The following is a 461,373-nucleotide window of genomic DNA, read 5'->3' on the forward strand; positions in this document are numbered from 1 at the left end:
ACTCTGCAACAGGGCATCGCAGAACTGCCGATCGCCGAGTTCGGCATTCTGTCGTGCCACCTGCGACCGCTCTAAATTGACATAGAGGGCACTATAACGCCCTTCCGCATTGAGCCGCTCGACCATCGCCAGCAGGGTGGTGGTCTTCCCCGTCTGGCGGGGGGCGTGGAGCAGAAAGTAGCGCTGGCTGTCGATAAGATAGCTCAGCTCCGCCCAGTTGAGCCGCATAAGTGGCGGCAGGGTGTAGTTCAGCTCCGCCTTTTGCGGCCCAGCGGTGTTAAAAAATTTATCCATTCATCTCATCCTCTCTGTTTTTCACCGGCTGCTGCCCGGAATCCAGCCCATGGGTGCCACCCGTTCCGTCAATCGGGGCGATGAACAAGGCCGATTGGTTTCAGTATCGACAGTCGGCGCAGCGGCATTAACACCCCCATAAATGGGGCTGGTTCTCCCGGGCGGGGCAGTACCAGAGCTTCTCCTCCCAGCTCACTTTCGGGTCGCGGTTGAAGATAAGCAGATGCGACTCCTCGGCACCACAGCCGTCGGCATAGTCGAGGGTCTGGGTGATACCTTTGGCAATGAGCTCTTCTAAATCGCCCCGTTGCAGTTTTAGCTCGACCACTATCCGCTGCACCGGCCCAAAGAAGCCCTGCGCCTCATCCAGCGACCACTCGATAGTGAGGTCGGTGCGCTTACGGCCTAAGGCATATTCGCGCTGAATCCGCCCGCCGCCGTTAATAATCCGCTGCAAAAAGGCCTGCATCAGCAGTTGCGGCCCCGCCTCTTTGTAGTCAAAGCGCTCTATCCAGCCCTCGGCGTTCTCGCGGAAGAAGTGTTGGAAGGCTTTGAGGAGTTTGACCATATTCAGTCGCCGGTCGGGGTGGAGGTACCACACCTGCTCCTGATTGGCGATGGTGGTCTGGGTGATCCAGGTCAGCTCACGCGGAATCACTTCGCGATAGATGCGATTGCTAATGCGCAGCGAGGGGCGCGACACCACTAAACCCAAATCTTCGCAATATTGGCGGTCATCCAGTGGAACCGGCTGCTCTAACTCATCCACCCCTGCCAGTAAGGGGGCAATCACTCGCCGCACCCGCTCCTCTTGCAGCTTGTGCGCTAACTGGTCGAGGTGGGTGGCGCGGGATTGAATCAGCCGCTCACGGGCGGCCTGATAGTGGCGTAGGGTGATGGGTTGGCGGCGGTCGCGGAGTCCCACCTCTTCCCAAGTCAGTTCGTGGCCAAGGGCATTGACAAGCCACGGCTGTCCGGCGGTGTCGAGCCACAACTCGGCAAAAATGCCCTCTTCAAAGGGCTGGCCGGTCGCCTCGGTGTGCTGCTGATAGAGCTGGCGGCATTCGACTTCGTTGAAGTTGCCCATCGTTAGGGATTTGGCTTTGATATTAAAGACGCTGCCGCCGGTGATGATGTCGCCACTGCTCTGGTGGATGCGGTAATCTTTTAAGTCGCGCACGCCGCAGAGCAGCACCGAGTGGGGAAAGGCGTGCGGGCGCTGGGTATAACCGGTGCGCAGTTGCCGCAGCAGGGAGACTAGCGTATCGCCAATGAGGGCATCGACCTCATCTAGTAGCAGGACTATCGGCTTGGGGTGAACCGAAGCCCACCAGCTTAACAGGGCACTAAATCGCTGCATCGCTTCCGCTTCAGCAATGATTTGATGCCCTGCGCTGGCATCAATCAGATGGGGTGCCGTGGCGCGAATACTCTGCAACAGGGCATCGCAGAACTGCCGATCGCCGAGTTCGGCATTCTGTCGTGCCACCTGCGACCGCTCTAAATTGACATAGAGGGCACTATAACGCCCTTCCGCATTGAGCCGCTCGACCATCGCCAGCAGGGTGGTGGTCTTCCCCGTCTGGCGGGGGGCGTGGAGCAGAAAGTAGCGTTTTTGGTCAATCAGATGGTGAATCTCTGCCCAATGAACGCGCTGCATCGGGTCGAGCGTATAGTGATCGGCGGCAATCTGCGGCCCTGCGGTGTTAAAAAACTTCTCCACTCCTCTCATCCTCTCTGTTTTTCGCCTAAAACCGGCGGTTTGGCGCCGAACTGTAGCAGATAGCGATCCTGATTCTCCTCTCTAACCAGACCGATATCGGTTAGCGCGTAGTGGTTAAACACCATAAGGTAACTCCTGAACAGGTAAGTGAACGATTAGGTTAAGTATCGACAGCCGGCGCAGCGGCATTAACACCCCCATAAATGGGGCTGGTTCTCCCGGGCGGGGCAGTACCAGAGCTTCTCCTCCCAGCTCACTTTCGGGTCGCGGTTGAAGATAAGCAGATGCGACTCCTCGGCACCACAGCCGTCGGCATAGTCGAGGGTCTGGGTGATACCTTTGGCAATGAGCTCTTCTAAATCGCCCCGTTGCAGTTTTAGCTCGACCACTATCCGCTGCACCGGCCCAAAGAAGCCCTGCGCCTCATCCAGCGACCACTCGATAGTGAGGTCGGTGCGCTTACGGCCTAAGGCATATTCGCGCTGAATCCGCCCGCCGCCGTTAATAATCCGCTGCAAAAAGGCCTGCATTAGCAGTTGCGGCCCCGCCTCTTTGTAGTCAAAGCGCTCTATCCAGCTTTCGGCGTTCTCGCGGAAGAAGTGTTGGAAGGCTTTGAGGAGTTTGACCATGTCGAGCCGCCGCTCGGCGGTGAGGTACCACTGCTGCTGTTGGTGGGTGATGTTCTGCTGCATCACAATCGACAGCTCGCGTGGAATCACCTCTTGGTAGATACGGTTGCTGATATGGACCATCGGGTTGCGCCGAATTAGCCCTAAATCTTCGCAATATTGCAGGTCATCGGCGGCTTGCTGGATGCTATCCCCTTCGCCCGCTACAATCGGTGCTATCACCCCATGCACGCGCGGTTCACGCAGTTTGTCTGACAACTGATCGAGGTGGGTGGCGCGGGATTGAATCAGCCGCTCACGGGCGGCCTGATAGTGTTGCAAGGTAATGGTTTGGCTGCGGTCGCGCAACGCCACCTCTTCCCAGGTCAACTCATGGCCGAGCGCATTGACAAGCCACGGCTGTCCGGCGGTATCGAGCCACAACTCGGCAAAAATGCCCTCTTCAAAGGGCTGGCCGGTCGCTTCGGTGTGCTGCTGATAGAGTTGGCGGCACTCCGCTGCGCTGAAATTGCCCATCGTGAGCGACTTAGCCTTAATGTTAAAGGCGCTGCCACCGGTGATAATGTCGCCGCTGCTCTGGTGGATGCGGTAATCTTTTAAGTCGCGCACGCCGCAGAGCAGCACCGAGTGGGGAAAGGCGTGCGGGCGTTGGGTATAACCGGTGCGCAGTTGGCGCAGCAGGGAGACTAGCGTATCGCCAATGAGGGCATCGACCTCATCCAGTAGTAGGACTATCGGCTTGGGGTGAACCGAAGCCCACCAGCTTAACAGGGCACTAAATCGCTGCATCGCTTCCGCTTCAGCAATGATTTGATGCCCTGCGCTGGCATCAATCAGATGGGGTGCCGTGGCGCGAATACTCTGCAACAGGGCATCGCAGAACTGCCGATCGCCGAGTTCGGCATTCTGTCGTGCCACCTGCGACCGCTCTAAATTGACATAGAGGGCACTATAACGCCCTTCCGCATTGAGCCGCTCGACCATCGCCAGCAGGGTGGTGGTCTTCCCCGTCTGGCGGGGGGCGTGGAGCAGAAAGTAGCGTTTTTGGTCAATCAGATGGTGAATCTCTGCCCAATGAACGCGCTGCATCGGGTCGAGCGTATAGTGATCGGCGGCAATCTGCGGCCCTGCGGTGTTAAAAAACTTCTCCATTCCTCTCATCCTCTCGGTTTTGCGCCTAAAACCGGCGGTTCGGAATCTGTAACTGATGTGACGCAAACTCAAGTCCACAGGCCCTCTATTCCCCTCTACCGCAAACGGGCGAGGGGCGATAGAAGCGGCGCTGGCAGAGCCGTTTGTCGATATGCGGAATCATCCAGAGCAGCAGTTAAGGGCACGCTTCGACCGCAGTGATGGTCATCCCCCTCGACAAAAAACAATACTCCAGAGCAGGCGGCGGCGCAACCCTTCTGTTTCACCTTGGCGGGCGTGGCCAATCTAGCTCTGCACCGAGGCCCGTATCTCTGGTGGGTTGATCGCGCTCGTGGGTTAATGGGCGCGGAGTGGGGGAAGGCTAGGGGGCGTTGGGGGTAGCCGGTGCGCAGTTGGCGCAGCAGGGAGACTAGCGTATCGCCAATGAGGGCATCGACCTCATCGAGCAGCAGCACAATCGGCTTCGGGTGGTGCAGACTCCACTGCTCCAGTAGATTCAGAATCAGACCATGGCTCTCCTCGTGATGGGTTTGCGCCTCCAGCCAGTGCAGCAGTGAATCGTCGCGCAGTGTGAGGCGTACCGTTCGGGCAATGGCATGGGCGATGGTGTAATGGCCAATCGCCACTTGATTTCGTGCCGTCTGCGCCGCTTCGATGTTGACATAGAGCGTGGTATAACGCCCCTCGGCGTTCAACTGTTCGACGATGGCCAGCAGGGTGGTGGTTTTCCCCGTCTGGCGGGGGGCGTGGAGAAGAAAGTAGCGTTTTTGGTCAATCAGATGGTGAATCTCTGCCCAATGAACGCGCTGCATCGGGTCGAGCGTATAGTGATCGGTGGCAATCTGCGGCCCTGCGGTGTTAAAAAACTTCTCCATTCCTCTCATCCTCTCTGTTTTTCGCCTAAAACCGGCGGTTCGGAACCCATCATGCGTTCACTTAGAAGCACCCGTTATATGATGAGGTCGGGTGGTCGAGCCACTGCCATTCATCCGATTCAATGCTTGTGGAATTTTTATTGAGTTAAAATTATAAACAGACTCAATACCAAGAAACCCTAAATCAACAGTTAAAATGTTCTTTTTATCTACCATATTCCAATGGTCTTTGTTTCGTTTGCTCGGTTGCATCTATGAGTATATTTTCGATATTACTTTTTTCAAAAAACTCTTTAAACTCAATGGGATCCTTAAATTTTCTAATCGGCATACATTCTAACTCATTTAATGCGTGCTCCAAAACAGAGAGACCAAATGCTTGAACTTTGTGCGCATAAGATGGTGATATTCCAGCCACAAAACCTAAGTTATCATAAGTTAACCCACTCTTTAAACTGAACAGCGTAAAAAATAAAAGCTCCTCTGTGTTTTTGATACAGAATTCATCACCAATTTTAATCGTATTTTTAAGTGATTTCGATTCGATAATGCTCAAGTGGCTTTTTTCGAAAGTTTCCAAAATCAAGTAAAACTGCTTTTTCTTTATGCCAGTAGCAGCAGCCCAACCTCTATCAGTATTTAACTCTGATGTGCTAAATTTCATCAATAACACCTTTCAAAAAATTGTTTAAAAAATTAATTATAAACCATATAATTTGGCTAGGAAACAACTTTAATAACCGCTTCGCTGGTCGCCTCATCGGCCAGCACCAGACGCGGTTTATGCGGTAGGGCCCGGGCAATCGCCCCACGCTGCTGCTGACCTCCGGATAGCTGATGCGGCAGCCGCGCTAACAGAGGTAACAGCCCGAGTCGGTCAATCAGGTCATCGCGAAAAGCTGTATCAAGCCGACCACAGTTACCACTGCCACTTTCGCCTAGTAAGGCGGCAGAACAGCCGGTGTCAAGTCTGAGATCAACACCGTCAAGTACACGAAGGTGACCGTCAGGTTGGTGGAATGTTTTGCAGAGTTTTATCAGTTGCAGCAGGGTTTAAGGTATAACTCATGCAGAACCCGTTGCGCGCCCTCTTCTGCTCATTTCATCGTCACTGAAGTCTTGTTGTTAAAAAGCCAAACAACAATGCTGATCTATTTTAGCATCTTTTCCTCCTTGTTATTTATCTAAGATATTGAATTAAATTAAGATTTCTTATTCAAATTATCCACCATTACCCAAATACGCTAGTGGTGCCATACCGGAGACTATTTAGTCAGGCACTTAATTGGTTGCCTTTTTCCTACAGTCGCTCCATATTACCTCACCTACACAGTGAAAATGTAATATACGCACCGGCAATTCTGCAATACACGGAAACTATCCCTGTTGCCAGATATAGCATACAATTCAGGATAGTTTGGTTGTCAAAGACAACATACCTAGTAACAAAGATGAAACAAAATCTATTGAGGATATTTATGAACAAAGTACTTATTGTCTTAACATCACACGACCAACTCGGTGATACCGGCGAAAAAACAGGCTTTTGGCTGGAGGAGTTTGCCGCCCCATACTACCAACTTATAGATGCGGGTGTGCAGGTAACACTGTGCTCACCCGAAGGTGGTCAACCTCCTCTTGATCCGAAAAGCCATGAACCCACTTTTCAAACTAAAGAGACACACCGGTTTGACAATGATCCGATCGCTCAAGCAGAGCTAGCCAATACCGCGAAGTTATCTGAAATGAAGGTAGAAGATTTCGATGCTGTTTTTTATCCGGGCGGTCATGGTCCGTTATGGGATCTGCACAATGACCCAAACTCCATTAAACTGATAGAAGGCTTCATTTCTGCTAAAAAGCCTGTTGCCGCAGTGTGCCATGCTCCGGCAGTTCTGCTAAACGCTAAGGATGAAAATGGTGATCCCTTGGTTAAAGGCAAGAGAGTCACTGGGTTTAGTAACTCAGAAGAAGAAGCGGTACAGTTAACAAATGTCGTACCCTATCTGGTTGAAGATAAGCTAAACGAACTAGGTGGGTTCTACCAAAAAGTCGAAGATTGGGGCTCGCTGGCTGTTGTTGATGGTTTGGTTATCACAGGACAAAATCCTGCCTCTTCAGCTGCTGTGGCAGAAGCCCTGCTTAAATCTCTTAACTAACACAAAATTGATTTAGCCATGGAGTATATTGTTCCGAGAGGATACAACTATAAGGAGACCAAATGATGCAAATCAGACAACTTTTTGATAGTGATACCAGCACATTCACCTACCTGCTGTGGGATGAACAGACACGAGAGTCTGCTATTATTGATTCAGTTCGGGAGCAATTTGAGCGTGATAGCACCCTGATTGATGAATTAGGACTGACCCTTAAATATGCATTGGAAACCCATATTCACGCTGATCATATCACTGCTTCAGGGTTGTTACGGCAGCGATTTGGTGCTGTGATCGCGCTACATAAAAACAGTCAGGCTAGCTGCGCAGATGAGCTTCTGATCGATAACCAAATTCTGTATTTAGGCAATCAGACTATTGAAGTCATTGCTACTCCAGGCCACACCAATACTGATGTCAGCTACAAAATTAATGGCGCAGTATTCACCGGAGATGCATTAATGATTCGTGCCTGTGGCCGCACCGACTTCCAATCTGGTGATAGTCGTCAACTCTATCACTCCATCACCCAAAAGATCTTTAAACTCCCTGCCGAAACAGCAGTCTATCCCGGTCACGACTACAATGGCCGAACCGCGTCAACTATTGAAGAAGAGAGGGCTTATAACCCCTATTTTACTGGTGTAAACGAAGCGGCTTTTATTCAAAAAATGGCTAATCTGAATCTCCCTCAACCTAAGCGTATCGATATTGCTGTACCGGGTAACGAGGTTTGTGGACTAGAATTAGAACGATCTGCTTAAGATCAATCCGTTTGCTTACTTGATGACGCTACAGCGTTATGCCCATCAGATCAATCGTCATCTAGAGTTGTGATTCCCTTGGAACTATCAGCAGACGCTGGAACTGAAGAAGTTGCGAGGGAGTTGGCAACTAGCAGAACAGCAGGCGGTCACTTCACAAGGCCAGGGCTCCGGTGTAAGATGGGCTGATGGTCTGTCGGCTAGCGTAGGCTAGTGATGACTTACTGATTTATGCTGTTCTATTGTACAGCCAAGACTGCGATGTTTATGGCAGCAAGCAATGCGGGCGAATGGGTTAGATGTGATAGAGCAACAGAAACGACTGATGAAAATGAGTAATAATAGTTCCTGCCTAAACTGATTAGGATTTAAATTTGAACGAGGCGGTGCCCACTCCTCCCGCACAATCATGTTGGATGAGCTTCGCCTGCTGTTTGCCTGTATCGATAACCCCCCTGAGTGTCAAGATACCCTGAGACCACCCCTGACGAGAGATGAATGTAGAATCAGGGGGCAACAGAGGAGCAATTAACAGATACACACTATAGCTCACCGGGAAGAGACAGAGTTTGGTGATTTTGGTCAATTTTTTAAGTTGCAAGGCTACTATGTACAGGTAACACCGATTAAAATAGCTCCATGTATCGAGTCTGTCCAAATTGTGGTCACCAAACCGAGCAGCCGTTAACAGATCGCTGCCCTACTTGTGGGGTTGTCTTTAAAAAATGGTTAAAAAACCGCTTTCGAACCGAACCGGTTACTGAGAATCGCGCGGCAAGTAAAATCCGATGGCCCCTCCCTTCGCTCTTACAGCCGCCAAAACCGGTAAACCAGGCAACACTTACTGGCTATCTGCTGCTATACATCGCACTCATCGTTTGGTGTGTTCAGTTCATTCAAATGGAGTATTACCACCTCGATTTCGGCTACCGTTACGATATACCGGTACCCGACATCGGCTAGTCGTTTATGCACAATGTGAATCTAATTTTTCATGAAGCCGGCCATGTGCTGTTCCGCCCCTTCGGCCACTTTATGACGGTACTCGGCGGCTCACTGTTTCAGGTACTAATGCCCCTGATAGTGATGCTGGTCTTTTTAATTAAGGAAGACAATCCCTTCGCCGCCTCAGTCGGGCTCTGGTGGGCCGGACAGAGTCTGATGGATATTGCCCCTTACATTAACGATGCCCGCAATGGCCAGCTAATGCTGCTCGGCGGTGTCACCGGTCAAGAGACGATCGGCTACCACGACTGGGAGACGCTGCTGACAATGATGCATGCGATGGAATGGGATCACACCTTAGCCGACTGGGTCGATAGCACCGGTGTGATATGGATGGTTCTGGCCTGGTGCTGGGGCGGACTCGTGCTATGGCGCTATTTTCACAAAAGCTCGCCTCAGTGTTTTGGCGCACGCATCAAATGAACTAGCATATATGCCAATTATAAAATTTAATTATCCAACTGAATTTAAAGAGTTTTTTGAGAAAAAAATACCGAAGAACAAGACCGAAATGTTCACATTTATCAGCACTAATCTATGGAGGAACTAGGAGTGAACGAGTATCATAAGATTCAGACGGTATATCTACGCGATCCTGCAACGAAACATAAAACATTACTTGAAGGTCAATTCGCCAAACCAGAATTTGAATACTTGAAAAATAATATATGGGTATTCACCGAAAAAGTTGATGGTACGAATATCCGTGTTCAATGGGACGGAGATCATGTCTCGTTCGCCGGAAAAACTGACCATGCTGAGACGCCGAAGTTTTTGCTTGATAAACTTGATGAACTCTTTACGGCTGAGGCGTTTGCTATGCATAAACTCCCACCACTGTGTTTGTATGGCGAAGGGTATGGAGCCAAAATTCAGAAAGGGGGTGGCAACTATATTCCCGATGGGGTCAGCTTCATCTTATTCGATATCAATATTGATGGCATTTGGCTTGAGCGTCAGAATGTTGAAGACATCGCTCAAAAACTGGTCATTGATAGTGTGCCTATGATTGGGGAGGGAACCTTACTTGAAGGCATTGAGAGGGTCAAAAATGGCTATGATTCCAGATTACGGCTTACGCCTCCGGAAGGGCTTGTCATGCGTCCAAAGGTTGAGCTGGTTAATCGGCGCGGTGAACGAGTAATCACCAAAATAAAAATAAATGATTTCGAGCAAGAAGTACGAACAGACGCTTGCCGTTGACCGATAAGTATATGAGGAGATGGGTCGGAGACGGTAACGGTGATATCGAGCTGCTGTAACGGCAGATCACAATTGAGACTGGGGTTATTCATCATGGAACTCCTGTTGAGCTCCTAGTGAGTTAGCCTTAGCGTAAAGAGTTTTTCTTTGGGGTTGCGACAGAGTCGGTTAAACTAGCCTCTGACATGACACTGCCTCCTTTTGGCGATGGGTGTTGTGTCACTTGTGTATTGGGAAGCCTTACCGGTTTTGGCTCTTAGCTGACGAAACGATAAACAAGGCCTGAACATCAATGCCTCAAACAAATAGCATACCTTTAGAACCATTGATGCCTGCATCACTCTCTCGTGAGCAACAAAGTGGTTTATTACGAATCAAAGAGCAGTTTAATTCTTTAATGTCGAGTCTTATGCACATTCAAGATTTTGATTTAAGCGTTATTTACCCAGAAACAGATGATCTTTTTGAGCTGTATGAGCAGTTAACCGATCTAAAAAAGTGTCTTGATAGCTTTCGTCCATTAACCACTAATCAGGTGAAAAATATTACTGAAGTTTTTGATACTGAATACACTTACGAATCGAATGCTATAGAAGGGAATACACTGACCCTTATGGAAACCGAAATGGTCATTCATCGAGGAATGACTATTAGCGGAAAGCCATTAAAAGATCATCAGGAAGCGATTAACCATAGAGATGCTATTCAGCTTATTAGAGAGTTAGCTCGTCATGAGACAGAGTTTAACCAAAATGTGCTATTACAAATCCACGCTATTATTTTGTCAGGCATAGATAGGGAAAATGCAGGGATGTATCGAAGAGAGCGAGTACGCATTGCAGGGAGTCGCCATATTTGCCCGAATTATTTAAAAATACCGCAACTTATGGAAGAGTATTTTCACTATTATGAAGCGAATAGAATTAACACTCATCCAGTTGAGTTAGCGAGCAATCTTCATGAAAAATTAGTAACGATTCATCCGTTTATTGACGGTAATGGAAGAACTGCCAGATTAGTCATGAATCTCATTCTACTTAAAAATGGTTATCCTATTACCGTGATTCACTCAGATAGAGATCAAAGATTGGCGTACTATAATGCTTTAGAAACCGCTCAAATATCAGAGACGGGTGACAACAGTCACTTTCAACGACTCATTGCGAAGTATGTAAAAAAGTGGCTTTTTCAATATCTAAATCTACTCTCTGATAATGGGAATACGGAAACAGAGAATAGGGGGTACTATTTTTTTCAAAAAATAGAGCCTTATTTGTAGGTATTAAATCAAATTAACTATACTTTACGCGGCTGATTTATGAACCTATAATTTAGCGTATTCCCTAAACAGGTCTTGTTCATCTCCTCGTCAGCTCCTCTCCACCTCTCCCCGCTGGGGGAGGCGAAGAGGAAAGGCGAGGGAGTCATGCCTCATGAGGGTGACGAGACGATGAACAAGGCCCAAATGGGAGAATTACCCTTACCCAGAAGAGGAAGAGGGCATGCTAATTCTAACTTCATGAAATCATTAGTTGTCCCGGCTTAAGTTGGTAGCCCATGATCTCAATGTTTTTCAACGGTACTTCAATAAATCGGTAAGGGCTGGCACCTATCCAGTATTCTCCCTATAGTATATCTCGCGCCGGTGCAGTAGTCTGACAAAAGCCACTTCAATACTATTCATACAGGTAATGCCCGCCAATCAGCAGGACTCTCCGGTGCCTCATTTCGAGCTGGCTCACGAATCAGTACATCAGCCGAAATACAGCAATTCAGGGGCAGCTCCATAACCGACTAACTTCATAAACTTACATTGGCAAAAAAATTATTTTTTCCAGCAAAAATAGCCCATATATCTCCAATTTTGAGAGGTAACCGCATGTCAACTGCACGAAAATCAGCTTCGAACCAATCCGTCCGGTCTAAAAAAAGAATCGGAATAAACGTAAATTACAGCGCAAAGATGTCGTCTATCAACTCCACCTGACCATCACACACTTCTTTCCTGCTCTCTTTGAGCAGATGAGAGAGCTGGATGAGTGCCGGACATCTACTAATTATGATTTGGCGGCTCTTATTACGGCCTGCATTGCCATGTTTCTCTTTAAAGCCGGTTCTCGTAATGAAATGAATAATCTGCGCGAAGAGAAACGCTTTCGCAAAAACTACCAGCGGTTGTTCAAAATGCCGCTACCTCATATGGATACCGTCGATAATGTCATGCGACAACTCACGGAGGATCAACTGCAAAAACTGACTCAATCCATGGTTAGGGCGCTGTTGAAAAAGAAGATATTCCACAATCAACGGCTGTTTGGTGAATGGTTTGTCATTGCGGTGGATGCGAGCGGGATTCATAGTTTTACAGAGTGTCCCCATGAACAGGCGCTGCACAAAGACTACAGCAGCGGTAAAAGTAGCTGGCATAACATGGTTTTAGAGGCCAAACTGATTACCGCTAACGGCTTCGCCATCTCCATTGCCACAGAGTGGCTGGAAAACCCCGAAGAGGGCAACTATGACAAACAGGATTGTGAGCGTAAGGCATTCAAACGCCTAGCAAAAAAGTTGAAATCGGCGTTTCCGCGTCTACCCATCTGTCTGGTTGCCGATGGACTCTATCCTTATCAGGGATTCTTCGAAATTTGCTCAGAGTATGGTTGGGGCTGGATAGTCACCTTCAAGGATGGCAATCTGCCATCTGTTTGGGAAGAGGTTAAATCCTTGTGCCAGTTAACATCCGGCAATCAACGAAAAATCATTCTACGGCAACAGGATAATGTCATTGAGCAAAACTATACATGGATTAACGATATTGACTATCATGGCGTGAAACTACACTGGCTGGAATGCATAGAGACAACCACCGACAAAGAGGGGCAGATAATTGAAAATCGGTTCGTTCACATTAGCTCCTATCCCATCAACTGGAATACGGCACCGGAATTGAGCCGTACCGGACGCTTACGCTGGAAAATAGAGAACGAAGGCTTTAATACCCAAAAAAATCATGGATATGCATTAGAGCACAAATTTTCACGGGTGAGTTATCTGGCGACCAAGAATTACTACCAGTGCTTGCAAATAGCTCACATCATCAATCAGTTACTGGTATTTAGCAAGACATTTCAAAGTGTTATGCAGGGGAAGATGACCTTAAAGCGCATCTGGGGAAAGATGATTGCCGTTATGACTGAACGAAAACTGTCGGTAACGAAATTAGCCCAACTCACCGGGCGCCCCTGCCAGATTCGACTCATCAATTAAAAGACGATGGAGATCCCCGCTCCGAAATTCGGGATAACCCTCATTACACACTGGAGACAAGCTCACTCAACACCGCTGTACAATTTGAAATAGTTGACTTTTCAACAAGGAAATGTTGAGAAGAGGGGGGGTATTGTCGCCAAGAAAGCAAGGCTATGTAGTGATGCTGGTTTGGCGGTGACTCTGAATTGCTGCCGAAATACCTAACCCTTGAGTCAGTCTTCTAATCATGCTAATGCTTAACGGACGCTTTCGGTTCAGCACATCAGAGACCTTAGAAGCCGAACCGATATAGGGAATGAGCTCTCTTTGACTCATCTCCATCTGATCCATACGAAAACGAATAGCATCAATTGGATCGGGGGGATCAACCGGGTATTGTTGCTGCTCATAGTGCTCTATTAACAGAGCCAACAGCTCCAACTCATCTGCTTGAGGGCTATTTTCTACCGGGTCAAGTTGCATCAGTGTCATTAGGCGGTTAAGCGCCTGTTCATGTTCAGCCCCTGACTTAATCACTCTCATCTGTTGCATAACCAACCCTCTTAAAACTGCTTTTGACTATACTCAGCATGGGGTACCTACCCACTCAATCACCACCATACCATGACGATATTGCACCTGTACGACCAGTCGGTAGTGGTTACCCTTAATATTAAAAATCACCCTGTTGTCAGCCAAAAAATCAGCACTACGATAGCGCTCTTTTATATCTTGCGGCGTTTGCCAGTGGCTTCGTTGCGCCTCATCAAACCACGCTTGTAGTGCTCTTTTCGAGTTGGCATGTCTCTGCCAAAACTTAACCAGCTTGTCTCGTCCGAATAGTCTCATTATAGCCCCAAATCATAACCCAAAGTTCCCAATTTGGGAATGGTCACAAATAAAATTCAGGCGCTTTTTTTGCGTTTTAATCCGTCAAGACAGACTTGCCCAACGGTTAGGCATTAGCCTGAGCTGTTAATTGCTCTCTCAAAAAATCCTTTAATAACCCATCTCGCTGTGCCGCACAGCGTGCCGCGAGCCCAATAGCGGCATACCGATTTGCGGGTTAAGCCAAAAAAAATAGCGCCGACCAGCTAAAACACCCTTGTTAACAGGCCTCTTTTGCAACACAAACAGCTCTCAAACCGTAACTACTCAGGGGGGGTAAGATAGTAAAAAAAATCGTAACTATTCAGGGGTGAATTTCCATAAACTCTGGCCACTTTCCATTGTAGAGCAGTCGCAAAGCCTCAGCTGGGGATACCCCATTCTTCTGGCAGGTAGAGAGGTAGCTGCGAATTCTGGCAAACATCATAGCTCCCTCCTTTGAGCGGAAACATCCGTAACCTTACGCCACCATAGCGTGACGGCCTCGGAGCCGGCCTGATAGACTTAGAGAGCGGCAAAATCCGGTCAATTTGTCGTAGTGGTTGAGCAGATAGCGGATCGCTTTGCCCAGCGGACTGTTTTCCTCGACATCGCCACTCTCAATCTGCGCCTCGCCCCACTGTTTGAGCTGCGCCATCAGCGGCAGTGAGTGCTGCTGATGGTAAGCCAGCCGCTCTGCCGGGGTGTACTTCTCCTCCTTGCAGTGAGCATCGTGGTGCCACACCGGGTCGTAGAGCGCTAACACCCATGGGCCGTTATCCGGATGCAGCTCTGCCACATCCACAAACCCCCGCCTACAGTGGCTGTTGCAGAATGTATCGTGTCGCTGTGTTTCATCCAGCACCGTAGGCAGATTGCGACTGAGCGCATCGCACATGATAGTGGGTTTGGGTAACCCAGGATGGCGCAGACGCAGAATCTCATCGATCAACTCTCCGGCATGGCCGATATCGGTCTGGTAGAGCACGATTTGTTGGCCACTCTCCAGTGTCGCGATTAAGCCGGAAGTGAAAGTACCGCTGCGGGGTTTAAGTTGACCGCTCCGTCTGTCAGGCTTCAGAATCGTGCCCTGATTCAAAATCCGGTTGGGTGTGTCATCCAGATGGCACTATTTTACCAAATTTGAGAGGAGTTGGCGTAGTTGTTGTGCCTTAACAGCAATTCAGAGTCACCGCCAAACCAGCATCACTACATAGCCTTGCTTTCTTGGCGACAATACCCCCCCTCTTCTCAACATTTCCTTGTTGAAAAGTCAACTATTTCAAATTGTACAGCGGTGTTGAGTGAGCTTGTCTCCAGTGTGTAATGAGGGTTATCCCGAATTTCGGAGCGGGGATCTCCATCGTCTTTTAATTGATGAGTCGAATCTGGCAGGGGCGCCCGGTGAGTTGGGCTAATTTCGTTACCGACAGTTTTCGTTCAGTCATAACGGCAATCATCTTTCCCCAGATGCGCTTTAAGGTCATCTTCCCCTGCATAACACTTTGAAATGTCTTGCTAAATACCAGTAACTGATTGATGATGTGAGCTATTTGCAAGCACTGGTAGTAATTCTTGGTCGCCAGATAACTCACCCGTGAAAATTTGTGCTCTAATGCATATCCATGATTTTTTTGGGTATTAAAGCCTTCGTTCTCTATTTTCCAGCGTAAGCGTCCGGTACGGCTCAATTCCGGTGCCGTATTCCAGTTGATGGGATAGGAGCTAATGTGAACGAACCGATTTTCAATTATCTGCCCCTCTTTGTCGGTGGTTGTCTCTATGCATTCCAGCCAGTGTAGTTTCACGCCATGATAGTCAATATCGTTAATCCATGTATAGTTTTGCTCAATGACATTATCCTGTTGCCGTAGAATGATTTTTCGTTGATTGCCGGATGTTAACTGGCACAAGGATTTAACCTCTTCCCAAACAGATGGCAGATTGCCATCCTTGAAGGTGACTATCCAGCCCCAACCATACTCTGAGCAAATTTCGAAGAATCCCTGATAAGGATAGAGTCCATCGGCAACCAGACAGATGGGTAGACGCGGAAACGCCGATTTCAACTTTTTTGCTAGGCGTTTGAATGCCTTACGCTCACAATCCTGTTTGTCATAGTTGCCCTCTTCGGGGTTTTCCAGCCACTCTGTGGCAATGGAGATGGCGAAGCCGTTAGCGGTAATCAGTTTGGCCTCTAAAACCATGTTATGCCAGCTACTTTTACCGCTGCTGTAGTCTTTGTGCAGCGCCTGTTCATGGGGACACTCTGTAAAACTATGAATCCCGCTCGCATCCACCGCAATGACAAACCATTCACCAAACAGCCGTTGATTGTGGAATATCTTCTTTTTCAACAGCGCCCTAACCATGGATTGAGTCAGTTTTTGCAGTTGATCCTCCGTGAGTTGTCGCATGACATTATCGACGGTATCCATATGAGGTAGCGGCATTTTGAACAACCGCTGGTAGTTTTTGCGAAAGCGTTTCTCTTCGCGCAGATTATTCATTTCATTACGAGAACCGGCTTTAAAGAGAAACATGGCAATGCAGGCCGTAATAAGAGCCGCCAAATCATAATTAGTAGATGTCCGGCACTCATCCAGCTCTCTCATCTGCTCAAAGAGAGCAGGAAAGAAGTGTGTGATGGTCAGGTGGAGTTGATAGACGACATCTTTGCGCTGTAATTTACGTTTATTCCGATTCTTTTTTTAGACCGGACGGATTGGTTCGAAGCTGATTTTCGTGCAGTTGACATGCGGTTACCTCTCAAAATTGGAGATATATGGGCTATTTTTGCTGGAAAAAATAATTTTTTTGCCAATGTAAGTTTATGAAGTTAGTCGGTTATGGAGCTGCCCCTGAATTGCTGTGCCTTAATCGCACTTATCGGCTCTGCTGGGCGAGGCAACCCCGATATTTGCCTTTGGAGAGGCGCTTGGTCATCAGCCAGTAGCCATTGTTCTCATAGACTAGCAGGCGAATCATCGTTTTGGAGCGGTTAATAAAGGCAAACACGGTGCCCGAGCGCGGCTGTTGGCCGAGTTGGTGTTGGCACATCGCGACAAAGCCGTCGATGCCACCGACAGTCAGCCATCTCTCATCCATAACCTTCGTTCTTAAAAGTAACCCCCATAAATGACATTGGCGGATTACCAATATGTGGTCACTGGCCCCCGTGCCACGCGCATTGGTGGTTCGGCAGGGGGAGTGGGGCTACTGCTCGGTAGCGGCAAAGCGGAAGTTAGATGTAGGGCTTGAACAGTCAGTGTAGCCCTCCCCCACCAGGTGGGAGAGGGTGATGTAGGCCTTGTTGAGTTAACCAAACATATCGGTAGTGATATTTTTAAACCAGCCGTGAGCAAATTGAGCCTCGCGCGCTCTAAGGCGAGGATCAGCTTGAGGAGGCGAGAGTCCACCGGCCCCCTTAATGGCTTCAATTCGACCCTCGTGTAGCTGATAAACGGCTGCAACTGAAATACCATAATCGGGGGTAATTAAGCTGTAACAGGTGTTGACATAGGAGGGTTCCGGCAACTCAACGCCTTGTAACTGCGCAACAATGGCTGCCGCACAGACCTTTCCTTGTGAATTAGCCGCATAACCCGATTTAGGCATAGCACCCGCAATCGCCGCATCGCCAATCACATAGATATTCGGGTGACGAGTCGATTCAAAACTGCGTTGATCCACAGGGCACCAACCACTTTGATCGGTCAGATCGGCCTTAACCGCTAAAGGAGCCGCTTTTTGTGCCGGAATAATATTAATCACATCCCCTCGGTAGTTATCAAATTCACCCACAAGTTGGTGATCATCAAGACTTAGCGCCTCTATTTTCCCCCCCGCAGCGCCGCCGACCCACTCAATCATGTCGCCATAGAAACGGCTCCAACCTGCGGTAAATAGCCCCTGTTTAGAGAAGGCATCTTTATGATCTAAAATTAAAATTTTAGATTTTGGTTTATGGTGTTTAAGGTAGTGGGCAATCTGCGCCGCCCTTTCGTAAGGCCCGGGCGGGCAACGAAAAGGGTTAGGGGGAGCACTAATTAGCACCGTACCGCCATCACGCATCGCTAATAGCTGCTTTCGCAATAGCTCCGTTTGTGCTCCAGCTTTCCACGCATGGGGGTAGGTGGTTGCGGCGATCTCGGCACTATATCCCTCTATCATCTCCCAACGGTAATCGACACCAGGTGAGACAATAAGCCTATCGTAACGGTAGTGCCGTCCCTCTAAGCCATGAACTAGCTGCTTAACAGGATCGATACCAATCACCTCATCCTGCATAATATGAATACCGTGAGAGGAGAGACCGCGATAGTTAAAGGTGAGCGAATCGAGTGTACGCTCGCCACTTAATACTTCGTTACTCAGTGGGCAGGAGCGATAAGAGGCCTCCTTCTCAATAAGCAAGACATCGAGCGATGGATCGAGCTTTTTAAGATATTTTGCGGCAATGGTACCGCCATATCCCCCCCCAATAACCACAATTTTGGCACTAGAGGGGGAAGCGGCATAGCTTTTAGCCGTTGCTAACAGCGGCAGCGTTGCGCCGATCTTAATAAAATCTCTGCGATTAAGTTGACTCATCGTAGGCTGCTCCTATTTTTGACTGGCGTAGAAATGGCTGATAGCGCGAAGCTGATCAGAACTGAGCTGCTCGACACGCTGTAGCATTTTAGCCGGATGGCTACCATGGTAGCCGCCGCCTTGCTGCATATCGGTCAATTGATCAAAGAGATAGTCGTGCCATTGACCGGCCAATCTAGGGGTATCTCGCTGCTGCGAACGCCCCTCATCTTGATGGCAAGAGGCGCAGAGCTGCTGATGTAACTCACTCCCCGTCTCACTGAGACTCCCCTCCTCGATTTGAGCCGCCTGCTGCCAAGGTTTAGCGGCAAAATAGGCTGCCATCGCTTTTAACTCATTGTCGCTATACCCCCTAGCAATACGACCCATAATCGTTGAGGGACGAACATCGTTTTGATAGTTAACCATCGCCTGATAGAGATAGCGGCTATTTAACCCCGCTAATGAGGGCATGTGGCCGCCGGCACTATACCCATCGGTACCGTGACAGCCAGCACAGGTATTAGCTAACATAGCCGCTGAGCGTGGTGTCGCCGCAGAACTGTAGGGGGCGACCACGATCCCGCCAAATAGAACTAAAGTGGTCAGTAGTCGGAATTTAGAGCTCATAACTTATCCTCACGCCCATTTAGCCAAATCATCAATTTATCAATCTCCTCACTATGGTGCGGTTTTCGCTCTCTTGCCTCATCTAGTGCGGCGCGAGCTAAGGGGTATTGGCCTAGATGGAGATAAGCGATAGCCATACCAATAAAAGCGCGACCGGGCTCTTCGCCTTGACGGATCGCACTCTGATAGCTCTGCACTGCCTGTTGATAGTGTTGGTTTAAAAGCTGCTGATTCGCCTGCTCTGTTAGCGGCACAGAGGCCGCACTCGCTAACAGCTGCCCTGTATAGAGCATAAGCCCAGCGAAGGCGATTCTTAGAGTGGAACAGTATCTATTTCGCATCGATATTTTTCTCCTATGAGGTAACCCTCTCTGCTATCAATAGGCTCGTCATTGAGCTCAATAGCAGAGAGGTAGCGGTGAATAAGCGCCTATTTAAGCGCGCCCTTACCGTAACGCGCTTCAAACCCTTTGCGTACAGTATCGAGCTGCTCTTTGCTCATGCCGTTAAAGTACCAGTCGTGCCCTTCATGGGAACCAAAGTACTTAGCTAGCAGCTCATCGGCGCGTTGTGTGTTGCCATCTTTATGCATCACCACCTCTTTTAACTCTGGAATGAACTTCATATAGGTGTGTTTCGCAACATCGTAGATACCGTGCCACCAAGCGTAGTCGGGGCCGCTCATGGAGGCGCCATGGCGAGCGCGACGACCTTCGTGGTGCCAAATCTCCCACCAAGTCCACTCAATCGCATCGTCGAATGGACCAGAGGTAATATATCCCTCCTGTTTAAGAACCCCCATAATCGCCGCAATCGGTTTAGCAAACTTCTCATTGTAGAGATCAACCAGATCATCGAACTGCTTGTAGTGCCCCTCAATAACACTGCCACTATGGCAGGCACTACAGACGCTCTTCATCTTGTTGCGTCTATCTTGCCATGTCAGAACCTCAATCACTCGCGATCCTTTAGCCATGTCACCGACTTGAGGTATCTCTGCCCCCTCTTTAACATCAAACTCATCGCCATTTTCAAGCCGAACTAGGTTGAGTTTATGCGAAATCGGCGGGCGTAGTGTCCACGAGATGCGCTCTCCGACATTGTGAGTCTTTCCCTCTTCACCACCGGCGCTCATGTGACAAGTTGCACAAGTCGGTGCGGCAACATAGTCGATACCTGCAACCCACTTATCCGATTTAAGATTCATCTCATCGATACTAGCGCGGTAGATAATGCCATGCTTCGATTCGTTATAGACCTCGATTTGGGGGTGGTCGGGACCCACATGACACTTTCCGCAAGTATCAGGAGTTCTCGCCTGTGCTTTAGAGAAGCCGTGACGGCCATGACAGGCGGTGCAGGAGCCTTTGGAGCCATCAGGGTTGATACGGCCAATACCGGTATTTGGCCAGCTTCCCGGAAGCGGCTTACCATCCTCCCCTATTTCGACTACCCCGCCATGACACTGCCGACAGCCGGCATTAACCGCAGCCGGACCGCCCACAACCTCACCGAGCAGGTTATCGAGCGAGGCTAAAATCTCTCCCGCTTTGGAGTGGTGCGATCCATCCATCTCCTCAAATTCGGTCGTGTGGCAGCTAGAGCAATCTTTAGGGGTGACAATAATTGAGATAAGCTCCCCCTCATGCATAAAGCCATCACTATCCTCGGCCTTAGCTTGGTGACAGTCGAGGCAGTTCACCCCACTCTGGCCATGCTGACTATCGTTCCACTGCTTGGTCAATCCGGGGGTTTCACTCAAGTGGCACTCGACACAGGCGATCCCTTTAGGATTGCCCCAGTCGCTGCCTATCGCTCCCGCCGGACGAGCCGCATAGCTTTGACTCACCATCAAGAGCGAAAAAAGCGTAAAAAATAGCCATTTTAGGCAAAAAATAGACAGTCTCATCGATTAGTTCTCCTATCGGTGGTTATCAAAGGTAAAACAGTGAGTGGCTTTAAAAATATTTCCCACACTCATAGAGGGAGATTTTATAGCGTGCGCCAAGAGTGTTCTTGATATAGATCAATTTTATTAACCGATTTTTAGGCGAAAATGGGGACAATTAGGGGGATCAACGGCGGATGGAGCGACTAAAATTATGACAATTCCTAATCGGATACTCTTCAGACATCACGAATTATTTAAATTTTTGGATGAAAAACAGCTACAAAAAATCGAAACCTGTGCCAAAAAAAGAGTTTTTAGACGGGGTGAGTACCTCTTCTTTCAGGAGGATGAGGCGAAACACTTCTACTTAGTCTGCCAAGGTTGCGTATCGCTCAATTTTCGGGCCGATAATGGTGAGGAGCGGGTGATTGAGCTAGTCTCAGCTGGGGGAACTTTTGCCGAAGCATTAATGTTTTTGCAGGCATCTTACTATCCAGTCTCGGCTAAAGCGGAGAAGGATACTGAAATTATTCAATTTAACTCAGACACTTACAGAAAAACAATTACGAAATCAAGCGAGTGTTGTTTAAAGATGTTAGGCCATCTGAGTCGTCGCATACATCAACTCTTAATTGAAGCAAATGAATACACGATGTTAACCTCGCGCCAAAGATTTATCAGCTATCTTATCGAACTCCAGCAACAGCAGCAAAACTTAACCATTCACCTCCCCGCTTCACGCCAAACCATCGCCTCACACCTATATATGAAACCCGAGACACTATCGCGTACCATGCTGCAGCTTAATCGAGATGGGCTGATTGAATGCAACCAACAATATTTAAAAATCATTGACTTACATAAACTTCAGCAGGCAAAAATAGTGGTATAGCTCCTGTTAAGATGCTTGACACAACCGCCCCCTCAGGCCAAAATCGCCACAGCATAGACACCTTCTAAACCACGACCCATCGTAGATAGCTACTGTAAAATTGACCATGATTCAAGTCCAACCAGACGACTTTAACCCAGGTGAGCTGATCGCCCAGCTACACCAGAGCCGCCCCAACATCGGCGCCGTGACCTCATTTCTCGGCTTAGTACGCGACATGGCCGAACAACCATTGACCGGTTTTACCCTCGAACACTACCCCGGTATGACCGAAAAGAGGCTACAGGCCATCGAAAATGAGGCGCGATTACGCTGGAATATAGAGGAGGTGCTAGTCGTTCACCGTTATGGCGAGCTAAAACCGGCTGACAGAATTGTGCTGGTCGCCGTCGCCTCAGCCCACCGATGTGAGGCCTTTGCCGCCTGTGAATTTATTATAGACTACCTCAAAACTCAGGCACCGTTTTGGAAAAAAGAGTCCACCGCTGCTAAGTCACACTGGGTAGAGGCCAAGCAGAGCGATGAGAGGGCCGCGACAAGATGGCAGACTAAGCGCAATGAGTTCAACCTACCGCTGCTGGCCATTAGTGGCGAGAGCGGCGTCGGTAAAACCACCCTACTAGAGCGACTGATTCCCACATTACAGCACAGCGGGGTTCGGGTTGGCGTCATAAAACATAGCCACCACCATTTTGAGATTGATCAACCGGGTAAAGATAGCTACCGGCTGCGCCAAGCCGGAGCTAAACAGGTAATTTTGGCCGCAGATCATAAACTCGCGATGATGTTAGAGCCGCACGAAGCGCTAACCCTATCCCAATTGCCGCACCATTTTCATCAGCAAGAGCTCGATCTTATTCTAGTCGAAGGTTTTAAGCAGGAGACGATACCCAAAATCTGGCTGCTACGAGAGCCCTATCTGCCCGATCCGCTCCAACCTGATCCAAACTGCATCGCTATCGCCACTGATCGCCCCGATCTTGATACTCAAGGCTTACCCCGACTCGACCTTAATCAGATCGATCAAGTCGCCCACTTTATTCAGCAACAGATAGGCACCGTATGACCCCCCCCTTTTTTTTGAGTCACTTTAACGCCGCCGGTGAAGCGCACATGGTTGATGTCTCTAACAAAGCCGCCACCGATAGACGCGCCGTCGCAGCCGGTACCATCTTTATGCAGCCACCAACCCTACAACTCATTATCGAGCAGGGACATAAAAAGGGTGATGTGCTCGGCACCGCCCGCCTAGCGGGCATTATGGGGGCGAAAAAGTGTGCTGATCTGATTCCGCTCTGCCATCCACTCCCTTTAACCCACCTCGCAATTGAGCTCACCCCGAATCGAGAACGCCATGCAGTAGAGTGCACCGCTACCGCGGCTACCAACGGTCAAACCGGTGTCGAGATGGAGGCGCTTACCGCCGTACAGATTACCCTGCTGACCATCTACGATATGTGTAAGGCGGTCGATAAAGGGATGGTAATGGGGGAGATCCGACTTATGGAAAAGTTGGGCGGTAAGTCTGGACAGTGGCAGCGGCCATAGAACGATTCATCATGCTTACGATCTCTATTCCTCGCTGTGAGGAGGCTGACAAATAACGAAACGATGGACAAGGCCGTAGATATTGACCAGCAATTCAGAGTCACCGCCAAACCAGCATCACTACATAGCCTTGCTTTCTTGGCGACAATACCCCCCCTCTTCTCAACATTTCCTTGTTGAAAAGTCAACTATTTCAAATTGTACAGCGGTGTTGAGTGAGCTTGTCTCCAGTGTGTAATGAGGGTTATCCCGAATTTCGGAGCGGGGATCTCCATCGTCTTTTAATTGATGAGTCGAATCTGGCAGGGGCGCCCGGTGAGTTGGGCTAATTTCGTTACCGACAGTTTTCGTTCAGTCATAACGGCAATCATCTTTCCCCAGATGCGCTTTAAGGTCATCTTCCCCTGCATAACACTTTGAAATGTCTTGCTAAATACCAGTAACTGATTGATGATGTGAGCTATTTGCAAGCACTGGTAGTAATTCTTGGTCGCCAGATAACTCACCCGTGAAAATTTGTGCTCTAATGCATATCCATGATTTTTTTGGGTATTAAAGCCTTCGTTCTCTATTTTCCAGCGTAAGCGTCCGGTACGGCTCAATTCCGGTGCCGTATTCCAGTTGATGGGATAGGAGCTAATGTGAACGAACCGATTTTCAATTATCTGCCCCTCTTTGTCGGTGGTTGTCTCTATGCATTCCAGCCAGTGTAGTTTCACGCCATGATAGTCAATATCGTTAATCCATGTATAGTTTTGCTCAATGACATTATCCTGTTGCCGTAGAATGATTTTTCGTTGATTGCCGGATGTTAACTGGCACAAGGATTTAACCTCTTCCCAAACAGATGGCAGATTGCCATCCTTGAAGGTGACTATCCAGCCCCAACCATACTCTGAGCAAATTTCGAAGAATCCCTGATAAGGATAGAGTCCATCGGCAACCAGACAGATGGGTAGACGCGGAAACGCCGATTTCAACTTTTTTGCTAGGCGTTTGAATGCCTTACGCTCACAATCCTGTTTGTCATAGTTGCCCTCTTCGGGGTTTTCCAGCCACTCTGTGGCAATGGAGATGGCGAAGCCGTTAGCGGTAATCAGTTTGGCCTCTAAAACCATGTTATGCCAGCTACTTTTACCGCTGCTGTAGTCTTTGTGCAGCGCCTGTTCATGGGGACACTCTGTAAAACTATGAATCCCGCTCGCATCCACCGCAATGACAAACCATTCACCAAACAGCCGTTGATTGTGGAATATCTTCTTTTTCAACAGCGCCCTAACCATGGATTGAGTCAGTTTTTGCAGTTGATCCTCCGTGAGTTGTCGCATGACATTATCGACGGTATCCATAATGAGGTAGCGGCATTTTGAACAACCGCTGGTAGTTTTTGCGAAAGCGTTTCTCTTCGCGCAGATTATTCATTTCATTACGAGAACCGGCTTTAAAGAGAAACATGGCAATGCAGGCCGTAATAAGAGCCGCCAAATCATAATTAGTAGATGTCCGGCACTCATCCAGCTCTCTCATCTGCTCAAAGAGAGCAGGAAAGAAGTGTGTGATGGTCAGGTGGAGTTGATAGACGACATCTTTGCGCTGTAATTTACGTTTATTCCGATTCTTTTTTTAGACCGGACGGATTGGTTCGAAGCTGATTTTCGTGCAGTTGACATGCGGTTACCTCTCAAAATTGGAGATATATGGGCTATTTTTGCTGGAAAAAATAATTTTTTTGCCAATGTAAGTTTATGAAGTTAGTCGGTTATGGAGCTGCCCCTGAATTGCTGATATTGACACCCAATTGGATGACAATGAACTGAAACAATACGCAGCAAGTTACCCGCAGGAGTAACATCGCGACCATAGAGCCGATATCGACTGTGCGATAGTTTTTCGGTTTAAAGCCATTATCAAGACCCCGTTCGATAAAAAAGGGGCCAACTCGCCGTAACATTAACAGTAGTAGCGACAGAATCAGATAGAGAGCGCTATAGAGACCCCATATTTCGCCATCGGCAACCACCCCCGCAATACCTAACCAGAAGAGGAGCTCCGAGACCCCGATCAGCAGCAGTTTTAACACAATAGATAACTGCGACCACTGCCTCACCTTAACCACAGGCCAAGCGACCGCCGCCACCAACCCGAACAGAAACAGTAGCTGAATCGCCATTAGCCAAATCCAAGGAGTGATATCGCTAAGCAGCATAACCAGCCGCGCCAAGAACCATAGAGCTACAAAAAGCGCCAAAAGAGGGCCACGAATGGTCTGCACTCCCGTCCAGTTCTTAACCGCCGTTAGCAGAAAACCGGCCACCACTGCCATGGTATAACCATAGATCATCTCGTGGGCGTGCCACTGCCAACTCGGCATAGCTAACAGGTTCAGTGGTAGATGGTGTGAGTAGTTTAATAACCAAATCACCATCGCCACCGCACCAAATAACCCCGCCCCTAAAAAAAAGGGGCGAAAGCCGAGGTTAAACAGGGCAAAGTGCTGTTGATCCACTGGTTCTAAATTTAACCCTACCACAGCCATGAAGCTACCTCTCGTTAGTTAGAAAATCGCCAGTACACTCCATGCTAGCTCGCGCCCACTCAGCGGGGGTATTGGTATTGAGCAGCGTCTCAGGGGCGGTAGCCTGAAGATACCGCAGGGGAAATTGGGCTAAAAAATTGCGCACCGACAGCGATCTCCGCTGAATTAACGCCCGATGTAACGGCTCAACCATCTCGATCGGCTGGTAGAGAAACAGCGGCAGCGGATGGCCATCGTAGCAGCATGAGCTGGCATGGGCCATACCACTATCGACTAGACAGGAGAGGGTCTCGGGCACTAGCCAAGGGAGATCAACCGGCACCACCAGCAGCGGCAGAGTAGCGCGATAGTGACGCAAGAGCGAGTAGATCCCCCCTAGCGGGCCGCTATCGACAAAGCTATCGGCAATGTATCCCGACTCCCCGCTATTACGGGAGATCAACACCTCACCGGCTCCTGCCTCCTGCAATAGACGCTGCGTCCGCTGTAGTAGCGTCTCACCATTGCGAGTTAATAGCGCCTTATCTTGACCCATGCGGGAAGATCGGCCTCCAGCTAAAATTGCACCATGAAAGCTAGGATTAGCCATTGCGTACCTGAAAACGAGAGACCAGTTGCGACAGATCGTTAAACTGCTCTTTCATCGTTTGGCTCACCGAAGAGAGCTGCTCGACCATTGCCGCGTTCTGTTGCACCGCACTATCCATCTGCACCACTGCTGTATTGACCTGCTCAATTCCCTGCGACTGTTCCTTACTAGCTGCGGAGATATCCTGTATCAGATCACTCATCTGCCTCACCTCGGTCACAATCTGCTTTAATGAGCCACCCGATTTATCCACCAGCTCAACGCCCCGCTCTACCTTCGCCAGACTATCGGTTATTAGCTGTTTAATCTCTTTTGCGGCTGTTGCGCTACGCTGCGCTAGATTGCGAACCTCTGCCGCTACCACAGCAAAACCGCGCCCCTGCTCACCCGCTCTAGCGGCTTCGACGGCAGCATTGAGGGCGAGTAGATTGGTTTGAAAAGCGATTTCGTCGATAGTCGTAATAATGGCGGCAATCTGCTTACTAGAGTTCTGGATCTGCTGCATTGCATCAACGGTATCCTGCACAACGCAGCCCCCCTCCTCGGCTAATGAGCGAGCCGACTGCGCCACCTCAGTCGCTCGGTTTGCATTAGCGGCATTTTGACGCACGACAGAAGTCAACTCTTCCATACTTGAGGCGGTCTGCTGTAGCGATGCTGCCTGCTGTTCAGTACGGGAGGAGAGATCGTCGTTACCGCTACTAATCTCATTCACTAACTGCCCCATTGCTGACGATGACTGTTTCACAGCACTGATAATCGACTCAATTTTATCGGCAAAACGGTTAAAGGCACCACCGAGTAACGCTATCTCGTCTCGCCCATACAGGGTAAAGCGGCGGGTTAAGTCGCCCTCGCCCTTAGCGATATCATCTAAAAACTGATAACTCTCAGTCAGTGCGTTACGAATCGAGCGGCCAATTAGCCACCCTAAAAGGCTCACTACCGTCACTATCAGGACAATGAGTACGAGCGTGAACACCATACGATTCAACGACTCATGCTCAATCGTTACCGCTAGCTGTATTAGCTGCTCTGCTTGCCAATCCTCCAGCTTTTTATATAAATTTATCATGTCCGTTATAGTGGCAAACCAGAGCGAGGGGGCGATACCGTAGCCTCTCTGCTGCTGAGTAAGAGCTCGATTAGCCTCCCCTTCCCACCCCTCTTTCGTCGGAGCGCTCAAAATAAGCTGCTCCATCTGAGCGACTTTGGCCAGGATAGGCTGCTGCGTTAACGCCAGATAGCGCTGCTTTAATTCAGAGGGGGCGAGCTGATTAAAACGGGCGAGTAGGGTCTGCTGTTGCTGCATCAATTCGACTAACTGTATTAGCTCCTCAACACGAACGCTATCTCGCTCAAATAGCCCACTTAGTAACGCCCGCTCTAATCCAAGGCGATCTTTAGTCTGCAAAAAGAGGGCATAGGCACTAGCACTACGACTATAGTGACCATGGTTAGTCTGATTCCCCTTTTCGCTAATGATTTGCAAAAATTGGCGAATAGTCTGCGTATAGCGCTCCACGATCTCTCCTCTCTGCCCCTCTGATGCTGCATCATCGACACGGCTACGAAGTCGCGACAACGATTCTAACTGCTGCAACAGGGGGGAGGTATCGATCGCAAAATAGCGCCATAGGGAGTCATGCTGTTGCTGCCGCAACATCTGCTCTAGTTTAGCGATATCGGTATCACTCTGTTGCCGCTGGGCGATTAGCTGCTGCTGTTGTTGTGCGGTGTTAGAGGAGAGAAGAGCGGCCGAAAGCCCCCGCTCTAGCTGTAGTTGATGCACCATATCGCCGATGGCAACAGAGAACTCGGCCATCTGCTGTAGATAGTCCACATCGCGATAGTTATCCCAAGAGTTCGATAGGGTTGTTCCACCATAATAGAGTATCGCCAAGAGAGGAGCCGCCATTAGCAACAACAACTTTTGCCCTATTCTTAACTGCACTAAAAAACGCTCAAACATCTTCATCGGGTAGCCTCTTGTCACTATATATGACTATGTTGCATGTTAATCTAACGGTGCTCTGCAGACTCTAAAGTCACCAGCTTAAGCTGACGATCCACCTGCATAAAGGTACGAATGGCGGCATATTGCTGCCCACTCCAGCCAATCCAAAACAGCAACCACACTCCGCCCAAAATTAGGGCGGCGCTATCGGCATAGCCATTCAGTAACAGGATAGCGGGTACCATCCCATACCAGAGATAGAGTAGCCACTGTGCCGAACGCTCGGAAACAAACTGTCGCATATTAGGAATTTTAACCCGAGTCGTCTGTTGCCAGAGCGCTAACTGACGGTTATGCAGGTGCAGCCAACAGAGAAAAGGGATGATTTTATAGAGCATTCCCACCATTAACGGCAGCAAGACAGCACCCACCCATAGTAGCGCTATCGTCAGGGAGTAGTAGTTAAATAACTGCGCTATCCAAGGGTGCAACAGCCCCATTAGAGAGATAAGTAGCAACACCACCACCCCAGAGCGCCACCAACTCACAGTCACATCAGCCACCTTACGCATTCGGTGCTGCTGTAGCCATAGAGTCACTACGCTAAACAGTGCTAACCACGCCAGCGCAACATAACGCAGATCATCGATAAAGAGCCCTCCCCACAGTAGCACAATCCACAGCGGCACCATAACGACTCTAAATCGGCGCGGGTAGGGGGGCGTGGTCTGAAACATCGGTACTAGCTGTAGCGCCACCGCGACCACTACACCGATAAACCACCCCCCTACCGCAACGATAATATGGCTCTGCCGTAGTATCTCATAGTAACCGAGCTGAGTTAGCCAGCCACTACGGGCCAATATTAGCCAAATCCCGAAACCGACCAGTGTGACCACAAAGGGTAGCAGTAGCGCTAAGCCGTGCAGCGTCTCGCGCAGATAGCGGCGAGCTTGCCAGAGCGCAGCCGCCACGACCAAGATAAACAACAGATGAGCTAACAGAAGCAGCAGTGCCGCGCTAAGCAGCAGCCGCGACTCTCCTAGGTAGAGTCCGGTGCTCAGTAGCAGCGTTCCTACTACCAGCCCCCCATGAACTAGCCGCGCCACCCACAGCGACTGCCATAGTGCTACTCCACCCAGAACCGGCACTAACTGCTGGATAGCGCCGATAAAGATCATCTGTAACACCCCCAACGCCACTAGATGGACTAGCGCTAGCGCTTCGGGGGAGAGGGGAGCGGCAAGAATGGTCTCATAGTGCCAGAGCCACCACCCTCCGGCAAGCAGGGCAAACAGTGGCGCAGTCATAAAGTAGCGCAGCGGCACCCCTAGGGGGGGAGTCTGCTCCAGCGTCAACCCACCTAGATTCATGCGCTACGCCAGATAGTCAACTTCACCGGATGCGAGACTCCGGTTTCACAACGCCAGCTAAAACCGTGCTGTTCGAGCGTAGGATAGAGCAAAACCGGCTCCATACGGTGATAGACCACCAAGCTCTCCCCTACGGTAAGCTGCTCTAGTGCCGCCCTAATCTGCATCATCGGTTCACACGGCTCTAGCTCACTAACATCTAGCTCCATTACGCCACCTCAAGCGATATCCCAAAACGATCAGCCATCGGGTAGAGAATCGACTCCTCTTTGCCGTTGTGTTGCTGTAGCAGAACCAGCACCGTTTCGATCTCCCCTAGCGCCGCCTCCCTCGCCTGTGCGGCGATAAGGGTGGTCACCTCTGTCAATAGCTCTCGTAACTGCTGATGCTCGTGGCGCATCACCGCCGTCGGCCCCATCGGTGAGCCGATCTGCGCCTCTAGCTTCGGAAAAAGTTGCAGCTCCTCTAGCTGAAAATGGCGTTCGGTCTCGGCCATAAAACGACTCCATGCCGCCGAAGCCTCTGACCACTGCTGTTTGGTTATCGCTACCTCTGTTGCCGAAAGTTCGCTGTCGCAGCGTTGATGCTGCGTTGATAGTTGCTGAAAAATCGTCATAACACTCTCCTAACTACAGTTACAAAGGAGAGTAACCGATCGATAGCGGTGCATCCTTGATCTATATCAAGGCGCATTCTCTCTCCACCCCTTACCCTTCGCTCCCTTTTTTTATCGACAGGAGCTTAGCTATGCAGGAGTTTTTTACCAAAAGCATGGCCAGAAATATCTACTATGGAGGTTCTCTTTTCTTCATACTGCTCTTTCTGGCGCTGACATTCGATACCCATCGCGCTTGGCCAGAGCGCGATAATCGAGAGAATTTGACCGAACAGGTCGCTTTCGGTAAACGGCTCTGGGAGGAGAATAACTGTATCGGTTGCCATACCCTGCTAGGTGAAGGCGCCTATTTCGCCCCTGAACTCGGCAATGTCTATGAGCGCTTTGGTCGTAGTGATATCGCCATTAAGGCCTTTATCAGCAGTCGTCCTGTCGAAGGGGTACCGGGGCGGCGCAGTATGCCACAGTTTAACTTCAGCGATGAGGAGCTCGATGCTCTAATTGAGTTTCTTAAATATGTCGGCGGTATTAATACCGAAAACTGGCCCCCTAACATTCAAGGCTAAACGGAGTGACTATCATGCAATACCCTTCACAAGAGGTGGCTAAACCCTACTTTATCGCAGCGATTGGGCTGTTTTTATTGCAAATTATCTTTGGCCTGATGATGGGCTATCAATATGTCGCCGGAGACTATCTTTTCCCCGAAATCCCCTTTAATGTCGCCCGCATGGTGCATACTAACTTGCTCATTGTCTGGCTACTATTCGGTTTTATGGGAGCCTCCTACTATTTAGTACCTGAGGAGGCCGGTCGCGATCTCTACTCACCACGGCTGGCGATAGTGACCTTCTGGGTCTTCCTCACCGCTGGGGTGCTTACCATTATCGGCTACCTTTCGGTGCCATACGCCACTTTAGCGGAGATAACCGGTAATGAACTGCTGCCTACCATGGGACGAGAGTTTCTTGAACAGCCGACGATTACCAAAATCGGTCTGGTGATTGTCATCCTCGCCTTTTTCTATAACATCGCTATGACCGTTCTCTCCGGTCGGAAAACGGTCGTCACTGTGGTACTACTCACCGGTCTGATGGGGTTGGCGCTGCTATTTCTGTTCGCCTTCTATAACCCCGATAACCTAGTTAAAGATAAATACTACTGGTGGTGGGTGGTGCATCTCTGGGTTGAGGGGGTATGGGAGCTGATTTTGGCCTCTATTCTCGCCTTTGTGTTAATTAAAATCACCGGCATCGACCGTGAGGTGGTGGAGAAGTGGCTCTATGTGATTATTGCTATGACGCTCATTACCGGCATTATCGGTACCGGTCACCACTACTACTGGATCGGCGCTCCCGCCTACTGGCAGTGGTGGGGTTCGATCTTCTCAGCCCTAGAGCCCATTCCGTTCTTTATTTTGACTCTGTTCGCCTTTAATGTGATTAATCGCCGCAAGCGAGAGCACCCGAATAGGGCGGCAACGCTCTGGGCGATGGGGACGGCGGTAATGGCCTTTTTAGGCGCTGGTGTCTGGGGTTTTATGCATACGCTTGCCCCTGTCAACTACTATACCCACGGCACCCAAATAACTGCCGCCCACGGTCATCTCGCCTTCTTTGGCGCCTATGCGATGATCGTCATGACAATTATCTCCTATGCGGTGCCGCTAATGGGTGGTCAGGAGGCGAAATCTAACCGACGGCAGGTGATGGAGATGTGGTCGTTCTGGCTGATGACCGTTTCAATGGTCTTTATCACGCTCTTTCTCACTGGTGCCGGTATTTTACAGGTCTATCTGCAACGCTATACCGAGACTCCGCTCAACTTTATGACGGTACAAGATAAGGTCGCCATCTTCTACTGGATGCGCTTTCTCAGCGGTTTTGTCTTTATTACCGGTGCAACCCTGTTTGTACTCAGCTTTCTGCCTGATCACAAGCAGCAGACGGCTACCGTTTAGAGCTGACACTTCTATTTCGGGGCGATGAGTACGCTACGCAGAGCAACCCAAACCGGCTTCTTCGCCCTCTTTATCGCCGCCCCACCGCTCGATCTGCTACGGATCGATCTGCTGGCGGGGCATCTGATTCTATTCGGGGAGCCGTGGCACCTTGGCATCTCTGCTGATAGCTCGCCTGCTGCACTAGCACTCACTATCGCGCTCTACTTTCTGTTACCGCTGCTAGGCTTTGTGGTGACCGGCATCGTGATCGCTTGGCGTTATGGCCGACTCTATTGTGGCTGGCTCTGCCCCCACTACAGCGTGGTCGAACTGATTAACGCCCTGTTGCGCCGAGCTATCGGCAGACTATCTATCTGGGATAGAGCCCCCCTTCCCGAACAGCAGTGTGATGGTAGCGCTATCACACCCCAGCCGAGATTTAAACTCATCACGGTGCTTGTGGCCTTGTCGATGGCGGCACTGTGGGCGGTGGTGCTGCTCACCTACCTGCTCCCGCCCTCACTCATCTATGCTAACCTGCTGACACTCGATTTTAGCGCCAATCAGTGGCGCTTTTTGGCAGTCGCCACGATCCTCTTTACCATCGACTTTCTCTTGGCCCGCCACCTCTTCTGCCGTTTTGGTTGCGCGGTTGGGGTGGCACAGAGCCTAATCTGGATGGGTAATCGGCGTGCGCTGGTGGTCGGTTTTGATAGCCGCCGCGCTAAACTGTGCCAAACATGCGATAACTCCTGCGAGCACGCCTGCCCAATGCGACTTAAGCCGCGCACCATTAAGCGGGCGATGTTTACCTGTACGCAGTGTCGCCGCTGTATTGAGAGCTGTGAGAAGGTGCAGCAGCAGAGTGGAGAGGCTAGCCTGCTACAGTGGGTCACTGCTGCCGATGCTGAACAGGTTGCCCGCCTTGCGCCACGGCTACAGCCGCCCCCCCCACACCGACAGGAGTCCAATAAATGACCCAAGCCTATCTACCCCAAGGGGAGGAGCTTATCCTGTTTGAGTACGCCTATCGCCGTCAACTGCCCCTGCTTATTAAGGGGCCTACCGGCTGCGGTAAAACTCGACTCGTTGAATATATGGCGGCAACATTACAGCGACCGCTCTACACCGTCGCCTGCCATGATGATCTCACCACCGCCGATCTGGTAGGCCGCCATCTGATTGGTGACCACGGTACCTACTGGAGCGATGGCCCACTCACCCGTGCGGTACGCGAAGGGGCAATCTGCTATCTCGATGAGATAGTCGAGGCGCGAAAAGATACCACTGTCGTGCTCCATCCGCTCTCCGATCACCGCCGCCTGCTACCTCTGGAGCGAACCGGTGAGCTGTTACAGGCCCCTAAAGAGTTTATGCTGGTGATCTCCTACAATCCTGGCTACCAAAATCTGCTCAAAGGGCTAAAACCTTCGACTCGACAGCGCTTTGTGGCACTCAAGGTGAGCTACCCTGAACCGAAGCATGAACAGCAGATTGTCATTAATGAGACGGCCATCTCGGTAGAGTGGGCGAAAAAATTGGTCGATATCGCCACCGCGCTACGAACGCTCACCGAACACGATCTGGAGGAGTCGGCCTCGACCCGCCTGCTAGTCTATACCGCCAGCCTGATTCAAGCCGGACTCGATCCCGTGACTGCCTGTCAGGCAGCGCTGATTGAACCGTTAAGTGATGATGAAGAGACCGTTGAGGCGTTAATGGAAGTGGTAACGACCCATATTGGCAAGCTCTAATATGTTCACCCTGACGCAGATTCAAACGCCTCTACTGCCACTACGATCGCTCCATCCGGGTTATTTTGCCATGGTCATGGCCTCAGGTATTATCGCGGTCGGCTTCGAGGGGATAGCACAGCCACAGCTCGCACAACTCTTTACTCTATTTGGGATAGGGGTATTATCGGGGCTACTCTATCACCCGCATCACAAGAGCAGCAGAACATGATCTTACCTACAGAGAGACAACAACAACTCATCCGCCAGCTACCGCTATTCCAGTCGCTGACATCAGTGCAGTTTGCTCAACTCATGGCACAAACCCACTGCCACAGCTTAAAAGGGGGAGAGCTGCTGTTTCAGCAAGGAGATCCCTTTAAGGCTCTGTTTGTGACCTTGGAGGGGGATATTAAACTATTTCAGCTCATGGCAAATGGCGATGAGAAGATTGTCGATATCGTCAGCAGCGGCCACACTTTTGCAGAAGCGATCCTCTTTTTTCGCGCCCGCCGCTATCCACTCAATGCTATCGCTCTAAAAAGTACGGTGGTCGCAGCCATACCCGCCCTCCTCTATGAGCAGATTTTACGCTCATCAGTCGATCTCTGTTTTGAGTTAATGGGCAAAATGAGCCAACGCATCCACTGGTTAATGGGAGAGATTGAGCAGTTGACCCTCCATGATGCCACCTCGCGCCTAATCAACTGGCTACTCGATCACGCTACGAATGCGCCTAATACGACAGTTGAATTAACACTGCCCAAACAGGTGATCGCCTCACGACTATCGATTCAACCCGAAACCCTCTCCCGCATCTTAAAACGGCTCGCACAGCAGGGCTACTTGCAGCTGCATGAGAATCGTATCGATCTGCTCAATATCGAAGCGCTTAGGGCGCACACTCAAGGATAGACCCATCGCCATGGAGGAGTTAGTCGGCAAACAGTGGCACCACTGGATCACAAGGTTGGCCGATCCTCATCGCCATGCTGCCGTCGAGCTATCGACACAACACTACTCGTTGACACTGCTGCTACGAGCACTCTCCGGCCAGAGCGAGGTGGTGATTCGCCCGGCGCTTAAACGGGTGAATCGACAGCAGCGGAGCTGGCTACAGCGCCTTGCCGGTAACCGAACCTTCACCACTCCCGCTTGGCGTGATGCCGATACCCTCTATCTACCCACAACCCTCGCTCTGTTTGACGATAGCCGGCTCAATCGGGAGCACTATCTCTGGCTGACCGCCCTTGGTAGCCTTAATAGCAGTCGAGAGGCGCTACTGCAACGCTATCCGGCACTACAACCGCGCTGGCAACGACTTATTCAAGCCTGGCAGCGCCTCTATGGCGAGCAGCCACCCCTGCCGCTGCAACTAGCGATAGCAGAGCGTTCGCCGCCTCCCTCCCCGACTCCTGAAGATCCCGCCGCTCTAGCCGACAATAGCCCTCCAGAAGATGAGGGCAATCATTCGCAACAGAGTCCGCAGCGCCATCGCGCCGAGCGAGCCGAACTCCCCCAACAACGAGGCAGTATGCTCGCCTTTCGGCTAGAGAGCCTCTTTAGTTGGACCGAATTTCTGCCACTTAATCGCGCCCATGACGAGAGCCCCAACCCCGACGCCGCCCGCACCGCTGAAGATATGGAACAGCTCCACCTGCAACGAAGTCGCAGTCGGCTATCGCACCGTATTCGGCTCGATTTTGATCTCCCGGCAACCGAGTATGATGATCTCCCTTTAGGGGATGGAATCCCCCTCCCCGAGTGGGACTATCGCCACCAACAGCTTCGGGCTAACTACTGCAAGTTACAAATAGTCACCGCCAGAGAAGAGAGCTCGGCTCCGCTCCCCTCCCGTCTGCATCCATTAGCACGGCAGCTACGAAAACAGATGGCCGTGGTAGAGACTCTGCCGCAGTGGCGCAACCGCCAAGAGGAGGGGAGTGAGATCGATATTGAGGAGTATATCGACTATCAGAGCCAACCACAGCGCCTCACCTTGCCGGCTATCTATCGCCAACCTCACCCCCGTCAGCGCCAAATCGCCACGCTACTGCTCGCCGATCTCTCGCTCTCGACCGATAGCTGCGCCAATAATAACACCCGAGTCATTGATATTATCCAAGATGCGCTGCTGCTATTTGGAGAGACACTACACCACTTAGGCGACTCGTTTGCCCTCTACGGCTTCTCATCTATCCATCGCCAACAGGTGCGCTATAACCATCTTAAAGCGTTTAATGAACGCTACGATGATCGGGTTCGTGGGCGCATTTTGGCGACTAAACCGGGCTACTACACCCGCATGGGTGCGGCGATTCGCTACGCCACCAAACAACTTCAAAGCCAAATAGCTGAGGAGCGGTTGCTACTGCTATTAACCGATGGTAAACCGAACGATCTTGACCATTATGAGGGGCGCTATGGCCTAGAAGATACTCGTCACGCCATCGTAGAGGCCAAACGACAAGGTGTCCGCCCCTTCTGTATCACTATCGACCAACGCGCCGAAGCCTATCTGCCCCACCTCTTTGGTCAACAGGGGTGGGTGTGGGTACGACAGGTAGAAGATCTCCCCAAAAAATTGTCTCAGTGGTACGGCAATCTTACCCGACGCCATTAATCAATAGCCCCAACAATAAGGCATCCTAATTATCTATTATGCAAAACAAAGTAGTCTAAAATAAATCGTAAAAAATCTGTCTTAGAAGGCATCTCATCTAACGCATCCATAGCCCGAAAATAGTGCCTATATAGCTCGATCTTGGCGTTCTCTACCCCCAAAACGGTAACAAAGGTGGCGTTTCTGTTTCGTTTGTCCATCTCTATCGGCTTACCCATCTTGTCCGGATCACCTTGCTCATCCAAAATATCATCACGAATTTGGAACGCTATCCCTGCATGTCTAGCAAACACTTTAAGTTTATCGACCCTCTCGTCCGTTGCCTCTTTCAGTACTGCGGGCATCATTAACGACGCCTCGATCGCTAAACCAGTTTTATAAAAAGATAAATTCTCTAGCTGCTCCAGTGTCAACCTCTCCTCTTTAGAGCTTAAATCCATATACTGTCCTTTGCACATAGCCTCAACAATCTCGGCACTATATTTTATAAGTCTATTGATTATTGTCGCATCGAACCCAGAGAGTGAAGCCTGCTCTTCAACTGCCTTTAATATGATAAAAACACCAGTCAACTCAGCCAAAGATTCACTTCCATATTTAACATGCAACGCAGCCCTTCCCCTTCTCTTTTCCGCATTGTCTTGAGTCGGTTTATCATCAAAAATAAGCGAAGAGGTATGCATATATTCTATAGATTTAAACAGAGGGATTAACAGCTCCTGTTTGATACCAAACATATCAACACCGGCGATATAGGCTAACATAGGCCGAAGCCGCTTACCCCCTGACCCTAAGCTATAATTTGCTGCTTCCACCAAAGTCTCATCTAGGCCGCTATGCCTTTGCTGTTGTTCAATTTTTAAATTTTTATTTATAAAATTTCCGATTCTCTTCAGCTCTTCCGAATAGATAGCGGCATCGGTTTTTTTATTATAAAAATAGTCGGTTATTTGCACGCTTATCAGCTTATCAAACCAATAGATATTGGGTGATGTTAAGGTGATTTTTTTTATCAATGAGTTAAAGCTATTTGAACGGGTTTTAAACACATCCATAAACGCATGATAACCACGCAAACCTTTTTGAGAGCAGAGGCTTTTATGGGCATTAATTGTCCGTTCTAAAATTAATTTTTTGGCTATTGGCTCCTCTTTATACACAACATAGATCAAGGTAAAGACAACACTCCAATATATCTCATAGGGATTCACCAAATCGGCTCTTTTTTTGTAGTGCTTCAGGTAGTAGGTGTATGGGGTAACCACTCCCTGCAATAGATCACTGTCGATATCCTTAATGTCATCATTAAATTGGTTATATATTCCGTAATAGAACATATTATCATCAAAATCACTATCGCCGCCGCCACCTAATACGGAGCGAGCCATTAGTCTTGACGAGGCGGACTTTAAGATAAGGGGGATAAAAATATCTTCATTTGAGTAAGTTGTATTAGTTATAATTTTAGCTCTATCCAACTCTTGTGAGTTAAAGAAAAGATAGGCTTTTTGGTAAAAATCTTTAATATTTGAATCGAATTGATGGTTTTTTATCGTCTGAAACGCCTCTTTCAGCTCCTGATAGACAAAATAGATAAAATCACCATTTTCCCCACCTAACGGCTGCAATACAGGGACTCCCTGTTCAACTAAAGTGGTACGAATCATATCTGAAAACATCAATTTCTCCTCAGCGGTTAGCACCGAGGAGTGATCTAAAATATCGTCAATAAATGGATAGGTTAAGCCGTAAGCGTACCCTAAGCGTACAGCCTTCGCATATCGCCTCCCCCTCTCCTCTTTCGTCAATGTTTTTGGCGCAGTATCGATCGCTATCATCACCACACCCGCCACAATTTTAACCAACTTTCTCAGCGCCTGTTCAGATGAGAGCTGTGGTGGGATATTATTTTGAATCAGCTGAAGTTTTTCGATCAACCATACCAACGCAGATTCTGCATTATATTCGCACGACTTTTTAAACAATAGCGACAAAAAACTCTTTTTTGGTGCCGAGTTTTGCAATATAGAGCGAACTATTTTATCTTCTAGTTTACCAACTATCTGCTCTATGTCAGATTGCACCTCCTGTTTAGAGAGATCTTTTCCTAAATCTCTTAAAAAGATATAACCAATGGATCTATCTAAATAGTTATGGAGCTGCTTCTTCCCGTCAAGATAATTCAAAAAAGCTTTTGCATCCGACATAGGGGGAGCGTTGCTATATACTTTATCCACCCAATATCCAACAATATTAGCGACCCCAGAAGGGGGTGATTTTAATCTCTTATAATCAGCCTCAAGCTGTAATAAAAAACTCGCTGAATTCAAGTTACTTATTAGCTGTTGGTAATATTTTTTTGCCCTATTTTGATATAAATGATAGCTATTTTCTGCCTCTTCAAATTTATTCACTTAAAAACCTTTAACAAAAATGTCTAATGCAGAAGAGTCAGAGATAACACACTAGATTAGATTGTTAACGATTTTGATCCAATAGCCGCAAAAAATCTTCCACCGCCGCCGCCAATAGTGCTCTACCGTGTTCAATAGAGGCTAACGCTGAATTCGCCCCGATCCGGCCATCGGGATATTGGCGTCGAAAGTCGTGGCTGTCTCTAAAGTGGCCGACTGTCGCCTGAATGGGAGCGAGGGGTATCGATTTAACTGTCTCGGGGTAGGCTAGATAGGTTAACGAGATCTCGGAAGGGGTCGCATGCATCCCCTCTTCAAGCCCAAACTCCCGTTTTGAGATCGCCCTAACGCCGCTCCCTTCATACCAGTTCCACAGTCGCAGATAGAGTGTTGAGGGAGAGTCGGTAAGACTCGCTGCGGCATAAATGTCAGCAAAAGCGCTATTGATAGTGGCCACATTGCCGCCGTGGCCGTTAATGAAATAGATCCGAGTCAAGCCGTGGTGGCGACATGAGTCGATAATATCTTTTAGCAGCGCCATTAAAGTGGTCGGTTTAAGCGAGAGCGTACCGGGAAAAGCTAAATGGTGCTGCGACATTCCAAAAGCGATAGTTGGCCCCACCACTATCCCAGTGCGTGCGGATATCTGATCAGCAATCACCTCCGGGCAGATGGCATCGGTACCGATCAGCCCCATCGGTCCATGCTGTTCGGTAGCGCCGATTGGCACTATCAGCTCTTGCCGCTGTTGCAGATAGGCTTCCACCTCTGGCCAAGTTAGTTGTGCCAATCTCATCTTAACTGTGATAACCCCTCGACCCAATCATCCATAAATAGCTCAATTGATTCGATAAAATCTGGATCATGCTCCGTGCGGTTAATGGTTGTGTGAATAGTTAGCTGTGCCGGTGCTGTTGTCACCGTCCAAGCTAGCGCATTCGGGCAAGTCGGTAAGGTAAAGCGAACTCCGCCGTTAATCTCCTCTCGCCGAACTTTAAACTGGCCCCAAAGAGAGTAGATCTCCCCCTCTTCACCGCTATTTTGTAGCACTTGGCCGATGGAGGCGCAAAGCGTCGGCAAGGCGGCTATCGTCAGAGCTGCCTGAAGCCCTGAGGGGGGAAGAGGGGTATCGAGGCGCCGAAAAAATTCCACTACTGACTCCGATGACATACCGATCCGGAAGTTTTGATCAAACCGGCAGCCGCTGACAATGGGCTGCTCGATCCACCCATCGGGTGGCGGATGGAGCAGCCCACTCCCGACGCAGGCCCATCTTCTCTTTACGGCGCTTAGCCTTATTGGTTTTATCGTGTACGCCCCCTTTACGCAGCAGTGGTGCGTCATAAAGTGGATTACGCCTCTTTGGTGGAGGGGATTTCATGGCCATCTCCTTAAGTGGTGTTAATGAATTGGCCCTTAGTTTAGTCTATGATGGTAATATACTGCAATAACTATCTACCATCGTTACCCAAATATGACGGCCTTATCACTATGTTAGACAACTCTCTCTCGCAAACTAAGCAGAGTGTAATCGCGATAACTCAACCGGCGCAAGCCGCCGATGGTCAGTTCGTGCGTCTCAAAAAGCCCCCTCTCTATCTACAGGGAAGGGCACTCATGGCAGAGCAGTGCCATCAACGGCTCGCCATAATGGTGCTACGGTAACAAGCGATGTGGCTATATCTACACTCTACTTTTGTAAAATCCTTTAACCTTAGTTTGACACTATTCAAACTGATGATTCCAATTATTATTATTATGAAAATATTGGAACAGATGGGAGTGGTCAATCTCCTCTCTGAGCTATTAGCACCGATAATGGAGTTAGTTGGCCTACCTGGAACAATGGGATTAGTATGGGCGACAGCTCTTATGACCAATCTGTATGGCGGTATCGTTGTCTATGCGACTCTAGCGCCTGAGACACCTATGACAGTGGCACAAGTCACTCTTATCAGCGCGATGATGCTCATTGCTCACGCCCTGCCGTTAGAGGCCAGAATTGCGCAAAAGGCAGGGGTCAGTTTTACACTTACCGTCCTCTTAAGAGTGAGCATGGCGATTTTTTTTGCAGCTATCTTTAACCAAATTTATCTATTTGGAGAGTGGTTACAGCAACCGAGTGAGCTACTCTGGTCACCCGATGAGATTGACCCCTCACTTAGCGAGTGGGCTATGAATCAGGTGATAGGTCTTGGATTGATTATCTGTATTGTATTTAGCTTAGTCTTTTTTCTTGATCTGCTAAAAAAACTAGGCATCATACAGTGGTTTAATCGACAATTACGGCCGCTACTCCATCTGCTAGGTATTGGTCGCGAGGCAGAAACGATTACCCTCATAGGTCTAACTTTGGGAATCTCTTATGGCGGTGCCTTACTGATACAAGAGGCAGAGGCGGGTGAGATTAAACCGCATGATATTCTATTCTCAATTTCTTTATTGGGATTATCACACAGTTTAATTGAGGATACGCTACTTATGATGCTAATCGGTGCCCATCTGTCAGCTATTTTGGTCGGGCGCATTCTCTTTAGTGTATCGATTATTTTTATCATGGTTAAAATCGTTAATATTATTCCAGATAGAATAGTCCACCGTTATCTAGTTAGATCGGTCTCTTAACTCATTGGGCCTTGTTCATCGTTTCGCCATTTTTTGCCCCCACCCCAACCCTCCCCCGCTAGGGGAGGGAGCTAATAGCCCCCCCAGCAGGGGGAGGTTGGAGGGGGGAATGATAGAAACCGCAAGCCTGGACGAAACGGTGAACAAAGCCGTTACGACTAATGATTAATCTGCTATCATGACGAATCATCATTAGTTTAACTTTTTACTCAAGAGGATAGAGACGATGGCCTTTGGTGAACAGGTAGCCGGTTACGATCAGCCAGTTTTAAACGAACGCGAGGTCCGTGCCGGTGCCGGAATCCTCTTTTTTATCTCGATGGTGGTCTTCTGGGGAGCGTGGTATGCCGATCTGATGCTGCCGGCGCAGATGATGATTATTGCATTTTTTATCGATTTTGTGCTTCGGGTGGTAACTCCGCGCTACGCACCGACTCTAATCCTCGGTCGTTTAGTGGTGGCGCATCAGACACCTGAGTACACCGCAGCAGCACCGAAGCGCTTTGCATGGTGGATCGGCCTCGGGTTAGCGGCCTTTATGCTGGTGACAATGATCTTCATGCAGCAGATGAGCTTTCTAAATTTTGCGGTTTGTGGCATCTGTATCGCACTGCTGTTTATGGAGTCATCATTTGGTATCTGCCTCGGCTGCCTATTCTACAATCGAGTGCTAAAACGCGAGATAACCCTCTGCGCCGGTGGTGTGTGTGAGGTGCGACAGCGGCAACCAATCCAACAGGTGACAATCCCCCAGTGGCTCATGCTAATCGCCTTTGGTATTGCGTTAACGGCAATCACCCAAGTGATGAGCGATCCCCACCGACACCCTATGCAACACAACGGTGCTAACCATGAGTTTATGCAGCAGCTGCGTGGACAAGGAGGTGACCAAGAGAAGAGTGATGCGGTGAGTGATGAGCTCTCTAATCCGTCGCTAGCCGCGCCGGTGGAGCAAGAACAGCCGCTGCCCCACCCCCACCACTCCCACCATTAGAATCTCAAGGGCCCCCTTCTCTGGTAATAGTCGGAAAAACTCTCTCTGTCGGGTTCTATAGAGTTAAGAGGTTTTAATTTTTCCGTCTCTGTTTAAAATTATAGCCCATTTTTCGTCATTGAAAATAATTTCAATAAAGCGACCATCAACCAAGCTGGAGCCCTCCCCGCCCGCACCATTGCCAAATTGACACTCTGACCGGTCGCATCAAACAGCTCTGCCACCCCCCTCCCGTAGCGGTCAGTATCATGGCGTTTCAGGGTAACTTCAGTGCCAATAATCCCCCGCAAGTGATCCCGACTCTGTTTGCCCCACGGTTTCTGCCCCATTTCGGGGGTGTCAATGCAGTAGAAGCGGGTTTTGATCGTCTCGCCGTTGCAGTTCAGGGGGGTGGTGTCGCCATCATAGACCGATTTCACGCGGCACGATTGAGGCGCTGTGGCCGGTAACAGTAGCGAGCAGGTGTTGAGCCACGGGGCGATGAGACCAGTTAGGGCAACAAGCCAGAAAAGGGTCAGACGGGAGCGGTTTGCCATTGAGATAGCTCTAAACCACTTACTGTGTCATGCAAGCGGGCGTTGTCGGATATGGGTTCGGTCAACAGTGGTAAATTTCCCTTCCAATACCGCCGGCTCTTGCGGGGTTTGCGGCGCAAAACGCAAATAGACAACACCGGCAGGCTGTGGCAGGCGGTAACGAAATACCAATTCACCATAATCCCGATCAAAGGTGACAATAACTCTTTGCTCCCGGTGCGCCAAAGCCATCACTTCTTCATCACGACTGCCCGGCGAGTGCTCTTTAATCGCCAAGACATCGTGTCCCGCTGCCTTAAGTTCGCGGATGGTCGTCAGGGGGATGTTTTCGTTTAACAACCAGCGCATCAGGCAGCCGTTTGGGTGATGTAGATGGTCTCTTCGCGTAAAATTTCAGCGCTAAAGGCAAACACGGCTAACAGCGTCTGATGGTTCAGTTGGGGGTAGTTATCAAGAATTTGTTCTTCTGTCCAACCGGCTGCAAACAGGCTCAGTAAGAAATCGACCGATAGCCGGGTTCCTTTGACAATGGGCTTGCCCGCTAAATCGCCTCAACCGCGCCTCTGACGGCGGTTAACTCCTCGCCCATCACCACCACGCTGCCGCTCATGCTATCGACGGCGCGGCTCATCTGGCTGACGGTGGTGGTCATGGTCTCAATCGAGCGGGTAATTGCGGCCATATTGTGCTGCATTGCGGGTCGGTACAGCCTCTAAGCCATATACCGCACCCAAAAGTGCACCACAAATAGCCGCATTAGTATCGGTGTCGCCACCCTGCATAACCGTGTCGATAATCCCCTCTTCCAAAGAGGGCGCACTGAGCAGCTGCCATAATGCATTGTGCCACGCTATCATGACCCATCCCATATGACTTTGATAATCCTGAACCGGTATCCGGGCCGCCTTTTCGGTGACCTCTGTCACCTCTGCGGGCAAATCCCACTGCCGTGCCCAACGAGTAATCTGCTCATAGAGATCAGCACCAGTTGAACCCGATTCAATAGCTGTAGCAATAGCCGCCACATAGAGCTGATTTATGGCAACACAGTTAGCATGGGGGTGAGTTAGCGCTGCATCGGCAGCCGCCCAGGCACAACGCTGGGTTAAGGGGGTACCTACTGCAACAATGCCAAGAGGAGAAGCTCGCATAAGCGCTCCGTTCGCCTGACTATCGTGGTTAGGATCACCTGTCAGGGCACGAACAGTTGTGAAGCCGATGTCAAAAGGCTGACTTTGGTACCATCTTTGGTAGTGAGTCATCGCCCCTGCAGCAGCGTAGTTTGACTCCTCTAGCAGGGAGTTTACTAAAGCTAACGCCATCTCTGAATCATCAGTCGGTTGACCGGCAAGGGTATTCCATGTCCCCCCATCGACTAACTCCCGAATCCCCTGCGGATAAGCGTTAGCGATCGTTGCAGCGGTTTGAAATTCAACCAAACTGCCGAGCGAGTCTCCGGCTAATTGGCCTAACCAGGCCCCCTGAGCCCGTTTAAAAATATGTTCGGATAGTGGAGTTGATCTCATGCTGTTTGTCCTTAGTTTTACAGGCCCATCAATTTTCAATACCGTATCGTCTATCAAGTACTGGAAGAAGATAAAGTTATCAAAATAATACGTCTTTGGACGCACTATAAATAAGCATAAGTCAAATTAACCCGGACGCTTCGCTGTCGCTCAGCGCCGGTTATTTGCAGTGTTAACAACTCAATAATTCCACTCGCATCACTATAAGAGGATAGCAGTAATAGACAATTTCATCGTTAAGTCAATCTCTTAAATGTTCGTAATGCTGTTTTTTGCTCCTCTATCCATTTTTGCACAAAATCATAGCTCTCCCGGGTTGGCTCTGCATTAAACCGGCACTTCATCTGTCCGATGACTATCTTCCTGCGGGTTAAATCTAGCTCCAGCGTAGCGCGCTGCGGCGACAGAACCTGATAGATATAGCTCTGCCCCTGCTGTACCCGAACGCTATAGCTACCAACACAGTGGTGCATCACTCGCCCCTCCTCCAGTAGCTCAAAATAGTTCGTAACAGGCCGAATCTTCTCTGTGCCGGCAATAGGGGGGGGTGGAAAGTTAATCTGCTTGTGCAAAGTCGCCATCTTTTGGTTGTAGTGGCGCACAATCTCGTCATGCAGGGCAATTAACTGTTCACTATGTTTTAGCCGGTAGAGTTGCCGCTCCCATATCTCTATCTCCAGCTCTTGTGCCATTCGTACCGCATCGCGCCAGAGAGTCCCAATCCGTCCCAGCTCCCGTTTTAGCAATATAGTTCGGTCAGCCACTGCGGTCTCGCGGCAACTCCCTCGTAAATGCTGTCTCCAACGCGGATTAAGCGCTTCACAGTGAAACAGATAGCTCTCAGTGGTCGCGTCAATATCGGTTTGGTGCCGCATAGACTCGCTTTCAGGGTGGTTTAACAGCCGCATAATTTGGTTAATCTCTGTTTGATCGCCCGCTTGAATGGTCATCTTTTTTAGCAGTTTGACCGCCGATTTCGGGCGCTGTTGCACCCATGGGGCGCATTTTCCGGCTAACAGCTGCAGCAGCAGTTGGTGCTGTTTTTGGCCTAAATCCCGCTTAATGACATCGGCAAGATCACCCGCTGCCATAGCTACCTGCACCCCCCATAACCAAAACAGCACCGGATTGTCAACGCATAGCTGTGCCGCAAACGGATGCAGCGCGGTCAGGCGAATCAGTCGATATTGGTGATTGCGAACAGGAGAGATCACCTTACGGATCGGTTCAGGAATAGTCTGTTGCAGCTTGCCCAACGGTGTCTCAGGCGAGACGGCAGGCCAGAGAATCTTTTTGTTGGGTAAATCGGATAGTCGCATCTCACTGCCGTCAACCCTTTGGCCTATGACGCTAAATCCCTCTTGCCAGCTGCTAAAGTGCAGTGTCAGCGAATCAAATTCAAACGAAAATTCCCCTTGATCAAGGCGCTGCTCTGTTCTCACGGGCGTCATATACGGCTACAGCCGTGGAGCCTGATATTGGGTCATAAACTGGTCGACAATGGGCTGTAGTTTCTCATCCAAATAACCGCGAGCCCGGCTGGCAATAGCATGTAACATCGCACCTCTCCTATTAGTCCAAGCCTGATTCTGTTGCAGAGCGTAGAAATTCAGTCATCCAGCGGTTCGTCTCCTCCTCGTGTGGTGATAACTACAGACCCTTACCCCCATGTCCGACTGTCATTGTGACACGCAGCGAATCTGCCGCCATCGACTCATCAACCAGTGCACCGATTACCCAAGTGGCCTCATCTCTAAACCAATCAGTCATAATATCGCCGACCTCATTAAACAGCTGCACTCCAACCTCCTTGGGTGTGATAAGAGTGATAGCAACACCCTCGGCCTCAGTCAGATCATACTCCATTGCCTGAATCATCTGTTCAATCTGTTGCGTGGTTTTCGTGGCCAGATTATCGCCACCGGCCATGCCGAAGCAGGTCACACCGACTGCAATATACTCCATGATGATTCGGATATCGGCAAAATCGATGCAGATAAAGCCGGGCTTGGTAATGAGTTCAACCATCCCTTTAATGCTCCAGTAGAGGATCTCCTGTGGTCGGGTCATAATCGCTAGATTGTCCGAGCTGAGTTTCCGATATACAGGAATGACCGATTGCACAGATTCAGGGAGTTTGGCGTACACTGTGGCAAATTGTGCCGGATTATCGACCAGCAGATAGAGGCAGCTGATCGCAGCGTATTTGAGTGCCTTTTCGGTTCGCTGCTCAATATTGGCTATCTCTTCAACCGTTGAGACGATAATCAGCGCGTCCGGTGGCTCCACTTCGGCTTCACTCGCCCCCAACCGGGGTGCCAACACGGTGTTACCGATAGTGATCGCTTCACTAAATTCGGTCTCAGCCACGAGGCGTTCAAAACCGAAAATACCCCGCTCAATCACGGCATCGACCATCGTCTCACTCTGCTCTCCGGCGGCAATAATATTTAACCACGCCTTTTTCGGTGTCACTTCTGCTAAGGGAAACATACGCTTTGGCCTCTATTCACTCGCTGTCTGAAAATTGGTTCAACTCATCCACCCTCTGCTCCAGTTGGGCAATATCCTCTCTGACTAACTCCCGCGCACGGGTTAGCATCACACACTCCCCTACAGTTGATGATAGCGATAGCCGGCTTCAATGTGACCCCGATAAGCCGGTGTGGGTTCAGCCCCTTCAATCAATTGTTCCGGTTGAGCGATATAGACCTGTGCAAACTCAATGGCCGGATTTTCGCTGTAAAACGGCAGAGCAATGCGCCGGTAGTGGTTGGGAACCCCTTCATACCCATCCAGAGTGGCCATCTGCTCCCGGCTTAACCGGTAGGCCACCGCCGGACACCGTTTATTCGCGTCATGGCCGATATTGGCGTAACAATTGCCGGACGAATGGCTGGCTGCTTTATTAAAACGCAGTGTAAATCCGGGCAGCACTCCCGCCTGCCACTCAGTAACCGTGCCAACCCGATCCATTAGTCGATTAGGATCGAGATTGGAGCCATAGGCGACCACCCATTGCTCATCGCTCTGCTGTTCCAACAGATAGCGGCGGTAATCGCCACACCCGATTGCGGTTTTCCCCGCAACCGAACAGTTGTAGCGATACAGCTCAACCGTGTGAATGGATCCGTCAGCCAACAGCGTCGCTTCAGTTTGCTGACGCAGATAGTGCGAGCTGGCAGGGTGTGTCGGGTTAACCCCCTCAATCTGATCCAGTTGTTGCAGAGTCGCCTCATTGACTCGATAGATTTCACCGACAATGGATTGCTGACCGGCTAACAGACCGGGAAAGTAGCCTAAATCGAATAACTCGCCGTTAACTGTCGCCAGACCGAGGTAGTCGCCCGTCTTGAGAGCCGAGTGTAAATTCAAACCGCGTAGTAGCGTGCCATAGACAAATATCACCATTCTCTTCTCCTCATTCATCGTAGTTATAGCGCTGCCGTAAAGCCAATCGACTGTAGTTTCGGTCCCGGTTTAACGGCGCACTCCTTTTTCAGCCCCTGATAAAGAACTTCGTTAGTCGAGCAGATGAAAATGCTGTCAAACTGCTCCTCATCCAGTAGCAGCACCGCCTCGTCCTGCTCTGCCTGTTGAAACATCTGCGCGATGGCCTGTTCGCTCTCGCCGACATAGTAACCCCTGCTCCAGTGTGGAGTCCGAGCTGTTTAGCACTGGGGGTGACCTTATCGGAAGTGTTGTTCATTTTCATAAATAAGGACATTATCGCTCTCCTGTTGGCTCTGGCAATGGTGGGAGTATAGCCGGTTATGCGCCAGAAAAAAGAGTTCAGCCAACGCTATAAGACACTATTTGTCGCATTGTGTTACAGTAAGCGCAACAATCCGGCTTGCGGCTGATAAACTTTTTAAACGACCATCTCTTCCGGTAATCCACGGCGTGTAGGGGCGGGTTTCAAACCCGCCCCTACGAAACCCGGGTCTTGTTCATCGTCTCGTCACCCTCATGAGGCATGATTCCCTCGCCTTCCCTCTCCGCCACTCCTAGTGGGAAGGGGGTGGAGGGGAGCTGACGAAGAGATGAACAAGGCCAACCCCCTCTTGTTATCCCCTACAATTAAACCATGAGCAACGCATCTCCCCTCCCCTTGTCACCCCAGCGCCGATGCCAATGGCATCGCCTGTTCGGGCTGAGGGTACAAGAGCCATTTCACGATAGCCCCTACCGAGTTGAGGTAGAGATCGATGTCGCCAAGGTGCCACAATTTCTCGATGTGGTAGTGGAGCAGTGTGAGGCGAGAGATTGGGCGGGAGCCAATACGCTACCCGATGGGTTGCAGCCGTTGCGTCCCCACAACCTGATTACCTTTAAATCGCACCATGAATCGCTCAGCGACTGGTCGGTCAAAGAGTTAGTCGGCTACTATGTCAGCTACCGCAAACAGCTCAGCGAAAGTGGCAAACGCCCACCCTAGTCCGATTTCGGACTCTATGCGGTCAGCCACCACTACCCGCAGAATCTGTCGGCTTATCTCAGTGCAGGCAATAAGCCGGGGCTCTACCGCCTTAGCTGGGGCAGTGATACAATCACACTCATTGTTCTGACTCAAATCGCTACCGAACCGCATAACGATTTGTGGCATCTCTTTAGCCACCAAGCCGAGCGGGTTCGGCAGGCGAGCCAGCGTTATCGCCAACATCGTAGCGAAATCGCCTATGGCGTGATACAGCAGTTATTGGAAATCTACAGCGAGGAGGAGCCTGAGATGGCCTATACCCTAGAACAGTTTACTAGCGAACAATTTAAGCGAAGAGGATTTGCAGACACTGCTCTAGCGGTTGCAACAGAGAAAGCAGGAGAATATCCAAAAGCACTAAGGGGGAGAATGGGAGCGAACATCCCAAACGAACCGTCATTTTTGTCGGTGATTTTATCGACCAAGGTCCGAGTCAGCAGGAAGTTATCCATATCGTCAAGCCGATGGTCGAAGCAGGCCACGCGCTGGCCATTATGGGTAACCATGGGTTTAACGCCCTCGCCTAGCACACTTTTGATGAGCAGCATGACGATTTCCTCCGTCCCCATTAGCGGTAAAGTACAGGGCGTCTGGTTCCGCGAATCTACCCGTCACCAGGCACTCCAGTTAGCTATTGATGGCTCGGTCCGTAATCTTCCTGACGGTACAGTAGAGGTTATCGCCTATGGCAGCGAAACCACTCTGCAACAATTAGGGCGGTGGTTATTTCAATGTCCTCCCTTAGCCCGGGTAGCTCATGTCCTTGCCACCTCCTAGCAGAATCAGCCTGAAACCACTATTAACAGTTTGTGCCATATTTGGCTTAATAGCTATGACCACAGGCTGTAGCGAAGATGATATCATCGACTGTATCGACTTTGACGGACCTGAATTTAATCCAACCGAGCTATCTTCGGCAGAGCTCTATCAGCCCTATCTACAGCGGATTGATGTGGCGATCGCAAACGAGCCCTACGACAACCTCTTCAACTACTCACTTAAATTTAGCGGTGAGTTACCAGCAGGCATCACTCTAAAATGGGGCGATAATCAGCAATCAGTGACTTTAGAGGGCATTCCAACCCGCACCGGCCTGTTTGAATTTGAATTGGCGGTAAAAGTGAGCGATCCAAGCTATGACAATGGTATAGTCTATCAGCAAACAGAGGGAGAAGTTCAGGATAACCTCTGCTACGATAGCGAGAAAATTAACTATCAGTTTCAAGTGATTTAAAAAATTGTTATAATTCAAAATGATGACAAGGCGGTTAATGATCGCCATTAATGACCTGTAGGATAATTTTAATCACTGGATATTCATTGAAAAAGTGAATGAAACTATTCGACATGATCCAAAAAAATGGCGCAATAACCTTGAAGAACTAGGAATGGAATATTACGAGGACGATGAAGAGCCAATGAAACATGACCTAACGCTACAAAATGAGACCAAAGAGTATCTGACAGCCTACTTTAACGGGCACATTGCCTATAATTCCGATATGCTCGAAGCGATGCGGCACGATATCTACAGGAATATTGCTAAATTTGATTTCTACGAACAATATCTTATCGCTGGTAATCCTCGGATTCTCCACTTAATCCTAGAAGGCTTAGCAGCGCGGCCTGATAGCCCTCTTTTATTGGAATTACTGCTTTTTTTTCATCAATTCCACCCTATTTTACCACAGCTGATTGGGTGCTATACACAAGCTTTTTTACAGAATAATGATGACGAAGATCTCTTTGAGATGGCTCTGGATTTTATCGAGGCTACAGCCGAAAATGGTTATGATGCTATGGCACAACTCAGAGTACTTTTTGCCAATAATACTAATAAACTACAATTACTTGATGAAGTCGAATTGCAAATTCAACAATCACGGGAAACAGCCTGGTTTTAACGAATACATAATCAGGAAATAGGTTAACCCGCCTTTAGCAGGCCACCGATTTTTATCACACCAAGTCCCTCCCTTGATGTTATCGAACCTGATTACCTATATACAAGCGCCTCTCAACGCGTGACTTACAGATTTTTGTCCAAGGAGGTAACCTAAAGCCATCGCACTCTCTTAGCATTTCACAGTGAGTTTGACCCATAATGACTTTTTGCAAGCAAAGTTGCTGTAACTCATCACAATCATGGCTTTCTATCCGCCGCTCTAACTGAGGAATAAATATATTTTTTAGCAGCATTAATACAACTGCTAACAGGAGCGGTAATACTAAATGTTGCACAACCCACGCAAATAGACGACTAATCAAATTAAACATTTAAGCTTGAATAATAAATGTATTAGATTAATAAGTCATAGCCATTTCCTCTAAATATAACCGCCGCCTACCTAACTGCCGTTCCATAGAGGATTAGCTCTGCCGCACCATGAGTCACCTGAGTGGTACTAAAGCGGATCCCAATCACCGCCTTAGCGCCCATCTGTTCCGCTTTGTCTATCAGTTTACGCTCCGCCGCCTCCATCGCCTCATCGACTAAGGTGGTATAGCCGGTTAACTCCCCTCCCACAGTCCAATTTTTGATATTAGCCAACATATCACCGACTAGCGAGCGGCTATAGCAGAACGATACCGCAACTAATCCGAGCACCTCTTGACAATCGATTGGCATCGACTCAATCGATAACACTCTTACTGTCGATTGCATACTTTATACCCTCCGGTTACTTTAGCTTTTTAGGATCAGTTGAAGCAGTCTCATCACTACTGACACTATAATCTACCGTATCAATAGCACGAGTCTGAAACCCTGCCGATGGCGATACCGCCGGCACAGGTTTGCTAGCGGCTTTAGCCCCTCTTCCACGACGCGCCCAGAGAAAACTTCGGTAGGTCAAAGCCGTGATAATAATGAATACCACTAACAAAATAAGTTTCGGTACCCATTGATGAATCAATCGAACCAACCATTTCGGTGCCCACTCATACTCTGTGGCAAACTGGACTAAATCGGCATCTCTTAGCTCATCGTAACTATACCCCTGTTGAACTAACGCAATGGCTGCGGTGGCTAGTTTACGCGCAGCCTCACCCGCGATCGGATCGGGATAGTAGTAGCGATAGAGCGCTACCCCCTCTCGACCTAGTTGTTGATAGAGAGAGAGAAGCTGTGGATCCCGATGCAGCTGTTGAACTAGCTGCTCTTGTGTTCCCCCCTGCTGCCGCTCTTCAGCCACATAGCGTTGCAACGCACTAACCGTGCCCTCTTCCCGCAGCAATTGATGAAGCTTGGCATAATTTAAGCTTTCCAACAGCTGTAAGGTAAACTCCGGCTCTGTCCGATAGAGCGACATCAATTTATCGACTAGTGGGGTATCAATCCCATTGACCAGCTCGGTTACACTCCACTGCTGTACAACCGCTTTAATCACTTCGCACCCCCCTTCATTGCAACGCTGCTGTAGCTGTGGTAACAGTGCCGGTTGCGATAGCAGTGGCATTAGTTTAGCCTGATTGATACCCGACTGGTGCAGTAGCCGCACTGCCTCTTCATGCTGCGATAGTGTTTCAAAACGGGTCACACTCCATCCACGATCTTGCAGATCTAGCTCAAGCCTTATCGCCAGACTAAAACCCTTTTTCGCGGTTAATGAGGCGTGTTGCAGTTGATGTTGTCGAAACTGTTGCAGCGTATTGGGTAACGATCGCTTCGCCTCAATCAGCCAAGCAGTCGGCTCAATCCCCATCACAAAAGAGCTCTCAAGTAACAGGGCTCCATGCTGCTCATACAGCGGCCAAAACTGATCCCGATATTGGCTAACCACTTTACCAATAAACTGCGATGGCGCACCGGTAGGAAGCTGCGTCATAAGGTGCTGCATCTGCTGTGGTGCTAAGTAGCGCATCGCCTCAATCCCAAACTGCTGCCCCATAGCCACAATATCTTTAGCGATATGCTCCATTAAATCCCCGGCTTCGAGTCGCGCGTTAATGTAGCTATTAATACAGGGGTTAACCAAAACCAACTCCGGTAGCGTTAATAGCTGATTAATCTCATCACTTACTTGATGCTGTACCCGATTCAAACCGTTAAACACTATACTGTATGCACTATTTTGATCGTTGTGATCATTGGTAAAGTCGATGAAGGTTGCCGGAGCTAGGTTGGCGCGATAGACCTGCATAAACCCTTCACGCAACTCCTGCTCCATGCCCTCTTTAGCGTGTGCAGCACTCCAGGCATCTCCGGCAATGAGCACCCACCCTAAAATAGGAATCATCTTTGAGGCCACGCCCCCGACAACTTTACCGGCCACAGAGCGGACAATAACACGCTGCATGGTGCGGTTCATGGCCAAAATAATGGCACCAACCATCGCGTTTCCGATGTCAGGTATATCCCCTTGAGATAGCTCAGAACTATTTCTGATATCGTTAAGCTGTTGCTGTTTGCTCACATTTAAGGTTGCCAGATAAATCGTTTCCGGTTGTAGTGAGGGAAAATAGTCGTTGGTCAGGGCAGCAATCTCATTAGCTAAGCGCTCGGTCTCCTCATCGCGTAAACGCTGGACTTCTGGTCCGAACTGGCGCACCTGCTGCTCAATAAACTGAGTCTGTAGTGGCTTAATTTTATCAATAGCTTTCTCAGAAAAGTTATCAATAATGACTGTTAGCTTTTCATTAATCTCTTCATCCTCTAAATCACAGTTCTTAAACCAGCACTTTACCGTGTTTTTTACGGTTCCCCAAAATGTATCCATCTTTGCTGAGATAACATCCATGCTACTCTGTTCAATTGTGATTTGGTTTAATTCAGACTCCAACTCAGAATAGAAGTCATTAAACTGCTGCTGCACCTCTGGCTGAAACCAGTAGCGTTCAAACTTGGCCACGATTCGTGTCTCATAGCCACTCATATCTAACTGAAACAGTTTGTCTCTTAACTCATTGCGTTTAAGACGGGAAGCACTAAGCAAATCAGCTAACTGCGAGCCGCTAAGCGGTTCAACATCTTTCACCATACAATTTTTCGAATTAGACGGTGGTGTATCAGATGGCTCTAATGTATCGGCGTAACTGCTGTTTATTAATAAAAACAACCCCAAAAATAACAGCAACTGATATTTCATGACACACACTCCAAAGTTGAATAAAATTAACAATTTTACTTTCATTCTTTTAGTGAACACTGTAACGACCCACAAAATCAAAGGGCACTACAGCCGAAATGACCCGCTCTGACAAAGAGGTTCTTTTTCAATTCACTTGCTAGCAGTCTGGGACGGAAAGGAGAAAAACAGAGGGTATCTCCCTGCGGTAAAATGTGACAATTTGCCGTCATCGCACGCAACCGAAAGGAGTACCCATGTCGCGTATTGTGCCCAATATCACTACTCTTGAGCAACACCATCAGCAACTTCAGGCCGATCTGGAGCGTTATCGTCCGGATGACTGCCCGCACTGTGGCAAAACACAACTGCTGAAAAACCGGTTTCAGTGGTGACTGGAGTCTCTCGGAGTCGGACTGTTAACTGGAGAGCCGGGGGGTGGGCAAAACCGCTTGGCTACGCCATCTCACCGAAGGACTGAATCCTCACAGTTATCAGCTCTTCGGGAGGGATCCCCCGCCGGGCCGCCCGTTTATTGAAAAGAGTGCAACCCGCCTCGCGCGCCCGCCTCTCAAGCCAGTAACCTGTCATGGTAAACTGTCTCATCATTGGCAGCCGCTATTTTGGCCGGGAGAACGGGAAAGCGCTTCTGCTGCTCCCGCTGAATATAGAAAGGGATAAAGTCGTCCCATAACCCGCTGGCATGAACCGAACGCAATGCGAGCACGGCATTGGCACCATCCATAGTCCAACGCATTCCGGACTGCTCCATGCGATCTTTGACGACACTGCGGCAAGCCCCTTCAATTACGCCTGAGGCAATCGGGTAACCCTTCTCTAAATATTCGTTGTATTTCATACGGTTTTCGTTCGCCGTAAAGTAGTTAAAAATTTTCTCCAACTTATCCCTATCCGCTTTTATCAGCCCATTGCGCGAGGCGATATACTTCAATGACCGGAGCACGACCGGTAATTCACCCGACAAAATGCGTAGCAACTGCTTTTGATACAGCGCTGAAGCCTGTGGGCTTTTTTTAGGATGGATAAGGTGAACAGCCTCCCATAAGTAGCCATTAACATGCATAATATCGAGGATTTCCACGATATTGAACGCTTTATGCGGCAAATAGTCCTCACCCGCTTCCCACAGTGACGGTTGCCCATCGCACAGCAGAATCGTCGGTTTTTCTCCGTCAGGATTGCGGGTGACAAGCTCCCCTTTAAGCCATTGGTATCCCTCCTTCGTTTGGCCATGCGTGGTACCGGCCTCATTGCGCTGCAAAATGGCCCGGACACGTTTAAAGCAGGGTTTGGGACGAGAGGGAAAATCGTCCTTAGGCAATCGCTCCCCCATCAGGATACTGCACATCTGCTTGGGGGTACGGATATAAGGGTCAACGCTATAAACGGCCGTTACTAAAGCCATTTTTTTCTCCCCTTTACGCTTATCAGACTCCTTGCCTTTGGTCGATTTGGGGAGGCCTGGCTGCTCCTCTCTCCTCATCGCAACGCCTTTATGATCGGCCTGTAAGACGAATAACTCGGCTTCTTTCTCCGCTAAAGGCGGTGAGAGCGTGTTCATGAACTCAGGAGCCGCCTCACTCATCTGTAAACAGCTGCGCTCCAGGCTATTCACTGACTGAGATAGATGGAATATTTTTTTGATAATCTCTGCCACTTTATTATATGGCTCCCCCTGAACGAACGACTGATCCCAGTTCTGTAATAGATAGGAGAAGACGCTTTCAGGCAGCTGCAGTTGGTGGTCGAGCGGGATAAATTCGATTTTCTGACCCGCCCGGGTTCCGTAAACCACCCGCGAAATGGTGAACCGGCCAAAAATTGAGCAGTACTGGCGTGTGTGTTCAGTCGGCAGCCGGTTCAGCTCAGTTCCATCTGCCATCTCAAGAGTACTGCCTTGATCTCCATTACCCATCCTCGCAATGTGACATGCCATTGCCTGACGACCCATTTCCAGTAAGGCATCCAAAATATTCTGCTCCGTCTCGTGCAGCGGTTCCCCGTTCTCTTGCGCTGAATTTAGACAGGTTTTCAGTGCGGCGGGAAGATTATCAATATCTGAAGGATTGATTTCAATAGGATTTTCTGTCATCTTGGTCATCTGGGCTCTACCTTTTACGCTTTATTTACTCAGTACCTTAAGCTTGATTGGTATGAGCCCTTTTTTCAAGGGGTATCCGCTTTGGGGGCGCGGAAGGCGGGTTGCACTCTATTGAAAACCTCGTTAAATCTGGCAGCGGAAAAAGGGATGAATCATCTACCCGATGAGTTAATCCAGGCCGCTATTGAGGAGTTGCGTTAGGGGCAATCTAGCGTTATCCACAATTCGCTCCCCTGGAGACCCTTATATATCGTAAGGGGAGCGGGTTGTGGGTAACGCGGCCAACCACAAATAGAGCGGGACGAGTCTGTGATGGATTTGTCCCGTTTTGTTTTGGGGTGAGGTGTGCTCTGTTTTAGCGTGGGACTTTGCTTCTGTCTCATCTAAAAAAGGGCGGGACAAATCTCCTTGGAGAGTGTGGGACGGTACAGGCGTTCATGATAGCGGACAGTTTCGAAATTGACGTCGGTGGCTTTGGCTAACTGACCAATGGTATATGTCATGACTACCGAGCAACGCGAACCATCATGCCGCCAGGCTCAAATGTGCATCAATGACATCCCAGGGAGCCTGCAAGGTGCCGGATTCCGTCCGCTCCAACAAACCCGCTTCCTCCAGGGCGCGAGTATCGGCATGGACATTCTTGTAGTCACGCGCCAATGTGGTCGCAAGCGCCCGCACACTCATCGACCCCTGTTGGCGGAGCGTTCTCAGCACCTCCAGACGCCGTGGGGTAATCACTGCCAGAAGCATCGAGAGGTCTTCGAAATTCAGGTGGACCTCTATATCGATTTTCTCGCCACTTTCCGCCCGCTGCCAGGCATCCACGAAGCGATCAAACCCTTTTTCAGGGCTCTCTATACCAATATGGATATGCTGTTTAGTCATGTTGTTCACCTCGAGTTCGTTCGATGTCGGCTTTAAAGTCGGCGATGAGTTGTTGTACGGAGATCTAGGTATAATCCTCTTCGCGCTCTTGTCCTCCAGTTCCTCCGTAATGCCTGTGATCCCCTTTGCCGCGCTCATTGTCGTAGCGAACCAGACAGCGACCGGACTGGCCGTAATAGAGCCGGTATTTCAATCCGTGTGGTCGCTCCGCGTCGGGAGCCGGTAATCGCCAAATCACCATTTCGCGGATGGCACCGTCCCCGTAGACATACTTGTCCTTAAAGAGTAATTCTGCTTTCATATGGCAAATAATACCATATGGCGTATGCATGCGATAGTGATGTATAGTATCGATTTCTCTGGAATGCATTCGATGTTATAAAAATCAAAAATAACCATGACTGCCTTACACGAAACTGCCTATCCGAGGTTAAAATCACAGCCGACGCCAGAGGATCTGGTGACTGTCTACACGCCAAACGACGAAGAGCTTGAGCTGGTTCGATCCCAGACTCGCCAGCCCACCGCTCGCCTGGGGTTCATGGTGTTGCTAAAAACCTTTCAGCGCCTGGGCTATTTTGTTCCCATTGCTGAAGTGCCGGAGGCAATCCTGAATCATTTGATGGCGTGCCTAGAACTTAAAAGCCAAGCCGTTCCCCTTGATAATTACGATACTTCCGGCACCCGTCAGCGGCATCTCAAGTTGATCCGTGACTTCCTGGGCATTACCCCGGTTAGCGATATCACCCTTGAGTTTCTCAAGTCTATATTGCGCGAGGCGGCCACCACTAAAGACGAGATCCCCGATATTATCAACATGGGCCTGGAGTCGATGGCAAAGGCCCGGTACGAACTGCCAGCATTCGGCACGTTCGTGCGCGAAGCAAAAGCGGCGCGAGCACAGGTCAATCGTGAGCTATTCGAGAATGTCTATCATGACTTGTCTGAAGGCGCTAAAACCCGGATTCGAGAAGTTCTGACACCCACCACGAAGTAACCTAGGACCCACGCAAACCTCCCGTTCCATTGAGGGCATTAACCGACGACAGATTGCATGGTTGAACCTACGGCATCCGACGGAGGAGAAGATTGATGAGGCGATTACCAAAGTAATTAACGCCTACAACCGTTTTTCGCTACCGAAGATCTGGGGTACAGGCAAGACGGCGTCAGCCGATGGAACCAAATGGGATCTCATTGAGTTTAATTAAGATTTGAGATAGCCGGTAGGCCAGTGTGTCGTGATTTTTGAACGCCATTATCTACTCCTGCCAGTCAAAATGCGTTATCCGCTATATTGACACAGTGGAATGACAGGAGGTGTCGTTGACAGCGATAACTCAGCATTGCGCAACGCCAATAGGTAAAGCAGCACTCTGGCACGACTAGCTCCGACATAGAGCCATTCGGCATGGCGAGCCGCCTGGCGGGTTATTCCGGCCAAAATGACCACATCGGCCTCCAGTTCGCCATGAGGCGTTAAGCGTCGCCACTCAATGGTGTGGTAATAACGCCACGGTTTAGGTAGCTGCTGTAACGCCTGCCACACCCTCTGCTCTGCCCAGTCCCCTATAGTGATAGGATCTGCGTCATATTGCATAAACGGCCCCTTGTTATTGAGATGTAACCGGCTAAAAGTAGTGTATCATCGGCACTAACACTGATAGTATGGAACAGTCCGTTCCATACCATAGCTCCCTCTTAGCAGCAACAGAGGCGGATACCGTAGCAGATATTCGTGATTAAATTGTTGCTTCTTTCAACCGTGACCATGGCTGAAAAAGTAACATGGGCCATTAAAATAGTCAATAAATAACTTATGTCGTAAGCTATTTGGTGTCCATAAAACCAATATTAACCACGCACAACTAGGTAACCTAAAAAGGCATCATTCTCCTCAGGTTTAATGGGGAGAGACTATTGTCTGGTAATCCGCTGTTTTTGGATATTGGAGAGTGGCGTAGCTAGCTGTGTTCTTTCTTGTTTTAACGAAATTCAGCAGCAGTCTCTGCCAAAGCGTCTAGTTCTCGATGCCGTGTGTTCGCGATTTTGAATCTGACAGGTCGGAGTCTATTCGGGACTGCGGTTTTAGGTTATAATTAACCCATCGTCCACTCTATAAAGGTAAATATCGTGTTTGTATCTCAATTGACCATGCATGAAAAACAGTCACTCATGCAGTTATTACTGCATATGGCGATTGTTGACGGTAAGCTGCAATCTTCAGAGCTCGATTATCTCGCCGGCTTCGCCGAAGATAACGGTATTCAGTTTACCCCCGATATCGAGCCTGATGCCGAGAGCGTATATAAAGGACTTACCCGCTACAGTGCCAAGATAATCGTGTTGCAGGAGATTATTAAGTTATCTGTGGTGGACAATGTTTACAGTGACGAGGAACGCCATTCCGCACTCCAAATCGCTCAACGGATGGGGCTAACTAAAGAGGTTTTTGAGGAGGTTGAATCTTGGATTATCGAAGGTCGCCAATGGTTGCTGCGTGGAATTGAACTGTTATGTGAACCATCCACACCCGAATAACAGAAAAATAAAAGGGGTCAGATGTGAATGACTGGTCAATTAAAGAGCTGATAGGTTACGCGGCTGATTTATGAACCTATAATGTAGCGTATTCCCTAAATAGATTCTGAAGAACCATGATCCAAATTGAATTCACTGAAGAGCAGATAAACGAACTGGAGTATGAGCGTTACCATTACCCCGATCCACATATTCAAAGACGAATGGAGGCGCTTTTTCTAAAAAGTCAGGGCAAGAGCCATAAAGAAATATAATAATCGGCATTAACCTGAGCAAAAACCGCAGGCAAATGTTACGTAAGTTGCCCGCTATCAAAGTGTTGTAGTACCTCCACCTTTGTACTTCCGGTCAAGGGCGGTTTTTGCCAGGTTATGCCTAAAAGGAAATATCGTGAAAGTAACCGAAAACATCTGGCATGAATACCAATCAAGATTGGCGGCTTTCATTAGAAGTAAAGTTGCTGAAGATGCGGTGGACGATCTTCTACAGGATGTTTTTATAAAAATCCATTTACGCATTGATTCCCTCAAAGACGACACAAAACTAGAAAGTTGGCTATATCAGATAACACGAAATGCAATAACTGATTATTACCGTACCAGGCGAATATCGGAAGAGCTTCCTGAATGGCTGGAACAGCCTCAACCAGAAGAAGAGGAAATCATCATAAAAGAGTTGTCAGCTTGTCTTGAGCCTATGGTAAAAGAGTTACCAGATAAATATCGCAATGCTATTCAACTATCCGAAATAGACAATAGAACTCAAAAAGAGGTGGCAGAACTGGAAGGAATTTCATTGTCAGGTGCAAAATCAAGAGTTCAAAGAGGCCGGGCATTGCTTAAAACCATGCTAAATGACTGTTGCCAATTTGAAATCAATCACAAGAATCAGGTTATTTCGTATGATAAAAAAGAAAGGGACTGTAAATCTTGCTAGAAAATCTGCGTCCTTTTCTCGGCGCCTCCGTCTATAGGGGTGACATCACTTTTTTTAACCTCTATACAGGAGAACGAACATGACTCAACTAGCAAATGACAACATCCGCAAGGCAGTGCGTGAACAGTATGGCAAAGTTGCGGAATCTGGGAATTCAGGTTGCGGGTGTTCAGCAACCTCATGCTGTGATGAATCAGGCTCAGATGCAAAAGGAATTTCAATGGAGCTTGGTTATTCGAATTCAGATGTAAATCAGGTACCTGAAGGTGCCAATATGGGCTTAGGTTGTGGCAATCCCAAGGCAATTGCCTCATTGCAACCAGGTGAGACCGTCCTTGATTTAGGTAGCGGTGGTGGATTTGACGCTTTTCTTGCCGTTCAAGAAGTTGGAGAGTCTGGTATGGTAATAGGCGTTGATATGACCCCAGAAATGGTGAGTAAGGCGAGAGCCAATACCGAAAAGGCTAGGTACGCTAATGTAGATTTTCGTTTGGGGGAAATTGAAAACCTGCCGGTGGCTGATGATGTTATTGATGTTATCATCTCTAATTGCGTCATTAATCTCTCGCCTGAAAAGACCAAGGTGTTCCAAGAGCAAAAAACAGTTCTTGATTTTTTATTTATTTGTCATTAGAATTTTCCACCGTAGATAGGTTATCTACAAGCGCGAAAGTTTTGCGTGCCATGGTTAGAGTCGAAGTCGAATCGCAAGGTTGTTCTCTGTTCAGGATGAACGTCGAGGCAATTTTTATGGCGCAAGCTGGGTTTCGATGGCTGAAACTGCCCATGTTGCCGGTGTTGACCGGCCATCCGGTTGGGACTGCTCAACCAGGACTCCAGTTGCTCGCCCGCAAGGGTGTTATCAACGGAGAGCGAATTACCAAAAACCGCCATGAGCAACTTTGCTTAGGTTTTTAGGAACAGTCATACCGTGTGTTGAAGCCAGGTGGTCGGTTGGCAATATCAGATGTTGTCGCCACCGCCGAGCTACCAGAAAAACTGAAGAGCGACATGACCTTATTCACGGGGTGCATGTCAGGAGCATCGACAATCACAGAGATTGAAATAATGCTCAAAGATGCTGGATTTGAAGCGATAGTCATAAAGCCAAAAGATGAAAGCAGGGAATTTATCCGACATTGGTTGCCTGATAGCAAGATGGAGGATTATATTGTTGCCGCAACTATTGAAGCCATCAAGCCAAAGGCATAATAATCGCGTCAACTCGGGCCATTAAAAGCTGGCTTGAGGCCGACAAGCCCACCTTGCGACTAGAGCATGTGCTGCGGGTCATTGATGCACTAGAAGGGGAAGTTCGGTTGTAAGGTTACGCCGGAGCAGCAGGTGGTCGATTTGGAGATTATCGATCCCTACCAAATTCCGCTGCTAAAGGGGATGAAGTGCAGCGCGGTTCGTTAGAGAAGTCGCATCGTGACGGGGTGAAAGAGGGCATGGCTCAGGCATTGCAGCAGTTAATCCGCCGAAAAGACTCAAACAGCCCCTTTTCCGAGTCACTTAAGGCAGTTCAGTTGCCGGACCAATATGGAGCGTACGGCGCACCTGTTCGTTACGAAAGCCAAGAAAACTGGCGCGGCGCACGCCGGGTACCACCACCACATCATAGAGCTCTGTCACCACGCCCGAGATATGGAGCCAGTGCTCAATATGGCCGGTATCCAGATTGACTACATAGAGACCACACCTCGCCTCCACATCTTTCTGTTTCAGCCTCTCATCCAGCGGCAGGCCACTAAAGGTGCGGTTATGGCGCGGCTTAGAGAGGCCGACCACCGCCCAGTTATCGATAAACGACAGCCCGCGCAGATAGCCGGGCAGAAACACCTTCGGCTCAAATTCACCGCTATCCAGATTCACGGTGCCTAGCTCGCCAGTGCCTGAGTTCGCCACCCAGAGCTGATCACGATACCAGCGCGGCGAGTGGGGCATCGACAGGCCACGGCAGATGACCTCATTACGAGCAACATCGATCACCACTCCGCCATCGCTGCGGTGTTCACGCCAGCCATCGACCACATCACTCTCACTCACAGCGGTAACATAGGCCACCTTACCCTCGCGCATGGCCAGACCGTTAAGATGGCAGCGATCTTCCGGAGCCAAATCGCTCAAAAACGGCGGCTGCCACATCGGCGCAAAGCTGTGGTGCGCATCGGTAGTGGCAATACAGCCAAACAGGGTATTAATAAATAGCGGCTCTCCTCGGCTATCGAGATTTAGATCGTGAATATCGATATCACCGGTCACATAGCCCGCCTGTGGAATATACTGCCGGTCAAACCCCTCAACTTGCTGCCCCGGTGGTAGCGAATTAACAAAGCGGTAGAGGGTATAGAGGGTGCTGAGCCAAATCTGATCGCCATCGACATAGAGCCCCATAGGCCGGTCAAAGGTTCGCTCAAACACCGCCATCTCGCCGGCGGGATTGGTACCAATAAAGAAGAGCTTACCACTCTGGTAAGTGGTAAAAGCGAGTGAACTGCCACGCTCTGCCAGCCAGCTAGGAAACTGGCGTGAGGAGAAGAGTTCAAACCGAGGGGTCCCCTCCCCTGCTGCCACTGTTTGGCTGTTTTCATCCACATTAATATACCCTTGGGTTAATCTTTATAAAAATCTATTCGTTAATCTGTTTTAAAGGCAGATGATGCGAGGAACATAACTGAGGATTGATGGTACGCTGTCGCAATCTACCGCTCCCCGAACGACTGGCTCAAAGTTTTACGAATCGGCTTTAGCAGCACATCAATCAGGCTGCGCTCACCGGTACGAATATCGACCTGAGCTGTCATACCGGGGGTGAGCATCAGCACACGGCCAATGGTCGTGGTTACCTGACTACTGGCTGTCTGTAGATGGACCCGATAGTAGATCTCCTCACCGTTAGCCCCCTTCTCCTTCAAAGTATCGGCACTAACATAGACCACCTCCGCCACCACACCGCCGTAGATGGTATAGTCAAACGGATCGAGCCGCAGCGTCGCACTCAGCCCCGGTGCAATACGGGCAATATCGGCCGGGCTGACTTTAGCTTCAATCAGTAGCTTATCATCGACCGGCACAATCTCCATCAACGCATCACCGCTACGAAGCACCCCGCCTACGGTAGTAATCGCAATATTTTTGACAATACCACTTAATGGCGTAATCAGCGTACTATCTTCCAACTGCTGCCGCCGCTGGGTCAGAATCTGCTCGTTTTGTGCCATCTCATCTTCAATTTTGGCCAGCTCACTACTCACCTCTTCAAAGAAACGGTTACGGCGGTTAATCGGCTTCGCTTCGGCCTCATTCAGCGCCCGTTCGGCCCGAATCACCTCGCTGCGGTTACTGTCGCCACGCTGCTCTAACTGGCGGATGAGCTTTAGCTCCTCTTTTGCTAAAGCGACCGCCTCACTCATATTGGCCAGTTCGGTCTTTAAACCGTCACGACGCTGCACAAACAGTGCCGTCTCCAGCTCGGTCAGTTCGCTATAGTGTTCGGTTAAGCCCGCCGGAAAGCTGAGCCGCCGCTGACCGGTCACCTCCGCTTTCAGCCGTGCTGCTTTCGCCTGTAGTGCCGCTAACCGCGCCTCGATCTCTTTAACTGCGGCACCAATGCGGGTCTCATCGAGCCGGGCAACCACCTGCCCCGCTTCCACCCGATCTCCCTCCCGTACTGGCAGCTCACGCAACACCCCGCCATCGACCGCTTGAATCACCTGAGTGCGACTACTGGCAATCACCTCCCCCTGTCCGCGTGCCACCTCGTCGATCATAAAGCGATTGGCCCAGTAAACGGCAGCGATAAGTGCCGTCAATAAAAGCAGTATCAGTCGTGAGTGGTGGTGATCAGCATAGCGCTCCAGCCGCTCGGCCCGTTTACGGTTGCGTACCTCTTCATCATCAAATAGCTCAGACCACATGGTTCACCCCTCCTGCGAATACCGCCCCCCTTTGCGGTGCGACACGCTGTGTCTGTAGCTGCTGTAGAATCTGTTGTGGCGTGCCATCTTGCACCACCTTGCCCTGCTGAATCACGATAGCCCGATTGGCCACGGTCGCGGCAATCACCGGACGGTGGGTGGCAAACAGCACTATATCCTCCTCACGCAGATAGTGGCTCAAAACCGCTAAAGCGTTGCGTTCGCTATCACTATCGAGTGAAGCGGTCGGCTCATCCATCAGCCAGATTCGGGGACGCGCCATAATCAGCCGCGCCAGTGCCACCAACTGACGCTGACCACCGGAGAGGCCATCGCCCCCCTCGCTAATCTCCAGCTCCATACTCTGCGGATTATCGGCAGCAATGCGATCCACCCCCAGCGCATGGCACACCTCCAGAAAGCGGTTATCATCAACCGCGCCCGATAGTGCCAGATTGCTACGCAGTGTCCCCTTAAACAGATGCACTGTCTGTGGCAGATAGCCGACAAAGTTATTCACCAGTTGCGGCTCCATCTGCCACATATCGCCTTCACCTAATGTCACCCGCCCCTCGGTTGGACGGTAGAGACCGGCCAGCAGCTTCAGCAGGGTCGATTTACCCCCCCCTACCGATCCGATCAGCATCACCCGATCGCCCGCTTTAAACTGTAGCTGTTCGATATCGACCTGTTTCACCGGCGAGTTAGGGTAGCTAAAACGCACCCGATCCAGCGCTATTTGGGTGGGTGGCTGATCCGGCGTCAGTAGTCTCTGCCCCGGCTGCCGCTCCGACTCTATTTTCAGTAGTTGATTGACCATCTGTAGTGCCTGAGTCACGGAGTGCCAGTGGCTTAGCTGCTGAATCCCCTGCGCCACTGGGGCGATGACCCGTCCGCCTAAAATGGAGCAGGCGATCAAACCGCCCATGGTCAGGCTGCCCGCCTCAATCAGGGTCACCCCGACCACCACCGCACTAACATAGGCCGAAGTCGCCAAAGTACTGGTGGTCACCGTCGCAAAGTTACTAATCGACTTTTGGCGCAAATGATAGTGCGCCACGGTTTCGGTCAGCTGATGCCACTGCTCATTAAAGCGCCAACCGGCGTTATTGGCGCGAATCGTTTCGGCACCGCGCAGAGTATCGACCAGCATCCCCTGTCGTTCATGAATGCGCTGTAGCTGCTGCTGAAACAGCCGCCGCAGCCGGATTTGGGTGATAAACCCGATAAGGATCGCCAGCGGCAGCAGAAGCAGATAGACCCAAGCGATATTGCCGCCAATGGTGGCGATAAGGGCGATAAACAGTAGCGCAAACGGCATATCGATAAGTACGAAAATAACCCCAGAGGAGAAGAATTGGCGCACGCTGTCGAGCCCCCCGACCTGCGAGGCGACCACACCGGTCGATTTCGGTTGCAGATCGATGCGCAGCCGCAGCAGATGGTCAAACACCTGCGCACTCACACTGCGATCGGCGCGACTAGCGACACTATCGAGTACCCGCGCCCGGTAGGTCTTTAATAACCAGTCGAGCCCGACCACCCCCGCCATGCCCGCCACCAGTGTCCACAGGGTGGCATAGGCGAGGGTCGGCACCACTCGATCGTAAACCTGCATCGCAAACAGCGAGGTGGAGACCGCCAGCAGGTTAATCACCAATGTCGCAATCATAATATCGCGCAGCCAGCCGGTTTTGGCAAACAGTGCCCGCCACACCATACGGGCGGCGATATTACGGCTAGAGAAGAGCGCCGTCTCCGCCTCCGGCTGCTGCACCCGCAGCCACAGCACCACCGCCTCATCCAACGCTGCATCAGCGGGGGTTATCGTCTCCCCCTCAGCGGTTATAAAACGCGGGGTCTCCTCTCCCGCTGCAACCAATAACCACTGGCCATCGAGCCAGAGCAGTACCGGCAGCTTACGCTGATCAAAGCGGCGCCAAAGTAGCTGTGCCGGCTGTACACCACGCAGTTTAAGCTGTTTAATCAGGCCATTTAGCCGTTGCAGAAGTGGGGTTTCAGCCGGAAGCGTCTGCTCAATCTGCGCCACTGCACGACGCCAAGCCCCTCGGCTCACGCTAATTTTAAGCAGGGCAAAGAGCTGCTGTAGTAACTCAGCTGGCGGCGGTGGCAGAGGCGCGTTCGGGGTGGTTTCACTCAAAATCACTACCCGCCATAACCGAATCAAACTCACCCGCTAACACCATGAGTGTGACGGTGGCATTGAGCCACTCACTCCCGGCTTGGGCCAGCTTTAGCTGCTGTTCATTCACTTCGCGCTGCATATTAAGCAGCTCCAACCACGACTTTTTACCAAAACGATACTGACGCTGATAGGAGTCGAGCGTCTGCTGTAGCGCCTGTACCGACTGTTGATAACCTGTCACCAACTGCTGTTGCTGGGCTTGAGTGGCTAACAGATGTTGCACTTTGCGTTGCAGCTCATTACGGCTCACCTCCCAGTCGTACAGACGCGCCTGCCGCCGCGCCTCAGCCGCTGCAATTTTGCCCCGGGCGCTCAGTCCGAGTCCGTCCAGGCTCCCCTCCACCCTTAGCAGCGCTTGCGTGTCGTAGTCGCTGCTCTCGGTTAGATGCTGTACCGCCTGTAGCGACAGCGTCGGATAGCGGGCGACCCGCTCGCGCTCAATGCTCTGCGTTGCGAGCTGCTGCTGCTGCTCTTTATAGGCTAACAGCGCGCTACGCGCTAGGATTGCGTTTAACAACTGCGCCTCATCGTGGCGTTCTAACCCTGCTACACTCACCGGTAGGGTGCTATCAACAGCTATCTGAGTCAGGGAGATGAGCTCATTTTCGGCTAACCGCAGCTCCCCCTGCAGCTGACTCAGATGACTTTGGGCATCAATAATGCGTGATTGGGCTAATACCACATCGGCCTCACTCGCCATCTGCCCCTGTTGACGACTAACAATCTGCTCATAGAGCTGCTGATGGGCGACAATATTGGCTTCGCTCAGAGTAATGCGTTGCCTGATTCCGGTAATATCGAGATAGGCGGTCGCAGTCTGCTCCAGTAGCTGCTGCCAGATTCGCACCTTATCGGCCTGTTGCACGCGTTGATCTTGTTGAGCATAACGAATACTACTGTCGATCTTATCAAACGCCCACAGCGGTTGGGTCAGCTGCAGTGCACCGAGCGAATCGCCACTATCATCAACCCCCGCCTGCACCATCGCGGTCGGGTAGCGTGCGGCTTTTGCCGAGGCGACCTCCGCCTCAGCAGCAGCGATCTCTGCCGTCTTACCCCGTAGTGCCGGATGGTGGGTTAGTGTCATGAGCATGGCCTGTTTCAGCCCCTCTAGTGACGCGACAGTCATCTCGGCAGGGAGGTGAGCTGTCTGAGCTGTGTTCTCTTCTGCTACTACAACGGTCGCACTATCATCCTGTAGCGCTGCGTTAATCTGTAGCGAAATAAGCAGCAGGCTTAACAACAACTGATATCTTTTTTTCAGCATCAATAACTGCTCCTAAAAACCTAGTCAAAATGGCTCATAGCAGTTTCCAGGCAATTCGTTCTCTCGATTCATCTATGGTTATAACTGCTTGTTGCATAATATCACCTCCTCTAATCTGGCTGGGGTATCTGTTATTGCTACTGCTCACTACAGGTCATGGAGAATACCATCATCTCAGCATAACAACAAAAGGGAATGTCCGGAAGGTATCTCGCTAACCCGTGATCCGACCTATAATGACAAACCCGTCTAGCGGCAGATCGAGACCAGCTACATCAGCTACACACTACAGCGGATAACGAAAAGTGGCAGCGCCCCGGTATGGTGCGCTGGCTGCATCGACAGGCAGGATTTGAGCCTCTTCAGGTTAACGAGGGAGCGCAGATCTTTGTTCGCAGGTTTGGACTCTCTTTCACCAGCCCGCTAGTGCTATAACGCCGAAGCTGTTAACTGATCCAAATCGGGTAACGGTGCTTCGTTCTCATCGTCCGGTTTGTGCTCACGACGCAACGCTTCGGCTCTGTCATGATTACCATTTAGCCCCAATGCCTGAATCAAGTCCTGCCGCCAGTTGCGATTCCATGGGCACTTTTCCAGCCCCTTTTCCATCATCACAACGCCTTCAGTCAAATGGCCTTTGCGGACATAGATTAACCCGACCATAAAGTTGGCTGCCGCATGCTCTGGCAGGTGGTGCAGTACCTTTTTAAACTCATATTCGGCTTCATCGAGTTGATCGTCTTTATACAGCGCAATGCCGTCGGTAAAGATGCCGGGCGTTGGTAGCGTCACCATATCGGTGATCGGTTCCCAGTCGATTTTGGCATTGGTGCCTTTAATCAATGGCGCTAGATGATCCTGATAGCGCATCCATTTGGCTTTGGAGGTTTGGTAGATCGGCTGGCGTACCTGCCACACCGATGCTGTTTTCACCGGCCGATCTAACTGGTTAAAGTGAAGCACTTGCGGCTGCCACTCAACGCCGATGTAGTCTAGCATCTGTCGCGCTGCCGCTTCGGTATCTTCCACCACCGCTTCGTAGTGAATGTCTAAAATCTCATCACCAAAAATCTGTCGCCAGTGGTGCATGAGTAAATTGTGATCCGCCAGCTGCTGCCCAATCCACTCCATATCGTAGGCAAAGCCCATCCCACCATGTTTGGCCTGATAGTCGGTAAAGTAGTTAGAGAGGGCAATATCGCGCGGATCACGCCGCACTGAGATAATTTTAGCCTCCGGCAAGAGAAACTTAATTAGGCCGACATTCTCAAAGTTGTGCGGCAGCTTATCGACAATATGTTTCGCTTCGGGTTTGTCATTGGCGGCCAGCTGTTTTAGCTCTGTCATTATCCCTTCGGCAATGCCGTTAACCACATAGGGGGTCAGATCATCGATACAGTCGGGATACTCCCGCCCCGAACCGATATGGCGCTCCCAGCGATTGAGACCCTGAATCCGCTGCGGAATGATACCCAGCTCGCCGGCACCAAATATCTGGCTGTGGCTGGCGAGGATCTGCTCTACCAGTGTGGTGCCGGATCGCGGCATACCCAGCACAAACACCGGCAGGCTCTTATCCTCACCGCGGTAACCACACTCTTTGCGATGTTCAAACAGTGCTTTGGGAAAGGCGTGTCGAATACGCGCACAGCGTTGGCGATGCGCTTTGGGATCGTACTTAAGAAACTTACGGCTGGCAGCATTGGCTTGATTGACTAATGCCATCGCCTGATCATACTCTTCGCGTTTTTCACGGGCACTGGCGAGCTGAAACAGAATCCCGCTGCGCACGGAGCCTTCTAGGGTGGGACGGTGCGCCAGTTTTTCCATGCGGTCGAGTACCGCCGGATCATCCGGTAGCTGGCGGGCATTCATCAGTGAGGCGACCCCTTTGGCGGGGTCAATCTCTTTTATCCGCTCAAACAGGGCAATGGCTTCATCAATCCGCCCCCGTTGCAGCTGCTGTTGCCCCAGCCCCTGCAACGCCGGCAGAAACCAGCTATTCTCCTCCAGTATTTGGTTAAACAGGGTTTCGGCGGTATCGTAGTGCTGCGCATCACTCTCGACCTGTGCCAGCGCGTTTTTCGCTTGCAGGGTCAGTTGACGAATGAGTGCTGCCGGCGTCTCCTCACCCTCACTCAGCTGCTGTACCAGCTCCGTTGCTTTTTCCGCCGACTGTCGCGCCAGTTGATCAAACTGGTGCAGCGCCGCCTGTGACAAGCGGATATGCAGTGATATTTGATCGGTGAGCGGTTGTTGATTTTTACGCACCAGTTGTAAACTGCGACGCAACAGTTGCACCGCCTGACCACTGCGACCCTGTATTTGTGCCAACTCTGCCAGTTGACCGAGCAGTTCAGGGTTATCGGGGAGCCCTTTTAGTGCTTCGCGCAGGGCGTTTTCGGCGTCGGCGTGGCGATCGCCGTTAGCTAGTACCGTAGCAAAGCCAACCACAACGTTAACCCACTGCGCCTCGGCCATTATTGACTGCTGTTCGGTTAACCACGCCTCCGCTGCGGCTAACTGATTAGTGGCGACCCATAGCTCTAGCTGCAAGCCGTTAAGTTGATCGCGCAACAGTTGCGCCACCGGCTGTGACAGAGTACCGGTTTGACTCTGTAGCTGCTGGCGGCTGTTCGCCAGTGCCAGCTCTGCCGCCGGATAGTGTTGTAGCTGCATTTCGATGCGTGTCAAGGCAGTCCAGATCGGGATTCGGTGCGGCTGTAGCTCCACCGAACGGTAGTAGTGCTGCAGTGCCTGCTCTAAATCACCCTGCTGCCAGTGGCAAAATGCCAGTCGTGCCAGTGCCAGCGCATGATCTGGGTTAGTAGCAATAACCCGTTGTAACAGGGCGGTCGCCTTTTGAATCCGACCGGTCAGCAGCCAGGCACCGGCCAGATCGACCTCTTCCTCTAAGTCAGGCTGATAGTCGCTAGCCGCCAGTTGGCTCAATGCCTTCTCCGCCAGTTGTCGCTGCCCTAGCTGAGCATGGGCAAAGGCGATGAGTGGCAGTAACGCGTGTTGCTGATGCTGTGCAAACGCGACTTTGGCCTCAGTCAGCAAGAGTTCAAACTGTTGTTGATCCGCCAGTTGGCGGTAGTGGTTGAGATTAGATAAAACTTGCATCGGCGACTCTGTAGTGATTTTTCATTGCACCAAAAAAATTGGCGTTGTGCAATTAGCAGGTGACCGGAGTATGGTTGCCAACCTCTGATAACCGCTACTGCATAACGGCTCTACTCCTCTCCTGCCCCCTTTTTCATCTTTTTACCGGCGGCGGCACGCTCTTTACGCACCTGTTTTGGATCGGCAATTAACGGGCGGTAGATTTCGATTCGATCTCTGTCTCTTAAAATCTGATCCAGCGTGGTCGCTTTACTGAAGATACCGATCTTATTCTGCTGTAGGTCAATGTCAGGATGGCGCTGTAGCACTCCCGACTGGTGAATCGCCGCCTCAACGGTAGTGCCCTGCTCGACCTCCAGCGTCAGTAGTGACTGCTGCTGTGCTAACGCATAGACCACCTCAACTTGTAACATCTGTGTCATAGTTAATTTTTATCCTCTGCGGTATAGATTTGGGCAGCGCGTTTCACAAAAGCATCCACCAGCGTATGACAGATAGGGTTAAACACCGGCCCGAGCGCCATTGAGATAAGACGATTCGCAAACTCAAACTCAATATCGAGTAGAATTTGACACCCCTGCTGCGGTAGCGCGATAAAGCACCAGTGGCCATCGAGGTGCTTAAATGGCCCCTTCACCAGTCGCATTCTGATTTCACTCTCCTCAACTAGCTGCTGACTAACGAGCTGTCGCTGCAACCCCCAACCGGCATAGAGCAGCAGCAGCATCGCACCAAACGGTAGCATAATGTTGGAGCGATTAACAGCTCATGCAGCTGACTCACTCAAGGAAGGTCTCCCCCTGCCAACTGACCCAGCCACTGCTAGCGGGATTAAACGACAAAATCGTCAGCAGGTTGCATAAGCGGATACGCTGCTCTCATACGCTATTACTTTAGTATGGCAAGTTTTTCATCATCATAAGGGGGCTAAGCGATACCCCCCCAACCCAAATGAGGTCTGGCCCCCGATGTGGAGCCACTGCCCTAAATGGAGTAACTCATACCAAGGCCCTAGCTCCCCCCGTAGTTCGATCTCTCCCATCATGCCACCTAGGTTCATCCGCCGCTGTTGGCGGTTAGAGTAGCGACACCAGTCGTAATGTTGTAAGTGGGTGACAGTCTCGATCTTTGCCATCTCCTCCCGCACGGGAAAGGAGGGTTCGAGCGTGGGGGAGGTGCCATAGAGCTGACACAAAAGCCAGTAGCGCCGTAAAAGGGTGGTTAAGAGCCTCTCGGCACTCAACTCTTGCCCCTGAACTCGGCCATCGATCTTAATCCGTAGCGGCGTCAATAGCGACAGCCTTCCCCCTTCACTACGATAACGCTCGTTATCGGGTCTCATGGCACTTAACGGCGGCTCCGGTTTATCGAGAGTGATCATCCCCTCGCTAGGGGCAAATAGGGTCACTCCCTCCTCCTCAAGCGCCTCGGCTAGGTAGCTGACCCGAACCAGCTCACCTACAACTCGTTGTGGGGTGATTCCGCGCTGAAATGCCCGCTGCCACGCGAAGATAAGTAGCGATAGCTGTTTTATCGCTGCCTGGCCAATGAGTACCATGTTGAAGCAGAGCGACTCCCCCGGCTGCAGATAACGCATTCCAGGGAGTGGCGCTTCGATGACATAGGGGGGCGGAATGTTACCAAAACGCCCGCTCCAGCTCTTTTGTGTGGCTAGATTAGCGATAGGTTGAAAAATGTGCGGGTAGGGGCAGCCCTGTTGTAACAGACACCCGTCGCACTCTGCTTCACGAGTCATGCAGCTAATCTGCCTCAGCGCATGGCCGAAGCTCCCTCTGAGCATTGAGCCGCCATACCAATTAAGTTGCAAGGGGGCGTTAAATTGGATCTCAAAACGGTATCGGGCTACTGGTAGGGTCTCAGGATGGCTCATACTTTTTGCTGTCTCTGTTTAGCTATTGCGGTTAACGGGAAGCCATCCTACCATTGAGAGCCTCTATTAGCTATTGTCACAAGGTTGTGATGCTCTGCTCTGTCACCTAAGAGGTATAGAGAGTGGCCCTTGATTATGGAAGTGGAAGTGGAAGTGGAAGGCGAAAAAGCAAGCGTAACCGACTAAAAGAGAGAGGTATCAGGTCATTTTTTATGCGTTAGTATTGATCGATTGTTAGCCTCTTCCGACTTGGCCGCTTCAACTTCTATCTCTACCTCTAAGCACTCTTTTTCTCTATCTCGCATTTTATGCTCTTGCCACCACTTTTGAAGTTGTGGTGATGTGTAAATTAGCATCTGATGCCGCTCTAAAACTTGCATCGCTTCACATAAAAGTGAAGATATTTCGCTATTGTGGCATTGATTGTCAATGGGTTGTTGTTGGGTAGGATCATCGTTGACTCTTTGAATATTAGACAAATAGTGCTCCCGTTGCTGCTGCATTCGTTTTATCAACCTCTCCTCATTCTCATCACTCCAACGGCATGGCATATCTATTTCCCTCTCTATATAGCTGTATGTCGTTAATAATATTTAAATCAAAGTTGTATTTCGATGTAACGCGGGGGGGGGGGGGGAGATTGTTGCTATCTCATTTTCTAGTGAAGAGAGTTAGGGTTGGACAAACTCACAAAGAAGAGATACGAGGGTAATTAGCTATTACGATAGACATAAATAAGGCCTTGTTCATCGTCTCGTTACCCTTGCGATTTCTATTATGCCCCTCCAACCAAGCGTGATTCAAACCGTGCTTTTTAGACCACCATTTCCACTTCCGGTAATCCACGGCGTGTAGGGGCGGGTTTCAAGCCCGCCCCTACGAAACCCAGATATTGTTCATCGTCTCGTCACCCTCATGAGGCATGACTCCCTCGCCTTCTCTCTCCACCTCCCCTAGCGGGGCAGCGGGAGGAGGGTTGGAGGGGGGCTGACAAAGGGATGAATAAGGCCATAAATGGCCTTGTTCATCGTTTCGTCAGGGACAGCCACAAACCGGCAGCTTGCCCAATTTTACAAGAGACATGACACATACACTCATGAGGCGTAAAATCTGTTGACGAAAACCATTTATCGCCACAAAAGAGGAAGTGTCATGTCAGAAGCAAGTGTAACTGAATCGGTCGCAAATCCCAAGCAGAAACCGCGCCGTAGCCGTATAGACATTGCCCAACTGTTAGAGCAATACGAGCAAATGACTCAGGAGCTGAGTGAAGCCGACATTGCACAGCACTTGGACATTCCTCGCACCACACTGCGTCACTGGCGTCAGCGCAAAGAGTCGCTGCCTTGCTCACCGGTGGTGGCTGACTTTTTTGAGCACCCGGATGGAATTGCGTTTCTGCATCGATTGATTATTACACTTCACTTTGTGCTGAGTTATCAACCGCATGGTCTGCGGGGCGTGATGCAAATGATTCAGCTCAGTGGACTAGATATTTTTGTGGCTAACTCACTGGGGGCTCAGCAAGCCGTTGCCCAGCCAATTGAACAGAAAATCCTTAGCTATGGAGCCGAGCAACGCGAACAGGCCGTTGCCCACCGCAGCCAAACGCCGGTAAAGCCTATCAGTTTGATCGAAGATGAGACCTTTCATCCTGACATTTGCTTAGTGGCGATGGAAGCGGTGAGCGGCTATATCCTTGTGGAGCAATATGCAGCAGATCGTAGCGCCGATACCTGGAATAAGGCGGTAGATGAGTCGATTAACGAGCTGACTATGAAGGTTATTCAATCGACCAGTGATGAAGCCAAAGGCCTCATCAGCCATGCCAAACATTACGAGGCCAATCACAGTCCCGATCTTTTTCACCTACTCCACGAAATAGCCAAAACACTTTTTCGGCGTTTTTCACAAAAATATAGCGAATGCCAGACAGAACTCGATAGTGCTCAGACAAGAGTCAACTCTTGGGAAGACCGGATAGAGAGGCAACAGACTGAGCAGAGAGGCCCCGGCAGACCCGCTAACCATCAACCCAAACTGGAGCAGGCTCAAGCCGTTCTTGATAAAAAACAACGCGCTTTCGAGCAAATCGCCCGCGACTATCAGCAAGCCAAAGATGAGCTCAACGGCATCAGTTCAGACTACCATTTAGTCGACTTGCAAAAAGGCACAGGGTTACCGCCAGAAGAGCGCATCGACTTAATTCGACAGCGCATGGAACGGCTAAAATCGTTAGTCTATCGCTATGGTTTAGGCGATAAAGTGATCGCCTCTATTGAGAAGGCTGAGCGCCTACTCCCGGCAATGCAACAGACGCTTTGCTTTGTGACTGAGACGATGAATACCCGACTGAAGGAACTCGATCTCAACGAGGAGATAACAGATGCTATTCATGATCAGCTTATTCCGGCGCTCTACCTTCAACGGGTAGCTCAGAGAATGACCACCGCAGAAAAAGCCCAACCGATCGCCGCTACCAGTCAGGCGTTGCTCGAACCCTTACGCCAATCCGAACACCCCATTATGTCACTACCTGAGCAAGAAAGGGCACAAATTGACGCCGTAGCCAATGAGTGCGCTGACCTGTTCCAGCGCTCCAGCTCTGCCGTGGAAGGGCGCAATGGCCACTTGGCGCTTTGGCATCACCCTTTGCACCGACTCAGCGATGAGAGGCTCTCTGCACTAACTATCGTACACAACTATCATAACGCAGCAGGAAATGACACTCCGGCACAACGCTTGTTTCAGCGGCCGCATGACAGTCTATTTGCTTACCTGCTCAATCAGGTTGATCTACCTCGGCGCCCCGCACAAAAAAGAGTAAAGCCGGACTCTAAGCCTGTGCTAGCGATGGCGGCCTGACGAAACGATGAACAAGGCCAGCACAATGGCTCATGGCGTTTTGTCGGTCATTCGTTCTCCGTTGATAGAGAGATTAACAGATGAGCACCTATAAAAGCACGGTTTGAATCCCCCCTCTTTAGCCCAGCGGTTGCCGATTCAGATAAACGGTATATAATTGGCCAATAGCCGCTATTACCCCAAAGAGGATACCCACGCATGACTACCGTTGCCGAAGATAGAGAGCTGATTAAAGAGGTGGTTATGGAGACGATTCAACACTCCCCCCAGCCCCTCTTTCAGGCCCCCTCGCTCACCGCAGCCAACTATGATCACAAATACGAAATAGAGATTCGGGAACGGATTGTGCGCGTCGAGGAGAAGCTATCGCGACAACAGGAGCTGATGCAACTCGGTTTTGAACAGATGGAGAAACGCTTTGAGCAGATGGAGAAACGCTTTGAGCAGATGGAGAAGCGCTTTGAGCAGATGCAAAAGACAATGGATGAGCGCTTTAAGCAGATAGACCAGCGCTTTGAGCAGATGCAAAAGACAATGGATGAGCGCTTTGAGGCGATGCAGTTACAGATGGATAAACGCTTCGAAGCAATGCAAAAGGCGATGAATGAGCGCTTTGAGCAGATGGACAAGCGCTTTGAGCGAGCCGACCAGCGCTTTACCGAACTCTCCAAGCGGATTGACCGGTTTATGTTTTGGTCGATGGGATTAACGGCAGCGGCGATGTTTATCGTCTATCGCCTCACCGCCTGAAACGGTTAGACCCTATAACCCATTCAGCCTCCTTAGACGATTCCACAACGGTTATTAAACCCCTATTGAGCCTCCCCCCCTCTTTAGTCCAGCGGTTGCCGATTCAGATAAACGGTATATAATTAGCCAATAGCCGCTATTACCCCAAAGAGGATACCCACGCATGACTACCGTTGCCGAAGATAGAGAGCTGATTAAAGAGGTGATTATGGAGATGATGCAACACTCCCCCCAGCCCCTCTTTCAGGCCCCCTCGCTCACCGCAGCCAACTATGATCACAAATACGAAATAGAGATTCGGGAACGGATTGTGCGCGTCGAGGAGAAGCTATCGCGACAACAGGAGCTGATGCAACTCGGTTTTGAACAGATGGAGAAGCGCTTTGAGCAGATGGAGAAACGCTTTGAGCAGATAGACAAGCGCTTTGAGCAGATAGACAAGCGCTTTGAGCAGATGGAGAAACGCTTTGAGCAGATGGAGAAACGCTTTGAGCAGATGGAGAAACGCTTTGAGCAGATAGACAAGCGCTTTGAGCAGATGGACAAGCGCTTTGAGCAGATGGACAAGCGCTTTGAGCAGATGCAAAAGACAATGGATGAGCGCTTTGAGGCGATGCAGTTACAGATGGATAAACGCTTCGAAGCAATGCAAAAGGCGATGGATGAGCGCTTTGCACAAGTTGACAAGCGATTTGAACAGATGGACAAGCGCTTTGAGCGAGCCGACCAGCGCTTTACCGAACTCTCCAAGCGGATTGACCGGTTTATGTTTTGGTCGATGGGATTAACGGCGGCGGCGATGTTTATCGTCTATCGCCTCACCGCCTGAAACGGTTAGGCCTTATCAGCGCACGGGACGGAACGGGCAGGAACAATTAACAGTAGCGAGACAGCGATGTTCACAATTTAGAGAGCTATGCGGCGGGAAGGCTCTAAAAAATAAAAAAACAAAATCACTGTCCGCTACGAACCAGCCGCACACCGTAAGAGTTGGAACGGTTGTAGTAGGGGGAGCCGCCATAGCCGAAAAAGACATTCCAGGCACCGTCACTATTGCCGGCAAAGGCCGAAGCCGACCAGACATTCGAGCTTGGCGTATCAGGAAAAGCTTGCAGATTAATGGTTGGGCGTTGATAGTCGCCATCACATCCGTCTTGATTTTCCATTCCGGCAAAGGGGTAGCGACTGCCATCGCCCATTCCGTCATCGGTTTCTCCGCTTGAGCAGTAAACTAGCGAGTTTAGCTCCTCAATGGTTGGCAAGCGCCAGTCGGTGTGGCCGGCAAATTTGACCGCCGAGGCCCACGGTTCAGACCTTCCTCCAAAAAACCCTTTTCCCATATTGTTAGCATCCTTCCACCCAAATTCCCCAGCTTCACCCCTACAGCCACTGCCACTCCAATGCTGACCGACAAGACAGCGCTGCCACATTAGTTTAGTAACCACATCGGTCACAGTGCCATCGCCATTATCACGGTAGCGGTTATCTATCAGAGCGCTCTTTGTTGCCTCCGGCACCACCTCAGCCGCTGTTTTTGCCGCTGCTGCTGTCAATGATGCTACCGTTGCCTCTGCCCTTGCCTTAGCCTTAGCTTCTGCCTCTGCTCTTGCCGCTGCTCTCGCCCTAGCTTCTTCTGCCTCTGCTCTCGCCTTAGCCGCTGCTCTTGCCTCAATCTCTGCTTTTGTCTCCTGTTTTACCAGCACAGCCCTCAGGGTCTCTCGCTCGCCGCGACCTAGGGTCACCTGCTGTTGCCAGTCGCTATAGCCGGGCTTGGTCACTTTGATGGTATAGCTCCCTGGGGTGAGTGGATGGGCGTGGCGGCCGGTTGGGCCGACTGCTCTACTCTCTATCCAGACAGTATCACCGCTGACATTACTGCGCACGGTTAAGTAGGCCTGCGCAACCTTGGGTGGTGCGACAGGAGCCGGCGGCGCAACGGCGGCCTGTGGCGTCTGCACCCGTTGAGTCGTTGCCGCCTGCTTAAAGCGTTGGCGAATCTCATCGCTCATCCGAAACCGACTCACCACCGTAACCCCAAAAGTATCGGCGACATTGTCAGTCGGGGTCAGGTAGAGCCAAAAGCGTTCCAACTCGCGGGTAACCGGAGTATCTTTATGGCGCTCGTAGTTAGTCAAAATGCCATTTTCAATCATGGTCAGCTCCATAATTCGCTCATCGCGGGTATAGCTGCTCTCCAGTTGCGCCAGTACGCCGAGCGCCTGAGTGGCGATGTCGTGGTAGGGTTGAGTCCCCTCTAAACGAACGGTGGTGTCGCGATAGAAGAGTTGCTGCTCTTTAATCTGCATAATATTGTCTTTAAGGGCGGCAATCTGTTCATCAATCGCCGTGGTAGCGGTACCAATACACGCCTCAGGTGAGGTGGCGCAGCGCTGGTCGTTTTGTTGCAAAATCCGCTGTAGGGTGGCGCGTTTAGCGGCAATCTCCTGCTCTAAGGTGGCAATGCGCTGGTCAACCTGCTGTAGTTTGCGCTGAGTCTCGCTCAGCACCTGTTGGTCGCTGGTACGCTGGTTGTTGTTTTGTAACTCAATGGTACGCAGCGCCTGCTCGCGCACCGCTTTCACCGCTTCGATGCGGGGGGCGTCGGCACCCTGTTGTTGTAGCTGCTGCTCCCAATCATCGGCGGCAATATTAACCACTTTGGCACCGCTACCGCTAGCACTGGTGGCGCTGTCGGGTTTGCCCTGTAGCGGGGTCACGGCAACCTTAACTAGGTAGTAGAGCTTACGGGCGGCAGTTACCGTTTCGGCCAAGAAGGTGTGGTCGATAGTCATCGTGCCACTGAGACGGCTGGTGATGCGGTCTTTTAGGGTCGTCTGGTGGTTGGTGGTGGTGATGTCGGTCACTGAGCGGATGAAGATACCGTTTAGATCAGCGCTAGCCTGAGGGGTAATCGCCTGTTGCGCCTGTTGAATGAGGTCGTTTTTGCGCGGAATGAAGCCTTGATAGGGGAGTATCGCCATGTAGAGCCCACGGTAGCTGGTAGATTGGAGCTGTTTATCAAGCTCCGCTTCGATATCGGTTCGGCTCTGGCGATTGGCCGCTATCTGTTGGCCTATCTTCTCTATATCGCTGTTTTGTAGCAGATTCTGCTTCTGCTGCACTAGGGCGTTTATCTGTGCGGTCAGTTCGCTAATATGGGCATCAACACTCGCCTGACAGCGGCTAAGGCTCTGTTTTATCACCGTTAGCTGCTCGCGAGTCACCCCCTCGGTGCTCTCAATACGCTGCGCCATCTTGTTAGTATCCCGTTCGGCGGCACTAAAGTTCAAACGGTGGTTTAAGGAGCAGGTCTCTAGGGTAGTGGTGGCGCTTTGGGTGATAGTTACAGGTAATAACAATAGCAGCAGTGACAGTGGCAATAACCGTAGTAGCAGCCGGGGCAGGGGTAGGGGTAGCATCTCTCTATCTCTCCTCTCTTATCCTCTACAATGAGGTCAAAGTGATTGGTCACTGAGCGGTGGTAACTGCGCGAAAAGGCGTTGCGTCATCTGCTCAACTTGCTGCTGTTGTAGCACAACCCAAACACATATCTGCTTTTGGCTTCGGTCTCGCCACTTGGCCGCTACGCGGCTACCACGAAGCAGGGCGCTGGTCTCAATTTGAATATGATCTTTAACGGCCCGTTTGATAGTGGAGTTGTTCGGGCTACCGGTGGCGGTGAGCATCTGTTCAAAGCTCGTCTCAACTTGTACCGCCAACGATTGAGCCAGCTCACGACGGGCATAGGTTAACGCCATCTGTTCGGCCATGGCCGCCGTGGGGGCCTGCTGCTCATTAACGCAGGAGGAGGCACCGTTGTAATGGGTGTCATAGTTTGGTTCGCTCACCCAGCGCGGCTCGGCGATGACGACCACTGGAGTTGTCAGGAGTGTCGCCACCAAGGCGATATGGGTTACTACGGCTGTTTTCATAAAAATGACCCTCTTGTTTAGTACGCTTTCGGCATTATAACCCATTCAGCCTCCTTAGACGATTCCACAACGGTTATTAAACCCCTATTGAGCCTCCCCCCCTCTTTAGTCCAGCGGTTGCCGATTCAGATAAACGGTATATAATTAGCCAATAGCCGCTATTACCCCAAAGAGGATACCCACGCATGACTACCGTTGCCGAAGATAGAGAGCTGATTAAAGAGGTGATTATGGAGATGATGCAACACTCCCCCCAGCCCCTCTTTCAGATCCCCTCGCTCACCGCAGCCAACTATGATCACAAATACGAAATAGAGATTCGGGAACGGATTGTGCGCGTCGAGGAGAAGCTATCACGACAACAGGAGCTGATGCAACTCGGTTTTGAACAGATGGAGAAGCGCTTTGAGCAGATGGAGAAACGCTTTGAGCAGATAGACAAGCGCTTTGAACAGATGGAGAAGCGCTTTGAGCAGATAGACAAGCGCTTTGAGCAGATGGACAAGCGCTTTGAGCAGATGGACAAGCGCTTTGAGCAGATGCAAAAGACAATGGATGAGCGCTTTGAGGCGATGCAGTTACAGATGGATAAACGCTTCGAAGCCATGCAAAAGGCGATGGATGAACGCTTTGCACAAGTTGACAAGCGCTTTGAGCAGATGCAAAAGACAATGGATGAGCGCTTTGAGCAGATGGACAAGCGCTTTGAACGAGCCGACCAGCGCTTTACCGAACTCTCCAAGCGGATTGACCGGTTTATGTTTTGGTCGATGGGATTAACGGCAGCGGCGATGTTTATCGTCTATCGCCTCACCGCCTGAACCAGCGGTTGCCGATTCAGATAAACGGTATATAATTTAGCCAATAGCCGCTATTACCCCAAAGAGGATACCCACGCATGACTACCGTTGCCGAAGATAGAGAGCTGATTAAAGAGGTGATTATGGAGATGATGCAACACTCCCCCCAGCCCCTCTTTCAGATCCCCTCGCTCACCGCAGCCAACTATGATCACAAATACGAAATGGAGATTCGGGAACGGATTGTGCGCGTCGAGGAGAAGCTGTCGCGACAACAGGAGCTGATGCAACTCGGTTTTGAACAGATGGAGAAGCGCTTTGAGCAGATAGACAAGCGCTTTGAGCAGATGCAAAAGACAATGGATGAGCGCTTTGAGGCGATGCAGTTACAGATGGATAAACGCTTCGAGGCAATGCAAAAGGCGATGGATGAGCGCTTTGAGCAGATGGACAAGCGCTTTGAGCAGATGGACAAGCGCTTTGAGCAGATGGACAAGCGCTTTGAGCAGATGCAAAAGACAATGGACAAGCGCTTTGAGCAGATGCAAAAGACAATGGATGAGCGCTTTGAGCAGATGGACAAGCGCTTTGAGCAGATGCAAAAGACAATGGATGAGCGCTTTGAGCAGATGGAGAAGCGCTTTGAGCAGATGCAAAAGACAATGGATGAGCGATTTGAACAGATGGACAAGCGCTTTGAGCGAGCCGACCAGCGCTTTACCGAACTCTCCAAGCGGATTGACCGGTTTATGTTTTGGTCGATGGGATTAACGGTAGCAGCGATGTTTATCGTCTATCGCCTCACCGCCTGAAACGGTTAGACCCTATAACCCATTCAGCCTCCTTAGACGATTCCACAACGGTTATTGAACCCCTATTGAGCCTCCCCCCTCTTTAGTCCAGCGGTTGCCGATTCAGATAAACGATATATAATTAGCCAATAGCCGCTATTACCCCAAAGAGGATACCCACGCATGACTACCGTTGCCGAAGATAGAGAGCTGATTAAAGAGGTGATTATGGAGATGATGCAACACTCCCCCCAGCCCCTCTTTCAGATCCCCTCGCTCACCGCAGCCAACTATGATCACAAATACGAAATAGAGATTCGGGAACGGATTGTGCGCGTCGAGGAGAAGCTATCGCGACAACAGGAGCTGATGCAACTCGGTTTTGAACAGATGGAGAAACGCTTTGAGCAGATAGACAAGCGCTTTGAGCAGATAGACAAGCGCTTTGAGCAGATGGAGAAACGCTTTGAGCAGATAGACAAGCGCTTTGAGCAGATGCAAAAGACAATGGATGAGCGCTTTGAGCAGATGGACAAGCGCTTTGAGCAGATGCAAAAGACAATGGATAAGCGCTTTGAGCAGATGCAAAAGACAATGGATGAGCGCTTTGAGCAGATGGACAAGCGCTTTGAGCAGATGCAAAAGACAATGGATGAGCGCTTTGAGCAGATGCAAAAGACAATGGATGAGCGCTTTGAGCAGATGGACAAGCGCTTTGAGCAGATGCAAAAGACAATGGATGAGCGCTTTGAGGCGATGCAGTTACAGATGGATAAACGCTTCGAAGCAATGCAAAAGGCGATGGATGAGCGCTTTGCACAAGTTGACAAGCGATTTGAACAGATGGACAAGCGCTTTGAGCGAGCCGACCAGCGCTTTACCGAACTCTCCAAGCGGATTGACCGGTTTATGTTTTGGTCGATGGGATTAACGGCAGCGGCGATGTTTATCGTCTATCGCCTCACCGCCTGAAACGGTTAGACCTTACCTACGAAACCTGGGCATTGTTCATCGTCTCCTCACCCTCATGAGGCATGACTCCCTCGCCTTCCCTCTCCGCCTCCCCCAGCGGGGGAGTTGGAGGGGAACCATATCGCGTAACAAGAAAAAATAAAAAATTCCGTATAAACGGGTCTTTGGTTATGGCTAGCGATAGGGAGTGTTAAGCGTGTTTCATGTGCGGAAATAGCAGCACATCGCGAATCGATGGCGAATCGGTTAATAGCATCACTAACCGATCAATCCCGATCCCCTCCCCGGCCGTCGGCGGTAGGCCATACTCTAGTGCGGTGATATAGTCGGCATCGAAGTGCATCGCCTCCTCATCACCCGCCTCCTTCTCCTCTACCTGCTGTTTAAAGCGACTGGCCTGATCTTCAGGATCATTTAACTCAGAGAAACCGTTGGCAATTTCACGCCCACCGACAAAAAACTCAAAGCGATCGGTCACAAAAGGATCGCTATCGCTGCGCCGCGCTAACGGGGAGACCTCGGTCGGATAGGCGGTAATAAAGGTCGGCTGCTGCAGACGGTGCTCCACACTCTTCTCAAAAATCTCAATCTGCACCTTGCCCAAACCGTAGTAGGGCTGCAACACAATCCCCAACTGTTGCGCCACTTGACGCGCTGTCGTCTCATTTTGTAGCTGCGTTAAACTCAAAGCGGGATTAAAGTGCAGAATCGACTCTAGCACTGTCATGCGACTAAAGGGCTGACCAAAGTCGTAGCGCTCCCCCTGATACTCGATCGTGGTGGTGCCAAGTAGCGCTTGGGTCAACTCTCGTAGCATCGTCTCGGTTAAATCCATCAAATCGTGGTAATCGGCATAGGCCTGATAGAACTCAATCATAGTAAATTCGGGATTATGGCGCGACGATAGCCCCTCATTGCGAAAATTACGATTAATCTCATAGACCCGCTCAAAACCGCCGACCACCAGCCGTTTTAGATAGAGCTCTGGGGCGATACGCAGATAGAGATCGATATCAAGGGCGTTATGGTGGGTAATAAACGGCCTAGCTGTCGCCCCGCCGGGAATCATCTGCATCATCGGCGTTTCGACCTCCAAAAAGTCGCGCCGGTTCATAAAATCGCGGATAAACTGCACAATTTTCGAGCGCAGAGTAAAGGTGCGCCGACTCTCTTCGCTCGCAATCAGATCAAGGTAGCGCTGGCGATAGCGAGTCTCCTGATCACTTAGACCATGAAACTTCTCCGGTAGCGGTCGCAGCGATTTGGTCAGTAACTCAACTTTCGCTACCCGTAGCGATAGCTCCCCCTTACCGGTACGAAACAGCTCCCCAACCGCACCGACAATATCGCCAATATCCCAGTGCTTAAAGGCATCGTTATAGAACGCCTCCCCCACCGCCTCGCGCTGAATGTAGAGCTGTAGCGAACCGCTCATATCTTGCACGGTCAGAAAACTCGCCTTGCCCATAATCCGTTTGGCCATCATGCGCCCGGCCACCCGACACTCGACGGCAGCCTCCGTCAGCTGCTGCTTATCATACGACTCATAGCGCTGTTGTAACTCTTTTGCGTAGCTATCGCGCCGAAACTGGTTCGGAAAAGCGACCGGCTGCTGCTGTCGCAGTCGCTGCAACTTCTCTCGCCGCTCGGCAATTAGTCGATTCTCATCCTGACTCTCGTTAGGGGGGGTCGCGTCACTCATCGGTGCCTTCGCTCCTTATGTCTAAACATCTAAAGAGCGCCATTGTCGCTATCCCCCCCCAATTTGACAAGGGTTAGTGCAACTAAAATGGACTAAAAACGGCTCTAACTCTTGAGTTTAGCGCCTATTGCGTCCACCATAGCGCCTTTCGGGGCCACGGAGTCTCAACTCAGGCCCAACCTAACCGCCCCTTAACTTTTTTTAGGAGAATCGACTATGTTAAAACCGCTTGTAGCCCTAACAACCCTCACCGCCCTACTAGCGACCCCCCCCCTTGCGCTAGCCGACGGCGATCAGCACCCTGCCATTAAATATCGTCAAGCCTCTATGGCGCTCATTGTCGCTAATGTTAAACCGATGGGCGATATGTTAAAAAATAAGATTCCTTGGAATGAGGCGCAGTTTCGTCAATATGCTAGCGATCTCGCCGCTGTCGCCTCCATCAATCAGCTACGCGGTTACCCCGATGAGATGGTGATGGGTAAGACGGCTGCTAAAGAGGCGATTTGGGACAATTTCGACGACTTTAGCCAGAAGATGGAGCAGTTCCAGCAGGGAGCAGCCGAGCTAGCGCAGGTGAGCGGCAGCGGTGATCGTAAGCTCATCGGTGAGGCGTTTGCCACTGTCGGTAAGAGCTGCAAATCGTGCCACGACGACTACAAAGAGAAGTAGAGGAGAGAGCGATGCAACCTGAACAGGTCGCCGACATTGTGCGTCAGAGTTTTAACGACTGCGAAGTTAGCGTCAGTGGTGACAGTGGCCACCTTAATGTGACCGTCATCGGCGAACAGTTTGCCGGTATGAGCGCTGTCAATAAGCAGCGTTCGGTCTATAAGGTGCTGGCCGACTATATTACCAGTGGCGAACTGCATGCGGTCAATATCCACTGCCACACCCCGTCCGAGAGGCAGAAGGCGCTCTCATTCCCAATCAGTGACAGCTAACCGGCCTTGGATCGACTACATATACAGGGCGGTGGCCCATTAGAGGGAGAGATTCGCATCTCCGGTGCCAAAAACGCCGCCCTGCCGATCTTAATCGCCTCACTACTCGCCTCCGAACCGGTCGCAATTGCCAATGTTCCCCACCTAAACGATATTACCACCACCTTAGCACTGCTCGGTAATCTCGGCACTGAGGTGGTGGTCAATGAGCAGATGGCGGTAGAGCTCTACAGTAGTGATAAGTTAAGTAGTTGCGTCCCCTACGAGCTAGTTCGTACGATGCGTGCCTCAATTCTAGTTCTTGGGCCGCTGCTATCCCGCTTTCACCACGCTGAGGTATCACTGCCTGGCGGTTGTGCTATCGGTACCCGTCCGGTCAACATCCATCTCGATGGTCTTAAGGCGATGGGGGCCGACATTGAGGTTCGTAATGGCAATATCTACGCCACCACTCGCGGTCGTCGCCTACAGGGGACCGACTTTACCATGGAACTAGTCACCGTCACCGGTACCGAAAATCTGCTCGCCGCAGCGACGCTAGCCGAGGGAGTCACAACCCTTCGTAACGCCGCCCGCGAACCGGAGGTGGTCGATCTGGCCAACTTTCTCAACCGTCTAGGGGCCGATATTCGCGGAGCCGGCACCGATACGATGACTATTTATGGTCAAACCGCGCTCCACGGTGGCCACTATCGGGTGCTGCCCGATAGAATCGAAACCGGTACCTACCTAGTCGCCGCCGCGATTAGTCGCGGCAAGGTTAAGCTGAAACAGACCGATCCGACCCTGCTGCCGGTGGTGCTAGATAAACTGCGTGAGGCGGGAGCGACCATTGAGTGCGGTAGTGACTGGATTAGCCTCGATATGGCGGGTAAACGGCCGATCGCAGTCAGTGTCGATACAGCCCCCTACCCCGCCTTTCCGACCGATATGCAGGCGCAATTTACCGCGTTAAACACCATTGCCGAAGGGAGTGGAATTATTAACGAAACGGTCTTCGAAAACCGCTTTATGCATGTCCAGGAGCTGGTTCGTATGGGAGCGAAAATTCGGCTCAAAGGCCATACGGCCACCATTACCGGCGTCAATAGACTCACCGCCGCACCGGTCATGGCGACCGATCTACGCGCCTCGGCCTCGCTGGTGCTAGCTGCGCTAGTGGCAGAGGGCGAAACTATCGTTGATCGCATCTACCATATCGATCGCGGCTATGAGTGTATCGAAGAGAAACTGACCCAACTCGGTGCCACTATTCGTCGCCTCCCCGGCCATAGTGGCACCCTCTCCGTTTAGCTTTTAACGATTGTGATCCAATATACGATGAGTCAACCCCCCTCCCCCCCGATCCGTATCGCCCTCTCTAAAGGGCGCATTTTTAAAGAGACCCTACCGCTGCTCGCGCTAGCCGGTATTGAACCTATCGATGATCCCGAAACCAGCCGCAAACTGATTCTCGATACCAGCCGCGACGATGTCAAACTGGTGATGATTCGCGCCACCGATGTGCCCACCTATGTCGAGTATGGGGCGGCCGATCTAGGCGTCGCCGGCAAAGATGTACTGTTAGAGCAGGGGGGGGAGCGGCTGTTTGAGCTGCTCGATTTAGGTATCGCCCGCTGTCGCCTCATGACCGCCGGTCGGGTCGATCACCCCCTAAGCCACAATCGGCTCAAAGTCGCGACGAAATTTGTCAAATCGACCGAAAAGTTCTTCGCCTCGAAGGGGCAGCAGGTCGAAATTATTAAACTCTACGGCTCGATGGAGCTAGCGCCGTTAGTCGGGCTAGCCGATCTAATTGTCGATCTGGTCGATACCGGCAACACCCTCAAAGCCAACGGCCTGCAACCTCTGGAGCATATTGCCGATATCTCCTCTCGCCTTATCGTCAACAAAGCGTCGATGAAGACCCGCTTTGAGCAGCTAAACACCATTATTAGCCAGATTCGACAAGGTCTCGACGACCACACCTCTGCCACTCGATCCACTGGAGAACCGTAACCATGCAGCAACTTAACTATAACGACACTCAATTTTGGCACCAACTAGAGCAGAAACTGACTTGGGAGGGGGTCTCTGATGAGAGCGTCAATCAGACAGTACGGGAGATTTTGCACCGAGTCAAAACCGAAGGCGACAGCGCCGTCATCGACTATACCAACCGCTTTGATCGCATGGCTATCGGCCACGCGAGCGAACTAGAGCTACCACTATCGCGGCTACAGACGGCGTTACAGGGCCTACCGACCGAGCAGCGACAGGCGTTAGAGCTCTCGGCAGAGCGAATAAGAGAGTACCATCAGCGCCAGCGACAGCACTCTTGGCGCTATACCGAAGCCGATGGCACTGTGCTAGGACAGCAGATCACCCCGCTAGAGCGAGCCGGGCTCTATGTCCCCGGCGGTAAGGCGGCCTACCCCTCCTCAGTCCTTATGAACGCCATACCGGCCAAGGTCGCCGCTGTCGGTGAGCTGATTATGGTGGTGCCTACGCCCGCAGGCGAGGTCAATCCTCTGCTCTTAGCCGCGGCGGCTATCGCTCAAGTGGATCGAGTCTTTACTATCGGCGGTGCCCAAGCGATTGCCGCGCTCGCCTACGGTACCGAAACCGTGCCTAAGGTGGATAAAATCGTCGGCCCCGGCAATATCTTCGTCGCCACCGCCAAGGGGATGGTGTTTGGGACGGTCGGGATCGATATGATCGCCGGCCCCTCTGAAATTCTTATCCTCTGTGACGGCCAGACCGATCCCGACTGGATCGCGATGGATCTCTTCTCCCAAGCAGAGCACGATGAGGATGCCCAGTCGATTCTCATCTGCCCCGATAGCGCCTTTATCGACCAAGTGCGAGTTAGCATCGATCGCCTACTGCCAACCATGGAGCGTAGAGAGATTATCGACACTTCGCTACAGCAGCGCGGTCTCTTAATTGAGGTGCCCGATATGGAGGCGGCAGTGAAGGTCGCCAACTTTATCGCTCCGGAACATTTAGAGCTATCGGTTGCCGATCCCGAAGCACTACTGCCACAGATCCACCACGCCGGTGCCATTTTTATGGGGCGCTATAGCGCTGAAGCATTAGGTGACTACTGCGCCGGCCCTAACCATGTGCTGCCTACCTCGCGCACCGCTCGCTTCTCCTCCCCCTTAGGGGTTTACGATTTTCAAAAGCGCTCCTCCCTGATCTTCTGCTCCGCTGCCGGAGCCGCTACCCTTGGCCATAGCGCCTCCATTATGGCGCGGGGAGAGGGGTTGACAGCGCACGCCCGTTCGGCAGAGTATCGGCTTAGCCGAACCTAGCTAAGGCGCTATGATTGGGCTGTTACAGCGGGTTTGCCACGCTTCGGTCGCTATTCAGGGCGAAACGGTGGCGCAAATCGACCAAGGCCTACTGGTGTTTATCGGTATTGAGCGACAAGATAGCCGCGCGAAGGCCGATCGACTCTTGCAGCGGCTGTTAACCTACCGAGTCTTTGCCGATAGCGAGGGCAAGATGAATCTAAATCTGCAACAGATCGAGGGGGGGCTGCTGCTGGTGCCCCAATTTACTCTGCCGGCCGATACCCGTAAGGGTAATCGTCCCGGATTTAGCCCTGCCGCCCCCCCTGAGGTGGGCGAAGAGCTGTTTAGCTATCTATTGACTCTGGCCCAAGCGGCACACACCCCAACGGCGAGCGGTCGCTTTGGTGCCGATATGCAGATTAGCTTGACCAATGATGGCCCAGTCACCTTCTGGCTACAGGGATAGCGTATGTTTCGTCTGCTTCGTCTCATTCGTACCTCGATTGGCAAAAAGCTGCTAATGTCGCTCTCGGGGCTAGTGCTGATTCTGTTTATCATCGGCCATGCGGTCGGTAATTTAACCATCTTTGTCAGCGCCAATGCGCTCAATACCTACGCCCACTGGCTACAGGAGAATCCGCTGCTGTGGTTAATACGGTTCGGCATGATCGCCATTTTGATGATTCACATTGCGCTAGCGGTGGTGGTTAGTCGTGAAAATCGCCGCTCCCGTTCGTGCGACTATGGTCACGATACCCTCTGGCTGCGCCGTGTTAAGCACCCTTTTATGATGTGGAGTGGCGCTATTTTGCTACTGTTTTTGCTGTTCCATATCGGCCATCTTACGCTCGGTATCGGCGGCGAGCGCTATATGGCGCGACTCGATCACCAAGGGTATGTCGATGTCTATGCTCGGGTAGTCCTCTCATTTACCAACCCGTGGTTAACGACTCTCTATCTCATCGCTATGGCAGCGTTAGGGCTCCACCTCTACCACGCTATTCGTAGCGTTTTTCAGACCCTCGGTTTCTATCACGATAACTACTTTGGCTTCTTTCATACCCTAGCACTGCTATTAACCCTGTTCACTGTCATCGGATTTATCCTTATTCTGCTCACTGCCCTACTAGGGGGGTTTGAGCTTGCAACGGAGATTGACCATGCAGGTACCTGATAGCCGCACCCCCTCCGGCCCGCTGGCTGACAAATGGGATAACTGCCGTAACCAGCTACAGCTTATTAGCCCCAATAATAAACCCCGCTATCGGGTGATTGTGGTCGGTAGCGGCCTAGCCGGCGCGTCAGCCGCCGCCACGATGGCGGAGCTCGGCTATCGGGTCGAACTCTTTACCTTTCACGACTCCCCGCGCCGCGCCCACTCTATCGCAGCTCAGGGGGGGATTAACGCCGCTAAAAACTACCGTAACGATGGCGACAGCATTCAGCGTCTCTTTTACGATACGATTAAGGGGGGCGATTTTCGCTCGCGTGAGGCCAATGTCTATCGACTCGCTCAGGTGAGCGGCAATATTATCGATCAGTGCGTTGCTCAAGGGGTGCCATTCGCCCGCGATTATGGCGGCTATCTCGATAACCGCTCCTTTGGCGGCACTCTCGTCTCGCGCACCTTCTATGCCCGTGGTCAGACCGGACAGCAGCTACTACTCGGTGCGTATGGGGCGATGAATCGTCAGATTCATAGCGGTCGGATTAAGCTCTATACCCGCAGCGAGATGCTCGATCTGGTCGTGGTTAACGGTCGCGCCCGCGGTATTATCGTCCGTCATCTGGTGAACGGTCAAATTAGCCGCCATATCGCCGATGCGGTGGTGCTGGCCACCGGTGGCTATAGTAATATCTACTACCTCTCTACCAATGCAGCGGGCTGTAATGTCACCGCCACCTGGCGCGCCTATCAGCGCGGGGCGCTGTTTGCTAACCCCTGTTTTACCCAAATTCACCCCACCTGTACCCCACTGAGCCACCCCGGTCAGGCGAAACTGACCCTTATGTCGGAGTCGCTACGAAACCATGGCCGACTCTGGGTACCGCAACAGGCGGGGGATAGCCGCCCCGCTAACGACATTCCACTCTCAGAACGGGACTACTTTTTAGAGCGCAAATACCCCGCCTACGGCAATCTGTCACCTCGTGATATCGCCTCCCGTGCCGTCAAAGAGGTCTGCGATGAGGGGCGCGGCGTCGGGGCGATGGGGCGCAGCGTCTATCTCGACTTTGCCGATGCCATTGCCACCATGGGGCGGGAGGCGATTGAGCAGCACTACGCCAATCTGTTTGAGATGTATCAAAATATCACCCATGATGATCCGTGGCAGGTGCCGATGCAGATCTACCCGGCGCCCCACTACACTATGGGTGGGCTGTGGGTTGATTACCATCTGATGAGTTCCATTCCGGGGCTGTTTGTCATTGGGGAGGCGAACTTCTCCGATCACGGGGCTAACCGCCTTGGCGCTAGCGCACTGATGCAGGGGTTAGCCGATGGCTATTTTATTTTGCCGCAGACCATAGGGGACTTTTTAGCGCAGCATCGCCCCGATCGACTCGACACAACAGCCGCTCCGTTTATCGCCGCAGAAACCGACGCTAAAGCGCGAATGGATGCCCTGTTAGCCATTAACGGACGCCGCTCGGTCACCGAGTTTCATCGTCAACTCGGAGAGATATTGTGGCAAGGTTGCGGTATGTCGCGCTCCGCTGCCTCATTACAACAGGCTTTAACTCAAATTGAGGCGCTTGAGCATCAGTTTTGGCACGATCTGGCGCTCTGCGGTCACAGCGAGCAGCTGAATCAGAGTCTGGAACGCGCCGGTCGGGTCGCCGATTTTATGCAGTTTGCTAAATTAATGTGTCTTGACGCACTGCAACGGGAGGAGTCGTGTGGTGCCCACTTTCGGGAGGAGTTTCAGAGCAGCGGCGAAGCGGCGCGTAATGATACCGCTTTTAGCCATGTCGCCTGCTGGTACAGGGGTGAAGGTGGCGATGCAGCGCAGCGGCTGACTGAGCCGCTACAGTTTGACAATATCGCCTTGGCAGTTAGGAACTATAAATAGTTAAACAGACTAAGCTGATTGACTCGGGTATAGGTCTGCTGTAGTGCCTGCATTGAGGTCATCTCTTGGGTTAAGGAGGTAATCGCCTCGGTAATATCGACATCATGCACATCGGCCTTCTTCTGCTCTAAATAGAGCGAGTAGTCGAGATTGACCTCGCGCTGGGAGCTAATCATATTCATCCGTGCCCCGGCTTCCGCCTGAGCATTAGTCACCCGCTCCATCACGGTATCAATTTGGCTTAAAATCGAACCGCCACTAGCAAGATTATCGGCTTTCAGCTCTTCGGCAAAATTCATAATCAGTGCGGCGATATTTTCACCGCCGTTGGTTCCCGGTGCTGTGCCGGTGCCAAACAGCGCATCGCCGTTACTTAACTGACCGGCATGGCCTAACGGCATCGTCACTCCATCGGCAATTCTGACCGCGCGTTGATTGTTATCACCGCTATAAGCACCCTGCCAAGTCGGTGGCGTGGTCGCTGGGGCAATTTCGGTCAAACTAAACGGTGTCACACTGCTGTTATAGCCGGAGAAGATATACTCCCCATCACTCCCTTTCGCATTCATCAGCCCAACTAGCTGTTCTGCCGCCAGTTCAAACTGTTTGGCCACTGCCGCCCGATCCTGAGTATTGAGGGTACCATTGACCGCCCGTACCGCCTCTTCGCGTACCGACTGCAAGACATCGCCAATGCTCTGTAGGTTGGTCTCCTCAAACTCTAATCGCGTCTCAGCGTAGTCCATATTGGAACTAAACTGCTCATAGCGGGCAATTTCGCGCGTTAGCTCGTTAATTCTTGCCGCTCCGGCCGGATCGTCCGATAGCTTCTGAATACGCTGCCCCGAGCTAATTTGAGTCTGTAGGTTGGCAATTTTCTCATACTTATTTTGCATCGCCTCAATAGAGAGGCGCTGCATGGTGGTTGTGGCCAGTTTCATACTATGAACTCCCGCTTAGTAACTATCATTAGACCCGTATTGAGCCGATTAAAATCCGAAACATCTCATCTGAGGCTGACATCACCTTAGCGGCCGCCTGATAGGCCTGTTGATAGCGCATGAGATTGGCCGCCTCCTCATCCAGATTAACTCCAGAGACATCATCCCGTGCCCGGCGTGACTGCTGATAGATCACCTCACTCGCCTCATAGGAGACTTTAGCCGAGTTAGCTTTCGAGCCAATATAGGAGACTAACCCCTCGTAGATCATATCGGCCGATTGGGTACTGCCATTAAAGCCTCTAAATTGCCCAACCTCAGCGAGTTGAGCCGCGATGACATTATTGCCCTCTTGGCCTGCGGTATCAGAGGCGGCAATATCGCGTGGCTCTTTAATCAGCAGCGCCATATCGCGGGCATTATTGGCAAAGGGGGTGACCAAAAAGCGATCACCGTTAGCGGCCACTCCTGAGGTGGTCAGGGTGACGCCATTAAAGGTAAAACTGGTCGCCGCACCACCCGCTCCAGCAAAGGTCTGTTCACTGCTATCGCGCTGATTAGTTACCTTCCACGCATCGGCAGGCCCATCATACTCGACTAGATATTGCGCTCCGCGCCAACTATCGATCACAGTATCACTGTTAGTCGCTGGCAGAGGTGCAAAAGTATAGTCGTAGGCAACCGTGGCACCACTGCTATTGCTGCTACTATTGTAGGAGATAGCGGGGGCGGCGCTATTAAAAAATGGCTCATTGGTATCTCCATCCATATCAAAGCCATTTTGATGCAACTCATTAAACTTAATTGAGATTCCGGCTGCCATTAAACCAATATCGTCTTTGGTGCGCTGTAACACTCCCTCTTTAAAATCGAGAGTCGCTCCAATTTTACCGCCATTAATTCGGTCAGTCACATCGGTAAAGCTGCCGGTATTGGTCACAATTCCAATTTTACGGGTATAACCACCAAACTCCGTCGTTTGCAGACTAAAGGTATTATGGTTCGCTCCGACGACTAGATTTTGACCATCGCCAATGTAGATATTATTGGTGCCGTTGGGCATGTCGATGGTTTTTACCGAGACATACTCCGAGAGCAGATTAATTAACTGATCGCGTTGGTCTAGCAGATCATTGGGTGTATCTTCGGCGGAAGTGGCAACATCCTGAATGTTGCTGTTAATGCCGGCAATTTGGGCAGCGAGTTCATTAACTGCCATCACCGAATCGGAGAGCTGATTATTTACCTGCTCGTCAATGGCGTTCAGGCGGTTACCTACCTCACGAAAGCGGGAGGCAAGGGTCTCCCCCCGCCCTAGCATCTCCTCCCGAGCGGCAATAGAGGTCGGATCGTTAGCCACATTCTCAACCGCATTAAAAAAGTCTTGGTTAAAGCGGCCGATACCGGTCTCGCTGTTAACTAGGATTTGGTCTATCTCATCCATCAGATCCAAAGAGAGGTTATGCTCCTCTTTACGAGAGATGCTCTCCTGAAGATCGCGGCTCAGGTACTCATTGTAGTGGCGACGAATACCCTTGACTTCGACACCGGTACCCATCCCCCCCTCACTTCTGCGGGCAGTGAATTCGGTCTGTTGGCGAGTATAGCCCTCAGTATGGACATTGGCGATGTTATTTGAGGTGGTCACCAGTGCATTTTGAAAGGCTACCAGCGCCGCACGCCCATTGGTAATAAGATCCATAAGGGTTACTCCCGTGATAAAAAATGACTCAAATCCAACTGCCTATTATATCGGCAATTCCCCTCTAAACTTAAACTAGCCCCGAACTACCAAAAAATAAACCGCCCAACACAAATAAAAAATATATTTAAAATCATGATGATAACTATTGTTGGTAATATTTTTCACCCAGTGGGGGTTGACTTATATTAGAAAACAGTTATATTAACAGCCACTGATTGTTAAGGACGACAATTGTTCAAGACTCCTCCATCCTCCTTTGGTGGATTTTAGGCGCAGCATCCTCCCCTTTCGCTGCGCCTTTTTTAATTGTGCCACTATAACCCAAAAAAGCGACAGATACGCTGCTTCAGGCTAGCGCTATCCCCGCCTACCGCCTCGCTTTTGTTTGAACGGGCCGAAAGCGTGCTCTGCTGGCGCTGGTGCAACAGCCGACTGATGCGATCAACGAGCTGCCGATTCTGCTCTAGCAACGGCTGCATTACCGCTTTATCTATCACGTAGCCACAACAGTGACTTAACGCGACCACATCGGCACTACGAGGCTCACCGGTAAAGAGCGCCATCTCCCCTATCACATCGCCTGCTCCGAGGCGTTGCAGCTCAATCGGCTCGCCTTGGTTCTGAGGCAGTCTCACCACAGCGGCCCCTTCACAGATAATAATCATTGAGCGCTCCTCATCACCACAGCCGATTAGCTGTTCCCCCCGAGGGTAGTGGCGCGTTTCGCTCCCCTGCAGTAGCTGTTCGAGCTCTTGCGGGGTAAATAGATCGTAAAATAGCTCCACTTCGCCGATTAGCTCGGCCGCAAGCAGAGTCGCCGCCACCTCCTCTTCAAGTAGCCGACTCTGTAGCAGCGGATTTGTCGCCAACTGAATGCCCGCCCAGTGCAGATGGCGCCAAATACGGCCCCAAAACGCCCGACTCAGACGCAGTTTAGCCCCAAAATCGCGACTGGTAAACCCGACAATATAGTGGGCGTTATACTCCTTTATCCCATTAAATTTAGCCCACGGCGCAGGAGTAGCCTCCACCTCATCGATAGTCAGCAGCGCATCTTGCAAAATCTTCTCTACCCGATGTGGTAGCTCATCTGCATCGATAACCACGGTTAATACCGTTTCGTAGGCCTCATCTGGTAATGAGAAGTTCTGCACCACCGACTCCGACGCTACCGCATTAGGGATGGAGATAATCGTGCTATCACGACAGAGCAGCCGAGTCGAGCGCCAGGTAATATCGATCACCTTCCCCTCTTTCCCTCCTTGTAGCTGAATCCAATCCCCAATCCGAAACGGCCGCTCCAGATTGATCGCGATGCCGGAGAAGATATTGGAGATATTGATCTGTATCGCCAGACCCACAATCATCGCAATCACCCCTGAAGTAGCCAACAGCGCGGTAATTTTATAACCAAAGACAAACGAGAGGATCCCAAATCCCGCTAACAGCAGAATCAAGCCGCCACTAAACGCCCGCACCAAATTAGGAATTTTACGCCGAGTATGGTACTCCAGTGGCTGCCAGATGAAGGTCGCCATCGCACTAATGAGCAGCAGCGCCGGAATAAACCACCACAAGAGGTCAAATAGGGTGATAAACATTGCGCTCTCAAAGCGTCCCGAGCTCTGCTGTAGCCACTGTAGCAGCTCGACCTCCAGCGCTAGTAGTAGCAGCACAATCGCACCGCCTTGCAGCAGCCACACATAGCGCCCCCCCCCCTCCCGTCTAACGCCTCTCCAGCGCAGCAAAAGTGGTAGCAGTAGCAGCAGCATAGCGCTACCCACCACCACCCAAAATGAGCGTTCGGGAGAGAGCATCCGTCGTAGCGAGAGGCTCTTAGTCGAGATATCGAGCACAAAGTTAAATTGTGAAAAGGGGATTTCACCCACGCCGCGATCAAGATAGTGGAGCTGCCCCATATTGTTCTGCAATAAGATATCGGGAAATAGCCGCACCCCATGTAGCTGCCAGTCATCGTGATCGGCAAAGAGGGTACTCTGCTGTAGCCGCTGTAGATAGTGATCGCTATTTTCCATATTCATACCGACAATATCGGTAACATAGACTAACTGGCTACGATCCAGTCGCCGATGCCTAAAGGCCACCCCGACAATGCGCCCATCGAGCACCATACTGCTAATCGCCCGATTCCAGTCGGTCACAAAGCGCCCGCTCAGATGAAAGCGCTGATAGACCACCCCGTTATCGAGCTGATAGCGATCCGGCTCAGGTAGCGTTATCGCCTCGGCGGCATTCACAAACTCGATATCGGTCGGATCGATCTGCTGCTGATGGCGAAACCAGAGATAAAAATCGAGCTCCACCATCCCCTCTCGTTCGGCAACCGGTTCAATACGATTGACGGTAATACCACTATGGACGACATAAATTTTCTGTAGATAGTGTTCACCTATCTGTAACAACTCCCCCGCTGCCACCGCCTCGGCCATCGCCTTAGGGGGTGAAACTATCTTAAGCTGTTCTAACTGTAATAGCGCCGATACCGGTCGATTACGCACAAAAGTGGCCATATAGGCTGGCTTAAAGGCGTTTCCATGTTGATCAAAATAGGTCACTCCGGTAACACCGCTAACGCCACGCTCCACCGAGTTAAAGCGAACCATCGCCTGCCGTACCCGCTCTCTAACACCCTCAATCGGGCCATCACTACCGTTTAAACCCGCCTGCTGCAGGGCGCTAACCAGTACTTTAGCCGCGTCATAAGAGAAGGCCGCATGCCACCCCGGCTCAGAGTCAAACCGCTGCCGGTAGGCGCTACGAAACTTTTGCGCCTGCTGATTAGCCGTCTCAAACAGCATTGGCGACACCACATAGCTGTTGCGTAGATAGTATCCCGGCTGGCGCTGCTCCTTCGGTAGCTGATCAAACGCGGTGGTAAAGGCGTTGTTGTAGAACGAGGTGGGGAGCAGGACGGTATTGTCGATCCCCGCATCACGCAGCTGCCGTAGTAGTAGCGCCCCCTCATGGTTATGACCGGCAATAAAAATAACCCCCAACTCAGACGCACGCGCAGCTAGCCCTAACGCTAGCTGCTGCAGACTCTGTTCCAGAGTCTCATCCTCCACCCGATAACCGTGCTGACAGCTTATCTCCATCTGTAGCTGCTCTGCCATAGTGATAAAACTCGCGGCTAAATCGCTGCCATAGGCAAGATCTTCATGAATCACACAAACCCGCTCAAAATTGAAGACCCCTTTAGCGTAGTAGCTCGCGATATGGGCCTCAAAGTCGTTATTAATAAGGGCACTAAAGTAGTAGGGGTTATCGCGGGTTATCGCCGGATTACTGGAGCTAGGGGTAATGGCTACGATACCGGCCTGCTGATAGATCGGCGCTGCCGCGAGCGATGCCGAGCTGTAGTTATGGCCGATGACCGCCACACTCTCACCATCGCTAACTAGCTCTGCGGCTCGTTGTCGGGCTAACTCGGCTTGGTTCTGATCGTCATAGACATTGAGCACCAGCCGAGCGCCATTGACGCCACCGTGCTGATTCATCTCATCGATTAACATCTCAATCCCGTTCAGGTGCATCTGGCCGGTAGTACTGTTTTTGCCGCTTAGCGGCAACACCACACCAATAGCGAGCTGCTGCTGCTGCTCCCCCTCCCCTAACCGCTCCATATCACTCTGATAGCGGTGCCAGATGAGCCCCACCAGAACCACGATCAACACTAAATAACCCATTTTGGCCAGTAGCCGCATGAAACACCCTCCAATCAATCCATTAAAAAAAGAGCCTATAGGTTTTTGCCACCGGCTATGGTAACCTACCGCACTCATTGGGATCACTATCTAGTTTTTTTAATCACTCTACACTCTATGCGTTTACCTCTACGCCAGACCCAAACCGGTCTGCGGTTGCTGTTTTGGTTACTGCTCTGCTTCGTCTGGCTTAGCCACGGAGCCGCTGATTTGTGGGCCGCAGAGGTGAATCAAGATCAGATCGCACAGATTCAGCAGCAGCTAAATCAGCGCGGCTACGATGCAGGTCAAGTCGATGGCCTGCCGGGGCCAAAGACTCGTAGCGCCATTCGCAACTATCAGCAAGATCAGCAGCTACCGGTCGATGGAGAGTTATCAGAGCAGCTACTACAACAGCTAACCGCCCCGCAGGAGCCGTCCACACCCGAACCCGAACCCACACCTGAACCGGCAACGACGCCCCCCTTATCTCATGCCACAGCGGAGACCATTACAACGACAGCGCCCCCCACCGCTGCCCCCCCACCCGTCAGCTCGCCACCACCGCTCTCCCCCACGATAGCCGACCACCTTGACAGCGATGATCGCATGGCGCTCATTCGTAGCCGTGGCAAACTGATCGTCGGGGTCAAGACCGACTACCCCCCGTGGGGCGGCATTAATGAAAATGCTGACATTTACGGCCTAGAGCCCGATTTAGCGCGCGATCTGGCTCAGCGTCTCGGCCTTGAGCTGGAGTTGGTCAGCGTCACGGCGAGTAACCGCATGGGCAAGGTGGAAGAGGGGGCGGTGGATCTCATCATTGCCACGATGAGTGATACTCTCAAGCGGCGGGAGATCGCCGGCCTACTAGAGCCAAACTACTACGCCAGTGGGGTCAATCTCATGATCCACAAAGGGGTTATCGTTAACTCTTGGGGGGAGCTACGGGGACGCAAAATCTGTCTCAATGAGTCAACCCACTTTAACCGCGTTCTGATTCAGCGCTATCTCATTGAGCCGGTGATCTTTAAAGGCAACCGCGATGCCCAACTGGCGCTGGAGGGGGGACGCTGTATCGGCTGGGCCTATGACGATACGGTGATTACCCGGCTGCTAAAACAGGAGCGCTGGAGCGACTTCTATATGCCACTAGAGTCGATTCTGGTCGGCCCTTGGTCGGTGGCAGTCAAGAGCAGTGAAGTTGATCGCGCCCTAGGACTCTTTGTCGCCGATACCATCGCCGAGTGGCATCGCAGTGGCTTTCTGCTGGCCAAGGAGGCGGAGTGGGGACTCCCTCCGAGCCCCTATCTACAGCAGCAAAATCAGCTCTTTAACCAATTAGATGCCGATGGCGAACTACTCTGCCGCCGTGGCGAGGATAATCGCTTTCCACTACCGTGCCAAAACCAGAAGCTGCTGAAAGAGGCCGGTGTCGAAACGACGCCCAATTTTGACGGCATTCGCGGCTGGTTAGTCGATTTAGGCATCGACTTTGTCCCCCTAACTGACCCCTATGCGGGCGACATTTTATGGCAGGGCATCGTGCTGACCCTTCTGCTCAGTCTAATCGCTATTGTCGGCTCACTGCTGTTCGGATTGGTAGCGGCCTATAGCCAGCTACGCGGCCTCTGGCCCCTAGGCTGGCTCTTCGCTACCATCGTACAGCTATTTCAGAAGACTCCCCCTATTTTACAGCTCTACATTATCTTCTTCGGGCTAGGTACGGTGGCAGCGAATGAGTGGAATATCACCTTTAACGCCATCGCGGTAGCTGGAGTGGTCTTTTCGCTCTACGCCGGTGCTAGTAACGCGGTGGCGCTACTGCATGCGATGGAAAATATCGGTGCCCGCTACCCCTATGATCCCCCCTATGCCCACCTAGCAGAGGTGATTGAGAGCGCCTTTAGCGCCCTAGTCGCTAACTCAGTTAATATCGTTAAAGCGATTGGTATCGCCTCAGTGATTGCGGTACCGGAGCTCATTTCGGCCACCAATGCGATTTTATCTGAACATGGTAACAGTACTGAAATGATGAACTTTTTAATGCTGTTCTATTTTCTACTGGTCGCCGTTGCGATCGTGTTACTCAATAGCTTGCGTCGGGTAGTCAATCGATGGGCCTCCTAGAGATTCTGAACGAACTACGCATCTGGACTCCCTACCTTGCCGGCGGGTTTATGATGAACCTGCTGCTATCGCTCCTCTCCATGGGGTTAGGCACTGCGGTCGGATGGGGGTTAGGCTGGATGAGAACCCTCCCCTATCGCAGTCTCAATCAGAGCGGGGCGCTCTTAACTAGCCTGTTTCGCAATATCCCTAGCTTCGTCTTTATGTTCTATATCGCCTTTATCTTACCAGTTGAGATCAACTGGGGCGATGAGGTGGTCAAGGTGCCCGCTTGGATTAAAGCCTCCATCGCTCTGATGGTACCCGTTACCGGCTTCGTCTCCGATCAGGTGGTTAAACTCTACCAGGATCGTCGCGCCGGCGGCCACCATCCGTTGATGAGCTTTGGTCTGGCTTGGACTCAATACTTCATCATTATCATTATGGCCTCCTCCACCGCTTCGGTTATCGGGGTCGATGAGATTGTCGCCCGCGCCAATACCGTCATCGCCGCGATTCGGGCACCGGAGATTATGCTCTGGCTCTATCTGTATGTGGCTCTCTGGTTCCTGCTGCTAGGCAGGGTGGTCAGCCATATTGCCAATCGGCTGATGTTCAGCTCACAGATGAGTGACCGCGTCGTTCGGCGCGGCTATAGCGCTCTGGAGGTGCCAGGTCATGCCGATCGCTCCCCTGCTGAAACTGAAGCTCTCATTCGGCTAGGCAAACAGATTCAGATTACCGAGCTAAAAGGGAGCCTCTTCTCCGGTAACTGCCGGTCATTACAACAGCAGCTACTCCCCCTCCTGCTACAGCACAATGGTGGCTATACTATTCTCGACTGTCACGCTTTAAGTGATCTCGATCAAGCTGCAATCCGGCTGCTGCGACGGCTGCACCACCTAGCTCTTGATAACCGCTGCCGACTGGTACTGACCGGCCTACAGGAGAGCCCGACCCTCTCCGAAAAGCTACAAAAGAGCGGCATACTCTACTTAGTAGGCGCAGAGCATCAGTTTGAGACGGTGCATGATGCCATATTTGCCTGCGAAGATCGGCTGCTAGATCGCGAGCTAGGGCCACACCGCTACCATACAACCGTCCCATGGAGTGCGTTTAACATTCTAAAGCTGTTTAGCCGTGTCGAGCTCGATCTGTTTGAGACCTATCTTGAACAGCAGCGGTATCCGGCCAAAACGGTTATCAGCCACCAAGGCGATCAGGATGGACGACTGCTGCTAGTTCGTTCGGGTCGCGTACTAGCGCTCTCCCGTGGTCGTCACGGCCGTTCCAAACTGCTCTACGCCTTCTGTCCCGGCAGTATGATTGGCGAGATGGCGCTACTTGACAATGAACCCCGCTCAGCCACCATTGTCGCCGAGATGGACTTAGCCGTTGCAGAGCTGACTCCGAAAGCCTTTAAGCGGCTACAGCAGGAGCAGCCCCAGTTGGCTAATCGACTCCTCTCCGGTATCGGTATTGTCATGAGCCAGAAGATCCGTACTTTAAATCGCACTGTGATGGCGCTAGAAGATTAACCCCCCTCATCTCAACGGCACTGACAGGAGTCACCCATGCAGAATCCACTACGCTACTACTTCTTTGACCCTTATGTGATCAAAATCGGTCTGGAGGGGGGAGTATGGGAACCAACCCCTCACGGCCTAGCCTTGGCCGAAGGGATGGTGGCAGCCCGAGAGGCGATCTGCCACCAAACCGTGTTAGAACTCGGCGCAGGTTGCGGCATTCATGCCATTTTAGCGGCCAAAATTGGCGCAGCAGCGGTCGATATTACCGAAATCAACCAGAGCTATCTCGACAATGCCGCTGCAAATGGCGCTCTAAACGGCATCAGCTACCGTCAGGCACTGGTGCGCGACTGGAGCCACTTTAGTGTCGCTGAAGGCTACGATCTACTCCTCTGTAATCCGCCCTTTTGCAAATCGGGAAAGCCGATACGACGCCACTTTATTCATCAATTGCTACAAGACACCCCTAAGTTGGTTAGATCCGGTGGTAAGCTGCTGTTTGTTCAAAGTAGCATGGCCGACTTTCGCCTTACCGAACAGCAGCTACAGGATCTAGGTATGAGCTACCGTGTGGTGCTGCAAAAACGGGGCGTGTTTCGCGACTACTATTTTACTGAGCCTAATTTTATGGAGGAGTCTGCCACCGTCGCTAATGGGTATGAGCTCATCGACGGCTGCTATATTGAGACGCTACGGGTCTATCTAGCGACGCTGCCCTAACCGGCGCAGCCAACGCTTAGGCGCGGGAGAGGGCTAAAAAATCACAGTTCAATCCCATTTTGAGCCATAATGCCCGCTTTATAGGCGTGTTTGATCTCTCGCATCTCGGTCACCGTATCGCCAATATCGAGAATCTCAGCCGGTGCCCCACGACCAGTTATCACTACGTGCTGCCTCGGCGGGCGCTGTTTAAGTACCGCAATCACCCCCTCTATCGGCAGGTAGTGGTACTGCAACACGATATTGAGCTCATCAAGCACTACGAGATCAAACGACTCATCAGTTAAAAATTTGACCGCCTGCGCCCAAGCCCGCTCTGCAGAGGCGATATCCTGCTGCCGGTTTTGGGTATCCCAGGTAAAGCCATCCCCCATCACATGAAATTCGACCTGCTCGGGAAAACGGCGATAGAACTGCTCCTCGCCGGTCACTATCGCCCCCTTGATAAACTGCACCACCCCAACGCGCATATTGTGCCCTAAGGAGCGGGCAATCATCCCAAATGCGGAGCTACTCTTTCCCTTGCCGTTACCGGTGTGAACCAGCACAATGCCGCGCTGCTGATTCGCTTTAGCAATCCCCTCATCGATATAGCTCTTTTTGCGTTGCATTCGCTGTTGATGACGCTGGTTCTTCTGCTTCTCAAGAGGATCGGCTGACATAAGGGCTCCTTGGTATGGTATGTAAGGGGGATGGGTGTTTATGGGGGTCAGGCAATGTCAATTCAAAGTCGGCTCTCACTCCGTCATTTGGCTAGATTTGGCCTTCCGACTGCACCCTAGTAGGCTTAAGGTGGTCATCACCATTAAGATCAGCGTATGCCAATCGGCCTGTGCCGATCCGCTGTCGTAGTGGCGACTGGCGCTAAAGGTCAAATAGCCCACCAAGATCAGAAAAAAGAGTCCACCTAACCACGGTACTAACCCTTGCTGACGAAAAAACCAGATCCCTTGCCAGATCGCCATGGCAGCATAGAGCCAGTGCAGTAGCTGGGTTAGCAGTGCATGCTCAAGCTCCAGTGTAAGCAGGCTAAAGCTCTGTGGCTGCACTATCGACATAACTCCCCAACTAATCCAGATCATTCCCATCATATAGCACACCCCAAATCCCTCTCGGCGAGGGGTCGGTTGTCGCTGTTCTGGCGGTGCAGGTAGTCTCATAATCATACTCTCAGATCAAATCGAAGGGGGGTATAGTGTAAAGCAGAACCGACTCTAAATCACAATCTATCCTAGCTCACTCCATGCTCTGCGAGCACACTGGTGAGGGAGCGCTAGCGGCACTATTTGAGCAACAGCAGTTGAAACCAGGCCTTGACACTACCACATTCGGCTGCATAAACTGCCTTGTTAGCACTCCAGAGCAATGAGTGCTAACGCTGGCGACAAAAAGATTAACCTTAAAGCTTTTATGGTGACTATGACTGAACTACAGATAAGTGATCGGGCACGCTTTCTATTAAAGCGCATCGTCAGTCGCTATATTCACGATGGGCAACCGATAGGCTCCCGTACCCTCTCCCGCGAGGAGAATATCGATCTAAGCTCGGCCTCAATTCGTAATGTGATGTCCGATTTGGAGCAGATGGGGCTTATCTGCTCCCCTCACACCTCCTCCGGACGCATCCCCACCGCAAAAGGGTACCGCTTCTTTGTCGAACAGCTACTAGAGGTGCGGCCACTGACACCCAAAACATTAAAACAGCTACAACAGGAGTTAAGCGCCGATCTGCTCAACCGCCCCGATACCGCACTACAGATAGCCTCAGCCCAACTAGCCGAGCTCACCGGTCTAGCGGGTATTGTGATGCTCCCCCGCTGGGAGCAGCAGGTAGTAAGACAAATCGAGTTTCTACCCCTATCGGGAGATAAGGTACTGGTCATTTTAGTTACCAACGACAGTCTGGTACAGAACCGAATTATTCACACCTCCCGCCACTTCAGCGAATCGGAGCTCACCGAAGCGGCCAACTACTTTAATAGCCACTTCGGCGGCAAACACCTCTCTGAAGTTAGACGGACGGTAGTCGAAGCGATGGCGCAGCACCGCGACGATATGGATCGAATAATGCGTAATATTATCGAAGTGGCGCAATCGACCCTCGCTGAGGAGGAGGAGCAGGAGGGCTACCTCATCTCCGGCCAAACCAAACTGATGGGCTACAGCGAAATGGGCAATCTAGATCGACTGCGACAGCTATTTGAAGCATTTAACCAAAAGCGTGATCTGCTCCATCTACTAGAGCAGTCGATGCAAGCGCAGGGAATCGAGATATTTATTGGCGAAGAGTCGGGCTACAAAGCACTAGATGAGTGTAGTGTCGTTACCGCCCCCTATCGAATTGATGGCGCTAAAGTGGGCGTTCTAGGAGTCATCGGCCCGACCCGCATGAAGTATGACAAGGTAATTCCCATTGTCGATATTACCGCCAACCTGCTAGGCTCAGTACTAGCACAACAACACTAAACACCCCCAACCCAATTAACCTAACCGATTGATACAGCTAGATTAAGGAGATCGAACTACCCATGAGTAAAATCGAACAGACCCCACCGGAACAAAACCTAACTGCCGCAGCACAGGTATCTGTGCCTGATCAGAGTCCCGATACCCCCCCCGATCCCCCCCCACTCCCCCACTCGATGAAGAGGCGAGGTTCGAGGCGCTGCAACAGCAGTTAAATCAGATGAAGGAGGAGTTCAACCAGTTACAACAGCAGAACGAGACTCTCAAAGAGCAGCTACTACGAGCTCACGCCGAACTTGAAAATGGTCACCGTCGATCACAACAAGCTATCGCAAAGGCGCATAAATTTGCGTTAGAGAAGTTTGCAACCGAGCTACTGCCAGTGGTCGATAGCCTAGAGATGGGCCTCAACGCCATGAGCGATGCCGAACAGAATGAAGTGGTCGCCAAACTGCATGAGGGGACTGAAATGACCCTCAAACTCTTTCTAGCTACCTTAGAAAAGTTTGACATTAAAGCCGTCGGTGAACCAGGAGAGAGCTTTAACCCCGACTACCACCAAGCCGTCTCCATGCAGCCATCGGCAGAGTATCCGGCCAATAGTATCGCCGTGGTCATGCAAAAGGGGTATCTGCTCAATGAGCGACTGATACGCCCGGCCATGGTGATGGTCAGCCAAGGTAGCGCCAGCTAAATAGCAGTTGAAACCTCAAGCAATGTCCCTATTTAGCGTGTAGTCATTACCCTCCCTGAGAGGGAGAAACCAAAAGATCTGGAGAATAGAGAGATGGGAAAAATTATCGGAATTGATTTGGGCACCACCAACTCCTGTGTGGCAGTCATGGAGGGGAAGAGTCCCCGTGTTATTGAAAATAGCGAAGGGACACGAACCACCCCCTCGATTATCGCTTACAGCAAAGATGATGATGAGGTACTAGTCGGCCAATCGGCCAAGCGCCAAGCGGTCACCAACCCCGAAAACACCCTGTTTGCGATTAAACGCCTCATTGGCCGCCGCTTTGAAGAGCCAGAAGTACAAAAAGATATCAAACTGGTTCCCTACAAAATCGTCAAAGCGGACAACGGTGACGCATGGGTCGAGGTGAAGGGCAAAAAGATGGCCGCCCCCGAAATTTCGGCCAAAGTGCTACAGAAGATGAAGAAGACCGCCGAAGATTATCTCGGCGAAACGGTCACCGAAGCGGTCATTACCGTACCGGCCTACTTCAACGACTCCCAGCGCCAAGCGACCAAAGATGCCGGCCGTATTGCCGGACTAGAGGTAAAACGAATTATTAACGAACCCACCGCTGCCGCGCTCGCCTTTGGGATGGATAAAAAGGGGGGGGATCGCAAAATCGCGGTCTATGATCTCGGTGGCGGGACTTTCGATATCTCCATTATCGAAATTACCGATATCGATGGCGAGCACCAATTTGAAGTCCTCGCCACCAACGGCGATACCTTCCTCGGCGGAGAGGATTTCGATATGCGCCTTATCGACTATATCGCCGATGAGTTCAAACGAGATCAAGGGGTCAACCTCCATAACGATCCCTTAGCCCTACAGCGGCTGAAAGAGGCGGCAGAGAAGGCCAAAATTGAGCTATCCTCTAGCACCCAGACCGAGGTCAATCTCCCCTATATCACCGCCGATGCCTCTGGCCCGAAACATCTGAATGTTAAAATTAATCGAGCTAAATTTGAGTCGCTAGTTGAGGATCTCATTAGCCGCTCAATCGAACCGTGTCGAGTAGCACTCAAAGATGCCGGCCTAAGTGCGAGCGACATTAACGATGTGATCCTAGTCGGTGGCCAGACTCGGATGCCTAAAGTTCAAGCCGAAGTGGAGCAGTTTTTCGGCAAAGAGCCTCGCCGTGATGTTAACCCCGATGAGGCGGTCGCCGTTGGAGCCGCGATTCAGGGCGGTGTCCTCGGCGGCGCAGTGAAAGATGTGCTACTGCTCGATGTCACCCCACTCTCGCTCGGTATTGAGACCATGGGCGGCGTGATGACCAAGCTGATTGAGAAGAATACTACCATTCCGACCAAAGCGAGCCAAATCTTCTCCACCGCCGATGATAACCAGCCGGCAGTGACCGTACATGTCTTACAGGGAGAACGGGAGATGGCCTCGGCCAATAAGTCACTCGGACGCTTCGATCTGACCGACATCCCCCCCGCACCGCGCGGTACGCCCCAAATTGAGGTCACTTTTGATATTGATGCTAACGGCATTCTCAATGTCTCGGCCAAAGATAAGGGTACCGGCAGAGAGCAGACTATCGTGATTAAGGCCTCCTCCGGCCTCTCCGATGAAGAGATTGACAAAATGGTCAAAGATGCCGAGCTCCATGCGGATGAAGATCGCAAATTCCAAGAGCTCGTCGGCATCCGCAATACCGCCGACTCGATGATTCACGCCACCCGCAGGTCGATGGAAGAGCTAGGTGAGAATGGTCTCAATGCGGCTGAAAAGTCGGCCATTGAATCAGCCATCAAGGAGCTCGAAGAGGCGCTCAAGAGCAACGACAAAGAGGCGATTGAGGCAAAAACCAAGGCATTAACCGATGCATCTGCTAAAATGGCTGAAAAACTCTACGCCCAAAAGGGAGCAGAGGGGGCTAGCGGCAGTACCGATAGTGCTAATTCCGGTACCCAAAAAGAGAAGGACGATGATGTTGTCGATGCCGAATTTGAAGAGATTGATGACAAAAAGTAGCTCCGCTAGGTACTAAACGGCTACACGACAGGCGCTACGGCGCCTGTCTTGCGCTGTAACTTAAAAATTAACGGATAGACAGATGTCGAAACGCGACTATTACGAAATATTGGGCGTTCAGAAAAACGCGACCGAGGCCGAACTGAAAAAGGCCTTTAAAAAATTGGCGATGAAGTACCATCCCGACCGCAACCCCGACAATAAAGAGGCTGAAGAGAAGTTTAAAGAGGCCAAAGAGGCGTATGATATCCTCTCTGATGCCCAAAAACGGGCCGCCTACGATCAGTTTGGTCATGCCGGTGTCGATCCCTCTATGGGAGGGGGGCGTAGCAGCAGCGGTTTTAGCGGTGGTAGCGGCAACTTTAACGATATTTTTGGCGATGTCTTTGGCGACATCTTTGGCGCGAGTGGCCGTGGGGGCGGCTCACGAGTCCATCGCGGCGCCGATCTGCGCTACAACCTAGAGCTGAGCTTGGAGGATGCGGTCAACGGTACCACCGTTAAGATTCGAGTACCGACACTACTTCAGTGCGAGGTCTGTCACGGTAGTGGCGCTAAAAAGGGAACCTCCCCCACCACCTGCCCCACCTGTCACGGCCAAGGTCAGGTACGGATGCAGCAGGGCTTCTTCTCACTCCAACAAGCCTGCCCTCGCTGCCACGGTAGCGGCAAAATTATTAGCGACCCTTGTGGCAACTGCCACGGTCAGGGTCGGGTTGAACAGCAAAAGACGCTCTCGGTCAAAGTCCCGGCTGGAGTCGATAAAGGTGATCGTATCCGCCTCTCCGGTGAAGGTGAAGCGGGAGATAACGGCGGTCCTGCCGGTGATCTCTATGTACAAATCTATGTCAAAAAACACCCAATTTTTGAGCGCGAGGGCAACGATCTCTATTGTGAGGTACCGATAAGCTTCGGGACCGCCTCCCTAGGTGGCGAAATGGATGTGCCGACCCTAAGCGGCAAGGTCAAGCTTAAAGTTCCGCCAGAGAGTCAGACTGGCAAGCTGTTTCGCCTCCGCGGTAAAGGGGTAAAATCGGTTCGAGGCAGCCAAGTGGGCGATCTGCTCTGCCGTATTGTCATAGAGACGCCGGTCAACCTGACCGAAGAGCAGCAGGAGCTACTGCGTCGCTTCGATGACTCACTTAAAGGGCGCAACAATGAGCATAGCCCTAAGGCCACCTCTTGGTTTGATAGCGTCAAAAACTTCTTTGAAGAGATGAAATTTTAGCCCTACCATGCCCGATAGCTCCCCTCAACGCAGAGCGGTAGCCCTCATCTCCGGAGGGCTCGATTCGATGCTAGCCGCCAAGGTGATTATGGCGCAAGGTATCCATGTCGAAGGGATAAACTTCTATACCGGTTTCTGTGTCGAGGGGCACACCCACGCCATTCGTAAACAGGCAACAGATCGCCCCAAACGCAATAACGCCCTCTGGAGCGCTGAACAGCTCGGAATAAAGCTCCACATTATCGATATTATCGAGCCCTACAAAGAGGTGCTCTTAAACCCCAAACATGGCTACGGTGCCCACCTAAATCCCTGCCTTGACTGCAAGGTGTTTATGGTCTCTAAGGCCTTGGAGTGGGCCAAAAAGCACCGCTTTGACTTCATAATTACCGGCGAGGTAATCGGCCAGCGACCGATGTCGCAACTCAAAGAGAAGCTCCCCATTATTGCCAGAGAGTCGGGTGCCGAGGATCGGCTCGTTCGGCCACTCTGTGCCCAAAATCTCCCCCCTACCCTACCGGAGCGAGAGGGGTGGCTAGATCGGGAGCGGCTCTACAACTTCTCGGGTCGTAGTCGTAAACCGCAGATCGCCCTAGCCAAAGCGTTTAACCTTAACGATTGGGCCGCCCCCGCCGGTGGCTGCTGCTTTCTTACCGATGCAACCTACTCGCGCAAACTGGCCGATCTATGGCAAGCTCGCGACAGTCGCCACTATGAGATGGACGATATCATGCTGCTCAAAGTGGGGCGTCATCTTCGCCCCGCTCCTCACTATAAACTGATTATCGGTCGCGAAGAGGGGGAGAATAACTTTCTTTGCGGCTATAAACGGCAGTTTATCTGGCTAAACGCCGTCTCCCATAAAGGCCCTCTCGCGCTCATTGATGGCGCACCGCAGCTAGATGATCTGACACTCGCCGCCCGCATCCTCGCCCGCTATGGTCAGGGACGCCATGCTGAACGGGTGACCGTCGACTATACGCTCCCTTCTGGCGAGTCGGGCTCACTACAGGTTTCACCATTAAAGAGTGATCAAATCCCTACCGACTGGATGCTATAGCGACTACCCGCTGCAAGAGGGTGGTTTTTAGCAGTGTCGAGTCATAAATTCTACAATTTTTTGACATCGTGCTATAATTTTTGGCGAAGAACAGCAATATTTCAAGGGGGATAGGCTCTATGTGGCACGGAACATCAATTACTAAGCGTTTTATATCAGCAACCTTACTGGTGGTCATCATCACAACGACACTGGTCTTAGGGTATATCTTCACCGATATGCGAGCCACCCTCAAAACGGCACAGCAGCGCGAAGTCACGGCGATTTTTGAGACGCTGGAGGCGATGCTAGCACAAGAGGGGCGTCTGGCCGAGTCGATGGCTGCTCTAGTTGCCACGATTCCCGATGTCCAACAGGCCTTTGCTAACGATAACCGCGAACGGCTAAAACAGCTCTTTGCGGCAGGATTTGAGCAGCTCAAAGCGGAGCATGGGGTACGCCAATTTCAGTTCCACACCCCTCCTGCCCTCTCCTATCTGCGGATTCACAAGCTGGAGAAGTTTGGGGATGATCTCTCCTCGTTCCGCCACACAGTCACCCAAACCAACCGCACCCAGACTCCGACCCGAGGGCTCGAAATTGGCGTTGCCGGCTTAGGTATGCGCGGTATCGTCCCGGTCTTTTACCAGCAGCAACATATCGGCTCGGTTGAGTTCGGCATGTCGTTCGGCCAACCCTTTTTCGATGCCGCCAAAAAGCAGTATGGCGTCGATATCGCCCTCTATCTCAACCGTAGCAGCGGCATGGAGCTATTTGCCACGACTGCCGATAATCTCCAAATTTTTAGCAAACAGATCTTGCAAGAGAGCATGGATGGTGACAACCACTTCAGTGTCACTAAACTCGATAACCAGCACCGAGCCATTTTGCTCCACTCGATTAGTGACTACTCCGGCAAGCCGATTGGGGTGATGCAGGTGGCGATGGATAACAGCTACTATGTTAACGAAATGTCAACCCTGCTGCTCAAGGTCACTCTGATGGGGGTGGCGATGACACTCCTTATCGCCATTGCGGTATTTTTGATTGCCAAAAGTATTATCAGCCCACTCAAGCGTGCCACACTAGCGCTAGAGTCTATCGCCCATGGTGATGGCGACCTAGATGTGCGACTCCTAGCCGAGGGGAGCTCGGAGATCATCCAGCTCGCCAACGCCTTTAACCAGTTTATCGACAAGATACGAAACCTGATCGTTCGGGTCAACACCACCGCGATTGAGCTATCACAGCGAGTCGATCAATTCTCCCACATGGCAGAACACACCAACAGCGGCGTGCGCCAGCAGCAGCTCGAACTGAGTCAGGTCGCCTCAGCGATCACCGAAATGGCCGCTACCGTGCATGAAGTCGCGCAAAACACCTCTCAAACTGCCCTCGCAGCGGAGGATGCGGATCGTAAATCGGGCGATACCCGCGCCATCGTCGCCTCCGCTATGGAGAGTATTAACCGCCTAGCGAGTGATGTCGGCAGCGCAGCCGAAAAGATTGGCCATGTCGAGGAGGATAGTCAGCGCATCGGGACAGTTCTCGATGTCATTCGCAATATTGCCGAACAGACCAACCTGTTAGCCCTCAACGCCGCCATCGAAGCAGCTCGCGCCGGCGAACAGGGACGGGGGTTTGCCGTCGTGGCCGATGAGGTACGCTCACTTGCGCAAAGAACTCAACAATCAACCCAAGAGATTCAGGAGATGATTGAGAGCCTGCAATCTGGGGTAGTCGAGACGGTCACCAAAATGAAGACCAGCGAAAAGATGGCTCATGAGAGTGTCGAGCAGACCGGCAGAGCCGGAGAGGCGTTAAACGATATTGCTACAGCCGTTGATACCATTACTACCATGAGCGCCCAGATCGCTACCGCCTCTGAAGAGCAGAGCGCAGTCACCGACGAAATTAACCGTAATATTGTCACTATCAACGATATCGCCACCCAGACCGCCGAAGATGCCGCCAATAGCTCCGAAACTAGCCAGCAGCTAGCTGCTCAGGCCGAACAGCTATTGACACTCCTCTCCAGCTTTAAGAGTGAACAGCTAGCCACCACCGAGCTCCACCGAGCTAAAGCCTCCCACCTCTCTTGGAAATCGAGAATGCGCGGCTTTCTTGATGGCAAGACCGCACTCACCTCAAAAGAGGCCTTCTCAGCCCAAGAGTGCCGCTTCGGCCGCTGGTACTACAATGAAGGGCTAGCGCGATTTGGCCATATTGAGACGATGCGCCAAATCGAAGCGCCCCACAAAGCACTACACGACAAAATTAAGGAGATTATCCGCCACAAGGAGCAGGGAAACAGCAGCGCTGCCGAGGCGGGCTATCAAGAGGTTATCTCCCTCTCTGACCAAGTGGTCAACCTTATCGACAAAGTCGAGCGCCAAGCGCTTTCGTAATTATTCTGCATCAGTGCTTGAATTCTACCCCAATAGCCGTACAATGCCCTCTTCAGGGGACGACATGGCTTCGACGCCGATTACAAAACCTGAGGTGCATGTCGAGGTGCAGTGACCTCGTTAATCACTCTGCAAAATCTATAGTTGCCAACGACGACAACTACGCACTCGCTGCTTAAACCCCAGTAGGGTGCCATCTGACTAGAGCCGTGTCTGTGCGTCTAGGTTTCAGGTGTCATATCTCACAGAATCGCGTGCGGGTCAGTCTGGTACCTAAGCGCTAAAACCTTACAGACTCGCTGCTAGTTTGCCCTGTGTGCCGGGTTGCTGTCAGTTAAAATAAAAGGTGCAATAAGCATGTAGAGCCGATGGCGGAGGATTGACGGACGCGGGTTCGATTCCCGCCGTCTCCACCACTTAGACAAAGATAGCCCCGTCCACTAACCGCGTTTGTCTGCCTGATCGCACGGCCCCTACTTAGCGACCGACGGGTCACAGGATGTATCGGAGTGCGACTTGGCAAAACCAGCAAAAGGAGAGGCGCTTGCGGTTATTCAATTGTAGCCACTGCGGTCATCGATTGTACTTTGAAAATGTCGTTTGTGAACGCTGCGATGCGACTCTCGGCTTTTCGCCCGACCGGCTTCATCTGATGTCGCTAGATACGCTAGGTGAAGGGCAATGGCGACCTCACGGGGAGGCCTTGGAATATCGTATGTGTGCCAATTATGCGCAACACGCGGTGTGTAACTGGATGGTGCCGGCTACAGACGGGCAGAAGTTCTGTACCGCCTGCCGACTCAACAAGACAATTCCCGATTTGAGTGTCGAGGGTAATCTTGACTTGTGGCGCACACTTGAAACAGAGAAACGCAGATTGGTCTATTCGCTGTTGCGACTAGGACTACCTGTTGTGTCTGATGAAGTCGAACCACATGGACTGTCCTTTAATTTTCTTGCAGATAGCGATTCTGCTTTCAGTGAGCGCGGAAGGGTGTTCACCGGCCACGACCAGGGCTTGATTACCATCAACATCAAAGAAGCCGATCCTGCCGAGCGCGAACACATGCGCGAAGAGATGGCCGAACCCTACCGGACTCTGCTCGGTCATTTTCGCCACGAGTCAGGGCATTATTACTGGGATCGCCTGATTCGCGACACACAGCATCTTAACGAATGTCGCCAGCTTTTTGGTGACGATACTCTCGACTATGGCGGCGCCCTTGAGCAGCACTACCAACAGGGAGCGCCATCGAACTGGCAGGAGAACTATATCAGCAGCTACGCCACCATGCACCCGTGGGAGGACTGGGCTGAAACTTGGGCTCACTACCTGCACATGGTCGATACCCTAGAGACCGCTTGGCAGTTCGGCATCGGCATCCTTCCTAAAACCGGTGATGATGCCACGGCAGTCGTGCGCCATGATTTCGATCCCTACCGTGCCGAGATGATCGATATCCTTATTGACCACTGGCTGCCCCTAACCTTTGCCCTTAATAGCCTTAATCGCAGCATGGGGCATGAGCATGCCTATCCGTTCGTTATCTCACCTGGCATTACCAAAAAACTCGGCTTCGTCCATCGCGTTGTATGTAGTTTTTCGAGAAACTGGACAGGCCCATAACCGATTGAGAGGGGGGAAAACGGTAAAATAGCGGAGGGGCAGTCCTTATTGTTTTTGTTTTAAGTAATTGATAATTAATATTTAATTTTTGAAAATATTGGCTTAATCTATTTTTACCCATTAATCTACCCATGATAATTTTAGATTTAGATAAAATTACCGTTTTGACAGCAGATCGTTACCAAGCAGCAGCTAGCCGGTCGCTGTCAGTGTGGCGACTACCGCTATTGCTCAAATTGTGTGACGATAAAACAGGCATGATCGCTGCAGCTTTATGTGTATATCCGGGACTCCGCACGACATCATCCACTTCCAGAATATAACTTGGAATAGCGCTCACCCAACATGTTTACCAGAGCGATATGATACTCATTCAGATTCAGCACAAGCTCCTGCGTTTCCGCAATAACAAGCAATGTAATACCCGAAAAATATTGGAAAACCCAGCGTGCAGAAGGATTGTTGATGAGTTTACCTTTTTGGTTGGGGAAGGTTTCGTCGCAGGCCGCCAGTCGTTCCCGAATACGATGTTCCAAAGCGGCGTACACCATCAGACTCAGAGTCATGACCATCATCAGCGCCATGATGCGCTTAGGTGACTCAAGGAACAGTGTCGATGCCATAAACATTGGGTCTTTAAGAAAGCGGAAGCCGCGTTCGACTTTTTGCTGGTCTTTGTAGGCCGCAATGAGTTCTTCATGCGGTAAGGCTTGATCGTCGAGCTGATTACTGGCGAGGATAAAACAACTTTTGCGTTGCAAGCGACGGGTGCGTTCTTGAAGATCTACAGCCATCGCACCCTCAATGCGATAATCGAAATAGTCGGGTTGCCGCCCTTGTGCGGGTCGGCCTTTACCCTTAAAGCGCGGGATAGCGTTGATCTCCACCTCACTGAGAGTATTCAGCTTCAGCGTCGTTTCAAATTGAGTCAACGCTTGGCGGGCATCAGCGTCGCAGGCAAAATTTTGCTTGCATAGCTTGGTAAATGCCCTCAACTCAGCCAGACTTTGTTTGCCACACTGTTTATTGATAGTTTTCTGAGCACGCTGGTAGGCTTCTGGTGAAAACACAACGACCCAACGCTGCCTAACCTCGCCATAGTTGACCCCCAGCGCGCGGAAGGCGGGTTGTTCCGGAGTGTGTATCCATTCAGGAGCCGTCATATCGATGATCTCGCGTGCCAAATTCAGCGTTTCCGGTACCCGACTAATCCACAGCAGGTGATTCATCGAACTGAGTGTATCGGCTGTATACAACGCACTGTCGGCAACCAGGTATTCGATACTGAAATCGCTATCCATCTGTTCGGTGAAATCGGTCACCATCTCACGAAAGCTCTCTTTATCGCTATTATTACCATTCAGCGTCTGCATCAGTAATGGGATTCCGGCTTGACGCTCACAAATCAGTTGCAGTACCACCTGGTTCAGGTCGGGCGGTGATCACGACTGTAGCCTTTGGTGAGCTGAATGACACCCTCTTCCGGCTCTTCATCACTGTTGTACCGACCATCAACATGAAAACTGGTCGAGTCCAGATGTCCAAAACGGCACGACAATCCCAACCTGTGCACCGCTTGTGATGCGAGCTGTGGGTAGAGCACTGAAGGATCGTAGTTCCATATCGCATCCAAAGCGCGCCCCAATACATCGTCATTCAGATGCGCTGATTCAATATTTGGGCCAATGAGGCGTTCCACGGGTTTATTGCTGAAGAACTGCTCTGTCAGATACAGCGCGCGATTGGCAAAGCCCAAACCATTTAAAACCATGGCTTTAACTGCCTGGCCAATCGAGACGACACGTTTTTTCCCGTCTTGAAGTATCAATGCATCGATGAGACTGCCGATCCCCAGCTCATCGTACATGCCTGCAACCAAACCCAGATGATCCAGGTTTTCGCTACGGTAATATTGAGGGGATTCCATTGAACCCGTGCTGATGTGTGATGCCATGTGAGTCTCACCTAACGCTGAAAATAACTAGATCTGGGGAAATAGTTCCTGATGCTCAAGGTGTGCGGAGTGTCGGGTTTTTGAATAGGTTTGGTGATATAATTGCTCCCGACTGAATCAGTATATTTGCTGGCAGCTCTCTCGGGGGGTGTCGGTTTTTTCATTTCAGCCCCTCCTCAATACGATCAAACCAGTCCAGGATATCGACTACTCGAAAAGCCTTTGTCTGAGTGGATAGCTTAACCAGTGGCGGCAGCTCGCCCCGTTTAATTTTGCGCCAAACGGTAGAGCGGCTGAGAGTGGATAGTTTGCAGAATTGGCCAATCCTAACGAATTGCTGGCCATGCAGTTTCTCTTTGAGGGTGGGATAGTTCCCCGTACGCAATAGCTGCTTTAGCTATTTCGATTAGAGTTTGGCGCATCTGCCTGAAAGCAGACGGCAAAACCGGTTCCTGTGTCATAACGCCTCCCAAAGCGCTAATCCCCTGCAAAAAAGGCACCACAGCAGCAGAGCAGGGAATACTCTGTTTTCGGGAGCTAACCTAGCTGTGGTGGTTTAATCGTTAATTGATGCCTAAATGCTTTTTGATGTGTTTAACCAGCATTTCATCAATGTCAGGGTGTCTTGGTACGGGTTGGCGCTGGCCTGTTGCCGGGTTAATATAAATGTCATGGCGCGAACCATGCCGCAACAGATAACAGCCTTGCCGCTCCAATAGCTGTATAAACTTTTTCCGCTTCATATTGCGATCTGTTTGGTTTGGTACTCTTCTGGCACATCATCCAGCGCCATGAGCAGATAAGCCTCTTTCAGATTCTCTTCCAGCTCTTCGAGTGACTCCCCCTGCGTCATTATCTCCGGGTGTTCCAATAACTTGCCAAGATAGAATTTATCCGATTTCCAGTAGATCATATTCATATTTGCCATGCGATTACCCCTGTTGCTCTGCGGTTATGTGGTTTTGCTCAAACGGAACTATTACGCCCTCATGGTGTGGCGTTTCAATGTAACGGTGCCAGTCGGCCATCCAATCTCTGAAGGTAGAGCGGAAACCATGCGCCGTTATCTGGCCACCATAGCCCATGCGCTTTAATAGAGTGAGCATCGCCATATTACTGATCGGTTTGCCGACTCGCTGTCCGGGGAACAGGTACTCGCTTTGCCGCTCCTGCTCTTGGCGCTCATACTCCCGCTGCTGTCTGGCCTGTTGCCGTGCCTCAATCGGGTCGATTCCCTCTTTTATTTGCTGGCGGTAGAGTTTTACTTGCTCCCTCGCTTGTGCCATTTCGACATCGTGAATTGAACCAAGCCCCATTTCGCGGCTACGGCCATTGAAGCGAAAACGGAAAACCCAGCTCTTTGAGCCGGTGGCGGATACCTGCAGATAGAGTCCACGACCATCGGCATAATAGCCGCGCTTGGTGGTTTTTTTGACAAATAGCGCAGTAAGCCCTTTGTTCTTTCTCGCGCTTCTGATCTGATTTTTTGGCTTTTCGGTGGTTTCTGTCTCTGTACCCATATTAACGGCCCCGCTCTCTACCCACTAACCTACCCATGATAATTAATGGTAATTGATGCGCTTGTGTGGTGTCAATTGAAGCAGGTGGAAACGGGTAAATGCTGCTGTGGCGGGCTTTTTGGGCTTTTTTGAGACAATTTGAGAGGGGAAAAAACGGTAAAATGGCGGAGAGGCAGGGATTCGAACCCTGGGTGCCTTTCGACACAACGGTTTTCAAGACCGCCGCTTTCGACCGCTCAGCCACCTCTCCTTAATGAGGGGCGAATCGTACCATAGGCGACCGGTTGCATCAATACAAAAATCGGCCCCACCCGCGCTTGCGCTAGCGCAGCGGCCGTGATTGGGTAATGAGCCAGCCGCCGATAACAACCGGCACCATACCGGCGAGCTGTTTTCCGGTGGGAGGCTCGTTAAACAGCAGCCAGACTAAAAATAGCGTTAATACCGGCACCCAGGCGGTCATGGCGCTCGCCTTGGTAATTGAGATAGCGCTAATCGCCTCAATCCAGAAAATTTTAGCCACTCCCATCATCAACACACCGTTAATCACTAACCACGGCAGAGCACTAACCACCGCCTCGCGCTCTGGCCACGGTTCGAGCCAGAGCATTAACAGCAGCAGCACCGGTAGCGCCATGAGTGATCGAAAGGCTAGGATCAGCTCTGCGGATAGATAGCACCGCGCCCGTTTTTGATAGAGATTTGCCCACGGCGCGATGGCCGCCGCTAACAGAATCAGTCCATCGCCAATGACGATCTCCCAGTCGGTAGGCACTAAAATCACCAGCGCCCCCACAGCCATCAATAGCGCCCCGAGAAGATGGTGCTTAGGGATCGGCTCCCCTCCGGCCAAGTTAAAGTAGATAAAGGCGAAAAAGAGCTGGCAGAAGATTAACACCGCCGCATGGGTGGCACTAGTGGTAGTCAGGCCGATAAAGATGAGGCTAAACATGAGCGTAATCAGCGCTGAAGCGATGAGTAGCGGTGGCACTCCAGCACGAACTAGCACCATGTTGCCGCGCCAAAAGCCAAAGAGCAGTAGAAAGAGAGTGGCAAAGAGTAGCGTTAGCGCATAGCTGCTAATCGGTGGTAGGTAGGTCAGTATGATTAGCGTCAGCAGCGGAAAAGCGCTGTCGAGCACCACGGTAGCGACCATCAATAGCTCCCCTCGCCGCTCGCTCATAGCGTAGTCGTCGTTACGCCTGTGTCGTTCTCATCGCCCTCACCCGTCCGGCCTGAATGCAGGTAATGGCAACGGTATTAATAATATCGGCCACACTACAGCCGCGACTGAGATCGTTCACCGGCCGCTTTAACCCCTGCAAAATGGGGCCAATAGCGATAGCACCGGCAGAGCGCTGTACCGCTTTATAGGTATTGTTACCGGTATTGAGATCGGGAAAGATAAAGACCGTCGCCCGCCCCGCCACCTGACTATGCGGCAGTTTTGAGGCTGCCACCGCCTCATCTACCGCCGCATCGTACTGAATCGGCCCCTCTACCGCTAGCTGGGGTTGCCGCTGCCGGACTAGTGCGGTGGCTTGGCGTACCGTTTCGACATCCGAGCCTTTACCCGAATCGCCACTAGAGTAAGAGAGCAGCGCCACTTTCGGCTCGATCCCAAACTGCGCCGCCGTGGCGGCTGAGGCGATGGCGATATCGGCTAGCTGTTCGGCATTGGGGTTGGGATTGACCGCGCAGTCGCCATAGACCAGCACCCGATCTTGCAGACACATAAAAAAGATGCTGGAGATAATCGAGCGCCCCACCTCGGTCTTTATAATCTGAAACGCCGGCCTTACCGTCTGTTGCGTGGTGTGAGCCGCCCCAGAGACCATCCCATCCACCGCCCCACTCATCACCATCATGGTGCCAAAGTAGTTGAGATCGGCCATCGTATCGCGAGCACTCTGTAACGACACCACCTTTCCCTGACGCCACTGAAAAAATTGCGCCGCATAGTGCTCTCGATCTACCGAACTGGCCGGTTCGACAATCTGCTCAGGCGCGAGTTGCAGCCCTAATCTGGCAATTTTATCTCGAATGGTCGCCTCATGACCTAAGAGCGTAATACGACAGATATCGCGCAGCAGCAGAATCTCCGCCGCCCGTAAAATCCGCTCATCCGCCCCCTCAGGTAGGACAATATGGGCCTTGGCCGCCCTTGCTTGGCGCATCAGCTCATACTCAAACATCAGCGGGGTCATGCGTGGCAGCGCTTGACGACAGAGTAGCTGCTGTAGCCATTGGCGGTCGATGCTCTCTTCGATTAAGCCAATGGCTAGGGCAATTTTACGGCTATTATCTGCCGTCAATCCCGGCTCAACTGCTCTCACCTGCACCACGGTATCGTAGGTATCGCTAGCGACCGTTAAGATCGGCAGTGAGGTGTGACGCTGCCCCTCAATGAGCGCCATAATCGCCCGATCAGGAGTGAGATTGCCACTTAACAGCAGGCCGGCTAGGTGGGGATAGCGATTCGACTCATGCGCTAGCAGCGTCCCGAGAATAATATCGGCCCGATCGCCTGGGGTAATCACCAAATCACCATCTTCTAAATGGCCAACAAAGTTAGTTAGCTCCATCGCCGCCACTTTAAAGCCGCTAATATCGCGCTGGCGATCGGCCTCACTACCGTGGAGCCAGCGACTCTGTAGCGAGGTCGCGACCTCGCCGACAGTCGGCAGTGTCAATAGCGGCTCATCTCGAAGCAGATAGACCGGATAGTCGCTCAACGCTATTTTGAGCTGCTGCTGCAGCGTCGTCATCTGCTCAGGGGCAACTCGATTAACTATCGCGGCCACCACTTCAGCGCCGTGGTGGTGCAGTGCCTCGCGCTGAATCTGAACTAGCTCCACGCACTCGCTGTTAGAGCAAAGGTAGCCGTTAATAAGCACACAGATAGAGCTGCTTAGGTTATTGGCTATTTCGACACTCATCGCCACATCGTGCGCCGGCAGATCTCGCTGTAGTTGCGGGCCGATAATTAAAAAGGTGTTAGCCTGCTGCTCGATCTCTTTATAACGGGAGTGGATCTGTTTTAGCAGCCGCTCCGACTCGCCGGCGGCAATCCAGTTTCGAGCCTGAGTTAAATCGCAGCCAACCGCCTGCGAGGGTGAGTAGTTAAAGGGGTAGCGCTGCCACAACAGCTCCAGCAGCGGGTGGTGGTCAACCGCATAGTGGGTGACCGGAATAAAGAGCCCCGGCTGTAGCCCCATACCGACTAGCTGCTCCATGAGCCCGAGTGCCACTACCGACAGACCGCTGCCGCCACTACTACTATGAAGATAGAGATTATGAGCCATCGTTTACTCCGCCGTAGGGTTCTGTTCGAGCTGCTGCTGGCTTAAACGAGCCATCTGCAGCGCCTCATCGGTCGGGACGACGAAGAGACCAACACGACTATGGGGGGGGTGAATTGCGTCAATCTGCCCCGGCCTTACCGCACGGTTCTGATCGCTATCGAGCACAATACCGAGCGACTCTAACCCCTCGCAACAACCAGAGCGCACCACGGCGCTATGCTCGCCGATACCGCCGGTAAAGATAATGGCATCCACCCCTCCCATCACCGCCCAGTAGCTGCCGACAACCTTTTTGACTCGATAGCAAAAGAGTGCTAACGCTAGGCTAGCCGCCTCATCGCCATCAGTCGCCGTTGCTGCCGCCACCACCTCTCGCATATCGCTCAGACCACAGATCCCCTTTAGCCCCCCGAGGTGGTTCAAATGGCTTGAAATCTGTTCTGAACTGAAGCCCTGCTGCTGTAGATAGAGCACCACTCCCGGATCCAGCTCCCCACAGCGACTCCCCATCACCAAACCATCGGTGGGGGTGAAGCCCATCGTGGTGTCGATACTCTGCCCATCTCTCACCGCACACCCACTCGCCCCGTTACCTAAATGGAGCGAAATCAGCCGCAACTGCTGTCGGGGGCGCTGTAGATAATCGGCCAGCGCCGCCGTCACATAGTCGTGTGATAGGCCATGAAAACCGTAGCGTCGTAGCTGATACTGTTCGACTAGCTGGCGATCGAGCGCCCAAGTTCTGGCCACCTCAGGGAGCTGGTGGTGAAAGGCGGTATCAAAACAGGCGACCTGAGGCACCTGACCAAAAAAGGCTAACATCGCCTCAATTCCCTGTACATTAGGCGGATTGTGGAGCGGGGCGAGCTGACTCACCTCGCTAATCGCCTGAAGCACCGATGGGGTAATCAGCGTGGCGCGATAGAAACAATTACCGCCATGCACGACCCGATGGGCAATTAGATCGGGAGGGCGTGCCGCCGTTAGCCACCGCTGCTGCTCTAGCTCTGCTAAGAGCAGTGTCAGGGCTGCGGCGTGGTCGGTCGCCCGCACGCGCCGAGTGATCGGGGTCGAGTTGAGATGAAGGCTTAGTTCGCTCTTGTGGCTGCCGATGCGCTCAATGGCACCCTCAACCAGTCGCTGCTCCTGCGCCATCTCAAACAGGGTAAATTTAATCGATGAACTGCCACAGTTAATGACAAATATCTGCATCGTCTGCTCCTGCTGTAACTGAACTGCTATGCCGCTGTCATAAAATGATCACGCACCCGTTTTACAATGGTGCCCCTCTACTCTTCTTCATGGAAGCGCTGCTATATATACCACGACTATGTTAAATGCGAGTGTCACGGGGCGATTGCTCCCGAGCAGGCCTCTCGCCTCCCCCCACTATGCGATATAGAGATGGTAACAATACTCAAGCTGCTAATGGTTATCCTCGGCACCTTTTTAGTCTCGTTAGGGGTCGTGATATTCTGGCTGCCGATCCCCTTAGGGTTGCCGCTAATTATGGCCGGATTACCGCTGCTGCTAAAATACTCCCCCACAGCAAGGCGCTATATCTTACGCTGTAGCCGCCGCTTCCCTATCCTCTACCGTCAGCTACGAAAGATCAGGCCGGTTAGAGCCTCCCCTCCCTATTAACCCCCCTTTTTTTAGCCATTAACCAAGGAACTAAGCATGTTTTTAAATCACAAAACCAAACTCGTCTGCACCATCGGCCCAGCATCCGACAATCCGGCTAAATTAGCCGCGATGTTACGGGCCGGCATGAGTGTGGCACGGCTGAACTTCTCCCACGGTAGCTTTGAGAGCCACCGCGAGACCATCACCCGACTGCGGCAGGCCTCTAGTGAGACCGGCATCAGACTGGCGATTATGGCCGATCTCCCTGGCCCGAAGATGCGTATCGGCGAGATTGTTAACGAACCGGTCGAGCTCACTATCGGCCAGCGCTTTACCCTCACCACTCGCGATGAGCCGGGCGATGCCTATCGCGCCTCAGTCTCATTTAGCAGCCTGCCCCGAGTGGTTAAGCCGGGGGATAAACTATTTTTAAATGATGGCTTAATCTCCTTAAAGGTGGTCGAATGCCGCGAAGAGGAGGTCGAGTGCGAGGTTCGCGCCGGCGGTGAGCTCTCCTCCCGCAAGGGGCTCAATCTCCCCGGTATCGATCTCGGTATGCTCGCCTTCACCCCAGAAGATCGCGCCTGTCTTGAGTTTGCCTTAGAGATGAAGCTTGATGCCGTTAGCCAATCGTTTGTCGCCTCAGAGTTAGATATTTTAGCCATGCGTCAGGTCATCGATCTACGACCGGATGGCCATCAGCCCTTTATTATCGCCAAAATAGAGCGGGCGAACGCACTTGATAACCTAGATGCCATTTTAGAGGTGACCGATGGACTCATGGTCGCCCGTGGCGATTTAGGGGTCGAAATTCCGATCTCGACGATGCCGGTAGTACAGAAACAGATTATGAAGCAGGCGCGACAGCTCGGTAAACCGGTGATTACCGCCACCCAAATGCTAGAGTCGATGACCTACCACCGCCGCCCCACCCGCGCCGAGGCGACCGATGTGGCCAACGCGATTATGGATGGCACCGATGCGGTGATGCTCTCGGGCGAATCGGCGGTCGGTCGCTATCCGATCGAGGCGATAGAGATGTTAGCCGAAATTGCCGCCTCAACCGAGCCCTATCGCGATAACAATAGCCCTAAGGTGATCGAAAAACCGAAAAAGGGCAAAAAACAGCTCCAAGTGGAGGATCTGATCGCCAGCAGCGTTTACGAAGCGGTAAAGCGGGTACAATCGACCGTGGTCGTCGTCCCCACCCGCAGCGGCAATATGGCTCGCCATGTCACCCGTTACCGCCTGCCGGCCTGGATCGTCGCCCTAACCACACAAAAAACCACTGCCCAGTCGCTACAGTTCTCCTACGGGGTCTGGCCGATAGAGGTGGAACAGGATCGACACGACTGGAGCCAATATGTACGCCAGTGGGCGGCTGAGAACGGCCTCCTCGACGACTATATCGTGCTCACACAAGGCCCCTCTCCAGAGAACCCCAGCGGCAACCAGCGTATGGAGTTGATCGATTTGAAGGTGTAGCCCCCTGTTAATGGCTCCTACCGTAATCGCCGCAACAACAGATAGGTCGCCCCCAACCCTCCATGCAGACTCTGCGCCGAACAGAAGGCCAGCACCTCCGCACTCTGCTGGAGCCAGTAGTTCACCTTGCGTTTTAAGATCGGCGCCTGCTGCTGCGAGCGGTTGCCTCGGCCATGAATAATAAGCACCACCTTCATTCCCCGCTGCTGAGCGCTATGGATGAAGGTGGTTAATAGCTGGCGCGACTCCTTCACCGTGCAACCGTGGAGATCGAGTCGCGCCTCCAGCGCAAACTGCCCCCGTTTCAGACGCTGAAAGAGGCGTTGATCGATACCGTTACGACAGAAAGCGAGCTGCTCCGGCGATTCGAGCTCCTGGTGGGTTAACTCATCTGAAAAGAGGTGATCTAGCCACTGCGAGTTGGAGACCCCCACCTGTCGGCGCTGTTTTGTCTTCGTAACCGCTGGCGGTTGGGGGGGTAAGCGGTTACCATCACCCACCAATTTAACTTGGCCGATACTCTGCCGAAATAGCTGGCTATCGGCCTCGGTGACCTCTTTAGAAGGTGCCACCCTCGCCTAGCCGAGAGCGAGCTGCTTAAAGGGGGGGATAAGCAGCATCTTCACCACCTCCAACAGTAGAATCACCGCAAGAGGGGAGAGATCGATACCGGAGATTGGCGGGATCCGTCGTCTGGCCGGCCCTAATAGCGGCTCAGTCAGCGAGTAGAGTAGTGAGCTTATCGGATTGTAGTGGGGGGCTGGATTGACCCAACTCATAATCGCCTGAATGATAATCGCAAACACAAAAATCGTCAAAATAGTGCTTATAAGCTCTGCCACAGACCAGAAGATCACAAAGCCCAGCGTTGGGCTCTGGCCACTTAACACCACCAACAGTAGCGTTGAGACCCCCTGTAGCAGCAGCATCAGCACGATTGAGGCGCTATCGATCCCCTGCCAGCCGGGAATAAAGCGCCGCAGCGGAATCAGTAGCGGCGAGGTCAACTTCACGATAAACTGCGAAATCGGGTTGTAAAAATCGGCGCGAGTGAGCTGAAGCAAAAACCGCACCACTACCAACATAAGGTAGAGGCTAAAGAGGGTCGTTATTAAAAACGAGAGCGGGTTAAGCAGGTAGTGGCTATCGATCATATTAGCGCCCTCCTAGCTCCTGAGCTAACGCCTCGGCCCGATCTCGCGCCGCTGTCACGGCTGCCGCAAGCGTCGCCCCTAGCTCCTGCTGCTGTAACACCTGTAGCGCCCGCTCGGTCGTCCCTCCCGGCGAAGTGACTCTCTGGCGCAATATGTCGCAACCCTCCTCGCTCTCTAGCGCCATTTTTGAGGCTCCAAAGGCGGTCTGTAGCGCTAACAGGCGGGCCACTTTAGGCGCTAGCCCCAACGCTTCGGCACTCTTTTGCAGCAGTTCGATAATATAGAAGAAGTAGGCCGGCCCGCTCCCTGAGAGAGCGGTCACAATATCGAGCTGCTGCTCCTGCTCCAGCCACAGCGTTAACCCTACCGCCCGCAGTACCGATTCAGCACTCTCTCGCTGCGTCTCACTGACCAAGCGGTTGGCCACTAGCGCCGTCGCCCCCGTCTGGATAAGCGCCGGCGTATTGGGCATCGAGCGCACCAGCGCCCGCTCTCCCCCTAGCCAACGCTCAATATCGGCCATGCGTACCCCAGCGGCAATCGAAACAAACAGCGGCTGCGCCGTTAACTCCTCAGCCAGCGCCTTGCACACCTCACGCATCAGCTGCGGCTTAACGGCCAGCACCACCACCTCACACTGGTTGGCTAGCTCCAGATTGTTATCGGTGGTATGAACACCAAAACGGCGGGTTATCTCCGCTCGGCGAGCGCTATCTGGCTCCGCCACCAACAGTCGTTCTGCCACCATCCCATCAGCAATCAGCCCACCTATCAGGCTGATGGCCATATTTCCGCCACCAATAAAGCCAATGGTTTCGTTATTCATAACTGCTCCTACTCTCTATCATGTCTCAACCACTCTCCACAATGTACCAAATTGCCTCTGTGACGGCTACTATTGCAACCGGAACACTAGACTTAGCTCAACCGTGAGTGGTGAGAGTAGCTCAACGCCTGCCAGTGCTAGCGGCGAAGCACCACTCACCGCCGCTCGGGCGGCTCGCTGTAGTAGCTGTTCGCCCTCAATCGCCACCAGCGTCAGTTCACCGTGGCGATCAATGGCGAGCGTTAACACCACCTCCCCTTCAAGACCACGACGACGCGCCTTGAGCGGATAGCGTTTATGCGCCTCTAACTGCTGCGCTAAGAGCTGCAGCACTCGCGTTGACCCCTCCTCACGGGGCAGCGGCGCAACAGCGCTCGCCTCCGCCTTTTGCGGGGGAGGGAGGCTTCTCCTATCAGATTCAGGTTCAGGTTCAGGTTCAGGTTCAGATTCAGGTTCAGGTTCAGGTTCAGGTTCAGGTTCAGGTTCAGGTTCAGGCTCAGGCTCAGGCTCAGGCGCGGCCACCTCAGTCGCAGTCGGAGCGAGCCTTGCCGTCCCGCTAGGGGCGGGAGGGGGCGATGGCGCAACTTGCTCCACTTTGACAGCGCTCGCTAAGGGAGGAGGAGCAACCAGTCTCATCTGCAGCGGCATCGCAACCGGCAGGGGCTGCGGCAACTGCGGTGTCGATAGCGGCAGCAGCAGCAACCCGCCATGCAGCGCCAGTGCCGCCAGCAGCGCTAGCCAGCGACCCACCCTAGCGAGTCGGCCGAGCTAATTAGCTAGCTGTTAGCCGCCTCCTGATTAGCCTGTTTCTCGGCAATTTGACGCCGCACATCCTCCATATCGAGCGCTTTCGCTTGGGTCAGAAGCTGTTCAAACTGCCCCCCCATCATCGCCCCAGGCTGGGCGAAGATCACGATCTGCTCTCTAAAAATCATTAAAGTCGGTATGGAGCGAACCCGAAAGTGGCTCGCTAGCGCCTGCTCCTCTTCGGTATTGACTTTGGCAAAGATCAGGTCGGGATTTTTTTCTGATACCTCCTCATAGACCGGTCCAAACTGCTTGCAAGGGCCGCACCACGGTGCCCAAAAATCGACAATCACAAAGTCGTTGCTGCTAATCGTGGTATCAAAATTATCCTGATTGAGTTCGATAGTTGCCATAGTTACCTCATAAAATAGAGTGGAGAGTGGGGCCACTATAACAAATCTGCTCTAAGCTTTAAACCGTAGTAGCGCTCGCCGCGCTTTTTTATCGGGACGACCCGCCGGAGACGGTGCCGACTCTGCTTGTAATTTTCGTAGCTGTAACTGCTCAAGACGCTGCCGCTTTACCGTCTCATCTTCACGGTAGAGCTGCTGCGCCTCGCTCGCCGGCCCCCGCCGCTCACTTAAGCCGATGACGGTGAGCCGAAAGAGGAGGGTTCCCTTTTTAATCTCAATCACATCGCCGATCCTAATCGCCTTGGCTGGCTTAACTCGCTGACCGTTGATCTGAATATGGCCACCGCTCACCGCCTCGGTGGCTAATTTGCGTTGTTTGTAAAATCGCGCCGCCCAGAGCCAGCGATCAATGCGTATCGCTCCACTCTCTGTCATAGCCGTGCGACTATCTGCTCGCCTCGGGGGGAGCAGGGCGTTAATCGTGCCCGGCGGCCACGGCCATGGTAGTGCAGCTCTAGCTGTAGATCGGCCGCCGGTGTCCACCCCTCCCCCTGCTCGGGCCACTCGATAAAGAGCAGTGCCTCCGGTTCGCTCAAATAGTCACGAATACCGAGATACTCTAACTCCTCCCCCGCCCCTAAACGGTAGAGATCGAAGTGATAGAGTGAACGGTGTGGCAACGAGTAGGGTTCGACGAGCGTATAGGTTGGGCTTTTAACGGCCTCCCTAAACCCAAGCGCCCGCAACGCCCCTCTAACTAGCGTTGTTTTGCCGCTACCTAGTTCGCCTAGTAGCCACACCACCGCTGGCGCAGTGCCGATGGCGTCGATTAGCGCACCGCCTAGCGCCTCGGTCGCATGAGTGTCGATTAGATCTTCTATCTGCATTGTTTAAGATTTATCGAACTGGTGCGTCAGTGTCGTCAAAAACTCATCGGCTAACATCGGCCGATAGAAGTAGAACCCCTGAATCGCATCACACTGAAGTACACAGAGCTCTAACCACTGGGTTTTGGTCTCAACCCCTTCGGCGATGAGCGATTTATTGAGTGCCTTACCCATTTTGATAATGGCGCTGGTGACTAATCGGGCGTCGTGCTGCTTATCGATGCCGTCGATAAAGTCACGATCTATTTTAATGGTCGAAATCGGCAGTTTTAATAGCTGTAGTAGCGAGGAGTAGCCGGTACCAAAGTCATCGACCGCGATATCCATCCCCAGTCGATTCAGGCCACGCAGCACCGCCAGATTTTTCTCTACATCACTAAAGAGTGAGGTTTCGGTCAGCTCTAGCAGAATCGATCGCGGCGAGGCGCCCGTTTCACGCAAAATTTGGGCGAACTCCGTCACAATTTCATCGCAATTTAGCTGTACTTTAGAGAGGTTGACTGACAGATAGGGCGCCTGTTCGCCAAACTGCTGCTGCAGCCGCGCCTGCATCTGGCACACCCGTTCAAAGACCCACCGCCCAATGCTGATAATTAATTGGCTCTCCTCCGCTAGGGGAATAAATTGCGCCGGAGAGACGCTGCCCCCAGGGGGGTACCAGCGCAGCAGCGCTTCAGCCCCCTTAATCTCGCCCGTTTCGGCCACCACTATCGGCTGATAGGCGAGCTCAAACTCATTCCGCTCCACCGCCCGTCGCAGGCCATTAATCATCTCTAGCCTTGAACGGGCTCTATCGGTCAGATCTTCGCTGAAAAGAGACCACGCATCGCGCCCCTGCTCTTTACTGTAGTACATCGCCGCATCGGCATTTCGTAGCAACTCATCGGCGCTAAATTGCCCCCCCGTTCCCAGTGCGACACCAACACTGGCGGTACAGATCAGCTCCTGTCCACCCAAACTAAACGGAAAGCGCATCGCACGAATCACCTGCTCCGCTAGCGCCTCTAGCACGCTCAAATGGGTGATATTTTCACACAGCACGACAAACTCATCGCCCCCAAGACGGGCAACGATATCGCCAGCGCGTACCTGTTCGAGCAGGATATTGGCCACCCGTATCAGTAGTTGATCGCCTGCATCATGGCCATAGGTATCGTTGACTAACTTAAACTGGTCTAGATCGATAAATAGCACGCCAACCTGATGGCCACTCGTCTCTGTCCGATCTAACGCCGACTGCATTCGCGTCTTAATCAGCGACCGATTGGCCAGACGAGTGAGAGGATCGTGCGTGGCTCGCCACAGCAGCACCTCCTCCGCCCTCTTTTTGGCGCTAATATCCTGCATACTCGCTACCATGACCCAGCGGCCACTGTTACGAAACTTGCTGATAGAGGCTTGGGCGGGAAAGAAGGTGCCATCCTGACGGTAGCCGGTAATCTCGCCCCGCTCCCCCATTCGTAGCTGCATCGGCTCACCCTCGACAAAGCTTTTAAACGCCTGCTGATGAAAATCGCGCAAATTGGGCGGTAGCAGTATATGCACACTCATGCCGATAAATTCGTCCATAGTGTAGCCAAATAGCTCTCTAGCCCCGCGATTGGCCTGGAGTACCCGCCCCTCCTCATCGGTGGCGATCACCGCCATATCGGTAATATCGAGAATTTGACCAAAGATAAGTTCGACACTGCTATCACTGCCAGGCCGTGGCAGCACGGTGGTTAACTCTGACGGGATAGCGGCACTAGCGGGCTGATGCAATGCGCGATGCTGTTGGTAGCGCTGCGGTATGATTGGCGGTAGCTGCCCAAACGACTCGATAAGCTCAAAAGTCCCATCGTTACGACAGCGGGCTAGGTAGCTATTAACCCAGGCGTGGTGGGTCTCGCTATCCATCCGTACCTCCCCCTGACAGGAGTCGATAACTCCCTGCTCCAGAGCTGCTACGACCGCCTCACTCTCCGTACTCCCCGCCATGGCCACCGCCTGAGCGTAGGCTCTGACACAGGTGTAGGTCCCCTCACCAAAATTGGTCATCACTCCATTCCCTTCGGGCCAGAGCCCCTTCACCTTCGGATGGGAGGCGAGCTGTTGGAGATAGGCGCGATTTCGGGGGGTCTCGACCGCCATAAAGTAGCTGTTGCAGGAGTAGAACCCACTACGCACCTGCTGCGGTAGTAAACGAACCATCGCCTCATCATAGTGGCCCATCACTACCGCCATCTTCTCTTTGAGCCCTCGTTCGACAAACCGTTTGAGCAGGGTAATTTGATCACTGCCGGCAAAGTAGGGGACAAAGATATCGGCACCGGAGCGGGCGACCCCACTGAGTAGCTGTTCAATCTCAAAGGCGCTCACGCCTATATTGAGATACTCCTCCCCCACGACCTCGCCACCGAGCTGCTGCAGCACCTCTTTAGCAGCATCAATCGAACCGCGCGGCCACTCGTAGTTATTGCCGGCAAAATAGATTTTATGGCCGTAGTGGCGCACCATGTAGGGAATCATGGCGCTAATCTGCTGATTCGGCAGGGCCGAGTAGCTAAAAAAGTAGCGGCCGCTAATACTCCCCTCATAGAATGAGAAGTTGAGATAGGGGACTCTATTCGGCTCTGCGATACGAGAGGCGACTGCAATGCGGGAGTTACTCAACAGATTACCGATGATGGCGTCACACCGATGGTGCTCCACCAGCTTTTTGGCAGCGGCGATGGCGGTTTCGGGCATACTGCCATCATCCTCTATCACCAGCTCTAGCGGGCGCCCAATCACCCCCCCTTGCTGGTTAATGTCGGCCACAGCAATCTCGGCGGCATAACAGATTTCTGGCCCATAGAGTTCGACTAACCCCGTTAGCGGGGGCATTAAACCAATTTTAATCGGATGGTTACTCATTAAATAGTTATCCTGTGTTAATGTCGCCCTAGGGATTGAAACTGAATGCGCGGATCGATCCAGACATAACAGAAGTCGGTAATCAGCTTCGCCATTAGCCCCATAAGGGTAAACAGGTAGAGCGAACCGAGTACCACCGGATAGTCGCGCTTCATCACCGACTCATACGATAATAGCCCCAAGCCATCAAGTGAAAAGATAGTCTCAATGAGCAGACTGCCGGTAAAAAAAGCGCCAATAAAGGCCGCCGGAAAGCCGGTCACCAGCGGAATAGTCGCATTACGAAAGATATGGCCATAGAGCACCCCCCGCTCACTCACCCCCTTCGCACGGGCGGTGATGACATACTGCTTTTTAATCTCTTCTAAAAAGCTGTTTTTGGTCAACATGGTCATGACCGCAAAACTACCGACCACCGAGGCGGTAATCGGCAGCACCAGATGCCATAAATAGTCCAAAATCTGCTGCCACCACGGCAGACTCTCCCAGCCATCGGAGACTAACCCTCGCAGCGGAAAGAGATCCCAAAAACTGCCGCCACCGAACAGAACCAGCAGCGTCACCCCCAGTACAAAGCCGGGAATAGCATAACCGACCAAAATGAGCGTACTGGTGATAACATCAAAGGTCGAACCATCACGCACCGCTTTTGCAATGCCCAGTGGAATAGAGATAAGGTAGGTAAGCAGAAAAGTCCAGACCCCCAGACTGATAGAGACCGGTAGTTTAGAGAGAATAAGCTCGGTCACCGACTGGTGGTGAAAGTAGCTCTCACCCAAATCGAAGCGCAGATAGCGGCCTAGCATCTCTAAAAAGCGCTCATGCGCCGGCTTATCGAAACCGTAGAGCGCCTTTAGTTCGGCTAACCGCTCCTCATCTAGCCCGCTAGCACCGCGATAGAAGCCGCTGTGAGAGCCGCCACTGACCTCAGCGGCAGAGCTGGTGCCGCGCAGCTCAGCTAGCATCTGCTCCACCGGCCCACCGGGGACAAATTGGGTCACCATGAAGGTGATCAGCAACACCCCCAACAGAGTCGGAATCATTAATAGGAGCCGTTTTAGCAGGTAGCCGAGCATATTTGTTATGCCATCATAGCAACTGAGTTCGCTACTGTTAATGGCTCTCCGCTTTAAGCCACCAACTACGCACCATCCAACTGACGGCATCAAAGTAGAGCGGTAGTCGCTCAGGTCGCTCAAATTTATCCCACCAAGCGATACGGTGGCTACCGATATACCAGTGTGGCACTAGATAGTCGCCGTGTAGCAGCACTCGGTCTAGAGCTCGGGTCGCGGTCACGAGCGCCTCTCGATCCGCCGCGTAGATCACCTCCTTAACCAGCGCATCGACCACCGGATTTTGCAAGCCGAACAGATTGCGGCTACCCTGCTCGTTAGCCGATGAGGAGTGAAACATCCCCATAAGCTCATTGCCAGGCGACTGCGACTGCCCAAAACTGCTCACCACCATATCGAAATCAAAGCTATCTAGCCGCTTCTGATAGAGCGCCACATCGACAGTACGATAGTCGATCTCAATCCCCAATTTTTCCAAATTGTGGGCGTAGGGGGCTAAAATACGCTCAAACGCCTTTTGGGCTAACATCACCTCAAACTGAAACGGCTGACCGTCACGATTCGTCAGCTTACCCTCCCGAATCTGCCACCCCGCCTGCTGCAATAGCTCTTTAGCCTGACGCAAATTGGCTCGCAAGCCTCCTCGGCCTGTCGTCGTCGATGGCTGCCAAGCGGTGGTAAAGAGCTCTGGCGGTAGCTGCGATTTAAAGGGTAGCAGCCGCTTCAACTCCGCCTCAGAGGGGAGTCCGGAGGAGGCCAGCTCACTGTTGCTAAAGTAGCTGTCACAGCGCTGATATTGATCATAAAAGAGGTTACGGTTCGACCACTCAAAATCGAACGCCAGTGAGAGCGCCTGCCGTACGCGTCGATCTTGAAACAGCGGCCGACGCAGATTCATCACAAACCCCTGCATACCGGCATTATTGTGGTGCAAAATCTCGGCGGTGACAATCTCGCCACTGGCAAAACGGGGGCCGGTGTAGTCGGTTGCCCACTTTTTGGAGTTGTATTCGTGAATAAAATCGAACTCCCCCGCCTTAAACGCCTCTAACAGCACAGTAAAGTCGCGATAGTATTTATAACTCACCCTATCGAAGTTATAGCTCCCCCGCCGAACATTCAGCTCACGCCCCCAGTAGTCGGGATCACGGCGGTAGCGAATCTGTTTGCCCAAATCGACACTCTCAATCAGGTAGGGGCCGGAGGTGATCGGCATCGTCTCGGCCAGTTCGGTAAAGCGCCCCTCCCCGACCCAGTGGCGGGAGAAGATCGGAATCTGTCCTGTGATTAGATGCAGCTCGGGATTCTCTCGGTGAAAGGTAAAGCGCACCGTTCGCTCATCGACCACTTCGGCGGCGGCAATATCGGCATAGTAGAAGCGGTGTTGGGGATGGGCTTGATCACTTTTGAGAGTATCGAACGAAAATTTCACATCGGCTGCGGTGACCGAGCTGCCATCGTTAAATCTAGCCTCTGGCCGTAGCCGATAGGTCACCGAGAGTCGATCTGCCGCCAACGCCACCGATTCGGCCAGCAGAGCGTACTGGCTAAAGGGCTCATCTAGGCTCTGCTCCATCAGCGTCTCAAACATGAGCAGTGAGAGACCCTCTGCCGCGAGCCCTTTTAAGGTAAATGGGTTTAGCGTATCAAAATTACCAAACGCTCCTAGCGTTAGCTCTCCCCCCCGCGGGGCTGTGGGGTTCAGATAGTCAAAGTGGCTAAAATGATCACCATATTTAGGCTCATACCCCAGTGCAATCGAACCAGTAGCTGCCCACAGCGAGGGAGCTAGCAGCAGTAGCCAAAGGGCAATAGGTAGATAGCAACGAGCGTTACACATAGTAGGCCGTCCGCGTCATCAGGCTAGCCGTGACTCCCATGAGCTTTTTTATCGGCAGCGGTAGCGGGGCACCTCCCGCTCGCTTCGCCATGGTCGCGTGTCGCGCCTCATCTTGCTGCATCTGATCGACTATCGCCCGCGTCCTCTTATCCTCTAGCGGGAGCTTATCAAGATGCGATTGTAGATGGGCTACCACCTGCTTTTCGGTCTCGACCACAAAGCCGAGACTCCAGCGATCACCGACAGCGCCAGCCAGCGCCCCGATAGTGACCGAACCGAGATACCAGAGCGGATTGAGATAGCTAACATGGGCACCCATCTGGTTAGCACGATCTTCGCACCAGCGCAGATGGTCGTTCTCCTCCTGTGCAGCCCGCTCCATCTGCTGCCGCACTCGCGGTAGTCGAGCGGTCAGCGCCTGCCCCTGATAGAGCCCCTGCGCCGCCACCTCGCCGGCGTGGTTAATCCGCATGAAACGCCCGGCCAGCTCCTTTTGCGAAGAGGAGAGCTCCGCCTCGGCGATCTGTTGGGCGGGATTGGGCCGTTCGGTTACTTTGGGGTGACCGAACAGAGTTCGCAAACTGGTATCAAACTGACTAACCACTCGATCAATCGGTGTGTAGTGGCGCACGGTGCTCCTCCTCATAGGTTAACTTTAATAACTGACTAGAAAAGATGCGGCCATCATCGTGGTGGCTGATTTTAACCACCAAGTAATTCAGTGCTGGCGCGACCCAAAACTCAACCTCTCGTGCAGGATTATCGGTACGGCGAATATGGATAGTCTCCAAAGTCTGATAGGGAAGCTCTAACTGCTGCCGACCCTCAACTTGAAACTGGTAGGTTTTGCGCTCATCCTTGTCGATCAACTCATAGCTAAATTGGCGCATACCGGAGGCTAACTGGCGTCGCATTAGCCACTGATAGCTTAAAACATCGTGCAATCCAGCGGCATAGGGAAAGCGGTGCTCTCTCCCATCGACTCGACTGATGGCGGTGCCACTGCTGTTAATCACCAGCGTCGCCTCCTTCTCTTGACTGCGTGAGAGCTTGTGAAACCGATAACCGAGCAGCTTCAGACCGGTAGCGGTCGGCTGAAACCGGCTCGATTCACTCCGCCGCTCCTTGCGCAAAACGGCCCAAAAGCCCGTGGTATAGATAGTCGAACGAAGCGTTAAAATGTCGTTGTTGAGAGTTAGCGAACGCACCATCTCCCCAACTTCAATGCCATCGACATCGACGAGGTAGAGCGCCTCATAGGGGGTAGTAAAAGCGATATTTTGCAGCGTAGCGGCCGTAACAGAGCCCGCTCCCGCTAGCAGCAGTAGCAGTAGCCTAACCGCTATTGTTGCACCGCCTCTCCTAAGGCATACCATCAATATCGGCCCCCTCTCTCTCCGGCGGCATCAAATCTTCCCGACTGATCCCTAGCGCTAGAATAGCGCTACTCGCTACATAGATAGAGGAGTAGGTACCAACTAGCACGCCGATAATGAGCGCGGAAGCAAAGGCGTGAATCAACTCACCGCCGAGCATAAACAGCGCCAACAGTACCAGTAGCGTCGTTAATGAGGTCATTAAGGTTCGCGATAGGGTGTCATTGAGAGAGCGATTAATCACCTCCTCCGAACTCCCTTTACGCAGCAGCAGAAAGTTCTCCCGAATACGGTCAAAGACCACAATGGTATCGTTTAGCGAGTAGCCGATAACGGCCAGTATCGCCGCTAGCACCGTTAGGTCAAACTCTAGCTGTAGTAGGGCAAAAACGCCGAGGACAATAACCACATCATGCACCAAGGCAATAATCGCCCCAAAGGCGAAGCGGTACTCAAAGCGCAGCGCAACATAGATCAAAATCCCGATGAGAGCATAGATCATCGCCAACCCGCCATCTTCGGTCAGCTCCTCTCCCACCTGTGGCCCGACAAACTCCTGCCGCCGCAGCTCAACACTCTCATCGGTTAGCTTTAAGGCTCGGACAATTTGGTCACTCGCAGCGGCACTTGAGAGCTGCTCTTGGGGCGGGATCCGAATGAGCACCTCACTGGCCGAACCAAAGTGCTGCACAACCGCCTCATCAAACCCCTGCTCGCTCAACTGCTGTCGCACCTGCTCCAGATCGGCACTGGTGCTGTAGCCGACCTCAATTAGGGTGCCCCCGGTAAAGTCGATACCAAAATTAAGTGATCGAAACAGCAGCGCGGCAAGCGCAATCAGCAGCACGGCCACCGAAAAGAGGGACGCCTGCCGACGACGGCTCATAAAGTCGATACGAGTCTCGGTTAATATCTGCATGTTACTCTCCTAAATCGACAGACTCTTAATCCGTTTACCGCTCACAAAGGCGTTCACCAATCCACGGGTGACAAAGATGGCGGTAAACATTGAGGTGACAATACCGATAGAGAGCGTGATAGCAAACCCTTTAATCGGTCCGGTGCCAAAACCGAACAGGACGACGGCGGCAATGAGGGTAGTGACATTAGCATCGGCAATCGTTGAAAAGGCTTTCGCATACCCCTCATGAATCGCCGACTGCGGCGCGTTACCTAGGCGCAGCTCCTCCCGAATCCGTTCAAATATCAATACATTCGCATCGACCGCCATCCCGACGGTTAACACAATACCGGCGATACCGGGCAGCGTCAGCGTCGCTTGCAGCATCGATAGCACGGCAACGATAAAGATTAGGTTCAACCCCAGCGCCACATTAGCCGCCAGTCCAAAACCGCGATACCAGAAAGCCATAAAGAGCAGCACCAGCACAAAACCGACCATCACCGACAAAAAGCCCTGATCGATATTCTCCTGCCCTAGACTTGGGCCGATAGTGCGCTCTTCGATGATCTCTATCGGTGCCGCTAGCGCACCTGCCCTTAACAGCAGCGCTAGGTTACGCGCCTCTTCGGTACTATCTAGCCCGGTCGTCTGAAAGCGTTTGCTAAAGTGCTCCCGAATAACAGCGATGCTAATCACCTCTTCAATGCGTTGGCGCACCTTCTGTTGGCTACCATCGACCACTTTAGTCTCGACCTTGTTTTCGATATAGACCACCGCCATCTGCTTGCCGACATTTTCGCGGGTATTGTCGCTCATCTTACGCGCCCCCTTAGAGTCGAGGGTCACCATGACCAGCGGCGAGCCGGTCTGCGTATCGATGGAAGAGGAGGCATCAATAATCTGATCGCCGGTAATAATGATCCGCTTATAGAGCAGTACCGGCCGACCGTCACGATCACGATAGAGTCTCGAACCGGGGGGGACGCGGCCAGCTAACGCCTCCTCGACACTCCCCTTCTCATCCATCATGTGGTACTCCAGCGTGGCGGTTGCCCCCAAAATCTCCTTCGCCCGTGCGGTATCCTGAATCCCCGGTAGCTGCACCACAATACGGCTATCCCCCTGCTGCTGAATTACCGGTTCGGCAACGCCTAGCTCGTTAACCCGATTGCGTAAGGTGGTGATATTCTGCTTTAGCGCAAATTTGCGGATCTCCAAAAGCTCCTGCTGATCAATAGTGGCATAGAGCATCGCCCTACCCTCTTCATCGGCGGCAGTTAACACCAGACCACGATACTGCTCACCTATTAGCGCCTCGGCCTGCTCCCGTTCAGCCTGATCTTTAAAGCGCAGCTCCAACAGACTCCCCTCATCTCCCTCCTGATGACGAGCTAACAGCGTCTGATAGCGTAGCCGATTCTCCCGCAGCAGAGTTCGTAAATCATCAACATAGCGATCATAGGCCTGACGAGTGGCGGCATCCATATCGACCTCCATCAGGAAGTGGACTCCCCCCCGTAGATCGAGACCTAGATACATCGGTAGCGCCCCGACATCACGCAGCCATTGCGGTGTCGCGGGGGCTAGATTGAGGGCGGCGGTGTAGTTCTCGCCTAGCGCCTGTTCGACCACTTGGTAGGCCTGAAGCTGTTGGGCGGTATCGGCAAAGCGAATGAGCAGCAAGCCCTGCTGCAACTCGTATGACTTCACCTGTAGGCCTGCCGCCTCAAGCGCTTGCAGCGCCCGATCACGAGTCGTCTCATCGATTTCGGCCATGCGGTTAGCGGTAATTTGTAACGCCGGATCATCGCCATAGAGGTTCGGCAGGGCGTAAACCGCCCCCATCGTGATAAAAATAGCGATGAGCAGATATTTCCACAGAGGGTATTGATTAATCATACAGACTCTATCCTGTAATACTGTAATAGGCTTACAGTAACTCTTTAATAGTCCCTTTAGGCATCACGGTCGCCACCGCAGAGCGCTGTACCCGAATCACCACCCCTTCAGCAATTTCGATAGTGAGAAACTCCTCAGCCAGTTCGGTTACTTTGCCTAATATCCCGCCATTGGTAATGACCTCATCCCCCTTCTGCAGCGCCTCGGTCATCGCCTTATGCTGCTTCACCCGCTTCTGCTGCGGTCGAATTAACAGAAAATAGAAGACGATAAACAGAATAATAAACGGAAACAGCGCCTCTAACAGCCCCGGCTGCTGTGCCGCCCCTGCCACTGCCGCATCACCTTCAGCCCATGCCTCACCGATAAAAAAGCTCATAATCTCTCCAAGTGTGAATAGAGTTTGCAAAAATTGAGGCCTCTATTATGGCATAGCTTGGCCCCACGACACACCGGTTGACCACGATTTTCAGCCAATTCGAAAAAACTCTCCCCTTTCGGCATAGCATCGTGACGGCGAAATGGGGTATGCTAGCCACTGCTTGCTATCAATAATGGGGGAGATAAAGATGAGCAATCCTACCGATACGGGTTACCGAATCGCCTATACCACCTGCCCAGGACAGAAGAGCGCCGAAGAGCTAGCTCAGAGGCTGGTTGAAGCTCGGTTAGCGGCGTGTGTTAATGTCGTTCCAACTATCCGCTCTTTCTATCGCTGGGAAGAGAGGGTCGAACAGAGTGAGGAGTGGCTGTTACTGATTAAGACTCGCCGCGATCGCCTTGCCGCCATTGAGGCCTATCTACTAGAGCACCACCCCTACGAGGTGCCCGCCCTCATTGCTACCGTGGCCGATAGCGGCTCGGTTCCCTATCTCGATTGGATTAGTCAATCGCTCACCTCTACTTAACCCTACCCCACCTGTTTCGGACATTTGCCATGATAATACGCACACTCCCCCTGCTGCTGCTGCTATGGCTGTTGCCTCTCTTAGCAATAGCCTTGACTGAAGAGCCACAGCTACTGCCCCCCGAGGAGGCCTTCACCGTCACCGTCACCCCTCTAGGGGCTGATAGGTTGCAGGCAACTTGGCAGATCGCCGAGGGCTACTACCTCTACCGAAATAAATTTAGGGTTGACACCCCCACCGCCGGCCTCTCTCTAGGTGAGCTGTCGCTGCCAGCGGGGCAGATGAAGCAGGATGAGTTTTTTGGCCGCATTGAGATCTACCGCGATCAGGTGGTCGCTGAGATCCCGCTGCTAGAGCGTGGCAATAGTCAAGCGATCACGCTGGAGCTGAACTCGCAGGGGTGTGCCGATATTGGCGTCTGTTACCCCCCCTATACCCATACCGTATCGCTAGAGCTCCCCCTCCCCTCAACCCTCCCCTCAACCCCGCTATCGCTGTTTGAAGAGGAGTCGGAGGTGCTCGAACCCGATGTGGCGTTTAGGTTTAGCCACCGGGTTGAGAGTGGCGAGCTGATCATGGCCAGTTGGGAGATAGCTCCAGAACACTATCTCTATAAAGATAAGTTCAGTTTTGAGATCAGCGCCGAGGGGGTCACACTCGTTAACGCAGCGATTCCGAGCGGTGAGGAGAAGCAGGATGAGTTCTTCGGGCTCATTGAGGTGTTCCACCACCGTATCGATATCCCGCTTACCCTCGCTCGCACAACCACTGAAGCGACCGAACTCACCCTAACAGCTAACTATCAGGGCTGCGCTGAGATCGGTATCTGTTATCCGCCGCTCTCAAAAACCGTTACGCTCACCCTGCCGGCAGTTGCGGCTCCAACAGCGCCTAACTCCACCGTGCAGACGACGACCACCGCAGTGGCAGCGACCTCTCCCCCTCTTAACGAACAAGATAGCCTCGCCCAGTCACTCGCGACGGGGAGTGCGGCGTCAACCATTCTGCTCTTCTTTGGACTGGGGCTGCTGCTCGCCTTCACCCCCTGTGTCTTTCCGATGATCCCGATTCTATCGAGTATTATCGTCGGTCAGGGGGAGGGGCTGAGTACCCGCCGCGCCTTTACCCTCTCGCTAGTCTATGTGCTAGCGATGGCGCTCACCTATACCGTTGCCGGTGTTTTGGCCGGTCTCTTTGGGGCTAATCTGCAGGCGATGTTCCAAAACCCATGGATTTTGAGCAGTTTTAGTCTGGTGTTTGTACTGCTAGCGCTATCGATGTTTGGCTTCTATGAGCTACAGCTACCTAGCGCAGTTCAGAGCTGGCTGGCGGAGAAGAGCAATAAGCAGCAGGGGGGAACCTTAGCTGGTGTCGCGATTATGGGGCTGCTCTCAGCCCTCATCGTCGGCCCCTGTGTTGCGCCGCCGTTGATGGGAGCGCTGATCTATATTGGTCAGACGGGGGATGCTCTCCTCGGGGGGCTAGCCCTGTTTGCGCTTAGCCTCGGTATGGGGGCGCCGCTACTCCTCATCGGTACCTCGGCCGGTAAACTGCTACCGCGTGCTGGCGGCTGGATGGATGCTGTTAAAGCGGTATTCGGCGTGCTACTACTGGCCGTCGCTATCTGGATGCTAGAGCGAATCCTGCCCGCTTGGCTGGTGATGCTGCTCTGGGCACTCCTGCTGATCTCGGCGGCTGTCTATCTGGGTGCCCTAGAGCCTGTCGGTGATAAATCGGGCTGGTATCGCCTCTGGAAGGGGCTGGGCGTTGTACTGCTGATTCAGGGGATATTGATCATGATCGGCATCGCCTCTGGGGCTAAAGATCCGCTGCTGCCGCTAAAAGGCTCGCCGATGATGACACAGCAGGCCGGTGGCGCTCTGCAGTCGGCCCATGTCAGCTTTAAGTCAATTAAGAGCCTTGATGACTTAGAGCGGGAGATAGCAAGCGCCAGTGCCGCCGGAAAGGGGGTGATGCTCGATTTTTACGCCGACTGGTGTATCTCCTGTAAAGAGATGGAGAAATATACCTTTAGCGATCCGAAGGTTATCGCCGCGTTGAGTAACACGGTCTCGCTACAGGCCGATGTGACCGCTAATGATGAGATCGATAAGGCGCTCATGGCCCACTTTAAGATTATCGGGCCGCCGGCGATTCTCTTCTTTAACTCGAAGGGGGAGGAGGTACGAGCTAATCGGGTGGTCGGATTTATGGAGCCCGAACCGTTTATCGAGCAGATTAGTCAGGCGCTGAATTAACGCTGTCCTCGGTCGTAGGCAGCAGATCGTTCAAACTCTTATCGAGCTTTTGTAGCATCTGCGGTGCCTCGACCTCCATCACCTGCTCGATAATCCACTTATTATCGCTACCGCTGGCGGGCATGATGGCAGCAATCACCGTGCCAAAGTAGCGCAGAGCCGGATAGGAGGGTTTCCCATCGGGATAGCTAAATTCAGCATAGTCGGCCAAGCGCTGGTTTAGCTGTTCTAGAAAGGGGGTCGTGATATCGCGCGAGCTAGCCTCTCCCTGTCGTGCCTGCTCCATATTCTCTTTATAGGTTAAGGCCACTTTTTGCGCCATCCCATTCACAAAGCGCTGAAACTCCTCCTCCGATAGCTGTGGATAGAGCTTAGCGCCACCACACTGGAGTAAAAAAGTACTAAACTCAGCAATGACATTCACTAGCTGCTCGTTAGTCTCAAAATTAAAGCCATCTTGATACATCTTATCTACGGTGGTGTGGCTGATCCGCCACAACAGAAAACCGATCGTATTGGCAATATCCTCTAAGGAACGCTGCTGCTGTTTATGCCACTTAGTCTTTAGCCTCATCGTCTGCTCCAGAGTCTTAGATCGAAAAAAAAGCCACTGATCTGATCTCAGTGGCTATGGAGAAGCGGCCGTTATAGATAACGGCGGGGGATAGTCATCAATAGCCGCCTTTACGCTTAGTCTCAGGTAGGCCAGCAATTTTGCTCGCCTGCTTCGCAGGCCCTCGGGGAAAGCTCTCATAGAGCACTTTTGCATCGACCTTATCTAAATCAGTCCACACCTCTTTAAAGTGTTTGACCATATTGCGCTCATTAGGCTGGTTACCACTGTTATTAAAATACTCATCACGCAGGTAGTTAATAATCTCCCAGGCTCTATCGTTGAGCTGAATCCCCTCCGATTCCGCAATCACCTTAGCAACCTCTTCGCTCCAGTCATCAAGATTGACTAGATAACCGTTCGCATCGGCCTCTACGGCACTACCGTTTACTTCATAAGACATAGAATAACTCCTTTTGCTTAATTTAAGGTTTTGTGGGGAATAAAGATACCAAACCCCAAATGTTGTTGTCGACCATAGCCGTTTTGTTGCAATGTCACCGAATCGGCTTTGGTCAGCTCTGCTACAAAGAGACTGCGGGAGACCTTTTCACCCGCCCCCCAACGGTGAACCACCCGTTTACCGGCTAGCACCTTATTAAATTTCAGCCCTGCTGCGCGTAAGTAGTCAACCGCCTCAGCAATCAATAGCTGCTCATCCTCAACAGACTCACTAGTGATATAACGACAATAGAGCGCCGAAGATGGGATAAGTTGTTTGAGTTTAGCCTGTTTAACCGTCAGCGGATAGCCGTCAATATCAAATGTTAGCCCCGAAAGCGCTCGTGCGGCTTCAATTCTGTGGCTAGGCAAGCGCAACTCTAACCGAATACGACGAGAGAGATAGAGGGCCTCAGTCGGCCGCTCCCAGCCATTCCCTGAGTCAGCACCATGGATGAGGTGTAGTGCTGCCTGCGGTTCAGCGGCCAACCACGGCAGCGCCCCATTGATGGCTGAGGAGAGGGCGTAGGCGTGATCGACGGCGATGGTGGGGCAATCAATGGCAAAAGAGAGCTCCTGCACCTCATCGGGAACGACAAAATGATCTTCGTTGGGCGATTCAACCCACATAACTAAGGCGACTCCGGAATTTTAGCCCGAATCGCCTCACGATCGAACCACCACTGCTCTTCCACCAGTGCTTCGACCACCTGACCGAGCCGAGGGATACATTTGGCCGGATCGTTGAGCTCCAGTCGCTCGACCCAAAAGTCGAAAATCTCCTGCTCCTCTACCTGACTATGGCGACGGGCCACATCACCTAAGAGCTGCATGGTATAAAATTTTAGGTGGTTACGAACCTGCTCATCTTCGACACGAAGATCGACAATATAGTTAGCTACCGCAGCGGCGACAGCCGCCCCATCGGAGCGATCAGGGGAGTCGTTAATCAGATGTTCCAGCATTGCAATCGTCAACTCGGTATCGATAGGGAAGGTGACCCCAAGCCAGATACCGTGGCCTATCGCGACCACCGAGTCGTTCTGCTCGGCTTGATAGATAATGTCACACGCCTCGACCGCATGGAGCCAACTTTCAGAGCTAATCGCTACCGGCAGTACCTCATGCGCGAGCTGCCACGCCTCAGCTTTGCGCTCTAGATCGAGCAGCACATAGCCCGCCTCCATGCGGTTTTTACAGTAGGCCGCGTCGGTCGTCGAATTGAGCTGCGACAGCGCTTGGGCTAAAGAGGCTAATTTCGCTTCTAACAGCTCGCTAGAGCGGACGGTATCTTCACTCGATTCGGCTTCACCAGCCACAACTGAGGCGGAGAGGTAGTGTCTTGACATAGCAGATAGTAGATAATAATCAAAAAGTTAGGTAAATTTAGCTTCGAGACGATCCTCCCAGTTTCCTGGGGTATCGCCAAACTGGGGTTTAACATCAATGCGGAAGAACATCTCCTCTTTAGAGAGCGTCTCAATCAGCTCTTCTAACTGTTCAAAACTCTCTAACTGCGGGTTCTGTATCAGCACTTCACTAAGGTTTAGCATGGTTGACAAATTCCGTATCGGTTCAGGTTAGAGCCATAGTGGGAGCTGCCAAAAGCAAAAACAAGCCTCGACTCTACGCCATCGCCGTGGTCTCCTAAGTATGGAAGCGGTCATTCAGTATCCACTTATATTATTAAATATCAATTTGGAATATCCCAATAGGGATATAAATCCCCCCCCGATAGCCCCCCATGAGAAAGAGTGTTAATTGAGCGATATGCGACTAGAATTCGCCGCAACTTGAGCTGGTTGTTGGTTTGGCTAACACTTAGCCGGCTCAATAGCGAAATTCGATGACTCAAAACTTATCTACTTCAGGAGCTGTTATGGCAAAACCGATGTACGAAACCCCGATGCTGGACGAACTGGAGAGCGGCCCTTGGCCTAGCTTTGTGACCGGTCTAAAGCGTCTTGCTAAAGATAACGACATGATGGTTGACCTCCTCGGTCAGCTCGAAACCTCCTACCGTACCCGTAAGGGCTACTGGAAGGGCGGCACCGTCGGTGTTATCGGCTACGGCGGCGGGATTATCCCCCGCTTCACCGAACTGAAAGATGAGAACGAAAAGCCGCTCTTTCCAGCAGCGGCCGAGTTCCACACCTTGCGGGTCATGCCCCCTCCCGGGATGCACTACGATACCAACACTATCCGCAAATTCTGCGATATTTGGGAAAAATATGGCTCCGGCCTCATCGCCTTCCACGGCCAGTCGGGCGATATTATGTTCCAAGGGTGCAGCACCGACAATGTCCAAAAGGCGTTTGATGAGCTCAACGAGATGGGCTTCGACCTCGGCGGTGCCGGCCCGGCTGTTCGTACCGGCATGAGCTGCGTCGGTGCCGCTCGCTGCGAAAACTCCTGCTTTGACGAAGGGCGTACCCTGCGGATGTATGTCAACGCCTTCTTAGATGATATGCACCGTCCCGCGCTACCCTATAAGTTCAAGTTCAAAGTCTCTGGCTGCCCGAACGACTGCATGAACTCAGTCCAGCGGGCCGATATGGCCACCATCGGCACTTGGCGTGACGACATGAAGGTCGATCAGGCCGAAGTCAAAGCCTATGTTGACAAAGTTGGCCGCAAATATGTGATCGATAATGTCATCACCCGCTGCCCAACTCAGGCGCTGTCACTCAATGATGATGACACCTTAACGGTTGATAATCAGAACTGTGTCCGCTGCATGCACTGCATTAATGTCATGACCAAAGCGCTCTCACCTGGCGATGATAAAGGCGTCACCGTCTTAGTCGGTGGTAAGCGGACTCTGAAGATTGGCGACCTCATGGGCACGGTCATTATTCCGTTCCACAAGCTCGAAACTGACGAAGATTTCGAGTATCTCGAAGAGCTAGCGGGTGAGATTATCGACTTCTTCGCCGAAAATGCACTAGAGCATGAGCGTACCGGAGAGATGATTGAGCGCATCGGTCTGGTGAACTTCCTCGAAGGGATCGGCCTTGAGATCGACCCCAACATGATCACCAACCCACGAATGAACCCCTATGTTCGTACCGATGGTTGGGATGAAGAGGCCGAAAAGTGGTTTGAGCGTAAAGCCGGCTAACGACCCTACTTCAACTTAAACTTTACCCTTAGCGGGGTCTGACTAAGATGACCCCGCGATTTTCCCGAATTCTGGAGGATTTATATGTCAGAACCACGCATGCCGATTGAGAGTGGCGTACCAGAGATGGAGCCGTACCTGCACCCTACCCTGAAGAAGAACTACGGGCAGTGGGCATGGCACGATCGTCCCCGTCCTGGCGTGCTACACCATGTAGCGAAGGGAGGCGATGAGGTCTGGACTGTCCGCGCAGGAACCCAACGCCAAATGGATGTTTACACCATTCGCAAACTGATGGATATTGCCGATGAGTTTGCTGAAGGGTATGTCCGTTTTACTATTCGCTCTAACATTGAGTTTATGGTGACCGATGAGAGCAAAGTTAAACCCCTGATTGAGAAACTGAACGCCGAGGGCTTCCCTATCGGCGGTACCGGTAACTCGGTCTCCATGATCTCGCACACTCAAGGCTGGCTCCACTGCGATATTCCCGGTACCGATGCCTCAGGTGCGGTCAAAGCGCTAATGGATGAGCTCTATCATGAGTTTACCCACGAAGAGATGCCTAACCGCGTCCGTATCACCACCTCCTGCTGCCAGATTAACTGTGGCGGTCAAGGAGATATCGCGATCAATATCCAACACACCAAGCCACCTAAGATTAACCACAATCTAGTTGCCAATGTCTGTGAGCGCCCTTCGGTTGTTGCACGCTGTCCGGTTGCCGCGATTCGTCCGGCGATGGTAAACGGCAAGCCTTCACTTGAGGTCGATGAGAAGAAGTGTATCTGCTGTGGTGCCTGCTTCCCCCCCTGCCCGCCGATGCAGATTAACGATCCGGAGCACTCCAAATTTGCCATCTGGGTTGGCGGTAAAAACTCCAACGCCCGCTCTAAGCCGACCTTCCATAAACTAGTCGCAGCGGGTATCCCCAACAATCCGCCTCGCTGGCCTGAAGTCTCAGAAGTGGTCAAGAAGATTCTCGCCGCTTACAAAGCCGATGCGAAGGATTGGGAGCGGATGAACGAGTGGATCGATCGTATCGGTTGGCCCCGCTTCTTCGAGAAGACCGGTCTGCCATTTACCAAGTATCACATCGATAACTGGCGTGGTGGTCGCGTTAACCTTAACGCGTCGGCTCATATTCGTTTCTAAGTGTCACTTGAAAAGAGTAAGGTATCCTGACTAATGAAATTTACGATTCAGGTCAACGAAGGGCCCTATACCCACCAAGCCTCTGATAGCGCCTACCAGTTCACCAAAGCGGCACTGGCGGCGGGTCATGAGATATTTCGGGTATTCTTCTATCACGATGGGGTCAACAATGCGACTCGGCTCACCACTCCACCGCAAGATGATCGCAATGTCATCAACCGCTGGAGTGAGCTGGCTGCTGCCCATAACCTCGACTTGGTCGTCTGTGTTGCTGCGGCCCAACGCCGCGGCATCGCTGACGAAGATGAGGCTAGACGCAACGGCAAGGATGGCCACAATCTCGCTGCCGGTTTCCGGATATCCGGACTCGGTCAGCTGATTGAAGGGGGCATTCAGTCCGATCGCTTGGTTGTGTTTGGTGACTAGGTAGAGGAGTTAAACAATGAGCGACACCAAAAAATTTCTGTATGTCAATCGCAGGGCTCCCTACGGTACGGTCTATGCACTAGAGTCGTTAGAGGTTGTGCTTATCGGTGCTGCATTCGAACAGGATGTTAGCCTGCTATTTATGGATGATGGCGTATTTCAAATCACTAAGGGACAGAAGACCGATGGGATTGAGATGAAAAACTTCTCGCCCACCTATTCAGCGCTCGGTGATTACGATGTGAGAAATATCTATGTCGATAAGCAGTCACTCGCAGAGCGGGGGCTAACGCTAGACGATCTACTCCATCTGACTTGGGAAGATGAGGATGACGACTACGCTAAAAAGGACTCTATTGTTCTGGTTGATCGAGCCGAAGTCACCCATCTGATGACTGGCGCTGATGTCATTCTGAGCTTCTAGGAGAAGGACACATGCTACATATTGTCAATAAATCCCCTTTTCAGACTAATGCCCTTGAGGGTTGTCTTAGCTGTGCTGAAGATGGCGGCGCGGTACTGCTCTATGAAGATGGTGTCTATGCGGCACTAGCTAATAGCGCGGTTGCCGAGAAGATGAAGCAGGCGCTCTCTCGCCTCACCATCTACGCACTAGAGGGTGATCTACAGGCCCGAGGCATAGCCGATAAGGTTCTTGAAGGTATTCAGCTGACCGATTATGCTGGGTTTGTCGAACTCGCTGTTAATCAAGATAAAGTTAATAGCTGGTTATAATTAATTTTCTGTTGTTATTTAAACTGTAAGGAGAGAAGCACTATGGGTATCGTCATTAATGGTACTGAGCTTGAAACTGATGAAGAGGGTTATCTGGTTGATCTAAACGACTGGACTAAAGATGCGGCGGTTGAGCTAGCTAAGTCTGAAAATGTCGAGATGACCGATAGCCACTGGGAAGTCATCGACTTTCTGCGTGAGTACTATGATGAGTACCAGATCGCCCCTGCGGTTCGGGTACTAACCAAAGCGATTGGTAAGAAATTGGGTAAAGAGAAGGGTAACAGTAAGTATCTCTATGAGCTGTTCCCTTACGGCCCTGCGAAGCAGGCGTGTAAAATTGCCGGCCTGCCAAAGCCGACTGGCTGTATCTAAATCCATTCGCATCGGGATTGAGGGCGGCTGACCGCCCTCCCCCACTGCCGTTTAACGGAGGGTCAATTAATGTCAGTGCTATTTGCACTTCTGTTCTATGCAGCGACTGCGCTGTTTATTGCCGGGTTGGCTTATCGAATCGGCCTCTATTTTAAGACTCCGGCACCGTTAAAGATTCCCACGACTCCGGCTCCAACGACCCAGTCGGGTGTGCTGTGGCGTATGGCACGGGAGGTGCTCTTCTTTGAAAGCCTATTTAAATCGAACAAATGGATCTGGTTGTTCGGCTACCTGTTTCATGTCGGGCTGGCGCTGGTTCTTATGCGTCACCTACGCTACTTTACCGATCCAACTTGGGGGTGGGTAGAGTTTATTCAGCCTTTTGGTATCTATGCCTCTTTCGCTATGGTCGCAGGACTGCTCGGACTCTGGCTGCGACGGGTATTAGTGCCCCGTATTCGCTATATCTCTAACCCTTCAGATCATCTCATGCTGTTTCTACTAGTGATGATTGGCGTCAGCGGCATGATGATGAAGTTTGTCAGCCATACCGATATCGTCATGGTTAAACAGTATATGCTCGGTCTGATGCGCTTTGAGATTCGAGACCTCCCTATGGATGGTCCGCTACTCATCCATCTGACTTTGGTGGCTGTTTTGATGATTATCTTCCCGATTAGCAAGCTGCTGCACGCTCCGGGAATACTCTTCAGCCCGACCCGTAATCAGGTCGATAACCCGCGCGAAAAACGCCACTTGGCATCGTGGGCAGCTGAGCTAGACAAATAAACCGTAACTCCAACTTTAAAGTGACAGGAGAGTCGTGTGGCCGATTTTCAAACACCTGAATTTCGTCAATTTCCAAGCGTTCCAAATAGGCTGCAAGCCGATGCAACCAAGCATCTAAGCCCATTTGTCGCTAAGCCGGATCACCAAAAAAATATCGGCTTTCCCGGTGAGCTAGTCGATAACTGGGAGCAGAAAGCTATTGAGAAGATGGGCGAGCTGCTCTCTAAATATCGCTCCCTACAGGTCTATCTCGACTCGTGCGTTAAGTGTGGTGCGTGTACCGATAAGTGCCACTACTTTCAAGGCACTAGTGACCCTAAGAACATGCCGGTCGCAAGACAGGATCTGCTACGAAGCGTCTATCGCCGCTACTACACTATCGCCGGAAAATATTTCCCTAAGCTAGTCGGTGCCCGCGATATGACCCGCGAGGTACTCGATGAGTGGCATAGCTACTTCCACCAGTGTTCCCAGTGTCGCCGCTGCTCGGTCTTCTGCCCCTACGGTATCGATACAGCCGAAATTTCGATGGCGGCACGGGAAATTATGGATAGCGTCGGCCATGGCCAGAAATACTGTAATGAGATTCTCGGTAAAGTACAGACAATCGGCAATAACCTCGGCCTTCCCGGCCCTGCGCTAGAGGCGACACTAGAGGAGTTTGAAGAGGAGATCGAAGAGGATACTGGCCTGCCGGTTAAGATTCCGATTGATGTGAAAGGGGCCGATATTCTGCTCATCACCCCCTCCGCCGACTTCTTTGCCGAACCCCACATCGATGGCTTAATGGGCTACGCTAAGGTCTTCCATGAGGCAGGAGTCAACTGGACGCTAAGCAGCTACGCCTCTGAAGCGGCCAACTTCTCGATGTTTATCGGCAGCTACTCTAACCTAAAAAAGGTGGCCGAACGGATACGCAAAGCGGCACTCGATTTAGGCGTAAAACGCATTGTTGTCGGCGAATGCGGCCACGCTTGGCGCGTCGCCTACAGCTTCTGGAATACGGTCGCCGGCATTGGTTCGGGAGGGGATGATGTCTATGCACGCGAGCTACAAAAACAGCTCGACCACAGCTATCCGATTCCGCAACATATTTGTGAGTTCACCTACGATCTCATTAAAGAGAACAAACTGCGCTTTAATAAAGCGGAGAACGATCACCGCACAGTGACCTTCCACGACTCCTGCAATGTGGCTAGAGGGAGTCGCATGGGCAACTACGCCGGTGGGCAGTTCGATATTCCTCGGGCGCTGATCAAGGCCTCGTGTAACAACTTTGTCGATATGGATATCTCAACGATTAAAGAGGCAACCTACTGCTGTGGCGGTGGGGGGGGGCTACTCACCGATGATCTGATGGAGATTCGGGTCAAAGGAGCCCTACCGCGAATGGAGGCTCTCAATGATGTTGTCAAATCTGATGGCGTTACCCACATGGCGGCCATCTGCGCCATCTGTAAAGCTCAATTCGCCAAAATCCTACCCTACTACAACTTCCCCATGGACATGATCCTCAGCACTCACCAATTAGTTGGCGAGGCGCTAGTGATGAAAGGCTCCCTCCAAGAGCAGGAGCTCGATGGCAATGGTGATGATGATGATAGCTAATTTAACCGAATCTATCCGTTTTAACCCAAATTTACCTAACAAAATTTTATAGCATAGGAGATTAACACTGATGGCTACTTCCAGCGACGCAATGCAGAAAGATTTTACCTTCCGCCGCTATCAAGATGGCGACCATGAACATAGAGGCTCTTGGAGTGACGAGATTTTCCAAGCTAGCTGGTCACATAAGTGCCCTACCTATGTGCATCGCACCCCCCCTTGCCAAGGTAGCTGCCCCTCCGGTCACGACATTCGTGGCTGGCTCGATATTGTTCGCGGTATCGAAAAGCCTGTCGGCGACATGACCATGCAGGAGTACGCTTTCCGTCGCGCTACCGATGCGAACCCCTTCCCCTCGGTGATGGGTCGAGTCTGCCCCGCCCCTTGTGAAGATGGCTGTAACCGTAACATGGTCGAAGATCATGTCGGCATTAACTCGGTCGAGCAGTACATCGGCGATCAGGCACTCAGTAACGGCTATAAATTTGAAGCCGGTGCCGAAACAGGCAAAAAGGTGGCGATTATCGGCGGTGGCCCCGCCGGTCTTGCCGCAGCCTATCAGCTACGCCGTTTAGGTCACGGGGCGACAATTATCGAGATGCAGCAGGAGCTCGGCGGCATGATGCGCTACGGCATCCCCGGCTACCGTACGCCAAGAGATGTACTCGATGGTGAAATTAACCGTATTATCGATATGGGGGTCGAAGTTAAGACATCGACTAAAGTCGGACGGGATATCACTCTGGCGCAGATTGAGAACGATTTTGATGCCATTTTATTCGCGAACGGGGCTTGGTCGGGCCGCGCACTCCCTATTCCGGGGGCCGATGCGGTTAACTGCATCTCCGGTATCGCCTTTCTAGCTGCCTTCAATGAGGGCCGCCTAAAGCATGTCAGTGGCAAAGTCGTTGTTGTCGGTGGTGGTGATACCTCTATCGATGTCGCCTCGGTAGCCCGTCGCCTCGGCAATATTACCGTTGAGAACGAAAAAGATCGTCCAGAGCATGTCGTCATTAACCAAACCGCACACGATGTTGCCGAAACGGCGGCTCGTCAAGGTGCTGATGTCATGCTTATCTCCCGCTCCTCGCTAGAGAATATGCCGGCTGCCGAGCATGAGCTCGAAGACGCGACCCGTGAAGGGGTCGAGATTATCGGCCAACTCAATCCGGTAGAGGTCATTAAAGGTGCCGATGGTCGCGCCAAGGCGCTGCGGGTCTGTCAACTCGAAGCCGATGGCAAGACTCCGATTGAGGGCTCTGAGTATGAGATTGAGTGTGAACTGATTGTCGCCGCTATCGGTCAAACCGGTGACATGAGCGGAATGGAGGGGGTCGCCAATGAGCGCCACCTCGTCGATGCCGACAAAAATTTCCAAATCAAGGGCAAAGCCGGCTATTTTGCCTGCGGTGATATCGTTCGCCCCCACCTGCTCACCACGGCGATTGGTCAGGCGAGTATTGCGGTCGAGAGCATTAACTTCTACCTCAATAGCAAAGAGCTGAGACCTCGGCCTAAGGTCGATGTTCACCACTTCAATCTATTAGCAAAGCTGCGTGAAACCGGCCACACTCCTGAAGCATACCAATCACTCGATGCAGAGAGCGTCAAGGCCGAAGAGGGGTACGCTAAAGAGATCGATCTCGGTAAACGGGGAACTTCGGAGGAGAAGTATGCCATTCACAACTACGAAGATCGCTCTAGCCAAGAGATTATCTCCTCCGATATGCTCTTTTTAGGCCATTTTGAAGAGACTCCCCGCTACAAGCGTGAGCACATTAAGGTCTATGCCGAAGATGTCATCGGTAACTTCCAAGAGCGGCTGCAACCTCTGAGCGAAGAGGATGTCATTAAAGAGGCCAAACGCTGCATGAGCTGCGGTATGTGCTTTGAGTGCGATAACTGTGTCATCTTCTGCCCGCAGGATGCGGTTAAGAAGACGCCCAAAAAGGATTCGACGACCGGTCGTTATGTCTATACCGACTATAACCGCTGTATCGGTTGCCACATCTGCGCCGATGTCTGCCCTACCGGCTATATCGATATGGGTATGGGTGAGTAATAACCACTTTGGAGATTCTGATGCGAATGAAGCGAGTCAATCAGCTTCTCAAATCGGCTACCGTTGTGCTGGCAGTCGCACTGCCAGCCGGCGTTTACGCTGAATCGGGGCTATCCATTCCGGCCCCGGTCAAAGGCAAGCAGTGTGTGGAACCGACCGATCAGATCCGTCGTAACCACATGGACTACTTGATGCACCAACGAGATAAGACTATGCGTGAGGGGATTCGTACCCAAAAATATAGTCTTAAAGAGTGCATCAACTGCCATGTTCCTGCCAAAACGGCTCCACAACAGGCAACTGGCGACCACTTCTGCATGAATTGCCATCAATACACTAGTGTCAAGATCGACTGTTTTGAGTGCCATGCGACCCATCCAGAAGCGGATGCGACGACCACTCTCAGTCCCAAGATGGGCAACTCGACGATTGCCCACCGAGCACTATCCCACTCACCTGAGCAAGCTGTCAGTTCAAACGGTAATTGATCTATTATGAATTCCAATCAACCGATCTCATCATCACGCCGTCATTTTCTGCTCGGCAGTGGCAAAGCCGCCGCTGCCGCCTCACTCGGCGGCGGAGTGTTTCTCTACGGAGCCCAGTCACAGGCGCGTGCCCCTGAAGAGCCGGCCTCGAACAAAGTTCGTTGGGGAATGTTAATCGATACCACCCAGTGTGCCGATGGTTGCAGTGACTGCGTGACTGCCTGCCAGAGTGAGCACGGTTGGGGGGGAGAGGAGAATAGCGAGAAGCGGTCGCGTCCCGATCAGCAGGCGCAGTGGATTCGCAAAGTCAAACTGAAAGATTTGACCACCCAAGCGACCCACTCCCTACCGATTATGTGTCAACACTGCGACAATCCGCCCTGTGTCGATGTCTGCCCGACCAAAGCCTCCATGATTCGCGCCGATGGCGTCGTCCTAGTTGATCGCCACGCCTGTATCGGCTGTCGCTACTGTATGATGGCCTGCCCCTATAAGGCTCGCTCATTTATTCACGAGTCGATTAGCGACCAAAAACCCTATATGCCCCGCGGCAAAGGGTGCGTTGAGTCGTGTACGCTCTGTGTGCACAAACTTGATGCAGGTGAGAACGAGACCGCCTGTTCGAGCGCCTGTGAACACAATGCGATTCTCGTAGGCGACCTGAACGATCCCGAGAGTAAAATCAGTCAGCGGCTCAAGTCACAGATGACCACCCAGATTCGTGCCGATCTAGGTCTCAATCCGGGCGTTCGTTACATAGGGATCTAAAGTTAAGGTTTTACCATGAAACAGCTTCGTTTTTCACAAGTGGACTCCGGCCTCGGCTTCTATCTGCTGTTGGCTATTTTAGGTGCAATTAGCGCCGTCGGCCTCTGGGCGACCGCGATTATGGAGCATGAGGGTCATGTCGTGACCGGCATGAGTAATCAGGTTGTCTGGGGGATGCCACATATCTTTGCCATCTTTCTGATAGTGGCCGCCTCCGGTGCGCTCAATATCGCCTCTATCGCCTCGGTGTTTGGCAAGAAGTTCTATAAACCGCTAGCTCCGTTGTCGGCTCTGCTCGCCGTCGCCTTGTTAAGCGGGGGGCTCGCGGTGCTAGTGCTCGATTTAGGCAAGCCCGATCGACTCACCGTTGCCATGACCCAAATGAACTTTAAGTCGATCTTCTCTTGGAATATCATCCTCTATAACGGCTTTTTAGCCATTGTGCTGGCCTATATGTGGGTGATGCTCGATAAACCGATGCAAAAATACTCCACCGCCGTCGGAACACTCGCCTTTGTCTGGCGGCTGGTTCTGACCACTGGTACCGGCTCAATCTTCGGCTTTCTAGTCGCTCGTCAAGGTTATGATGCGGCCATTATGGCACCAATGTTTGTGGTTATGTCCTTTGCCTACGGTCTGGCCTTCTTCTACATCGTCCTTAGCGCCACCTATCGTATGACGGGAAGGGAGCTTGGCAAAGTGATGATTAATCGGCTGCGACTGCTGCTAGCTATCTTTATTGCCGGTGCCTTCTACTTTACCGCAGTGCAGCATCTCACTAATCTCTACGCCACCGAGCACCACGGCTTTGAGGCCTTTATCCTACGGGATGGCGGTATCTATACCACCGTATTCTGGCTCGGCCAAGTTCTCATCGGCTACCTGATCCCCTTTGCACTGCTGCTCTATCCGGCAACCGCTCAGAGTCGTTGCGGTGTCGCTTTCGCCTCCTTTCTAGTCATTATCGGTGGTTTCGCCCAAATGTATGTGACAGTCATTGGTGGCCAAGCCTATCCACTACAACTCTTCCCCGGCTATGAGGTGAGCAGTAGCTTCTACGATGGCGTTGTTGCTGACTACAGCCCTAGCTCTTACGAGACACTGCTCGGCTTTTTGGGCATCTCGCTAGCGCTGATTATTGTCACCATCGCGGTGCGTAATCTACGCTTGCTACCGGTCTCACTTGCCGATGCCGCCATCGATCCACACCACAAGTAACTTCCCACACACCTTAACCGGCCTTCTGGCCGGTTTTTTGTTTGTAGGCTTTTTTCTCCCTCTATCTGACCCTATTTAAGCGGTTACCACAACCAATCAGGAACGATGACCATGCAGCAAGAACACCCCTTTGCAGAGATTATTCGTATTTTGGGCAAAGGCCGTAATGGCTCCCGAGGTCTCACTTATGATGAGGCTTATCGGGCGATGAGTATGATCATGGCCGAAGAGGTCGAACCGGTTCAGCTCGGTGCCTTTTTAATGTTAATGCGAGTCAAAGAGGAGAGTCCTGAAGAGGTCGCCGCTGCCGTCAATGCCATTAAACCGACGCTTACTATTCCGACCGATATGCCGACTGTCGATATCGACTGGTCCTCCTATGCCGGTAAAAAGCGGGTACTACCATGGTATCTGCTCGCGACACTCTTAATGGCTCAAAATGGGCTGAAGATCTTTATGCATGGTGCCAGTGGCCATACCGCCGGCCGCATCTACACTAAAAATATCCTGCCACAGCTCGGTCTTGAACCGGCCACATCGCTCGATGAGGCCAAAACCCAGCTACAGCAGCACAACTTTAGCTATATCGATTTAGAGCACCTATCCCCTAAACTGCACCAAATAATAGAGATGCGGCCCCTACTAGGACTACGCTCTCCAGTACACACTATCGCCAGACTATTAAACCCGCTCGATGCTGAGACCGTCATGCAGGGTATCTTCCACCCCGGCTACCGACCCACCCATCAAGAGGCCGGACTGAAGCTAAATATCCCCCATCTAGCGGTCATTAAAGGGGAGGGAGGAGAGATTGAACGCAATCCCGACCAGCCGCTACTCATTCAGAGTGTCCATAACGGCACCCTGAGCGAAGAGGAGTGGCCGGCGATGTTTGACAAACGCCACACCCGCTCCGATGAGCTTATCGTTGACAATATGGTACAGCTATGGCGTGGTGAGTTAGAGGATGAGTATGCCGAAGCGGCCACTATCGGCACGGTCGCAGTGGCCCTCTATACCCTACAGCGATCTGCGAATCGGGAGGAGGCAGAGGCCACCGCTCAACAGTGGTGGCAGCAGCGAGATAGAGAGCGACTATTTTAACCCCCCTCCCCTACCGTGCAAGCTCTCTACCTTGCCGCACCGCATAAGTCATCCGGCAAGACCACTATCACTATCGCCCTAGCCGCTACCCTCACGGCTAGGGGGAGTGTTACGCAGCTATTTAAAAAGGGGCCTGACTATATCGATCCGATGTGGCACCAGAGCGCCTCTAATCGCCCCGGAGTTAATCTCGACTTCCATACGCTAACTCAGGCTGAGATAGTAGCTCGGTTTCACCACTATAGCCGTGATGCCGATTTTGCCATCGTTGAGGGCAATATGGGGCTCTTCGATAGCCTTGATGTCGCTGGCCATGAGAGTAATGCCGAGCTAGCAAAACTGCTACAGACGCCGGTCGTATTAGTGGTTGATGCTAAGGGGGCAACCCGTAGCTGGGTTGCAATGATTCAGGGGCTGCAACAGTTTGATCCCGAGCTAAAGTTCTGTGGTCTGATATTTAACAATGTGGCAGGAGAGCGCCATCGCCAACGGCTACAGCAGGTGGTAGAGCACTACCTTGATACACCATTGCTAGGGGCGCTACTACGCGATCCCGCGCTCAATATTGATGAGCGCCATTTAGGATTAATTCCCAGCCCTGAGTGTAGCCAGAGTCGTCCCATTATTGAGCGCCTAATCAGTAGCGCTAGCGAACAGATCGATATTGATCTGCTATGTGAGCAGTTAACTGACTATCCGCTCCCCTCCCCCTCGCCCCCCCGCTGCCATAGTCGCGTAGCCCATCTACGCATCGCCATTGCCCGCGATGAGGCGTTTAATTTCTACTACACCACCGATCTCGACTACTTCCAGCGCTGTGGCGTTGAACTAGTCCCCTTTAGCCCGATTCGCGATCCCCAACTGCCACCCAATATTGACGCACTATTGATTGGCGGCGGTTTCCCTGAGAACTTTGCCGCTGAACTAGCGGCCAATCGGATGCTACGACACCAGATAGCAGCCAAAATTGAGGCAGGCCTACCCACCTATGCCGAGTGCGGCGGGCTTATCTACCTCTCTAAATCGCTACAACAATCTCAGCGCCGAGATAGCCTGATCGGCGTTATCCCCGCTAGCTGTCAACTACACTCCAAACCGGTAGGGCGCGGCTACGCCCGTTTTACCCCGACAGCGAACCACCCCTGGCCTTTGGCCAGAGCCCACCAGCAGCCGGTGGCGGCACACGAATTTCATTATAGCGATATTCAGTTTCACTCTAACACTCCAAAGTGGCAACCTGCCTATCAACTCCAACGAGGTCACGGCATCGGTAATCGACTCGATGGTTACTGCCATCACAACCTACTCGCCAGTTATCTCCACCTACAACATAGCCAAAATTTCCCGTGGATAGACTACTTTATCGATTTTATTCAGCGGGTTAAGTAGCCTCCATTCCAACCCTACCCCCCCAGCGACTCACTCAGAGTAAGGGTTATCATGACTCAATATAAAGCGATGATGGCTCCCCATGAATGAATACCCGCTCTTGGGCGGTTACCGTAGGAAGATATCCCGACATCAGCTCAAAGCCCCTAGGGTTATCAATATACATTTTTTCACAATATAGCTGTTCACCATAGGTATGGCAGCAGCGCTGGTGTAGCAGCAACCACTGCCTTAACTTAGAGTCGATATCCTGCTCTGGATCACCATCATAGCTCTCGACATAGACTAGTCCTGTCTCAGGGTGAATTTGTAAAAAAGCTAGCGCCCGTTCAGCACTAGCGCTATCACGAAAATCGCCGCAGTAGAGCTGTTCGATCTCAAGTGGCTCATCGTTGTAGCCGGGCTGCATCAGCCGTGGGACAGGAAACACACGAGGAAACTGTTGATAGTTAAGATGGTGTAGCAGCAAAGTTTGATGGGCAGCCCGATAGCTAGCGGCATACTCTTTGCGGGCACCATAGAGTACACCGTTATAGCCAGAGAGAGTATTCACGGTAAGCGAGCTATCACTCACTCGTGCTATGGCACTAATAGCATCGAGCTCTGCTATCCGCTCGGCTCCAAAACAGCGCTGCAAACGGTGATAAAACTCGGTATCGGCCCCAAAACGCACCTCATCCCAGCCTCCGAGCTGGCTAAAGACCAGTTTACGACACATCAGTGAGGAGATATTTAGTTGTCGATAGTAGGGCTGCCCGCGACGAATAAGTTGCAAATCGGGCGTGGCCCGTAACCACGAGGCGATATTAGCCACAAAGTCAGGATTAGCTAGTAGCTGTTGTACCTGTAGCTCAATCTTTTGTGGATGGTGCCAATCATCCGCATCGGCTACGGTCATTAACTCCCCGCTCGCCTGCTGCAATGCTAGATTACGGCTGTGATAGGGACCGCTATTTTGCCGCTTAGCGATGATTTTAATACGGCTATCGCTTTGGGCTATCGGCTCTATTTGCGCTAAGGTCGTGTCAGTGCTGGCATCATCGACCACAATTAGCTCTAAATTGCGCCAGCTCTGCTGCTGTAACGACTGCAGAGCCGTTTTAATCGTTGCTGCTGCATTGTAACAGGCGATAATAACTGTCACCTTTACCGTCGCGTTAACGGTCGATATCTTTACCGGATTGAACGGTGTCAAACTATCAAATAGCGTATGGTTACCCTCGCCGATAGCCACCGTTGCCAAGCCAGCCTCAGCAAAAATAGCATTAAGCGCCTCGATTTTGGCCGTCGCAGTCGCTGCGCGGTGCAGCTGCTGCGCTAGGTAGTCAACATAGAGTGAATTATCCCGATTCGGTGGCGGTTGCGGCGTATCCTGTTGACGCTGCGCTGCTAGCTCCGCTGTTAATAACGGCAGATAGTGCTGTAGAGAGTCTGGTAGATCTGTCGCCGCTAATAGGGTATCTAGATCTTTTTGGGCTTGTAGCTGTACCGCTGTATCGGTTTGATCGAGCCGAAGCAGTAGCAGTGCCCAGTGAGCGTGGAGTGCTAACTGGCGCTCTGCGCCTGTCAGTGCGATAAGATCAACCACCGCCTGTTCACCATAACCGGGGTTACGCGCTTTAACCATTAAACGGCGTACCGGCTGGGGAATTGAGTGGTGCCAGTAGGGTTGCGTTGGCGTCCGAATGGTAAAGGGGAGTGGTTTGGGTCGATTTCGTAGCTGTTGACAGAGGCCATCGGGGGAGCATCTCATCCGCCGCGCCAGCAGTTGTAGGTTGAGTTGCAGTAGTGGCTGCAACACGGAATAGCGCCGTAATGCCCGACAGTAGAGCGTTTGTGCCAACGGGTAGTCCCCACAGCGAAAAGCGAGATTGGCTAGCTGTAACAGTCGCATTGACAGGTTAGGCAAATTGCGGCGCAAGCTTAAAACAGTATTGACAAGTCACCATAAGTGCCTGCCACTGCGCTATGTCAGCCATCACTCCACCACTCCAAATCGTCACGCTCTTAGCTGACTCCATATCAGGAGTGTGATCGACCTGATACTGCAGCAGCGCTAAACCGGCAATCCATACCCTATTAACAGCCAGACGCTGGCCATGGACAACCGGTTCAACTGAACGCTGTTGTAACAGATAAAAATAATCATAATCAAACGGCTGTTCCGGTTGCGACAATTCAGGCCAGTGTAATAAGCCAATAGGGGTCTCAGGCGGCAGCGATTGTAGTGCCTGCTGTAGATCAGGCGGTAACGGTTGACGATAGTCAGCAATCAGCAGTAGTTCAAGCTTAAACTTCGCCTGATCCCCTAACAGCAGTCGTGGCACTTTAAAAGGGCGATCATTAAGTTTCGGATCAAGAGAGAGCGAGTCGGCCTGACAGTGCCAGTAGCTTTGATTCTGACGATAGATATAGCGCAAACCAAACCAGAGCGTGCGCACATGAGTGATCTGTGATCGGGTTAACGAGTTGTCACTATCTAGGGCAAAAGCAAGCGGTAGCTGCGGTTCGATAAAAGCGACCGTCCCCTCCCCCGCCAGATGACAGAGCCGCCGTAGCAGCTCACTATCAGCCGAAACCCGTACTGAATCCCAACCCCCTAGCTGTTGCAAGGCACTGCGGCGATAGATCAATGACACATAGCTTTGATGAATTAGCGTTGGATTAAGGCGCCAGTTATGGCGAAAATTGAGCTGCGAATCAACCCGCACCCAATAGCTCCCGACAGCCTGTAGCTGATCGTTATGCAGTAGCTGCTCCATCTGCCGCTGTAGCTTCTGCGGATGGGACCAGTCATCGCTATCGTGGGTGGTAATAAAGTCACCTTTCGCTAATGCCAATGCCCGGTTACGCGCCACATAAGGGCCGCTGTTCTGTTTTAGCTGTATCAGTTTCAGGCGCGAATCGTGTGCAGCAAGCTGTTGTACCACAGCTACGGTAGCATCGCTACTGTTATCATCGACCACGATTAGCTCTAAATTGCGCCAACTCTGCTGTAAAACAGCACTAATCGCCGTGATAATTCGATCTGCCCCATTATGAACCGGCATAATCACACTAATGCAATAGGGACTATCAACAGCGTGAGCCGTTGCGGTCAGATTATGCAGGCCAAGTGGCTGCTGCCGATCTTTTTTCTGAACGGGTACCAGTTGATGGCGCTGTAGTAGCTGATTAAGCTGTTGTAATTTAAGATCTTCGTGCTGTTGCAGTGTCACCAATACCAGCCTGAGATCGCTGTCATCAGGGTGGCGTTGCCGATAACCCTCAACCCATTTAAGTGCCCGCTGTCGCTGCTGCAGTTCGGTATAACCGTAGGCAAACAGTAGCGCCACCTCTTTACTCTCTGCCCATGTTTGCCCTAGCGTTACGAGTCGCTGGCCATACTCCAATAGCTGCGACCACTGCTGCTGAAACGAGCACCAACGCGCTAACTCTAATCCGGCGCGAAAGCGATACTCTTGCGGCGCTGTGATGTTATTTAATAACCTCTCCAGCCCATCTATTGCCGGGCGTGACAGACCACCCCATAACGCACTGACGATTAATTCAGTATGGCGTTGTAAATGAGCGTCTGTCGAAACAGTGCCTGATGCGGTAAAACCGGATTGAGGTGCAGTGGCCTCGACCCCCCGTTGCTGCTCAGAGTACGGCAGATTATCGCGGCGAATGAGTGCCGCAAAGTAGCACTGATCAGCATACTCCAATTGTGGCCAGAGCCGTTGCCATGCGGTAACAAAATCGGCTTGCGTCGCAGCGATAGTGAGTAGTGGACGGTGAATTAGCGCTAAAGTACGAATACGGCTAATAACAACCCTTTTTTTCAGCTGCGGTAACGATTCAGGTAGTGCCATGACTGCGTGGCGGAGCTGGGTGAGTGGGGCTGATAGTTTCACCAATTGAGTAGAACCTAATTTACAAATAACATCTGGAAAAGAAGAAGATAATGACTTCCATACTATTGTCTATAACCATAGCCACCCATTCGCCCCTAACTCTCCAAAATCACTCTAAAAATCGTGTCCACTCATCTCGACCCTCTCATAGCCGATCGAGAGCCGCATCGCTAATTCGGTAAACGAGCTCCAGGTACTGCCAAGCAGAGAGCGACAACGGCTGAGCAAGATTGCATCGGCCAAGGCATAGATAATTTGATCCTTAGAGCGATCAAACTGAGAGCGAGGCAAAAAGAGGATCCTTTCCCCATAACGCTGCCGCATCATCTGATAGGTCTGCTCTCGGTCGGTAGCTAAAAAGAACTTCACCTCAGGCTGCTCTTCAATGATCTGATCCATACGGGAGATAAAGTGACGATAGTGGCTCTTCTCTCGCCAGTAGTGGAGCTGCTCATGCCCCTTTTGACTCCAGTTCTCGGGAGCATCATAACTCAAGTGATCCAGCCCCTTCCCCCCTTCCATACGAATATGGACACCAATAGATTGCGACACCCCATAAGGCTCTATGAGTTGAACTACCTCATAATTAGGCTGTAGGGTTTGCAGATAACGATTCTCCTGATCTGCATCGGCAAGTTCGCTTTTTAGCGCATACGCTGAACGAATGTAGAGATCCTGCCCAACCTGCGGCTCTATCGGGGCAAATTTTTTCGCACCGGGTTCTATCTCCATATAGTTATACAGCTTCATTGATCGACTTTGCGCTGTCTGAATAAAGCTCTGTTCTAACACTTCCCCCTGATAGTCAAACAGATCGCGAAACTGGCAATGACAGTGATGATCTGGCTGCCACACAATCACTAGCTCTCTATCAGTCGCCTGAGCAATCACTGCAGCTGAAGCGATCGCCCGCAGCCGATTACCTAAGCCATGCTGTGCATCAATATAGAGTCGTCCACCTGAATAGCTCTTAACCTGTGAGCTAGACTGAGGCTGACCCTGTACGCTTCTCTTAATCTCAGAAATGGTAATCGTATCGTAATCGAATTTATGCAGCAGATTTTCTGCCTCATGACGCTGCAACTGATAGGCAATCTCTCCACCACGCCAAGAGAGCATCTCCAACATCGCGTAATATTCGGCATCACATTCAATATGGGGGGCGACCGTGTGGGACGACCTCCCTCTCTGCTTCACTCTCAATTCGTTATCGTACTGCGCGGTAATGGTAAACAGAAGCATCATCTGCTGCCTTCCCCAACATGGCATAAGTGCAGCGATATATTTATTGCAGCGAATAGCAAATTGAGTAGAGTGTCGAAAACGGTTAAAGCGATCATCGGCCTGCGACGGCTCTAGCCGCTCGGCGTGACGGTGCGGTAGATGGTAGAGCGTCGCCGGGTTAACATCGTATCGCACTACTCCAGCCTGCTGTAGTCGTTGGTAGATATCGTTATCGTCCCAACCGTAACGGGTAAGATACTCATTAAAACCGTTAATCGACAGTAAATCGTGGCGGTGAATGTAGAAAAAACCGTTAATATGAGCCTGCTCCGAGGCTACTTTTCGCCAGTTACCGGCAATAACACTTTTAGGCAGGAGCTGCTGTTGGGTAAAAAAGGAGGGGTAGATTAAAATATCAGCATCGGCTTTAATAATTTTATCGTAACTCGCTACCCGAAAACCGAGATTAAAGGCGTAACTAAGAATCCAGCGCGACTGTCCCTCCACCCGAACAATCTTAACCCGCTCATCATGTAGCTGCTGCTGTTGCAGAAATTGGGTTAGCGGTTCGGTTGAAGACCAGTCAACAATTACCACTTCATTAATCGCCTCACAAGCAAGCCAGGAGCGTAATGCCTTAAGCAGATTAGCGTGACGATTCATGGTACAGCTCACCACCGAAATGCCACTACCAATCTGCTCGACATAGTTATCGATTCCCCCCCCGACTATGGGGTTAACCTGAGTACCGCGATAATCGGTTTGCCTCTCAAGTAGCGATTCAAACTGCTCTTTTAAGCGATAGGTGGTCAAAAATTGCTGTAAAAAGGGTCGATAGCGCCGATTTTTAGTCGTCGTCTGCTGCTGCGATAGTGCGGCTAATGCCGTTAAATGGTGCTCTAGGGTATCGTGCTGCTGCTGCTTAACCGCAATCCGGGCACCATTAATATGGCACCAAAAGGCGATATCACTCCGTTCTACTCTCTCTCTGGCCGCCATGGTTATCTGGCTATACGAAGATAGTGTTGCGGATAGGTTAACATCTGCTGGCGCTGCTCTGGTGTATTACGCCAATTGGCTAAAATAGTCTGCTGATAGTTGCCGTTAATATCTTGGATTAGGACAAATTTGATATCGCTTCGCTCCAACCCCCACACGGCAGTTTTATCTATTTGAAAATAGTAGACCGTTTTAACCACTTTAGAGAGACAGATAAGCGGATAGGTAAAGGTACCACGCCCAATCACCAGATGTTCAGCGGCTGCTAATATAGCGATATCATCAGCCAGCGTGCCTGAGGCGATACTATAGGGCAACTTTCGGTTATCGAGCTCTGTTTTGAGTGCGGCAACGACAGGATTTCCCTCATCTTCATAAACTAGCTGCACTGCATGCCAGCGTCGCTGTTGTAACACCGCGATATAGAACGCGAGCGGTGGCTGACCATAACCAAAGTGGGGGGTATTATCACTAAAGATGTCGCCGGCACGCAGGTGAATCGTTAGGGTATTGTGCGGATGGAGAGGCTGTTCAGGCAGCTCATAGGCTAAACAGGGGCGCAACTGCTGCAAAATATCGTAGCGGCTTAAATTGGGAGTAGTCAGTGGTTTAAGTGTCTGGTTATAGAAAAAGACAGATACCAACAGATTAGCTTGTAGCGCGGCGGGTGCAACCCGCAACTGCTCAATAGTAATGCCATTAACGGTACAAGCGGGGCGAATGGCACTAAAGCCACTGTGATATATCTTTTTAATCCCATGGGTGAGGGCTAAATTATAGGCATAATTCAGTTTTATTAAGCTATTGGCAAAGCGCGCTTCACCGTGAATCAGGAGCGCATCGATCTGTGGCAGAATCGAGCCGGGTTTAAAGCCGCGATTGGCGATAATGGAGCTCTCATCAGTTCGGACTAACCGGTAGTTATCGATCCGCTCCCCTAAAAACAGATTCAGATCGATACCGTTCTGGTAACAAAACTGCCGCTCAATAGCCGTGGGCTTACGAATAAGATCAAAATCGAGCCGCTTTAGCTGTTCAATGCGTTGTAGCGTCTGGCGTTGTGCTGCGTTCCAAGTCGCAATAAGCTGTCGATAGTGCCGCTTAACGACAGGATCAGTTGTCAGTTCGGTTTGAACTACCTCAGGTTGCAGCCACAGACGGGTTAATAGCGCTTGTGTGAGCTGCTGCGAGCTGAGTGGCTGCCGCATCAACGATGCGAGGCTCTGTCGTAGAGTAGATGACACCGGCTTGGCAGCTACAGCACTTGGTGTTTGCGATCTCTATCAAAGTTTAAAGTTTATCGAGCATGAGGTCTTTTATCAGATCAATTTGGGCTTCCGCTTTCACGAGCTCAGTCTCAAGTAGCTGCTGTCGCTGCTCGTTTTCCTGATTACGCTGTTGTAGCTGCTGGTTCTGTTGGGTTAACTCGCCTTGACTCGACTCTAACGCTGCAACACGGCTCTTAAGCTGATCTCGCTCGGCTGTAACCGACTTATGGGTTTCAGTCAATTCGTGTAGCTGTTTTCGCGCTGCATCGCGCTCACCAGTAAGGCTTTTAGTCGCTTCGGTCAGCTCTGTGGCTTGGTTGCGGGCACTATCGCGCTCGGCGGTGAGATTTTTATTTGCCTCAGTCAGCTCAGATGCCTGTTTACGGGCACTATCTCGCTCGGCGGTGAGGTTTTTAGTCGCTTCAGTGAGTTCTGATGCCTGCTTGCGGGCACTATCGCGCTCGGCAGTGAGGTTTTTAGTCGCTTCGGTCAGCTCTGTGGCTTGCTTGCAGGCACTATCGCGCTCGGCGGTGAGGTTTTTAGTCGCTTCAGTGAGTTCTGCTGCCTGCTTGCGGGCACCATCGCGCTCAGCAGTAAGGTTTTTATTTGCTTCGGTCAGCTCTGTGGCTTGCTTGCGGGCACTATCGCGCTCGGCAGTGAGGTTTTTAGTCGCTTCGGTCAGCTCTGTGGCTTGCTTGCGGGCACTATCGCGCTCGGCGGTGAGGTTTTTAGTCGCTTCAGTGAGTTCTGCTGCCTGCTTGCGGGCACCATCGCGCTCAGCAGTAAGGTTTTTATTTGCTTCGGTCAGCTCTGTGGCTTGGTTGCGGGCACTATCGCACTCGGCGGTGAGGTTTTTAGTCGCTTCAGTGAGTTCTGCTGCCTGCTTGCGGGCACTATCGCGCTCGGCGGTGAGGTTTTTAGTCGCTTCAGTCAGCTCTGCTGCCTGCTTGCGGGCACTATCGCACTCGGCGGTGAGGTTTTTAGTCGCTTCAGTCAGTTCTGCTGCCTGCTTGCGGGCACTATCGCGCTCGGCGGTGAGGTTTTTATTTGCTTCAGTGAGTTCTGCTGCCTGCTTGCGGGCACTATCGCGCTCGGCGGTGAGGTTTTTAGTCGCTTCAGTCAGCTCTGCTGCCTGCTTGCGGGCACTATCGCGCTCAGTGGTTAACTGATTTAGCTGCTGCGAGAGCTGTAGATTCTGCAGCATCATATCGTTGCGTTTTAGCTTCCAACAAGGTCTATCGGGGTCACGACTCTCATCCTGCTCTGTGACTTCATACCCCTGAGTCGCCAACCACTCTACCACCTCTGCGGCGGCTACACTGTCGTGATAGAGAGCATCAATACCACAATAGAGCTCTATCTGGCTAAACTGACCTAACTGCTCGGTCGCAGCAAGCGCCTGTAGCAGCGGTAACTCTACTCCCGGTGTATCGATCACCAACAGCTGCGGCAGCTGACTATCTAAATTTAACCCAGCCATTAGCTCAGCAACCGGTTCACTCGCCACTTCAAGCTGCTCTAGCAGCTTTAACCCCGGATAGAGCTGTTTTAGCCCGGTCGCTTGATGCAGACTATTAGCCTGCGGCAAGTTATAACGATAGAGCGTGCTATTAGAACCGCGCTCGGCCGTTACGGCAACACGCTTAATCTCTACTTCAGTCGTGGGTTGAAGCTGCTCTATCTGCTGCTGTAGTAGTGCAGACTGCTCAGGATCAGCTTCTATTAAGATCAGTTTTTGTGGCTGTTGGGGCAAATAGTCGGGTAGTTCACTACCGTTACCAGCTCCCAGATAGATAATCGTCTGTAGTTGCGCGTTCATTCGTTCTCGCCTTATTTAGATAGATTGCGGAAAGCAGATCACGGCTTAAACCGCGTCTAACGCCTCTCTGCTGCCGACAGCGGCAATAGCCCGCCCCTCTTGCTGTCCAAAATTTAAGTAGTGGATTAGGGGGTTAATCCCCATCGCTGCCACATCGGTGTGTTGATTCAGATAATAAGCAGTATCGAAATGGGGTGAGGGATTGCGTAATTCACCGGCACCAAACTGTAAAAAGTGGAGCGCAGGGTCGATATCGGCTTCAGCCACATCAGGGTTATGGGCTCTATACCACGCTTCGTCAAACAGTTCAGACTGGCGAATCGTTTCGGCCATTTTTTTAAGCGCCTTTTTACGCTTCTGCTTCTGTAGTGGATTCAGTTTAGCAACGAGCCCTCTCCCTTGCTGCTGCTGTGTCTGTAGATGAATAGCGCCATGGAGCCGGCCTAGTGTGGTTATCTTCTCATTTAACTGCTGTTCTAATTTTAATCGAAACTTTTCGTTTTGAGTTAGCTGCTGTTGTAACTGCTGTTCGCGCTGCTGCCATGCCTGCAACTCACTATTTAACTGCTGGTTCTCCTCTATCCGCTGCTGCAGTTGCCACTGTAGCTCTTCCGCTTCGGTTGTTTTATCACTATAACTCAGTTGCAGTTCGCTGTGCTGTTCCTGAAGTTGGTAGAGCTCCTCTGCAGCAAGTCGGTTTTCATCTATCAGCCCCTGCTCTTTCTGCTCTAACGATTTAATCTGCTGCTGGCGCTGCTCTAACTGCTGCTCTGTCTGCTGATTTTGTAGATAGAGCTCTTCTAAGCTCTCTTGTACACTATGGAGCTGTAGCAGGATTAACTCGTTCTCTTCAGTTAGCTCCTGTTGACTACTCTGTAGCTGTTCAAACTGCTGTTTTTGCTGCTGATACTGCTCCTTAAGCTGTTGTGTTTGCTTATTAGCTTCACTGCGTTCAGCAATGAGGGTTTTATTTGTTTCACCAAGCTCTTTGGCCTGCTTACGGGCACTATCTCGCTCAGTGGTAAGGTTTTTAGCCGCTTCGGTCAGCTCTGCAACCTGTTTACGGGCACTATCGCGTTCAGTGGTAAGGCTTTTATTTGATGCGGCGAGCTCTGCAGCCTGCTTTTGGCTTTGCTGTAGCTGCTGCTTATGGTTGTTTGTCTCCCCTTCTAACTGCTTAATCCGCTGTTGACTGTCACTAAGCCGCTGTTGCTGTTGTTTGAGTTCACTCTCTAACTGCTGCTTCTGTTGATAGGTCTCCTCTAATGACTCTTGCACGCTATGGAGCTGTAGCAGCAGCAGTTCGCTCTCTTCTGTGAGCTCTTTCTCTCTGGCCTGCAGAGTATCACTCTGCTGCTTCTGCTGCTGATATTGCTCCTTAAGCTGTTGTACTTGCTTGTTAGCACTATCGCGTTCAGTGGTAAGGCTTTTATTCGATGCGGCGAGCTCTGCAGCCTGCTTTTGGCTTTGCTGTAGCTGCTGCTTATGGTTGTTTGTCTCCCCTTCTAACTGCTTAATCTGTGTCTGACTCTCGCTGAGTTGGCGGCTCCTGCCACTTAACTCCATCTCTAGCTGTTTAACCCGATGCTGACTTTCACCAAGCCGCTGTTGCTCTATTTGAGCTTGGGCTAAGTCGGTCACCATTTGGTGATAGGCTCTATAGAGCTGTTCAAACTGAGCTGTCCAATCTACCTCTAACAGCTCCGACAACGGCCAACTGCTCGCTTCCAGCTCTCGCTGTAGGCGATTAATCTCATCATCCGGCAGATAAGCGCTAGCCAGTACGCTCTCTAACCTGAGTTCAGAGAAAGGATCCACAGGATCCCAATGGTGCTCTCCATGCGGTAGATTAAGCCCAAAAGTCGTTAAAGTCTGAATCAATTCGGTAGGCGATGCGACCACCTGACCACTATGAAGGAGTAACGCCCGCCGACGCTGCATGCGCTGAAACTGTAACAGTTGGCGACTAGACTCCCGCCACTGCGCCACCATCAGATCCGGCTCAACGCCAGATTGAAGCGCCGTGGCCAGTGCGGAACGAAAAGGGAGATAGAACAGCAGAAAAGTAGCCTGCGGCAATCGTTTGTGCCACTTCCCCAGCGCGAAGGGATCGGACTCTTCAATCCAGTAGATCGCTGCATCGTCAACCGGCTCAGGCAAATGTGCCTGAAGTAGTGTCAAATCGACCCCACCGGAGGCATCTTCAGATGATAACAGCGGCTGCAATAGAGTTGTCGGAATTGGGGTAAATAACTCCGCCAATATCGGTTGAACACGGCTCCAACCGCTATAGGGTGCTGCTGTGCTAATCACAAATCGCATAAAATTTCCTCAAAAAAGTCAGTTCTTGTCGGTTCAATTCAGGCCAAAAGTCGCAGTCGGCGCAGCGAGTAATGCCAACTCCGATAGTGCTGCGCTGCGCGGATTATACGCTGAGACTGTCTGAATTGCATTCAGCCGCAAGGGATCGGAGTGGTAGTGACACTCAATAATGGAGGTCACACGCTGCAGCAGCTCTGGCGAGTCGATATCGAGTAAAAAGCCGTTAACGCCATCGAAAATATACTCCGAAGCAGCCCCAGCTGAAGTGATTAATACAATCACCCCACACGCCATCGCCTCCACCGCTGTGCGGCCAAAGGCCTGGTAGTCGGAGAGATCGAGAAAAAAGTGGCTCTGCTGCAGAAGGCGAGCGACCTGCTGGCGCGTCAGCTCACCGTGGTTATGGTAACGAAAATCGCTTACTAACCGATAGTCTGATAATCGCTCTTCAGCCGTTCCAAAAATATCGATAGTAATATCGTTACCAAAAATATCGGCTAACGCTTTTAATAGCGTCATGGTTCTTGCCGCTCCCCGCCGTGGAGTTTCGGGTCGCACCATCGCAGCTACCCGAATAGGCACCTCCCGTTTTAACCAAAATGGAGCGTTAGGATCAGGAGAGTAGATTTGGTGATCAAGGCTAGGGGTAACCTGATGCACGGTAACATCGTGCTGTTTTGAGACCCGATTCGCTAGCCAGCCGGTTTTAGCAAAACAGAGCGTATCGGGCAGCAGTCGATAGGAGTCATACGCCTGCTGCCACGCAGTGGAACCAGGCTCAAAAAAATCGGGTTCATAATCTTGTATATAGTAGGCCGGTTGTAACTGCGGATAGCGCTCCACCATCGATTTTACCAACGCCATTGAGCTATATAGGGTAGCGATTAGGGTATCAACTCCCTCAACAACCCGCTCCAGATAGCTCTCATCAAAATTGACCAACATCTGCTCAATATCATCAATCACGCTATAGTGAGCTAAAAAAAAGTGGCGGTTATGGGGACGAATCGCAATCTGCGCCTCAACCCCTAACTGCCGCATTGCCGCACACTCCTGCACAATCGAGTGAATCCCCCCAGCGATACCGGCAATTGGTAACAGAAACAGAATACGCTGTTGCCGTGCTGATAGGGGTAACTCTGTATTAACAGCGGCGGGCGAGTAATATTTAATAAACAGATTCGGGTCGGTCACATCACAGCGACGCTCTGCTAGCGCCAGATTAAAGCCGAACCGAGTGGCTAACTGCGGAGAGTGCTGCAACAGCTGGCGATAGAGCACTAGCGCTAGCGGGTAGTTGCGCTGCTGAAAAGCGCGATTAGCCTGTTTAAGTTTTTCAATTAAAAGGGGAATCGTTCAACCTCTCACGGCTTGCCAAGCGTGTTCAACAAGGGTATCAAGATCACGATAGCGTGGCTGCCATCCCAATTCCACTTCGGCTTTTTGACTATCGGCCACTAAAACGGCCGGATCCCCCGCTCGACGAGCTACAACTTCAGCCGGAATATCGTGCCCGGTGATACGGCGACAGCTATCGATCACCTGCTGTACCGAATAGCCCTCGCCATTACCTAAATTAAACTGAAGACTCTGCCCCTCCTGCCATAACTTCTCTAGTGCTAAAATATGGGCTCGGCAGAGATCACTGACATGAATGTAGTCACGAATACAGCTACCATCTGCGGTCTCATAGTCGTTACCATACATAGCTATCGCCGGCCGCTGCCCAAGTGCGACCTGCAGCGTTAGCGGAATGAGGTGGGTCTCCGGATCGTGCCGTTCACGCAGGCCACTCCCCGGCTCGGCACCGGCGGCGTTAAAGTAGCGCAGCGCTACCGATTTCAGGCCAAACGCGTGATCATAGTCTTGTAGTAGCAGCTCAACCATCCACTTAGTGCGACCATAGGGGTTAATCGGCTGCTGCGGGTGGTTCTCATCAAGCGGGATCTGCTGCGGTTGACCAAAAATAGCTGCAGTGGAGGAGAAGATCAGCGCCTTAACCTGGTGTCGCACCAGCGCATTTAGCAGGTTAATCGTGTTAGCCAAATTATTATGGTAGTAGAGATCAGGCCGCGTTACCGACTCACCGACCTGAATCGAAGAGGCAAAGTGCATTACTCCGTCAATCGTATAGTTTTGCAACAGTCGATCCAGTGCGGCACTATCACCAATATCGCCTTCAATAAACTCGCCACCCACGACTGCATCACGATAGCCGGCCGAGAGATTATCAAAGGTAACCACACGATACCCCTGCTGTAGCAGTAGATAGACCATATGGGAGCCGATATAGCCAGCGCCTCCAACGACTAACACGGTTCGTTGTGAGGGCTGACTTTGCGGCGACGCTATCGCTTCGGTAACCAAGGGATTAGGTGTTTTAGGCTCCGCTTCAGCGCTCTGATCAGCCACCGCGCTGTGCTCTTGCTCAACGGTTTGCCGCTCCTCATCGGTCAGAGCTGTGCGGCAGTGCTCGATAAGCTGATCAAATAGCGTTTGATTCGCTTCATAACCGGCTAGCTGCGGCAGCTCCAGTGCCATACGATAGGCGCGTTGATAGAGTTTTTGATTAAACAGAATGCGGATCTGGTTATCTCGTAGCCAGATGCTCTGCAGCCCCTGAGCTTCAGCCTGTTGTAGGATTTTCATCGCACTAAAAAAGCGCTGCTGCTCACGATAGGCTATCGCCAACTCCAAATAGAGCAGCAGATTATAACGCTGCGACTCTAATAGTGGGGTCAGATGATCAACCACGGCAGACCAGTTGAGCCGCTCTTTATCGAGGGCTATCTGCTGTCGCCACTCGGTCGTTTCAGCAGCGTAGAGCCGTTCGAGCTGCTGATTAAAGAACTCTTTATCGGCCACCGGAGCTAATTGAAGCGCCTGAACCCAGTGCGCTAGCGCCTGCTGCTGCTGTTGTAGTTCAACTTTAGCCCGGGCACGGTTATCTTCAATCCAGCAGCTCGTGCCAAACCTAAGTTCGGCTTCATCCAGCCACTGTAGTGATGTCTCAATTTCCCTCTGATTACGCAAGGCGATGGCGAGTTTAAGTAGATCATCCAAGGCGGCACTTGGGTGTTGAGCCTGTTGCTGAAGCAGAGTGAGTTCATCCTCTGCACTCTCGTTGTGTTGCATAACTACTCCTGTGGCTGATATGGCATGTTGGAATCGATAAAAAAGTGTTCGTTAACCTGCTCTAACGATAGAGCGGAGAGTCGATTAATCGCTTTAATATGGCGCTGAAAAGTATCCGATTGCGGGTGAAACAGGCGCATAAAGTGATACTCACGCGAGTCGAGAATCGTAGGTGAGGTGGTATCAACTTTAGTATGTGCTCCTTGAGTAAAGATATTTTGCCCACGAACAGAGAGAATACCCCGTTTATTCAAAAAATTGATATAAGCAAGACCGATGGCAATTTTGGGGTAGTAGTACGATTTAAACGCGCTGAAGTGAGGGTTTGGCTCGGTACTGACAATAGCGGCGACACCTTTACCTAATGAGATTGAGTAGCCAATATTAAGGCGGCGAACATATTTAGAGAGCTGAGAACAGTAGTTTCGTGAAAGCGCATCGTCATCATCTAATCTGACTGTTACAACAAAATCACCTTTAGTAGCATGTTGTTTGGTATAGCGGTTAATAATATTGGCTAAATTAACAGAGTTTTGCGCCATCTCTATGATATCAAGCTGGTGATGCTGCTCAGCAAGTTGATAAAGATTGCTTTTAAACGGTTCGGGAAGCGCTTTTGAGGTAATAACTAAGTGTTTAACCGTTATATTATCTATCCCCTCAAGGTTTTGCTGAATTACTGAGGGAAGCGTAACCGTTTGAAACAGATGTTGGTGGAGTTGGAGACGCTGCGGTAAAAAGAGCTTTTGGCGGTAGCGGGGGTAGTTCTGCCGGCCAATTGCCCAGCCTGTGGCAAGTTGTTTGGAGAGGATGGAGTAGCGGGTTATGAAGGTGAGGAGCATTAAGAAATTATTAATTAACCAATAACATCAATCAACACAAGTTTTGAAAAAAATGACAAATTTTTTCTATATGAATTTTTCTAACAAACAATGTATCAGAGATGTGGTGATCTTGGCCTGTTGGAATATATTTTTCATCAATCAGCCCGTTATACTTTAAAATAGAATCATTAATATCAAAGTAACCAAAACCATTAAGGACACACTGTTTTTTCAAATAGACATTAAAATCCAAATGCATCTTTGTTCTCTTTTTTCCATTAGGAAATTTATTTAACATGGCTGTAAAGATATTTTTTGCATCATCATCAGAATTTACATTTTCCGTAATTATCTTTTTAGTGTACCCAATTGATTTTTTTTTATCATAAACCAAAACTGGAACATTAATACCTTTAATTAACACTCTATCATATACTAGATTTAGTGATTTCAAAAAATCCATATAAACACCAACAATATCACTTACATACATATCAAAATCAATAAATTCTCTCTTTACAAAGATAGAATAGTAATAACCTAGTTCTATATCAACCTGACCAAAACAAAAAACGAAACCATCAAATTTTGCTTCCGCTAATTTTTTTTGAATTATTTTAGCTGTATTTAGTGTTGACTCTCTTTTACCAAATCCTTTAATCGTTGATGCGCGAATAACATTGTTATCAATAACAAAATTTTTAGGTAAATTGCCAATTAATGATTTAATTTGCGGAGTTATTGTCAAATATTTACTATGAGAGTCTCCAAAGGCTAATATACGCATAACACAAACCTAAATCTGATAACCAAAAACAGCCTTTTTCATCGTTTTACCATTTTTCAGTTCCCGCTCCAACTCTCCCTCTTTGAGGGAGTCTTAAAGGGGGAAAATCATAGATCGCAAACATGAAAAATTGATAAACAATCTGAACTAACCCATAGACCGATAAATATAAGCATCCTCTATAAATTGCCCCGGTACCACACTGCGGGAGAAGCGAATACCGCTAAGGCTAGCATCGGTATGAATAGCACGACTTAACGACTGCACCAGTCGGTTACCGCTGTCCCTCGCCTCAATATGGTGGGGATGGATTACGATCTCATCGCTAGCAGCACTCTTATTAGCATCCAGCACCCGCAAATAGAACTTTTTCGGGCCATCACGACCCACCAGTGGTGAGGCGATAATTAAACGCCACTCCCGGTTCTCGTCATTGTAGAGCCAAAAGGCGCTGGTAACTTCACAGCCGTCGCTATCAAGGCGTTCAACTAAGTGTCTACCTGCTTGTAGCATTTCGTTGCTGAGGTGATCTCTTACCAGTAGTTCTTCAGCCATTGTAATACTCCTGATTCTGGGTCGTTGATTGCTGAGATCATGTCTTCTGCCATCGATTGGCTGAGTTCACACTCATAGCGGGAGGTTTCTGACCAGTCTTTTGCGGTCAGCCAATTTGAGTAAAGAGTTTCATCACTCTTTTCTTGCTCAGATAGTTGTTGTTTGAGGCCAGCGGTATTAATCAATTTTTCTAGATCGTGCGTGTATGAGTTATTGGTTAGGTTTTTATCGGGGAAATCGTACTGTTGCACCTGTTTTGCGATACAGGATTTTAAGGCACATTCAATCGCATAACCGGCAAGGTAGTAGGCACCGTGATAGCAGTTAGCTGAAAGCAGCTTTTCTGCCTCTGTGAGACGGATATTAGATAAGAGCTGAAGGTCTTTTCTATTCATAAGTGATTTTCTAATATGAATTAAGCATATTTAAATAAAATCCAGTTATATTTTTACCACTCTAAATTGCCTGTGGCATTGTCTATTTTAGATGTTTTTATAATGGTTTTGTATTTGTAGAATTCATAACCAAATCGCTCCTCAACTATTATATGAATAGCAAATTAATAATCTAACTTACTATGACCAATCAATCTAAAGAATATCATATCCAAAATATTCCATCAAACCATAATCTAATCGAGAGTTAATATATTCAATTGACTGTTTATTTAAATCTTTTTTCCAAATCTCATCCAAGTAATATTTTCTATAAAAATCACCATCTTTATTTTTATCTTTCGTTGATTTATTAAAATTAACAAAATCGAATGTTTTTTTCTCTATACTTGACATGCCCGAAAAAATAGTATCGACAATCAATTTTGGGGAACGAAACATATCTTCAGTTATCAAATTAATAAAACGCATCCCACCTTTATTAATATATGAACGATTTTTAATATTCCATAAATCCACTGGTGAAACCAATGAACTACAATTGACATTTTCTCTAGATACAGTTTTCCACTCAGTGGTTAAAAATTCATAAAATGAACGCGGCTTATTTTTGTAGTATTGATGATATGGATTTCGATAAAGAGAGAGAAGCCAAGAGTACGGGTTTTTGGTAACAGTAACGAATAAAATTTCATTATCATTAACTATATCATAGCTTAATAAACATTCCCTATCTAATACTTTGGAGTGTTTCCATCCTAAATTTTTATTGAAATTTATATCAAAATACTCATCAATGACAGCCTCTTTTTTTAACCAGTTTTTATTTTTATATAACCTTGTTTTCCTCTTAGGAAGAGTCCCCTCCAATTGTTCAACATTCAAGTTTAATTCAATAATCTTTGTTAGATAGTTAGTGTTAGTATTCCTTTCACCATATAATTTTAAAAACGCCATAATAATCCTATTTTATTTGAGTGAGTTATTACCCCAAAACATATCTATAAATTTTTCATACAGCTCTTCTTTTTTTATATCAGATTGTCTATTTAGCTTAGATTGAAAATCACTAACACCGTATTTTTTTAAATATAAAACAGGATCTACAACAAGATCTTCATAAACAATCGAATCAAAATTTATTTTATATTTATAAAAAAAAGCTAATGAGACAGCTTCCCAATGTTGAATTTTATTCAATCTATTTTTTATTAACTTAAAATTAAACGCAATAGAATCATTATTCTTAGCATAATGCTCACTCCATTCACCACTAACAGAAGCGTGATAATAACTAACAGCCTGTTTAATCTTATCTCTTCGTGTTAGGTGAATAAATACCGTATCAACACTAGGAAAATATGGCCAATATTTCATAAATAGAGGCAAATGACTACCATGTAGGTTTATTCCTAAAACGCCAACAGACGATGTTCTGTGTTTAATCAAATTATTAACATAGTCTTCTTCAATCTTATTTTTATCATTACAATTCCAAACATTAAATAGAAAAGGCATATACTGAAATGGTTGGAAATATTCATGCGGCAAACAAATTCCGGAACGATAAAGTATATCTGACAACCATGTACTACCAGATCGTGGAGTGCTAACAATGATTACTATTTTCTCAAGCTTAACATTAGAATTATAATCAAATTCAGGCTGAACAAAATCATTATCAGGAATATTAAATTTCATAGTGGTATTATGTAGCAGAATAAAAATCAACTAAACTCTTATTAAATGCTGATACAAACTCGTCATCATTACTATAGACAAATTCACGACTCAAATCCATAGAATATTTTTTTGCAAATACTTTCTCAACAAGAAAATGTAGCCCATACCCTAGCCCATAACTCACACTTGATGTTAATTTATTTTTATAGTATTGCGGAGTATTTATAGGATCAACCAATGGAATAATACAATAGGCATCGATAAATTGGCGATGAAAATCAGTAAAGTTTAGGTTAAAATGTGTACTTAATCTACTATCAGTAGCATAATTCTCTAATTCTTTAGGAAGTTTACCTCGTCCAACCAATCTAATTTCATAATCATAATCATTCTCAAATAAACATTGTAATAATTTAAAATTTCTTCTTTTATCTGTCATATTTCCCTGAACAATATACACAGGCTTTTTCGCCATTTTCTTTTCTTTATTAAAAGGCAAATGACTTGCATAAAACCATCTATCAATCCCACATAACGGAGTTAAAAACCATACATTTGATAATGAGATTAATTCTGGAGTTACCTCATGTGCAACAAATGCAGATTTAAAACCACGAAAATTAGAAATATGCCTTATATCCCTATTATAAATAGTACATTCAACATAAAATTCACAATACATTAGCTCAAAAGAGGAAAATCTAATATTCGGATATCTACTTTTAAAGTATTGAACTACTTTATCTCTTTTGACTGGAATATTCAGATAGATACATTTAAATTCATAATGCTTCTTACCAAAAATAGCAAATAAATTTTCTATAATTGACTCAATTACCTCGTAATGGAAATCTTTTGAATTATTAATAAAAATAGATGGCAAATTTTCATTCCCCTTTATATTGCTATTCACCCAGTTAATTGCCTCTTTATCATCAGGCTTATATTGCAGATATTTTCGCCACCACAACTCAGCACTCTTTTCATCCCCAGCCTTATCATAAGCCCTAGCAAAAAGATTTTCATGCCAATGACAACCACCAATATCTCCTTTATTAGGAATTAGTTTTTTCGCATCATCCCATCTCTGTTGTTTTAGATATAAACGCATGAGTTCTTTTTTAAAAACAGGATGGCCAAAAGAATCATTTTTTTCCGTATAACTATTCAATCCATTAAGTAAAATTTTTTCTGCAATATTATATTTTCTTTGATCAGCAAAAAATAGAGCAACCTCAATCTGAGGTGGCAGATCTAAACAAAAATTAATAAATTGTAAATTTAGCTGTTCATACTGCGCATCAAGTAAAGAAAATTTTTGACAGGCCGATTGGTCATAAATAATGTTTTTATTCATCATACGGAAATATTTTTCTGTATGCCGTTTTTTACCGGTAGTATTAGCTAGACCTCTGCCTCTTTTTTGTCTATTACTATACTCCTCTGAACTTTTTACTGCATAATGATTGACTTGAGCCACATCAATAATAGCATCTCTATCTAGCCCTGTTTTTTCTCCATTTCTAAATGACTCTAAAACAGAATAGCCATGACTATATTTTTCACTAGGAACAATCCAAGCAATACGATTACAATCAGTATCTTTAAGAAATGGCCTATGCGCTCCGAATCCAGAGATATTATCATTTAACCTCCATAATGACTTCATCTCTTTATTTAACGGAAAAAGAGGATGAGAGCATCTCTTAAATCGACAAGTAACAGGCAATGGTTCAAAACTCTTTTTTTCTGATGAACCAAAAACTCTCCAATTAAACGAGATCACATCTGGACATTCATATTCATTAACTAAATCTTGAATAGAATTATGCTTCTTTAGCAGTAAAAACTCATCTAGATCCACACACAAAACATATTCATTAAAATACTCGTTTATCAAGGTTGAAAATATTTTAAACGCACCCACTCGTTGTGGCACATCATCTGATTTAATTTTATTATGAAAAATTGTAACTGTTTTTTGCGTTTCACTTAAAAAAGTCAGAATATTCTCACTTGCATCAGTACAATCATTATATATATATACAAAATCAGTAACACCTAAATTTTTATACCAAATATAATGTTCTAATATATATCTATCTTCATTTTTCAGAAAAGCGACTAAAACAACCTTCATAAAGAAATCACACTAACCCAAAATCAGACATTAATTGATAGTCTTCCGAATAGAACTCCAAAAGAATATTTTCAACATAATCAGGCACAAACTGACTATAATCATCAATTTTATCAAATTGAATCTTTTTTGGATCCAAATCAAAAAACTCACCTGAACATGCATTTTTTGTATAAACTTTCCCTAAACTTTTATTATTTATTTCACTTTGAGAAATATTATATTCCATGCCTTGCAACCATTCAAAAATTTGGCTTTGCAAAACCAGATGTTGTAGCTCTATTCCTATTAAAAAGTCAGCTTGAGGTCGCCAATGTTCATTTAACGCATAAGATGGTGTATTAATCACAGAAAGCAAGAACTCAGAAAAACTAATTCCCCTATCAAATCTTCTCTTTATGATTTTTTTATTGTAGAAGGAGTGAATGATATTTTCAATAAATGGTTCAAATGGTCTATCATAAATCACTGGTTTTGCAATCTTATCCAAATAACAACTGACAAACCTTTCAATTGGATCTCGAATAACCGAGACATTCAAACAATCAGAGGGTTGGTTTTTATCCTTATTATTCAAATACTCTTTTAAAGTATATCCCCATTTTTCCTGAACCGTCTCATGAAAACGCCAAGAAGGAATATCAACATCAACACCCTCACACTCATTTAATATAAATACATTTTTCAAATATGTACAAGCATTCTTAGGAATCCAATAATAATTCACTTTTGAATTAGGGAAATGGCAATAATAGGAAAACAGATTAACAGTATGCCCTGCTCTATCTAATCGCCCTTGCTCATAATATATATTCATTATTTTTTTCAATCCATCTTTTAACGATGAATCAATTATTGATTTATAACTCTTATTCAATACTCTTGATTTAGCAGAAAAAAAATAATCCAGTCTAGGAACTAAAACATTGAGACCAAACCCAAAAGAAGAAATATTAACTTTGCCTTCATCAAATATATGCCCCATAGATTCATAAACCGCATATATATCACTATTCATTTAAATAATACCAAAAATAAAAAATATTAACGCAACGGTTAGCAAAACTTCTTGTCAAAAGATCAAGAATAATTCGATTTAATAATCATAAATTATACCGATTTGACCACAAAAACAATCGAAGCAAAACTCTCCACCACTCGAAAACTAAATATCCATCGTTTCTTTAACACCATTGACGATGTGACGATAACACGCCACAATCTCCTCAACCTGCTCGGCCACATAACGCGGTTTCTTAGCTTGCGCCAACCCCTTATACCACAATGGGTTAGCATCAATCTGCTCAATCACTGCAACTAACGCCTCCACAGTCGGTTCAATCACATGACCACTCTTACCTTCAATCACATCCTCCCCAATACCACCCCGATTACTGGCAACCACCCAACAACCACACGCGGCCGCTTCACGAGTCACCAGACCAAAACTCTCTGGCCAGATAGAGGGAGCAAACAAAATATCCATCTGCTGATAAAATTCAACCATCCGTTGTTGCGACAATCGCCCCATAAAAGTAACAGGTGTTTCACCCCAATGGCGCTGATAGCGCTCTCCTTCCACTTTAGCGTGATCCACTACAATAAAGCGTAAGTTTTTCGGTCGAACCTGCTCTACCGCTAATTTTAGCAGATCGTACCCCTTATGGGCAGAGATTCCTCCGATATGGCCACAAATCACCGCAGACTCCTGCTGCGTCTGCTTAGGTCGCCAAGCCGTTTTAGCCGAAAGCCCATTGCGGGTAACGACTATGTTCTCAAAGCCATTTTTTTGGTATAGCCTAGCAAAAGCCGCTGACACTAATAGCAGTTTATCTGCAGATTGCAATAATTTACGCAGCATCGCCCTTCGCTGTAGCGAAGCATCTAAGCTAATCCCCTCAGGAAGCGGAATAATCTGATAAGGATCGGGATGGCCATCCGGATAGACCCTACCCTGCCCGTCAACCAAAAACTGATAATCGGATATCCACCAGGCATCATGCAAAGTAATAAAATAGGGGATTTTACGCTTATTAGCCGCCACAACGACAGAGGCTGTCAGGCGCTGCACACAATGAAAATGGACTAAATCGGGCTGCTCTAAAGCAAGTACCTGATTAAATAGCGTCTCTATCTCGCTATCTTCAGCATGCCAATCCATATTCTCTCGCCACTTTACCGTAGTGCGATAGACTCTAACCCCCTTATAGTTATAGGCTGACAGTTGATAAGGTTCAGTACAGTAGTTATCACTAGTAAAGGCGACTAGTTGAAATTTATCGCTGTATGACTCTAGTAATATATCAATATTATCAGCCACAACCCGAGTGGCTCCACCAATTGCCTGTGGTGGGAAAAAGACATTTACCACCATAATTTTGGGCTTAGATTTCTGATTATGTCTGCTGATCCAATCCACTAACTGTTGCTTCAGCTGCGATCCTAATATTGTAACAGCATACTCTTTCTCTACTCGGTTAAGCGCCTGAGAACCGATTTTTTGCCTATATTCTGGCTCGACAATTAGCCGTTCAAGCTGTCGATACCAATCATCCACTGTTGCTGCTAACACTCCATCTACCCCATCGATAACAATGTCACGATAATTTTCGGTATGACTAACAACTGATGGAATCGAAAAACAGGCCGCCTCAAACCATTTAAGCTCACTTTTACAATCATTAATTTTATCTTGATGAAGTACCGCAATATTAATATCGGCCTGCTGTAGTAGTTGCCAATAGCTCTGAACCTGTTTCACAAGCGGCAGCATAATAATTTGTTCGAAAAACTGCTGCGTAAACGATTGAGGCAAGGCTAAATAGCCGACAACAATAAGTCTAACATTCTGATACTTCTCTAATAATCGTATTAATGCCGGTAACACTAATTCAATAAAATCGCTATTATGAGCCATCGTGCCACTACCATAAAAAATATCGATAGTCTTTTTATGACCTTTATCTATACTCTTAATTTCGTTTAAATGGTCAAGACCATTACGATGAGTCAATGCCTGTTTAGACTGCACTAATGCAGCAAGATGGCGTTGTAAAGGTATAGTTGAGGCAATCCCGAGCTGGCAACACTGTATCGCGGCTCGATTCAACGCCATCCCCTGCTCTAAGCCGCGCCATGTCGTATAGTCAACATAACCACCATAGCTCTCTAATACAGGAGGATAGATAGGATCAAAAATAAGATCATCTACCTCATAAATAGCCAATTTACCAACGCTATTTAACTGTGCCATTGCTTTAATTAATATAGGCAGTGCAGGAGTGCGATAAAAAATAACAATATCATGCAGCAGTAGTTGATTAAATGCATCACTATCAAATTTTATCCAATCGATAACTGTTACCGCGATATCAACAGAGGATAACTGCTCTATTTTTTGATTAATACGATAGCGTACACACTGTGGCACATGGTGATCACCTATAATTAAAATACGGGTTAAATCAGTGATACAGAGGGGGGGTAATTTTTCAGAGACCCCAAAAGTTAACAGATATGTTTCATATAATTTTTTTACCCCTTCACTCAATCCACTCACCATTTTTGAGCGTTGTTCTGTTTCATGAAACCCTATAGATAATTGACTCCTTAGCTGTAACATATAGGCTTCAGCAACCTTATCTAGCTCTACCTTTAATTCACCATAATCTGGATAACATTTAATAAACTCAGAAAGGAGCTCGATAGCTTTAGTATAGTTTTGTAACTCAAATTGAGATTTGACCAAATTAAGCATTGGCCATATTTTAGTGTGATTAACGCTTAGAGACTGATGATAATACTCCTGCGCAGCATAGTAATCTCGTTTATCAAAACACAAATTACCTAACAACTCATAACAGTAACTATCTTTAGAAAAGTAGAGTGATAGCTGTAGGAGAGAAGCACAAACATGATCTTTTTCTTTTTCTACACTTTGACTAAACTCTAACTGATAAATAGCTAATTTTTTATAAATTTCTGCTGTGTCGCTCTTAGATGGCAATAGCTGTAGTGGTAAAGGCTTTTTTCCGGATAAAGTTTGACATATTTTTTCGATATCAATCTGTGGAAATTTATCAAGATTAAGAGCAATAACGGTATCACAATTTAACTCAATATCATTGATATCTTCAGTTTTAATACGCCCATTAAGCCACTCCATTAAATTTCCGAATCTTGCTATCTCTTTATGGCCTATTCTAATATAGTGCAATATTGCATCTAATGGAGTAGTGATATTAGACTGTGATAAATCAGTATGAATATAGAGATAGAATTCCGGCTCAAACTTCTCTAATTTTAGCTGTAACGATTTTGGCTGTGACTCAAATAGTACCTGAAGGCTTGGAATGCGTCCTTCAATCTTGCCACAGCGGTGCCAATGTCGCCTCAACTCCTCATCCGATAACTCAGCCAAATCTTCATAGTAGTTACGATAAAATATAATATCCGGTTCATTTACGGATGAGTCAGTAGTGTCTATGTTTAACTGCTGCAGCAGTTGAGTCACATTTTTTAATAGCAGATGAGATGATGCTACATGTTGCTGTAACAGACTGTAGATAGCTAGCCCTGAGTGAGGTAGAATCGCTTTTAGTGGAACAGTTAAAGTTTCAATCGTATAGTGGTAGCTTATTGGTGGAATTTGATAAATACAATTATCTTTAGTTATCAAAACCAATCGATTACCAGAAGACCATGATGGTATTAACAGAGAAAAACCTAACTGACCAAGCTGCTCCTCCTTGACAGATTTAGCTTGCGCCACATCTTCACGACTTAGCCGCTTAAGCTGTTCTTCAGGAACAGATATCAGCTCAAACTCAACAGATGTCGAATTAGAGCTACTATTCGGTTGTAAATATCCCCAACCTAAAATCTGCCGTTCTTTATCGAGTAACCAGCCACACCATAAACCGATGCTATCTATATGAATAGCTAAATCGATACATAACTCAATAGCGCTTAGCCGATTAATTGAGCTAATCTGTTTTAGCGTAACTATCGTTTGACTCATGGTTGCCACTCTCCCAAAACATGTCCCTCGCTGCTTTGAACCGTTAACGGCTCGGTTAAATATTTTTTTGGAACATGGTAACCAATACAGCCCCCTCTGACCGGATTAAATTGTGCTAACTGCGGCTGAAATTCCGTCGCATAACAGTAATAGAGTACGACTCCGTTACTATTTAACACCTCAATTTTTACCGGGTGATCACTATGACTATAGTAACACCATCCGCTAATCCCACGCGGTACATTTTTTAGGCCATCGCTTCGATAGAGATAGTATCCTGACTGCTCATATTCGCTATATTGCTGTTCAAAACGGGCTAACGCTTTAGCATATAGCCGCATATCTTGCCGATTTTGTTGTTTAATTAACTGCTCTGTTGCGGGTTCTACCTGATAGAGCTCCTCCGTTCGCTGTTGATTAAAATTTAATTTTAACTCTTCAATGGAGATATTCCATAGTTTGGCTAGTAGCTGTAGTGAAATAGTGAATTTTTCGGTTAGCCCAATAAAACCGATTAGATTAAGTGGATAGTTGTTAAAACTTCTATTTTGTAAATTACGAAATTGGGGCTGGCGACAAAACACTTCTAAACTCTGCTTATATCCGCCATGTCTCTTAAAGTGGTAGTAGTGTGAAATCACTTGCTGCACCGGATCGCGCACAAAGGTAGCGATATTTTTCGCTAAAATAAAATGGCTATATCGCTTTATTCCAAAATGCCCTGCGATTAATGATCGAGAAGAGCATTTACCTAAATATTCAAATAACCGATATGAGTCGGGAATCTCTCCATAGAGGAGATCGCTCACTAAAGCACTAGTCTCTGATGCTGTTTTACCATAATCATAGTAAACAGACTCTTTCCCTAACGCCTGTTCAAAAGCAATACGCAGACTAGTGCCTGCCGTTTTAGGTATATGAACAAAAAGACATATTGAGTTATTGATTGTATTCATACTATAAAATCAATCGATGGCTAAAGAAAAATCCTCATACTGCCGTGTTAGATACGGACTATAGTAGGGATCATTTTGTAATATATCGCCCCATTTATGCTGCATAAACCTCACCTCACTCTCAAATCGAGCCCGTTTTTCCGGGGTATCATCCTCTCCCCGACTTAATGATTCATGGTGGTAGAGCTCTGCATAAGGCGTCCAAAGATTACGGTAACCCGCCTCTCTCACTTTAAGACAGAAATCGACATCGTTAAAAGCAATTTTCAAATTCTCCTCATCTAGCCCACCCACCTGTTGATAGATCTCTTTTCGAACTAATAGACAGGCAGCGGTAACGGCAGAGCAGTTTTGTACCAGATTTAGTCTATCGAAATAGCCTGAGCTCTCTTTAGGAAAATACTTATGCGCATGACCAGCCACCCCCCCTATTCCTAAGATAACCCCACCATGTTGAATGGTGTTATTACTATAATACAGCTTAGCTCCGACACAGCCGATATCGGGACGCATCGCATGACTGACCATCTCAGTAAGCCAGTTTGAGTTAATCACTTCAATATCGTTGTTTATTAATCCAATAACCTCCCCTTTTGCATACTGTACTCCTAAGTTATTGAGCAGCGAGAAGTTAAACGGTACATCATGACGATAGATCGATATATTTTTTTTCTCGGTTATCTGCTCAAAATAATGCAAAGTCTCCTTTTCAACACTACCATTATCGATAATAATAATTTCATAATTTTCATATATTGTCTTAAATAAAAGAGACTCTATTGCATTTTTTAGAAGATTAACTCTATCACGAGTAGCTATAATTAATGATACTAACGGTAATTTATCAGGAAGTGGCCAAATAATATGATAGCTATTTATCGCAATCCCCGCAGTCACCCGACCCGTTTGGCTATATCGACCATTAAAATAGTCACTCAAGGCCTTAATACCCGCACATTGAGTATATTGCTTTGCATCAGGAGATGCTGCGGTTGACTCTTCATGACTACGCCAGTGGTACAGTAGATACGAAATATGCTCTATCTCACTATCGTCTATCTGCTGCAATGTTCGTAAAATCAGATCATAGTCCTGACTCCCTTCAACGCCAGGACGAAACCCGCCAATTAACTCTATGACGCGACGCTCTATCGCAACTAAATGACCTAAATAGTTGTGTGAATAGAATAGATCCCGATTCCACTCCGATTTAAAATGGGGCTGGTAGAGTCCCCCGTCACAACTGACTTTATCCTCATCACTGTAGAGCAGTTTGACTGTTGGCCTCTGCTGAATTACCGTTGCCAAATGGTAGAGTGCATCGGGTGTCAACTGATCATCATGATCGAGTAGTACCATATAGTCTCCAGTTGCCAGCTGTAATGCACTATTAGAGGCTACTGATATGTGGCCATTTTCAGTACGAAAAACCACTTTAATCCGGTTATCTACCTCCTGATATCGGGTTAGTAGTGTTCTAGTTGCTACATCGGTAGAGGCATCATCCGCTACACAGAGCTCCCAATAGGGATAGACTTGAGCTAAAACTGACTCAATACACTGCTGCAGATAGTCCGCTTTAGTATTATAGACCGGAACAATCACTGAAAATTTAGGCGTCGCGTTAGCTGCTGTTAGATCTGAGATTTGCTGTAAAGAGGGCTGCTGCTTGTTAATAAATTCGCGCAGCCAACTATCTAAATCGAAAGGGAGCTTTAATACTGGCAGTAGCTGGCTATCATTAACTCGAATAGGATGGAAATTTTCCAACTTAGCAACCCGAGCTTGCTGTAATAACTCTTGATACCAAGGATACTTAATCCTACAACAGAAACCGCTATGGAGATAGCTCTTGCCAAACTGCTTAGCAATATCGACTCTAGGCAGCCATGCCACCTGCAGTGTTAACCAACTGTCATTAATATTGAGCCATAAATTAATCGAACTATTGCCTCGGCGCTTAACCCAACCGTAAATGGCGTTCGCCTGAATATCTTCAACAAAACCGTCACTACAATAACTAGCTGCATAGGCTGAAAAACTTTGCCGCTCTAGCGCATCTGCTGCAATGATTAAACTATCGTTGTTAGCATATAACCACTTAAACCGTTGCTTATAACGGGCAATAATATAATATTGCCATGGCAGCAAGGCACAGACAAACCCGCCATAACTCCACTCCTCTCCCAATTTATCAGCCACATCACTGCGTTGATACCACTCTGGCTGCAACGGATATTTTTGACCAAACAGGGTTAAGGTGATGGTGATCTTTTCATCGGCTCTTCGCGCAACCCAGCCACTCAGAGCATTAGGCTGCACCGCCTCAACATAGCCTTCCCTTACTCTACGCAACATTGGGCTCGGATGCTATCTAGCGCATTAACAAGCTGCCGACTCTGTTCCGATCGTGCATAGCTTAACGGCATTAAATGGTAACCCTCTTCTAGTTGGCGTAACCGTTCAGCAATGGCTCCGATATCAAAAGCGATCACCGGATAGCCTGTTGTGAGTGCTAGTGATAAGGTATAGCTATAGGTTTCAGGCCACACCGAAGGGAGCCAAACATAGTGGGGATTAAGTTGAGCTAACATGTTCGGCCCATCCACCTCCTGATAGCGCCCGGTAATGACAACCCCCTCCTGTCGTAGTAATTTATCATCCATGGTATAGCCCATCACAGTCAGGCGTAGCGGTAGCTGCTGCGCTCTAATCAATCGCGCTAAATGCAAAATAACCAAATAGCCCTTTATCGCCGATACCGCTCCTGGAATCACCAAATGCAGCGGCTCGTTATGACTCAGCTTAGGTTGTTTAAAGTTAAGTGCATTAATATCGATCTCTTCATGCGGCGTAGTGCATAGACTCAATTCAGAGTAGTAGCGTCTTAACCGATTGGCAACATCTTCACTCGGCACATTAACACAGTCGGCCTGCTCTAATATCGGCTGATGCAGCCGCCGCCACCAGCCAATATCGGTTACTGCAAAGTCGGAACCGAGCTGAGTTAAGCATCGATTACACCCCATCTCATCCGGTTCACCACAATAATAACCGTTACGATCATGCAGATTGATACGGGGACAGATCACTTTATAGTCATGAATATTGACCTCTAGCCGCAGCTGGTACTGTTGGCACCACTGTCCGATGCGTGTCGCCATATCGGGTTGAAAATCGGTCAGACCATGGCTATGAATTTCGCTAATTTTAAACCGCTGTAGCAGCTCAGCTATCGCACTATCATCACTAAAGACTACCTCTGGCATAGAGGGGGTGTTTCTTACTAATGGGTGAGAAAAGGAGCCGGTTTGCGCCATTTTATGTAGAGGACGCAAAAAAAAGACTCCCTTATTCAACGACATCAGTCGTTGTACATCTTCACTAATATGACGCTCGGTCCCTCCGCCTCGATCATGAGAGATAATCAGAATATTCTCCCGCTTACAGTAGCGCTGTAACCGAGCCATATCGATTGCATAACGATAACGCAGCAGAGGATCAGCATCAATAAAACGGGCCACATCACGATGATAGCGCGGAAAATCGCGCCGAATACGCCGCATCGCTACCTGAATTCGCTTCTCCCGCTCTCCCTGAAACGAAACCGCCCCCCAGTGACGCACAAAAATATCGGTTGCAATGCGGTTTTTATAACCTGCGACGATAGCCCGCTGACAAAAATCGTTCTCTTCGCCATAGCCTCTGCCGTAGCGTTTGACATTAAATAGGCCAATACGATCTAATACCTCACGCCGAATATAGAGACAAAAACCAACTCCGGTAGGCGTTTCAACCGATGCCCCCCGATTCACCTGCTCCATTAGCTGATCTAACTGACCATCTTCCAACTCTAACTGATAGGTATTGTCGTGTAAAAAACGGGGGTAGCTGCATATTGTCGCGTTATTAGAGATCGGCGTTACCGTGGCCGTGTGCGGCTGCTGCGCGTGATCATAGAGCCGATCCAGCCAACGATCAAAGACTTCAATATCGCTATTTAACAGCACGACATCACGCTGCTGATGCTGCTCCATGCCTCTATTTACGGTAGCAACAAATCCAAGGTTACGCGGTTGATTAATGAGGGTAAAGAGGCCGTCATCTGATAGTTGTTGCAGTGTATCGGCTAACTCACTATCCGGGGTGTGATCATTAATAACGATTAACTCATAGTCGATCGCCGTAGCCGCCTGCAGCACACTAGCAATAGCGCGTAAGGTCTCAGTTTTACCGCGATAGATCGGCATAATGACATCGACAACGGCACTCCCCATATTTTTACGCGGTACAAGGTTTTGCCACAAGTGACTATCGGGCAGGGGTAGCTGTAATCGACACAACGGCTGCTGTATCGTGGCATCATGAAACGAAATCATGGTATCACGATTATGGTAACGCCCCTGCTGCAGATAGTGGATGAGCGGATTTACACGCTGGCGAGCGACATCGGGGTTGGTATCAAGATAGTAACGGCTGTCAAACTGGGGTGACGGGGCTCGCCCCTCCTGCCCACCATAGAAGATGAAGTGCCACAGTGGCTCTACTCGGCTCTGAACAACATCGCTATTTCGGGCTATATAGTAGCTTAAATCAAACCAAGGACTCGGAGAGAGGCTGCAATAGCGCCCAACCCAAAGATAGTGCAACAGGCTGTTGCTGCGTTTAACCCAAAAGTCACTACGGTGGCTGCGGTAGTAGCTGGGATCAAACAGCAGGTGAGGTCTTCGCCCTTCACGATCGCCATCGCGCACATAGTGTTCTAACGGTTCGACAGCAGCACTCTGCACATCGGGATTCTGCTTCAGATAGCTCTCGGCATCAAACAGACCACTGCGCTCAATCTGTCGCTGCAGATAGCGATAGTAGAATCGACGGCAGCCACACAGATGGGTGATAATTTTAACCAGCCATAGCAGCGCTATCCGGACTGAACCGACAGCAAACCGTAAACGCTGTATCACAATAGCTTAATGGCTAATAGTGCGGTTAGAGATCGAGCACAACTTTAGCACTAATGGCCACCTGATAGATAATCTGCATCATATCCTTCCAAAACTGGCGCGATTTTAGCTCAACCCGAGGCAAAACCATGACCTCATCACCGCTTTTGATTAATAGCTGTTTACCGCTATCGCTATAGGTTGAAAAACTACCATCGCTATGGGCGATCACAATACGGGAGGTATCGGCACTTTGACTATACCCACCGGAGAGATCGATATAGTCATCCAGCCCTAGAACTGCATCATAGGCGATAGCATTTGGATAGAGCACTTCCCCACTCACCAACACCAAGCCATCTTTAGTCGGAATACGAATAATATCGCCACTCTCTAGGGGAAGCTCCATCAGTTGGCTACTTCTGGCAATCACTACCTGCCCTTTAGGTTCAATGTCACGCGCGAGCTGTATCCAGCGTAAAATTAATTCCGCTTCATTTTTACGCAGCTCTGCTTCAGCCGAAGAGCCGGAGCGAGTGGTGAGAATACGGGTCTCCATTCCATCAAGAGCCCGATTCAGACTCTCTTTTTGCCGCTCAGCTACACTGTGGCGAAACAGTTGCGGATAGTATAGGTCTGAGCGGCTGTTAAACTCAATTTTTGCCAACAGCTCCCCCATTAGGGTACCACTTGGCAAGACATACTCCTGTGGGCTGTTATGAGCACCCTCGACTCTTACCGAGATAGTTCCAGCCTTTTTATCTGCCGTCACCGCTACCACATCACCCGCATAAACCACACTCCCCTGTAACCCCTCTAGCGGCAGATAGTCAACATTAGTCGTCATGCCACTGTTACGGGTAATCCGAATATGGGTTGCCACCGGCTCGGGTCGGGCTAATGAGAGCAGCGCATCGAGGCTAAATTGTGATGATTTAAACTCAAACTGCTTCGGGTTCTCAACCAGTCCGGTCACCTGTACTACCTTTTGCCGTGGTGGTACAAAGATTACATCCCCCGAACGGAGCTGATAGTGAGGCAAGACTCCATTTACCAAAAAATCGTAGAGATTAATCTTTGCCCGAATCTGGTTACCTCGTTTAATCTGAATATCCAAAAAGGTACCCCGCTCGGTATCGATCCCCCCCGCTTTATCGAGATAGTAGAGCACACTATCCATACTAGTACCACCGTAGGCACCGGGTCGGTTAACATAGCCGCCGACATAGACCTGTAATGGCTGGGCTGCTGCTAGGGTGACATAACTAAAGACATTGGCTTTAAAGGTTCGTTTAATCGCTTTTTCAACAAGCTGTTGCAGATCACGATTAGCAACCCCCTGTAGTTTTACCGGCCCGACATGAGGAATAAAGATATTCCCCTGCAGATCAACATCAAGCAGGGTATCGATTTCAAACCCGCCCCACATTCTTAGCTGCACCCGATCCCCCTGATGAATCACATAGTCAGGATTAAAGGGAGTCCCCTCTTCTGCTGCAAAGGCACCGGTAAAGAGCTGTGCCCCAAAGACATCGCTCTCAAGATTATATTGGTAATCCTCCTGCTGCGGTAGTAGCGGCACCCCACTCTCTGTCGCAGTAGCAGTATCGATTGCTGTCCTAGGGGGAGGAGAAGATAACCCGAGCGCTTGATTCACGCCAAAAAGGTCATTAGCCGTAGCGACCGTGACAACCAGAATAGGTAACAGAATAGAATAGGCGAAAGGTTTTACCATAACAATTAATCCTGATGATCACGAATGATAGATAACATTAACTCAAAAATAGCCGCTAAAATGAGTGCCGCTAAGGTAAAAGCGAGGCTATTATATATCCTCTCCGGCATCAGCGGATATTGCGGTGAGGTCGGGCTCTGCAAAATAGAGACCTTTTTCAAGGTACGGGTCGCATCAATGCGCCCCTTCTCTAGGGCCACTAATGCCGTCCGATAGGTATCCTGAGCAAACTCATCCATCAGTTTCAAACTTTGGTACTCCTGTACCGTCTGATTCAGCGCCTCCCCACTACTAGAGGCGAGGCGGCGCTTCTCGGCAGCGATCTGCTCCTTAACTGACTGGATCTGCATATCGGCCTCGACGACAGCCGAGGCATCTCTGCTGAGATAAGCTAACATGGTCGAACGCTTAGTATTTAACTCAGTTAACTGTCCTTCAAGTTTATTAATCGTCGCCGCTAGACTCTGTACTGTCCCCTCCGGCGAGACCATCTCATTGCGGTTCTGAAACTCCAACAGCTGCTGTCTAGCGGCGAGTGCAGTAGCTTGGCGCTCATCTACCTGCTGCTCTAAAAAGGCGACCTGTTCACGCGCTAACCGATGAGCGAGCAGATTCATATAGCGCTCACCATCCTCGACTAAACGCGATGCAATTGCTTTAGCCATCTCCGGCGTATAAGCCTGTGCCTGAATCACCAAAATCCCCGCCTCTGGGTCAAATTCAATGAGAGTGCGATCCTGATAGTGGCTATGAAACCACTCTATCGGCGCATCCGCCTGCCACATCCGCGAAATAATATCATACGCCGGATCACTATAGTGGTGGCGCAGGTCAAGCTGTTCATCTAGTAGCAACAGCATATCGACAGAGAGCAGATAGTCCATTAACAGCAACTGCTCAGTATTGCTAATTGAACTACTACCCGTCAGTATGGCGCTAAAATCGACACTCTGCCCGCCACTCATATCGGTACGCTGAATCACGATATGCGCTTCAGAGATATAGCGATCTGAGGCAATAAAAGCCCAATAAGTAGCAACTAAAATTGAGGCGATCAGCGCTAAGCGAAACGAGTTTTTTTTCGGAATCCACTTCATGGTTAACAATCCTTAGATAATGCTATGAGTCTAACCTACTTTTTTGGCTCTATTTTTTGCTTCGATACAGCTATTATAGGCCTCAAGTGCATCTTCAACTCGATCAAACCACAACACCTTGCCCTGAAACAGAAAAATACCAGCTTGGCAAAACTCTTTTAACTGCTCTTCAGCGTGCGACACCATAATCAGACTAGAGCGCCCCATCAAATCTTCAAATGCCTGTTTAGCTTTCTGCTTAAACGCCTTATCGCCGACAGCCGTCATCTCATCAGAGAGGTAAACATCAAAATCAAACGCTAGCGACAACGCAAAGGTGAGCCTTGCTTTCATACCACTGGAGTAGGTGGATACCGGCTCATAGAACGATTTACCAATTTCAGAAAAGTCCTGAATCTGTTGTAAAACATCGGCCATACTCTGCTCAACACCATGTACTCTGCAGAGAAATTTGGCATTTTGATGCCCACTCAATTTAGGGTGTAATCCTCCACCAAACCCTAACGGCCAAGAGATACGACAGTTACGAACAATTTTACCTTGATTAGGCTGCTCTAAACCGCCAATCAGACGCAATAGTGTCGATTTACCGGCACCATTATGGCCAATGAGTCCCACATTAACCTGTGCCGGAATAGTTAGAGTAATATCATCCAATACCCAAGGCCCGGGGCCTTTAGCGGTAATATAGCGTTTACTGACTTGCTGTAGTTCAATCATCGCATCAAAATCTGCTGCTCATAACGACGAATTAATAGCAGACCAAAAAAAAAGCTGCCAACGGCCCACTTAGCCAAATAGTCTATCTCAATCGGCTCGAACGGCAGATAGGGATCGGCAAAACCGTGCCTCACCGCTGCCACACCATGCATCAAGGGGTTGTAGGTCAAATATTCGAAGACTTCAGGAATATTTTGAAATCGCTCTAAAGGAAAGATAACACCTGAAGTAATAAACAGCGGTCGATGCATAAAGTCGAGAATTTTAGCCACAAACGGCGACATGATCTTACAGACCGCATGAACCATAGCATACCCTACCCCTAACAGCGCCATCAGTGCTGCCGCCTCTATAATTGTTAATAGCGTATCTGGAAAGATATCAAATTGAAACAGCACCCAACTACCCAGCAGAATCACTATAGCAACAAGCAGTTGCAGATAAATCGACAAAAACCCTTTAACCAGTATCGTATCGACGACTTTAACCTGCCGATAGGCGATAAGCTGCTTATTCGCATTAATCGCATTAGAGGCCTGATTCGCAGGCAACTGAAACAGATAGTAGAACAGCACACCAGTCATAATCCAGACTTCAGTCTCCATCCCCTCGATAATTCTCATTCTGATAAAGGTAAACATTAAAATCAGAAAAATAATTAATAGCAGCGGATTAACGACTATCCATATCCAGCCATACTCCCCCTCTTTAGCGGTAAGAACCTGCATCGCCTCGCGCAAAAAGAGTGCGCGCCAGACTGCCCAGGTCACCTGCCACTGTGTTCGTGTATTATTTTGAGTCAAAGTGTAGGTCTGTTTTTTTAACCGATAACTCAGTTTCGGTGTGTTCTGTTATCGTCTGCTCAACACGACACTGCAACTTTTGTAGTTGTGTTGCATACTTCTCAAACATTTGCTGAATGTTATAGTGGTTTTCAATATGCTGTCTCGCATCGCGACCCTTTTGTTTAACCTCTTGTTGATGGCGTAATACCCAACTGACTAGAGGCGGAATATCCTCACTATGTTTAAAATAGCGGGCACACTCTGCGGCTACCTCCCGATTAAAAAGGTTATCGTGCGCTATCACCAGATTGCCACAACTCATCGCCTCAAGTAGCGACGGATTAGTCCCGCCAACGGTATGGCCGTGAAATGCTGCTAAAGCAAAATAGCGCAACGACTGCAGATGATCCCGAAAATAGATAGCACCAATAAAACGAATGCGGTGACCACTATAAGCGAGAAGCTTACGCACATAACTATCATGATTAGAGACATCACTCACCACCACTAAGGGTAACTCGGTTTCACTCTTCATAAAGCCTGTTACAATCTCCAGCAGACTATTTTCGGGTACAGCTCGCGCAACCATAATAAAATATTGATTAGGTTGTAGATCAAACGGATCTAAGTGGCGTAACTCGGGCAGAATCGGTGTCGTATCGGTACCATACACAATAGTCTCAAAGCTCGATATCGCGCCATATCGTTGGGTTAAATGGCACTTAATCTGCTCCGAATCGCAAATAACTTTATCAGCAATCGATACCGCTCTGCGCTCCATCCACTTAAACCAAAGCTGACCATACCAAGGCCACTTCGCTCGCGCCCACTCTAAACCATCCATATTAATCCACACCAAAGCCCCCTCTCGTTTCGGTGCGGCGCAAAAGAGCGCGGAGCCATAGCCGAGCATGTAGATTAAGTCGTATTTTTTACGACATTGGCGCAAGGTTAGCCAGTCATAAATTAGAGACGAAGCGGTACCTAAAGGGGGGACACGAATATATTTTAATGCAACCCCTTTATAGTTATCCGGCCCCGGAATAACCCCCTCTTCGCAATAGACAGTCACATGAAACCCACTATTCACCCAATACACAGCTAAATCTTCGGCGAAAGTCTCAAAACCGCCATAGTGAGCCGGAATACCACGAACCCCCACAATCGCAATACGAAACGGTTTAAGTGAGTCGCCTCTACTCTCTGCAATAGTCTGTTTCAATTTGAATTATTATTACCTAATATTTTAAATCAATTTAGCTGCAATAACTGCCGTTCTAGCAAGTCGAGTTGACGAGATAGTTGAAAACGGCTCTGCCAGCGCCGATAGCCCGCCTGAGCCAACTGCTGTCGCCAATGGCTATCGTTAATCAGCCGCAACAACGCTACCGCCCAGTGCTGTTGCGTTGTCCGCGCCACCAACACACCACTCTCATTCGATACCACTATATCATTTAAGCCACCAACCGCCGATGCAATCAAAGGTTTAGCCGCAGCCATCGCCTCCACCGCAACCAACCCAAACCCCTCAGCACTCATTGAGGGCACGGCTACAATATCGGCAGCGGCATAAACTGCGCCCATACTAGCACGCCAAGGCAACAAGGTAAATCTTGCTGCCTTGGTGCTCCTCGCAATCAGTTGTTCTAACTGGTGGCCATAGTAGGACTGATTCGGCGAGACAGAACCGACAAAGACAAACTCAATCTCTAAATCAGGAGATAGAATACTAATATAGTTAGCTGCCCTAATTAACAGATGCTGCCCTTTACGCCAGCTCAGCCTACCGGGAACCACAATCGTTAGCGCGGTAACGGAGAGGCCTAGCCTCTTTTTAGCGACCAAGGGATCGAGTAAGTTGTTATAAGGCGCTACCCCGTTCCAAATGACACAACACTTCCGCCTAGCGATAGTATCAGCGGACCAGAGTGACTCTCTGACCGCTTCAGAGACACAGATGATGCGCTCACTCCAACCCAAAATCAGACGGCCCGCCCAACAGCGCAGCCAGTATGGCCCCGGCACCACCTCATGCAGGTGCCATAAGTGTCGGATACCGCGATAGCGAGCCACCACCACACCACTGAGTGTCGCTAGTGAGTTACTGTAGATGATATCGGGCTGAAACTGCTTAACCGCACGATTTAGCTGCCACACGCTACGCACAGCTTCCAACATAAACGGCAGCCATAGCCTCGGCTTTTTCAGACCCGAATGGAGACGCCATACCGGCTCTATCTGATACTCAATCGTCTCCTGTTGTAGCACTTTAGTTAGCTCCCCTTCTGCTGGTAAAAGCACCTTTAACCGATACCCCCTCTGTTGCAGATGGATAAGTAGCCCAAGCAGTACCCGATCCGAGCCATAGAGCTCAGCCGACTGATGGACAAACAGAATCGATGGCTTCATCGACAGCGCCACCAGAGTCGCAAACGGTACCACTGTTGATAGCAGCGGGTCAAAAAGCGTTCAAAGCGTGTGTGGTTATAGATCACGCCTAGCGCCTGAATCATCTCTAGCTGTTTAGCCCGATACACATCGCTACGATAGGAGAGCTGCGCTTCGGCCAGATTGTGTTGTAACCGGCTCTGCAGCAGCCATACAGATGGATAACGGCTCTCATACTGCCGCATGAGCCAAGAGTCGGTACCATAGACAAACAGAGCATCAGGGTAGCACAGAGAGGAGAGAAAGCGGCCACTTAGCGTCATGCCACTATTCATAGCGACTAGGCGCCGGCTACTCACTACCCCAACGGCATTAGCCATCGACTGTGAGTGATAACCCCGTGCGCCCCAACGCCTTCCCGGACTCATTAGACGGTTACTGCTCCAAAGCTGTGGCAAAATCAGCGGCCACTGCTGTTGCATCGCCTCATTCATTTCGTGCCAATAAGATTGTGGTATAAGCGTATCTTGATCTAGCAGGGTCAAATAGTCTTCAGGCGTTATATAATTAGCAATAACATGGTTATAGGCAGCGGCCAAACCCCAATTTTTACCCGGCACGATATGGATCAGAGAGTAAGCCGCAAAATGGTGCTGCAACCACGCTCGCTCCTCTGCAGTAACGGTAGAGTTACTCCATAACAGCAGTCGCTGATTCGGATAGGGCGGCTCAGGGGCTAGCGACTGCAGCGCAGCGCTGTGCCACAGTTGACAGTGGTAACTCACTATCAAAATAGTGTGGTAGCGCATACGCTAATGGGTTATCGCTTAACGAAACCGCCAGTAAGCCTCCCGTAACCGCGGCAAAGAGCGTTCAAGCACCACCCCATCAAGACGATCATCATCCAAATAGCGACCAGCGATTGAGACCTCAGTCACCGGCTGCTGTAGTAATAGCGGTTTTAAGGTATTGTTACCGTCACCAATAAAGGTAGTCTGTACTTCAATTTCAAAGGCGCTATCACCATGCACTTTAACCGGCCCGACCTGCCAGCTACGGCGGCTATCGAGTGGTAGAGCAACTTTAAGCGCCACTGCGCGAATATCAAAGTCATCTTTATAGGTCGCACCAACACTTAAATCACCAAACTGACGAGTTAGGTCGAGTTGTATGCCCCGATCCTGATAGAGAAACTGCCCGGCAGTTAGCTCTATACGACTAGCCCACTCTGGCCATAAGTAGCGGTAACCGATTAACCAACTATCCCCCTTATCGCCCTCATCGTAACCATAAGGGGAGTCACTGCTATCGCGATAGGGCTGGTAGTGGCCTAACTGTAGCCGCAGACGGCGATATTCGCTTTGGCGCCAAATCGTCTCATTAGTCAGCAGATAGAAGTCGCGCCGCGCAATACCCAATGAGCTCTGGTTATACCAGTCACGCTCTAACTGTAGCGTCTGGTTCAGGGTTAACTCTCGCAGACCGCTTTGTAAACGATAAGATTCAAATAACTGATTGTCATCAAAGTTACGACTATGGTGCAGCGGCACCTCCCCCTGTAACGCTAACACTGCACCGTGCCATAGCGGCTGCAATAGGGTCGGTCGCAATGATAGAGAGTAGTCATACTCACCGACCTCAGTACCGATACGGTGCTTTAACCCGCCCCGAAAAGCAAGTTCTGACAGCGGCCAGCTATCTTTCGCAGTGATAAGCCAATCGACCTGTAATGGCCACGAAGCGTTCGCCGGCATCACCTTTAGGGTCAACGAGGGAGGAGTTCGGGTCAGACACTCAACAGCTCGGCAGTCACTCAGTTCAAGATAGCGACGATACTCATTTAACTTAACCCGAATATCCCATAGGGCGATGCCATCACGCTTTACCCTAAGCCAGAGCCAGCTATAGTGAAGCGAATCGGTCGTGGCGACCGCTCCTAAGAGTAGCCCTAGCGCATCGATAGCGTTACGATCAAAGCGGTGATCGGTTAACTCAATCACCAGTGTCTGCTGTTCAACTTCACCGACATGAAAGCGATAGCCGTAGTCGCGCAGCCTTTTAACCAATTTAGCGAGCACAGCAGAGGGCGCAGCTTTAATACTTGCAGCACCGGCATTACTCTCGGCACGCTCCTGCTGCTGTCGCTGCTCTAACCACTGGCGATAGGGGTTAACGACGCTACTCTTATCGTTAGCTCGACCCGATTGTGCCATTTCATCACTACGCTCAAAAGGCAACGAATGATCTGGCCGCTCTATCGCTGCTGTCGTGGTGTCGGTCATCACCATCGCATTGCGGTTTTTATGCAGTGAGGTGGTAAAAGTGAGAGCTAACGAATGTTCATCAGGACGGTTGCCATCAAAAGCTGCGGCCATTAAGCCAAACTGCCCCCACGATAACCACTGTTTAGGCGTTTCGGCTCGTAGCGCCAAACTATACTGCTGTGGCTCATGCTCCGCTAGTAGCGCGAGTGACGGGTGTAGCTGCCACTCTGTGCCGATGTAGAAGCCACTATGAATATCACTATGACGATAGCCGCCGATAAACTGCCAATCATGCCATCGCTTAGAGAGGGTTAAAAAGGTGGCGTTAAACTCAGTCGCGTTACCGGCTCCGCCCAAATCCCGTGCTACTAGTGCAACAGCCGGCAAGGTACGGCTCTCTTGATGTAGCTTAATTTTCAGGTTAGCCGACAGGTCATTAAGCAGCCGATCCTCCTGCCAGTTAAGTCGCTCTAAAATCGATCCTTGCGGATAGCGCCGCTCCCGTGCCGAGTAACGAGCCATATGGCGTGCCGTTAACTCAAAACGGTTAAACAGTCCTAACTGAAACATCCAGTTGCGCCCCTTTACCGCTTTAACTCGATGCTCCATATCGTAGTCGAGCTGATTGGAGTAGAGTAGTGAAAATTGACCGTCAGTAGCGGTTTCAGCGTCGGGTAGGTTAATTAAACCGCTATAGCCCTGGAGGGAGATGGCTGCTGTCACATTGAGGGAGAGTGATAGCAGACTACCCAAAAAAATCAGATTAAGCTTTTGTTTTAGCATAAAATTAATTCAAAATCGCAATAAAATATTAACTCTCTAATGCACGTACGATTTCAGCAGCGATATCCATTGGTCTCGGTAGGGTCGCAACATCAAACTCATCTAACTCATTAGGGAGGGGATCGTAGAAGAGTATATCATCTTCTCTGCCTAAATATTCACGCGCAATGTAGCCATAATCTTCCTGATTCGCTTCAATTAGGGCCATCGCCATCTCTCGTGACAGCAGAGTAGCGTTACTCTCTGAAGGGATATCTAAATGATACAGATAGTGCATAATTTTATGGTAACTTTTATCACTCATCGTTGTTCGCTGCACCACATCCATAATTTGAATCACATAGGGGGATAGGCTACGATTGATCGGTTGAGTTATTTTAGTTGTATCAATAGTCTGGCTTTCGGCACCAATTGTCTGCAAAAAATCGGAAAAGATATTAGGCAGATTTTGTTTTTTTTCATAAGGACGAACTAAAATATGCTCTTTACCAAAGACATTAGCCCACTTATCTATCAAACTGCGATAATTACTATACACAAGTCTTCTGCGATGATGAAAGCATAAAAAGGCATTAATCCCTCGTTGCCACGGAGGGTTCTGCCTAGACTTTACTGCCTGATTATACAGGGATAACCACCAATGATCATGACGGCGCAAATAGATGACAATAAACACTTCATAGGGCTCAAAAAACTGTTTTACCCTCTCTATTTCGCCAGGTAAGACGAACATTTCTGAACTAATAATAATTTTTTCAGGTTGAAATCTCTCTTTTTCTGCCTGAAACTCATCATATAGTCCTTTAATATCTATAGTTTGCGGATGTTGTTTTTTGCTTTCATGAATAAAACCCATCGCATAACTAAAGTGGTAGTGAGCGATATGATCACATCCTGCTTTAGGATAGAGAATTTTATGTTTTAATAACGGCTTACGGTTGTTATGTAAGAACTGTTGTATTGCCGTGGTACCGGTTTTATTGGTTCCGATATGTAAATAGATCTCGGGTTGAGATTTTTTCTTGTTAAAAAGTCCCAACAACAACGCTCCTTAAACACTTTTTAAACTGATATGATAAAAAAAGCCACCCTCAGTAGAGGGTGGCTTTTGAATTAGATTTTTATAAAATTAATATCTAGTTTCCAGCTCCAGTTACGACAGCACAAGTACGGGTAGCTGTATCAAAAATACCACCACGCGCCTCACAGGCAGTCTGTAACAGAGTATTAGCTGCATTAGTTGCAGCATTAGTAGTACTTGTCGTTGCTTGCTCTAATAGTTGCTCATCATCAATAAACTCATCCAGATTTTCAGCTAACTGTTGCAGAACTTCATCCCCTATTTCCTCTAGGGTTACGACCGATTCAACAATGACAATAGCTTCACTTTTACCAGCCTCACTTAGGATATTTTCAGAGTTGGTGACAGCGTCATCAACAGTCTGCTTAGCGGTAGTTTGAACATTGTCAGCTGTAATTGCCCCACTCGCAACACCACTCGCCACATCCGATTTAACTTTAATGACAACAGCAGCCACTTTTTTAGCGACATTTACCGCATCTGTAGCTGCATCTCCCGTTCCTTCTTCGTCATCAGTCGCTTCAACAGCCTCTTTAATCACGCTAGCTGTTGCTGAAAAGGTGGAAGCTTTAGCCTGAACTTCTGCCGGAACAATCTTTTCCATGAAGGTAGTATCAGTCAGTTTATCATCCAGAGAACGCGCCGTCGTACCAGTCAGCTCAGCGTTCTTCTGCTCGGTCACAGCCTCTTGGATCATCTTTTTAAAGACATCATTCATAGCCGCTTTAGTTTCGGTAGTAGCTGTCGCATCATCTATGCCCGAGTCGGTTTTGGCTTGTTGCACCGACTGTTTCACTATTTCAAGGATAGTCACAATTTTAGCGGCTGCTTTTTGCACACTTGGGTTGGTTACAGGATCCTTTTTCAGATCCTCTATAGCTATCCCTGTCATAGCAGCAATTGACGCCTCAGCCTGTTGATTTAACTCTTCATCCGAGAGTGTCTGCCCTGTAGCTTCCGTCTCTGCTTTAAGCTGCTCTTTAGCGATCGACACCATGGTAGTGATGGGGGTAACGGTAGAGCTATCCGCTCCGTCACCACCATCTGCGTGGTTATCACTTTGCATATCGGCAATCTCTGCACCAGTGATTGAGTCAACACAATCGATAGCCCCGACAGGTTTATGAGTTACTGTACCGTCCTCATTAGTCGTTGAAAGCTCCCCTGTGAAGGTATATTTCCCCGGCGTCCCTGTTGCTAGCGCCTTTTTCTCACCAACAGTTACGCTGTTACACTCGGCGTAAGGATCAGAGACGATAATGGAGGAGAGGGTAACCCCTGACAGAGTCTCTTTAACCGCAGCCACTTTTGCGTCTTTTTCAGCATTTTCCAGTTCTTCCGAAGAGACTAAGTCGGTAGAATCTAGCTGAGTAACCGTATCCGTCGCGGTATCCGTCGCCGTATCCTCAGCACTATCGCTATCGCTAGAACAGCCCATCGCCAGCGCAACGGAGAGCGACAGCAGCGACACTTTAGCCAAAATTAAAAAATTATCATTGATTTTCACAACACTAAACTCCAATTATTTCAAATAGATAGTATCATCAAAGCAGGCACTGCTCCACACATAGTAGCCCCACCAGCCAATTCGTTTAGAGTCTAAAGTACCATGTTTTGGTAAAATTGCAACTTTAACTTTAAGATATTTCGATTGGGGCGCGATTCAAGCCGTGCTTTTTATGCCTCCATTTCATGACAGCCGCCCCAATGGCGGGCCTTGTTCATCGTTCCGTCAGGCTTGCGGTTTCTATTATTCCCCCCTCCAACCCCCCCCAGCGGGGGAGGGTTGGGGTGGGGGCAAAAAATGGCGAAACGATGAACAAGGCCCAATGGCGATTCCACTCACCATTTTCACGGCAAACATGCAGCACAATCATGGCATCTGCATGATGGTCTCGCCGCCATGCCTCCAGCTAGTTTCAATCGTTCCTAAGTCACATAACGATGCGCACTTTCAATTTCGCCCACGCCGACTTGGAATCAATTGCTGCAAACGGTTGGAGAGGGAGTGCAACCCGCCTCCCACTCCCCAAATCAAGCTCGCAACAACTCACAGGCCAACTCCTCATTTGAGGCCTCCATATCCAGCGGTATATTTGGAAAACGCTTCTGCTGTTCGCGTTCGATGCTTTGTTCATCTCTTCGTCAGCTCCCCTCCACCCCCTTCCCTCTAGGGGAGGCGGAGAGGGAAGGCGAGGGAGTCACGCCTCGTGAGGGTAACGAGACGATGAACAAGGCCTGCGAACGATCTGATCCTATTTATTCCGAGGCTAATCGTGGGTTCACTTGCGTTACGGCCTACTATGTTGCTGCGTGTCAACTTACGACATTGTGTTACCACAACACTGCTTACTCATGCTACCGGGATGCTCCGGCTAAATTGACTCTCGGTTTTCCGGGCACAGGCTTTCACTGTCGTTGTTAAGGGGACGGTGACATTGTAACAAAATTTAATTCGTCTCTGACCCCATTTATTTTTCGTTGTTGCAGGATGGCATTAAATGCAACATCAGGATTATCTAATTTAAACTGGCATTTACTACAAAAATTTGCACGCCTTTTTTTAAAAGCATCAGCAGTATTCCACCCTTTTTTTTGAACAAACGCCTCAGAGAAGGTTGCCATCGGGCAGTACTCACCCCGACTATCAGGATAGGGGTTATGGTGAGACAAATGCAATGCATGCCCTAACTCATGTACTGCATGAGAAAATAGGTTTTCGAAATACTCTTTTGAATCTATTTCTTTAAACTCCTTATAGCCAGTTGACACAAAACAGACTTGGCCTAACAACTCATCACCTAGGCCATATACGAACTTATTTTGTTGATAGAAAGCAACAGACGGATAAGATGTTATCCCTAACACAATCGTGTAGGGTTTTACATATCGTTCCAATGCTAAAATCAAATGCTCACCGATTAAAAAACCTTTAGAATCAAAAAAGTTAGTCACACTATAGCGGCTACCAAATCTTATTCTTGGCCCCAAAAAACCATATTTTGACTCTTCCCATGCATCACTAAATGAAATATTTTCTTTAGATTTAATAATTAGTTCATCAATTGCAATATTTTGCTTTATTTCATAAAAACGAACAATAGAGCTAAAGCTTGTAATTAAACTTTTACACCAATCTGCCAATCTAACTAAATCACCCAAATAGCAGATAGGGATAACCAATAATTTCATCGAACAATCACCTAATTAGTAGTAGAGTCGGCATCGCGACTGTGGGAGCATTATGTCTGCATGCTTAAGCCGGAGCATGGGAACCAGAAAAGCGCATACCGTAGATCGGATTAGCACGGTGTAACCCGACACCCCTAGCGCCACACCAGCCGCCGTGTACCTAGACTCACCACCGCAAACGACTTTAAATTCCACTCTACCGCCGGAAAGAGCTGCTCTAATGTCGGTTGATACGAGGCTAACTGCCGCTCGGCGTCATCTAACAGTTTTTTTACCGGTGCCAACTCAGCTAGCTGCTCTCGACTCAGTTCAGATAGCTGCTCTGCGCTCAATTTGAGATCTTTGAGTGACAGATATTTGAGCTCAAATAGCAGATCATATAGCGGTGCCTGGCGCTTATCGGGGCGAATTTCAAATAGAAGATCACTATAACCGCCACCTAAGGATAACTCTGAGCGCGGCAGGTAGTAGAGGTCATTGGTCAGCAGCAGTAGTAGCGTGGTTTTGAGCGTCAACTCATTACTCCAGCGCCTATCGCGATTATCGAGCACGCTATAAAAACGCTGTTCGATAAAGTCAACTAGGGGTTCAAATTCGGCCTCGGTATAGAGCTGTTTTGCTACCGCTTGCTGGCGGTTATTATCTTCATAGCCATTGAGTAGCTGCTGCTGAATTCGGTCGATATAGAGCGAGCGCACTACCTGATTCGGAATCGTCACCGTTAACTCGCCTAACAGATTCACCGACTCAATCGTCAATACGCCAAAATAGACCAGTAGTGAGATGATAAAGCTGGCATCAGGCGGATCGTTTAGCATCGCTTTAACACCAAAGTTTTGTGCAAGCTTGGCTACCCATAGCGACTGCTGCGGATTAAGCGCCGCTTCAATTACCTCTGTGCCGTGCGGTAGCGCGGCGATATAGCGTAGCCGGTTTTTGTCCATCGCTAAATTGTCATCTAACAGCTCATCAGGGTAGCGACAGCGCCGCTGCCAATGTTTCAAAAAGTAGAGGGTGAGGGTCGGGTTATAGAGCCGCTGCGTCTCTTCACGACAGAAGCGGTAGCCGTTATAGAAGTTTCGCATCATCGCCAGCGCCTCGTCTGCCGCGCTCTCAGGTAGCTGACAATGTTGCGCTATTTGGTGACACACCGGTTGCAACTCTTCAGCGGTTAAGCCGCACAGAGCATGAAATTCGGGCCAGTGGCTAATATTTTCGGCCACATTGTAGCCGCTGGTGATATCGCTCATCACTACCGGTGAGACGCCGGTGATAAAGACTCGCTCTAAGCCTAGGCCATCGGTCGCCGCTTTGACCGCTTTAAATACGGTTTTGATAACGCCTTCCCCCTCAACCAGCTCATTATAACGCTGCCGTCCCTGTTCACGACTGGTGAGCACCTCATTAGCAAAGTTATCGTACTCATCTATCAGTAGGTAGAGCGGAAAATTAAACCGTTTCGCTACAATAAGTAACTTTTCAAGTGAGCCCAGTCCATCGGTCTGGTCAATCGGTACCGCTTCCGGTAAAAAATCGTGGTAGCGCGCTGAAAAAAATTCGATTGAGTTATTAATGTGGCGATGAATGCGGCTTACCAGCTGCTGATAATCACCGCCCGGATCGATAACCGAAAAGTTCCATTTCAGCATAAAGTAGCGGTTACGGTTCGGGGTCGGGTTTTGCCCTATCGCTAAATCGCCAAATAGGGGATCAAATTGATCCGCTGCAGCGATGTCGTAGTAGCTCTCTAATAGCGTTAGCCATAGCGTTTTGCCAAAACGGCGCGGGCGTAGAAACAGCAACTGCCGTCCTGCCGCTTCTAATTCAGGTAAAAGATGGGTGCGATCAAAATAGAGTCCACCCTCCTCTCTGAGGGTTTTAAAGTGACCCAAACCATATGAGATATTGACCATGTGCGATCCTTAATTTACTCGTTCCCACGCTCCAGCATGGGAACGCAGATCTACCCCAAACAAGCGCTAGTATGAATTTCCACGGTGACCGTGGGAACCCAAAAAGCGCATACCGACACCCCTAGCGCCACACCAGCCGCCGTGTACCTAGACTCACCACCGCAAACGACTTTAATTTCCACTCTACCGCCGGAAAGAGCTGCTCTAATGTCGGCTGATACGAGGCTAACTGCCCCTCTGCGTCATCTAACAGTTTTTTTACCGGTGCCAACTCAGCTAGCTGCTCCCGGCTCATCTCATTTAGCTGCTCTGCGCTCAATTTGAGATCTTTGAGTGATAGATATTTGAGCTCAAATAGCAGATCATATAGCGGTGCCTGGCGCTTATCGGGGCGAATTTCAAATAGAAGATCACTATAACCGCCACCTAAGGATAACTCTGAGCGCGGCAGGTAGTAGAGGTCATTGGTCAGCAGCAGTAGTAGCGTGGTTTTGAGCGTCAGCTCATTACTCCAGCGCATATCACGATTATCGAGCACGCTATAAAAACGCTGTTCGATAAAGTCAACTAGGGGTTCAAAGTCGGCCTCGGTATAGAGCTGCTCCGCCACCGCCTGTTGACGGTTATTATCTTCATAGCCATTGAGTAGCTGCTGCTGAATTCGGTCGATATAGAGCGAACGAACCACCTGATTAGGAATGGCTACCTCCAGCTTCCCGAGTGGCGAGACATCCTGAATCGTCAATACCCCAAAATAGACCAGTAGTGAGATGATAAAGCTGGCATCAGGCGGATCGTTTAGCATCGCTTTAACACCAAAGTTTTGTGCAAGCTTAGCTACCCATAGCGACTGCTGCGGATTAAGCGCCGCTTCAATTACCTCTGTGCCGTGCGGTAGCGCGGCGATATAGCGTAGCCGGTTTTTGTCCATCGCTAAATTGTCATCTAACAGCTCATCAGGGTAGCGACAGCGCCGCTGCCAATGTTTCAAAAAGTAGAGGGTGAGGGTCGGGTTATAGAGCCGCTGCGCCTCTTCACGACAGAAGCGGTAGCCGTTATAGAAGTTTCGCATCATCGACAGCGCCTCGTCTGCCGCGCTCTCAGGTAGCTGACAATGTTGCGCTATTTGGTGACACACCGGTTGCAACTCTTCAGCGGTTAAGCCGCACAGGGCATGAAATTCGGGCCAGTGGCTAATATTTTCGGCCACATTGTAGCCGCTGGTGATATCGCTCATCACTACCGGTGAGACGCCGGTGATAAAGACTCGCTCTAAGCCTAGGCCATCGGTCGCCGCTTTGACTGCTTTAAATACGGTTTTGATAACGCCTTCCCCCTCAACCAGCTCATTATAACGCTGCCGTCCCTGTTCACGACTGGTGAGCACCTCATTAGCAAAGTTATCGTACTCATCTATCAGTAGGTAGAGCGGAAAATTAAACCGTTTCGCTACAATAAGTAACTTTTCAAGTGAGCCCAGTCCATCGGTCTGGTCAATCGGTACCGCTTCCGGTAAAAAATCGTGGTAGCGCGCTGAAAAAAATTCGATTGAGTTATTAATGTGGCGATGAATGCGGCTTACCAGCTGCTGATAATCACCGCCCGGATCGATAACCGAAAAGTTCCATTTCAGCATAAAGTAGCGGTTACGGTTCGGGGTCGGGTTTTGCCCTATCGCTAAATCGCCAAATAGGGGATCAAATTGATCCGCTGCAGCGATGTCGTAGTAGCTCTCTAATAGCGTTAGCCATAGCGTTTTGCCAAAACGGCGCGGGCGTAGAAACAGCAACTGCCGTCCTGCCGCTTCTAATTCAGGTAAAAGATGGGTGCGATCAAAATAGAGTCCACCCTCCTCTCTGAGGGTTTTAAAGTGACCCAAACCATATGAGATATTGACCATGTGCGATCCTTAATTTACTCGTTCCCACGCTCCAGCATGGGAACGCAGATCTACCCCAAACAAGCGCTAGTATGAATTTCCACGGTGACCGTGGGAACCCAAAAAGCGCATACCGACACCCCTAGCGCCACACCAGCCGCCGTGTACCTAGACTCACCACCGCAAACGACTTTAATTTCCACTCTACCGCCGGAAAGAGCTGCTCTAATGTCGGCTGATACGAGGCTAACTGCCCCTCTGCGTCATCTAACAGTTTTTTTACCGGTGCCAACTCAGCTAGCTGCTCCCGGCTCATCTCATTTAGCTGCTCTGCGCTCAATTTGAGATCTTTGAGTGATAGATATTTGAGCTCAAATAGCAGATCATATAGCGGTGCCTGGCGCTTATCGGGGCGAATTTCAAATAGAAGATCACTATAACCGCCACCTAAGGATAACTCTGAGCGCGGCAGGTAGTAGAGGTCATTGGTCAGCAGCAGTAGTAGCGTGGTTTTGAGCGTCAGCTCATTACTCCAGCGCATATCACGATTATCGAGCACGCTATAAAAACGCTGTTCGATAAAGTCAACTAGGGGTTCAAAGTCGGCCTCGGTATAGAGCTGCTCCGCCACCGCCTGTTGACGGTTATTATCTTCATAGCCATTGAGTAGCTGCTGCTGAATTCGGTCGATATAGAGCGAACGAACCACCTGATTAGGAATGGCTACCTCCAGCTTCCCGAGTGGCGAGACATCCTGAATCGTCAATACCCCAAAATAGACCAGTAGTGAGATGATAAAGCTGGCATCAGGCGGATCGTTTAGCATCGCTTTAACACCAAAGTTTTGTGCAAGCTTAGCTACCCATAGCGACTGCTGCGGATTAAGCGCCGCTTCAATTACCTCTGTGCCGTGCGGTAGCGCGGCGATATAGCGTAGCCGGTTTTTGTCCATCGCTAAATTGTCATCTAACAGCTCATCAGGGTAGCGACAGCGCCGCTGCCAATGTTTCAAAAAGTAGAGGGTGAGGGTCGGGTTATAGAGCCGCTGCGCCTCTTCACGACAGAAGCGGTAGCCGTTATAGAAGTTTCGCATCATCGACAGCGCCTCGTCTGCCGCGCTCTCAGGTAGCTGACAATGTTGCGCTATTTGGTGACACACCGGTTGCAACTCTTCAGCGGTTAAGCCGCACAGGGCATGAAATTCGGGCCAGTGGCTAATATTTTCGGCCACATTGTAGCCGCTGGTGATATCGCTCATCACTACCGGTGAGACGCCGGTGATAAAGACTCGCTCTAAGCCTAGGCCATCGGTCGCCGCTTTGACTGCTTTAAATACGGTTTTGATAACGCCTTCCCCCTCAACCAGCTCATTATAACGCTGCCGTCCCTGTTCACGACTGGTGAGCACCTCATTAGCAAAGTTATCGTACTCATCTATCAGTAGGTAGAGCGGAAAATTAAACCGTTTCGCTACAATAAGTAACTTTTCAAGTGAGCCCAGTCCATCGGTCTGGTCAATCGGTACCGCTTCCGGTAAAAAATCGTGGTAGCGCGCTGAAAAAAATTCGATTGAGTTATTAATGTGGCGATGAATGCGGCTTACCAGCTGCTGATAATCACCGCCCGGATCGATAACCGAAAAGTTCCATTTCAGCATAAAGTAGCGGTTACGGTTCGGGGTCGGGTTTTGCCCTATCGCTAAATCGCCAAATAGGGGATCAAATTGATCCGCTGCAGCGATGTCGTAGTAGCTCTCTAATAGCGTTAGCCATAGCGTTTTGCCAAAACGGCGCGGGCGTAGAAACAGCAGCTGTTCGCCAGCGGCTTCAAGCGCGTGCAGTAGTTCGGTGCGATCAAAGTAGAGCTGGCCATCGGTTCTTAACCGCTTAAAATCGCCTTTACCATACGGAATATTTACCATGTTTGCTCCTTACAATACCTTTTACTCGTTCCCACGCTCGGCCTTGTTTATCGTTTCGTCATCTGTTTAGAGTACTACCTTGATATTCCCAATGTCGCCCTGCACAAAACAGCAACCGACTGAATTAATTTAACTTATTCACTCTTTAACCCCCTATAACCCCATACAGATACGGCATTCCGGCTCTTTGGGATTTTGCGTGGCATAAAAACAAAAATAAAACAACCAGTTACAGCTATATATATTTTTTATGCACCATAAAAATAGATGATATTTCTGTGGTTCTCTTATTTTTGCGCATATTAATGAGTAGCACCGTTCAGCAGCATATCGATGATTGCCCCTACTCCGGCTAAATTGACTCTCGGTTTTCCGGGCATGGGCTTTCATTGTCGTTGAGTTATGACCCCTTTTGTTCTTTGGCCTGTCTATTCATAAGATCCTGCCAGTTTTGCACTCGCCAAGCGATTAAGACTTACCCTTTGCTCAGCCGCCGCCAGAGCAAGCTGACGATGCAGTTCAGGTGGAATACGCACTCGAAACTCTCCGCTGTAGTGCTTCTCTGACAACGGTTGCGGAATCAATTCACCAGTCGCCTCAAGATCAGCAACAACCTCGGCAACAACCTTTCGTACACCTGCCAGTGCCTCTTCTGGCGTTTCTGCCAGCCAACTCAGCGAAGGAAATTCGATGCACAACCCAACATGTTCACCATCCTCGGGAGACCATGTAACACGATAAGTGTAATGATCAAGACTCATTGCCTACCCTCTAGTTTGTCTATTGCCTGCAGCACCTGACGCACTTGATATGGCTTGGCCTTACCACCGGCGTCTTGAATATTAACTCGCGGATCACCTTGCCATGGCGTTTTGAAAATCATGTGGCTAGAGCCGCTCTGGCGTGGCTTACCAAAGTACGCTTCGCAGACTTTACGCGAATCAGCAAAACGGACATTCGAGGGCTCTCCGTAATTGTTCGAGAATTTTTTTGACTGAAGCCATATAGGCTATGGTGTCACTATTGGAACCACAAGTCAAAGGTAAAGCAAACTGCAACAAAGTGGATGTCCTTTGGTTGCAGCTTGGGTAATCTAGTGGTGAGGTTCAAATGCGGCTTCTATTTTTAGGCGATTTTCGACATCATCGGCTTTAAGTGCTTTAAGTTTTTGAGATTTTCTCTAGTCAAAAAAGCAGGTTAAGGTGGTCAGCGACACACATCTGACCCCTTTTATTCTTTATCCCAACCCGCCCCTTGCACTTCTCCCTCTGTCTCTCTATTATCCCCATCATGATATACAACATCGACCCCAAAGTAGATTGCGTCTTTAAGGCGATATTAGGGCGGTGCGGCCGGCGTCATCTGCTGCGCCACTTTCTTAATGCCATGCTGTCTGCGAGCTGCACCGTTTTGAATTTAAAGGCGATACGGTCTCCAGCGAAGCGCATCGCTGGATCCGCTTCTTTATGGAGGCGCACCGCCTCGATAGCGATAATATACCCTAGTGGATGAGGACTAAAGGTAACCTTACGCCACCATAGCGTGACAGCCCCGGAGCCGGCCTGATAGACTTAAACAGAGGGAGGGAGTGGGCTCGGTTAAGCCGCAGCCTTCAGGGGAACTGACAACGATGCCATCGTCTGCTGATAGTTCCAAGGGAACCACAACTGTGGGTGGCGATTAACCTGATGGGCATAACGCTGTAGCGCCACCAAATAATCAAACGGATTGACCCCGGCCAAATAGCAAGTAGCGACCAGAGAGAGAATGACATCGGCGACACCGGCTCCGCCGAGCGTTCTGAAGAAGAGACTGTTACGCCGTCCCCGAATCACCAGCTTGAGCATGCGCTCCATCTGGTTATTATCGATTTGCGCCCCCTCAATGCGGCAAAATCCGGTCAATTTGTCGTAGTGGTTGAGCAGATAGCGGATCGCTTTGCCCAGCGGACTGTTTTCCTCGACATCGCCACTCTCAATCTGCGCCTCGCCCCACTGTTTGAGCTGCGCCATCAGCGGCAGTGAGTGCTGCTGATGGTAAGCCAGCCGCTCTGCCGGGGTGTACTTCTCCTCCTTGCAGTGAGCATCGTGGCGCCACACCGGGTCGTAGAGCGCTAACACCCATGGGCCGTTATCCGGATGCAGCTCTGCCACATCCACAAACCCCCGCCTACAGTGGCTGTTGCAGAATGTATCGTGTCGCTGTGTTTCATCCAGCACCGTAGGCAGATTGCGACTGAGCGCATCGCACATGATAGTGGGTTTGGGTAACCCAGGATGGCGCAGACGCAGAATCTCATCGATCAACTCTCCGGCATGGCCAATATCGGTCTGGTAGAGCACGATTTGTTGGCCACTCTCCAGTGTCGCGATTACGCCGGAAGTGAAGGTGCCGCTGCGGGATTTAAGTTGACCGCTCCGTCTGTCAGGCTTCAGAATCGTGCCCTGATTCAAAATCCGGTTGTGTGTGTCATCCAGATTGAAGTGGGGCGCATCAGCAGCCAGTTGTTTGAGTGCCTTAAATACCACGAAGCCATCATTGGCGACAGACTCGGTCTGGTCATAGAGTGACGACGCAGTCAGTGGCACCCCTAATATCTGCTGTAGCGTCTGCTGCCGGTGAAGCGGCAGACCGGCAAAGTGGCGGTGAAGCGCGATAATAGCCCGGGCGCTGTAGCCATAGAGCTGATTCATGCCGCCATCTTGCTGAAAATCGTCTGTAGGGGTCGCGGTAAAGTAGGCGCCACAGCTATTGCAGCGCAGCCGCTCGAAAATATGTTCGACCGCACTTAAAGGGGGCTCGCCCTGAATCCGTACCCGTATCACCGGCTGATAGAGGTAGAGCCGGCCATGACCGCATTCTGGGCAGAGCTGTCCCGCCTTCAGCTCATCATGGTTGTGATGGCACTGCAACCGAATCACCCGCTCTGCTTTTTGAGTCGATGGTTTTCTCTTCTTCTTCGGCTTGTCTGACGCAGCTGGCTCGCTGTTGCTGTCGGGTTTTGATGCGGCTGCATCGCTCTTTTGGGTACCATCCGAGTCGTTTGACGCATCGCCATCAGGAATAACCGCAGAGCGTTTCTCTGAGCTGCTGATTATCCCAGCCAGTTTACGCCATTTGTGTATCGTGACATCTTTCAGAGACAATGAGATCTGGTCGCTCTGTGACCATTAACAAAACCCCCAACAGTAGCTGCCTATCGGCTTTAGAGAGGGCCAAATCTTCTGCAATGGCTCTCTCAACACGCTCAATCAGCTCGTCAATCTCGGTTTTACTCAATGTTTTAAACTCTGTCATGGCACTATCTTACCAAATTTGAGAGGAGTTGGCGTAATTGTTGTGCCTTAATCGCACTTATCGGCTCTGCCGGGCGAGGCCAACCCCGGTATTTGCCTTTGGAGAGGCGTTTGGTCATCAGCCAGTAGCCATTGTTCTCATAGACCAGCAGGCGAATCATCGTTTTGGAGCGGTTAATAAAGGCAAACACGGTGCCCGAGCGCGGCTGTTGGCCGAGTTGGTGTTGGCACAGCGCGACAAAGCCGTCGATGCCACGGCGAAAATCAGCCGGTGCTGTCGCTATCATCACCGGAGTCTGTTCTGTGAGGTAGATCATGAGTTAGCTCCCATCTGACTGAGCAGGGGCAGTAGTTGCCGCCATTGTTCCGGTGATAACTCGCCCTCCACACTCAATGGTCGACCGGTAGTGGTTTCGGTCGTCCATTTGAGAGCCAGAAGAGGTTCGCTAGTCGGCTCTGACGGTTCAAGCGCGATGAATCCCGGGATGGTGTCGTTCTCCTCCCGGCTCTTCTTCCAGCTGCTGAGTTGACGGTAATTGATGCGCAGCGCTTTGAGTATGTGGCTCACCGGGTAGTGGCCTATTAACGCTACGGTTTGTTGTTGCAGCGCCTCGGGAATTCGGCTTCGCGCGCTCTTTTCCGGGTTCTCCCGCCAATCTTTAAAGGCCTGCGATACGGCTGCTAGGGTGGGGTTCGGCATCTCTGTTCTCCTCTGTGGTTCATCAGGGGAGTAGTGAAACAAATTTTTCGGGGCTTTTTACGCTATGGTGGCGTAAGGTTACGACTAAAGAGATGAGTCAGGCGCTATGCACCCGCAGAACCTTGTATGCCAAAAAGCAGGATCGCTGCCTCTACTTCTCCCGAATTGAGGCACAACGGGAGCAGATAACCATTCAGCGTGAAAACGATAGGCTGGAGCAGGAGCTACAACAAGCTCAAGCCGAGCGGGAGCAGGCTTTAGCTGAGTTAGCGGGGTTAAAAAAGCAGCTGAATCAGCAGAGTTAAACACGAAAGTCGGGAAAGGGAGCCATTAACAGCCATTACTCCCATCCTCTCCCACAATTAACCGGCTGAATCGTTGGCTTTTCTCCATCCCGTTGCCTACCTCCGCTTAGCTGCCTGTAATCGCGCACAGATTAACTTAGGCTTTAGGCTGAAGGGGGGGGGTTAGCATGGCTGTTGTTTTACCCAAACCACTGCCCCCCTTTTTATGTGCTTTATAGTTATCCGCTCGTTTGTATCCCCTTAAAGGGCACCACTCTCTGCCCGGTTACCCCCGGTTTACACTGTAATACCTGGCCGGAAAGAGGATATTGCTGCAACTGCGAGCGGGATAATCCTTCGCTGGCGGTCGTAATAAACAGAGTATCCAAGTCATCCCCCCCAAAGCAGCAGCTGGTTGGCCTCGGTAGCGGTACATTAATCGTTTGCAGCAGCTCACCTTTGGGGTTGTACTGATTAACTGCTGCCCCACCCCAGTGGCAGTTCCATAAGTTACCGTCGCTATCAAGAGCCCCACCATCCGGCGTTGCAGGAGCTTTTGAGAGGTCGAGCAACAGCTCAACAGAGCTCCACAGTTGGTTACGCCCTCGTTGAAAACAGAATAACCTCTGCTGCCAAGCGTCGATAAGATAGAGCTTTGTCCCATCAGCAGACCAACAGAGAGTATTAGGAATCCCGAGTGAGACGAGATGATCAATCAGCTCCCCTGCAGCGGTAATTTGGTACAGCGAGCCGTCTAAGCCCAGCGGACGCCACGCCATAGAGCCAAACCAGAAGTCACCATTCGGGTCAGTCGCGCCATCGTTAGCACGGAATAGATACGAAAGGGGTAACTTAATCCGACGATGGTAGAAGCCGCTATCTAGGTTCAGATAACCAAAACTTTTATCGGTCACCATCCATAGCCGCTCATCATAACAGCTATCTAACGCTAATGCAGAAGCTGTTTCGGGTAGCGGCCAACAGTTATCATACGACACTTTGGTGGAATCAATCCGCGCGGATGCCATAGCGGTCCTCCGGCTGATAGTGCCGCATGGTCAGAGAAGAGGGTAACAGGAATCGGGTTTGACATAGGGGGTAATAGCTGTAGGATGGAACTGTATCTCCAAATTATCGGGTAGGCGAATCATAAGGTCATCAGGTTGTAACGCTGTAGCTGTGTCAGGCCATCGGGCAGGGTGGCAGCTCCGGGCTAGTCGCTCGCTTCGGTCTGTTCGATCACGACGACATCGAGAAATTGCGGCACTTTGGCCACATCAACTTCTACTTCTACCCGGTACGGGCTGTCGTGACATTGTTGTTGTACCATCAGGCCAAAGAGCCGGTGCCATTGGCGGCGGCGTTGTGGGGTGAGTGGGGACGGGTGACGCTTCATGGGGAAATTGCAGCGTTAAGTTTGTGGGGGTGGCAAGGGGGAGCCGATTAGGTCAGGGGGGGATGGTTGGGTTAGGAGGATGGTGAGATGGTCACAAAATTTAATTCACCTCTGACCCCTTTTATTTTGACCCCTTTTATTTAAACAAGGCCCGGTTAGATTAGGGGGGTTGTGGTTCTGCGTTGAATAATATGTGCCGCTACTCTGACTAAATTGACTCTCGGTTTTCTGGGCATCGGGCGTCACTGTCCTGTCGTTGAGTTAAGAGGACGGTGAAATTGTAACAAAATTTAATTCGTCTCTGACCCCATTTATTCATGACCCCATTTATTCCGCGAATTCAATATGGAGTTTCTTACCAACAGCGTGGGCAACACGCTCCAGAATCTCTATAGTTACAGAAGTATTTTCTGGATCAAGAATCCTGTCTAGCTGAGAACGGCTAGTCTTTAACTTTTCTGCCAAACTCGTTTTGGTAATACTGTTTTCTTCCATAATATCAGCAAGCTGAAGTGCCAATAAGCGTTTGTGTGCTTTCGCTGAGACTTCTTCCAGAATACCTTCTTCTTCGAGAAAATCATCAAAGCTGCTGCCTGTATGTTTATTCATGAACTTATACCTCATCAAACCATTGATCTTTTCGAGCACGAGCCAGGTCAATTTCTTTTTGATGTGTTTTCTGCGATTTTTTGATGAATCCATGCAGTAATATCATGACTCCATCACGGACAGTGAAAAAAGTTCGGGGGCCTTGTTCATCTCTTCGTCAGCTCCCCTCCACCCCTCCCCGCTGGGGGAGGCGAAAAGGGAAGGCGAGGGAGTTATGCCTCATGAGGGTGACGAGACGATGAACAATACCCGGGTTTCGTAGGGGCGGGTTTGAAACCCGCCCCTACACGCCGTGGATTACTGGAAAAAAGGGTCGTCTAAAAAGCACGGTTTGAATCACACTTGGTTGGATGGGCATAATAGAAATCGCAAGGGTGACGAAACGATGAACAAGGCCAGTTCGGGCAATATTGCCATTGCTCAAATTACTCCGCACCTCCCATAGATCAGCTTCCATCTTCCTGACCAATGGCATACCCAAAGGCCAGCGAAACTGCACAAGCATTATATCTTCGCCAATCACTTTCCTATCATCGCGTCCCATATCTTTCAACCAGTTGCGGACTGGCTCGTTACCAGAACTTGTGAGAAAAAAACTGACAGTCAAAATTGGTTCTGTGCTCATGTGGCAAATTGTACCATATAAGGTACATCAATAAATAGTAAATTTTCCTCTTCACTGTATATCTCTAGTAGTTGCTGTACTACGCCATAGATGATCTCATTTGAGTATTGCCGGTAGCGTTGGCTCGCTTGGCGTACCCGTTCGATTTGGTGGCTAAACAGGTGCGACAGGTCATTGCGGGGGGCAGTGTCAATTTGGCTTAAAACGATAAGTTGTATCGTATCACTGCCCCACCGGAGTTGGTAGAGGCCGGTTGTGTTATCTGTGGTCAGGTAGTTGGCCAGTTTTTGCGGGTAGTGGTGGCTAACAGCATAGAGTCCGAAGTCGGTTTGTGGTGGCCGTTTGCCCGCTTCGTTTAGCTGTTTACGATAGCTGACATAGTAACCTATCAGCTCTTTAATTGACCAGTCGGTGAGTGATTCGTGGTGCGATTTAAAGGTCATCAGGTTGTAACGCTGTAGCTGTGTCAGGCCATCGGGCAGGGTGGTTGCTCCCGGCCAGTCGCTCGCTTCGGTCTGTTCGATCACGACTACATCGAGAAATTGCGGCACTTTAGCCACATCAACTTCTACTTCTACCCGGTACGGGCTGTCGTGACATTGTTGTTGTACCATCAGGCCAAATAGCCGGTGCCATTGGCGGCGGCGTTATGGGGTGAGTGGGAACGGGTGACGCTTCATGGGGAAATTGCAGCGTTAAGTTTGTGGGGGTGGCAAGGGGGAGCCGGTTAGGTCAGGGGGGGGATGGTTGGGTTAGGAGGATGGTGAGATGGTCACAAAATTTAATTCACCTCTGACCCCTTTTATTTCCCGTGATCAGGCCACCCTCAATGAGGGCACATTACTTACATCAATTTCACGTTCCGCATGCCAAGCATCATATCCTGCCTGCAAACGCAGCCACAGAGCAGGGCCGTTACCGAACAACTTGCCTAGACGGGCGGCTATTTCAGGCGATACGGGCTTTCGTGCGGCCAATATGGCGTGAAGTTGCTGGCGTGATATCCCCAGCATCTTCGCCACATTGCTCTTGCTGTAATCCAAGTCATCCAGTATGTCCTGGATCACCTCACCGGGATGCGGAGGGCAGCGGTCGTGATTCTGTTTTGCCGAAATAGCCATAGTATTTCCTCATCGCTTAATGGTACTGCTCAAAATCAACCTCGTAGGCATTGCCACCTGTGAATTCAAAAGTGAGGCACCAAGGGCCGTTCACATGAACAGTATAGCGCTTAGGGTTGAAGCCCTACAGAATGTGAAAGTTATAGCCTGGTAAATTAATATCATCAACACCTGCAGCCTCGTTGATCACAGCCAATCGGATCAGTATCCGTTGGTGCATGCGCTTGTCGATCTTGGATTTGCCTGACTGCCATAGTGCCGCCAAGCTTTTGCACTTAAAAGTCTTGATCATGGGATGAAGTATAATCCAACTGGTTACACATGTAAACCAGTTGATTAAATGTGTAACCGTTGGCAGCCATCGGCAGGGTATCAATAGCCAGCATCGCGTCATTCTCTACCCATGCCAGCACTGCTTTGGCTCTCACGCCAGGCCTCTGACCCTGGCATAGTCGATGGGTGTCCTTTATATGTCCGTTATCGTCATCACAAGTAAAGATTACCTAGCGGTTATTGCCGCGTTGAATAATATGTGCCGCTACTCTGACTAAATTGACTCTCGGTTTTCTGGGCATCGGGCGTCACTGTCGTTGAGTTAGGGGGACGGTGAAATTGTAACAAAATTTAATTCGTCTCTGACCCCTTTTATTGTATTGTGACCCCTTTTATTGCTGGATGGCTGACTTGCTTTTGTATTTAAGGCCTTGTTCATCGTTCCGTCAGGCTTGCGGTTTCTATTATTCCCCCCTCCAACCCCCCCCAGCGGGGGAGGGTTGGGGTGGGGGCAAAAAATGGCGAAACGATGAACAAGGCCGTATTTAATATTGAATATATTGAACACACTAAATTATTAAAGGAGGATATTATGAACAGATCAGCCACCACAACGATGACCGTTCGACTCAGTGGCTCACTCCGCGACTTCGTTGCCTCGAACGTGAGCGAGCACGGTGCCTACGAGAACGTTAGCGAATATGTACGCGACCTGATCCGGCGCGACAAAGAACGAAAGGAAACGGAAACATTTGAGCGCCTCAAAGCCGAACTGAAACACGCCTATGCAGCACCCGAAACAACCTATCACCTGCTGACCGCGGCGGAAGTGATCGCACGCAATAAAGTCTAACAGGTCATGCCCAAAACCAGTATCCGCATTCAGGAAGCTGCGTCCTACCGGATTGACGAAATTTACCGTTATACCCGTGACCGTTGGGGTACTTTTATTATGATTTCCCGGGCGGGACTTTAACCCGCTAGAACGATTGTTGTTACTGCGAACGTTCTGCCCCCTTTTGACCCTTTATTCTGTCGTTGAATTAAGGGTATGTTGAGTGGATAATGGACACATGATAATTGATAATAGACATGTTTCTTTTTTTAAATCAATGGGTTAGCGAGAGAGAAATTCCAGATTCCAGCGCATATTCCTAGTATTTTGCTATATAACTTGACGGAATGAGTTCTTAATCTATCAGCTAAAGCTCTAAAACGTTTTAGCCCACCAATGCTATGTTCAACGAAAATCCTCTCAGAACCAACCATTTTATTTTCTGCTTTTTGCTCATCTGTCAATGAGCCATTTTTAGGTTTTTTATGTGGAATTTTTATTGAGTTAAAATCATAAACAGACTCAATACCAAGAAACCCTAAATCAACATTTGCATTCATATTTTCAAACCAGTTTTCCATCGGATCAAATTCTTGCTTCATCATTGAAAAATCATGTACACTACCTGCATATGGCATACTTATATATGGGATATTTCTTCCAGAGGTTGCAATCACTAAAGCCTTTACTGTATGCCTTTTTTTTTACCTGAAAAATGTTCTTTTTGTCTATCATATTCTGATGGTCTTTGTTTCGGTTGCTCGGTTGCGTCTATGAGTATGTTTTCGATATTATTTTTCTCAAAAAACTCTTTAAATTCAGTGGGATCCTTAAATTTTCTAATTGGCATACATTCTAACTCATTTAATGCGTGCTCCAAAACAGAGAGACCAAATGCTTGAATTTTGTGCGCATAAGATGATGATATTCCAGCCACAAAACCCAAGTTATCATAAGTTAATCCACTCTTTAAACTGAACAGCGTAAAAAATAAAAGTTCCTCTGTGTTTTTGATACAGAATTCATCACCAATTTCAATCGTATTTTTAAGTAATTTCGATTCGATAATACTAGAGTGGCTTTTTTCGAAAGTTTCCAAAATTAAGTAAAACTGCTTTTTCTTTATGCCAGTAGCAGCAGCCCAACCTCTATCAGTATTTAACTCTGATGTGCTAAATTTCATCATTAAAACCTTTCAAAAAATTGTTTAAAAAAATTAATTATAAACTATATGGTTTGATTGGGAAACAACTTTAATGTTTTTGCGCCCTATGTGGAAGAGGATACCGAATTATGCAAGTAACATTGGATTTACCCGATGATGTCGGGCGAGAATTGAAAGCGCTGGCGAACCCGGAATTGTTTGTTACCGACTTGATCAGAGCAGCACGGCAATCCCGCAAACCGACACAAAAACGTCCGTTAGGAGCGTTAAAAGGACGCATGAAAGTCACATTTCAAGAAAATTTCAAAATGACTGATGAAGAATTTTTGCAGTCATGAACGGTTTTCTGCTCGATATTCATATGTTTTTGTGGTCGCTCAATGCGGAAGAAAAACTCGGTGACAAGGCCCATGAATTATTGTCCATGCCGGAAAATCCAGTATATGTCAGCAGCATAATGTTTTGGGAAATCTCATTGAAAACCGCACTGGGAAAATTAACTCTGGAAAACTATACACCGGATGAGTTACCTGCAATTGCGGAAAGCATCATGGGCTACCAAATTTTGCCGCTGGAAGCGCAAGAAGCCGCGACATTTTATCAACTACCGTTAATACACCGAGACCCCTTTGATCGGATGCTGATTTGGCAGGCGATTTCCACGAAATTGATTTTGGTAGCAAAAGAGAGTGAGTTCGGCGCATACGCGAAATATGGTTTGCAGACAGTGTGGTAGGTTGAAAAAAGTGTGTGTCCTACAGTCAATAAATAAGGAGGATATATCAAGAAAAGCAAGTTGACGTCAGAACAATAATAGACTTATTGCATACCCACTCTGTTTACCCTCATTTATTTTTCTTTAAACACATCATTCCATTGGACGTCTTCATCCTTATCATTGGCAAAGAAACATTCAATTGAAGCCATTTCCAGTGGGTCTTGCCTATCTTTAATCACCGGTTTATTAATGGAATGTATCCCTGAATCATCGTTTATCTCTTCTGTGACAGCTTTACTCATATCTGCTCTCTGGGCATGGGCTTTCACTGTCGTTGAGTTATGACCCCATTTATTTTATGAGACAACATCAGGTTCATGCGGCCGAGCCGTTAAGTCAACACCAAGGGCTCGCGTCACGGCCAGTAGAGTCTTCAATGTCGGGTTGCCCTGCGCACTAAATGAACGATACAACTGCTCACGAGAAAGTCCTGTTTCCCGGGCAAGATCACTCATACCTTTAGCCCGTGCCACGACTCCCATCGCCTTGGCAATATAGGCAGAATCACCTGTTTCCAGTGCATCTGCCAGAAAAACAGCGACTGCCTCATCGTTTTCCAGTGCTTCTGCCGGATCGTAATCAAATATTTTATCGCTCATCATTCATCCCCCACTCTTCTGCAAGGCGCTGTGCTATCTCAATATCGCGTTGCTGCGTACTCTTGTCGCCACTGCACAGTAAAATGACGATCTCGCTTCCTCGTCGCTTAAAGTAGATGCGATAGCCGGGACCATAATGAATTCGTAGTTCACTGAGACCCTGGCCGACTGGCTGAACATCCCCTGGCAAGCCATTAGCTAAACGGAATATACGCGCTGCAATCGTCGCTTTAGCACGCTGATCCCGTAGTTTGCGTTCCCACTTACGGTAATTATCAGTCTGTTTGATTTCAAGCATAGGCAATTGTAGTCCATAAACTACAATCATTCAATGATACCGACTCAGCCGGAGCCAACAAGGTAGTGGTGGCTAACAGCATAGAGTCCGAAGTCGGTTTGTGGTGGCCGTTTGCCCGCTTCGCTCAGCTGTTTACGATAGCTGACATAGCATGTAGGTCGGGTTAGCATAGCGTAACCCGACAGCGAAGTTGCAGCGCAGCCTCCCCCCCACTACACGCTGCCTGATGATTTGGGCAAACCGGCTGAAGCGTTGGTTTTTCGCCATCCCGTTCGCCTCCCCCGCTTAGCTGCCTGTAATCGCGTACCGGTTAGGTGTTCTATTTCGGCAATAAACCGTTCATTACCCAGTGCCAGGCCTTTATTCGTTGCCTTTCGAATATCATCTATCAGTTGCCCGTCAATTTGATATTTAAACAGGTCACGATAGTTGTGTTGTCGCTCTTTATCGGTGTGACCGAGTCTGAGGTAGCTTGAATGGGGGGTTAGCATGGCTATGGTTTTACCCAAACCATTCCCCTGATAGCTTGACCAGCTATAGTTGGCCGGGTCATCGACCATGCCGGCTCTGACCGGGTTTAGTTCTATGTAACGGTAAAGCTGCAGCAAGTAGCGCTCTTCCTGCACTAAGCAGGAGCGAAAACGCCCTTCCCATAGGGTGCCTGACCGTTTATAGCTGCGGTTAAAGTATTGGACATAGCGACGCCCCACGGCTTGCATCATTGCGGAGAGGGCTGTAGCGCTGCCGGGGGTGCAGAGCAGGTGAACATGGTTGGTCATCAGTACCCAGCTGTGGAGTGAGACTTCGAATTGCTTGGCATAGTCTTTTAGCCAGGTGAGATAAACCCGCATATCGTCATCACAGGCAAAGATAACCTGGCGGTTATTGCCGCGTTGAATAATGTGTGCCGCTACTCCGGCTAAATTGACTCTCGGTTTTCTGGGCATGAGCTTTCACTGTCGTTGAGTTAAGGGGACGGTGAAATTGTAACAAAATTTAATTCGTCTCTGACCCCTTTTATTAACGCATGGCAGCCCTGGCCGCATCTGCCAGAAATCCCGAGCGCGTAGCCCCGTGCGTGCGTGCGTAGTCATCGATCTTAGCCAACAGACGACGAGGGAGAGTGATATTGATCTTCTCCGACCGACCATCATACCGCGATACATCCACATCAACTGCCGCCCACACGCCGTCTGCATAGTCTGGATTGGTGCGATGTTCAGCAATAGCTCTGGGTACAGGAACCTCGCCACCATCTTCTGTTAGCCCTTCAAGATGCAGGTCGATGGCTTCAAGAACCGAATCCAGGGCAGAATCAAAGGAGTCGCCAGATGAGAAGCAGCCAGGCAAATCAGGCACAGTCACGCCAAAGCGCACACCATCATCAGAGTGCAAAACAACCGGGAAACGCATTGTAACCTCCTATTTCCAACCCGCCTGTTTACGAATGCTGTTAAGTGTACCGGCAGGAATGTCACTGTCAGGATGCTTCACAGTCACCAAGCCAGGCTTGTTCGGGTGCTTGAACTGGTGATGCGAGCCTTTCACTCGCGCCAAAAACCAGTCGTCGGCTTCCAATTGCTTGATGATCTGTTTGCTGTTCATGGTGGTTATTATAACCACCTAGCAAAGATGTTCAACACCATACCTACCATTTAACGAAATGGGTGTCCTGTAGTTGCAGAGCAGGTGAACATGGTTGGTCATGAGTACCCAGCTGTGGAGTGAGACTTCGAATTGCTTGGCATAGTCTTTTAGCCAGGTGAGATAAACCCGCATATCGCCATCACAGGCAAAGATTACCTAGCGGTTATTGCCGCGTTGAATAATGTGTGCCGCTACTCCGGCTAAATTGACTCTCGGTTTTCCGAGCATCTGGCGTCACTGTCGTTGAATTAGGGGGACGGTGAAATTGTAACAAAATTTAATTCGTCTCTGACCCCTTTTATTCCTTTTATTCTATCTCGCCGACCACTTGGTGCTGTGCTATCATGTATTTACAATGTAACACATGAGGGCAGCAGCATGAGCGAAGTCACTTTTACCTTTCGGGTCGATGAGGCGCTGAAAACCCAGTTCTCCACAGCCGCGAAGGAACGCGACCGTACTGGCGCGCAACTCCTACGCGACTTCATGCGCGAGTATGTGCGACATCAGGAAGATGCTGCCGAGCATGACGCTTGGTTCCGTCGCCAAGTGCAAATCGGCCTGAATTCTGCCAACAACGGCAACTTGATTCCCTCGGTCGAAGCAGAAGCCAAGTTCGCGGCAAAGCGAGCCGCAACACACCGCCGGATTGACGCCTTCAAATGAGGCAACTTTTCTGGACGCCAGAGGCGATACAAGACCGCGACGAAATCTATGACTACATCGAGGCTGACAACCCGGCCGCAGCGCTGGCTCTCGATGAACTATTTGAAGAGAAGGCTGGCCGCTTGGTCGATCACCCCAACCTTGGCCGGCCGGGTCGCATTGCCGTAACGCGTGAACTGGTCGCGCATCAAAATTACATTCTGGTCTATGACATAACCGGCGATATGGTGCGCATGCTGCGCGTCTTGCACGCGGCTATACAGTGGCCGTCAGTGCGGGATTAGTACCTTATATATAAGGTCTGGCAGGAGCAAAAAACAGATAGCGTACACCGTCAATCATGTGATGAGACTTGTAGCTTCGGTTGTTAAACCCGGGTTTATCCCACGGCAATCCAGGGCGCGTGACGGCAATAATCTCTTTACCCGCCCGGGTGAGTGCTGTTGCAATGGCATGGCTGCGGGTTGCGTAGCCGTTAGAGGAGAACGGCATGGAGTGGTTAAGACAGTAGAGCAGTCGTCCCGGTTTGCGCCAAAATTTCGGACTTAACGGTGGGTGCTGCGGAGAATGAAGACATGCAAAAAGATTATGCATAATCAGTGTGACAATGTTCCAGCTGCAACGAACTCAGCAACCCAACATTAGCAGCGCCAAGAACATCGTAATAATTTGCTTTTGCTCCTTGGATTTGTCGCCAACAAGAATTAATTCAGTTCTGATCCCATTTATTTTAACGAACTTCATTCAGCAAATCGGGGTGACGATCCAGAACTCTGAGCAGTTTGACCAAGGCGAGAGGCGGTTTGGTCTTACCGCTCTCGTATCGCGAGAATGCATTAACCCCCCCACCGAAGATTTCGGCCGCTTCCTTCTGACCAAGGTTAAGTTTCTTGCGCACGGTGACAACGAAAATGGGGTCAACAATCGTCGAATTCACCTGCCGATTGAAATCCTGCATTTCACGCATGACACGATCCGTCTCAGCCATATCGGTGACAGACTCATCGCATGCCGGGCAGAAATCCCCCGTAACAGCAGGGATTACTGTGGATTCACCTTTGTAGGTGTAAGTGATGTCGCGAGTATCGTGGATTAGTTCCGCTGCGCCGCAAACAGGACATTTCATGTTCATAGCTGTCTAATAACATCAATTATTCCCTACCTGGCAAGGGGCGATCTTCCCGGATCGTGCGTTGCCATTCGGCAGGATCTGCGATATGAGCCAGAGCATTCCGATCAGCCATGCGCTGAAGAATCACCGCCATCGGTTGTCCTTGATTGCTTTTTAATGCGGACTGCGCTTGTAAAGAAAGCCCCTCTTCTTGTGCAATTTGTGTCAGCAAGGCTTGCATAAGCTGAAACTTTTCGGAATGCGGTAAAGCTTGAACGAGCGGCAGGACTTTTTCTATCGACATCTTCTATATCCTTGTGGTTGGTGGCGGCCTCTGGCACCCAGGCGCACAGGGGTTTGCCGGCCAGGGGGTGATGTTTTTCTTCGGGATGCTTTTGGAGCCGCCGCGGAGGGGGATGCACTTTCTCTTCGGCATTGGCTTCCCGGGCGATGTGTTCGTTGAGGCAGCGCATATACCAGGAGAGGTCATAGAGTCGTTGCCGGTAGAGGGCTATCTGCTCTGCTACCCATTGCAATTCCGCTTCAACCATGGAGTCTCGTTGTGGCGATTGGTATTTCTGAATCAGATAGCTACCACTGAACAGCATGTAGGTCGGGTTAGCGTAGCGTAACCCGACGGCCTCTACTCCGGCTAAATTGACTCTCGGTTTTTCGGGCATCGGGCGTCACTGTCGTTGAGTTAAGGGGACGGTGAAATTGTAACAAAATTTAATTCGTTTCTGACCCCATTTATTTCTAAGCTTCCCACCACAGAGCAGGGTAACTTCTTGAATCTCTATGTGGTGATGGATCTCTACAGCCGTTTTATTGTGGCTTGGATGGTCTCAAGGAAGGAGAATAGTGAGCTCTCCAAGCTGTTAATCAGTGACGCAGCGGCTCGCTATCGGGTCGCGCTCAGTGGCTTAACACTGCATCAGGATAGAGGTGTGCCGATGACCGCCAGAGGCTATCTCGACTTGATGGCCGAACTGGGGATCACCTGCTCCCACAGCCGTCCACGAGTCAGTAACGACAATCCGTTTAGCGAGAGTCAATTTAAAACACTCAAGCAACAACCCGATTATCCTCAACGATTGACAGGAGTTGACCATGCCAGAATATGGTTTAGTGACTATGTTGACTGGTACTGTTTCCACCACCACCATCGAGGGATTGCGTGGTTCACTCCAGAGCAGGTATTTACCGGTCGTTACAAGGAGGTTAGCGAGCAGCGTGAACAGGCGCTGAAGCAGGCCTATCAGCAGCATCCGAAACGCTTTATTCATGGTGAGCCCAAGGTTAAGCAACCCCCTACTGAGGTATGGATTAACCCCGCTCTACCGGAGGAGGGGGTGGGGTCGCTGGAGGTCAACTATCCAACCCTGAATAGAGCGAAGGAGAGATGAGTGACGGTGCCGCTAGTGGGTCTATCGTCGATGGCTTTAGCCGGTTGTGGTGGCTGAATGACAGAGCGTTATCCATAGCCCGCCCCCCGGAGACCCCCTTATTATCGTAGGGGGGCGGGCTGTGGGTAACGCGGTGCAGGAGGGAGGTTCCTAGATTAGGGGTTGCAGTTCGCCTTGCAGCTCCCCCTTGCTGAAGGGCTTGGCTCTTGCGGCAAAGGGCCATGAGGGTCATGTTCGCTCCTTGTTGCGTCATGACTCAACATAGGCGAAATTTGCCGGTGAGGGCAGTGGCAATCACCGGCTAGATTTAGAGCTTTATTTTTTTAACAACTGGTCTCAAATTGCTTGACAGCTTCCGCATCCGCGCAGGCTATCGCCGATGGGTTGCGGACAGATACATGATCTACTTCCGCGTAACCGACTACGGAATTGCAGTCATTCGCATATTGCACACTCGCATGGATTCGCTACGCCACTTGTAACTTGATGCACAACGCGTAACCCGACAGCGAAGTTGCAGCGCAGCCTCCCTTCCACCACTACACGCTGCAACCCTACGCCGCATTCGCCAACACCCTTTTTGCCATACCAATGCCGCGCAGATATTTGCATTGGCGCCGCTCGGAAAGTTGCACCAATGAATCAGGTCGTCCCACCGCTGAGCCAAACTCTTTGAGCAAGGTGCTGGCATAGCGGATGAATCGTTCTCCATCAAAGCACGTAGGTCGGGTTAGCGTAGCGTAACCCGACGGCCTCTACTCCGGCTAAATTGACTCTCGGTTTTTCGGGCATCGGGCGTCACTGTCGTTGAGTTAGGGGGACGGTGAAATTGTAACAAAATTTAATTCGTTTCTGACCCCATTTATTCCTCGTTCCTTTAGGACAACTCGCCGCTGCCTCTTTTATAATCGGCTCTAGCAGCATCGGGTGCGAACTGCGTCGCTTTACATTAATAAGTGATAGACTGAAAAAGCACAATCCGGGTACCGTCTTGCCATATATTGAAGAAAAAAATCGTTCCAAGCCATATGTTTTTTTACCCGATTTCGTGACCACAACCTCATCCGCAGCCATCACCCATTCGGTATCCTCTCCTAAAAGATGGCTCTGAAACAGCGACCAATTCAGTTGTGGCCAATTAATCGTGCTATGAAAAAAACGCTGAAGTGTACGATAGCTTCCCCCTCGACCGCTCCAGCGGGAAAGTCCCAACATGGTGACTCGGCCTGTCATCGACAGCATCGCTTCAGCGATTCGAACTAAACGACGCTGATTTGTTTTTCCTAACTCGTAGTTTAAACAGGTTAAAAGTAGCATAATGTCTGGCATGGGCTGGGGCTCCGGTGTTCGCTTGTTGTTTGGTCACTTAAGCTTATCACCTTAGCCCCTCGCCCTCCTCATTTTTTTGGCGAAGGTATTGCCATACCGCTAAAGATTACCTAGCGGTTGTTGCCGCGTTGAATAATGTGTGCCGCTACTCCGGCTAAATTGACTCTCGGTTTTCTGGGCATGGGCTTTCACTGTCGTTGAGTTAAGGGGACGGTGAAATTGTTTGTAGTGGCCTATCGCCTTAACGAACTTCATTCAGCAAATCGGGGTGACGATCCAGAACTCTGAGCAGTTTGACCAAGGCGAGAGGCGGTTTGGTCTTACCGCTCTCGTATCGCGAGAATGCATTAACCCCCCCACCGAAGATTTCGGCCGCTTCCTTCTGACCAAGGTTAAGTTTCTTGCGCACGGTGACAATGAAAATGGGGTCAACAATCGTCGAATTGACCTGCCGATTGAAATCCTGCATTTCACGCATGACACGATCCGTCTCAGCCATATCGGTGACAGACTCATCGCATGCCGGGCAGAAATCCCCCGTAACAGCGGGGATTACTGTGGATTCACCTTTGTAGATGTAAGTGATGTCGCGAGTATCGTGGATTAGTTCCGCTGCGCCGCAAACAGGACATTTCATGTTCATAGCTCCTTAAAAGACACTATTAGCACATCATCAATGACCGTTAGTTTCAGGTATACAGCGCCCGCCTTTGTAGTCCCAGCTGCACACATCTGACCCCTTTTATTCCGGCTGCACTCCATACAACCAACTCCCTCCCTTACCACAGATAAAGCTCGGACAATCTTTAACTAGGGGATCGGTACCATAGAGCTGCTCTTCGCTATCACTGAAGCCGTCGTTGTCGTCATCGCTATCGGCGTTGTTGCCGGTACCATCGCCATCGGTATCGATTGACTCAGTACTATCTAACGGGAAGAGATCAATGGAGTCGTTGACACCATCGTTATCGCTATCGGCCTTGAGTGGATCGGTGCCGAGCTGCTGCTCTTCGATGTCTGATAGACCATCATTATCGTCGTCAGTATCGATGCTATCAGGAGTGCCGTCGTTATCGGTATCTAATGTCGCTGTTGTGGGTTCTGTGTAGCGCCGTGTACCGTAGCGGTAGGCTAGGTATTGTTGGAGTGTTGTGAGCCCGGCTGCAGCTTCCACAATGACGGTACGAGTCACTGGTGCTGCGGCATTGCCAGCTGCATCGCTGACACGATAGGTCAGGGTGTACTCTCCTGCCGTTTGGGTGTCAACGCTACCTGTCACGACTATCGCGTTGGTTAGGTCGCCATCGACATTATCTGTGGCGGTTGCCCCCTGCTCTTGATAGCTCTCATTGATATTTATGGTGAGTGGATTATCTCCTAGTAGAGTCATCAGTGGCGGCTCTTCGTCCTGGGCCGGATCGGTGCCGTTTTGATGTTCTTGCAGGTTAGTCACCCCATCACCATCGATATCACCTGCTGCATCAGCGGCATCGAATGGATTCATGCCGTAGCTGATTTCGGCGCTATCGGCAATACCGTCGCCATCGCTATCTTGCCACCATACGCTATTGTCTGGAAAAGCATCACAAACATCACCATGACCATCCTCATCACTATCCATTTGGTTTGAGTTGAGTGAGTAGGGGCAGTTATCTGCATTATCAGCAATGCCATCGCCATCAAAATCGGATAGATTCAGTTGAGCAGTCGGGTTTGACTGTTGATAGTCATTTTTACCCCAGCAGATTAGCTCACCGGTCTGCTCTATGGCACAACTGTGATCGTAGCCTGCTCCAATCGAAATGGGATGGGTTAACTCTGGTACTGTTATCTGTCCAGAGCTGTTATCCCCCCAGCAGCTCACCCCTGAGTCATCCAGCGCACAGCTATGGTTAATGCCTAATGCCAAGGCGATCGGGTTTGAGAGTGTAGGCGCACTACTCTGTCCATAGTAGTTATTACCCCAACAGATAACGGTGCCCTCATCGATGGCGCAGCTATGGAAGCCACCAGCCGCAATCACGGTTGGGTGAGTTAGCTGAGGCGGGGTAGCTTGTCCAGAGGAGTCCGCTCCCCAGCAAACGACCCCATTGGCTTCAATGGCACAGCTATGGCTGTAACCACTGGCTATTCGTCTCGGGGCTGTTAAGCTGGGTATATCGAGCTGACCGGAGCTGTTGTCTCCCCAGCACTGCACGCCGCTCGCATCCAAGGCGCAACTAAAGTCCCTGCCTACGGCTATATCTGTCGGATTAGACAGTGTTGGTACGGTGGTCTGACCGTTGCTATTGTCTCCCCAGCAACTGACGCCATTTGTATCGAGCAGACAGCCATGACCTGAGCCATTGATCTCAAATTTGATCGGCTGTTCAACGGTAGGTTTTGTTGAAATCACGCCGTAGTTATTGTAACCCCAGCAGGCGAGCTGAGTTGCATCCATCGCGCAACTTGTAATCCACGATCCATTCACCTGATAACGGGGCTGCAATGGCAAGTGGCCGAAATAATATTCATCCCGATCACTAGCGCCGTCGCCATCACTGTCGCTTAAGTAGAGATGATAGCTACCAAGGGTTATCTCTATTGAATCGATTAAATTATCATTATCGTCATCATTATCGCTGTTATTACCGATACCATCACTATCGCTATCTAACCACTCAGTACTATCAGTCGGAAAGGCATCGATACCATCCGCTCTATTATCGCCGTCACTGTCCCAGTTAAGCCAATTAGTGAGCTGTTGCTGCTCTATTGAATCACTTAATCCATCGCCATCAAAATCGGCTAGATTCAGTTGAGCAGTCGGGTTTGACTGTTGATAGTCATTTTTACCCCAGCAGATTAGCTCACCGGTCTGCTCTATGGCACAACTGTGATCGTAGCCTGCTCCAATCGAAATAGGATGGGTTAACTCTGGTACTGTTATCTGTCCAGAGCTGTTATCCCCCCAGCAGCTCACCCCTGAGTCATCCAGTGCACAGCTATGGTTCATGCCTAATGCCAAGGCGATCGGGTTTGAGAGTGTAGGCGCACTACTCTGTCCATGGTAGTCATTACCCCAACAGGTAACGGCACCTTCATCGATGGCGCAGCTATGGTAGCCACCAGCCGCAATCACGGTTGGGTGAGTTAGCTGAGGCGGGGTAGCTTGTCCAGAGGAGTCCGCTCCCCAGCAAACGACCCCATTGGCTTCAATGGCACAGCTATGGCTGTAACCACTGGCTATTCGTCTCGGGGCTGTTAAGCTAGGTATATCGAGTTGACCGGAGCTGTTGTCTCCCCAGCACTGCACGCCGCTCGCATCCAAGGCACAACTGAAGTCTGTTCCTACGGCTATATCTGTCGGATTAGACAGTGTTGGTACGGTGGTCTGACCCTTTCTATTGTCTCCCCAGCAACTGACGCCATTCGTATCGAGCAGACAGCCATGCCCCCAGCTACCTATCTCAAATTTTATCGGCTGTTCAATGGCAGGTTTTGCTGAATTCACACCGAAGAAGTCGCTACCCCAGCAGGCGAGTTGGGTCGCATCCATGGCGCAACCTGCAACCCACGAACCACTCACTTGATAGCGTGATATTAAGGGGGAATAGCCATTATCGATCTCTAGGTTATCATTGGCGCCATCGCCATCACTGTCGCTGAGTAGGGGATGGGTCCCTAGTAATATTTCTGCTGCGTCACTAAGGCTATCACCATCGTCATCATCATCACTGTTGTTACCGATACCATCGCCATCGCTATCAAGCCACTCGGCGGGGTTTAGAGGGAAGGGATCCGCGCCGTCATTAACGCCATCGTTATCGCTATCGGCATCTAGTGGGTCGGTGCCATTTGCAATTTCAACACTATCGTCAACACCATCGCCATCATCATCGCTATCACTATTGTTGCCGATACCATCGCCATCGGTATCAAGCCACTCATTGATGTCTAGTGGGAAAGCATCCTCTCCGTCGTTAATGTTGTCGCCATCGCTATCTACTTCTAATGGATTGGTACCGATTGCTGCTTCTTGGCTATCTGTCAGGCCATCACCATCGCTATCTGTGCAGGTTGCGTTTTTAACTCCACTGCCATCGCTATAGAAGATGAAGTCACTTTCGTTACAGCCGGCATCTACATAGATGGTAAATGTTGCTAAGGTCACTGGTGTGATAGGATGCGGGGCAGAGAAAGAGGGATCGGTTGTCTCCTCTGCGTAGGGGCCAACGCTGCTTCCCCCAATAAAGCGCTCTTCTATTGATTCGGCGTGCACGGTATATTCGCCCGGTAGTAATGCAATATTAAAGCTACCATCACCCAGTTCCATATAGTCAGAGACTGTAGAGAAGATGGCATTGTCACTAATGCGTTTAAACCAGATGTTTGCTCCTAAGATAGGGGTGTCGTCGCTAGGCAGCAGGAATTTGCCTCTGACGATACCATAAGTGTTTGCAAAGTCTGGTGATGAGTATAGGTGGCTAATAGCTGCTATGTCGTCATTTTTTAGTTCGGGTGTATCACGATATGAAATGGGGTACATCACGGGGTATTCAGTGATAGGCAGCCCTTGTGTGTCATCGAGCTGAGAGTGGTCTAAACCTACAAAGTGACCTAGTTCATGGACAATGGTCTGTTTAATATCTTCTGTCGCTTTTGTTGCCATAAGGTAGCCATTTAGTACTGCACGCCCTTCTATGTAGTTTCCGGTATAGCTGCTCCAGCTAGAGCCGGCAAAGCCTAGAATAAACTCTTTTTGCCCGCTGCCTTTTAGCATGTCGATGATGGAGCCATCTGTGTCATAAATGACAGGATTCAGGCCATCCGTTGTTGTCATCATGCTGTTATAGTTAGCCGTAGTAACATCGACTTCTAGATCACTACCCCGCTGTAGTTGAATAGAGCTTGTAGGGATACTGTTCCAAATTTGCAGGCTGTCGGAAACGAGTTGATCAGCTTGTTCTTTTGGGAGCGTTCCTAATGTGCCTTGATCAAAATTGAGGCTGATTGTGGGTTGGGAGTAGGTAACGGGGGCACTGTTAAGCGATTTTAGCGGGCCTCCTGCAAAGCTGGTCGAAAACCAGAGCAGAAGGAGGAGTAAAGGGGGGGCTATTTTTAGTAATTTCATTGGTCACTACTCCTTTCCATTCTGATAAGTAGTGAGATAAATTTACCTAAGGGCATTTGGCTCCCTTCTGGCGGGGTTTGAGTCTGAGTTTCAGTCTCTTCCGGTTGGGTTTGACCCTCCTCTCCTGGCTGAATTTGACTCCCCTCTGGCGGGGTGGTGCTAAAATCGATCTCTGCTGTTAAAGAGGTTGGCACATCCATAATAAGTTCGCTAATTTCACGGCCATTGGCGACTGTTTCTGTTGTGCCGTTTTCGATAACATTAAACCGTCCTTGTGTTAAAGCTAGGGGGGAGGAGAAGCCAAGTTCTGAGGGTTCGGGGAGGAAAATCACATAACGCTTGCCCTCTTCAAAGGATACAATTTGGTCGTCTCTATGAATGCCATTGTCGTCAATGCCGTTGATTCCAAATTGTGTCAGTTGGTACTCTCTACCTAGGTTGCCTTTGATGTTATATATCACATCAAATTGAGTTCGGGTGACATAGATACCATTATTATCTTTTTCATTTTTATGTTGTAACACTCGTACATGAGCTATGTAGGTGGCGTGGTCGTATAATTTTTGCAAGCCGGCTGGTAAGACGGTTGTACTGAGTGCTACTCCATGTATGTTCAGCAGTATTAATAATAGTATCATTCGCATAGTACACCTCATTTAACTTTAACTCTAACTTAGTCTTAACTTTAATTTAGTCTTAACTTCATTTAGTCTTAACTTTAAGTGCTTTGTTGATCAATTCGTTGTCTGGTTGGGCGCTGCCGCACCCCTTTTGGGTGCAATGACGCTGGGGTTAAGTTACGCTTAGTCGTCATGCTCGCTGTTTAGCGGTACTCTCGATTTTAACGCCGTTGATTTAGGGTCTAGTATAGTCACTTCTGTAGTTTTGAGTCAAAATTATCTTTAATACGATGGAGTCTTTCATTTTGTTAATTTTAAATACCCTATTAATCTCAGTTGCTTACTTATTAATAGGGCGCGTGCTTTAGCCGAGAAAAGTAGGAGTTAGTGTACCTTAGGATCGTTTTTTGCTCAGTGGTGTTGCGTCGGTAGGGCGATTTAGGGGCGATTCTGTTGTGGGTCAGGGTCTGTCGTAACCTTACGCCACCATAGCGTAAAAAGCCCCGAAAAATTTGTTTCACTACTCCCCTGATGAACCACAGAGGAGAACAGAGATGCCGAACCCCACCCTAGCAGCCGTATCACAGGCCTTTAAAGATTGGCGGGAGAACCCAGAAAAGAGCGCGCGAAGCCGAATTCCCGAGGCGCTGCAACAACAAGCCGTAGCGTTAATAGGCCACTACCCGGTGAGCCACATACTCAAAGCGCTGCGCATCAATTACCGTCAACTCAGTAGCTGGAAGAAGAGCCGGGAGGAGAACGACACCATCCCGGGATTCATCGCGCTTGAGCCGTCAGAGCCGACTAGCGAACCTCTTTTGGCTCTCAAGTGGACGACCGAAACCACTACCGGCCGGCCATTGAGTGTGGAGGGCGAGTTATCACCGGAACAATGGCGGCAACTGCTTCCCCTGCTCAGTCAGATGGGAGCTAACTCATGATCTACCTCACAGAACAGACTCCGGTGATGATAGCGACAGCACCGGCTGATTTTCGCCGTGGCATCGACGGCTTTGTCGCGCTGTGCCAACACCAACTCGGCCAACAGCCGCGCTCGGGCACCGTGTTTGCCTTTATTAACCGCTCTAAAACGATGATTCGCCTGCTGGTCTATGAGAACAATGGCTACTGGCTGATGACCAAACGCCTCTCCAAAGGCAAATACCGGGGTTGGCCTCGCCCGGCAGAGCCGATAAGTGCGATTAAGGCACAACAACTACGCCAACTCCTCTCAAATTTGGTAAAATAGTGCCATGACAGAGTTTAAAACATTGAGTAAAACCGAGATTGAGGAGCTGATTGAGCGTGTTGAGAGAGCCATTGCAGAAGATTTGGCCCTCTCTAAAGCCGATATGCAGCTACTGTTGGGTGTTTTGTTAATGGTCACAGAGCTACAGATCTCATTGTCTCTGAAAGATGTCACGATACACAAATTGCGTAAACTGGCTGGGATAATCAGCAGCTCAGAGAAACACTCTGCGGTTATTCCTGATGGCGATGCGTCAAACGACTCGGATGGCACCCAAAAGAGCGATGCAGCTACTTCAAAACCCGACGGTAACAGCGAGTCAACCGCATCAGGCAAGCCGAAGAAAAAGCCATCGACTCAAAAAGCAGAGCGGGTGATTCGGTTGCAGTGCCATCACAACCATGATGAGCTGAAGGCGGGACAGCTCTGCCCAGAATGCGGTCATGGCCGGCTCTACATCTATCAGCCGGTGATACGGGTACGGATTCAGGGCGAGCCCCCTTTAAGTGCGGTCGAACATATTTTCGAGCGGCTGCGCTGCAATAGCTGTGGCGCCTACTTTACCGCGACCCCTACAGACGATTTTCAGCAAGATGGCGGCATGAATCAGCTCTATGGCTACAGCGCCCGGGCTATTATCGCGCTTCACCGCCACTTTGCCGGTCTGCCGCTTCACCGGCAGCAGACGCTGCAGCAGATATTAGGGGTGCCACTGACTGCGTCGTCACTCTATGACCAGACCGAGTCTGTCGCCAATGATGGCTTCGTGGTATTTAAGGCACTCAAACAACTCGCTGCTGATGCGCCCCACTTCAATCTGGATGATACACCCAACCGGATTTTGAATCAGGGCACGATTCTGAAGCCTGACAGACGGAGCGGTCAACTTAAACCCCGCAGCGGTACTTTCACTTCCGGCTTAATCGCGACACTGGAGAGTGGCCAACAAATCGTGCTCTACCAGACCGATATCGGCCATGCCGGAGAGTTGATCGATGAGATTCTGCGTCTGCGCCATCCCGGGTTAGCCAAACCCACTATCATGTGCGATGCGCTCAGTCGCAATCTGCCTACGGTGCTGGATGAAACACAGCGACACGATACATTCTGCAACAGCCACTGTAGGCGGGGGTTTGTGGATGTGGCAGAGCTGCATCCGGATAAAGTCCCGTGGGTGTTAGAGCTCTATGGCCAGGTCTGGCACCACGATACGCACTGCAAGAAGCAGAAGTATACCCCGGCAGAGCGGCTGGCTTACCATCAGCAGCACTCGCTGCCGCTGATGGCGCAGCTCAAACAGTGGGGCGAGACGCAGATTGAGAGTGGCGATGTCGAGGAAAACAGTTCGCTGGGCAAAGCAATCCGCTATCTGCTCAACCATTACGACAAGCTGACTGCCTTTTGCCGCATTGAGGGGGCGCAAATCGATAATAACATTATGGAACGTATGCTCAAGCTGGTGATTCGGGGACGGCGTAACAGCCTCTTCTTCAGAACGCTCGGCGGAGCCGGTGTTGCCGATGTCATTCTCTCTCTGGTCGCCACTTGCTATTTGGCCGGGGTCAATCCGTTTGATTACCTGGTGGCGTTGCAGCGTTATGCCCATCAGGTTAATCGTCATCCAGAGTTGTGGTTCCCCTGGAACTATCAGCAGACGCTGGCATCGTTGTCAGCTCCTCTAAAAGCTGCGGCTTAACCGAGCCTACTCCCTCCCTCTGTTTAAGTCTATCAGGCCGGCCCCGGGGCTGTCACGCTATGGTGGCGTAAGGTTACGTCTGTCATGGGTTGGTTTTGTGTGCGATGGGGTGGCGCTAGCAGAAAATTGACTCTTTTTTTAAATTTAAATCAGAGTCACTCTTGTTAAAGGGGGCTTTAAACGGTTAGGGCCATTAACAGGCTTTGTTCTTTGTTTCGCTATTTTTTGCCCCACCCATCGTGCTATGTTGCTGTGTAAGCTTACGATTTTGTGTTGCCACAGCGCAGCTTATATTCACTCTGTACCCCTGAAAATTTTTTTTATTTGCCCTTGCTAAATCGCGCAGATGTAGTTAGAGTTATTCCTAAGTTAGCGTTAAGTGTAGCGTAGCTGTCCCATATAGCTATCGTTACATTGCAATCTGACGGTAAAGTGTGGCACTAGTAGCCCGTTTCTGCTTGGTGGCAGTTGGGGGTTGCGCTTTGAGCACAGAGGTTGATGTGGATATAGATAAAAAGTGGGTCGTTGCGCTGCCGGTGGTGGCATTAGGTGGTTTTTTGGTCGGTCGGTTGAGTGTTGAGCCGACAGTGCCGATGCCATTGATGGTTGCTTCGCCCTCCCCTGCTCCGGTGAGTGTCGCTACAGCGGCTGATTCGGTGGAGGTGAGTGAGCCGGGTTGTCAGGCTACTCCAACGCCTGTGGCGTTACAGGGGGATCTCTCCTCTGCTACTCGTTTGTCTTCGTCCACTGTGGTTTCTGAGGCTGTCTCTTCATCCGTGGATGGGGGTTCGGGCAGTTCGGCTTATGTGTCGCCGTTGGGGGAGTATATTCCGGTTGATGCGTTGCCTGTCGATAGTGGCGGGCCGGTTAATGTGGGGGAGTATGTTCCGGTGGATGCCATGCCGGTCGATGTGGCGGGGTTGCCTGCGAATGTGGGTGAGTTGATTCCGGTTGATGCGGTTATGGTGGGTTATGGGGCGGGGGTGCCGGTGGCAGATCCCGAGAAAACACTGGGGAAGTTGGTTCCTGTTGATCCTGTTCTGGGTGCGCCGGTTGATCCGGCTAGTTATGCGCCGGGGGGTGGGGTTGGGGAGTTGGTTCCTGTTGAAAATATATTGTTCTAAATTATTAATTTTGTACCGATCATAAATATTGAAACAGTTTCAGGAGAATGATGATGAAAAAAACAGCTATTCTAGCTAATGCAGTACTTGCTTCTACACTATTACTCAATGCATCTATCACATGGGGGGCTAATGCTTGGATTGGCGGTATAAATGTAACCAAAATAGTTACAACTGACGGCTCCCATGGAGGATGTATGGCCGCTTTATCTATAGACCCTAAAAGTAAACTAAGTAGCTGTGGCAGTGAGTTTGTTACTTTTAGCTGTACAGGAGTAAACACAACTGTAAATAACGCAAATAATATGTTTGATACTGCTAAAATGGCCTATGCACTAAACAAACCAGTTGCTCTTGGAATTACTGATGAAAAAGGGCATGATGGTTATTGCCAAGTTTATAGATTTCATCTACTCCCCTAACATTAAGCATCAGCAACTTCCCAGCTCCATGATTAGATAGATTTTGTGCAGTCACATGATATATACTTAACGCGGTAGAGTGATGAGCTTTTCTGGTTTATAAAATATTAATAATTTCAGTTGCTTGCAGGTTAACAAAGTTTATTCACCACCCGTGCAGAGTATAAATCCAATCACTGGAGCTAAGCTGATTAGTGCTTGATGTGTTTGCGCTGTACCCGCATATAGTGTTCATTGGGAAGTAGTCCACTATACATTGTGCTTTCTGAGATACAGCGCGAGAGCCTCGTGCTTGGTTAGCCTACCGTTTTACCACACCCATATTCTCACTTTATTGGGTCGTTCCGGCTTGTAGCTATCCACAAATTGAGCACTGCCGTCTGCCGCCGTTTTCTCTGCAATCCAACAGAAGCCTCTACTGAGCCCACGATTGCCCTATCCATAGCCATTTTATGGCTGTGGTTAAATTATCGGCATTGGACATAGCGACGACTTACACTTCTATAACTTGGGAGTAAAGTGATCGGCGACAAATTCTTTGGTTCCTTATTTAATTAAGGCCACACCCGCTGAAACTGTCTTATTAGATATAAGAAATAGAGCGCCTGTTGGCTCCAAATGATATTCTACAGGCCAATCTACTACTGAATTATAGCAAAGAGAATAGTCAGGCCGAATTTTAGATATTTTTATTAACAAATTATAATTCCCACGCTTTTCTAGTATTGTATTAGCAAGCATCACATAAGAAAGCCGAGAATAATGACAATAAGTATCCCAAATTGATAGTGTGTCTGACCAGATTTGTCCGTAGCCTTCATGTATCATCACTAGATCAAGAACCGGCGAGAATATACCGATATTCTGTTGTTGGACTAATCGAATGAATACTGGTTCAGGATGATTCGATGTCAACGACACCTCTATCTTTTTAATCTGTTTTGGTGAATTTAATGGTAGATGTAATGGTGCAATCGTCAATTTTGGTCGAACATGTTTTGGTATTCGCTCTAATGCCCTAGCAACAAGGCAACAAGGATTACTAAGATACCGCAAAGCTTCCGCGATTTGTTGGGCATAGATTTGTGCCCCTTCGAGTTTAGTATGAACACCTTTAAACTTCATTTCTAAACCAGATAAGCCAACAACGCTCACTTCAATTACTGGCAAACCGTATTGCCTCGAAATTCCAATAAATTGATCATAATGCGGCAATTCACAAGCCGGGCGATTCAAAGGTTCCGGCAATAACACCGTAACAGGAAGAATTCCTGATTCAAGCAGAGTTACATAAACATAACGCTTTTCAATTTCGAGACTATTTGTTCCACGTCGAGTATCTTCAATTAGCGGTTCAATAAGACAAATATCAGGTCGCCACGCCACCACATTTGCTAAACGAACTAGCCCCCCATCAGATAAACGATTGCCAGGATAAGTAATCTGTCGAATTTCCGATACGCCAAGCCGTGCACTATACTCTCGACGCAAAACCTCAACATAACCAGTAACCTCACCAGTGATGTGATTAATAGTTTGGTGGCTAACAGAAGCGCCAAAGACAGCAAGTTTCATAGGTCAAAGCTAATCGCATTATGGATCTTATGTAGCATACAATCACTTTCATTTTCTCATAAAGTAGGATGTGGTTTTGGTTAAGCTACCACATAGCGGTTTAGTTCAACATTTTATTGTAAAGATTCAGATGCCGTTTAACAGAAGTATTGGGATCATTATGCTTTTTAGCCATTCTATGGCAACGCAACCCTCTCAAATGCGCCTCATTAGAACCAACAGCTGCAAGCGCCCAAGCAAGCCCTTCAGCAAAGTCCTTAGGATCTTCATAGCGGGCGATGAATCCTGTAATTTTGTGATCAATTAACTCCGATACATTCCCCACAGAAAAAGCCACGGCCGGTGTTCCAGAAAGCATGGATTCTACTAATGTCAATGGTGCATTATCTTCTCGTGACGGAAAAGCAAATACATCAGCTGAAGCATACACTAAAGACAATTTAGCTTCATCCGAAATATACCCCATATTATAACTTTTAATGCCCAAATCTAAACTCGAAGCTCCAAAAAAAACCCCCTCGACATTTGCTGCTTCGCCCATTTCTTTAAGGTAGCGAATGCTATTCGCTAAAATATCGCCCCCTTTGCGTCGATTATTTAGACTTTCAGCACCAAATACCACTAATTTGCTTCTCAACGGCAATCCCAACCGCAACCGTGCTACAATTTTGTTAGTAGGTGCAAATCGTTCAACTGGAAGAGCATTAGGGATCATATGCACAGCCCTATCTCTAAAAAGTGAGCTTTCACGCGCACAATCAGCTAGCCACTGTGAAGGACAAATAATATGCAAATTTTTGATTCTACCATATGCTTGTTGCTTTATTTGCCAAGCTTTGTGAGCCAAATCAGATTCATTACCTAAAAGCGGACAATTACGACAATCATTTTCATAATTTTTACATCCTTCAGAATAATGACAACCACCAGTAAATGCGTTCATATCAGCCAGCGTCCATGCAACAGGCTTGTTAGCCAAGGTCTCTGTATGATCAAAGTCAAACATACCGGAAACCCAGTGCATATGCACAATATCAACTTTATCAAAAATAAACTGAATGTCGCGAAAATCAACTATAGACCCAATATCAGAAAACATTTCACGCGCGCTCAATGTTAAAACTTTCCCTTTAGTTACTACAGCTTTATCACGCCAAATTTTGCGAATTTCAGATTCCTTCATCCGACTATAATTGGGGATAGAAAGTTTGATTTGATCGACGTAAGGAGCTTTAGTTTTAGAAAACACACAATAAAGCTCAGCCTTATGACCTATATTCCTAAGAGCCTCAATCCGCCGCATGCTGCCTATACCAGCCCCACCATGATCGCTTGTGGAAAATGTTGCGATTGTTAAGCATTTTGTATTATTTTTATCCCTAAGTTCGCATTCAGAAGGTTCAATCTGATACATTGACCAATCTAAACCTGTCCAAGCTTTAGAGCCTTTAGCTGCTTTTTCTTTTGCAAGAGCAAGTGCCGACTCACTAAATTGAGTGGATTTATAAGATTTAACTATTTTGCTTAGTCGCTCGGGAGTCAATGTATCTAAGTTTGCAAGAGAACTGACATCAGCGTTATTAATACTAGGGAAACTGCGAGCTATCATTCGGCTACGCTCTGCGAGAAGCAAATTCATTTGAGTGCTAGACACCCCAGTATTACGAAAAAACATTACTGCTTTCTTTACCTCATAATGAGTATATCCAGCTTCGAACAAGCGAGTCGTCAATGCACGATCAGCATTTATACGATAACGAGTATCGTACGGCCCTTGAGCGTCATAAATTTCTGCTGACAGAAGCATAGTTTCATGCCTGAGAGGCATGCGAAAATAAATGCCTGCATCGAAAGGAAAACTTGGCTGGAGATGCAGAAACCTCCCATTATTATCGGCATAATTAGCTAAACCTGAAACAAAATCGACTTTTTGATTTTTTTGCGCGTTTATTAACATCTCGACGCAAGAGAACACATACCAATCATCTGAATTAAGGATAAGGATATACTTTCCTTTTGCTAACTCCAATCCTTTATTCATCGCATAATAAAGCCCATCATCAGGCTCTGACACATAGTAATCAATTTGCTCATCATACCTGCGAAGAATATCTAATGTACCATCTGCAGAACCACCATCCACGACAATATATTCAATATTGCTATAAGTTTGATTGATAACTGATAGGATTGTCTGTTCAATAGTCTTAGCCGAATTAAAGCAAACAGTGATAATAGTAACTAATGGTTTATCTTCTTTACTTTGAGGAAAGTAATTATTTAGTCTTTTCCCACCTTCGCAAATACGCTTCCCCGTCAAGTCGGGGTAACGCTTGTAACGCCCTACAAATGAAGAATTCTTTGAAATAGCCATTTATAAAATTTCTAGCAAATTATTAAACAGAATCGTTCTGTTTTAAAAACCATTTCCAAGTTAAATCCATACCATCCTCTAACTTAAAAAATGGTTGAAAACCTAATACATTATGGGCCAAATCATAATTTGCAAAATTCCTCTCGACCTCACCTTTACGCTTAGTATTAAAATAAATAGGATGATTATTCACAGAAGCCACTTGACAAGCAATATCGGCTAACTCTTTAATCGTGACCTCTCTTCCGCTTGCCAAATGATAGGCGTTAAATTTAGGTTTTTTAGCCTCTAATCCAGCAATAATCCCACGACACAAATCTTCGACATAAAGAAAATCACGAGTAGCAGCCCCATCACCATAAATTTTAATCGGCTCATTATTCATAATAGCCTTAAAAAAAGCAGTTACCGCCCCTTTTTTATGCCAACTAATCGGCCCTACCACATTAGCAAATCGTAATGCTGTGATACTCATATCATAAGCATTTGCAAAAGCACAGCAATAACCTTCTCCAGCTAATTTGCTTGCCCCATAGGGTGAAATAGGACGAGGTACAGACTGTTCATTAACAGGCGGTGTCGCATTACCAATCAGAGCACCACCGGTAGAAGAAAAAATCACCTGATCCACACCCGCACTGCGTGCTGCATTAAGCACTTTAAATGTACCTACTGCATTAACTGAAAAGTTCTCTTCTGGCGCATCAACTGATTCAACAACAGAACCATACGCTGCTAAGTGAATGATAGCGTCTTGGCCTTGTGCAGCCTTCAATACCGCATCTTCATCACGAATATCGGCATCAACAATAGCGTAAGCCGTATGATCATCCAAATAATCACGACTACCACGAGAGAAGTTATCCAAAATAGTAATATCATGCCCTTTGTTACGCAACATCGGCACCAAGTTAGCTCCAATAAAGCCGCATCCACCTGTTACCAAAATATTAGCCATTACTGATCCCCACTCACAACACTATACCCCATCCCATGTCCACTATCTTGTTTATCCTTCACATCTAGCTTCCCAAACGATTTTTGACTCTCACTCTCTTTCTGTTCACTAGATGTCCAATACGACTTACACAAAATTTTTGATCGGTCACAACGATTAGCATATTTTTCGGCAATCTGTTTCACCTCAAGCAGCAATCCATCTTCCAGAGTCGTCGGCTCTAGCCCCAACTCAAGAAAACAACGATTTTCAACATGGAGCTCATTTTCGGCATCCTCTTTACGAGGGTTAGGCAAATAGGCAACCTCTGCTCCTGTTAACCGAGCAACCAACTCAGCTAACTCTCTCACCCGGTGCGTTTCAGTCATTTGGTTAAAGATCATTACCTTTTCATTACGCTGTGGAGGATTATTGAGTGCTATCTCAATACATTTTACCGTATCACGAATATGGATAAAGGCACGAGTTTGCCCCCCGGTTCCATGAACCGTTAGCGGATGACCGATAGCTGCCTGCATTAAAAAACGGTTTAAAACTGTCCCATAATCACCATCATAATCAAACCGATTAATTAGGCGCTCATCTAATAGTGTCTCATCGGTATGTGTACCCCAGACAATCCCCTGATGCAAATCAGTAATCCGAATACCATCATTTTTGTTATAAAAGGCAAAACAGAGTGCATCTTGGGTCTTAGTCATATGGTAAACACTACCCGGATTGGCTGGATAGAGGATCTCCTGTTCAATCGTTTCACCTGACTCAGTCACAACCTGAACTTTTAGATACCCTTCCGGAATTTTCATACCGGCTGTACCATAACCATACACACCCATAGTGCCTAAATGAACCAAGTGGATATCTCGTCCGGAATCAACAATAGCACATAACACATTATTGGTTGCGTTTAAGTTATTATCTACCGTATAGCGTTTGCCTTTTGAGCCTTTCATAGAATAGGGCGCTGCACGCTGCTCGGCAAAGTGAATAATCGCATCGACCTCTTCATTGCAGATCAAATCCAATAGTCTTTGATACTGTTTAGAAACATCAATATTGTGAAATACAATCTCTTTACCCGTTTGTTCACTCCATGCCTCTAAACGACTAGACATATGAGCAATTGGAGTTAGCGATTCTACTTCTAATTCTAAGTCAATTTTTCTACGCGACAGATTATCGACAATAATGACATCATGACCAATTTTTGAAAGATGAAGCGCAGTTGGCCAACCACAAAATCCATCGCCACCAAGAACTAAAATTTTCATTTATTTACGACCCGTCTTTAATTAATCAAAACTAGTATAACAATATTCCAAAAGTAGAGCTCTACACTGTAGGCAATCCAAGTTGCCCAAAAGATGCTTAACTCCGCCCTGATTACACTCATAACTAAAATGTGATAAAAGCTTAGCCGATGGTTTTATAGAGACCACAAAACCATACAGCTTTTGATTTGAAGTAGAGCTATTTACAAAAAAGCCTGCATCGTTAACTTGCTTAATCCAATCAATTCATTCAAACCCAACTCACGCTGAACAACTTGCCGAATCACTGCTACTGCATCCTGATTTTTTTCATACCGTCCACCTGGAAAATCAAGTGTCAAGCAAGCAACTCCAGGTCGGTATTGTTTCTTTGGCAACACAAAGCATCCATTGTGTAATGTAACCGCAATAACAGAATCGGCTGACTCAGTACGCCAGTAATCAATCTCTGATTGATCCTGTTTTTGATAGGTTTCACCAACAAGAGTAAGCCATGGTGATTCCACTTTCACTAATTGTTTAATTAGCTTCCACACAACCAGTTACCGTATCTTTCACTTATGCTATTAGCCTCATATCTCCTCAATCTCTCACCTATTTCCTCAAAATAGACCGCATGCTGCCGCATATAGTCACTAATCTTTTCCACAGGAGAAGAGAACGGATCTTGCCGCTGCTTAAACTGCTGCGTCACCTGTGCTACCGACTCATCAAACATCGCTAACGATGCAACAGGAAGAGAAGATCGAAATTTAGCAGCCAAAGAGGCAATATAGTGAGGAATCGCCTCATAATGCACTACTTGAGCCGAAACAGATTCTACCGCTTGAGACTTACACCACTTCTGTAAAAAACCAGCGATATAGCAACTCTTAGCCTCTAACCAACTCACCAACTGCGACTCATCAGGCGGTATAAAATGATCATTCAGCAACTGATAGGCCGGTTTCAATATTTCCTTTTCATGCGAAAGCCATATTTTATTAATACTGATACCATTTTGAGCCAACACATCCTTATAACCAGCCAACTGCTCCAACACAAACCATGAAGTTAGAATATAGAGCGGATCACGCACCAGCACCAAACGCCGTACATAGTGATTCGTCTCATAATCGGGATCGGATAGCGCAAAATCATGAGACTTAAGCAGACGAATCCGCAGCGACTGCTGCTCCTGAGCATACGTTGCAAATCCACTTAAGGCACACGGCATCTGCTGGCAACAGCCTGCCTCCTGATACCACTCACAAAAAGAGAAGTGCTCACCAAATAACCGAGCTAGCGTATTTTTTAAATAGTGTAACCCTGAACGCGGTAACGACTTAGAATCAATTAACAGAAACGGTAATGTACCAACCGGATAACGCTGCGCCAAATCATGATAAAACTGCTGCATAGCCCCCACCGGACGCAACTCAGGAACCGGCATCGGTTGAAGGGGCTTTTCTTTTAAACGGAGGTATGCACTATCCGGCTCGACCTCACCCTGCTTGCCCAAACGCAGACCCAAGCGACTTAACTCCTGATGCGCTCGGCTGATTACCAACGACGATGCGGTACTATTAAATGTACCAACCGTAACAGAACTCTGAAAGTGTTGCAGTGCCTGCTGCTGATGCAAACCTAAAGCCGCCGCCCGCCCCAAACTATTATAAGTCCCACCAACCAACACCCGCCCAATAAGCCCCTTCTCAGCCCCCCAACTCTTAGCCACCCGAATATACTGCCGGGCCAACACTGACTCCCCCTGCTGCAACTGCCCCGCAGCGGCCAGCAACGCCAACTTAGCCCGCTCCGGATGATTTTCAACCTGCTCTAACGACAGCGCAGCTAAAGCCGGCCAATCCCCACTCTGCCACTGCTGCTGAGTCGTCGTCATTAAAGCCGTATCATACAATAACGGTGCAGCGTTAGCCTCGCTTACCGCCTCATAAGACGAAGGAGGCAGATTAATCACCCGCTCCACCTCAGTTTTAACTAAAGGTGCAGCCAGCCGCTTTTTCGACTTAGCCTTAACCGACTTCAGCGCTTTACTCTTTTTCAGCGCCTTGTCTGCTTTGCGTTTTTTGCCACTTTTTGCCATAACCCTAGATTAATCAATAAATTATTATTCACACGGCTACCGCACGGACTGACGCGACGACCCATAACACAAATCAATAGCGTAAATCCGGTAAACAGCGTAAACCGCTAATCTAATCTCAAACAACGGGCTCATAGTAACGCAATAATAGGCAGGACTCAACCTAAAAAGCTATTTTTAACTCGCTTATACCGCAAGATAAAGTAGGCTTTTTAGGGGGGAGCCGCAATTGACTGTTATTACTTAAATAGTCGTCACCTACTACTCAGTTCGACAACGGCTAAATTCTATCTCGTTAAGAGAAGATAAAGCAACACCCACCTCAACCTCCCTACAAAATCAGCCCAACGAAAACCGATATAACGAAACGGCAACGGAGCACTATGGGTCAACAGACTCTCATAGGCCGCCTTCGCTGTCGCCGCCAGCTCTTGCCACTGCTGCGGATAGGCGATTACGGAACCGTTACACTGTAACTAAACCGCTCTGCATCCACTAATCCAAGCGCAGCAATCAACGCCTCCATTCCTGTTAACTTGATTTCTGATTCAGATAACATACCAATTCTTCATAGTTGATAACGCATTGGGTATGAAATTAGATTCTCTTACCACGCAGATAGAGTGTATCGGGCGAGAGGTCAATATCATCATTCCAGACCACCACACCGTGTTCAACATGAACTTGTTGAAAAATGTCTGGATTTTGTAATGGCCGGAATGCCGGATAATCAAAATAGCGACTTAAATCAAACAATCTTCTCTCCCCATCGGCAAACAAAGCTTCTATTTTTGTGTTATCAATAACATGCACTTGAGTCACATCAGGTGTCATTTTTTATTCCTCTACTGCAGTGGCGAAATTTTAAACGGAGTCTGGCCGCGACTAGCCAGCTGCCAATCCTCTATTAACTCTTGCTGGTGTATCTCTATCCAAGCTTCTATGAGCTTCATCTGTTTACATGATAACTCACCTTCCAGCAGCTCTCCATCAGGAATTTTAAGTGTAATTCAGTCCATTCAAACAGTGCTTTTAGTGCCCTGCGAGGAAAAGTACCGCGTACCACACCGGTTTCGATTTCAATTGACACCCCATATTCGCCGTATCGGGCATGAAAGTGGGGTAATGGATGGGGTCTGCCCAGCTCATGTAGATAATAATTCCTAAAAATCCCGATATCTCAGGCATTTTTTTCGGCGCAATCCCGTTATAAATCCAGAAGATAACGCCATACAGCTATTGAGCACAAATTACTCATGCGCCACAAACCAGCGATAAGCATCCGCTAACCCCTCCTCCAACTCAATCTGCGCCCGCCAACCTAACCTCGCTAACCGGCTCACATCGAGCAGCTTCCTCGGCGCACCATCCGGTTTACTGCTATCAAACTCAATCACCCCGTTAAACCCGACCACTTTAGCAACCGTCTGCGCTAACTCAGCAATGGTACAATCCTTACCACTACCAACATTAATATGGGAGTTCATCGGCTGCGTCTGCTGCTGATAGATAGCGCTATCGAGCTCCATCACAAAAATACTCGCCGCTGCCATATCATCCACATGCAAAAACTCCCGCATCGGCTTACCACTACCCCATACCGTGACAGTCGGTTGCTGCGCCACTTTCGCCGCATGAAACCGGCGTAGCAGTGCCGGAATTACATGGCTATTTTCAGGATGGTAGTTATCGCCGGGGCCATAAAGATTAGTCGGCATCACACTACGATAGTCGCGCCCATACTGGCGGTTATAGCTCTCGCATAGCTTAATCCCGGCGATTTTAGCGATAGCATAGGGCTCATTAGTCGGCTCTAGCGTACTGGTCAGCAGCGCACTCTCCTGCATCGGCTGGGGAATATCACGCGGATAGATGCAGGAAGAGCCGAGAAACAGCAGCTTATTAATACCGTTTTGGTGCGCGGCATGAATCAGATTCGCCTCTATCATCAAATTTTGGTAGATAAACTCCGCCGGATAGCTGTTATTGGCGTGAATCCCGCCTACTTTAGCGGCGGCGATGTAGATCTGATCCGGCTGCTCACGAGCAATAAACTCACTCACCTGCTGTTGATTGGTTAAATCGAGCTCAGCATGGGTGCGGGTCAGCAGCTCAACCCCTTCGCGCTGCTGTAGCTGGCGGGCGATGGCAGAGCCAACCATACCACGGTGACCGGCGATGTAGATGCGTTGTGTCATGCTACTCTCCTATTTCTGATAACGCTCTATTGACAACTAGTGGCGACAACAACCTTTGCCAATAGAATAATCGGTGAAGCATTTACTACCCAAATATGGCTACTCGTCATCGTAGATTTCATTCAGTATTTCATCCTCGTCGATCTGAATAGCCGCTACTTTGCGTCGGCGTAGCTCATCAATAAATTGATACCGGGTTAAACCTGCCATCTCTGCTGCCCGCTCTTGTGAAATACGCCGCTCCGCATACCACTCAACTGCCGCAGCAATTCGCATCTCTTTAAATAGCTCTACCGGCGCAAGGCGTAAAGTATGAAAAGCTTGTTCAGGAAGCTCTATGGTATAGGTTGCCACAACTACTTCTCCGTCGCGATAGTCACATCATAACCGTGGCGCTGCAAAAAGGCGTGCTGTTTAGCCTGCTTTAAATCTTCCGCCACCATCTCATGACACATCTGCTCGACACTAATCTCCGGCTCCCAGCCTAACTTCTGTTTCGCTTTAGCCGGATTACCGAGCAGCGTCTCCACCTCGGTCGGGCGAAAATAGCGCGGGTCGATCGCAATCACCACATCACCGACCTTTAGTGCCGGGGCATCATCACCCTCTATCGACGCGACAATCCCCTTCTCATCCACTCCTTCACCCTCAAACCGTAGTGTCATACCTAACTCAGCCGCACTCCACTCAATAAACTGGCGTACACTATGCTGTCTGCCGGTGGCAATCACAAAATCTTCGGCCTGATCCTGCTGCAACATCAGCCACTGCATCCGCACATAATCTTTAGCGTGACCCCAGTCGCGCAGCGCATTAAGGTTACCCATATAGAGACACTGCTCCAGCCCCTGGGCAATGTTGGCTAAACCACGGGTAATTTTACGGGTGACAAAGGTTTCTCCACGGCGCGGCGACTCATGGTTAAACAGAATCCCGTTGCAGGCATACATGTTATACGCCTCGCGGTAGTTAACCGTAATCCAGTAGCTATAGAGCTTGGCCGCCGCATAGGGGCTGCGGGGGTAGAACGGCGTGGTTTCAGTCTGAGGCGTCTCCTGCACCAGACCATAGAGCTCAGAGGTACTGGCCTGATAGAAGCGGCTCTTCTGCTCTAAACCTAAAATGCGAATCGCCTCCAGCAGCCGCAGGGTACCCATGCCGACCACATCGGCGGTATATTCGGGTGACTCAAAGCTCACGGCGACATGCGACTGGGCTGCTAGGTTATAGATTTCATCCGGCTGCACCTGCTGCAGAATCCGTACTAAATTGGAGCTATCGCTTAAATCGCCATAGTGGAGTATCAAGTGCTGGTGGTTGGTGTGTGGATCTTCATAGATATGATCAATGCGCTGGGTATTAAATGAGGAGGCGCGGCGCTTTATACCGTGAACCTCATACCCTTTAGCTAACAAAAACTCCGCTAAATAGGAACCATCCTGGCCAGTAATGCCGGTAATTAGGGCTTTTTTCATCTGTGTCACTATCCTGATTAAAATTGAACAACTATTTCTTTAGTATAGACCAAACTGACGCCAAAGCGATAAGCGATAAGCGATAAGCGATAAGCGATAAGCGATAAGCGATAAGCGATAAGCGATAAGCGATAAGCTTAACAAATCGGCACGCCCAAGGTCAAAACAAAAACGACCTAAGCTATTTTATTGATAATCGGGCTAAAATTTAGCAATCACCTCATCGGACTAAGACATTGGCACAAAAAAGAGCATAGCTGCCTCGAATCGGACTGCAGCTGATGGTGATAGAAACCGACAGCACCGGCAGCAAGCCGTTCAGCTAACACAGGGTCGGCTCTCAGCCGCTGCACCGCAGTGGCGATATGACTCGCATCTGCAATATCGAGTACCAGCGCCTGCTCCCCGTCAGCCACCACTAAACCGAGATTACTACGCGGCAATATCACCGGACGCCCCATAGCAAAATATTCGGGCAGTTTACTCGGTAAACGCTGGTCATTAAAAGCCCCCGCCCTCCCCGGCTGCACTAAAATATCGGCTGCGGCTAAAATATCTGGCAACTGCTGCCGCGATACCCACCCTAAGTGATGAATCCGCGCCGCAGTGAGCGGATCCAGAGTTGCAGCCCTCGCCTGCGCCTCACGATCTAACCCGGTGCGTAGCAGATGAGTCGGGCAGCCGTTGCGGTTCAGCTGGTCAACCGCCTGATAGAGCTGGTTAATCTCATCCCGGTTAGCCCGGTTCAGGTTACCACAATAGACCAGAACGCAGTGCGCCTCAGCAATCCCCATCGCTTGACGCAAGGCATGATTACGCGGGCGAGGATAGAACAGCTGCGTATCCACCGGCGCCCCCACCACCAGTGCCGGTTTTTGCGCGACATTAAAGGCGTCCAATGTATTAATCACCAGCGTCACCGCCTCAGCCTGACGCAAAAAGGTCGCCCCGTGGCGGGGGTGGTAGCGGTTAGAGGGGATCTGTTGATCCAACTCAGCCGTAGTGCACTGCTCCAGCTCTGACCAGGGACGACCAAGCGTCACCTCTGTCAGATAGGGCTCGTTATCCTCTAAATGGATCACTAAGGCGGCATGGTGGCGCTGTCGCAGCGCCTCAGCACAGCGACGCACTGCCTCACGCGGGGTCCAAGCATAGATAATATCGGGGCCACGACCATCGGCAAACAGCGCCGCAGCCGGCAGACGCTGCGCCATGGTATAGCTGATTTGACGCAGTTTATGCGGTGGCGTGGTGCTGCGGTTGTGGTGATCGGGCACCGCACAGAGCGAGTGAACCCCATATTGCCGCAAAGCCTGCGCATGCAGCTGAATATGGTAGCCGCTGTTACTCTCTAACGGACCGTGAAGCACAAACAGCAGATTGAGCCGGGATGATGGCTGCGGACGATAGCCGCTGTCCGGATCGGCGGCCTGCTGATACTGCTCAGCTATTTGCTGGGTATAGTCGTCCCATCGCAGCTTAAAGTAGTGGTGGTTGCGCTCCCTGCGCTCACGGGTTAGCGCTAAATCGCGGTTGCGGGTGGTTGACTCCTGATGCTGCAGGCTGAGTGTGGTGATGCAGTAGCTGGTTTTGTCCAAATCGCGCTGCAGCCGCAGACAGAGGTCGATATCCTCTAAGCCATAGTCATAAACTGGGCTAAAGCCGCCAATCTGCGCAAAGTCGGCCCGGCGACATAGCAAAAAAGCGCCGGTTACCGCCTGCTGTAGGTTGCTCTGTTGATGCGGTAACAGCGGCGGAGCGCTATCCGGCTGCTGCTCTGGCAGGTGATCACACCGAATCTGCTGCGGCTGGTAGTAGCCCCGCTCAGGGTGCCAGACAAACTCAATCCCCAGATGTTGTACGGTGGCAGCCTGCCCCGACGGCAAACTTTCGGTCGGATCGTCCAGCCGGATACCGACCGCGCCGATAAAAGCGTCACCCAATTTAGCGAACGCCGCTGGCAGCGCATCGGCACTATAGATAATATCGTTATTTAAAAAGAGCAGATAGGGGTAACGCGCAGCCGCTGCGGCAAAGTTACACGACTCACTAAAGCGGTAGTTGCGACCGCGCTGTAGCAGCCGTATCTGACTCTGCGGATAGCGCTGCTGATAACGCGCTACCACTGCTAAGGTTGGGTCATCAGGGTTATTAAGCCGGCCATGGTCTACAATAATCCACTCCAGCGGCTGATAGCTGTTGATCGCAAAAAAGCTCTCAAACAGCCGCTCTAACAGCTCAGCACCATCGAGTGTTAGGGTGATAAGAGTAATCCCGCTATCGCTATCGGCTAGTTGTTGCAAATGCGACAGTGGCAGCGGATAGAACAGCGGCAGCGCCTGCCACTGCGCCGCCACAGGACTATAACCGGCCGGTTGGGTGCGCTTAAGACACTGTTGTAACCGGTTACGGTTAACCTCAAAGCTCAGTTCGCGCTCAAACAGCGGGTGGCGCTGCGGCGGGCCGGCTGCATCCAACGCCTGCTGTAGCGCTGCCGCTAGTTGATCCAAACCGGCCAGAAACAGACCCGGCTGTAGCGCCCAATCGAGCAGCGCAGGGAGCGGTGCCGTCACCACATTAACCCCCATCGCCAGCGCATCGGTCAATTTTGCCGGGGTCTGGTAGCGGCTAATGGCTGAATCGGGGTTCTGCCACATCACACAGAGATCAGCCATCGCAACCACATCGGGTGCTGCCGCAAACGGCTGATCGCTAAAGCAGCGAATATCGACTCCGTTAACGGCTAGTAGCTCTTGTTTTAACCCATGATCCCGAAAATTACCCACCACCACCAATACCGTATCGGCTCGGTTAAGGCTCGCTAATGCTTGCGCCGTTTCGACTAACCCTTTATGACGGCGCGGTGTGCCGAAAAAGAGCACCACTTTTTTATCCGCCGCAAGCTTAAACCGCTGCCGGCTCTGCGCCCGGCGCTCTATCGAGGGGTTAAACTGCGCTTCATCACGCGCATGAGCAATGATGCTGCCACCAAACTGTGACTGCAGCACACTATTACAGACGGTGATGCCATCAAATAGATCAACCGCCCCTACTGCTAACTGGGTCCACTGCTTCCCCGCTAACTCAGTCAGCAGCGGTATCGCCCCCTGCTGCATCAGCTCGTTTAACGACAGTGGTTCACTCGCTTTAACAATCGCTAACTCGCTATCGTCAATATCGATTAAGACTCTAGCCCCCCATATCGCACGATAGAGCAGTGCTAGCAGCAGATTAGCCGCCCGGGGTTTAGAAAAATGGACAACATCATAAGGGTGCGCCGCCACAAGCTGCAGCGCCTGTTGGACAAACTGCGCCTCATCCTCTACCACCAGGGTGTGGTGCGGGATATCGGTATCGCGAATAGGAGCCCAGAGCTGCTCGCCCCAGTGCGGAAAGTGGCAGCCGATAAGCTCTACCGGGGTAAAACAGCGGTAGAGCTGCGCTAACATATAGGCTCGACCCGCTGCATTATGAGATAATTCCCAGCCGCAGACCGCTACAGACAGCGTATCGCAGCCATCGCGCAGCCAACGATAGCGCTGCCGCGCCTGCTTGAAATTATCAGCCACAATCGAACCGAGTGAGGGGTTATCGACCACCGCCTGAATATAGTGCTGCACCGCTGCGGCATAATCTCGCGCCCGAAAGGCTTGGTTGCCTAAAAAATAAAAGGGGTCAGAGCCCAATTAAAACCCCACATCCAAAACACCCTTATCCATCTGCCCCCGATTCACCATCACCGTCTTAACCAACAAGAAAAATAAAAGGGGTCAGAAACTTACGGTCGGTCTCTTTAGACTGCTCTGCCACTTCACGCAGAATTTTCCATACCTCTTCAGGGCCAACCGGTTTACCATTTAACTCACTCATATCGTCATCTCTCTTAAAAAATAATGGCCATCACTCTAACTCAAAACTTTGCCCAATAGAACATCGACTAATAGCTGTTCCAGTCGCGTCGGATTAGCGCAGCCTAACCCGACACCCTACCGCCACACCAGCCGTCGTGTACCAATACTCACCATCGCAAACGATTTTAATTTCCACTCTACCGCAGGAAAAAGCTTTTCTAATTTCGGCTGATACGAGGCTAACTGCCCTTCTGCGTCATCTAACAGCTTTTTTACCGGTTTCAGTTCAGCCAGCTGCTCCCGACTCATCTCACTCAGCTGTTCCGCGCTCAATTGGAGCTCTTTCAGTGCCAGATATTTCAGCTCAAATAGCAGATCATACAGCGGTGCCTGGCGCTTATCGGGGCGAATTTCAAATAGCAGGTCACTATAGCCGCCGCCCAATGAGAGCTCCGAACGCGGCAGATAGTAGAGATCATTGGTCAGCAGCAGCAGTAGCGTGGTTTTGAGTGTAAACTCATTACTCCAGCGCATATCGCGATTATCAAGCACACTATAAAAACGCTGTTCGATAAATTCAGCTAGCGGCTCAAATTTGGCCTCGGTATAGAGCAGCTCCGCCACCGCCTGTTGGCGGTTATTATCTTCATAGCCATTGAGCAGCTGCTGCTGAATTCGATCGATATAGAGCGAGCGCACCACCTGATTAGGGATAGTCACCTTTAGCTTTCCGATTGGTGAGACATCCTGAATCGTTAAGACCCCAAAATAGACCAGTAGTGAGATAATAAAACTGGCATCAGGTGGATCGTTTAGCATCGCTTTAACCCCAAAATTTTGTGCCAGCTTGGCTACCCATAGCGACTGCTGCGGATTGAGCGCTGCTTCAATCACCTCCGCGCCATGGGGTAACGCGGCAATATAGCGCAGCCGGTTTTTATCCATCGCTAAATTGTCATCTAACAGCTCATTAGGGTAGCGACACAGCTGCTGCCACTCATCCCAAAAGTAGAGGCAGAGCGTCGGGTTATAGAGTCGGGTGGTATCATCACCACTAAAGCGGTAGCCGTTATAGAAGTTCTGCATCAACGACATCGCCTCATCTGCCGCACCCTCGGGTAGCTCGCACTCTCGCGCTATTTGGCGATTAAGTTGCATCACCTCTTCAGCGGTAAAACCGCAGAGTTTGGCAAAGTGTGGCCGCTGACTGATGTTTTTCGCTACATTGTAGCCGCTGGTGATATCGCTCATCACCACCGGTGAGACACCGGTGATAAACACCCGCTCTAAGCCTAGGCCATCGGTCGCTGCTTTGACCGCTTTAAAGACGGTTTTAATCACCCCTTCACCTTTAACCAGTTCGTTATAGCGCTTTCTGCCATGCTCACGACTGGTTAACACCTCGTTAGCAAAGTTGTCGTATTCGTCTATCAGCAGGTAGAGCGGATATCCTGCATGGTGGCATCGACTAACCAGCCGCTCAAAAGAGCGCAAAGCATCCCCTTCATCAATCAGCTCCGCTGCGCTAATTGCTTGAGGCCACCACGATTGATAGCGAAGTAACGCATCACGAATGCTATTATTGATATGGCCATACAGCCCCTGTTTAATCTGCTCGTGGTCGCCATTTGAGTTAATGGTGGAGAAGTTCCACTTCAACATAAAGTAGCGGTTACGGTTCGGGGTCGGGTTTTGCCCTATGGCTAAATCGCCAAACAGAGGCTCAAACTGATCCGCTGCAGCGATGTCGTAGTAGCTCTCTAGCAGCGTTAGCCACAGCGTTTTACCAAAACGGCGCGGGCGTAGAAACAGCAGCTGCCGTCCTGCCGCCTCTAATTCGTGCAGCAGGTCGGTACGATCAAAATAGAGTCCACCCTCCTCTCTGAGGGTTTTAAAGTGACCCAAACCATATGAGATATTTACCATGTGCAATCCTTAATTTACTCGTTACCACGCAGGAGCGTGGAAACGAGAATAAACGAGAATAACCCGACAACTTAGCGCCACACCAACCGCCGGATACCAAGACTCACCACCGCAAACGACTTTAATTTCCACTCCACCGCCGGAAAGAGCTGCTCTAATGTCGGCTGATACGAGGCCAACTGCCGCTCTGCGTCATCTAACAGCTTTTTTACCGGTTTCAACTCAGCTAACTGCTCCCGACTCATATTAGATAGCTGCTCTGCACTCAATTGGAGATCTTTCAGTGACAGATATTTCAGTTCAAATAGCAGATCATACAGCGGTGCCTGACGCTTATCGGGGCGAATCTCAAATAGCAGGTCACTATAGCCGCCGCCTAAGGATAACTCTGAGCGCGGCAGGTAGTAGAGATCATTGGTCAGCAGCAGCAGTAGCGTGGTTTTAAGCGTCAGCTCATTACTCCAGCGCCTATCGCGATTATCGAGCACGCTATAAAAACGCTGTTCGATAAATTCAGCTAGCGGCTCAAATTCGGCCTCGGTATAGAGCTGTTTCGCTACCGCCTGCTGGCGGTTATTATCCTCATAGCCATTTAACAGCTGCTGCTGAATTCGGTCGATATAGAGCGAGCGCACCACCTGATTCGGAATCGTCACCGTTAACTCGCCTAACAGATTCACCGATTCAATCGTTAATACGCCAAAATAGACCAGTAGCGAGATGATAAAACTGGCATCAGCCGGATCGTTTAACATCGCCGCTACGCCAAAGTCCTGCGCTAACTTCGCGACCTGTAGTGGCTGCTGCGGATTAAGCGCCGCCTCAATCACCTCTGTGCCATGCGGTAGTGCGGCGATATAGCGTAGCCGGTTTTTATCCATCGCTAAATTGTCATCTAACAGCTCATCAGGGTAGCGACAGCGCCGCTGCCAATGTTTCAAAAAGTAGAGGGTGAGGGTCGGGTTATAGAGCCGCTGCGTCTCTTCACGGCAGAAGCGGTAGCCGTTATAGAAGTTTCGCATCATCGCTAACGCTTCATCTGCTGTGCTATCGGTTAGCTGGCACTGCTCGGCAATTTGGTGACACACCGGTTGCAGCTCCTCAGTGGTTAAGCCGCACAGAGCATGAAATTCGGGCCAGTGGCTAATATTTTCGGCCACATTGTAGCCGCTGGTGATATCGCTCATTACGACTGGCGAGACGCCGGTAATAAAGACTCGCTCTAAGCCGAGGCCATCAGTTGCCGCTTTGACTGCTTTAAATACGGTTTTGATAACGCCTTCCCCCTCAACCAGCTCATTATAACGCTGCCGTCCCTGTTCACGACTGGTGAGCACCTCATTCGCAAAGTTATCGTACTCATCAATCAGCAGGTAGAGCGGATACCCCGCATGACGGCATCGGCTAACCAGCCGTTCAAAAGAGCGCAACGCATCCGCTTCATCAATCAGCTCCGTTGCACTAATCGCTTGAGGCCACCACGGTTGATAGCGAAGTAACATATCGCGAATACTATTATTGATATGGCCATACAGTCCCTGTTTAATCTGCTCGTGGTCGCCACTTGGGTTAATGGTGGAGAAGTTCCACTTCAGCATAAAATAGCGGTTACGGTTCGGAGTCGGGTTTTGCCCTATGGCTAAATCACCAAACAGCGGCTCAAATTGATCCGCTGCAGCGATGTCGTAGTAGCTCTCTAGCAGCGTTAGCCATAGCGTTTTGCCAAAACGGCGCGGGCGTAAAAACAGCAACTGCCGTCCTGCCGCCTCTAATTGGTGCAGCAGGTCGGTACGATCAAAATAGAGTCCCCCCTCCTCTCTGAGGGTTTTAAAGTGACCCAAACCATATGAGATATTTACCATGTGCGATCCTTAATTTGTAGACCTACTCCAAATAAGCGCCAATATCGATTCCCACGGTGACCGTGGAAACCAGAAAATAAGCTTAATGAAACAACCGACTCTTCTGTATTCCCACGCGGGAGCGTAGGAACGAGAATTCATCGTAGGTCGGGTTAGCGCAGCGTAACCCGACACCCTAGCGCCACACCAACCGCCGGATACCAAGACTCACCACCGCAAACGATTTTATCTTCCACGCCACCGCCGGAAAGAGCTGCTCCAATGTCGGCTGATAGGTGGCCAACTGCCGCTCTGCGTCATCTAACAGCTTTTTTACCGGTTTCAACTCAGCTAACTGCTCCCGACTCATATTAGATAGCTGCTCCGCACTCAATTGGAGATCTTTCAGTGACAGATATTTCAGTTCAAATAGCAGATCATACAGCGGTGCCTGACGCTTATCGGGGCGAATCTCAAATAGCAGGTCACTATAGCCGCCGCCTAAGGATAACTCTGAGCGCGGCAGATAGTAGAGATCATTGGTCAGCAGCAGCAGTAGCGTGGTTTTGAGCGTCAGCTCATTACTCCAGCGCATATCGCGATTATCGAGCACGCTATAAAAACGCTGTTCAATAAAGTCAGCTAGCGGCTCAAATTCGGCCTCGGTATAGAGCAGCTCCGCCACCGCCTGTTGGCGGTTATTATCTTCATAGCCATTGAGCAGCTGCTGCTGAATTCGGTCGATATAGAGCGAGCGCACTACCTGATTCGGAATCGCCACCTCCAGCTTCCCAAGTGGCGAGACATCCTGAATCGTTAAGACCCCAAAATAAACCAGTAGTGAGATAATAAAACTGGCATCAGGCGGATCGTTTAGCATCGCTTTAACCCCAAAATTTTGTGCCAGCTTGGCTACCCATAGCGACTGCTGCGGATTAAGCGCCGCCTCAATCACCTCCGCACCATGGGGTAGTGCGGCAATATAGCGTAGCCGGTTTTTATCCATCGCTAAATTGTCATCTAACAGCTCATCAGGGTAGCGACAGCGCCGCTGCCAATGTTTCAAAAAGTAGAGGGTGAGGGTCGGGTTATAGAGCCGCTGCGTCTCTTCACGGCAGAAGCGGTAGCCGTTATAGAAGTTTCGCATCATCGCTAACGCTTCATCTGCTGTGCTATCGGTTAGCTGGCACTGCTCGGCAATTTGGTGACACACCGGTTGCAGCTCCTCAGTGGTTAAGCCGCACAGAGCATGAAATTCGGGCCAGTGGCTAATATTTTCGGCCACATTGTAGCCGCTGGTGATATCGCTCATTACGACTGGCGAGACGCCGGTGATAAAGACTCGCTCTAAGCCTAGGCCATCGGTCGCCGCTTTGACCGCTTTAAATACCGTTTTAATCACCCCCTCGCCGCCGACTAGCTCATCGTAGCTCTGCCGTCCCTGTTCACGGCGGGTGAGCACTTCATTGGCAAAGTTGTCATACTCATCAATCAGCAGGTAGAGCGGAGTATCATACGCCGCCAACTCACCCAATAAATTTTCAAAGCTATGTATCCCATCTTGCGGGTCAATTTGAACCGGCCGGTTCAGCCATTGACGATATCTGTTGCAAAAGCGCTCAATTGAGCTATTCAGATGGTTATGCAAAGAGCGGCTAATATGGGCTAAATCGCCACTTGGATCGATGACCGAAAAGTTCCACTTTAAAATAAAGTAGCGGTTACGGTTCGGGGTCGGGTTTTGCCCTATGGCTAAATCGCCAAACAGGGGCTCAAATCGATCCGCTGCAGCGATGTCGTAGTAGCTCTCTAATAGCGTTAGCCATAGCGTTTTGCCAAAACGGCGCGGGCGTAGAAACAGAATCTGTTCGCCAACGGCTTCAAGTGCGTGCAGCAGTTCGGTGCGATCAAAGTAGAGCTGGCCATCAGTTCTTAACCGCTTAAAATCGCCTTTGCCATACGGAATATTTACCATGTTTGCTCCTTACTCAAATAAAAGGGGTCAGAACCCAATTAAAAACCCACATCCAAAACACCCCTATCCATCTGCTCCCAATTCACCATCACCGTCTTAACCAACAACGGCGAAACCTGATAATCCTCAGCCAACCGCTCCAACACATCATCCTCATCCCCTCCGGTTGATCTCTCCCGAACCGCCACATACGGACAGAGCAACTCCTGCGCACAGGCGCGTTGAATCTTCTGCCGTATCGTCTTAGCCCCTGTTAACGGCCACTATGTAAGGGTAACTTTTTTCGTCATCGTAGATTTCATTCAGTATCTCATCCTCTTCGATCTGAATAGCCGCTACTTTGCGTCGGCGTAGCTCATCAATAAATTGATACCGGGTTAAACCTGCCATCTCTGCTGCCCGCTCTTGTGAAATACGCTGCTCCGCATACCACTCAACTGCCGCAGCAATTCGCATCTCTTTAAATAGCTCTACCGGCGCAAGGCGTAAAGTATGAAAAGCCTGCTCAGGAAGTTCTATCGTATAGGTTGCCAAAACTACTTCTCCGTCGCAATAGTCACATCGTAACCGTGGCGCTGTAAAAAGGCGTGCTGCTTAGCCTGCTTTAAATCTTCTGCCACCCTCTCATGACACATCTGCTCTACGCTAATCTCCGGCTCCCAGCCTAACTTCTGCTTCGCTTTAGCCGGGTACCGAGCAGAGTCAGCCGCACTCCACTCAATAAACTGGCGCACACGCCGGTGATTAGGGCTTTTTTCATATTATTACTATCCTGTCACTCATCGGTTATAGCTGTTTAGCTAGGTAGGTAGTACCCAACAAGGCGATTTATCGAATCAGACCGCAGGATAACGCAATCATAGCTCAAGCTCAAGCTCAAGCCTAAAATCGAGAATAATACCCGCTTTTTCAAATTATATCGTAAGACGCGATAAGCTTTATGGGTAATAAAAAACAGCTCATTAACTGGCGTTACACCTAGCAGCACTCACTGCCGCTGATGGCGCAGCTCCGGAAGCTGTCAAGTAATTTGAGACCAGTTGTTAAAAAAATAAAGCTCTAAATCTAGCCGGTGATTGCCACTGCCCTCACCGGCAAATTTCGCCTATGTTGAGTCATGACGCAACAAGGAGCGAACATGACCCTCATGGCCCTTTGCCGCAAGAGCCAAGCCCTTCAGCAAGGGGGAGCTGCAAGGCGAACTGCAACCCCTAATCTAGGAACCTCCCTCCTGCACCGCGTTACCCACAGCCCGCCCCCCTACGATAATAAGGGGGTCTCCGGGGGGCGGGCTATGGATAACGCTCTGTCATTCAGCCACCACAACCGGCTAAAGCCATCGACGATAGACCCACTAGCGGCACCGTCACTCATCTCTCCTTCGCTCTATTCAGGGTTGGATAGTTGACCTCCAGCGACCCCACCCCCTCCTCCGGTAGAGCGGGGTTAATCCATACCTCAGTAGGGGGTTGCTTAACCTTGGGCTCACCATGAATAAAGCGTTTCGGATGCTGCTGATAGGCCTGCTTCAGCGCCTGTTCACGCTGCTCGCTAACCTCCTTGTAACGACCGGTAAATACCTGCTCTGGAGTGAACCACGCAATCCCTCGATGGTGGTGGTGGAAACAGTACCAGTCAACATAGTCACTAAACCATATTCTGGCATGGTCAACTCCTGTAAATCGTTGAGGATAATCGGGTTGTTGCTTGAGTGTTTTAAATTGACTCTCGCTAAACGGATTGTCGTTACTGACTCGTGGACGGCTGTGGGAGCAGGTGATCCCCAGTTCGGCCATCAAGTCGAGATAGCCTCTGGCGGTCATCGGCACACCTCTATCCTGATGCAGTGTTAAGCCACTGAGCGCGACCCGATAGCGAGCCGCTGCGTCACTGATTAACAGCTTGGAGAGCTCACTATTCTCCTTCCTTGAGACCATCCAAGCCACAATAAAACGGCTGTAGAGATCCATCACCACATAGAGATTCAAGAAGTTACCCTGCTCTGTGGTGGGAAGCTTAGTGATATCCCATGTCCAAACCTCATTCGGGCGGGTCGCCCGTAATCGGGGGATAGCGTGTGATTTGGCCGGTTTTTGAGCTCGCCGCTCTCCCGTCTGTTGATTAGCACGAAGGATCCGATACATCGTACTGATTGAACAGTAATATTTCCCTTCATCCAGCAGGCTAGCATAGATCTCTGCCGGAGGTTGGTCATAGAATCGTTCGCTGTTCAAAAGCCCCAGAACGGCTTGCCTCTCTGCCTCACTCAGCGCATTGGCTGCGACGGGTCTTGGAAGGCTCGCTCGGGGGGAGACAACCGGAGCCTGTCGGCGGTAGTAGCCTGCACGCGAGAGCGCTAGGCTATCGCAAGCGGCTCTTATGCTCACCGAACTGGGGCACTCTTTTTCAACTAATCTCATAAGCTTATCTCTGTGTTCATCTGCTCCAATAAGCTGAAGGCTTTTTTTTGGAGCGCAATCACCCCTTCGGTCTGCTGTAACCGTTGGCTAAGACGCTGAATTTCCTTCTTTAAACGCTCTATCTCCTTATCTCGCTTGTCTAGGCTCGGTTTGCGACCACTCTGTTTCCCTTTCAGGCCAGCCTGCCCCTGTGCTTGCAGTTGTCGGCGCCATTTGGTCAGATGGGAGCTGTAGATCTGCTCTTTGCGCAGCAGCTCGCCTAGCTGACCCGGCTCCTTGCACTGCTCTGCTTCTGCTAGGATCCGAAGCTTCTCTTCCTCACTAAATTTGCGGTAGGAGCGCTTCTCTTCATCGGGGTCGGTAACCTCGTTGGAGGGTAAAACGGTAGTATCTTTGGGCATCGTGTATCTCCTCTGTTGCCCCCCTGATTCTACATTCATTTCTCATCAGGGGTGGTCTCAGGGTATCTTGACACTCAGGGGTTGCGTGCGATGACGGCAAATTGTCACATTTTACCGCAGGGAGATACCCTCTGTTTTTCTCCTTTCCGTCCCAGACTGCTAGCAAGTGACTTGAAAAAGAACCTCTTTGTCAGAACGGGTCATTTCGGCAGTAGTGCCCTTTGATTTTGTGGGTCGTTACACTACCATCTTATCTGCTCCTAAAAACCTAAGCAAAGTTGCTCATGGCGGTTTTTGGTAATTCGCTCTCCGTTGATAACACCCGTGCGGGCGAGCAACTGGAGTCCTGGTTGAGCAGTCCCAACCGGATGGCCGGTCAACACCGGCAACATGGGCAGTTTCAGCCATCGAAACCCAGCTTGCGCCATAAAAATTGCCTCGACGTTCATCCTGAACAGAGAACAACCTTGCGATTCGACTTCGACTCTAACCATGGCACGCAAAACCTTCGCGCTTGTAGATAACCTATCTACGGTGGAAAATTCTAATGACAAATAAATAAAAAATCAAGAACTGTTTTTTGCTCCTATCCCCACAAACGGTTAAACAGCCATACGCTACCAAACAGCAGCGGCTGATGTAGCATATAGATCAATAACGAATGCCGGCCGATTACGCTTAACCCCTCTCCTGCTCTACCTACTTGGTTTAGCGAATATTGATGCCCGCCCCAAGCGGCAAAAGCGATCCCCATTAAAACAAATCCGAGCCACGGAAACGGGGGGATATAGTCCATCGCGGCATGCGGTAGCTTCCACCACGGCAGAGACCAACCTAACCCCCAGTCACCTATAACTAACCCCGCTCCCAGCACCAACGCCAGACGCGGCCAGCGCACAAACGGCAGAGCCAATACCGAGCAGAGTGCAATGCTATGTAGTGTGCCGAAATAGACCCATTGTTCACGAAAGGCGTACCAAGTCACTATCGAAATTAGCAGCGCATTAGCGCTAATCAGTAGCAGCCGATAGTTATAAGCCCGCCAACGGATCGCTCTATGGTGCGCCAGCCACAGGCCGATACCGACGGTAAACATAAACAGCATCACAATAAAGCGCGGCAGCAGGTACCAAAAGGTATCGTGCTGAAAATCGATAGTCAGATAACCAAACAGGGTTAAATCGTAACAGAGATGGAACAGCGCCATCAAAACAATGGCCAAGCCACGTAGCTGATCGGGTAATAGATATCTCACTTTAGCCGCTGAATCGTGATAGAGTGATGAATTTAAAGTCTGCATTTATCGATTATACCCACTGTTAACCCTAAATGGATCATATATGGCTCTGACAACGCATCAACTACGACTTAATCTGCAAAGCGCGGCGACGCTAAAAACGGGTGATAGCGTCAATGCCAAGGTGCTGGATGTCCAAGGCAATAAACTGCTACGACAGATCGGAGCCGGTCAAGGAGCTGATTGCCCCTCTGCTATCACAGTGGAGCGATCCGCCATCTCCCGGCACCACACTACAGGCGCGGGTTATCACCAGCGGTCAAAATCTGACTCAACTGTAGATCGGTAACGAAAAGATCTGGTTTAAGGCGGGAGAAGGTGCTGCACTCAAACCGGGCAGCCTGGTGCTGCTCCAGACAACCGCCCGCGATAGTCAAACCGTACAACTGCAACCGTTAGAGGGGCCACTGCGCCCCTTCAAACAGATTGAGACCGAAGCTCTGTGCCATATCCTGCCACGCCAGCAGCCGCTGCATGAGGGGTTAGGCCGACTCATGCAGCTAGTTCAGAGCAGGAGGCAAAGGGCGAACAGCCCTACAGCTCCTCAAAATAGGTATAACCACTCAAACCGTGCTTAAATTCGTTATAAAAATAGTGCTGCTGTTCAAGCGGCACCCCACTCTGCTGTAGCAGCTGACGGTAGTGCTCTAATAGCAGTTCACTATCGAAGTGGAGATAGTGGAGCAGCTCCGCAATCGTATCTCCCTGCTGCGTATTGACTAGGCGATAGCGGCCATCCGGCTCCATAGCGACATCAACCACATGGGTGTCGCCAAACAGATTATGGATATCACCCAAAATCTCCTGATAGGCGCCGACCAAAAAGATCGCCAAAATAGTCGGCTTATCTGCCACTAAGGGGGGGAGTAGAATCGCCGGTTCAACCCTGCCGTCATCAATATAGTGATCGATACGGCCATCCGAGTCGCAGGTTAAATCCTCCAACACCACCCGCTGCGACGGTGGCTGCTTCAGACCACTAACCGGCATTATCGGGAAAATCTGCTCAATCCCCCAAATATCGGGCAACGACTGAAAAATTGAGAGGTTACAGAAATATTTTCCCACTAACTGCTGCTGCAGCTGTTGATAAATGTCAGCCTGCAACGGCTGACTTCTGTCGAGCTGCGGCATTAAACGGGCAGCGATCACCCGATAGAGCTGCTCCGCATCGGCTCGCTGCTGCAGAGTGATTAACCCCGGCAAAAAGTGCTGCTGCACACCCTCCATTGCAGTCATCGCATCATAGTGGATATCGACCACAGAGCGCTGCCCTATCTGTTGCAGCGCCTGATATAACTCAAGCAGAGGTTCAGCTGCCCCTGTGGTGATAGCCGGTACGGTAGTGGTATCAGGTATCTCACTATCGATCACTTCGGTTAACAGCAGCGCATGGTGTGCGGTTAAGCCGCGTCCCGATTCGGTTAAAATTTCGGGATGAGGCAGCTGATGCTGTCGACATACCGTTAACAGCGGCTGCACCAACGCTTCCGCATAGTGCTGTAGGGTATAGTTTATCGAGTTATAGCTACTGCTGCGGCTGCCGTCGTAATCGATTCCCAGCCCGCCCCCCATATTAATCGCACTCACCGGTACACCCAGTTTTCGGAGTTCAACATAGAAGCGGGACATCTCTCGCACTGCCTGTTGAATGTCGTGAATATTAGCTACCTGTGAGCCGATATGGGTATGTAACAGATAGAACGACGCTAACTGCTGCTGCTGGCGTAACCGCTTAATCAGAATAAAGAGGTGATCGGTTGTCAGACCAAATTTAGCTCTGGTGCCGCCACTATTCTGCCACTTACCGGCTCCCCGACTGGTTAAGCGTACCCGTACCCCTAGTCGCGGCTGGAGTTGTAGCTTTTGCGCCTCATCCAGTACCAAATCGAGTTCAGAGAGTTTTTCGATAATAAGGGTTACATCAATTCCGAGCTTCAGCCCGATCAATGCCAGGCGAATATACTCCCGATCTTTAAAGCCGTTACAGACAACCCGGCTCCCCGGCTGGCTCAGCCCCAGAACCGCCAACAGCTCCCCCTTACTCCCCGCCTCCAGCCCTAGCCGACCGCCCCCCCCCTGCTGCAGAGCGCGAACCACACTATGCTGCTGATTCACCTTAATCGGGTAGAGCGGCTGATAACATCCTTGATAGCCACTCGCAGCCATCACCTGTTCAAATGTGCGGGTTAGCTGCTGCAGACGATGGTGTAAAATATCGGGAAAACGGATCACAACCGGTAGCTGTAGCGATAACGACTGCAGATCAGCGCAGAGCTCGGTCAGTGTTACCTTCTCCCCTGCACTACCCTGTGGCAGAACAGTTAACTCTCCCTGCGCGTTAACCGCAAAGTAGCCCTCGCTCCAGTTAGCGATGTTATAGTTTTTAGCCGCACACCATGCTGACATCAAATTTGCTATCTACATCCTTCGTGCAATAGCCAGTCGGCTTCTTTTGTTTTTTCAATGAATAAGCGGCATTTGAGCATATTTTTGACTCTTAAGCCGTCCGACATTCTGTCGCTCACACCATTTTCTACATCAACACCAAACGGTTTGACCGTTTCAATTGCACGGTGAATATTGTCTGGATTCAAGCCTCCTGCTAAAAAAACCGGAGATTGGCACTTGCGCACGATTTCCGCGCAATGTTGCCAATTACCGGTTTTCCCCGTTCCGCCTATCCAAGCACTATCTAACAGAAAAGCATCTACCACATCATCGTAGTAGCGAATAAACTCATCGTCACTCATCTGATTTTCTTCAGACTTTTCTGACATTAATTTAATAATTTTAAAATCCCCCCCCATTTTTTCTCGTAGTTTAGTTATTTCCTGACGAGAAATAGGTGCATAGGCTTGAATGGCATCAGCTGCTTTCAATGTAGAGAGAATATCAAGCAATGTATCGCCAGTTAAATCTGTCAGTAGTGTTTTACAAATGTTCGCTGGAAGATAAGAAAAAATATGTTTGAATTTTTCTGCTTTAGCCAGATAATCTTGATCACTAAAAATATGAAAACCTAGAAAATCCGCACCAATAAATGAAGCCTCATAGGCGGCGTCTAAAGATTCAAATTCACATAATTTAATGCGGGTATAGTGTACGCTAAGATCCCATACATGATTCATTAATTGGTATCCTCTCAAGCAGGTTTATTATTGAACTTCTAATGAACACTCTTAAGTATATTAATCAAGCAGCAAAGCAGGGGTAAGACTATCGAGGAAAATTGTCACCTGATCGACGCCTTGCCGCATGACTTCCAAGAACGCAGTACCAATAATAACACCATCTAATTTTTCAAGTTGCTTAAGCTTGCGAATATCATCCGGAGTTCTAACTCCAAAGCCAGCCATTATCTTGATGTCAGAACGATAGGCTTTTGAGCGTCGAATGCACTCGTTCAATTCTGAATGAGAGAATAATTTCGCGCCGGTCATTGATGCTGAAGTTAGATAAACCAGTGGCTCTTTAACCGCACTACCTAAGTATTTCTCCATATCGGCTTCAGTCATTTCCGGATAGACGCATTGAATAAACTCAATATCGTAGCGTTTGGACTGCTCAACATACGGTTTGACATCTTCAACTTCCCATTCAAGTAAAACAGAGTCAATCTTGCCGTACATTTTTTGCAGCAAGATTTCAAAACCCAAGGCATCAACCACTTCTTGATAGACCACGGCAACGGAAGGTTTTTTAAAAGCTTGCAATGTTTCTAGTACGGTTAAAGCGTTTTGATACTGAGAAGCCGTTTGATGGGCAGTGCGGATAATTTGATTGGCAAAATCAGAAAATTTTGAAGTAACGGGAAAAGTCGTTTCAATAATAGTAACGCTGGGATGTTCATGTAAAATATCGAGTATTACATGATAGGTATCAGGATCGGGAAAATTGGGAATAACATAAATCATCAATGCCAAAGCCCCGTTGTCATTAGCTGTTTGAACTGCCTGATGCAATGTTGCCATTTATGACTCCTTATAGAGTGGAAAAACCCTGAAACAGAAGTTCCTTAAAGCAAGCTAATTCATAAAGAGCCAGGCTTTCTATTTCTTGATTAGCGGTTTTCTGTACAATGGTTTCTGTATCTAAAAAATGGTGAAACTGAAACAAATAATCTTGTATAACAAGTTTTTCAAGTTGGATTAAATAATGGTAATTCTTTTGGAAGGTAATATCTTTGTAAATAGGTAATAACCAAGGTGCCGTAGCATACAAAACGAAACTGCTTTTTTCTTTTGCTAAGGCTAACAACCATAATGGAAAAGAAGCGAGCACACCAGTTTCAACAATGAGCAATGGCTGTCCCGTTTGAAGCATATCTAATTGTGCTTTTGATACTTGCCAAAACGCCTGAGGTAAATCAGCATGGGCAAAAAGCTTCTTAATATAATCGTGGCAAAACACATGCAAATCACACTCACCCTGCTGGTTTAACGTGTCGTATAAGGTATCAGCCATCGTATAATAAAATTCAGTATCACCGGCACAATATTTTAGCACTGTACGATTTAATAACAAGGGTTTCAGTGGCGGCAATTGCATTCCTTGATTTTGTAGCCAGACAAAGCCCAAATAAACCAATAAAGTATCGCGCAATAAAAATACCGGAGTAACAGCCGGATGCTGTTGCAAACGAGGCTGCATCCATCGCATAAAGTTTACAATTTCTTGTATGACTGAACGGGTATTTTCTTGCCAAATTTCCATGTCACGCTGATGGGTAAAACAATGCGAAATGTCCGGTAACTGATTACCTTGCTGCAAAAGATAATCAAGATAAGCATTTAAAGAAATTTGTTCGCCTGTGATCTCTGGCGTTTGTTGAAACACTGTAGGTTGCGCGGATTCAGGGCACAAATAAAAAAGACTTTCTTTAGAAACAGCACCTAGCTGTTTTACCACCTTACCAACAAAAGCAGCAAGACGCTCATAGGCATCTTCTGTGCCGACAATGGCATCAATGATCGTTTCGGCATTATCAATCCCAAATGTTTCATCCTGAAGATCGTCCATATATTTTAAGATTGCAGAGGCTTCTTGTCCTAAATTAAATAGCGTATCTTTCGGGCACTTTGCAATATTCGTTTGTTCATATAGCTGGACGCGGGCTTGTGAGTAACGCGTCAAAAAGATCATCTCTTGTTGATTGTCAGGCATTATTTTTCCTGTTTGTTATGTATAAATTCTTATCAGAAATAAGACATTAATCCACCACGACGACGAATATCTAAGGTTGCACAATGAAAACCGCCTAGAAACGGATAATAATTATCAAAAGCACATGGAATAGGCTTTAATCCCCAATTCTTGAAAGCCTTAATGAGCGGCTGTTGATTTTTAGCGACAATAACGCGCTCTTCATCCAGCATCAATATATTGATAGCAATCCACTTACTCACTGCTTGAATGGGATCTTTATTGGGGACAGGCTCAGGGGCTACTAGAATATCCCAAGTTTTCAAGATATCAGGCAATTTTTTTACGTCGATATAATCCTGACTAACCACTACTTTGCCGGGGGCCAAGGGCATAAAGGTCGTGTCGATATGAATAGCTTCAGGATTGCAGGTTTCTAGCACATGGATGTTGTAATCACTACCTAAGTGACGCTCCAACCACAGAATACCTAAATCATTAGTGACATGGCTACGTTGCACAAACAAGTCCCGTCCACAACGCACGAAATCCGCAGCGTCGAATACCGGTTCAAATTCAGTAAGTACGTAACCCATTGGTTCTCCGGCTTCAGGAAAACGATGATCGGTTTTGTATAAAGCATCCGTGAGTTGAGGTTTGGGAGCTGCGCTCCAACGTGCGCCAGCTTTGAGATATTCTTTAAACAGAGAGCGATACGCCCAGGCTTCGAAATAGCGTCCTCGATCCGCCATAGGTGTTTCAATGATTTCGTTACCAATCACGATGAAAGGATCTCGTGGGTTGGCGGCACAAAAACCATGCGCCATGTGCCAATCCGGTGAGGCGTAGGGTCGCGTGTAATCGACAATATCCGGTCGGCGTACCGTTACGCCTTCTGCTTCCAAAATATGAATGAATTCATCCAGTTCTTTTTGAGCGCCATCAATTAAGTGCTGCGGATAAGGCCTGCCAGCACCCGCAGTTCTGGCGGTCAGTTTTTCCCATTCACCGGGCGCAACCGTGTGATCATTGATAACATTCCAGGAAGAAAATACAGCATTTTCCAATCTGCCGACAATGACTTCTTCTAAGGGATCCCATTCAGTATAAGAATTTACCGGGCATGCGGATGTTGTTTGTGCATTATCACTCATTATTTTTTCATCATTATTTATCAAAAATAAAAGGGGGCGGTAGTAATAAACAGGGTATCTAGGTTATCGCCCCCAAAACAGCAACTAGTGGGAGACGGCTATTCAGCTACTTTCAATGCTAAAAAGCGTGGACCACTTTGACGAACAACCAGAACCGGAACAGAGCGACCCGCAGCCACATCACCCACTAGCTCCATAAACGACTCGACCCCCTTCACTTGGCGATTATTAAACTGGGTAATCACATCTCCCTGACGCAGACCAGCACTCAAGGCAACCCCTTCAGCCTTCTCTACGATCACACCGCCACTCTCAATATTGAGCTGTTTGCGCTGTTGCGGGCTCACCTCGGCTACCACTAAACCGACTCTGGCAACCTCCCCTTTCGGAGCCGGTGGTTTAGGTGCCACACGGCTGCGACTAGCGTTCGCCCCCTGTTGGGGTAGCTCGCCTATCTCAACCTTTAAAGCCATCTCTTTGCCGTTGCGCAGCAGTTTTAATTCGGCCCTCTTACCGATCCGAGTTTTACCGACCAGTGGCGGTAGATCGGAAGAGCGCTGTAGTTCAGTACCATTATAGGCAAGGATAATATCGCCCACCTCAAGACCCGCTTCAGCAGCCGGCGAGCCATCCAGTATTTGGGCTACCAGCGCCCCCTGAGGGCGATCCATACCAAACGATTCAGCCAGCTCGCGGGTTACATCCTGAATCAGCACACCGAGCCAACCACGCGCCACAGAGCCGTTCTCTTTGAGCTGCTTGACCACATTTTGCGCCACATCGACCGGAATCGCGAACGACAACCCCATAAATCCACCAGTACGGCTGTAGATTTGGGAGTTAATCCCCACCACCTCGCCGCTAAGATTAAACAGCGGCCCACCCGAGTTACCGGGATTAATCGCCACATCAGTCTGAATGAACGGTACATAGTTTTCAGAGGGCAGGCTACGCCCTAAAGCGCTCACCACACCGACGGAGACCGAGTGATCAAAACCAAAGGGGGAGCCGATAGCCATCACCCACTCGCCCACTTTCAAGTCGGTACTATCACCAAACTTAACCACTGGCAGATTATCGGCATTAATCTTTAGTAGCGCCAAATCAGTCTGCGGATCGGTTCCGATCACCTCCGCCTCCAGCTCGCGCCGATCGCTTAAACGGACTAAAATCGTATCGGCATTCTCGACCACATGGTTATTTGTCAACACGAAACCCTGCTCATCGATAATAAACCCCGAACCGAGCGACTGCGACTCAAAGCCATCGCCGTGACCATCGGGCTGAGGATGAAAATTGAAGTTATCCCCAAAAAAACGCTTGAGCAGATCATCCCAAGGCGTCCCCTTATACTCATTCGGGATCTGAAATAGCTCCACCCCTGAGCGTTTCACCCTCTGGTGGGTACTGATATTGACCACCGCAGGGCTGTTCTGCTCGACCAGTTCGGTAAAGTTAGGTAGCCCTACAGCCGGAAGCGCCGATAGCGGCAGCGCCACCAGTAGCAACATCACCCCGCAACTAAGCAAAAACGAAAAGTAGTGTTGTCGTTTCATCGTCTAAATTTCACTCCTTAATTGAGTTAATTGGCATCAAAAATGGCGTCGGCAGGGAGCGTCGGAGCATCACTGCCTCCAGCGGGAGCCAGCCGCTTAACAGTCGCCCTGCGACACGAACCAAGAGGAGCCCTGCCATCAATCCTAACAGCGCCCCCACCACGGCATAGGGTTCGCTTCCCCCCACCCGTTCACCTATCGCAGCGAAGAGTAGTAGCAAAAGCAGCGGCAACAGATAGAGCAGAAGTGAGCTGAGCAACAGCGTTCGCTCCTCAATACCCACCACCACCTGCTCACCTACCCCCAAACCGAGGGAGTTGCGCACTCGAAAACGACTACTCTGGCCGCCAAAGAGCTTAGCCAGCACCGAAGTGGAACAGCTATCACCGCCACGACAGCTCTGGCAACCGCCCTGCCGCTCCGCCTCTAACCAAGCATACTCCCCCTCTATGTGTGTAATCGACGCCACATTTTCAATCATCGCACTCACCTCAAGCTATTAATTGAGTTGCCACTCTCTCGTCAACATAGTAGTGTTGTCATCAAACTGAAACCTTTGCAACAACATTTTTTAACCCCTACAGAGCAGTCACCTTACCTAATAACCGGCATGAATAATAGTTTTGATGTATTAATTATTGGCAGCGGCGCTGCCGGTCTGACGCTTGCGCTCTCCCTCGCGCGACAGTGCCGAGTTTTAGTACTAGCTAAAGGGGATCTGGCCGAAGGCTCGACCCTCTACGCTCAAGGGGGAATTGCAGCGGTTGATCACCCCGCCGATTCGGTCGCATCCCACATTGAAGATACACTCATCGCCGGTGCCGGATTGAGCGATCCGGTAGCAGTCCACTATGTTGCCGAACAGGGACGACAGGCACTACAGGAGTTAATCGATCTTGGAGTCCCCTTTACCCGTACTGCACAGGAGTTCCACCTAACCCGTGAGGGGGGGCATAGCCATCGACGCATCTTTCACGCCGCCGATGCCACCGGCTACGCCATAGAGACCACCCTGTTACAGCAAGCGAAAGCGTGCCCCCAAATCGAACTGCGCAGCCAGATGATTGCCATCGATCTAATGACAGCACAGAAGCTAGGGGGCAGTGACAATCGGGTACTAGGCTGCTATGTCTATAACCGCCTTACCGATCGAGTAGAGCTCTTTGGTGCCCGCTTCGTCGTCCTAGCCACTGGCGGCGCGAGCAAAGTCTATCTCTATACTAGCAACCCCGATCTCTCCACCGGAGATGGTATCGCCATGGCATGGCGTGCCGGCTGCCGGGTCGCTAACATGGAGTTTAATCAATTCCACCCCACCTGCCTCTACCACCCTAAAGCAAAATCGTTCCTAATTACCGAAGCGCTGCGCGGTGAAGGAGCACTACTAAAGCTCCCTGATGGGGAGCGCTTTATGGATCGCTTTGATCCACGAGCGGAGCTCGCGCCAAGAGATATTGTCGCTCGCGCAATCGACCACGAAATGAAACGGCTTGGAGTCTCCCACCTCTACCTCGATATCAGCCATCAACGAGACGACTTTATTCTCAGCCACTTTCCTACGATCTATCAGCGCTGCCTAGAACTTGGGATCGATATTACCCGTGATCCGATCCCAATCGTTCCTGCGGCACACTATACTTGCGGTGGCGTGGTGACCGATTTGAGCGCCGAAACCGACATTACCAACCTGTTTGCCATTGGCGAGACCGCCTTTACCGGCCTACACGGCGCTAACCGCATGGCCAGCAACTCGCTACTAGAGTGCGTCGTCTTTGCCCACAGCGCCGCCAAAACGATTATGACGCGCCTAGATAGGGTCGCGCCGATCTCCACCCTGCCCGAATGGGACGAGAGCCGCGTTATCGACTCAGATGAAGCGGTGGTAGTTTCACACAACTGGGCCGAACTACGGCGATTTATGTGGGATTATGTTGGGATTGTTCGTACCAGCAAGCGGCTACAGCGAGCCAAAAATCGGGTCGATCTGTTACTAAACGAAATAGATGAGTACTATAGCCACTTTAGAGTCAATAGCGACTTAATTGAGCTGCGAAACTTAACCTTAGTTGCCGATCTGATTATTCGCTGCGCCCTAATGCGCAAGGAGAGCCGTGGCCTACACTACACCCTCGACTATCCAAAAACACTACCACAGGCCAAAAACACCGTTTTACAACAGCCGCCCGCAGAGTAGAGCAGAATCGATAGACAAAAAAAACGGGGCCAATGCGACCCCGAAAAAAGCATCTTGCCGAGTGCACCCAACTGGCAAGATGGTTGTTTGTTACAAACCGTGACCTGATTATTACCAATTTTGACCAACAATGCAACCTTATAAGGTAAAAAAAAAGCCGTTTATAACGACTTTTTTCTATTTGGTGCCGACGGCCGGATTTGAACCGGCACGACTTGCGTCACTACCCCCTCAAGATAGCGTGTCTACCAATTTCACCACGTCGGCATAAATATATCATCACTATTGGCCGGTAGCGGCGGGCTGAGAGTCGTCCGCTGCCGGTAGTGCGGGTGGCATATCGCCCTCTTTCCCCTCCACCGTCGGTGTGACGGGAAGATCTTCCACCCTCCTCTCGACCACTGTCGGCGTATCGCTAACCCTATCCACCACACTCTCCCGCTCCTTACTCCCAGTGGAGAAGTAGGCTAGCGTCAAGCTGGTAATAAAGAAAACAGTCGCGAGAATCGCCGTGGTACGGGTTAAAAATGAGGCAGAGCCCTGGCTACCGAAGACTGTCGATGAGGCACCACTACCAAAAGCGGCTCCCATTTCAGCCCCCTTACCCTGCTGTAGTAGCACAAAAGCGACCAGACCACAGGCGGCCAGAATATGGATAACCAGAATAACCGATTGCATAAGATAGACTATCGATTAGCAGCGCGAGCGATGGTCAGAAAATCGTCAGCCTTGAGCGATGCACCACCGATAAGTCCGCCATCAATATCGTTTTGAGCTAGCAGCTCTGCGGCATTAGCGGCGTTCATACTACCACCATAAAGGATTCGGATCTTGGCGGCGACCGCACTATCTTGCTCGGCAAGGCGCTGACGAATAGAGGCGTGCACCTCCTGAGCCTGCGCCGGAGAGGCAGTTTTACCGGTGCCGATAGCCCAAACCGGCTCGTAGGCGATGACTGCATCAGCCAGTGCCGCCACCCCCTCACGCTCAAGCACCGCCTCTAGCTGCCTAGTCACCACATCGTTAGTGATGTTAGCCTCGCGCTCCTCTAGTGTCTCACCGATGCAGAGGATCGGCACCATGGCGGCCGCACGAACTGCGGCGAACTTCTCTGCCACCAACGCATCGCTCTCACCATAGTAACTGCGGCGCTCAGAGTGGCCAACAATCACATAGCGACAGCCGAAATCTTGCAACATGGCGGCCGATATCTCGCCAGTATAGGCCCCCTTCTCGTGCTGGCTCATATTTTGAGCCCCCCAAGCGATCACACTCCCCTGTAGCTGCTGCTGTAGCTGTGGCAGATAGACAAACGGTGCACAGACAGCCACTTCAGCACAATTGACCTCAGCGATTCCCTGCTTGATACCCTCTAGCAGCGCTCCAACCGATGCTAAAGAGCCATTCATTTTCCAATTTCCTGCTACCAGTGGGGTACGCATGGGTAGATCATCTCCTAAAAATTTGCCGTTGCTAAATGAGCGCGGAATGATAACCGCTCATCGAGCAAGAATCAATCACCAATGTGTGAAATCTGGCCTATTTTTTAGCCCCCGGCGTGGGGGGGGTTAGGGGGAGTTAACGCCCCTTGCGCCGTTTGTCACTCTTTTTGATGTGTTGCACCAGCCGTTGCCGAGTCCGTTGCTGCCGTGGGGTGAGTCGATTTGGCTTATTAGCGTAGGGGTTCTCCCCCTGTTTTAACTCAATCGACACTGGCGTCCCCTGTAGGTGCAACGCCTCACGATAGCTATTCTCCAGATAGCGGCGATAGCTCTCCGGCAGTGCTGCGGTCTGATTACCGTGAATCACAATGACCGGAGGGTTTCGTCCCCCCTGATGGGCATAGCGGAGCTTAATCCGGCGTCCATTCACCAGCGGCGGCGGATGGGCGGCGACAAAGCTCTGCAGCAGCTCCGTGAGTCGCGGGGTGGCCAGATCACGCAAGGCGGCGTTATAGGCCTGACAGATCGAGCCAAATAGATCACCCACCCCACTCCCATGTAGCGCTGAGATAAAGTGACATTTAGCAAAGGAGAGAAAGGGGAGCTTTAGCGTCAACTGATCTCGAATCTGCTGCCTAGCATCGCTCTCTAAGCCATCCCACTTATTTACCGCCACCACCAGCGCCCGCCCTGCCTCTAGCACATAACCGAGCAGATGGGCATCCTGTTCGCTAATCGACTCGTGCGCATCGAGCAGCATTACCACCACGTGGGCATCATCAATCGCCTGTAGCGTCTTGATTACGCTAAACTTCTCAACCGTCTGCTTTACCCGCGCCCGTCGCCGCACGCCGGCGGTATCGATGAGGGTATAGTGCTGACCATCGCGTTCAAACGGAATATAGATAGTATCACGAGTGGTGCCTGGCATATCGAATACCACCACCCGTAGCTCCCCTAGAATACGATTAATGAGCGTCGATTTACCGACATTCGGCCGACCAACCACCGCCACCTTAATCCCCCCCTCGGGATCATCACGCGCCTCACCACTCTCAAGTTGCAGCGCCTCATGCTGTAGCACCTGCGTCATTAGCGAACGCACACCGCGGTTATGCACGGCTGCGATCGGAATCGGCTCGCCCAACCCTAACTGATAAAATTCGACCAACGCCACCTCGGTATCGACTCGATCCGTTTTATTCACCACTAACCAGAGCGGTTTACCAAATTGGCGCAACACCTTGGCAATCGCCTCATCGGCTGCCGATACCCCTTCACGGCCATCGACTAAAAACAGTACCGCATCGGCCTCCTCCACCGCTTGCAGCGCTTGGCGCTCCATCAGCGCGTCGATACTCTCCCCCGAGCCGGTTAAACCACCGGTATCGATCAAGCGATAGGGGCTCTCCCCCACCACACCATGACCATATTGACGGTCACGAGTCAGACCAGGAAAGTTGGCCACCAGCGCGTCACGGCGACGAGTTAGCGCGTTAAACAGGGTCGATTTACCAACATTCGGTCGGCCAACAAGGGCAATCAGAGGCACCATCATTGTATAGACTCCTAGTGTAGTGCCAATAGCACGCCACGCTGATCGAGCGTGTAGAACCACCCTTGCGATGCAGCAACCGGAGCGCTAAAGATAGCCGCTTTACGACTGAAAGGGGCGTTATAGTGGCCCAACTCAGGGACGGCACCCAACCGCTCTAGCAGCCGCCCCCCCGCGATTCGCTGCAACAGCTCGCCTCGTTGCCAAGAGAGCCGAAATAGATCCCCCTCGCTATTAGCAACCACCAGCTCCTCCTCTGAGATGAGCGTCGCCGCGCTCAATCGCTGCCCTGCTAACGCCGCTTGGCGCCACAGCGTCTCGCCATTATTGGCATCGAGACGAAAGAGCTGGCCATCATGGCCACTTAAGAGCAGTGAATGGTTATAAAGTAGCATCGGCTCGGTAGTAAACTCCTTCCGCGACCAGAGAACGCCTGGTTTATCATCCACCCGAATCGCGGCAGTGCCATACTGATAGGCGGAGAGATAGACCACCCCTTCACCCGCCGTGACCACATCGACATCGATCAATCGCTCAATTTCGTTCCGTCCCCGAGAGCTAGCCACATCGAACTCCCACTGCGGTAGGCCGTTATGCGATAGAGCGAGCAGTTTACCGGAAGCGGTACCGATTAAGATTAGCTCCCCGACCACCACCGGTGGCGCTTCCCCGTAGAGGGTGAGGGGGGGGAGCGGCCACTGGTAGCTCCAAGCGATAGCTCCGTTATCGCTATTGAGTGCATACAGATAGCCATTAGCGGTGCGAACGAGGAGCTGCTGCCGATTTAACGCCACCGGCAGCGAAGTCACAGTACCATTCAAGGCTTGTTGCCACAGTAGCTCACCACTAGCAGCGGCCAGCGCCACCAGACCGCCATCACTGCCGAGCAGTAGCCGGCCATCTAGTAGCTGCGGGCCACTATTGACCCGCTGTAGCTCTGGTGCCAGCGCCAGTTTAGCGAGCTGCTGCTGCCAAATCAGTTTCCCATTGAGCCGATTGAGCGCCCAAACTTGCCCGTGATGGCTAGCCAAATAGAGCTGCTGCGCCTCGACCACACTCTGCAACTGCAAGTGCTGTCCGGCCCCCCCTAACCCCAGCTCCCGACTCCAGCGAATATGGGGATCACTCTGTGGCTGTGGCAGTGGCAGACAGCCATTTAACAACAGCACTACCCCTAGGAGTAATACTCTCAACCTGCGCTCTCCTGTAGAGCCAGATCGTCGAGCTTCATCTGCACAATCTCGCGACGCCCGACACTCTCGGCCAACCCCTGTAGCGCTCTAGTATAGGCGGCAGCTGCCTGCTGGCGATCCCCCTTTTGCAGCGCGATATCGCCCTTCAGCTCCTCGACTGCCGCCTGAAATGGCTCGCTAAAGGGGGCCTGTAGCACCTCCTCTGCCTGTGGCACCTGTCCCTGCGCTAAAACGATCCGCGCTAGACGCAGACGCACTAGATCACGATAGGGGGGCTCAGGCTGCTGCGCCAACGCTTGGCGTAGCCCCGACTCAGCCTTAGCCAAATCGCCCGCCTCAACCGCCATTTTAGCCGCCGTTAACGCCCCTAACAGCGCGTAGTGGCTGGAGCCGAACTCCTGCTGCAACGAGCTTAGCTGCGCCTCGGCCCCCTCAGGATCGAGCTGCTGTAGCTGCTGTAACAGGGCAAACCGAATCGACGCCTGCTCCGCCTGCGCTAGCTGCCGATCGATCCAAAACCGATAGCCAAAGACCCCGATTAACAGCAGCGCAATGCCGATAAGCAGCGGCTTGCCATTCTCATCCCACCACGCCTTTAGCGCCTCAACCTGCTCTTCATCACTCTGATACGACTGCACCCTACTCTCCTACAAAAGTTACTCAATTCAACTCTCAATGTCATCTAAAGCCTAGCCAACCTAAGCCAACTGCGACTGTAGCCACGACACCACCGCCGACAGCGTTAACTGCTGCTGTTCGCCCGACTCCTGTAGCGGTTTAAGCGCCAGCTCACCTCGCGCTAGCTCCTCATCACCGACGATGAGCGCCCAGCGGGCACCACTACGATCCGCCTTTTTAAACTGGCTCTTAACACTACCGCCGCCGCAATGGAGCTGTAACCGCAGCGTCGGCACCGCATCACGCAGCTGTTCGGCGAGTGCGACCCCTTGGCGCTGCGCCGCCTCCCCCATCAAAACAAGGTAGAGATCGAGCGGCGGCGGCTCAGGGAGCTGACCGGCCTCATCAATCAGCGCCAGCAACCGCTCCAGCCCGATGGCAAAACCGACTGCCGCCACCGCTCTACCGCCGAGCTGCTCCACTAAGCCATCGTAGCGCCCACCCGCACAGACCGTGCCTTGGGCACCTAAAGAGTCGGTCACCCACTCAAACACCGTTTTACCATAGTAGTCCAACCCCCGCACTAGACAGGGGTTAATTTGGTAGGCAACGCCGCTTTGGTGCAGCAACTCACCTAGCTGCGCGAAGTGCTCCGCCGATTCGCTATCGAGAGAGTCGAGCAAGCGCGGTGCGGCGGCAATGAGAGCCTTCATTGCTGGATTTTTACTATCTAAAATTCGTAACGGGTTGCTCTGTAAACGGCGCTGGCTATCCTCATCTAACTCGCTAGCGTGATCACTAAAGTAGTCGATTAGCTGCTGACGATAGGCCCCTCGCGCCTCACGACTGCCGAGTGAGTTAAGTTGCAAAGTGACCCTCTCTTGCAACCCTAACTCTCGCCACAAGCGACTGCTCATGGCGATCAATTCGGCATCGATATCGGGACCTAACAGCCCAAACACCTCCACGCCTAGCTGATGAAATTGGCGATAGCGGCCCTTCTGTGGTCGCTCATGGCGAAACATCGGCCCCCGATACCAGAGCCGCTGCACCTGATTGACCAACAGACCATGCTGCATCATCGCCCGCACGACACTAGCCGTCCCCTCCGGTCGTAAGGTTAGGCTATCGCCGTTACGATCTGTAAACGAGTACATCTCCTTTTCGACAATATCGGTCACCTCGCCGATGGAGCGTTTAAATAGCTCACTCATCTCCACCACCGGCGTGCGAATCTCCTGATAGCCGTAGCGCTGCAATAGCTGCTGCAAGATCGCCTCTAGCTGCTGCCAGCGACCACTCTGCTGCGGTAGAGTATCGTTCATGCCACGAATGGCCTGAATCGGTTTGGTCATCTCCTCTCCTTATCCCTGCTGTAACTGCTGTCGAATCTGGCTCTCAAGCCTATCGAGCAGCGCCTCATTGCTAACCTTACTGTGCGGCTCCCCCCCCACATAGAGCAGATTAGGCTGCCCCCCCGTGAGACCCACTGCCACCTCTTTCGCCTCCCCCGGGCCGTTCACCACACAGCCGATAACGGCCACATCGAGCGGCTGCTGAATATCCTCTAACCGCTGCTCTAGGGCATTCACTGTCGCAATGACATCAAAATTTTGCCGCGAACAGGAGGGGCAGGCGATAAGATTAATCCCTTTTTGGCGTAACTGTAGCGCTTTAAGCAGTTCAAAGCCGACCTTCACCTCCTCCACCGGATCGGCTGCAAGGGAGATACGAATCGTATCGCCAATCCCCTCTGAAAGCAGGACTCCTAGCCCCACCGCCGACTTTATCGTGCCAGAACGCAAACCACCGGCCTCAGTAATCCCTAGATGGAGTGGCTGCTCAATCTGCCCGGCGAGCTGACGATAGGCTAACACCGTCATAAAGATATCTGAGGCCTTTAAACTCACCTTAAAATTGGCAAAGTTAAGCCTATCGAGAATATCGATATGGCGCAGCGCCGACTCAACCATCGCCTCGGGGGTCGGCTCGCCATACTTTTTCTGTAGCTCTCTCTCTAACGAACCGGCATTCACACCGATCCGAATCGGCACATTCCGATCCCGCGCCGACTCGATAACCGCCCGCACTCGCTCCTCTCGACCGATGTTACCCGGATTAATGCGCAAACAGTCCACCCCATGCTTTAGCACCCGCAGGGCAATCGTGTGATCAAAATGGATATCGGCAATCAGCGGCAGCGTCGCAACTTGTGCCCGAATTTTACCAAACGCATCGGCCGCCTCGGCACTCGGTACCGAGATACGCACCATATCGGCCCCCGCCTCACGCAACCTTTCGACTTGAGCCACCGTCGCCTCAATATCGCAGGTCTCAGTGTTGGTCATACTCTGCACACTAATCGGCGCATCACCACCGACGGCAACCGAACCGACATAGATTTTGCGGCTCTGGCGCCGCTTTATCCAGCTATGTGAACGAACCACAACTTACCCTCCCACCTCAAATCGAGCCATACTTTTACGATGGTGCGGGGTATGATCAACCAGTTGACCGTTGTAATAGACCTCGACCCCGGGCGCATACCCAAAAAAGAGGCTAAAGGGGGGCTCCCCCTCAATCACCTCCTCACTCCCTCGCTTTAAAATACCGAACACACGCCGCCGCCCTTGGGCATCAAAGACCTCCGTCCAGCTATCGGCGATATATGTCAGTCGTAACTGCCCCTCGGCCACGATAGGTTCAGCGCCACTCTCGACAGGCGGCCTATTGAGCACCGGCTCTTCGGGGAGAGAGAGCGGCATCTCAGCCCCCCCCTCATCACCATCCCCCCTCAACGCCTCTGCGGTTAACGCCGAAAAGTTCTCGGGAGGCAGCTCCACAGAGGGTTCTGGTTCTGGTTCTGGTTCTGGTTCTAACTCCAGCTCATCGGCGACCGGTCTTACATCGTCTGAATCGCCTAACGCGTCTAAATCATAGAGCTGCGGCAGCAGCGTCCCCTCACCCGGCTCGATCGTCGGCGGTAGAATCGACTCCGGGTGGCTAGCTACATCGCCGCTAGGAAAGGAGGGCAACGATAGCTCCCCCCCCTGCTCCATCACCCAGCCATAAACGGCCACTAACAGCAGTAACAGCAGCAGTAGCAGTAACATCGGCCGAGAGCGATTTGAGACTCGGCGAGGCACCGCGCCCCCCCCCTCGCTTACATGGGAGGTAATCGTCGTCGATTTTTCGACATCGCGTACCGAAAAGAGCGCCACCTCGCTAGCGGGAATATCGAGCAGACGGGCGTAACTACGCAGATAGCCCATAATGAAAGTCGGCCCTGGCAGAGCCGCCATATCCCCCTCCTCTAGCGCACTAATCATTCGCACATGGAGTCGTAGCGCCTGCGCCACCTTTTCACGACTAAGTTGCCGCTCCTCTCGCAGCCGCTTCAGTCGCTCCCCGATGGCATATAGATCGGCAGCCGGCTCCTGTTTCACCCGCTGCGGTTGCTGTTCATCACTCATGGTTTAATGGTTTCCAGATAGTTTGCTGCCTGTTCTGACTCGGCAAATCGTTCCATCAACATTTTGCCTAACTGATCAGCAGAGTTAAAGTCCCCCAGTTGCCGCTCCACTTGAATCCCAAGCCAAAGCGTCTCTGCTGTCGGGGGCTGCACCGCGTGCAGCCGCTGTAACCAGGCCCTTGTAGAGAGCGTCTTGCCCTGCTCAAATGAGAGCTGCGCCATCGCCAACAGACTCTTCGCCCGTTCAGGCTTTAGCCCTAATGCCTGACGAAAATAGCTCTCGGCCACCCCATTATCGCCCACCTTTTGGTAGCAAAAACCGAGATTCTCGTAAATATCCGCCTTAGGATAGACCGGATTTTGCAACACTCGTTCAAACTGCTGCCGCGCCTCCTCGACTCGCTGCCGTTCACACAGAAAGACGCCGTAGTTATTATAGAGCCGAGAGTCCCCCTCCCGACTTAAACTAATCGCCTCTAAAAAGTGCTGCTCCGACTCTTTCGGCCGCTCCAACCGCCGATAGAGCTCTGCCAGATAGTGGTGGGTTAGCACTGAATCGGGATCATACCCCAGCGCCCGCTCCAGCTTCTCCAGTGCCCGCTCATAGTTACCCCGCGTCATATATTGCAACCCTAGCTCCGCGTTAGATCGCGCCGCCGGCTCATTGACCGTAGTCGAGGCGCACCCCGCCAACAGGAGTCCAACTATCCACCAGACCCAGATCACCACCCCTATCCACCTATCGCCAACTCGCCACTCAGTCGCCGACTGCGACGGGTGCGATCATTAACCTCACCCACCAACTGCCCACAGGCAGCGGCGATATCCTCACCCCGAGTTTTGCGAGTCATCGTCACAATACCGGCCGCCATCAACCGCTGTCGAAAGCGCTCGATCCGCTCCGGTGGCGAGCAGCGATAGGGGGCATGAGGGAAGGGGTTAAAGGGGATGAGGTTAATTTTGGAGGGGATCGTCTCCAGCAGGCCAATTAACGCCTTCGCATCTGCATCGCTGTCATTCACACCATCGAGCATCACATACTCAAAAGTAATGCGCCGTCTAGGGGGCATTTTAGCCAAAAAGTCGCGACACGCCCCCATTAACTGCGCCAGCGGATATTTGCGATTTAGCGGTACCAGCTCGCTGCGGAGCGCATCGTGACAGGCGTGGAGCGAGACCGCCAGACAGACATCGCTCACCTCGGCCAGCCTTACGATAGCCGGCACCACTCCGGCAGTGCTCAAAGTTAGACGCCGTTTGGAGATAGCAAAGGCAAAATCGTCCTGCATTAGGCTCATCGCCCTCACCACGCTCTCAAAATTGAGCAGCGGCTCCCCCATGCCCATCAAGACCACATTAGTCACCGATCGCTCCCCCCGTTCGGGCAGCCCTAGGAGCCGAGTCGCCACCACTAGCTGACCGATAATCTCCGCGACCGTCAAGTTACGGTTAAACCCTTGCCGAGCCGTCGAACAGAAGCTGCAAGCGAGGCTACAACCGACCTGCGATGAGACACAGAGGGTACCGCGCCCCTCCTCGGGGATAAAGACCATCTCGATACAGTTGCCATCCTCAAGCTCCAATAGCCACTTACGGGTGCCATCCATTGATGGGGCATCTAGCACCACTTTAGGCAAGGTAAGGTTGGCCACCTCAGCTAACCGCTGCCGTAACCCCTTACTCAAATTAGTCATCTCGTTAAAGTCGCTCACCCCTAGCTGATAGATCCACTTCATCACCTGAGTGGCTCGAAAGGGCTTCTCCCCCATAGCGACAAAAAAGTCGGCCAGTTCATTGCGGGGCAGAGTGAGCAGATTGGTTGTGTCAGCTAGGGGCATGGTTGGTTGAATCGTGAGGTCTGGTCGGGAATAAGCGCTGTAAAGTCGGCGATTATACGCTTAGCTCCCAACTAAATCTATGTATATGCCGGATGAGGCGTTCAAAATGGCACCACAGCCCCATAACGCCGCAGCTATTGGGGGTTGCCCAACTCCCCGCCTACTCTCTACAATAGGCACCCTAGTACCTCCACCTAAAGAGCCGATACCCTCGATGATAACACCACTCAATCCAGCCCCATTTCGCCACCTTGCCGCCACATTAGAGGGGATCGACAGAGCCGTTTACGACCAAGCCGGTGCCGACTGGCAGCAGCCGATTATCGGCCACGGAGCCCCCGCTGCCCCGATCTGCTTCTTTGGCCGCGATCCGGGTCGGGAGGAGGTCATCCACCAACTCCCCTTTATCGGTGCTGGCGGACAGAAGGTGCGCCAGCAGCTCTATCTGTTCCACCATCAGCGCGAACTACCCGATTTTGACGCCTCGATCGCCATCGGTGAGGGCTACTTCTGGCTCAATACCGTCCCCTACAAACCGATCGGCAACAAAGCGTGGTCGATGGCGGTCAAAAGGGAGTTTCAACCGCTCATTGCCGAGCTACTCCTCAATCGATGGCAGGGGGAGAGGGTGATTACCCTAGGGCGCGAGGCCTTTTTCTGGTTCGCCATCGCCCAACCGAAAACCACCCGCGACCAGCTACAGAGCTTTTGGCAACAGCCACAACGGTTTGAACAGACAACCACCATCGACTTTATCCAGCAGCAGCAGCGACGGCGCCTAGAACTCGCACCCTTACCCCACCCCTCACCACTCAATGCGACCTGGTACCGCCACTTTCCAACGCTACTGCAACAGCGGCTACAGCGGCTACAGTGACGATAGACTCTATTGTCTTTTCCCCCCCTTCCCCCTATTACTGTGACTCCCCCTCTGTTACCAGCCTACGAGACTACCATGCAAAATTACCCCCGACTCCTGGAACCGGAACAGCTCCAACACCATCTGAAGGATCCCCAACTGCGCCTTGTCAACCTATGTGACCCGCGCCGCAACCTCCCCACACCCCCAGGGGCGGTTACCTTGGACTATGAGCAGCTAGTGCGCCAACTCCCCCCCGTCGGCGGACTGCTGCCGAATAACCGCCAGCTCTCGACCCTCTTCTCTAAACTCGGCCTAACGCCAGCACACCACATCGTCGCCTATGACGATGAGGGAGGGGGCAAAGCGTGCCGTCTGCTCTGGACTCTCGCCTGCATTGGCCACCCCCACTTCTCGCTCCTCAACGGCGGTGCCCACGCCTGGCTAAATGAAGATTTTCCGCTAGCGACAACCCCCTACACCCCCCAACCGACCCACTATGAGGCTCGGTTCGAGATGCACGCCCCAGCCCATGCCGACCATGAGCTGATTATGGCCCACCTCGGTGATGACGATTTTGCCCTAGTTGACGCCCGCAGCGCAGAGGAGTTTAGCGGCCTCAAGCGGTTTGCCAGTCGCGGGGGGCATATCCCCGGCGCCCTCTGGCTAGAGTGGACTGAGCTGATGGATCACACGCATCATTTGCGCCTAAAACCGCGCTCTGAACTAGAACAGATAGTCACAAGGCTCGGTCTTAGCCGCGATCAGACGGTGGTCAGCTACTGCCAGACCCACCACCGCTCCTCGCTCAACTGGTTTGTGCTCGACTATCTGGGCTTTCAGAGCCACGGCTATGAGGGCTCTTGGTCTGACTGGGGCAATCGACCCGACACCCCCATTGAGTTAGGCCCCCCCTCTCCCGCCCCCATCCGCCACTGACAGATAGAACCCTGCGCTAGTGTTCAATACTTTAGAGACGCTCCCTGGGATCGGCGCCGATGGGGTAAAGAAGTTGGCCAAACTCGGCATTGCACGCCCCTTCGAGCTGCTACTACACCGCCCCTTGCGCTATCAGGATCAGACCCAGCTCACCGCCCTTGGCGATCTGCGAGCTGGCCACGAGGCGCTCATCGAAGCGACCATCAGCGCCAATGCGATCCACCACACCAGCCGTCGCAGCCTGACGCTGACCCTGAGCGACGGGCAGCAGAGCATTAAGTGCCGTTTTTTTCACTTTAACACCAAACAGCTACAGCAGTGGCAGATAGGGGCTCGGGTTCGCGCCTTTGGCATCGCGCGACAGGTCGGAGATCACCTTGAGATAGCCCACCCGGAGCTAACGCGACTGCCCACCGACACCCCTCCCCCCCTACCCGACCATCTCACCCCCATCTACCCCACCACAGCCGGCTTAGCTCAGCCACGACTACAGCACCTCATTGAGAGCGCCTTAGCGCAGCTAGATAGCCTCACCGACTACCTAGCGCCGCTCTGGCCGCAGCAGTCATGGCCGAGCCTCGCTAGTGCACTAAAGCAGCTACACCACCCCACGACAGAGCGTAGTGCGCAGCAGCTATTAGCGGGCTCCCACCCAGCACTGCAACGGCTCGCGGTAGAGGAGCTACTCTCCCACCAGCTAGCGATGCAGCAGCTGCGTCAGCACCACTGCCGTGACGACGCCCCAGCACTACCGCCAACCCCTAAACTACAGCGTCAACTACAACAGCAGCTACCCTTTCAGCTAACCGCGGCTCAGCGACGAGTGGTAGGCGACATTGAAGCCGATCTGCAACGATCCACCCCCATGCAGCGGTTAGTCCAAGGTGATGTCGGCTCCGGCAAAACCATCGTCGCGGCCATGGCAGCCCTACAGGCACTCGGTCACGGCAAACAGTGCGCTCTCATGGCGCCCACCGAGATGTTAGCAGAACAGCACTACCACACCTTTGAGCGCTGGCTTAAGGCGCTAGAGATTGAGATTGGCTGGTTAGGAGGGAGAGTCAAGGGGAGCCAAAAAAGGGCGCTGCTACAGCGCATCGCAACGGGGGAGTGTCAGATGGTCATCGGTACCCACGCCCTCATTCAGCAACAGGTTGAGTTTGCCGATCTTAGCTTAATTATTATCGACGAACAGCACCGCTTTGGCGTCCATCAACGGCTAGCGCTCTTTAGCAAAGCGAAAGCGCAGCCCCACCAGCTCGTCATGACCGCCACCCCGATTCCGCGCTCACTCGCAATGACCGCCTATGGCGATCTCGATCTCTCGGTGATAGACGAGCTCCCCGCCGGTCGGCAGGCGATTACCACCGCCGTCATGAGCGAAGAGCGGCGTGAAGAGGTACTACAGCGCATCGGCCACACCTGCGCGCGGGGGCGTCAGGCCTACTGGATCTGCCCGCTCATCGATGAATCGGAGGTCCTACAGTGCCAATCGGCCGAAAAGCAGTGGCAGCAGCTACAGCAGCGGCTACCGCAGCTCTCGATCGGCCTACTACACGGCCGCCTAGCCACCGAACAGAAGGAGCAGACGATGGCCGCCTTTCGCGCCGGCCAACTCGATCTCCTAGTGGCCACCACCGTGGTTGAGGTCGGCGTCGATGTCCCAAATGCCACCGTCATGGTGATCGATAATGCCGAACGGCTCGGGCTAGCACAGCTACACCAGCTACGGGGTCGGGTCGGTCGTGGTAATGAACAGAGCTTTTGTGTGCTACTCTACAAGCCGCCCTTAGGGGAGAGTGCTCAACAGCGACTAGAGGTCATGCGCGAGTCGAGAGATGGCTTCTATATCGCCGAGCGCGATCTGGCCATTCGCGGCCCCGGCGAACTGCTCGGCAGCCGTCAGACGGGACTCATCAACTACCGCATCGCCGATCTACAGCGCGATCAGAATTGGCTAGAGCCGACACAACAGCAGGCAGCCCGCATGGTCGCACAGCACCACGAGGCTATCTCGCCACTTATTGAACGCTGGTTAGGGGCAGAGATTGAACAGCTCAGCCAAGTGTAGTTAACAAATCACTGTAAAAAAAGTTCACAAACTAATGAATAAGCTGTTAGAATTTTCATTTAAGAGAAACCAAATCGACAGGAGGGAGAGAAGAGTGATTGCGGGGGTACTGAAACGACTACAGTTACGCAATCGCCGTAGTGACTTTATCACCGGCATAGCGCTACGAGAGGATCATCTCGCCCTAGCACAGATTCAGCAGAGCCGTAGCGGCCCAAAGCTAGTCACGGCACTGGCTGAACCCTCGACCCAAACCACGCTCGCCAAGCAGCTACATGAGCTAATGGTACAACACAAACCGGAGCGAGGGCGACTGGTCAGCGTACTCAACCACGAGCAGTTTACCCTCTACAATACCGAACCACCCGCTGTCGGTGCCGAGGAGATGCGCGATGCGATTCGCTGGCGGTTGAAGGAGATGATCAATTTCGATATCGAACAGGCCGCCTTCGATATCTTCGAAGTCCCCGGGCAGGATGAGCGCGGACGGCAGAAGGTGCTCTATGCGGCGGTCAGTCGCGACCAGACCATTCGTGATCACATCAAACTGTTTCAGCAGCTAGGGCTCCAGCTTGATGCTATCGATATTCCTGAACTGGCCTATCGCAATATCGCCATGCTGCTACCTGAGGATGATAAGCAGGGGCTGCTCATGCTACGCATGCAGCCACATGCCGGTCTGATTACCATTACCCATGATCAAAATATGTTCCTCTCCCGCCGCACCAGTATTGGGCTAGATCAGATTGTCAGCGCCGCCGAAAAAGCGGCCGATGATGAACTAACGCTCCACGATGAGCACGGTCTGGCGCTCGATAGGCAACCTTATGTCGATAAAATTACCCTCGAAATCCAGCGCACTCTCGACTACTACACCCGCAACTTTGCCATGCCACCGATTACCAAAATGGTGATCGCCCCCCTAGAGCAGCCGATTGAGGGCCTACGCAGCTATCTACAAGAGAGCCTCGGTCTTGAGACCGGTGAGATCGACTTTAACCAGCTACTACAGCCCGATATCGATATCAGTCAGGAGCTACAGTCGCACACCTTCGCCGCTATCGGTGCGGCACTGCGCCAGTTTGGAACTAAGTAACCACGATGCAACAGATTAACCTCTACCTACCGCAGTTTCGAAAACCGAAAGTCACCTTTCCGCTCGGGCAGATGGTGGCCGTCTTGATAGCTGTCTGCGTAGCGATAGGGGGCTATGGGGCGCTGTTATGGCAGAACCAGCAGCAGCTACGACAACAGCAGCAGCAGCTAACGCAACAGAAGAGCCAAAAAGAGCAACGAAACCAAGAGCTGAGGCTCAAATTTCCGCCCCCCAAACCCGATCCGACCCTCATTACCCGCCAGCAATCGACGCTGCGCCAGATCGACTACCGACAGAGGATGATCGAGGTGCTACAGCGATATAGCAGCAGTCAAGAGCCCCCCCCACTATCGCACTACCTAGTGGGGCTAGCGCGACAAGATCTCGATTCGCTATGGTTAACCCGCATCGATGTCGGCCATCGGGGGCGGAGCCTGAAGCTCGAAGGGATGAGTATCGAGGCCGACGCACTGCCGCTCTATATTCAGCGTCTAAACCAAGAGCCGGCCTATAGCGGAACTTCGTTAGAAAAAGTGGTGCTGCAACGCCCGCAACCCTCAGCTGAGCAGCCACAGAGCCCGCTCGATCCCCGGCTTATCACCTTCTCCATTCAGACCGCAGCCGAAGGCTCCGAAGTAACCACCACCGCCCCCCCCATAGCAGCCGACGACCTACTAGGTAGCTGGAGCGCTATCGCCAAAACCCATAGCGGTGTCCCCTCGATGCAGTCGTTAGAGTCCCAGCCATGACACAGAAACTATCGGATATTGTTAGCCAAATAAATCGGCGCTCCCCTCGCGAACGGGTGATTCTGAGCGGCGTTATCAGTGTGCTGCTGTTCTATCTTGCCGATACTCTCTATCTGACTCCAATGGCTAGCGAGTTAACCGAACGACAGCAGCAGAACCGTAAGCTCGGCGATGAGATCAACCAGCTCGATATCGATACCGCTGCCATTATCGGCCAACACCAGCACGATCCCGATCTAGACCAGCGCACCCGACTGCAGCAGTTACAGCAGCAGCTACAGCAGCTTAATGGCGAGTTAGGCGAGCTACAACGGTCGATTCGCGGCGTCGTGCCACCTGATGAGATGGCCAAACTGTTACAGCAACTACTGAACCACCCCGCAACGATCCAAGTTGAGTCGGTCACCAACCTCCCCCCCATTCCCATCTATATCGACCCACCGCAGAGCCCGACTCAAACCGGTAGTGGCAACAATAGCAACGCCGAACCACCGCCGCGAATACCGGCCCTGTTTGAGCACCCGATTAAGATCGAGCTACAGGGGGGATATCCCCACCTGATTGAGTATCTACAGCGACTAGAGGCGCTACCGTGGCAATATCTGTGGCAGTCACTCACAGTCGATAACAGCGACTACCCAAAGGTAAAGATGGAGCTCATACTGCATACCCTTAGCCTAACTCGGAGCTTTGCCGATGTCTAAGCTAATATTAATGGCGCTGCTACTCCTCTTTAGCGCGGCGGTCAGTAGCCAAAGTAGCGATCCGATGCGTCCTGAGCTCGCCATTCCCGGCCTCACGACCAACCCTGCCCCAGAGGAGAACGAGGGCGCTGAGGGTGCCACCAAAGCCCCGATTGAGCTAGTATTACACGGCATTAAGCGCCACTCAGATCGTCGTGTCGCCATTATCAACGGCGAGTTAGTCCGCGCCGGCGATACTCTGTTTGATGCGAGGATCATTGCTATTCAACCCAATTCGGTCTCGCTGCTGCGGCAGCAACAGGTTATTGAACTCTACTTGACTCCACAATCGATAAAACAGCCATGACTTATCTTATGCCCCTCAGGCTCACACTGCTCCTGCTGCCGCTTATGCTAGCTGGCTGCCTTAACACGCAACTCAATAGCCGCTTCGATAGCTCGCCGACTCTAGAGCAGACTCTTGAGCAGCGACAGCTCTCCGTCGAACAGCAGTTAGCTACCGAGCTACAGAGCAGTCTGCTCGATACCATCGCCCCACTACCGCAGCAGGCGCAACGCCAACCTGAACCCCGCTTCTCTCTCAGCGCCCGCGATCTGCCAGTGAACGCCTTTTTTACCGCGCTAGTGGAGGGAACCCCCTATAGCCTAATTCTCGATCCCGCGCTAGAGGGTACCATTACCTTAGAGCTCAAACAGACTACCCTACCCCAACTGCTAGAGTTAGTGCGACGACGCTACGGCTTCGACTACCGTCTCGATCAGCAGCAACATCAGCTAGAGATTCTGGCCAACACCCCCCGTAGTGAGATCTACCAGCTCGACTACCTCTCGGTAGCTCGCACCGGCAGCTCAACCACCAGCGCCGGCTCTAGCCGCAGCAACAGTAGTAGCGACAGCAGTAGCGGCGCGATTAGCAGCTCAATCGAAACCCGCGCCACCACCGAGGCCTTTTGGGAGCGGCTACAAGAGAATCTGCAAGCGATTGCCGGTGAAGAGGGGCAGATTACCATCGCCGCCCAAACCGGCATGATTATCGTCACCGCTCCCCCAAAAGCGCTACGCCATATAGAGCGCTACTTACAACAGACCGAGGCGATTTTGCAGCGCCAGGTGATTATTGAAGCGCACATTATTGAAGTCGAACTGAGTGATCGGTTTCAAAGCGGTATTAACTGGGCCTCTATCCAGCAGCAGGGCTCAAAACAGCTCACCCTATCACAGGCGATTGATGATGTAACCGGACTCACCAGCAACGAGGGCGGTCAACTACTAGCAGAGGGCTCATCCCTCAACCCAACCTCCTTTGCCCCCTTCGGCGGGATGTTTAGCGCAGCTCTCGAAGGGAGCAGCTTTGCCGCTTTCATTGAGCTACTCAAGGGCCAAGGCGAAGTGCATGTCCTCTCCAGCCCCCGCATCGCCACGCTTAATAACCAAAAAGCGGTCATAAAAATTGGTACTGACGAGTTCTTTGTGAACGGCTTTACCGCCCCCGATGTGAACGAAAATACCACCAACGCCCTACCCACTCCCGAAATCGACACCTTCTTCTCCGGCGTCGCGCTTGATGTTACCCCCCAAATCGGACTGAGAGGTGATATCACCCTCCATGTTCACCCCACTGTGAGTCAGGTCACCGAAGAGATTAAAAATGTCGGCAACTTCACCGTGCCGCTAGCGGTGAGCAATATCCGCGAATCGGATAGCATTATTCGTGCTGCCAACGGCCAAATTGTCGTCATCGGCGGGCTAATGCAGACCAATGAACGGGATAATGAGAGCAAAGTCCCGCTACTAGGCGATATTCCTCTGCTCGGTAACCTCTTCACCCATACCGCCCGCAGTCGCGTGAAGAGCGAACTGGTGATTCTGCTGCGCCCAACCCTAATAGACGACCATCATAGCTGGGATCGGGAGTTAAACCGAAATCAACGGCTACTACAGCGCCTTAAGCGCCAACATTAAACTTTGGCCATGCCCCCCCTCTATCTCGACTTCTACAATCTTGAGCAGCTACCGTTTTCGCTCTCGCCTAATACCGACTTCTTCCTCGCCTTTGGCCACTACCGCAAGGCCTTTGAGACGCTCGATATTGCGCTGCAAACTGGGGAGGGCTTTTTAAAGATTACCGGCGAGATAGGAACCGGCAAAACACTACTCTGCCGCAAACTGCTCAATACCCTCGCTAAGAGCCACCACACTATCTATATTCCCAACCCAGCACTCTCGCCAATAGCGCTACTACAGAGCGTCGCTACCGAGCTATCACTAGCGTGCGATAACGAGTCTAATCCACACCAGCTCATTAAGGTGATTACCGCCGAACTCATTCAGCGACGACAGCAGGAGCGAGCAAAGAGCGCTATTCTCTGCATCGACGAAGCCCAATCGATGGCTATCGAGACCCTAGAGACGATGCGGCTATTAACCAATATCGAAACCGAGAGCTTCAAACTACTCCAAGTGGTGCTGTTTGGCCAACAGGAGCTGAACGATAAGCTCAACCTACCGCAGCTACGGCAACTGAAACAGCGCATCACCTTCTCCTACCACCTAGAGCCGCTAACCCTACAAGAGCTAATGACCTATATCAGCCACCGGCTACGCCTCGCCGGTGCTAATAGCTCGCCCCAATTTGAGTACCACGCCCTAAAACTGCTCCATCAAGGGAGTGGTGGCTACCCGCGACTGATTAATATCTTAACCCACAAAGCGCTGCTGCTAGGCTATGGCGAGGGGCTGAAAACCATTAAACCACGCCATATCAAAGCCGCCATTCGGGATACCGAGGGGGCATTTGCGATCCGTTTCAACCTAATCAACTGGCTCCTCTACGGCAGTTAACGACCGAGGAACACCCCCATGAGCGTCATTAACCAAATGTTACAAGATCTCGACCAGCGCCAAAGTCGTCAAGCTGAGGGGGTCGATATTCTGCTTAGCCCAAGCCGCCCCCTCAATCGGCGCCGACTGCTACGACTGAGTACACTTATCCTCCTCTTAGGGGCAGTCGCCATCACCCTCTGGCAAACCGGCTCGCTCGAGCGGCTGTCAGAGGCAATGGCTACTATCCCGACCGCCCCGACCGCCCCGACCGCCCCCCAACCCCAACTCCCCCCCCAAACCGCTACCGCAACGGCAGTTGCGACTCCTCCCCCCCCTGCGCCTGCCCCAATTAGCGTCTCTATTACCCCGAAAGTGGCTCAAGCGGTAACGCTCCCCCCCACCACCCCCCCCGCCCCACCGCCTCTACCGCTCATTAACGCCATAACGCCAAACCCGGCACCGGCGCAGCTAGGCAAGGTGCCGTTGCTCATTCGTGGACAAAATTTGGCCGACGTCACTGCCATTGAGGTGTGCTGGCCTAAGCGCTGCCAAACCTTTACCGAGGGGCAATTCACCCTCGTCGATGCTAAGACGATCCACCTCAAGCTCAAGATGGGTTACGGCCCGGAGCAGTGGACATTCCAACTAACCGCAGCTAGCGGCCGCTCCAACCGTTTTCAGCTACCGCTCTTAGCCCCGCCGATCGTCGAAACCGAGAGTGCCTCTGCCCCACCCCCTTCGCCACCGCCGATGAAGCAACCCCTGCCGCCAACGGCAGCAGAGTTAGCCCAAGCGGCCTATCAACGCGGTGAAACGGCCTACCACAACAGAGATATCGAAAACGCCACGGCAGCGTGGAGAGAGGCGCTAGAGCACTGGCCTCACCACCACCCTAGTCGGGAGGCGTGGCTTCGCGCCCTGCTGTTCGACCAAAAGCAGCCACAACAGGCCGAAGAGGTACTACAACAGGGCATTGAGCTGGCACCCCACCATAGCCCCTACCGCCTACAGCTAGCACGACTCTACCACCAACAAGAGCAGAGCGATAAAGCCATGGCGCTGCTCCAAGCGGGTCTAGTCACCACCCCGCAACAGCCTGAATACCACGCCATGTTAGCCACGCTACAGCAGCAGCAGGGCAACCACAGCCCTGCCCTAGAACACTTTACCCAAGCGGTCGCTATCGATCCAGAGCAGTCGCGCTGGTGGCTCGGGTTAGCCCTCTCAGCCGAAGCGCTGCAACAGCAGGCCACCGCACTAGAGGGGTATCAAAACGCGCTGTTAAATCGAGATCGGCAGCTAAACGCCTCCATGGTGGCGTTTATTAGAGGCAAACTAGCGCAGCTATCACCACAGTAGCGCTCTTTACCCTGTTCGTGGCCAGTTAGTAGCTATTCATTACTCCCAATCGATCACCCAGCGGTAGCCTTGCTCCTTGTCACCCACTCGATGGTGGCGAATCTTGAGCCGCTTCAGTGGGCGCTCTAGCTTCAGTGAGGCGTGAAGGCCGGTCAATTCGGTGTCGATATTCATCGTCCCTTTCAGATCGATCAAGGCCTCTACTCCGTGCGCTTCGCGCTGCTGCTGTAGCACCTCTAGTTCACCCTCTAGCAGCGCCTGCTCATCTCGCAGCGACGCTAGCCGCTGTTGCAGCTCTGGAATCTCGGTATCGATCGCCTCTTGGCGTTCAAACTGGCGATTTAATTCCTCTTCGGCAGTGCTAATTTTCTGCTGCAGCGCCGTTATATCTTGCTGTAGCTTACGCGCCTCCATTATCTGTTTATCGGCAAACTGTTTCAGGTGCTCTTGCAGTGGCCGTATCTCCACTTGGGAGAGATCTTGAATTTGGGCAAATTCGGTAATTTGATCACTCATCTGCTGCCGCTCCTGCTCTAGCGCGACAATCTCCATCTCATCCTGCTGCTGCTGCTGCTGTAGCCTCTTGAGCTGCTGCTGCCGCTGCTCTATCTCCTGCTGAATCCGAATACAGGTGCCAAGATAGAGGTGGTTAGGTGAGGCACCATCTTCAGAACCGACATCTTTAACGACCATATTGCCACAGGTGGAGAGGGTTGAGTTAAATAGCGTTACCCGCTCACCTAAAAAGGCGCCACCACAGTGGATGGTACTCTCAAATACCTCTTTATCGACGAGTACATCGCCATTGACTTCAAGCTCGGCATTATGGATGAAGTGGGCTCGCAGATGGCCACCGCAGCGAATTTTGCCGCCAATAATCCCCCCCTGCACTAAAATGTCACCGCTAATCTCGATATCTGCAGCGTTAATCTCTTTAGTGATCAGCCGATTCCCCTTCACCTTAAAGCCGTCATGAATCACCCCTTTGACCTCAATGTCGCCCTCAAATTCGACATGGCCGCTCTTATAGCCGACATCCCCCTTAATTTGATGCACCTGACTGACCGATAGGACTCGGGTCGCGTTCAGGGAGGGGGTGCCTCGAACCGACGCGATGACAGTTAACTTATCCGCCCCTAGTTTGGCCCCTTTGCCGCAGTTCACCTTCGGCTGTTTCAGTTTAGGTGGGGCGATCTCCTTACCGAAGATAGTCATGCCCGGCTTGCCCGGTACCGGCGGGGTAATCGTTGCTAACACCGAACCGGCCTCAATGTGGGGAATCTCACCTCGATCTTTAAAATCGATCTGCCCCCCCTGCTTCACCTTGCCAATTTTGAGGGGATCGGTATCAAATTGATACACCACTTTGCCATCAACACCTCGCTCTGGAGGCCGCCCTTTCGCGATCACCCAGCTCCCCTCCTCCCCCTTCTCACCGGCTAGTAGCCGCGCCAATGTATCATCGCCAACCAGGCCAAAAGTGATTCGCGCTTTATGCAGCATCGTGTGCAGTAGCGCTACCCCATCCTCTCCTCGGTAGGGTGAGTAGAGTTTCAATAGACATTGTGAGCCATCTTTGGAGGGGACAATCGCAAAGGTCAGCTCTTGAGCCGCTTGCTCATCGGCGCTCTCCTCGGCCGCGGGTTGAGTCAACTGTCGCTGTTCAACTAGCTGCTGTAGCTGCGCCGGGGTCACAAAACCCTTTTTTTCTAAAATTTTTCCCAGCGGCAGTGCTTGATGATCGCGCTGAAATAGCTGTTTTTGCAGCGTTAGCGCCTGCTGTAACTGGTCAGGTTTGATCATCTTCAGTTCAAGAGCTAGTGCGCCGAGCTGCTTGCCCTCCTGCCGTAGCTGGCGCATTTTATAGGTCGCCACCAGATGGTCAAACTGCTCTTTTTCGAGCAGGCCACTGACCAAAAATAGCTTTTTGGCGCTAATCTGCCCCCCCTGCTGCCATTCTCGTTTAACCTGCCGTAATAGTTCACTTAACTGCTCTCGGGTCAGTAGGTTGGCTTTTAACGCTAACTTTCCCAAGGTCACCACGACCGGTTCCGTTGTAGGTGCTTTCTGTTGTAACATCTTATCCTCCTCTAGCAAATGGCCTCTCGTCCACTAACGATAGCTAATTTTAAACTGCCCCCGCGGCAGCAGCTCTGCTAACCGCCGCAACAGCTCATCTTCAGGACGAATCGCCCACTCCGGTTGGGTGCGAAGCATCGCTTCGGCCTGTAAGTTACGGTAGTGAAATCGTAAGGGTAACCCACCTTGGCGAAACGGCTCAAGTTGTCGCGCAAGCTGCTCTACTATATGGCTGTCGCTCGCCTCATTCAGGTAGATATCGAGCGCCTTGCCGTAGAGCTCTCTAGCGGCGGTAATATCGCAAACTCGGCTACCTTGAAAACGAATTCCGCCACTGTACTCATCGTTAGAGGCTCTCCCCTCCACCACTAAAATAGCGTCCTTAGTGACTATTTCCCGATACTGAGCATAGATATCGGCAAAGAGAGTCACCTCTAGCCGAGCCGATTGGTCGTCAAGCGTCACAATCGCCCAACGATCATTGCGCTTATTGAGCCGAGTACGAATATCGAGCACCAACCCCGCCACGACCACGGTTCGATCACTATCGGCACGCAGTTCAGCCAATCTGTCACTGGTAAACTGTTTGAGTTCTGACAGATAGTATTCGATGGGGTGGCCGGTGAGGTAGAGTCCTAAGGTCTCCTTCTCGTAGCGCAGCCGTTCGCTCTCATCCCATTCAGCTGCCGTGGTGAACTCATGCCCTTCGGCCTGCGCCAATCCAAACAGATCGCCCATTTTAGCCGCCCGATTCTTTTTACGCTGGTCGGCCAGTTGGAGCGCCTGCTCTAATGAGGCGGAGAGTGTTGCTCGATTCGGGCCGAGCGAGTCGCACGCTCCGGCGCGAATGAGCGCCTCCAGCACGCGCCGATTGGCTTTGCCGGTATCGATCCTTTGACAGAGATCAAACAGATCTTTAAACCGGCCACGCAGCTCCCGCTCGGTTAAGATGGTCTCAATCGCTGCCGCTCCCACCCCCTTAATCGCCCCTAGACCATAGATCACTCGGTTAGGTCGCTGTTCGGTGACGCTAAAACGGTAGCCACTGCGGTTAAGATCGGGCACGACCACCTCTAATCCGATGGCGTGGCACTCGTCGATCAGTGTCACCACTTTATCGGTATTATCCATATCAGCCGAGAGTACCGCCGCCATAAACGGGGCTGGATAGTGGGCTTTTAGCCACGCGGTTTGATAGGAGACTAGCGCATAGGCGGCCGAGTGCGATTTATTGAAGCCGTAGCCGGCAAACTTCTCCATTAGATCAAACAGTGCGCCGGCCTTAACGCTATCAAAGCCCCCCTTTTCGGCCCCCTCCATAAAGATAGCCCGCTGTTTGGCCATCTCTTCGGGTTTCTTCTTTCCCATCGCCCGACGCAGTAGATCGGCACCGCCGAGTGAATACCCCCCAATTACCTGTGAGAGCTGCATCACCTGCTCTTGATAGACGATCACCCCATAGGTCGGTTTCAGAATCGTCTCGGTCTCGGCAAAGGGGTATTCGACTTTAGCCCGACCATGTTTACGGTTAATAAAGTCATCGACCATTCCCGACTCTAACGGCCCCGGTCGAAATAGCGCCACTAGGGCAATTAAGTCTTCAAAGTTATCGGGCTGTAGGCGGTGGATTAGATCTTTCATACCGCGCGATTCGAGCTGAAACACGGCGGTGGTCTGACACGCCTTTAGGAGTCGAAACGCTGCCTTATCATCGAGTGGAATGGTATTGATATCGATGCTCTCGCGCACCTGCGGCGGCAGGTTGGCCAACGCCCAGTCGATAATGGTTAGCGTTCTGAGCCCCAAAAAGTCAAACTTCACCAGCCCGACCGCTTCGACATCCCCTTTATCGAACTGGGTGACGATGCTACCGCCCCCCTCTTCGCAGTAGAGCGGCGAGAAGTCGGTCAGCTCGGTCGGGGCGATCACCACGCCGCCGGCGTGTTTACCGGCGTTACGGGTCAACCCCTCCAGCGAACGGGCGATATCGATGAGTGCCCGTACCTCCTCCTCCTCATCGTAGCGCTCTTGCAGTAGCGGCTCCTGCGTGAGTGCTTTATCGAGGGTCATCTTCAGCTCAAACGGAATCAGTTTGGCAATTTTATCGACAAAACCGAACGGGTGGCCTAGTACTCGTCCCACATCACGCACTACCGCTTTGGCCGCCATGGTGCCGTAGGTGATAATTTGTGATACCTTCTCTCGCCCATAACGCTCGGCGACATAGTCGATGACTCGATCTCGCCCCTCCATGCAAAAATCGATATCAAAGTCGGGCATGGAGACCCGTTCTGGGTTCAAAAAGCGTTCAAAGAGTAGCTCGTAGGCGAGTGGATCGAGATCGGTAATCGTCAGCGCATAGGCGACTAGCGAGCCGGCACCCGAGCCTCTTCCCGGCCCAACCGGAATATGTTGATTTTTAGCCCACTGAATGAAGTCGGCCACAATGAGGAAGTAGCCGGGAAACCCCATGTCGATAATGACCTTTAGCTCAATCTCCAGCCGCTCTTCATAGAGTCGTCGCTGCTCGTGATAGTCAGCTACTGTAGGATCGAGTCGCTGCGCTAGCCGCTGCGCCAGCCCCTGCCTAGAGAGTTGGCGAAAGTAGTCCGCTTCGCTCATCCCCTCTGGGATAGGAAAGTCGGGCAGATAGTTTTTGCCTAACTCTAAGGTTAAGTTACAGCGCTTAGCTATCTCTAGGGTGTTCTCCAGCGCCTCGGGGATGTCGGCAAACAGCTCGGCCATCTCCGCCCCTGAGCGCAGATATTGCGCCTCGCTAATCCTCTTCTGCCGCCGTGGATCGTCGAGTGTTCTCCCCTCGGCGATACAGCAGCGGACCTCATGGTTATCAAACTCCTCTGAGGATAGAAAGCGCACATCGTTAGTCGCCACCACGGGAATATCGCGCTCTGCGGCTAACTCGACCGCCGCGTGGAGATAGCTCTCCTCCTGCGGCCGTCCGGTGCGCTGTAGTTGCAGATAGAAGTTATCGCCAAAGTAGCGCTGATACCAGTCGCAGCGCTGTTCAATGAGATCACGGTTATCGGCCAGCAGGGCAGCTCCTAGATCACCATGCATCCCACCGGAGAGCAGAATTAACCCTTGACGCCACTGCTGTAGCCACTCTCGCTCGACCCGTGGCTCGCCTCTCGCCCCCCGTTCAATGTAGGCCTGAGAGATAATGCGGCTTAAATTGAGATATCCGTCACGACTCTTGCATAGTGCCACTAAGCGATAGGGGGGAGCCTCGGGCTCATCGGCTCGTAGCAGCAGATCGACCCCAATAATCGGCTTGACCCCCACCTGCTGCGCGGCGCTATAAAACTTCACCATCGCAAACAGATTCATGCGATCGGTCACCGCCACCGCCGGCATCTGCTCCTCTACACAGCGTCCCACTAGCGCTTTGACCCGAATCAAGCTATCAACCAGCGAATACTCGCTATGGAGCAGCAGATGGACAAAGGGCGTTGTCATGTAGCGTAATAGATCCTAGAATGGTGGTGAAGCAATTAATGTTAATTGTTATAAACAACTTGTAACTATATATCATACTGAAAAATATTGACAATAAAACTTCTGCTAAACTCATGACAACCACAGGCTCTCTCCCGCTAAACCCCGCTACCCTCATCGCCCGCGCTAATCGGGTCATTGACGCAGAACTAAGTGCCGTTGAGGCTCTCAAAACCCAGCTAGCCGACTCGTTTATCCACGCCTGCGAACTGATGCTCAGCTGTCGTGGCCGAGTCGTTGTGACCGGAATGGGCAAATCGGGCCACATAGGCGGTAAAATTGCCGCCACCCTCGCCAGCACCGGCACCCCCGCCTTCTTTGTCCACCCCGGCGAGGCGAGCCACGGCGATTTAGGCATGATTACCGCCGCCGATGTGGTGTTAGCGCTCTCTAACTCTGGTGCAACGGATGAGATTTTAACCATTCTTCCCGTCATTAAGCGCCTCGGTGTGCCGCTGATTGCCATGACCGGTCACCCCGACTCGCCACTAGCGAGAGAGGCCAATAGCCATATTACCATCCATGTCGAACGAGAGGCGTGTCCCCACAACCTAGCCCCCACCTCCAGTACCACCGCAGCACTGGTCATGGGCGATGCGATGGCAGTGGTTCTGCTACAGTCACGCAACTTTAGTGCGGAAGATTTTGCCCGCTCCCACCCCGCAGGGTCACTCGGCAGACGCTTACTATTAACCGTCGCGGATCTTATGCACACCCAAAAGAGCATTCCACAGGTAGAGCCGGAGACGACCGTTGGGGAGTCGCTCATCGAGATGTCACACAAGGGGCTCGGCATGACCAATATTGTCGATAACACCGGCCAGCTTTGCGGAATCTTTACCGATGGGGATCTACGCCGACTGCTCGACCATGGCCACATCGAGTTCTATCAACAGCCGATTAGCTCAGTCATGCAGCGCCAATTTACCACCATCCCTCCCAACAAGCTCGCCGCCGAAGCGCTAGCGCTAATGGAGCGCAAGCGGATTAACGCCCTACCGGTAGTCGATAAAGGGGAGCTAGTCGGCACGCTCAATATGCATGATCTACTGCGGGCGCGAGTGGTCTAGCTACCTAAGCTTAATCTAGTTAACACATCATGACCCACTCTATCCGACTCTATGGCTATGGCCTAACTATCTTTCTCTCCTCGGCGGCACTGATGATCCTCGAAATCGTCGCCGCTCGGCTGCTCGCCCCCTATGTGGGGGTATCACTCTACACCTGGACTACCCTCATTGGGGTGATTCTCGCCGGACTCGCGCTAGGTAACTGGATAGGGGGGGTCTGGGCCGATCGCGCTGCCGGGGTGAGGGAGGCGGGGCTAACCCTCGGATTAAGTGGCCTGCTATCGCTAGCCACTCTACTCCTGTTAACTTGGCTCGCCCCACGCCTACAGCAGCAGCCGCTTAGCCTTATTGCGGCCGCCTTTCTCTATGTCGGCACCCTCTTCTTTCTACCGGCACTGCTGCTAGGGATCATCACCCCACTATTAACCACCCTATCGCTACGGCTTAGCAGCCAAACCGGCCACATTTTGGGAGCCATGCACGCCCTTGCCGCGCTAGGAAGTATTACCGGCACCTTCGCCGCCGGCTACTGGTTAGTGCAATATTTTGGCACTCGTGCGCTACTCATCGCCACCTCGGCCGCACTGCTGCTACTCTCGCTACCGTTTCTCCACCGTGCCCATAAAACGCTCCTATCGCTGCTGCTACTGCTACTCTTTATTGTCGGCTTAACTGAGTGGCGTGACGGCTACGCTAACCCTTGTGATCGAGAGAGTAGCTACTTCTGCATTCGAGTTGTCGATGAGCCGCTCCCCCCGGGACTAGGAACAGCGCGAGGGATGATTCTGGATCACCTCGCACATGGAACCAACCATCGCCAAGATCCGACGCTACTGCTCGCCCCCTATGTTCAGCTAATGGATGAGTTGGTCACCTACCACTTCCCCGCCGCTCAGCGGGCGACAATGCGCTGGTTCTTTGCCGGTGGCGGTGCCTATACGCTGCCTAGAGCGGTGAGCGCCACAGAGCCGTTAGCTGAGATCTATGTCGCTGAACTCGATCCCCAAGTCACTCAGGTCGCTATCGAAAAGATGGATCTCGATCCCCGCGCCATGCACATCGAACATAGTGACGCCCGACTAGCACTACTGCGCCACCCCAATGATCACTTTAGCGTTATTATTGGCGATGTCTTTCACGATATCGCCATCCCCTACCACCTAATCACCAAGGAGTTCTTTGAGCTTGTCAAAACAAAACTGACCCCTGACGGCCTCTACCTCATGAATGTCGTTGACGCCTTTCCCGACCCACGCCTAGTGAAGAGTCTGCTCAATACTCTTAGCAGCCAATTTCGCTATCTTGATGTCTGGTTAGATGAGATCCCAGCCCAGCCACAGCGCATGACTTATGTTATCTCGGCGAGTCTTGGTCATGCCGCTCCCGATACCCTCCAAGCTCAAAGGGGCTTCAACCGACAGTGGCTAAATATCACCGAACCGTTACAGCAGAGCGCTACGCCCCTTACGAGCCTGCCTAGACTGCGCGACAACTACGCCCCGGTTGATAGGCTGCTCTCCGATCTCTGGTTTGGCGATTTGGGGGTGTGATCCCTATCCAGACACTCGATTTTTTGTTGACATTCAGCAGCGGCAAAGATACAATCCACGAACTTTACAAGCCACTCCCCCTTAGTTCAGTTGGTAGAACACCGGACTGTTAATCCGTATGTCGCTGGTTCGAGTCCAGCAGGGGGAGCCAATTTCTTAATCTGATTCAGTGACTTACTGACAGTGATTTTCCTCCTGTTACTAAAACTGAGTTAGTGTGATAGCCGAGTGTGATAAAGTTGCAGTAGAGCTTTCGAAGGCGGCAACTCGATCTGTGCTCTTCTTGCTGCAGTTAAAAAACTGCGTCTGACGCTTCCTATTCGCTTCCCTTTTTCGTTACAAAATACCCACGGCGATGCCGGACAGTTAGCCCCTCGCCCTCCTCATTTTTTTGGCGAAGGTATTGATTTAGATGATAAAGTAAATAAAAACGAAATCAAATGGGTTTCTTTTAATAAGGGTGGAGAAAATAGAAAGCGTTTGAGTGCTTAGTCTATCTACATCGCTACAACGAAGGCACCCTGTCGATTATGCGTACCGAATATGTCACCCCGCTACTCGGTAAATACAGCCACCAACTACAAAACTACCAAACCCAACTGGATCAAGCCGACACCACCAGCGAAAAGAGCCGTATTAAAAAGCTCATCACCGCACTAGAGAAGAAGCAGATTGAACTTAACGCCTTTGACGACAACCTCAAACACTACGCCGATAGGCGCATTAGCCTTGATCTCGATGATGGGGTTAAGGTGAACTACGGTAAGTTTGGTAATCTATTGGCGGAGGTGAAGGCGGTGCATGGAAAAGCTGTGTAACTATGTCGTATCAAAAAGGCAACAACGGGGAGATGGTCTCATGAACCAGATACAGTTAGAGCTACCGGAAGAGGCATTAGCCCTGCCAGGGGTACGGAAGCTGTCAAGCAATTTGAGACCAGTTGTTAAAAAAATAAAGCTCTAAATCTAGCCGGTGATTGCCACTGCCCTCACCGGTAAATTTCGCCTATGTTGAGTCATGACGCAACAAGGAGCGAACATGACCCTCATGGCCCTTTGCCGCAAGAGCCAAGCCCTTCAGCAAGGGGGAGCTGCAAGGCGAACTGCAACCCCTAATCTAGGAACCTCCCTCCTGCACCGCGTTACCCACAGCCCGCCCCCCTACGATAATAAGGGGGTCTCCGGGGGGCGGGCTATGGATAACGCTCTGTCATTCAGCCACCACAACCGGCTAAAGCCATCGACGATAGACCCACTAGCGGCACCGTCACTCATCTCTCCTTCGCTCTATTCAGGGTTGGATAGTTGACCTCCAGCGACCCCACCCCCTCCTCCGGTAGAGCGGGGTTAATCCATACCTCAGTAGGGGGTTGCTTAACCTTGGGCTCACCATGAATAAAGCGTTTCGGATGCTGCTGATAGGCCTGCTTCAGCGCCTGTTCACGCTGCTCGCTAACCTCCTTGTAACGACCGGTAAATACCTGCTCTGGAGTGAACCACGCAATCCCTCGATGGTGGTGGTGGAAACAGTACCAGTCAACATAGTCACTAAACCATATTCTGGCATGGTCAACTCCTGTCAATCGTTGAGGATAATCGGGTTGTTGCTTGAGTGTTTTAAATTGACTCTCGCTAAACGGATTGTCGTTACTGACTCGTGGACGGCTGTGGGAGCAGGTGATCCCCAGTTCGGCCATCAAGTCGAGATAGCCTCTGGCGGTCATCGGCACACCTCTATCCTGATGCAGTGTTAAGCCACTGAGCGCGACCCGATAGCGAGCCGCTGCGTCACTGATTAACAGCTTGGAGAGCTCACTATTCTCCTTCCTTGAGACCATCCAAGCCACAATAAAACGGCTGTAGAGATCCATCACCACATAGAGATTCAAGAAGTTACCCTGCTCTGTGGTGGGAAGCTTAGTGATATCCCATGTCCAAACATCATTCGGGCGGGTCGCCCGTAATCGGGGGATAGCGTGTGATTTGGCCGGTTTTTGAGCTCGCCGCTCTCCCGTCTGTTGATTAGCACGAAGGATCCGATACATCGTACTGATTGAACAGTAATATTTCCCTTCATCCAGCAGGCTAGCATAGATCTCTGCCGGAGGTTGGTCATAGAATCGTTCGCTGTTCAAAAGCCCCAGAACGGCTTGCCTCTCTGCCTCACTCAGCGCATTGGCTGCGACGGGTCTTGGAAGGCTCGCTCGGGGGGAGACAACCGGAGCCTGTCGGCGGTAGTAGCCTGCACGCGAGAGCGCTAGGCTATCGCAAGCGGCTCTTATGCTCACCGAACTGGGGCACTCTTTTTCAACTAATCTCATAAGCTTATCTCTGTGTTCATCTGCTCCAATAAGCTGAAGGCTTTTTTTTGGAGCGCAATCACCCCTTCGGTCTGCTGTAACCGTTGGCTAAGACGCTGAATTTCCTTCTTTAAACGCTCTATCTCCTTATCTCGCTTGTCTAGGCTCGGTTTGCGACCACTCTGTTTCCCTTTCAGGCCAGCCTGCCCCTGTGCTTGCAGTTGTCGGCGCCATTTGGTCAGATGGGAGCTGTAGATCTGCTCTTTGCGCAGCAGCTCGCCTAGCTGACCCGGCTCCTTGCACTGCTCTGCTTCTGCTAGGATCCGAAGCTTCTCTTCCTCACTAAATTTGCGGTAGGAGCGCTTCTCTTCATCGGGGTCGGTAACCTCGTTGGAGGGTAAAACGGTAGTATCTTTGGGCATCGTGTATCTCCTCTGTTGCCCCCCCTGATTCTACATTCATTTCTCATCAGGGGTGGTCTCAGGGTATCTTGACACTCAGGGGGGGTGCCATTCAGCCCCCACGATTTAAGGCGCACATTTATGACGATTGCAGCAGCGGCCAATGTGGGCGACTACATTATTAAGCGGCTGGTTAACCACACCACCGACAACGATGTCACCGGCGGCTATATCCGAACCGAAATGGAAACCTTACGCGAGGCCACAGAGAAAATCAGCGCCTACATTATGGCGAGAGTGAACCCCGGCGCTAATGTGGTGCAAATCCACCAGAGAGGCTAAAATGGTTACTGAATACTCCCCATAACACAGAAGAGGCGCAACCATGCAGTCACAACCGCAATTTATCATTAACGCAGCAGGCGAAAGAGTGTCGGTTATTCTCTCCATTGAGGATTACGAAGAACTGCTGGAGGATTTGGAAGATTTGGCCGCAATAGCTGACCAAAAAGGAGAGCCCACGATTCCCCATGAAGAAGTGATTGCAGAGTTAAAAGCCAATGGCCTTTTATAGCCTTTGCTGGCACAACCGAGCCAAAAGGGAGTTAAAGAGACTCCCGAAAGCCGATATAGCCAAAATTATCACCACAATAAATGCATTACAAATCAACCCACTCCCTAACGGTCACAAGAAACTAACTGGCAGAGAGAATAACTATCGAATCAGGCAAGGCAATTACCGCATTATTTACACCTTCGAAAACCAGCAACTAATTATTGAGATTATCCGGGTTGCGCACCGCAGAGAGGTTTACCGCAACCTGTAACTATAGAGGTACAACCATGCAGACAGAGCTCGAAATAATCATAGTGGAAGTGACCAAGCATAACGGCACATGGGTAGCCGAGTGCGATCAGCTTGGCATCGTTACCGAAGCGGAAAGCTACAACGGTTTAGTGACTAGGTTCATGGAGGTTGCGCCAGAAATGGCAGAACTGAACAGCTTGCCATTTGACCCGGCAACGACCCAGATTCGGTTTGAACATCAAACCACTATGGCTCAGGTTGCTTAATGGCCGTAACGCTTTACAAGCAACTGGTAGCCCTACTGCTGGCGCATGGCTGCACTTTTGTAAGGCAGGGCAAAGGTAGCCATGAGATATGGCAAAGCCCGTTATCAGAAAAGCGATTCACCGTACCAACCACGATCAAAGCCAAGCCAACCGCCAACGCCATACTTAAACAGGCAGGAGTGCGGCAAAGAATTTAACCGAGTTTGATAGCGTCTAGGGTAGCTCCCGAAAGCGGTTTCCTTCACCGTTGACGCTATCACCTATTTTTGAAGGAGCAACGCCTTTGAAGGAGAGTGTTACCAATGATCACCAAACTAATCAGGGATTGCTATCCCATCAATGAAGCCGCTGAACTTATCGGTATTTCAGTTGAAGATTTGATTCATATTGTAAGCGTCAGAAAGCTGCCGGTTTCTGTTTTGTTAATAAAGCAGCTTGTTACCGAACCAGTCACTTTTGGCGAAATGGAATCTACCGCACATAAGACGACAGGCAAATATTATCTTTTGCGCAGCGACTTGACAGTGTTTGATTTATTGTATCTTTCTGGAGAGCCAGTACTTAGAGTGTGTCGTCACCCCTCAGAAGAAGATACTTGGCCGCTTTCCGTGGTGCACAAAGAAAATTCTGCCAACAATCTAACATTCGATAACGCTAAATTTGTGCTTGATAAGGCTGATGTAGAGCAGTTAATTGTTGAGTTTGCGACCGATAAACCAACACCACAAGCAAAAGACACACTGCACCATAAAACTGAAGCCACATATATTAAAATAATCGCCACACTTATCGATCACGCAGAGGGTATAGATTGGCGAGACAGGGTAAGCGGCAAAGGTCATGCAGTAGCTGACTGGCTAATTGCAGACTATCCATTAAAGGATGGCAGCGCTATAGCAGACAAGGAGTTTTTGGCGGCTCTATTACTCAAAGCAAAAAATATACCACCAGCAAAATAGTCTATTCGGTAAAGGTTTACCGAATCGGTAAACCCCCTTTACCGAACAAATAAAAACACAACTCCCCGATACTACCAACAGGCACAGGGACAACCCTGTTAACCATTAAACCAGTTGAGAGAATCGAACATGAGTTACACCGATGCAGGCAGACGCCTATTAACTGAAATCGAAGCAGCCGACCGGCTGAACCTTCACCGCAACACATTAACCCGCTGGCGCATGGATGGCCGGAATCTGGCTTATATCAAAATCGGTAAAGCGGTTAGATATGACCCGGCAGAGATAGAGCGATTTATGCAGGCTAATCGAGTGGAGACAGCATGAAAGAAGCAACCCACCCGACCAGAACAGTCGAGCAGGCAGCAGCAGAACAGTGTTTCAATTATGCGGTTAAAACTGATGAATCACAACAACCGTTCGATTTTTCCGAATCGACACAGCGCCAGCGAGTAAGCTATGGTAATCGCGCTACCCCTCAACGGGTAGCCCGGTTTGGCGACCGGAATCTACAAAGGCGCACAGCGCCACAGACACAGCAGGGCGCTTTTTTTGTGCCTGCTGTTTGCTCTATGGCGGGGCGTTATGGGCACTCTCCGGAGTGGCCGGTTTCCTTTGTAGCCGGTTCGCCAACCCGTAATTGTCCCGCCTCTTTCTGTTTGGCGACAGATAAGGCGGTTAACTTCGATACAAAGGAGAACCGCACAATGCGAAACCCCGCCACACTAGCGCCTGAAAGACGGCGAACCATCAACCTAGCCGATCATGGCTTGACCGATTCAGCCACCATTGAGCGCGGATTGCTGGCGCTACTATTGGCCGAATTGGAACGGCAGCAGATACCCGTCACCGGCACCACGACCGGCAGCAGCGAACAGATCGCCTATGCTTTGGCAGGAGGTGCGGCATGAGCGCAATCGACAGCAGAGATACCCCTAAAACCGTCACCAAAAAGGCCATTATTGGCCGTATCAATCGCAAGCTCGCCAAGCATGGCGAGCGGCTGCGAGTTAACAGGAACCCTGTTTGGGTATGCAATTTAGGGCGCTATTACATCACCAACGACCGGACAAAAACCGTGGTGGAGAGTGATTGCGATCTTGTTGGGTATGCACGCGGAATGGCTTGTGTCAATTATGGCGAGGTGATCGGCGATGAGTAACACTATCGACAGCAGAGACGACAGCAGAGATCACGTACAGCGGCGTGTTAACCAATCGCGCGGATTGCTGGCACTATTAATGGCGGCTGACATTAAAGACGCGAACCCTGAAGCGATAGAATCGAGCCTGCTATTAGCTGATGAACTACTGGCCGAAGTACAGCAGATCATCGAGGGGTGAATCATGGAAACCATCACTTATACAGCGCCAAAAAAGCAGCAACGGCCACCGCTTTCGGTTCAGCAGCTCACAGTGTTACAGCTATTGCGCCAGCATGGAGAGCTGAACACGGCAGAGCTACAACATAAATTTGTGCTATCGCCGGGTAAAGTGGTATCGGTACTTAAAGCCAAAGGCTACCCCATTGTTACCCGATACCAGCAGTTAACCCCCGGTACTAAGCCAGTAGCGTTTCACCGGCTGAGTGATGAGGGTGGCACGCTATGATCGCTGAAAAACTACTCTCCCGGCTGGACGGCGTAAGGCGCAGCAGCAAGCCGGACTCATGGCTGGCAAAGTGCCCTGCACACGATGACAGATCCCCCTCCTTGGCGATAACCGAAACCAACGGCAAGGTTCTGATCCGCTGCTTTGCGGACTGCTCCCCCGATGAGATTGTCGGGGCGGTAGGGCTGGAGTTAAGCGATCTATTCCCTGAACCAGACTGGACGCAGTACCACCACCCAAGAGTGAGCGCAAAATTCCCTGCCAGCGAAGTATTGCAGGCGATTGTCAACGAGCTGGTTGTGGTTAAGCTAGCCCTTCTGGAACTGCACAACACCGGCGCGTTAAGCATGGAATCGCGCCAGCGGCTAAAGCCAGCGTTTAACCGAATCAGCGGCGCTCTACGGGCTTTAGGGCATGGAGGCTAACCAATGGATAACTCAGCAATCAGAAGCGCCGAAAAGGGCGCACATTGGCTTGATGAGCTATCAGGCATACCGGACGAGCAGCCACCGATACCGGCAGAGATAACCCAGATAAAGCAGCAACAGGCTCATGAGTGGCCTGCTCCGGGGGAGATTGGTGGCCGATGGGATCGGGGCGAGTTCCCTATTGACGCGCTACCTGAAACCATTAAGCAGGCCGTATTAGATCACCAGAAGGACAACAGGCAACCGCTACCGTTAATCGTTAGCTCTGCATTAGCGACCGTTTCTTTAGCGGTTCAGGGGCTAACTGATGTTGGGCGCGATAGAGAGAAAGGGTTATCGGGGCCGGTATCGCTTTTTTTTCTCACCATTGCCGAATCAGGCGAGCGTAAATCGAGAGCGGATAGCGCTTTTAATGAGGCGGTTAAGAATTGGGAAAAGGCCGAAATCAAAAACCGAATAGATGACCATAAGCGTCAAAAGTCAGCGCACGAAGTATGGCAAGCAAAGACCGCAGGCATTAAGAGCGATATTAAAAAGCTGGCAGGCAAGGCGGCGACTGCCGATGCAGACGCAGCGCAAAAGATAGAGGATATGCAGCAGGAGTTAGCCGCTCTTGATGTGAGCGAACCCAAGATAGACCCGTTACCCGATCTGTTTTACTCCGAAGGCACAGCAGAGGCGATTGCGGCGCATCTTGGGGAGGGGTGGCCAAGCGCCTCTGTATGCACTGCCGAGGGAGGTACGCTGATTGGCAGCCGGGCTATGAGTGCTGAATCTGCGATTGTCTTTATGGCGATGCTTAATGTGTTCTGGGATGGTGGCTCTTGGAAACCTCGAAGAAAGACCGTTAGCGCTCCCCCCGTTTCAGGGATAAGGCTCACCGCTTCAATTATGGTTCAGCGGCTGATCATGGATAAGCTGCTGGAGGCCGGTAGTCGTGAAATCGGTTTGCTGGCGCGGGCACTCATTACAGAGCCGGTATCGACAATGGGAACACGGTTTATCAAGGACAGGCCACCGTTGGCACCGGGTGATCTTGGCTTTAGCCGTTCTGGTGTGTTGAGCCAGTTTGAGAGCCGCATTGAGAACATACTAAAGCAACCGCTGAACACTAACGAGGCTGGCGAGCTGAATCTGCCGATCACATGGTTATCGCATGAAGCATGGCAAGTGTGGCGCAAGTACCACAACGACATCGAGCGCGAGCTGGCACCAATGGGTGAGCTGGCACTATTAAAAGACGCTGCATCAAAGTCTGCCGATAACGCAGCAAGAATCGCTGCCTGCTTACAGGTTTTTGAAACTGGCAACTATGGCAACGATACCGAAATCAGCGCCGACTATATGGAGCGCGGGTGCGTCATTGCCCGATGGTATCTGAACGAGGCGCTAGTCTTTTTCGGTAAAGGCTTTGAGCCAGAGGACGAGCGCAACGCAAAGCTGCTATCTCAATGGCTGGTTAATGAAGCACCCAACAAAAGCAGGGACGGCGAACCGATCATGGTTGATAGGAAGATGACATTAAGAAACATCTTATGGGTCGGGCCTCATTCACTCAGAAACACCAAGACGCGCGACGCTGCACTGGCGACTTTAGCTGATTCTGAGGTGTCGCACTTGCGACTTTTCAAAATCGGCAAACAAAAGTGGCTGGAGCTTAACCCGCAACTATTTGAAAATAAATCTGTTTATAAGCACGACTCCAAAAGTCGCAATGAGTCGCAACAGCTCCGCGACTCTTGGGGGAAATAGAATGAAAGCGGTAACTTTACTATTCAATGACTTATCAATTTTATTTTTCCCCAGTCGCAACTGTCGCAAAAGTCGCAACTGTCGCAATTCCCCTATAAAGGCATTTTCTGAGACTTATTTTATTTTATTTTTGAATATTCGGCACGGGTTATGGACTGAAAAACAAAAAGCGCTAACCGTTGCGACTTTTGCGACAGTTGCGACTTTTGGAGCATGGAGGCGATATGAGCTGGCATGATTGGGCTGAATACACACCACCAGACAGCCTAACCCCTGATGGTGCCCCCTTTGCCGCAGAGATCGTCCCTTTTGAGCCGATACCACAGCAGATTAAGCGGTTGCTGTCAGATTTGCCGCTACTGGCAGATGACAAGCGCTACATTGATGCTCAGTGCAAACGATTGGGGCTTAATAGCCAGAGGCGAGAGCTGCTGCTGCAACAGTACCGCCAGAAGTGGGAACAGGCCGCAGCGCTTGAGCCGATAGACTTCAGGCAGGATAACGCAAGCCGGAGAGCGGCTAACCTTTGGCTGCTGGATTTGGAGGCTGACAGATGAGGGCACTATTAACCGGCACTATCGAGCTGATTACCCCGCCACCAGAGATTGAACGGCTGGCGCGGCTAATCAACACCCACAAAAACCCAAAGTATCAGCAGGCCATCGAGCAGGGACGGCAGGCATGGCACATCGAGCCAGAGATTGAGGACTACGCGACAACCGACAATGGCGTGATATTACCGAGGGGCTGTTTGCATCACCTACCGATTGCCCCAGCAGAGATTGACGATCAGCGCCAGCGTTACCCTGTAACGATACCAGAGCCGACTTTCAGCCTGAGAGATTACCAAGTGGCGGTTATGCACCAGATTGGCGACCATGACAGCGGCGTGATAGTCGCCCCGACCGGCGCAGGCAAAACCACCATAGGAATAGCGTTAATCGCCACCAGAGGCCACAGAGCGCTAATTCTGGTACACACTAAAGAGCTGCTATCACAATGGCGTGACCGGCTGGCGCATGGCTTAGGGTTAGCACCAGAACAGATCGGCATCATTGGCGGCGGCAAGTGGCAGATCGGGGAAGTGGCGACAGTAGCCACCATTCAGACACTATCAAAGCGGCTGGACGGATTAACGGCTCTGCCCTTTGGCCTGATACTGGTTGACGAGTGCCACCACATAGCGGCGGGCACATTCGCCAAAGTGATCGACCGGCTACCGGCAAAATACCGCTATGGGCTATCGGCCACACCAGAGCGGCGGGACGGACTAAGGGAGATGGTTTATAACCACATTGGCGCAAAGCTGGCAGAGATCGAAAAAGCCGTAGTGGAATCGGCAGGCGGCATCATTCCGGCAGTGGTTAAAGTGTTCAAAACCGGATTTGACCCCGGACAGATTGAGAGCTGGGCAGAGTTTATTGACGCTATAACCCGATCAAGCGAGAGAAACAGATTAATTGCAGAGCTGGCTACCGGCGCAGCAGAGAAGATGCAAACCCTGATTCTAACCGATAGAGTGAGCCATGCTGAACTATTGGCAGAGCTAACCGGCGGGCTACTGCTACACGGCACACTGCCCAAGCAGCAGCGCATCGATGCCATGCAGGCCGCAGAGAGAGCGCCATTGACCATTGGCACGACTGGCCTGTTGGGTGAAGGCGTGGATATTAGCGGCTGGCAGGCTTTGATATTGGCGACACCGTTAAGCGGCAAAGGGCGGCTATTACAGGCTATAGGGCGCGTTATTCGACCGGCACAGGGTAAGCAGAAAGGTTTTATTGCGGACTTGGCAGACGATTGTGGCTTTGCTGGATCGAGCCTTAAAAAGCGGCTGACCGTTTACAGAGAACGAAATTACAGGGTTATCTATGAAAAGTAATAGAGGGGTAAAAAGTGGCTAAAATCAGCACATCGGCCAAACAGATCGCCACAGCCGAAACACGGGCGGCCGTTCTTAAATTACGGCTGGCCGGTAAAACATTAGCCGAAATCGGGCAAATTCTTGGTATATCGACCACAACCGCACACCGGCACATAAAAAAGACGCTGGCAGAGTACCGAAACCAGCAACAGGAGACGATTAGCGAACTTGTCACTTTGGAGCTGGCGCGGCTGGAACGGTTACAGGTAGCGATTTTTATTGAAGCGGCAGAAGGGAATCTAAAGGCTATCGACAGAGTGCTAAAGATCATGGAGCGCCGGGCAAAGCTAACCGGGCTAGATGCACCGGCTAAATCGTGCCACACTGACACCGAAGGCAATCACCAGCCGACAGGCGTGGCTATAATCCCGCCAATATTTGAGACACAGGAGCAGTGGCTGGAGGCCGTGAGGCAGCAGCAAAGCGGCAAAGTGTGAGCCTTTATTGATAGCAAAACGGCAGACAGGATCGGAGACACATGATTAAGACAGACAGAGAATTCACAGCAAGCGGGACGCGGGTCGTTGCAAACTTTATTGATAACGAGGCAGGCGGTACAAGGGTTTTTTTATATTACGAAATCCGAAACGGCATAATTGCTTTAGTAAATGCTGATATTCTACACGAAGACTGCATGAGGCCTGGGCACCATTTTCGCGTGGAGAGCTATTTTGAGTTAACCAACAGCGAGGTGCTGGTGCATTTGGAAGGAGGCGAGAGAGTATTAATAACCGACGGCGACTATTATTTTATAGAAAATTACGAGTCGCCAACATGGAATGACTATAAACAGGTGATTAGAGCAATAGACGAGCTGGTCGAGGAGACGGGCGGCTGGGATCACGCCATCGCTGAGGCGAAAAAGGCCATCGGCTCCCTTTTTGACGAGTAGCTGCCGAGAGAAAAGAAGGGGGCTATTGCGCCGAAAACTCCCTCAAACTCCCCTAAATTGCATTTGAACCTTAGCCCGGCCTTAGCCCGAAATTTTGGGTTAATTGTGCCGGTTCACTAAAGCATTGATTTATTTGGCGCGCCCGAGAGGATTCGAACCCCTGACCCACGGCTTAGAAGGCCGTTGCTCTATCCGACTGAGCTACGGGCACGATGTGATGACGGGCACTATTCTAATCGATTCAGCTCTCTGGCACAAAAGGGATTTGGTCTTAATGCGCTATTTTTTCTGCGCCAACATCGATTTAAGATCGGCGAAGGGGTTAAAGGTTGCCGGGCCGCTCGCCTCCCCCGCGAGGCTCACACCACCACTCCCCGCTTCGAGCTGTTTTTGGTGTTCGTTATCGTGGCAGTAGAGGCAGAGTAGCTCCCAGTTACTGCCGTCGGGCGGATTGTTGTCGTGGTTATGATCGCGGTGGTGTACCGTCAGCTGCGATAGGTTGGTGCGATCAAATTCACGGCTACAGCGACCGCAGATCCAAGGATACATTTTTAGCGCCTGTTCACGATACCCCTTCTGTCGCTCCTCCGCTTGACGCCGAGCATCAAGCACTACTCTATCTAATCTATCACTATCTATCGATTTAGCCATGTTACTGCTCTCTGTATTGCCTCAGTTGTATTCCCTCAGTTAGTCACCAAAACAGGTTCCAACCCGACGAGCACTCTCAATCCAAGGGTGGTCTATCGGGACAATCTTCTTCTCTCCGGCCACCTCCTCTAGCGCGACCGCTTCGGCTCGGTCACCACGGGCCGCCACCATCACCCCCCCAAGCCCTTGGTGAATATAGTCGCTACAGGCGGTGCCTAAACGGGTGGAGAGGAGTCGATCGGCCGCCGAGGGAGTCCCTCCCCGTTGCAAGTGGCCTAAAATAGTCACTCGCGCCTCTAGGCCGGTTAGCGATTCGAGCTGCTGCGCTACCCGCAGAGTGTGTTCGCCCATCCCCTCTTCGAGCGCGGCTAGCCACGCCTTGGCCTTTTTTCGCTCCGGTTTGGTGGCCGCGTCCTGCTTCTGCGCCTTTGCTTGTTGTAGTCGATGCTGCTCCTCTACCGACATCGCCCCCTCGGCGACCGCGACGATACTGAAGTTTTTACCGCTTTTGACCCGATCTAAAATCGCATCGGCGACGCTCTGAATGTGGTAGGGAATCTCGGGGAGGAGAATCACATCGGCTCCCCCAGCGATGCCCGAACCTAGCGTTAACCAACCGGCACGGTTACCCATCACTTCGACCACAATAATACGGTGGTGGCTATGGGCGGTGCTGTGGAGCCGATCAATCGCATCGGTCACAATCCCTAAGGCGGTGTCAAATCCGAAGGTGGTATCGGTGCCGGCGACATCATTATCGATGGTTTTGGGTAGGGTCAGCACTCGCAGCCCCTTGTGATGTAGCTGCAGCGCATTTTTTTGCGTCCCCCCGCCGCCAAGACAGACTAAGGCGTCGAGCCGATTCTGCTCATAGACCTCGACAATGGTATCGGTCATATCGACCGTTTTGCCCTCCAGTTGCATTCGGTGCGGTTTGTCGCGACTGGTGCCGAGAATAGTGCCGCCAAGGGTTAATATCCCCGATAAGTTACTGCTCTGCAGCGCTAGGGTGCGGTTCTCTATCAGGCCACGAAAGCCGTCACGAAAGCCGATAAGCTCCATTCCATAGCTACCACAGGCGCTCTTGCCGACCCCACGAATGGCGGCATTCAGACCCGGGCTGTCGCCACCGGCGGTTAAAATACCTACTCGATGCTGTTTGGTCACCCTGCTCTCCTGTTGTTTGTCGTCAAATTAGAACCATCTGATCACGATGAATTAACTCTGGTTCGTCAACATAACCGAGAATCGACCCAATGTCACCACTAGAGTGGCCGGCAATTTTGGCGGTCTCTTCGCTGCTATAGTTAATCAACCCCCGAGCAATCTCCTCTCCTGCTAGATTGAGACAAGCGACGATATCCCCCCGCTCAAATCGCCCCTCTACGGCGGTAACGCCAACGGGGAGCAAGCTGCGCCCCTCTCGTTGTAACACCCGCTCAGCCCCCTGATCGAGCCGTACCTGCCCTTTAACGCGCAGATGGCCTAGTAACCACTGCTTGCGAGCCGCTAACGGTTCGGTGTCGGGGATAAAGAGCGTCCCTGTCGATTCGCCGCGACGCAGTTTGAGCAGGATATCCTCCTCTCTCCCTGCGGCAATCACCGTTGCACTGCCGGAGCGGGAGGCGAGTCGCGCCGCTCGTACCTTAGTCAACATACCGCCCCGTCCGAGCGCACCGCCACTACCGGAAGCCATAATCTCTAGTTCGGGGGCGTTAACCGGCGTCTGTTCTATCAGTGTTGCTTCTTGATTTTGGCGCGGATCGGCACTAAACATCCCCGCCTGATCGGTCAAAATGACTAAAAGCTCCGCCTCAATTAGGTTAGCAACTAGAGCCGCGAGGGTATCGTTATCGCCAAAACGGATCTCATCGGTCACCACCGTGTCGTTTTCATTCACAATCGGCACCACCCCCATCTCTATCAGGGTACGCAGGGTCGAACGAGCATTGAGATAGCGCTCTCGGTTAGAGAGATCGTCGTGGGTTAACAATATTTGGGCAGTGTGGTAGCCATAGTGGTGAAAATTACTCTCATAGCACTGCACCAGTCCCATCTGCCCCACAGCCGCTGCCGCTTGTAAACGGTGGAGCGCTTTAGGGCGTTGAGTCAGCCCTAGACGGCGCATCCCCTCTGCGACCGCACCGGAGGAGACCAGGACTACCTCAAGCCCCTGTTGTCGCAGCGCCACTATCTGCTCGACCCAGATGGCGATACCCGCCTGATTTAATCCCTGACCATCGTTGGTTAAGAGGGCGCTGCCTATCTTGATAACCCAGCGCCGCTGCTGGGAGAGTTGAGAACGGTTAAACATCGGCCCCCTCAAGATCGCGCTGCTGCTCCAGATAGAGCATAATCGCGGCCATTAGCTCCCTTGTTCCCTCTTGCGCGAGCGCCGATAGTGGCCAGACTGGCCCCTGCCAACCGAGACTATCTACTAGCTGTTCACACACCGACTGGCGCTCTTCTGGTAACAGGAGATCGATCTTATTTAGAACTAGCCAGCGCGGTTTTTGCAACAGCTCATCGCTGTAGTGCTCTATCTCTCGTTCAATCGTCTGAAAGGCCGCGAGGGGAGAGCTACCATCGACAGGGGCCATATCGACCAGATGGAGCAGCAGTCCGGTACGCGATAGGTGGCGCAGAAACTGCATCCCAAGCCCGGCCCCCTCAGCAGCGCCATCGATAAGCCCGGGAATATCGGCCATCACAAAGCTGCGGTGCGCTTCAATGGAGATGACGCCTAAATTGGGATAGAGGGTGGTAAACGGATAGTCGGCCACTTTAGGGCGGGCGGCAGAGACGGCCCGAATGAGGGTCGATTTACCCGCATTAGGTAGCCCGAGTAGCCCGACATCGGCCAGCACTTTAAGCTCTAGCCGCAGCTGGCGCACTTCGCCCTCACTCCCCGGGGAGGATTGTCTTGGAGCGCGATTGGTGCTGCTCTTGTAGCGGGTATTGCCGAGGCCGTGAAACCCCCCTTGGGCAATCTTAATCGCCACCCCCTCGTCGATAAGGTCGGCTAGTAGCTCTTCACTCTCTTCATCATAGACTAAAGTGCCGATCGGCATCGGAATAGTTAAGTCATCTCCCCCCTTGCCGGTCTGATTACGCCCCCGCCCCGGTTGACCATTGTCTGCCCGAAACCGCTTTTGGTAGCGAAAATCGACTAGGGTATTGAGATTACTATCACCGACAACATAGATAGAGCCGCCATCGCCGCCATCGCCGCCATCGGGGCCGCCAAAAGGGATATACTTCTCCCGTCTAAAACTGACACAACCATTGCCGCCTTTACCGGCGGTGACGCTAATGGTCGCCTCATCTACAAATTTCATTGCCAATCCTAATCAGTGGGTGTAAAGGGGCGGCATATTACCAAACTCTTACCGGCGATAGCAGATCTGCTGCTACTTTCTCTCTACCCATTTAGCTAGGGTAATAAACATCTGTTCTGGATCAAACGGTTTGGGGATATGGTCACTCATGCCCACCGCTAGGACTCGGTCGATCTCCTGCTGCATAACATTGGCTGTCAAGGCGATCACCACCACCGAGTCCCACTGCCGCTGCTGCCGAATCCGCCGCGTCGCCTCGTAGCCATCCATCACCGGCATCTGGCAATCCATTAGGATAATATCGTACTTGCGCTGCTGCAGCTGGGTCAGCGCCTCGGCACCATTGGTGGCGCTATCGATAGCGATCCCCTCATCGGCAAAGATATCGTACACCAGCTCTCGGTTCATCTCATTATCCTCTACCAGTAAAATGGCCCGGTTTTGCAAGCGTTGCAGCGCCTCGTGTAGCTGCTGCTCCCGCTCCTGCTCGCCACTTAGCGGTGCCGGTTTCGACTCATCTGGTACCAATAGCCCCACTACGACATGAAAGGTTGAGCCCTTATCGGGTTCGCTCTCTACCCAAACCCGCCCCTGCATTAGCGCTGCCAGCCGCTGTACAATGGTCAGCCCTAGCCCCGAACCGCCATATTTACGGCTAGTGGAGCTCTCGGCTTGGGAGAATGACTGAAACAGCCGCTGTAGCTGCTCGGCCTCAATACCGATACCGTGATCCTCAATGGCAAAGTGGAGCCAAACTCGCTCATCCTGCGGCGGCTGCTCTGAGGCGATGTGGATAGTGACGGTATCGCCATCATGGCTGAACTTCACCGCATTCGAGACTAGGTTGGTCAAAATTTGGGTCAGCCGCAGCGGATCGCCGACATATCGAAACGACATCCTCGGCTCGATCTTAATCGCCAACATAATGCTACGCTCTTCGGCCTTAAATTTAACTAAATTGAGGGTATTCCCAATCACCTCATTGAGTTGAAAGCTCACCTGCTCTAGCTCCAGCTTGCCCGCCTCAATTTTGGAGAAGTCGAGAATATCGTTAATAATGCCGAGTAGATTCTCGGCCGAACTGTAGGTTTTACGAATATAGTTGGCTTGCCGTGGGGGAAGTCCGCTCTTGAGTGCGAGTCGGGTCATGCCGAGGATCGCCGTCATCGGGGTGCGAATTTCGTGGCTCATGCTGGCGAGAAAGTCCGATTTAGCGCGACTAGCCGCCTCAGCCTCCTCTTTGGCTAACCGTAACTCTTCGGTTCGTGCCTCTACCTCGCGCTGTAGATTTTGTTGATAGTTAACCCGTTCGGTGACATCTTCGTGCACAAAGATCGCCCCGACCACCGTCCCATTAACAATGAGCGGCGTCCCTTTGATGTTAAAGATGCGCGACTTGCCACCGGTAGTTAGCGGAAAGTTGACATCTTGTAGGTCAAGCGGCTCCCCTTGCAGTACTCTACGATAACTCTTTGCTAGGCCGGCGCTAACAACGGAGGGGTGTTGATCGATGCGATGCCCCAAATAGGCCCCCTTCGATTGGAGGTTGTTGCCGATATGGGAGATATGATACTGGTTAATTTCGGTAATCTTTCCCTGCTGATTCACCGTAATGAGCGAGGTCGGCACAATATCCAAAAAGGCCCGGTAGCGCTGCTCACTCTGGCGCAGCGCCATCTCCTGCTGCTTGCGTTCGGTAATATCTTGCACCGTACCGTTAGTTACCACGGGCTGCTCATTGTGGTTATAGCGAGTTATCCCCCGCTCATAAACATACTTCACTCGCCCGTCGGCCATGAGCAGCCGGTGTTCGATCTCATACGGACGGTGGAGGTCGAGCGAAGCGGTAAAGGCTTGATCTACCTGCTGTCGATCCTCGGGGTGAATCATCGCTAAAAAGGCCTCATACGAGGCGGTAAAGGCGGTCGGTTCGATCTCGAAAATGCGATAGATCTCCTCCGACCAACTCAGGTGACCAGTACGGTGCTCCAGCATCCAGCTACCGATTTTGGTCAACCGTTGCGCCTCATTGAGCTGGCTGACACTCTGCGACAGTGAGGCGTAAGCCTGCTTCACTTCGGTCACATCGACATTGGTTCCGACCAGTCGTTGCAGCTCGCCATGCTCGCTATAGAAGGCGATAAAGTTGGCCTCTATCCAACGCAGTTTACCGCTTTGGGTCTGAATCCGAAACACGCATCCGTGTGGGCTTTTACCACGGCTCGCATCGGTTAACGCCTCAAGGACAATATCGCGATCTTCCACCACCACAGAGCGCAGCCACTGCTGAAATGAGAGTCGATGGCGGGGCGGTTGGTAGTCGTAGATAAGGTTCATCCGCTCATCTAGGATCAGTTGTTGCTGTTGCAGATGGGTCTCCCAGATCCCGATTTGAGCCGCATCGGTTGCCAAGCTCATGCGCTCTAACGCGCTCTTTAGGCTAGTGTCGGTCTGTAGATAGTTGATAACAAACCCGAGCGTATCGGTGATCGCAACAATATAGCGCTCCTCCTCTACGCTCTGCCGGTGACCTACTGGTAGATAGAGGTTGAGCACCCCTATCACCCTATCACGATAGGAGATGGGGGCACAGTAGTGGCCATGGTCGCTCATCTGTTCTAGGCGAATCGGGTGGTGTTCATTCAGATGGCTAGCAAATACCACCCGTCCCTCAGCCGCCTGGCCGCAGAGACACTCCCCTATCTCGATCGTTTGGCAGCGCTGTTGCAGCTCTTCGCTAAGCTGGTGTTGCGCCACCATCTCCAGCTTGCCCGCAGCATTAAGTAGAAAGATAGCCCCCTTATGCTCTAGCTGGTAGTGGCCGAGAGATAAAATCTGTTGCAGCGCCTGAGATAATACCTGCTCTAGCGAATCTGAGCTAGTCGCTAGCCTTAACAGGGTCGAGGTGACCCCCTCACGCCATAGCTGATGCTGATAGCGGGAGGCCTGCTGTTCAGCCCCTTGGCGCAGATGTTTCTCCCGTAGCAGCGCCATAGTGCGCGAGGAGAGGGTGGCATACATCTTTAGGATCGCCTCAATGAGCTGCCGCATCGCTCCGTCCATCTGGCGATTGGTGAAGCGAATGGCCTCCTCTAGTCCCTCCCCCTGTTGTAACTGCTGTAGCATCAGCACCATCCGTTTATCGCTATCGAGAATATGAAACGCTAGCCAGTTGGTCAAAAACTCAACTAACTGTTGCATCCGCTCAAGTGAGGGGCACCGCTGCCTGCGCAGGTCGATGAGGGTGGTGGTAAAGTTTTGATGGGTCTGGAGGTGCTGCTGTAGCAGCTCGGTACCGCTATTGAAGTGGTGCTGCCAAATCGCCTCTTCGGTAGTAAAGTGGTAGAGGGCGTAGCGCTCTAGTTCGTCCAGTATCGAATCGACCTCAAACGCCTCGGTCGATTCGATGAGCGCTGCGGCGAGTTGGTTTAAGATCGAGACCAACACTTGGTGCTGTTGATCAATCGACTCTATCCCAATCTCAAAATTTTTATCCCAAGGAAAGAGTTCGAATAGGTCAGAGCGAGTCGCTGTCGCAATAGGTGCCATCAATGCAGGTTACTCCGCGCAAGATCAAGGGTCGTTAAGTTCAGCCAATGGAAACGCCTCTAAGCCATCCTCTTCACACAGATTAATCAATCTATCGGCAGAAAAGTGGCAGCTAAAGCAGCTCCCTTTACCCGGCTGGCTGCGAATTTTCAACTCAGCGCTATGGCGATTTAACACATGCTTTACAATCGCTAGCCCCAACCCCGTCCCCCCCAGCTCACGCGAACGGCCCACATCGACGCGAAAGAAGCGTTCGGTCAGACGCGGAATATGATCCGCCTCAATGCCGATACCGTTATCCTCTACCGAAAAGATAAGTCCTGTCTCGTAGTCGAGTTGGCAGTTGAGAATCACCACTCCATTTTCAGGAGTATAGCGAATCGCATTGGTAATTAGGTTATAAAACGCGCTAAATAGCTCCCGCTCACTCCCATAGAGGCAGTCGCAGTTGGTGACCGCCTTAATGAGCCGCAGCTCGATATTTTTGCTCTCGGCGAGCGGTAGCAGCGAGTCGTAGAGGTTTTCAACTAAGGGTAGTATGTCAACTAGATGTTCGTCGTAGGTTAACTGGTGGTTATCTAGCTGAGATAATAGCAGCAGATCATCGATAATATGCCCCATGCGCTGACTCTGCTGCCCCATTAACATTAACGCCTCGCGCCATGCGTAGAGTCTCTGGCCATCATCGGGTGCCGAGTCGGACATCGCCTCTAGGTAACCGTGAATCACGGTTAGCGGCGTGCGTAGTTCGTGCGAGACATTGGCGACAAAGTCTCGTCGCATCTGATCAAGTCGCTGGGCGTGGCTAATATCCTCCGCCATGAGTAGGGTCTGTCTTTTACTTAGTTTAAATAGCTGTATATTAAGGGTAAAGGCGCTATCGACTGGAGATTTAAGGATGACTGGCTCTTTAGGATCGGCCAGAAAATCGACAAAGTCAGGAGAGCGCAGAAAGTGTTCAATCGGTAGGCCGATATCGCTGTGCCGTATCCCTAGTAGCCGCATCGCCGCCTCGTTAAACCAGACGATGTTATGGTTGTTTTTAAGAATCACTAGCGCATTAGGAATCGCCTCAAAGATATGGTGGTAGCGGCGAGTCTGTTTTTGGAGCCGATTGATACTCCGTCGCTGCTTACGATAACTACGGCGCAGAAAGCTCATTAGCTCATCCCATACCCCCACTAGATCGGGAGGTTCGCTCGCCCGACTGTGGCGATACCAAGCGATAAGTAGCCGTAGCTGTTTATAGTGCCACCCCGAGAGCAGTAGCAGAGCCGCAAGGAGTGACCAAGCTAGCTCATCGACAATAAGGCCTATCACTACGAACAGAACCACTACCGGCAGATTTCGGCCCTTCAGTGGCCAGAGCAGTGAGGAGAGAAGAAGCCCCATACCTATACTATCGCCTTACCTCAACATTACCCACTCTCATGCAGCGACTGCTTTAGCTGCTGCAACCGTTGTAGCCGTGCTACCACTGCCCCATTGACCGATTTACGCTTGTAGTGGCCGTTACGATCCGCCTTGCCGGCAACGACGCCGGTCAGTAGCTCTAGCGCCTCATCGACATGGCTAATCGCATAGATCGCAAACTGCCCCGCTCGAACTGCCTCAATCACTTCGCTAGCTAGCATTAGATTTTTCACATTAGTCTTAGGAATAATGACGCCATGACTGGCTGTGAAACCTCGCTGCTGGCAGAGCCGAAAAAAGCCCTCAATCTTCTCATTCACCCCTCCAACTGGCTGCACTTGGCCAAACTGGTTCATCGAGCCGGTCATCGCTAACGACTGCTTAATAGGGTAACCGCTAATCGCTGAAATTAGCGCACACAGCTCCGCTACCGAGGCGCTATCGCCATCGAGCTCGCCATAGGACTGTTCAACGACTAGACTCCCCGAGATCGGTATCGGCCCTTCGGCCGCAAAACGGGCGGTTAAAAAGGAGCTTACGATCATCACCCCTTTGGTGTGAATCGATCCGGCTAGCTCGGTCTCGCGCTCAATATCGAGCACATTCCCTTCCCCCATGTGAACTGTCGCCGTAATTCGTGCCGGCTGACCAAAGCTATACTCACCGGTGGTTAAGACCGTTAAGGCGTTCACCTGCCCGACCGCCTCCCCTTCGGTATGAATGAGGGTATCACCGCGTAAAATCGACTCATCGAGATGCTCCTGCACTCGGGCCGCACGGTAGTAGCGCTGGGCTATCGCCTCCCGTACCGTCTCACGGCGAATCCGCTTTTTGCGCTGCCGTCTAGCCGAGTAGTCGGCCTCGCGCAGCAGATCGGCAATATTGCGCATGTGAATCGATATTTTTTGGCTATCTTCCACCATGCGCGAGGCGTAATCGACTAGTTCGGCAATGCCGCTAGCATCGATGGTCAATAACTCCTCCTTGCGCACGACTGAGGCGATCAGCCGCGCTAACAGCATCACATTATCGCCATTGCGGGGTAGATCCTCTTCAAAATCGACCTGTACTCGAAACAGCTCCTCAAATTCGGGATCGTAGTTAAAGAGCTGGTAGTAGAGCTGGCGATCCCCTAGCAAAATCACCTTCAGTTGTAGCTCAATCGCCTCCGGATCGAGCGAGACGGTGGTATTGACGCTTAGCATCTGATCGGGGGACTCAATTTTAATCTGATTGCTATTGAGCGCCCGTTTGAGCCCCTCCCAAGCGTAGGGGTTGGAGAGTAGCTTATGGGCATCAATGAGTAGATACCCTCCATTCGCTTGGTGCAGCGCCCCCGGTTTGAGCAGGGTAAAGTCGGTTAAAAGATTGCCCATCTGTGCCTGATACTCTATCTTGCCGACTAAATTGGTAAAGGTCGGGTTATCAAGGTAGATAACCGGTGCGCCATCTAGGTCAGTATGGTGGAGCAGATTATTGACTTTATAGCGGTTTAACAGCCGCTTACGCCGCGCCTCAGGCGACTCTTCGTCTCCCCCCTCTTCGCTAATAAACTCACCGATTCGCTCTAAAACATCCGCCTGCACTGCGTCAAGATGGCGCAAAATATCGGGCCATCGCCTATAGCGCTTGTGGAGCCGCTGTAGCAGTCGAGCGATGGTCTGCTCTGCCATCTGTCGATTGAGCGCCACTATCCGCTCGCGTGCCTCCCGCTGCCACTCCGGTAGCTGTTGTAGTACCCCCTGCAGATCGTTTTGTAGCGTATCGATGGTGCGTTCGACCCGCTGCTGCTGCTTTTGGGGCAGTTCGGCAAACCGTTCGGGGGTGAGGACTTCATCCTCTTTCACCGGCGCAAAGGCGAAGCCGCTAGGGGTGCGAAACAGCCGCACTCCCTCAGCATCGGCTTGGGCCGAAATGGCATCAAAGGCACGCTCCTGCTCCTTTTGTAGTTCACCTTCTAACTGCTCTAGCTGCTCTCGGTAGCCGCTGCTCTCAAACAGTGCCGGCAGAGAGCTCCCTAAATCGGTGGCAAATTGGGCCATGTCAGCGGCAAATGTCGCCCCCATGCCGTGGCGCAGCCGCAGTGCTTTGGGTTTGTGAATCTGCTCAAAGTTATAGACATAGCACCAGTCGGTGGGCTTGGACTGTTTGGGGGCGACTTGGGAGAGGTAGCGGCGAATCACTGAGTGTTTACCCATACCGGTCGGCCCCATCAGGTAGAGATTAAACCCTTTGTGTTTCATCCCGACGCCAAACTCTATCGCCCCCATCGCCCGCCGCTGCCCGACTACCTCGATTAACTCCTCCAGCTCGTCGGAGTTTTTAAACGGCAGTTTAGCCGCGTTGCAATGGCGGGCGAGCTGCTCTGGCAATAGCGCTAGTGCAGCGACTGTATCGGTCACTGCCATTCTTAGGCCAGCGGTTTATATTTAATGCGGTGGGGTGTGTCGGCGGCATCCCCTAGCCTGCGTTTGCGATCCTCTTCGTAGTCGGCATAGTTCCCTTCAAACCAGACCACCTGTGAGTCGCCCTCAAAGGCGAGGATGTGGGTGGCGATTCGATCTAAAAACCAGCGATCATGCGAAATAACGACCACACAGCCGGGGAAGGCTAAGATGGCATCCTCCAGCGCCCGCAGTGTCTCGATGTCGAGATCGTTGGTTGGCTCATCGAGTAGCAGTAGATTGCCACCCTGCTTTAACAGCTTGGCTAGATGGAGCCGATTGCGCTCGCCCCCAGAGAGATCGCCGACCCGTTTCTGTTGATCATTGCCCTTAAAGTTAAAGCGGCTGATATAGGCGCGGGAGTTGAGGGTGTAGTTGCCGACAGTGACTAGATCGAGGCCATCGGAGAGCTCCTCCCACACCGTTTTTTTGGCATCCAGATCGTCCCGAGACTGATCGACATAGGCCAGTTGAACCGTCTCCCCCATGCGCAGCTCACCGCTATCGGGCTGCTCTACTCCCGCTAACATTTTAAATAGGGTCGATTTGCCAGCACCATTAGGCCCAATCACGCCGACAATACCGCCACGGGGCAGAGTAAAACTCAAGTTATCGATCAGTAGTCGATCACCAAACGATTTACGAATCGCATTTGCCTCGATCACCAGCTCCCCTAGCCGCTCACCGGGGGGGATATAGAGCTCATTGGTTTCGTTACGCTTTTGGTAGTCGCTAGAGGCTATCTCTTCGTAGCGAGCGAGCCGCGCCTTCGATTTAGCGTGACGCCCTTTAGGGTTAGAGCGCACCCACTCTAGCTCCTGCTTCATGGTACGAATACGCGCCTGCTCCTGCCGCTGCTCCTGCTCTAACCGTGCCTCCTTCTGCGCTAGCCAAGAGGAGTAGTTCCCCTCCCACGGAATACCGCGCCCTCTATCGAGCTCTAAAATCCAGCCGGCGACATTATCGAGGAAGTAGCGATCGTGGGTAATCGCTACCACCGTGCCGTTATAGTCGTGCAAAAAACGCTCTAGCCAAGCGACCGATTCGGCATCGAGGTGGTTGGTCGGCTCATCAAGCAGCAACATATCCGGTTTAGAGAGCAGCAGCTTGCACAGCGCCACTCGCCGCCGCTCCCCTCCAGAGAGCTTAGTCACATCGGCCTCCCACGGCGGCAGTCGCAGCGCATCGGCGGCAATCTCTAGTGTTCTTTCAATGTTGTGGCCATCGGTCGCCTGAATAAGATTCTCTAGTTTAGCCTGCTCTGCCGCTAGGGCATCAAAATCGGCCTCGGGTTCGGCATAGGCGGCATAGATCTCATCGAGGCGTTTCATCGCTTCGGTCACCTCCCCTAGCGCCTCCTCAACATTACCGCGCACATCCTTATCGGGGTCAAGCTGCGGCTCCTGCGGTAGATAGCCAACCTGAATCCCTTTTTGCGGCCTCGCTTCACCCTCAATGTCGCTATCGACGCCCGCCATAATTCGCAACAGGGTCGATTTACCGGCGCCGTTGAGCCCTAAAATGCCGATTTTGGCACCGGGAAAGAATGAGAGTGAAATATCTTTTAAAATCTCCCGCTTAGGCGGAACAATTTTACCCACCCGATTCATGGTATAGATGTATTGAGCCATAACTTCTCCGTAGTTGTAACACGAACCGCGCCATTCTACCCGAAAACGGAACCAATCCGAATATTTTACAACCGCCTAGCGGATGATAAATTTTAATTTTTTTGTCACGATTGTCGCTAAGAAGATAGGACAGTAGGGGTAAAATTTGGTAACCTTCTGCCTCGACCACTATTTTACCGACTTAACAGCCCCAGTTTGGTGAATAATAATGCCCCAGCAAGACTCATTAAAATTTTCTATCCAAGCCAAAATTGTATCGGCCTTATCGGCTATTTTTGCGCTAGTGCTACTGACCACTATCACTTACTCCTCCCACAGCCAAAACCAACTGATAGAGGATGTCGTCACCCAGCAGACGGTTGACACCGCCGATGCCTATTTTGATGCCATTAATGTCCTAATGCTCTCGGGCGCGATGGCCAATCGGGAGATGATTCGCAGCAAGGCCCTAGGACGGCCCGGCGTGGTCGAGGCACGGATTATTCGTACCGAAGCGATTAACGCCATGTATGGCCCCGGGCTGCCGCACGAAACCGCCCAAGATGAGTTCGAGCATCGTGCGCTACAGGGGGAGCGGGTGCATGAGATTCATACGGTTAAAGGTGAACGGGTGATTACCGTGGTCAATCCGGTTTTAGCCGAGAGCGACTATCGGGGCACGAACTGCCTCACCTGCCATCCGGTGGCTGAAGGGACGATTCTCGGCGCGGTTCGGGTTAGCTACTCATTGCATGAGCTCGATAACCGAGTGTTTAACAACCTGCTCGCTACCTCCGGTTTTCTGCTAGCGATCTTTGCCATCGGCTTTGCCATCATGGTCTATCTGCTGCGCCACTTTGTGGTCAATCGCTTGCACCAACTACAGCGGTTTATCTTCCATGTCGAACAGGACAACGATTTAAGCCAAAACTATCAGTCACAGAACAGTAGTGACGAGGTAGGGCAGCTAGCCGCCACCTTTAACCAGATGATGCAGAAAATTGCCAACACTTTTAGCTCGATTGCCCATACTACCACCGAGCTGCATAATCTGGCTCAAAATTCGGCCAGTGTCGCCGAGAACACCTCCCACGGGGTACAGCAGCAGCAGCAAAATATCGACACAATCGCCCAATCGATCAACGAGATGTCCAATACGGCGCAAGAGGTCGCCAGTAACGCCTTAAACACCGCCACCGCCTCAGAACAGGCTAATAGTGAAGCGCAGCGAGGAGCCCAAGTCTCTTCCGAAGCGCTGCACAGCATTCAGATAATGAGTAACGATGTCAATCAGGCTGCCGAAGCGATGCAGAGGCTAGATCAGGAGGTCGATGCCATTAGTAGTGTGCTCGGGGTCATACAGGGGATATCTGAGCAGACGAATCTACTCGCGCTCAATGCCGCTATTGAGGCGGCACGGGCCGGCGAACAGGGCCGCGGCTTCGCTGTGGTGGCGGATGAGGTGCGTACCCTCGCCTCCAAATCGCACCAATCTGCCGAAGAGATTCGCACCATGATTGAGCAGTTACAACAGGGGGCACGCGATGTTGTCAATCTGATGGCGGTCTCAAAAGAGAAGGCTAACGACAGCCGCGACTCGGTCGATCATGCCGCCGAATCGCTGCAAGAGATCGCCCACACCATCGCCACCATTAAGGATATGAATAATCAGGTTGCCACGGCTGCCGAGCAGCAGACCGCTATCGCCACTGAGATTAACCACAATATTGCCGATATTCAGCAAATTGCCGCTAGCACGGCCGATGGTGCCCTACAATCGGCTCAAAACAGCGACAATTTGCTCAAAGAGGCGAGCCAGTTAAAAGAGTTGCTGCAACAGTATCGGTTTTAATGTCAGCGTTGCTGCCTTAATCTATCTAGGCGTAGCCGCTGGCGCGAATCGAACAGCCGTCGCGATGCCAACCGTACCACTAGCAGGGTTCCAAAACCACTGCCGGCGGTGATTAGAAACATCATCAAAATTTGGTAGTTCACCGCCTCCATCGGTGCCACTCCCGCCAGGATCTGCCCGGTCATCATCCCCGGTAGGCTAACTATCCCAGCCGCTGCCATCGCATTAATCATCGGAATCATCCCAACCCGAGTCGCCTCTAGCCGAATATCGCCAATCGCCTCAATGCCACTTTGGCCTAGCATCAGCCGCGCCTCCACCACTCGTCGCTGCTCCCGCACCCGTGAGGTGAGCCTATCAAGCGCCAGCGAAATACCATTCATGGTATTGCCAAGCAGCATCCCTAAGAGCGGAATCGCATAGTGTGGCAGATACCACGGCTCAGGCTGAATAATCCACTGTAGCGCCAATAGCGCAATGCAGAACGAGGAGAGAAACATCGCCACCGTGCCGAGCGCGTAGCCATACCAACCGCGAAAGGGGTAACTCTGTCGCCGCCACACCTCCCGTCCGGCAACCAGCAGCATCACTAACGCCATCAAACCGACCCAGAGCAGCGACTGCTGGGCAAAGAGCAGTTTTAACAGATAGCCTATCAGGATAAGCTGTACAGTAGTACGCAGCGCCGCCCAAAAGAGCTGCCGCTCCAGCGATAACTGCATCAACCATGAGCTGATTCCAAGCCCCAAGACCAGTAGTGAAGCCAGTAATAGATCAAAGTAGCTAAGCACCACCGGACTCAAAAGCGCCACTCCAGCTGACCATCTTGCAGATGGTAGTGGTGATCGGCCAGCCGTTCGAGCTGCTCCTGCGTGTGGGAGACCCATAGCAGTGCCGCCTGCTGCTCGCGACAGTAGTCGCTTAACCGGCTCTCAACGGCCAGAGTCGATTGCAGATCGAGGGCGGCGGTCGGCTCATCGAGCAGCACCACTTGCGGCGAGTTTTGCAGCAGCCGCAGCAGCGCCAGCCGCTGCCGCTCTCCGGTAGAGCAGTCGGCAACACTATGTTCTGGGGTAAGATAGTCTAAACCGAGCTGCTTTAGCGCCTCAGTAGGCCAAGTTTGAAAGTGCGCCCCCACCGAATCGAACCACCAGTGCGATTCAGCCGGTAGTAGCCCGACCTGTCGTCGCCAAGCCATCGGGCTCATACTGTTAACCGCCTCTCCTTGCAGCCAGATATCACCCCTAAACGGCTGTAGATCAACCAGCGCTCTTAGGAGTAGCGACTTGCCGCTCCCCGACGCGCCAGTTAAGAAGGTGATCTGCCCCGGCATGAGCTGTAGTTCGATCCTAGTGAGGTGGAGCAGCGCTAGCTGCGCCACCCGTAACAGGGGCCTCTTATTAACCTCTAAACCGGCCGTCACCCACCCCCGCTAGCGCACCGAAATCGGCTCATAGTCCCAGTGCTCCTCCTGCTCTGGATCTTCGTTAATGTTATTAGCCACCAAAAGTCGCTCCGAGACTAAGCGGGCGATATTAAGAACGATAATATAGCTAATACGCGGCGCTTTACCCACTAGTTGATCGAGCTCAATGCGTTTAATTCGCAACAGTAACGAGTCGCGCTCGGCAACCGCGTCGGCGCTGCGACTCGATTTGCGCACGACCGCCATCTCGCCTAAGACATCCCCCGGTTTCATCGAACCGAGTTTCCCCCGCGCTTTATTATAGATACTCATCTCACCGGCGAGTAGCACATAGAGCTCATAGCCAAACTCCCCTTCATGGAACAGGTAGTTTCCCTCATTGACAGCCGTCACATGACAAAAATCGGTCAAGATGACATACTCACGATCACTCAACCCTTCAAACAGGGGAATGCGACGCAAGATACTGATAATTTGGTTTTGTGAGAGACCAAATTTTTTGTTTTTGTACATTGTGCAAATCCTGTAGTCAAATTAAAACCGATCCAAGCCGCAATCTATTTTGCGATTGTACCCCTTTTGCGCCGAGTCGGTGCCGATTTTTTTCGATGGCGGGGGGGGCACCGCGCCCCCCCGCCTCCGTCGTTAGCGCTGACTCATAGCTAAGCTCCACCCGCTGAGAGAGCGCCGCCAACTCTTTTTGATTAAGCTCATGCCACTTGCTAGGTCGTAGCCAGCGCGGCAGAGTTACGCCGGCATAGGCGATACGAATTAACCGATTCACCTGCACCCCCTGACTCTCCCACAGCCGCCGGACTTCACGCCGACGCCCCTCATTTAGCGTGACATGAAACCACTGATTCGCACTCTCAGTCTCAATCGGTTGCGATTTAATCGAGGCAAACGCGGCCTGACCATCCTCAAGCTCTACCCCTTGCTGTAGCCGCTGTAACATCTCGTTATCAACCTGCCCTAAGACTCGCACCGCATAGGTGCGCTCAATCTGCCAAGAGGGGTGCATTAGCCGATGGGCTAACTCACCACTATTGGTAACGAGCAGTAGCCCAGCGGTATTGATATCGAGCCTGCCGACGGTAATCCAGCGCCCCCGCTTAATCGGCGGCAGATTGACAAAGATGGTCGCTCGCCCCTCTGGATCGCTACGGGTGGTCACCTCGCCTACCGGTTTATGGTAGATAAGTACCCGTGTCGGTGGGGCTTGGCGATCATCGTCCCGTTTCGGATTAATCACCTTACCATCGACGGCAATGCGATCACTCGGCTCCACCCGATCCCCTAGCGAGGCGGGTCGGCCATTGACCGCTACCCGATTGTCACAGATCCACGCCTCCATCTGCCGTCGCGATCCTAGGCCGTAGTTGGCCATCACTTTATGTAGTTTTTCACTCATGCTCTCTCTGCTCCTGCTGCTCTTCGACGAGTACTCTATCAAGATGGCGCTCGATCTCCTCTAGCGAACGCAGCTCTTGTAACGGCGGTAACTGTTCTAGTGATTTAAGGTTAAAGTAGTCCAGAAACTGCCTTGTTGTTGCCAATAGCGCCGGCCGTCCCGGAACTTCGCGGTGCCCTATCACCCGCACCCACTCACGCTCTTGTAGGGTTTTAATGATTTGGCTGCTCACCGCTACCCCCCGAATCTCTTCGATCTCCCCCCGAGTTATCGGTTGGCGATAGGCGATAAGCACCAATGTCTCTAACAGCGCCCGACTATAACGCGGCGGTCGCTCCTCCCACAGCCGACTTACCCAGGGGGAGAGTTCGCTGCGGGTCTGAAAGCGAAAACCGCTCCCCACCTCCACCAGCTCGATCCCCCGCCCATCGTAGTGGTGCTGTAGTCGGGCCAGTAGCTGGCGCAGCTCCTCTTGTGATGGGATCGGATCGTTAAATATCCGTTGCAGCTCGGAAAGTGAGAGCGCTCTATCGGCCGCAAAGAGCGCCGCTTCAACAATCTGTTCCGTCGTGGGGATCATCGGCTGCGGACAAATAGGGTGGCAAAAGTGTCGGCCTGAATCAGCTCAATAAGCCCCTGTTTTAGCAGCTCTAGTAGCGCCATAAAGGTGACCACCACACCGCGCCGCCCCTCTGCGAGGGTAAAGAGTTCGCCAAAAGGGGTAAACTGTTCGCGACCGATTCGGTCTAGAATTTGACCCATCCGCTCCCGTATCGAGAGCGGCTCTCGTTGCACCTGATGGCTGCTAAAGAGCTCTGATCGCAGCAGCAGCCCCTGCATCGCCGCTAACAGCTCCGCGAGTTCGACCTGCGGCTGAGGACGGTGTTGCCGCAGCGCCGTAACGGCGATATCAACCTGCCAACAGTCGCGCTCCTGCCGAGGCAGCTCATCTAGCGCCTCAGCCGCCTGTTTACACTGCTCATACTGTTGGAGCCGCCGTATTAGCTCTAGGCGCGGATCGGCCTCCTCCTCTTCCGAGAGAGTCACCGGCTTAGGGAGCAGCATTCTCGATTTGATCTCAGCTAGTAGCGCCGCCATCACCAGATAGTCGCCCGCTAGCTCAATCTTTAACTCCTGCATCAGCTCGACATAGTGCATATACTGCTCGGTAATTGCCGCAAGTGGAATATCGAGAATATCGATATTCTGTTTGCGAATAAGGTAGAGCAGCAGATCGAGCGGCCCCTCAAACGCCGCCAAAAAGACCCGCAGCGCATCGGGTGGAATAAAGAGATCGGCGGGGAGCTCCTTTAACGGCTCCCCCCTGACTCGAATCTCTTTGGTCAGTTCGTTCTCATCTCCCATCGTCAAGGGTGAGTCGGGCTAGTAGTTGAGCCGCATCGCCTGCTTAACCTCTTTCAGAGTCGCTTGGGCAACGCTGCGAGCCGCTTCGCTCCCCTCCATAATGACATTGCGAATTATCTGCGGCGACTCCTCTAACTCCCGCGCCCGTTCGCGAATCGGACGCAGCTCCCCCTCAATCGCCTCAATCAGCGGCTGTTTGCAGTCGAGACAGCCGATCTCGGCTAAGCGGCAGCCATTCAATACCCAGTCACAACGGCTAGTATCAGAGTAGATCTGGTGTAGCTGCCAGACCGGACAGCGCTGCGGCTCCCCCGGATCTAAGCGGCGCACTCGCTGGGTATCGGTCGGCATTTTGCGCACTTTAGCCTCAATCGCCGCCGCCGACTCTCGCAGCGAAATCGTATTACCATAAGATTTAGACATCTTCTGTCCATCTAGCCCCGGCATTTTTGGCGCTTCGGTCAAGAGAGGCTCCGGTTCAGGCAAAATGATCTTGCCCGATCCCTCCAGATAGCCGAATAGCCGCTCTCTGTCTCCTAAGGTAATGTGCCCCTGATCATCGAGCAGCGCCTTAGCCTTCTCTAGCGCTTCGCCATCGCCCTGCTCGTTCCAAGCTCGCCGCAGTGACACATAGAGCTTAGCACTCTTTTTGCCCATGCGCTTAATTGCCGCCTCAGCGAACGCCTCAAAGTCGGGTTCTCGGCCATAGAGATTATTAAAGCGCCGCGCCACCTCTCGCGTCAATTCGACATGAGCCACCTGATCTTCACCAACCGGCACCCAGTGGGCGCGGTAGATCAAAATATCGGCGCTCTGTAGCAGTGGATAGCCTAAAAAGCCGTAGGTAGCTAGATCGCGCTCTTTTAACCGCTCCTGCTGATCTTTGTAGCTCGGCACCCGCTCTAGCCAACTGAGTGGAGTGGACATCGACAGCAGCAGATGCAGCTCCGCGTGTTCGGGTATATGGGATTGCACAAATAGCTTAGCCGAACCGGGGTTGATCCCCGCCGCCAGCCAGTCGATCACCATCTGCCACACATGCTGCTCAATCGTAGCGCTCTCCTCATAGTGGGTCGTTAGAGCGTGCCAATCGGCGACAAAGAAGAAGCACTCATACTCATGCTGTAACTTAATCCAGTTCTGTAACACACCGTGATAGTGTCCTAAATGGAGACTTCCGGTAGGGCGCATACCCGATAACACTCTTTGATTAGACACACTTCTCCCCGTTAATTTCGTTAAATAGTGGATTGACCCTCGCCCCAACTAGAGCAGGGTATAGAGTAGCAGCTGAAACGATTCGACCGAAATCCCAGTCGCTAAAACGAGCAACGAGATCACCCCCTGTACCGCCGGATTGAGAATCTGCCCTAAAAGGCCGGTAATCAGCAGCCCTAACAGAATCACAAAGCCATAAGGCTCAATCAACGACAGGCGATAGGCCAACGGGCCTGGCAATATGGCGGTAAGAACCCGCCCGCCATCCAGCGGCGGCAGCGGTAACATATTCAGCACCAGCAGCACCGCATTAATTAAAATTCCCGCTACCCCAAGATAGAACAGAAACAGTGTCACCCCATTAATGGAGCGGCTCCATAGCGCCGTAAGCAGAATGAGCAGCGCCCATCCGAGCGCCATCAGCAGATTGGCCATCGGCCCCGCGAGTGCCACCAGCGCCATATCGCGATTAGGACGGCGCAAATTCTCCCAGGTGACCGGCACCGGTTTAGCCCAGCCGAAGATAAATCCGCCCAACATTAGCAGCACGCCTGGCACCACAACGGTTCCTAACGGATCGATATGTTTAACCGGATTGAGAGTTAACCGCCCCAGCATCATAGCCGTCTTATCCCCCAACAGCTTAGCTACCCAGCCATGAGCCACCTCATGCACCGTAATCGCCAGCACCACCGGCACCACCCAGACAGCGACTCGTTGCAGCAGCGATAGCTCCTCCATCACTCCACCTCAAACGGTTCGGTAGCGCCCAGACCAACGCGCATAATCTGTGGCACCTCTTCAGTTAGATCGACCACCGTTGAGGGCTCTAGTGAGCCATACCCCCCATCGATAATCAGATCGACCTGATGCTCCAGCGTCGCCCGAATCTCGTAGGGATCAGACTCAGGCACACTCTGCCCCGGCAGGATGAGAGTCGAGCTTAACAGCGGTTCACCGAGCTCCTGTAGTAACCCCAGCGCAATCGGGTTAGAGGGCACTCGCAGCCCGACCGTCTTTCGCTTCGGGTGCATCATTCGGCGCGGCACTTCGCGAGTCGCCTGTAGAATGAAGGTGTAGGGGCCGGGGGTCACCGCCTTTAACAGCCGATAGATGCTATTCTCCACGCGAGCATAGGTGCCGATTTCGGAGAGATCACGGCAAACTAGGGTAAAATGGTGTTTATCATCGACGCGACGAATAGTCCGAATCCGCTCTAACGCCCCCTTATCTCCTAAGCGGCAGCCGAGCGCATACCCCGAATCGGTAGGATAGACGATAACCCCCCCCTCCACCACCACAGCGGCGGCCTGCCGAATCAGGCGGGGTTGGGGGTTATCACAATGGATCTGAAAAAATTGGCTCACAGGGGTAGGTTCCGAATGCAGAGGGTGAAGAGTCAAGGCGCTGCTCTGTTATCCTGCGGATGCAGAGTCGAGCTCCAACAGTTGCCATACCGGTTGCAGGGTGTTGGGCAGAGGTGGTAACCGACCCAACAGATGCCAAGGACGATCTTCACTATGAAAATCGGAACCGGCCGAGGCGTAAAGACGGTATTTTAACGCTAATGGGGCTAAGCGTGCAGCATCTTCTGCACTTTGACTACCAGAAACCACCTCTATCGCCTCCCCTCCGGCGTCAATAAAGGCCTCAAACAGACGACAAAGTTTAGCCCGACTTAGCGAATAACGGGCCGGATGGGCCACGACCGCAACCCCTCCGGCGGCCCGAATCCAGCCCACCGCCTCGCTCAGTTCGGCCCACTCGCCCGCGACATGGCCCGGCTTACCGGCACGCAAAAAGTGGCGAAAGACCTCGCCGACCTGTTTTGCATACCCCCTCTCGACTAGCGCCATCGCAAAGTGGGTGCGGCTAATAATCCGCCCCTGCGCCAGTCGTGCCGCCCGCTCATAGATACCGCCAATCTGCTGTTTATCTAGGCGTCGCCCCATCTCCTCGGCACGCCAGTGGCGAAACTGACGCAACCTCACCAACCCCTGCTGCAACGCCTCACTCTCCGGATCGATTCCCAAACCGACAATATGGATCGTCTGCCGCTCCCAACTAACCGATATCTCCACCCCCGAGACCAGCTCCATCCCAACCAACCGAGCCGCCCCAGCCGCCTCTGCCAAGCCGTTTAGCTCATCGTGATCGGTTAGCGCCAGTGTTCTCACTCCTAAACGGTGCGCCAGCGTCACCAACTCCGTCGGTGAGAGGCTACCGTCGGAGGCGCTACTGTGGCTGTGTAGGTCGATAGTTAAGTACATAGACCCTTAAACCTCACTCCCCAATCTGTACCGAGGAGAGGCCACTCTGTTTAGCCACAGTTCGCGCTTGAGGCCGTACCGAAGCTAAGAGTCGCCGTTCCGGGCAGAAAGTGGTTGAGCGGTTTTTTTCAATCGGATCGATACAGAAACCGCTACTGCGGCCATAGGTGGTGAGCACCACGCTACCGCCCTCGTTACGGGGCACAAAACAGAAGCCGCGCTGCCCTAGCTTTACTTGACACCAGCGTTACCGCTAAACCACTGCATCTATGCGCGGTTGTAGCTGCTGTCCTGAAAGGAGTGCAGCCGCTGAAAACTGCTCCTGATTGGCTTGGTAGGTCTGAATCGCTACCGTTTGTGAATTTTGTCCTTGAGAGCCCCTATCAACTCCGGTCGCAGTGGGCGGGGGTGGAGGACGAGAGCTAAAATCGGTACCATCGGCTCCTCCCTGTGTGGGCGGCGGCTGCAGAGCGCTAGTCATCGTTGATCGGGCAATCTGAAGTGCGGCACCGTAGTCGAGCAGATTAGGATCGATATCTGCCGGACGGTTCAGATTTTGTGGCTGATTGGAACGACTGCTGCTATTAGGCGCAATGGTAACCGCATCGACCCCGGAAGGGGCGGAGAGAGGAGCGATCGGCAGAGTCTGCACACTCGCTAGGGAGGAACGATTAATTTCCATGACGCTTTACCTCAAAACTAACATTGCAACAGTTAAAAAATCGGCGCTTGCACCGTATAGCCTCTATTATAGACCCATTTGGATTGAATGCTACCGAAAGAGGGGGGCAATGCCCCCCTCAATCCCGAACCGGTAACGACAACAGCCGTTTAGGCGGCCTCTTTCAGCCCCTCAATTAGGCGAGAATCGTCGCTACGGCTTGCCTCAATGGCAATTTTTCTCGGCTTAAGCGCCTCGGGCACAACCCGCTTTAGATCGATATTGAGCAGGCCAGCCTCCATTGAGGCGGCAACGACCTCAACATGATCAGCGAGCTGGAACTGGCGCTCAAAGTTGCGAAAGGCGATACCGTGGTGTAGATAGCGCTTCTCTTTGCCCTCATCTATCCCCTTTTTGCCACTCACCTTTAGCGCATTGCCTTCGACCTCTAGCTCCAGCTCATGTTCGGCAAACCCTGCAACCGCCATGGTGATGCGATATTGATCCTCATCCACCAGTTCGATGTTGTAGGGGGGGTAGCCGCCACTCTCACGACGATTGGCACTTTCGAGCATCGAAGCGAGGTGGTCAAAGCCGATAGCGGTACGAAACAGCGGTGTTAAATCGAAGCTGTTCATGGTTATATCCTCCTGTTGAGCAATAGGTTTAGAACAGATTGTGTGAGCCTCACCTGAGCATCTCACACCCAACTATATAGAACAGGCCGCCCCCTTTTTCAAGAGAAAAAGAGATCATTTTTAGCTCATCGTCAGCCACTGTTCGGCGACGATTAGCGCCGCATAGCGTCCCATCTTCCCCAAGGTAACCCAGAGTAAAAAGGTCACCAATGGCAGTCGTAACAGACCAGCCACCAGACAGATCGGATCACCCACCACCGGTAGCCAGGCCAAGAGCACTACGCCACTGCCCCAGCGCTGAAACCACCGCTCTGCTCGCTGGAGTTCAGCAACTCGCCGCTGTAGCAGTTGATAGCCCCCTCGCCCCATGCCGTAGGTGATCACACTGCCGATGACATTACCGGCCGTCACGCTCAGTAGCAGCGACCAAGGTGGCGCACCACTTTGCAGTCGATAGAGCAGCAGTAGCTCGGAGCTACCGGGGAGCAGGGTTGCCGAGAGCAACCCACTCAAGAAGAGTGACCAGTCGATAGCCTAATCCAGTAGATAGCGTTTTAGCACCGCATAGAGGTGCCCGCTATCGAGCGGTTTGGTGATGTGGTCGTTCATCCCCGCCGCTGCGGTTAACTTAAAATCCTGCGTCATCGCATTAGCGGTCATCGCGACAATGGGGAGATCGGTTAACTTTAGTAGCTGGCGAATGATACGAGTCGCCTCATAGCCATCCATGATCGGCATCTGAATATCCATCAGCACTAGATCGAATCGCTGCTCTTTAAGCCGCTCAACCGCCTCCTGACCATTGTTGGCCAGTTGTAACTCAATCACCCCCATCTTTTTGAGCTGTTCTGTCGCCACCAGTTGATTAATGTGATTATCTTCAACCAGTAACACCCGCCTATCGGCTAGCGGTAGCAACTCAAAACCGCTGTGGCGCTGCGGCGGTTCGGACGGCTCGTCAGCGACAAACAGTGGCTGCAGAGCTTTTCGCAGTGCGGTAGGGGTCAGCAATAGCCCGCAGGTAGCCTCGACGGCAAAGGATTGTTGCCATTGCTGCGGCTCGGTGCGGTGGGTCAATAGCAGCCGTTTACCGGGGAGCCGCTGCCATGTCGCTAGGGTCTCTGCGTTCAACTGTTCACTACTGAGACTATCGAGACACCAGAGCGGATAGGGTTTGGCCACCCAAGCGGCCTGTTCGGTTACGATCTCCACCTGCATACCCAGATGGCATAGCTGTCGGTTGAGTTCGTCCCGTAGCTCGCTATCACTAACCCACAGTGCCACTAGCTGCCCTTCGCCTTGGTAGAGCGGCAGGGGTGGATTGGGGGAGCGCTCGGCACTGCGGCACGGCAGGGTAATGTGGAAGGTTGTCCCCTCGCCAACCACGCTATGCAGTCCGATCTCGCCCCCCATCATCTCCACCAGCTTTTTGCTAATGGTCAGCCCTAGACCCGTACCGCCATATTTACGGGTGGTAGAGCTATCGGCTTGCGAAAAGGAGTTAAAGAGCCGCCGCTGCTGCTCGGCGGAGATACCGATACCGCTATCGCGAATCGCGATTCGCAGCTCGACCGAGTCGTGATCTAGTCGCTTACCCCTCACCTTAACCACTACCTCGCCCTCTTCGGTAAACTTGACCGCATTATTGGCTAAATTGATCAATATTTGTGAGATTCTCATCGGATCGCCAAAGAGTACCAGCGGCAGTTCGGGCTGACGGCTTAAGATGAAGCGCAGGTTCCGCTTTTCGGCCAAAATGGCAATTTGGGCGTAGAGCTGCGCTAACAGATCATCTAAATTAAACTCAATCTGCTCAATATCGAGCTTACCCGCCTCAATTTTGCTAAAGTCGAGAATGTCATTCAAAATGCCCAGCAGAGCGTTAGCTGAGGTGTTGACTTTATCGATGTAGTCCCGCTGCCGACTATCGAGCTCAGTCTCAAGAGTTAGCTGACTTAAACCGATAATCGCGTTCATCGGGGTGCGAATTTCGTGGCTCATATTGGCCAAAAAGTCGCTTTTCAGCCTGTTAGCCCGCTCGGCACTCTCTCTAGCCTCATGCAGCAGCCGCTCGGTCTCTTTGCGAATTGTCGCGTCACTGAAGACCGTCACCGAACCGGAGAGCTCGCCCTCATGAAACAGCGGCACCGAGACTAATGAGACCGGAAACAGAGTGCCATCGCGACGCCGGAACATCTCATCATCGCTGCGAAAGGTCTCCCCTTGCGCGGTAGCGCGAAGAATATTGCACTCACTGACCGGCACCATCCGCCCAAGCTCATCGAACTGATGGTGGATAGTATCGTGAATGCCCAGCCGATGCAGCTCCGCCTCGCTCCAGCCGAGCAGCCGCTCCGCTTCTGGATTCATAAAACGACAGCGACCATCGGAAAACTGGGCATAGACCCCCTCCCCCATCGCATCGGTGAGGCTGTTTAAAAAGCGCTCTCGCTCCAATATCTCCTGCGCCATCTTCTTGCGAGCGGTGATATCGGTCTTAATCGCTACATATTGAAATGGCCGACCGTTATCGTCTAAAAACGGCACAATCACGCCGTCAAGCCAATAGTATCGCCCATTGATAGCGCGGTTACAGACCTCGCCACGCCACACCTTGCCACTTCGAATCGTCTGCCACAGGTGGCGATAGAAGCTAGGCGGATGCTCGCCCGATCTGACTATCTCATGCCGTTTGCCGATAATCTCGTCTGCCTTAACGGCGTTAATGTCACAAAAGTTGTGGTTAGCGTAGGTAATCACCCCCTGATCGTCGGTGATAGTGACGATGGCGTGCTGATCCATAGCAAATGTCTGCAATTCTAGATCGCGGGTCATACGCCGCAGTGAGCTGTTGGCCTGTTGAATCTGGTGCAGGGTACGGAAACCGATGGTCAATACCGCCACCACAATCAGCAGCGACACCACCAGCTGCGCCCGTCTGTAGAGCTGCTCTTGGGTATCGATGCGTTGCGCGATGCGGTTCAGTTCGCGCTGACTCTCATAAAAGAGGCGATTGCTATTGTCGCGCATACGGGTAAAGAGAGGGGGAAATAGCTGTAGCGTGGCTCGAATCTGCAGCTCGCCCCCTCCCGTGCCTATCTCACTCTCCTCGTTTTGATCTAATAGCTGTAGCAGCTCTAGGAGATAGTGACGAATTTGGATCAGTTTAGGTGTCAGATCGATAGCCTCCAGCACATGGTCTCTCCCATCGACCGGCTGATAGTGGAAGGTTCGTATCATCTCTGCATGGCTTTCGATAGTCAGCCGCGTGGCTCGGTGGATCACCCCCCCCTCACGCAGCACTTGCAGACTCTCATCGAGCAGCATCAGCACCTGCTCAATCTCTTTAAATACCCACTGCCGCCCCTCTCTGCCCCGAGTGGAGGCTAACTGAAAGGTACGCGCCTCTAGTCGCGACAGATCGTTCGATAGCAGCTCGCCAATGAGTACATAGGAGCGCTCATTGTCGAGCTGGCGATTGAGCTCATCAGTTAATGCCGTCACAAACAGATCGAGTCCGATGAGCAGCAAAAATCCGGCCACATTAATGCCGAACAGAAGATAGATACGGCGCGAGGAGAGTTCAGGCTGGTGGCTTGACATCAGTTATTCGGCTACCCCCTCCTCACTCTCTCCCCACGCTTTGAGCAGGGCAACCATCTGCCACTGCTGCGCCTCCTTCGCCCAATCGAGTGCCGAACGACCACTAAAGTCACGCCACGATAGTTGAGCCCCATGCAGTCGTAGCTGCTCGGCGCTCTCTAAATGGCCCGATTTCGCCGCCCAAATTAACCCACTCCACCCCATGGAGCTATCGTAGTGGTTCGGCTCCGCCCCCTGTTGCAACAGATAGGCGAGCACCTGATGGCGGTTCTCCATCGCCGCGACCATCACCGCACTATAGCCAGCCCTATCCTGAGCCTGCAGATCGGCGCCGTGTTGCAGTAACCGCCGCACCACCTCCAGATGGCCCTTTTGGCTGGCAATTAAGAGCGCCGTCCAGCGACAATCGTCACAGGCGTTAACCTCCGCGCCTTGGGCTAAAAGCGCCTCAACCTGCGCTAGATCACCCGCCTCTGCGGCAATAATAAGCGCCGTTCGACCGCGATTATCCCGCAGTTCAAGGTCATTCTGCCATCCGCCATGCCACAATACCCCCCCAAGCAACAGCAGTGACAGCAGCAGCCTATAGGGATAATTATAGGCTAACCATTTGAAAAAATTAAAAAATCCAGCAAATTGACGCAACACTTAACCGCAACAGCTCCCGCTAGTCCGAAACAGAACCCCATTGTAAGCTGCAAGCGACAAGTTGCAAGCTATAAGCAATCCGAACCTCTTCTCTACCAGAAAAGGCTTGAATCAACACTTAAAGCTCACTTATGATTCTAGTTGATTTTGACCGATATAGATCTTCCACCCTACTCTAAGAGGCTTACCCTGATGAGATTAACTCGCTTAAAGACGGCTCTTGCTATCGCCATCGGCTTCACCCTTCCCCACACTGTTCACGCCTACTCGCTCGGCTCTTTCCAAATCCACGGTTTTGCCTCCCAAGGCTATATCAAATCCTCTGACAACAACTATCTAGTTGAGAGTGAAGAGGGGGATGCCGCCTTTAACGAGTTAGGGATAAATCTCTCCACCGCTATCGGCGATCAGGGGCGTATCGGAATGCAGCTCTTCTCTCGCGATTTAGGCGAGATCGGGAATAACGATATCAATCTCGACTGGGCCTACTTCGACTACAGCTTTAGGCAGCAGTTAGGGGTGCGTCTAGGCCGCCTTAAGAGCCCACTCGGACTCTATAACGAGATTCAGGACTACGATCTGCTTCGCAGCTCGATCCTACTGCCGCAGAGCGTCTATAACCTAACTTGGCGGGAGAGTATGGTCGCTATCGATGGCGGCGCACTCTACGGTAATATCACCCTCGGCGATAGCGGCCAAGGGGGGGATATCGACTACCAGCTCTTCGGCGGCATCACCCGTATTGAAGAGGATGGCGGTATCGCCAAAATGTTGCTCGATAACGACGGTATTACCCTAAAAGAGGCCACCGTCAATGGTATCTATGGCGCGAGCCTAAAGTGGAACACCCCCCTAGCTGGACTGCTAGTCGGCCTGAGCGGAATGCGGGTCGATCTGACCTTTGATGGCGAGATGAGCAGCGCCGCCGTTACCGGTGATCCCGCAGCTGCCGCCCTGCCGCCAACCCATATTGAGGTCAAACTGCCGCAACTACTCATCTCGGTTCTATCGCTACAGTATAACTATAACGATCTCACCCTCACCGCAGAGTATGGCCGCCAGCGCGATGAAGAGCCCAATAACAGCACCCTAAACCTGCCGGAGATGCTACAAAGCCCCCCCATCCATCTCTCCAGCCCAGGCCGCGACTCGGCCGGTTACTACCTACAGGCGAGTTACCGACTTAACGATAGCATCGAAATCGGCAGCTACTACTCTATGCACTACTTCGACCGTCGCGATAAATCGGGCAGTGAATTTGTCGCCGATGGAGAGCCCGACTACTTCGGCTGGAGTCGCGATATCGCGCTTAGCACCCGTTACGACATCACCCCCTACTGGAGTATTAAGGCCGAAGCCCACCGCATCAACGGTGGCTCCTATCTGTTCCATAACGACAATCGTAACACCCAAGGTGAGGTCGATATTGCCGAAAATTGGCAGCTCTACCTGCTCAAAACCTCGGTTAGCTTCTAGCCCAGCCCCTTTTGATACTCTGAATTTTGGAGAGAGACTATGAGATTTCCCCGTACAATCCCCCCGCTACTGCTGACTCTACTGCTGCCGTTGACCCCTCAGGCCGAACCGGTAGTGATCGCCCATAGCGGCGTTGCCGATAGTGCCCTCTCGGGGCAAGATGTTAAAAACATCTTCCTTGGCAAAAAGAGCCGCTGGTCTAACAATGAGTCGATTCAGTTCGCCATTGCCGACACTAATCTTCCGTTTCATGAAGATTTCTTAAAAAACTACCTGCAACGAAACGCTAATCAGTTTACGCTACACTGGCGAAAGGCGGTCTTTACCGGCACCGGCGCTGAACCAAAAAAGTTTGATGATGCCACCGCGCTGCTCGATTTTGTCCGCTCTACCCCCGGCGCTATCAGCTACATCGATAACTCGTTACCGCACGATGGCGTTAAGGTTCTTACCATTAACTAGGTTACCCTGGCATGCTAAATACTCTGAAGATCTCCAATAAAATCTGGCTCGGCTATGCGCTACTGGTCACAGGCTACCTCATCTCGCTCTCGCTACTGGTAATGCTAGATCAGCGCATCGAGAAGGGGTTAACGGCGATTACCGATACCCACTTCCCCTTTACCCAGTTAACTTTGGAATCTTCGAGTCTCTTTAATGCCCAGCTAAAAAGCTATGAAGAGGCGGTCATGCTCGGCGATGAGGAGGCTCTTAATCGAGCCTCCAGCATCGGCACATCGCTCCAGCAGCTACTAGAGCGGATGGTCGCCATCCCGCAGCTGCCGCAACCGGCGCGTCAGAAAACCGACCGGCTACTCGAACAGCACCGCCAGTTTACCCACTCCGCCAACACCATCTATGGTGTGCTCGCTAGCGGTAACGAACACAATAAAACCGAACTCTCCCGCCTCAATACCCAAGGGCAGCAGGTTAAGAGTGAACTTAAAGCGCTCTACGATGGCACCGCCGAAGGGTTAGAGGAGTATCTTGATGGCATGATTCAATCCTCAAAACGCGATCTTTTACGCCAAATTATCATCATGGTCACCGCCATGCTGCTCTCCTTCCTTCTGGTACAGTGGGTGATTCGCCGCGCCATTCAGACCCCGATTCGCGATATCATCGCCACCATGCGCCATATCGCTGAAGGCGATCTTCGTCAACAGGTCGAACTACAATCGACCGATGAACTAGGCGAACTCGGCCACTGGGTTAACGCCTTTCTCGACGATTTCAAACGGGTACTGGCTCAAATAGAGCAGTCATCGCGGGCGATTACCGCCGCCAGCGGCCAGCTCCACGAGCAGGCACGGTTAATGGACCAGGGGGTCTCGGTACAGGCCGACCGCTCAGCCAAAATAGCCTCAGCCTCTGAGCAGATGGCCGCCACCAGCGGTGAGATTGCCGATAACACCACCGACATCGCCAACCTCGCTAAAGAGAGCGTCGAGATCGCCAATGGCGGTAATCGAGTGGTCAACCAGACCCAGCATGAGGTGAAAGCGAGCTTTGAGACCTTCTCCCGCTTCTCCGACATCATGCAGGCCCTTAGCCACAATTCGCAGCAGATTGGTCAAATTACCAACATCATCTACGATATTGCCGAGCAGACCAACCTACTCGCCCTCAATGCCGCCATTGAAGCGGCTCGCGCCGGTGAGCACGGTCGCGGTTTTGCCGTCGTGGCCAGCGAAGTACGGATGTTAGCCGAAAAGACCACCAACGCCACCGGACAGATTAACGATACCATTAAAGCAATTCAGACCGAAAGCGACAAAGCCAACCACTCCCTGAGCGAGAGCCTAAGCAAACTGGAGCGGGGGCTCAATCTTGCGACCGAAGCTGGCACCTCACTCAACCAAATTGTCACCCATGTCAGCAACCTACTCAATAATGTCGAACAGATTGCCAAACGCACCGACTCACTCTCGGCCAGTGTCCAACTAGTCAACAGTGACATCAGCAATATTAGCGCTATCGCCGTCGAGGCGACCCACCAATCGACACAACTAGCACAAAACTCCACCGATATGGCCGGACAGGCGCAGCAGCTCTCGGAAATATTGACCCGATTTAAAGTCTAACCCCGTCATCCACTTCAACCACCGACACCTGAGAATGCCATCTTATCTCCTATTCATAACGCGACATCTACTGCCGCTGCTGTTGCTGCTGCTACCAGCGCCACCACTTCTAGCACTCGAACTCAGCGCCGAAGAGAGCGCCTTTTTAGAGCAACACCGCGTGCTACGAGTCCATAATGAGATGGACTGGCCCCCCTACAACTCACATATCAACGGCCAACCGCAAGGCTTCTCCATCGACTACTTCAACCTACTGGCGGCAAAACTCAATGTAGAGGTAGAGTATGTTAGCGGCTATAGCTGGGCCGAGTTTTTAGGCCAAATCGAGCGCAAAGAGCTTGATCTAATGCTCAATATCGCCAAAACGGCTGAACGGAGCCGCTATATCGGCTTTACCGAACCCTATAGCCGCAATCCGAAAGTGATTATTGTGCGCGAGGGGGAGTACTACCCCGATCTCAACGCGCTAGCGGGCAGAAAAGTCGCCTCCCCTCAAGGCTTCTTCTTCTCAGAGCTCATCGCCGAACGCTTTCCGGCGATTAAACAGGTATTGGTCAAAGATACCTTCGCCTCATTAAAGGCGGTACTCCTAGGTCAAGCCGATGCCGCCGTCGGGTCACTCGCGGCGATTAACCACCAAATTCGCACCCAAATGTTGACCGGACTCACCATGGTGGCCGAGGCCGATATGGGCGATGAGAGCCAAAATAATCTCCATATCGGAGTACGCAACGACTGGCCGCTCATGGTATCGATTTTAAATAAAGCGATAGCCTCGGTCTCTCAGAGCGAGCTACTACCGCTGCAAGATCGCTGGCTCGGTAGCGGCGTTAAGAGCCCCTCCGCCCTCTCCCTCAAACTCAGCTATGAGGAGAGCCACTATCTAAAGCAGCACCCGCAGCTACGCTACTGTGTCGATCCTGAGAGCCTCCCATTTGAGATTATTATTGATGCTAAGCTGCAGCAGGGGGTGATCAACGAACTGATGACCGAACTAGGAGCAAGACTCAATCTGACCACCGAAGCGGTCATTACCACATCACTCAGCGATAGTCTGAAGGCGATGAGAGACAACCGCTGCGATCTACTCCCAGCAACCCCCTACGAACAGATTGAGGGGGAGGGGTGGCTCATGAGCGAGCCCTATTTCAGCTATCCGCTAGTGCTAGTGACCCGTAACGACTTTTTAGCACTCGATCAGCTAAACCGCCTCTCGGGAGAGTCGATAGGGCTACTGCAAGACCATAGCGCCACCGCCCTACTCACCACCCGCTACCCCACTATCGACTGGCAGCCAGTCACCTCAATTGAGCAGGGGTTAGAGCAGCTACGCAGAGGTGAGCTAACCGGAATCGTCGAACAGCTAGCCGTGATAGGACAGCAGATTCACAAACAGCAGATTATCGATCTAAAAGTCGCCTACCAGCTCCCCCACCGTATCGGCTTTCGGCTCATTGTGCCAGAGAGGAGCCCGCTGCTCTTCTCCGCCTTCTCCAAAGCGCTACAGTCGCTCTCAGAGTCCGATTTAGAGCGCATTGTCAGCCGCTGGCAGATGGTCAGCTATACCGAAGGGATCGATCTAGGACTGGTGTTACGCATCGTTGCCGGGCTCTTTATCGTCATGGGGTTACTCTGGTTTCATAATCGCGATCTAAAAAAGTATAACCAGAAGATAGCGCGTGCCCATGTCGAGTTACAACGAGCCAAAGCTGAGACCGAACAGGCCTTAGAGCAGGTCGCCCGCTTGCTAAACCACTCTGGGGAGGGGTTTCTCTCCATCGACAGCTCCCTTAAAGTCAAAGGGGCCTATAGTCGCGAGTGTCTGCTACTGTTTGGAAAAAATATCGATAACGCCCCCATTAGCGAACTACTCTACCCCGAAGATAGCCATCGCGCCGAAGTGACCGCCCGCAATCTAGCGATGATCTTTGAGAGTGATGATGAGTTTCAGCAGGAGATGCTACTCGGGCTACTCCCCCGTGAGCTCGAACTGACCGACTATAGCGTCCGCATCCGCTACCAGCGGCTCGACAATAACGAAATGATGCTGGTCATTAGCGATATTTCGGCTGAAAAGGCGCTACAACAACAGATTGCCACTGAGCAGCAGCGACTGCGCTTTATTGTTAGCGTTATCCTCAATCGACAGGAGTTTTTTGATCTCATTGAGGAGTGTCGCCACTTTCTACCCCAAGCGCTCACTGAGCTGGCGCAACCTGAACCTGCACTCACTCTCGATACCCTGTTTCGCCAAATTCACACCTTCAAGGGGCTCACCAATCAGCTCGACTTTCTCAAACTGCCACAGCAGCTCCATCGGCTAGAAGATCAACTCGGCCGCTGCCGCTATCAAGCCACAGTCGATCTAGCCGACCTAGCCGCGCTGCTACAGCGCTACGACTACCTACCGGCCCTAGAGCACGATATCGCTCTCATTAGAGCGGCGCTTGGTGATGAGTTCTTTGCTAGCCAGCAGCAGTTAAGCCTCAGTCAAGAGGAGTATCGGCAGCTACAACAGCTCTCGCAAGCGCTCCACAGCGGCGACATCAGTTTAGATAACCCGATCATAGTGCAGGCTCTAACCACTATTGAACAGCTCCAACTAGTCGATTTTGCTTCGTTACTCAAAGGTTTTCCGGCCCACTGTGAGGAGTTAGCACTACAGCAAGAGAAGCTGATTGAGCCATTTACCATCGAAGGTGAGACGATCAAAGTGAGCCGGCAGCGCTTCGCCCCGCTCGCACGCGCCTCGATTCATCTGTTTCGCAATGCTATCGCCCACGGCATTGAGACACCAGAGGAGCGGCTAGAAGCAGGTAAAGCGGAGGCTGGGCGGCTGCGCTGCACCCTACAGCAGCGCGATAAGAGGTTATGGCTTGAGGTGAGTGATGATGGCAAAGGGCTCGATACCGAGCGTATTATCGAACTCGCACTGGCTCGGGGAGTGGTTAGCCACGATCAAGCCGAGAGGCTCGATAACGAAGCGATTGGAATGCTAATTTTTCACGACGGCTTCTCCACCCGTGAGGCGGCCGACAGCCTCGCCGGTCGCGGTGAGGGGCTAGCGGCGGTTAAGGCCGAATGCGATGCACTAGGGGGGGAGATCGCTATCGACTCCCGCCTAGGTCTTGGCACGCGCTTTACCCTCAAAGTACCGCTATCGCCTTAACTACGAACTGACTCTATCTGCTCTCTCTAAACTATGTTTACACTCAACCCGCAGCAGCTCCTCGACTGCCTGACTGAACGAACCTGTCACTACCTCGATGATCTGAGGCTTGCCACTAGCGCCGCCCCACCGAGATCGTGCCCTAAAGGGCACTGCCCCCCAATCGAGACCCATCTTGTCGCCCTCACCCTCAAACATACCCACTATGGGGGCGTCTGGATCGGCTATAGCTTCGATACGCCGCTACTGCAAGAGATTATGCAGCGCTACTTAGCCGGTCTCTCCTACGATTCACACGAGGTGGCGCTCTATCTTAAAGAGACCGCCAAAGATATGATTAACGAGCTAGTCGGTAACGCGACTGCCGATGTAGCACAGCAGGGGGAGGCGCTACAGCTCTCTTTACCAACGCTGCTTAGCGGTGCCGAGAGGTTCGAGAATTCCGATCTACCAGAGCAATATTGCTATCAGCAGCTAACGATAAGCGACTATGGCCAGATGACCCTTTGGACTGGCCTGATCCCTTAGTCGCTATTTTAGTTTTTACTATCCGAACTAACTATCTAGGAGCACATTGTGTCAAAAAAATTAACCGTCATGGCGGTCGATGATAGCCTCATCACCCTCAAAAAGATTGAGCTACTCTTTCAAGAGCTCAACTGCGAGGTCACCTATCAGGCCCGTACCGGTCGCGAAGCGGTCTCCGCCTACGCTACCGTCCGTCCCGATATCGTCAGTATGGATATCTCCATGCCCGATATGGATGGCATTGAGGCTACCAAACGGATTATAAAAATTGATCCTAAAGCGCTAATTATTATGGTCACCTCCCACGGTCAAGAGCAGATGGTGATGGATGCCATTGCCGCCGGTGCGAAGGGGTATGTGTTAAAACCGGTCAAGCAGGAGAAACTACAGCAGGTGGTCAATGGCATTGTCAAAAAGTATCTGAGCGCTTAAATGGAGCGAAGTGGGGGGCAGTCTCTAAAAAATCTCCTCAGTTACGGCCTCATCGGGCTTTTTCTGATCTGGTGTGTGATCGCCTTCTATGACGATATTTTGCAAATAGAGTGGCGACAGCTCTTCAGTGCCCCCGAGGCGGTTGCTATCGCCATTGGACTATCGCTATTTAACTACCTGCTTCGTTCGCTGCGCTGGCAGCTCTATCTGCGCCAGCTCGGTTACCGCTTTGCCACCGCCTTTGTCGTTAAGACCTATCTGGCTGGCTTCGCCTTCACCCTCTCCCCCGGTAAGGTCGGTGAGATGGTGAGAGGGCGCTACTACCATCAGCACGGCGTCGCCTATACCACCACAGCCGCCGCCTTCTTTGTGGAGCGACTGCTCGATCTCCTAGCCATGGTGACGCTGGTGCTACTAGCGGTCGCCACTGCTACCGACTATGGCTGGCTTATCGGCCTGACGCTAGGCGGTTTAACCGCTCTTGTGGCGATTTTAATTGTCACCCCTTGGCAGCGAGTGGAAGAGAGGTTTGACCGCCGTTCGGTATCGCTCTTTAGCCGTCTTTCTCTACCGCTAATAGAGACCTTAAAGGGGGCTCAGCAGCTACTGACCCCTAAACTGTTACTCGGTGGTCTATTATTGGGGGTGATCGCTTGGGGGGCTGAGGGGGTAGGGTTAATGGTTATCGGGGCGATGATTCCCACTATCACCATCGACTGGGCAACGGCCACCGCGATCTATGCCGTTGCGATTATTATGGGGGCGCTATCGTTTCTCCCCGGCGGGCTAGGCTCCACCGAAGCGGTAATGGCGGCGCTACTGGTCGCCCACGGCTATACGCTGCCCGATGCGATGTTACTGACCTTGGTCTGTCGGCTAGTCACCCTGTGGCTGGCGGTCGCTATCGGTTGGGGGGCGGTGTGGCAGTTACGACACTCTAACAGAGATTCATGCTTAACGACTCGAACAAAACCGACCACTGAGACACATTAGGTAAAAAATGAGCGGAACACAGCCTATCTGCGTCGATCTCGACGGAACTCTGCTCCATAGCGATCTACTCTATGAGAGCCTACTACTGCTATTAAAGCAAAATCCACTCTATCTTCTGCTACTGCCACTATGGCTACTGCGCGGCAAGGCAGCGTTAAAGGGTGAAATTGCCCGCCGCATCACCCTCAATCCTGCCACCTTGCCCTATAACCAAGCGCTCATCGCATGGCTCAAAGAGCAGCCGGGGGAGCGCTGGCTCGCGACCGCCACTCACCAGAGCTTAGCACAACCGATTGCCGACTATTTGGGGCTCTTTCACGGCGTCATCGCGAGTGATGATCAGCAGAATCTCTCCGGTAAGCACAAAGCCGATAGACTTATCGAACAGTTTGGGGCACAGCAGTTTATCTACTGCGGCAACGCGACGGTCGATATGGCGATTTGGCGCCATAGCGCCGCAGCGGTCGTCGTTAACGGCACCGACTCACTCACCGAACAGGCACGGGCGATCACCCCTGTCAGCCACACCTTTCCCCGCCGCCACGGCCTAGTCAAACCCCTACTCAAGGCTCTACGCCCCCACCAGTGGGTCAAAAATATACTGCTATTTCTGCCCCTCATCACCTCGCACCAGCTTTTGGAGCTATCGCTGCTTCTTGATACGGCGCTGGCCTTTTTTGCCTTCAGTCTCTGCGCCTCCTCAGTCTATCTCCTAAACGATATGCTCGATCTGGAGTCGGATCGCTCTCACCCGACCAAGTGTCGTCGCCCCTTTGCCGCCGGTACCTTGCCTCTTGCCATCGGCCTGCTACTATGTCCACTGCTACTACTGTTAGCCGTCGCCCTCGCGCTACTGCTGCCGCCTCTGTTTATGGCGGTACTGCTCGGCTACTATCTATTGACCATCGCCTACAGCTTTGGGCTCAAAAAGGTGGTACTTATCGACACCATCATGCTAGCGGCGCTATTTACCCTCCGCATTATTGCCGGAGGGGCGGCTGGGGAGATTACCCTCTCCTTCTGGCTGCTGCTCTTTTCGGTATTTCTCTTCTTCAGCCTAGCGCTAGTCAAACGCTACGCTGAGCTCGATCAGCAGCAGCGAGCTGGCAAATTAAAAGCTGTCGGTCGTGGCTACCATGTCGATGATCTACCGCTACTCTACGCCCTCGGTAGCGCTGCCGGCTACCTCTGTGTACTGGTCTTAGCGCTCTATATCAACTCTCCAGAGGTACGACAGCTCTATGGCCAACCGGAGGTGATCTGGCTGCTCTGTGTCGTGCTGCTCTACTGGATTAGCCGCATCTGGCTCATTACCCACCGTGGTGAAATGCACGACGATCCGATTGTGTTTGCCCTGAAAGATAGGGTCAGTCTAATCACCGTCGCTATCGCTGGGGCGCTGATTGGAGTGGCTACCTGATGGCTCAATCGCAACGCTACCGCTCTTGGGGACGAGCTATCCATAGCATGCAGCAGCCGCTGTGGCTCCATAGTCGCCACGATAGCCTCCCTACGGATTGGGCGGATGGCAGCACCACCGCCCTCCCCTACGGCAATGGCCGCAGCTATGGCGATAGCTGCCTTAACCCCAACGGCTATGCGCTCCCCACCCGCCAACTCAACCACTTTATCGATTTTAACCCTCAAACGGGGCTGTTAAGTTGTGAGGCGGGGGTGCTGCTCGATGCGATTCTACAACTTACCCTCCCCCAAGGATGGTTTTTGAGCGTCACCCCCGGCACCCGCTTTGTCACTGTCGGCGGCGCGATAGCGAACGATGTCCACGGCAAAAATCACCACAAGGTCGGCAGTTTTGGCCACCATGTCACTGAATTGGAGCTGCTACGCTCCGATAATAGCCGCTCGCTATGCACCCCGACCCACCAAGCAGCGCTATTTCGAGCCACCCTTGGCGGCTTAGGGCTCACCGGCCTCATCACCCGCGCCACCTTGCAACTACGACCAGTCCATAACCCGTGGCTAGCCGCCGAAACGGTACGGTTTAGCGATTTAGGCCACTTTTTTGAGCTCGCTGCCGAATCAGATCGAGATTATGAGTACACTGTCGCTTGGATCGACTGCGCTAGCCAAGGCAAACGGCTCGGACGCGGGCTATTTATGCGCGGTAACCACGCCCCGGCCCAGTCGGCAGCCCCCCCCTGCTATCGCAGCCGCAGCGCCACCTTTCCGCTCACGCCGCCCCTCTCGCTAGTCAATCAGCTATCCCTAACACTCTTCAACCAGCTCTACTACCATAAACAGTGGTCTGAGCGGGTTGCGATGGTGCAACACTATGAGCCATTCTTCTACCCCTTAGATGGCATATTGGAGTGGAATCGCCTTTACGGCCCCAAAGGGTTCTACCAATATCAGTGCGTTATCCCGATGCAGGGTAGCTACGAGGCTGTTCGCGAACTGCTACAGACGATTAGCGCCAGCGGGATGGGGTCGTTTCTGGCTGTGTTAAAGGTGTGTGGCGAGATAGCCCCGGCCGGTCTGCTCTCGTTTCCTCTGGCGGGAGCGACGCTAGCGCTCGACTTTCCTAACCGCGGCGCAGCGCTTGAGCGGCTGTTTGAGCGCCTCGATACTATCGTCAGCCACTACGGCGGCCGGCTCTATCCGGCCAAAGATGGCCGTATGCCAGCGGCACTATTTCAACAGGGGTATCCAGAGTGGCAGCTATTTAGTCAGTGGCTTGATCCCCACTTTTCTTCCGCCTTTTGGCGGCGAGTTACGGAGAGGTAGATTAGATTTATGAAGAAAATTGTTATCGTCGGTGCCACCTCAGCCATTGCCACCGCCTGCGCCCAACTTTGGGCACAACGGGGCGATCAGCTACTGCTAGTTGGTCGTAACGAGCTAAAACTTAAAACGATTGTCGATGATTTAACGGTACGCGGTGCCGTCGCTACCGCGTTAGCGCTCGATGCGACCGATCCTGAGACACCAGAGAGGCTACTCGCCGCCGCTCAACAGCAGTTCGGACAGATAGATATCCTCTTTATTGCCCACGGTACCCTGCCAAATCAGCAGGCGTGTCGCGCCTCAATAGCGTTAACGATGCAGGAGCTAGAGACCAACGCTCTGTCGGTCATTCGCCTGCTCACCCCGTTTGCTAACCACTTTGAGCGCCAACAGCGGGGCACCCTTGCGGTTATTACCTCGGTTGCCGGTGATAGGGGGCGTCAGAGTAACTATGTTTACGGTAGCGCTAAAGCGCTGGTGACCACTTTTCTATCGGGGCTACGGCAGCGATTAAGCGCTAGCGGCGTCAGTGTGATCACGATTAAACCGGGCTTTGTCGATACCCCCATGACGGCTGAATTTAACAAAGGGCCACTTTGGGCAACACCGGAGCAGGTGGCGAGAGTGATCGTTGCTAAGTGTGAGGGTACCGGCGGCGAGTTCTATGTACCGTGGTTTTGGTGGGGTATTATGGCTATCATTAAGTCGATTCCCGACCGTATCTTTCGGCGTTTATCGCTCTAACCCCCCTTTACAATCAACTACCGGAGCTCTGCTATGAACATCCATCGCCACTTACCTCTCGCCCTACTCCTACCGGCACTGCTTGGCAGCGGCTGCCACTCTGAATCGGATCAAGCCACCACACCACCCGATCGACTAACTAGCGGCCTCACTTGGCTCGATAGCAGTCGCACCGACGGGGCCATGGTAGCCATTGAAGAGGAGGGCCGTTTTGAACAGCTACTTAAAACTGGCCTAGTCCAATCACAGACGGCCAAAGCATCGCAGTCGTCGCCCCCAACCATGATCGATATGGCGACAACGGCTAACGATGCGGCTCCGACACCGGAGGCAGCAACGGGAGGGGCCGAGGAGAGCCAGTTATCGACCACCAACCTGCAAGTGGATGGGGTTGATGAGATCGATCGCGTCAAAATCTCTGCCGATGGCAAGCTACTCTACCTGCTCCAACCCGGCGGCGACGCCTATCACAACGATTTTATGATAATGCCGATAGAGCCCTCTCCTATCGGTAGCACGCCTCAAACCTCGGCTAAAGCTAAACTACTGGTTTATCAACTCAACGATGCCTTAAATGGCGAAGCGCCTAGCAACGAGCTAATCAACACCCTTGAGCTAACCACAACCGATAGTCGCTCACAGCCGACCGGCCTCTATTTAAGCGATGACAAGCTGCTGGTTATCTACGGCGAGTCGTTCGATATCTGGGGCGGTTGGTACGATCCAACGCAGTGGCAGCGGCGCAAGAGCCGAATTGAACTCTATTCGTTAGCGACACCCACAGCGCCGACACTTGACAATAGCCTTGAGCTAGATGGGCAGCTCATCAGTAGCCGCCGTATCGGTGAGACGCTCTACCTTGCCTCTCGCCTCTCCCCCACCCCACCGATCCTCTACCCCTATCCTGTGACCACCGCTGAGGTAAGCGCCAATACCGCCGCGATTGAGGCCACCCCCTTAGCCGATCTACTGCCACAAATCACTATTAACGACGCCCCAGCGCAAACACTCACTCAGGCCGACAACTGCTACGCCGCCCCGCTCGGTACCGATCAACAGCCGCAGGCCGATATTATCTCGCTTACCGCCATCCCCCTAAATCAGCCCGAAAATTGGCAAAATAGCTGCTTTATCGGCCGTAGCGAGACGCTCTATATGACCAATAACGCCGCTTGGTTTGCCACAGCCACGACCGATGACTCTGTCGTCAGCGGGGAGGGGCGCGACATCAACTACCCGCCTAACTGGACGACCCAAATTCACAAATTCACCCTTGATGGCACCGCGATTGAGTATGCAGCTAGTGGTGAGGTTCAGGGCCATTTAGGCTGGGAGGAGAGTAAAAAACCGTTTCGGCTCGGTCAATTTGGCGACTATTTAGCAGTCGTCACCTCAGAGGGTGAGACTTGGGACAATAGCGCCAATACCCGCTTAACTATCTTGCAAGATAGCAACAACGGCAACCTGACCATCGTGAACGATAAACTCGATCATTTGGGGCTAAAAGGGGAGCGGCTCTACGCCTCCCGTTTTGTCGGCACGATGCTCTATCTGGTCACCTTTAAGGTCACCGATCCACTCTATGCCATCCCCCTCGATGATCCGCTTAATTTAACCATGGAGCGCGTCGGTGAGCTGAAAATTGAGGGCTACTCCGACTATCTCCATCCGGTTGGCGATGGCTATCTGCTCGGTATCGGTAAAAGCGCCATCGCCGATGAGGGGCAGTTAGAGAGCTTCGGCTGCGGCGGTGACTGCGCCATGCCGACTCGTGGCGCTTGGTATCAGGGGGTGCAGCTATCGCTATTTGATGTGCGTGATCCGCACAATATGTCTCGTATCGACCAGCTTGTTATCGGTAAACGCGGCAGTGAGAGTGTGGCCAATTTTGACCACCACGGCGTCACTTGGTTAAGTGATAACAGCAGTGAGCATCGAATCGGGCGGTTGGCGATTCCAATTCAACAACACGATCAACCCTCCCCCTATAGCGACGCCACCCAGCCTTGGGCTTGGTACGACTGGAGCCAGACCGCCCTCTACCAATTTGAGGTGAGCACTGAGGCAGACAGCACCACCCCCACCCTAACGCAGCTCGGCACACTCATCTCTGAAGCGGCGACAACCTCCGCTCAGAGCTACCCTACGCAACATCTCGCCGATCAGCGCAGCCGCATTGTGGCCGAGACGATTCACTATATCTATGGCGATAGAGTCATGTCGGCGACTTGGGGCGAGCATTGATTTTAACCCCGCAACAGAAGCCGATCTGGGGCTGGGCGCTCTACGATTGGGCTAACTCCGCCTATGCGACCGCCGTGATGGCCGGCTTTTTTCCGCTCTTTTTTAAGCAGTACTGGAGTGCAGGGAGTGAGCCGGGGGAGAGCACCCTCTTGTTAGGATTGGCCAATGTTGGTGCCTCGCTAGCGATAGTGATCTTAGCCCCCCTGCTCGGGGCGATGGCCGATCGTTGTGGGGGGCGCAAACGCTATCTGTTTCGCTTTGCGCTACTAGGGATGATCACCACCGCACTACTGCCGCTGGTGGGGGCGGGAGAGTGGGGTTGGGCGGTGCTACTCTATATGTTGGCGACCATCGGCTTCTCCGGCAGTATCAGCTTCTATGATGCACTGCTGCTATCGGTGAGCTCTCAGAGTCGTTACGATCGCGTCTCGGCGCTAGGGTATGGCCTCGGCTATCTGGGGGGCGGAGTGCTGTTTGCCCTCTGCGTGGCGATGAGTTTAAAGCCGGAGCTATTCGGCCTAGCCGATGCCGCCGCTGCGGTAAAACTCTCGTTTCTGCTAGTGGCGCTATGGTGGCTGCTCTTCTCGCTCCCGCTCCTGTTTTGGGTCAAGGAGCCTCGGCGCGAGGCGGCCACCTCATCACCGTCGCTATGGCAGTTGTGGCGCGACTCGTTCACTGAATTAGGGCAGACCCTCAGTTCGGTACGAAGCTATCGCCCGGTATGGCTCTTTCTGCTCGCCTACTGGTGCTATATCGATGGAGTGGATACCATTATTCGCATGGCGGTCGATTATGGCTTAGCGCTCGGTTTCGAATCGAGTGTGCTAATTCAGGCGCTACTGTTAACCCAATTTATCGGCTTTCCGGCTGCCATTCTGTTTGGCTATCTAGGGCAGCGTTGGGGAACACGGCGAGCGATTCTGCTGGCGATTGGCGGCTATATGGGGATCGTGGTTTGGGGCTATGGCATGAGTAGCGAGGCGGAGTTTTATCAGCTCGCGGTGGCGATAGGGTTGATTCAGGGGGGGATTCAGGCGCTAAGTCGCTCCCTCTATGGGCAGCTCATTCCACCGGCGAAGGCGGCTGAGTTTTTTGGGTTCTACAATATGCTAGGTAAATTTGCCGCGCTGCTCGGGCCGCTGTTAATGGGGGTAGTCAGTTGGTTAACCGGCGATCCGCGACTATCAATTTTAACCCTGCTACCGCTGTTTGCGATCGGGGGGTGGCTGCTATTAAAAGTGCCGCTGCCGGCTAAGAGGGGGCTAGGAGCAAAAAACAGTTCTTGATTTTTTATTTATTTGTCATTAGAATTTTCCACCGTAGATAGGTTATCTACAAGCGCGAAGGTTTTGCGTGCCATGGTTAGAGTCGAAGTCGAATCGCAAGGTTGTTCTCTGTTCAGGATGAACGTCGAGGCAATTTTTATGGCGCAAGCTGGGTTTCGATGGCTGAAACTGCCCATGTTGCCGGTGTTGACCGGCCATCCGGTTGGGACTGCTCAACCAGGACTCCAGTTGCTCGCCCGCACGGGTGTTATCAACGGAGAGCGAATTACCAAAAACCGCCATGAGCAACTTTGCTTAGGTTTTTAGGAGCAGAACCGAGAGAGGGAGAGGGGCGATGAGAGTGAGGGCGTTATCGGCGCTGGCGCTGCGGTGGCTATGGTGGATAGTGGCGATAGTGGTGGTGCTCTATGCTATCGGTCGGCCGGTACAGCTAGTGTGGCAGAGCCACTATCGGGGAGATCGCGAGCCGTGGCTACAGCTAATCGGCCCCTATTCAGTCCAGCTACACTGGCAGAGTCGTGAGCCGCAGCAGAGTGTAGTGCGCTATGGCTTAGCCTCAACCCCCCTACAGCGACAACAGCGAGAGGAGAGCGCCGTGACCGAACATCGGCTCCAACTCACCTGTCTGGAGCCGGCAACTCGCTACGACTACCAAATTGATGCAGGCCCCCGCTACAGCTTTACCACCGCCCCTTTGCCGACAGACAGACAGCCGCTGCGCTTCTGGATTCAAGGCGATCCGGGCCGATATGTGGCTGAAACTGCCGCCGTCAATCGGGCCGCATGGCACTGGATGGCACAACAACCGCTACCGCAGCGGCAGAGCCAATCGCTCTTTGATCTCTGGTTCACCACCGGCGATAACGCCTACCCATCGGGAAAACAGCTCGATTTTCAGCGCCATCTATTTGAGCCCTATACCGAACTGCTGCCGACGGTCGGCTACTGGCCAACCTACGGTAACCACGATGCGCGCCGTTTCAGCTTCTATCGACTATTCGACTTTCCCGATCAAGCTGAGCTAGGCGGCGTGCCCTCGGCTAGCGAACACTACTACAGTTTTGACTATGGCATGGTCCACTGGGTGATGCTCGACTCCCACTCGCTCCTCTTTAGCGTGACGATGGGGCTACAGGGGTGGTTAGATCGTGATCTCGCCGCTAACCGCCAGCGCTGGACGGTAGTGCTGTTTCACCACCCCCCCTATACCCGTGGTAGCCACGACTCCGATAGTGTCACCGATAGTCGGGGGCGAATGGTACGAGCGCGGCAGCAGATTGTGCCTATTTTAGAGCGCCACGGGGTCGATTTGGTACTAAGTGGCCATAGCCATCTCTATGAGCGCAGCCACTTAATGGCGGGGCACTACGGCAGCAGCCACACTTTTGAGCCGGCAACGCACTGGCTCGATAGCCGCTCGCCCTATGTGAAGGCCGCCGATCAGCGCGGTAGCCTCTATCTCGTGGTGGGGGCGAGTTACGATTTGGCTAACGGCCCGCTCGATCATCCGGCGATGGCGGTAGCGACCCGTGAGCGAGGCTCGCTGGTGGTCGATGCCGACTATCAGCAGCTCACCGGCCACTATATTGGCATCGATGGCGAGGTGGTCGATCAGTTTGTACTGCAAAAGCCGTTACCCTCGCCCTAGTCGGGTGCAGCAGGGTTGTCTCGAACTAGGCGAAGAGGAGCTCCACCTTTGGTGGACTCGGCCGGCGTGGTGGTCAGAGGAGAGCGTGCTAGCGCGGCGCTCGCAGCTCACCACAGCGGAGTTAGCACGGGTAGCGCGGTTCCATTTTGAGCACGATCGCCATAGCGCAGCGGTGGTTCGCCTCTTTATCCGCCAGCTACTTAGCCACTATGCCGCCGTGGCCCCTGCGCAGTGGCGGTTTGAAACCGGAGCGCATGGCCGACCCGAGATCATCGCCCCTCCCCTGCCGTTGCGCTTTAACTTAAGCCACTGCGACAATTTAGTGGTGGCGGCGGTGGTACAGCGCCATAGTGTCGGGGTCGATTGTGAGCTAACCCGCCGCCAGTGCAGTATCAGCGCCCTAGCCGAGCGCTTCTTCGCCCCGACAGAGGCCGCCGAGCTGCGAGCTTTGCCGCCAGAGGCGCAACGACAGCGTTTTTTCGATCTCTGGACGCTAAAAGAGTCCTATATCAAAGCGTTAGGGCTAGGACTGGCACAGCCGCTCAATCAATTTACCTTTCGGTTACTATCGCGTAACGGCGAAGAGGAGCAGATCACGCTAGACGATAACGAGCGAGACTTTGCCTCAAATTGGCGCTACTGGCTACTCAGGCCAACCGCCGACTACCGCATCGCCATCACACTCCCGACGATCACCCCTCTCCCCTATCGCTTAGTCAGTCGAGCGCTGCTGCCAACCGCTAGCGTACTGGCCGAGCCACTGCAGCAGGTAGTCTAAACTCTGCTGCAAGTTCTGTTGAGCCGCTTGAGAGAGCGGGGCACCTAACTCAAACTGGTAGCCCCGTAGCGCTAGCTGCCATAGCTGCGGCTGCTGTTGCGGATGGAGCTGCTGAAACAGCCCCCATAGCTGCGCCGGCGTCATGGCGTGGGTGGTATAGCCGCAAGGGCGGCTGTGCGAGAGTGGTTGTAGTTCAAACGGAGCGGGCGCATCGAGAGAGGCATCGATAAAGAGCACTAGCTGCCGCCGCTCCATATCGACAGTGTGTTCGATTTGGAGCTGAAAATCCTCAAGTAGATCAAACCAGATCGCTAACGCCGGCGGCATCGTCAGCGCCAACTGCGCTAGTAGCGCTGGCGCAAGTGCGTCATCACCTCGGGAGGGGTTACCGCAGCCAAGAATGAGCCCTGGCCGGGGGCTACCAGCGGGCAGCGTACTCGTCCAAGAGTCGTTCGAGTTTATCGACCCGTTCATCATGATCGGCGGTAAAGCGGTAGGTCACGAGTAGCTGGGCATCGAGTTGGGTAAAGCGATCTAGCTCCATGCGTACCAAAATAGCGTCCATATCGATCTGGTAAGCGGCAATCGCCACCTTCACGACCACCTTTTCACCAATGCAGAGGCGGTTATGAATCGCCGTCTCATCAAGACATTGGCTGCCGGTCAGCTTAAGCTGGTTAATAAACTGAATGCCAGTGAGGGAGATATCGTGTAGCTGCATCGTGAGTTTCGAACCGTTACCCTGCACCACATCGAGAGTGACTTGCTGATCCGGATGGAGACGGCGACCGTGACGACGCTCCTGGCTGGCGACAATTTGGTGAATGACATTGCTTAGCCCCTTATTTAGGAACGGCTTAGAGAGGATAGCGGTCGCACCATGTTTGACGGCGGTTTTGATCTTATCGGTCGAATCGATACTGGTCATCACCACCAGCGGGGTGTGGTGGTTCTCAGCATCGCTACGAATCGCATCGACCAGCTTCGTGCCCGTCCGTCCCCAGTCGGCGAAAATGAGATCAAGCCACGCATCGCCATCAATAATCTCCATCGCTTCGGCCAGCGTTTCGCGGTGCCAGATGTGGGTAGTATTGAGCTCACGGCTAATGACCGGTGCCATCTGCTCAAAAACTCGTTTTGAATCGATAATCAGAATCAGTGGATCGTGTTTCATGCTTTTCGGAGTTCCATTATTAACCTATTTGGCCTATCGCGGGGGGGGAACCCATCCCGCATTAGTGATTGGCGATATTCTACAATACTCCAGCGAAACGGGATAGTGCCTAGTGGTGAAGCAGTCGTGTTAAAATGGCGGTTAAATTAGCTTTAATCTTTATTTAACAGGAGAGTCGTCTATGGCAGGGCACAGTAAATGGGCCAATATCAAGCATCGTAAAGCCGCTCAGGATGCCAAGCGGGGTAAAATGTTTACCAAACTGATTCGTGAAATTACCGTCTCAGCTAAGACAGGCGGGGGGGACGCTTCGACCAATCCCCGTCTGCGAGATGCGGTCAGTAAAGCCCTAAGCGCCAATATGACCCGAGATACGATCGATCGAGCGATTAAGCGCGGCAGCGGTGACGGCGATAGCGAGAACTATGAAGAGGTGCGCTACGAGGGCTACGGCCCTAGCGGGGTGGCGGTGATGGTAGAGTGCCTGACCGATAACCGCAATCGTACCGTCGCCGAGGTGCGCCACGCCTTCTCCAAATCGGGTGGCAATTTGGGCACGGATGGCTCGGTGGCCTATCTGTTTAGCAAAATTGGCATCTTAACCTTCGCCTCAGGGACGGATGAAGATCAGCTCATGGAGCTAGCGCTAGAGGCGGGAGCAGAGGATATTGTCACTAATGGCGATGGTACCTTTGAGGTGACCACGACTCCAGAGGGGTTTACCGATGTGAAAGAGGCGTTAGAGGCGGCAGGGTTATCGGCTGTCATGGCAGAGGTGACTATGACCCCCTCAACTTCGGTCGAATTAGAGCAGCTAGAGGAGGCGCAGAAGGTGCTACGGCTGGTCGATATGCTCGAAGATCTCGATGATGTACAGAGTGTCTATAGTAATGCCGATTTCTCTGATGATGTGATGGTGCAGTTAAACGATGCGTAGTCCTGCCTTTCGGCGCTTGTGTGCGAAACTACAGCTACCGTTAGATACGGCCCACAACCCCTTTTGGTCGGCAGCGCCCGATTTTCTACAGCTCATCGTCGAGACACTACAGCAGCGACAGCCACAGAGAGTTGTTGAGTGCAGTAGCGGCACCTCGACGGTGGTCTTAGCCCGTGGCTGTCAACTTAACGGCAGCGGCCATATCTACAGCCTCGAACACGATGTCACCTATGCCGATAAGACTCGACAGGAGCTAGCGCGTTTGGGGTTGTCAGCGTGGGCCACGGTTATCGATGCGCCGCTGCGGTCGAACGGGCAGTGGCAGTGGTACTCGCTACCAGAGCCTTTTGTTGCCGAGGTTGAGATGGTGGTGGTCGATGGCCCACCAGGGCGGTTGCAACCGCTCAGCCGCTATCCGGCGCTAGGGCAGCTAAGACCCTTTTTAGCTCAGAGCGGCGTACTGTTTCTGGATGATGCCGCTCGTCAAGAGGAGCGGCAGATTGTCGAGCGCTGGGAGCGTGAGTTTAACGAGATTGTCTTTAGCTATCTGCCGTTAAAGCGGGGTGCTGCCAGAGGGGAGTGGTGAGTCACCTCTTTTAGAGCACGACGGCGGGCATGGTGTAGGTCGGAGCGGCACAACGCAACCCGACAACCTACCGCCACACCAACCGTCGTGTACCAAGGCTCACCACCGCAAACGACTTTAACTGCCACACCACCGCCGGAAAGAGCTGCTGTAGTTTCGGTTGATACGAGGCTAACTGCACCTCTGCCTCATCTAACAGCTTTTTCACCGGTGCCAACTCAGCTAGCTGCTCCCGACTCATATCAGATAGCTGTTCTGCGCTTAATTTGAGATCTTTCAGTGACAGATATTTCAGTTCAAATAGCAGGTCATACAGCGGTGCTTGGCGCTTATCGGGGCGAATCTCAAATAAGAGATCGCTATAGCCGCCGCCTAAAGATAGCTCTGAGCGCGGCAGGTAGTAGAGATCGTTGGTCAGCAGCAGTAGTAGCGTGGTTTTGAGCGTTAACTCATTGCTCCAACGCCTATCACGATTATCAAGCACGCTATAAAAACGCTGTTCGATAAAGTCGGCTAGGGGCTCAAAGTCGGCCTCGGTATAGAGCTGTTTTGCCACCGCCTGCTGGCGGTTATTATCTTCATAGCCATTGAGTAGCTGCTGTTGAATGCGGTCAATATAGAGCGAGCGCACCACCTGATTCGGAATCGTCACCGTTAACTCCCCTAACAGAGTCACCGAGTCAATCGTTAATACCCCAAAATAGACCAGCAGTGAGATGATAAAACTGGCATCGGACGGATCTTTGAGCATCGCCGCTACGCCAAAATCCTGTACCAATTTTTCTACCTGTAGTGGCTGCTGCGGATTGAGTGCCGCCTCAATCACCTCTGTGCCATGCGGTAACGAGGCGATATAGCGCAGCCGGTTTTTGTCCATCGCTAAATTGTCATCTAACAGCTCAGCAGGATAGCTGCAGCGCCGCTGCCAATGTTTCAAAAAGTAGAGGGTGAGGGTCGGGTTATAGAGCCGCTGCGCCTCTTCGCGACAGAAACGGTAGCCGTTATAGAAGTTTCGCATCATCGCCAGTGCCTCGTCTGCGGCGCTCTCAGGTAGCTGGCAATGTTGCGCTATTTGGTGACACACCGGTTGCAGCTCCTCAACAGTTAAGCCGCACAGGGCATGAAATTCGGGCCAGTGGCTGATATTTTCGGCCACATTGTAACCGCTGGTGATATCGCTCATCACCACCGGTGAGACGCCGGTGATAAAGACTCGCTCTAAGCCTAAACCATCGCTCGCTGCTTTGACCGCTTTAAAGACGGTTTTAATCACCCCCTCGCCACCGACTAGCTCATGGTAGCTCTGCCGCCCCTGTTCACGGCGGGTGAGCACTTCATTGGCAAAGTTGTCATACTCATCAATCAGCAGGTAGAGCGGAGTATCATACGCCGCTAACTCACCTAATAGATTCTCAAAACTGTGTATCCCATCTTGCGAATCTATTTGAACCGGCCGCTTCAGCCATTGACGATATCTGTTGCAAAAGCGCTCAATTGAGCTGTTCAGATGGTTATGCAAAGAGCGGCTAATATGGGCTAACTCACCACTTGGATCGATGACCGAAAAGTTCCACTTCAACATAAAGTAGCGGTTACGGTTCGGAGTCGGATTTTGGCCTATCGCTAAGTCGCCAAACAGGGTCTCAAATTGAGAGGTGGCACCGATATCGTAGTAGTTCTCTAGCAGCGTTAGCCACAGGGTTTTACCAAAGCGGCGCGGGCGCAGAAAGAGGAGCTGCCGTCCTGCGGCCTCTAAGTCGTGCAGTAGTTTAGTGCGGTCAAAGTAGAGCTGGCCATCGGTTCTTAACCGCTTAAAATCACCTTGACCATACGGAATCTTTACCATTATCGAGCCCCTATCGTTTCGCTGTTGGGTCTCGCTGCGCTAACCCGACACCCATCACGCCACACCAGTCGCCGTATTCCAAGACTCACCACCGCAAACGATTTTAACTGCCACTCTATAGCTGGAAAGAGCTGCTGTAGTTTCGGTTGATACGAGGCTAACTGCACCTCTGCCTCATCTAACAGCGTTTTCACCGGTGCCAACTCAGCTAGCTGCTCCCGACTCATATCAGATAGCTGTTCTGCGCTTAATTTGAGATCTTTCAGTGACAGATATTTGAGTTCAAATAGCAGATCATACAGCGGTGCTTGGCGCTTATCGGGGCGAATCTCAAATAAGAGATCACTATAGCCGCCGCCGAGTGAGAGTTCTGAGCGCGGCAGGTAGTAGAGATCGTTGGTCAGCAGCAGTAGTAGCGTGGTTTTGAGCGTTAACTCATTGCTCCAACGCATATCACGATTATCAAGCACGCTATAAAAACGCTGTTCGATAAAGTCGGCTAGGGGCTCAAAGTCAGCCTCGGTATAGAGCTGCTCCGCCACTGCCTGTTGGCGGTTATTATCCTCATAGCCATTTAATAGCTGCTGTTGAATGCGGTCGATATAGAGCGAGCGCACGACCTGATTAGGAATGGCTACCTTCAGCTTCCCTAGTGGCGAGACATCCTGAATCGTCAATACCCCAAAATAGACCAGCAGTGAGATGATAAAACTGGCATCGGACGGATCTTTGAGCATCGCCGCTACCCCAAAATCCTGTACCAATTTTTCTACCTGTAGTGGCTGCTGCGGATTGAGCGCCGCCTCAATCACCTCTGTGCCATGCGGTAACGAGGCGATATAGCGCAGCCGGTTTTTGTCCATCGCTAAATTGTCATCTAACAGCTCAGCAGGATAGCTGCAGCGCCGCTGCCAATGTTTCAAAAAGTAGAGGGTGAGGGTCGGGTTATAGAGCCGCTGCGCCTCTTCGCGACAGAAGCGGTAGCCGTTATAGAAGTTTCGCATCATCGCCAGTGCCTCGTCTGCGGCGCTCTCAGGTAGCTGGCAATGTTGCGCTATTTGGTGACACACCGGTTGCAGCTCCTCAACAGTTAAGCCGCACAGGGCATGAAATTCGGGCCAGTGGCTAATATTCTCGGCCACATTGTAGCCGCTGGTGATATCGCTCATCACCACCGGTGAGACGCCGGTGATAAAGACTCGCTCTAAGCCTGAACCATCGCTCGCTGCTTTGACCGCTTTAAAGACGGTTTTTATCACCCCTTCCCCTGCAACTAGTTCGTCGTAGCGCTTTTTACCCTGCTCGCGACTGGTTAATACCTCGTTGGCAAAGTTGTCATACTCATCAATGAGCAGATAGAGTGGCCGTTCCACTATTTTTAGTGCCGTTAACAGATTTTTAAATGAGCGTAGTGCATCGCGTTCATCTATTTTGATGGCATCGGGTAACCAAGCACGATAGCGTGCTGCAAAAAACTCGATCTCCCCATTAATATGGCTGTGTAGCGAGCGGGTAATGTGTGTTAAATCGCCATTAGGATCAACCACCGAAAAGTTCCACTTCAAAATAAAGTAGCGGTTACGGTTTGGGGTCGGGTTTGGCCCTATCGCTAAGTCGCCAAACAGGGTCTCAAATTGAGAGGCGGCACCGATATCGTAGTAGTTCTCTAGCAGCGTTAGCCACAGGGTTTTACCAAAGCGGCGCGGGCGCAGAAACAGGAGCTGCCGTCCTGCGGCCTCTAAGTCGTGCAGTAGTTTAGTGCGGTCAAAGTAGAGCTGGCCATCGGTTCTTAACCGCTTAAAATCACCTTGACCATACGGAATCTTTACCATTATCGAGCCCCTATCGTTTCGCTGTTGGGTCTCGCTGCGCTAACCCGACACCCATCACGCCACACCAGTCGCCGTATTCCAAGACTCACCACCGCAAACGATTTTAACTGCCACTCTATAGCTGGAAAGAGCTGCTGTAGTTTCGGTTGATACGAGGCTAACTGCACCTCTGCCTCATCTAACAGCGTTTTCACCGGTGCCAACTCAGCTAGCTGCTCCCGACTCATATCAGATAGCTGTTCTGCGCTTAATTTGAGATCTTTCAGTGACAGATATTTCAGTTCAAATAGCAGATCATACAGCGGTGCTTGGCGCTTATCGGGGCGAATCTCAAATAAGAGATCACTATAGCCACCGCCTAAAGATAGCTCTGAGCGCGGCAGGTAGTAGAGATCGTTGGTCAGCAGCAGTAGTAGCGTGGTTTTGAGCGTTAACTCATTGCTCCAGCGCATATCACGATTATCAAGCACGCTATAAAAACGCTGTTCGATAAAGTCGGCTAGGGGCTCAAAGTCGGCCTCGGTATAGAGCTGCTCCGCCACTGCCTGTTGGCGGTTATTATCTTCATAGCCATTGAGTAGCTGCTGTTGAATGCGGTCGATATAGAGCGAGCGCACGACCTGATTAGGAATGGCTACCTTCAGCTTCCCTAGTGGCGAGACATCCTGAATCGTCAATACCCCAAAATAGACCAGCAGTGAGATGATAAAACTGGCATCGGACGGATCTTTGAGCATCGCCGCTACCCCAAAATCCTGTACCAATTTTTCTACCTGTAGTGGCTGCTGCGGATTGAGTGCCGATTCGATCACCTCAGCCCCATGCGGTAGTGAGGCGATATAGCGCAGCCGGTTTTTGTCCATCGCTAAATTGTCATCTAACAGCTCAGCAGGATAGCTGCAGCGCCGCTGCCAATGTTTCAAGAAGTAGAGGGTGAGGGTCGGGTTATAGAGTCGCTGCGCCTCTTCGCGACAGAAGCGGTAGCCGTTATAGAAGTTTCGCATCATCGCCAGCGCCTCGTCTGCGGCGCTCTCAGGTAGCTGACAATGTTGCGCTATTTGGTGACAAACCGGTTGCAGCTCCTCAGCGGTTAAGCCACACAATGCATGAAATTCGGGCCAGTGGCTGATATTTTCGGCCACATTGTAGCCGCTGGTGATATCGCTCATCACCACCGGTGAGACGCCGGTGATAAAGACTCGCTCTAAGCCTAAACCATCGCTCGCTGCTTTGACCGCTTTAAAGACGGTTTTTATCACCCCTTCCCCTGCAACTAGTTCGTCGTAGCGCTTTTTACCCTGCTCGCGACTGGTTAATACCTCGTTGGCAAAGTTGTCATACTCATCAATGAGCAGATAGAGTGGCCGTTCCACTATTTTTAGTGCCGTTAACAGATTTTTAAATGAGCGTAGTGCATCGCGTTCATCTATTTTGATGGCATCGGGTAACCAAGCACGATAGCGTGCTGCAAAAAACTCGATCTCCCCATTAATATGGCTGTGTAGCGAGCGGGTAATGTGTGTTAAATCGCCATTAGGATCAACCACCGAAAAGTTCCACTTCAAAATAAAGTAGCGGTTACGGTTTGGGGTCGGGTTTGGCCCTATCGCTAAGTCGCCAAACAGGGTCTCAAATTGAGAGGCGGCACCGATATCGTAGTAGTTCTCTAGCAGCGTTAGCCACAGGGTTTTACCAAAGCGGCGCGGGCGCAGAAACAGGAGCTGCCGTCCTGCGGCCTCTAAGTCGTGCAGTAGTTTAGTGCGGTCAAAGTAGAGCTGGCCATCGGTTCTTAACCGCTTAAAATCACCTTGACCATACGGAATCTTTACCATTATCGAGCCCCTATCGTTTCGCTGTTGGGTCTCGCTGCGCTAACCCGACACCCATCACGCCACACCAGTCGCCGTATTCCAAGACTCACCACCGCAAACGATTTTAACTGCCACTCTACCGCCGGAAAGAGCTGCTGTAGTTTCGGTTGATACGAGGCTAACTGCACCTCTGCCTCATCTAACAGCTTTTTCACCGGTGCCAACTCAGCTAGCTGCTCCCGACTCATATCAGATAGCTGTTCTGCGCTTAATTTGAGATCTTTCAGTGACAGATATTTCAGTTCAAATAGCAGATCATACAGCGGTGCTTGGCGCTTATCGGGGCGAATCTCAAATAAGAGATCGCTATAGCCGCCGCCAAGTGAGAGCTCTGAGCGCGGCAGGTAGTAGAGATCGTTGGTCAGCAGCAGTAGTAGCGTGGTTTTGAGCGTCAACTCATTGCTCCAGCGCATATCACGATTATCAAGCACGCTATAAAAACGCTGTTCGATAAAGTTAGCTAGGGGCTCAAAGTCAGCCTCGGTATAGAGCTGTTTCGCTACCGCCTGCTGGCGATTATTATCCTCATAGCCATTGAGTAGCTGCTGTTGAATGCGGTCAATATAGAGCGAGCGCACCACCTGATTCGGAATCGTCACCGTTAACTCCCCTAACAGAGTCACCGAGTCAATCGTTAATACCCCAAAATAGACCAGCAGTGAGATGATAAAACTGGCATCGGACGGATCTTTGAGCATCGCCGCTACGCCAAAATCCTGTACCAATTTTTCTACCTGTAGTGGCTGCTGCGGATTGAGTGCCGCCTCAATCACCTCTGTGCCATGCGGTAACGAGGCGATATAGCGCAGCCGGTTTTTGTCCATCGCTAAATTGTCATCTAACAGCTCAGCAGGATAGCTGCAGCGCCGCTGCCAATGTTTCAAAAAGTAGAGGGTGAGGGTCGGGTTATAGAGCCGCTGCGCCTCTTCGCGACAGAAGCGGTAGCCGTTATAGAAGTTTCGCATCATCGCCAGTGCCTCGTCTGCGGCGCTCTCAGGTAGCTGGCAATGTTGCGCTATTTGGTGACAAACCGGTTGCAGCTCCTCAGCGGTTAAGCCACACAATGCATGAAATTCGGGCCAGTGGCTGATATTTTCGGCCACATTGTAGCCGCTGGTGATATCGCTCATCACCACCGGTGAGACGCCGGTGATAAAGACTCGCTCTAAGCCTAAACCATCGCTCGCCGCTTTGACCGCTTTAAAGACGGTTTTAATCACCCCCTCGCTCTCAACTAGCTCGTTATAGCGCTGCCGACCCTGCTCGCGACTGGTTAGCACCTCATTAGCAAAGTTATCATACTCATCAATCAACAGGTAGAGGGGCGTGTTAAGCGGGCGAATTGCCGCTAGCAGGCGGCTCAAGGAGCTCAGTGCATTATCAGATTGAATCGCAATCGGTAGCGTCAATAGATTTTGGTAGCGAATAGTAAAGTCGTTTATCGAGTCGTTAATGTGATCGTGCACCCGTTGTGCAATGTCGTTATGGCTGCCGTGCGGATCGATGACCGACAAGTTCCATTTCAACATAAAGTAGCGGTTACGGTTCGGGGTCGGGTTTGGCCCTATCGCTAAATCGCCAAACAGGGTCTCAAATTGAGAGGCGGCAGCGATATCGTAGTAGTTCTCTAGCAGCGTTAGCCACAGGGTTTTACCAAAGCGGCGCGGGCGCAGAAACAGGAGCTGCCGTCCTGCGGCCTCTAGTTCATGCAGTAGCTTGGTGCGGTCAAAATAGAGTCCATTCTCCTCTCTGAGGGTTTTAAAGTTACCCAAGCCATACGGAATCTTTACCATTGATGATCCTTAAGGTTGTTTTACTATCGGATAACACTGCCCGACTCCAACCTACTGTAGATAGCTCTCTGTGTCAATAGACATGAGATACCACCCCAGGTTGTAAATTAAGGCACATTGACGGAGGCAATCCCATGAGCAATACACCGGTACAAACCCACCCCTACACGGCGTGGATTACCGGAAGTACCCACAGGGGGGTGCCCCTACCAATCGGACAAATTGAGATGAATTACCACGATATGATGCAGTGCCTGCCCTGATACCGCCCGAGCATAAATGTGGGCAGCCGTAATGTGAACAACCGCAAATCGGGTAACCTAGCTAGCATTGTGCCGAATCTGCCACTCAGCGACCGCCGCTTCAAAATCACCCTCTGCACCGATGGCGTGCCAGAAGCGCTTAAAGTCGTCTGCGGCTCGTTCTAGCCAAAAAGGCATCTGTTTGGGCTTATCTTTTAGGAACAGTTTGATATTACTCTCAACCGTATCGAGATAGTCGTCGCTAATCGCAAGCGCGGTGGCAGCGGGGGAGGCCCCCATCAAAATGCCGTTTCGGTAAGCGGGGATAATCCCTAACGGTAGCTGTTCACGCTTGGCGAAGCTAGCGGCACTCGCCTCTCGATTGCGCTGTAGATGGATATAAAATGGCTGTTGGCCATAGTGCCGATCTAGCCGCCCTAGTAGCCAACTGAGGCGATTATCGGCCTCAATATGGTTATCTGGATAGTCGAACCGCGCCGATCCTAGAGCGGTGGCACGGCTTTCGTGGCCACAGCTATAGTTATCGATATGGCGACAGGCGGCAATAAAGGTGGAGGAGCCGCAGCGACCGCTATTGAGGATAAAGATATTCATAGCTCAGATAGCGCCTGTTGCCATAATAGCTGCTCCGTGGGGTAGCGTTCGATGGCATCGATAAGCTCTGCTAGCCTCGCTGAGTGGCTGGCGTTGCTAATTAGGGCGCTATTTTGTGACCTATCCCCAAAATTGTACTCAATATGATCTAAAAACTGCGCCATTAGGGGCACAATAGCATTGTGGTCGGCGTGGTGCCACCAAGCGTGGGGTTGAGTTAACTGCTGACGCAGGGCGCGGCTCTGCTGCTCAATGGCCGTTAGGTTCGTTTGGTAGTGGTGTTCAAACTGCTGCTGAGTTGAGGTCACGACCGACTCAATCGTTTTACCAGATAGCCCTCTGAGAGCGGGGGCGAGGCGGCTCAGTGCCTCAACGCTAAAGAGCATCACATCGCCCCAAAATTGGCGCTCAAACTCGCCACTAATATCGATATGGTGCGAACGATGCTCAATGCCGGGCCGAAACTCTGCCCGAGCTAGCTTAGCTGTGGTGCGATGGTGGTGCAGTGGCAGATTGAGAGTGACAAAGCGGTGACCTAGCTCAGCCTTTAGCAGTCGCCCAAGCGTCGGGCCGGCCATTCTCAGCTTCAGGGCGGCAAAGGGGATAGCGTGCCGCAGCCCTTGGCGGTTAACAATGTAGTTGCCGGTATAGACAGTTCGCGCCGGCTGAATACTCTTATCTACTGCCAGCCTAGAGCGAGGCGTGATACGGGTCGGGTGTTCGCCATCAAAAAAGTGGTTAAGCGGCTGACAAAGCGCCAATAGCGCCTCAAAATGGCTATGCTCACCCTGTAGGCGACAGTGAAAATCGCCCCGCTCAAATCGCTTTGGCGTCAAGCCAAACAGGGAGGCCATATCGTGGTAGCCGCCATCATCACCGTGATAGGTAGCCTCGGTATGAAATTGGCATCCATCAGTGGCCGAGAGCTGACTCATACCGGTCAAAATCGCCGTTAAATCGGTAAGCAGCGAGCGGGCCATCACGGCCGGAGAGACGGGGGGATCGCCATCGACTTTTCCGGTAGCAACCACGCTATCGGTCTGAGTGAAGAGCCGCTCATAGTGGCCAAAGTAGTCGATATCGGCGTGAAAACTCTCATCGCTATCGATAAAAAGAAACAGCGGCTCAAGGAGTGTCGCTTGTAACTGCCACAGCCTAAGATAGAGTAGGTTACGGGTGAGGGAGGCTCCTTTGTGTCCGGCCTCAATCGCAACCGCCGTGCCGAGCAGAGAGTGGAGCTGTTGTGCCGTATTCGGCTGGAGCTGTTGCAGCAGCTCAAGTTGCTGCTGCGGTCCGAAGTACTCAACAATGAGCTCGGGACGATTAAATTCAGCGGCGATAGCGGCGATAGCGGCGCGACCTTCAGGGGCTGAATCGTCGGCTAGCAGTAGCTGCGGCGCACTCTGTGGCGGAAAGTTATCGCACAGCGTCACCAAGCTCTGTAGGCAGCGCCGTAGCTGTAGTGGCCGGTCGGCGACCGGAATGGTAATGACAAACTGGTGTGGCATGGGTCATAATATAGCCCAATTGCCCGCTTTTGTGTTACTTGGAACGGATATTAAGGTTACCTCTATGCCCTCGTTTGATATTGTCTCTGAAGTTGATGCCCATGAACTGACCAATGCCGTGGATCAGACCAACCGTGAAGTCGGTAACCGATTTGACTTTAAGGGGAGTCAGGCCAACATCGAGCAGGGGGAAGGGGCACTGGCGCTGGAGGCGCAGAGCGAGTTTCAGTTAAGCCAGATGGTCGATATTCTCTACCAGAAGTTGAGTAAACGGGGGATAGATATTCGCGCCTTTGAGCTACAGAGTGTACAAGAGGGGGGCGGCAGAGCTAGGCAGACAGTGGTAGTAAAGCAGGGAATTGCCACTGAATTGGGCAAAAAGCTGGTCAAACAGATTAAGGAGAGCAAACTTAAAGTTCAAGCGGCCATTCAGGGAGAGCAGGTACGGGTGAGCGGTAAAAAGCGGGATGATCTGCAGCAGGTGATTGCGCTACTCAAGGAGTCGAAGCAGGAGCAACCGCTGCAATTTAATAACTTTCGAGATTAATTTTTTAGTGGAGTTTTGTATGAAATATCGTCTATTCAGTGGTCTAGCCGTCGTGGCTGTGGCTATCACCGCCGTGGTGGCGCTGGCTAGTGCGTCAGCCGAGCCCGATCCGGCCGCCGCAGCGAGCGCCAATGAGAAGATTACCCAGCAGCTAGCGCGAATGATACCGGGCAAACCGGATGCGATTAGCGCCACCGAGATGCCGGGGCTCTATGAGGTTCGTTTCGGTACCCGCCTCTTCTACGCCTCTGAGGATGGACGCTATCTATTCGATGGCGAGCTGTATGATCTAGCCAATGGGGTCAATTTGACCGAAGCGGCGGGCCAGTCGCTGCGTAAAGAGCTGCTAGCGGGCTTAGATGCAGACAGACTGCTTACCTATCCGGCGAAAGAGGAGAAGTATGTTGTCTCCATCTTTACCGATATCGACTGCCCCTACTGCCGTAAGCTGCACGACCACATGGCAGAGATGAATGAAATGGGGGTGACTGTGCACTATCTGCTCTTCCCCCGTGCCGGAGTGGGATCAGACTCCTATAAGAAGGCGGTCAGTGTCTGGTGTGCCACAGATCGCAATCTAGCGATGGATAGGGCCAAAGGCGGTATTGAGGTCGAGTCTAAGCAGTGCGAAAACCCGGTACAAGAGCATATCGCGCTGGTACGAGACTTTGGCGTCACCGGTACACCGGCCATTGTATTGGAGTCGGGCAAGCTGGTTCCTGGCTATCTGCCGCCGAAGCGGTTATTGGCGCTCTTAGAGGCAGAGTAGTTCCACATCGCTACCTATGCCGTGACCCCGATGTCGCCCCAGCAGCCGTGGTCTCCCCCTGAGTGGGTCACCCGCCTTGCCGGAGTCGATGAGGTCGGCCGCGGCCCGCTAGCCGGGCCGGTGGTGACAGCAGCGGTGATTCTTGATCCGCAGCGGCCGATTAGCGGTGTGGCCGACTCCAAACAGCTCTCGGCTGCGACACGCGAGCGGTTGAGTCGGCAGATTAAGCACCAAGCGCTGGCTTGGGCGCTAGGGCGAGCTGAGGTAGAGGAGATCGAGCAGCTCAATATTCTGCAAGCGACCCTGCTAGCGATGCAGCGAGCCCTTGAGGCATTACCACTATCGCCGGACTATATTGCGATTGATGGCAATCGTCTCCCGAAAAAGTTATCCGCACCCGCTGTGGCGCTGGTCAAGGGGGATCAACGCTTGGCCGCCATTAGCGCCGCTTCGATTATTGCCAAAGTGGCACGCGATGCGGAGATGGTGCGCCTAGATGAGCGCTATCCGGGGTATGGGCTGGCGCGACATAAGGGCTATCCGACGCAATTTCATCGTCAGCAGCTACAACAGTTAGGGCCATCCCCGATCCATCGCCGTTCGTGGCGGAGCGTCAATAGGTAGCCCCTTAGTGGGCGTGCAGCCAACTATCGAGTTGCTCAGGGGGCTGCGGGCGCGAGAAGAGGTAGCCCTGACCGTAACTACAGCTCATCTCACACAGCCGTTGCCGCTGCCCTTCGGTCTCGATCCCCTCGGCAACTACCTGTAGCTTTAGCGTCTTACTCAGCGCCACAATGGTCTCGACTAGGGCGTAGTCTCGCTGATCTTTCACCATATCGCGCACAAACGACTGATCGATCTTGACCGCATCGACAGGAAAGTTTTTCAGATAGGAGAGCGAAGAGTAGCCTGTCCCGAAATCATCCAAATAGACCCGAAACCCTTGGGCACGCACCTCACGCAGCCAGTTTGCCACCTTATCGAGATCCTCGGCGAGCGTGCTCTCGGTAATCTCCAGCACCAACATATCGGGCGTCAATCCAAACGCCACCATGAGCTGCTGTAGATAGCTCGGCGATACTCCATCGGGGATCTGACGCGGCGACACATTAACGGCGGCATAGAGCCTCAAGTCGGCTGCGTGCCAACTCTGTAACTGTCGGCATACACTCTCGATAACCCAGCTACCGAGAGGCTGAATGAGGCCAGAACTCTCGGCAATAGGGATAAATTTGCCCGGACTGATCCCACCGAGCTCTTTATGCTGCCAGCGCAGCAGCGACTCGACCCCGCAGACCCGACCGCTAGCCAGATCGATAATAGGCTGGTAGTGAATCCCCAACTCACCCTCGGCCACCGCTAGGCGTAGATCGCTCTCCAAACGGTAGCGCTCTCGCAGCTCCTGCCCCATCGATTCAGTAAAGTAGTGGTGAACGCCCCCCACCCCCTTCGCCCGCGCTAGGGCAAGATTGGCGTTACGCAACAGCTCCTCGGCGCTATCGGCATCATCGGGGAAGAGGCTAATGCCGATACTCGCACTCACCTCAGTCGTGCCCGCCGGTAGGGTATAAACGCTCTCCAAACGGGTGCTAAGACGCCGCACAGACTCCTCAACCGCGATCTGATCGTCTCGCTCCGACAGTAACAGTAAAAACTCATCCCCCCCCACCCGTGCCGCCGTGTCGAGCTCGCCAATCTCAGCCTGCAGACGCAAGGCCGCCTGTTTTAACAGCTCATCGCCGGAGGGATAACCCATCGTTTCGTTAACCTGGCTAAACTTATCCAGACCAATCATCAATAGCGCCAGTTTATGACCGTGCTGTTGGTGCGACTTAACCGCCAGCTCAAGCCGCTCTAACAGTAAACTACGATTGGCCAGACCGGTCAGGGCGTCGTAGTTACCCCGCTGCCGAATCTCCTCTTCGGTCAGTTTGCGGCGGGCGATATCGCTAAATTGTGAGAGGTAGCCGCTCACCCCTCCCCGTTTGTCACGCATGACGACAATCCGCTCCCATAGCGGAAAGATTTTACCGCTCTTATGGCGGTTCCAGATCTCGCCCTCCCAGTAGCCCTGACTCAACAGCATCTGCCATAACTGGTGATAAAACGCCTGTGGATGGTGGCCCGATTTAAGCAAGCTCGGCGTCTGCCCTACCACCTCCTCGGCGCTATAGCCGGTGATTTCGCTAAAGGCGGGATTAATACGCAAAATGGTGTTTTTCTCATCGGTCAATACCACCCCATTATTACTCACCTGAAACAGCATAGCGGCCTCCTGTAGTGGCCGCTCGGCCTCAATACGGCGTCTAATCTGCTGCGAGAGGCGGCGGTTCCAGACCAAAATCGCCGCAATCAGCAGCAGAGCTCCCAGTAAGATCTGCCCTAGCAGGGTATAATCGACCCTCTTTTCGGTGGTAACGGCGCGCCACATCCACCGCTTCTGAATCGTTATCCGCTCCTGCTCGGTAAGGGTGGCAATGGCCCGATTGAGCAGTGGCAATAGCGGCTGGTGCGCTTTGTTGACCATGATTTGCAGCTTATAGACCGCATCGGTGACACCACCGAGATGGAGCGAATCATCGCCGCGAGCGGCCATTAGGTGCTGTAGCACTGGCAGAGTATCAGCGGCGGCCACCGCCCTCCCCTCAACCACGGCATCAAGCGCTGCGGCTGTATTGGTCACCTGCAAAAATATAATTGCCGGATAGCGCTCTCGCAGCAGATGGTAGGCGCTGTAACTCTCCCCCACTGCTACCACTTGCCCCTCCAGACTCGCCGCATCGGTAATAAATCCCTGCCCTCGTAGCGTGGCTAGAGCGATGGGGAACTGCTCATAGCTGTCGCTAAAGAGGGCGTAAGCCTCTCGATCAGGGGTGGCGGTGGTGCTCACAAAGAGATCGGCCTCCTGCCGCTCTAACGCATTGAGGACTGTGGCGAAAGATTCCGGTGCTAACTCTTCGACTTTAAGCTGTAGCTTAGTGCGAATTAACGCCCAGTAATCTTCGGCGATCCCGCTCAAGTTACCATCGCGATCGATAAAGCTAAATGGCGGATAGCCGCCGGTAGCGATGCGACGAAATCGTTTGCTCTGTAGATAGGCGTGCTCCGAGCCGGAGAGGTAGAGCGGTTGTAGCCCCTGCATCTCAGCGGAGAGCCAGCGCTGATTGATGCGATGACGCTCGGTTAGCGGAATAGTCGCCAGCGCCTTATTGAGAATACCCGGCAGTAGCGGCCAGTCGTTACGAATCGACATCACCACCGAATGGCGACTCCCCTCCAGCAGTCCAGAGACACGAAAGCCCAACATGCTGTTACTACGGCGCCACCACTCCAGATCGACAATGCCAATGAGCGCATCGACTTCGCCCTCTAGCAGCGCCTTAGCCATCTGCTCCTGACTCCCCAGAGCTACTAGGCGCACATCGGGTTGATCTGCTCAACCAGCTTCATGCCAGAGAGGTAGCCGACCCGCTTACCGATGAGATCGGCCATGTTTCTCGCAGGGGGGGAGTCGCTACGCACATAGATATGCAGATAGCCGTAGTAGTAAGGCTCGCTGTAGAGAAAATATTGATCCCAGCGGGCATTAGGCGCAGAGGAGGCTAACCCATCAATCTCACCGCGCATAGCCTTCTCCGTAATCGCCTGCCAATCGTGATCGACATAGAGCTGGAGCCGCCCGCCGAGCTGCCGATTGAGTAGGGCAAAATAGTCAACCACCAGCCCGCTTTGGCTGCCGTCGGGGTGGACAAGAACATCCGGTAAAAACTGATCGGAAATACCGAGCACAATCTGCGACTGACGCTCTAACCAGCGACGCTCTTCGTCGGTCAACTCCAGCGGTAGTAGCGTGATCGCTACCTCAGACTGAACCAGCGCACTCCAGCAGAACAGGTAGAGCGTTAGGAGGAAAAGAGGAGCGGGTAGCCATTTAGTCACGAAATTACAGAGAGTTCCAAAAGTTAGAGGTCATAAAGAGGGGGTAATACTCCCCGATTCCTAGGGAAAAGTCAACGCGCCCCTTTTCAAAGAGAGTGGCCTCTCTTGACAAAGCGTTGCCCATCCATCATAGTCCGCGCCGAGCCAGTTGGCCTTACTCCACCATCATAGCCTACCCACTAACATATTGAGGTCTGTTCATTGATTATTCGTAGTCTATCCGATATAGAGAATACCGAAAGAGATGTTGCCTGGGGTAACGGGCAGAGTCGGCGTTTTTTAATTGCCGAAGATAACATGGGCTTTACCTTGACCGAAACGACCGTATTGGCAGGAACGGAGTCACTGATTCAATATCGCCACCATCTGGAGGCCTGCTATTGCATTGAGGGTCAGGGAGAGATCGAGGTAGAGGGAGAAGTTTTCCCACTAAAACCAGGCACAATGTATGCGCCTAATGCGCATGATGTCCACTATCTTCGTGCAACGAAGACCTTGCGCCTAGTTTGTGTTTTTCTACCCGCATTACAAGGGAGTGAGACGCATCAATTTCACTCTGGTAAGGATACAAAAGGCTCCAGCTACTAAACCGCGCCTAAGCGTTTTTATGAACCCTAAAACCATAGTAAAAAAACCTATAATACAAAGGATTAAAGAGCAGGCGCTCGCGCACCCGGCCGCCATCGCGATATATCATCACCAAGCGCGGCTACGCTATGATGAACTTGAGCAACAATCTAATCAACTAGCACGCCACCTATTGATGTTGGGCATACAAAAAGAGCAACGAATTGGTCTGTGTGCCCCGCGTTGCATCTCGCTGCTGGTAGGGGTATTAGGCATCCTAAAGGCGGGAGCCGTCTATGTACCATTAGATCCCAGTTATCCACGCAAACGCCTAGCGTATATGTTACAAGATAGCCAGCTTGACTATCTGTTATTGACCGAAGCGACCGAGAGCCTAGTCGCTGCCTTAGTAGCCGAAGAGCCACAACCACAGCCGATTAACTTAGAGCGTGATTGGGATCTGATCGCCACACAGACGACGCAGCCATTGGCGACTTCGCCTACGCCAGACCAGCTCGCCTACTGTCTCTATACCTCTGGCTCAACAGGGGTACCTAAAGCGGTATTAATGGCGCATGACTCATTGAACAACTTGATTCATTGGCACTTAACACACCGTATCACCCCTGCCCGACAGCTACAATTTGCCCCGCTGAGCTTTGATATCTCCTTTCAGGAAATTTTTGCGACTTGGTGTTCTGGCGGTAGTCTATTTTTAATAGATGAGCATACGCGACGCAACCCTTTAGCACTGTTAGATTTCATTTGCGCACAGGGGATTGAAAAGCTCTATTTCCCCTTCACACCACTGCAACAACTCGCTATTGTCGCCCAAGATACGGGACAATACCCAACACAGTTACGAGAGGTCATTACCGCAGGCGAACAGCTACAAATTACCCCAGCCATCCGTGACCTATTTTTGCGTAGCGGGGCCAGCCTCCACCACCACTATGGTGCCACAGAGTGTCAGGATGTGACCGCCTTAGATTTAAGCGGCGATCCACAACTGTGGCCTACGCTACCGAGTATCGGTTGCGCTATTGATAATATACAGACACACATTTTAGATGACAATTTAGCGCCAGTTGCCGCAGGTGACATCGGTGAGTTGTATATTGGTGGCGTAGGATTGGCACGGGGCTACTTAAACCGCGCAGAGCTAAACGCGGAAAAATTTATTATTCACCCCACGAAAGGGCGCTTGTATAAAACCTGCGATATGGCAAGAGAGCAGCCTGACGGTCACATAGAGCTGCTAGGGCGACGCGATCAAGCGGTAAAAATTCGCGGTTTTCGAGTGGAATTAGGTGAAGTCGAGGCCGCTTTACTACAGCATGAAGATATTAGCCAGGCGGCGGTCATCGTCCACGAAGATGAGGAGCAGCACAAACGCCTATTAGCCTATCTGGTTCTGCATACTTCCCGCCCCCTCTCTCAGCAACAACTGCAAACCTATCTTGCGCAGACATTGCCGGCCTATATGGTTCCTGCGCGATTTATAACACTAGATGAGATGCCGATGAGCCCTAGCGGTAAAGTAGATCGTGCGGCTCTGCCGGCTGCTGCAAAGCAACCGCTTCCTGCGATATTAGCGCGGCAAGTGCAGCTAGCGCGGACTCCTTTAGAGCAGCAGCTAGCCGATATTTGGCAAAAGCTCCTCCATATTGAACCCATCGACATTTATGACGATTTTTTCGCTTTAGGGGGGGATTCGCTACTCTTAATTAAGCTGTTTAGTGAGCTAAAAAAACAGTTATCAATTAATGTTCCACTTGCCAATTTGTTGCAAAAACTGAACATTGCAGAGTTAGCAAAAACCCTAGAAGAGAGAACCCCAACGACGAATACCATGGCGCTCTCTGTGACAGAACTACAAGCGCAAGCAGTCTGCCCGTTACAAACACCTGTTGTCGCTGCCGCAGCTTCCCATTTAGTTAGGCCACAAACTATTTTATTAACCGGAGCCACCGGTTTTTTAGGTGCCTTTTTACTCCATGAACTCCTGCATCAAACCGAGGCAGATATCTACTGCTTAGTGCGCAGCGAGAATAGAACAGAGGCACAGCAACGCCTGCTAACCACACAACGACGCTACGGCTTAGTGATCAGTACCGAGCTAGAGCAGCGTTTACATCCGCTCTGCGGTGATTTGGCACGCCCCTATTTTGGGTTAACTGAAATGCGTTGGGAGGAGCTGACGGAACTGATCGACTGCGTTTATCATGCAGCAGCTAATATCAATATGCTCTACCCCTACTCGGTATTGCACCCGATTAATGTTAAAGGCACACAAGAGATAATCCACTTCGCGGTACAGAGTCGCGTCAAACCCATTCACTATATTTCTAGTACGGCTATTTTTGAGTCTCAGGGCTTTTTTAAGCCATCATCCGCTATTGCAGAGGATATAGATTTACAACACTGTGAATCTGTTTACGGCGGCTATGCACAGAGTAAATGGGTCGCAGAAAAGATGCTGCAACAAGCGCAAGCGCAAGGATTGCCGGTCACCATCTATCGTCTAGGTATGTTGACAGGAGATAGCCGCACAGGCGTAGCCAATACCGATGATATGATGTGCAAATTACTTAAACTATTTGTACTTCAACAATCTATCCCCGCATTATCAACGCCACTTGATATGACCCCTGTTGATTACGCCAGTCAGGCGATTGTCTATTTATCTCAATCTCAGCGCGTCGGTTCACAATGTTTTCATATCATTAATCAAAAATCACTATCTTTTAACCAACTCACTGAGGCTTTCAATAGCCTAGGCTATCCGGTACAGAGTATCCATTACTCACACTGGCTCAATCAACTGCGCACCTTGGCTATCGACTCTAAAGACAATGCCTTAGGGGCGATGCTCCCTATTTTTACTGACGATATCGCGGGCAAGAGCTATCTGGAACTCTCCTCTTTGAGCCTTGCTTTGCGTGACGATAATACCCGTCGTGGCCTACAGCACAGTCGTATTAGCTGCCCTGAGATAACGGTGGAGCTGCTAGCCACTTATCTCGATTACTTTGTAACCTGCGGTTTTTTAACCCGCCCTAACGAGCTCAGATGATGGAGTGTACATGCTGAACCATTCGCCTAAATCCCGCGCTTTTTTTCAACGCGCACAAAAAGTTATCCCTTATGGTGTCAATTCCAGCCACCGCTACTGGGGCGACAACACTCCCGTATTAGAGCGCGGTAAGGGAGCCTATGTCTATGATTTTGACGGGCAGCGCTACATCGATTATCGGCTTGGTTTTGGCCCTGTTATCCTCGGTCATGCACACCCGTATGTAAACCAGCGCGTCACAGAGGCGATTCAACACGGTGTGACATTTTCCGCCACGCAGCCCTTTGAGGTCAGTGTTGCAGAACGGATAATCGCCATGTGCCCCCATGTCGAAATGGTGCGCTTAGACAATACAGGCTCAGATGCCACTCGGCACGCTTTGCGTCTAGCGCGTGGTTATACGGGACGCGACCTTATTATGAAATTTGAAGGGGCCTACCACGGCGACTATGACTATATGTTATGGACAACGCCCGATAGCTTTAAAAGCCAGGTCGGTCATCGTCGCCATCCGGTTGCACATAAAACCAGCATGGGCGTACCCGACTTGGTTTCACAACTACTGCTCACTGCTGTATGGAATGATCGTGACACCATGACCACCCTCTTAGCGGAGAAGGGCGACGCCATTGCGGCCATTATCGTTGAGCCTATTCTTGCTAATGCCGGCGGTTTAATGCCAGAACCCGGCTTTTTAGAGTTTTTACGCGCACAGTGTGATCGCTACGGTATTGTGCTGATTTTTGACGAAGTCAAAACAGGTTTTCGTATTGCCAAGGGGGGAGCCGCTGACTATTTTGGCGTCACCCCTGATTTAGTCGCCTACGCCAAAGCCATGGGCAATGGCTATCCTATCTCTGCGGTGGGAGGAAAACGCGACATTATGATGACGCTCGCCCCTGGCAAAGTCGTACATGCAGGGACTTATGTTGGTAATATTGTGGCGACCGCAGCGGCTGATGCCACGCTTGAATATATGCAAACCAACGATGTTTTCGGACACCTTAATCACCTCGGGCAACAACTCATGGAGGGTTTAGATGAAATTCTTGCTCGTCACAGTATCCCCCACCATATCCATGGTGTGCCCAGTCTATTTGGTCTGACCTTATCAGAGCACCCTCCCACAGACTGGCGACAAGTGGTGGATAGCGATTTGGAACTGTCTGAAAAACTGCTGATTGAATTGGTGAAAGGCGGCATCATGACCGATTCTGATCCACAACAAACTTGGTATATCAGCGACTCTCACAGCGACGCCGACATTGCCGAAACCCTAGAAAAATTTGAAACCGCTCTGCGCAACGCACAAGGTTAATTTTATCCCTATCCCATAAAATGAGGAATACAAATGAGTGTAGCAGTCAATAGTTATAATGAGTGGTCGCCCTTAAAAGAGGTCATTGTAGGTTCCGCCTACAATTATACCTTACCGCCGATAGACCAATCCTTCAAACTGTTCTATCACGACTTAATTCATCCTAACTACCCTCTTGAAACTCGGCGGGTTATTAAACAACAATATATCGAAGAGCTAGAGGAGGATATCACAGGTTTAGTCGCCACATTTGAGCAGCTAGGCGTTAAAGTACACCGGCCAACGCAGTTACCCGAGGCCTGCACTATCCGCACCCCCTATTGGGAATCTACCGCGCTAGCCGCCCTCAATGTGCGAGATCAAGCGATTATTGCCGGTAATGAAATCATTGAAACCGCACCGATGTTACGCGCTAGATATTTTGAAAACGATCTACTCAAGCCTATTTTTTATGACTACTTCAAAGCGGGTTCAATGTGGACGCTAATGCCTAAACCGATGATGTTAGAAAAATCGTTTGATCTATCCTATGTTGAGCATCCCGAGGAGTACATTAAAAACGCCTACAATGCGGATAATATCCCACGCGACTACCCGCAACCCTCCTCCCCTTATGACATTGGGTATGAGATGTTATTTGACGGCGCACAGTGTATGCGTTTTGGTGAAGATTGGATCGTTGATGTCTCTAATCAAAATCATGAATTGGGCTTTCAATGGTTACAACGACATTTTGAAGGCAAAATCAGAGTGCATAAACTGGATAAAATTACCGATAATCATATTGATACGACGGTCATTCCACTACGCCCCGGCACACTCTTGATGCGCTCTCCCAATGATGTCAAAAAATTACCTGCCGCGCTGCAAAAATGGGATATTATCTATGTGCCACAACCGAGCATGAAAAACTTTCCTAACTATGAAAAGGATGATTTGGTTTTATCCAGTAACTTAATTGATGCCAATGTTTTCTCCGTTGATGGCGATAAGTTGATTGTCAACTCTTTGTATCCTGAGTTAATTAAGCTATTGGAGCAGCATAAGTTCACCCCTATTCCTGTGCAACACCGTCACCGCCAATTAGTCAGCGGTGGATTTCACTGCTTTACCCTCGATACGGTGCGAGAGGGTGGATTAGAAAGGTATTTCTAGGCCTTTAATTACCCTCATCCTATGAAATCAAATACCCTCTATCTGGCCGCCGCAATCCTCGGAGCTTTTGCTGTTGCTTTGGGAGCCTTCGGCGCTCATGCGTTAAAAAACGCGCTCACGCCTGATCAGTTAGCCATTTGGCGCACTGCTGTTGATTATCAGTTCTACCACATTCCGGCAATTCTGTTCTGTGGTTACTTGGTTGAGCAGGGCAAGCTGTTTGGCCGGATAGCTGGACTTCTGTTCATCGCCGGTATTCTGTTGTTCAGCGGCTCGCTTTACCTGATGGTGCTGCTGCAGCTGCCGATGCTGGGAATGGTTACCCCAATAGGGGGTGTCATGCTCATTATTGGCTGGCTGACTTTGGGTTATCGGTTGATTCGGTCTGAGCGGGCGTCGCCTCATCATCTTTTGAGCAGAAAAAGATAATTTTATCGGGATTTAGTGACTCAATTGCCGTCATCAGTGGCTTATGGCTTCCGCGGCCTGACGCCAGATAGCTTCTAATGTAACCGTTCAGTCCCCCCCCTGTTGCCAAGTCAAATGTAATATGATTGAATAGCACATACGCAACTCACTGACCCACGGACAACGAATGCAACTCACCGATCACGATCTAAAGCAACTCGATAAGGAGAAGCTGGACAGCCTTCCTGAAGAGTCGCTACGCTCGTTATCGGCTAAATTGCTCACTGATCTAAAAGAAGCCAGAGAACAGCTCGGTCAAAATCCACAAAACAGCTCCCGTCCGTCAGGAGCGATGCCTCCATGGTTTAGTAACGACACAGATAAGGATGAAGCCAATGAAGAAGAATCAGATTCATCCGATGCCAACGAGCCAATGCTGAAAGAGAGCGAGTCAGCTCAACATGACAGCGATGATCCTGACCCTAGCAAAGATACACCTTCTGATGCAGAAGACAAAACAACGGAACCCACTGGAAAGGATGAGCCACCCCCAAGAAATCCGGGTCGTCAACCGGGTAGTCAAGGCTATGGCCGTCAACAAGTTTTACCGACTGACAAAATAGAACATCACTTTGTGGGCCACTGCCACTGTTGCGGCAAAAAGATGAACGAGGCTGAGTTCCCAAGTCAGGCGTATACCGCCTATTATGAAATAGATATTCTGATTCAGACTGATAGCAGAGCCGGATTAACGCTCCAACAAACCAAGCATATGTGCTATGAGAGTCAGTGCAGTTGTGGCCATACCAGTCAATACCGCCCGTTTGTTGAAGAGGCAAATGAAACTTGGCAGGTGGCTATCAAAGAGCGACACCTAGTCGGTCCCACTCTGGCATCGATGATCATTTTTCTGGCGGTTCGGATGCGGTTATCCCGTCGTCGTGTTGTTGAGTTTTTTCAGACATGGTTTGGCCTGAAGCTCTCTGTTGGCCTCATTCAGCAGACGATAACTGAAGGTGCCCGCTGCCTTGAACCGGTCGAGGAAGAGATTATCGAGTCGGTGGTCAAATCAGAACTGCTCCATATTGATGAAACTTCATGGCCTCAGGCAGCTCAGAAGCTCTGGCTATGGGTTGTGGTTGGCATGAGCGCTACATGGTATACCATTGGTACGCGCGGACGGTCGGCGATTGAACGCATTTTGTTCAGCGACCGGTTTGACGGCTGGTTGATGAGTGATGGCTGGCACATCTATCGTGAGTACTATAAGCGACTTCGTTGCTTGGCGCATTTGGAAAGGAAAGCGATAGGATTGGCACAAAGTCTTGATCCGGATGCCGCAAAATTTGGCAAAAAAGCGGGCTCCCTTCAAAATCCCCCTAAAGTGGTTGACAGTTCAAAACACGACGCAAGCGAAGCTGTCGGCGCCTGAAGCACAAACAGGCGCCGCCAAAGGCAAATAAGATTGAGGCTGGGATTAACTGCTGACGGAGGTGTCAGCCGCTTTCGCCAGCAACTTATACCATGGTTCTTCGGGTTCAGTTCCGGTTAAGATACCGATAGGCGAGCGTCCTTTTCGTTTACCGTCATGAAATTGATGATGGTTAAAGTAAAACATAAACAGATTGAGCTGCTCTTGGGAGATATTGCCCCGACAAGCATTTAGAGTCAGACGGAGCGATGAGTTAACCATTTCCACTAATGAAGAACTTCTGACCAATCCATCGAACTGCTCAAATAGCTCTTCAATTAAGGCCGGAGCTTCCTTTTCAGGGAGCAGATTTTCAGCAGCTTCCAGCCAAAATTGAGACTCGGCCTGATGAAAAGCTGCCCCCTTCCCTTTATGCTGATGAGATTGGTGTGCGTGTTGCCAAGCCAACGATAGATAGCACAATGTCGTCTCGGGAACCCGCTTAGTCCATTCGGGCCATATCTCTTCCAGCCATTGATAGCACATACAAATATCATCGATATGGCCACGTACCTTAGCCACTTCCTGATTCAGAGTGGGCCATTCGATTTCATCCAGCAAATCAAATAGCACAGACAACTCCTCTTTGACCGTGTAGGAAAACCGTGGCACGCCATTGCTAAGGTTAAAAAAATAGAGTGACGGAAATAGTAGTGATAGACAATCATTCAGCTGATCGTAGCGGTTAATCTTAGCCTCACAATCTTGGTGTGCCAGTTCCAGTTTCAGGGACTGTTTTTGCATGGCCTTCTCAGAGCGTCTATTCAGAAAAACCTGTTCTCTTTTATATTCATCCTCAATAGCCGCATAGGCTTGCCGTTCGGCACGAAACAGAAGATTGACTAGCTGCCGAAATTCATGGAAGTGATCGGAGCACCAATTTAAATCGCGGTTAAATGCCGAATACCCCTCAGTGATACCCTTTGCACGGTCACTGCAAAGGCCTAACGAGCCTATCTGATTCGCTTCGATCAAACGAAAATGGTTTTCCCAAGTCACCGCTTGGCGATTATCCGCTAAATCAATGCGCAAAATAGCTGTGCTCACCGGGTCTATCGTAATCAGAATAGGATGACCATTGGCAAAAATTTCATCGGATAACCAGAATGTCATGAGCTGTTGTTTTGGCTGTAAAGCGTTAGCCACAGCCCTGCCGATTGCCGTCAGGCGCTGACTCACTGTACCGACTGAGTTATTCTTCTCATATCCAAGCCCGATTAATATATCGCTGATGCTCTGAATAGAGGCGCGCCCTTCCAGCCGCAATAACAGGATGACTTCGTTCTCTGTGAGACGGTTGTCTGTGGGGACAATATCTACTGCCGAGAAGAGCTCCTGTAGCACCAGCATCGTTCTAGCTATCCAGTGGTAAAGCAGCGTCCTTGATATCTGATACTGATAGGCTAAGTGACTGCGAGCTCCATAGATGCCTGCACTCAGGATAGCTTCAAGGGTAATCTGAATCCGTACCTCTGGCGTCAGATCGCTACGACGGTGAAATTTCATCGGCTTATCCTCCTCGTTTGATTGCAAACTGTTTCGGAAGAAATTATGCCTCAAATACGCTTGCTACAGCGAAACTGTCAACCGGTGATTGAAGGGAGCCCCAAGCCATATGTTTTTTTACCCGATTTCGTGACCACAACATCATCCGCAGCCATCACCCATTCTGGATCCTCTCCTAAAAGATGACCCTGAAACAGCGACCAATTCAGTTGCGGCCAATTAATCGTGCTATGAAAAAAACGCTGAAGTGTACGATAACTCCCCCCTCGACCGCTCCAACGGGAAAGTCCCAACATGGTAACTCGGCCTGTCATCGACAGCCTGGAGCATCAAGGGGTTATCGCGGGTAGTCAAACTCAGCCTATTCATAGCGCGCCCAGATGAATTTGTCCGGCATTTTGTTGAATTATATACCCACTGCTATGAGAGGTTTAACATGATGTTCAGGCTTATGGGCCGACAAGTCGTGGGTCGATTGTAGGTTTAACCAAAACTCAGGTGATGTATTGAAAGCTTCGGAAAATAACCAAGCAGTGTCTGGCGTGATACCACGTTTACCACGCACAATTTCATTTACACGTTGAACCGGTATACCCAAATGAGAAGCTAATGCTTTTTGGGTAATTTCAAGAGGCTCAAGAAACTCTTTTAGTAATATGACACCCGGATGTGTTGAAGTTCTATTCGTTGGAATCATACATCACCTTTCTATTAGTGATAGTCCATGATTTTTACATCATGAGCCGAATTCGCTTTCCAGAGGAAAACAATACGCCATTGATTGTTTATTCGGATGCTATGAAACCCCTTGAGATCACCTTTGAGTGGTTCCAACTTATTTCCGGGTGGAGATTTTAGGTCGTCCAGGTTTTGAGCTGCATTAATAATGTCCAGCTTATACAGCGCCACTTCATGAATCTGATTGGGCAGCTTCCTGACTTTACTGCTGGAGATGCCGTGGAAGAGGTCTGAAGTCGCCTTATCACCAAATGAAACAATCATGATTTCTATGTTAACGTATTCACGGAAGCCATGCAATTATTCTTTCTCAAGTTCTACTATCAGCATGTCCTGCACAAACCTTGGGTCAATGTTGACCTGATTAAGCCACCCAAGGCTGTGCGACTGCCTGATGTCGTTACCGTTGAAGAGGCGGCACAGCTGTTCATGGCAACCAACAAACTGTGCTATCGTGTCTTTGCCTGCTTCTTAAATTCATCAGGATAGATTTTTACAGAATTACTCATTTTTCAACACCTCATATTGAGCCAATTTATCTCAAATTTAGTGTCCGGAATAGTGTAGCCACATCACCCTTGGGCGACGGTCATTCCACTACGCCCCGGCACACTCTTGATGCGCTCTCCCGATGATGTCAAAAAATTACCTGCCGCGCTGCAAAAATGGGATATTATCTATGTGCCACAACCGAGCATGAAAAACTTTCCTAACTATGAAAAGGATGATTTGGTTTTATCCAGCAACTTAATTGATGCCAATGTTTTCTCCGTTGATGGCGATAAGTTGATTGTCAACTCTTTGTATCCTGAGTTAATTAAGCTATTGGAGCAGCATAAGTTCACCCCTATTCCTGTGCAACACCGTCACCGCCAATTAGTCAGCGGTGGATTTCACTGCTTTACCCTCGATACGGTGCGAGAGGGTGGATTAGAAAGATATTTCTAGTGTTTAAACTCCAGCAGCGTCATATCGTCCTGTCGCTCCCCGACGTGGCTAAAGCACTCCACCTCTTTAATCACCCTATCAAAGCGCTCGGCTAGCGGGTAGCGCTGCAGTACCTGCTGTAGCCGGTTCTCACCAAACATCTCCCCGCTCTCGGCGCCGATACCGGCCTCAGTCAAGCCATCGGTAAAGGCGTAGAGCGCCTCCCCAGCGGCGAGTTGTAGCGTTTGGGTGCGATAGTTCGCCGCCTCCATGGCGACAATCCCTAACATCAACTGGGTTGACGCCAGCTCACCTTTCATCCGATTGTCGTCACCAAGATAGTAGAGCGCCGGCAGACCGGCGTTAATCACCTGCAACGAACTATCGTTTAGGTTAAATTCGACAAAAACCGCCGCACAAAAGATCTGTGTCGGCAAAATCCGCAGCAAGCGGTTATTGACCTCGGCGGCAATCGCCTCCAGAGTTAGCTGCTGCGCGACTAGCTCCCCAAATATCTGCATCATCGGCAAAGTGCCGATCGCTGCGGCTAGGCCATGGCCAGTAAAGTCCCCTAGCATCACCTGATAGCACTGCTCACTCTTCGCTCGTACCAAAATAAAGTCGCCACTACTGAGCGCAACCGGAGAGAGATAGGAGCGAATTTGATCAATCTGTAGCTCCTGTTGTATCAGAAGCTGGCGCAAAATCTTTTCGGTAGTCTGATGCTCCTGCTGTAGCAGGGCGTGAAACTGATCTAGCTTCTCCTTCTCCGCCTGTAGGTCGCGGTAGAGCTGACGAGTACGCATCGCCGCACGAATTTTGGCCTTCAGGACGGTAAAGTGGATCGGTTTGGAGAGAAAATCGTCACCGCCGCTCTCGATCGCCTCAATCATGTCGCTCTCTGAGGTGTGGGTGGTGATAAATAGAATCGGAATATAGTGACGACTAGAGTGCGATTTAATCTGTCGCGCCGCCTCAAACCCACTCATCACCGGCATGAAGAGATCCATGAGCACGACATCGGGGTGGTGCTGCTGATAACACTCAACCCCCTGTAGCCCATTTTCTGCCTGTAGTACCTCATACCCCTCATCCCGCAGCATCGTGGCTAACAGTAACCGATTAGCCCGTTCATCATCGACAATGAGCACTCGGCCTAGAGGTAGAGGCAGCGGCTGTGCCGAACTATCCATTTTCAATCGTAAAGAGCTGATCAAAATTGGAGATACGCAAAATCTTCATTAGCTCCGGTTTAACTTTACGCAAAATCAGCCGACTAGTCTCGCCGCCACTATGCTCCCTTAGCAGCAGTAACATACCTAACGCCGAGCTATCCATGTAGGTGGTATTCTCTAGGTTAATCACATAGGTGCTATTAGCCCCGTCTGTCGAGGTATAGCAGTCCCGAAACTCTCGATGGACTCTAAAGTCGAATCGTTGACCGACATGAATCGTCAGCTGCTTATTCGAAGTATCGAGTTGACTCTGAATTGTCATGTTCCACTCCTCTATCTGGATAAAAGGGTTATGTTTAATCGACAGCCACATCGATGGCCGGTTATGATAGCGCTAAAAGAGATCAATCTCCCCCTCGTCCATTGAGGATTGGTGGGCTACCTTATAGACCTCTCGATCCATACTCTGTTTGAAGTTAACCAGCGATGACTCCATCTGAGCCATCACCGCCTGCTTCTGCTTATGAGTGACAGCCTGTGCTAACTCGCGGCTCTGGCGATGAAAGTGGTGCAGTAGCTCCTCTGAGTGGCAGATGCGGCCATTGATATGATCTAGTAGCTGCCGACCGATATCTTCAAATTGTAGCGCCCTAATCGCCACACCCACCCCCTCATTTATCCGCTCCGAGATCGCTGAAAATTCACTGATCGTCTCATTAATCGTCGTATCGAGCTGGTTGATATCTCGCATAATTTTATCGACCTGCCCTTTCGCTTTCAGGGCAACATTCATATCTTGGCTCGCCATTTTGCCGATGGTACCTTTGGCGACATTCACCGCCTCCATCGTCCGCTTGGTCTGCGTGGCGACATCGTCACTAAATTCGTTGGAGACGACCGACAGTCGCCGCACCTCATCGGCGACCACGGCAAAGCCTCGTCCCGACTCCCCTGCTCTAGCCGCTTCAATCGCCGCATTGAGGGCGAGCAGATTGGTCTGATCGGCAATTTTACGAATATTAGACTGGCGGGTGACAATCTCCGCCATCTGTTCGGCAATATCATCAATGTGGTGTACCGTCTGCACACTCTGGCGAGAGGTGGAGATGACAAGGTCGATAAAAAACTGCAGCGTCTCGCCCGTCAGCTCGACAAACTCTTTAATGTTGGCTGAGTGCTCCCCCTGTTGACTATCCCCCTGCATGACAGTAATTAGGTGGTGGGCTGCGGTATGTTGCCTTGTCGCATCCTCCTGCAACGCACAGAAGCTCTGGTTTAGCTGCGCGACGGCATCGGCAATCACCCCCTTAACCTGCTCTAGCTCCTGTTTTATTAAGGTTGTCTCTAGCACAAAGGCATCAAGATTGTGTTGCAATAGCCGCTGGAGCTGCTCGCTATCTTGCTCGCGCACGACGAGCTCCTGCTGTAGTTGCTGTTGCTGCTGTTGCTGCTGCCGTCGCTGCCAAAACCAGACTCCAAGCTGCGCTAACGCTAGCAGTACTAGCAATGACCAGTGCCCGTCGAGCAGCGCAGCGGCGCTAATCATTAGTGTCAAAAGGGGGAGGAGAGATGAGATAGACATAGGTTATCGGTGGAACTACTGTAGTTGCATTAGTCGCGTTGCGATCATCGGTAAGGGGAGTTGCGCCGTCGCCGCCTCTAATTTAACCGCCTCGCCCGGCATCCCCCACACCACGCTAGTCGCCTCGTCTTGGGCGAAGGTCTCGGCCCCGGCCTGGCGCATCTCTAGTAGCCCTCTAGCACCATCATCGCCCATACCGGTCAGGATGACCCCGACGGCATTGGGGCCGACATTTTGCGCGACAGAGCGAAACATCACATCCACCGACGGTTTGTGTCGATTGACTCGGGGGCCATCGTTAATACGGCAGATATAGCGTGCGCCACTGCGCTCAACGAGTAGATGGTAGGCACCGGGGGCGACATAGACATGGCCGGGTAGAATCTGCTGGCCATCGGTCGCTTCGCAGACGCTCAGCGCCGATTCGCGATTGAGTCGGGCCGCAAAGGTGGTGCTAAAGGCGGGAGGAATATGTTGCGAAATCACCATTCCCGGCATGGTAGGCGGCAGTTCAGCCATAATGCAGCGTAGCGCCTCAGTCCCTCCGGTAGAGGCACCGATGGCGATAATCTTATCGGTGGTCTGAAAGTGTTGGCTGCTGCGTCTGCTAGAGGCGATCACCGCATCAGCGCTCAATTTAGGGGCAATCTCTCCGGTTGAGGCAGGAGTTCGTGGCGCTGCCACCAGCCGGTTGACCTGCACCTTAGCGGCCATTTTGACCTTTTCGACAATCAGATCACGATAGTCGTTCAGCCCCGCCTGGAGATCAATTTTCGGTTTGGTAATAAAATCGATCGCCCCTATCTCCAGCGCCTGTAGCGTGACATCGGCCCCCTTTTCGGTTAACGAGGAGATCATGACTACCGGCATCGGCCGCAGGCGCATTAGGTTACGCAAAAAGGTTAAGCCATCCATTCTCGGCATCTCAACATCGAGCGTTAACACATCGGGGTTAAGCTGCTTAATCATCTCGCGGGCAATGTAGGGATCGGCAGCGGCACCGACAACCTCTATCCCCGGAGCGCTACCGAGTAATTCAGTCATGAGTTGGCGAATCATCGCCGAGTCATCTACTATGAGTACTTTAATCGCCATAAATAGGGGTTCCTGTTATCTGATTCTGTTTAGCGTAGAGAGGGTTAATCGAACAGCTCAATATCACCGCTAACCTCCTCCTGCCGAAGCTCCGACATATAGCTGCGCTCGCGGCTAATAATTGTCTGGTTGTGGGCCTGTTTTAGCTTTTTCATTCTTGCCAATCCTGTTCTAGGGTAGTAGTTCACCTTGCGTGGGTAGATATCACCCACATTCTCACCCGCTAGCTCAATCCCCTCATCGGCTAGGAATTTGTGAACGAACTCGATATTTTTACGCCCAATATCAGACCCTTCGGTCAACACCTGACCACCGCCAAAGACTTTAGCTTCCAAATTATTACGGCGGCCACCGTGCTTTAGGATCTCATTAATCATGTGCTCCATGGCGTAGTTGCCATAGCGGGTAGAGCGAGCCAGTTCACTCATCCCGTTCCAACTCCCTCCCCCATCATCGAGCGGCAACATAAAGTGGTTCATGCCACCGATGCCGAACAGCTTATCGCGAATGCAGGCGGCGACACAGGAGCCGAGCACGGTAGTAATCATCTCATCCTCACGGGTCACATAGAACTCGCCCGGTAGGATTTTGGCGGCGAAGCAGCGATTGGCTCGATCCCAGTAACGATTGATCGACTCGAACCCCTCCAGCGCAGGTGGCAGCGGCTCTCCGTCAGGGGAGTGGTGGCGCGAAGTAGAAAACATCTCGACGATTATCGCCTCTAATAGATTTTGGAGTGAATGGTCTGACCTAACAGCTTAAAACGATCACTGACTCGGTGTAACGATTCGGAGTGACCTATCAGCAGATAGCCATCCTCAGCACACTGCTCGGCAAAGCGCTCAAACAGCCCCTTTTGGGTCTCTTTGTTAAAATAGATCACTACGTTACGGCAGAAGATAATATCAAACGGCTCCTGAAACGGCCAATTTTGGAGCAGATTTAGCGGCATAAAGTGGAGCGGCTGCTTCAGCGCCGCTTTCACCTTTACCTTAGTCTGATTGCTCCCTTTACCCTTTAAGAACCAGCGTTTAAGTCGGTCACGGGAGAGATCTTTAACCCGATCCATCGTATAGATGCCCGCTCTGGCGGTATTGACCACATTGGTATCGAGATCGGTCGCCATAATCGAAATATCCCAGCCCGGTTTGTTATCAAAGTATTCCAACACTGTCATCGCTAACGAGTAGGGCTCCTCCCCGGTTGAGCAGCCGGCAGACCAGAGACGCAGCTTGCGTGAACCGCTACGCGCCCGCTCTAACTCGGGTAACGCTTGGGTACGCAGAAACTCGAAGTGGTGGTTCTCGCGAAAAAAGGAGGTGAGATTGGTCGTTAACGCATTGACAAAGTTGACCACTTCGGGGTTGTTAGCATCGTTCAGATGGACTAAATAGCTATCAAAATCGGCCATACGGGTCGCCCGCAGACGCCTGACCAGGCGGCCATAGACCATATCACGCTTCGCTTCGGTCAGGGCAATACCCGCATGGTCGGCGATAAAGTTTTTTATGATCTCAAAGTGGCGATCTGAAAACTCGAACTCTCGATGACTCATTAGCGTTACTTAATTTAAAACTCTTCCCACTCATCGTCATCCTCATGGCTAACATGCGAGGTCGCCGCCACCGGTTTTGGTTTAGCAGGAGGCTCCCCCTTTGCCGGCACTGGCGGGGCAGCTCGAGCGGCTGTCGTCGCTGGGCTGCTACGGGTAGCCGATGGCGCTGATACGGCAGGACGCGGACGCGATTGCGGCTTTGCCACCGCTCTGGTCTCACTGAGCGCTGTGTTTACACTCTCGCTTCGATGGGGCCGCCACTGCATTGAGTGGTTCAACTGTTCAAGCGCCCGTTCGGTCTCTGTTGCCGTCGAGACCATTGAGCTAGCAGCGCTATGGCTGCGCTGTAGCGTCCCCTCTATCTGGATGAGCGCCCGATTAATTTCCTCGATGCCTTGTGACTGCTCTTGGCTAGCCGCCGAAATGTCAGAGACGATATCGGTCACCTTCTTCACGCTCACCACGATCTGCTGCAGCGTCTCCCCCGACTCATCGACTAGCGCCGAGCCGTGTTTTACCTTTTCGACACTATCTTCAATTAGCTTTTTGATCTCTTTGGCCGCCTCAGCGCTGCGCTGGGCCAGATTGCGCACCTCACCGGCTACCACGGCAAAACCGCGCCCCTGCTCGCCGGCACGAGCTGCCTCTACCGCCGCATTGAGTGCAAGTAGATTGGTCTGAAAGGCGATTTCGTCAATGACGCCAATAATATCGGCGATTCGGTTACTCGACTGATTAATCTCACCCATCGCCCCCACCGCCCGACTCACAACACTGCCGCCGTTCTCCGCCTGCGATCGCGTCCCATTGACTAACTGATTCGCCTGCAGGGCGTTATCGGCCGTCTGCTTCACCGTACCGGTTAACTCCTCCACACTCTGTAGCGTCGTGGTAATGTGATCGGTAGTCGAAACCAGAAGCTGCGCCACCTCGCCAGCTAAGTGGTTCATTGAGCCCACCGCACGCCCCACCGCGCCACCCGACTGCTCTAGTTCCCGCTGCAGAGCAGCAATACGCCCCTGTAGCTGCTGCACCGCTTGGTACACCTCCCCAAGCGCCCCGCGATAGGGGCTCTGCTGACTAGAGGCCTCGCCTGCCGCCGCCGCCGCTATCTGCCCAGCTAGCTGTCGTAGCTGATGATCGATCACTCGGGCGAGGCGATACCCCAGCCCTAGTACCGCTACTGTCAGTAGCGCCACCCCGACCATCGCCTGCGCGGCACTAAGATAGCTGACCAGCGCCACAGCCAGTAGCAGTAACACAGCCGATAGAACAGCAGTCAATAGCGTAGTTTTGTGTAGCGACACCGCTTGCTCCTTAACAGTACCTAGTTAATGTTTAAATCACGATTTAATGTTGTCGATAGCTCTGAGTTCGGCAATACTTAACAGCAGATCGATATCTAGCAACATAATCATCTGCTCGTTGATGCTCACTAGACCGTGAATATATTCGGTACTAATCGGACCACCAAAGTCGGGGGTCGGCTTGATATCATCGGTCGCAACCGTTAAGACATCTGAGACCCCATCAACGACAATACCGAGCGTGCGAGGCTTCTCCCCCGACGCTACCGAGAGTACAATCACCACCGTCACAGGGGTATATTCGACACGCTGTAGCTGAAAGCGCATGCGTAGATCGATAATCGGGACAATGGTGCCGCGCAGGTTGAGCACCCCACGCAGATAGTCGGGGGTGTTAGGAATATGGGTCACCGGACTCCACCCCTTGATCTCCTGTACCCGCAGAATATCGACCGCGTAGCTCTCCTCCCCTAAGGTGAAGGTCAGAAACTGCTGATTATCGCCACGTTGCCGTAGCTGCTCTAGGCTACTATCGATTCCGGCCACTATCGGTTGTGTTGTCATATTGCTCATCCTGCTCTGCTGTTTACTGCTTGCTAATCAATGGTAGAAAACCTAGAAGGCGGCGGCTAGCCGCTCTGCCGGTTTCGCCGAACGCACTCTGTTATGGCGATTTGACATCCGAATCAGGCTAGGAATATCGAGAATGAGCGCCACCGAGCCATCGCCCAGAATCGTCGCCCCCGAGATACCCTCAATACGCTGATAGTTCGACTCTAGCGATTTAATCACCACCTGCTGCTGCCCTTGTAGATCATCGACAAAGAGTCCGATGACCTTCCCCTCCCCCTCAACGACAACCAGTAACCCCTCCTCTAGGCTCTTCGCCTGCGTCTCAATGCCAAACAGCTCGCCGAGACGAATAATCGGCAGATAGGCACCGCGCAGCACAAAAGTCTCCCCTTGGCCAACCATCTTGTTAACCATCCCCGGTTTAATCTGAAGCGATTCGACAATCGATACGAGAGGGACGATATAGGTCTCCTCCCCGACCGATACCGTCTGGCCATCGAGAATCGCTAGAGTCAACGGCAGCCGTACCGTCATGGTGGAGCCTCTGCCCCACTCAGAGGTTATATCGACCGTACCACCTAGTTTTTGGATATTGCGCCGCACGACATCCATCCCGACACCACGGCCAGAGACATCACTCACCTGATCAGCCGTTGAGAAGCCGGGCTGAAAGATGAGGGCGTAGATCTGATCCTGCGGTAGCTGGGTATCGGGGGCGATCACCCCGCGCTCTAACGCCTTTTGGTAGATCTTATCGGCATTGAGCCCGCGGCCATCATCTTTCACCTCAATGACGATATTGCCACCACGATGAAAGGCGTTAAGATAGACATGACCGGTCGCCGGCTTTCCGGCTGCCGTCCGCTCTGTGGCCGACTCAATACCGTGATCGACACTGTTTCGCACTAGATGGACTAGAGGGTCGGTAATATTTTCGATGAGGGTCTTATCGAGCTCAGTCCCCTCTCCCGACATCACTAGCTCAATATCTTTACCAAGCTGCTGGCTTAAATCGCGCACCATGCGTGGAAAGCGGTTAAAGACGAAGCTAATCGGCATCATCCGCATCCGCATAACATCATCCTGTAGCTCGCGGGTATTCTGCTCTAGCTGCGCTAGCCCATCACGCAGCTTCTGAATCTGGTTCATGTCGAAATTTTCGCCCAAGGTGCTTAACATCGACTGGGTAATCACCAGCTCGCCGACTAGGTTAATCACCGCATCCACCTTCTCTATGCTGACCCGAATTGAGCTACTATCCCCTCCACCTTTGCGAGCAACAGCGCTAGAGTTTGTCTCGGCAGAGGGAGAGGCGGGAGTTGGTATTGGTGTTGGTGTTGGTGTTGGTGTTGGTATTGGTATTGGTATTGGTGTTGGATCCGGCTCGTCGAGACTACTCACCTCTCTTAACGGCGCGATGGTGAGCTCACAATCATCTTCCACCCAGACAAAAATGTCGTCCAGATCGCTCTTCTCGATCTGCCCCTCCAGCTCGATCGTCCAGCCTAGGTAGCTCTCTTCAGGGTTAAGTTCATCAAAATCGGGCAGTTTATCGTAGTGGACCACAAGTCGTGGCTCACCAAAATCGTGCAGCTCACGCAAAATCCGCACCGGATCGTTACCGGTATGGTAGAGATGGGTGTGGGGGGTGAAATCGATCACCCACCCACTCAAATCCGACTCACTCGCTTCACTCGCTACAGCCACTGCGCTAGCGCTCATCGCCTCAGCGCCACCGTCAAGCATCTGCTGTAGCTGCTGCTGCATCGCCGCGACCCGCCCTTGGTCAATCGCCTCCCCACTCTGATTCCCTTCGAGCATCTCCCGCAGAATATCTACCGATTTTAGCAGCAGATCAACTAGCGTTTGACTCACATCACGGGTACCGTCACGCAGCTCATCGAGCAGCGTCTCCATTAGATGGGTAAACGATGAGACATCGCTAAGCCCAAAGGTGGCGCTCCCCCCCTTAATCGAGTGGGCCGCACGAAAGATCGAGTTAATTAGCTCATTATCCGCCGCCCCTACATTCAGATCGAGCAGACCACTCTCCATCACCTCCAGCCCCTCAAAGCTCTCTTCATAGAAGGTCTGCAGGAACTGCGACATATCGAAGCTCATGACGCTCTCCCCAATGGTTTCAGTTTAAGCAGCGTTACCCAAGCACCTTGGTTATCGTCTTCAGTAACTGCTCTGGGTTAAACGGTTTAACGATCCAGCCGGTCGCGCCGGCCTGCTTCCCCTCAGCCTTTTTGTTACCCGCCGACTCGGTCGTTAGCATTAAGATGGGCGTAAATTTATAGTCGGGCAGGGTGCGAAGATTCTTGACGAGGGTAATGCCATCCATCACCGGCATATTGACATCACTTAACACCAGATCAAATTTACCCTGCTTGGCCTTATCAAGCGCCTGCTGACCATCGTTTGCCTCCACAACACTGTGTCCAGCCCCCTTAAGGGTAAACGAGACCATCTGGCGCATAGAGGCCGAATCGTCCACCGCAAGAATCGTTGCCATAAGCTTCTCCTTGGAGAGTCAAAAAATTATCGTGTTCTTTAAAACTTTGAGTGTAACCGTTCACTCTCCCCGCTAAATTTTACCCCTCACCCCAACCCTCTCCCGCCGGGAGAGGGAGATTAAGGAGGGAGAGTGAACGGTTACCTTTGAGTTTAACAGGATTACCATCAGAGAGAAAACGCTAAATGCCCCTCTATACCGTTTCGAGGAGAGCAAGTATAACCGAAGCGTTCGGGTAACGGAATTGAGAGATAATTTTTGTCCTCTAGCGCCCTTTTCGGTTACACTTCCTCCATCCTGTTCCCGTTAGACCTGTTCACCGGAGTTAGTTCTAATCGATGCGTACCCTTGCTGTGATGAACCATAAGGGTGGAGTTGGCAAAACCACCACCACCCTCAATCTCAGCCATGCCCTCATGGCGATGGGGCATCGAGTCTTGATGTTAGATATGGATCCGCAGGGCCACCTCACCATTAGCAGCGGCTTTGCGAGTAACCGCGATCCCGGGCTAGATGGGCTACTGACACAGCAGCAGACGGTCGCCTCGATCATTAAACCCCTGCGAGATAACCTCGCTTTGCTGCCTGCCGGCCCTAAACTGGCTGAGTATGAGCAGCAGTCGGGCTCGGCGGCACTCGCCTACCGCCTCCGTAACGCCCTTAACGACACCGAGGGCTACGACTTTGTCCTCATCGACTGCCCCCCCTCCTCTGGGCTCTTGGTGATTAACGCCATGTTAGCTAGCAGTGAGGTGCTCGTACCGGTTACTGGAGACTATCTCGCCCTGCTCGGTCTCTCCCGTCTCATCGGCATCTTCCGCCATATCGAAAAGAGCCTTAACCACCATCTGCCGCTCTGGTTTGTGATGACCCGCTACCAAGGCAGGCGCAAACTAACTCGCGGCATTCGGCAAAAACTGCTGCAATACTTTCCCGGCAGAGTGCTAGCTACCCCGATTCGGGAGTCGGTTGAGCTGGCAGAGAGCCCCGGTTTTCACCAAAGTATCTTCGACTATCGTCCCAACAGTTATGGCGCTAGCGACTATAGCGATTTAGCCACCGATCTAGTTAACAAGAGAGTCATGAATCATGAGTAGTAACGAGATGGATGATATCGGTTTCGATCCCCTCGCGTGGATGAACCAACCAGAGAGCAGCCCGCCCCCTCCCCCCCCCGCGGCCGCTCCTGTAACCACGAGCGCGACCACGGTCGGTGAACTAATACTCGACCCCCGACTCGATGTGGCCTCAGCGGCGCTGCTAAAGACGCAGCTCACTGAGCAGCTAGCCGGTGCTAACTCGATAACGCTTAATGGTGCCGCGGTCGAACGGGTCGATGGGGCAGCGCTACAGCTACTACTCGCCTTTTGGCTTAAAGCAGAGCGGCTCAACATTGAAGTGAGCTGGAAAGAGCCCTCCTCTGCTCTCATCCACGCGGCTGAACAGATCGGCCTATCGAGTCGGCTAGCGCTCTAGCGGCGCTGACAATTGAATTTAGACCGTAGCGCCAGCATGGTAGGGAGTCTATCCCTTTTGACTCAACTTAATGACTATTTTTAGGAGCCCATAACTATGTCAGCCGCAGATGAGATGACCCTTCGTAGCGGAGTTAACGCCTTCGAATCAAAACAGTTTGCCACCGCCATGCAACTACTCTCCCCGCTAGCGGAACAGGGTAACGCCGAAGCGCAGTACCGCGTCGCCATCATGCACCAAAACGGCCTTATCGGCAGTGCCGATCTACAACGGGCAGCCACAATGATGCAAAGGGCGGCCGATCAGAACCACCCTCTCGCACAACACGGTATCGGCTTTATGTACATGGAAGGCGAAGGGGTAAGGCAAGATATAACCCAAGCGATTGAGTGGTTTGAAAAGGCGGCCACACAAGGATTAACCGGCTCACTCACCACCTTAGGGATGATCTACCAAGAGGGCAAAGGGGTGCCCATCGATGAGGCGAAGGCGAAAGCCTACTATCAACAAGCCGGTTTTGAGATGTAATTCTCTCCCGAGACTAGATTATTGCGCCATAACGGTGTATTTTCGCAGCCATAGCCAACAGATTCTGCTGCTGATATGAGGAACGCTAAGCGCAATGACCACCGCGACAACTAACCTAACTGGGCTGGCGCGCCACCTAGTTCAACACAACTTAATTGAAGCCGAAGCTGCCGCTGAAGCGCTAGAGAGCTGCAAAAAGGAGGGAGTCCCCTTTATCAGCCATCTGGTAAGTCAAAAACTTGCCTCCGCCCACGCGATTGCCACCCAAGCGGCAGAGACCTTCGGTCTCCCCTTTTTCGATCTCTCCGTCCTCGATGCTGAAGAGACCATCTTCAAATCGGTCGATGAGAAGTTAATCGGCACCCACCACGCCCTGCCGATCTTCAAGCGCGGCAACCGCCTCTATGTCGCCATCTCCGATCCGACCAACATGACAGCGCTCGACGAGTTCAAATTTCATGCTGGGGTGATTGCCGAAGCGATTTTAGTTGAAGAGGATAAACTAGCGGCGCTCATCACCAAAATACTCGATGCTGGCGCAAGCTCAATGGGCGATCTGAGCGACAGCGATCTCGATGAACTCGATATTAGTAGCGATGAGCGCAGCGATGATGGTGTCACCGAGTCAGATGCTGATGATGCACCGGTAGTGCGGTTTATTAACAAAATTCTGCTTGATGCCATCAATAAAGGTGCCTCCGATATCCACTTTGAGCCTTACGAAAAGCGCTACCGTATCCGTCTGCGGGTCGATGGCATCCTCAAAGAGGTCGCCTCGCCACCGATACAGCTCGCAGGCAAGCTCGCGGCGCGAATTAAAGTCATGTCGCGGCTCGATATCTCTGAGCGGCGAATACCACAAGATGGCCGTATTAAACTCAAGCTCTCTAAAAACAAGGCGATCGACTTTCGTGTCAGCACCTGTCCGACCCTATTTGGCGAGAAGACCGTGATGCGTATTCTCGACCCGAGTAGCGCTAAACTCGGTATCGATATGCTCGGCTATGAACCGGAGCAGAAGCAGCTCTACCTCGATAACCTCGCCAAACCCCACGGCATGATCTTAGTGACCGGCCCGACCGGTTCGGGTAAAACGGTCTCGCTCTACACCGGTCTCAATATCTTAAACACCGAAGAGCGCAACATCTCGACCGCAGAAGATCCGGCAGAGATTAACCTTGAGGGGATTAACCAAGTTAATGTCAACGATAAGGTCGGCCTCACCTTCTCCGCTGCCCTCAAAGCCTTTTTGCGTCAAGACCCCGATATCATCATGGTGGGGGAGATTCGCGACATCACCACCGCCGAAATCGCAATTAAGGCGGCGCAAACGGGCCATATGGTGATGTCCACCCTCCACACCAATGACGCTCCACAGACGCTAGCACGACTGATGAATATCGGCGTCGCCCCCTATAATATCGCCTCGGCAGTCAACCTCATTATCGCCCAACGACTCGGACGACGGCTGTGCAAAAATTGCAAAACGCCAGAAGATATCCCCCAAAAGGCGCTGGAGGATGAGGGATTTGAACCGGAACAGGTAGAGGAGATCCTCTCTGGCAGGACTAAAATCTATCGCGCAGTCGGCTGCTCTCAATGCAACGAAGGCTTTAAGGGACGGGTCGGTATCTATCAAGTGATGCCGATCTCCGATGAGATGGGCAAAATTATCATGGCCGGTGGCAATGCCATTGCGCTAGCGGAACAATCTAAAAAAGAGGGGATTCCCGATCTACGACAATCGGCGCTTAAAAAAGTGTTACAGGGCGTCACTAGCCTAGCCGAAATTAATCGCGTGACCAACGAATAGCGTAGCAAACACAGACAGACAGAGGACGGTAGAGCAGCATGGCGCAAAAACAGCGAGGTGGAGCCAAAAAGAGGGTCGATACCTTCCTCTGGAAGGGGCTAGATCGTACCGGTCGTAGCCGTGACGGTGAGATGACCGGCACCAGTGTCACGCTAGTTAAGGCCGAACTACGAAAGATGGGAATCACCCCAGGGGCGGTAAAGAAGAAGCCTAAACCACTCTTTGGCAGTGCCGGCGCTAAATCGGCCAAAATTACCACGCAAGATATTGGCGTCTTTTTTCGCCAGTTAGCGACGATGATGTCCTCCGGTGTGCCGGTAGTACAAGCGTTTGAGTTAGTCGGCAACGGCTCCGAAAATCCGGCGATGAAGGCGCTCATCCTAACCATTAAGGGCGATATCGAGGGGGGGGGCACCATCGCCGAGGCGCTCGCTAAACACCCCAAATATTTTGATGAACTCTCCTGCAACCTGATTAATGCCGGCGAGCAGGCCGGTATCTTAGAGAGTATGCTCGATAAGGTCGCTACCTACCGTGAAAAGACCGAAGCGATTAAAGGCAAGGTTAAAAAGGCGATGACCTATCCTATTGCAGTGCTGGTGGTAGCACTGGGGGTCACCGCCGGTCTGTTGATTTTTGTTATCCCCCAGTTTCAGGAGATATTTGAGGGCTTTGGTGCCGAACTACCCGGATTGACCCTGATGGTCATTCAGGCCTCTGAGATCATGCAGGCCTACTGGTGGGTCGTCCTCGGCGGTATCGTGGCGCTGGTATTGACCATTAAAGAGCTCAATAAGCGCTCCGATACCTTTGCCGATAACTTTGAGCTATTTGTGTTAAAAATACCGGTAGTCGGCGAGATTTTAACCAAATCGGCGATCGCCCGCTTTGCCCGTACCCTCTCGACCATGTTTGCCGCAGGAACGCCACTGGTCGAGGCGATGGAGTCGGTCGCCGGTGCCGTGGGCCTTAGAAAGTACAAAAAGGCGGTACTAGAGATGCGCGATGGGGTCGAGTCGGGAACCTCTATTACAGAGATGATGAACTTTGTGAAAATCTTTCCCGCCATGGTAGTGCAGATGACCAATATCGGCGAGGAGTCGGGAGCGTTAGATAAGATGCTCAGTAAAGTGGCCGATTTCTATGAGGAGCAGGTCGATAATATGGTCGATGCACTGAGCAGCCTGATGGAGCCGGTGATTATGGTCGTTCTCGGTGGCTTGGTCGGGACAATTATTATTGCCATGTATCTGCCTATCTTTGCCATGGGTGCCGCCGTCTAACCCTACCGATGGAGCTACTACAACTACTTGAACAGTCGCCGCCGCTACTACTGAGCGTCGTCGCCCTATTGTCGCTGCTCATCGGCAGCTTTCTCAATGTGGTTATCCACCGTCTGCCGCTAATGCTCTTCGCCGACTGGCGCACCCAGTGCCATGAGCTACTCCACGCCGATCAGACTCCTCCAACCGAGCCACCGCTCAACCTCATTCACCCCTCCTCCCACTGCCCCGAGTGTCGCCACCCTATCGGGGTGCTAGAGAATATCCCCCTGTTTAGCTATCTGTGGCAGCGGGGTCGTTGTCGCCACTGTCACACCCCTATCTCGCTGCGCTATCCGTTAGTCGAGCTATTCACGGCCCTGCTATCGGTGGTAGTCGCATGGCAGCTAGGGTATAGCGCCATGCTACCGGCGGCGCTACTCTTTAGCTGGACGCTAATCGCCCTCACTTTTATCGATCTCGATCAGCAGCTACTGCCCGATCAGTTAACTCTGCCGCTGATGTGGGCCGGCATTCTCCTAGCCCTCTTAGGGCTTACCACAGTGACACTAGAGCAGAGCCTTATCGGGGCCATGATCGGCTATCTCTCACTCTGGTCGGTCTATTGGCTGTTTAAACTGCTAACCGGTAAAGAGGGGATGGGATTTGGTGACTTTAAGCTGCTCGCGGCGCTCGGCGCTTGGCTCGGCTGGCAGCAGCTCCCGCTGGTGATTATCCTCTCCGCCCTCTGCGGTACGGTGATCGGCCTCTATCTCATGCTGTTTAAAAACCACCAACGCGCCCAGCCGATTCCCTTTGGCCCCTACCTCGCTCTAGCAGGCTGGATAGCGCTACTCTGGGGCGAGACCACTATCCACCACTATCTACAGTGGCTAAGTTAACTCACCCCATTATCGGGCTGACCGGAGGGATCGCCGCGGGTAAGAGCAGCGTGAGTCGCCTCTTTAGCCAGCTCGGGATTACCGTCTTTAATGCTGATCATATCGGTCGCACTCTGCTCGATCCCCCCAAACCGGCTTTTCAAGCGATAGTCGGCCACTATGGTGAGACGATTGTGGAGGTCGATGGCACAATTAACCGCCGAAAGCTGCGCCACCACCTCTTTACCCATCCGAATGATCGACTCTGGCTAGAGTCGCTGCTACAGCCACTCATTCTCGAACAGCTACAGCAGAGCAGCTCCCGCTACACCCCTCCTCCCCCCCACGGCTACCTGATTTGGGAGGTGCCGCTGCTGCTAGAGGCAGGATGGCAGTGCTATACCCAAGCGATCATCGTGGTCGATACCCCCAGCTCGCAACAGCTCTCCCGCCTCTGTCAGCGCGATCAGCTTACCGAAGAGCAGGCGCAAATCGCCATCGCCTCCCAACTGTCGCGCTCGGAGCGGCTAGCCGCCGCCGACTATATTATCGACAACAGTCACAATGAGAGCGCTCTCAGAACCCAGGTTGTGGAGATTCATCAACAGCTTATCGCAACGCTATGATCGATCTCCTCTCCCCGACGGTTAAGATAGCCACTGGGCAGCGATTTGCTTGGGGCGAGCTCTACGGCAGCGCCATCGCCCTCACTCTACAGCGCCTAGCCCAAAGCCAACAGAGTCTGCTGCTGCTAGTTACCGCCGACTCCAGCTCGGCGCTACGCTTAGAGCGGGAGCTGAGCTTCTTTAACCGCGATAGTGACGCTAGCGTGCCGCTGCTCCCCTTTCCGAGTTGGGAGACTCTCCCCTATGATCGCTTCTCACCCCATCAAGATATTATCTCTGCCCGACTCGAAACGCTCTACCGTCTGCCCCAAATTCAGCACGGCGTGGTCATTATTCCGGTCTCAACGCTAATGACCCGCCTGCCGCCCCCCAGCTTCGTCGCGAGCCATACCCTGCTGCTACAGCGAGGAGAGAGGGTAGCGCTTGAGACCATGCGACGAGAACTAGAGCAGCACGGCTACCGCTATGTCAACCAGGTGATGGAGCATGGCGAGTTTACCGTTCGGGGTAGCCTGCTCGATCTCTTCCCTAGCGGCAGTCAGCTCCCCTACCGTATCGAGCTGTTTGATGATGAGGTCGATACCATGCGTACTTTCGATCCCGATACGCAGCGATCACTTAACCAGACAGAGACGATTCGACTCCTCCCGGCGCGGGAGTTTCCGATCGATGAGGCGGGGGTGGCCACTTTTCGCCACAATTTTCGGCAGCAGTTTGAAGGCGATCCACAGCAGAGCCTCATCTATCGTGAGGTAAGCTGCGGCAATATGCCGACCGGAATTGAGTACTATCTGCCACTCTTTTTTGACCAGAGCGCCACTCTCTTTGACTATCTCCCCTCAGAGACCACCCTCTGCCTCCACGGCGATATCGAGCAGGCCGCAGCGCTATTTGCCCGTGAATATCGAGATCGCTACCAGTTAGCCCACTATGAACCAGAGCGCCGGCCCCTCCCCCCCGAACAGCTCTTTATGCTGCCAGATCAACTCTTTGCGGCCTTTAAGTCGCTGCGTCGTATCGATGTCGGCACCTTTGCCGTCCCGCCAGAGCGCCACGGTGATAACTTCGCTACCCGCCCGCTACCCCCGCTAATGCTCAATCCGCAGTTAGCGACCCCCTCTGCGCCACTACAGCAGTTTTGCCACGACTTTCAGGGGCGCACTCTCTTTAGTGCCGAATCGACCGGTCGGCGTGAGATCTTACAGCAGATGTTACAGCAAGCGGGGCTCACCCCCACTCCCGTCGAGGGGTGGCAGGCGTTTTTAAACCACACCAGTCGCCACTGCCTAACGGTCGCCGCCCTCGATGAGGGGTTTATCGATACCCATAACCAGTTTGCGTTCATTACCGAAAGCCAGCTCTACGGCCAGCAGGTGATGCAGCGCCGACGCCGACGCCAGACCCATCGTCATCAAGAGAGTGTGATTCGCAATCTCGCCGAACTACAGCTCGGTTCGGCCGTGGTGCATGAAGATCACGGTGTGGGGCGCTATCGAGGCCTAAAGAGCATGGAGCTCGGAGGCACCCTGCAGGAGTTTTTACAGCTTGAGTATGCTGGCGGCGATACGCTCTACGTACCGGTAACGGCGCTGGATCTGATTCACCGCTACAGCGGCGCCTCAGCCGAGACCGCCCCGCTGCACAAGCTCGGCAGCGGTCTTTGGGAACGGGCTAAACGAAAGGCGAAAGAGAGGGTGCGCGATGTGGCCGCCGAGCTGCTAGCCATCTATGCTAAACGGGCGGCACAACAGGGATTTATCTATCAACCGGCCGAGCAGGAGTACCACAAATTTGCCGCTGAGTTTCCGTTTGAGGAGACCCCCGATCAGCTCGACGCGATCGAGGCGGTCATCAGCGATATGGCTCTTCCCCGACCGATGGATAGAGTGATCTGTGGCGATGTCGGCTTCGGCAAAACCGAAGTGGCGATGCGAGCCGCCTTTATCGCGGTTCAGGCGGGACGACAGGTAGCGGTGCTGGTTCCGACTACACTGCTGTCGGAGCAGCATCTGCAAAATTTTCGGGATCGCTTTGCCAACTGGCCAGTCAATATCGCCGCCCTCTCCCGTTTTCGTTCGGGCAAAGAGAGCCGCCAGGTGGTGGCAGAGCTAGCCTCTGGTCAGCTCGATATCGTTATCGGCACCCATAAATTACTCCAAAAGGGGATTGAGTATCACAACTTAGGGCTAGTGATTATCGATGAGGAGCACCGTTTCGGCGTCAGACAGAAGGAGCAGTTTAAACAGCTACGGGCCGAGGTCGATCTCTTAACCCTCACCGCGACCCCCATCCCCCGTACCCTCAATATGGCACTAGGCGGCATTCGCGACCTATCGATTATCGCCTCCCCGCCGGCAAAGCGGCTAGCGGTCAAAACCTTTGTCCACGACTGGAGTGATAGCCTCATCTTTGAGGCGTGCCAGCGAGAGCTGCGTCGGGGCGGTCAGATCTACTTCATCCATAATGAGATCGAGACGATTGAGAAGATCTCCCAACGCCTAGAGGGACTACTCCCCGATGCCCGCATTGCGACAGCTCACGGCCAGATGCGCGAACGCGATCTAGAGCAGGTAATGTCCGACTTCTACCACCAGCGCTACAATCTACTGCTCTGCACTACTATTATCGAGACCGGTATCGATATCCCCAGCGCCAATACCATTATTATTAACCGCGCCGATCGCTTCGGCCTCGCCCAACTCTACCAGCTACGAGGACGGGTCGGGCGTTCGCACCACCGCGCCTACGCCTACCTTTTGGTCAATAACTGTCAAAGCCTGACAAAGGATGCCCAAAAACGGCTAGAGGCGATTGAGTCGATTGAGGAGCTAGGCACCGGCTTTACCCTAGCGACTCACGATCTCGAAATTCGCGGTGCCGGTGAGCTGTTAGGCGATGATCAGAGTGGCCAGATGCATGAGGTCGGTTTTACCCTCTATGCCGAACTGCTAGAGCGGGCAGTCAAGGCGCTACAGCAGCATGGCGATGGCGGGAGCGCGGAGGAGGAGAGCGAGAGCCCTAAGATCGAGATCGAGCTAGGGTTACCGGCGCTGCTACCTGAGAGCTACATCACCGATGTCCATACCCGACTCGTTCTCTATAAACGGATCGCCAGCCAGAGCGATCAGGCCGGTCTCGATGAGCTACAGGCGGAGTTAATCGACCGTTTTGGGCTGCTCCCAGAGCCTGCCAAACGCCTCTTTACCCTAATGCAGCTAAAACAGCAGCTCTATCCACTCGGCATTCGTCGCCTTGAGATGGGCGAAAAATTTGGCCGCATCACCTTTATCGACCACCCCCCCTTTGATCCGATAAAAATGATTCAACTGCTGCAGGCAGAGCCGCAGCGATTTCAGCTCGATCCACAGCAGCGGCTTAAAATCAACCAACCGATGCCTGAAGAGGCTCAGCGGCTAGAGGTTATTGCCCAACTCATACGGGCATTGCAAACTTAATATTTCCATGGATAACCACGACATAATAGGAGAGAGAGATGCCTACTTATGACTACCTTTGTGAAGCGAATCAGCAAGTCTATGAGGTCAAACACGCCATGACCGAACAGATCGAGACTTGGCAGCAGCTCTGCGCTATAGCCGCTATCCCTCTAGCTGAGATTGCCCCCGATACCCCCGTCACCAAATTGATTAGTGGCGGCGGTATCGTCAGCAGTGGGGCGTTAAAAAATCCCGAAGCGCCCGCCTGTATGAGTGGCGGCCGCTGTGGTGGCGGGGGGTGTGGCCTCTGAGCGGATAAAACGATCATGATGCAATCTCTACCCGGCCCTCGTGCCCACTCCCCGTTTCGGTTACAACGCCTATTACAGCAGTGTCAACAGCAGCTACCCCAGCTAAAGGCGCTAACAAGCCGCTATCTCCATTTGGTGAAGAGCCGCTCGCCCCTCTCGGCATCGGAGCTAGAGCGACTACAGCGGCTGCTAGAGTATGGCGACTTCAATGCCGAAGAATCAGAGCCGTCTAGTTTGGCCACGGTACGGCTACTGGTTATCCCCCGCATCGGAACCATCACCCCCTGGTCAACCAAAGCGACCGATATTGCCCACCACTGCGCCCTAGAGGGGATCGTGCGGCTAGAGCGAGCCACTGAGTTGACACTAAGCGGCGTTCACCACCCCGATGAACTCATCCCCATTCTGCCCCTACTGCACGACCGTATGGTCGAGCAGATCGTACACCACCTCGATCAGGCTCAAGCGCTTTTTGCTGACCATACCCCGACCCCGCTGCGTTGGGTCGATATCCTCGGCGGAGGGCGCACCGAACTGGAGCGAGCTAACCGTGACTGGGGGCTAGCGCTAGCTGAGGATGAGATCGACTATCTGCTAGAGAGCTTTACCGCGTTAGCACGCAACCCAACCGATACCGAGCTGATGTCGTTCGCCCAAGCTAACTCGGAGCACTGTCGCCACAAGATATTTAATGCCACTTGGATAACCGATCGAGAAGCTCGCACTATGTCGCTATTTGGCATGATTCGCCACACCTACCAGTGCCATAGTGAGGGTATTCTCTCGGCCTATGAAGATAACTCCGCCGTTATCACCGGGCGAGAGTCGCAACAGCTAGTGACCGATGAGAACCACCACTACCGCTACCGGCCACTCAATAGCGCTATTTTAATGAAGGTCGAGACCCATAACCACCCCACCGCTATCGCCCCATTCGCCGGTGCGGCTACCGGTTCGGGCGGCGAGATTCGAGATGAGGGGGCGACTGGCCGTGGCTCAAAACCGAAAGCAGGCATGGCCGGCTTTTCAGTCTCCAATCTCAAGCTACCAGGAGCGACCCACCCCTGGGAGCACGATATCGGCAAGCCCGATCGTATCGCCTCAGCGCTGGAGATTATGCTCGAAGCGCCCCTCGGCAGCGCCGCCTTTAATAACGAATTTGGCCGTCCCACTATCAATGGCTACTTTCGCACCTATGAGCAGCAGGTGTACCATCATGGCCAGTGCGAAGTGCGCGGCTACCATAAACCGATTATGCTCGCTGGGGGAGTCGGGACGATTGACGCCACCCAAGTAAAGAAGCAGACCATCCCCGTAGGTGCCAAATTGGTAGTACTGGGGGGGCCGGCGATGTTAATTGGCCTCGGCGGCGGGGCGGCCTCATCGATGAGCTCCGGCAGCTCCGGCACCGACCTCGACTTTGCCTCGGTACAGCGCGGCAATCCGGAGATGCAGCGCCGTTGCCAAGAGGTGATTGATCGTAGCTGGCAGCTCGGGGAGAACAACCCGATTATCTCCATTCACGATGTCGGCGCCGGCGGACTCTCTAACGCCATGCCAGAACTAGTTAACGATGCCGGTCGCGGTGCCCGCTTTGAGCTACGAGCCATTCCGAACGACGAGCCGGGAATGTCCCCGATGGAGATCTGGTGCAACGAGGCGCAAGAGCGCTTCGTACTAGCTATCGCTGACGCCGATATCGCTAACTTTAGCGCCCTCTGTGAACGGGAGCGCTGCCCGATGGCCATTATCGGCACCGCCACAGCTGAACAGCAGCTACAGCTACACGACAGCCACTTCAATAACCACCCTATCGATATACCGCTAGCGCTGCTGCTCGGTAAGCCGCCCAAAATGGAGCGCCGAGTTACCACCACGGCCCCCGCCTTAGCCCCATTCGATCTGGCTAAAGTCGATCTGGAGGAGGCGATTGCCCGACTGCTCCAACTCCCGACCATTGCGAGTAAACAGTTCTTAATTACCATCGGTGATCGTAGCGTCACCGGCTTAGTGAGCCGCGATCAACTAGTCGGCCCGTGGCAGGAGCCGGTCGCCGACTGCGGCATTACCTGCGCTAACTACCACGACTACCATGGCGAGGCGATGGCACTAGGCGAACGAGCCCCGGTCGCCCTACTCGATGCCACCGCTGCCGCCCGTTTAGCGGTCGCCGAAGCGGTAACCAACCTGCTCGGAGCAGGGATCGGCCCGACCCTAGAGCGGCTCGTCCTCTCGGCTAACTGGATGGCCCCCGCCGGCCACCCGGGCGAAGATGTCCGCCTCTATGAGGCCGTGAAGAGCATCGGCTTAATGCTCTGTCCCGACCTAGGGATCACCATTCCAGTCGGTAAAGATTCGATGTCGATGAAGACGCTCTGGCAGCAGGATCAGCAGCCGCAGAGTGTCACCGCCCCACTATCGCTCATTATCTCCGCCTTCGCGCCGATCACCGATGTTCGCAACCACCTCACCCCGCAACTCGATACCACCCTTGATAGCCAACTGTGGCTTATCGATTTAGGTCGCGGCGATACCCCGCTCGGAGGCTCAGCACTAGCACAAGTCTATGGTGCCCTCGGCGAGAGAGCTGCCGATTTAGGTGATAGTGACCGCTTTAAACGCGCCGTAGCGTTCATGGATCAGCTCATTGAGACCCAATTGGCACTCGCCTACCATGATCGCAGTGATGGCGGCCTCCTTATTACCCTGCTAGAGATGGCCTTTGCCAGCCACTGTGGACTCCGCATCATAGGAGATCAGTCAGCGCTACTGCCGTGGCTCTGCCATGAGTCACCCGGCTTTGTCGTGCAGATTGCCAACGATCGTTGTAGTGAACTACTAGAGCAGCTACAACGCTATCGACTGCTCGAAGCGGCCACTCTGGTTGCCATCCCGACCCGTACCCGTACCATTACGATAGTTCACCACAACAGACTCAGCTATAGCGGGGATTGTATCCAACTGCAGCGGCTCTGGAATGGAACTAGCTACCAGATACAGAAGCTGCGCGATAATAGCGATACCGCCCAACAGGCGTATGATCAGCTACTACAGGACGATCCTGGTATGCGTGTTCAGCTCAGTTTTGATCCGAGCGAAGATATTTGTGCCCCCTATATCAACCGCGGTCTGTTACCGAAAGTAGCCATTTTGCGTGAACAGGGAGTCAACGGCCAGCGGGAGATGGCAGCGGCTTTTATACAGGCTGGATTCGATGCCATTGATCTGCACATGAGCGATCTTCTCGCAGGACGCGCCGATTTAGCCGACTTTGCAGGCCTAGCGGCCTGTGGCGGCTTCTCCTATGGCGATGTCCTCGGTGCCGGTGAGGGGTGGGCGAAGTCGATTCTGTTTAACCCGCGCCTTAGAGATCAGTTTAGCCTCTTCTTTCAGCGCAACGATACCTTTACCTTAGGGGTCTGTAACGGCTGTCAGATGCTCTCTAACCTACATGAGTTAATCCCCGGTACCGAGCTATGGCCCCGCTTTGTGCGTAACCTTTCAGAGCAGTTTGAGGCGCGGCTATCGTTAGTTGAAATTCCCCCCTCGCCGTCACTGCTACTACAGGGCATGACAGGCTCGATCCTCCCTATCGCCGTTGCTCACGGTGAGGGGCAGGCCCGTTTTGAACGCGGAGAGGTAGCGGATCTCCTCCAGGCCCAACAGGTGGCGCTACGCTATGTCGATCACCACCATCAAGCGACCGAGGCGTACCCCTTTAACCCTAACGGCTCTCCCCTCGGCATCACCGGCTTAACTAGCCGTGATGGTCGAGTGACGATTATGATGCCCCACCCCGAACGGCTGTTCCGTACAGTACAATACTCTTGGCACCCCGCCGATTGGCCAGCCGAGGGGCCTTGGTTACGACTGTTTCGTCAAGCCCGAGTCACACTCGGATAATTCCCCTAGTCTATTCAGGAAAATATATGTCCACACTTATCGATAGCCACTGCCATCTTGACCAACTGTCACAGCAGACGGGAGAGCCGTTAGAGGCGTATCTCAATAGCGCTCGTGAAGCGGGTATCAGTCGCTTTCTCAATGTCTCCATTCGCTCTGACACTATTGCCACCATCCTCGATATTGCCCAGCAGCATAGCGATATCTTTGCCTCCGCCGGTATTCATCCGAATGAGCATGAGAGCTCAGAGCCGACGGTAGAGCAGCTCATTGAGTGGGCCAAACCGACCAAGGTGATCGCGGTTGGTGAAACGGGCCTAGACTATTTTCATGGTAACAATCCCGATAAAACGCTACAACAGCAGCGCTTTCGTCGCCACATTCAAGCAGCTAGAGAGATCAAAAAGCCACTGATTATCCACTGTCGGGAGGCCGCTAACGATACTATCAATATCCTACGGCAGGAGGGGGCAGAGCAGACTGGCGGCATTATGCACTGCTTCGTCGAAGATTTAGCCACGGCTGAGGCGGCGATGGCACTAGGGTTCTACATCTCCCTCTCCGGCATTGTCACTTTTAAAAATGCCAAGCCGCTACAGCAGGTAGTTGCGCAGCTACCGTTAGAGCGACTGCTAGTTGAGACCGACTCCCCCTATCTCGCCCCCACACCGTGGCGCGGCAAACCGAACCAACCGCGCTATGTGACTGCGGTAGCCGAAAAGGTCGCCGAACTACAACAGCGCTCCTTTGAGAGCATTGCCGAGGCGACAACCACCAACTTTAACACCCTATTTGCGCTACCTGCCGCTGCTTCTGCTTGATCGATGTCAATAAGCGCTGTTGGTAGATCAACTTAGCCCCGCTTGTCGGCCTATCGTGTGAAAAAGCGCTTTCATTTCCGCTTGGAAGCATTAGTATATTAGTAACTTCTAATTATGAAGTCGTCTATATCCCTTCCAATGGCTATTCAAGAGGTAAATTATCATGAAGACACCCAAGCAGAACCGAGGCTTTGGCATTATTGAAGCGGTCATTATCTCCGCGTCACTCACTCTCGGCACCCTCATCGGCACCGGCCAGTTGCCGAATGAGGAGACTAAGACACAGCAACCCGCTGTCGCGCTACCGAGCTATCAACCAACTGATATCTCACTTAACACTCAACCGCAACCACCGTTACCACGAGAGCAGTAGCTGTCGGAGAGGTTCGTTAGGGAGAACGAACCTCACTGCTGCTGTAGTAATTTTAAGATCACTCTAGCCAACTCGTCGGGGTTATATTTACCGACAAACTCATTAGCCCCGACATTTTTGGCTTTCGATTCATTGGTTTTATTACTCATAGAGCTGTGCAAAATCACCGGTGTCAACTGTAGCTGCTCATCGGTACGAATCGCCCGAGTAAAGCTAAAACCGTCCATATCGGGCATCTCAATATCGGAGATAATGATCGCATAGCGCTCCCTCCCCTCCCCTAGAGACTCCTGTAACCGCTCCATCCCCTCTTTAGCGCTGCTAGCTAGGGTATAACGAAACCCTAACTGCTCTAAGACGCTCTGCATAAACATACGCGCCGACTTAGAGTCATCCACTAATAGAATCGGCTTATCGGCGAACGCCGCCGGATCGACTCGACGACGAATCGACTCACTCACCTCCTGTTTAATGCCAACGATATCGGCTAGTAGCTTCTCAATATCGAGAATCTGTACCGTCCGACCCCGATCATCATAGGCGAGTGCCGTTAGATAGGTAGAGTAGTTCAGCTTCTGCCCCGGGTTCTTAATCTCCTCCCAGCTACGAATAATCAGCTCGTTAGAGTGGCAGATCATCAATCCCTGAATCGTGCCGCTATATTCACACAGCAGCACCTCCCGACGACACCCCTCTTTCGCCTCACTCACCGCCTCCATCCCTAACAGGCGAGCGATATCGATAACTGTCACCGAACTACCGCGATAGTTGATGGTGCCGACAATCGCGGCATCGACTAGTGGAATATAGGTGATATGTTTAGGTGTTTCGATTATCTCTATGATTTTAAATACATTAATGCCATAAAGCTGCCTATCGGTCAAAAAGAAGGTCAGCATCTCCATCTTATTGGAGTAGGCCAGATTGGTGCGCTGTTCAATCTCGTCGGTGAGTGCGTTGTCAGCCATGGTTATCCTGTCATCAGTTAATCAAGATGTTTATGCAAAAAGGCGAGTGTTCTCGACCACGACAGGGCGGCATCATCGGCGTCATACCGCGCTCCGGTCGGGTTAGCAAAGGCGTGATCAGCGGTGTACCAGTAGTTATGGTAGGGGTGGCCGTTCTTATCGAGCTCCCTCTCAAACGCGCCGACCATCTTTTCGTTAATAAACTTATCCAGCGTACCAAAGTGTCCTAGTATCGGCCCTTTTAACGGCTTTAACTCGTCCGCCTTACGCGCGACACTACCGTAGTAGATAACGGTTGCATCGATCGGAGCGAGCAGCGAAGCATCGAGCGACCAGCCACCGCCATAGCACCAGCCGAGCGTCGCCACTTTGCCGTTACTGCGCGAGTGCTGCTTTAGCCACTCAATCCAGCCGCTGACGGCGGCGTTAGCCCATTGACTATCGACGCCATCTTTATAGGCTCGTGCCTCGTCGCGACTGGTCGCCACTCTGCCCTGATAGAGATCGATCGCAACAGCGATAAAGCCCTCATTGGCAAACTCTCGCGCCACGCTCTTAATTTGGTCATTTAACCCCCACCACTCATGGAATAGCAGCAGTGTCGGTGCCTGCTCGGCCTCAGGTAGCGCAACATAGGCGCTGCTCTTAACCCCAGAGTCGCTAGTTAGAGTCACACTCTCCCCCCCCGATGCTGCCGCCGCTCGCGCCAATGCCGGATCGAGCAAAATCGCCGCCAACGGCAACGATAGCGCCCCCTTCATAAACGCTCGGCGCTGCTCGTCCGGCACCACCATCGGTGGCAGGTGATCATAATTGGCACGACAACTGATTTCATCACACATGGTTTGAGGCTCCTTAGGTAAACAGACTAAATTTTAATTCGCACCCGCAAATTTCATGCTACTCTATACCGGCAGTGAGCGAGAATCAATCAATCAATACCATGACAACCAGAGACAACCGACACCCCAAGCCCTCCCTCTACCACAATCTAGCCACCACCATCGTGATTAGCGTGATAGTGATTATGGCTAGCTACTCCGGCTACCGCTATCTAGTGATAAAAGAGAGCGTTATTGAGCAGATGAAACAGCGTTCACAACTGACCCTAAATGCGCTGCAGCTCAATATGGCACCGCTGCTAGAGGCCTACGCTATTCACGAATATGAACAGCTACTAGAGACTGAAATAAAGCAGCAGCACCACTTCGCTCTCATCGTCGAAGATTTCAATATGGGACAGCTATTAGGCAAGACGGCATATATGACCGGAAAAATGGCCACGACCGATGGCTCCCTCACCGACTACGATCCCGATAGCCTGCCACAGCAGCGGGCGCTCCAGGCGATCTACTATCAACAATCTCTACCGATCCACTCCCCTAGCGACGATACCCTGCTAGCTAGAATAACGATCTATATCGACGACAACGCCCTCAATCGTGAGCTACAGCAACTGATAATGCAGCATCTAGTAATCTCAATCGCCCTGACACTGCTACTCATCGCCACCCTTTTTGCCTCTATCAGGCGTATTGTGTTCGCCCCCCTATCGGGAATTATCGACTACATTAGTAACAGCGGCGAAGGGGGGGTGCCCCAGCAAGCGATTCCAGAGCAGAAGTATCGCGAAATCGCCCTGTTAGCGAGCGCTATGAATCAGATGGTTGACTCGATTAAAGCCTCGAAAGATGAGCTGCAACACCAGCATCAACAGCTCCTTAAGAACGAGTCACAGCTACGGCAAAAGTCGATTGAACTGAGTCAACTTAACGAGACCCTAGAGGAGCGGGTCGAGCAGCGAACCCAAGAGCTCTCTGCGGCCAATCAGGAGCTAGAGCTGCTAATTACCACCCTAAAAAAGACCCAAAACGAGCTAATAGAGGCGGAGAAGATGGCCTCGCTAGGGGGGCTAGTAGCCGGTATCGCCCACGAAATCAACACCCCGATCGGTGTCGGGTTGACCGGAATGTCCCACTTCGATGAGGAGATTCAGCAGCTAAAGCTAAAATATGAGCAAGGGGAGCTAGAGGAGCACGACTTTAAAGAGTTTCTCGATACCTCAGCTGAGCTCTCCCGCACCATTTTAGCCAGCCTCCATCGGGCAGCCGATCAGGTGCGCAGCTTTAAACGGATCGCCGTTGATCAGAGCCATACCGAAATCCAGACCTTTTCCCTCAAAGAGTATGTTGACGAAGTGCTACTTAGCCTAAGAAACCGGCTCAAACAGACCCAACACCAGATTAAGCTAGAGATCGATCCCAAACTAGAGATGACCAGCGATCCCGGCTCTATTTCACAAGTGATTACCAACTTGATTACCAACTCACTGCTACACGGCTTTGAACCGCACCAATGGGGAGAGATAACCCTCAGCGCCAAACCGGCGCAGAGCCCGCAGCAGCTTGAGATCACCTATCGTGACAACGGTAAAGGGATTGCCCCACAGCACCGTAACAAAATCTTCGAACCCTTCTTTACCACCCGTCGCAATAGTGGTGGCACCGGCCTCGGCCTAAATATCATCTACAATGTCGTCACCCAGAGGCTGAAAGGGACGATAAAAGTTAGCCACCCCGAACAAGGTGGGGTAGAATTTCGTTTGGTGCTACCGCAAACTTTGACCCCCAAGCCAGAACAACTACCGGATATGTAACCTAACATTATGAGCCTATTTAAAAAAACATCCGGCACTGCCCCCGAACATAGTGCCCATGGTCTGTTCTATAAGGTTCTGATTGTTGACGATGAGCCCGATGTGCATACCATGACCAAAATCGTCATGCGAGGCTTTAAACTCGATAACTTTCAGTTACGCTTTCTCTCCGCCTTCAACTATCAAGATGCACTAACGCTACTGCGCCAAAATAGCGATATTGCGCTCGTGCTGTTAGATGTAGTGATGGAAGAGGATGATACCGGCCTAAAGATCGCCCACGCGATTCGGCAGGAGCTCAATAACAGCTTCGTCCGTATTATTCTCCGTACCGGACAGCCAGGACAGGCTCCTGAGGAGGAGGTGATCGTTAACTACGATATTAACGGTTACCGTGAAAAGACCCAACTGAACCGCAAGACCATGTTCAGTATGACCTACTCCGCTCTGCGCTCCTACCGCGATATTATGAGGGTAGAGGAGGCGCGACAACAGAGTGAGCGCAACCGCCGCGGTATCGAAAAAGTACTTAGGGCGACCACCAGCCTGTTTGAACCGCGCAGCATGAAACAGTTTGCCAGTGGCCTGTTAGCCCAAATGTCCTCGCTGCTTAACCTCTCAGAAGACTCACTGCTGTTTCAGACCGATAATCGGCCACTCACCCGTAGCGACCCTAGCCACATGAAGGTACTCGCCGCCACCGGCAAGTTCGAGCTATTGACCGAAACAGAGATTCTGCAACAGCTCTCAGACGAAGCGTTAGCGCTGCTCAATCGTGCCAATGGCGAAAGGCACTCTCTCTATGCCAATCATCAGTATGTCGGCTACTTTCATAACAAAAACTCCGATACCAGCCTCTTCTATGTTAGCAACTACCATAACCCAGATAGCGCCATTGATAACACCCTGCTAGAGATATTCTCCAATAATGTCAATATCGCCTTCGATAACCTGCTCCTAGAGCGAGAGATCGTTAATACCCAGCTAGAGCTCATCTCGACACTAGGCAATGTGGTCGAACAGCGCTCTGAAGATACCGGCAACCATGTTGAGCGGGTATCGCAACTAGCTAAACTGTTAGCACAGAAGAGCGGGCTAGCGGAGGAGGAGTGCGATCTTGTCTATATGGCCGCCCCCCTGCACGATGTCGGCAAAGTCGCCATTCCCGACTCGATATTAAACAAACCAGGCAAATTGACCCCCGAAGAGTGGCGGGTGATGCAGACCCATGCCGAACTAGGCGAGGCGATTTTAAACAAATCCGAGCGACCCATCTTTAAAGCAGCGGCGATTATCGCCGGCCAGCACCATGAACGCTACGATGGTGAGGGCTATCCTCGCCACCTCCAAGGAGAGGAGATTCACCTCTATGGCCGCATCGTTGCGCTAGCCGATGTCGTCGATGCGCTACTGCACAAACGGTGCTATAAAGAGGCTTGGCCACTTGAGCAGGTGCTCGACTATATTCAACAGCAGCGCGGAGGGCACTTCGATCCTAAACTGGTCGATATCTTGATGCAGCATCAGCAGCAGCTATTAGAGCTAACCCACATTAATGCCCCCTCCCCCTCTCCCCTCTCAATTTCACGGGCCATCACTGAGGTTCCCTAAATGACACACTCGCACGCTGAACCGATACAAGCTAATACCCTAGCGGCAGAGCAGACAAAAGCGAGGGGAGTGATAAAAAAATATACCCTAATCGCGGCTGGCTGTGGCACCATTCCCGTCCCTATTATTGATGCCGCCGCCGTCGCCTCACTCGAAATAATGATGATCGATGAGCTAGCCGAGACCTACCACCGCCCTTTCCCAGGTCGATTAGCACTTATTAAAGCGCTTATGTCGCTCATCGGTAGTCTAGGCCCTATCTATCTAGCCCACCACTCGCAGAGCGCCGTTAAGGGGGTACCCTTAGTCGGCCACCTCATCTCGGCCACCCTGCTCTCGACCACCAATGCCGTTGCCGTCTATGCGGTAGGACGAGTTTTTCAGCTCCACTTCGAATCGGGAGAGACGCTGTTAAGCCGCGATAACCAGACGCTGCGCCGACTATTTCAGCGCCAGCAGCGAGAGGGGAGAGAGCAGTTACCGCAACTGCTCGCCTCGACCGCCTCCTAACCCCCCCCTTAACACGACTTATAGTGAGTAATATCATGAACCAGACGACCACTACCATCGAAACAGTTCCCCCCCCCTCCACCACCATTGAGAGCGATCGTGCCACTCGTGCCCGACAGCTAATTCAAAACTACGCCTATGGTGCCGCCGGCGTCGGCTTAGTCCCTAACCCGTTCTTTGGCCAAGTGACCGTTGGTGCCATGGCGGCTAAATTGATCTACGATCTAGGCCAACTCTACGATATCCCCACCCCCAAATATCGCACCAAAGCCGCAATTGCCGCCGTATTAGGCGGTGCCCATACCCAATGGATCAGCTTCTATGCCTTAGGGGCCACGACGCTCATCTTCCCTGCCGCCGGCTTTTTAGGTACCCTGCTCTACCGTCCCCTAATTAGTGGGGCGATTATCTACACTTTAGGCAATATCTTTTCCAAACAGTTCTCTCGTGGCGTGAGAATCGAACAGCTCAACACCGAGGCACTAAAAGCTGAATTTGATCGCGGCTTCGCCGAAGGTAAAACATGGATGGCGGCACAGCAGCCTTAAGCCCGTTTTTTTGCCATCCGAGCCTGCCGTTTCCCCTCTTCGACTAGCTGCGGCAGCTCTTTTTTAGCCGCAGCGGTATCAAAATCTGTTAGCGAACCGCCCGCCTCAAAGTGGCGCTGAAACAGCTTTCCCACCGCATAGGTCGAGGCACTCGCATAGATAGCAAAGCTGACCCCACCCCCAAAGCTAACCACCCCAGGAATTAACTTTAACAGCGATAAGCCCGCCACAGCGCCACCGCCCCCTAGCGCCCCCAAAATAGCTTTAGCTCGATAGCGGGAGAAGGGCTGCCCATACTCCATCGCTATTTGGTTAATCATCTTTAACTGAATCGTACTCACTAGCAGAAGATCGATCCCAGGTAGCGGCACCGCGCCGAGGCTAGCGCTCCAAAAGATGTTATCGTAGATAATATGATCACTACGACGCCAGTGCTCTCGCGACTCCGGCATAGCAGCCTCATCGTTCACACAGTTCTCTGTCGTTGGCGTTTCATAGAGTCGTCTGCGAGTCCGTTGCACAGTGACACTCATTCAAGCGCTCCTTCAAAAGCAGATAGTTGAATCGATAGCAGCTCGCGGGTATAGGCATCATAATCGTCACGCGCCGGATCTTTACGACTCTCGGCAAAGATGGTCTCTCGTCGCTCTAGCACCCGCCCTAGCCTCGTACTGGTTCGAATATGCACGGGTAGTTGATAGTCGCGATAGTCGCGCTGCAGCCGCTCTAGCGCCTGACGGTTGAGCACCTCGCGCCCATCGTAGCGCACTAGCAGGGTCTGAATCTTCGGTAAAGTCACACCAAAGGCGTCACAAATCGATCTCACCTCCTGCAAAGTCAGCTCCACCCCCCGAAACGAAAACGAGTCAGCGGCCAGCGGGATCACCAGCAGATCAACCGCACATATCGTTGAGATGACAGCCGTATTGAGTGCTGGCGGGGCATCAATCACAATTAAATCGAATCCGAGCTGCTGTAACTGGCGGCAGAGAGCTCCAACGGCCTGTTTTTGATCCGCAGGGCGCTGTAGCGCCGAATCGAGCAGAGTATTATCGAGCGAAGAGGGGAGTAGCCATAGCTGGGGATCGATCTGCACCAGTGCCGCCTCAATCTGCGCCGGCTGTGGCCAGATATCGTAAAATATCGGCTGCCCCTCACCCGCTTCGGCATTAAAAGCGAGTGACGCGGAGGCCTGCGGGTCGAGATCGAGCAGACAGGTACGATAACCATACTCTACCGCTCGAGTTGCCAAAGAGATCGAACTAGTGGTCTTCCCTACCCCGCCACGCAGATTCACATGGGCAACCACCAGCGATCGATAAGTATGCCCCTGCTGCTGCAGATAGCGGCGAACCGCCTCAAACGATAGTGCTCGTCGATTACCCGGCAACGAGACCAGCTCCTCAGCGGTAAACCTCTCTGCCAGTTGCGCCACCTCACACCCCTGCAGTCGTGCCAACTCTTGCAGCGTCAGCAGATAACGACCCAGTTGGTTACTCTCACTCATACCATGCGACTCCCGCCCCGATTCCAAATTTAACTCAAGGGGGGATTCTGCCAGCGTTTGCGCATTAATGGTAGTCTCACACCACTCATCGCCCCTCAAAACCTGAGTCTATTGCGAAAGCCCCAAAACCTGCCTCGCCTCCTGCTCGCTCATGCCGGAGGCTGTCAATACGGCAACGGCTTTGGCAAGGGCACTCTCCCTCTCTGCGAGCACACTTTTCTGTTCATTGATGGTTTTATCTCGCTCCTTCAGCGCCCTCTCTTGCTCCTCCAGCGCCCTCTCTTGCTCATCTAGCGCCTTCCCCTGCTCATCTAGCACCTGCTCCTGCATAAATATCTTCCGCTCTAGGGACTCTAGCTCATCAAGCACCTCATCCTCTAGCTCCATCAGCTCCGAGACATCCTCTTCGACTATTGCCTGTCGCAGCCGCCGCACGACTCTACGAAACTCTTTGGGATAGTCAGCTTCGTCTAACTCCAGATAGTGGCGACTATTGGCGAGCTGCTGACTCTGATCGAAGATACTCAGCAGCACCTCTAGCTCATTGCGCCGCTTCTGCTTTAGCTGGGGGATCTGAACAATATAGCTGTCGTGGCTTAGGCTCTCGATAAATAGCTCTTTTTTTTCTAGCTCTTTTTCGGTCGCAGAGTCGATATAGCGCCGCTCTACTCTCACCACTGGGCTATCGGTATGCGCTAGTGTGTGGCCGAGAAAGTAGATGCAGATAATCGGTAGTGGCTCACTCTTTTCACCCTTTTGATAGACATTGTTCTTATCCTGATAGTGGCTGCCGAGATATTTGCGAAAGCGCATAATGTCGGTCGGTAGTTTCGCTTTTTGAATCTCTATCAGCACTAGCTTTTCATTACCCTCTTTTTGGCGAATTTTGGCTGCAAAATCGACCCGAAATACGGTAAATTGCCCCTGAATCCGTTTTTTATGTTCGGTCGGTTTTAACTCCAGCGACTCAATCGGCTGGTTGATAATTTTCGATAGTAGCAGTTTGGCGATACGAAGATCGTCCAATAGATATCTAAAGACGACATCATACATCGGGTTAGCAACTTTCATTGTCTATCTCTCCTCTCTAACTCACTTTAAAACTCGCTTGGGGGGAGATTTGCTCTCCATAAATATCAAGGCGCTATTGCAAAAGCCCTAGAACCTGCCTCGCCTCCTGCTCGCTCATGCCGGAGGCTGTCAATACGGCCACTGCTTTGGCAAGGGCACTCTCCTTTTCGGCAAGGGCACTATCTTTCACTGCGAGCACACTTTTCTGTTCATTGATGATTTTACCTTGCTCCTCCAGCGCCCTCTCTTGCTCATCTAGCGCCTTCCCCTGCTCATCTAGCACCTGCTCCTGCATAAATATCTTCCGCTCTAGGGACTCTAACTCATCAAGCACCTCATCCTCTAGCTCCATCAGCTCCGAGACATCCTCTTCGACTATTGCCTGTCGCAGCCGCCGCACGACTCTACGAAACTCTTTGGGATAGTCAGCTTCGTCTAACTCCAGATAGTGGCGACTATTGGCGAGCTGCTGACTCTGATCGAAGATACTCAGCAGCACCTCTAGCTCATTGCGCCGCTTCTGCTTTAGCTGGGGGATCTGAACAATATAGCTGTCGTGGCTTAGGCTCTCGATAAATAGCTCTTTTTTTTCTAGCTCTTTTTCGGTCGCAGAGTCGATATAGCGCCGCTCTACTCTCACCACTGGGCTATCGGTATGCGCTAGTGTGTGGCCGAGAAAGTAGATGCAGATAATCGGTAGTGGCTCACTCTTTTCACCCTTTTGATAGACATTGTTCTTATCCTGATAGTGGCTGCCGAGATATTTGCGAAAGCGCATAATGTCGGTCGGTAGTTTCGCTTTTTGAATCTCTATCAGCACTAGCTTTTCATTACCCTCTTTTTGGCGAATTTTGGCTGCAAAATCGACCCGAAATACGGTAAATTGCCCCTGAATCCGTTTTTTATGTTCGGTCGGTTTTAACTCCAGCGACTCAATCGGCTGGTTGATAATTTTCGATAGTAGCAGTTTGGCGATACGAAGATCGTCCAATAGATATCTAAAGACGACATCATACATCGGGTTAGCAACTTTCATTGTCTATCTCTCCTCTCTAACTCACTTTAAAACTCGCTTGGGGGGAGATTTGCTCTCCATAAATATCAAGGCGCTATTGCAAAAGCCCTAGAACCTGCCTCGCCTCCTGCTCGCTCATGCCGGAGGCCGTCAATACGGCAACGGCTTTGGCAAGGGCACTCTCCTTTTCGGCAAGGGCACTCTCCTTTTCGGCAAGAGCACTATCTTTCACTGCGAGCACACTTTTCTGTTCATTGATGGTTTTATCTCGCTCCTTCAGCGCCCTCTCTTGCTCCTCCAGCGCCCTCTCTTGCTCATCTAGCGCCTTCCCCTGCTCATCTAGCACCTGCTCCTGCATAAATATCTTCCGCTCTAGGGACTCTAGCTCATCAAGCACCTCATCCTCTAGCTCCATCAGCTCCGAGACATCCTCTTCGACTATTGCCTGTCGCAGCCGCCGCACGACTCTACGAAACTCTTTGGGATAGTCAGCTTCGTCTAACTCCAGATAGTGGCGACTATTGGCGAGCTGCTGACTCTGATCGAAGATACTCAGCAGCACCTCTAGCTCATTGCGCCGCTTCTGCTTTAGCTGGGGGATCTGAACAATATAGCTGTCGTGGCTTAGGCTCTCGATAAATAGCTCTTTTTTTTCTAGCTCTTTTTCGGTCGCAGAGTCGATATAGCGCCGCTCTACTCTCACCACTGGGCTATCGGTATGCGCTAGTGTGTGGCCGAGAAAGTAGATGCAGATAATCGGTAGTGGCTCACTCTTTTCACCCTTTTGATAGACATTGTTCTTATCCTGATAGTGGCTGCCGAGATATTTGCGAAAGCGCATAATGTCGGTCGGTAGTTTCGCTTTTTGAATCTCTATCAGCACTAGCTTTTCATTACCCTCTTTTTGGCGAATTTTGGCTGCAAAATCGACCCGAAATACGGTAAATTGCCCCTGAATCCGTTTTTTATGTTCGGTCGGTTTTAACTCCAGCGACTCAATCGGCTGGTTGATAATTTTCGATAGTAGCAGTTTGGCGATACGAAGATCGTCCAATAGATATCTAAAGACGACATCATACATCGGGTTAGCAACTTTCATTGTCTATCTCTCCTCTCTAACTCACTTTAAAACTCGCTTGGGGGGAGATTTGCTCTCCATAAATATCAAGGCGCTATTGCAAAAGCCCTAGAACCTGCCTCGCCTCCTGCTCGCTCATGCCGGAGGCTGTCAATACGGCCACTGCTTTGGCAAGGGCGCTCTCCTTTTTGGCAAGGGCACTCTCCTTTTCGGCAAGGGCACTCTCCTTTTCGGCAAGGCACTATCTTTCACTGCGAGCACACTTTTCTGTTCATTGATGATTTTACCTTGCTCCTCCAGCGCCCTCTCTTGCTCATCTAGCGCCTTCCCCTGCTCATCTAGCACCTGCTCCTGCATAAATATCTTCCGCTCTAGGGACTCTAGCTCATCAAGCACCTCATCCTCTAGCTCCATCAGCTCCGAGACATCCTCTTCGACTATTGCCTGTCGCAGCCGCCGCACGACTCTACGAAACTCTTTGGGATAGTCAGCTTCGTCTAACTCCAGATAGTGGCGACTATTGGCGAGCTGCTGACTCTGATCGAAGATACTCAGCAGCACCTCTAGCTCATTGCGCCGCTTCTGCTTTAGCTGGGGGATCTGAACAATATAGCTGTCGTGGCTTAGGCTCTCGATAAATAGCTCTTTTTTTTCTAGCTCTTTTTCGGTCGCAGAGTCGATATAGCGCCGCTCTACTCTCACCACTGGGCTATCGGTATGCGCTAGTGTGTGGCCGAGAAAGTAGATGCAGATAATCGGTAGTGGCTCACTCTTTTCACCCTTTTGATAGACATTGTTCTTATCCTGATAGTGGCTGCCGAGATATTTGCGAAAGCGCATAATGTCGGTCGGTAGTTTCGCTTTTTGAATCTCTATCAGCACTAGCTTTTCATTACCCTCTTTTTGGCGAATTTTGGCTGCAAAATCGACCCGAAATACGGTAAATTGCCCCTGAATCCGTTTTTTATGTTCGGTCGGTTTTAACTCCAGCGACTCAATCGGCTGGTTGATAATTTTCGATAGTAGCAGTTTGGCGATACGAAGATCGTCCAATAGATATCTAAAGACGACATCATACATCGGGTTAGCAACTTTCATTGTCTATCTCTCCTCTCTAACTCACTTTAAAACTCGCTTGGGGGGAGATTTGCTCTCCATAAATATCAAGGCGCTATTGCAAAAGCCCTAGAACCTGCCTCGCCTCCTGCTCGCTCATGCCGGAGGCTGTCAATACGGCAACGGCTTTGGCAAGGGCGCTCTCCTTTTTGGCAAGGGCACTCTCCTTTTCGGCAAGGGCATTCTCCTTTTCGGCAAGAGCGCTATCTTTCACTGCGAGCACACTTTTCTGTTCATTGATGATTTTACCTTGCTCCTCCAGCGCCCTCTCTTGCTCATCTAGCGCCTTCCCCTGCTCATCTAGCACCTGCTCCTGCATAAATATCTTCCGCTCTAGGGACTCTAACTCATCAAGCACCTCATCCTCTAGCTCCATCAGCTCCGAGACATCCTCTTCGACTATTGCCTGTCGCAGCCGCCGCACGACTCTACGAAACTCTTTGGGATAGTCAGCTTCGTCTAACTCCAGATAGTGGCGGCTATTGGCGAGCTGCTGACTCTGATCGAAGATACTCAGCAGCACCTCTAGCTCATTGCGCCGTTTCTGCTTTAGCTGGGGGATCTGAACAATATAGCTGTCGTGGCTTAGGCTCTCGATAAATAGCTCTTTTTTTTCTAGCTCTTTTTCGGTCGCAGAGTCGATATAGCGCCGCTCTACTCTCACCACTGGGCTATCGGTATGCGCTAGTGTGTGGCCGAGAAAGTAGATGCAGATAATCGGTAGTGGCTCACTCTTTTCACCCTTTTGATAGACATTGTTCTTATCCTGATAGTGGCTGCCGAGATATTTGCGAAAGCGCATAATGTCGGTCGGTAGTTTCGCTTTTTGAATCTCTATCAGCACTAGCTTTTCATTACCCTCTTTTTGGCGAATTTTGGCTGCAAAATCGACCCGAAATACGGTAAATTGCCCCTGAATCCGTTTTTTATGTTCGGTCGGTTTTAACTCCAGCGACTCAATCGGCTGGTTGATAATTTTCGATAGTAGCAGTTTGGCGATACGAAGATCGTCCAATAGATATCTAAAGACGACATCATACATCGGGTTAGCAACTTTCATTGTCTATCTCTCCTCTCTAACTCACTTTAAAACTCGCTTGGGGGGAGATTTGCTCTCCATAAATATCAAGGCGCTATTGCAAAAGCCCTAGAACCTGCCTCGCCTCCTGCTCGCTCATGCCGGAGGCTGTCAATACGGCAACGGCTTTGGCAAGGGCGCTCTCCTTTTCGGCAAGGGCACTATCTTTCACTGCGAGCACACTTTTCTGTTCATTGATGGTTTTATCTCGCTCCTTCAGCGCCCTCTCTTGCTCCTCCAGCGCCCTCTCTTGCTCATCTAGCGCCTTCCCCTGCTCATCTAGCACCTGCTCCTGCATAAATATCTTCCGCTCTAGGGACTCTAGCTCATCAAGCACCTCATCCTCTAGCTCCATCAGCTCCGAAACATCCTCTTCGACTATTGCCTGTCGCAGCCGCCGCACGACTCTACGAAACTCTTTGGGATAGTCAGCTTCGTCTAACTCCAGATAGTGGCGACTATTGGCGAGCTGCTGACTCTGATCGAAGATACTCAGCAGCACCTCTAGCTCATTGCGCCGCTTCTGCTTTAGCTGGGGGATCTGAACAATATAGCTGTCGTGGCTTAGGCTCTCGATAAATAGCTCTTTTTTTTCTAGCTCTTTTTCGGTCGCAGAGTCGATATAGCGCCGCTCTACTCTCACCACTGGGCTATCGGTATGCGCTAGTGTGTGGCCGAGAAAGTAGATGCAGATAATCGGTAGTGGCTCACTCTTTTCACCCTTTTGATAGACATTGTTCTTATCCTGATAGTGGCTGCCGAGATATTTGCGAAAGCGCATAATGTCGGTCGGTAGTTTCGCTTTTTGAATCTCTATCAGCACTAGCTTTTCATTACCCTCTTTTTGGCGAATTTTGGCTGCAAAATCGACCCGAAATACGGTAAATTGCCCCTGAATCCGTTTTTTATGTTCGGTCGGTTTTAACTCCAGCGACTCAATCGGCTGGTTGATAATTTTCGATAGTAGCAGTTTGGCGATACGAAGATCGTCCAATAGATATCTAAAGACGACATCATACATCGGGTTAGCAACTTTCATTGTCTATCTCTCCTCTCTAACTCACTTTAAAACTCGCTTGGGGGGAGATTTGCTCTCCATAAATATCAAGGCGCTATTGCAAAAGCCCTAGAACCTGCCTCGCCTCCTGCTCGCTCATGCCGGAGGCTGTCAATACGGCCACTGCTTTGGCAAGGGCGCTCTCCTTTTTGGCAAGGGCACTCTCCTTTTCGGCAAGGGCACTCTCCTTTTCGGCAAGAGCGCTATCTTTCACTGCGAGCACACTTTTCTGTTCATTGATGGTTTTATCTCGCTCCTTCAGCGCCCTCTCTTGCTCCTCCAGCGCCCTCTCTTGCTCATCTAGCGCCTTCCCCTGCTCATCTAGCACCTGCTCCTGCATAAATATCTTCCGCTCTAGGGACTCTAGCTCATCAAGCACCTCATCCTCTAGCTCCATCAGCTCCGAGACATCCTCTTCGACTATTGCCTGTCGCAGCCGCCGCACGACTCTACGAAACTCTTTGGGATAGTCAGCTTCGTCTAACTCCAGATAGTGGCGACTATTGGCGAGCTGCTGACTCTGATCGAAGATACTCAGCAGCACCTCTAGCTCATTGCGCCGCTTCTGCTTTAGCTGGGGGATCTGAACAATATAGCTGTCGTGGCTTAGGCTCTCGATAAATAGCTCTTTTTTTTCTAGCTCTTTTTCGGTCGCAGAGTCGATATAGCGCCGCTCTACTCTCACCACTGGGCTATCGGTATGCGCTAGTGTGTGGCCGAGAAAGTAGATGCAGATAATCGGTAGTGGCTCACTCTTTTCACCCTTTTGATAGACATTGTTCTTATCCTGATAGTGGCTGCCGAGATATTTGCGAAAGCGCATAATGTCGGTCGGTAGTTTCGCTTTTTGAATCTCTATCAGCACTAGCTTTTCATTACCCTCTTTTTGGCGAATTTTGGCTGCAAAATCGACCCGAAATACGGTAAATTGCCCCTGAATCCGTTTTTTATGTTCGGTCGGTTTTAACTCCAGCGACTCAATCGGCTGGTTGATAATTTTCGATAGTAGCAGTTTGGCGATACGAAGATCGTCCAATAGATATCTAAAGACGACATCATACATCGGGTTAGCAACTTTCATTGTCTATCTCTCCTCTCTAACTCACTTTAAAACTCGCTTGGGGGGAGATTTGCTCTCCATAAAATATCAAGGCGCTATTGCAAAAGCCCTAGAACCTGCCTCGCCTCCTGCTCGCTCATGCCGGAGGCTGTCAATCGTGTAGAGGCGGGGGAGGACTTATGACGCAATTCACTGTCCGGGGTATAGTTATGATAGCGGCTACAGTGGATCAGCGTCTGCCCAATTAACGCACCCGGAACTAGCCACCACCGATTCATCACCCACTCCTATCATCGACAAACATGACTGCCGGAGTAACTAGGCGAGTAAACCGCATCGTTCACCTCCGCCACTGACTCAGCTCCATCTATGGCTAACAGCCCCACACACTCACCAAACGGCACGGCCAGTGCCAAATCTTCTCCTCCCACGAGGTGGTCGCATCGCGGTCAAAAATCACCAAATGGCTCTCCTCCGCGCCACACTTATCACTGTAGTCGAGGGTCTGTGCTATCCCCTCCTCCACTATCTTCTCCAGTGATCCGTGCAAAATCTTTAGCTCTATCACCACAATCTGTACCTCCTGCCACTGGCCGTTATGTTCTCTCACCGGCCACTCGATGAGCAGGTCGGTACGACGCCGTCCGAGCGCATAGTCGCGGTTAATCCGTCCGCCGCCATTAATAATGCGCTGTAAAAACGCCTGCATCAGTAGCTGTGGCCCCGCCTCTTTGTAGGCAAAGCGCTGTAGCCAGCTTTCGGAGTTCTGCCGAAAATATAGCCGGTGCGCAGCTGGCGTAGCAGTGACACCAGGGTATCGCCGATGAGTGCATCAACTTCATCCAGTAACAGGACAATCGGTTTATCAGAATTGAGGTTCCACTGTTCCAGCAGATTAAACACCATCCAGTGATTGTCTCTATCTGACTGACTCTCAAACCATTGTATTAATTCGCTATTTTGGTGGTAGAGTCGTGCCGCCCTGGCGATGGCATTACAGATAGTACGATTACCCAAACTCACCTGATTGCGTGCTGTCTGTGCCGCTTCGATATTGACATAGAGCGCCAGATAGCGTCCCTCTTGATTGAGGGCTGTGACCATCTCCATCAGTGCCGTAGTCTTACCGGTTTGGCGCGGTGCGTGGAGCAGAAAATATTTCTGCCGCTCAATTAAGACTCGAACCTCCTCCCAATCAAATCGCTGAAATGAGGCAATCAGATAGTGCATATCGGCCTTCATCGGCCCTTCGGTGTTAAAAAATTTTTCCATTAGTTTGCTCGTTCAGCCATAACGAGTAAAGCCGGACTCTAAGCCTGTGCTAGCGATGGCGGCACACACGAAACGATGAACAAGGCTGGGGCTAAAGCGACAACTCCGCCTCAATTCGCGCTAGCGCCTCTAATGGCTCCTCTGCCGCTGTAATCGGCCGCCCTATCACCAAATAGCTACTCCCTAGCGCTACCGCCTGCTGTGGCGTGGTAATGCGGCTCTGATCATCTTTCGATGCCCAAAGTGGTCGAATGCCGGGAGTGACCAGCAAAAATGACTCTCCCCGCTGCCGACGCAGCTCTGCCACCTCTTTAGGCGAACAGACCACCCCATCCAAGCCACTCTCGGCGGCTAGGGCGGCCAGATGGCTCACCTGTGCTGCCACAGAGCGCTCGATGCCAATGTGTGCCAGATCGCTATCGGTCAGGCTGGTTAACACCGTCACCCCTACCAGTTTCGGTGGCTCTGCGACTGTCGCTAACGCATCGGCTGCCGCCTGTAGCATCTTGATACCGCCGCTACAGTGGACATTAACCATCCACACCCCCAAACTAGCCGCCGCCCGACAAGCTCCAGCGACAGTATTAGGAATATCGTGATATTTGAGATCGAGAAAGATCTCAAACCCCTGCCGCTGCAACTGCTCTAATAGCCGCGGTCCGGCTAGAGTAAAGAGCTCTTTGCCCACCTTTAAGCGGCAACGACTCGGTTCGAGTCTAGCACTCAGCGCTAGCGCCGACTCGGCATCGGGGTAATCTAGGGCGACAATCACTCTGGTTTCACTTCTCACATGAGACTCCTGACAGTTAACATTAATGTAATGGCAACCGGCGCCCCTCTGCCTATCCCCCTGTTTTTGGGGCTATTATAGCGACTGTAGATAGCGTTCAAGCGCCACTCTAGTCTCAGCATAGGCGTGCTGTAACGACTTAAAGTGGGTGGCAACCGCCTCCTCTCCCTGCTCATAGTCGAAATCCTCCAACTCTTCAGCTAGTTCAGCGACCCGAAGTGCGCCGACCATACGGGCCGGCGACTTCATTTTGTGGCCTAAAGAGGCCAACTCCTGCCACGATTTTGACCCAAATGCCTGCTCCATTCGCAACAGAGTATCGCTACTGGTGCGCAAAAAGGTCTCACTATAGCGACGAATCCGTTCGGTTTTACCGCGAGCTACCTGCTGTAGCACACTCCATTCGACTATCGCTTCGCCACTCGTCATACTCTCCTCCCGCAGCTCCTGTGGTGGTGATGGCGTAGGGGGGTGATCTCTTGTTGGGAGCGGTTTCTCTCTCCTGTCAAGACGCTGCGCTAAAAAAGCGATCAACTCCTCCGGATTGAAAGGTTTGGTAATAAACTCATTCATGCCGGCAGCAAGACAGTTATTCTTCTCTTCTAGGGTCGCATTGGCCGTCATGGCAAACACCGGCACCGATGAGAACGGCAGCGCTAACTGCCGAATACGACGGGTCGCCTCTAGTCCATCCATACCCGGCATCTGCACATCCATTAATACCACATCGAAGGGCTCTTTCGCTCCACGCAATAACTGTAGTGCTTGATGGCCATTTTCAGCGATGATCACCTCGGCCCCCTCCTCCTCCAGCAACTCTTGGGCAAACTGCTGGTTAAATTCGTTATCCTCTGCTAGTAGCAGCCGCAACCCATGTAGTCGATGCCGCCACTCCCTCGCCTGCACACTTAAGTAATCACTACCAATAGCCGAAGAGTCCAGTTGTTGTAACTGTACCGTAAACCAAAATAGGCTCCCTTGGCCAACCTCACTCTCAACGCCAATGTCGCCCCGCATCAGTTGCACTAGATTATAACAGATTGCCAGCCCTAGCCCCGTCCCCCCAAAGCGACGACTAGAGGAGCTATCTCCCTGTTTGAACGGCTGAAAAAGATGGCGCTGCTGCTCACGAGTCATTCCCATCCCGCTATCTTTGACGCTAAATTTAAGTTCAACCCATTTTTCATCCCCACTCGGAGCGGCTTGCAAGGTCACTCTCACCTCAATACCGCCCTCTTCGGTAAATTTCAGCGCATTACTAACCAAATTGATTAAAATCTGATCCAACCGTAACGGATCGCCACAATAGACATGCAGCTCCCCGGATGGCTGAATTACCTCAAAATTGAGCTGTTTATCCTGCATCGGTTCATAAAAGAGCGCCTCAACCTTATGCAGCAACGATTCGAGGCGGAAGGGGATATTCTCTAGCTCCAGTTTATCGGCCTCGATTTTAGAAAAATCGAGAATATCGTTAATTAACTGCAAAAGATGTTCGCCTGAGAGTTTAATCTTCTGCAAATACTCCTGTTGTCTAGGGGTCAGTTCGGTACGCAAAGTAAGGTGAGTCATACCGATAATAGCGTGCATCGGGGTGCGAATCTCATGGGTCATATTGGCTAGAAAGTCACTTTTTGCCCGATTTGCCTCCTCGGCAGCATCCTGAGCTCGCCGTCGCTCCGAGTCGATACTCTTTTGGGCAGTAATATCGCTAATAACCCCTAGATAGCTCTGCCCTAACGACTCATCTAGCTGTAGCTGGTGGATATAGACCGCTACATCAAACAGCGTCCCATCGCGCCGCTGCGCTTTGAGCTCGCGTCGGACATCTAACATGGCCGCCCCGCCCTTCTTAGCATATTCTAGGAGCGATAACCGCTGATCTTCTTGCTCCTCCACCGGTAACAGCAGCGCGACATCAGCCTTGAGAAGTTCGGCTTCACTATAGCCAAACAGTCGGGTAACCGCCTGATTAACCATTAAAATATGGCCGTGACTATCGATCTGCACCAGCGCATCGTTCATCGATTGCAAAATCGCCCGTAGCTGCTCCTCCCGCTGACTTAAATCACGAGTGCGGTGCACCACCTGCTGCTCCAACTCCTTGCGAATCGCTATCTCAGCCCGCTGCTGTTCGGTGATATCGCGCTGCACGGCCAGATAGTGGACAATCTCCCCCTGCTCAATAATCGGGGTGATACTCACCAAATCGGTAAAGACCTCCCCCTGCCACGAGCGATTCTGTAACTCCCCCTGCCACGGCTTGCCGGCTTTTAGTTGAGACCACATCTGCCGATAGGTCTCTTTTGGCGTTAAACCGGCGCTCTGTATCGACGGCGTTTTACCTATCACCCCGCTCTGTTCAAGACCAGTTTTATAGCTAAAGGCCTCATTGACAAACTCAATCCGCCCCTCAGGGTCGGTAATAATCACCGTCTCAAAACTTTGGTTAATCGCCTGATGCAGCATCCGATTGCGCTGCTGTTCAGTATTTAATCGCTGGTAAGGCTCGGTCACTGTGGTGGCAAATATCGCCCGATAGATAAAGGCAAAGGCGGCAAATTTATAGAGGTGCCCTACCATGTTATCGATATCATTAATCTGACCATATTGGGTAAAAAAGAGCTCTGCCACAGCCTGCATTATGGCAGCTAACGCGACCCAGTAGAGCGTCTGCGGCCCATCGCCCCTCTCCACTCGCCGCACTAGTTGTAGCGCGGCTAGGAGGTAGAGCGCGATTAATAGATACTCATAACCGATTTTAAACCAAGTCAACCCAGTGCCGGGCACAAAGGTATCGGGAAAATAGTCCAGATAGTTAATCACCACACAGCAAAATAGCGTAGCGAGCAGCGGTGCTAAGATGTAGAAGCTGCCGATACGCTCCTGCACGAGGCGGTGCCAGTGGAGTAGGCCACTCCAGGCCAACAGCAGCAGCACCACCGCCTCCACCGTTCGCGCTAGCAACCAAAAGGCGATCGCCTTTTCAGCACTGTTAGCGTTGATAAAGCCGCTAAGGCCGACATAGGAGAGCAGGTGGAAGCTATCTAGTAGCCCCACCAGCAGCATCCCCGCCCCCAGCAGCGGCAGATGGATATCTTTGCTCTGATGCCTCAATCCCCAAGCGAGTGCGACAATACTGACGGCGACCGAGATCGCCGCAATCTCTAGCAGCGCATGCACTGCACTATAGTACTGCGCGGGAATCGTCGCCTGCGGTAACGGCAATAGCAGCAGTACCACTGCCAACAGTAGTAACGGTACAACCCAGTACAGCGCCCCCTGCTGTATCAGAAAAGGGTACAGCGGGGAGTTGCGGTTAATCACAAAGGCTACCGTAGAGAGTCAAACTCCCCCCCCTAGCCCAAAAAATGGAGCGCAACAGCGGTTCCAATACCGATAATCGCGGCTGCGGCGGCAAAGAGGCCAATTTTGGCCGATAGCGGTGCCAGACGCTGCTCTATCCGCACTTCGAGTCGGGCAATGAGCTGTTCCGCCTCACTATTCGCAGCGGCAATCGCCTGCTGCGATATCGTCTGTGACGCTTGGGTAATCTCTTCGGCTACCGCCTGTTTCGCCTCTAAGCTGGCCACCTCCAGCGCTTTTAGTTCGGCACTCTGCTTTGCCGCCGTGATAGCCTCACGACTAATCGCCCCACTATCGACCACCGGTATCGCCTTAAGCTGCTGCTGTAGCGCCGCGACCCCCTGCTTTAATTGACTCTGTAGCTGCGCTAACTGCTGCTGCCACTGTGCACTCAGCGCTTCACTATCGACCGTCGGCACCGCAGCTAGCTGCTGTTCTAGCCCCGCAACGGCTGTTTGGAGCTGCTGCTGCCACTGTGCACGGTTCGACTCGATCGCCTCGCCCATCGCCGTCTCAAGCTGCTGCCGCCATCCTATCAATTTCTGCTCTAGCTCCCCCTGTAGCTGCTGTTGCAGGGGTTGCAGCGCCTGATTGACCACCGCTAATATCTGAGGTTGGCTCTCATGGTGCTGCTGTAGCTGATCTAGTCGGGAGGCGAGTTCGGACACGGCGCGAGTTACCGCAGCGCTAATCAGCGGCTCTAGCGCCTCAGTGTCGATAGTAGGTTCGCTCTCTAGCTCAACTGTTTCGAGAGGGCTCTCGGCTGCGGGCACGGCTAGCTGTGTGCTACACTGCTGCAATAGCTGCTGCAACGGCTCGAGTTGTGCCGGTTTAAGTAGCACCCCAACCGCCCCCGCCTGCTCGGCCTGCTGCTGATACTCCTCCCCCTCATGCGAGGTACACATAATAATCGGGATATCGGCCAACGCACTATCGGCCTTAATCGCCGCCACAGTCGCAAGGCCATCCATCCCCGGCATCATGTGATCCATGAAGATGAGCTCCGGCCGCTGCTGCTGCAATAGCTGTAACGCCTCCTCTCCCGATTCGGCCATTTCAGCCGAAATTCCCTCTTTTTTTAACAAGTTACGCAAAAAAAAGCGTGCTGATTTTGAATCATCCACCACCAATGCTGTTGAAAATGCCATGCGACCGCTCTCCTAATAATTGTCACGACTCATCTTCTGTTACGCCAAAGGAAGGGGCTATCGTAACCGTTATACCTGCTCACTGCCACTATATTATGAGCAGTTCAGGTCGGTTTAGCCGCACGGTGTGGGCTAGAAGCCGGTTTCATTCGGCACCTCCCCCCTAATCTCCTCTATTTAATTTGCATTCTAAATATTAGTGTGCGAGTCTATGGCGCTCTTTTTTAACCCCATAGCCGTTAGCCTCCCGCCACAGTTATTGAGGGCGAGAGCAGGGCTAATTAACCAAACATTGAGGAGTCGCCTATGAGTGATGAAGCTAGTGATAACGCTTTTGCAACCGATTATGAGTTAGGGCAGGATAATTTGCGCGTGCTAGGCATGGACATCCATAACCCTGTCTTTTTTATTAGTGCACTACTTATTTTAACTTTTGTGATCGGCACGCTGCTCTTCCCCACCAACGCCAATGAGATGTTAAATGGCGTTAAGGGGTGGTCAATCGATAACTTCGACTGGCTCTTCATCTGGGGAGCTAATCTGTTTGTCCTCTTTTGTGTTGCACTTATCTTTCTGCCGGTGGCTAAGATTCGCATCGGTGGCCCCGATGCTGTACCGGAGTTCTCTACCCTCTCTTGGTTTGCGATGCTATTTGCTGCCGGCATGGGTATCGGCCTCATGTTCTGGAGTGTGGCGGAACCGGTCGCCTACTACACCGACTGGTGGGGAACACCACTCAATATCGCACCTAATACCCCAGAGGCGGCTCATGCGGCGATGGGGGCAACGATGTTTCACTGGGGCTTCCACCCTTGGGCTATCTACGGTGTGGTGGCGCTGGCACTCGCCTTCTTTACCTACAACAAGGGGCTGCCACTGACGATTCGCTCCGCCTTTTTCCCTATTTTAGGCGATAGAGTCTGGGGGTGGCCAGGCCACCTTATCGATCTAGTTGCGGTTCTGGCGACTATCTTCGGCTTGGCCACTTCGCTCGGCCTCGGCGCTAAGCAGGCGGCAGGCGGATTAGAGTTTCTGTTCGATATTCCGAACCAAATTAATACCCAAATTGCGATTATTGTCGGTGTGACGGTCGTTGCCATCTTCTCTGTTGTGCGAGGGGTCAATGGTGGGGTAAAAATACTTAGTAATATCAATATGATAATTGCTCTTGCACTACTGCTATTTGTGATCTTTTTTGGGCAGGGGTTGGCGATTTTCGCCACTTTGTTTGATACCACGACCGCCTACCTTGGGCAGATTTTGCCGCTCAGTAACTCCTTCGGCCGTGAAGATGATAAATTCTTCCACGACTGGACGGTATTCTACTGGGCATGGTGGATCTCTTGGTCACCTTTTGTCGGCATGTTTATCGCCCGTATCTCTAAAGGACGCACAGTGCGTGAGTTTATGGTTGCGGTGCTGCTAGTGCCGACGGCTGTCACGCTACTCTGGATGTCAACCTTTGGTGGCACAGGGCTACAGCAGGTGCTCAATGGTGTCGGCGAGCTGGCTAACGGCCTCTCTAGCGTCCCGCTGGCGATGTTCCAGATGCTGGAAAATCTCCCTCTGGCAGGGATTACCTCATTTGTCGGCATTGTGTTGGTGCTCATCTTTTTTGTCACCTCTTCCGACTCCGGCTCGCTGGTCATCGATAGCATTACCTCCGGTGGGAAGATAGATGCGCCGGTAGTACAGCGCGTCTTTTGGGCCATCATGGAGGGACTCATTGCTGGGGCGCTGCTCTTCGGGGGCGGTACCGAGGCGTTAAAAGCGCTGCAGGCGGGGGCGATTAGCGTCGGACTCCCCTTTACATTGGTGCTCATCGTGATGTGTATCAGCCTCTATAAAGGGCTAAGAACCGAGGTGTAACGAGAGCAGTTGCGGCAGAATCTGCCGTAGCTGCAAGCGCCAGTTATCTGGCTCGATACCAAAAGTTTGTCGTAGCAGCGTCCCTTCGAGACGGGAGTTCGCAGGTCGCTTCGCAAGGGTGGGATACTCTGCTGTGGTAATCGCCGTCACATCGACAGCTCTCGCCCCCCCCTCCCCTGCGGTAGCGGCTTGAATAATCTCTTTAGCAAAACCGTGCCAAGTCGTATAGGGTAGCCCCGAAAAGTGGTAAGTTCCCCACGGTAAGGCACCCTCGCTATGGTAGCGCTCAACCAGTATCAGCAGCGTAGAGGCGATACCGGCCGCCGAGGTCGGCCCTCCCCACTGATCAGCGACGACCCGTAATTCGGAACGAGTTTGCGCCAATCTCAGCATGGTTTTGACAAAATTTTGCCCCTCAAGCCCAAACACCCAACTAGTGCGCAAAATAATATGTTTAGCTAGCTGCTGCCGCACTAGCACCTCCCCCTCCCACTTGCTCTGCCCATAGACACCGAGCGGAGCGACGGGATCGGTTTCGAGATAGGGCTCGCTGCTGCTCCCATCAAAGACATAGTCGGTAGAGATATGCAGTAGCGGAATATCGCGACTATGGCAAAGATGGGCTAACTGCCCTACCGCATCTCGATTGAGAGCAAAGGCGGCCTCCATGGCCTCCTCCGCCTTATCGACAGCGGTATAGGCCGCCGCATTGATCACTAGATCAGGCTTATGCTGCTCCAGTCCCTCCTCCAACGCGAGCGTATCACACATATCCAGTGCTGGACGCCCTAGAGCGATCAACTGATGGGGGCTCTGTCGGCCCTGCCGTTGCAGTTCGCTAGCGACCTGACCGCTAGCCCCAGTTACCACAATCTTCATCTTAACTCCTGCTTGGTAGTGATCCTGATTCCATCTTACACACAGAGAAAATCTCACACAACGGTTGCGGCCATCGGCGCTGCGAGTAATAATGGTCGGCAATAGACAATAAACATGGAGTAGGAGGAACACCATGCCTAAATTATCCCTCTCTCGCTGCCTAGCAGCACTCACCACACTGCTGCTACCGTTAGCCGCTATGGGTGAAATCAATACCCGCAGTCTCGCGGACAATAACGCCGCTGAGATAGAACAAGCGATTGAACTTAGTAGTGATCTTGTTGCCGGCGAAGCGCTCTTCTCCGCCGTCTGCGCCCGCTGCCACATCGATACCGGTCGTGGCATGGTGCCGGGCTTTGCCCGTCTGCGCCCCCCGGGCTACTTTCCCCAACTCGCCGGCCAGCACAAAAATGTGTTAATCAAACAGCTAGCCGATATTCGCGCCGGTAATCGCGACAACCCGACCATGTACCCCTACACGCTAAGTAAATATATTGGCGGCCCCCAAGATATTGCCAATGTGACCGGCTACATCGCCAGCCTCACCCCCCATCCAAACAATGAGCAGGGGTTTGGCAACGATCTACCGCACGGCGAAGCGCTCTATAAGAGAGAGTGCGCCGAGTGTCACGGCGACTATGGCGAGGGGAGTAACGACAAGTTCTACCCTCGTATTCAGGGACAGAACTACACCTATCTGCTACGACAGATGCTCTGGATTCGGGACGGTAAACGGCGCAATGCCAACGAGAAGATGGTGCGCCAAATTCAAAATTTCAGCTACGCCGATACCCAAGCGGTTATCGACTATACCTCGCGACTACCCGAACCGCCCAAGGATGATATTTTTCGCTAACTCTTGCTACCCCCTAACTCTAATTTTGTGGAGCTTTCTGACATGACCCTCTCTCTCTCACGCCCCCTTACCTCTCTGCTACTGCTCCTGTTTACGCTAAGCGCTGCTGCTGCCGCTCCCCAAGATCAGGCGCTGCTCGAAGCGGTAGCGGCTGACGACCTTAGCCAAGCAAAACAGCTGCTCGAAAGCGGTGCTGATCCTAATGCCGAGAGCCAATATGGCACCTTTGCGCTAGTCTTTGCGGCAGAACATGACAACATCGCCATGGCACAGCTACTACTAGAGTATGGCGCTCGCGCCGATGTTAAAACCAGCGACGGCTTTACCCCGCTAATTGCCGCCGCCGAACAGGGCGATGTCGAGCTAACCTCACTGCTACTAGAGCACGGTGCGAACCCCCACACCAAAACTCGCAAGGGCAAGGATGCGTTTATGTATGCTGTACAGGCGGGATTTGAAGATGTTTTAGCGATGTTAATCGGCTATGGAGCTAACATTAATACCTCAGATCGCGATGGCAAAACCTCGCTTATGGTCGCCATTGAGAGTAGCCAGTTCCATATTATGCAGATGCTACTCATGGCCGGTGCCGATACTCATATCGAGAGCAGTAACGGCACCACGCCCTTAATGATGGCGGCAGACAAAGAGGATCCTGCCTATGTCGAGGCGCTACTACTGCGGCAGGCCGATCTTCACGCCACAGATGAGAGTGGTGCCACCCCGCTCCATATCGCCGCATCAAGCGGCCATAGCGCCGTTATCGCAACCCTGCTCCAACAGGGTGCCTCTATCGATAAACTCGATAACGATAACTGGTCACCGTTAATGGCCGCTGCCTTTAATGGCCATGTTCAGTGTGTCACCCTGCTACTAGAGAGCGGTGCCAATCGGCAGCTACGCAACAACACCGGCAAATCGGCCGCCGATTTAGCGCGTCTAGCCCAAAAACGCACCCGCCATGACAGTCAGCACTATCAAGAGCTAGAGCAGATAGTTAAACAACTCTCCTCCTCTTAAATCTCAGCCCTTCACGGTTACATTGAAGGCGCAGATCATCCCCAATCAGATAGAGGCACGGCAGGGTAAACAGAATCAGCACAGTTGACACCAGCAGACCAAACCCAAGGCTAACCGCCATCGGGGTTAAAAAGGCGGTCTGATCGGTGGCAAAGAAGATCAAAGGCGACACGCCTAAAAAGGTGGTCATTGAGGTGAGAATAATCGGCCTAGCTCTGATCCGCCCCGCCTCAAGCAGCGCCTCAAACCGAGGGTGGCCTTCACGACGGTAGCGGTTCACAAAATCGATCAAGATTAGCGAGTCGTTAACCACAATACCGGCTAACGCCAAAAAGCCTATCATCGACAGAAACTGTAAGTTTAGATCGAGCAGCCAGTGGCCCATCACCACCCCAATCATGCCAAAGGGGATCGCCACCATCACCACCAGCGAATCGAGCAGCGAGTTAAACAGCGCCGTCAAAATCACAAATATCAGCAGCAGCGCAATCAGTAGCGCCAGCCCCATATCACGCATCGACTCCCCCGCTGCCCGCTTCTCGCCCAACCACTCGACCTTGAGATCGGGATGTCGTTGCTGTAGCGTCTCGACATAGCGCTCAATCTGTTCGGTCACCTGAAGCGGCGTCGCCACCTCGCTATCGACCTCCGCCGTTAGGGTCACCATTCGCGTTGCATTGCGTCGAGTAATATCACTCAAGCCCCGAGTCGCGACCACAGTAGCGACATCTCCCAAAAAGAGCACCCTGCCATCGGCTAGCGTCAAAGGGAGTCGCGCGAGGGCATCGAACTGTTGGCGATAGGTTTCGGCGTAGAGCAGTCGTAGCGCTATCCGCTCCCCTTGATGGTTAACCCGCACCACCTCCTCGCCCTGAAACGCCGCCCGCACCATTGAGGCTAGCTGCTGCTGGGTCAATCCTAACTGCCGCCCGCGCTCATTTAACCGATAGGTGAGCTCCTGCTTACCCTGACGCAGGTTATGGCTCACATCCGAGGTACCAACGAGAGTAGCGATATAGTCGCGCAGCTCATTAGCGAGCGGCTGTAGGGGGAGATCACCACTACCGCTGAGTCCGATCTCGATATCGGCTCCGGCCGGGCCACTGGAGGTTCTGACCACCGCCAACGACTCAATAGCGCTCAGTGGCTGTAGTCGCTGTCGAATCGCGCCGATAACCTCCTCAGCCGTGCGCACACGCTCCCCCGTCGGCGGCTGCCACTGTAGATTGAGCAGCGGAGCTATCCAGCGCTCAACCACCCCCTCCGCCCGCTGCGGCTTAAGATCGATAATGATCTGGATCTGATTCGAACCGAACTGCATCGTATTAAAGCCGACGAAGGTCACCCCGACATTGGTCAATAGACTCGCCAGCTCACTCTGATCCAGTTCAGCCATAATCTGCTGCTCAATCTTAGCCGCTAACCGCTCCGAATCGCTTAAACTGTAGTTAAGCGGCGCTTCGATATTGACAAAAAACTGCCCAGTCGAGACGGTACCAAAGAGCTGAAACGGCAGCCGAGTAGCGGCAAACAGCAGCGCTAACAGCAGCAGTGCGATAGTCGTAACCAACACCAGATAACGGTTTAATAACCCCCACTTTAACAGCGCCAAATAGCGCCGCATCAACCAGCGCCGCTCTTGGCCGCTTCGATTAGGCACCGAGCGAATCCACTCCTTAGCGTGGGAGGGTAAGACCCAAAACGACTCCCACAGCGATCCTAATAGCGCAAAGATAACCACCGCCGGAATCACTGCAATAAAGGCTCCCATCGTTCCCGACACCGTTAGCATCGGCAAAAAGGCGGCAATCGTGGTTGCCGCTGAGGCCATCACCGGCCAGAAGAGCTCCGTCGCCCCTACCACTGCCGCAGTGCGGTGATCAAGCCCCGACTCTAGGTGACGATAAATATTTTCCGTCACAATAATGGCATCATCGACGACCAAGCCTAGCGCAATCAAAAAGGCGAACAGCGATACCATATTGATGCTAAAACCGCTCAGCCACAGCAGCAAAATCGCCACTAAAAAGGCGATTGGAATCCCCACCGCCGTCACCAACGCCACTTGGCCATTGAGAAACAGCCACAGCGATAGCAGCACTAACACCAGCCCCACGACCCCCGAAGCCTTAACGGTATCGAGACGGTTTTTAACATAGACCGATAGATCACTAAAGGTACCCACCTGAATCGTCAAAGGTAGCTGCTGCCGTAGCTGCTGTAGGGTTCGATAGACCGCAGCGGCCACCTCAATCGTTGATCCCGATTCGGTTTTAGTAAGCGTTAAATTGACCGAAGGGTAGCCGTTATATCGCCCTAGTGTTGTCGCCTGCTCCTGTCGGAGTGACAATTTGAGTAGCTGATCCAGCCGCAGATAGCGCCCCTCCTCGCCATGTCGCACCGCAATCGCGCCAATCGCCTCAATATCGGCACCGGTTCCTAGCCCGCGCAGCAGAATGTCGCCCTCGCGCGATTCGATGCGCCCCCCCGGCAGATCGGCCACCGCAGCTACCACCGCCTGTTTAATCTCGGTTAAAGAGATGCCAAATTGAGCCAATTGATAGGGGTCGGCTTCGAGCCAAATTTCGTTCTGTCGTAACCCCGATGCCTCCACAGCCGCCACATCAGGTAGTTGCGCTAACTGCTGCTCGACCCACTCGGCGTACTCGAATAGAGTGTGACGAGCCACCCCACCATAGAGTGCCACGCTAATCACCGGAAAGCGGGTCTGCTGGCGCTGTAACCGGGGTAGTTCGGCCGCAGCAGGGAGATCGTCGAGACGGGAGAGGATAGCCTCAGCATCGCGCACAAACTCGTCAATATCACTCTCCGATGTCAACTCTAGCGTCAGCCGCGATAACCCCTCACTGCTTATTGAGGTGAGACTCTCTATATCGCTCTGCCCATTAAAGGCGCTCTCAAGTGGTATCGTAATCTGCCGCTCTACCTCCTCCGGTGAGGCACCAGCGAAGAGGGTGGTAATCTGCACCCGGGGCTGCTCTGTGGTCGGAAACATCTCCTGCGGCAACTTCTGCCACGCCATAAGACCCGCCACCCCTACTAGCAGTAGCAATAGATTGACTAGCAGCGGCCTATCGATGGCAAAGGCGATTGATGACATAGCTCTCCCTATCCTTACATTGAAGCGTTACGATTACCAAGTGTTTGGCCTATAATGGCACCAATTTAAAGATTGAGGAGGGTCGTTTTGAATAATCTCACCATTAAACAGCGCCTGTGGGGCTTTTTTGGGCTCATACTGCTGCTGTTGCTCATTGTTTCTGCTATCTCTTGGCGGGCATCGACTTCGATTCAGCAGCAGATGTCCCATGTCGTCAACACGATTCAACCGCTAATGCAGGAGGCGATGGCGCTGGAGATCAAGTTGCATAAAACCTCTTCGGCGCTCAACTACTTTCTCAAAAGCGGTATCGACAGCCACCAGCAGATCTACAGCCAGAACCTAGAGCGACTACTAGCTGCCTCTAGCCAGCTAAAACAGCATCAGATCGTTAGCGCCGATCGTGCGCTGCGTGAGCAGGTTGAGGCCATCGACGCCAATATCCAGCGTCTCGCTAGCTACAAGGCGCAACTCATTCGCTACGGTACCCATATGTCGGTCAATATGGCGGCGCTGGAGCTGATGAATGCCAAACTCAACCCACAGCTACTCCCTCTGACCCAAGCCCTGACCGATATGGTGCTGCTGCCGCCCGAAGAGGGGGCGAGTGGTAGCGAACTAGAGCTCTACGCCGAGATACAGCAGCTACGCTACTATATTATTCAAGCGGTCAGCGCCCTGCGTGGCTATATCGGTCTTCGTAGTGAGGCCTTTTTAGCCAATACCTCCTCCTATGTGCAGGAGGTACAACGGCTCCTAGAACAGCTAGATGGCCAGTTCGATGAGATGACATTTGAACAGCAGCTCGGGTTTGAAAAGGTGCTGGAGATCTCCGGCAGCTACTTTACCGATATGTTTGAAGTACTACAGATTCAGCGCAGCGACAAAGCCTATCGCGATGTCTATCTGTTAAAAACCGAGGTCGGCCCCCTGACCTTTGAGACCGAACAGCAGCTCAATCAGCTAGTGGAGCAGATGGAGCGGCAGATGAATCAGGCAAATAGCACCATGGTAGCGAAGGTAATCTCCACCGCCTGGACAGTGATTCTGTTTATGGGGGGGGGGATGGTGCTATTTGGCCTTATCGGCTGGTGGCTCAACTACAGCATCTCTAGCAAAATCGGTCGGGCGGTTGCCGCTATGGAGGAGATCGCCTCCGGCGAAGCGGATCTACAGATGCGCCTTAACGACAGCGGCAGAGACGAACTCGCACGACTAGGCGAGGCCTTTAACCGCTTTTTGCAAAAAATTGCCGCCACCATTATCGAAGTCTCAGCGGGTGTCAGCCGCCTCGATACCGCCACCGGAGGGATGCACCAAATTACCGACCATATTCAGGGGGCGATAGGTCATCAGCAACAGGGGGTACAGCAGATGGTGCACGCCATGGAGCAGATGCTCGACTCCTCTAGTATCGTCTCTAGCAAGGTTGAGCAGGCACTCTCACAGACAAAACGGGCTAGCAGCTCCGCCCACAGCGGTCAGCAGCAGGTGAATCGCACCACCTCAGCGATCAACTCGCTCGTCACCGAAGTGGAGCAGGCCACAGCGGTCATTAATGAACTAGAGCAGGTGTCGCTCCAAATCGGCACAGTGGTGACAACCATTGAGGGGATCGCCGAGCAGACCAACCTACTCGCACTCAACGCCGCCATCGAGGCGGCTCGCGCCGGCGAGCAGGGGCGCGGCTTTGCCGTGGTTGCCGATGAGGTGCGTACCCTCGCTAGCCGCACTCAGGACTCGACCACCGAAATTCAGAGCATGATTAACCGCCTCCAAAGCGCCTCCAATGAGGCGGTTGAGGTGATGTCCAACAATAGCGGCCAAGCAAAAAGTACCGTCACCGAAGCCGAAAATACCCGCCTATCCCTAGAGGAGATCGCCTCAGCCGTCGAGCATATTCGACTGGTCAACCAGGAGATTGGCGAAGCTAACCACTACCAGAACACGATTATCGACGAGGTGAACGCCATCGTTAACCGCCTCCGCTCAGTCGCCGACACCAGCGACAGCAATAAACAGGAGTTAGAGACCGCCACTGTGGAGCTAATTCAGCTCTCCAACCAATTAAAACGATTGGTGGACGGATTTAATCTCTAGTCACTGCGGACGGCAAGGGGGGTAGAGCGGCAGTTGCGGCGAAACGGGAGAGGGGGCGAGCTGTGGCCGCTGCTGTAGCTGTCGCCATAGCAGCTCGCCCCGCTTAGCGCTCCACGCCTCCCCCCGCTGATAGTAGCGTAGCGCGGTTAAACGGACAATCTCCTCCGCGACCGAGTCGGAGGCTCGTAGCGCCATCTCCCCTAGAGAGCGAGGCGGCCTATCGGGTGAGCAGAGTCGTCCCCACAACAGAAGTCCGCGCTCCGCCTGCGCCGGATCGCCACTAACGAGTCGTCGCCGAATCTGCCGTCGCAGAGCGATACCCTCTAGCCATCTAGTCCTAGGAGCGTGGCGGTAGTAGCGGTAGTGTAGCAACCAGAGCAGCAGCGTCACTAACCAGAGCGCCAGCCACAGCACTCCCCCATGACTCAATAGCTCTGCCCAGAGGCTGCTCGGCACCGCCCCTCCGGTACCCATCGCCGCCGCGCTCTCCCCCCCACCGCCACCCTCGATACCCGCCGAATCGTTCGCCGCCTGGGTTAGCGACTGCGAAGCGAGCGCCGGTAACACCTGTAGTCTGCGTGACGGCATAGTGGCCTGCTCTAACTGCCCGCTCTGGCTATTCCACCAGTGGATCACCTGTGCCGGAAAGATTAGCTCCCCCGCCTGTAACGGAATATAGGCGATGCGACCGATACGGCGCGAGATCACCCCCTCATCTCCGATCTGCTGCTCAAACTCGGGCCGATCGGGATAGACCTTCACCTGCTCGGGGTGGCTTAGGGTAATATCGGGCAGCTGGTTTAGCGTCACCCCCTCCGCCTCCAGCACCACGGTACGGGTTAGCGGCTCCCCCACACGAAGCGTCCTCGGCACCTCCCCCCAGTTATCGCTAAAGCTGAGGCGACGAGCCGGTAACCAGACCGAAGTCGAAGAGAGCTCCGGTTGCGCTTTAACCTCCAGCCGCAGCGGCTCAGAGAGGATACGCCTCACCTGCATCTTCTGGTTAAAGAGCTGCAATCCTAGTCTCGAACCGGCAGCCACCATCCCCTCAAACCGAAACGGTTTCAGCTCTAACACCCCCTCCTGCTTAGGAAACAGAGCGTAGCGCTGCTCAATCACCGCATAGCGCTGCTCGCCACGGCGCACCTCATAGCGGCGATCCTCCCCTAAAGGGACTACCTCCGCCTCCCCTTGGGCAAACTCCGGCCGAGTTAGGGTACCATTGCTAATGTTGATAGTACGCAACAATTTTAGCGTCACAACCACCTGCTCCCCGGGATAGAGGGTATCGCGATCACTCTCGACCTCTAGCAGCAGCTCCCCCTGTTGCGCCTCGCTATCGGCGACCCCCTCCCCGATATCGATCACTTTAGCCGGACTATTATCGCGCCCAAAACTGATAGGCGGAATCGTCAACTTGCCACTGCGGTTGGCCATTAGGGTTAAACTCCAAGTGTAGCTCTCGCTCTGGCGTCCATTGACCCACTGCGCCGACATGGCGCTATTGCGCGATAAGATCGAAAAGTCGCGCTGTAACGGAGTGAAATCGGGCTCGCCATCGGGCTCGCCACGACTGGTAAAAGAGAGGGTAAACGACTCATTTAGGCGCAGCGCCTCCCGATCAACCGACACCTCAATCGTCGAGGCCAGCGCCGACACCGTTTTAAACCAGATCACCAAGATCAAGCCTATCTGCCAGAGTAAAGACACTGCACTACCCCCTCTATGACCTCTATCTCTCTATCCATCTCTACCACGGTTGCGGCTCATTAGGTAGCTGACGATAGCGCCGATTGGCCTGATAACCAAATTTTCGCTGTAGCAGCGCCCCTGGATCATCGGGGATCTGCCGCAGCCACTGATTTTGCGGCATTGCAGCGGCATCCTCGACCACCTCCCTCCCTTCGGTCACCGCCGCCTCCCCCTCCTCATCCGCCAGAGCACTCACTCGATCACCCTCCTCCTGAGCCTCACTGTTCGCATCGCCATCGAGCGGCGCCTCCCCTCTGCCACTCTCATCCCCCTCCCCCTGCTCGGCGCTAACGGCTTGATCGCCATCGCCATCGCCTTGATAGCTCTCCGATGAGAGTTGGGTTTGGGTTTGGGTTTCGGTCACCCCCCCCTCTCCCTGAGCATCAGCGCCCTCGCTACTCTCGCCCTTCTCGCCCTTCTCGCCCTTCTCGCCCTTCTCGCCCTTCTCGCCCTTCTCGCCCTTCTCGCCCTTCTCTCCATCCGCTGGCGAGTCTGAATCGTCGTCGGAGGGGGAGGAGCGCGACTCTTGTAGCTGCTGTAGTCGTTCCAGATTATAGCGCCCATCTTCGTGATCTGGCACCTGTTGTAGTAGCTGCTGATAGTGCTGAATCGCCGCCTCAATCTCTCCCGACTGCGCCAAAGCGGTGGCCCGATTATAGAGCCCCATCGGCGAGTTATCCTCACGCCAAGCGTTAAGGCTGCCACTAAAATCGCCTTGGCGATAGCGAGCTACCCCCTGCCAAGCAGGATCGGTAAACAACTCAGCGGCGGCCGCTACCTCTCCCTGCTGGAGTCGCTTCACCCCCTGCTGATTACGGTTATAGAGCCAGTGTGGTAGCTCTAGCGCACTCACTGGCGGCGGCAGCGACGCCCAAAGCAGCGGCACCATGAGCACCATCCAGAGACCACGGCGAAACAGTAGCGCGACCAACGGCAGCAGCAACGGCAGTAACCATACCCCCTCATCTTGCCACGCCTCAAGCGGCTGCTCGCCCTGCGCCACGGTATCCCCCCCTCCATGCAGGCGCAGAGTATTGAGCATCGGCAGATAGTCGCTCTCATCCACCGCTAACGAGACAGCGCGGCCCCCTGCGGCACTCGCTAACTGCTGTAAAGGTCGCCAGTCGAGCCGCCCTAATACAATGTCACCGCGACTATCTTTAAAATAGCCCCCTTCAGGTAGCGGAATCGGTGCCCCTTCGCGGCTACCGATGGCAATAATCCCTAGCGAATAGCCGGCCCGATTGAGTGCCCGCGCCGCCGCTAGACACGCGTCACCACAAGGGCCGTTTAGACCATCGGTTAACAGAATCACCCGCCCGTGGCGAATGGCGGTCTGCTCTAAAAGCTGCTGTGCGACAGGTAGGGCTCGGTAGGGGTGGCTCCCCTGTAGCGGCACAGTGGTGGTATCGAGGCTGTGCAACAGCGCTTTAATCGTCGCCACATCGGTAGTTAACGGGGTCACCACAAACGGCTCGGCAGCGACCACAATCAACCCATTTTGCCCATCGGCATGGCTATTTAGGATATCGATTAACTTAAGTCGCGCCCGCTGTAGCCGACTCGGTTTCACATCGGTCGCCCGCATCGACTGCGACAGATCGAGAATTAACACCAGCGCCGACTGATCTTGCAGCAGCGGCTGCGGCTGCTTCTGCCACGCCGGCCCCGCGAGCGCGATAAGCGCAATAATCGCAATCGCGTTCACGAGCCAACGGAGTGACTGACCATTGGTTGTCGGCAGACTCTGTAGTAGATGAGGTAGCAGCTCGGCATCGCAGTAGCGTTGCCACCCCAGAGATTCGCGACCAAAGCGCCGCCAGAACAGATTGAGACCCAATAGCACGACCAACCCCAACAACCAGTAGGGGCGCAAAAAGTGCAGCGACTCCAGCCACTCCGGCATCATAGCGCCACCTCGCGACTGAAACGGTGCCGCAGCAGCGTTGCCACCCCTAACAGCAGCAGCGCTAACGCCAGCGGCCAGTAGAAGAGCTCTCGTCGTGGACGAAAGTTAAACGCGTCTCGCGCTACCGGCTCCAGTTCATCTAATAGCTGATAGATCTGCTCCAACTCGCCACTGTCGCGAGCACGAAAGTAGCGCCCCCCCGTCAGTTCGGCAATGCGGCGCAGCGTCTTTTCATCCAGATCACGCGATGGATTGATCGTCTGGGTGCCGAATAGGGTTCGCACCTGAAGTCTGTCCGCACCGATGCCGATGGTATAGATAGTCAACCCCTTCTCCGCAGCCACAGTCGCCGCTTGCAGCGGCGAGACCACACCGGCGGTATTGGCCCCATCGGTCATTAGAATCAGTACCGGAATCACCGGCTTACCCGCCTGTCGAGAGGCCTCTAGCCGTTTAATCGCCAATCCAATCGCATCCCCAATAGCGGTCTGATCTCCGGCCATGCCGATCACCGCCTCATCGAGCAGCGTCACCACCGTCTGGCGGTCAAAAGTCAGCGGTGCCTGCACATAGGGGCGCGAACCGAACAGAATCAGCCCAACCCTATCCCCATAGCGGCGCTCGATAAACTCCCCTGCCACCCCTTTCGTGGCACTTAGGCGATCGATCATACGGCCACTCAATTGAAAATCCTCCACCTCCATACTGCCAGAGAGATCGATAGCTAGCAGTAGATCGCGTCCGGTAGCGGGGTACTGCTGCGCCTCCCCTAGCCACTGCGGTCGCATCGCCGCGATAACCAGCGCCAGCCAGCCACACAGCGCCACACCACGACGCCAATAGTCACTACGCCCCACCCATAGCTGCTGCGACTGCTCGACCACCGCCATTTGGCCCAAAAAGGGGACTCTTAGCGCCACACTCGCCTCTGTTCGCACGGGGGGGAGCCACCCATAGATCAGTAGCGGCAGTAGCGATACTATCGCCATCCAAGGCCAAGCCCACTCTAGCTCAAACAGAGTCATGGTCACAGCCGCCCTTTAGTAACTACCTTAGGCTCCACCCCCGCCCCCACTACCTTGCAGGTCAGGCGTTCGACTAGACGGTAGAGTTTAGGCGCAGAATAGCTCACCTCGGTACGAAAGGGGCCATAGGCCAAAATCCGCCCCGCCCCCTGACTAAAATCGTCACTCCCTAGCGCCCGATCGAGACTCTGTAGCCACGCCTCGCCACTTCGGCTAGTCACCGCGCTATAGCCGTAGCGCAACACCATCAGCCGACGACAAAAACGGGAGAGCGCCCGTAGCAGCACCACGCCATCTTGATGGTGACGATAGCTGCGCCAGATCGTCCGTAGCTCCCGCAGCGCCACTCGCTGCCAGTGGCGGCGTCGATAGCCGCGCCAGAGCAGCCCCGCCACGGTGACGACAATAATCATCCCCGCCAATAGCAGCCACCACGCCGGCGCGGGCGGCCACCAAGAGGCCCCCTCTGGCAGATGGATATCTCGTAGTGACAGCGCGTTAAAGTCGGCCATACCCCCCCAAACGGCGATACCAGCTCTGACTGAGTAGGGTCAACGGATCGCTACGGGTATCGCCCCGCAGTAGCGCGATGTCGTAGCGATCTGATAGCTGCTGCAGATAGTCACAACGGTGTTGAAACTGCTGCCGATGGTGCTGACGCAGCCGCTCTGAACCGGTAAAGAGCGATACCACCCGTCGCTGATCGGTCAGCGAATAGTGGCCCGATGGGGGCAGCTCCTGCTCTAGGCGATCATAGAGGTGGATAAAGCGTACCTCGCAGCGGCGCGATAGCTCGCGCAGATGGGGCTCGCACTCCGGCTGTAGCTGCATAAAGTCGCTAATTAGGGTAATTTGGCTACCGGGCGAGGCGACTCGGCGCAGCCGTACCAAAAGGTGCCAAAACGGTAGCGTCGCCTTCGGTTCCGGGCGGGGTAGCTGTTGCCAGACGGGGTGGTTAGCGAGCTGGTAGAGCAGCGCTAAAACGGCCACTCGCCCAAGGCGGGGGCGCACCTCCAGATGTTGTCGTGCCGAAAAGACCACCCCGCCGAGGCGATCACCGACCTGCTGCGCCTGCCACGCCAACATCGCCGCTAAGCGGGAGGCGAGCACCGACTTAAACGAGCCGGTGGTAGCAAAGTGCATCGTCTGCCGAAAATCGACCAGTAGCAGACTCTGCCGCTCCAGCTCTTCGCGAAACAGCTTCGTATGGGGACGGGAGGAGCGGGCGGTCACTCGCCAATCGATAGTACGCACATCATCGCCGGGCATATAGGGGCGCACCTCGGCAAACTCCATGCCTCGACCACGGCGGTTAGAGTGATAGAGACCGGCTCGCGGTGCCAGAAAGAGCGGCGGTTTTTTACCTAACAGCGAGGCCTGATAGCGCAGCCGAATCAGCTCCGCCACCGTAACCGCTACCGGATTTTGGACAGGCGTCACACTTAGCTGCGGCATAAGCGTTAAAACAGCTCCACACTATCGACAGAGGAGGCGTCGTAGTGATGCAGCTCCCCCTGCTCAACCAGCGATTCGTAGTGGCAGAGCCGATTTCGACCGTGCTCTTTAGCGTAGTAGAGCGCCTGATCGGCCTGCTCGACCACATCTTTCGGGTAGTCGTGATCGCCAAAACCGACAAAGCCGATACTGACCGTAATGCGCCCGACCTGGGGAAAGTCGTAGTCGGCCACTTTAGCCCGAAAGCGCTCAAAGACCGACTCAGCATTCGCTCTATCACAGGGAGTTAACACCACAATAAACTCCTCGCCCCCATAACGAAACAGCAGATCATCCTCCCGAAACGATTCCCGCATTAAATTAGCCATTAAAATAAGCACCTCATCGCCATAGAGATGGCCAAATGTGTCGTTTATGCGTTTAAAATGGTCGATATCAACCGCCGCTAGCCAGTGATTTCCCAATGGATAGTGGCGCTTGCCCTGTTCAATACTATCTAGCAGCGGCTGCTCCTGCTCATTGTAGGTCATGATGATGCGGGAGATCTTTTCATCAAAGGTCTTGCGGTTATAGAGCCCGGTGAGGGTGTCGTACTCATTATCGCGCACAATGGCGAGAAAATTGGTGTAGATCGAGAGCACCCCCCGCAAAAAGCGGCTATCCTCGTCACTCATCGCCAGATAGCACTCCAGCTTTAGCAGCCCGACCACAGTGGCATCGACCTCAATTGGAATCACCCATGAGCGAAGCCCATCCTCCCCCACCTCCTCTACCGGCTGGCGGCTCTGAATCGCCGCCACCTCAGTCGTGGTCGCCGGTAAGATATGGTGACGGGTATCGATAACGACCCCCCCTTCATGTCGCCTCTCCAGTACCACCGTCCGCATCAGCGTCTGCTGACGAAAACGGTGCTGACCACTACTAATGGAGGAGATACGGCAGAAGATCAGACGCAGCATCCGAACCTGCTCGCCAATGGCCGCCACCAGGCTCTTCTCCAGCCCCTCTTGGTTACGCGACTCGGTGATATCGACTACGGCAGAAAGAACTTTATCAGCTGACACAGACAGACACTCTAGCAAATAAAACAGTTGAGATAGTGATTCGAAACAAATTGACGCTAATTGGATATATTTCGAGCGCCATTATCCCCTATAATAGGGCGCTACGCCACTAACACCCAATCGGACAAGAGGAATTTCTGATCATGATCGCAATCGGACGACTGCTAACCACACTCCTGCTGCTAACTCTAACCCTACCCCTGCCGCTACTGGCCGACAGTTTCGATTTAAATGTAAACAACAAGGTCGCCCGTTTTGGCTACTCGGTCGATAATATCCCCGCTTTTCAGGGGTTAGGGCTCGATTTTGGCTTTCTCTATGATGACGACTCGAATAAATTGGCCCATTTAGGGGTCAATGTGCGCGGCGAGAACTGGAGCCGAGCCGGCTCGCTTAAAGTCTCGCTGGAGACGCGGCTCTACCTCTCCGATACCTATGTGGTCGATATCCCCCCTGCCAATAGCAGTTTCGGCGCGACCACCCGCAACGACACCCTCGCGAGTATCGCCATAGGCGGTCAACTCACCCTCTCGCCGATGGCGCGGATCAACCTCTCTACCACACTCTTCTACGCCCCTAAAATCCTCTCTTTTGGCGATGCCGAAAATCTGACCGAAGCGGGGCTAAGGCTCGGTTACCGTATTATCCCACCGGCCGATGTCTATCTCGGCTACCGCTATGTCGATATCGATATTAAAGAGCGCGAAACGGCCCGCCTCGATGAGCAGTTTCATATCGGGTTTCAATATAACTTCTAAATCCAACTTGCCTCGCTCCCATTGAGCCACTATAGTTAGGGGATACAAGCAAGGGTAGGGTATTGTGATGTTATCGTCTATCTCCGCAGAGGGTGGCTACAGTCTGCGACCGCCACCTGAAATCGATAAGCGCCCCGACAGCTCGGCCAGAGAGTCGAACAGCAACAGCGCCGCCATTGAACAGAGCCCCACCCATCGCAGTGAAACCGAGCTCTCAGAGGAGGAGCAGCAGCAGCTACAGCAGCTCAAAGAGAGTGACAGTCGGGTACGCGCCCATGAGCAGGCCCACTTAGCCGCCGCCGCTGGCATTGCCGTCTCCGGTGCTAGCTTCGAGTATCAACGCGGCCCCGATGGTCAGCGCTACGCTGTCGCCGGGGAGGTGAGTATCGACACCGCCAAAGTCTCCGATGATCCGCAAGCGACACTACAAAAGGCTGACCAGATCCGCGCCGCAGCGCTCGCCCCCGCCGATCCCTCGCCCCAAGATATTAAGGTCGCGGCGCAAGCAACCCAGATGGCGCAGCAGGCGCAGATGGAGCTAGCGCGGCAGCGCTTTAATCGTGAACAGGAGGGAGAGGGGAAGCCAGAGGAGAAGAGAGACTCCCCCACCCCACCCGAGGCCGCTAGCGGTGAGGCGATTCATATCTCCCCTCGCATCAGCGAACAGCTTGCCCGCTATAGTCAGCCCAGAGCCGATATTCGCGGGCAGCTGCTACAACTATCGGTCTAAACCACCCCCGCTAGCTAGCCACTCGCTAACTGCGGCTCTATCGCCACAAAAACAGGTGCGATCTCCATGGCGCGACATCTGGTAGTCATACATCGGATCGTAGTAGTCCGATAGCAGCGCCGCTATCCAGTGCCGATGCAGCGAGGCATCCCCGCGCTGCTGCTCCGTAAACGCCCGCTCCAGCACTTCGCTTAACTGACGGTAGCGCAGATCGCCGAGGCGCTTGCTAATTTTGGCCAAACTGTGGCGCAGATAGTCGGCCCAAGCCCTAAAACCGCGCTCCTCATCCCCCCCTTCGTGGGCGATAAAGTCGGCCAGCGCCTGATCAATATACTCATCAAATGTGAGCGCCACCCTCTCGGCGGTCGTGGCCTCTAACCTTACCAGCGGTGCCTCTCTTAGTGCGCTCATCAGACTATCTTGCAGATGGCGACTACCGATATTACGCCCCTCATCCTCTATGACTATCGGGCCATAGGCTGCATTGAGCCGCCATTGATGGTGATGTCGAATCAGCGCCACGGCTAAGCGATTTTCAAAATCGATTTGGGTCGGTTGCGGTGTCGCTCGCGGCCCAAACGCCGAACCGCGATGGTTGGCCAACCCCTCCAGATCGATCATCGGCTGTGACAGCGATTGCAGCAGGCGTGTCTTGCCACAGCCGGTACGGCCACCGAGCACCAGCAGTGGTAGCTGCTGCGGTAGCTGCGCTAACTGCTGCAATAGATAGCCACGCAGCGCCTTGTAGCCCCCCGTTACCCTCGGAACCACCGTGGCATACCCCTCATAGAGCCACTGCTGACTTATTTTAGAGCGCAAACCGCCGCGCCAGCAGTAGAGTACCGCTGTGGGGTTTTGCAGCACAAACTGCTGCCATGCCGCTACCCGCGCGGCCTTTAGCTCACCGCTAACTAGCGCCTCCCCGAGTGCAATCGCCGCCGCTTGCCCCTGTTGCCGATAGCAGAGCCCAATCTGGTGCCGCTCCTCATGACTCATTAACGGCAGGTTGACGCTGCCTGGAATCGTCCCTTGAGCAAACTCGGTCGCCGTTCGGGTATCAATCAGCGGGCGTTGAGTGACGATTAACGACTCAAATTGCTCGATTTGGGGCAGTAACTCAGTCAAGTTGTTATTAGCGGCGCGTGGCCCCCTGTTGCAAGCGCTTCACATAGACTCGTGAACAGCGCTGATAGTTATAGAGCCGCTGCCGCTCTAGCGGTAGCTGGCGCAGATTGCCCTCCTCAAAACCGCGCTCTAAAAACCAGTGCGAGGTACGGGTTGTCAGCACAAACAGCCGTTCGATCCCCAGATGGATCGCAATCTGCTGTAGATAGTTGAGCAGACGATCCCCCCGTCCGACATTGCGGTAGTCAGGATGGATGGCAAAGCAGGCAATTTCGGCGATCTTCTCACTCTCAAACGGATAGAGGGCGGCGCAGCCGATGGTGGCGCTGTCGAGTTTGACCAAAATGAAGCGGTTAATCTCCATCTCTAGCAGCTCGCGTGAGCGCCGCACTAGCACCCCCTCCGCCTCTAAAGGTTCAATCAGCTCCAGCAATCCGGCAATATCATCAATTGAGGCCGACTCAATCGTCTCATAGTTATCGCTGTTAATCAGCGTCCCGATGCCATCACGACTAAAGAGCTCTAGCAGTAGCGCCCCATTGTGGTGGCGATCAATGAGATGGGTTCGCTGTACCCCCTGATGGCAGGCGTAGATTGCACTAAAGAGCGCCTTAGCGCTACTCTGCTCTAGTTGTGGGTGGTGGTGCAAAAACTGCTCAGCCTCCTCAATCGAGAGCTGTCGTACCACCTCACCCTGCCCATTCAGTAGCCCTGGGGTGTCGATTAGGCTAATTAACTTATCAGCTCTGAGCGCCACGGCGGCGGCGGTTGCCACATCTTCGGCACTTAAATTAAATGCCTCACCGGTAGGGGAGTAGCCGAGCGGTGAGAGCAGCACGATATCGCCCTGCTCTAACTGGCGTAAGATAGCGGTATGGTTGATGCGGCGCACCTCACCGGTATGTTGGTAGTCCACTCCATCCCGAATCCCCAGCGGCTGGGCGGTGACAAAGTTGCCCGACACGACCCGAATCGCCGCCCCTGCGAGGGGGGAGTTGGCTAAACCTTGGGAGAAACGCGCCTCGATCTCGATTCGAATCGTCCCTACCGCCTCTTTAACTAGCTGTAATACTTTGGCGGTGGTAATCCGCAGGCCATTGCTGTAGTCGATAGTGAGCCGGTAGCGCTTCAGTTTGTCATCAATTTGTGGCCGGGCACCATGCACCAGCACCAGACGCACGCCTAGGCTATTTAGTAGGGCGATATCGTGCAATAGGGGGCCAAATTGATCTTCGCTAAAGAGCTCTCCCCCAAAATTAATCACAAAGACGCGGTCTCTAAAGTCATTAATGTAGGGGGTTGAATCTCGAAACCAGCGCACAAAATCGCAGCGCGTCTCTGTTGGGGTAATCGCTACCACTCCTCTAATTGAACCAAACCATAATCGACGCCATTATACGCCAACTGCACGCTCGTAGCCTACCCCCTACCCTCGCCAGACTAAATCGAGCTCTCTGGCCGCCTTAACATCATCCAGCCGCTGCACCGGTAGCGTGTGGGGTGCTGTACGCAGCCGCTCCGGTTCGGTTATCGCCTCCTCCTTAATCGCCACCATCGCCGCGACAAAGCGATCGAGCGTCTCTCTATCCTCAGTTTCAGTCGGCTCAATTAAGAAACATTCGGCCACGAGCAGCGGGAAATAGGTGGTCGGGGCGTGAAAGCCGTAATCGAGCAGCCGCTTGGCCACATCCATGGCGCTCACCTGCTGCTCTTTGGCGAGCTTTTTTAGGGTAATAATAAACTCATGGGTGGCGAATCTGTCGGGATAGGCGCTCTCAAAACCGGCCTGCTGTAGCCGACTGTGCAAGTAGTTGGCATTGAGGGTGGCATATTCGGCGACCCGAATCATCCCCTCTCGCCCCAACATGCGGGCGTAGCTGTAGGCCCGCAGTAGAATACCGACATTGCCCATAAATCCCGATAGGCGACCTATCGACTGTGGACACTCCGTCTCCTCCAGCCAGTGATACTCCCCGTAGCGTTCGCCCACCATCGGTAGCGGCAGAAATGGCTTTAGCCGCTCCCCGACCACGACCGGCCCAGCTCCCGGCCCCCCTCCTCCGTGGGGGGTGGAGAAGGTCTTGTGCAGATTAAGGTGAACCACATCAAAGCCCATATCCCCCGGTTTTACCTTACCTAAAATGGCGTTAAAGTTAGCGCCATCGTAGTAGAGCAGACCGCCGACTTGGTGCACCATCGCCGCAATTTGCTCGATTTTGCGCTCAAATACCCCCAGCGTGGAGGGGTTGGTCAACATAATTCCGGCAGTCTGCGGCCCGAGCAGCTCTTCGAGCGCCCCTAGATCGACATCCCCCTGACTATCGGTCGGAACCTCCCTTACCTGGTAGCCACACATCACCGCCGTCGCCGGATTGGTGCCGTGGGCAGCATCGGGAACCAAAATCTCAGTGCGGGCACTATCTTGGCGGCAATCGTGGTAGGCGCGAATCATCGCTACCCCGGCGAACTCCCCTTGGGCACCCGCCATCGGCGTCAGCGAGCAGCCGGCCATACCGGTAATCTGCTGCAAAAGCTGCTGCAGGTGATAGAGGGCAGCTAATACCCCTTGGCTATGGCTCTTAACCGGAGCGTAGGGGTGGCGGGCGGTAAACCCCGGTAACATCGCATGCTGATTGGCCCCCCTAGGATTGTACTTCATGGTACAAGAGCCTAAGGGGTAGAAGTGGGTATCAATGGCAAAGTTTCGCTGCGATAGGCGGGTATAGTGGCGCACCGCCTGTAGCTCCGAGACTTGGGGGAGCTTTAGCGGACTCTGTCGTCGCTGCTCGGCGGGAATATCGTCACAACTCTCTGGGGCGACAGTCGGTAACTGCGCCCGATTGACCGCCCCGGGGCGGCTCTGTTCAAAAATTAACATCTCTCACTCTCTCCCCGACTCTCCAAACCCGTAGGCTGATGGATCAGCCGGCTTTAAATGGGTGCAAACCGGCCGGTTACGCCGCGCTAAGATCCTCTCTAAGTGGTCGGCAAAGGCTTCAATGTCGGCAAGGCCATACTTTTCAGTCGCACAGACCAAAAGACAGTTCTCCAACTCAGGATAGAGGCGCTGTAGCGCAAAGCCCCCTAACAGATCTTGCGCCGCGAGTGCCCGCAACACCTCCTCGACCGGCTGGTTTAGCTGTAACACCACCTCATGAAAAAAACTCCCCTTAAAGCGAACCCTTACCCCCTCAATCGCACCGAATCTCTCGGCTAGCAGGCGGCTATGTTGATGGCAGGCACGGGCGATTTGGGACAGCCCTCCAGCGCCCACGACCGACATATAGATCGTGGCCGCAGTCGCCATTAACCCCTGATTGGTACAGATATTGGAGGTCGCTTTAGAGCGGCGAATATGCTGCTCCCGCGCTTGCAGGGTTAGACTAAAGCCTGGTTTGCCCTCCCTATCGACCGTACGACCAACGATCCGCCCCGGCATCTGCCGCACCAAACTCTCTTTACAGGCCATAAAGCCGAGATAGGGGCCGCCAGAGGAGAGTGGAATCCCCAGCGGCTGCCCCTCACCGACGGCGATATCGGCTCCTTCACTGCCCCACTCACCCGGCGGCTTTAGCAGCGCCATCGCGATCGGATTGACCACCCCAACCACCCGCAGCTGGTGGCTATGCGCCCAATCGGTTAGCTGATCCACCGCCTCCAGACGGCCAAAAAAGTTCGGCTGCGGCACCACCAGCGCCGCCACCGCCCCCGTATCGAGCGTCGCTAGCTGCTCCTGATCGGTCGTTCCTAGCTGGGGATCATAGTCGAGTCGCTGGAGTTTAATGCCCTGATTGTTAACAATCGTCTCTACGACCCGAGCATAGATAGGGTTCACGCTCTTTGGGATGAGTACCGTATCGCGCCCCCCTTTTCGGAACGAACGCACTGCCATTAATAGCGCTTCGGCTAGCGCGGTCGCGCCATCATAGAGTGAGGCGTTGCTCACCTCTAAGCCGCATAGTGACGCTATCATGGTCTGAAACTCATAGATTAGCTGTAGCGTCCCCTGACTCGCTTCGGCCTGATAGGGGGTGTAGGCGGAGTAGAACTCTCCCCGAGTCGTCAACTCCCACACTGCGGCAGGAATGTGGTGGTCATAGGCACCGGCACCGATAAAGCAGTTCGGGGCACCATCCTGTTTAGCGAGGGCGGCCATCAGCCGGCCGACCTCCAGCTCATTCATACCATCGGGCACCCCCTCCAGACCGTGACAGCGCAGCGAGGCGGGAATTTCAGCAAAGAGATCAGCCATCGAGCCGACGCCAATTTGGGCCAGCATCGCCTCGACATCGTCCGCAGTATGGGGGATAAAGGGCATGGTTACTCCTCTTCAGCCACAAGCGCCGCGTAGCGTTCAGCATCGAGACAGTCGTCAACCGCGCCACGGCTCTCAGGCTGCAACCGAAATAGCCAGCCAGCGCCATAGGGATCGCGATTGATCAACTCAGGGCTATCGACCACCGCGCCATTGATCTCAACCACCCTCCCCCCAATCGGGGCATAGACATCAGAGGCGGCTTTGACCGACTCGACCACGGCACACTCTGCATCGGCATCGAGGGAGGTATCGACCTCGGGCAGTTCGACAAATACCATATCCCCCAACAGGTGCTGGGCATGGTCGGTCACACCGACGGTGACGCTGCCATCGCTCTCCTGTCGCAGCCACTCATGAGTTTTAACATATCTCAAGTCAGCCGGTATTGCGCTCATCTACTCTCTCCTGCATTATTCACTGTAAAGCTGTCCTTATACCAGAACTCGCCCCTCACGCACAAAGGGGAGTTTGACAATTGTTGCCCTATAAGGGCGCTGCCGAATGATCACCTCGCCCTCACTCTCCTCTCCCAGCGGCACTCTAGCCATGGCGATCCCCTGTTTTAGGGTCGGTGAGAAGCTACCGCTGGTGATCTCCCCCTCCCCTGCCGCAGTCCGCACCCTCTGGTGGCTACGAAGCACCCCTCTGCCCTGAAGTAGCAGTCCCACCCAGCGCCACTCAATGCCGGCGGCCTGCTCCTGCTCCAACGCCTCACGGCCAAAAAAGCGTCGGCTTGGATCTTTTAAATCGACCGTCCACCCCAAGCCGCTAATCCAGGGTGAGGTGGTCTCATCCATATCTTGACCGTAGAGATTCATACCCGCCTCTAGGCGTAGGGTATCCCGCGCCCCCAGACCACAGGGGGTGGCACCCGCCTCACATAGCTGCTGCCATAGCGTCTGCGCCTGCGCCTGATCGATAACGATTTCGTACCCCTCTTCGCCAGTGTAGCCGGTACGCGATAGGGCATAGCGCTCACCGAGCGCGAGCTGAAACCGCTTTAACCCCTCACCGAGCTGTGCTAGTTCAGCATCAACGCCATGCACCAACTGCCGCGCCGCCGGCCCCTGTACCGCCACCATCGCTAGCTCAACTCGCTCTAGTACCTCTACCTCAAAATCGACCGCTATCTCACGAATCCAGTGTAGATCTTTGGTAGAGGTCGCGGCA

420 protein-coding genes, 4 tRNA genes, 1 other RNA gene and 22 pseudogenes (2 of these 447 cut by a window edge) are annotated in these 461,373 nt (G+C 51.6%); 174 read left to right on the forward strand and 273 right to left on the reverse strand.

All coding sequences use genetic code 11. From position 1 onward, the window contains the following. The 6 genes from D5085_01210 to D5085_01235 form a co-directional block, all read right to left on the reverse strand. Positions 1-294, reverse strand: the 5' portion of a protein-coding gene (locus D5085_01210; GenBank protein QEP41886.1) for an ATP-binding protein. It extends 1,302 nt beyond the left edge of the window; 294 of the gene's 1,596 nt are visible here — the first part of the coding sequence; the start codon lies at positions 292-294; the stop codon falls past the left edge of the window. Positions 295-421: 127 nt separating this feature from the next. Beyond that, on the reverse strand, positions 422-2,017 hold the full coding sequence (locus D5085_01215; GenBank protein ID QEP45004.1) for an ATP-binding protein: 1,596 nt from the start codon (positions 2,015-2,017) through the stop codon (positions 422-424). A 188-nt stretch (positions 2,018-2,205) separates the two neighbouring features. Further along, a complete protein-coding gene (locus tag D5085_01220; protein ID QEP41887.1) occupies positions 2,206-3,798 on the reverse strand; it encodes an ATP-binding protein in 1,593 nt (530 codons plus the stop codon). 95 nt (positions 3,799-3,893) lie between these two features. Beyond that, complete coding sequence (locus tag D5085_01225) at positions 3,894-4,682, reverse strand: ATP-binding protein (protein ID QEP41888.1); 789 nt, start codon at positions 4,680-4,682, stop codon at positions 3,894-3,896. A 196-nt stretch (positions 4,683-4,878) separates the two neighbouring features. After that, positions 4,879-5,337 (reverse strand): transposase family protein, encoded by a 459-nt coding sequence (locus D5085_01230; GenBank protein QEP41889.1) that lies wholly within the window; start codon positions 5,335-5,337, stop codon positions 4,879-4,881. Positions 5,338-5,393: 56 nt separating this feature from the next. Beyond that, the gene (locus tag D5085_01235; GenBank protein QEP45005.1) at positions 5,394-5,723 is read right to left on the reverse strand and encodes an ATP-binding cassette domain-containing protein; all 330 of its coding nucleotides are present in this window, start codon (positions 5,721-5,723) and stop codon (positions 5,394-5,396) included. A gap of 428 nt (positions 5,724-6,151) precedes the next feature. Between D5085_01235 and D5085_01240 the strand changes: the two genes are divergently transcribed. After that, the gene (locus D5085_01240; GenBank protein QEP41890.1) at positions 6,152-6,832 is read left to right on the forward strand and encodes a type 1 glutamine amidotransferase domain-containing protein; all 681 of its coding nucleotides are present in this window, start codon (positions 6,152-6,154) and stop codon (positions 6,830-6,832) included. A 65-nt stretch (positions 6,833-6,897) separates the two neighbouring features. Then, entirely contained in the window at positions 6,898-7,596 is a 699-nt protein-coding gene (locus D5085_01245; GenBank protein ID QEP45006.1) for an MBL fold metallo-hydrolase, read from the forward strand. 361 nt (positions 7,597-7,957) lie between these two features. Here D5085_01245 and D5085_01250 read toward each other — a convergent pair whose 3' ends face one another. Beyond that, positions 7,958-8,197: a hypothetical protein gene (locus tag D5085_01250; GenBank protein ID QEP41891.1), complete on the reverse strand. Its 240-nt coding sequence runs from the start codon at positions 8,195-8,197 to the stop codon at positions 7,958-7,960. 368 nt (positions 8,198-8,565) lie between these two features. On the opposite strand from D5085_01250, the gene D5085_01255 reads away from it, so the two are divergent. The 4 genes from D5085_01255 (at position 8,566) to D5085_01270 (ending at position 13,071) form a co-directional block, all read left to right on the forward strand. After that, on the forward strand, positions 8,566-9,024 hold the full coding sequence (locus D5085_01255; protein ID QEP41892.1) for a hypothetical protein: 459 nt from the start codon (positions 8,566-8,568) through the stop codon (positions 9,022-9,024). A 114-nt stretch (positions 9,025-9,138) separates the two neighbouring features. Next, positions 9,139-9,804, forward strand: coding sequence for a hypothetical protein (locus D5085_01260; GenBank protein ID QEP41893.1), 666 nt, complete (start codon positions 9,139-9,141; stop codon positions 9,802-9,804). Positions 9,805-10,213: 409 nt separating this feature from the next. Continuing rightward, complete coding sequence (locus D5085_01265; protein ID QEP45007.1) at positions 10,214-11,083, forward strand: Fic family protein; 870 nt, start codon at positions 10,214-10,216, stop codon at positions 11,081-11,083. Positions 11,084-11,826: 743 nt separating this feature from the next. Further along, positions 11,827-13,071, forward strand: coding sequence for a hypothetical protein (locus tag D5085_01270; GenBank protein QEP41894.1), 1,245 nt, complete (start codon positions 11,827-11,829; stop codon positions 13,069-13,071). A 153-nt stretch (positions 13,072-13,224) separates the two neighbouring features. Here D5085_01270 and D5085_01275 read toward each other — a convergent pair whose 3' ends face one another. The 9 genes and pseudogenes from D5085_01275 to D5085_01315 form a co-directional block, all read right to left on the reverse strand. Beyond that, on the reverse strand, positions 13,225-13,605 hold the full coding sequence (locus D5085_01275; protein ID QEP41895.1) for a hypothetical protein: 381 nt from the start codon (positions 13,603-13,605) through the stop codon (positions 13,225-13,227). An 11-nt stretch (positions 13,606-13,616) separates the two neighbouring features. Beyond that, positions 13,617-13,902: pseudogene (locus D5085_01280) on the reverse strand (type II toxin-antitoxin system HigB family toxin). Positions 13,903-14,401: 499 nt separating this feature from the next. Then, entirely contained in the window at positions 14,402-15,043 is a 642-nt protein-coding gene (locus D5085_01285; protein QEP41896.1) for a hypothetical protein, read from the reverse strand. A gap of 247 nt (positions 15,044-15,290) precedes the next feature. Continuing rightward, the gene (locus tag D5085_01290) at positions 15,291-16,535 is read right to left on the reverse strand and encodes a hypothetical protein (GenBank protein QEP41897.1); all 1,245 of its coding nucleotides are present in this window, start codon (positions 16,533-16,535) and stop codon (positions 15,291-15,293) included. A gap of 271 nt (positions 16,536-16,806) precedes the next feature. Further along, positions 16,807-17,028, reverse strand: coding sequence for a hypothetical protein (locus D5085_01295; protein QEP41898.1), 222 nt, complete (start codon positions 17,026-17,028; stop codon positions 16,807-16,809). Positions 17,029-17,238: 210 nt separating this feature from the next. Beyond that, on the reverse strand, positions 17,239-18,513 hold the full coding sequence (locus tag D5085_01300; protein ID QEP41899.1) for a cytochrome C: 1,275 nt from the start codon (positions 18,511-18,513) through the stop codon (positions 17,239-17,241). Positions 18,514-18,525: 12 nt separating this feature from the next. After that, complete coding sequence (locus D5085_01305; protein QEP41900.1) at positions 18,526-19,122, reverse strand: cytochrome c4; 597 nt, start codon at positions 19,120-19,122, stop codon at positions 18,526-18,528. Continuing rightward, complete coding sequence (locus tag D5085_01310; protein ID QEP41901.1) at positions 19,119-19,463, reverse strand: tetratricopeptide repeat protein; 345 nt, start codon at positions 19,461-19,463, stop codon at positions 19,119-19,121. Before D5085_01310 ends, D5085_01305 begins: the two co-directional genes overlap by 4 nt. Before the next feature lie 89 nt (positions 19,464-19,552). Beyond that, positions 19,553-21,031, reverse strand: a complete 1,479-nt coding sequence (locus D5085_01315; GenBank protein ID QEP41902.1) for a cytochrome C552 — start codon at positions 21,029-21,031, stop codon at positions 19,553-19,555. A gap of 193 nt (positions 21,032-21,224) precedes the next feature. Between D5085_01315 and D5085_01320 the strand changes: the two genes are divergently transcribed. The 3 genes and pseudogenes from D5085_01320 to moaC all read left to right on the forward strand — a co-directional run bounded on the left by D5085_01320 (position 21,225) and on the right by moaC (position 23,453). Next, on the forward strand, positions 21,225-21,905 hold the full coding sequence (locus D5085_01320; GenBank protein QEP41903.1) for a Crp/Fnr family transcriptional regulator: 681 nt from the start codon (positions 21,225-21,227) through the stop codon (positions 21,903-21,905). A 106-nt stretch (positions 21,906-22,011) separates the two neighbouring features. Beyond that, positions 22,012-22,452: pseudogene (locus D5085_01325) on the forward strand (molybdenum cofactor biosynthesis protein MoaE). A gap of 515 nt (positions 22,453-22,967) precedes the next feature. Continuing rightward, a complete protein-coding gene (gene moaC / locus D5085_01330) occupies positions 22,968-23,453 on the forward strand; it encodes a cyclic pyranopterin monophosphate synthase MoaC (GenBank protein QEP41904.1) in 486 nt (161 codons plus the stop codon). Between the two features lie 281 nt (positions 23,454-23,734). On the opposite strand, the gene D5085_01335 is transcribed toward moaC, so the two are convergent. The 8 genes from D5085_01335 to D5085_01370 all read right to left on the reverse strand — a co-directional run bounded on the left by D5085_01335 (position 23,735) and on the right by D5085_01370 (position 30,524). Then, a complete protein-coding gene (locus D5085_01335; GenBank protein QEP41905.1) occupies positions 23,735-24,802 on the reverse strand; it encodes a hypothetical protein in 1,068 nt (355 codons plus the stop codon). Continuing rightward, entirely contained in the window at positions 24,786-24,980 is a 195-nt protein-coding gene (locus D5085_01340) for a hypothetical protein (protein QEP41906.1), read from the reverse strand. Before D5085_01340 ends, D5085_01335 begins: the two co-directional genes overlap by 17 nt. A gap of 232 nt (positions 24,981-25,212) precedes the next feature. Beyond that, positions 25,213-25,989, reverse strand: a complete 777-nt coding sequence (locus D5085_01345) for an NnrS family protein (GenBank protein QEP41907.1) — start codon at positions 25,987-25,989, stop codon at positions 25,213-25,215. Positions 25,990-25,993: 4 nt separating this feature from the next. Beyond that, positions 25,994-26,578, reverse strand: coding sequence for a molybdenum cofactor guanylyltransferase (locus tag D5085_01350; GenBank protein ID QEP41908.1), 585 nt, complete (start codon positions 26,576-26,578; stop codon positions 25,994-25,996). Beyond that, positions 26,571-28,556, reverse strand: coding sequence for a methyl-accepting chemotaxis protein (locus D5085_01355; GenBank protein QEP41909.1), 1,986 nt, complete (start codon positions 28,554-28,556; stop codon positions 26,571-26,573). Before D5085_01355 ends, D5085_01350 begins: the two co-directional genes overlap by 8 nt. Before the next feature lie 44 nt (positions 28,557-28,600). Beyond that, positions 28,601-29,908, reverse strand: a complete 1,308-nt coding sequence (locus D5085_01360; GenBank protein QEP41910.1) for a hypothetical protein — start codon at positions 29,906-29,908, stop codon at positions 28,601-28,603. Further along, on the reverse strand, positions 29,905-30,117 hold the full coding sequence (locus tag D5085_01365; protein ID QEP41911.1) for a DUF2249 domain-containing protein: 213 nt from the start codon (positions 30,115-30,117) through the stop codon (positions 29,905-29,907). The genes D5085_01360 and D5085_01365 overlap by 4 nt, the downstream gene beginning before the upstream one ends. Then, complete coding sequence (locus D5085_01370) at positions 30,117-30,524, reverse strand: hemerythrin domain-containing protein (GenBank protein ID QEP41912.1); 408 nt, start codon at positions 30,522-30,524, stop codon at positions 30,117-30,119. The genes D5085_01365 and D5085_01370 overlap by 1 nt, the downstream gene beginning before the upstream one ends. A gap of 131 nt (positions 30,525-30,655) precedes the next feature. Between D5085_01370 and D5085_01375 the strand changes: the two genes are divergently transcribed. Genes D5085_01375 through D5085_01405 form a run of 7 tightly spaced genes read left to right on the forward strand, consistent with a single transcriptional unit; the run spans position 30,656 to position 36,822 of the window. Beyond that, positions 30,656-31,090 carry a cytochrome c gene (locus tag D5085_01375; protein ID QEP41913.1) on the forward strand — a complete coding sequence of 145 codons (435 nt, stop codon included), beginning with the start codon at positions 30,656-30,658 and terminating at the stop codon, positions 31,088-31,090. Positions 31,091-31,104: 14 nt separating this feature from the next. After that, entirely contained in the window at positions 31,105-32,484 is a 1,380-nt protein-coding gene (locus D5085_01380; GenBank protein QEP41914.1) for a nitric-oxide reductase large subunit, read from the forward strand. Positions 32,485-32,508: 24 nt separating this feature from the next. Continuing rightward, positions 32,509-33,444, forward strand: coding sequence for a 4Fe-4S binding protein (locus D5085_01385; protein ID QEP41915.1), 936 nt, complete (start codon positions 32,509-32,511; stop codon positions 33,442-33,444). Beyond that, positions 33,441-34,220 (forward strand): CbbQ/NirQ/NorQ/GpvN family protein, encoded by a 780-nt coding sequence (locus D5085_01390; protein ID QEP41916.1) that lies wholly within the window; start codon positions 33,441-33,443, stop codon positions 34,218-34,220. The genes D5085_01385 and D5085_01390 overlap by 4 nt, the downstream gene beginning before the upstream one ends. A 1-nt stretch (position 34,221) precedes the next feature. Next, positions 34,222-34,431 carry a hypothetical protein gene (locus D5085_01395; protein QEP41917.1) on the forward strand — a complete coding sequence of 70 codons (210 nt, stop codon included), beginning with the start codon at positions 34,222-34,224 and terminating at the stop codon, positions 34,429-34,431. Then, the gene (locus D5085_01400) at positions 34,428-35,114 is read left to right on the forward strand and encodes a Crp/Fnr family transcriptional regulator (protein QEP41918.1); all 687 of its coding nucleotides are present in this window, start codon (positions 34,428-34,430) and stop codon (positions 35,112-35,114) included. Before D5085_01395 ends, D5085_01400 begins: the two co-directional genes overlap by 4 nt. Then, complete coding sequence (locus tag D5085_01405) at positions 35,056-36,822, forward strand: VWA domain-containing protein (protein ID QEP41919.1); 1,767 nt, start codon at positions 35,056-35,058, stop codon at positions 36,820-36,822. The genes D5085_01400 and D5085_01405 overlap by 59 nt, the downstream gene beginning before the upstream one ends. Before the next feature lie 29 nt (positions 36,823-36,851). On the opposite strand, the gene D5085_01410 is transcribed toward D5085_01405, so the two are convergent. The 3 genes from D5085_01410 to D5085_01420 form a co-directional block, all read right to left on the reverse strand. After that, positions 36,852-39,236: a polyprenyl synthetase family protein gene (locus tag D5085_01410; protein ID QEP41920.1), complete on the reverse strand. Its 2,385-nt coding sequence runs from the start codon at positions 39,234-39,236 to the stop codon at positions 36,852-36,854. 64 nt (positions 39,237-39,300) lie between these two features. After that, the gene (locus D5085_01415) at positions 39,301-40,032 is read right to left on the reverse strand and encodes a creatininase family protein (GenBank protein QEP41921.1); all 732 of its coding nucleotides are present in this window, start codon (positions 40,030-40,032) and stop codon (positions 39,301-39,303) included. After that, the gene (locus D5085_01420; GenBank protein QEP41922.1) at positions 40,029-40,388 is read right to left on the reverse strand and encodes a hypothetical protein; all 360 of its coding nucleotides are present in this window, start codon (positions 40,386-40,388) and stop codon (positions 40,029-40,031) included. Before D5085_01420 ends, D5085_01415 begins: the two co-directional genes overlap by 4 nt. Positions 40,389-40,664: 276 nt before the next feature. On the opposite strand from D5085_01420, the gene D5085_01425 reads away from it, so the two are divergent. From D5085_01425 to D5085_01435, 3 genes are all read left to right on the forward strand, one after another. Further along, positions 40,665-40,901, forward strand: a complete 237-nt coding sequence (locus D5085_01425; GenBank protein ID QEP41923.1) for a hypothetical protein — start codon at positions 40,665-40,667, stop codon at positions 40,899-40,901. A 6-nt stretch (positions 40,902-40,907) separates the two neighbouring features. Continuing rightward, positions 40,908-41,861: a hypothetical protein gene (locus D5085_01430; GenBank protein ID QEP41924.1), complete on the forward strand. Its 954-nt coding sequence runs from the start codon at positions 40,908-40,910 to the stop codon at positions 41,859-41,861. Positions 41,862-42,087: 226 nt separating this feature from the next. After that, on the forward strand, positions 42,088-42,855 hold the full coding sequence (locus D5085_01435; protein ID QEP41925.1) for a DUF4395 domain-containing protein: 768 nt from the start codon (positions 42,088-42,090) through the stop codon (positions 42,853-42,855). A 98-nt stretch (positions 42,856-42,953) separates the two neighbouring features. On the opposite strand, the gene D5085_01440 is transcribed toward D5085_01435, so the two are convergent. From D5085_01440 to D5085_01455, 4 genes are all read right to left on the reverse strand, one after another. Next, entirely contained in the window at positions 42,954-43,391 is a 438-nt protein-coding gene (locus D5085_01440; GenBank protein ID QEP41926.1) for a thermonuclease family protein, read from the reverse strand. A 27-nt stretch (positions 43,392-43,418) separates the two neighbouring features. Further along, positions 43,419-43,739 carry a hypothetical protein gene (locus D5085_01445; GenBank protein ID QEP41927.1) on the reverse strand — a complete coding sequence of 107 codons (321 nt, stop codon included), beginning with the start codon at positions 43,737-43,739 and terminating at the stop codon, positions 43,419-43,421. Next, positions 43,739-43,921, reverse strand: a complete 183-nt coding sequence (locus tag D5085_01450; protein QEP45008.1) for a DUF433 domain-containing protein — start codon at positions 43,919-43,921, stop codon at positions 43,739-43,741. The genes D5085_01445 and D5085_01450 overlap by 1 nt, the downstream gene beginning before the upstream one ends. Before the next feature lie 126 nt (positions 43,922-44,047). Then, positions 44,048-44,917, reverse strand: coding sequence for an ADP-ribosylglycohydrolase family protein (locus tag D5085_01455; GenBank protein QEP41928.1), 870 nt, complete (start codon positions 44,915-44,917; stop codon positions 44,048-44,050). A 21-nt stretch (positions 44,918-44,938) separates the two neighbouring features. Between D5085_01455 and D5085_01460 the strand changes: the two are divergent. Continuing rightward, positions 44,939-45,031, forward strand: a pseudogene (locus D5085_01460) (type II toxin-antitoxin system mRNA interferase toxin, RelE/StbE family). Between the two features lie 122 nt (positions 45,032-45,153). Here D5085_01460 and D5085_01465 read toward each other — a convergent pair. The 4 genes and pseudogenes from D5085_01465 to D5085_01480 form a co-directional block, all read right to left on the reverse strand. Then, positions 45,154-46,368 carry a hypothetical protein gene (locus D5085_01465; GenBank protein QEP41929.1) on the reverse strand — a complete coding sequence of 405 codons (1,215 nt, stop codon included), beginning with the start codon at positions 46,366-46,368 and terminating at the stop codon, positions 45,154-45,156. Positions 46,369-46,567: 199 nt separating this feature from the next. Further along, entirely contained in the window at positions 46,568-47,410 is an 843-nt protein-coding gene (locus tag D5085_01470) for a hypothetical protein (GenBank protein ID QEP41930.1), read from the reverse strand. Between the two features lie 120 nt (positions 47,411-47,530). Further along, positions 47,531-48,346, reverse strand: a complete 816-nt coding sequence (locus D5085_01475) for a gamma-glutamylcyclotransferase (GenBank protein ID QEP41931.1) — start codon at positions 48,344-48,346, stop codon at positions 47,531-47,533. A gap of 128 nt (positions 48,347-48,474) precedes the next feature. Next, positions 48,475-48,561, reverse strand: a pseudogene (locus D5085_01480) (AAA family ATPase). Positions 48,562-49,028: 467 nt separating this feature from the next. On the opposite strand from D5085_01480, the gene D5085_01485 reads away from it, so the two are divergent. The 5 genes and pseudogenes from D5085_01485 to D5085_01505 all read left to right on the forward strand — a co-directional run bounded on the left by D5085_01485 (position 49,029) and on the right by D5085_01505 (position 51,301). Further along, positions 49,029-49,355, forward strand: coding sequence for a hypothetical protein (locus D5085_01485; protein ID QEP41932.1), 327 nt, complete (start codon positions 49,029-49,031; stop codon positions 49,353-49,355). A gap of 422 nt (positions 49,356-49,777) precedes the next feature. Then, positions 49,778-49,921: pseudogene (locus D5085_01490) on the forward strand (metallophosphoesterase). A gap of 22 nt (positions 49,922-49,943) precedes the next feature. Beyond that, on the forward strand, positions 49,944-50,174 hold the full coding sequence (locus tag D5085_01495) for an acylphosphatase (protein ID QEP45009.1): 231 nt from the start codon (positions 49,944-49,946) through the stop codon (positions 50,172-50,174). 55 nt (positions 50,175-50,229) lie between these two features. Beyond that, positions 50,230-50,631 (forward strand): hypothetical protein, encoded by a 402-nt coding sequence (locus D5085_01500; GenBank protein QEP41933.1) that lies wholly within the window; start codon positions 50,230-50,232, stop codon positions 50,629-50,631. A 184-nt stretch (positions 50,632-50,815) separates the two neighbouring features. Next, complete coding sequence (locus tag D5085_01505; protein QEP41934.1) at positions 50,816-51,301, forward strand: hypothetical protein; 486 nt, start codon at positions 50,816-50,818, stop codon at positions 51,299-51,301. Between the two features lie 440 nt (positions 51,302-51,741). Here D5085_01505 and D5085_01510 read toward each other — a convergent pair whose 3' ends face one another. After that, entirely contained in the window at positions 51,742-52,062 is a 321-nt protein-coding gene (locus D5085_01510; protein ID QEP41935.1) for a hypothetical protein, read from the reverse strand. Positions 52,063-52,078: 16 nt separating this feature from the next. Beyond that, positions 52,079-54,484, reverse strand: a complete 2,406-nt coding sequence (locus D5085_01515) for a hypothetical protein (protein QEP41936.1) — start codon at positions 54,482-54,484, stop codon at positions 52,079-52,081. A gap of 359 nt (positions 54,485-54,843) precedes the next feature. Here D5085_01515 and D5085_01520 point away from each other — a divergent pair. Further along, positions 54,844-54,961: pseudogene (locus tag D5085_01520) on the forward strand (AAA family ATPase). 73 nt (positions 54,962-55,034) lie between these two features. On the opposite strand, the gene D5085_01525 reads toward D5085_01520, so the two are convergent. The 3 genes and pseudogenes from D5085_01525 to D5085_01535 form a co-directional block, all read right to left on the reverse strand. Next, entirely contained in the window at positions 55,035-56,585 is a 1,551-nt protein-coding gene (locus D5085_01525; GenBank protein QEP41937.1) for an ISKra4 family transposase, read from the reverse strand. A 525-nt stretch (positions 56,586-57,110) separates the two neighbouring features. Then, on the reverse strand, positions 57,111-57,473 hold the full coding sequence (locus D5085_01530) for a MarR family transcriptional regulator (protein QEP41938.1): 363 nt from the start codon (positions 57,471-57,473) through the stop codon (positions 57,111-57,113). Beyond that, positions 57,466-57,774, reverse strand: a pseudogene (locus D5085_01535) (hypothetical protein). Before D5085_01535 ends, D5085_01530 begins: the two are co-directional and overlap by 8 nt. A gap of 96 nt (positions 57,775-57,870) precedes the next feature. On the opposite strand from D5085_01535, the gene D5085_01540 reads away from it, so the two are divergent. Together D5085_01540 and D5085_01545 are read left to right on the forward strand one after the other, a co-directional pair. After that, a complete protein-coding gene (locus tag D5085_01540; GenBank protein QEP41939.1) occupies positions 57,871-58,470 on the forward strand; it encodes a DUF4158 domain-containing protein in 600 nt (199 codons plus the stop codon). A 28-nt stretch (positions 58,471-58,498) separates the two neighbouring features. After that, positions 58,499-58,684 carry a hypothetical protein gene (locus D5085_01545; GenBank protein QEP41940.1) on the forward strand — a complete coding sequence of 62 codons (186 nt, stop codon included), beginning with the start codon at positions 58,499-58,501 and terminating at the stop codon, positions 58,682-58,684. 74 nt (positions 58,685-58,758) lie between these two features. On the opposite strand, the gene D5085_01550 is transcribed toward D5085_01545, so the two are convergent. Continuing rightward, positions 58,759-59,073 carry a hypothetical protein gene (locus tag D5085_01550; protein QEP41941.1) on the reverse strand — a complete coding sequence of 105 codons (315 nt, stop codon included), beginning with the start codon at positions 59,071-59,073 and terminating at the stop codon, positions 58,759-58,761. Positions 59,074-59,648: 575 nt separating this feature from the next. Here D5085_01550 and D5085_01555 point away from each other — a divergent pair. The 6 genes and pseudogenes from D5085_01555 (at position 59,649) to D5085_01580 (ending at position 62,275) form a co-directional block, all read left to right on the forward strand. Beyond that, entirely contained in the window at positions 59,649-60,014 is a 366-nt protein-coding gene (locus D5085_01555; GenBank protein ID QEP41942.1) for a hypothetical protein, read from the forward strand. A 390-nt stretch (positions 60,015-60,404) separates the two neighbouring features. Next, on the forward strand, positions 60,405-60,950 hold the full coding sequence (gene sigZ, locus D5085_01560) for an RNA polymerase sigma factor SigZ (protein ID QEP41943.1): 546 nt from the start codon (positions 60,405-60,407) through the stop codon (positions 60,948-60,950). Between the two features lie 79 nt (positions 60,951-61,029). Beyond that, positions 61,030-61,545 (forward strand): annotated as a pseudogene (locus D5085_01565) (methyltransferase domain-containing protein). 89 nt (positions 61,546-61,634) lie between these two features. Beyond that, the gene (locus D5085_01570; protein QEP41944.1) at positions 61,635-61,868 is read left to right on the forward strand and encodes a hypothetical protein; all 234 of its coding nucleotides are present in this window, start codon (positions 61,635-61,637) and stop codon (positions 61,866-61,868) included. A gap of 15 nt (positions 61,869-61,883) precedes the next feature. Continuing rightward, positions 61,884-62,162: a hypothetical protein gene (locus D5085_01575; protein ID QEP41945.1), complete on the forward strand. Its 279-nt coding sequence runs from the start codon at positions 61,884-61,886 to the stop codon at positions 62,160-62,162. 32 nt (positions 62,163-62,194) lie between these two features. Then, positions 62,195-62,275, forward strand: a pseudogene (locus D5085_01580) (transcriptional regulator). 190 nt (positions 62,276-62,465) lie between these two features. Here D5085_01580 and D5085_01585 read toward each other — a convergent pair. From D5085_01585 to D5085_01625, 9 genes are all read right to left on the reverse strand, one after another. Next, positions 62,466-63,527, reverse strand: a complete 1,062-nt coding sequence (locus D5085_01585; protein QEP45010.1) for a TIGR03032 family protein — start codon at positions 63,525-63,527, stop codon at positions 62,466-62,468. 128 nt (positions 63,528-63,655) lie between these two features. Continuing rightward, entirely contained in the window at positions 63,656-64,870 is a 1,215-nt protein-coding gene (locus D5085_01590; protein ID QEP41946.1) for an HlyD family efflux transporter periplasmic adaptor subunit, read from the reverse strand. After that, positions 64,860-67,037, reverse strand: a complete 2,178-nt coding sequence (locus D5085_01595) for an ATP-binding cassette domain-containing protein (GenBank protein ID QEP41947.1) — start codon at positions 67,035-67,037, stop codon at positions 64,860-64,862. The genes D5085_01590 and D5085_01595 overlap by 11 nt, the downstream gene beginning before the upstream one ends. Further along, positions 67,024-68,343: a TolC family protein gene (locus D5085_01600; GenBank protein QEP41948.1), complete on the reverse strand. Its 1,320-nt coding sequence runs from the start codon at positions 68,341-68,343 to the stop codon at positions 67,024-67,026. The genes D5085_01595 and D5085_01600 overlap by 14 nt, the downstream gene beginning before the upstream one ends. A gap of 429 nt (positions 68,344-68,772) precedes the next feature. Next, positions 68,773-71,469, reverse strand: a complete 2,697-nt coding sequence (locus tag D5085_01605; protein QEP41949.1) for a sulfotransferase family protein — start codon at positions 71,467-71,469, stop codon at positions 68,773-68,775. A gap of 110 nt (positions 71,470-71,579) precedes the next feature. Further along, complete coding sequence (locus tag D5085_01610) at positions 71,580-71,891, reverse strand: RnfH family protein (GenBank protein QEP41950.1); 312 nt, start codon at positions 71,889-71,891, stop codon at positions 71,580-71,582. 2 nt (positions 71,892-71,893) lie between these two features. Next, positions 71,894-72,214 (reverse strand): type II toxin-antitoxin system RatA family toxin, encoded by a 321-nt coding sequence (locus D5085_01615; protein QEP41951.1) that lies wholly within the window; start codon positions 72,212-72,214, stop codon positions 71,894-71,896. A gap of 171 nt (positions 72,215-72,385) precedes the next feature. Beyond that, positions 72,386-73,360, reverse strand: coding sequence for a CRISPR system precrRNA processing endoribonuclease RAMP protein Cas6 (locus D5085_01620; protein ID QEP41952.1), 975 nt, complete (start codon positions 73,358-73,360; stop codon positions 72,386-72,388). A gap of 203 nt (positions 73,361-73,563) precedes the next feature. Continuing rightward, the gene (locus tag D5085_01625; protein ID QEP41953.1) at positions 73,564-73,863 is read right to left on the reverse strand and encodes a hypothetical protein; all 300 of its coding nucleotides are present in this window, start codon (positions 73,861-73,863) and stop codon (positions 73,564-73,566) included. A gap of 649 nt (positions 73,864-74,512) precedes the next feature. Between D5085_01625 and D5085_01630 the strand changes: the two genes are divergently transcribed. The 3 genes and pseudogenes from D5085_01630 to D5085_01640 all read left to right on the forward strand — a co-directional run bounded on the left by D5085_01630 (position 74,513) and on the right by D5085_01640 (position 77,804). Continuing rightward, complete coding sequence (locus D5085_01630) at positions 74,513-76,225, forward strand: hypothetical protein (protein ID QEP41954.1); 1,713 nt, start codon at positions 74,513-74,515, stop codon at positions 76,223-76,225. A 198-nt stretch (positions 76,226-76,423) separates the two neighbouring features. Then, positions 76,424-76,975 carry a hypothetical protein gene (locus D5085_01635; GenBank protein QEP41955.1) on the forward strand — a complete coding sequence of 184 codons (552 nt, stop codon included), beginning with the start codon at positions 76,424-76,426 and terminating at the stop codon, positions 76,973-76,975. A 535-nt stretch (positions 76,976-77,510) separates the two neighbouring features. Next, positions 77,511-77,804, forward strand: a pseudogene (locus tag D5085_01640) (hypothetical protein). A gap of 124 nt (positions 77,805-77,928) precedes the next feature. Here the strand turns inward: D5085_01640 and D5085_01645 are convergent. After that, a complete protein-coding gene (locus tag D5085_01645; protein ID QEP41956.1) occupies positions 77,929-80,394 on the reverse strand; it encodes a DUF1566 domain-containing protein in 2,466 nt (821 codons plus the stop codon). Positions 80,395-80,430: 36 nt separating this feature from the next. After that, positions 80,431-80,952: a hypothetical protein gene (locus tag D5085_01650; GenBank protein ID QEP41957.1), complete on the reverse strand. Its 522-nt coding sequence runs from the start codon at positions 80,950-80,952 to the stop codon at positions 80,431-80,433. Between the two features lie 260 nt (positions 80,953-81,212). Here D5085_01650 and D5085_01655 point away from each other — a divergent pair. Next, a pseudogene (locus tag D5085_01655) lies at positions 81,213-81,728 on the forward strand (hypothetical protein). 171 nt (positions 81,729-81,899) lie between these two features. Here D5085_01655 and D5085_01660 read toward each other — a convergent pair. Continuing rightward, positions 81,900-82,229 carry a hypothetical protein gene (locus D5085_01660; GenBank protein QEP41958.1) on the reverse strand — a complete coding sequence of 110 codons (330 nt, stop codon included), beginning with the start codon at positions 82,227-82,229 and terminating at the stop codon, positions 81,900-81,902. On the opposite strand from D5085_01660, the gene D5085_01665 reads away from it, so the two are divergent. Both D5085_01665 and D5085_01670 read left to right on the forward strand, forming a co-directional pair. Continuing rightward, positions 82,229-82,519: a hypothetical protein gene (locus tag D5085_01665; GenBank protein ID QEP41959.1), complete on the forward strand. Its 291-nt coding sequence runs from the start codon at positions 82,229-82,231 to the stop codon at positions 82,517-82,519. The two genes, D5085_01660 and D5085_01665, sit on opposite strands and share 1 nt — an antisense overlap. A gap of 660 nt (positions 82,520-83,179) precedes the next feature. Next, positions 83,180-83,470: pseudogene (locus D5085_01670) on the forward strand (hypothetical protein). A 190-nt stretch (positions 83,471-83,660) separates the two neighbouring features. Here D5085_01670 and lysS read toward each other — a convergent pair. Beyond that, complete coding sequence (lysS, locus tag D5085_01675) at positions 83,661-85,172, reverse strand: lysine--tRNA ligase (GenBank protein ID QEP41960.1); 1,512 nt, start codon at positions 85,170-85,172, stop codon at positions 83,661-83,663. A gap of 216 nt (positions 85,173-85,388) precedes the next feature. Between lysS and D5085_01680 the strand changes: the two genes are divergently transcribed. The 8 genes from D5085_01680 to D5085_01715 are packed head-to-tail and all read left to right on the forward strand — an operon-like array spanning position 85,389 to position 92,468. Continuing rightward, positions 85,389-85,844: a cytochrome c gene (locus tag D5085_01680; GenBank protein ID QEP41961.1), complete on the forward strand. Its 456-nt coding sequence runs from the start codon at positions 85,389-85,391 to the stop codon at positions 85,842-85,844. Between the two features lie 11 nt (positions 85,845-85,855). Beyond that, complete coding sequence (locus D5085_01685) at positions 85,856-86,116, forward strand: BolA/IbaG family iron-sulfur metabolism protein (GenBank protein QEP41962.1); 261 nt, start codon at positions 85,856-85,858, stop codon at positions 86,114-86,116. Between the two features lie 6 nt (positions 86,117-86,122). Further along, complete coding sequence (murA, locus tag D5085_01690) at positions 86,123-87,409, forward strand: UDP-N-acetylglucosamine 1-carboxyvinyltransferase (protein QEP41963.1); 1,287 nt, start codon at positions 86,123-86,125, stop codon at positions 87,407-87,409. Between the two features lie 27 nt (positions 87,410-87,436). Further along, complete coding sequence (locus tag D5085_01695) at positions 87,437-88,114, forward strand: ATP phosphoribosyltransferase (protein QEP41964.1); 678 nt, start codon at positions 87,437-87,439, stop codon at positions 88,112-88,114. 2 nt (positions 88,115-88,116) lie between these two features. Then, positions 88,117-89,412 (forward strand): histidinol dehydrogenase, encoded by a 1,296-nt coding sequence (hisD, locus tag D5085_01700; protein QEP41965.1) that lies wholly within the window; start codon positions 88,117-88,119, stop codon positions 89,410-89,412. A 10-nt stretch (positions 89,413-89,422) separates the two neighbouring features. Continuing rightward, positions 89,423-89,860: a D-tyrosyl-tRNA(Tyr) deacylase gene (locus D5085_01705; GenBank protein QEP41966.1), complete on the forward strand. Its 438-nt coding sequence runs from the start codon at positions 89,423-89,425 to the stop codon at positions 89,858-89,860. Positions 89,861-89,863: 3 nt separating this feature from the next. After that, positions 89,864-90,568: a succinate:quinone oxidoreductase gene (locus tag D5085_01710; GenBank protein ID QEP41967.1), complete on the forward strand. Its 705-nt coding sequence runs from the start codon at positions 89,864-89,866 to the stop codon at positions 90,566-90,568. Further along, a complete protein-coding gene (locus D5085_01715; protein ID QEP41968.1) occupies positions 90,555-92,468 on the forward strand; it encodes a fumarate reductase/succinate dehydrogenase flavoprotein subunit in 1,914 nt (637 codons plus the stop codon). Before D5085_01710 ends, D5085_01715 begins: the two co-directional genes overlap by 14 nt. Here the strand turns inward: D5085_01715 and flgL are convergent. From flgL to D5085_01730, 3 genes are all read right to left on the reverse strand, one after another. Then, complete coding sequence (flgL, locus tag D5085_01720) at positions 92,459-93,409, reverse strand: flagellar hook-associated protein 3 (protein QEP41969.1); 951 nt, start codon at positions 93,407-93,409, stop codon at positions 92,459-92,461. The genes D5085_01715 and flgL overlap by 10 nt on opposite strands. Positions 93,410-93,437: 28 nt before the next feature. Continuing rightward, positions 93,438-95,111 carry a flagellar hook-associated protein FlgK gene (gene flgK, locus D5085_01725; GenBank protein ID QEP41970.1) on the reverse strand — a complete coding sequence of 558 codons (1,674 nt, stop codon included), beginning with the start codon at positions 95,109-95,111 and terminating at the stop codon, positions 93,438-93,440. 317 nt (positions 95,112-95,428) lie between these two features. Continuing rightward, positions 95,429-98,917: a hypothetical protein gene (locus D5085_01730; GenBank protein QEP41971.1), complete on the reverse strand. Its 3,489-nt coding sequence runs from the start codon at positions 98,915-98,917 to the stop codon at positions 95,429-95,431. On the opposite strand from D5085_01730, the pseudogene D5085_01735 reads away from it, so the two are divergent. The 4 genes and pseudogenes from D5085_01735 to D5085_01750 all read left to right on the forward strand — a co-directional run bounded on the left by D5085_01735 (position 98,897) and on the right by D5085_01750 (position 103,176). Continuing rightward, a pseudogene (locus D5085_01735) lies at positions 98,897-99,238 on the forward strand (peptidoglycan-binding protein). The gene D5085_01730 and the pseudogene D5085_01735 overlap by 21 nt on opposite strands. A gap of 762 nt (positions 99,239-100,000) precedes the next feature. Further along, positions 100,001-100,948, forward strand: coding sequence for a hypothetical protein (locus D5085_01740; protein ID QEP45011.1), 948 nt, complete (start codon positions 100,001-100,003; stop codon positions 100,946-100,948). Next, the gene (locus tag D5085_01745) at positions 100,936-102,465 is read left to right on the forward strand and encodes an STAS domain-containing protein (GenBank protein ID QEP41972.1); all 1,530 of its coding nucleotides are present in this window, start codon (positions 100,936-100,938) and stop codon (positions 102,463-102,465) included. The genes D5085_01740 and D5085_01745 overlap by 13 nt, the downstream gene beginning before the upstream one ends. Positions 102,466-102,501: 36 nt before the next feature. Beyond that, positions 102,502-103,176 carry a hypothetical protein gene (locus tag D5085_01750; protein ID QEP41973.1) on the forward strand — a complete coding sequence of 225 codons (675 nt, stop codon included), beginning with the start codon at positions 102,502-102,504 and terminating at the stop codon, positions 103,174-103,176. A 41-nt stretch (positions 103,177-103,217) separates the two neighbouring features. On the opposite strand, the gene cobO is transcribed toward D5085_01750, so the two are convergent. Further along, the gene (gene cobO, locus D5085_01755; protein ID QEP41974.1) at positions 103,218-103,838 is read right to left on the reverse strand and encodes a cob(I)yrinic acid a,c-diamide adenosyltransferase; all 621 of its coding nucleotides are present in this window, start codon (positions 103,836-103,838) and stop codon (positions 103,218-103,220) included. A gap of 75 nt (positions 103,839-103,913) precedes the next feature. Next, the gene (locus tag D5085_01760) at positions 103,914-104,336 is read right to left on the reverse strand and encodes a hypothetical protein (GenBank protein QEP41975.1); all 423 of its coding nucleotides are present in this window, start codon (positions 104,334-104,336) and stop codon (positions 103,914-103,916) included. 259 nt (positions 104,337-104,595) lie between these two features. Between D5085_01760 and hrcA the strand changes: the two genes are divergently transcribed. From hrcA to D5085_01800, 8 genes are all read left to right on the forward strand, one after another. Continuing rightward, positions 104,596-105,642 carry a heat-inducible transcription repressor HrcA gene (hrcA, locus tag D5085_01765; protein QEP45012.1) on the forward strand — a complete coding sequence of 349 codons (1,047 nt, stop codon included), beginning with the start codon at positions 104,596-104,598 and terminating at the stop codon, positions 105,640-105,642. Positions 105,643-105,862: 220 nt separating this feature from the next. Beyond that, positions 105,863-106,336 (forward strand): nucleotide exchange factor GrpE, encoded by a 474-nt coding sequence (grpE, locus tag D5085_01770; GenBank protein ID QEP41976.1) that lies wholly within the window; start codon positions 105,863-105,865, stop codon positions 106,334-106,336. Between the two features lie 93 nt (positions 106,337-106,429). Further along, positions 106,430-108,364 carry a molecular chaperone DnaK gene (dnaK, locus tag D5085_01775; protein ID QEP41977.1) on the forward strand — a complete coding sequence of 645 codons (1,935 nt, stop codon included), beginning with the start codon at positions 106,430-106,432 and terminating at the stop codon, positions 108,362-108,364. A gap of 82 nt (positions 108,365-108,446) precedes the next feature. Beyond that, on the forward strand, positions 108,447-109,592 hold the full coding sequence (gene dnaJ / locus D5085_01780; protein ID QEP41978.1) for a molecular chaperone DnaJ: 1,146 nt from the start codon (positions 108,447-108,449) through the stop codon (positions 109,590-109,592). A 7-nt stretch (positions 109,593-109,599) separates the two neighbouring features. Further along, complete coding sequence (locus D5085_01785) at positions 109,600-110,652, forward strand: tRNA (5-methylaminomethyl-2-thiouridylate)-methyltransferase (protein QEP41979.1); 1,053 nt, start codon at positions 109,600-109,602, stop codon at positions 110,650-110,652. 119 nt (positions 110,653-110,771) lie between these two features. Next, positions 110,772-113,039, forward strand: coding sequence for a HAMP domain-containing protein (locus D5085_01790; GenBank protein ID QEP41980.1), 2,268 nt, complete (start codon positions 110,772-110,774; stop codon positions 113,037-113,039). A gap of 55 nt (positions 113,040-113,094) precedes the next feature. Next, positions 113,095-113,455: a transfer-messenger RNA gene (gene ssrA / locus D5085_01795) on the forward strand. A 128-nt stretch (positions 113,456-113,583) separates the two neighbouring features. After that, a complete protein-coding gene (locus tag D5085_01800) occupies positions 113,584-114,666 on the forward strand; it encodes a hypothetical protein (GenBank protein QEP41981.1) in 1,083 nt (360 codons plus the stop codon). A 302-nt stretch (positions 114,667-114,968) separates the two neighbouring features. On the opposite strand, the gene D5085_01805 is transcribed toward D5085_01800, so the two are convergent. The 10 genes from D5085_01805 to D5085_01850 form a co-directional block, all read right to left on the reverse strand. Then, positions 114,969-116,096 (reverse strand): IS1634 family transposase, encoded by a 1,128-nt coding sequence (locus D5085_01805; GenBank protein ID QEP41982.1) that lies wholly within the window; start codon positions 116,094-116,096, stop codon positions 114,969-114,971. Continuing rightward, positions 116,093-116,620, reverse strand: a complete 528-nt coding sequence (locus D5085_01810; GenBank protein ID QEP41983.1) for a DUF4277 domain-containing protein — start codon at positions 116,618-116,620, stop codon at positions 116,093-116,095. The genes D5085_01805 and D5085_01810 overlap by 4 nt, the downstream gene beginning before the upstream one ends. Positions 116,621-116,780: 160 nt before the next feature. Beyond that, a complete protein-coding gene (locus tag D5085_01815) occupies positions 116,781-117,005 on the reverse strand; it encodes an AlpA family phage regulatory protein (protein ID QEP41984.1) in 225 nt (74 codons plus the stop codon). Positions 117,006-117,183: 178 nt separating this feature from the next. Beyond that, positions 117,184-117,363 (reverse strand): type II toxin-antitoxin system HicA family toxin, encoded by a 180-nt coding sequence (locus D5085_01820; GenBank protein QEP41985.1) that lies wholly within the window; start codon positions 117,361-117,363, stop codon positions 117,184-117,186. Then, positions 117,360-117,548 carry a type II toxin-antitoxin system HicB family antitoxin gene (locus tag D5085_01825; protein QEP41986.1) on the reverse strand — a complete coding sequence of 63 codons (189 nt, stop codon included), beginning with the start codon at positions 117,546-117,548 and terminating at the stop codon, positions 117,360-117,362. The genes D5085_01820 and D5085_01825 overlap by 4 nt, the downstream gene beginning before the upstream one ends. 4 nt (positions 117,549-117,552) lie before the next feature. Next, entirely contained in the window at positions 117,553-118,140 is a 588-nt protein-coding gene (locus tag D5085_01830) for a DUF4102 domain-containing protein (GenBank protein ID QEP41987.1), read from the reverse strand. A 162-nt stretch (positions 118,141-118,302) separates the two neighbouring features. Next, positions 118,303-118,390: transfer RNA gene (locus D5085_01835), tRNA-Ser, on the reverse strand. 72 nt (positions 118,391-118,462) lie between these two features. After that, positions 118,463-119,323, reverse strand: a complete 861-nt coding sequence (locus D5085_01840) for a DMT family transporter (protein QEP41988.1) — start codon at positions 119,321-119,323, stop codon at positions 118,463-118,465. 13 nt (positions 119,324-119,336) lie between these two features. Further along, entirely contained in the window at positions 119,337-121,445 is a 2,109-nt protein-coding gene (locus D5085_01845) for a phosphate acetyltransferase (GenBank protein QEP41989.1), read from the reverse strand. A 3-nt stretch (positions 121,446-121,448) separates the two neighbouring features. Beyond that, positions 121,449-122,657 (reverse strand): acetate kinase, encoded by a 1,209-nt coding sequence (locus D5085_01850; GenBank protein ID QEP41990.1) that lies wholly within the window; start codon positions 122,655-122,657, stop codon positions 121,449-121,451. A 192-nt stretch (positions 122,658-122,849) separates the two neighbouring features. Here D5085_01850 and D5085_01855 point away from each other — a divergent pair, with 192 nt between their 5' ends. Together D5085_01855 and pyk are read left to right on the forward strand one after the other, a co-directional pair. Next, the gene (locus D5085_01855; protein ID QEP41991.1) at positions 122,850-123,089 is read left to right on the forward strand and encodes a hypothetical protein; all 240 of its coding nucleotides are present in this window, start codon (positions 122,850-122,852) and stop codon (positions 123,087-123,089) included. A 36-nt stretch (positions 123,090-123,125) separates the two neighbouring features. Continuing rightward, positions 123,126-124,556 carry a pyruvate kinase gene (pyk, locus tag D5085_01860; GenBank protein QEP41992.1) on the forward strand — a complete coding sequence of 477 codons (1,431 nt, stop codon included), beginning with the start codon at positions 123,126-123,128 and terminating at the stop codon, positions 124,554-124,556. 17 nt (positions 124,557-124,573) lie between these two features. Here the strand turns inward: pyk and D5085_01865 are convergent, their stop codons facing one another. The 15 genes from D5085_01865 to yajC all read right to left on the reverse strand — a co-directional run bounded on the left by D5085_01865 (position 124,574) and on the right by yajC (position 138,955). Further along, positions 124,574-125,128 carry a DNA mismatch repair protein MutS gene (locus D5085_01865; GenBank protein ID QEP41993.1) on the reverse strand — a complete coding sequence of 185 codons (555 nt, stop codon included), beginning with the start codon at positions 125,126-125,128 and terminating at the stop codon, positions 124,574-124,576. A gap of 6 nt (positions 125,129-125,134) precedes the next feature. Then, positions 125,135-125,710: a YggT family protein gene (locus D5085_01870; protein ID QEP41994.1), complete on the reverse strand. Its 576-nt coding sequence runs from the start codon at positions 125,708-125,710 to the stop codon at positions 125,135-125,137. 1 nt (position 125,711) lies between these two features. Further along, positions 125,712-126,536, reverse strand: a complete 825-nt coding sequence (locus D5085_01875) for a pyrroline-5-carboxylate reductase (protein QEP41995.1) — start codon at positions 126,534-126,536, stop codon at positions 125,712-125,714. A 69-nt stretch (positions 126,537-126,605) separates the two neighbouring features. Then, positions 126,606-127,286: a TonB family protein gene (locus D5085_01880; protein ID QEP41996.1), complete on the reverse strand. Its 681-nt coding sequence runs from the start codon at positions 127,284-127,286 to the stop codon at positions 126,606-126,608. Between the two features lie 26 nt (positions 127,287-127,312). Continuing rightward, complete coding sequence (trxA, locus tag D5085_01885; GenBank protein QEP45013.1) at positions 127,313-127,696, reverse strand: thioredoxin; 384 nt, start codon at positions 127,694-127,696, stop codon at positions 127,313-127,315. Positions 127,697-127,747: 51 nt separating this feature from the next. Further along, positions 127,748-128,131, reverse strand: coding sequence for an RNA-binding protein (locus D5085_01890; GenBank protein ID QEP41997.1), 384 nt, complete (start codon positions 128,129-128,131; stop codon positions 127,748-127,750). Further along, complete coding sequence (gene tsaE, locus D5085_01895) at positions 128,128-128,583, reverse strand: tRNA (adenosine(37)-N6)-threonylcarbamoyltransferase complex ATPase subunit type 1 TsaE (protein ID QEP41998.1); 456 nt, start codon at positions 128,581-128,583, stop codon at positions 128,128-128,130. The genes D5085_01890 and tsaE overlap by 4 nt, the downstream gene beginning before the upstream one ends. A 3-nt stretch (positions 128,584-128,586) precedes the next feature. Next, positions 128,587-131,478 carry an EAL domain-containing protein gene (locus D5085_01900; protein ID QEP41999.1) on the reverse strand — a complete coding sequence of 964 codons (2,892 nt, stop codon included), beginning with the start codon at positions 131,476-131,478 and terminating at the stop codon, positions 128,587-128,589. A 17-nt stretch (positions 131,479-131,495) separates the two neighbouring features. Further along, complete coding sequence (gene yejB, locus D5085_01905) at positions 131,496-132,554, reverse strand: microcin C ABC transporter permease YejB (GenBank protein ID QEP42000.1); 1,059 nt, start codon at positions 132,552-132,554, stop codon at positions 131,496-131,498. 37 nt (positions 132,555-132,591) lie between these two features. Next, a complete protein-coding gene (locus D5085_01910; protein ID QEP42001.1) occupies positions 132,592-134,394 on the reverse strand; it encodes an ABC transporter substrate-binding protein in 1,803 nt (600 codons plus the stop codon). Next, complete coding sequence (gene coq7 / locus D5085_01915; protein QEP42002.1) at positions 134,387-135,040, reverse strand: 2-polyprenyl-3-methyl-6-methoxy-1,4-benzoquinone monooxygenase; 654 nt, start codon at positions 135,038-135,040, stop codon at positions 134,387-134,389. The genes D5085_01910 and coq7 overlap by 8 nt, the downstream gene beginning before the upstream one ends. Next, positions 135,003-135,770, reverse strand: a complete 768-nt coding sequence (locus D5085_01920; GenBank protein QEP42003.1) for a DUF3108 domain-containing protein — start codon at positions 135,768-135,770, stop codon at positions 135,003-135,005. Before D5085_01920 ends, coq7 begins: the two co-directional genes overlap by 38 nt. Further along, on the reverse strand, positions 135,757-136,689 hold the full coding sequence (secF, locus tag D5085_01925) for a protein translocase subunit SecF (GenBank protein ID QEP42004.1): 933 nt from the start codon (positions 136,687-136,689) through the stop codon (positions 135,757-135,759). The genes D5085_01920 and secF overlap by 14 nt, the downstream gene beginning before the upstream one ends. A 9-nt stretch (positions 136,690-136,698) precedes the next feature. Further along, on the reverse strand, positions 136,699-138,570 hold the full coding sequence (secD, locus tag D5085_01930) for a protein translocase subunit SecD (GenBank protein ID QEP45014.1): 1,872 nt from the start codon (positions 138,568-138,570) through the stop codon (positions 136,699-136,701). 34 nt (positions 138,571-138,604) lie between these two features. Further along, a complete protein-coding gene (gene yajC, locus D5085_01935; GenBank protein ID QEP45015.1) occupies positions 138,605-138,955 on the reverse strand; it encodes a preprotein translocase subunit YajC in 351 nt (116 codons plus the stop codon). Between the two features lie 187 nt (positions 138,956-139,142). Between yajC and D5085_01940 the strand changes: the two genes are divergently transcribed. Then, positions 139,143-139,481 (forward strand): divalent-cation tolerance protein CutA, encoded by a 339-nt coding sequence (locus tag D5085_01940; protein ID QEP42005.1) that lies wholly within the window; start codon positions 139,143-139,145, stop codon positions 139,479-139,481. A 29-nt stretch (positions 139,482-139,510) separates the two neighbouring features. Beyond that, the gene (dsbD, locus tag D5085_01945; GenBank protein ID QEP42006.1) at positions 139,511-141,739 is read left to right on the forward strand and encodes a protein-disulfide reductase DsbD; all 2,229 of its coding nucleotides are present in this window, start codon (positions 139,511-139,513) and stop codon (positions 141,737-141,739) included. Here dsbD and D5085_01950 read toward each other — a convergent pair. From D5085_01950 to D5085_01970, 5 genes are all read right to left on the reverse strand, one after another. Further along, complete coding sequence (locus D5085_01950; protein ID QEP42007.1) at positions 141,720-142,313, reverse strand: hypothetical protein; 594 nt, start codon at positions 142,311-142,313, stop codon at positions 141,720-141,722. The two genes, dsbD and D5085_01950, sit on opposite strands and share 20 nt — an antisense overlap. A 97-nt stretch (positions 142,314-142,410) precedes the next feature. Continuing rightward, positions 142,411-142,755 (reverse strand): TusE/DsrC/DsvC family sulfur relay protein, encoded by a 345-nt coding sequence (gene tusE, locus D5085_01955; GenBank protein ID QEP42008.1) that lies wholly within the window; start codon positions 142,753-142,755, stop codon positions 142,411-142,413. A 17-nt stretch (positions 142,756-142,772) separates the two neighbouring features. Next, complete coding sequence (gene cas6 / locus D5085_01960; protein ID QEP42009.1) at positions 142,773-143,423, reverse strand: type I-MYXAN CRISPR-associated protein Cas6/Cmx6; 651 nt, start codon at positions 143,421-143,423, stop codon at positions 142,773-142,775. 2 nt (positions 143,424-143,425) lie between these two features. Continuing rightward, entirely contained in the window at positions 143,426-144,142 is a 717-nt protein-coding gene (locus D5085_01965) for a hypothetical protein (GenBank protein ID QEP42010.1), read from the reverse strand. A 27-nt stretch (positions 144,143-144,169) separates the two neighbouring features. Continuing rightward, positions 144,170-144,346: a sulfur relay protein DsrC gene (locus D5085_01970; GenBank protein ID QEP42011.1), complete on the reverse strand. Its 177-nt coding sequence runs from the start codon at positions 144,344-144,346 to the stop codon at positions 144,170-144,172. A 326-nt stretch (positions 144,347-144,672) separates the two neighbouring features. Here D5085_01970 and dsrA point away from each other — a divergent pair, with 326 nt between their 5' ends. From dsrA to D5085_02040, 14 genes are all read left to right on the forward strand, one after another. Beyond that, the gene (dsrA, locus tag D5085_01975; GenBank protein ID QEP42012.1) at positions 144,673-145,914 is read left to right on the forward strand and encodes a dissimilatory-type sulfite reductase subunit alpha; all 1,242 of its coding nucleotides are present in this window, start codon (positions 144,673-144,675) and stop codon (positions 145,912-145,914) included. Positions 145,915-145,998: 84 nt separating this feature from the next. Continuing rightward, positions 145,999-147,069: a dissimilatory-type sulfite reductase subunit beta gene (dsrB, locus tag D5085_01980; protein QEP42013.1), complete on the forward strand. Its 1,071-nt coding sequence runs from the start codon at positions 145,999-146,001 to the stop codon at positions 147,067-147,069. Positions 147,070-147,102: 33 nt separating this feature from the next. After that, positions 147,103-147,495 (forward strand): sulfurtransferase complex subunit TusD, encoded by a 393-nt coding sequence (gene tusD, locus D5085_01985; GenBank protein QEP42014.1) that lies wholly within the window; start codon positions 147,103-147,105, stop codon positions 147,493-147,495. A gap of 16 nt (positions 147,496-147,511) precedes the next feature. Then, positions 147,512-147,919, forward strand: a complete 408-nt coding sequence (tusC, locus tag D5085_01990) for a sulfurtransferase complex subunit TusC (GenBank protein QEP42015.1) — start codon at positions 147,512-147,514, stop codon at positions 147,917-147,919. A gap of 11 nt (positions 147,920-147,930) precedes the next feature. After that, complete coding sequence (dsrH, locus tag D5085_01995) at positions 147,931-148,230, forward strand: sulfurtransferase complex subunit TusB (GenBank protein QEP42016.1); 300 nt, start codon at positions 147,931-147,933, stop codon at positions 148,228-148,230. 42 nt (positions 148,231-148,272) lie between these two features. Then, positions 148,273-148,605 carry a TusE/DsrC/DsvC family sulfur relay protein gene (tusE, locus tag D5085_02000; GenBank protein ID QEP42017.1) on the forward strand — a complete coding sequence of 111 codons (333 nt, stop codon included), beginning with the start codon at positions 148,273-148,275 and terminating at the stop codon, positions 148,603-148,605. Between the two features lie 69 nt (positions 148,606-148,674). Continuing rightward, a complete protein-coding gene (locus tag D5085_02005; GenBank protein QEP42018.1) occupies positions 148,675-149,394 on the forward strand; it encodes a nitrate reductase in 720 nt (239 codons plus the stop codon). Between the two features lie 36 nt (positions 149,395-149,430). After that, positions 149,431-151,002 carry a (Fe-S)-binding protein gene (locus tag D5085_02010; GenBank protein ID QEP42019.1) on the forward strand — a complete coding sequence of 524 codons (1,572 nt, stop codon included), beginning with the start codon at positions 149,431-149,433 and terminating at the stop codon, positions 151,000-151,002. 70 nt (positions 151,003-151,072) lie between these two features. Next, on the forward strand, positions 151,073-153,064 hold the full coding sequence (locus D5085_02015) for a 4Fe-4S dicluster domain-containing protein (protein ID QEP42020.1): 1,992 nt from the start codon (positions 151,073-151,075) through the stop codon (positions 153,062-153,064). A 26-nt stretch (positions 153,065-153,090) separates the two neighbouring features. Beyond that, complete coding sequence (locus D5085_02020; protein ID QEP42021.1) at positions 153,091-153,552, forward strand: hypothetical protein; 462 nt, start codon at positions 153,091-153,093, stop codon at positions 153,550-153,552. Positions 153,553-153,558: 6 nt separating this feature from the next. Further along, positions 153,559-154,320, forward strand: a complete 762-nt coding sequence (locus D5085_02025; GenBank protein QEP42022.1) for a 4Fe-4S dicluster domain-containing protein — start codon at positions 153,559-153,561, stop codon at positions 154,318-154,320. 15 nt (positions 154,321-154,335) lie between these two features. Next, positions 154,336-155,538, forward strand: a complete 1,203-nt coding sequence (locus D5085_02030; protein ID QEP42023.1) for a molybdopterin oxidoreductase — start codon at positions 154,336-154,338, stop codon at positions 155,536-155,538. 105 nt (positions 155,539-155,643) lie between these two features. Further along, positions 155,644-156,642, forward strand: a complete 999-nt coding sequence (locus tag D5085_02035) for a glycosyl transferase family protein (protein QEP42024.1) — start codon at positions 155,644-155,646, stop codon at positions 156,640-156,642. 15 nt (positions 156,643-156,657) lie between these two features. Then, positions 156,658-158,031: a cobyrinate a,c-diamide synthase gene (locus tag D5085_02040; GenBank protein QEP42025.1), complete on the forward strand. Its 1,374-nt coding sequence runs from the start codon at positions 156,658-156,660 to the stop codon at positions 158,029-158,031. A 49-nt stretch (positions 158,032-158,080) separates the two neighbouring features. Here the strand turns inward: D5085_02040 and D5085_02045 are convergent, their stop codons facing one another. The 40 genes and pseudogenes from D5085_02045 to D5085_02240 form a co-directional block, all read right to left on the reverse strand. Then, positions 158,081-159,925, reverse strand: coding sequence for a glycosyltransferase family 2 protein (locus tag D5085_02045; protein ID QEP42026.1), 1,845 nt, complete (start codon positions 159,923-159,925; stop codon positions 158,081-158,083). A 7-nt stretch (positions 159,926-159,932) separates the two neighbouring features. Continuing rightward, positions 159,933-161,885 (reverse strand): glycosyltransferase family 2 protein, encoded by a 1,953-nt coding sequence (locus tag D5085_02050; GenBank protein QEP42027.1) that lies wholly within the window; start codon positions 161,883-161,885, stop codon positions 159,933-159,935. A 156-nt stretch (positions 161,886-162,041) separates the two neighbouring features. Next, entirely contained in the window at positions 162,042-164,150 is a 2,109-nt protein-coding gene (locus D5085_02055; GenBank protein QEP42028.1) for a glycosyltransferase, read from the reverse strand. Positions 164,151-164,152: 2 nt separating this feature from the next. Then, complete coding sequence (locus D5085_02060) at positions 164,153-165,358, reverse strand: hypothetical protein (protein QEP42029.1); 1,206 nt, start codon at positions 165,356-165,358, stop codon at positions 164,153-164,155. 82 nt (positions 165,359-165,440) lie between these two features. Beyond that, positions 165,441-167,237, reverse strand: coding sequence for a hypothetical protein (locus tag D5085_02065; protein QEP42030.1), 1,797 nt, complete (start codon positions 167,235-167,237; stop codon positions 165,441-165,443). 45 nt (positions 167,238-167,282) lie between these two features. Then, on the reverse strand, positions 167,283-169,559 hold the full coding sequence (locus tag D5085_02070) for a hypothetical protein (GenBank protein QEP42031.1): 2,277 nt from the start codon (positions 169,557-169,559) through the stop codon (positions 167,283-167,285). Positions 169,560-169,592: 33 nt separating this feature from the next. Continuing rightward, positions 169,593-170,840 carry a glycosyltransferase gene (locus D5085_02075; GenBank protein ID QEP42032.1) on the reverse strand — a complete coding sequence of 416 codons (1,248 nt, stop codon included), beginning with the start codon at positions 170,838-170,840 and terminating at the stop codon, positions 169,593-169,595. A gap of 75 nt (positions 170,841-170,915) precedes the next feature. Next, positions 170,916-172,100, reverse strand: coding sequence for a UDP-glucose 4-epimerase GalE (galE, locus tag D5085_02080; protein ID QEP45016.1), 1,185 nt, complete (start codon positions 172,098-172,100; stop codon positions 170,916-170,918). A gap of 596 nt (positions 172,101-172,696) precedes the next feature. After that, on the reverse strand, positions 172,697-173,536 hold the full coding sequence (locus tag D5085_02085; GenBank protein QEP42033.1) for a hypothetical protein: 840 nt from the start codon (positions 173,534-173,536) through the stop codon (positions 172,697-172,699). Positions 173,537-173,567: 31 nt separating this feature from the next. Then, positions 173,568-174,266 carry a hypothetical protein gene (locus D5085_02090; protein ID QEP42034.1) on the reverse strand — a complete coding sequence of 233 codons (699 nt, stop codon included), beginning with the start codon at positions 174,264-174,266 and terminating at the stop codon, positions 173,568-173,570. A 186-nt stretch (positions 174,267-174,452) separates the two neighbouring features. Beyond that, the gene (locus D5085_02095) at positions 174,453-174,860 is read right to left on the reverse strand and encodes a hypothetical protein (GenBank protein ID QEP42035.1); all 408 of its coding nucleotides are present in this window, start codon (positions 174,858-174,860) and stop codon (positions 174,453-174,455) included. Beyond that, positions 174,839-175,255: a HEPN domain-containing protein gene (locus D5085_02100; GenBank protein ID QEP42036.1), complete on the reverse strand. Its 417-nt coding sequence runs from the start codon at positions 175,253-175,255 to the stop codon at positions 174,839-174,841. Before D5085_02100 ends, D5085_02095 begins: the two co-directional genes overlap by 22 nt. Before the next feature lie 195 nt (positions 175,256-175,450). Continuing rightward, entirely contained in the window at positions 175,451-176,212 is a 762-nt protein-coding gene (locus D5085_02105; protein ID QEP42037.1) for a hypothetical protein, read from the reverse strand. A gap of 12 nt (positions 176,213-176,224) precedes the next feature. Further along, the gene (locus D5085_02110; GenBank protein QEP42038.1) at positions 176,225-176,986 is read right to left on the reverse strand and encodes a hypothetical protein; all 762 of its coding nucleotides are present in this window, start codon (positions 176,984-176,986) and stop codon (positions 176,225-176,227) included. Next, positions 176,964-179,078, reverse strand: coding sequence for a hypothetical protein (locus tag D5085_02115; protein ID QEP42039.1), 2,115 nt, complete (start codon positions 179,076-179,078; stop codon positions 176,964-176,966). Before D5085_02115 ends, D5085_02110 begins: the two co-directional genes overlap by 23 nt. 7 nt (positions 179,079-179,085) lie before the next feature. After that, positions 179,086-180,096: a hypothetical protein gene (locus D5085_02120; GenBank protein QEP42040.1), complete on the reverse strand. Its 1,011-nt coding sequence runs from the start codon at positions 180,094-180,096 to the stop codon at positions 179,086-179,088. A gap of 147 nt (positions 180,097-180,243) precedes the next feature. Continuing rightward, complete coding sequence (locus tag D5085_02125) at positions 180,244-184,098, reverse strand: glycosyltransferase (GenBank protein QEP42041.1); 3,855 nt, start codon at positions 184,096-184,098, stop codon at positions 180,244-180,246. Next, entirely contained in the window at positions 184,095-185,054 is a 960-nt protein-coding gene (locus D5085_02130; protein ID QEP42042.1) for a hypothetical protein, read from the reverse strand. The genes D5085_02125 and D5085_02130 overlap by 4 nt, the downstream gene beginning before the upstream one ends. 9 nt (positions 185,055-185,063) lie before the next feature. Continuing rightward, entirely contained in the window at positions 185,064-187,412 is a 2,349-nt protein-coding gene (locus D5085_02135) for a glycosyltransferase (protein QEP42043.1), read from the reverse strand. Continuing rightward, positions 187,397-190,018 (reverse strand): glycosyltransferase, encoded by a 2,622-nt coding sequence (locus D5085_02140; GenBank protein ID QEP42044.1) that lies wholly within the window; start codon positions 190,016-190,018, stop codon positions 187,397-187,399. Before D5085_02140 ends, D5085_02135 begins: the two co-directional genes overlap by 16 nt. 25 nt (positions 190,019-190,043) lie before the next feature. After that, positions 190,044-191,732, reverse strand: a complete 1,689-nt coding sequence (locus tag D5085_02145) for a polysaccharide export protein (protein QEP42045.1) — start codon at positions 191,730-191,732, stop codon at positions 190,044-190,046. 5 nt (positions 191,733-191,737) lie between these two features. Next, positions 191,738-192,829, reverse strand: coding sequence for a chain-length determining protein (locus D5085_02150; GenBank protein ID QEP42046.1), 1,092 nt, complete (start codon positions 192,827-192,829; stop codon positions 191,738-191,740). A gap of 30 nt (positions 192,830-192,859) precedes the next feature. Beyond that, a complete protein-coding gene (locus D5085_02155) occupies positions 192,860-193,549 on the reverse strand; it encodes an ABC transporter ATP-binding protein (GenBank protein ID QEP42047.1) in 690 nt (229 codons plus the stop codon). Then, entirely contained in the window at positions 193,546-194,352 is an 807-nt protein-coding gene (locus D5085_02160; protein ID QEP42048.1) for a hypothetical protein, read from the reverse strand. The genes D5085_02155 and D5085_02160 overlap by 4 nt, the downstream gene beginning before the upstream one ends. Then, positions 194,339-195,556 (reverse strand): DUF1972 domain-containing protein, encoded by a 1,218-nt coding sequence (locus D5085_02165; GenBank protein QEP42049.1) that lies wholly within the window; start codon positions 195,554-195,556, stop codon positions 194,339-194,341. Before D5085_02165 ends, D5085_02160 begins: the two co-directional genes overlap by 14 nt. Before the next feature lie 29 nt (positions 195,557-195,585). Further along, positions 195,586-196,743: a glycosyltransferase family 1 protein gene (locus D5085_02170; GenBank protein ID QEP42050.1), complete on the reverse strand. Its 1,158-nt coding sequence runs from the start codon at positions 196,741-196,743 to the stop codon at positions 195,586-195,588. Next, positions 196,740-197,531, reverse strand: coding sequence for a glycosyltransferase (locus D5085_02175; protein QEP42051.1), 792 nt, complete (start codon positions 197,529-197,531; stop codon positions 196,740-196,742). The genes D5085_02170 and D5085_02175 overlap by 4 nt, the downstream gene beginning before the upstream one ends. Positions 197,532-197,549: 18 nt before the next feature. Further along, a complete protein-coding gene (locus D5085_02180; protein ID QEP42052.1) occupies positions 197,550-199,769 on the reverse strand; it encodes a hypothetical protein in 2,220 nt (739 codons plus the stop codon). A 28-nt stretch (positions 199,770-199,797) separates the two neighbouring features. Next, positions 199,798-200,808: a hypothetical protein gene (locus D5085_02185; protein QEP42053.1), complete on the reverse strand. Its 1,011-nt coding sequence runs from the start codon at positions 200,806-200,808 to the stop codon at positions 199,798-199,800. A 97-nt stretch (positions 200,809-200,905) separates the two neighbouring features. Then, positions 200,906-202,357, reverse strand: a complete 1,452-nt coding sequence (locus tag D5085_02190) for a hypothetical protein (protein ID QEP42054.1) — start codon at positions 202,355-202,357, stop codon at positions 200,906-200,908. Between the two features lie 914 nt (positions 202,358-203,271). Continuing rightward, a complete protein-coding gene (locus D5085_02195) occupies positions 203,272-204,042 on the reverse strand; it encodes a hypothetical protein (GenBank protein ID QEP42055.1) in 771 nt (256 codons plus the stop codon). Positions 204,043-204,176: 134 nt separating this feature from the next. Beyond that, positions 204,177-205,955, reverse strand: coding sequence for an AAA family ATPase (locus tag D5085_02200; protein QEP42056.1), 1,779 nt, complete (start codon positions 205,953-205,955; stop codon positions 204,177-204,179). Between the two features lie 121 nt (positions 205,956-206,076). Continuing rightward, positions 206,077-207,855, reverse strand: coding sequence for an AAA family ATPase (locus tag D5085_02205; GenBank protein QEP42057.1), 1,779 nt, complete (start codon positions 207,853-207,855; stop codon positions 206,077-206,079). A 121-nt stretch (positions 207,856-207,976) separates the two neighbouring features. Further along, the gene (locus tag D5085_02210; GenBank protein ID QEP42058.1) at positions 207,977-209,755 is read right to left on the reverse strand and encodes an AAA family ATPase; all 1,779 of its coding nucleotides are present in this window, start codon (positions 209,753-209,755) and stop codon (positions 207,977-207,979) included. A 428-nt stretch (positions 209,756-210,183) separates the two neighbouring features. Further along, positions 210,184-210,516 (reverse strand): toxin-antitoxin system HicB family antitoxin, encoded by a 333-nt coding sequence (locus tag D5085_02215; GenBank protein QEP42059.1) that lies wholly within the window; start codon positions 210,514-210,516, stop codon positions 210,184-210,186. After that, positions 210,513-210,759 (reverse strand): annotated as a pseudogene (locus D5085_02220) (toxin HicA). Before D5085_02220 ends, D5085_02215 begins: the two are co-directional and overlap by 4 nt. Before the next feature lie 594 nt (positions 210,760-211,353). Then, positions 211,354-212,907, reverse strand: coding sequence for an IS66 family transposase (locus D5085_02225; protein ID QEP42060.1), 1,554 nt, complete (start codon positions 212,905-212,907; stop codon positions 211,354-211,356). After that, positions 212,864-213,052: a hypothetical protein gene (locus D5085_02230; protein QEP42061.1), complete on the reverse strand. Its 189-nt coding sequence runs from the start codon at positions 213,050-213,052 to the stop codon at positions 212,864-212,866. Before D5085_02230 ends, D5085_02225 begins: the two co-directional genes overlap by 44 nt. Positions 213,053-213,056: 4 nt before the next feature. Beyond that, positions 213,057-213,368, reverse strand: a complete 312-nt coding sequence (locus D5085_02235) for a transposase (GenBank protein QEP42062.1) — start codon at positions 213,366-213,368, stop codon at positions 213,057-213,059. Further along, positions 213,365-213,751 (reverse strand): hypothetical protein, encoded by a 387-nt coding sequence (locus D5085_02240; protein QEP42063.1) that lies wholly within the window; start codon positions 213,749-213,751, stop codon positions 213,365-213,367. The genes D5085_02235 and D5085_02240 overlap by 4 nt, the downstream gene beginning before the upstream one ends. A 92-nt stretch (positions 213,752-213,843) precedes the next feature. Between D5085_02240 and D5085_02245 the strand changes: the two genes are divergently transcribed. After that, complete coding sequence (locus D5085_02245; protein ID QEP42064.1) at positions 213,844-214,056, forward strand: hypothetical protein; 213 nt, start codon at positions 213,844-213,846, stop codon at positions 214,054-214,056. Between the two features lie 218 nt (positions 214,057-214,274). Here the strand turns inward: D5085_02245 and D5085_02250 are convergent, their stop codons facing one another. The 7 genes and pseudogenes from D5085_02250 to D5085_02280 form a co-directional block, all read right to left on the reverse strand. Beyond that, on the reverse strand, positions 214,275-215,063 hold the full coding sequence (locus D5085_02250) for a hypothetical protein (GenBank protein QEP42065.1): 789 nt from the start codon (positions 215,061-215,063) through the stop codon (positions 214,275-214,277). Between the two features lie 695 nt (positions 215,064-215,758). Beyond that, entirely contained in the window at positions 215,759-216,040 is a 282-nt protein-coding gene (locus tag D5085_02255; protein QEP45017.1) for a Fis family transcriptional regulator, read from the reverse strand. Positions 216,041-216,044: 4 nt separating this feature from the next. After that, positions 216,045-216,146, reverse strand: coding sequence for a hypothetical protein (locus D5085_02260; GenBank protein QEP42066.1), 102 nt, complete (start codon positions 216,144-216,146; stop codon positions 216,045-216,047). 177 nt (positions 216,147-216,323) lie between these two features. Continuing rightward, the gene (locus D5085_02265) at positions 216,324-216,665 is read right to left on the reverse strand and encodes a hypothetical protein (GenBank protein ID QEP42067.1); all 342 of its coding nucleotides are present in this window, start codon (positions 216,663-216,665) and stop codon (positions 216,324-216,326) included. Then, positions 216,662-217,225, reverse strand: a complete 564-nt coding sequence (locus tag D5085_02270; protein QEP42068.1) for a hypothetical protein — start codon at positions 217,223-217,225, stop codon at positions 216,662-216,664. Before D5085_02270 ends, D5085_02265 begins: the two co-directional genes overlap by 4 nt. Before the next feature lie 255 nt (positions 217,226-217,480). Then, the gene (gene higA, locus D5085_02275) at positions 217,481-217,786 is read right to left on the reverse strand and encodes an addiction module antidote protein, HigA family (GenBank protein QEP42069.1); all 306 of its coding nucleotides are present in this window, start codon (positions 217,784-217,786) and stop codon (positions 217,481-217,483) included. A 16-nt stretch (positions 217,787-217,802) separates the two neighbouring features. After that, a pseudogene (locus D5085_02280) lies at positions 217,803-218,078 on the reverse strand (plasmid maintenance system killer). A 573-nt stretch (positions 218,079-218,651) separates the two neighbouring features. Between D5085_02280 and D5085_02285 the strand changes: the two are divergent. Both D5085_02285 and D5085_02290 read left to right on the forward strand, forming a co-directional pair. Then, positions 218,652-218,912 carry an addiction module antitoxin gene (locus D5085_02285; GenBank protein QEP45018.1) on the forward strand — a complete coding sequence of 87 codons (261 nt, stop codon included), beginning with the start codon at positions 218,652-218,654 and terminating at the stop codon, positions 218,910-218,912. Between the two features lie 6 nt (positions 218,913-218,918). Next, positions 218,919-219,005: pseudogene (locus D5085_02290) on the forward strand (type II toxin-antitoxin system RelE/ParE family toxin). A 158-nt stretch (positions 219,006-219,163) separates the two neighbouring features. Here the strand turns inward: D5085_02290 and D5085_02295 are convergent. Further along, complete coding sequence (locus D5085_02295; protein ID QEP42070.1) at positions 219,164-219,571, reverse strand: hypothetical protein; 408 nt, start codon at positions 219,569-219,571, stop codon at positions 219,164-219,166. Between the two features lie 8 nt (positions 219,572-219,579). After that, entirely contained in the window at positions 219,580-220,077 is a 498-nt protein-coding gene (locus tag D5085_02300) for a transposase family protein (protein ID QEP42071.1), read from the reverse strand. A 110-nt stretch (positions 220,078-220,187) separates the two neighbouring features. Here D5085_02300 and D5085_02305 point away from each other — a divergent pair, with 110 nt between their 5' ends. Together D5085_02305 and D5085_02310 are read left to right on the forward strand one after the other, a co-directional pair. Continuing rightward, complete coding sequence (locus D5085_02305; protein QEP42072.1) at positions 220,188-220,397, forward strand: hypothetical protein; 210 nt, start codon at positions 220,188-220,190, stop codon at positions 220,395-220,397. Further along, positions 220,394-220,795, forward strand: a complete 402-nt coding sequence (locus D5085_02310) for a type II toxin-antitoxin system VapC family toxin (protein QEP42073.1) — start codon at positions 220,394-220,396, stop codon at positions 220,793-220,795. Before D5085_02305 ends, D5085_02310 begins: the two co-directional genes overlap by 4 nt. A gap of 338 nt (positions 220,796-221,133) precedes the next feature. On the opposite strand, the gene D5085_02315 is transcribed toward D5085_02310, so the two are convergent. The 6 genes from D5085_02315 to D5085_02340 form a co-directional block, all read right to left on the reverse strand. Then, positions 221,134-221,436, reverse strand: a complete 303-nt coding sequence (locus D5085_02315) for a putative addiction module antidote protein (protein ID QEP45019.1) — start codon at positions 221,434-221,436, stop codon at positions 221,134-221,136. Then, complete coding sequence (locus D5085_02320; GenBank protein QEP45020.1) at positions 221,426-221,734, reverse strand: type II toxin-antitoxin system RelE/ParE family toxin; 309 nt, start codon at positions 221,732-221,734, stop codon at positions 221,426-221,428. Before D5085_02320 ends, D5085_02315 begins: the two co-directional genes overlap by 11 nt. 212 nt (positions 221,735-221,946) lie before the next feature. Then, positions 221,947-222,681: a transposase gene (locus tag D5085_02325; GenBank protein ID QEP42074.1), complete on the reverse strand. Its 735-nt coding sequence runs from the start codon at positions 222,679-222,681 to the stop codon at positions 221,947-221,949. A 73-nt stretch (positions 222,682-222,754) separates the two neighbouring features. Next, positions 222,755-223,147 (reverse strand): type II toxin-antitoxin system HicB family antitoxin, encoded by a 393-nt coding sequence (locus tag D5085_02330; protein ID QEP42075.1) that lies wholly within the window; start codon positions 223,145-223,147, stop codon positions 222,755-222,757. 9 nt (positions 223,148-223,156) lie between these two features. Next, positions 223,157-223,339: a type II toxin-antitoxin system HicA family toxin gene (locus D5085_02335; protein QEP45021.1), complete on the reverse strand. Its 183-nt coding sequence runs from the start codon at positions 223,337-223,339 to the stop codon at positions 223,157-223,159. Between the two features lie 18 nt (positions 223,340-223,357). After that, positions 223,358-223,513, reverse strand: a complete 156-nt coding sequence (locus D5085_02340; protein ID QEP42076.1) for a hypothetical protein — start codon at positions 223,511-223,513, stop codon at positions 223,358-223,360. 246 nt (positions 223,514-223,759) lie between these two features. Here D5085_02340 and D5085_02345 point away from each other — a divergent pair, with 246 nt between their 5' ends. Both D5085_02345 and D5085_02350 read left to right on the forward strand, forming a co-directional pair. Further along, the gene (locus D5085_02345) at positions 223,760-224,047 is read left to right on the forward strand and encodes a hypothetical protein (GenBank protein ID QEP42077.1); all 288 of its coding nucleotides are present in this window, start codon (positions 223,760-223,762) and stop codon (positions 224,045-224,047) included. After that, positions 224,044-224,331 (forward strand): type II toxin-antitoxin system RelE/ParE family toxin, encoded by a 288-nt coding sequence (locus tag D5085_02350; GenBank protein ID QEP42078.1) that lies wholly within the window; start codon positions 224,044-224,046, stop codon positions 224,329-224,331. The genes D5085_02345 and D5085_02350 overlap by 4 nt, the downstream gene beginning before the upstream one ends. 446 nt (positions 224,332-224,777) lie before the next feature. Here D5085_02350 and D5085_02355 read toward each other — a convergent pair whose 3' ends face one another. Both D5085_02355 and D5085_02360 read right to left on the reverse strand, forming a co-directional pair. Next, complete coding sequence (locus tag D5085_02355; protein ID QEP42079.1) at positions 224,778-225,173, reverse strand: type II toxin-antitoxin system MqsA family antitoxin; 396 nt, start codon at positions 225,171-225,173, stop codon at positions 224,778-224,780. 25 nt (positions 225,174-225,198) lie between these two features. Continuing rightward, the gene (locus D5085_02360) at positions 225,199-225,462 is read right to left on the reverse strand and encodes a hypothetical protein (GenBank protein ID QEP42080.1); all 264 of its coding nucleotides are present in this window, start codon (positions 225,460-225,462) and stop codon (positions 225,199-225,201) included. 13 nt (positions 225,463-225,475) lie between these two features. Here D5085_02360 and D5085_02365 point away from each other — a divergent pair, with 13 nt between their 5' ends. The 3 genes and pseudogenes from D5085_02365 to D5085_02375 all read left to right on the forward strand — a co-directional run bounded on the left by D5085_02365 (position 225,476) and on the right by D5085_02375 (position 227,046). After that, positions 225,476-225,790: a hypothetical protein gene (locus D5085_02365; protein QEP42081.1), complete on the forward strand. Its 315-nt coding sequence runs from the start codon at positions 225,476-225,478 to the stop codon at positions 225,788-225,790. A 156-nt stretch (positions 225,791-225,946) separates the two neighbouring features. Then, on the forward strand, positions 225,947-226,564 hold the full coding sequence (locus tag D5085_02370) for a transposase (GenBank protein ID QEP42082.1): 618 nt from the start codon (positions 225,947-225,949) through the stop codon (positions 226,562-226,564). 359 nt (positions 226,565-226,923) lie between these two features. Beyond that, positions 226,924-227,046 (forward strand): annotated as a pseudogene (locus tag D5085_02375) (type II toxin-antitoxin system RelE/ParE family toxin). Between the two features lie 316 nt (positions 227,047-227,362). Here D5085_02375 and D5085_02380 read toward each other — a convergent pair. The 5 genes and pseudogenes from D5085_02380 to D5085_02400 form a co-directional block, all read right to left on the reverse strand. Next, positions 227,363-227,893 (reverse strand): hypothetical protein, encoded by a 531-nt coding sequence (locus D5085_02380; GenBank protein ID QEP42083.1) that lies wholly within the window; start codon positions 227,891-227,893, stop codon positions 227,363-227,365. A gap of 241 nt (positions 227,894-228,134) precedes the next feature. Further along, positions 228,135-228,530 (reverse strand): type II toxin-antitoxin system MqsA family antitoxin, encoded by a 396-nt coding sequence (locus tag D5085_02385; GenBank protein QEP42084.1) that lies wholly within the window; start codon positions 228,528-228,530, stop codon positions 228,135-228,137. Between the two features lie 2 nt (positions 228,531-228,532). Next, positions 228,533-228,607, reverse strand: a pseudogene (locus tag D5085_02390) (mRNA interferase MqsR). 28 nt (positions 228,608-228,635) lie between these two features. Continuing rightward, entirely contained in the window at positions 228,636-233,006 is a 4,371-nt protein-coding gene (locus D5085_02395) for a DUF5011 domain-containing protein (GenBank protein ID QEP42085.1), read from the reverse strand. Continuing rightward, on the reverse strand, positions 233,003-233,650 hold the full coding sequence (locus tag D5085_02400; protein QEP42086.1) for a hypothetical protein: 648 nt from the start codon (positions 233,648-233,650) through the stop codon (positions 233,003-233,005). The genes D5085_02395 and D5085_02400 overlap by 4 nt, the downstream gene beginning before the upstream one ends. 530 nt (positions 233,651-234,180) lie before the next feature. On the opposite strand from D5085_02400, the gene D5085_02405 reads away from it, so the two are divergent. The 4 genes from D5085_02405 (at position 234,181) to D5085_02420 (ending at position 237,695) form a co-directional block, all read left to right on the forward strand. After that, complete coding sequence (locus tag D5085_02405) at positions 234,181-234,567, forward strand: hypothetical protein (protein QEP42087.1); 387 nt, start codon at positions 234,181-234,183, stop codon at positions 234,565-234,567. After that, positions 234,564-234,875 (forward strand): transposase, encoded by a 312-nt coding sequence (locus D5085_02410; GenBank protein QEP42088.1) that lies wholly within the window; start codon positions 234,564-234,566, stop codon positions 234,873-234,875. Before D5085_02405 ends, D5085_02410 begins: the two co-directional genes overlap by 4 nt. A gap of 4 nt (positions 234,876-234,879) precedes the next feature. Further along, positions 234,880-236,571: an IS66 family transposase gene (locus tag D5085_02415; GenBank protein QEP42089.1), complete on the forward strand. Its 1,692-nt coding sequence runs from the start codon at positions 234,880-234,882 to the stop codon at positions 236,569-236,571. Positions 236,572-237,071: 500 nt separating this feature from the next. Next, entirely contained in the window at positions 237,072-237,695 is a 624-nt protein-coding gene (locus tag D5085_02420) for a hypothetical protein (GenBank protein ID QEP42090.1), read from the forward strand. Positions 237,696-239,792: 2,097 nt separating this feature from the next. On the opposite strand, the gene D5085_02425 is transcribed toward D5085_02420, so the two are convergent. The 28 genes and pseudogenes from D5085_02425 to D5085_02560 form a co-directional block, all read right to left on the reverse strand. Then, positions 239,793-242,066, reverse strand: coding sequence for a glycosyltransferase (locus D5085_02425; protein ID QEP42091.1), 2,274 nt, complete (start codon positions 242,064-242,066; stop codon positions 239,793-239,795). Positions 242,067-242,088: 22 nt separating this feature from the next. After that, on the reverse strand, positions 242,089-243,024 hold the full coding sequence (locus D5085_02430) for an NAD-dependent epimerase/dehydratase family protein (GenBank protein QEP42092.1): 936 nt from the start codon (positions 243,022-243,024) through the stop codon (positions 242,089-242,091). Beyond that, positions 243,024-244,295 carry an NAD-dependent epimerase/dehydratase family protein gene (locus tag D5085_02435; GenBank protein ID QEP42093.1) on the reverse strand — a complete coding sequence of 424 codons (1,272 nt, stop codon included), beginning with the start codon at positions 244,293-244,295 and terminating at the stop codon, positions 243,024-243,026. Before D5085_02435 ends, D5085_02430 begins: the two co-directional genes overlap by 1 nt. A 203-nt stretch (positions 244,296-244,498) precedes the next feature. Further along, entirely contained in the window at positions 244,499-244,831 is a 333-nt protein-coding gene (locus D5085_02440; GenBank protein ID QEP42094.1) for a hypothetical protein, read from the reverse strand. Beyond that, a complete protein-coding gene (locus tag D5085_02445) occupies positions 244,819-246,381 on the reverse strand; it encodes a hypothetical protein (protein ID QEP42095.1) in 1,563 nt (520 codons plus the stop codon). Before D5085_02445 ends, D5085_02440 begins: the two co-directional genes overlap by 13 nt. 597 nt (positions 246,382-246,978) lie before the next feature. Further along, entirely contained in the window at positions 246,979-247,215 is a 237-nt protein-coding gene (locus D5085_02450; GenBank protein QEP42096.1) for a DUF2442 domain-containing protein, read from the reverse strand. 11 nt (positions 247,216-247,226) lie between these two features. Beyond that, positions 247,227-247,391 (reverse strand): DUF4160 domain-containing protein, encoded by a 165-nt coding sequence (locus D5085_02455; GenBank protein ID QEP42097.1) that lies wholly within the window; start codon positions 247,389-247,391, stop codon positions 247,227-247,229. Further along, positions 247,331-247,569, reverse strand: a pseudogene (locus tag D5085_02460) (DUF4160 domain-containing protein). The gene D5085_02455 and the pseudogene D5085_02460 overlap by 61 nt, the downstream one beginning before the upstream one ends. A gap of 62 nt (positions 247,570-247,631) precedes the next feature. Then, the gene (locus D5085_02465; protein QEP42098.1) at positions 247,632-248,579 is read right to left on the reverse strand and encodes a GDP-L-fucose synthase; all 948 of its coding nucleotides are present in this window, start codon (positions 248,577-248,579) and stop codon (positions 247,632-247,634) included. A gap of 99 nt (positions 248,580-248,678) precedes the next feature. After that, positions 248,679-248,933, reverse strand: a complete 255-nt coding sequence (locus D5085_02470) for a UPF0175 family protein (GenBank protein ID QEP42099.1) — start codon at positions 248,931-248,933, stop codon at positions 248,679-248,681. Between the two features lie 2 nt (positions 248,934-248,935). Next, positions 248,936-250,054, reverse strand: coding sequence for a GDP-mannose 4,6-dehydratase (gene gmd, locus D5085_02475; protein QEP42100.1), 1,119 nt, complete (start codon positions 250,052-250,054; stop codon positions 248,936-248,938). Between the two features lie 215 nt (positions 250,055-250,269). Next, entirely contained in the window at positions 250,270-253,740 is a 3,471-nt protein-coding gene (locus D5085_02480; GenBank protein ID QEP42101.1) for a glycosyltransferase, read from the reverse strand. Positions 253,741-254,040: 300 nt separating this feature from the next. After that, complete coding sequence (locus D5085_02485; protein ID QEP42102.1) at positions 254,041-255,831, reverse strand: AAA family ATPase; 1,791 nt, start codon at positions 255,829-255,831, stop codon at positions 254,041-254,043. 71 nt (positions 255,832-255,902) lie between these two features. Then, positions 255,903-257,693 carry an AAA family ATPase gene (locus D5085_02490; GenBank protein ID QEP42103.1) on the reverse strand — a complete coding sequence of 597 codons (1,791 nt, stop codon included), beginning with the start codon at positions 257,691-257,693 and terminating at the stop codon, positions 255,903-255,905. A 175-nt stretch (positions 257,694-257,868) separates the two neighbouring features. Beyond that, a complete protein-coding gene (locus tag D5085_02495) occupies positions 257,869-259,647 on the reverse strand; it encodes an AAA family ATPase (protein ID QEP42104.1) in 1,779 nt (592 codons plus the stop codon). A 243-nt stretch (positions 259,648-259,890) separates the two neighbouring features. Next, positions 259,891-260,181, reverse strand: coding sequence for a UPF0175 family protein (locus D5085_02500; protein QEP42105.1), 291 nt, complete (start codon positions 260,179-260,181; stop codon positions 259,891-259,893). A 2-nt stretch (positions 260,182-260,183) separates the two neighbouring features. Next, positions 260,184-260,381, reverse strand: a complete 198-nt coding sequence (locus D5085_02505) for a hypothetical protein (GenBank protein ID QEP42106.1) — start codon at positions 260,379-260,381, stop codon at positions 260,184-260,186. Positions 260,382-261,017: 636 nt separating this feature from the next. After that, positions 261,018-262,067, reverse strand: coding sequence for an IS3 family transposase (locus tag D5085_02510; GenBank protein ID QEP42107.1), 1,050 nt, complete (start codon positions 262,065-262,067; stop codon positions 261,018-261,020). Beyond that, the gene (locus D5085_02515) at positions 262,064-262,507 is read right to left on the reverse strand and encodes a hypothetical protein (GenBank protein ID QEP42108.1); all 444 of its coding nucleotides are present in this window, start codon (positions 262,505-262,507) and stop codon (positions 262,064-262,066) included. Before D5085_02515 ends, D5085_02510 begins: the two co-directional genes overlap by 4 nt. A 221-nt stretch (positions 262,508-262,728) precedes the next feature. Further along, the gene (locus D5085_02520) at positions 262,729-262,962 is read right to left on the reverse strand and encodes a hypothetical protein (GenBank protein QEP45022.1); all 234 of its coding nucleotides are present in this window, start codon (positions 262,960-262,962) and stop codon (positions 262,729-262,731) included. A gap of 92 nt (positions 262,963-263,054) precedes the next feature. Then, entirely contained in the window at positions 263,055-263,768 is a 714-nt protein-coding gene (locus tag D5085_02525; protein ID QEP42109.1) for a DUF1624 domain-containing protein, read from the reverse strand. A 531-nt stretch (positions 263,769-264,299) separates the two neighbouring features. Next, positions 264,300-266,174, reverse strand: coding sequence for a biosynthetic arginine decarboxylase (locus tag D5085_02530; GenBank protein QEP42110.1), 1,875 nt, complete (start codon positions 266,172-266,174; stop codon positions 264,300-264,302). Positions 266,175-266,182: 8 nt separating this feature from the next. Further along, positions 266,183-266,896 carry a phosphoribosylanthranilate isomerase gene (locus tag D5085_02535; protein ID QEP42111.1) on the reverse strand — a complete coding sequence of 238 codons (714 nt, stop codon included), beginning with the start codon at positions 266,894-266,896 and terminating at the stop codon, positions 266,183-266,185. Between the two features lie 60 nt (positions 266,897-266,956). After that, positions 266,957-267,739: a hypothetical protein gene (locus D5085_02540; GenBank protein QEP42112.1), complete on the reverse strand. Its 783-nt coding sequence runs from the start codon at positions 267,737-267,739 to the stop codon at positions 266,957-266,959. A gap of 10 nt (positions 267,740-267,749) precedes the next feature. Further along, a complete protein-coding gene (locus D5085_02545; GenBank protein QEP42113.1) occupies positions 267,750-268,931 on the reverse strand; it encodes a hypothetical protein in 1,182 nt (393 codons plus the stop codon). A gap of 32 nt (positions 268,932-268,963) precedes the next feature. Continuing rightward, positions 268,964-270,064: an amidinotransferase gene (locus D5085_02550; protein ID QEP42114.1), complete on the reverse strand. Its 1,101-nt coding sequence runs from the start codon at positions 270,062-270,064 to the stop codon at positions 268,964-268,966. Between the two features lie 98 nt (positions 270,065-270,162). Next, positions 270,163-271,620 (reverse strand): DegQ family serine endoprotease, encoded by a 1,458-nt coding sequence (locus D5085_02555; GenBank protein ID QEP42115.1) that lies wholly within the window; start codon positions 271,618-271,620, stop codon positions 270,163-270,165. 10 nt (positions 271,621-271,630) lie between these two features. Then, the gene (locus D5085_02560) at positions 271,631-272,101 is read right to left on the reverse strand and encodes a hypothetical protein (protein ID QEP42116.1); all 471 of its coding nucleotides are present in this window, start codon (positions 272,099-272,101) and stop codon (positions 271,631-271,633) included. A 129-nt stretch (positions 272,102-272,230) separates the two neighbouring features. Here D5085_02560 and D5085_02565 point away from each other — a divergent pair, with 129 nt between their 5' ends. Continuing rightward, the gene (locus tag D5085_02565) at positions 272,231-273,814 is read left to right on the forward strand and encodes an L-aspartate oxidase (protein QEP42117.1); all 1,584 of its coding nucleotides are present in this window, start codon (positions 272,231-272,233) and stop codon (positions 273,812-273,814) included. Between the two features lie 182 nt (positions 273,815-273,996). Here the strand turns inward: D5085_02565 and D5085_02570 are convergent. The 11 genes from D5085_02570 to rlmN form a co-directional block, all read right to left on the reverse strand. Further along, positions 273,997-274,081, reverse strand: a tRNA-Leu gene (locus tag D5085_02570). A gap of 15 nt (positions 274,082-274,096) precedes the next feature. Then, positions 274,097-274,492: a preprotein translocase subunit SecG gene (gene secG, locus D5085_02575; protein ID QEP42118.1), complete on the reverse strand. Its 396-nt coding sequence runs from the start codon at positions 274,490-274,492 to the stop codon at positions 274,097-274,099. An 8-nt stretch (positions 274,493-274,500) separates the two neighbouring features. Beyond that, positions 274,501-275,256, reverse strand: coding sequence for a triose-phosphate isomerase (locus D5085_02580; protein QEP42119.1), 756 nt, complete (start codon positions 275,254-275,256; stop codon positions 274,501-274,503). Between the two features lie 136 nt (positions 275,257-275,392). Next, a complete protein-coding gene (der, locus tag D5085_02585) occupies positions 275,393-276,811 on the reverse strand; it encodes a ribosome biogenesis GTPase Der (protein ID QEP45023.1) in 1,419 nt (472 codons plus the stop codon). 14 nt (positions 276,812-276,825) lie between these two features. Next, a complete protein-coding gene (locus tag D5085_02590) occupies positions 276,826-278,004 on the reverse strand; it encodes a hypothetical protein (GenBank protein QEP42120.1) in 1,179 nt (392 codons plus the stop codon). Continuing rightward, positions 278,001-278,642 carry a hypothetical protein gene (locus tag D5085_02595; protein ID QEP42121.1) on the reverse strand — a complete coding sequence of 214 codons (642 nt, stop codon included), beginning with the start codon at positions 278,640-278,642 and terminating at the stop codon, positions 278,001-278,003. The genes D5085_02590 and D5085_02595 overlap by 4 nt, the downstream gene beginning before the upstream one ends. Positions 278,643-278,702: 60 nt before the next feature. After that, positions 278,703-279,977: a histidine--tRNA ligase gene (locus D5085_02600; protein ID QEP42122.1), complete on the reverse strand. Its 1,275-nt coding sequence runs from the start codon at positions 279,975-279,977 to the stop codon at positions 278,703-278,705. Between the two features lie 9 nt (positions 279,978-279,986). Next, the gene (locus D5085_02605; protein ID QEP42123.1) at positions 279,987-281,069 is read right to left on the reverse strand and encodes a flavodoxin-dependent (E)-4-hydroxy-3-methylbut-2-enyl-diphosphate synthase; all 1,083 of its coding nucleotides are present in this window, start codon (positions 281,067-281,069) and stop codon (positions 279,987-279,989) included. A gap of 3 nt (positions 281,070-281,072) precedes the next feature. Further along, complete coding sequence (locus tag D5085_02610; GenBank protein ID QEP42124.1) at positions 281,073-282,095, reverse strand: DUF4115 domain-containing protein; 1,023 nt, start codon at positions 282,093-282,095, stop codon at positions 281,073-281,075. Continuing rightward, positions 282,092-282,829 (reverse strand): type IV pilus biogenesis/stability protein PilW, encoded by a 738-nt coding sequence (pilW, locus tag D5085_02615; GenBank protein ID QEP42125.1) that lies wholly within the window; start codon positions 282,827-282,829, stop codon positions 282,092-282,094. Before pilW ends, D5085_02610 begins: the two co-directional genes overlap by 4 nt. Then, a complete protein-coding gene (rlmN, locus tag D5085_02620; protein ID QEP42126.1) occupies positions 282,826-283,932 on the reverse strand; it encodes a 23S rRNA (adenine(2503)-C(2))-methyltransferase RlmN in 1,107 nt (368 codons plus the stop codon). Before rlmN ends, pilW begins: the two co-directional genes overlap by 4 nt. Positions 283,933-284,146: 214 nt before the next feature. Between rlmN and D5085_02625 the strand changes: the two genes are divergently transcribed. The 10 genes from D5085_02625 to D5085_02670 all read left to right on the forward strand — a co-directional run bounded on the left by D5085_02625 (position 284,147) and on the right by D5085_02670 (position 294,532). Next, positions 284,147-284,809 carry a uracil-DNA glycosylase gene (locus D5085_02625; GenBank protein ID QEP42127.1) on the forward strand — a complete coding sequence of 221 codons (663 nt, stop codon included), beginning with the start codon at positions 284,147-284,149 and terminating at the stop codon, positions 284,807-284,809. 78 nt (positions 284,810-284,887) lie between these two features. Beyond that, positions 284,888-285,730 carry a sulfurtransferase gene (locus tag D5085_02630; GenBank protein ID QEP42128.1) on the forward strand — a complete coding sequence of 281 codons (843 nt, stop codon included), beginning with the start codon at positions 284,888-284,890 and terminating at the stop codon, positions 285,728-285,730. 19 nt (positions 285,731-285,749) lie between these two features. Next, entirely contained in the window at positions 285,750-287,801 is a 2,052-nt protein-coding gene (gene recG / locus D5085_02635) for an ATP-dependent DNA helicase RecG (GenBank protein ID QEP42129.1), read from the forward strand. A gap of 34 nt (positions 287,802-287,835) precedes the next feature. Continuing rightward, positions 287,836-288,897 carry a hypothetical protein gene (locus tag D5085_02640; protein QEP42130.1) on the forward strand — a complete coding sequence of 354 codons (1,062 nt, stop codon included), beginning with the start codon at positions 287,836-287,838 and terminating at the stop codon, positions 288,895-288,897. Positions 288,898-288,902: 5 nt separating this feature from the next. Then, on the forward strand, positions 288,903-289,646 hold the full coding sequence (locus D5085_02645; protein ID QEP42131.1) for a hypothetical protein: 744 nt from the start codon (positions 288,903-288,905) through the stop codon (positions 289,644-289,646). After that, complete coding sequence (locus D5085_02650) at positions 289,643-290,350, forward strand: hypothetical protein (protein QEP42132.1); 708 nt, start codon at positions 289,643-289,645, stop codon at positions 290,348-290,350. Before D5085_02645 ends, D5085_02650 begins: the two co-directional genes overlap by 4 nt. After that, positions 290,343-290,696, forward strand: coding sequence for a hypothetical protein (locus D5085_02655; protein ID QEP42133.1), 354 nt, complete (start codon positions 290,343-290,345; stop codon positions 290,694-290,696). Before D5085_02650 ends, D5085_02655 begins: the two co-directional genes overlap by 8 nt. Further along, positions 290,693-292,312: a pilus (MSHA type) biogenesis protein MshL gene (mshL, locus tag D5085_02660; protein ID QEP42134.1), complete on the forward strand. Its 1,620-nt coding sequence runs from the start codon at positions 290,693-290,695 to the stop codon at positions 292,310-292,312. The genes D5085_02655 and mshL overlap by 4 nt, the downstream gene beginning before the upstream one ends. 9 nt (positions 292,313-292,321) lie before the next feature. After that, positions 292,322-293,191, forward strand: a complete 870-nt coding sequence (locus D5085_02665) for a DUF2075 domain-containing protein (GenBank protein ID QEP42135.1) — start codon at positions 292,322-292,324, stop codon at positions 293,189-293,191. A gap of 18 nt (positions 293,192-293,209) precedes the next feature. Further along, positions 293,210-294,532: a tetratricopeptide repeat protein gene (locus D5085_02670; GenBank protein QEP42136.1), complete on the forward strand. Its 1,323-nt coding sequence runs from the start codon at positions 293,210-293,212 to the stop codon at positions 294,530-294,532. A 39-nt stretch (positions 294,533-294,571) separates the two neighbouring features. Here the strand turns inward: D5085_02670 and D5085_02675 are convergent, their stop codons facing one another. Together D5085_02675 and D5085_02680 are read right to left on the reverse strand one after the other, a co-directional pair. Beyond that, a complete protein-coding gene (locus D5085_02675) occupies positions 294,572-296,611 on the reverse strand; it encodes a DUF342 domain-containing protein (protein ID QEP42137.1) in 2,040 nt (679 codons plus the stop codon). 33 nt (positions 296,612-296,644) lie between these two features. Then, entirely contained in the window at positions 296,645-300,088 is a 3,444-nt protein-coding gene (locus D5085_02680) for a DNA polymerase III subunit alpha (protein QEP42138.1), read from the reverse strand. A 113-nt stretch (positions 300,089-300,201) separates the two neighbouring features. Here D5085_02680 and D5085_02685 point away from each other — a divergent pair, with 113 nt between their 5' ends. The 4 genes and pseudogenes from D5085_02685 to D5085_02700 all read left to right on the forward strand — a co-directional run bounded on the left by D5085_02685 (position 300,202) and on the right by D5085_02700 (position 303,565). Next, the gene (locus D5085_02685; protein ID QEP42139.1) at positions 300,202-301,197 is read left to right on the forward strand and encodes a KpsF/GutQ family sugar-phosphate isomerase; all 996 of its coding nucleotides are present in this window, start codon (positions 300,202-300,204) and stop codon (positions 301,195-301,197) included. Positions 301,198-301,226: 29 nt separating this feature from the next. Further along, on the forward strand, positions 301,227-302,747 hold the full coding sequence (locus tag D5085_02690; protein ID QEP42140.1) for a hypothetical protein: 1,521 nt from the start codon (positions 301,227-301,229) through the stop codon (positions 302,745-302,747). A gap of 75 nt (positions 302,748-302,822) precedes the next feature. After that, positions 302,823-302,898 (forward strand) — tRNA-Asn (locus D5085_02695). 316 nt (positions 302,899-303,214) lie between these two features. Then, positions 303,215-303,565 (forward strand): annotated as a pseudogene (locus tag D5085_02700) (hypothetical protein). A 452-nt stretch (positions 303,566-304,017) separates the two neighbouring features. Here the strand turns inward: D5085_02700 and D5085_02705 are convergent. Next, the gene (locus tag D5085_02705) at positions 304,018-305,067 is read right to left on the reverse strand and encodes an IS3 family transposase (GenBank protein ID QEP42141.1); all 1,050 of its coding nucleotides are present in this window, start codon (positions 305,065-305,067) and stop codon (positions 304,018-304,020) included. Further along, positions 305,064-305,468, reverse strand: coding sequence for a hypothetical protein (locus tag D5085_02710; GenBank protein QEP42142.1), 405 nt, complete (start codon positions 305,466-305,468; stop codon positions 305,064-305,066). Before D5085_02710 ends, D5085_02705 begins: the two co-directional genes overlap by 4 nt. Positions 305,469-305,588: 120 nt before the next feature. On the opposite strand from D5085_02710, the gene D5085_02715 reads away from it, so the two are divergent. The 17 genes from D5085_02715 (at position 305,589) to D5085_02795 (ending at position 314,086) form a co-directional block, all read left to right on the forward strand. After that, entirely contained in the window at positions 305,589-305,789 is a 201-nt protein-coding gene (locus D5085_02715; protein QEP42143.1) for a hypothetical protein, read from the forward strand. 43 nt (positions 305,790-305,832) lie between these two features. Then, entirely contained in the window at positions 305,833-306,021 is a 189-nt protein-coding gene (locus D5085_02720) for a hypothetical protein (GenBank protein ID QEP42144.1), read from the forward strand. Further along, positions 306,008-306,274 (forward strand): type II toxin-antitoxin system RelE/ParE family toxin, encoded by a 267-nt coding sequence (locus D5085_02725; GenBank protein QEP42145.1) that lies wholly within the window; start codon positions 306,008-306,010, stop codon positions 306,272-306,274. Before D5085_02720 ends, D5085_02725 begins: the two co-directional genes overlap by 14 nt. A 16-nt stretch (positions 306,275-306,290) precedes the next feature. Then, positions 306,291-306,521 carry a DUF1902 domain-containing protein gene (locus tag D5085_02730; protein ID QEP42146.1) on the forward strand — a complete coding sequence of 77 codons (231 nt, stop codon included), beginning with the start codon at positions 306,291-306,293 and terminating at the stop codon, positions 306,519-306,521. Beyond that, on the forward strand, positions 306,521-306,718 hold the full coding sequence (locus D5085_02735) for a type II toxin-antitoxin system HicA family toxin (protein ID QEP42147.1): 198 nt from the start codon (positions 306,521-306,523) through the stop codon (positions 306,716-306,718). The genes D5085_02730 and D5085_02735 overlap by 1 nt, the downstream gene beginning before the upstream one ends. A gap of 105 nt (positions 306,719-306,823) precedes the next feature. Further along, a complete protein-coding gene (locus tag D5085_02740; protein ID QEP42148.1) occupies positions 306,824-307,480 on the forward strand; it encodes a hypothetical protein in 657 nt (218 codons plus the stop codon). A 129-nt stretch (positions 307,481-307,609) separates the two neighbouring features. Next, a complete protein-coding gene (locus tag D5085_02745) occupies positions 307,610-307,807 on the forward strand; it encodes a DNA-binding protein (GenBank protein QEP42149.1) in 198 nt (65 codons plus the stop codon). Beyond that, a complete protein-coding gene (locus tag D5085_02750; protein ID QEP42150.1) occupies positions 307,804-308,391 on the forward strand; it encodes a hypothetical protein in 588 nt (195 codons plus the stop codon). The genes D5085_02745 and D5085_02750 overlap by 4 nt, the downstream gene beginning before the upstream one ends. After that, entirely contained in the window at positions 308,388-308,642 is a 255-nt protein-coding gene (locus tag D5085_02755; GenBank protein QEP42151.1) for a hypothetical protein, read from the forward strand. Before D5085_02750 ends, D5085_02755 begins: the two co-directional genes overlap by 4 nt. Then, complete coding sequence (locus tag D5085_02760; GenBank protein QEP42152.1) at positions 308,635-308,823, forward strand: hypothetical protein; 189 nt, start codon at positions 308,635-308,637, stop codon at positions 308,821-308,823. The genes D5085_02755 and D5085_02760 overlap by 8 nt, the downstream gene beginning before the upstream one ends. A gap of 3 nt (positions 308,824-308,826) precedes the next feature. Continuing rightward, positions 308,827-309,090 (forward strand): hypothetical protein, encoded by a 264-nt coding sequence (locus D5085_02765; protein QEP42153.1) that lies wholly within the window; start codon positions 308,827-308,829, stop codon positions 309,088-309,090. Continuing rightward, positions 309,087-309,515 carry a DNA primase gene (locus tag D5085_02770; protein ID QEP42154.1) on the forward strand — a complete coding sequence of 143 codons (429 nt, stop codon included), beginning with the start codon at positions 309,087-309,089 and terminating at the stop codon, positions 309,513-309,515. Before D5085_02765 ends, D5085_02770 begins: the two co-directional genes overlap by 4 nt. Positions 309,516-309,518: 3 nt before the next feature. Then, a complete protein-coding gene (locus tag D5085_02775) occupies positions 309,519-311,270 on the forward strand; it encodes a DUF3987 domain-containing protein (GenBank protein QEP42155.1) in 1,752 nt (583 codons plus the stop codon). A gap of 224 nt (positions 311,271-311,494) precedes the next feature. Then, on the forward strand, positions 311,495-311,827 hold the full coding sequence (locus D5085_02780; GenBank protein QEP42156.1) for a hypothetical protein: 333 nt from the start codon (positions 311,495-311,497) through the stop codon (positions 311,825-311,827). Continuing rightward, positions 311,824-313,152, forward strand: a complete 1,329-nt coding sequence (locus D5085_02785; protein QEP42157.1) for a DEAD/DEAH box helicase — start codon at positions 311,824-311,826, stop codon at positions 313,150-313,152. The genes D5085_02780 and D5085_02785 overlap by 4 nt, the downstream gene beginning before the upstream one ends. Before the next feature lie 14 nt (positions 313,153-313,166). Next, positions 313,167-313,631, forward strand: a complete 465-nt coding sequence (locus D5085_02790) for a hypothetical protein (protein QEP42158.1) — start codon at positions 313,167-313,169, stop codon at positions 313,629-313,631. Positions 313,632-313,672: 41 nt separating this feature from the next. Next, complete coding sequence (locus tag D5085_02795; protein QEP42159.1) at positions 313,673-314,086, forward strand: hypothetical protein; 414 nt, start codon at positions 313,673-313,675, stop codon at positions 314,084-314,086. A gap of 134 nt (positions 314,087-314,220) precedes the next feature. Here the strand turns inward: D5085_02795 and D5085_02800 are convergent. The 9 genes from D5085_02800 to ettA form a co-directional block, all read right to left on the reverse strand. After that, positions 314,221-314,297, reverse strand: a tRNA-Arg gene (locus D5085_02800). A gap of 68 nt (positions 314,298-314,365) precedes the next feature. After that, complete coding sequence (locus tag D5085_02805; GenBank protein QEP42160.1) at positions 314,366-314,737, reverse strand: HNH nuclease family protein; 372 nt, start codon at positions 314,735-314,737, stop codon at positions 314,366-314,368. Positions 314,738-314,776: 39 nt separating this feature from the next. After that, positions 314,777-315,904 carry a 6-phosphofructokinase gene (locus D5085_02810; protein ID QEP42161.1) on the reverse strand — a complete coding sequence of 376 codons (1,128 nt, stop codon included), beginning with the start codon at positions 315,902-315,904 and terminating at the stop codon, positions 314,777-314,779. Positions 315,905-315,926: 22 nt separating this feature from the next. After that, complete coding sequence (locus D5085_02815; protein ID QEP42162.1) at positions 315,927-317,051, reverse strand: glutamate 5-kinase; 1,125 nt, start codon at positions 317,049-317,051, stop codon at positions 315,927-315,929. Further along, positions 317,044-318,075 carry a GTPase ObgE gene (gene obgE, locus D5085_02820; GenBank protein ID QEP42163.1) on the reverse strand — a complete coding sequence of 344 codons (1,032 nt, stop codon included), beginning with the start codon at positions 318,073-318,075 and terminating at the stop codon, positions 317,044-317,046. The genes D5085_02815 and obgE overlap by 8 nt, the downstream gene beginning before the upstream one ends. A gap of 72 nt (positions 318,076-318,147) precedes the next feature. Further along, the gene (locus D5085_02825; protein ID QEP42164.1) at positions 318,148-321,624 is read right to left on the reverse strand and encodes a response regulator; all 3,477 of its coding nucleotides are present in this window, start codon (positions 321,622-321,624) and stop codon (positions 318,148-318,150) included. Between the two features lie 24 nt (positions 321,625-321,648). Then, positions 321,649-323,016: a phosphate regulon sensor histidine kinase PhoR gene (gene phoR / locus D5085_02830; protein ID QEP42165.1), complete on the reverse strand. Its 1,368-nt coding sequence runs from the start codon at positions 323,014-323,016 to the stop codon at positions 321,649-321,651. A 26-nt stretch (positions 323,017-323,042) separates the two neighbouring features. Continuing rightward, complete coding sequence (locus tag D5085_02835; protein ID QEP42166.1) at positions 323,043-325,445, reverse strand: ATP-binding protein; 2,403 nt, start codon at positions 325,443-325,445, stop codon at positions 323,043-323,045. Positions 325,446-325,447: 2 nt separating this feature from the next. Continuing rightward, positions 325,448-327,112 (reverse strand): energy-dependent translational throttle protein EttA, encoded by a 1,665-nt coding sequence (gene ettA, locus D5085_02840; protein ID QEP42167.1) that lies wholly within the window; start codon positions 327,110-327,112, stop codon positions 325,448-325,450. Between the two features lie 208 nt (positions 327,113-327,320). Here ettA and D5085_02845 point away from each other — a divergent pair, with 208 nt between their 5' ends. After that, positions 327,321-328,943 (forward strand): methyl-accepting chemotaxis protein, encoded by a 1,623-nt coding sequence (locus D5085_02845; GenBank protein ID QEP42168.1) that lies wholly within the window; start codon positions 327,321-327,323, stop codon positions 328,941-328,943. A 2-nt stretch (positions 328,944-328,945) separates the two neighbouring features. On the opposite strand, the gene fetB is transcribed toward D5085_02845, so the two are convergent. The 16 genes and pseudogenes from fetB to D5085_02925 all read right to left on the reverse strand — a co-directional run bounded on the left by fetB (position 328,946) and on the right by D5085_02925 (position 342,183). Beyond that, on the reverse strand, positions 328,946-329,746 hold the full coding sequence (fetB, locus tag D5085_02850; protein QEP42169.1) for an iron export ABC transporter permease subunit FetB: 801 nt from the start codon (positions 329,744-329,746) through the stop codon (positions 328,946-328,948). Beyond that, positions 329,743-330,276 (reverse strand): ATP-binding cassette domain-containing protein, encoded by a 534-nt coding sequence (locus tag D5085_02855; GenBank protein QEP45024.1) that lies wholly within the window; start codon positions 330,274-330,276, stop codon positions 329,743-329,745. Before D5085_02855 ends, fetB begins: the two co-directional genes overlap by 4 nt. Positions 330,277-330,375: 99 nt before the next feature. After that, positions 330,376-330,882, reverse strand: a complete 507-nt coding sequence (locus tag D5085_02860) for a cyclic nucleotide-binding domain-containing protein (protein QEP42170.1) — start codon at positions 330,880-330,882, stop codon at positions 330,376-330,378. 16 nt (positions 330,883-330,898) lie between these two features. After that, a complete protein-coding gene (locus tag D5085_02865) occupies positions 330,899-331,780 on the reverse strand; it encodes an rRNA pseudouridine synthase (GenBank protein ID QEP42171.1) in 882 nt (293 codons plus the stop codon). After that, positions 331,773-332,360, reverse strand: coding sequence for an SMC-Scp complex subunit ScpB (scpB, locus tag D5085_02870; protein ID QEP42172.1), 588 nt, complete (start codon positions 332,358-332,360; stop codon positions 331,773-331,775). Before scpB ends, D5085_02865 begins: the two co-directional genes overlap by 8 nt. Continuing rightward, complete coding sequence (locus D5085_02875) at positions 332,357-333,145, reverse strand: segregation/condensation protein A (protein QEP45025.1); 789 nt, start codon at positions 333,143-333,145, stop codon at positions 332,357-332,359. The genes scpB and D5085_02875 overlap by 4 nt, the downstream gene beginning before the upstream one ends. Before the next feature lie 18 nt (positions 333,146-333,163). Next, positions 333,164-334,348 (reverse strand): tryptophan--tRNA ligase, encoded by a 1,185-nt coding sequence (locus D5085_02880; GenBank protein ID QEP42173.1) that lies wholly within the window; start codon positions 334,346-334,348, stop codon positions 333,164-333,166. Between the two features lie 63 nt (positions 334,349-334,411). Then, positions 334,412-335,104, reverse strand: coding sequence for a site-2 protease family protein (locus tag D5085_02885; GenBank protein QEP42174.1), 693 nt, complete (start codon positions 335,102-335,104; stop codon positions 334,412-334,414). Continuing rightward, positions 335,104-335,730, reverse strand: a complete 627-nt coding sequence (locus tag D5085_02890; GenBank protein QEP42175.1) for a threonylcarbamoyl-AMP synthase — start codon at positions 335,728-335,730, stop codon at positions 335,104-335,106. The genes D5085_02885 and D5085_02890 overlap by 1 nt, the downstream gene beginning before the upstream one ends. A 48-nt stretch (positions 335,731-335,778) precedes the next feature. Further along, positions 335,779-336,633, reverse strand: coding sequence for a PHP domain-containing protein (locus D5085_02895; GenBank protein QEP42176.1), 855 nt, complete (start codon positions 336,631-336,633; stop codon positions 335,779-335,781). A gap of 71 nt (positions 336,634-336,704) precedes the next feature. After that, positions 336,705-336,814: pseudogene (locus tag D5085_02900) on the reverse strand (AmmeMemoRadiSam system radical SAM enzyme). A 72-nt stretch (positions 336,815-336,886) separates the two neighbouring features. After that, positions 336,887-337,315 carry a hypothetical protein gene (locus D5085_02905; protein ID QEP42177.1) on the reverse strand — a complete coding sequence of 143 codons (429 nt, stop codon included), beginning with the start codon at positions 337,313-337,315 and terminating at the stop codon, positions 336,887-336,889. Positions 337,316-337,464: 149 nt separating this feature from the next. Beyond that, complete coding sequence (locus D5085_02910; protein ID QEP42178.1) at positions 337,465-337,932, reverse strand: hypothetical protein; 468 nt, start codon at positions 337,930-337,932, stop codon at positions 337,465-337,467. Between the two features lie 120 nt (positions 337,933-338,052). After that, positions 338,053-338,463 (reverse strand): DedA family protein, encoded by a 411-nt coding sequence (locus D5085_02915; protein ID QEP42179.1) that lies wholly within the window; start codon positions 338,461-338,463, stop codon positions 338,053-338,055. Between the two features lie 3 nt (positions 338,464-338,466). Continuing rightward, positions 338,467-341,535 carry a PAS domain S-box protein gene (locus tag D5085_02920; GenBank protein ID QEP42180.1) on the reverse strand — a complete coding sequence of 1,023 codons (3,069 nt, stop codon included), beginning with the start codon at positions 341,533-341,535 and terminating at the stop codon, positions 338,467-338,469. Between the two features lie 3 nt (positions 341,536-341,538). Then, positions 341,539-342,183: a hypothetical protein gene (locus tag D5085_02925; GenBank protein ID QEP42181.1), complete on the reverse strand. Its 645-nt coding sequence runs from the start codon at positions 342,181-342,183 to the stop codon at positions 341,539-341,541. 192 nt (positions 342,184-342,375) lie between these two features. Here D5085_02925 and D5085_02930 point away from each other — a divergent pair, with 192 nt between their 5' ends. From D5085_02930 to D5085_03000, 15 genes are all read left to right on the forward strand, one after another. Continuing rightward, on the forward strand, positions 342,376-343,659 hold the full coding sequence (locus D5085_02930; protein QEP42182.1) for a hypothetical protein: 1,284 nt from the start codon (positions 342,376-342,378) through the stop codon (positions 343,657-343,659). A 39-nt stretch (positions 343,660-343,698) separates the two neighbouring features. Continuing rightward, a complete protein-coding gene (locus D5085_02935; protein QEP42183.1) occupies positions 343,699-344,121 on the forward strand; it encodes a hypothetical protein in 423 nt (140 codons plus the stop codon). Between the two features lie 11 nt (positions 344,122-344,132). After that, positions 344,133-345,743, forward strand: a complete 1,611-nt coding sequence (locus D5085_02940) for a methyl-accepting chemotaxis protein (GenBank protein ID QEP42184.1) — start codon at positions 344,133-344,135, stop codon at positions 345,741-345,743. A gap of 34 nt (positions 345,744-345,777) precedes the next feature. Next, a complete protein-coding gene (locus tag D5085_02945; GenBank protein ID QEP42185.1) occupies positions 345,778-348,912 on the forward strand; it encodes a hypothetical protein in 3,135 nt (1,044 codons plus the stop codon). A gap of 33 nt (positions 348,913-348,945) precedes the next feature. After that, the gene (locus D5085_02950; protein QEP42186.1) at positions 348,946-349,440 is read left to right on the forward strand and encodes a hypothetical protein; all 495 of its coding nucleotides are present in this window, start codon (positions 348,946-348,948) and stop codon (positions 349,438-349,440) included. Positions 349,441-349,509: 69 nt separating this feature from the next. Then, entirely contained in the window at positions 349,510-349,872 is a 363-nt protein-coding gene (locus D5085_02955; protein ID QEP45026.1) for a response regulator, read from the forward strand. Beyond that, entirely contained in the window at positions 349,873-350,865 is a 993-nt protein-coding gene (locus D5085_02960; protein ID QEP42187.1) for a UPF0104 family protein, read from the forward strand. A gap of 25 nt (positions 350,866-350,890) precedes the next feature. Then, positions 350,891-352,285: a UbiA family prenyltransferase gene (locus tag D5085_02965; GenBank protein ID QEP45027.1), complete on the forward strand. Its 1,395-nt coding sequence runs from the start codon at positions 350,891-350,893 to the stop codon at positions 352,283-352,285. Beyond that, a complete protein-coding gene (locus D5085_02970) occupies positions 352,285-353,610 on the forward strand; it encodes an FAD-binding oxidoreductase (GenBank protein ID QEP42188.1) in 1,326 nt (441 codons plus the stop codon). Before D5085_02965 ends, D5085_02970 begins: the two co-directional genes overlap by 1 nt. Positions 353,611-353,619: 9 nt before the next feature. After that, complete coding sequence (locus tag D5085_02975) at positions 353,620-354,354, forward strand: SDR family oxidoreductase (GenBank protein ID QEP42189.1); 735 nt, start codon at positions 353,620-353,622, stop codon at positions 354,352-354,354. A 33-nt stretch (positions 354,355-354,387) separates the two neighbouring features. After that, entirely contained in the window at positions 354,388-356,598 is a 2,211-nt protein-coding gene (locus D5085_02980; GenBank protein ID QEP42190.1) for a hypothetical protein, read from the forward strand. A gap of 77 nt (positions 356,599-356,675) precedes the next feature. Next, a complete protein-coding gene (locus tag D5085_02985; GenBank protein ID QEP45028.1) occupies positions 356,676-357,884 on the forward strand; it encodes an MFS transporter in 1,209 nt (402 codons plus the stop codon). Between the two features lie 72 nt (positions 357,885-357,956). Beyond that, complete coding sequence (locus D5085_02990; protein QEP45029.1) at positions 357,957-358,190, forward strand: hypothetical protein; 234 nt, start codon at positions 357,957-357,959, stop codon at positions 358,188-358,190. Between the two features lie 28 nt (positions 358,191-358,218). After that, positions 358,219-359,532, forward strand: coding sequence for a metallophosphoesterase family protein (locus D5085_02995; GenBank protein ID QEP42191.1), 1,314 nt, complete (start codon positions 358,219-358,221; stop codon positions 359,530-359,532). After that, positions 359,438-360,310, forward strand: coding sequence for a 4'-phosphopantetheinyl transferase superfamily protein (locus D5085_03000; protein ID QEP42192.1), 873 nt, complete (start codon positions 359,438-359,440; stop codon positions 360,308-360,310). The genes D5085_02995 and D5085_03000 overlap by 95 nt, the downstream gene beginning before the upstream one ends. On the opposite strand, the gene D5085_03005 is transcribed toward D5085_03000, so the two are convergent. Together D5085_03005 and D5085_03010 are read right to left on the reverse strand one after the other, a co-directional pair. Further along, the gene (locus D5085_03005) at positions 360,245-360,787 is read right to left on the reverse strand and encodes a hydrogenase maturation protease (protein QEP42193.1); all 543 of its coding nucleotides are present in this window, start codon (positions 360,785-360,787) and stop codon (positions 360,245-360,247) included. The genes D5085_03000 and D5085_03005 overlap by 66 nt on opposite strands. After that, complete coding sequence (locus D5085_03010; protein QEP42194.1) at positions 360,729-361,484, reverse strand: response regulator; 756 nt, start codon at positions 361,482-361,484, stop codon at positions 360,729-360,731. The genes D5085_03005 and D5085_03010 overlap by 59 nt, the downstream gene beginning before the upstream one ends. A 181-nt stretch (positions 361,485-361,665) precedes the next feature. On the opposite strand from D5085_03010, the gene D5085_03015 reads away from it, so the two are divergent. Together D5085_03015 and D5085_03020 are read left to right on the forward strand one after the other, a co-directional pair. Further along, positions 361,666-362,421 (forward strand): YebC/PmpR family DNA-binding transcriptional regulator, encoded by a 756-nt coding sequence (locus D5085_03015; protein ID QEP42195.1) that lies wholly within the window; start codon positions 361,666-361,668, stop codon positions 362,419-362,421. Then, positions 362,414-363,007 carry a class I SAM-dependent methyltransferase gene (locus D5085_03020; protein QEP42196.1) on the forward strand — a complete coding sequence of 198 codons (594 nt, stop codon included), beginning with the start codon at positions 362,414-362,416 and terminating at the stop codon, positions 363,005-363,007. Before D5085_03015 ends, D5085_03020 begins: the two co-directional genes overlap by 8 nt. Positions 363,008-363,074: 67 nt before the next feature. Here the strand turns inward: D5085_03020 and D5085_03025 are convergent, their stop codons facing one another. The 6 genes from D5085_03025 to D5085_03050 all read right to left on the reverse strand — a co-directional run bounded on the left by D5085_03025 (position 363,075) and on the right by D5085_03050 (position 372,714). Next, positions 363,075-364,853, reverse strand: a complete 1,779-nt coding sequence (locus tag D5085_03025) for an AAA family ATPase (GenBank protein QEP42197.1) — start codon at positions 364,851-364,853, stop codon at positions 363,075-363,077. Continuing rightward, on the reverse strand, positions 364,853-366,685 hold the full coding sequence (locus D5085_03030) for an AAA family ATPase (protein ID QEP42198.1): 1,833 nt from the start codon (positions 366,683-366,685) through the stop codon (positions 364,853-364,855). Before D5085_03030 ends, D5085_03025 begins: the two co-directional genes overlap by 1 nt. After that, positions 366,685-368,517 (reverse strand): AAA family ATPase, encoded by a 1,833-nt coding sequence (locus tag D5085_03035; GenBank protein QEP42199.1) that lies wholly within the window; start codon positions 368,515-368,517, stop codon positions 366,685-366,687. The genes D5085_03030 and D5085_03035 overlap by 1 nt, the downstream gene beginning before the upstream one ends. Further along, positions 368,517-370,349: an AAA family ATPase gene (locus D5085_03040; GenBank protein ID QEP42200.1), complete on the reverse strand. Its 1,833-nt coding sequence runs from the start codon at positions 370,347-370,349 to the stop codon at positions 368,517-368,519. The genes D5085_03035 and D5085_03040 overlap by 1 nt, the downstream gene beginning before the upstream one ends. Positions 370,350-370,669: 320 nt before the next feature. Continuing rightward, the gene (locus D5085_03045; protein ID QEP42201.1) at positions 370,670-371,206 is read right to left on the reverse strand and encodes a hypothetical protein; all 537 of its coding nucleotides are present in this window, start codon (positions 371,204-371,206) and stop codon (positions 370,670-370,672) included. Beyond that, entirely contained in the window at positions 371,203-372,714 is a 1,512-nt protein-coding gene (locus D5085_03050) for a hypothetical protein (protein QEP42202.1), read from the reverse strand. Before D5085_03050 ends, D5085_03045 begins: the two co-directional genes overlap by 4 nt. Before the next feature lie 64 nt (positions 372,715-372,778). Here D5085_03050 and D5085_03055 point away from each other — a divergent pair, with 64 nt between their 5' ends. The 3 genes from D5085_03055 to D5085_03065 are packed head-to-tail and all read left to right on the forward strand — an operon-like array spanning position 372,779 to position 374,654. Beyond that, complete coding sequence (locus D5085_03055; protein QEP45030.1) at positions 372,779-373,261, forward strand: YajQ family cyclic di-GMP-binding protein; 483 nt, start codon at positions 372,779-372,781, stop codon at positions 373,259-373,261. 19 nt (positions 373,262-373,280) lie between these two features. Next, complete coding sequence (locus tag D5085_03060) at positions 373,281-374,030, forward strand: DsbC family protein (GenBank protein QEP42203.1); 750 nt, start codon at positions 373,281-373,283, stop codon at positions 374,028-374,030. Positions 374,031-374,060: 30 nt separating this feature from the next. Continuing rightward, complete coding sequence (locus D5085_03065; protein QEP42204.1) at positions 374,061-374,654, forward strand: ribonuclease HII; 594 nt, start codon at positions 374,061-374,063, stop codon at positions 374,652-374,654. Between the two features lie 4 nt (positions 374,655-374,658). On the opposite strand, the gene D5085_03070 is transcribed toward D5085_03065, so the two are convergent. Further along, positions 374,659-377,451 carry an EAL domain-containing protein gene (locus tag D5085_03070; GenBank protein QEP42205.1) on the reverse strand — a complete coding sequence of 931 codons (2,793 nt, stop codon included), beginning with the start codon at positions 377,449-377,451 and terminating at the stop codon, positions 374,659-374,661. Further along, on the reverse strand, positions 377,442-377,969 hold the full coding sequence (locus D5085_03075; GenBank protein ID QEP42206.1) for a hypothetical protein: 528 nt from the start codon (positions 377,967-377,969) through the stop codon (positions 377,442-377,444). Before D5085_03075 ends, D5085_03070 begins: the two co-directional genes overlap by 10 nt. 201 nt (positions 377,970-378,170) lie before the next feature. Here D5085_03075 and D5085_03080 point away from each other — a divergent pair, with 201 nt between their 5' ends. From D5085_03080 to D5085_03105, 6 genes are all read left to right on the forward strand, one after another. Continuing rightward, complete coding sequence (locus tag D5085_03080) at positions 378,171-378,557, forward strand: cupin domain-containing protein (protein QEP42207.1); 387 nt, start codon at positions 378,171-378,173, stop codon at positions 378,555-378,557. 19 nt (positions 378,558-378,576) lie between these two features. After that, the gene (locus tag D5085_03085) at positions 378,577-381,612 is read left to right on the forward strand and encodes an amino acid adenylation domain-containing protein (GenBank protein ID QEP42208.1); all 3,036 of its coding nucleotides are present in this window, start codon (positions 378,577-378,579) and stop codon (positions 381,610-381,612) included. 10 nt (positions 381,613-381,622) lie between these two features. Next, a complete protein-coding gene (locus D5085_03090) occupies positions 381,623-382,930 on the forward strand; it encodes an aspartate aminotransferase family protein (protein QEP42209.1) in 1,308 nt (435 codons plus the stop codon). 33 nt (positions 382,931-382,963) lie between these two features. Then, positions 382,964-384,085, forward strand: a complete 1,122-nt coding sequence (locus D5085_03095) for a glycine amidinotransferase (GenBank protein QEP42210.1) — start codon at positions 382,964-382,966, stop codon at positions 384,083-384,085. A 21-nt stretch (positions 384,086-384,106) separates the two neighbouring features. Beyond that, a complete protein-coding gene (locus D5085_03100; GenBank protein ID QEP42211.1) occupies positions 384,107-384,514 on the forward strand; it encodes a DUF423 domain-containing protein in 408 nt (135 codons plus the stop codon). Between the two features lie 166 nt (positions 384,515-384,680). Beyond that, the gene (locus D5085_03105; GenBank protein QEP42212.1) at positions 384,681-385,925 is read left to right on the forward strand and encodes an IS66 family transposase; all 1,245 of its coding nucleotides are present in this window, start codon (positions 384,681-384,683) and stop codon (positions 385,923-385,925) included. A gap of 45 nt (positions 385,926-385,970) precedes the next feature. Here D5085_03105 and D5085_03110 read toward each other — a convergent pair whose 3' ends face one another. The 4 genes from D5085_03110 to D5085_03125 all read right to left on the reverse strand — a co-directional run bounded on the left by D5085_03110 (position 385,971) and on the right by D5085_03125 (position 388,472). Beyond that, the gene (locus D5085_03110) at positions 385,971-387,470 is read right to left on the reverse strand and encodes a hypothetical protein (GenBank protein ID QEP42213.1); all 1,500 of its coding nucleotides are present in this window, start codon (positions 387,468-387,470) and stop codon (positions 385,971-385,973) included. 77 nt (positions 387,471-387,547) lie between these two features. Next, complete coding sequence (locus tag D5085_03115) at positions 387,548-387,784, reverse strand: hypothetical protein (GenBank protein QEP42214.1); 237 nt, start codon at positions 387,782-387,784, stop codon at positions 387,548-387,550. 92 nt (positions 387,785-387,876) lie between these two features. Beyond that, positions 387,877-388,167 (reverse strand): addiction module antidote protein, HigA family, encoded by a 291-nt coding sequence (gene higA / locus D5085_03120; GenBank protein QEP42215.1) that lies wholly within the window; start codon positions 388,165-388,167, stop codon positions 387,877-387,879. 14 nt (positions 388,168-388,181) lie between these two features. Then, the gene (locus tag D5085_03125) at positions 388,182-388,472 is read right to left on the reverse strand and encodes a type II toxin-antitoxin system RelE/ParE family toxin (protein QEP45031.1); all 291 of its coding nucleotides are present in this window, start codon (positions 388,470-388,472) and stop codon (positions 388,182-388,184) included. Between the two features lie 354 nt (positions 388,473-388,826). Between D5085_03125 and D5085_03130 the strand changes: the two genes are divergently transcribed. Then, positions 388,827-389,156: a hypothetical protein gene (locus D5085_03130; GenBank protein ID QEP42216.1), complete on the forward strand. Its 330-nt coding sequence runs from the start codon at positions 388,827-388,829 to the stop codon at positions 389,154-389,156. Here D5085_03130 and D5085_03135 read toward each other — a convergent pair. The 10 genes from D5085_03135 to D5085_03180 all read right to left on the reverse strand — a co-directional run bounded on the left by D5085_03135 (position 389,153) and on the right by D5085_03180 (position 398,940). Further along, entirely contained in the window at positions 389,153-390,328 is a 1,176-nt protein-coding gene (locus D5085_03135; protein QEP42217.1) for a fused response regulator/phosphatase, read from the reverse strand. The two genes, D5085_03130 and D5085_03135, sit on opposite strands and share 4 nt — an antisense overlap. Further along, complete coding sequence (locus D5085_03140; protein ID QEP42218.1) at positions 390,321-390,632, reverse strand: anti-sigma factor antagonist; 312 nt, start codon at positions 390,630-390,632, stop codon at positions 390,321-390,323. The genes D5085_03135 and D5085_03140 overlap by 8 nt, the downstream gene beginning before the upstream one ends. A gap of 72 nt (positions 390,633-390,704) precedes the next feature. Then, positions 390,705-391,856, reverse strand: coding sequence for a hypothetical protein (locus D5085_03145; GenBank protein ID QEP45032.1), 1,152 nt, complete (start codon positions 391,854-391,856; stop codon positions 390,705-390,707). A 51-nt stretch (positions 391,857-391,907) separates the two neighbouring features. Then, positions 391,908-392,987, reverse strand: a complete 1,080-nt coding sequence (locus D5085_03150; protein ID QEP42219.1) for a chemotaxis response regulator protein-glutamate methylesterase — start codon at positions 392,985-392,987, stop codon at positions 391,908-391,910. Positions 392,988-393,031: 44 nt separating this feature from the next. Next, on the reverse strand, positions 393,032-393,691 hold the full coding sequence (gene cheD / locus D5085_03155) for a chemoreceptor glutamine deamidase CheD (protein ID QEP42220.1): 660 nt from the start codon (positions 393,689-393,691) through the stop codon (positions 393,032-393,034). Positions 393,692-393,708: 17 nt separating this feature from the next. Further along, the gene (locus D5085_03160; protein ID QEP42221.1) at positions 393,709-394,542 is read right to left on the reverse strand and encodes a chemotaxis protein CheR; all 834 of its coding nucleotides are present in this window, start codon (positions 394,540-394,542) and stop codon (positions 393,709-393,711) included. A gap of 14 nt (positions 394,543-394,556) precedes the next feature. Continuing rightward, positions 394,557-395,492 carry a hypothetical protein gene (locus D5085_03165; GenBank protein ID QEP45033.1) on the reverse strand — a complete coding sequence of 312 codons (936 nt, stop codon included), beginning with the start codon at positions 395,490-395,492 and terminating at the stop codon, positions 394,557-394,559. A 393-nt stretch (positions 395,493-395,885) separates the two neighbouring features. Next, positions 395,886-396,413 (reverse strand): chemotaxis protein CheW, encoded by a 528-nt coding sequence (locus tag D5085_03170; protein QEP45034.1) that lies wholly within the window; start codon positions 396,411-396,413, stop codon positions 395,886-395,888. 51 nt (positions 396,414-396,464) lie between these two features. Beyond that, positions 396,465-398,543 carry a chemotaxis protein CheA gene (locus tag D5085_03175; protein QEP42222.1) on the reverse strand — a complete coding sequence of 693 codons (2,079 nt, stop codon included), beginning with the start codon at positions 398,541-398,543 and terminating at the stop codon, positions 396,465-396,467. Positions 398,544-398,577: 34 nt separating this feature from the next. Next, positions 398,578-398,940: a response regulator gene (locus tag D5085_03180; GenBank protein ID QEP42223.1), complete on the reverse strand. Its 363-nt coding sequence runs from the start codon at positions 398,938-398,940 to the stop codon at positions 398,578-398,580. Between the two features lie 338 nt (positions 398,941-399,278). On the opposite strand from D5085_03180, the gene D5085_03185 reads away from it, so the two are divergent. The 12 genes from D5085_03185 (at position 399,279) to D5085_03240 (ending at position 414,371) form a co-directional block, all read left to right on the forward strand. Beyond that, on the forward strand, positions 399,279-400,037 hold the full coding sequence (locus D5085_03185) for a ParA family protein (protein QEP42224.1): 759 nt from the start codon (positions 399,279-399,281) through the stop codon (positions 400,035-400,037). Then, entirely contained in the window at positions 400,030-400,416 is a 387-nt protein-coding gene (locus tag D5085_03190; GenBank protein ID QEP42225.1) for an STAS domain-containing protein, read from the forward strand. The genes D5085_03185 and D5085_03190 overlap by 8 nt, the downstream gene beginning before the upstream one ends. A 96-nt stretch (positions 400,417-400,512) precedes the next feature. Then, complete coding sequence (locus D5085_03195; GenBank protein ID QEP42226.1) at positions 400,513-400,944, forward strand: sel1 repeat family protein; 432 nt, start codon at positions 400,513-400,515, stop codon at positions 400,942-400,944. Positions 400,945-401,038: 94 nt separating this feature from the next. After that, complete coding sequence (gene pilB, locus D5085_03200; GenBank protein QEP42227.1) at positions 401,039-402,757, forward strand: type IV-A pilus assembly ATPase PilB; 1,719 nt, start codon at positions 401,039-401,041, stop codon at positions 402,755-402,757. Positions 402,758-402,795: 38 nt separating this feature from the next. Continuing rightward, a complete protein-coding gene (locus D5085_03205; GenBank protein ID QEP42228.1) occupies positions 402,796-404,040 on the forward strand; it encodes a type II secretion system F family protein in 1,245 nt (414 codons plus the stop codon). An 8-nt stretch (positions 404,041-404,048) separates the two neighbouring features. After that, entirely contained in the window at positions 404,049-404,921 is an 873-nt protein-coding gene (locus D5085_03210) for a prepilin peptidase (protein ID QEP42229.1), read from the forward strand. Next, a complete protein-coding gene (locus tag D5085_03215) occupies positions 404,861-405,526 on the forward strand; it encodes a dephospho-CoA kinase (GenBank protein ID QEP42230.1) in 666 nt (221 codons plus the stop codon). Before D5085_03210 ends, D5085_03215 begins: the two co-directional genes overlap by 61 nt. Then, positions 405,523-408,981, forward strand: a complete 3,459-nt coding sequence (locus D5085_03220) for a transcription-repair coupling factor (protein ID QEP42231.1) — start codon at positions 405,523-405,525, stop codon at positions 408,979-408,981. Before D5085_03215 ends, D5085_03220 begins: the two co-directional genes overlap by 4 nt. A 38-nt stretch (positions 408,982-409,019) precedes the next feature. Further along, positions 409,020-409,274, forward strand: coding sequence for a zinc ribbon domain-containing protein (locus D5085_03225; protein ID QEP42232.1), 255 nt, complete (start codon positions 409,020-409,022; stop codon positions 409,272-409,274). Between the two features lie 18 nt (positions 409,275-409,292). After that, positions 409,293-413,177, forward strand: a complete 3,885-nt coding sequence (locus tag D5085_03230) for a phosphoribosylformylglycinamidine synthase (protein ID QEP45035.1) — start codon at positions 409,293-409,295, stop codon at positions 413,175-413,177. 26 nt (positions 413,178-413,203) lie between these two features. Further along, positions 413,204-413,998, forward strand: a complete 795-nt coding sequence (locus D5085_03235; GenBank protein ID QEP42233.1) for a TatD family deoxyribonuclease — start codon at positions 413,204-413,206, stop codon at positions 413,996-413,998. Between the two features lie 163 nt (positions 413,999-414,161). Beyond that, complete coding sequence (locus tag D5085_03240; GenBank protein ID QEP42234.1) at positions 414,162-414,371, forward strand: hypothetical protein; 210 nt, start codon at positions 414,162-414,164, stop codon at positions 414,369-414,371. 32 nt (positions 414,372-414,403) lie between these two features. Here D5085_03240 and D5085_03245 read toward each other — a convergent pair whose 3' ends face one another. Further along, complete coding sequence (locus D5085_03245) at positions 414,404-415,339, reverse strand: chemotaxis signal transduction protein CheV (protein QEP42235.1); 936 nt, start codon at positions 415,337-415,339, stop codon at positions 414,404-414,406. 17 nt (positions 415,340-415,356) lie between these two features. Then, entirely contained in the window at positions 415,357-416,181 is an 825-nt protein-coding gene (locus D5085_03250; GenBank protein QEP42236.1) for a dienelactone hydrolase family protein, read from the reverse strand. A gap of 101 nt (positions 416,182-416,282) precedes the next feature. On the opposite strand from D5085_03250, the gene D5085_03255 reads away from it, so the two are divergent. Genes D5085_03255 through D5085_03270 form a run of 4 tightly spaced genes read left to right on the forward strand, consistent with a single transcriptional unit; the run spans position 416,283 to position 420,664 of the window. Next, the gene (locus tag D5085_03255) at positions 416,283-417,995 is read left to right on the forward strand and encodes a hypothetical protein (GenBank protein QEP42237.1); all 1,713 of its coding nucleotides are present in this window, start codon (positions 416,283-416,285) and stop codon (positions 417,993-417,995) included. Between the two features lie 9 nt (positions 417,996-418,004). Then, the gene (locus tag D5085_03260; protein QEP42238.1) at positions 418,005-419,606 is read left to right on the forward strand and encodes a DUF3369 domain-containing protein; all 1,602 of its coding nucleotides are present in this window, start codon (positions 418,005-418,007) and stop codon (positions 419,604-419,606) included. Next, the gene (locus tag D5085_03265; GenBank protein QEP42239.1) at positions 419,607-420,116 is read left to right on the forward strand and encodes a DUF697 domain-containing protein; all 510 of its coding nucleotides are present in this window, start codon (positions 419,607-419,609) and stop codon (positions 420,114-420,116) included. It begins immediately after the preceding gene. 35 nt (positions 420,117-420,151) lie between these two features. After that, positions 420,152-420,664 carry a DUF697 domain-containing protein gene (locus tag D5085_03270; protein ID QEP42240.1) on the forward strand — a complete coding sequence of 171 codons (513 nt, stop codon included), beginning with the start codon at positions 420,152-420,154 and terminating at the stop codon, positions 420,662-420,664. Here D5085_03270 and D5085_03275 read toward each other — a convergent pair. The 14 genes and pseudogenes from D5085_03275 to D5085_03340 form a co-directional block, all read right to left on the reverse strand. After that, entirely contained in the window at positions 420,661-421,197 is a 537-nt protein-coding gene (locus D5085_03275; protein ID QEP42241.1) for a DUF697 domain-containing protein, read from the reverse strand. The genes D5085_03270 and D5085_03275 overlap by 4 nt on opposite strands. Continuing rightward, a complete protein-coding gene (locus D5085_03280; protein QEP42242.1) occupies positions 421,194-422,171 on the reverse strand; it encodes a ParA family protein in 978 nt (325 codons plus the stop codon). Before D5085_03280 ends, D5085_03275 begins: the two co-directional genes overlap by 4 nt. Positions 422,172-422,279: 108 nt before the next feature. Further along, positions 422,280-423,242 carry a hypothetical protein gene (locus tag D5085_03285; protein ID QEP42243.1) on the reverse strand — a complete coding sequence of 321 codons (963 nt, stop codon included), beginning with the start codon at positions 423,240-423,242 and terminating at the stop codon, positions 422,280-422,282. 73 nt (positions 423,243-423,315) lie between these two features. Beyond that, positions 423,316-424,278, reverse strand: coding sequence for a hypothetical protein (locus tag D5085_03290; protein QEP42244.1), 963 nt, complete (start codon positions 424,276-424,278; stop codon positions 423,316-423,318). 73 nt (positions 424,279-424,351) lie between these two features. Continuing rightward, entirely contained in the window at positions 424,352-425,356 is a 1,005-nt protein-coding gene (locus D5085_03295) for a hypothetical protein (protein ID QEP42245.1), read from the reverse strand. Positions 425,357-425,485: 129 nt separating this feature from the next. Further along, complete coding sequence (locus tag D5085_03300) at positions 425,486-426,433, reverse strand: hypothetical protein (protein QEP42246.1); 948 nt, start codon at positions 426,431-426,433, stop codon at positions 425,486-425,488. Between the two features lie 73 nt (positions 426,434-426,506). Next, complete coding sequence (locus D5085_03305) at positions 426,507-427,511, reverse strand: hypothetical protein (protein QEP42247.1); 1,005 nt, start codon at positions 427,509-427,511, stop codon at positions 426,507-426,509. Positions 427,512-427,584: 73 nt separating this feature from the next. Further along, the gene (locus D5085_03310) at positions 427,585-428,568 is read right to left on the reverse strand and encodes a hypothetical protein (protein ID QEP42248.1); all 984 of its coding nucleotides are present in this window, start codon (positions 428,566-428,568) and stop codon (positions 427,585-427,587) included. 73 nt (positions 428,569-428,641) lie between these two features. Further along, a complete protein-coding gene (locus D5085_03315) occupies positions 428,642-429,667 on the reverse strand; it encodes a hypothetical protein (GenBank protein QEP42249.1) in 1,026 nt (341 codons plus the stop codon). 74 nt (positions 429,668-429,741) lie between these two features. After that, the gene (locus D5085_03320; protein ID QEP42250.1) at positions 429,742-429,924 is read right to left on the reverse strand and encodes a hypothetical protein; all 183 of its coding nucleotides are present in this window, start codon (positions 429,922-429,924) and stop codon (positions 429,742-429,744) included. Positions 429,925-430,019: 95 nt separating this feature from the next. Then, positions 430,020-430,918, reverse strand: a pseudogene (locus D5085_03325) (hypothetical protein). A gap of 91 nt (positions 430,919-431,009) precedes the next feature. Continuing rightward, on the reverse strand, positions 431,010-431,708 hold the full coding sequence (locus D5085_03330) for an orotidine-5'-phosphate decarboxylase (protein ID QEP42251.1): 699 nt from the start codon (positions 431,706-431,708) through the stop codon (positions 431,010-431,012). Positions 431,709-431,783: 75 nt separating this feature from the next. Continuing rightward, a complete protein-coding gene (locus tag D5085_03335) occupies positions 431,784-435,035 on the reverse strand; it encodes a PAS domain S-box protein (GenBank protein QEP42252.1) in 3,252 nt (1,083 codons plus the stop codon). A 32-nt stretch (positions 435,036-435,067) separates the two neighbouring features. Next, positions 435,068-436,222, reverse strand: a complete 1,155-nt coding sequence (locus D5085_03340) for a response regulator (protein QEP42253.1) — start codon at positions 436,220-436,222, stop codon at positions 435,068-435,070. Between the two features lie 306 nt (positions 436,223-436,528). On the opposite strand from D5085_03340, the gene D5085_03345 reads away from it, so the two are divergent. Further along, complete coding sequence (locus tag D5085_03345; GenBank protein QEP42254.1) at positions 436,529-438,091, forward strand: BCCT family transporter; 1,563 nt, start codon at positions 436,529-436,531, stop codon at positions 438,089-438,091. Here D5085_03345 and rfbD read toward each other — a convergent pair. Next, positions 438,074-438,970 carry a dTDP-4-dehydrorhamnose reductase gene (rfbD, locus tag D5085_03350; protein ID QEP42255.1) on the reverse strand — a complete coding sequence of 299 codons (897 nt, stop codon included), beginning with the start codon at positions 438,968-438,970 and terminating at the stop codon, positions 438,074-438,076. The genes D5085_03345 and rfbD overlap by 18 nt on opposite strands. Before the next feature lie 133 nt (positions 438,971-439,103). On the opposite strand from rfbD, the gene D5085_03355 reads away from it, so the two are divergent. Beyond that, positions 439,104-439,826, forward strand: a complete 723-nt coding sequence (locus D5085_03355) for a cytochrome C (protein ID QEP42256.1) — start codon at positions 439,104-439,106, stop codon at positions 439,824-439,826. Positions 439,827-439,868: 42 nt separating this feature from the next. Continuing rightward, entirely contained in the window at positions 439,869-440,846 is a 978-nt protein-coding gene (locus D5085_03360) for an ankyrin repeat domain-containing protein (GenBank protein QEP42257.1), read from the forward strand. On the opposite strand, the gene D5085_03365 is transcribed toward D5085_03360, so the two are convergent. Next, the gene (locus D5085_03365) at positions 440,824-443,967 is read right to left on the reverse strand and encodes an efflux RND transporter permease subunit (GenBank protein ID QEP42258.1); all 3,144 of its coding nucleotides are present in this window, start codon (positions 443,965-443,967) and stop codon (positions 440,824-440,826) included. The genes D5085_03360 and D5085_03365 overlap by 23 nt on opposite strands. 72 nt (positions 443,968-444,039) lie before the next feature. On the opposite strand from D5085_03365, the gene D5085_03370 reads away from it, so the two are divergent. Next, entirely contained in the window at positions 444,040-446,067 is a 2,028-nt protein-coding gene (locus D5085_03370; GenBank protein QEP42259.1) for a methyl-accepting chemotaxis protein, read from the forward strand. On the opposite strand, the gene D5085_03375 is transcribed toward D5085_03370, so the two are convergent. The 6 genes from D5085_03375 to D5085_03400 are packed head-to-tail and all read right to left on the reverse strand — an operon-like array spanning position 446,068 to position 453,272. Beyond that, positions 446,068-447,777 (reverse strand): protein BatD, encoded by a 1,710-nt coding sequence (locus D5085_03375; protein QEP42260.1) that lies wholly within the window; start codon positions 447,775-447,777, stop codon positions 446,068-446,070. A gap of 40 nt (positions 447,778-447,817) precedes the next feature. After that, entirely contained in the window at positions 447,818-449,728 is a 1,911-nt protein-coding gene (locus D5085_03380) for a VWA domain-containing protein (protein ID QEP42261.1), read from the reverse strand. Next, entirely contained in the window at positions 449,725-450,717 is a 993-nt protein-coding gene (locus tag D5085_03385; GenBank protein ID QEP45036.1) for a VWA domain-containing protein, read from the reverse strand. Before D5085_03385 ends, D5085_03380 begins: the two co-directional genes overlap by 4 nt. 38 nt (positions 450,718-450,755) lie before the next feature. After that, complete coding sequence (locus D5085_03390) at positions 450,756-451,265, reverse strand: DUF4381 domain-containing protein (GenBank protein QEP42262.1); 510 nt, start codon at positions 451,263-451,265, stop codon at positions 450,756-450,758. Next, positions 451,252-452,208, reverse strand: a complete 957-nt coding sequence (locus D5085_03395) for a DUF58 domain-containing protein (protein QEP42263.1) — start codon at positions 452,206-452,208, stop codon at positions 451,252-451,254. The genes D5085_03390 and D5085_03395 overlap by 14 nt, the downstream gene beginning before the upstream one ends. Before the next feature lie 5 nt (positions 452,209-452,213). Continuing rightward, a complete protein-coding gene (locus D5085_03400) occupies positions 452,214-453,272 on the reverse strand; it encodes a GGDEF domain-containing protein (protein ID QEP42264.1) in 1,059 nt (352 codons plus the stop codon). A 143-nt stretch (positions 453,273-453,415) separates the two neighbouring features. On the opposite strand from D5085_03400, the gene D5085_03405 reads away from it, so the two are divergent. Both D5085_03405 and D5085_03410 read left to right on the forward strand, forming a co-directional pair. Further along, a complete protein-coding gene (locus D5085_03405) occupies positions 453,416-454,030 on the forward strand; it encodes a hypothetical protein (GenBank protein QEP42265.1) in 615 nt (204 codons plus the stop codon). Between the two features lie 67 nt (positions 454,031-454,097). Further along, complete coding sequence (locus D5085_03410) at positions 454,098-454,760, forward strand: hypothetical protein (protein ID QEP42266.1); 663 nt, start codon at positions 454,098-454,100, stop codon at positions 454,758-454,760. Here D5085_03410 and mnmH read toward each other — a convergent pair. From mnmH to gcvT, 6 genes are all read right to left on the reverse strand, one after another. Then, complete coding sequence (gene mnmH, locus D5085_03415) at positions 454,749-455,873, reverse strand: tRNA 2-selenouridine(34) synthase MnmH (protein ID QEP45037.1); 1,125 nt, start codon at positions 455,871-455,873, stop codon at positions 454,749-454,751. The two genes, D5085_03410 and mnmH, sit on opposite strands and share 12 nt — an antisense overlap. A gap of 19 nt (positions 455,874-455,892) precedes the next feature. Beyond that, positions 455,893-457,236 (reverse strand): amino-acid N-acetyltransferase, encoded by a 1,344-nt coding sequence (locus tag D5085_03420; GenBank protein QEP45038.1) that lies wholly within the window; start codon positions 457,234-457,236, stop codon positions 455,893-455,895. A gap of 75 nt (positions 457,237-457,311) precedes the next feature. Next, complete coding sequence (locus D5085_03425; protein QEP42267.1) at positions 457,312-458,763, reverse strand: glycine dehydrogenase subunit 2; 1,452 nt, start codon at positions 458,761-458,763, stop codon at positions 457,312-457,314. 3 nt (positions 458,764-458,766) lie between these two features. Beyond that, the gene (locus D5085_03430; protein ID QEP42268.1) at positions 458,767-460,203 is read right to left on the reverse strand and encodes an aminomethyl-transferring glycine dehydrogenase subunit GcvPA; all 1,437 of its coding nucleotides are present in this window, start codon (positions 460,201-460,203) and stop codon (positions 458,767-458,769) included. A 2-nt stretch (positions 460,204-460,205) separates the two neighbouring features. Next, the gene (gene gcvH, locus D5085_03435; GenBank protein ID QEP42269.1) at positions 460,206-460,598 is read right to left on the reverse strand and encodes a glycine cleavage system protein GcvH; all 393 of its coding nucleotides are present in this window, start codon (positions 460,596-460,598) and stop codon (positions 460,206-460,208) included. 36 nt (positions 460,599-460,634) lie between these two features. Continuing rightward, positions 460,635-461,373, reverse strand: partial view of a glycine cleavage system aminomethyltransferase GcvT gene (gene gcvT / locus D5085_03440; GenBank protein ID QEP42270.1) — the 3' portion only. The gene runs 344 nt beyond the window's last position; 739 of the gene's 1,083 nt are visible here — the last part of the coding sequence; the start codon falls outside the window, past its right edge; it ends in the stop codon at positions 460,635-460,637.

This window comes from Ectothiorhodospiraceae bacterium BW-2, assembly GCA_008375315.1.
In the GTDB taxonomy this organism is placed as follows: Bacteria; Pseudomonadota; Gammaproteobacteria; order Thiohalomonadales; family Thiohalomonadaceae; genus BW-2.

Bases quoted from the DNA above. Each gene is read 5' to 3' on its own strand.
- D5085_01855 (QEP41991.1), top strand. From the start codon at position 122,850: ATGGTAACAATACTCAAGCTGCTAATGGTTATCCTCGGCACCTTTTTA.
- D5085_02320 (QEP45020.1), bottom strand. From the start codon at position 221,734: ATGCTTGAAATCAAACAGACTGATAATTACCGTAAGTGGGAACGCAAA.
- D5085_02050 (QEP42027.1), bottom strand. From the start codon at position 161,885: ATGGCACTACCTGAATCGTTACCGCAGCTGAAAAAAAGGGTTGTTATT.
- grpE (QEP41976.1), top strand. From the start codon at position 105,863: ATGAAGGAGGAGTTCAACCAGTTACAACAGCAGAACGAGACTCTCAAA.
- D5085_02745 (QEP42149.1), top strand. From the start codon at position 307,610: ATGAGTTACACCGATGCAGGCAGACGCCTATTAACTGAAATCGAAGCA.
- D5085_01605 (QEP41949.1), bottom strand. From the start codon at position 71,469: ATGCAAGTTTTATCTAATCTCAACCACTACCGCCAACTGGCGGATCAA.
- D5085_02330 (QEP42075.1), bottom strand. From the start codon at position 223,147: ATGCGTTTCCCGGTTGTTTTGCACTCTGATGATGGTGTGCGCTTTGGC.
- D5085_01625 (QEP41953.1), bottom strand. From the start codon at position 73,863: ATGCAGCAGCAACGGGAGCACTATTTGTCTAATATTCAAAGAGTCAAC.
- D5085_02005 (QEP42018.1), top strand. From the start codon at position 148,675: ATGTCAGTGCTATTTGCACTTCTGTTCTATGCAGCGACTGCGCTGTTT.
- D5085_01590 (QEP41946.1), bottom strand. From the start codon at position 64,870: ATGTGGTCTGAGCTATTTGATGATGAAGAGGTACGCAACCGTAAACGG.
- D5085_02815 (QEP42162.1), bottom strand. From the start codon at position 317,051: ATGTTTAACCGTTCTCAACTCTCCCAGCAGCGGCGCTGGGTTATCAAG.
- D5085_03060 (QEP42203.1), top strand. From the start codon at position 373,281: ATGAAATATCGTCTATTCAGTGGTCTAGCCGTCGTGGCTGTGGCTATC.
- D5085_02550 (QEP42114.1), bottom strand. From the start codon at position 270,064: ATGAGTGATAATGCACAAACAACATCCGCATGCCCGGTAAATTCTTAT.
- D5085_02150 (QEP42046.1), bottom strand. From the start codon at position 192,829: ATGAAGTGGATTCCGAAAAAAAACTCGTTTCGCTTAGCGCTGATCGCC.
- D5085_02135 (QEP42043.1), bottom strand. From the start codon at position 187,412: ATGTTGCGTAGAGTAAGGGAAGGCTATGTTGAGGCGGTGCAGCCTAAT.
- D5085_02760 (QEP42152.1), top strand. From the start codon at position 308,635: ATGAGTAACACTATCGACAGCAGAGACGACAGCAGAGATCACGTACAG.
- D5085_02245 (QEP42064.1), top strand. From the start codon at position 213,844: ATGAGTCAGGCGCTATGCACCCGCAGAACCTTGTATGCCAAAAAGCAG.
- D5085_01550 (QEP41941.1), bottom strand. From the start codon at position 59,073: ATGCAATATGACGCAGATCCTATCACTATAGGGGACTGGGCAGAGCAG.
- D5085_03065 (QEP42204.1), top strand. From the start codon at position 374,061: ATGTCGCCCCAGCAGCCGTGGTCTCCCCCTGAGTGGGTCACCCGCCTT.
- D5085_03355 (QEP42256.1), top strand. From the start codon at position 439,104: ATGCCTAAATTATCCCTCTCTCGCTGCCTAGCAGCACTCACCACACTG.
- D5085_01345 (QEP41907.1), bottom strand. From the start codon at position 25,989: ATGGCTGTGGTAGGGTTAAATTTAGAACCAGTGGATCAACAGCACTTT.
- D5085_02045 (QEP42026.1), bottom strand. From the start codon at position 159,925: ATGCGACTGTTACAGCTAGCCAATCTCGCTTTTCGCTGTGGGGACTAC.
- D5085_01555 (QEP41942.1), top strand. From the start codon at position 59,649: ATGCAGTTATTACTGCATATGGCGATTGTTGACGGTAAGCTGCAATCT.
- D5085_02970 (QEP42188.1), top strand. From the start codon at position 352,285: ATGGCTCAATCGCAACGCTACCGCTCTTGGGGACGAGCTATCCATAGC.
- D5085_03410 (QEP42266.1), top strand. From the start codon at position 454,098: ATGTTATCGTCTATCTCCGCAGAGGGTGGCTACAGTCTGCGACCGCCA.
- mshL (QEP42134.1), top strand. From the start codon at position 290,693: ATGACTTATCTTATGCCCCTCAGGCTCACACTGCTCCTGCTGCCGCTT.
- D5085_01300 (QEP41899.1), bottom strand. From the start codon at position 18,513: ATGAGTCAACTTAATCGCAGAGATTTTATTAAGATCGGCGCAACGCTG.
- ettA (QEP42167.1), bottom strand. From the start codon at position 327,112: ATGGCTCAATACATCTATACCATGAATCGGGTGGGTAAAATTGTTCCG.
- D5085_02065 (QEP42030.1), bottom strand. From the start codon at position 167,237: ATGAACGCGCAACTACAGACGATTATCTATCTGGGAGCTGGTAACGGT.
- D5085_02785 (QEP42157.1), top strand. From the start codon at position 311,824: ATGAGGGCACTATTAACCGGCACTATCGAGCTGATTACCCCGCCACCA.
- D5085_03390 (QEP42262.1), bottom strand. From the start codon at position 451,265: ATGGCCGACTTTAACGCGCTGTCACTACGAGATATCCATCTGCCAGAG.
- D5085_03130 (QEP42216.1), top strand. From the start codon at position 388,827: ATGCGCTCTCCCGATGATGTCAAAAAATTACCTGCCGCGCTGCAAAAA.
- D5085_02655 (QEP42133.1), top strand. From the start codon at position 290,343: ATGTCTAAGCTAATATTAATGGCGCTGCTACTCCTCTTTAGCGCGGCG.
- D5085_02115 (QEP42039.1), bottom strand. From the start codon at position 179,078: ATGAAGGTTGTTTTAGTCGCTTTTCTGAAAAATGAAGATAGATATATA.
- D5085_02435 (QEP42093.1), bottom strand. From the start codon at position 244,295: ATGAAAATTTTAGTTCTTGGTGGCGATGGATTTTGTGGTTGGCCAACT.
- D5085_02625 (QEP42127.1), top strand. From the start codon at position 284,147: ATGATAACACCACTCAATCCAGCCCCATTTCGCCACCTTGCCGCCACA.
- D5085_03250 (QEP42236.1), bottom strand. From the start codon at position 416,181: ATGTGTGATGAAATCAGTTGTCGTGCCAATTATGATCACCTGCCACCG.
- D5085_03245 (QEP42235.1), bottom strand. From the start codon at position 415,339: ATGGCTGACAACGCACTCACCGACGAGATTGAACAGCGCACCAATCTG.
- D5085_01295 (QEP41898.1), bottom strand. From the start codon at position 17,028: ATGGATGAGAGATGGCTGACTGTCGGTGGCATCGACGGCTTTGTCGCG.
- D5085_01920 (QEP42003.1), bottom strand. From the start codon at position 135,770: ATGGTATGCCTTAGGAGAGGCGGTGCAACAATAGCGGTTAGGCTACTG.
- D5085_01515 (QEP41936.1), bottom strand. From the start codon at position 54,484: ATGAAATATCAGTTGCTGTTATTTTTGGGGTTGTTTTTATTAATAAAC.
- D5085_03210 (QEP42229.1), top strand. From the start codon at position 404,049: ATGGAGCTACTACAACTACTTGAACAGTCGCCGCCGCTACTACTGAGC.
- D5085_02650 (QEP42132.1), top strand. From the start codon at position 289,643: ATGACACAGAAACTATCGGATATTGTTAGCCAAATAAATCGGCGCTCC.
- D5085_01950 (QEP42007.1), bottom strand. From the start codon at position 142,313: ATGAGGCTAAAGACTAAGTGGCATAAACAGCAGCAGCGTTCCTTAGAG.
- D5085_02130 (QEP42042.1), bottom strand. From the start codon at position 185,054: ATGAATACAATCAATAACTCAATATGTCTTTTTGTTCATATACCTAAA.
- D5085_02085 (QEP42033.1), bottom strand. From the start codon at position 173,536: ATGCTCCTCACCTTCATAACCCGCTACTCCATCCTCTCCAAACAACTT.
- D5085_02920 (QEP42180.1), bottom strand. From the start codon at position 341,535: ATGTCAAGCCACCAGCCTGAACTCTCCTCGCGCCGTATCTATCTTCTG.
- D5085_02105 (QEP42037.1), bottom strand. From the start codon at position 176,212: ATGGCGTTTTTAAAATTATATGGTGAAAGGAATACTAACACTAACTAT.
- D5085_02355 (QEP42079.1), bottom strand. From the start codon at position 225,173: ATGAAATGTCCTGTTTGCGGCGCAGCGGAACTAATCCACGATACTCGC.
- D5085_03205 (QEP42228.1), top strand. From the start codon at position 402,796: ATGGCGCAAAAACAGCGAGGTGGAGCCAAAAAGAGGGTCGATACCTTC.
- D5085_02510 (QEP42107.1), bottom strand. From the start codon at position 262,067: ATGAGATTAGTTGAAAAAGAGTGCCCCAGTTCGGTGAGCATAAGAGCC.
- D5085_02445 (QEP42095.1), bottom strand. From the start codon at position 246,381: ATGGCAAAAAGTGGCAAAAAACGCAAAGCAGACAAGGCGCTGAAAAAG.
- D5085_03395 (QEP42263.1), bottom strand. From the start codon at position 452,208: ATGCCGCAGCTAAGTGTGACGCCTGTCCAAAATCCGGTAGCGGTTACG.
- D5085_02210 (QEP42058.1), bottom strand. From the start codon at position 209,755: ATGGTAAATATTCCGTATGGTAAAGGCGATTTTAAGCGGTTAAGAACC.
- D5085_02250 (QEP42065.1), bottom strand. From the start codon at position 215,063: ATGGCATCCGCGCGGATTGATTCCACCAAAGTGTCGTATGATAACTGT.
- D5085_02395 (QEP42085.1), bottom strand. From the start codon at position 233,006: ATGAAATTACTAAAAATAGCCCCCCCTTTACTCCTCCTTCTGCTCTGG.
- D5085_03025 (QEP42197.1), bottom strand. From the start codon at position 364,853: ATGGTAAAGATTCCGTATGGTCAAGGTGATTTTAAGCGGTTAAGAACC.
- D5085_01270 (QEP41894.1), top strand. From the start codon at position 11,827: ATGAGAGAGCTGGATGAGTGCCGGACATCTACTAATTATGATTTGGCG.
- D5085_03020 (QEP42196.1), top strand. From the start codon at position 362,414: ATGCGTAGTCCTGCCTTTCGGCGCTTGTGTGCGAAACTACAGCTACCG.
- D5085_03310 (QEP42248.1), bottom strand. From the start codon at position 428,568: ATGAAAGTTGCTAACCCGATGTATGATGTCGTCTTTAGATATCTATTG.
- D5085_01230 (QEP41889.1), bottom strand. From the start codon at position 5,337: ATGAAATTTAGCACATCAGAGTTAAATACTGATAGAGGTTGGGCTGCT.
- flgL (QEP41969.1), bottom strand. From the start codon at position 93,409: ATGAAACTGGCCACAACCACCATGCAGCGCCTCTCTATTGAGGCGATG.
- D5085_02200 (QEP42056.1), bottom strand. From the start codon at position 205,955: ATGGTCAATATCTCATATGGTTTGGGTCACTTTAAAACCCTCAGAGAG.
- D5085_03145 (QEP45032.1), bottom strand. From the start codon at position 391,856: ATGATTAGCGCCGCTGCGCTGCTCGACGGGCACTGGTCATTGCTAGTA.
- D5085_01850 (QEP41990.1), bottom strand. From the start codon at position 122,657: ATGCAGATATTTGTCATTAACTGTGGCAGTTCATCGATTAAATTTACC.
- D5085_01500 (QEP41933.1), top strand. From the start codon at position 50,230: ATGACCACAGGCTGTAGCGAAGATGATATCATCGACTGTATCGACTTT.
- D5085_03100 (QEP42211.1), top strand. From the start codon at position 384,107: ATGAAATCAAATACCCTCTATCTGGCCGCCGCAATCCTCGGAGCTTTT.
- D5085_01380 (QEP41914.1), top strand. From the start codon at position 31,105: ATGCAATACCCTTCACAAGAGGTGGCTAAACCCTACTTTATCGCAGCG.
- D5085_01320 (QEP41903.1), top strand. From the start codon at position 21,225: ATGACAATTCCTAATCGGATACTCTTCAGACATCACGAATTATTTAAA.
- D5085_03095 (QEP42210.1), top strand. From the start codon at position 382,964: ATGAGTGTAGCAGTCAATAGTTATAATGAGTGGTCGCCCTTAAAAGAG.
- cheD (QEP42220.1), bottom strand. From the start codon at position 393,691: ATGTTTTCTACTTCGCGCCACCACTCCCCTGACGGAGAGCCGCTGCCA.
- D5085_03170 (QEP45034.1), bottom strand. From the start codon at position 396,413: ATGACAACACAACCGATAGTGGCCGGAATCGATAGTAGCCTAGAGCAG.
- D5085_01620 (QEP41952.1), bottom strand. From the start codon at position 73,360: ATGAGCCATCCTGAGACCCTACCAGTAGCCCGATACCGTTTTGAGATC.
- D5085_01275 (QEP41895.1), bottom strand. From the start codon at position 13,605: ATGCAACAGATGAGAGTGATTAAGTCAGGGGCTGAACATGAACAGGCG.
- D5085_01965 (QEP42010.1), bottom strand. From the start codon at position 144,142: ATGTCAAGACACTACCTCTCCGCCTCAGTTGTGGCTGGTGAAGCCGAA.
- dsrB (QEP42013.1), top strand. From the start codon at position 145,999: ATGTCAGAACCACGCATGCCGATTGAGAGTGGCGTACCAGAGATGGAG.
- D5085_01415 (QEP41921.1), bottom strand. From the start codon at position 40,032: ATGAGATTGGCACAACTAACTTGGCCAGAGGTGGAAGCCTATCTGCAA.
- D5085_02485 (QEP42102.1), bottom strand. From the start codon at position 255,831: ATGGTAAATATCTCATATGGTTTGGGTCACTTTAAAACCCTCAGAGAG.
- D5085_03125 (QEP45031.1), bottom strand. From the start codon at position 388,472: ATGATTGTTTCATTTGGTGATAAGGCGACTTCAGACCTCTTCCACGGC.
- D5085_02215 (QEP42059.1), bottom strand. From the start codon at position 210,516: ATGAGTCTTGATCATTACACTTATCGTGTTACATGGTCTCCCGAGGAT.
- D5085_01260 (QEP41893.1), top strand. From the start codon at position 9,139: ATGGAGGAACTAGGAGTGAACGAGTATCATAAGATTCAGACGGTATAT.
- D5085_02710 (QEP42142.1), bottom strand. From the start codon at position 305,468: ATGCCCAAAGATACTACCGTTTTACCCTCCAACGAGGTTACCGACCCC.
- D5085_01685 (QEP41962.1), top strand. From the start codon at position 85,856: ATGCAACCTGAACAGGTCGCCGACATTGTGCGTCAGAGTTTTAACGAC.
- D5085_03195 (QEP42226.1), top strand. From the start codon at position 400,513: ATGTCAGCCGCAGATGAGATGACCCTTCGTAGCGGAGTTAACGCCTTC.
- D5085_01390 (QEP41916.1), top strand. From the start codon at position 33,441: ATGACCCAAGCCTATCTACCCCAAGGGGAGGAGCTTATCCTGTTTGAG.
- D5085_02180 (QEP42052.1), bottom strand. From the start codon at position 199,769: ATGCTAAAACAAAAGCTTAATCTGATTTTTTTGGGTAGTCTGCTATCA.
- D5085_02865 (QEP42171.1), bottom strand. From the start codon at position 331,780: ATGAGTGAAAAACTACATAAAGTGATGGCCAACTACGGCCTAGGATCG.
- D5085_02690 (QEP42140.1), top strand. From the start codon at position 301,227: ATGACCCACTCTATCCGACTCTATGGCTATGGCCTAACTATCTTTCTC.
- D5085_02740 (QEP42148.1), top strand. From the start codon at position 306,824: ATGATCACCAAACTAATCAGGGATTGCTATCCCATCAATGAAGCCGCT.
- D5085_02145 (QEP42045.1), bottom strand. From the start codon at position 191,732: ATGGTAAAACCTTTCGCCTATTCTATTCTGTTACCTATTCTGGTTGTC.
- D5085_03035 (QEP42199.1), bottom strand. From the start codon at position 368,517: ATGGTAAAGATTCCGTATGGTCAAGGTGATTTTAAGCGGTTAAGAACC.
- D5085_01830 (QEP41987.1), bottom strand. From the start codon at position 118,140: ATGGGTACAGAGACAGAAACCACCGAAAAGCCAAAAAATCAGATCAGA.
- gcvH (QEP42269.1), bottom strand. From the start codon at position 460,598: ATGAGCGCAATACCGGCTGACTTGAGATATGTTAAAACTCATGAGTGG.
- D5085_03385 (QEP45036.1), bottom strand. From the start codon at position 450,717: ATGGCGATAGTATCGCTACTGCCGCTACTGATCTATGGGTGGCTCCCC.
- D5085_02385 (QEP42084.1), bottom strand. From the start codon at position 228,530: ATGAAATGTCCTGTTTGCGGCGCAGCGGAACTAATCCACGATACTCGC.
- D5085_03300 (QEP42246.1), bottom strand. From the start codon at position 426,433: ATGAAAGTTGCTAACCCGATGTATGATGTCGTCTTTAGATATCTATTG.
- D5085_01475 (QEP41931.1), bottom strand. From the start codon at position 48,346: ATGAATGAGGAGAAGAGAATGGTGATATTTGTCTATGGCACGCTACTA.
- D5085_02125 (QEP42041.1), bottom strand. From the start codon at position 184,098: ATGAGTCAAACGATAGTTACGCTAAAACAGATTAGCTCAATTAATCGG.
- D5085_03265 (QEP42239.1), top strand. From the start codon at position 419,607: ATGACACACTCGCACGCTGAACCGATACAAGCTAATACCCTAGCGGCA.
- D5085_01435 (QEP41925.1), top strand. From the start codon at position 42,088: ATGGCCTTTGGTGAACAGGTAGCCGGTTACGATCAGCCAGTTTTAAAC.
- D5085_02230 (QEP42061.1), bottom strand. From the start codon at position 213,052: ATGACAGAGTTTAAAACATTGAGTAAAACCGAGATTGACGAGCTGATT.
- D5085_02265 (QEP42067.1), bottom strand. From the start codon at position 216,665: ATGAGCACAGAACCAATTTTGACTGTCAGTTTTTTTCTCACAAGTTCT.
- D5085_02845 (QEP42168.1), top strand. From the start codon at position 327,321: ATGCCCCAGCAAGACTCATTAAAATTTTCTATCCAAGCCAAAATTGTA.
- D5085_02555 (QEP42115.1), bottom strand. From the start codon at position 271,620: ATGAAACGACAACACTACTTTTCGTTTTTGCTTAGTTGCGGGGTGATG.
- D5085_02705 (QEP42141.1), bottom strand. From the start codon at position 305,067: ATGAGATTAGTTGAAAAAGAGTGCCCCAGTTCGGTGAGCATAAGAGCC.
- D5085_02665 (QEP42135.1), top strand. From the start codon at position 292,322: ATGCCCCCCCTCTATCTCGACTTCTACAATCTTGAGCAGCTACCGTTT.
- D5085_03315 (QEP42249.1), bottom strand. From the start codon at position 429,667: ATGAAAGTTGCTAACCCGATGTATGATGTCGTCTTTAGATATCTATTG.
- D5085_01940 (QEP42005.1), top strand. From the start codon at position 139,143: ATGAGCAATCCTACCGATACGGGTTACCGAATCGCCTATACCACCTGC.
- D5085_02895 (QEP42176.1), bottom strand. From the start codon at position 336,633: ATGTACTTAACTATCGACCTACACAGCCACAGTAGCGCCTCCGACGGT.
- D5085_03360 (QEP42257.1), top strand. From the start codon at position 439,869: ATGACCCTCTCTCTCTCACGCCCCCTTACCTCTCTGCTACTGCTCCTG.
- D5085_01615 (QEP41951.1), bottom strand. From the start codon at position 72,214: ATGCTACCGTTTGGTGCGATGCTGCTGCTGCTCTATGCCGGTTGGGGG.
- D5085_03050 (QEP42202.1), bottom strand. From the start codon at position 372,714: ATGCCACACCAGTTTGTCATTACCATTCCGGTCGCCGACCGGCCACTA.
- tusD (QEP42014.1), top strand. From the start codon at position 147,103: ATGAAATTTACGATTCAGGTCAACGAAGGGCCCTATACCCACCAAGCC.
- D5085_01265 (QEP45007.1), top strand. From the start codon at position 10,214: ATGCACATTCAAGATTTTGATTTAAGCGTTATTTACCCAGAAACAGAT.
- D5085_02235 (QEP42062.1), bottom strand. From the start codon at position 213,368: ATGATCTACCTCACAGAACAGACTCCGGTGATGATAGCGACAGCACCG.
- gmd (QEP42100.1), bottom strand. From the start codon at position 250,054: ATGAAAAAAGCCCTAATTACCGGCATTACTGGCCAGGATGGTTCCTAT.
- D5085_02975 (QEP42189.1), top strand. From the start codon at position 353,620: ATGAAGAAAATTGTTATCGTCGGTGCCACCTCAGCCATTGCCACCGCC.
- D5085_01340 (QEP41906.1), bottom strand. From the start codon at position 24,980: ATGAGAGAGCTGGATGAGTGCCGGACATCTACTAATTATGATTTGGCG.
- D5085_01310 (QEP41901.1), bottom strand. From the start codon at position 19,463: ATGCGAAATAGATACTGTTCCACTCTAAGAATCGCCTTCGCTGGGCTT.
- D5085_03190 (QEP42225.1), top strand. From the start codon at position 400,030: ATGAGTAGTAACGAGATGGATGATATCGGTTTCGATCCCCTCGCGTGG.
- D5085_02240 (QEP42063.1), bottom strand. From the start codon at position 213,751: ATGCCGAACCCCACCCTAGCAGCCGTATCGCAGGCCTTTAAAGATTGG.
- D5085_01870 (QEP41994.1), bottom strand. From the start codon at position 125,710: ATGATCGATAGCCACTACCTGCTTAACCCGCTCTCGTTTTTAATAACG.
- hisD (QEP41965.1), top strand. From the start codon at position 88,117: ATGCAGCAACTTAACTATAACGACACTCAATTTTGGCACCAACTAGAG.
- D5085_01875 (QEP41995.1), bottom strand. From the start codon at position 126,536: ATGAATAACGAAACCATTGGCTTTATTGGTGGCGGAAATATGGCCATC.
- D5085_02120 (QEP42040.1), bottom strand. From the start codon at position 180,096: ATGAATAGTGATATATATGCGGTTTATGAATCTATGGGGCATATATTT.
- D5085_01540 (QEP41939.1), top strand. From the start codon at position 57,871: ATGACTGCCTTACACGAAACTGCCTATCCGAGGTTAAAATCACAGCCG.
- D5085_02310 (QEP42073.1), top strand. From the start codon at position 220,394: ATGAACGGTTTTCTGCTCGATATTCATATGTTTTTGTGGTCGCTCAAT.
- D5085_03140 (QEP42218.1), bottom strand. From the start codon at position 390,632: ATGACAATTCAGAGTCAACTCGATACTTCGAATAAGCAGCTGACGATT.
- D5085_03055 (QEP45030.1), top strand. From the start codon at position 372,779: ATGCCCTCGTTTGATATTGTCTCTGAAGTTGATGCCCATGAACTGACC.
- D5085_02560 (QEP42116.1), bottom strand. From the start codon at position 272,101: ATGATTGAAAATGTGGCGTCGATTACACACATAGAGGGGGAGTATGCT.
- D5085_01505 (QEP41934.1), top strand. From the start codon at position 50,816: ATGAAACATGACCTAACGCTACAAAATGAGACCAAAGAGTATCTGACA.
- D5085_01760 (QEP41975.1), bottom strand. From the start codon at position 104,336: ATGAGACTACCTGCACCGCCAGAACAGCGACAACCGACCCCTCGCCGA.
- D5085_02995 (QEP42191.1), top strand. From the start codon at position 358,219: ATGAGAGTGAGGGCGTTATCGGCGCTGGCGCTGCGGTGGCTATGGTGG.
- D5085_02670 (QEP42136.1), top strand. From the start codon at position 293,210: ATGAGCGTCATTAACCAAATGTTACAAGATCTCGACCAGCGCCAAAGT.
- yejB (QEP42000.1), bottom strand. From the start codon at position 132,554: ATGCTCGGCTACCTGCTAAAACGGCTCCTATTAATGATTCCGACTCTG.
- D5085_02405 (QEP42087.1), top strand. From the start codon at position 234,181: ATGCCGAACCCCACCCTAGCAGCCGTATCACAGGCCTTTAAAGATTGG.
- D5085_01455 (QEP41928.1), bottom strand. From the start codon at position 44,917: ATGAGATCAACTCCACTATCCGAACATATTTTTAAACGGGCTCAGGGG.
- D5085_03275 (QEP42241.1), bottom strand. From the start codon at position 421,197: ATGAGTGTCACTGTGCAACGGACTCGCAGACGACTCTATGAAACGCCA.
- D5085_01335 (QEP41905.1), bottom strand. From the start codon at position 24,802: ATGGATACCGTCGATAATGTCATGCGACAACTCACGGAGGATCAACTG.
- D5085_01370 (QEP41912.1), bottom strand. From the start codon at position 30,524: ATGACGATTTTTCAGCAACTATCAACGCAGCATCAACGCTGCGACAGC.
- D5085_02770 (QEP42154.1), top strand. From the start codon at position 309,087: ATGATCGCTGAAAAACTACTCTCCCGGCTGGACGGCGTAAGGCGCAGC.
- D5085_02960 (QEP42187.1), top strand. From the start codon at position 349,873: ATGGAGCGAAGTGGGGGGCAGTCTCTAAAAAATCTCCTCAGTTACGGC.
- pilB (QEP42227.1), top strand. From the start codon at position 401,039: ATGACCACCGCGACAACTAACCTAACTGGGCTGGCGCGCCACCTAGTT.
- D5085_02835 (QEP42166.1), bottom strand. From the start codon at position 325,445: ATGGCAGTGACCGATACAGTCGCTGCACTAGCGCTATTGCCAGAGCAG.
- D5085_01440 (QEP41926.1), bottom strand. From the start codon at position 43,391: ATGGCAAACCGCTCCCGTCTGACCCTTTTCTGGCTTGTTGCCCTAACT.
- D5085_02060 (QEP42029.1), bottom strand. From the start codon at position 165,358: ATGCGGCAGCCACTCAGCTCGCAGCAGCTCACACAAGCGCTATTAACC.
- D5085_01890 (QEP41997.1), bottom strand. From the start codon at position 128,131: ATGACAGAGAGTGGAGCGATACGCATTGATCGCTGGCTCTGGGCGGCG.
- rfbD (QEP42255.1), bottom strand. From the start codon at position 438,970: ATGAAGATTGTGGTAACTGGGGCTAGCGGTCAGGTCGCTAGCGAACTG.
- D5085_03175 (QEP42222.1), bottom strand. From the start codon at position 398,543: ATGAGCTTCGATATGTCGCAGTTCCTGCAGACCTTCTATGAAGAGAGC.
- D5085_01315 (QEP41902.1), bottom strand. From the start codon at position 21,031: ATGAGACTGTCTATTTTTTGCCTAAAATGGCTATTTTTTACGCTTTTT.
- D5085_01360 (QEP41910.1), bottom strand. From the start codon at position 29,908: ATGAATCTAGGTGGGTTGACGCTGGAGCAGACTCCCCCCCTAGGGGTG.
- D5085_02025 (QEP42022.1), top strand. From the start codon at position 153,559: ATGAATTCCAATCAACCGATCTCATCATCACGCCGTCATTTTCTGCTC.
- D5085_01790 (QEP41980.1), top strand. From the start codon at position 110,772: ATGTGGCACGGAACATCAATTACTAAGCGTTTTATATCAGCAACCTTA.
- D5085_03040 (QEP42200.1), bottom strand. From the start codon at position 370,349: ATGGTAAAGATTCCGTATGGCTTGGGTAACTTTAAAACCCTCAGAGAG.
- D5085_02100 (QEP42036.1), bottom strand. From the start codon at position 175,255: ATGAATAGAAAAGACCTTCAGCTCTTATCTAATATCCGTCTCACAGAG.
- D5085_03290 (QEP42244.1), bottom strand. From the start codon at position 424,278: ATGAAAGTTGCTAACCCGATGTATGATGTCGTCTTTAGATATCTATTG.
- D5085_02945 (QEP42185.1), top strand. From the start codon at position 345,778: ATGCCATCTTATCTCCTATTCATAACGCGACATCTACTGCCGCTGCTG.
- secF (QEP42004.1), bottom strand. From the start codon at position 136,689: ATGCAGATATTAACCGAGACTCGTATCGACTTTATGAGCCGTCGTCGG.
- D5085_02600 (QEP42122.1), bottom strand. From the start codon at position 279,977: ATGACCAAACCGATTCAGGCCATTCGTGGCATGAACGATACTCTACCG.
- D5085_02020 (QEP42021.1), top strand. From the start codon at position 153,091: ATGAAGCGAGTCAATCAGCTTCTCAAATCGGCTACCGTTGTGCTGGCA.
- D5085_03240 (QEP42234.1), top strand. From the start codon at position 414,162: ATGAAGACACCCAAGCAGAACCGAGGCTTTGGCATTATTGAAGCGGTC.
- D5085_02980 (QEP42190.1), top strand. From the start codon at position 354,388: ATGAACATCCATCGCCACTTACCTCTCGCCCTACTCCTACCGGCACTG.
- D5085_03405 (QEP42265.1), top strand. From the start codon at position 453,416: ATGATCGCAATCGGACGACTGCTAACCACACTCCTGCTGCTAACTCTA.
- D5085_02525 (QEP42109.1), bottom strand. From the start codon at position 263,768: ATGCAGACTTTAAATTCATCACTCTATCACGATTCAGCGGCTAAAGTG.
- D5085_02015 (QEP42020.1), top strand. From the start codon at position 151,073: ATGGCTACTTCCAGCGACGCAATGCAGAAAGATTTTACCTTCCGCCGC.
- D5085_01845 (QEP41989.1), bottom strand. From the start codon at position 121,445: ATGGCTCATAATCTCTATCTTCATAGTAGTAGTGGCGGCAGCGGTCTG.
- D5085_03005 (QEP42193.1), bottom strand. From the start codon at position 360,787: ATGATGAACGGGTCGATAAACTCGAACGACTCTTGGACGAGTACGCTG.
- D5085_01225 (QEP41888.1), bottom strand. From the start codon at position 4,682: ATGAGAGGAATGGAGAAGTTTTTTAACACCGCAGGGCCGCAGATTGCC.
- galE (QEP45016.1), bottom strand. From the start codon at position 172,100: ATGGCACTGGAGCTGCCGCAGCTAGCCGGTTATGAAGCGAATCAAACG.
- D5085_01810 (QEP41983.1), bottom strand. From the start codon at position 116,620: ATGGCATCACACATCAGCACGGGTTCAATGGAATCCCCTCAATATTAC.
- D5085_01630 (QEP41954.1), top strand. From the start codon at position 74,513: ATGTCAGAAGCAAGTGTAACTGAATCGGTCGCAAATCCCAAGCAGAAA.
- pyk (QEP41992.1), top strand. From the start codon at position 123,126: ATGTTTTTAAATCACAAAACCAAACTCGTCTGCACCATCGGCCCAGCA.
- D5085_03235 (QEP42233.1), top strand. From the start codon at position 413,204: ATGTCCACACTTATCGATAGCCACTGCCATCTTGACCAACTGTCACAG.
- D5085_01530 (QEP41938.1), bottom strand. From the start codon at position 57,473: ATGACTAAACAGCATATCCATATTGGTATAGAGAGCCCTGAAAAAGGG.
- D5085_03345 (QEP42254.1), top strand. From the start codon at position 436,529: ATGAGTGATGAAGCTAGTGATAACGCTTTTGCAACCGATTATGAGTTA.
- trxA (QEP45013.1), bottom strand. From the start codon at position 127,696: ATGGCAACTATCGAACTCAATCAGGATAATTTTGATACCACGATTAGC.
- D5085_02750 (QEP42150.1), top strand. From the start codon at position 307,804: ATGAAAGAAGCAACCCACCCGACCAGAACAGTCGAGCAGGCAGCAGCA.
- D5085_01510 (QEP41935.1), bottom strand. From the start codon at position 52,062: ATGCAATCGACAGTAAGAGTGTTATCGATTGAGTCGATGCCAATCGAT.
- D5085_02205 (QEP42057.1), bottom strand. From the start codon at position 207,855: ATGGTCAATATCTCATATGGTTTGGGTCACTTTAAAACCCTCAGAGAG.
- D5085_01405 (QEP41919.1), top strand. From the start codon at position 35,056: ATGAGAATCGTATCGATCTGCTCAATATCGAAGCGCTTAGGGCGCACA.
- tusE (QEP42008.1), bottom strand. From the start codon at position 142,755: ATGTCTTATGAAGTAAACGGTAGTGCCGTAGAGGCCGATGCGAACGGT.
- D5085_03015 (QEP42195.1), top strand. From the start codon at position 361,666: ATGGCAGGGCACAGTAAATGGGCCAATATCAAGCATCGTAAAGCCGCT.
- D5085_02030 (QEP42023.1), top strand. From the start codon at position 154,336: ATGAAACAGCTTCGTTTTTCACAAGTGGACTCCGGCCTCGGCTTCTAT.
- D5085_01680 (QEP41961.1), top strand. From the start codon at position 85,389: ATGTTAAAACCGCTTGTAGCCCTAACAACCCTCACCGCCCTACTAGCG.
- D5085_02640 (QEP42130.1), top strand. From the start codon at position 287,836: ATGAATAAGCTGTTAGAATTTTCATTTAAGAGAAACCAAATCGACAGG.
- D5085_02415 (QEP42089.1), top strand. From the start codon at position 234,880: ATGACAGAGTTTAAAACATTGAGTAAAACCGAGATTGAGGAGCTGATT.
- tusC (QEP42015.1), top strand. From the start codon at position 147,512: ATGAGCGACACCAAAAAATTTCTGTATGTCAATCGCAGGGCTCCCTAC.
- D5085_02400 (QEP42086.1), bottom strand. From the start codon at position 233,650: ATGCGAATGATACTATTATTAATACTGCTGAACATACATGGAGTAGCA.
- D5085_03270 (QEP42240.1), top strand. From the start codon at position 420,152: ATGAACCAGACGACCACTACCATCGAAACAGTTCCCCCCCCCTCCACC.
- D5085_02530 (QEP42110.1), bottom strand. From the start codon at position 266,174: ATGTCAGCATGGTGTGCGGCTAAAAACTATAACATCGCTAACTGGAGC.
- cobO (QEP41974.1), bottom strand. From the start codon at position 103,838: ATGTCAGCCGATCCTCTTGAGAAGCAGAAGAACCAGCGTCATCAACAG.
- D5085_03255 (QEP42237.1), top strand. From the start codon at position 416,283: ATGACAACCAGAGACAACCGACACCCCAAGCCCTCCCTCTACCACAAT.
- D5085_02720 (QEP42144.1), top strand. From the start codon at position 305,833: ATGCAGTCACAACCGCAATTTATCATTAACGCAGCAGGCGAAAGAGTG.
- D5085_02350 (QEP42078.1), top strand. From the start codon at position 224,044: ATGAGGCAACTTTTCTGGACGCCAGAGGCGATACAAGACCGCGACGAA.
- D5085_02910 (QEP42178.1), bottom strand. From the start codon at position 337,932: ATGAACAGCTTCGATTTAACACCGCTGTTTCGTACCGCTATCGGCTTT.
- D5085_03340 (QEP42253.1), bottom strand. From the start codon at position 436,222: ATGGCATTTTCAACAGCATTGGTGGTGGATGATTCAAAATCAGCACGC.
- D5085_02610 (QEP42124.1), bottom strand. From the start codon at position 282,095: ATGAGTGATGAACAGCAACCGCAGCGGGTGAAACAGGAGCCGGCTGCC.
- D5085_02825 (QEP42164.1), bottom strand. From the start codon at position 321,624: ATGGCACCTATTGCGACAGCGACTCGCTCTGACCTATTCGAACTCTTT.
- D5085_02715 (QEP42143.1), top strand. From the start codon at position 305,589: ATGACGATTGCAGCAGCGGCCAATGTGGGCGACTACATTATTAAGCGG.
- D5085_03220 (QEP42231.1), top strand. From the start codon at position 405,523: ATGATCGATCTCCTCTCCCCGACGGTTAAGATAGCCACTGGGCAGCGA.
- D5085_03150 (QEP42219.1), bottom strand. From the start codon at position 392,987: ATGGCGATTAAAGTACTCATAGTAGATGACTCGGCGATGATTCGCCAA.
- D5085_02095 (QEP42035.1), bottom strand. From the start codon at position 174,860: ATGGCTGAAGAACTACTGGTAAGAGATCACCTCAGCAACGAAATGCTA.
- D5085_02325 (QEP42074.1), bottom strand. From the start codon at position 222,681: ATGCCCAGAAAACCGAGAGTCAATTTAGCCGGAGTAGCGGCACACATT.
- D5085_01745 (QEP41972.1), top strand. From the start codon at position 100,936: ATGGGCCTCCTAGAGATTCTGAACGAACTACGCATCTGGACTCCCTAC.
- D5085_03090 (QEP42209.1), top strand. From the start codon at position 381,623: ATGCTGAACCATTCGCCTAAATCCCGCGCTTTTTTTCAACGCGCACAA.
- D5085_03320 (QEP42250.1), bottom strand. From the start codon at position 429,924: ATGAATCGGTGGTGGCTAGTTCCGGGTGCGTTAATTGGGCAGACGCTG.
- dsbD (QEP42006.1), top strand. From the start codon at position 139,511: ATGATAATACGCACACTCCCCCTGCTGCTGCTGCTATGGCTGTTGCCT.
- D5085_01395 (QEP41917.1), top strand. From the start codon at position 34,222: ATGTTCACCCTGACGCAGATTCAAACGCCTCTACTGCCACTACGATCG.
- D5085_02940 (QEP42184.1), top strand. From the start codon at position 344,133: ATGCTAAATACTCTGAAGATCTCCAATAAAATCTGGCTCGGCTATGCG.
- D5085_03180 (QEP42223.1), bottom strand. From the start codon at position 398,940: ATGGCAACGATTCTTGCGGTGGACGATTCGGCCTCTATGCGCCAGATG.
- D5085_01305 (QEP41900.1), bottom strand. From the start codon at position 19,122: ATGAGCTCTAAATTCCGACTACTGACCACTTTAGTTCTATTTGGCGGG.
- D5085_02315 (QEP45019.1), bottom strand. From the start codon at position 221,436: ATGAGCGATAAAATATTTGATTACGATCCGGCAGAAGCACTGGAAAAC.
- cas6 (QEP42009.1), bottom strand. From the start codon at position 143,423: ATGTGGGTTGAATCGCCCAACGAAGATCATTTTGTCGTTCCCGATGAG.
- D5085_01400 (QEP41918.1), top strand. From the start codon at position 34,428: ATGATCTTACCTACAGAGAGACAACAACAACTCATCCGCCAGCTACCG.
- D5085_03305 (QEP42247.1), bottom strand. From the start codon at position 427,511: ATGAAAGTTGCTAACCCGATGTATGATGTCGTCTTTAGATATCTATTG.
- dsrH (QEP42016.1), top strand. From the start codon at position 147,931: ATGCTACATATTGTCAATAAATCCCCTTTTCAGACTAATGCCCTTGAG.
- D5085_02340 (QEP42076.1), bottom strand. From the start codon at position 223,513: ATGCGGGTTTATCTCACCTGGCTAAAAGACTATGCCAAGCAATTCGAA.
- D5085_03115 (QEP42214.1), bottom strand. From the start codon at position 387,784: ATGACAGGCCGAGTTACCATGTTGGGACTTTCCCGTTGGAGCGGTCGA.
- D5085_02195 (QEP42055.1), bottom strand. From the start codon at position 204,042: ATGAAATTATTGGTTATCCCTATCTGCTATTTGGGTGATTTAGTTAGA.
- D5085_01245 (QEP45006.1), top strand. From the start codon at position 6,898: ATGCAAATCAGACAACTTTTTGATAGTGATACCAGCACATTCACCTAC.
- D5085_02300 (QEP42071.1), bottom strand. From the start codon at position 220,077: ATGAAATTTAGCACATCAGAGTTAAATACTGATAGAGGTTGGGCTGCT.
- D5085_01970 (QEP42011.1), bottom strand. From the start codon at position 144,346: ATGCTAAACCTTAGTGAAGTGCTGATACAGAACCCGCAGTTAGAGAGT.
- D5085_02035 (QEP42024.1), top strand. From the start codon at position 155,644: ATGACCATGCAGCAAGAACACCCCTTTGCAGAGATTATTCGTATTTTG.
- D5085_02780 (QEP42156.1), top strand. From the start codon at position 311,495: ATGAGCTGGCATGATTGGGCTGAATACACACCACCAGACAGCCTAACC.
- D5085_03085 (QEP42208.1), top strand. From the start codon at position 378,577: ATGAACCCTAAAACCATAGTAAAAAAACCTATAATACAAAGGATTAAA.
- D5085_02490 (QEP42103.1), bottom strand. From the start codon at position 257,693: ATGGTAAATATCTCATATGGTTTGGGTCACTTTAAAACCCTCAGAGAG.
- D5085_03165 (QEP45033.1), bottom strand. From the start codon at position 395,492: ATGAACCACTTAGCTGGCGAGGTGGCGCAGCTTCTGGTTTCGACTACC.
- D5085_01730 (QEP41971.1), bottom strand. From the start codon at position 98,917: ATGAGTGCGGTAGGTTACCATAGCCGGTGGCAAAAACCTATAGGCTCT.
- D5085_02725 (QEP42145.1), top strand. From the start codon at position 306,008: ATGGCCTTTTATAGCCTTTGCTGGCACAACCGAGCCAAAAGGGAGTTA.
- D5085_02515 (QEP42108.1), bottom strand. From the start codon at position 262,507: ATGAATGTAGAATCAGGGGGGCAACAGAGGAGATACACGATGCCCAAA.
- D5085_03010 (QEP42194.1), bottom strand. From the start codon at position 361,484: ATGAAACACGATCCACTGATTCTGATTATCGATTCAAAACGAGTTTTT.
- D5085_01430 (QEP41924.1), top strand. From the start codon at position 40,908: ATGTGGCTATATCTACACTCTACTTTTGTAAAATCCTTTAACCTTAGT.
- D5085_02795 (QEP42159.1), top strand. From the start codon at position 313,673: ATGATTAAGACAGACAGAGAATTCACAGCAAGCGGGACGCGGGTCGTT.
- D5085_02860 (QEP42170.1), bottom strand. From the start codon at position 330,882: ATGTACAAAAACAAAAAATTTGGTCTCTCACAAAACCAAATTATCAGT.
- dnaJ (QEP41978.1), top strand. From the start codon at position 108,447: ATGTCGAAACGCGACTATTACGAAATATTGGGCGTTCAGAAAAACGCG.
- D5085_01710 (QEP41967.1), top strand. From the start codon at position 89,864: ATGTTTCGTCTGCTTCGTCTCATTCGTACCTCGATTGGCAAAAAGCTG.
- D5085_01375 (QEP41913.1), top strand. From the start codon at position 30,656: ATGCAGGAGTTTTTTACCAAAAGCATGGCCAGAAATATCTACTATGGA.
- D5085_03110 (QEP42213.1), bottom strand. From the start codon at position 387,470: ATGAAATTTCACCGTCGTAGCGATCTGACGCCAGAGGTACGGATTCAG.
- D5085_02985 (QEP45028.1), top strand. From the start codon at position 356,676: ATGGCCGGCTTTTTTCCGCTCTTTTTTAAGCAGTACTGGAGTGCAGGG.
- D5085_01425 (QEP41923.1), top strand. From the start codon at position 40,665: ATGATGGTAATATACTGCAATAACTATCTACCATCGTTACCCAAATAT.
- D5085_03280 (QEP42242.1), bottom strand. From the start codon at position 422,171: ATGAGTGAGAGTAACCAACTGGGTCGTTATCTGCTGACGCTGCAAGAG.
- D5085_01645 (QEP41956.1), bottom strand. From the start codon at position 80,394: ATGCTACCCCTACCCCTGCCCCGGCTGCTACTACGGTTATTGCCACTG.
- D5085_01385 (QEP41915.1), top strand. From the start codon at position 32,509: ATGAGTACGCTACGCAGAGCAACCCAAACCGGCTTCTTCGCCCTCTTT.
- D5085_01350 (QEP41908.1), bottom strand. From the start codon at position 26,578: ATGGCTAATCCTAGCTTTCATGGTGCAATTTTAGCTGGAGGCCGATCT.
- D5085_02955 (QEP45026.1), top strand. From the start codon at position 349,510: ATGGCGGTCGATGATAGCCTCATCACCCTCAAAAAGATTGAGCTACTC.
- higA (QEP42069.1), bottom strand. From the start codon at position 217,786: ATGGCTATTTCGGCAAAACAGAATCACGACCGCTGCCCTCCGCATCCC.
- D5085_03000 (QEP42192.1), top strand. From the start codon at position 359,438: ATGCCGACTATCAGCAGCTCACCGGCCACTATATTGGCATCGATGGCG.
- D5085_01665 (QEP41959.1), top strand. From the start codon at position 82,229: ATGGACAAGCGCTTTGAGCAGATGCAAAAGACAATGGATGAGCGCTTT.
- tusE (QEP42017.1), top strand. From the start codon at position 148,273: ATGGGTATCGTCATTAATGGTACTGAGCTTGAAACTGATGAAGAGGGT.
- D5085_03295 (QEP42245.1), bottom strand. From the start codon at position 425,356: ATGAAAGTTGCTAACCCGATGTATGATGTCGTCTTTAGATATCTATTG.
- scpB (QEP42172.1), bottom strand. From the start codon at position 332,360: ATGATCCCCACGACGGAACAGATTGTTGAAGCGGCGCTCTTTGCGGCC.
- D5085_02685 (QEP42139.1), top strand. From the start codon at position 300,202: ATGACAACCACAGGCTCTCTCCCGCTAAACCCCGCTACCCTCATCGCC.
- dsrA (QEP42012.1), top strand. From the start codon at position 144,673: ATGGCAAAACCGATGTACGAAACCCCGATGCTGGACGAACTGGAGAGC.
- D5085_02535 (QEP42111.1), bottom strand. From the start codon at position 266,896: ATGAATCATGTATGGGATCTTAGCGTACACTATACCCGCATTAAATTA.
- phoR (QEP42165.1), bottom strand. From the start codon at position 323,016: ATGGGGCTTCTTCTCTCCTCACTGCTCTGGCCACTGAAGGGCCGAAAT.
- hrcA (QEP45012.1), top strand. From the start codon at position 104,596: ATGACTGAACTACAGATAAGTGATCGGGCACGCTTTCTATTAAAGCGC.
- D5085_01355 (QEP41909.1), bottom strand. From the start codon at position 28,556: ATGAAGATGTTTGAGCGTTTTTTAGTGCAGTTAAGAATAGGGCAAAAG.
- D5085_02410 (QEP42088.1), top strand. From the start codon at position 234,564: ATGATCTACCTCACAGAACAGACTCCGGTGATGATAGCGACAGCACCG.
- D5085_01495 (QEP45009.1), top strand. From the start codon at position 49,944: ATGACGATTTCCTCCGTCCCCATTAGCGGTAAAGTACAGGGCGTCTGG.
- D5085_03260 (QEP42238.1), top strand. From the start codon at position 418,005: ATGAGCCTATTTAAAAAAACATCCGGCACTGCCCCCGAACATAGTGCC.
- D5085_03285 (QEP42243.1), bottom strand. From the start codon at position 423,242: ATGAAAGTTGCTAACCCGATGTATGATGTCGTCTTTAGATATCTATTG.
- D5085_02380 (QEP42083.1), bottom strand. From the start codon at position 227,893: ATGCCAGACATTATGCTACTTTTAACCTGTTTAAACTACGAGTTAGGA.
- D5085_03160 (QEP42221.1), bottom strand. From the start codon at position 394,542: ATGAGTCATCGAGAGTTCGAGTTTTCAGATCGCCACTTTGAGATCATA.
- D5085_02335 (QEP45021.1), bottom strand. From the start codon at position 223,339: ATGAACAGCAAACAGATCATCAAGCAATTGGAAGCCGACGACTGGTTT.
- D5085_03045 (QEP42201.1), bottom strand. From the start codon at position 371,206: ATGAATATCTTTATCCTCAATAGCGGTCGCTGCGGCTCCTCCACCTTT.
- D5085_02935 (QEP42183.1), top strand. From the start codon at position 343,699: ATGAGATTTCCCCGTACAATCCCCCCGCTACTGCTGACTCTACTGCTG.
- D5085_02070 (QEP42031.1), bottom strand. From the start codon at position 169,559: ATGCGATTTGTGATTAGCACAGCAGCACCCTATAGCGGTTGGAGCCGT.
- D5085_02855 (QEP45024.1), bottom strand. From the start codon at position 330,276: ATGCCGGGGCAGATCACCTTCTTAACTGGCGCGTCGGGGAGCGGCAAG.
- D5085_02735 (QEP42147.1), top strand. From the start codon at position 306,521: ATGGCCGTAACGCTTTACAAGCAACTGGTAGCCCTACTGCTGGCGCAT.
- D5085_02540 (QEP42112.1), bottom strand. From the start codon at position 267,739: ATGGCAACATTGCATCAGGCAGTTCAAACAGCTAATGACAACGGGGCT.
- D5085_01610 (QEP41950.1), bottom strand. From the start codon at position 71,891: ATGACACAGATGTTACAAGTTGAGGTGGTCTATGCGTTAGCACAGCAG.
- D5085_02950 (QEP42186.1), top strand. From the start codon at position 348,946: ATGTTTACACTCAACCCGCAGCAGCTCCTCGACTGCCTGACTGAACGA.
- D5085_01570 (QEP41944.1), top strand. From the start codon at position 61,635: ATGGTTAGAGTCGAAGTCGAATCGCAAGGTTGTTCTCTGTTCAGGATG.
- D5085_02345 (QEP42077.1), top strand. From the start codon at position 223,760: ATGAGCGAAGTCACTTTTACCTTTCGGGTCGATGAGGCGCTGAAAACC.
- obgE (QEP42163.1), bottom strand. From the start codon at position 318,075: ATGAAATTTGTAGATGAGGCGACCATTAGCGTCACCGCCGGTAAAGGC.
- D5085_02450 (QEP42096.1), bottom strand. From the start codon at position 247,215: ATGACACCTGATGTGACTCAAGTGCATGTTATTGATAACACAAAAATA.
- rlmN (QEP42126.1), bottom strand. From the start codon at position 283,932: ATGCCCCTAGCTGACACAACCAATCTGCTCACTCTGCCCCGCAATGAA.
- D5085_03430 (QEP42268.1), bottom strand. From the start codon at position 460,203: ATGCCCTTTATCCCCCATACTGCGGACGATGTCGAGGCGATGCTGGCC.
- dnaK (QEP41977.1), top strand. From the start codon at position 106,430: ATGGGAAAAATTATCGGAATTGATTTGGGCACCACCAACTCCTGTGTG.
- D5085_01695 (QEP41964.1), top strand. From the start codon at position 87,437: ATGAGTCAACCCCCCTCCCCCCCGATCCGTATCGCCCTCTCTAAAGGG.
- D5085_03225 (QEP42232.1), top strand. From the start codon at position 409,020: ATGCCTACTTATGACTACCTTTGTGAAGCGAATCAGCAAGTCTATGAG.
- D5085_02645 (QEP42131.1), top strand. From the start codon at position 288,903: ATGCAACAGATTAACCTCTACCTACCGCAGTTTCGAAAACCGAAAGTC.
- D5085_02905 (QEP42177.1), bottom strand. From the start codon at position 337,315: ATGGAAATTAATCGTTCCTCCCTAGCGAGTGTGCAGACTCTGCCGATC.
- D5085_01470 (QEP41930.1), bottom strand. From the start codon at position 47,410: ATGTTTCCCTTAGCAGAAGTGACACCGAAAAAGGCGTGGTTAAATATT.
- D5085_02170 (QEP42050.1), bottom strand. From the start codon at position 196,743: ATGAAGCCATCGATTCTGTTTGTCCATCAGTCGGCTGAGCTCTATGGC.
- D5085_02430 (QEP42092.1), bottom strand. From the start codon at position 243,024: ATGGCTAATATTTTGGTAACAGGTGGATGCGGCTTTATTGGAGCTAAC.
- D5085_01445 (QEP41927.1), bottom strand. From the start codon at position 43,739: ATGCGCTGGTTGTTAAACGAAAACATCCCCCTGACGACCATCCGCGAA.
- D5085_02775 (QEP42155.1), top strand. From the start codon at position 309,519: ATGGATAACTCAGCAATCAGAAGCGCCGAAAAGGGCGCACATTGGCTT.
- D5085_02425 (QEP42091.1), bottom strand. From the start codon at position 242,066: ATGGCTATTTCAAAGAATTCTTCATTTGTAGGGCGTTACAAGCGTTAC.
- D5085_03030 (QEP42198.1), bottom strand. From the start codon at position 366,685: ATGGTAAAGATTCCGTATGGTCAAGGTGATTTTAAGCGGTTAAGAACC.
- D5085_02580 (QEP42119.1), bottom strand. From the start codon at position 275,256: ATGCGTACCCCACTGGTAGCAGGAAATTGGAAAATGAATGGCTCTTTA.
- D5085_02630 (QEP42128.1), top strand. From the start codon at position 284,888: ATGCAAAATTACCCCCGACTCCTGGAACCGGAACAGCTCCAACACCAT.
- D5085_02360 (QEP42080.1), bottom strand. From the start codon at position 225,462: ATGTCGATAGAAAAAGTCCTGCCGCTCGTTCAAGCTTTACCGCATTCC.
- D5085_03380 (QEP42261.1), bottom strand. From the start codon at position 449,728: ATGATGCCGGAGTGGCTGGAGTCGCTGCACTTTTTGCGCCCCTACTGG.
- D5085_03135 (QEP42217.1), bottom strand. From the start codon at position 390,328: ATGGATAGTTCGGCACAGCCGCTGCCTCTACCTCTAGGCCGAGTGCTC.
- D5085_02255 (QEP45017.1), bottom strand. From the start codon at position 216,040: ATGAATAAACATACAGGCAGCAGCTTTGATGATTTTCTCGAAGAAGAA.
- D5085_01635 (QEP41955.1), top strand. From the start codon at position 76,424: ATGACTACCGTTGCCGAAGATAGAGAGCTGATTAAAGAGGTGGTTATG.
- D5085_02565 (QEP42117.1), top strand. From the start codon at position 272,231: ATGAATAATAGTTTTGATGTATTAATTATTGGCAGCGGCGCTGCCGGT.
- higA (QEP42215.1), bottom strand. From the start codon at position 388,167: ATGATTCCAACGAATAGAACTTCAACACATCCGGGTGTCATATTACTA.
- D5085_02260 (QEP42066.1), bottom strand. From the start codon at position 216,146: ATGATATTACTGCATGGATTCATCAAAAAATCGCAGAAAACACATCAA.
- D5085_01240 (QEP41890.1), top strand. From the start codon at position 6,152: ATGAACAAAGTACTTATTGTCTTAACATCACACGACCAACTCGGTGAT.
- D5085_01785 (QEP41979.1), top strand. From the start codon at position 109,600: ATGCCCGATAGCTCCCCTCAACGCAGAGCGGTAGCCCTCATCTCCGGA.
- D5085_01825 (QEP41986.1), bottom strand. From the start codon at position 117,548: ATGGCAAATATGAATATGATCTACTGGAAATCGGATAAATTCTATCTT.
- D5085_01290 (QEP41897.1), bottom strand. From the start codon at position 16,535: ATGAGAGAGCTGGATGAGTGCCGGACATCTACTAATTATGATTTGGCG.
- D5085_03185 (QEP42224.1), top strand. From the start codon at position 399,279: ATGCGTACCCTTGCTGTGATGAACCATAAGGGTGGAGTTGGCAAAACC.
- D5085_01900 (QEP41999.1), bottom strand. From the start codon at position 131,478: ATGAGTAACCATCCGATTAAAATTGGTTTAATGCCCCCGCTAACGGGG.
- D5085_02545 (QEP42113.1), bottom strand. From the start codon at position 268,931: ATGCCTGACAATCAACAAGAGATGATCTTTTTGACGCGTTACTCACAA.
- D5085_02885 (QEP42174.1), bottom strand. From the start codon at position 335,104: ATGGAGGAGCTATCGCTGCTGCAACGAGTCGCTGTCTGGGTGGTGCCG.
- moaC (QEP41904.1), top strand. From the start codon at position 22,968: ATGACCCCCCCCTTTTTTTTGAGTCACTTTAACGCCGCCGGTGAAGCG.
- D5085_02495 (QEP42104.1), bottom strand. From the start codon at position 259,647: ATGGTAAATATTCCGTATGGCAAAGGCGATTTTAAGCGGTTAAGAACT.
- D5085_01910 (QEP42001.1), bottom strand. From the start codon at position 134,394: ATGTGTAACGCTCGTTGCTATCTACCTATTGCCCTTTGGCTACTGCTG.
- D5085_02465 (QEP42098.1), bottom strand. From the start codon at position 248,579: ATGACACAACGCATCTACATCGCCGGTCACCGTGGTATGGTTGGCTCT.
- D5085_01525 (QEP41937.1), bottom strand. From the start codon at position 56,585: ATGACCAAGATGACAGAAAATCCTATTGAAATCAATCCTTCAGATATT.
- D5085_02990 (QEP45029.1), top strand. From the start codon at position 357,957: ATGGTTAGAGTCGAAGTCGAATCGCAAGGTTGTTCTCTGTTCAGGATG.
- coq7 (QEP42002.1), bottom strand. From the start codon at position 135,040: ATGAGGAGGAGCACCGTGCGCCACTACACACCGATTGATCGAGTGGTT.
- D5085_02155 (QEP42047.1), bottom strand. From the start codon at position 193,549: ATGATTGAACTACAGCAAGTCAGTAAACGCTATATTACCGCTAAAGGC.
- secG (QEP42118.1), bottom strand. From the start codon at position 274,492: ATGCAATCGGTTATTCTGGTTATCCATATTCTGGCCGCCTGTGGTCTG.
- D5085_02520 (QEP45022.1), bottom strand. From the start codon at position 262,962: ATGGTTAGAGTCGAAGTCGAATCGCAAGGTTGTTCTCTGTTCAGGATG.
- D5085_01600 (QEP41948.1), bottom strand. From the start codon at position 68,343: ATGCTGAAAAAAAGATATCAGTTGTTGTTAAGCCTGCTGCTTATTTCG.
- D5085_01705 (QEP41966.1), top strand. From the start codon at position 89,423: ATGATTGGGCTGTTACAGCGGGTTTGCCACGCTTCGGTCGCTATTCAG.
- D5085_01840 (QEP41988.1), bottom strand. From the start codon at position 119,323: ATGAGCGAGCGGCGAGGGGAGCTATTGATGGTCGCTACCGTGGTGCTC.
- D5085_03105 (QEP42212.1), top strand. From the start codon at position 384,681: ATGCAACTCACCGATCACGATCTAAAGCAACTCGATAAGGAGAAGCTG.
- D5085_03365 (QEP42258.1), bottom strand. From the start codon at position 443,967: ATGTCATCAATCGCCTTTGCCATCGATAGGCCGCTGCTAGTCAATCTA.
- D5085_01715 (QEP41968.1), top strand. From the start codon at position 90,555: ATGCAGGTACCTGATAGCCGCACCCCCTCCGGCCCGCTGGCTGACAAA.
- D5085_01220 (QEP41887.1), bottom strand. From the start codon at position 3,798: ATGGAGAAGTTTTTTAACACCGCAGGGCCGCAGATTGCCGCCGATCAC.
- D5085_03425 (QEP42267.1), bottom strand. From the start codon at position 458,763: ATGTTAATTTTTGAACAGAGCCGCCCCGGGGCGGTCAATCGGGCGCAG.
- D5085_01255 (QEP41892.1), top strand. From the start codon at position 8,566: ATGCACAATGTGAATCTAATTTTTCATGAAGCCGGCCATGTGCTGTTC.
- D5085_01750 (QEP41973.1), top strand. From the start codon at position 102,502: ATGCAGAATCCACTACGCTACTACTTCTTTGACCCTTATGTGATCAAA.
- tsaE (QEP41998.1), bottom strand. From the start codon at position 128,583: ATGCAGATAGAAGATCTAATCGACACTCATGCGACCGAGGCGCTAGGC.
- D5085_01820 (QEP41985.1), bottom strand. From the start codon at position 117,363: ATGAAGCGGAAAAAGTTTATACAGCTATTGGAGCGGCAAGGCTGTTAT.
- D5085_01650 (QEP41957.1), bottom strand. From the start codon at position 80,952: ATGGGTTATAATGCCGAAAGCGTACTAAACAAGAGGGTCATTTTTATG.
- D5085_01465 (QEP41929.1), bottom strand. From the start codon at position 46,368: ATGACGCCCGTGAGAACAGAGCAGCGCCTTGATCAAGGGGAATTTTCG.
- D5085_02285 (QEP45018.1), top strand. From the start codon at position 218,652: ATGAACAGATCAGCCACCACAACGATGACCGTTCGACTCAGTGGCTCA.
- D5085_02730 (QEP42146.1), top strand. From the start codon at position 306,291: ATGCAGACAGAGCTCGAAATAATCATAGTGGAAGTGACCAAGCATAAC.
- D5085_02175 (QEP42051.1), bottom strand. From the start codon at position 197,531: ATGCGCTACCACACTATTTTGATAGTGAGTTACCACTGTCAACTGTGG.
- lysS (QEP41960.1), bottom strand. From the start codon at position 85,172: ATGAGTGACGCGACCCCCCCTAACGAGAGTCAGGATGAGAATCGACTA.
- D5085_02675 (QEP42137.1), bottom strand. From the start codon at position 296,611: ATGTTACAACAGAAAGCACCTACAACGGAACCGGTCGTGGTGACCTTG.
- D5085_02805 (QEP42160.1), bottom strand. From the start codon at position 314,737: ATGGCTAAATCGATAGATAGTGATAGATTAGATAGAGTAGTGCTTGAT.
- D5085_02765 (QEP42153.1), top strand. From the start codon at position 308,827: ATGGAAACCATCACTTATACAGCGCCAAAAAAGCAGCAACGGCCACCG.
- D5085_02055 (QEP42028.1), bottom strand. From the start codon at position 164,150: ATGGCGGCCAGAGAGAGAGTAGAACGGAGTGATATCGCCTTTTGGTGC.
- flgK (QEP41970.1), bottom strand. From the start codon at position 95,111: ATGGATCTTATTACCAATGGGCGTGCGGCGCTGGTAGCCTTTCAAAAT.
- der (QEP45023.1), bottom strand. From the start codon at position 276,811: ATGGTGCCTCTGATTGCCCTTGTTGGCCGACCGAATGTTGGTAAATCG.
- D5085_02305 (QEP42072.1), top strand. From the start codon at position 220,188: ATGCAAGTAACATTGGATTTACCCGATGATGTCGGGCGAGAATTGAAA.
- D5085_02680 (QEP42138.1), bottom strand. From the start codon at position 300,088: ATGACAACGCCCTTTGTCCATCTGCTGCTCCATAGCGAGTATTCGCTG.
- D5085_02930 (QEP42182.1), top strand. From the start codon at position 342,376: ATGAGATTAACTCGCTTAAAGACGGCTCTTGCTATCGCCATCGGCTTC.
- D5085_03230 (QEP45035.1), top strand. From the start codon at position 409,293: ATGCAATCTCTACCCGGCCCTCGTGCCCACTCCCCGTTTCGGTTACAA.
- D5085_02875 (QEP45025.1), bottom strand. From the start codon at position 333,145: ATGGGAGATGAGAACGAACTGACCAAAGAGATTCGAGTCAGGGGGGAG.
- D5085_01365 (QEP41911.1), bottom strand. From the start codon at position 30,117: ATGGAGCTAGATGTTAGTGAGCTAGAGCCGTGTGAACCGATGATGCAG.
- D5085_02755 (QEP42151.1), top strand. From the start codon at position 308,388: ATGAGCGCAATCGACAGCAGAGATACCCCTAAAACCGTCACCAAAAAG.